Consider the following 382,249-nt stretch of genomic DNA (forward strand, 5'->3'; position numbering starts at 1 on the left):
CCGTCCTGGTGATCGACGCGAGCATGACCATCCGTCTGGTCAGTCCGGGGGCCGAGCGCATGTTCGGCCGCCCCTCCACCTCGTTCGTCGACCGGTTCCTCTTCGACGCGATGTGGATCGGGCACGCCCCCGGTCAGCGGGTGACGGGCCCGGACCCGGAGTTGCTCGCGAGGGTCCGGCGGGGCAAGAAGCAGGACATCGTGCGGCTGGTCGAGACGGCCCAGGGCCCGGTGACGGTACGGATCACCATGCAGCAGATCCGTCCGGTGGTCGACGGCGATCTCATGCTGGTCTACCAGCCGCTCACCTCCGCCGACGCGCTGGCTCGCGACGGCTTGCTCGAGACCGCCCGCGCGGCAGCGGGTCTCACGCCACGGGAGGGTCAGGTGCTGGACCTCCTGGCCCAGGGCAGCACGGTGTCCGCGATGGGCCGCGAGCTGTCCCTGTCCGTGCACACGGTGCGCGGGATCGTGCAGTCGTTGCTGACCAAGCTCGACAGCCGCAACCAGGTTCAGGCCCTGGTGGAGGCGGTCCGGCGCAACCTGGTCTCCCTCTGACCCCCGTCGATCATGCGCAAACGCAGCATCGATCAGCCGGAACGACGGGCCAGGACGACGGTCGCGCCGCGCTCGTCGTCCGTCTCGACCGTCGGGGTGAGGCCCGCCGCCCGTACCGCCCCCAGCAGGAGGGGGACCTGCCCGGTGCTGCACTCGACCGCGAAAACCCCACCGGGCCGTAGCCATTGGCGGGCCTCGGCGAGGATCCGCCGGATCACGCCCAGCCCGTCGGGGCCTCCGTCGAGGGCCGCGCGGGGTTCGTGGTCGCGGGCCTCGGGGGGCATGTCCGCGACGGCGTCGCTCGGCACGTAGGGCGCGTTGGCGGCCAGGACCGCGACCCGGCCGCGCAGCTCGACCGGTAGGGCCTCGAGCAGATCGCCCGTGTGGACGGCGGCCGCCCCCACGTTGCGGCGGGCCAGCGCCGTGGCCCGCGGGTCGACGTCGGCCAGATGGAGTTCGACGCCCGGCACCCGGGCCGCGATCACGGCGCCGACGGCCCCGCAGCCACAGCAGAGGTCGACGACCGCGTCACCCGGCCGGACCATGTCGGCCGCCAGCCGGGCGGCCCGCTCGGCGAGCAGGGCGGTGCGCTGCCGCGGCACGAAGACGTGCGGGTCGATCGCCAGACGCAGCCCGCAGAATGCGACCCACCCGAGGATCACCTCGAGGGGTTCGCCGTCGACCCGTCGCCGCACCAGGTCGGCGAGGCCGGCCGGGTCCGTGGCGGCCTCGAGGAGCAGGCCCGCCTCCTCCTCCGCGAAGGCGCAGCCGGCCGCCCGGAGCCGGGTCACCGTGTCGTCGAAGTCGAGGTCCGGCACGGGCGCCATGCTCTCATCGCGGTTCGTGCCTGCCCGTCGGCGCCGGCGCGCCTCCTCCCGAGCGGCCATTTGCTCGTGATCAGGCACGAACCGTTGTCTCAGGCGACGCCGTAGAGGTGGTCCAGGGCCAGCTGGTCCAGCGCCTCGAAGGCCATGCCGCGGGCGGCCATCGCCTCGGGGTCGTGCGCCTCGGCCCGGACGTCGGCCAGGGTCTCGCCCTCACCCACGGTCGGCACGGCGAGCTGGTCGACGCGGGCCGCCTTGAGCGCCTCCTGCACGGCCGGGTCGGCCCGGAAGGCCCGGACCTTCTGCTGCAGGATCAGGTAGTTGCGCATGCAGCCGGCGGCCGACGCCCAGACGCCGTCCATGTCCTCGGTGCGCGGCGGCTTGAAGTCGAAATGCCGCGGCCCGTCGTACTTCCCGGCCTTGCCGGAGGTGTGCTCGACGACGTCGACGGTCCAGAACGCTCCGCGCGCGTTGCCGGCGCCGAAGCGCAGGTCCTGGTCGAACCGGGGCCCGTTCTGGCCGTTCAGGTCGATGTGGAAGAGCTTGCCGTGCCACAGCGCCTGGGCGATGCCGGCCGCGTAGTTGACCCCCGCCATCTCCTCGTGCCCGACCTCGGGGTTGAGGCCGACCAGCTCGGGGTGCTCGAGTTCGTTGATGAAGGCCAGGGCGTGCCCGATGGTCGGCAGCAGGATGTCGCCGCGGGGCTCGTTGGGCTTGGGCTCGATCGCGAAACGGATGTCGTAGCCCTGGTCGAGCACGTACTGGCCGAGGATGTCGAAGGCCTCCTTGTACCGGTCGAGGGCGGCCTTGACGTCCTTGGCGGCCCCCGACTCCGCACCCTCGCGGCCGCCCCAGGCCACGAACGTCGTGGCGCCGAGTTCTGCTGCCAGGTCGAGGTTCTCGGCCGTCTTCGCGAGGGCGAAGCGGCGCACGTCGCGGTCGTTGTTGGTGAACCCGCCGTCGCGGAACACGGGGTGGGAGAACAGGTTCGTGGTGATCATCGGGATCTTCAGCCCGGTCTCGGTCAGCGCCTTGCGCAAAGGCCCCAGGTGGCGCTCCTTCTCGGCCGCGTCGGCGTCGAACGGGAACACGTCGTTGTCGTGGAAGGTCATGCCGTAGGCGCCCAGGTCGGACAGCCGGTGCACCGCCTCGGCGGGGTCCAGCGGGGGCCGGACGGCGCCGCCGAAGACGTCCACGCCCTGCCATCCGACGGTCCAGAGGCCGAAGGAGAACTTGTCGTCACGAGTCGGGACGAAGTCACTCATAGGGATTTCCGCTCCTTCGGGGTCGAGCCGCGCGTATGACGGCCGCGTTACTTGATCGTTATGAAAAACAACATATCCGCCCGGCCGGAGGCTGTTGACCGGCGAGACTAACCAGCTATGTTGCAAGACACAACATAACCGGTGATCGTCGTCACACGATCATGATTGCGAAGGGGCGATCGATGAACTCAGCCAAGAAGTGGCAGGTGTTGCCGGTTGCGGCGACGGCCGCTCTGGTTCTCGCACTGGCCGCCTGTGGTGGTAGCTCGTCGGGCTCGTCCGGTGGCGACACCGCGTCGACCGGCAAGGTCGGCGTGATCCTGCCGGACGCCACCACCTCTCCGCGCTGGGAGGCCAACGACCGTCCGAGCCTCACCAAGGCCTTCTCGGACGCCGGCATCGAGTCCGACATCCAGAACGCCGGTGGCGACAAGACCAAGTTCGCCACCCTGTGCGACAGCATGATCAACGAGGGCGTTCAGGTCCTCATGATCGTCAACCTCGACTCCGACTCCGGTGCGGCATGCCTCAAGAAGGCCGCCGCCGCCGGCATCAAGAGCATCGACTACGACCGGCTCACGCTGGGCGGCGGCGCGTCGTACTACGTGTCGTTCGACAACGTGAAGGTCGGCGGTCTGATGGGCGAGGGCCTCGAGAAGTGCCTCGCGGACGACGGCAAGACCTCGAACGCGGGCGTCGTGTACATCAACGGCGCGCCGACCGACAACAACGCCGCGCTGTTCAAGCAGGGCTACGACGACTACCTCAAGGGTCTGGGCGGCAAGGTCAAGCTGCTGTCCACGAACCAGACCGGTGAGTGGGACGCCAAGAAGGCCGGTACCGCCTTCGACGGCCTGTACTCGCAGTTCGGCAGCAAGATCCAGGGCGTCATCTCGGCCAACGACACGATGGCCGGCGGCATCATCGCCAGCCTGAAGCGCAACGGCCTCGCCGGCAAGGTCCCGGTCACCGGCCAGGACGCGAGCGTCGAGGGCCTGCAGCGCATCCTCGCGGGTACGCAGTGCATGACCGTCTACAAGAACACCAACCTCGAGGCCGACGCGGCCTCGAAGCTGGCGATCGCGCTGATCAAGGGCGACACCGCCACGGCCGACAGCCTGGCCACCGGTTCGGTCCCGGACACGGTGACCAAGCAGAACGTCAAGTCCGTGCTGGTCACGCCGCAGGCGATCTACCAGGACTCGGTGAAGACGGTCGTGTCCGACGGCTTCCAGAAGGCCGCCGACATCTGCACCACCGCAAGCCTCAAGGAGGCCTGCACCAAGTACGGCGTCAGCTGACCCCGGTCGGCTGAACCAGTACTGCATCGGGACGGGCCGGCCCGCGCACGCGGGCCGGCCCTTTCCCCGTACATCACCTGAGCCATTTCCTGAGCCATCCCCACGCCAAACCATGGAGGGGTCGTGACCACTGCTGTACCCGAATCCGCGGTACCCGCGTCGAGCCTCGCACCACTGCTGAGCCTCCGCGGCGTCCGCAAGAGCTTCGGCGCCGTCGACGTCCTGAAGGGCGTGGACCTCGACGTCCGGGCCGGCAGGGTCACCGCGCTCGTCGGCGACAACGGCGCCGGCAAGTCCACCCTGATCAAGGGCATCGCCGGCATCCACACGTTCGACTCCGGCGACTACACCTTCGACGGCCGGTCGGTCAGCGTGTCCTCGCCGAGGGACAGCAACGCGCTGGGCATCGAGGTCGTCTACCAGGACCTCGCGCTGTGCGACAACCTCGACGTCGTCCACAACATGTTCCTCGGCCGCGAGCTGAAGAAGGCCGGCCTGCTCGACGAGGACACGATGGAGAAGCGGGCCAAGGAGACCCTGGCCGGTCTCTCGGTGCGCACGCTGAAGTCCGTCCGCACGCACGTGTCGGCGCTGTCCGGCGGTCAGCGGCAGACGGTCGCGATCGCCCGCTCCGTGCTGTGGGACGCCCGCATCGTCATCCTCGACGAACCGACCGCGGCCCTCGGCGTCGCGCAGACCGAACAGGTCCTGCTGCTGGTCCGCCGGCTCGCCGACCGCGGCCTGGGCGTCGTCCTGATCAGCCACAACCTGAACGACGTGTTCCAGGTGGCCGACGACATCGCCGTCCTCTACCTGGGGCAGATGGTCGCCCAGGTCGACGCGAAGACCGTGAACAACAACCAGGTGGTCGAGCTGATCACCGCCGGACGCTCCGGTCACCTCGGGCTGCCGGGCACCAACGGCGGGATGCCGAGCCTCGAGCACGCCGACGGCACCGGTCAGGAGGCCCACTGATGAGCACCGCGACCACCGAACCCACCCAGCCCCCGTCGGGCTTCGCCGAGCCCGAGCAGCTCACGCTCGGCGACGCGGCGCGCGCCTACGGCCAGAAGGTCCGCGGCGGTGACGTCGGCTCGCTGCCGGCCATCGCCGGCCTGATCGTCCTGGTGGCGGTCTTCGCCGCGCTCAAGCAGGACACCTTCACCAACTCGTTCAACGTCGCCAACCTGATCAACCAGTCCGCCGCGGTCATCGTGATCGCGATGGGCCTGGTCTTCGTCCTGCTGCTCGGCGAGATCGACCTGTCGGCCGGGTACACCGCGGGTGTCTGCGCCGCCGTGATGGGCATCGTGATGACCAACCACGGGGTCGCGTGGCCGATCGCGCTGCTGGCCTGCCTGGCCACCGGCGCGGTGATCGGGACCGTGCTCGGCTGGCTGGTCGCCTACCTGGGCATCCCGTCGTTCGTCGTCACGCTGGCCGCGTTCCTCGGGCTCCAGGGCCTCCTCCTGCAGCTGATCGGTGAGGGCGGCACGATCGCCTACCGTGACGACACGATCCTCGCGGTCATGAACAAGAACCTGCCCGTGTGGCTGGGCTGGACGCTGTTCTTGGTGCTGGTCGTGCTCTACGCCGGCCTCACGTTCCGCCGTTCGGTGGCCCGCCGGGCCGCCGGCCTGGCCGGTGACCCACTGGCCGTGTGGGCGACCAAGACGCTGGCCCTGGTCATCGTCGTCGGTGCCGCGGTGGCCTACCTGAGCACCGAGCGCAGCAAGAACCCGCAGCTCACGTCGCTCAAGGGCGTGCCGATCGTGGTCGCCGTCCTGGTGGCCCTGCTGATCGTCACGACGTTCGCGCTGAACCGCACGTCGTGGGGCCGGCACGTCTACGCGGTCGGCGGGAACGCCGAGGCCGCCCGTCGCGCGGGCATCAATGTGGCCGCGGTCAAATTGTCCTGCTTCATGATATGTTCCACGCTCGCTGCGATCGCCGGTGTTCTCCTGGCCAGCCGGGACAACTCCGTGTCACCGACGACGGGCGGTTCGCAGACCCTCCTGTACGCGGTGGGTGCGGCCGTGATCGGCGGCACGAGCCTGTTCGGCGGCAAGGGGCGAACCCTCGACGCGATCATCGGTGGCCTGGTCATCGCCGTCATCGACAACGGCATGTCGCTGCTCAACCAGAGCGCCGGCAACGTCTACATGGTGACCGGCGCCGTCCTGCTCATCGCCGCCAGCGTCGACGCCCTCAGCCGTCGCCGCGCCGCGGCCACCGGCAGGGGGTAGGCGGGAACTCGATCCACCGAGCTCGAACCCAGCGGGCGGAGGGAGGGCGCAGCCATGGCACGAGGCGCGGGCATCGCGCAGGACGAGCTGCGCCGGGTCAACCTCGGCGCCGTGCTGTCACGGGTCCATGCCTCCGGGCCGACCAGCCGGGCGGCGCTCACCGCCGAACTCGGGCTCAACCGCAGCACGATCGGCGACCTGACGGCCCAGCTCGCCGCGCTGGGACTGGTCAGTGAGGAGCTGCCCACCCGGCGCGGCGGCACCGGTCGCCCGTCGCACCTCGTCGTGCCCCGCACGGACGTCACGGTGGTCGCCGTCCTGCTGGACGTCGACCGCATCGTCACTGCGCTCGTCGGCCTGGGTGGGGTGGTGCTGGCCCGACGGGAGCGCCTGCACCAGCGCGGTGGTCACGACGTCGAGGCCGTCGTGGCCACCGTCGCCCAGGCGGTCGCCGAGCTGCAGGCCCTGCCCGAGGCCGGGCGGTGCCTGGGGGTGGGGGTCTCCGTGCCGGGCGTCGTGCGGGCGGACGACGGGATGGTCCGCTCCGCGCCGAACCTCGGCTGGACTGACGCCCCCTTCTCGGCCCTGCTGCACACGGAGGTCGGGCTGCCGGTCCGGACCGGCAACGACGCGAACCTGGGGGTGTACGCCGAGCACCTGCGCGGGGCGGCGGTCGGGGTGGACGACGTCGCCTACGTCAGCGGCAGCGTCGGCATCGGTGGGGGTTTCCTCGTGGGCGGGCAGCCGCTGCGCGGCGCCGGCGGCTACGCCGGCGAGATCGGGCACCTGTGCGTGGATCTCGACGGGGCGCGGTGCCGGTGCGGGGCGGTCGGCTGCTGGGAGACGCGGGTGGGGGAGAACCACTTGCTGGAGGCGGCCGGCTGGCTGCCCGGTGGTGGGTTGCCCGCGGTCGACCAGGTCACCCAGGCGGCCATGGCCGGCGACGTCCGGGCCGGGGCCGCGCTGGAGGAGGCGGCCCGCTGGATCGGGGTCGGGCTGCGGGCCATCGTCAACATGGTCAACCCGGAGATGATCGTCCTGTCCGGGGTTCTCGCCAAGGTGTTCGAGCAGCGCCGGACGACGCTGGTCGGCCACCTGCGTCTCGGTGGGCCGAAGGCTCTGCAGGAGCGGCTGACCCTGGTGACCGCCGCCCTGGGCGACGACTCGTCGTTGTTCGGCGCGGCTGAGACCGCGTTCGAACCGCTGCTGGCCGACCCGACGACGATCTCCTCGCCTGCGGCCCACTCGGCCTGAACGGGCTACCGCTCGTCGCGGTAGCGCTGGTACTCGGGGTAGGCCTGACGGGCCCAGAAGATCAGCACCAGGATGCCCACGGTGATCTTCAGGGTGCTGGTCGGGCCGAGCAGCCCGATCGCGCCGTCCAGCGTGACGAAGACGGCGAGGGCGGCGACGAGGCCCTTGAGGATCAGCCAGCGGCGGAACGGCGGCAGCGGCCGGTCGGGGTCGGTCATCGGGCGCGCGGTCCTCCGGTCCGTTCGTGCAGGGCAGGGTTCAGCTTCGCACGCCCAACGATCGCCCGGGCCGGATGGTTCGCCGCTCACCCGGCGGGCTGTCCCGGCCGGCTGCCGCGTCGGGCCCGGCGGGTCGCGAGGTGGCGGAGAGCCGCCCGCGCCAGGACGACGTCGAGCACGGCGATCGCGGTGAAGACCACGACGTAGGTGAGGGTCACGGGCCACATCGGGCCCCCGTCGTCCGCGTTCGTCAGGTGCCAGGCCGTGGCCGCCGCGGGGTAGAGCACGAGGAGGCCCGGGATCAGGGCGGGCAGCGTGATCACCAGCAGCACGACCTCGGCCGGCCCGCCGTCGGCGTCCCGCGACCCGAAGGCCGCGACGGTGAGCGCGACGACGGCCACGACGTACAGGCTCGAGGCGACCCGTCCCCGTAGCTCCACCCCCGCAGTATGCCCACCGCGACGCAGACCTCGACGCCGTGAGCGCGGTGTGACAGGGCGCTCACCTGGTGGGCGCGGTGTCACACGGCCACCTACGCCCAATCGTGATGTAACGGACACCGCCGTCGCCGATACTGTGGGTGGATGGACATGTTCGCCGGCGTCCCGGTGCGGGACATCGCCGCCGCCGAGGCCTGGTACGCCCGCTTCTTCGGTGGAGGTCCGTCCTTCCGGCCCAACGAGGCCGAGGCCGTCTGGGAGATCGTCGAGCACGGGTACGTGTTCCTGCGGCAGGCGCCCGAGCACGCCGGGCACGCCGCGCACACGCTGTTCGTCCGCGACGTCGACGGCTGGGCGGCCCGGCTGGAGGGGGCCGACCTGAAACCCGAGGTCGTCGAGGAGTACGAGAACGGCGTCCGGAAGCTGGTCTTCCACGACCCGGACGGCAACGAGCTGGGCATCGGCGGCACGGTCCGCCAGCCGACCGCCACCCGGTTGCGCCCCGTCTGAGAGCGCTTCGCGCGCAGCGACGGAGTGCGGCCTGCGGGTCAGTCGAGGCAGAACTCGTTGCCCTCGGGGTCGGCCATCACGATGTGCCCCGCCCCCAGGGGCGGGTCGGGCTCGTACCGCTGCAGCCGGGTCGCGCCCCGCGCGACGAGACGTTCGGCCTCCGCCTCGAGGGTCGCCATCCGGTCGTCGCCCTGCCGGCCCGGGGCCGCGCGCACGTCGAGGTGCACCCGGTTCTTCACCTGCTTGCCCTCGGGCACCCGCTGGAAGAAGATCCGCGGGCCCGAACCGTCGGGGTCGACCACCGCGGAGGCGTCGTTGCGGCGCTCCGCCGGGACGCCGAGCGCGTCGAGAGCCTCGTCCCACGAACCGAAACCGGCCGGTGGGCCCTGCAACTGGTAGCCGAGGGCGTCGGCCCAGAACGCGGCCAGTCCCGCCGGGTCGGCGCAGTCGAACGTCACCTGTACCACTCGGGTCATGCCGAAACCCTACCCACGCAGGGCGCGTTCACCAGGCGGTGGCCAGCCAGGCGACCACCGCGGCCCAGACCAGCAGGACGACGTTCAACGCCGACCCGCTCACCCCGTCGCCCCGGCGCAGGTGGAAGGCCGTCGCGAGGAGCTGCAGGACGACGAGCCCTGCGGCCGCCGCCACGCTCAGCCAGGTCGCTACGCCGACCAGCGGCGGGAGCACCAGGCCGATGGCGCCGAGCATCTCCAGCAGGCCGATGGTCCGGACCCGGGGCAGCGGCATCTCGTCGACCCACGCCATCATCGGCCGCAGCTCCTCGGGGCTCTGGGCCAGCTTCTTGCCGCCCGAGTACAGGTAGAACAGCGTCAGCGGGCCGGCCACCAGCCAGTACGCGATCTCCATGCCGCGCATCATGCTCGACGGGCGACGCTCGCCACAAAAGCCTCGGTTACCGGTGCGGAGTCCCGGCGTGGGGCAAGATCTGCCGGATGAACGTCGACCGTCGCACGGCCCTGCTGGGTGCTCTCGGCGTGACCGGTACGGCCCTGGCCGGCTGTACGCACGACGACGCCGACATCATCCGCTCCTCGGGGGCGCCCTCGCCGACCCCGAGCGTCGACGCCCGGCCGCGCTGGCCGCTCACGGGCCGGCTGATGCGGACGGCGGACGCCGGGCAGCACGCGGCGGTCGCCGTGAAGGTGCCGGACAACGAGAACGAGCACCCGCAGGCGGGTCTCGACAAGGCCGACATCGTCTTCGTCGAGCTCGACGGCTACCGCGACTCGGCGGGGTACAGCGGCACCCGGCTGGTGCCCCTGTTCCACTCGCGGATGCCGGACGACGTCGCGCCCGTGCGGTCGATGCGGCCCGTCGACGTCCCGCTGCTCAGCCCGGTCGGGGCGCTGATCGGCAGCACCGGGGCCACGGGTTGGGTGTTGAACTACATCAAGAGTTTCGCGGAGTTCGTCGAGGGGCCGCAGATCACCTACCTGGAGACCAAGGGCACCGGGTCGTACGGCATCGATCCCGCGAGAGTCCGTACGTACCAGGGGGTCACGTACTACGACCGGGCCGTCGTCTGCCACCCGAAGGTGCTCGCGAAGCAGAGCCGCAAGTTCCGCACGGGCCCGAGCCGCGCGTACTTCCCGTTCGCCACCACGCAGACCGAGATCAGCACGGAGACCGGTCAGCCGGCCCGGGTCGTCCGGGTGCCCTGGAAGCAGGGGCACACGTACGACATGGGCTACACGTGGAGCGAGAAGGCCGGAAAGTACCTGCGCAGCATGCCGTGGGGGCCGCACACGCTGGTCGACGGCCGCCGCGTCACGACCGACAACATCATGATCGTGTGCGCCGACCAGAAGTACGCGAAGATCTACAGCGGCCGGGGTGGCCCCGAACCCATCCACGGCATCGTAGACGCCTCGGGCACCTTCTACTACGCGCACGGGGGCAAGTACGTGACCGGCACCTGGAGCAAGGGTGCCGTGAACCAGCCGTTCAGCTTCACCCTGGCCGACGGTTCGCCGCTGAAGATGGCGCCCGGCCAGACCTACGTCGAGCTGCCCCGGGCGAACGCCAAGGTCCTCTTCAAGGCCTGAGTAGAAGGTCTGAGTCAGCTCGCGTCGAGCCGCACGCGGGAGCCGGTCACCACGTACCGCCCGTCCTCGAGGTGCCCGTCGGTGTCGATCGAGACGCCGACCCAGCCGCCGTCCCTCCGGAAGGCGACCAGGCAGCTGCGCGGCTGGTGACCGCGGGGGAGGGTCTCGCAGGTCGCAGAGACCGGTGCCCCGGCCGCCTCCGTGAGCGCGGCCCGGAACCAGGCGGTGAGCGCGTCGGGCGACTCCGTCGACGTCCAGCAGCCGACCAGGCCGGACACGTCAGGGCAGTCACCGCGCAGGACGGTGGTCAGCCCGGCCGGGACGTTGACGCGCGTGGCGATGTCCAGCATGTCGAACCTGACCTGCTGCCCATGGTGCTGGTACTGCGCCAGGGCGAGCCGGGCCCCGGCGGCGAGGAGTACGAGGAGGAGCCCGGTCACCACCAGCCAGCGGGGCGGCGCGGTGAGCCGGCGCGGCTTGAGATCGCGTGTCAGGGGTTCGGTGGTCACGGCCGACATGCCCCGTACGTCGGCTGCCGCACGGCCGGTGCTGAGCCGCCCGGACCACCGGTCACCCTGTCGGGTGCCCGCCGTCCCGCCCGGCGTGCGGGTAGGGTCCGACCACCCTGACAGGAGCGCAAGGAGGCAATCCATGGTCCGGACGATGACGGTCAGCGACTCGGTGGTGGTGGCGGCGGACGCCCTGACCCTCTGGCGGGCGGTCGCCGATCCCACCCAGATGCCGCGGTGGAGCCCCGAGAACACCGGGGCCGTCCTGGAGTCGCGTCCGCAGGAGTCGCGCCCGCTGACGGTGGGGGAGACCTTCGTCGGCAGTAACCGGCGCCGCGCCTGGACGGTCGTGGTCGCGCGCTGGCGCACCCACTGCGTCGTGACGATCTCCGAGCCGGGAGAGTGCTTCGAGTTCCGGGTCGACCGGTTCGGGCTGCGCAAGCCCTCGCTCGGCGTGAACATCGCGACCTGGCGGTACACGTTCCGGGCCGTCCCCGGCGGCACGCGGGTCACGGAGACGTGGGTCGACGGGCGGCAGCGGTGGCCGAACTGGGCCGCGCGGGGGTTCGACTTCTTCGCGGTGACCGGGCGGACGTTCGCGGCCTACCAACGTCGCAACATCGCACGCACTCTCGGCAACCTGCAGGCCGACTTCGCCCAGTCGGCGACGTAGGGCGAGCGGCGTCGTCCCCCTGGTTTCCCTTGCGCAGGAGAAGGTTTCAGATTTTCTGAAACCTTTTCCTGAACTTCTCGAAATGACCCACCTCTGGCGCGATCTCACCGTGGGTGATCTTTCAAGAACGGAACGATCTTTCCTGCGCCGAATCGGTGTCGCGGGCCTGTGACGTGGGCTACTCTCCGGTACGCCTGACCCCCTCCGGAGTCGGGTATCGAACCCTGACGTGGAGGAACCATGCGACGACGCTTGGCCCTTGCCGTGGTGACGACGGCTGCTGTTCTCGGGATGGTGGCGGGTACCGCTGCCAACGCCAACGCCGCTCTGGACGTGAACTGGAACTGGGCGACCGGCTTCATCCCGAACCTGCCGAACTCGGCCACGCCGCCCCCCGGCGCGGAGAACGTGTCCGGCGGCGGCAGCTCGAGCTGCAACTGGGCGGCCAGCCCCAACCACCTGCCCCTGATCCTGGTGCACGGCACCTGGGAGCAGCAGCACGACAACTGGAACGCGATGTCGCCCTACTTCAAGAACAAGGGCTACTGCGTCTACACGCTCAACTACGGCGGCAACCCCGGTGACGTGATGTGGGGCTGGAAGTCCATTGCGGCCTCCGCGGCCCAGCTGAACGCCTACATCGACAAGGTGAAGGCCGCCACGGGTGCCCCGCAGGTCGACATCGTCGGTCACTCGCAGGGTGGTGTCATGCCGCGCTACTGCATCAAGATCATCACCGGCTGCATGGCGAAGGTGAACAAGTTCGTCGGCCTGGCGTCGTCGAACAACGGCACCACGCTGTCCGGTCTGGCCAAGCTCGGCAAGTTCCTGGGGCTGACCGACGGGATCAGCCTGGTGCAGCCCGCCGCGATCGACCAGACCATCGGCTCGGACTTCATGAACACCGTGAACTCCTGCCCGACCGGTCCGGCCGCCAACGTCTGCAACGGTGACACGGTGCAGTACACCGTTCTCGAGACCAACGGCGACCAGGTCGTGACCCCGTACACCGGTGCCTTCCTCAGCAAGCAGTCCGGCGTCCCGGCCTCGCAGGTCACCAACGTCCTGGTCAACGACGAGTGCATCCTCGAGCTGTCGGAGCACCTCGGCATGACCTACAGCCAGAACGTCGCCTCGCGCGCCGCTCGGGCGCTGGACGGCACCACCGCCAAGAAGTGCGTCGTCTCCCTGCCGTACATCGGCGGCTGACGAACAGCGGCACTGCGTAAGAGGTCCGGCCCGGACGCTTCGGCGTCCGGGCCGTTCCGGCTTTGCCGGACGGCGCCCCACGCCGCGCGAGTGGAACGTTCTGCCCCGGATCAGGTGCCTCCGGGCCCCCTTTCGGTGCGAAACGTTCCACTCGCGGGCCGGACGGGCCATAGGGGTCAAGGTGCGCGGGCCGTCGGTCGATCACTCCCCGGTGATGTCGGCTGGACCAGACGCCGGGCGGACGCCGGTGGAGCCCGCTCCGCATTTCGGCGGAATGCGGGCGTTCCTGCGCGTTTCCGACCAGCCTCACGCCGTCCCGCCCGGCCGTTCGCCCTGGAGCGACGTGCCCGGACCGGTCCTCCTGCCGACCTTCGCCGTCGTCTATGCGGTCGCGGTGTACGTGGGCCGGTTGTCCCGCCTGGAGGGCACGTCGCTGGCGCTGGTGTGGCCGGCCGCGGCGGTCGCCTTCGTCTGGCTGCTGTGGGCCACGGGTCGCGGCCGGCGTCAGCTGGCGCTGAGCAGCCTCGTCCTCTGCTCGGTCGCGGCCGCGATGAACTGGCTGACCGGCTCCGCTGCCCTGGTGGCGCTCGCGCTGGGCGCGGCGAACGTCATCCAGGCCCTGGTGGAGCTGACCGTCGTCCGGCGCCTGGGGGAGGGCGCCTGGCAGCTGCGCCGCTCGCGGGACCTCGCGGTGTGGGTGACCGCCTGCCTGGCCGGTTCGGCGGCGGGGGCCCTGATCGGTCCGGCGGTGCTGGCGGCCACGGCGAACGCCGACTTCTGGGAGGTCGCCGGGGCCTGGACGCTGCGCAACGCCAGCAACACCTTCGTCTTCGGGGCCGTCATCCTGCGGCTGGCTCGCTGGGGGGTCGGCGAGCTGGTGCCCCCGCGCGGCCAACGGCTCGAGCTGTGCGTCGGGCTGCTGGTCCTGATCGGCGCCTACGCGGTCGTCTTCGGGTTCGCCGACGGGAAACCGTTGGCCTACACGGTCCTCCCGCTGTCGATGTGGTTCGCCCTGCGGTTCTCCACGACCATCGCGGCCGCGCACGTCCTGGTCAGCGCCGTGCTCGTGATCGGGTTGACGATGATCGGCAGCGGCCCGTTCGCGACGACCGCACCGGCGCTGAGAGTGCTTCTCGCCCAGGCGTTCGTCGCCGTCGTCGGGCTCGTCGCCCTGGCCCAGGCGCTGCACCGGGACGAGCGTGACGAGCTGCTGCACTCGCTCGACGCGGCCCGGCGCCAGGCCGACGCGCAGAGCGCCGAGCTCGCGGCGGCGTCCCGGCACAAGAGCGAGTTCCTCGCCCACATGAGCCACGAGATCCGCACCCCGCTCAACGGTGTCCTCGGATTCACCTCACTGCTGGCGGGCGCGCCCCGCGATCCGGCCGCTCCCCAGTGGGCCGAGGCCGCCGACCGGGCCGGGCGGGTACTGCTGACGATCGTCAACGACGGGCTCGACCTGGCCAAGATCGAAGCCGGGGGGATCGAGCTGGAGGACGTCGAGTTCGACCTGCTCGCCGTCGTCACCGACGCCGTGGTGCCGCTGCAGAAGGCCGCCGACGATGCCGGCCTGGCCCTGGAAGTCGTCGCTGGGGAACGACTTCAGAAGGAGCGTCGGGGCGACCCGGTGCGGTTGCGCCAGGTCGTCACCAACCTGGTGGCCAACGCCGTGAAGTTCACGCACAACGGTTCCGTGACCGTGACCGTGGACGCGCCCGGTCACGAGGTCCGCATCGCCGTGACCGACACCGGCATCGGCATGAGCCCCGAACAGGTCGAGCGCCTGTTCACGCCGTTCGAGCAGACCGCCGCCGACATCAACCGCCTGTACGGCGGGACCGGGCTCGGGCTGAGCATCGCCCAGAACCTGATCCAGGCCATGGGCGGCGACATCGCGGTCACGTCGCAACCCGGTCGGGGCACCACCATGACGGTGACCGTCGAACTCCACCGGAACCGTGGTGTACCGGCCCCCAGAGCCGTGGCGCCCCAGGCGGATCCGGTCGTGCCGTCGAACGCGGGCGCCGAGGGGTTGGCGGGCCTGCACCTGCTGGTGGTCGACGACAACCCGACCAACCTGCTGCTGGCCAAGGCCATGCTGCGCAAGCTGGGCATCACCGCCGACGTGGTGGAGAACGGCGAGGCGGCCGTGGTCGCGGCCTTCGCCACCCGCTACGACGCCGTCCTGATGGACCGGCAGATGCCGGTGATGGACGGCCTCGAGGCGACCCGCCTGATCCGCGTCCGCGAGGGCGAGACCGGTGGGCGCCGCCTGCCGATCGTGGCCATGACCGCCAGTGCCTTCGAGGAGGACCGCCGCGAGTGCCTGGCCGCCGGGATGGACGGGTTCCTCAGCAAACCCTGGCGCAACGACGAACTCGTCGTGGTCCTGGCCGACCTCGTCGCAACCGCCGCCTGAGGCCGCCTCAGGCGGCCGTTCCGCGCCGGGCGCGGACGTCGTCCCGCACCGACCTGAGGTGGACGACGGGGGCCAGGTCGGCGTCGTGGTGCGGAAGGCGGACCAACGGGACGTCGCCCCCGTGCGTCTCGCCGTAGCGCGCCACCCAGAGGCCCGGCACGCAGGCGGCCAGCAGCGGCACTCCGAGGGTCGTCACGACGATGGCGATGAACATGTCTACGACGGTAGATCCGCAGGTCAGCTCGCACATCCACCCGCCGGACCATCCCTTTCGGCCCAACGTCCACCCGTAGTCGTACGTCTCCGGTACTACCGCATCGAATGTGTCCCCGTTTCGGTCGTCAGGAGCGCGGGTACGGGGCATTGTGGCAACCGAAACGGGGGCAGGATCCCAGATCACGGGCGTGCGGTCGCTCAAGTGGGTCGTTCCTGGATGATCCACCGGTTACCGTCGGGGTCGGCGAAGAACACCATCGAGCTCCACGGCTCGTCGCTGTAACCCGGCTTCTGCTCGCCGTTCTCGAAGTGGACGACGTCGCCTACGGGTGCACCGCGGGCGGCGAGGTCCGCACGCACCGCGCGGACGTCGTCCACCACCAGGGTCAGCCCGGGGTTCGGGTGCTCGCCCTCGACCAGGTGGATCGAGCAGCCGGAGCCCGGCGGCGTGAGCTGGACGACGCGCATCCCGCCCGGCGCCACGAGGTCGAGGTCCAGGGCGAAACCCACGATTCGCGCGTAGAAGTCGCGTGACCGGTCGATGTCGGCGACCGGAATCTGTACCGCCTCGAGCTGCATCTCCATGTCGAACCCCCTTCGTCCGGAACACTCTCCACCATGGAACAGCCCGACAGCAGTGGGTGGGTCGCCGTGCGGTGCATCTTCCGCACGGACGTCGACGGGGTCCGCAGCTACGAGGAGAGGGCTCGGTACGCACGCCGATCATTGTCGGTTGGGCACGGTGTGACACCGTGCTCACCAGGTGGTCATTGTGTGACACCGTGCTCACCCGGTCGTGCCGCGCGGAGCGGGCTCCCAGCCGTGCAGGAAGTCCAGGACGTCGGACGCGGGCATCTCGCACGGGCGGAACTGCTCGTCGTCCGGGGCGGGGAGGTACAGGTTGGCGCTGACCACCCCGGTGCCGCCCAACTCCTCGGCGTACAGCTTCTCGACCCGCCCGCCGGCCCGCACGGTGCGCGTCACACCCCACCGCCGCCCACGGTAGGTCACTGCGCTCCACCCGAGAGGTAGCCGGGCGAGCAGGGCGGCGACGCCGGACTCGGCCATCGTCAGGCGCGGTCGTGGAAGTCGCTCACCGCGGGGCCGTAGGTGGCGGACCAGTCGTTCAGCGTCTCGATGGGCTCCACCAGGGTGCGCCCGAGCTCGGTCAGGGCGTACTCGGCGTGACCGGCGGTGGGAGAGCGGCGTTCGACGAGGCCGTACTCCTCGAGTCGGCGCAGCGTGTGGGTCAGGACCTTGCGCGAGACGCCGCCGATGGCCGCGGCCAGTTCTCCGTGCCGGCGGGGACTCTCGTTGAGGGCGAACAGCGTGACGGCGGCCCACTTGTCGGCCAGGACCTCGACCGCCAGACGGGCCGGACAGTCCGCGAGGAAGCCGGTACCCACGAACTCAAGGTACCTCGAGGTTCCTCGGGGCTTTCTAGCGTCGGTCCCGTCGCCTGATTCCGCTGCTGAGGAGCCTGTTGTGCCACGAGCTGTCGTCTTCGACGAGATCGGTGCCCCGGACGTGCTGTACCTGATCGACGAACCGCTCCCGGAGCCCGCGGCGGGCGAGGTGCGGGTGCGGATCGAGGCGTTCGGGGTCAACCCGGTCGAGCAGATGATGCGTTCGGGTGCCTACCCGGCGCCGTTCCCGCTGCCGCGGGCCCGGATCGGTCTGGAGGGGACGGGCCGGATCGACGCGCTCGGGGCGGACGTCGTCGGGCTCGCCGTGGGCGATCCGGTGATCATCGCGGCGGTCCCGCAGATGCACGTCAACGGCGTCTACGCCGAGTACACGACCGTGCCGGCCGCGAGCGTCATCCCGCGCCCGGCCGAACTGGACGCCGTCGGTGCCGCCGCGTTCTGGACCGCCCACGCCACCGCGTACGGCGCCCTGGTCGAGTCGGCCGGCCTGCGCCCCGGGGACCGGCTGCTGATCAACTCGGGGTCGAGCGCCGTCGGGCTGGCCGCGCTGGGGATCGCCCGCCAGCTCGGCGTCACCGCGATCGCCGTCACCCGGCACAGCGCCAAGCGTGAGGCGCTCCTGGCCGCGGGGGCGGAGTCGGTCGTGGCCACCGACCGCGACGAACTCCCGGTCGGCACGGTCGATCTCGTCCTCGACACCGTTCGGGGCCCGGGTCTCGCCCGCCTGGCCGCGGCGGCCCGGATGGGTGGCACGCTGATCAGCGTGGGCTGGTCCGACCCGCGGCCGCCGACGTACCCGAGCGGCCTCGTCACGATGATGAACTACATGGGTCTGCGGCACACGACCAACCCGGACGTGCTGCGCCGCATCGCCGCCTTCCTCGGGGCCGGCCTGCGTTGCGGGACGCTGCAGCCGACCGTCGACCGGGTGTTCGCCCTCGACGAGGTGGTCGCCGCCCACGAATATCTGGAGAAGGGTCAGCATTTCGGCAAGATCGTCGTCACGGTCTGAGACTCATCGCGGTGGGCGACCGGCCCCGGAGTTCGAGGCGGAGCGCCCGCCCAGAGGCCGAACCCGTGAGGCGATCCGACGGCGATCCTCGGCCTCGATCTCACGCAACCGCGCCAGGTTCTCGGCCTTGATCTCCTCGGCGGCACGCCTGGTCCGGCTCTCCTCGGGCGGGAACCTCCACCAGTACAACGAGCCGAAACCCGACACCAACGAGGACGTCCCGAAACTGGCTGCCAGCTGCCAGCCGTAGGAGGCCGCCAAACCGAACATCACGGCCGACGTGGCCAGGAAGCCCACTGCTACATACAGCCGAATCCTCGCCCGGTGCCGCCCCATACCGGCCATCATCACCGCGAAGGGGACCACCTGTCCTGAGCAGGAGCGACGCACCCTCGGCCGACCTGAGCTCGAATGAGAGCGGGTGACCGGGGCCGTCGGGCTCGACGTGCCTCGTACCTCGGCACGTCGAGACCTCCTCCCGATCCCGGGCCCATCAGTTTCAACGGCAGAAGACCCCCTCCGAAGAGCGTGGAGGGGGTCTTCTGCCGTTGGAGCGGGTGACCGGGATCGAACCGGCATGACCAGCTTGGAAGATCGGCCGAGCGAAGACTCAGCGAGCATGCCTGAGCACGGACACTCGTTCAGCCGGTGCCCCACACAGGCCACTCGTGACCGCTGTTGACCGCTCGATCGGGCACGCAACGGGCACGCCCGCGCAGGTGCTCGCCGCAGTGGCCCGGCGGCCGGGCGCCGCGCGTTCTGCTGTCCCCGGTCCTAGGGATGCTGGGACGAGTGCTGGCAGTACATTGCCCAAAACTTACGTCGCAATGTAAGTTCTCTGCGTGCCGCCCAAGAAAAGAAAGCTGAGTCGAACTCCACCGCTTTCGGTTCGACTCGAACTCACGCAAGAGGTTGGATTCCGTTGCCCTGCCGACGACTGCGGCCTTCCATACTTGACATTCCATCACTTCGCCCCTACATGGCGAAAAAGGAATCACCATGACCCTGAAGGAATGATCGCATTGTGCCCGCTGCACGCGGGTAAAGCAGACAGCGATCACTACCCGGAGGATCTTCTGCGAAAGTGGAAGCGTGACGGCGTGGGACTCGCGCAAGAAGTGTCGGGAAAGTTCGATTTCATGCGTCGTGATTTAATGTGGCTAGTCGGGGGTTCCCTTTATCATCGAGTGCCGGTGGTTCTTCAGGTAGAAGACGAGCCGTGGATCTGGGAAACCCGAGACGAAGACGGTTATGCGCGGCTGAATTTTAAGACTCAGGTCGGCCGTGAGCGGCCCGTCCTGCAACTAGACGATAATGTCTGGCGTGTCCCGCCGGGCGCCGCGAGGATCGATTGCCTGCCCCGTGGCCGAAGACTACGCGTCGATTTTCCCGGAGGAGATACGTTCCGTGCCAATTTTCTTGAAGCGGGCGATCCAGAGGAGTTGATGCGCATAGTTCCTTGGCTTAGAGAGAACTGGTTTGTTAAGAACCGTGGATGGCTTGAATCCGTTCCGTTTCCGCTAACAGTCGTGGAAATGTGGGAGAGAACTTCGAACGGAAGAATCTCACTCACGAAGGATGCCACCAATCTGGGCGGCCTAGCCATGCAGCACAACATAGCTGCGGACGGGCCGGTTGGACTGACCGTATCCCAGATTCCCGCCGAGCAAATTGACTTGTCGGCTATTGCGCAACGGGGCATTAATCAATGGCGTGCTGCGACACGATAAACTTTCTCCGGACCTGAGTTGCTGACCGTTGACTCGCCCAAATGTGATTTCGCGGTCGTTCAGAAGAGTGCAAGTTGGCAAGCTAAGGGCGCAGCTCTGCGCCGAGGGCCAATGCTGTGCACTCTCCGTAGATTGATGCTTGCAGCTCTTACGCTCATGAATCTCCCTAGCCGGTCGCGCATGAGCAGGGCTCTCGTGGTCCATCGGGTGCGTCGCATTCGGTCCTCCGCGCGGTTGGTGGTCGTGGCGGCTGGCCGGTGGTGTTTCCCGGCCCGCCGTCGCGGCGGAGGTATCGCGCCCGGGGAGGCTCGCGGTCCAGGCCCCCGACGCTGGGAGCCGGTTGCCCGCAGGTGCGGAGCACGTCCCTTAGCCAGTTGGAGGAGCTGCTAGGGGCTGGACGGTGAGTCTGGGCGTGATACCGGAAGGGGAGCCCCGGCACCCTCGGTGATCCGGCCTCGCGCGTCACCCTTAACCAACTACCTGCGAACTCCCGCGCGGGCCGCACGAACTCGGGTCACCCAACCCAGCCACCCTCACCACCCGAACACCTCAGACCTTTCCCGCCGCCCTCACTCCCTGCTCCGCCCGGCGCGCCCGGTGGGGTCCGGGGCCGGAGGTCTCGGGGGGCCCCGCCGGGCAGCGCCCGGCGGGAGGCCGCGCGCAGCGCGGCCCTTGATGTCTAAGAGGCCAATTCAGCAGTGCGCGCCTTCACTTTATCCACCCAGCCGACTGCACACCCTGTAGCCCATCTGGACGCTTCCCTCGGTCTTGTACTTAGTGCAGGATTCCTTGTACATAACTGCGAGGAGGTTGTACAAATGGCCAAGGGAATGCACCGGCCGCACAAGCGGATCCTGTTGCCCAACGACATGTGGGTCCTGCTTTACGACGATGGGCACATCAAGCTCGGCGGCTACGACCGCAAGATGCATGTTGTGGAGGTCTTGAACCGGGACGGTGGAACGCACATCTTCGCCAAGCTCGATGACTCTGCGGAGACGATCCGGACGCCGCAGGCTAGGCAGGCTGACTTCGTCACGGTGCCACGCTCAGTGGTCGAGTCTCTCCTGCTTGGCTATAAGGCAGGCCCTGACCCCGTAGTGGAGGACGGCGAGGACTAGCGTCCCCCGAGGCCTACAACCCCGGGCAAGAGACGGTTTGTGTAGCCAGCCGAGACCAAGGCGTCAAAGGCGTGTGTCGCTGCTTTTGTGAAGTCCTGGTGAGCCGCGTAGCCGCGCTGTGCGTAGACCTCAATGCGTTGGGTGTCTCCGACCAACATGTTGATGACTCGGTTAGCGTCTCCGATGCTGGCCACATAGTCATCAAGGTCCAAAGATGTTGAGGTGCATAGGGGTTCGACCTCGGGCCAGACCCTCCGGCAGGTCGCGTATGCACGGCGCTGTTGGTAAGGGCGGCTGATGAGCGTGACCGTCTCGGGGCTGATGCCGCGCTCGTGGAGTAGATCGCGGGTCAGAGTGATGTTCTCGCTGGTGTTGGTCGCCCTCGGCTCGACGAGAATCGCGTCGTCCGGGACGCCGAGGCTGAGGGCGTGCTCGCGGTAGTGGACGGCCTCGCCCCGGGGGAACCGCTCGACCGTGGTCGGAGCGTTGGCTCCGGTGAAGACGATCAGCGGGAACATGCCCTGGTGCCACAGCTCGGCGGCTCGGGTGGCGACGCTGAGGTCGTGGCTTCCGAGTCCGATGCCGACGTCGGTAGGGCGTAGCTCGTGGTGCATCTGGTGGTAGTCCCAGAGCACTTCGACGGCCTCGCGCAGCTCCGGGGGGATTGTCGCGGCGGGCGTCCTGGTCACGGGATCAGTCTGGCCGGTCAGTCGGGGATGGTGAATTCGTAGGTCCAGGTGAACCGGCTGGCCGCGTGCACGCCGCGGGCGAACTCGACGGGCGTGCCGTCGGCGGTGAACGTCGTTCGGTGCAGGATCACCACCGGTTCACCGCTGGGCAGGTCCAGCGCCTCGAGCTCGTCGGGGGTCGGCATGCGGGAGTGGAAGGTCTCGCGGATGCGGTCGGGCTCGAGGCCGCGCAGCGTGAGCACCTGGAAGCCCCCGCCCTGCCCAGCCGGTCCCGGCTCCGAGTTCACAAGCGGAGTGCCCTCGACGTCAGCGGGCCGGTAGTAGCTGGTGAGGGTGTGGGTCGGCTGGCCCCCCGCCCGGACCAGGCGGGCGCGCTCCACGACCTCGCTGCCCTCCTCGACGCCGAGGGCCTCGGCCACCTCGCTGTCGGCGGGCACGCGCTCAACGGTCTGCGTCTGGTCGCCCGGCTTCCACTCCTGGCCCGATGCCTCGCGGTCGGCGGCGAATGCGACCAGGCCGAACTTCCACTTGCTCTTGGCGTAGCGGTCGATGCCGAGACGTCGCATCGGGGGTCGGGTTCGCACGACGGTGCCCTTCCGTCGGATCGGCGTCACGAGACCTTCGGCGGCCAGCAGCGCGACGGCCTGGCGGACGGTCTTGACGTTCACGCCGTGCTCGGCGGCTAGCTCGTCCTGCTTGGGCAGGGTGGAGCCCTCGGGGTAGGTGCCGGCTGTGATGTCGGCGCGGAGGCGCTCCGCGAGGTCGCGGTATCCGATGGTCATCGCGTGCTCCTTCCGTGCGCTCGTCCTGGCGTCGCTGCAGGTCAGTTGCTGGCTGGGGTCTGACCTTAACGCTACCGGTATAGATCATCGACGCGTCAAGCGAAGCAATAGGGCTGGTTCTATTGACATGGGTTCACTCGTCTGTCGTAATGGAGATAGCCCAATAGGGGTGGTCCTAATGACAGGAGAGAGCGATGGCTCTGCAGGGTGGGCACCGGTTCGCGGTGTCGATGGATGAGGTGTTCCCGCATGGTCTGTACGCGATGAGCGTGGATCAGGCGCAGGACTTCGACGAGAAGACCCGTGCTCGTACGCCGAGCAAGGACAAGCAGACGGGGTCGCTGGTCTGGTCGGTGACGTGCATCGACCGGGACCCGGAGGCGCGGGTCAAGGAGGTCAAGGTGAAGCTCCTGGCCCCGTACATGCCGGAGCTGCCGCCGGAGATCGTGCCGGGGAGTGGGTTGCGGCCGATCGCGTTCTCGGGGATGACGATCACCCCGTACATCGACGAGGGCCGGGGCCGTGCGCGGCTGGCCTACTCGATGCGCGCCACGGGTCTGGCCGCCGCCCAGCTCGCCCAGCCCGGTGTTCCGGGTGGTCCCGGTCAGGAGGGTGCGGGCAGGGCCCCCGCCGGTTCGGCAACCTCGGCCCCTCGGGGTCCGGGGCAGGGTCGTTCGGGCGGGCAGGCGTCCGCCGCCTGACGCAGGGAGCCCCCGGCCTGGTTGCCGCCGGGCCGGGGGCCGCACACCACGAACCCACTTCGCTCACCGCTCAAAGTTCACGAGGGAGCTTCGCCATGCCCCGAAAGACTAACCCGCAGAGCCTGGATGACCTGCTGATCCCGACGCCGGTCCCGACCGTCCGCGCGGCACGCCCCGCCCGTGCTGCCCGGCCCGCGTCGGCTGGCCCGCGGCTGCGGAAGTGCCGCACCTGCGGCGACCCGGAGCTGTCGTCCCGCCTGGTCCACGGGCAGTGCCCGGAGTGCATCGGCCTGCAGGCGCTGCCGCTGCGCGGTCAGGGTGGCCGCTTCATCACCTTCGGCACTCCTTCCGGAGGTGCGGCCTGATGCAGTACATCAACGGCACCCGCGCCGAAGACCTCACCAACGACGGCATTTTCGCCAAGCAGCGGGCCGTGGTCCCGTTCTGGGCTCTCGCCCTGTCCGCGACGGCCAAGCGCCTCGCCCGGCTCGTCGTCTGGCTGGTCCGCACCGTGTGGCGGCACCCGCTGACGACTGCCGCCTTGTTCGCGGTCGCGCTGGTCTGGGTGGAGTTCGGCCGCCGGGGCCTGCTCGGCGTCCTCGGCCTGGCCATGCTGAGCCTGTCGGGCTGGCTCTGGCGTTCCCCGGCCTCGTTCGATGCCCGGGTGGTCCGGCCGCTGCGGGGCTGGTGGCGGTGGCTGACCTTCTACCGAGTCGTCTGGTACCCGGTCATGCACGGCACCGGCCTCACCCGCACGACCCCCGACCGCACCATCTACACACCCACCGTGACCTCGGTGTCGTCGACGCGGGTGGTGGACACGATCGGGCTGCGGTTGATCCACGGCCACACCCCGGAGGACTTCCACACCCAAGCCGAGGGCCTGCGGCACGCCTTCCGCGCCCACCGGCTCACCGTCGTGCAGACGGCACCGGGCCGGGTGGAGCTGCGGGTCTTCGCCCGCGACCCGCTCACGAAGCCGATCCCCGCCACGCCGATCGAGCGCATCCCGGCCGTGCCGGACCTGCTGTCCCTTCCGGTCGGCCTGACCGAAGCCGGAGACGTCTACCGGGTGCCGCTGCTCGGGGATCACAAGCTGATCGCCGGGAAGACCGGCGCAGGCAAGGGCTCGGTGCAGTGGTCGATCCTGCGGGCCCTCGGCCCCGGCATCGCCTCCGGGCTGGTGTGCGTGACCGGGCTGGACCCGAAGGGCGGGATGGAGCTGTATCCCGGCCGGGCGCTGTTCGCCTACTACGGCGACCAGGACGGCGAACAGATGGCCCAGGTCATCGAAGCCGCCGCCGACCGGATGACCGCCCGCGCCAAGCGGCTCCGCGACGCCGGACTCCGCAAGCACGTCCCGACCGTGGACGACCCGTTCGAGGTCATCGTGATCGACGAGGTCGCATTCCTGACCGCCTACCACCCCGACCGCAAGATCCGCGACCGCGTCAAAGCCGCTCTCTCGCTGCTGCTCTCCCAAGGGAGGGCTCCCGGGTTCGCCGTCATCGCGTCCCTCCAGGACCCGCGGAAGGAGACGCTCCCGTTCCGGGACCTGTTCCCCACCCGCATCGCGCTACGCCTGGCCGAGGACTCCCACACCGACATGGTCCTCGGCGACGGCGCCCAGGATCTCGGCGCCGCCTGTCACCTGATCCCCGACACCCTCCCCGGCGTCGCCTACGTCCGCACCGAAACCGCCAACGAACCCGTCCGCGTGCGGTTCTCGTGGATCACCGACCAGGACATCACCGAAGCCGCCACCCGCTGGCCCGCCCCCGCACCGGTCTCGGCCGGGGCTCGGGTCATCGACCTCGCCGCCCGCGACCGCAGCGGTTCACCCGGGTTCCCGGGTCAGCGTTCGGGAGCGGGGCCGATCGAGTCGGAGTCACCACCCGGCGCCTAGCCGGATCGACTACTCGGGCGGCCTGTTCCGCGCCTCCTCCTGCAGGACAAGCAGCTGCAATCCCACCGAGACCAGCGTCGTGCAGACGACGAGGGCAACCCACCCGTTCGTCGCCTGGCCCTGCACAAGCAGCACCAGGACCCAGATGAGGACCAGGACCGAAACACCCTGAGCGATCCGGGCCAACCGCCGAATCTGCATCGCCATCGCTCCATCCATCCAGCACCAACCCAACCGAAGGAAGGCACTGTGCCATGAACAGCAACCTGAACATCCGGCTCAACCCGATCATGCTCGCCCTCGGCAGCCTCGCAGCCGTCGTCGGGGGGTGGGGCCTCTACACGATGATGACCGAGATCGGCCACGCGCCCGGCTTCATCGGCGTCATCAGCATCGCCATCCTCGAACTGTTCGCCGTCGGCCTCGGCATCCACGCCGTGAAGGTCGCCCAGGACGGCGACTCCCCGTTCCCGTTCAACCTCGGCATCACCCTCATCGCGCTCCTGGCGGCCGGGGTGCAGTTCACCGCCGCGATCCAGGAAGGCAAGGGCGTCCTGTTCGGCGTCGTCATGGCCATGGCCCCCATCGCGGCCATCACGCTGTGGGTGATCGAAATGCGGCGCTTCTTCCGCCTGCGGGGCCGGGCGGCCGGAACCGTCGCTCAGCCCGCCGCGACGATCGAGCCCGCCCTGTGGCTGCGGTTCTTCGGCGCGGCGTGGGAGGCCAAGAAGTTCGCCCTCATCGACCGGACCCTCGGCGCCGACGACGCGATGAAGCTCGGCATCATCCACACCCGCCCCGTGCCGAAGGAACTCCCGGTCCCGGTCCGGCGCGACCGGGGCCTCGCCGTCGAGGACGCCATGCCCCAGCTGCGCGCTCTCACGCCCACCTACGCCCCCCAGGCTGTCCAGCCCGTCCAGCAGGTCGAGGCGGGCCAGCAGGTCCAGCCCGCACCCGCCGAGACCAGTGAGGCGACCCCGGTGGGCATGGTCGGCGTGAAGGACGGTGACGGCCCGGTCTCGTGGCACACCCACGCCGAGGTCGACCAGAACCCGCAGGCCGACCCCTACGAGCCGTACGTCGACCCGGAGTACGCGGGCCAGCGAGCCGGAGCCGCCTACAACCGCGAGGTCCTGCGCGACCAGCAGGGGCGCGACCGTCAGGCGGCCAGCAACGGGCACGTGCCCGGCTACGTCCCCGGCCGCTGAACCACCGGACGGCTCGATCACCGATGGACGACACCACCGATCCGACCGGCACCCGCCTCTCTTCCCCGGGGTGGGTGCTGGTCGGCTCCACCGGCCTCTGGGCGGCCGACTGCTTACGCCCCGGCTGCCTCTGGACCGTCACCACCTCCACCCCCGAGGCCGCCGAAACCGCGGCGCAAGGCCACGACGTCACCGATCACCCCGACTGCCAGCTCGACCATCAGCCCGAGTTCATGGAGGACGAGGCCGCGTGACCGCCCTGGACGAGAACCCCCGCACCGCAACGGCTCCTACTCCCGAGAAGGTTCGTGAGACAGGTGAAGCCCTGCACCGAGCTTCGGGGCGGATGTCACGGGTCGAGCGGGCCAAGATGCCGCTGGCTCAGGATGTCGTCGAGGCGGTCGCGGTCTCCCACGGCGTGTGCATCCGGCCGGTGCCGATGCAGGTCACCGACACCGCCACCGGGCAGCTCTCCTACGTCGACGTCCCCTGCGGCGCGACGCTGGCGTCTAAGTGCCCGTCCTGCGCCGAACGAGCCCGGCGGCTGCGGGTCCATCAGTGCCGCGAAGGCTGGCACCTCCTCGACGAACCCGACCTCACCCCTGACGCCCCCAACTCAGAGCAGCAAGCGTTGATGGTCGAGCGGGCCGACATCACAGCCGCTCGCGACCACGCCCTGAGCGCAGGGGATGAGCTGGAAGCCCTCGCCCATACCGAAGCCCTCACCGACGTCGACGCCGCCCTACGCCACGCGGGGGTGCGCGGTCAGGTAGATCCGGCCAAGGTGCAGCGGGCCACCCGGTCGACGCGCCGCCGCTCGGACGTGCCGGACCTGCCCAAGCGGCCGATGGAAGCCACCACCCTCGGCCGCACCTTCACCGGCCACGACGGCGAGGTGTTCCGGCCCTCGATGTTCCTGACCGTCACCCTCCCCTCCTACGGGCGCGTGAACACCGACGGCACACCCAAGGACGCCGACACGTACGACTACGTAAGGCAGGTCCGCGACAGCTTCGGGTTCGCCGGGCTCCTCGACCGGCTGGTGCAGAACCTCCGTCGGGTCGCGGGTTTCGAGGTCCAGTACTTCGCCACCGTCGAACCCCAGAAGCGTCTCGCCCCACACGCGCACTTCGCGATCCGCGGCACCATCCCACGCGCCCTCGTCAAGCAGGTGGTCGCCGCGACCTACCGCCAAGTGTGGTGGCCGACCACCGGTTCGGTCGTGCACTCCGACGACAACCCGCCGGTCTGGGATGACGACCTGGGTTATGTCGACGCGGCCACCGGTGTCCCGCTCACGTCGTGGGCTGACGCGCTGGCCGAGCTCGACCACGCCGACGACCTGGCCGACGAGCTCAACGCCCCCGAACTCGCCGCGCAGCCCTTCCACGTCCTGCGCTTCGGCGCTCAGGTCGACCTGCAGGGACTGCTCGCCGGGACGCCCGACTCAGAGCGCCGCATCGGCTACCTCGCCAAGTACCTGACCAAGGCCATGTCCGACGCACACGCCATCGACGACACCGACCCCCACGCCGCGAGACAGCGCGCCCACCTCGCCCGCTTGGCTGCCGTGGCGAAGGTCGAGCCGTGTGGGCCGGGGTGTGCGAACTGGCTGCGCTACGGCATCCAACCCCGCGGCGCCCACGCGGGCATAACCCCCGGCGGCTGCCGTTCCAAAGCCCACAAGAGCGAATACCTCGGCTACGCCGGGCGGCGAATCCTCGTCTCGCGCAAGTGGACCGGCAAGACCCTGGCCGACCACCGGCACGACCGCCGCGCCTGGGTCCTCGCCACCCTCGGCGTCCACCCCGAGCAGGTCGACGACGGTGACAACGAGGGCGACGAGCAAAGGCCGGCCGAATCTGCTCGGCCTGCTCGGCCCCGGGACAAGACCCGTGACCGGTACTCGTGGGCGCCCGTGGAACGCAACGCACCCATCCCGCCCCTCGCGCACCGGCTGCTGACCGCGATCGCCCAACGCTCCGGATGGCGCGCCGCCTACGAAGCCGCCCGCGACGGCAAACCACCACCCCCCGAACTTCTTTCAGCAACACCCCTCGACCCCGACCACGGAAGGAGCGCCACCGATGGAACAGAACAGCCGTGACCCCTTGCTCAGCGTCGACCAGGCTGGGGAGCTGCTCGGCACCGGCCCGAGGTTCCCGCGCCGACTCATCGCGGAGCGACGCATCCGGTTCGTGCGACTGGGCCGCCACGTGCGGATCCCGGAGTCGGCGCTGATCGAGTACATCGCCACAGGCACCGTCGAGCCGACCCCGCGCCGCGACCGTCGTGACCAGCGGGCGCGGGGGAGGGCTGCCTAGTGCCGAGCAAGAGACGGTTCGGCCGCGTCCGCAAGCTCCCGTCCGGCCGTTGGCAGGCCCGCTACCTCGGCCCCGACGGCATCGACCGGCCCGCCCCGGAGACTTTCAGCAACAAGACCGACGCCACGATCTGGCTGGCCGACCAAGAGGCCGAACTGCGGGTCGGGGATTGGCGTGACCCGGCCGCGGGCGAAACGCTGCTTGGTGAATACGCCTCCACCTGGATCGAGGAACGGCCCGGCCTCCGCCCTCGGACGGTCGAGCTGTACGAGTCGCTGCTCCGACTGCACATCGCACCGAGCCTCGGCCGCCTCCCGCTCCGCGAGGTCACCGCACCTCGGGTCCGGACGTGGCGCGCCGACCTGCTCGCCGCCGACGTCGGCCCGGTCACCGTGGCCAAGGCGTACCGGCTGCTCAAAGCCGTCATGGCCACGGCCGCCGACGACGACATCATCCGGCGCAACCCGTGCCGCATCCCCGGCGCCGGGGTCGAGCCGATCGCCGAACGGCCAACCGCCACGCTGCCCGAGGTCTTCGCCCTGGCCGACGCCGTGGGGGAGCGGTACCGCGCCCTGGTCCTGGTCGCCACCTTCACCGGCCTGCGCTTCGGTGAGGCAATGGGGCTGCGGCGCAAGCACATCGACCTCGAAGCCCGAACGCTCCGGGTCGAGGTCGTCGTGACCGAGATCGGTGGGCAACAGGTCGAGGGGCCGCCCAAGTCCGGTGCGGGCGTGCGAACCGTGACGCTCCCGGCCGCCGTCGTCCCCGACCTGCGTCGTCACCTTGACGACTTCGCCCAACCTGGCCAAGAAGGGCGCGTGTTCGTCGGCCCCAAGGGCGCAACGCCTCGGCGCAGCAACTGGCACGTGCTGTGGAGCAAGGCGACGATCAAGGTCGGCGTGGAGGGCCTGCACTTCCACGACCTTCGGCACACCGGCAACACGATGGCGGCCGCGACCGGCGCCAGCCTGCGTGAGTTGATGACCCGCATGGGCCACGGCTCGACCCGGGCCGCACTGATCTACCAACACGCCTCGCAGGACCGTGACCGCGCGATTGCCGACGCTCTCGACGTCGTCCTCGACAAGCACCACCAGGCCGCCAAACAGGCCCGGACGCCGAATCGATCGGGCACGCAACGGGCACGCAATGCCCAGACGAAGCGGGGAGACGGTCGGCCGAGTGCGGGAACTAACCGCTGACCTGCGGTGGAACGGTGGAGCGGGTGACCGGGATCGAACCGGCATGACCAGCTTGGAAGGCTGGGGCTCTACCATTGAGCTACACCCGCGTGACGCCGTGACGTCGCCTCCAAGGGCTCCGCGGCAGCGCCCGGCAACCATAGCGTGCCCCGGCTATCCTGCTCGAAGGCCGCGATCGCGCACGAACACGGCCGCGGGGTGTGGCGCAGTTTGGTAGCGCGTCCGCTTTGGGAGCGGAAGGCCCCCGGTTCGAATCCGGGTACCCCGACAATAGCTGGCGCCATCGGGCGGCGGGCGAGCTGCGAGTCACGCCCGAAGCCGTGTACCGGACACCTCGCATTGGTTACCGTCAGGCAGCCATGACCTCCTCCGCAACCGCCTCCGTGAGCACCCGACCGCCGCGCCGGTCCCGCCGCGGCGACCGGCTGCTGCTGGTGGTCATGCTGGTCCTGGCCCACCCGCTGGTCACGGTGGTCGCGCTGGCCGGGGCCGTGACGGTGGTCGCCACGCACCTGTGGTTCGTGCTGCTGCCGGTCGCGGGGCTGGTCGGGCTGAAGGTCGTGGGGAACGTGTTCGTCCCCGACGACCCGCCGGGCCGCCCGGTCGAGGCGCCGGACGAACCGGAGCTGGTCGACCTGGTCCGCAAGGTCGCCGAGAGGCTCGACGTCCATGAAGCGCTGACGGTGCGCATCGCGCCCGACGCGAACGCGTCCATGATCGTCACGCGTCAGGGGCGACGGCGGGTCAAGACCGTGCTGATCGGCTGGCCGCTGATCCGTTGCTTCAGCCCCGAGCAGCTGGTGGCCACCCTCGCCCACGAGATGGCGCACGCCCCCGAGCTGGGCGACCGGCTGTGGCTGCGCCTGGCCGTGACCCGCGAGACCCTCGTCGAGAAGCAGGGGCGGCTGCTCGCCCCGCCCGCGTTCGTCGTCCGGCCGTTGCTGAGGGCGACGCAGAAACGGTTGTGGGAGGCGGAGTTCGACGCCGATGCGCGGGCCGCCCAGCTGGCCGGCAGTGAGGCGTTGCGGGAGGCGATGCGCCGCACCGAGGGGCTCGTCGACGTGTGGGACCTGCTGGTCGAGGACTGGGTCGACTACCTCGCCGACGACGACGAGTACCCGATCGACCTCTACGCCGCCTACGCGGCCGCCGCCGGTGACCCCCACGTGCTGGCCCGGGCCCGGTTGCGTTCCGGGGCACCCGATCCCGAACCGCTGGCCGACACCCACCCCGACTGGGCGCAGCGCGCCCAGGCCCTGCCCGAGCCGCTCGAGCCGGTGCGGCCGGACGACGTCCGCCGGCTGGTCGGGCCCGTTCCGGCCCGCGGGGCGGTCGAGATCCGGGCCTGGGAGGTGATCGAGCAGTGGTGCGCCGACCAGGTGGCCTCCGCCGAGAAGGACGAGGACTGGCACCCGGTGAGCCTTTTCGACCGACCGGCCACCGCCTTCACGCCGCCGGCCGACGCCTACCGGGACGGGCTGCGCGACGGTACCGGCTCCGACGACCTGCGCGACGGCCTGCGGCGTTCGCTGACGATGATCGCCGACGGCGACGCCTGGGCCCTGGCCTGCGCGGTCGACGCCGAGCTGAACACCCTGCCCGCTGAACTCGGCCGCTGGGTCGCGAGCCGGCTGCTGGCCACCGTGCTCGGCGGCGCCCTCGACGTCGTCCTGCGCGAGGCGGGCTGGCGCCCGGCCACCCACTGGCTGACCGGCGTCCTGCTTCCCCCGGCCGCCGACCGGGGGGCGACGGAAGCGGCGGAGGAGGCGGACGACGTCCCGCTGGACCTGCAGGCCCTGGTCGTCGAGGCGGTGGAGACCCGCGAGGTGAGCCGGTTGCGGGCCCTGCTGGAGCGCGCGTAGCCCCGGCCGGCTGGTGGTCAGGGGCACCCCTCCGGCCCGGCTACGATGGCGGGTGGTCCACCGCCGTCCGTCCCAGGAGACAACGAAGTGAAGAGCGCCGTCGAGACCCTCAACCCGACCCGGGTCAAGCTGACCGTCGAGGTCCCGTTCGAGGAGCTCAAGCCGAGCCTGGACGAGGCGTACAAGACCATCGGGAACCAGGTGACCATCCCCGGGTTCCGCAAGGGCAAGATCCCGCCGCGCATCATCGACCAGCGCATCGGCCGCGGAGCCGTGCTGGAGGAGGCCGTCAACAACGCCCTCCCCGGCTTCTACTCGCAGGCCGTCGAGGAGAGCTCGATCCGCCCGCTGAGCAACCCCGAGGTCGACGTCACCGAGGTGCCCGACCCCGCCGCGGGCGGCGACCTGAAGTTCACGGCCGAGGTGGACGTCCGCCCCGAGTTCGAGCTCCCCGACCTGGACGGCGTCGACGTCACGGTCGACGACGTCGAGGTGAGCGACGAACAGGTCGAGGAGCGCCTCACCTCGCTGCGCGAGCGGTTCGGCAGCCTCAAGACGGTCGACCGCCCGGCCGCCGAGGGCGACTTCCTCAGCATCGACCTGAAGGCCTCCATCGACGGCGACGAGATCGACTCCGTCCAGGGCGTCTCCTACCAGGTCGGTTCCGGCGAGATGCTGGCCGGCATGGACGACGTCCTGCCGGGCATGAGCGCGGGGGAGACCACCACCTACAACACCCCCCTGGCTGGGGGTGACCGCGCCGGTGAGGACTCGCTGGTGACCATCACCGTGCAGTCGGTCAAGGAGCGCGAGCTGCCCGAGGCGGACGACGAGTTCGCCCAGCTGGCCAGCGAGTTCGACACCCTCGACGAGCTGAAGGCCAGCCTGCGCGACCAGGCCGGCGAGGTGGCCCGCTACCAGCAGGGCCTGCAGGCCCGCGAGCGGCTGCTCGACGTCCTGCTGGAGAAGGCCGACATCCCGATCGCCGAGAAGCTGATCGAGAACGAGGTCAAGCAGCACCTGGCCAACGAGGGCAAGGAAGAGGACGACCCGCACGGCGTCGAGGTGGCCGAGGAGGCCCGCAAGGCGTTCAAGGCGCAGATGCTGCTCGACGCGATCGTCGAGAAGCACGAGGTCCAGGTCTCGCAGCAGGAGCTGATCGAGTACCTGCTGGCCAGCGCCCAGCAGTACCGGATGGACCCGAACGAGTTCATCGGCGCCGTGGACAAGGCGGGCCAGATCCCGCAGATGGTCGCCGAGGTCAGCCGCCGCAAGGCGCTCGCCGTCGTGCTCGAGGCCGCGCAGATCAAGGACGCCTCGGGCAACACGATCAACCTCGACGACCTGTTCCCGAAGGACGGCGGCGAGCCGCTGGAGATCGACGAGCACGCGGGTCACGACCACTCGGGCCACGATCACGATCACGATCACGAGGGGCACGACCACGGTGCGCCCGTGGAGCCGTCCGGGGCCAACAACCCGGCCGCGCTGCCGAATCTCAGCATCTGAGCCCTATGCGGTGATCATGCACAAACGCACCATGCCCGTGGCGACCTCCAGATCACCGCGGGCATGGTGCGTTTGTGCATGATCACCGCAGAACCAGGGTTGATGCGCCCAGAGCGAACAACGGTCGGTTAGGGAGGATCACTGGCCGTCGCCCGCGTTACTGTCGTCAGCACCGGGTGACCCGCCCGGTGCGGCCCCGAACCAGGGGTCACGCACGAACACCTTCGGGAGCGACATAGTGAGCAACCTGATCGTTCCAGGCTCGCCCGGCTTCGACGCCAGCGCCGCCGACCCCACGGTCGCGCGCACCGCGTCGCCCGGTATGGGCTACGACGACCACGTCTACAACCGCCTGCTGAAGGACCGGATCATCTTCCTCGGCTCCGAGGTCCGCGACGAGAACGCGAACGCGATCTGCGCGCAGATGCTCCTGCTGGCGGCGGAAGACCCCAACAAGGACATCTACCTCTACATCAACTCCCCGGGCGGCTCGGTCAGCGCCGGCATGGCCATCTACGACACGATGCAGTTCGTCTCGTGCGACGTGGCCACCGTGGTGATGGGCCTGGCGGCCTCGATGGGGCAGTTCCTCCTCACCGCCGGCGCCAAGGGCAAGCGCTACGCCCTGCCGCACGCCCGCGTGATGATGCACCAGCCGCTGGGCGGCATCGGCGGTACGGCCACGGACATCAAGATCCAGGCCGAGCAGATCCTCTACATCAAGAGGCAGATGGCCGAACTCATCGCCGAGCACAGCGGCCAGTCGGTCGAGCAGGTCACCGCCGACTCCGACCGTGACCGCTGGTTCGCCGCCAGCGAGGCCCAGGAGTACGGGCTGGTCGACAACGTGGTGCGCTCCGCGCGCGACGTCAGCGGCGGCGGCGGCACCGGGGCCTGAGCCCTCGCCCCTCCGGCCCCCCACCCGTCGTCCCGGCCCGCACCGGGCGCACAGAACCAGGAGAGACCCCGATGGCAGACCTGACCCCGACCGGGCGCTACGTGCTCCCGCAGTTCGAGGAGCGCACCGCCTACGGCTTCAAGCGCCTCGACCCGTACACCAAGCTCTTCGAGGACCGCATCATCTTCCTCGGCGTGCAGGTCGACGACGCCTCGGCCGACGACATCATGGCCCAGCTGCTGGTCCTGGAGTCCCAGGACCCGGAGCGGGACATCACGATGTACATCAACTCGCCGGGCGGGTCGTTCACGGCCCTGACGGCCATCTACGACACGATGCTGTACGTGAAGCCCGACATCCAGACCGTCTGCCTCGGGCAGGCGGCCTCGGCGGCGGCCGTGCTCCTGGCGGCCGGCACCAAGGGCAAGCGGCTGGCGCTGCCGAACGCGCGGGTGCTGATCCACCAGCCCGCGATGTCCGGTAGCGACTACGGGCAGGCCTCGGACATCGAGATCCAGGCGAACGAGGTCCTGCGGATGCGTACGTGGCTGGAGGACACCATCGCCTTCCACGCCGGCAAGGACGCTGAGCAGGTGCGTAAGGACATCGAGCGTGACAAGATCCTGACTGCAGAGCAGGCGCTCGAATACGGACTGGTCGACCAGGTACTCGGAAGCCGGAAGGGCACCCCTCCGGTGACTGCTCCGGCGACCTCCTGACCCGACTCCACTCGGCCTGCCGCTGACAGGGGCAGGCCCGGTGGCGTTGAATGGAGTCGGGCCGTATCAGCTCGCCCGTGGGATGAGTCCACACGGGCGAGCGGTACACCCGGCCCTGACGAGGAAGGACTGCGCGTGGCCCGCATCGGAGACGGTGGCGACCTGTTGAAGTGCTCTTTCTGCGGAAAGAGCCAGAAGCAGGTCAAGAAGCTGATCGCCGGCCCTGGCGTGTACATCTGCGACGAATGCATCGATCTCTGCAACGAGATCATCGAGGAGGAGCTGGCCGAGGCCAGCGACCTCGGCCTCGTCGAGCTGCCGAAGCCGAAGGAGATCTTCGAGTTCCTCGAGCAGTACGTGGTCGGCCAGGAGTCGGCGAAGAAGTCCCTCGCCGTCGCCGTGTACAACCACTACAAGCGCATCCAGGCGGGTGAACCGGGCCGCCGCAACGACGAGCCGGTCGAGATCGCCAAGTCGAACATCCTGCTGATCGGCCCGACCGGCTGCGGCAAGACGTACCTGGCGCAGACGCTGGCCAAGATGCTGAACGTCCCGTTCGCCATCGCCGACGCCACCGCGCTGACCGAGGCGGGCTACGTCGGCGAGGACGTCGAGAACATCCTGCTGAAGCTCATCCAGGCCGCGGACTACGACGTCAAGAAGGCCGAGACGGGCATCATCTACATCGACGAGGTCGACAAGATCGCCCGTAAGTCGGAGAACCCGTCGATCACGCGCGACGTGTCCGGCGAGGGTGTGCAGCAGGCGCTGCTGAAGATCCTCGAGGGGACGACGGCGAGCGTGCCCCCGCAGGGCGGCCGCAAGCACCCGCACCAGGAGTTCATCCAGATCGACACGACGAACGTCCTGTTCATCGTGGGCGGTGCGTTCGCGGGCCTCGACACGATCATCTCCAACCGGAACGGCAAGCACGGCATCGGTTTCGGCGCCCAGCTGCACGAGGCCCGGTCGGAGGCGGACGCCTACGGCGACGTGATGCCCGAGGACCTGCTGAAGTTCGGGCTGATCCCCGAGTTCATCGGCCGCCTGCCGGTCATCACGACGGTCTCGAACCTCGACCGCTCGGCGCTGGTCAACATCCTCACGTCGCCGAAGAACGCGCTGGTCAAGCAGTACCAGCGGATGTTCGAGATCGACGGCGTGGAGCTGGAGTTCACCGAGGACGCGCTCGACGCGATCGCCGACCAGGCGATCCTGCGCGGCACCGGCGCCCGGGGCCTGCGCGCGATCATGGAAGAGGTCCTGCTGCCGGTCATGTTCGACGTGCCCTCACGCGACGACGTGGCCCGGTGCGTGGTGACCCGGGAGGTCGTGCTGGAGAACGTCGTCCCGACGCTCGTGCCGCGCGAGGCGCCGGCCCGCAAGCCGCGTCAGCAGCGCGGCGAGAAGTCCGCCTGACCCTCAGTTCGTGATCATGCAGAAAGGTCCCCGGACCTCGGGGTGACGGTCTCCGTCGCATCCACGGGGTGGGGGCCTTTCTGCATGATCACGAACAACTAGGAACGGTGCACGGTGGCGGCCCGGGCCTGACCCATCAGCGCGATCGGGTCGGTGACGCCGGGGCCGGCGAGCATGGTCACGATCGACCCGGCGTCCGTGGCCAGGCACACGGTCACCTTGCCCGCCGAGATGGTGCCGCAGCCGACGTAACCGCCCAGCGAACCGACGTCCTGCTCCTTCAGCACCAGTGAGGTGCCCAGCGCGCTCTGCGTGCTGAACGCCTTCTGGACCAGGGCCTTCTGGCGGTCGGCGTCGGCGTCGGTCAGGGGGCGGCTCGGCTTCGAGGCGCTCACCACGACCAGCCCCTTCTCGTACGTGCCGTACACCCCGACGTTCTGGGCGGGCAGGCCGGAGACCGACAGCGTCTTCACGATGTTGGTGGCCCGGGCGCCGCTCAGCTTGGCCCGCCCGGCCAGCGAGGTCGGCAGCGAGACGCTGGTGGACTCCCACCGGCTGGTACGCCGGTGGTCCCCGACGGACGGGACGACGACGGCGGCGATCAGCACGACGACCGCGACGACCGCGGCCCCCGCGATCGCCGGGAGGAGCCATGCGGGCAGCCGGCTGTCGGGCCGTCCGTCGTGCCCGGGACGGCGGGTGCCGGCGTGCCGGGTACCCCGCCGCTTGGTCCGCGACTCGGTGCCCGTCTCCGGACGCCAGGTCGGGCGGCCGTGGGTACCCCCGTCCTGCGGGTCGTCGGTGCCGTCCGGCGTGCGGTCGTCCTCCGGGGTACGGGGGTTCACCGGCAGGGCAGCGTCACCACTGTGCGGTTCGCGGTACTTGCCGGGACGGGCGCTCTGGGATTCGGGGGCTCGAGCCATGTGCCCCGGATCGGCACCTGGCCGCCCCGGCCTGATCACCCGTCCGGCTGAATCGGTCGGATCCGTGCTCAGGCGCGGTGCACGGTCGCGGCCCGGACCTTCTGCATCAGCGCCGCGGGGTCGGTCACCGGCGTGGCCTTGACCATCATGACCAGGGCGGCGGAGTCGGTCGCCAGGCACACGGTGGCCGTCCCGGCGCCCGCCCCGGAGCCGCTGCCGGGCGCCGCGGGCTGCGCGCAGCCGAGGTAGCCGCCCAGGCGGCCGGGATCGCCCGACTGCAGGTCCAGGCGCATCTTGCTGGACCGGCTGAAGCCCTTGACCATCTCCTCGCGGGCCTTCGCCTGGTCGGAGGGCACCATCGCCTCGTCGTTCTTGACGGCGATCACGACCATCGTGTCGTCGTCGGTGCCGTACACGCCGAGCGAGCCCGACGGCAGACCCATCCCGGACAACTGGGACTCCATCGAGGGGTCGGTCTCCTGGCGCTCGAGCCCGGTGATCATCGCGGGCAGGGTGACCGTGGTCTGCGCGAATTCGGCCTTCGCCTGCCGGTTCTGGAACATCGGGACGGCGACCGCCACACCGACCCCGGCCACGACCAGCACGATCGGCGTCACGATCAGCGCGATCGCCCAGCGGGGCAGACCGCTGCGGCGGGGTTCGAGGTACGGGTGCGGGACGACCCGGCCCTGCGGGTGGTGGGCCTGACCGTAGGCGCCGGGCGGGTAGGCCGCCGGCGGGTACGGGGGCTGCGGCTGCGGGGGCTGCGGGGTCTGTGCGTAGGGCGCCTGGGCGTACGGCGCCTGGGCCTGGGCGTACGGCGCCCCGTCCGGCGCGGCGTACGCGCCGGGGGCGCCCTGCTCGGGGACGTCGGGTGCGGCCGGGATCGGGGGCAGGTGCCGGTCAGGGGCCTGCGCGGGTGGCTGGTCCTGCGTGCTGCCCGGTCGCGGCGCGATGAAGTCGTAGTCCGGCTGCCTGTTTCCGCCCATGAGGTGCTGGATCGGGGTCTTCCGGGGCCCACCTGAGCCGGGACGGCGATCGCTGCACCCGTCCGGGTGGCGCGGCCCGGCGTCCACCCGTCGTCCGACAGGCCCGTATTGATTTCGAACCGGCCCGCCCCGATCCGTAGAATCCAGGCATGTCCGAGACCCCGGCCGAGACCCGGCCACGCCCGACGACCGACCTGCCGGCCCAGTACGCGCCGGCGGCGGTAGAGGGCCCGCTCTACGAGTCCTGGGTGGAGCGGGGGTACTTCAGGGCGCACCCGGAGTCCGGCAAGCCGCCGTACTGCATCGTCATCCCCCCGCCCAACGTCACCGGCAGCCTGCACCTGGGCCACGCGTTCGAGCACACGCTGATCGACGCGGTGATCCGCCGCCGCCGGATGCAGGGCTACGACGCCCTCTGGCTGCCGGGCACCGACCACGCGGGCATCGCCACGCAGAACGTGGTCGAACGGCAGTTGCGGGAGAAGGGCCAGAGCCGGCACGACCTGGGCCGCGAGGCGTTCGTCGAGCGGGTCTGGGAGTGGAAGGCCGAGTCGGGCGGGCAGATCCTGGCCCAGATGCGCCGCCTCGGCGACGGCGTCGACTGGACCCGCGAGCGGTTCACGATGGACGAGGGCCTGTCCCGCGCCGTCCAGACGATCTTCAAGAAGCTGTACGAGGACGAGCTGATCTACCGCGCCGAGCGCATCATCAACTGGTGCCCGCGGTGCATGACGGCGCTGTCCGACATCGAGGTCGAGCACCAGGACGACGAGGGTGAGCTCGTCGAGCTCGTCTACGGCGATCCCGACGGGGACGACCGGATCGTGGTCGCGACCACGCGGGTCGAGACCATGCTGGGCGACACGGGTATCGCCGTCCACCCCGACGACGAGCGGTACCGGCACCTGGTCGGGCGCACCGTCGAGCTGCCGCTCACCGGCCGCCGCATCCCCGTCGTGGCCGACGAGCACGTCGACCCGGAGTTCGGCACGGGCGCGGTGAAGGTGACCCCCGCGCACGACCCGAACGACTTCGAGATCGGCCGCCGGCACGACCTGCCGAGCCTGAACATCATGACCGAGGACGCCAAGATCACCGGCACCGGAACCGTTTTCGACGGGATGGACCGGTTCGAGGCGCGCACCGCGGTGCGTGAGGCGCTGGCCGCGCAGGGCCGGGTCGGCGCCGAGAAGCGGCCGTACGTGCACGCCGTCGGGCACTGCTCGCGCTCGGGTGACGTGGTCGAGCCGCGGCTGTCGCTGCAGTGGTTCGTGAACGTGGCCCCGCTGGCCAAGGCCAGTGGTGACGCGGTGCGCGAGGGCCGCGTGAAGGTGCACCCGGCGGACCTGGAGTCACGCTGGTTCGCCTGGGTCGACAACATGCACGACTGGTGCATCTCGCGGCAGCTGTGGTGGGGCCACCGGATCCCTGTCTGGTACGGGCCGAACGGCGAGGTCGTGTGCGTCGGCCCCGACGAGACGGCGCCCGAGGGCTACGTGCAGGACCCCGACGTCCTCGACACCTGGTTCTCCAGCGCGCTCTTCCCGTTCTCGACGCTGGGCTGGCCGGAGCAGACCGCCGACCTGGCCAAGTACTACCCGAACAGCGCGCTGATCACCGGCTACGACATCCTGTTCTTCTGGGTCGCCCGGATGATGATGTTCGGCATCTACGCGATGGACGGCCAGGCGCCGTTCCCGGTGATCGCGCTGCACGGCATGGTCCGTGACCAGCACGGCAAGAAGATGTCGAAGTCGTTCGGCAACACCGTGAATCCCATCGACTGGATGGACGCCTACGGCTCCGACGCGCTGCGGTTCACGCTCGCGCGCGGCGCCAACCCGGGCACCGACGTCCCGATCGGCGAGGACTGGGTGCAGGCGTCGCGGAACTTCTGCACGAAGCTCTGGAACGCCACCCGGTTCGCGTTGATCAACGGCGCGACGGTGGAGGGCGAGCTTCCGGGGTCGGATGAGCTGTCGGTGACCGACCGGTGGATCCTGTCCCGGCTGGCCGAGGTGGTCGAACAGGTCGACGCCGGCTACGAGGACTTCCAGTTCGCCAAGACCACCGAGGCGCTGTACCACTTCGTCTGGGACGAGGTCTGCGACTGGTACCTCGAGCTGGCGAAACTGCCTCTCGCCGAAGGGGGCCGGACCGCCGAGGTGACCCGCCGCGTGCTCGGCGAGGTGCTCGAGGTCGTGCTGCGCCTGCTGCACCCCGTGGCCCCGTTCGTCACCGAGTCGCTGTGGACGGCGCTGACCGGGCGCGAGTCCGTGGTGGTGGCTCCGTGGCCGGCGAGCAGCGTCGACACCGACGGCCGCACGAGCCCGCACCCGCTGCCGCCCCGGGACGCGGCGGCGGAGCGGGAGATCGAGTCGCTGCAGCGCCTGATCACCGAGGTCCGGCGGTTCCGCGCCGACCAGGGCGTGAAGCCGACGCAGCGGGTGGTCGCGAGCTTCGAGGGGCTGGACGCCGACGGGCTGGCCGGGCACGAGACGACGATCCGCTCGCTGGCCCGCCTCGACGAGCCGGGTGACGGGTTCGCGCCCTCGGCCAAGCTGGCGCTCGGGTCGGTGACGGTGCAGGTCGACCTGTCCGGCGCCGTCGACCTCGTGGCCGAGCGGAAGCGGCTGGAGAAGGACCTCGCGGCGGCCATCAAGGAACGGGTGCAGAACGGGGCCAAGCTCGGCAACGAGCAGTTCCTGTCCAAGGCGCCGGCCGAGGTGGTGGCCAAGATCAAGGCCCGGCTCACCGCGGCCGAGGCCGAGGTGGCCCGGCTCGAGGCCCAGCTGGCCGGGCTGCCGGAGGCGTGAGCGACCCGGGGGAGACGGGCGGGCCGGGGCGCACGATCCGGGTCGCCGCCGCGCTGATCCTGCACGACGGGCGCATGCTGCTCGTCCGCAAGCGCGGCACGTCCCGGTTCATGCAGGCCGGTGGCAAGCTCGAACCCGGTGAGACCGCTTCCGCCGCACTGGTTCGCGAGCTGCACGAAGAACTCGGCCTCGTGGTCGAGGCGTCGGCGCTCGAACCGCTCGGCCGGTTCAGCGCCGACGCCGCCAACGAGCCCGGGCACGTCGTGGAGTCGGAGGTGTTCCGGCTCGACCTGGCCGCGGTCCTGCCGCCGGGCACCGACCCGCTCGCCGCCGTCCAGCCCGCCGCGGAGCTGGAGGAGGTGCTCTGGTTCGACCCGCTGGGTCACGACCCCGCGCGCCCGGCGCGCGGCGACCTCGCCCCGCTGACCGAGGCGTTCGTCGTCCCCACGGCCGCCCGCCTGCTGCGCCAGGAGCGCCGCGAGCGGGCCACGTCGTTCGGGCAGGCCGCGGGCGACTACGACCGGGGCCGGCCCGAGTACCCGGCCGAGGCGGTGGCCTGGCTGCTGCCCGGTGGTGCGGAGCGGGTCCTCGACGTCGGTGCGGGCACCGGGAAGCTGACCGCCGTCCTGACCCGGCTGGCTCCGGAGGTGATCGCGGTCGACCCCGACCCGGGCATGTTGGAGGTCCTGGCCCGCAACCAGCCCTTCGTCCGGATCGAGCGGGGCACGGGGGAGCGGCTGCCGGTGGCCGACGACTTCGCCGACGCGGTGACGTTCGGGCAGTCCTGGCACTGGGTCGACCCGGTGGCCGGCTGTGCGGAGGTCGCGCGGGTGCTGCGCCCCGGTGGGCGGCTCGGGCTGATCTGGAACGTCCGGGACGAGAGCCTGCCCTGGGCGGCCGATCTCGGCCGGGCGATGCGGGCCAGGAGCGCGGGGGAGCAGATCGTCGCGGACGGCGGCCCGCAGCTGGTCGAGCCGTTCGGCCCGCTCGAGTCGTGGACGTGGTCGTGGACCCGCCGGTTGAGCCTGGACGACCTGGTCGCGATGGTCGCCTCCCGCAGCTACGTGATCGCGGCGCCGCCGGCCGAGCGCGAGGCGATCCTGGCCGACGTGCGCGCGGTCGGGGCGGCGGCCGCGACCGACGGGACGGTCGACGTGCCGTACGTGACGCACGCCTACCGGGCGACCGTGTCGAGCCGGCCGCGATAAACCCTACGGCGGAGGCGTTCTCGCGGGCTCAGGCGGCGGTGCCGCGGCGCGCGCGGGCCAGCTGGGCGTAGAGCCGGGCGTGCACGCAGCGCATCTGCGTGGCCTGCTCCTCGCCCAGCGGGTACGGCGCCACCTCGGCGCTGCGGCCCCACCGAGAGTGCACCGTCTCGGCGTCCGCGTCGGTCAGCGCCAGCACAGCGGCCGCATCGGCGACCAGCATGTCCAGCTTCCGCTGGTGGTCGAGGTCGGGCACGGCCCCAAGACCGTCGAACGGAGTGAGGTCGTGCACGGTGAACACCAGCGGCAGGTCGTGCCGTTGCAGCTCCGAGACCCACTCGGCCAGCTGGAGCGCGGGCACCCGGTCGAAGCCGAAGTGCAGGTGGACGACGTCGAGCGAGTCGGCGTGCTCCTGCACCCATTCGGGGGTGAAGACCTCGGTCGACGTGCTCGTGGAACTGAGCTCCGGGGTCGGAACGAGTGGCCGCAGGTACGGGTGGTCACCCGGGATCTGGAACACCCGGAAGAGGCCGGAACGGTCCGTGCTCATGCGAAGTCTGTCCTTCGTCCGCGGTCAGGAAGAGCCAGCGCAAGCTAGCGGCGCCCGCTGCTCCCCGCATCTCGATCACCAAGAAGAAATACCCGGTCCGGCTGTTCCCCAAACAGCTCCCCGGCGTGCCCCGGGCCGGCTCTCCGGCCGGCCCTGTGCGGCGACGACATCGACCCTAGACCCCGGCCTCCTGCCGAGTCACGAGAGGAGATACCCCCGGCGAGTCGACCGATGCGTGTGGTCCACGTCACACGCGAGGCTGCGAACTGGCGTATGTGGCGGCCGACACCCGACGATGACCCCCATGCCCGGAACGCTCCCTGACAGCTACCACGGCCTCGACCTCTCCGGCCGGTGGGAACCCCGCCTGCCCGCCTCCTACCTGGAGCACTGGGCGGCCGAGATCCCCGACGCGCCGGCGCTGACGTTCATCGACTACCTGGCCGACCGCAAGGGCCCCCGCCGCACGTGGACGTGGGCGCAGTGGGACGTCTGGACCCGGGCCGTCGCCGCCCGCCTGCAGCAGCTGGCCGGGCGCACCGACCGGGTGGCGATCCTCGCGCCGCAGGGGCCGGACTTCGTGGTCGCCTTCCACGCCGCCCTGCGCGCCGGGGTCATCTCCGTGCCGCTGTTCGCGCCCGACCTGCCCGGGCACGCCGACCGGCTGGAGCACGTGCTCGACGACAGCGAGCCGACCGTCGTCGTCACCAGCGCCGACAAGCGCGACCTCGTCGACAAGGAGCTCGCGAGCCGCGGCCTGACCGGGAAGGTGGCGGTCGTCGTCCCGAGCGAGCTGGAGACCGACGCCGCCCTGGCGGCGACCTTCGTGCCGCCGTCCGACCTGAGCCTCGACGACATCGCGTACCTGCAGTACACGTCGGGTTCGACCCGGGCCCCGGCCGGGGTCGAGCTGACCCACCTGAACCTGACCGTGAACATGTTCCAGATCATCCAGGCGCACGGCCTGAGCGACGTGGTGCCGGACGTGACGGCGGTGGCGTGGCTGCCGCTGTTCCACGACATGGGCCTGCTGCTGGGCGCGGCCGCGACCGCGATCGTCGGCGTGCACTCGGTGCTGTTCGACCCGCTGGCCTTCATCCTCAAGCCGAGCCGCTGGACGACGGAACTCGCCGCCCACCCGAACGTGTTCTCGGCCGCGCCGAACTTCGCGTACGCGGTGGCCGCCAAGAAGACCAAGCCCGAACAGCTCGAGGGCCTCGACTACTCGCGCGTCGTCGGCCTGGTCAACGGTGCCGAGCCGGTGCTGGTCAAGACCATCGACACGTTCGAGGCGACCTTCGGGCCGTACGGCCTGCCGGCCACCGCCCAGCGCCCGAGCTTCGGGCTGGCCGAGGCGACCCTCTTCGTCAGCCTCGGCGACCCCACCGACCCGCGGGTCGTCGTCCAGGCGGACGTCGCGGCGTTGCAGGAGGGCCGGCTCGTGCCGGCCGAGGGCGGCACGCCCCTCGTCTCGTGCGGGCGGCCGTTCGGCAACGTGGTGGCCATCGTCGACCCCGAGACCTCGCAGGTGCTCCCCGAGGGGGCCGTCGGGGAGATCTGGGTGCACGGGCCGAGCGTCGGTCAGGGCTACTGGCGCAAGCCCGAGGAGTCGCAGGCCACGTTCGGCGGCCGGTTGAGCGCGTCGGAGGCCGAGGCGGCGGGCGTCCCGGAGGGGCCGTGGCTGCGCACCGGTGACCTGGGCGCCTACGTGGGCCCGGACCTGTTCATCACGGGCCGCCAGAAGGACCTGATCATCATCGACGGGCGCAACATCTACCCGCACGACATCGAGCACAGCGTCCAGCACGCCCACGAGGGCATCGCGCTGCACCGGCTCGCCGCGTTCTCGGTGCCCACGGACGCGGGGGACAACGGCGAGGGCATGGTCGTGGTGGCCGAGGCGTACCGGCAGTTCCCGGACGCCGGCGCGCACCTGGCCGAGATCGAGGCCGCCGCGCGGGCCCGGGTCTCGGAGGAGCACAGCGTCGGGATGCACGAGTTCGTGCTCATCGCGTCGGACACGATCCCGTGGACGTCGTCCGGCAAGATCGCCCGGCGGGCCACCCGGCAGGCCTACCTGGACGGCACCCTGAACCGCGTCACGCCCTGACCTCGCGGTCCGACCCCGACCTCGGGGCGGGTACCCGGACGGCGGGGTCGTCGCCGCTGCGGGTGAGCGCCTCCCTCGGGCTCGCCACCCCGGTCGGACGCGCCCGGTGCGGCGTCCCGTCGTCCTGCCGTTCCCGCCGGTCCTGCGGGCGCCCGAAGTACCAGCCCTGGCCCAGGGTCACGCCGAGCTCGCGGGCGCTGAGGGCCTGCTCCCGGGTCTCGATGCACTCGGCCAGCACGGTGCCGCCGTAGGAGGCGGCGATCTCCACCACCGCCGCCACGACGGCCCGGCTGGACGGGTCGGGCAACCGGCCCACGATCTCCTTGTCGAGCTTGACGACGTCGGGTCGCAGCCGCACCAGCATGTTCAGGGACGAGTAGCCGGCCCCCAGGTCGTCCAGCGCGACGCGGCAGCCCTGCTGCCGGTAGTAGTCGAACACCCGCGACAGGTGGTCGAGGTCGGTCACCCGCTCGCTCTCCGTCACCTCGAACACGACCTGTCCGAGGTCGATTCCCGCCTGTCGGGCGGCCCGCTCGGTCGTGGCCAGGCACACCTCCGGCCGGTAGATCGTGGTGGGCAGGAAGTTCACGAACAGGGTCGCGTCGCCGAGCCAGCCGGCGGCGCCCCGCAGGGCCGACGTCCGCCCGACCCGGTCCAGCACGTGCAGCCAGCCCGCGTCGGCCGCGGCCCCGAACAACTGGTCCGGCATGATCGGCCCGTTCGGTCCCGTGGCGCGCAGCAGGGCCTCGTAGCCGACCACGTCCGCCGGGCCCGGCCCGGCCGGGGGCAGCGGGGAATCACCCGTGAGCGACACGATCGGCTGGTAGACGGCGTGGAAGGCGGTCTCCTCGTCCTCGAACAGCGGGAGCAGGTCCGCGTGCTCGGCCCGGGCCGCGAGCTGAGTCAGGCTGGACGCGGTCAGGGCCTGGGCGATCAGGTCGGTCCGGTGCGGGGCCGGGATCAGGGCCCGTACCTCGTCCGCCTCCACGGAGGTGAGGGCGGCCCGCGCGGTGCGGATCACCCACGCAGGGTCGTGGCCGCGTACCTCGATCAGTCCCGGGCCCGGCTCCGACACCCCCGGGAGATCGGCCAGGGCGTCACGCACGGCCCGTTGGTTGTGCCGCACCCGGGTGGCCAGCAGGACCCGGTCGCCGCCGCTCTCGTTCTCGGCGGCCCGTTCACAGCTGCAGCCCAGGCATCCGGACATCAGCAGCTCCTCGTCGTCGTCATGCGTCGTGCTCGCGAGCGGGCGGCGCCGGTGCCTGGACGTGCCCGGTAGCGCGTCGGCACGGACCGGGTCGGGCTTGAGCGCCGGTGGCGACACCGGAAATGAATTCCTTGATCACGGGGGTTGAGGTCTAACCTGGACCTACAGGCTTCGACCCGGCCATCACCGGTGAGCCTCCGGAAGAACGCGGCGCCCCGGCGTCGTCAGTAGAACCGGACGGGTACGGCCCGTCACAGCCGAAACGAAGCGGCCGCCCCGAGTAGTCGGCAGGGCGGCAAGCGAGGTGGTACCGCGGTGCCGCGCCGGAGGAGGCGCGTCGTCGTCCTCGTACGGCAGGTGACGTGCGAGAGGAACGACCATGACGTACCCCGTGGCGGGCGGCGACAGCGACGGCACCGCTCAGGTACCCGCGAACCCGACCTTCCCCCAGCTCGAGGCGCGGGTGCTCAAGTACTGGGACGGCGACGGCACGTTCCGGGCCTCCGTCGCGGCCCGCCCGGCCGACGGGGCCGACGGCACGATCGGCGGCAACGAGTTCGTCTTCTACGACGGGCCGCCCTTCGCCAACGGCCTGCCCCACTACGGCCACCTGCTCACCGGCTACGTGAAGGACGTCGTCCCGCGGTTCCGCACGATGCAGGGCAAGCGCGTCGAGCGCCGGTTCGGCTGGGACACGCACGGCATGCCCGCCGAGAGCGAGGCCGAGAAGCAGCTCGGGCTGAAGCACAAGAACGACATCGACGCGATGGGCGTGGCCGCCTTCAACGAGGCCTGCCGCACGTCGGTGCTGCGCTACACGCACGAGTGGGAGGCCTACGTCACCCGCCAGGCCCGCTGGGTCGACTTCGAGAACGACTACAAGACGCTCGATCTCGACTACATGGAGAGCGTCATGTGGGCCTTCAAGTCCCTCTGGGACAAGGGGCTGGTCTACGAGGGCTTCCGGGTGCTCGCCTACTGCTGGAAGGACGAGACCCCGCTCTCCAACACCGAGACGCGCATGGACGACGTGTACCGGCAGCGGCAGGACCCGGCGGTGACCGTCGGGCTGACGTTGGAGACCGGTGAGACGGCGCTGATCTGGACGACGACGCCGTGGACCCTGCCGTCGAACCTGGCCATGGCCGTGCACCCCGACATCGACTACGTCGCCGTCGAGCATGAGGGCCGGACGTTCGTGCTCGCCGAGGCCCGGCTCGCGCACTACGCGCGGGAACTCGGCGAGGACGCGGCCGAGCGGGTGGTGCGCCGGTTCAAGGGCACCGAGCTGATCGGGAAGCGGTACACGCCGCCCTTCCCGTACTTCGCCGGCCACGAGAACGCGCACCAGGTGCTGTCCGCCGACTACGTGTCGACCGACGAGGGCACCGGGATCGTCCACATCGCACCCGCTTTCGGTGAGGAGGACAAGGTCGTCACCGACGCCGCCGGGATCACCCCGGTCGTGCCGGTCGACTCCGGTGGCCTGTTCACCACCGAGGTGCCGGACTACGCCGGCCAGCTGGTGTTCGACGCGAACAAGCCGATCATCGCCGACCTCAAGGCCGGGACCGGCGCGGTGACGGCCGGCACGGTGCTGCTGCGGCAGGAGACGTACGACCACCCGTACCCGCACTGCTGGCGGTGCGGCAACCCGCTGATCTACAAGGCGGTCACGTCCTGGTTCGTGAAGGTCACGGACATCAAGGACCGGATGGTCGAGCTCAACCAGGAGATCACCTGGACGCCCGAGCACGTCAAGGACGGCTCGTTCGGCAAGTGGCTGGAGAACGCCCGCGACTGGTCGATCAGCCGGAACCGGTACTGGGGCAGCCCGATCCCGGTGTGGGTGAGCGACGACCCGGCCTACCCGCGGGTCGACGTGTACGGCTCGCTGGCCGATCTCGAGCGCGACTTCGGCGTGCCCGTCACCGACCTGCACCGGCCGTTCGTGGACGAGCTGGTCCGCCCGAACCCGGACGACCCGACCGGGAAGTCGATGATGCGCCGCACCCCCGAGGTGCTGGACTGCTGGTTCGAGTCCGGGTCGATGCCGTTCGCCCAGGTGCACTACCCGTTCGAGAACCGCGAGTGGTTCGAGCACCACTACCCGGGCGACTTCATCGTCGAGTACATCGGGCAGACCCGCGGCTGGTTCTACACCCTGCACGTGCTGGCGACGGCGCTCTTCGACCGGCCGGCGTTCAGAACCTGTGTGTCGCACGGCATCCTGCTCGGTTCCGACGGGCGCAAGATGTCGAAGAGCCTGTCGAACTACCCCGACGTGCGCGAGGTCCTCGACCGCGACGGCGCCGACGCGATGCGCTGGTTCCTGATGAGCTCGCCGGTGCTGCGCGGCGGGAACCTGATCGTCACCGAGCAGGGCATCCGCGACGGTGTGCGCCAGGTGATGCTGCCGCTGTGGAACACCTGGTACTTCCTCGCCCTGTACGCCAACGCGGCGCACGGCGGGGCGGGGCACGTCGGCCGGTTCCGGACCGACTCGCCGGCCGTGCTCGACCGGTACGTGCTGGCCAAGACTCGCGACCTGGTCGAGACCGTGAGCGCGCAGCTCGACGTGTACGACATCGCCGAGGCGTGCCAGAGCGTGCGTGAGTTCCTCGACGTGCTGACCAACTGGTACGTCCGCCGCTCGCGCGACCGGTTCTGGGCCGAGGACGCGGACGCCTTCGACACCCTGCACACCGTGCTCGAGGTGTTGACCCGGGTGCTGGCGCCGCTGCTGCCGCTGACCACGGAGGAGATCTGGCGGGGCCTGACCGGCGGCCGCTCCGTGCACCTGAGCGACTGGCCGACGGTCGACGAGCTGCCCGCCGACCCCCAGCTGGTGGCCGCCATGGACGCCGCCCGCGAGGTGGCCTCGGCCACGCTCGGCCTGCGCAAGGCCCAGAACCTGCGGGTCCGCCAGCCGCTCGCGGCGCTGACCGTCGTCCACCCCGATCCCGATGCCCTGCAGGCATTCTCGGCGGTGCTGGCCGACGAGGTGAACGTCGAGGAGGTGCGCCTGGTCGCGCTCGACGACGCGGCCGCCTCGGCGGTCGGGGTCACCCAGCGGCTGTCCGTCAACGCCCGGGCCGCCGGCCCGCGGCTCGGCAAGGGCGTCCAGCAGGTGATCAAGGCGGCCAAGGCGGGGGACTGGGAGCTGCAGGACGACGGCACGCCGGTCTGCGGCGGCGTCCCCCTGGTCGAGGGCGAGTACACGCTCGAGACCGTGGTGGCCGACGAGTCCGCGCACGCGGCGGTCGCGGTGCTGCCCGGTGGCGGGTTCGTCGTCCTCGACACCGAGCTGACGCCCGAGCTGGAGGCCGAGGGCTGGGCGCGGGACCTGGTGCGCCAGATCCAGGACGAGCGCAAGGCCGCCGGGCTGCACGTGTCGGACCACATCGCCCTGGCGCTCACGGTCCCGGCCGACCGGCTCGACGCCGTGCAGGAGTTCGACGAGCTGCTGCGCCGGGAGACGCTGGCCGACCGCCTCGACGCGACCCCGGGTGACGCGCTCACCGTGACGGTCGCCCGCGCCTGACCCTCCTCGTGATCATGGAAACTTCTAGTCGGACCGTGTGCGTCACGGCCGGACGAGCGTGAAAGCCGGACTAGAAGTTTCCATGATCACGAGCTGAAGGGGGTGCGCAGGGCGGTCAACGTCTCGCGCTCGGCGTCCGAGACCGGGACCGGCGTGTGGCCCTCGACGGTGACCAGGGTGGCGTCGCACAGGGCGTGGCACATCTCGCCGCCGCCGTCGCCCAGCCCGACCCCGGCGGCGAAGAGCGCCAGGCTCACGGTGACCGACGTCGTCCCGACGCGCAGCACCCCGGCGCCGATCCGGTACGCGCGCGGGTGCAGCACCTCGTCCAGGTAGTCGATCTCGACGTTGGCCACGACCCGGTGCCGGCTCCGGTGGTCCGGGTTCCCGCCGCCCAGGTGGTGGCGCAGGAAGTGGGCCCGCGCGTCCTCGAACCAGGCGCCGATCACGACGTTGTTGACGTGCCCGAGCACGTCCATGTCGCGGAACTGCGAGCGCAGCTCGTGCACGAACGGGTAGCTGTCGATCCGGCGGCGGCGCGGCTCTGATCGGCGATTCGATGAAGACACGGGCGACACCGTAACGGGCCTCAAATACTCAGGTGGCCAGCCACTCCCGCGTGCGGCGCACGAACGGACGCATACCGAAGTGCTCGGCCTGCACGAGGCCGCGGCGCAGGTCGTCGTCGGCGTCGGGCCGCCCCAGCACCTTCTTCAGCGCTCCGCGATGGAAGGCGACCGGCCCGACGACGGTGAGCCCGGCCCACATGACGACGATCGCGTCGCCGTACGACTCCAGCCGCTCGAGCATCGTGGCGGCCCGCTCGGCGTCGCGCAGTTCCACGTACACGTCGGCCAGCAGCAGCGTGTGCACCATCTCGCGCACGCCCTTCGACGGGTGGGTGCGGAACCGCTCGGCGACGGCCAGCGCCTCGTCCCGGCGGCCGGCCTGGGCGTGGGCCTGGGCCACGACGATCAGGAAGTCCTGGTCGAGCGTCGCGACGTCGGTGATGTTGGGGATCAGGTCGGGCAGCCGCCGCTCGTGCCAGGCCGCGATGCCCTCGACCGTCTCCCGGCTCAGGCGGCCCATCGCCGCGGCGGCCGGGGACACCGTGGGGGCCTCGGCGACCGCCCGGTCGCCGAGGGCCCGCGCCTCGTCGTAGTCGCCGCGGGCCAGCGCCATGCCCACGTCCCACCACAGCTGCAGCAGCAGGTGGTCACCCGCGCCGCGTCGCTGCGCGAGTTCCGCGTACCGACGTGAGACGGCCTCGGCCTCGTCCCGGCTGCCCGTCTCGAACAGGGAGCAGCGCAGCAGGTGCAGCACCGTGCCGTCGTAGGCCGGGTCCTCGCCGACCTCGGCCTGCATGCGCCGTACCAGGTCTAGCCGGTGCCGGGCCCAGGCCGGCGACCAGTGGGCCACGTAGTCGGCGACCATCGCGCGCACCCGGGCCGCCCGGTCCGTCCCGGCCAGCCGCAGGGCACGTTCCGGCAGGTCCTCGGCGTCGTACCCCTTGGAGGCCCGCTGGACGGCGGTGGCCGACAGCAGCGCCGAGTGCAGGTGGTCGGGCAGGGCCGGGCCGCGGGCGACGGCCTCGGCCAGGAGGCCCGGATCGGTGGCGCCGATCGCGGCCATCGCGCCCCAGAAGCCCCCGATCCCGTCCGCGGCGGCGGCCAGGGCGGCCTGGGCCAGCCGGACGTCGTCGCCGAGGGATCGTGCGGCGTCCGCAGCCGCGCGCAGGTGCTCGGTGCCCTCCTCGAGATGGCCCAGCCGGCGTCGGGCCCGGCCGAGGACGAGCAGCAGGTCGGCGGCCGTCGCCGTGCCGTCGGCCGCGTGCACGAGCCCGCGTTCGGCGAACGTGACCGCCTCGGACTCGGCGGAGCGTTCGAAGGCCTCCCGGGCCGCCCGCAGGCAGGCGGTCGCGGCGCTCGTCGACGGGCCCGCGGCGGCTGCCTCGCTGCGGTGCCAGGCGATGGCGGCCGCGGAGGTCGCCGCGGTGGCCCCCGCCTCGAGGGTGGCGGCGAGCCTGAGATGCAGGTCCGCACGGCGGGCCGCGCCGAGGTCGTCCAGCAGCACCTCGCCGAGCAGGGCGTGCGCCAGCGCGAGCTGGCGGGCCGGGGAGATCCGCAGCACGCCCTCGCGCACGGCCTCCTCGACCGCGACCTCGACCCGGTCGAGGTCGAGCCCGGTCGCGGCCGCGGCCAGGCCGGGGGAGAGGTCCCGTCCGGCCACCGTGACGGTCTGCGCCACGGTGAGGGCGTCGTCACCCAGCCCGGCCAGCCGGGCCCGGATGACGTCCCGCACCGAACCGGGCAGCGCCGGGCCCGAGGGGCGGGCGAGTTCCGTGACGAAGAAGGGGTTCCCGCCGGACCGCTCGGTCAGCGCCGACGACTCCTCGGGCGTCCACTTCCGCCCGCTGAGGCGGCCGGCCAGGGCCGCGACCTCGGCGTCGCCCAGCGGGCGCAGGTCGAGCCGGACCGACCCCGGCGACCGGGCGGCGCCGGCCAGGGCCCGGGTCAGGTCGGGGCCCGTGGCGTCGGCCCGCACGGTCAGCACCAGCAGGACCGGGGAGCGGTTCAGCTCGCCCAGCACGACGTCCAGCACGTGCAGCGAGTCGGCGTCGGCCCACTGAACGTCGTCCAGCACCACGACCAGGCCGCCGTCGGGGGCGGTGCTCGCCTCTGCAGCCAGGCGACGCGCGATGTCCAGGCCGAGCGCGAACCGGCCACCGGCGTCCGCCTGGGTCGCCGGGAGGCCGCCGACCACCTGCTGCCAGGCCCAGTAGGGCGGGACGCCGGGCGTCTGCGGCCACCGCCCCCACCGCGCGGTGGCCGCCGGGTGCCGGGCCAAGAACGCTTCTACGAGAGCGGTTTTCCCGATGCCGGGTTCGCCCGAGATTACGACGACCCGGCCCCGACCGGCGCGCGCCGACGTCCAGGCCCGGTCGAGTTCGGCGAGCGGTTCGTCCCGGCCGACGAACCCGTCCGCCGGTGCGGCGGTCTTCGAATTGGACGAGGCATCGGACGGCGGGCCGGACGGCGGGCCGGACGAGGGCGGCCGGTCCACCGGTCCGGACGCGGCCAGGTCGGGGTCCTGCCGGAGCATCGCCTCCTCCAGAGCCCGCAACTGCGGCGAGGGGTCGATGCCGAGCTCGTCGGCCAGGTGGGCGCGGGTGCGGCGCAGCACCTCCAGCGCCTCGCCCTGCCGGCCCACCCGGTAGAGGGCCCGGGCGAGCAGCAGCTGCAGCTTCTCGCGCAGGGGGTGGGCGGCCGCGGGCAGCAGCAGGTCGCCCACGGTGCGCGGGTCACCGGCGCCGGACAGCCGCGCCTCCGCCAGCAACTCGACCGCCACCAGGTGCAACTCGGCGAGGCGGGCGGCGACGGGGCCGACGTCCGGCACGTCCGCGACCTCGGCCAGCGGGTCGCCCCACTGTTCCAGGGCGGGTTGCAGGAGCGCGGGGATCTGCGTCGTGCGGCCCGCGTCGTGCAGTTCCACGCAGCGGCGCACCGCGAGCGCGAACCGGCCGGCGTCGACCGACTCCTCGGGCAGGACGATGCGGTAGCCGGTGCCGCGGGTCTGCAGGATCTGCGCGTCGCCGGCGGCCACGCCGGGTTCGATGCCCCGGCGCATCCGGGCCACGTAGCCCTGCAGCGTCGTGCGGGCGCTGGCCGGGGGCTCGCCGCGCCACAGCTGGTCGGCCAGCACCCCGGCGTCCACCACGGCCCCGCCCGCGGCCACGAGCAGGGCGACGATCTCGGTCGGCCGGCGCCCACCGAGATCGACCTCCACGCCGTCCCGGCGGACCGTGGTCCGGCCGAGGACGGTGATCTCGACGTTCATCGCTGCCGAGCGTAGAGGGGGTCGGGGGGACTGGGCTTCACGCGCCGGTCCGGATCGGGTTGCGGCGCAGCCAGACTGCGGCGCCGAGCACCCCGACCAGGGCGGCGAAGGCGCCGGTCTCGGTGCCCGTCCAGCCGGTCGCGTCGCGGGTCACGGTGAGCGGTTCGACTGCGTGGTACAGCACGGCGTTGAACACGGCGTGGGCCACCACGCCGGGCCAGATCCCGTAGCGCAGCTGCATCGAGGAGAGCACGGCGCCGAACGCCGTCGTGCCCACGGTGAAGGCGGTCACGGCGAACCAGACGGGCACGCCCTCGGGGGTGCCGCCCAGCCAGACGATGAGCGGGACGTGGAAGGCCGACCAGGCCAGACCGCCGCCCAGCACGACGAGCCGTGGCCCGCCGAGGCGCGCCAGGCGGGTGGTCAGCAGACCGCGCCAGCCGACGTCCTCACCGAGGGCGAGCAACACGTACGGCGCGGCCAGCACGGTCAGGCCGCCGAGCGCGGTCAGCAGCGTCGTGCCGTCGGCGTGCGTGTCGAGGCCACCGGTCCCAGTCAGCCAGACCAGCGTCCCGGCGCCCAGGACGACGGCCACCGAGTAGGCCCAGGCGCTCGCCAGCGACCGCCACGGGGCCCGCCGGAAGCCCCACCCCTCGCCGCGGCGTCCGACGGTGAACCGGGCCGCGAGTGCTCCGAGCAGGGGGAAGAAGGCCTGCCCGTACATCGCGGCGGCGCCGAGCGGGGTGGCGTCCTCGATGTGAGTCACGTCGACGCCCTCGTTCCAGGCGACCACGGTGCTCACGCCGATGAGGCCGAAGGTGACGGCCAGGAAGACGGCGATCTCGCGACGGGCGGTGCGCTCGTACGCCGGCGCGGGCCCGTCGGTGGGGGACGGTTCGGGCGAGGTCGGGGCGCTCTGTTCGGCGGGCGCGGCGAGCGGGTGGACGGCGGTCATGACGATTCCTTCCATCGGTTGATCTCGGACGCCGATCACCCTCGCCGGGCCGACTTGCGCGTCGCTTGCGCCGGACTGGGCCGGGCCGAACCGCACGCCCAGCGCAGCACCAGCGGCGGGGCGCACGATCGTGGGCATGGACCAGGACCTCCCCGATGACCGGCCGGGAACGGCCGATGTCACCCTCACCGCCCACCAGCGGCTGCGCCTCGCGCGCGCCCCGGGCGCGACGCTCGACGTCCAGGTGCTGGGCGGTTCGCTGAGCGAGCCCGCGGTCGTGGACGGGCGGGTGCACCTGGGTGCCGGGCGCCCGTGGCGGGTGCAGGCCGGGGCGGACGGCGCCGTGCTGCGGGTCCGGGCCATCCCGCCGGGACCGGAGCGGGTGCTGGAAGCCCTCGTCCGACGTCCCGAACCGGACCTGCAGTCGCTGGTCAGCCTGGGTGCCGATCACGGGGTCGAGCTGCTCCCCGACTAGTCTCGACGCCGTGAGCAGGGTGCAGGGTCGTGGTCCGCAGCGGGACGCCAAGCAGGCCGAACAGGAAGCGGCGGCGCAGGCCCGGATGGCCGAGGTCTACCGGGAGATCATGCTGCGCGCGCCGGAGCACGACCTGGTGCCCAGCCTCGACCGGATCGCCGAGGTCTGCCGGCTGCTCGGCGACCCGCAGAAGGCCTACGAGGTGGTCCACGTCACCGGGACCAACGGCAAGACGAGCACGACCCGCATGATCGAGCGGCTGCTGCGCGAGCACGGCCTGCGCACCGGCCGGTTCACCAGCCCGCACCTCAACGACGTGCGCGAGCGGATCACGATCGACGGCGACCTGCTGCCCCGCGAGCAGTTCATCTCCACGTACGAGGAGGTCCTGCCCTACGTCGAGATCGTCGACGCGGCTTCGGCGCGGGACGGCGGGCCGCGGATGACCTTCTTCGAGCTCCTGGTCGCGATGGCCTTCGCGGCGTTCGCCGACAACCCGGTCGACGTGGCCGCGATCGAGGTCGGGATGGGCGGGTCGTGGGACGCCACCAACGTGGCCGACGGCCGGGTCGCCGTGGTCACGCCGGTCGCGATCGACCACGAACGGTTCCTCGGCCACACCGTCGGCGAGATCGCCACCGAGAAGGCGGGGATCATCAAACCGGGGGCGACGGCGGTGCTCGCCGAACAGCACCCCGACGCCCTCGACCCGTTGCTGCGCCGGGCCGCCGAGGTGGGTGCGAGCGTGTTGCGCGAGGGCTACGAGTTCGGGGTGCTGGGCCGGGAGGTGGCCCTGGGCGGCCAGCTGCTGACCCTGCGCGGTCGCGAGAACCCTTACGAGGAGATCTATCTCCCGCTGCACGGTGCCCACCAGGCCCGGAACGCGGCGGCCGCCCTGGCGGCGGTCGAGGCGTTCCTGGGGGCCGACAGGCTGTCGATCGACGTGGTCCGGGCCGCCTTCGAGGACGTCACCTCGCCCGGCCGGCTCGAGGTCGTCCGGCGTGGTCCGACGGTGCTGGTGGACGCCGCGCACAACCCGGCCGGGGCCGCCGTCCTGGCCGACGGGCTCGAGGAGGCGTTCGGCTTCTCGAAGCTCATCGGGCTGGTCGCGGTGCTGGCGGACAAGGACGCCGACGGCATCCTCGGCGCGCTCGAGCCCGTGCTCGCCGAGGTGGTGATCAGCCGCACGTCGTCGCCGCGCTCGATGGACGTCGACGAGCTGGCCGAGATCGCGATCGACGTGTTCGGCGAGGACCGGGTGCACGTGCGGGAGCGGCTGGACGACGCCCTCGACTTCGCGATCGGGCTCGCCGAGGCGGGGGGCGAGTTGGGCGGTGGGGTGCTGTGCACCGGGTCGGTCACCATGGCCGCGGACATCCGCACGCTGCTGCGCATCGCCTGAGGGTGGTCCGGCGGAGCCGCTAGGTAACGCTTTGAACTTTGCGTGGACGAAGTTCTAGGCATCCCGCCGAAAGCCGTCTATGGTCCCTGTGACGGGCGTTACATGGACGTGACGACGGGAGACGCGATGAAGCGGGTCGGCGTGAGGCCGGAGAACGGGCACCAGACTCGTCTGCTCCGCCTGCTGCGCGACCACGGCCCGCGCTCCCGGGCGGAACTCGGCGAGGCCGTGGAGCTCTCGAAGTCCAAGGTGGCGATCGAGCTCGACCGCCTCGGCGAACTCGGGTTCGTCGACGTCGTGGGCCTGGCCGCCTCCCGCGGCGGTCGCCGCTCCCAGATGGTCGCGCTGTCCTCCGGGCTGCGGTTCATCGGCATCGACATCGGCGCCACCTCCATCGACGTCGCCGTGACCGACGGCGAGCTGCGCCTGCTCGGCCACGCGGCCCGCCCGACGGACGTGCGCGAGGGGCCGACCGTCGTCCTCGACCAGGCCCTCGACCTCGTCGCCAAGGTGCGCGCCGACCTCGGCGAGCAGGCCTGCGACGGGGTGCAGGGCGTCGGCGTCGGCGTGCCCGGCCCGGTCAGTCAGCGCGAGGGAGCGCTGGTCGCCCCGCCGATCATGCCCGGCTGGAGCCACTTCCCGATCCGGGACATGCTCGGCGCCGCGCTCGGCGCCCCGGTCATGGTCGACAACGACGTGAACATCATGGCGCTCGGCGAGCTGCACGCCGGTAACGCGCGCAACGTCGACGACGTGCTGTTCGTGAAGATCGGCACCGGCATCGGGTGCGGGATCGTGCTCGGCGGCGACATCCACCGCGGGGTCACCGGTTCCGCCGGCGACATCGGGCACGTGCAGGTGGACGACGCCGGGCCGCTCTGCACGTGCGGCCGGACCGGGTGCCTGGAGGCCTTCTTCGGCGGCGCCGCCCTGGCCCGCGACGGCGAGGCCGCGGCGCGGGCCGGGCGGTCGGGGTGGCTGGCCGACGTCCTGGCCCGTGACGGCGCCGTCCGTGCGCTCGACGTGGGCGCGGCCGCGGCGGCCGGTGACGCCGTCAGCGTGCAGCTGGTCCGCGACGGCGGGCGCCGGCTCGGTCAGGTGCTGGCCGCGCTGGTCAGCTTCTTCAACCCCGGGCTCGTCGTGATCGGCGGCGGCCTGGCCGGTCTCGGACATCCGCTGCTGGCCGAGATCCGCAGCGTCGTCTACCGCCGGTCGCTGCCCCTGGCGACCGGGAACCTGCCCATCGTCCTGTCCGAACTGGGTGACTCCGCAGGAGTCGTCGGCGCCGCCCGGCTCGTCTCCGAATCCGTCTACAGCACGACCTAGCCGACCGAACGTAGCCCCCACATGCCCACGGACCCGCGGCCGCCCGGCCGGCGGGGTGATGCCGCACGCCCTGTTCCAGTCGATCCAGTCCGATCCACGAGGAGGTGACCAGGTGACCGACGCACTGCTGGCCATGCACGGCATCGTCAAGGACTTCCCGGGCGTGCGCGCCCTCGACGGGGTCGACCTCGACGTGCGCGCCGGGGAGGTGCACTGCCTGCTCGGCCAGAACGGGGCCGGGAAGTCCACCCTGATCAAGGTTCTCGCGGGGGCCCACCGGCCCGACGGCGGCACCGTGCACTGGCAGGGCGAGGAGGTCGACTTCACCTCGCCGTCGGCCGCGCTCAAGCACGGCATCGCCACCATCTACCAGGAGCTGGATCTCGTCCCGGGGCTGACGGTCTCAGACAACATCCACCTCGGCCGCTGGGAGTCCAGCGCCGGGTTCGTCCGCCGGGGCGCGCAGCACGCCGCCACCCGCGACCTGCTGCGCCGCCTCGGCCACCCGGAGATCCCGGCGCAGCGCGAGGTCGGGCGCCTGTCGGCGGCCCAGCAGCAGATCGTCAGCCTGGCGCGGGCTCTCGCGCAGGACGCGCGGCTGATCGTGATGGACGAGCCCTCCGCGGTGCTGGCCCACGACGAGGTGGACAACCTGTTCCGGGTCATCCGCGACCTGACGGCCGCCGGCGTCGCCGTCGTCTACATCTCGCACCGGCTGGAGGAGATCCGGACGATCGGCGACGTCGTGACCGTCCTGAAGGACGGCCGGACCGTCGCCACCCGCTTGCCGGCCCGCGACACGCCCACGCGGGAGGTCGTCGCCCTGATGACCGGGCGCACCGTGGAGTACCTGTTCCCGCCCCGCCCGGACGGTGAGCGGGACCTGGGGGCCGAGCTGCTCGTCGTCGAGAACCTCGCCCTGACCGGCGCTTTCGAGAACGTGTCGTTCGCCGTCCACGCCGGGGAGATCGTCGGCATCGCCGGGTTGGTCGGCGCCGGACGCACCGAGGTGCTGGAGACCGTCTACGGTGCCCGGCACCGGACGTCCGGCACCGTGACGATGGAGGGACACGCGCTGCCGCCGGGTCGGGTCCCGGCCGCGGTGCGACGCGGGCTCGGCCTGGCCCCGGAGGAGCGCAAGAGCCAGGCGTTGCTGCTCGGCGACAGCGTCGCCCGCAACGTGGGCCTCGCGTCCCTGCCCCGGCTGTCGCGGTTCGGCTGGCTGGACCGGGCCGCCGAACGGCGCGAGGCCGACGAGACGACCCGCAGCCTCGACGTCCGGCCCGCCGGGGTCGACCGGGCCGCGCGCACCCTGTCCGGCGGCAACCAGCAGAAGGTGGTTCTCGCCCGCTGGCTGCTCGGCTCCACTCGGCTCCTGCTGCTGGACGAACCGACCCGCGGCGTGGATGTGGGCGCCCGGTCCGAGATCTACGCCCTGATCCGGCGGCTGGCCGACAGCGGGATGGGCGTCCTGCTCGTCTCCAGCGAGGTGCCCGAGGTGCTCGGCCTCGCCGACCGGGTGCTGGTCATGCGTGAGGGGCGGGTCGTGCACGACGGGCCCGCGACCGGACTCGACGAGCACCGCGTGCTCGACCTGGTGATGGAAGGGAGCAACATATGACCAGCGAGGCGGCCGTACCGGCCAGCACCCCCGTGGGCCGGTGGAACGCGCTGCGCACCACCGAGATCCGCAACCTGGGCCTGGTGGTCGTGCTCATCGTGCTGTGCGTCGTCGGGGCCGCGACGAGCGAGAACTTCCTGACCACCGACAACCTGCGCAACATCCTGGTCAGCTCGTCGGTGATCGGCGTCGTCACGGTCGGGGCGACGTTCGTGATCATCGGCGGTGGCATCGACCTGTCGGTGGGTGCCCTGGTCGCGCTCGCGTCCGTGTGGGCCACGACGGGCGCCACCCAGTCGTACGGGCCCGTCGTGATGGTGCTGTGCGCCGTGCTGGTCGGGGCCGGGGCCGGGCTGGTCAACGGGTTGCTGATCGCCTACGGGCGGCTGGTCCCGTTCATCGTCACCCTGGCCATGCTGGTCAGCGCTCGCGGGCTGGCCGCGCGGATGGCCGACAACCGTACCCAGATCGTCGAGCAGAACGGCATCAAGGAGCTGGCGACCAGCGACGTGCTCGGCGTCCCCGCGCTCGTCCTGGTGCTGGCCGCCGTCGCGGTCGCCGGCTGGGTCCTGCTGAACCGCACCACGTTCGGGCGCCGCACCTTCGCCATCGGCGGCAACGCCGAGGCCGCCCGACTGGCCGGGATCGACGTGCGCCGGACGACGGCCCTGCTGTACCTGCTGTCCGGCACCACGTGCGGCATCGCGGCCGTGATGATCATGGCTCGCACCACGACCGGGTCCAGTACCCACGGGAACCTGTACGAACTCGACGCCATCGCCGCGGTGATCATCGGCGGCACGCTGCTCAGCGGCGGTCGCGGCACGCTGGTCGGTTCGATTCTCGGCGTCCTGGTCTTCACCACGATCACGAACATCTTCATCCTCAACAACCTGGCGACGGAGACCCAGAACATCGCCAAGGGGCTGATCATCGTCGGCGCGGTGTTGCTGCAGCGCCGCACCGGTCGGGAGGGCACCGGCTGAGAAGGGTCATCGCCGAAGGGCATTTCATCCGCACATCCATCCAGCACCTCAATGCAACGACGCCTGGGAGGCTCACCATGGACCGCAACGCACTCTTCCTCGACCGCCGCCGCCTGCTGTTCGGTGCGGGCGCCGTCGCCGGCGCCGGACTGCTCGCCGCCTGCACGGGGCAGGGCTCCGACGGCGAGACCACCGGCGCCAACGTCGGCGTGAACAGCGGCGACAACGACCAGAAGGGCACGGCCGTCACGATCGGCTTCTCGGCCCCGGCCGCCGACCACGGCTGGATCGGCGCCATCACCACCAACGCCAAGGCGCAGGCCGGCCAGTACGAGGACGTCACGCTCGAGGCCGTCGAGGGCAGCAACGACGTCAACCAGCAGATCAGCCAGGTCGAGACCCTGATCGCCAAGAAGGTCAACGCGCTGGTGATCCTGCCGTTCGACGGCAAGGCCCTCACCGAGGTCGGGATCAAGGCGATGGAGGCGGGCATCCCCGTCATCAACCTGGACCGGGTGTTCTCGTCGCCGCGCGGGGCCCGGGCCTGGATCGGCGGCGACAACTACGGCATGGGTGCGGCCGCCGGCCAGTACATCGCCGAGCAGATGAAGGCCAAGGGCATCTCCGACCCGAAGATCGCCGAGATCCAGGGCATCGCCAACCTGCCCCTCACCCAGGACCGCAGCCGCGGCTTCAAGGAGGCGCTGGCCTCGGCGGGCTTCAAGGTCAGCAACCAGGTCTCGGCCGAGTTCACGGTCGAGTCGGGGCAGCAGGTGACCAGCAACCTGCTCCAGGCCGCCCCCAAGCTCGACGCCGTCTGGAACCACGACGACGACCAGGGTCTCGGCGTACTGGCCGCGATCGACCAGGCCAAGCGGACCGAGTTCATCATGGTCGGCGGCGCGGGCTCGCGGAACGCGATGGAGCTGATCAAGGCCGACAGCGGCGTCCTGAAGTGCACGGTGACCTACCCGCCGAGCATGGCGTCGTCGGCGATCAAGCTGGCCCGGCTCGTGGCCCAGGGCAAGGGGATGTCCGACCTGGTCGAGAACGAGGTCCCGGCGTCCATCACGCTGGCCAGCGCGACCGTGACCAAGGAGAACGTCGACAAGTACCTGCCGCTGGGCTTCGCGTCCTGATGCCCACCGACACGACGAGCGGGGCCGGGCGCACGCTCGGCGTCGCGATGATCGGGTACGCGTTCATGGGTGCGGCCCACTCGCAGGCGTGGCGCTCGGCAGGTCGGTTCTTCGACCTGCCGAGCACCCCGCGCCTGCAGGTGCTGTGCGGGCGGGACGCCGGGGCGGCCACCGCCGCGGCGGCCCGGTACGGGTGGACCGAGGTCGAGACCGACTGGCGTCGGGTGCTCGAGCGGGACGACGTGCAGCTGGTCGACATCTGCACCCCCGGTGACACCCACGCCGAGATCGCGGTGGCCGCCCTCGAGGCCGGCAAGCACGTGCTGTGCGAGAAGCCGCTGGCCAACTCGGTTCCCGAGGCGGAACGGATGGCCGAGGCGGCCGCCGTCGCGCAGGCCCGGGGCGTGCTGTCCATGGTCGGCTTCAACTACCGCCGGGTCCCGGCGATCGCGCTGGCCCGGAAACTCGTGGCCGACGGGCGGATCGGTGAGGTCCGGCACGTGCGGGCCCAGTACCTGCAGGACTGGATCGTCGATCCGCAGTTCCCGCTGGTCTGGCGGTTGCAGCGCGAGCGGGCCGGTTCGGGGGCGCTGGGCGACATCGGGGCGCACATCGTCGACGCCACCCAGTTCATCGTCGGCGACCAGCTCGCCGGGGTGAGTGGCCTGACCGAGACGTTCGTCAAGGAACGGCCGCTGGTCTCCAGCTCCTCGGGGCTCAGCGCGTCCGCAGGTGAGGAGACCGGGCCGGTCACGGTGGACGACGCCGCGCTCTTCATCGGCCGGTTCGCAGGCGGGGCGCTCGCCTCGTTCGAGGCGACCCGGTTCGCCACGGGTCGCAAGAACGCCATCCGGATCGAGGTCAACGGCAGCCTGGGCAGCCTCGCGTTCGACTTCGAGTCGATGAACGAGCTGCAGTTCTTCGACGCCGGGGTGGCGAACGACGTGGCCGGGTTCAGCCGTGTGCTGGTCACCGAACCCGAGCATCCGTACATGTCGGCGTGGTGGCCGCCCGGTCACCTGATCGGCTACGAGCACTCGTTCACGCACGAGATCGTCGATCTGGTGCGCTGTCTCGCGGCGGGCGAACCGCCCCGACCGTCCTTCGCCGACGGCCTCCAGGTCCAGCGCGTGCTGGCCGCGGTGGAGGACTCGGCGGCGGCCGGCGCGGGCTGGACCCCCGTCGCGACGGACTGACATCGGCACGGACCGAGGAGGAACCATGACCCGACCGATCACCCTGTTCACCGGCCAGTGGGCGGACCTGCCGTTCGAGGAGGTCTGCCGGCTGGCCTCCGGCTGGGGCTACGAGGGCCTCGAGGTCGCCTGCTGGGGCGACCATCTCGACGTCGTCCGGGCCGCGCAGGACGCCGACTACGCGCGGGGCCGTCTCGACCTGCTCGAGCAGTACGGGCTCAAGGTCTGGGCGATCTCCAACCACCTGAGCGGCCAGGCCGTCTGTGACGACCCGATCGACGAGCGGCACCGCGGCATGCTGAGCGACCGGGTCTGGGGCGACGGCGACCCCGAGGGCGTGCGAAAGCGGGCTGCGGAGGAGCTGAAGTGGACGGCGCGGGCCGCCCGGGCGTTGGGGGTGGACGTCGTCGTCGGGTTCACCGGGTCGAGCATCTGGAAGACCGTGGCCATGTTCCCGCCGGTCCCGGAGTCCATGCTGGAGGCGGGCTACCAGGACTTCGCCGACCGGTGGAACCCGATCCTCGACGTCTTCGACGAGGTCGGCGTCCGGTTCGCCCACGAGGTGCACCCGAGCGAGATCGCCTACGACTACTGGACGACGGTCCGCACCCTCGAGGCGATCGGTCACCGCCCGGCGTTCGGATTGAACTGGGACCCGAGCCATTTCGTCTGGCAGGACCTCGACCCGGTCGGCTTCCTCTGGGACTTCAAGGACCGGATCTACCACGTCGACTGCAAGGACGCCAAGCGCCAGACCGGCAACGGGCGCAACGGCCGGATGGGCTCGCACCTGGCCTGGGCCGACCCGCGCCGCGGGTGGGACTTCGTGTCCACCGGCCACGGTGACGTCCCGTGGGAGGCGTGCTTCCGGATGCTCAACACGATCGGCTACGACGGCCCGATCTCCGTGGAGTGGGAGGACGCCGGGATGGACCGCCTGGTCGGGGCTCCCGAGGCGCTGGAGTTCGTCCGCCGCCTGGCCTTCGACCCGCCGTCCGCCGCCTTCGACGCCGCCTTCAGTTCCCAGTGATCCACGGCCCCCTAGTCGCTCATGCTCCCGATATGCACATCCAACAGGCCGATTTCGCGTCCTAAATGTGCATATCGGGAGCATGAGCGACTAGAGGGGGCGCACCGACGAGCTGAGCAGGGTGCCCAGCAGCAGGGCCACGGCGACCGCGGTCATGGCTGACAGGACGGTGAAGGCCTCGCCGAGGAACCCGACCAGTGGTGGGCCGGCGAGGAACGCGCAGTAGCCCAGCGAGGCGACGACACTCACGCGGGCCGGGGCCATGCCCGATTCGTCGGCGGCCGCGCTCATCCCGACCGGGAACCCCAGCGACAGGCCGAATCCCCACAGCAGCGCACCCGCGAACGCGACCTCCGTCATCCCGCCCCACACGAACAGCAGCACCCCGACGAGCGACACGGCGGCCATCGCCCGGCACACCGGCACCCGCCCGTACCGGTCGAGCAGCCCCGGCCCGAACCAGCGCCCGGCGGTCATCGCGGCGAGAAAGCCTGCGAACACGAGGGTTCCGAGCGCCGCCTCGACGCCGTACCCGTCGATCATCGCCAGCCCGACCCAGTCGTTGCCCGTGCCCTCCGCGAAGGCGAACGTCAGCACGAACAGCCCGACCAACAGGGTGCGCGGTTCCCGCCACGCGCGCAGGGTGCGCGACGAGCCGACCGGCCCGGCGTCGTCCCCCTCGTGCTCCTCGTGCCCGTCGGGCACGAAACCCCGCACGGCCCAGGGGACGACGAGCGCCACCACCGCGGCCACCACCAGCAGGTGGGTGGTCACCGAGACGTCCGTCGCGACGGCCGCCGAGCCGAGCAGCGCCCCGGCGACGGTGCCGACGCTGAACCCGGCGTGGAACCGCGGCATGATCGCGCGGCCGAGGCGCCGCTCCACCTCGGCGCCCTGCACGTTCATCGCGACGTCCCACCCGCCCTGGCAGAAGCCGAACATCGCCAGGCCCAGCACCACGGGCACGACCCCGAACCGGTAGCCGACCGCGACTACCGCCACGGCCATCCCGTCGCCCACGGCCAGGGTCGCGACCGTGCGCCGCGAGCCGAACCGGTGCACCAGCCCACCCGACAGGGGCAGCGCGATCAGCGAGCCGAACGCGATGGCCAGCAGCACGAAGCCGACCTCGGCGGGGGAGAGGCCCAGCCTGTCGCGGACCTGCGGGATGCGGGAGGCCCAGCTGGCGAACACGAACCCGGTCAGGATGAAGGCGGCGTACGTCGCCCACATCCCGGCCCGCGTGGCTGCGGCGTTGTCCGTCGTTGTCATCGAGCGCACTGTAGGCAGACCCGGCCTGCGCCGCGCGCCCGCCACCCGGCAGGATGAACGGATGCGCGCGCCTAAACGGGTTCTGGCCGCCTCGACGCTCTGCTTCGAGGCCTTCGCGGTGTTCTTCGGCGGCCTGGTCGCCAAGGACCTGTCGAGCCTCAGCCACGGGCAGGCGCTCCTGCTGTTCAGCTGGGTCGCGATCCTCTGCCTCGTCGCGTCGGGCCTGCTGCGCAACCCCTGGGGCTACGGGGTCGGCTCGGTGCTGCAGGTCGTGGTGATCGGCACCGGCTACTGGGTGCACATGATGTATTTCGTGGGCGGCCTGTTCGCACTGATCTGGGTGGCGGCGCTGGTGATCGGGAACCGGCTGGAACGTGAGGTGGCCGAGATCGACGCCCGGCTCGCCGCCGAGAGGGACGAGGCGTGACCGACTTCCAGGATGCGTCCGCCCTCGCACCCGCCGGGGACCTCCGCTGGACCGCCGACCTGCCGCCGGACTGGACGCAGGGCCGGACGGCGTTCGGCGGGCTGGTCGCGGCCCTGGCCGCCGACGTCGCGGCCCGGGTGTGCGGCCCTGACCGGCCGATCCGCTCGCTGGACGTCGCCTTCGTCGCGCCGCTGACCGGCCCGGTCGAGGTCACGGTGGAGGAGCTGGGGGCGGGGCGGTCGGCGACCCAGCTGTCCGTGTCGCTGCGCAGCGCGCAGACCGGCGAGCTCGGAACCCGGGTCCACGTCGTGGGGGCGGCGGCGCGGGACTCGGCGGTCGTCGTCCGGGCCGAGCCCACCGACCTGCCCGGCGACGGTGACCCGGCCGCGCAGGGGGTGGAACTGCCCTACCTCGACGGGGTCACGCCGGTGTTCACGCAGAACGTCCGGTACCAGTGGTGCGGGGAGGCGTTCCCGTTCACCGGGTCCGGGCCGTCGGGCACCCGCATCCGGGGGTGGTGCCGGCACCGGACGCCCGCCGCCGGGCTCGCCGCCGTCGTGTCGCTGCTCGACGCCTGGCCGCCGGCCGTGCTGCCGATGCTCACCGGCCCGGCGCCCGCCAGCACGGTGCGCTGGTCGGTGGCGGTCACCGGCGACGTCGAGGCCGTCGCGCCGGACACCTGGCTGTGGTTCGAGGCGGACGTCGTGCAGGCCGCCGACGGGTATCTCACCGAGGTGGCGGCCCTGTACCGGCCGGACGGCGGGGGCGGGTTCGAGCTGCTGGCCCGCGGCGAGCAGCTGATCGCCGTGTACGACCGCCGCTCCTAGCCCCGTGATCATGCGCAAACGCAGACTTTTCGCGGTGATCATGCGCAAACGCATCATGCGTTTGCGCATGATCACGGGCTAGATGCTCCGTTTGTGCATGATCACGACCGGTCAGGCGGCGGGGTCCGGGTCGAGGTCGGGGTCCGGTTCGACCGGGAAGGCCGGGTAGAGCACGTCGGCGTCGCCCCGCCGCGGCATCGGGATCACCTTCGCCAGCAGGCCCAGGCGGTCGCCGTCCATGCGGGCCCCGGCCACGCTGGCCAGCGCCAGGGTGAGCGTGGGGTGGTCGCCGTCGCGTTGCATGCCCCACGCTTCGACCGCCCGCCCGTCGCTCTTGACCCTCCGGGCCGTCCGGATCGGGCCGGTCGGGTGACTCCGGGGGCCGGAAGGGCCCGGTGGGACCAGTACGCTGACCGCTGCGCGTGACATCGCGGTGGAAACAGGACTGGGTGAGGGAGAACGGGCGAGATGGCAGCGGAGCGGACCCTGGTGATCGTCAAGCCGGACGGCGTCCGGCACGCCCAGGTGGGTGAGGTGCTCCGCCGGATCGAGGCCAAGGGCTACGCGATCGTGGCGCTGGAGATGCGGGTGGCCGGGGCCGACCTGCTCGCCGAGCACTACGCCGAGCACCTGGGCAAGCCGTTCTACAACAACCTGGTCGAGTTCATGGGCTCCGGCCCGGTCGTGGCCGCCGTGATCGAGGGCGAGTCCGTGATCACCGCGTTCCGCACCCTGGCCGGGGCCACCGACCCGACCAAGGCCGCCCCGGGCTCCATCCGCGGCGACCTGGGCCGGGACTGGGGCACCGCCGTCCAGCAGAACGTCGTGCACGGCTCCGACTCGCCCGAGTCCGCCGAGCGCGAGATCGGGCTCTGGTTCCCGGGCCTCTGACCGGTCGTGCCCGGAAATCGACACGTCCGCGTCTGATTCCGGGCGTAATCGCCGTCCGGTGACGCCGTCTTAGACTCGTGCTCATGTCCGAGTCCGTCTTCCCGCTGCTCGAGCCCCTCCTGGCCGAAGTCACCAAGCCCATCCAGTACGTGGGCGGTGAGCTGAACTCGCAGGTCAAGCCGTGGGACGTCGGCGGCGACAGCACGGTGCGCTGGGCCCTGATGTACCCGGACGCCTACGAGGTCGGCCTGCCCAACCAGGGCCTGATGATCCTCTACGAAGTCCTCAACGAGCGGCCCGACGCCCTCGCCGAGCGCACCTACGCCGTCTGGCCCGACATGGAACGCCTGATGCGCGAGCGCGGCGTCCCGCAGTTCACGGTCGACGGGCACCGCCCCGTGAAGGCGTTCGACGTGCTCGGGGTGAGCTTCTCGACCGAGCTCGGCTACACGAACCTGCTCACCGCGCTGGACCTCGCGGGGGTCCCGCTCGAGGCCCGCGACCGGGACGCCGACGATCCCGTCGTGATCGCCGGCGGCCACGCCGCCTTCAACCCCGAACCGATCGCCGACTTCGTCGACGCCGCGATCCTCGGCGACGGTGAGCAGGCCGTCGGCCAGGTCACCGACGTGATCAAGGGCTGGAAGGACGACGGGCGCCCCGGCGGGCGCGAAGAACTCCTGTTCCGCCTGGCCCGGCTCGGCAACGTCTACGTGCCCCGGTTCTACGACGTCGACTACCTGCCCGACGGGCGGATCAAGCGGGTCGCGCCGAACCGGCCGGGCGTGCCGTGGCGGGTCGCCAAGCACACCGTGATGGACCTCGACGAGTGGCCGTACCCGAAGCAGCCGCTGGTGCCGGTCGCCGAGAGCGTGCACGAGCGGATGAGCGTCGAGATCTTCCGCGGCTGCACCCGCGGCTGCCGGTTCTGCCAGGCGGGCATGATCACCCGTCCCGTTCGGGAGCGGTCCATCGAGGGCATCGGCAAGATGGTCGAGAAGGGCCTGGCCGCAACCGGTTTCGAAGAGGTCGGGCTGCTCTCGCTGAGCTCCGCGGACCACTCCGAGATCGCCGAGATCACCAAGCAGCTGGCCGACCGCTACGACGGCACCAACACCGGGCTGTCGCTGCCCAGCACCCGGGTCGACGCCTTCAACATCGACCTGGCGCAGGAACTCTCGCGCAACGGGCGGCGCTCGGGCCTGACCTTCGCACCCGAGGGTGGCAGCGAGCGCATCCGCAAGGTGATCAACAAGATGGTCACCGAGGACGACCTGGTCCGGACCGTGGCCACGGCCTACGGCAGCGGCTGGCGGCAGGTGAAGCTCTACTTCATGTGCGGCCTGCCCACCGAGACCGACGACGACGTGCTGCAGATCGCCGAACTGGCCAAGCGGGTGATCAAGACCGGGCGCGAGGTGTCCGGGACGCGGGACATCCGCTGCACCGTCAGCATCGGCGGGTTCGTGCCCAAGCCGCACACGCCGTTCCAGTGGGTCGGGCAGACCCCGGCCGACGTCGTCGACGAGCGCCTCGCCAAGCTGCGCGCGGCCATCCGCGACGACAAGCAGTACGGCCGCGCGATCGGATTCCGTTACCACGACGGCAAACCCGGCATCGTCGAAGGGCTGCTGTCCCGCGGCGACCGGCGGGTCGGCGCGGCCATCCGGGCGGTCTGGGAGGACGGCGGCCGGTTCGACGGCTGGAGCGAGCACTTCTCCTACGAGCGTTGGATGGACCGCGCGGCCGAGGCGCTCGCGCCGTTCGGCGTCGACGTCGACTGGTTCACCACCCGCGAACGGGACTTCACCGAGGTCCTGCCCTGGGACCACCTCGACTCCGGCCTGGACAAGGACTGGCTGTGGGAGGACTGGCAGGACGCGCTGTCCGAGGAAGAGGTCGAGGACTGCCGCTGGACGCCGTGCTTCGACTGCGGCGTGTGCCCGCAGATGGGCACGGAGATCCAGATCGGGCCCACCGGAAGGCAACTCGTGCCGTTGACGATCGGCGCCCGCCCGCCGGGCCTCTGAGCGCTACGGGCGATCTTCAGGGACGGTCGACCGCGATCACCACGCTCGGGTTCGCCCCGGCGGGGACGACGGCCACCCGGCCCACGCCGTCCGGACGGCTGCACCGCGACTCGGCCAGCCAGGGACAGGTCATGCCGATCACGTCGGCGCCCGGGGACACCAGGGTGACCGGGGCCGTGGGGCGCACCCCGGCCGCCTCCAGCGGCACGACCAGCCCGAACGTGTCGCCCGCGCCGATCGCGCCGGCCAGCGCGTAGTCGACGGTCAGCAGGTGCTCCTGCCGGTCGGTGGGCAGCCGCACCGCCCAGGTACCCGGCCCCGGGATCGCCTCGGCGCGGACGCCGCCGACGCTGACCCGGACGTCCCGGACGCTGGGCCGCGCGCCGACCGACGGGTTCGCCGCCGCACCGGCCGGCACCGGCTGCAGCGTCAGTGCCGCCGGCGGCAGACCTCCCGCCGACCCCGCGTCGGGGGAGGCGTAGGTCAGCTCGAGCTGTTCCCGGACGACGACCAGCTCTCCCCGCACGCGCAGGGTCACCGTCGTCGCCGAGACCGTGACGGGCGGGGTGGCCGCGCGCACGGCCAGGTTGGCCAGCGACGTCGGGGTGGCGCCGATGGTCCGGGCCTGCGGGGCCGCGCCACCGGTCGGGCGGAACAGCAGCACCCCCAGGCCGATCGCCACGATCAGCGCCAGGAAGGGAAGGAACTCGCGGTTCGGCGGGGTCGCCGGTGCGGGCGGCGGGCCCGTGGGGGCCGACAGATCCTCGAACTGCACGTCCCGCAGGCCGGAGTCGGGGGCGTCGGCGGCCGGTTCGGGTGCGGTGCCCCGGCGCACGGCCGGACTCTGCGCAGTCTCCCGGGCCGCCTCGGCACGTTCCCGGTCCCGGGCCTGCGCGGCGGCGGCGATCTCGTCGAGCTGGATCGGGGCGGTGAGCCGCCTGCCCACGGGCAACCTGTCGAACCAGGCCCGCAGCACCGCCGCGTCGGCCCGCAGGTCCGCCGCCTCCAGGCTCTGGCGCTGCAGATCCACGTGGTCCGGGTAGGCGGCCCGTTCAGGGGTGGGCTCGTCGTCCGTCGTCATGGCCGCGTCTCCTCCCCGTCGTGGAATGTCCGGGTGAAGGGTACTTCCGCCCGATCTGTACCGGCGAGGTGATCCTCGCCGGTGACGACTACCGTGACGACCATGGCACGCACCCCTGACGGACCGCCGCCGCCACCCCCGGTGCAGAAGTTGCGGCTGCGCCACGCCAAGCGCGGACGGCTGCGGTTCTCCAGCCACCGGGACTTCCAGCGGTCCCTGGAGCGCGCCCTGCGCCGGGCGAACGTGCCGATGGCCTACTCGGCCGGCTTCAACCCGCACCCCAAGATCAGCTTCGCCAACGCGGCCCCGACGGGCACGGCCAGCGAGGCCGAGTACCTGGAGATCTCCCTGGCCCGCCGCTGCGACCCGGAGGCGGTGCGCCTCGCGCTGGACGAGGCCCTACCACCGGGTCTGGACGTGCTGGAGTGCGTCGAGGCGGGGCCCGGCTCCCTCGCCGACCGGCTCGAGGCGAGCGTGTGGCGGATCGAACTCCCCGGCGTCCCGGTGGCCGACCCGAACCTGACCCGCGCGGTCACCACCCTGCTGGCCGCCGGCGAGGTGCAGGTCGAGCGGATGACCAAGAACGGCCGCCGCGCCTTCGACGCGCGCGGTGCGCTCCTGCAGCTGACCGAGACGCTCGAGTCGGACGAGGCATCAAGTTCCAGGCCTCCGTGTGCGATACTTCAAGCGGTCGTCCGGCACAGCACACCAGCCGTTCGACCCGACGATGTCCTAGCCGCGCTCCTCGCGGTGGCCGACTTCGCGCCTCCGTCACCACCTGTCGTGACGCGCCTGGCGCAGGGGCCGCTGGTCGAGGGAACCGGTTCGGTGGCGGATCCACTGGCTGCCGAGAAGGGCACCGTCGGCGCCTGACCTCCGCCGCCGCCCGGTCACCCCGGAACGGCGCGGTCCTGGCGTACCGACCTGGCTTCCGCGGCCCCCGACCGGGTGTCGCGACTGAAACCGCCCCGAGCGGCCCGGCGTGGTGTGACCGGAGCCCGGGGCTGAACGGGAGTACCCGTGACGTCCGATCACGAGTCCCACGAGGCCGAAGGCGCCTCAACCATCCCCTCCGCCGTGGAGCTGAACGTCCCGGGCCTGCCGCCCGCGGTCGACCCGCCCGGCGAGCCCTCCGCCGAGGAGCCGAAGAAGCCGGCCCGCCGCCGCGCCACGCGCGCCGCGAAGACCGTCCCGGCCCTCGACGACATCGCGTTGCCGCCGGCCCCCGACGAGGTGGCCGCCGCTCAGGGTGCCGAGGCGTCCGGGACCACCGAGAACTCCGGGGCCGAGAACACCGGGGCCGAGAACTCCGGGGCCGAGAACTCCGAGGCCCCCGCCAAGCGCACCCGCAGCCCGCGCAAGCGCACCACCCCCCGTCCGGCGCCCCGCGCCGAGGGTGAGGGCGACGACGCGGCCGAAGCTCCCGTCGTCCCCACGGACGAGCTGGGCGACACGCCCGGCGAGGCGGTGGCCGAGGAGCGCAAGCCCGCCCGCCGGTCGCGGCGCAAGGCCAGCGCGCCCACCACCGCGCCCGCCGCCGCGCCCGCCGCCGAGGCCGAGCCCACCGGAGCCGCCGAGCCCGAGCAGGCCGAGGACGCCGAGCCGGTCAAGGTCGTGCCCGCCGCCACCGCCCTGCTGTTCCAGGCTCCCGAGCCGACCGCCCGCCGTCCGCGCCGCGCCGCCAGCCGGCCCGCCGGTCCGCCGGTCCCGGTCGGGGTCGAGCCGGCCAACCCCGAGGACGAGGAGGAGTTCGACGCCGCGCAGGACGACGAACTCGCCGAGGAACTCGAGGAGACCGACGTCGAGACCGAGGCCGACGGCGAGGAGGCCGAGGACGCCGACGAGACCGACGAGGCCGCCGACGGTTCGCCCCGCCGCCGCCGTCGCCGCGGGGGCCGTGGCCGTCGCGGTCGGGGTCGCGGCGAGGGCGAGTCGGAGGACGGCGCCGAGGCGTCCGAGGGGTCCGAGTCCGAGGAGGGTGCCGAGGCGGCCGACGAGGCCGAGGCGTCCGAGGGGTCCGGCAGCAGCCGTCGCCGTCGTCGCCGCCGGCGCCGCGGCAACGGTGGTGGCGACGAGGGCAGCCCCGACGACCCGCCGAACACCGTCACCCGGGTGCGCGAGAGCCGCCGCGGCGGGGGCGACGACGAGGCCACCGGCATCAAGGGTTCGACCCGGCTGGAGGCGAAGAAGCAGCGCCGCCGCGAGGGCCGCGAGGCCGGCCGCCGCCGCCAGGTGATCAGCGAGGCCGAGTTCCTGGCCCGGCGCGAGAGCGTCGAGCGGGTGATGGTCGTGCGCGAGCGCGAGGGCCGCACCCAGATCGGCGTCCTCGAGGACAACGTGCTGGTCGAGCACTACGTCGCCCGGCGCACCCAGTCGTCGATGGTCGGCAACGTCTACCTCGGCCGGGTGCAGAACGTGCTCCCGAGCATGGAGGCCGCGTTCGTCGACATCGGCAAGGGCCGTAACGCCGTCCTGTACGCCGGCGAGGTCAACTGGGACCAGGCCGGACTCGACGGCCAGCCGCGGCGGATCGAGAACGCGCTGAAGGCCGGCGAGTCCGTGCTGGTGCAGGTCACGAAGGACCCGATCGGCCACAAGGGCGCCCGGCTGACCAGCCAGATCTCGATGCCCGGCCGCTACCTGGTCTACGTGCCCGAGGGCTCGATGACCGGCATCAGCCGCAAACTGCCCGAGAACGAGCGGGCCCGCCTGAAGAAGGTCCTGAAGGCCGTCGTGCCCGAGCACGCGGGCGTGATCGTCCGGACGGCCGCCGAGGGCGCCTCCGACGTCGAGCTGGAGCGCGACGTCGCCCGGCTGCAGGCGCAGTGGGACGACATCGAGAAGAAGGCCACCACGGCCAGCGCGCCGAGCCTGCTCTACGGCGAGCCGGACCTGGCGATCCGGGTGGTCCGCGACATCTTCAACGAGGACTTCAAGCAGCTGATCATCTCCGGCGACGAGGCCTGGGACACGCTGCAGGGCTACATCGGTCACGTCGCGCCGGACCTGGTCGACCGGCTGCAGCGCTGGGACGGTGAGGGCGACGTGTTCGCCGCCCACCGCATCGACGAGCAGCTGCACAAGGGCCTGGAGCGCAAGGTCTGGCTGCCGTCGGGCGGGTCGCTGGTCATCGACCGCACCGAGGCCATGACGGTCATCGACGTGAACACCGGGAAGTTCACCGGCTCCGGGGGCAACCTCGAGGAGACGGTCACCAAGAACAACCTGGAGGCCGCCGAGGAGGTCGTGCGCCAGCTGCGGCTGCGCGACATCGGCGGGATCATCGTCGTCGACTTCATCGACATGGTGCTGGAGTCGAACCGCGACCTGGTGCTGCGCCGCCTGCTGGAGTGCCTGGGCCGCGACCGGACCCGTCACCAGGTCGCCGAGGTGACCTCGCTCGGCCTGGTCCAGATGACCCGCAAGCGCGTCGGCCAGGGCCTGGTCGAGGTGTTCAGCGAGACCTGCGAGCACTGCGGCGGGCGGGGCCTGATCCTGCACGACGAACCGGTCGAGAAGAAGCAGGACGGCGGCGGCGGGGGAGGCCGTCGCGGCAAGAACAACTAGCGTTCGTGATCATGCAGAAAGTCCCCCTTCGTGGACGCGCCCCGAGAGGCGTGCTCACGTCAGGGGGACTTTCTGCATGATCACGAACTAGAGGGTGAGATCGCGGACCGTCCTCGTGAGGGGCCGGAAGCCGCACCCGCTCAGGAAGGGCGGCTCGGCGTCGTCCCCGCCATGCTCCGGCGGCAGCGTGTAGGCGAGCAGTCGACCCACCTCGCCCAGCCGTAACCACTCAGCGCCGGTGCCGAGCAGCCACCGGGCCACGCCCCGGCGCCGGAACCCCGCCTCGACCCAGAGGTTGCCGATGTCGGCCAGCCCGCCGTTGCGCGGGCGCTGTGACCCGGCGTCCAGCGTGGTGTCCAGCTCGACGAACCCGATCGTCCGGCCGACGAGGACGGCCGAGAACCGCACCCCCTGGACGCCGACCGCCCGGACCGCGCTCAGGCCCGGCAGGGGAGCGGGGCCGGGTTCCGGGAGGACGGAAACCGGGGCCAGCCAGACCGTCTCGACCCGGCCGTCCGAGGCGAACCCGGCGTCGCGCAGCGCGTCCAGGACGTGCGGCCACTGCTCGGGCACCCCGTACACGCCCGGGACCGGCAGCGTCCCGTCGGCGCCGACCACCCGCGAACCCCAGGCCCGGGCCACCCGCACGCAGGCCTCGAGGAGGCCGCGCCCGGCGTCCGGACCCCCGGGCTCGAAGACCAGCCATCGGATCGCGCCGACGCCTCGCAACCCGGCCGGGGCGGCGTCGTCCGGACTGAACCGCTGCAGGTGCGCGGCCCCGACCAGGCGCCGGTCCGCCTCGACCACCAGCGTCGCCCGGTCGACCACCCACGGGTCCTCGACCGGTTCGCGCGGCTCGCGTTCCAGCTGGGCGAGGAGGGTGGCCGTCGAGACGGAGGCGCCGGGGACGACGGCCGCCACGTGGGCGTTGACGAGGGCGGTCAACCCGTCGCGGTCGGGACGGGCGAAGGGCCGGACGGTGAAATCGGACATCATGGGCTCCCGGAGCAGGCGTGAAGACGGCCCGCTACCCGTGCGGCACGCTCGCCAGCCTACTGGTCTGCCGCCGGGGCCGGTGGGCCGGTTTGACCCTGCCCCCGGCCGATCCGTACTCTGGACGGCGGTGCGCCGCGCGCGCAGTTGGCGCGCGCCTGGGCAGCACCTCACGAGCATAAGTCGGAGAGTGATTTCACGTGTACGCGATCGTCCGCGCCGGCGGGCGCCAGGAGAAGGTCTCCGTAGGAGACGTGCTGATCGTCGACAAGGTCGCCGGTGAGCCGGGCGCCAGCATCGACCTCGTCCCGCTGCTGCTGGTCGACGGCGACACCGTGACCTCCGCGGCCGACGTGCTGGCCAAGGCCACCGTCAAGGCGGAGATCGTCGAGGCCGCCAAGGGCCCGAAGATCGTGATCCAGAAGTTCAAGAACAAGACCGGGTACAAGAAGCGCCAGGGCCACCGGCAGCAGCTGACCCGCATCCGCGTCACCAGCATCCAGAAGTAAGGGCGTAGCGAGATGGCACACAAGAAGGGCGCCAGTTCCAGCCGCAACGGCCGGGACTCCAACGCGCAGCGGCTCGGCGTGAAGCGGTTCGGCGGCCAGGTCGTGAAGTCCGGCGAGATCATCGTCCGCCAGCGGGGCACGCACTTCCACCCGGGCGAGAACGTGGGTCGCGGCAAGGACGACACCCTGTTCGCGCTCACCGCCGGTGCCGTGCAGTTCGGCACCCGGCGCGGTCGTCGCGTCATCGACATCGTCGTCCCGGCCGAGTAAGGGCCGACCCGGGCGAGAAGCAAGCATTCCGAGAGGGCGGGCCGGTTTCCGGCCCGCCCTTCTCTGTGTTCAGGAAGAGGGTAGGGCCGTGGTCACGTTCGTGGACCGGGTGACGCTGCACGTGGCAGCCGGTAGCGGCGGTAACGGTTGCGCCTCCGTGCACCGGGAGAAGTTCAAGCCGCTGGGCGGGCCCGACGGCGGCAACGGCGGGGACGGCGGCGACGTCGTCCTGGTCGTCGACCAGCAGACGACGACCCTGCTGGCCTACCACCACTCGCCGCACCGGGTCGCGAGCTCCGGCAAGGCCGGGCAGGGCAGCAACCGCAACGGCGCCCAGGGCGAGACCCTCGAGCTGCCGGTGCCGGACGGCACCGTGGTGAAGGGGCCGGACGGCGAGGTGCTGGCCGACCTGGTGGGCGCCGGAACCCGGTTCGTGGTCGCCGCCGGCGGCAAGGGCGGCCTCGGCAACGCGGCGCTGGCCTCGACCCGCCGCAAGGCGCCCGGGTTCGCGCTGCTCGGAGAGGCCGGTTGGTCCGGCGACGTCGTGCTGGAGCTGAAGACCGTCGCGGACGTCGGGCTGATCGGCTACCCGAGCGCCGGCAAGTCCAGCCTGATCGCGGCCGTCAGCGCGGCGCGCCCGAAGATCGCCGACTACCCGTTCACCACGCTGGTGCCGAACCTGGGCGTGGTGGAGGCGGGCGACGTCCGGTTCACCGTGGCCGACGTCCCGGGCCTGATCCCCGGTGCCAGCCAGGGCAAGGGCCTGGGCCTGGAGTTCCTGCGGCACGTCGAACGCTGCGCCGCGCTCGTGCACGTGCTCGACTGCGCGACCCTCGAACCCGGCCGTGACCCGCTCAGCGACCTCGACGTGATCGAGGCCGAGCTGGCCGCCTACCCGGTCGACGAGGGCACCCTGCCCCTGACCGACCGGCCGCGGCTCGTCGTCCTGCACAAGGTCGACGTGCCCGAGGCGCGCGAGTTGGCCGAACTGGTCCGGCCCGACCTGGAGGCCCGGGGCCTGCAGGTCTTCGAGGTGTCCAGCGCCAGCCACGAGGGCCTGCGCGAGCTGGCGTTCGCGATGGCGCGCATCGTCGCCGAGGCCCGGGCGGCCGCCGAGACCGTGGTCGCCCCGCGGGTCATCATCCGGCCGAAGGCCGTGGACGACGCCGGGTTCGACGTCACGGTGCAGCGCGGCGGGGACGGCCAGGAGTTTTTCAAGATCACCGGGGCCAAGCCCGAGCGCTGGGTCCGGCAGACCGACTTCACCAACGACGAGGCCGTCGGCTTCCTCGCCGACCGGCTGGCGCGGCTCGGCGTCGAGGAGGCGCTCGTGGCCGCCGGGGCGGTCGCCGGGGCCGAGGTCGTCGTCGGGGACGTCGTCTTCGACTGGGAACCCACGCTGACGGCCGCCGCGAGCGCGGCCAGCCCGCGCGGCACCGACATCCGGCTCGACGAGACCCACCGGCCCACCCGCGACGAGAAGCGCGAGGAGTACGAGTCGCGCCGGGTCGCCCGCCGCGAGGCCCGCGCCGAGCTGGACGAGGAGCGTCGCGCCGGTCACTGGACCGCCGAGGACGAGGCGTGACGCCCCTGGGCGACCGGTCCGAGCGGGGCTGGTTGCTCCAGGCCCAGCGGATCGTGGTCAAGGTCGGCTCGTCGTCGCTGACCCGGGCCGCCGGTGGGGACATCGACCACCAGCGGGTGCAGGCCGTCGTCGACGCGTTGGCCGGCAGCCGTGGGCAGGGGCGGGAGGTGGTCCTGGTGTCCTCCGGCGCGATCGCCGCGGGACTCCTGCCGCTGGCGCTGACGATCCGCCCCAAGGACCTGGCCACCCAGCAGGCGGCCGCCTCGGTCGGCCAGGGCCTTCTGATGGCGCAGTACACAACGGCTTTCGCGCAGCACGGGCTCACCGCCGGGCAGGTGCTGCTGACCGCCGACGACGTCATCCGGCGCTCGCACTACGCCAACGCGCGGCGCACCCTGACCCGGTTGCTCGACCTCGGCGTGGTGCCGGTGGTGAACGAGAACGACACGGTGGCCACCGACGAGATCCGGTTCGGCGACAACGACCGGCTGGCCGCGCTCGTCGCGCACCTCGTCCGGGCCGACGCGCTCGTGCTGCTGTCCGACGTCGATGCGCTGTACACCGGGCCGCCGTCGCAGCCGGGCGTCCGGCGGATCGAGCGGGTGTCCGGGCCCGCCGACCTGGCCGACGTGAACATCGGCAAGGTCGGCAGCGCCGTCGGCACCGGGGGCATGGTGACCAAGGTCGAGGCCGCCTCGATCGCGGCCACGGCCGGCATCCCGACCCTGCTGACCTCGACCGACCAGGTCGAGGCCGGGCTGGCCGGCGAACCGGTCGGCACCTGGTTCGCCGCCCGCGGCTCGCGCCAGGCGTCGCGCCTGCTCTGGCTCGCGCACGCGGCCCGCGCGGCCGGGAAGCTCTGGCTGGACGACGGCGCCGTGGCGGCCGTGGTGCAGCGCCGGATGTCGCTGCTGCCCGCCGGAGTGACCCGGGTGGACGGCAAGTTCACCGCCGGGGACGCCGTCGACCTGCTCGACCCGGCCGGCCGGGCCGTGGCGCGGGGGCTGGTGAACTTCGACGCGAAGGAGGTCCCGGCCCTGCTCGGGCGCTCCACCCGCGACCTGGCCCGGGAACTCGGCGAGGGGTACTCGCGCGAACTCGTGCACCGGGACGACCTCGTCCTGCTCCAGGCGCGAACGGCGGTTGGGCCGGGCGGGTGACGGCAGGGCTGGGTGTTTCACGGGAGCAGGCTGTGATTTCGGCGGTTCGCTGCTGATTATCAAGACGCGGGGGGCAACGTCTGGTCAGATGTACCCATGGTCGACGCTTCCGATGACGCGGTGCCGCAGGCACCGACGTCGTGCGTGCGTCGAAAGCACTTGGAACGCCACGGGTTGGAGACCGAGCCTCTCGGTGACGGCCCGCTGGAGGCCGGCGTCCGCCCGCTGTGGCTGGTCACCGTGACCCTCAGCGGCGGCGTCCTGGCCCTCGACCGGGTGCGTTACGGGCTGGGGCTGCTGAACGAGACCCGCGCCTTCCTGGTCTCCACCCGCTACGACGAGCACCACGCCGAGATCCGCTACTGGGACGAGGGTGACACGGTCGCCGAGACCACCCGCCAGGCGCTGGAACTGTGGGGCGATGAGGACGTCGAGGACGTCCTGCCCGGCTGGACGCTGTACGGCCTGAGCGTGGTCGACCGCGGCGCGGCCCGCAGCCAGTGGGTGGCCGGTGAGCACCCGCGTGTGGTGGCCCTCGGCGAGATCGTCCCGTTCGACGACTACGCCCAGCTCGCCTGAACTCCCGCGGGTTAGCCTGGGTGCCATGAGCACCACCGAGATCGACACGCCCACCTCGACCGGCAGCTCGACCGAGGCCGTCCTCGAGGTCTGCCGCCGCGCCCGCGAGGCCTCCCGCGCCCTCGCCCTGGCCGCCCGCAGCGACAAGGACCGGGCCCTGCACGCGATCGCCGACGGCCTCGTGGCGGCAGGCGAGGCGATCGTCGCCGCCAACGGGCGCGACCTGGAACGTGGGCGCGCCGAAGGGCTTCCGCCGAACCTGCTGGACCGGCTCGCGCTGGATGCCGACCGGGTCGCCGCCATCGCCGCGGCCGTGCGCGACGTCGCCGCCCTGCCCGACCCGGTCGGCGAGGTGGTCCGCGGGTCGACCCTGCCGAACGGGCTGCGGCTGCGCCAGGTCCGGGTGCCGATGGGCGTCATCGGGATGGTCTACGAGGCCCGGCCCAACGTCACGGTGGACGCGTCGGCCCTGGCCCTCAAGAGCGGCAACGCCGCCGTGCTGCGCGGTGGGTCCGCGGCGCTGGAGAGCAACGCCGTCCTGGTCGAGGTGATCCGCGCCGGGCTGGAGTCGGTCGGGCTGCCCGCCGACGCCGTCCAGACGATCGACGCCTGGGGGCGGGACGGCGTCCAGACCCTGATGCGGGCCCGTGGCCTCGTCGACCTGCTGATCCCGCGGGGGGGAGCGGGGCTGATCCGCACCGTGGTCGAGAACGCCACCGTGCCGGTGATCGAGACAGGCACGGGCAACTGCCACGTGTACGTCGACGCGAGCGCCGACCTGGCCCAGGCCCTGGCGGTCACCCTGAACGCCAAGACCCGCCGGACCAGCGTCTGCAACGCCGCCGAGACCCTGCTCGTCCATGCCGCGGCGGCCGCCGAGTTCCTGCCGCTGGCCCTGCCCGCACTCGCCGAGGCCGGCGTCCGGCTGCACGTCGACGACCGGGCGGCGGCGCTCGCCGCGTCCGCGGGCGTGGCCACCGAGCCCGCGACGGACGAGGACTGGGCCGCCGAGTACCTCGCGCTGGAGCTGGCCGTGGGCGTCGTCGACGACCTGGACGGCGCGATCGACCATGTCCGGCGCTGGTCCAGCGGTCACACCGAGGCGATCTGCACCACGGACCTGCGGGCCGCCGACCGGTTCACCGCCGAGGTCGACTCGGCCGTGGTCATGGTCAACGCCTCGACCGCCTTCACGGACGGCGCCCAGTTCGGGCTGGGCGCCGAGGTCGGTATCTCCACCCAGAAGCTGCACGCCCGGGGGCCGATGGGCCTGGCCGAGCTCACCTCGACCAAGTGGATCGTCTCGGGGGACGGCCAGGTGCGGCCCCGGTAGTCTGACGTGTCCGAACCGGCCGTCACGGGAGTTCACGCAGCATGGAAGCGACCGAGGTCCGCAAGCTCACCGAGCTGGAGGACCGCCACTGGTGGTACCGCGAGCGGCGCCGCCTGCTGGCCCGATCGATCGCCGACCTGACCCCGGGGAAGGCCCTGGACGTCGGGGCCGCCGGGGGCGGGAACACCCGGGTGCTGCGGGCCCACGGCTGGACGGCGGCCGCGCTGGAGTTCGGCGAGGAGGGCGCGGGCGTGTGCGCCGAGCGGGGCCTGCCCGTGCTGCGCGCCGATGCGACCCGGCTGCCCCTGGCCCCCGGGTCGCTGGACCTCGTGGTGGCGTTCGACGTGCTGGAGCACCTGGACGACGACAAGGCCGCGGCCACGGGCGTTTTCGAGGCGCTGAGGCCCGGCGGGCACTTCCTGGTCGCGGTGCCCGCGGACCCACGACTGTGGTCGGCGCACGACGACGCCGTCGGACATGTGCGTCGCTACACCCGTCAGACGCTGACCGAGCTGCTGACCGGCGCCGGGTTCGAGCTGGGCCCGATGCAGAGCTGGAACGTGCTGCTGCGCCCGGTCGTGGCCCTGCGCCGCCGCTCGTCGACCGGCTCGGACCTCGACCACCTGCCCGGTGTCGTGAACTTCGGCCTGCACACGATCGTGGCCGCCGAGCGGTACCTGCCGGTGAAGAACCTCCCCGGCGTGAGTCTGCTGGTCCGCTGCACGCGCCCCTGACCCGCCAGGCCCGACCCCCGTGGGCACGGTGTCACACAGTGCTCACCGGGTGGTTGCCGTGTCACACCGTGCCCACCGTCGACGGTGCCGTGACCAGGTCACGCCGCGCGTCGCACCGTCCACCCCGTAGGTAGGGATCGGCGCCCCACGGTCCTCAGGAAGGCCGCCGTCTCGGCCGCGAACTCGTCGGGTGTCTCGATGACCTCGACGGGCGCGAACGAGATCACGGGGATGCCCCTGACGGTCAGGGTCCGCTGGCGCCGTCGGGTTCGATGCCAGTCGGCGGGGCGCAGGTGCCAGGCGCGTGAATCGATCTCCAGCGCAGCGCACGACTCGACCCAGAAGGCGTCCGGAGTGAGGAACGCGCTGCCGTCCGGCCTCAGCAGGGTCGCGTTCCACCAGGGTGGTGTCACGCCGTGCGCCGCGAGCGCCTCCCGGGCCTTGGCCTCAGCCACCGAACGAACGCCGTCGGAGACCTCGGCCACCACGCTGCGACCTCCGGCCGTGCGTTGACGCGGCGCAGCCCTCAGCTCCTCGCCCAGTTCCACGATCCCGCAGAGGCGCTCCTGCACCACCGCCGCGATCAGGCCGCGAACGTCGTCGAGCTTCTCCGCGAACCGGCTCGAGTCGATCGTGGCCCGGGCCGGCGGCGCCAGGGGAACTCCCCGCCGGAGGACGGCGGGCGGCAGTCGCCTGCTGCGCTCGATGCGGGCGAACCCGAACAACGACCGTTGGCGTTCGACCGGCGTCAGGAGATGGATCGTCGACGGCAGTGTGAGCCGACCACCGGCCGCCCGAATCGCGTCGGGCCCGGTCACGACGGCGCCCTCGCCGGCGTAGGCGAGAGCCCCGAGGATCAGTTCCCGCCGGGTGGGTGTTCCTCGGTGGGCCAGAACGACCCCGGGGAGCAGTCGCTGCCAGGGCCCGGTCGGTGAGATGCGCCGGGTGATGCCCGACGGCGAGAGACCCAGCTCCCGTAGGGCGGCATGCGTGACCACTCGCTCCGCGTCCACGACGGCTCCGTGCAGCCGGTCGGCGTCGAATCCTCGTCTGGCCATGTCGGGATGCTGCCGCGCCCCCAGGCCTCACTCGGGTCCGGCGGCCGAAACCTGTGGAAAGGCGGCCATCGGCGAGGGTGTGGACGACAGGACGAGCGGGCCACCGGTGGGCACGGTGCCACACCGTGCTCACCAGGTGGTCGTTGTGTCACACCGTGCCCATGGGGCGCCGGTCAGCTGTCGTCGTCCGCCGAGTCGTAGGCGATGTGGTACGTCGGACGACCCTGCAGTTGGGTGTAGAGCCGCCCCACGTACTCGCCGAGCAGCCCCAGGCACAGCAGCTGCACGGCCCCGACGGCGGCCACGGCCACGAACGTCGACGTCCAGCCGGGCACGGTGTGGTCGGTCAGGAACGCGATGAACGCGAACACCAGCATCAGCGCCGTCGCCGCCGCCCCACCGAGCCCGAACCAGGTGGCCAGCCGCAGGGGCGCCACGCTGAACCCGGTCAGGCTGTCGACGGACAGCCGCAGCATCTTCGACAGCGGGTACTTCGTCGTCCCGGCCGCCCGTTCGGCCCGGACGTAGCCCACGGTCGTGCTCGGAAAGCCGAGCGCCGGGATGGCCAGCCGCAGCACGCGGTTGGCCTCCGGCAGCCGGTTGATCGCGTCGACGGTGGCCCGGCTCATCAGCCGGAAGTCACCCGCGTCGGCCGGGACGTGCCCCCCGACCAACCGGCGCATCACGCGGTAGTAGGCCCGCGCCGTCCCGCGCTTGAAGAAGGAGTCGGTGCTGCGGTCGGACCGGACCCCGTAGACCACGTCGGACGACGTCTCCTCGGCCGCCGCGAGCATCGCGGCCAGCGTCTCGGGCGGGTCCTGCAGGTCGGCGTCGATGCTGGCGACCCACCGGCCTCGGGCCCGCATCAGCCCGGCGGACAGGGCGGCCTGATGCCCCGCGTTGACCCGCAGCCGGACGACGCGCAGCTGGGCCCAGTCCCGGCGGGCCTTCTCCAGCAGCGCCGGCGTCGTGTCCCGGCTCCCGTCGTCCACCACCAGCACCTCGTAGGTGCGCCCGAGGTCGTCCAGCACCGGCCGCAGCCGCGCGACGAAGAGTTCGACGACGTCCTGTTCGTCGTACATGGGGACGACGACGCTCAGCTCGGGCGCCAAGTCCTGGGGACGCGCCGGGGTCGGGGAGGTCACCCCCCGAGGGTAGTGGGACGGGTCCGTGCGACACTTCGTGGTCGCAGGCTCATCGAGTTTTCCAAGGGAAGGACCCGAGCTGATGTTGGCTCTCACGCTGGCCGCCGCCGCCGAGCAGACCGAGCGCGAGCTGCCCGCTCCCACGTGGGCGTTCGGGGTGGGCGCCCTGGCCGTGTTCGCCCTGCTCTTCATGGTGACGTGGTTCTTCCGCGGCAACAGCAGCAAGCACTGAGGTGATCGACCCGCCGGCGGGCATCTCCCAGGAGGCGCCGCGCCGGATCGGCGTGATGGGTGGCACGTTCGACCCCATCCACCACGGGCACCTGGTCGCGGCCAGCGAGGTCGGCAGCCGGTTCCACCTCGACGAGGTGGTCTTCGTGCCGACCGGTCAGCCGTGGCAGAAGGCCGACCGCGACGTCACGCCCGCCGAGCACCGGTACCTGATGACCGTCATCGCGACGGCGTCCAACCCGCGGTTCACGGTCAGCCGGGTCGACATCGACCGGCCGGGCGTCACGTACACCGTCGACACGTTGCGCGACCTGGCCAAGCAGAACCCGGGCGCCGAGCTGTTCTTCATCACGGGGGCCGACGCGCTGGAGCAGATCCTGTCCTGGAAGGACAGCGAGGAGCTGTTCTCGCTCGCGTACTTCATCGGGGTCACGCGCCCCGGGCACGACCTCGACGGGTCGCACCTGCCGCCGGACCGGGTGCGGCTGCTGGAGGTCCCCGCCCTGGCGATCTCCTCGACCGACTGCCGGGCCCGCGTCGCCGCCGGGGACCCGGTCTGGTACCTGGTCCCCGACGGCGTCGTGCAGTACATCAACAAGCACCGCCTCTACACCTAGGCGGGGAGCAACTCCTTCTCCTCCTCGGCCCGGACGACGGGTGCGGGCTCGGCGGGAGCCGCGCCCTCGACGTCCAGGTGCGGCAGCACCCGGTCCAGCCAGCCCGGCAGCCACCAGTTGGCCCGGCCCAGGAGGGCCATCGTCGACGGCACCAGGATCATCCGCACGATCGTGGCGTCGATCAGGATGGCCGAGGCCAGCCCGACGCCGATCATCTTGATCACGACACCCGGGTCGAGCGCGAAGCCGAGGAACACGCAGACCATGATCGCGGCGGCGCTGGTGATCACCCGGCCGGTCGAGGCCAGGCCCCGGATCACCGAACCGTGTGCGTCACCGGTGGCCAGGTAGTCCTCGCGGATCCGGGACAGTAGGAACACCTCGTAGTCCATGCTCAGCCCGAACAGGATGGCGAACATCATGATCGGCACCCAGCTGGACACCGGGACGGCGTGCGGCAGGCCGAGAAGTTCTGCGCCCCAACCCCACTGGAACACCGCGACCATCAGCCCGTAGGCCGCGGCCACCGACAGCAGGTTCATCAGCGCCGCCTTCACGGCCACCACGACCGAGCGGAACACGGTGGTCAGGAACAGCAGCGACAGGGCCACGATGAACGCGACCACGAGCCAGAGCCGCGTCGACAGCTGGGCCGAGATGTCGGCCAGCACCGGCATCGTGCCCGTGACGTACGTTCCGTCGGGCAGCACGTCGGCCCGGATGCGCGTCAGCAGGGCGGTGGTGCGCACGTCGTCCGGCGAGGTGGTCGGTTCGACCACGATCAGGGCGGCCGCGCCGTCCGGGCTGGTCACCGGCCCGTAGGTCGAGGCGACCCCCGGGACGGCGCCGAGCGCCGCCGTCAGCCCCGGCAGTTGCGCGGGGCTCACCCGGGTGGTGTCGACGGCGACCACCATCGGACCGTTGGCACCGACGCCGAACTCGGCGGCGGTCAGGTCGTAGGCGCGGCGCACGGTGTTGGACGTGGGCTCGGTGCCGGCGTCCTGCGGGAAGGTGCGCATGTCGAGCACCGGAGCGGCGAGGGCGAGCAGCACGACCAGCGCGCCGAGCGCCCAGGCCAGCGGACGCCGTCCGACCATCGCGGCCCACCGGTGGGTCGCCGTCTCCTTGACCACCTCGTGTCCGGTGACGAAGTCACCGGCGAGCACGCGGGCCCGGTCGGCCTTGCGCAGGACGCGCGGCCCGGCCAGGCCGCACAGTGCGGGCACCAGGGTCACCGAGGCGATCATGATGGCCAGGACGACGAGCGCCGTCGCGTAGCCGACCGTCGAATAGGTGTTCAGCCCGGCCAGTTTCAGACCCAGCAGGGAGACCAGCACGGTGGTTCCGGCCAGGATCACCGACAGGCCGGCGGTGGCGTTGGCCCGGGCGGCCGCGGCCCGGCGGTCGAGGCCCGCCTTCAGGCCCTCGGCGAACCGGGTGACCAGCAGCAGCGCGTAGTCGATGCCGACGCCGAGCCCGACCATCGAGGCGACCGTCGAGCAGAACGTGCTCATCGACGTGACCGACGCCAGCAGGGTGACGCCTGCCGACCCGATGCCCAGGCCGAACAGGGCGACCACGAGTGGCAGCGCGGCGGCGAGCGCGGAACCGAAGGCGATGACCAGGATGATCAGCGCCGCGACGATGCCGACCAGTTCCGCGATCCCGCTCGGGGCGCCGGCGTTCTCGTGCACGAAGCCGCCGTACTCGACGGTCAGCCCGGCGTCCTGCAAGGGCTTTCCGGCCGCCTCCAGCGGCGCGGTCCCCTCGGTGCCCTGGAACTCGGTGACCGGGACGTCGTAGTGGACGCCGACCAGCGCGGTGTCGCCGTCGGCCGACAGGCGCGTGGCGTCGAGCTCCGCGACGTGCGGGATGGCGGCGAGCCGGGTGCGCAGGCCGTCGACGGCGCTCGCGGCCACCGGACCGTGCTCGCTGTGGACGACGATCCGCGCGTCGGCACCGGACTGCGCCGGGAAGTGCCGCACGAGCAGGTCGGTCCCGGCCTGCGACTCGGTGCCGGGGACGTTGTAGTCGTCGGCCGCGGTCCCGCCGAACGCGCCGGCCAGGCCGAACGCGACGACGAAGGCCACGACCCAGGCGGCGACGGTGCGCCACGGGTGGGCGGCGGTCGATCCGCCGATGCGGGCCAGCAGGGTGCTCATGATCGTTTCCCTCCGAGGAAGTCAGCGTGGTGCTCTCGCCGACGAGGTTGCTCGGGGAGCTTGGTGATCGACTTGTGGGCCGCTTGCGGGTCGACTTGGGACGTGACTTGAAGTCGCCAGGCCTTGTGATGGCGAGAACTTTGCGATACAAACTTAGAGTACTTTGAAGCGCAAAGTTGAGAGGGATGAGTGGCGATGATCGATGAGGCGACGAGTGCCGAAGCGGCGAGCGACGACCCGGGGGAGCGGCTGGCTCTGCTGGACGCCGAGCGGGCTCGGGTGACGCGGGCGCTGCAGCCCGACCCCCGGGTGATCTACGGGACGTGGGGCCTGGCCTGGCTGGTCGGCTTCCTGGTGTTCTGGTCGAGCGCGTCGGCGAGTTCTCCGGTGGACACCCCGGTGGCGCTCGCGGCGGTGGTCTACGGGGTCTGCATCCTGGGGGCGATCGTGCTGACGGTCGTGCACATCTCGCGGCGCACGGCGGGGCGGCGCGGGGTGTCGAGCACGATCGGGGCGATGTACGGGTGGGCGTGGTTCGCCGCCCTGGTCGCCGAGGCAGCGATCATCAACGCGCTCTACCAGTACGGCGTCGACCGGAACGTGGGAGCCATTCTCTGGTGCACGATCTCGGGTCTCGTGGTGGGCACGCTGTACATGGCCGGCGGGGCGATCTGGCAGGACTGGCTGCAGTTCCGGCTCGGCGTCTGGGTGCTGCTGACCAGTGCGGTCGCCGCCTTCGCGGGGTACCCGTCGGTGTACCTGGTGATGGGGTTCATGGGTGGCGGCGGCTTCCTGCTGGCGGCCCTCTACTACGCGGTGCGGCGGGCATGACGCTTCCCGATCTGGACCCGGTGATCCACCCGGCGGGGCGGCTGAAGGTCACCGCGACCCTCGCCGCCCTGCCCCGGGGTGACCGGCTGGCCTTCCCGCGACTGCAGAAGCTGCTGGACATGACGGCCGGCAACCTGTCCACCCACCTGCGCAAGCTGGAGGAGGCCGGGTACGTGGCGGTCGACAAGACCCACGAGGGCCGCACGCCCGTCACGTACCTGTCCCTCACGCCCGTCGGCCGTCGCGCCCTGGAGGACTACACCGCCGCTCTGCGCGCCCTGCTGGAGGGGTGAACCCGGCGAGTGTCCTCGAAAGTGCGCACGGTAGGGCGGAAGCGTGCACCCACGAGGGCACTCGCCCGGTCGTGAGAGGGTGGACGCCGTGAGCGCATCGGAACGGGCCCTGGAACTGGCGGAGGTCGCCGCGCGGGCGGCGTCGGACAAGCTGGCGAACGACATCGCCGCCATCGACGTCAGCGAGCACCTCGTGATCACCGACGTGTTCGTGCTCGCCTCGGCGGCGAACGACCGGCAGGTGAAGGCCGTCGTCGAGGCCGTCGAGGAGGCGCTGCTGAAGGTGGGCGCCAAGCCGATCCGGCGCGAGGGCGAGCGCGACGGCCGGTGGGTGCTGCTCGACTTCGGCGACATCGTCGTCCATGTGCAGCACGCCGAGGAGCGCGAGTTCTACTCGCTGGAGCGGCTCTGGCGGGACTGCCCGCCGGTCCAGTTGCCCGCCGACGTGGTCGGCGCCCCCTCGGAGAACTGAGCCGTGGCAGCCGATTTCGTGGTACTGCTGCGCCACGGCCGGACGGCGTCCAACCACGAGGGCCGCTGGCAGGGGCAGCTGGACGTGCCGCTGGACGAGGTGGGTGCCGGTCAGGCCGTGGCCGCGTCGAAAGCCCTGGCCGCGCTGCTGGAGGGGCTCGACGGCAAGGTCCGGCTCGTCTCCTCCGACCTGTCCCGGGCGTCGGCCACCGCCGGCGCGCTCGCCGAGACCCTCGGCGTCGACCTCGAGCTCGACCCGCGGCTGCGGGAGACGGACGCCGGGAACTGGCAGGGCCTGACCGCCGCCGAGATCACCGCGCAGTGGCCCGAGGAGTACGAGGCCTGGCGGGCCGGGCGCGACGTGCCGTTGGGTGGCGCCGAGACCCGCTCCCAGGCCGGGGCGCGGGCGGCCGCGTGCATCGCCGAGCTGGAGGAGGCGCAGGACGGCGGCACGCTCGTCTGCGTCTCCCACGGCGCGGCCCTGCGTGGGGCCGTCTGCGAGCTCGCCGGGCTGGGCTGGGAGGCCACCGCGGCCTTCGAGCCGATCGGCAACTGCCACTGGGTGGTCATGCGCAGGACCGTGCGAGGCTGGCGGATCGTTACGTACAACCAGGGCGTCTAACTGGCACTAACGCCTTCACTATTACAAGTTATGGACGACAACTTGTACTAACGAGGTCGTCAGTGCCCTTTGGAGGCGGTCCGGTCCCCTCGAGCAGGCGGTCCGGTCGGTGGCCGTGCTCGAGACAGTCGGTGCGGCCCACCTGGCTCCGCTGCGGAGCCTGCTGCTGCGGACCGAGTCGGTCGCCTCGTCGAAGATCGAGCAGATCGAGGCCGGCGTCCGTGACTACTTCCGCGCGCTCAGCGGGGTGCGCTCGAACCCCTCCGCCGTGGCGATGGCCGCGGCGACCGGTGCGCTCGACCTGCTCGTCGACGCCGTGCCGGTCGGCGGGACGCTGTCCCTCGACGACGTCTTGCGGGCGCACCGGGAGCTGATGCGCTCCGACGCTCACGAGTCCGCCCACGCCGGTCGGGTGCAGAACGTCCAGAACTGGATCGGCGGCAGCGACCACTCACCGCGGGACGCGCTCTTCGTGCCGCCCCCGCCCGAGTCTCGTCTCGGCGTTCGTCAGCGCCGCGCGCGTCGCCGCGGAGGAGTCGCGCACGACGGCCGATCGGCTGGCCGAGTTGCCGGGAGAGGGGGCGGAGTCGCTGGGCCGGGTACGAGCGGGTGGCGCGGTCGCCGTCCTGCTCGACGCCTTGCCGGCCACCCCGGTCGTCTCGGCCGAGGATGTCGAGCGATTGACCCATGGGGGGCGGCTCTACGCGATGCTGCCCAGGCTGGTCGAGGCCAGGGTCCTGGCGCCCCTGACCGACCGGAAGCGCGACCAGCTGTGGGGAGCGATCGACGTCCTCGACGAGCTGGACGACCTCAACCGCCGCATCGGCCGGCGAGCCCTCGCGGAGCCCTGACCTGGGGTCTGATCCGGCCCGGCGCGCCGGGGGAGGGCCGATTTGGAGCGGACCCGGGGGCTACCGATAGACTCTTCCAGCTTCGTCGGGCGGTTCCTCGGAACCGTCCACGACGTGGCGGGGCTGTAGCGCAGTTGGTAGCGCACCTCCATGGCATGGAGGGGGTCAGGGGTTCGAATCCCCTCAGCTCCACCAAAGAGGCAAGGTTAGAACCTCGGACACGGGAAAGAACGCCGTAGCGCAAGCTGCGGCGTTCTTGTTCGTTCTGGACCTGTTGGCCGAGCTGATCAAAAGACCAGCTCAGAGCCTCCGCCCGAATATCTGACGTGCTCTCCCCGGGCGCAGCCTTGAAGCCCTCCGAGTCGTCGGCATCTGCTTCCACCTCTCGAACCTGTGCCGTGATCAACGCTTCGCCCAGGTCAGTGCGCTGAGCCCCGCCGACCAAGATCACGCGGTTCTCATCACAGTCGATCTTGATGCTTTCGAACCAGGCCTGATTGAAGTCACGACGCACGGTCGCCTCAGCCCACTCGTAGGCCTGTCCGATCGAACTCAGAACGAGGCCCACCTAACGGATGGTGTGCTCGGTCTCCTGACCGACGTTGTGCAGCAGTCCCACGCGTTGTAGATCATCCAGCCTCGGGCGTGGCTCCAGTGCGCCATATGTCGCAGCTGGTAACTGTTGCGCATGGAAAAGGGGAACTCCGACCACGAGGCAGAGCTGCCGAGTAGGGGCGAGCTCGAGCAGGTTGCGGCCGTGCTTGACGAGGCGGCCAGGACTCGCGGGCACTACTCGTTGGCTATGCGAGTCCGTGAACTCCTGGGGCTAGGCGCTCTTCAGGATGCAGATGATGACACCCCGCTCGCCAATCGAGCATTGCTCTGCGCGATTGAGTACCACATTGAGGTGCAGGAGGTAGGTGGTCAGCGCAGGATCAGATTGGCCCCGGGGCAGGAGTTTACGGACGGGTCCACTCCGCCAGCGGTCAATGACGTTGCCGACGATGTTGTGGACGTGTGGCGTGCCCTGATCCTGCTCGTCCGAGAGTCACCCTCATCTGCGCGGCTGCATCATCTGCTCTTCGAACGAGGAGGCGCGGACAGGGCTCTCCATGCAAGGACTGCGGCCACTGCCTATATCGACTCCGCCGAACGTTGGACTCGTGATCTTGATGCGGTCGATGACTTGAGCGCAGCGATCCGTCTTAGTCGAGCAGTCGGAGACAACGACACGGTCACCAAGGCCCTGCAGCGGGTGCTGCGGATAGCTGAAGAGCAGCTCGCCCGTGACGAACCAGCAGCGGGTGTGGTTGGGCGAGCCCTCCGATTAGCTATCGGGGAGCCTGGATGTCCCGACGCCGTCGACGGCCTGATCGAAAGGGCTGTCAAGGCGTGGCCCGGAATCAACCAGCGCGACTCCGCCTATGCGCTCCTGCTGATGCGTGCTCGCACAGTCGAGGATCGGCGGAGCGTATGGGAGCTCCGCATTCAGGCATGGCTTGACGCAGCTGATAACGAGTCGCTCAAACTCTTGCGGTCAATGCGACTACAACAAGCGATGCGCCTAGCTGAGCAGTCTGGCGATGGGGAACTGCGGCGACTGGCGGCGTCGCGTCTGCAGACAGTCCGCAATGAGGACCTCGAGATGCTCTGCTTCTCGGCAAGCTCACGGCGCTATCAGGAGGAGTTTGATCGGTTGGTTGAGCTGTACAGCGCTGGGATTACGTGGAAGGAGGCACTTGGGAGCTTTGCGACCATGCCTCCTCTAAGCGGTGACGTGGAGTCAAACCGTCGCATAATCCGGGACCGGCAGGCCGCGAATTTTCTCGGAAGCCTCTTTCCGACTTTGCTGCTCGGAGCCGATGGCCTGCCCATGTATGAGGGAACCTCCGAGGAGGACCGCTTTGATGTCGAACTTGTTCGTTGGGAGTGTGAGCTCATCTCGAATTGGGGTCAGGTGACCTCGGCTGCGCTCCATCGCGTAGTCGAAATTCATGGTCTCCCCGCCGAGCAAGACTTGGCGGCCTTCCTCAACTTGCCCATCAGGGAACCAGATGGCCGAGTCGGCCCAGCACTCGCACGGTCGCTCTACCGATACTGGTCAGGTGACAGCGAAGGCGCGGCATATACGGTACTGCCACGAGTCGAAGGCATTGTCCGGGACTTGGTGCTGTCTAGCGACTCAGGCATCGGCATCTATCGACTCCAGCGCGAACAGATACCGGGCCAATATGCAGGGCTCGGCTATCTGCTCCCACTACTAGGTAGCGAGCTGGGAGTCGACGAGAGTCATATCCGCTATCTCAGTGCCGTGCTCCGCCATCCTGCCGGATTCAATCTCCGCAACCAGTTGCTCCACGGATTTTCCTATGGCGCTCCCGGACCCGACACGGCAGCCATACTCATCCACGTCGCACTGTCCCTGGTGGCCATTCTTCATCAAAACGCATTCAGAGACGGTTCCACTGAGGAACGAGAGTAGAGCCGTCCGAGCGGCAAGCGCGGACGCCGACTCTCTGATGCTGATCAGGCGTCCATGGCTCGAATCTAGTTTCCAGCAGCTCGGTATTTGTCAATGACTTCGGCAGGGATACGCCCACGCGATGACAGCTCAATGCCGTTGCCGGCTGCCCAGATCCGCACCGCCCTATTGTCGACGCCAGTCGCCACCTGAACCGGCTTTCTTGTGCGTCGACCGCTGGTCTTCCGACCCGCGGCTACCCACGGATCGAGGGCTTTCCTAAGCGCTGCGGCGTTCTTCTCGGATAAGTCGATCTCGAAGTCGCGCCCGTCGAGTCCGAAGCTGACCGTCTCTGCGGCTGCTTTGCCATCGACGTCATCAATGAGTTCAACAGTTGTGTTGGAAGCCATGAAAACCATTGTCCACCAGTGAGGCCTGCCCGCCCATCAGAGGTGCAGTCGACGAGGTCGTGTCTTACGCGCGGCGCCGCCGCCTCGTCTATGAACCTTGGGTCGAAGGCAATGGCACGCCGATCAGGTCATGGAATCCGTGACCTTGCGAAGCCCAACGTTCGAGTTCAGCTCGCCCGATTAGATGGATCTGGTGTTGAGCGGCGAACAGGCGTGCGTTGCGACTGAAGCCGCCATTGGTCACGACGACCACGATGTGGGCGCCGTGGACTTGGCGTGCCGTGCCGTTGACTTGGTAGAGCACGGGGGAGCCGACGTTCTTGCCGACCGTGGTGTGTTTGCACTGGACGGCCACGACACGTCCGAACGGATCGGTGGCTTTGACATCGAGCGCCTGGTCGTTGCTACCGCCGACGCATTCCGCGCGGAGGCCGTCTCGACGTAGTAGGTCTCGGCAAGCAGTCTCGAACTGGCTCGGGGTCAGAAGGTCAATATGTCCCAGGGTCAGTCGAACGTTGGCGAGCCTCTCCGCCCGCTCCGCGACCCGGTGTCGCCAGGCAATGAAGCTGCTGTAGCCGGCGTAGCCGGCCACCAGCAGAATGAAGAGCGCGACGTACCAATGAGCGGCTAACCACTCATACAGCGATTGGAGAGCGGCCACGATGAGCACAATGATCAGGAAGCCGCCCATGAGCGGGACGGCTACGTCTCCCTGCTTCTTGCGTCTGCGTCGAGCCATGCTTCCACCCCGTCCACCCATGGCTGACGCTCACCATCAGCCACCCCGTGTGTTGATCAACTCACGATAGGTGACAGGTCCGACAGTCTTGAAGGGTTAGGCGGCAGGCTATTCGATGCGATGAGGCCGACCGTGCGGAGCCAGTCGGCGCTCGTCAGTGTCGGATACTCGGACATGAAGGCACCCGGGCGGGCGGGAATTCTTGCCGGATCCAGCACCCGTCCCGGTGCTGGTCTTAGACTGCTGATCGTCGATCTTCAGCGGACTGGCCAGCGCTGCACTACTGCTGCGCGGACGATGAACTCGCCGCCCGAGAATGCGGCCTGGCACCATCCCAAGCCGTGGCTTCCAAGGGAATGCCCGGGCGCTGCACCAGCGCTGCACTTCCGCCGCCCGAACTGCTTGCTGCTCGCAATGGGAACAGCCGACGGTGCCAGGATGCTTGGCATGGAATGACGGCATGCCTCTGCTCATCGAGGACGGACTACCACTCGGCCTGTACAACTACGGGCACTTCACCTCGATGCTTGTCGACCAGAGTGCGGTCAAGGGACTCGGGCTTCATCTGGAGCGATTGCAGCGCGACTGCCAGCTGCTGTTCGGGGTGGAACTCGATACCAAAGAGGTTCGGCGGCTGGTTCGGCAGTTCACCGATCGCAGCTCAGGTCCACAGGTCGTACGGGTCACCGTCTACGACCCGGCACTCGAACTGGGAGCACCGGGGAAGTCGTCACGGCTGCGCGTACTGGTGACCACCAGGGCGGGCAGCGGCGCGGCGCCCAAGCCGCTGCGGGTGACGACCGACGTCTATAGCCGGGAACTGCCCGCGGTGAAGCACGTCGGACTGTTCGGGACCATTCACCATCGGCGCCAGGCGCAACTGGCTGGCTACGACGACGTGCTCTCACCGATGCGGCTGGACAGATCAGCGAAGGCGCCACCTGGAACGCTGGTTTCTGGGATGGAACCCGGGTGACGTGGCCAGCTGCGCCAGTACTGCGAGGCGTGGCGATGCATCTGGTGCGTGAAGTTCTGTCCGACATCGGCGTTGAGAGCGCCGAAGTACCTATGCATGTTTCAGTGGCACAGTCAGCAGTGCAGGCATTCGCGACGAACGCGATAGTCGGGGTTCGACCAATTGCTGCGATTGACGGCGTAGATCTTCCCGGTGACGACGCTTTCCTGGTAGCCATACAGAAGGCCTACGCCGCCTTGGTCCCGGCCCCCTGTGAGGTGAACCTGGCATGCCCCAGACCGTCCGCACCTGGACGGGCCGCGAGACGCGGGCACTGCGCGAGGCGACGCGCATGAGCCTGCGCGACTTCGCGGCCTATCTCGGCGTCGGTCAGCGGACGGTGCCGAAATGGGAGGCCGGTCGTTCCGCGATTCAGCTGCGGCCGGAGACCCAGGCCATCCTGGATGCGGCACTAAGCCGCACCACCGAGGACCAGCGAGCGCGCTTCGAGGCATCACTGAACCATGGCGCGCACGATGTTGGCCCGCGGCCCTCAGGTGGTTCGCGCTTGGAGGTGTCCACGGCCGCCAACGGCGCTCAGGTGGTGCGGGCGCATCCTGTCGACGGCAAGCAGATGGCCCTCGTCGGAGCGGGGCCGTTCCTGCCGGGTCCCGATAACGAGGTTGTCGAGCTGCCTGCCTTCTACATCGACATCACGCCGGTGACGAACCAGGAGTACGCCAAGTACATGGTCGCTACCGGGGCCGCCGCTCCTGCGCACTGGGAGGCAGGTAGCTGCCCACCAGGGCTGCTGGATCACCCGGTGGTCTTCGTGACACATACCGATGCTGAGCGGTACGCGGCATGGGCCGGCAAGCAACTGCCGAGCAGCCTGGAGCGGGAGAAGGCCCGGGGGACGGGCGGAAACGTGTATCCGTGGGGCAACCAGCCGTCGCCGGCCAAGTGCAACGTTCGTGAGTCAGGACCAGGTCGCACGACGCCTGTCGATCGCTACCACAGCGGAGTCAGCGTCTACGGGGTCTACGACCTCAGTGGCAACACCTGGGAGCGGTGCGGTACCGAAACGACACCTGGCAGGTTTGCGCTCAAAGGCAGTGCCTTCACAAGCCCGTTCACCATGGCCCAAGCGACGGCCTCGAACGATGCGTCATCCATGATGATGGACGATGACACCGGCTTTCGATGTGTCGTGTCGGAAGAAGGGGCGACGTGAGCCCGGCCCCGGGAGGCGAGTCCGACAAGATCGGCAACCGCTACGAGCAAGCCTGGACTGTGCGGCATCTCATCTACGTCCTCGTGGGGCATGGCGAGTCGATCAAGGTCGAGGACCGCGGCGAAATCGGGGATGGTTCGGAGTTCACGTTCCGCGCGGACGGTGAAGTGCATGTCCATCAAGTGAAGCGGCAACACGGTCTGGTCAATAATTGGTCAGTTCGCTCCTTGCAGAGCCTCGGAATCTGGAAGAACGCTCAGCGTCACGTCGCTCTAGGGCGGACATACCATTTTGTGTCCACCATTCCCTTTCAGCATGGCGTCGAACTGATCGACTTTGCGCGGCGGTCCGCCTCGCCGTCCGATTTTCAGCAGAATTGGTTGCCGAACAAGCCGCTCCGCGACGATCTCGTCGAGCTGAAAAGCGATGAGCTTCTGGGATCCATGGAGGAAGCCTGGACGACGCTTCGGGGCATGACGGTTCAGTGGCCCGATGAGCGCGAGCTTGATAGGGGAAACGCTGCGCTCGCCAGTCTGCTCTTTGAGGGCGTTGCCGGGCAACTGGCAATTGCTGGTCTGTCAAAGCTCGTTATAGATCATTTAGGCGTTGAACTAACTGCACCCTATATTGATGGTCTCCTTCCGAAATATGGTCTTCGTCGCACCACGTCGGCTCGCAGCACCGCGCTTGGGGACCAAGTACGAGCAGCGACGAGTCGCTGGTTAAGTGCAGTCTCGGCTGAATTGTTGCACCCCGTTATTCGACGCGATGAAGCGATGCAGTTAGAAGACCTGATAACGAGCGATCGCGGGCAGCTAACATTTCTCGTAGGCACGGCTGGCGGGGGCAAGAGCGCAGTGCTCCACCAGACCGTTGAACGTCTTACGTCGCAGGGCACACCTACATTGGTCTTCCGCCTTGATCGCCTTGATCCTTTTGCGTCAAGCGAGGAGCTGGGTGCTCAGTTGGATATCAACGCCTCACCTGTAACAGCATTGGCCAGCGCTGCCGCGGGGGCTCCCTCTGTCCTCGTCGTCGATCAGGTCGACGCTGTGAGCTTTGTGTCCGGGCGTATGCCTTCAAGTTTTGATGTCATCGCTGACCTGATCCGTGAGGCCACGGCCTTCCCGCAGATGCGGGTTGTGCTCGTCAGTAGAAAATTTGACCTGGACAATGACGAACGGATCCGAGGGCTAGCGCAGCGGCCTGAGACATCGACAGTGACCGTCGGCCAGTTGACGGACGAGCAGGTCAATGCTGCGGTTCAGGCCATGGGTCTCCGGCCGGAAGCCTTAGAAACGCAACAACGGGATCTCCTGCGGGTGCCCCTGCACTTGGTTCTTCTCTCCATTGTGGTCGCTGAACCGAATGCCCTTAGGTTCGAAACGTCCATGCATTTGTTTGATGCCTACTGGGATCGCAAGGCCCGTGATGTCGCGAGAGACCGGCCCGGGACGAAACTGATCGATGTTCTCCGCGTCATGACTGAGGCGATTAGCTCGCAGCAGCGTCTTTCGGTTCCCATGACCGTGCTGGACAAGGATGGTCTGACTGACAGCGCGACAGTCCTTGTGTCTCAGCACATTCTTGTGCGCTATGGGCGCGAGATCGCATTCTTCCATGAAGCGTTCTTCGACTATGCATTCGCGCGGCTTTGGATCGAGCGCGACGAATCACTGACCCTCTTTTTGGAGTCTGGTGAGCAGGAGCTCTTCCGGCGCGCGCAGGTTCGACAAATTATGACTCACCTGCGCAGTTCATACCCTGAGCGATTCCTTCGGGACCTGGACGAGATGTTCCGAAGCGATGCCATCCGTGTCCACATTAAGGAGGCGGCCCTCGCGGTGCTCGGCGTCATAGCTGACCCCCAGCCCGACGAGTCGGACCTCATGGTCAGTCTCAGCGGCAGCAGTGCTCAACAGGCAGGTCGCATATGGTCGCATCTACGCACTGTGGCCTGGTTCCAGCGCCTGGATGCCGACGGGCACGTCGAACAATGGTTGGCTAGTGGTGATCAGGCACTGCAAGAGCGTGCGCTGCAATTGATAGCAGCGGTCGCTCGCGGTGTTCCCGACCGGCTGGCCGGTCTTTTGGCTGCTCATCGTGATGAGCCCACCTATGCTTCTTGGCTGCGGTGGATCGTTCGGTTTGCTGAGGTTCAATCAAGCCAGGCGCTTTTTGATCTGCTTTGCGAAGGTGTTGGCAGCGGGCTCTATAGGGGCTTCGAGGATGAACTATGGTTCTCCATTTACGGTCTCGCCGAACGCCGTCCTAGGTGGATGGTCGATCTCTTTGTTGCCTATCTCCTGACGAGCAAAGCCGGCCTTACGCTCGGGCCAGATGGTCAGGTTGCCGCCCTAAATGATCGACGCCATTCCTTCAGCGAAATGGCAGCGCAGGCTGCCAAGGCTGAGCCTGCCTATTACATCGACAAGTTGCTGCCGTACCTGCTCGTCGTTATGTCGAAGACCCAAGTGGAGCATAGCGGTGAGGGCCTGCCAACTGACGCCCACTTCTCCCATCGGGATCCTGGCGACGCCAATGACTCGGATCTAGGCGACGCACTCTTTCACGGGATGGCCGTGGCTATTAAGCAGGTTGCTGGCGACGATGCCGACGAGATTGAACTGACCATCGAGCTCCTTGCACTCTCTCCGCACGACGCTGCCCAATGGCTTCTCTATCAAGGGCTGATCGCTTCTGGGGAGTCTTACGCGGAACGCGCCGCCGAGATCCTGCTAGAACAGCGATCTAGGATAATGAGCGGCTATGCGGGCAACGGTGTCTGGACGACCCGGGAACTCTTGCAGGTGATCGGTCCGCATGTGGACGCAGATACCCTCGCGCGAATCGAATCTCTCGTACGTGACCTTCAGTTCTCGTGGGAGCGACGTCGGCCGGGTTGGTATGCCTTCACGCTGCTATCTGCGCTAGATGAGTCGCGGCTATCGGATTTGGGCCGACGCCGGCTCGGTGAGTATCGACGCCTATTTGGTGTTGAGCAGCCCGGAGAGCCTACAAGAATGGAGGGAGGTTTTATCGGCTCACCGATTCCCGATGCCGCCGCTCCGTCTATGAGCGATACGAATTGGCTACAGGCGATGAACAGACATCACGCTGAGCGAGAGGATTGGACGTCCTTCACCGGCGGTGCGCGCGAGCTATCGCGAGTGCTCCAGGAACAAGTGAAACAAGATCCAGAAAGATTCGCGCGTCTTTCGCTAAGTCTTACATCGGAGACGAATCCAGCCTACGGCGACGCTATCCTCGTGGGTCTTGGTGAGGCCGAAGCGATCAACGATGATAATCTCATTTATAGCGCGATTCGCCATATTGCATCGTTCGGCCACGAAGAGAATGATCGCTGGCTGGGGTGGCCCCTGCGCCTCTACATGAAGCAAGTTCCGCTGGACTTGGTCGAGCTATTGCGTGATCGCGCGCTCACTACTACCGACCCATCAGATGATGGAATGCGTATCTGGGGTGACCGAGAGCAGGAACGAGCGAGAGATATCGTTTCGTCGGGCATCAATACTGCCAGAGGTAGTCTGGTCAACACTCTCGCGAACCTTGTGATCTTCGACGGGCTGGACGGAACGCGGGCAGATGCGGCATTGCCGGTGGTCGAAGTGCTTTCAGCAGACCCCTCAATGCCTGTGCGTGCGTGTGTGGCCCGCCTTATTCGGGCTTGCATAGAGTATCAACGCCCGGAGGCAATACGCGCATTCTGGCGCCTCATCGATGCGCCAGACATCCTCCTTGCCACCGAGCACCTTTCGTGGTTGATCCGCATCCTCGGTGACGAGAATCCAGCCTCGATGCAACCCGTCGTAGAGAGAATGCTTGCGTCGTCGGAGGCTGAGGCGCGGTCGGCCGGGGCTGGGATGGCTACCTTCGCCGCGTTGGAGTGGGCCCTTCCGCAGATGCTCGAATTAGCCCTCTCTGGTGATGACGCGACGTCGCGCGCGGAGGTGGCTCGGGTCTGCGCTCATCGGCTGGTTCATACGTCCAACGTCGAGATTGCGACCGCGACTCTCATTGGCCTCATGGATGACGAATCTGAGGCAGTCCGCAAGGCTGCCGCCGAGGTAGCGGTGGTCTTGCGCGGTCAGGCACTACAGCCCTATCGAACTGTTGTGCAGGCCCTGATGTCCTCGCGTGCTTTCAGTAACGCACTGCCACAGCTGCTGATCAGCCTGGAACGTGCGCCGGATCGGGTGTCCGGGCTAGTGCTCACTTGCGCTCAAAGTTTCGTGGCTCTGTTTGGTGCGGATGCCGCTGACGTCCGTGCAGGGTCTGCAGGCGAAGCTCGTGACGTCGCTGAACTCGTAATTCGTGCTCTTGCTCAGTCGCGGACGTCGGCCGAGCGCGCAGCGTTGCTGGATGTGCTCGATGAATTGCTGTTGGTCGGCGCCTACGGTGTGGAAGACGTGATTGGGGCAGCGGAACGTTAAGGTCCAATCGATAGATCGACTAGTACGACGGCAACCGTTGAACGAGTAGATTGGGTTGATCGCCAGCGGTCGACTTCTCTTCTCTAGGAGGCCATTTGAGGGGCCTCAGGATGTAGTCATCCAGGACTGTTCGGATGGATACAGCCATACGTCGGCGGTTATTGATAGATGTGGAGGGGGGCGTATCGAAGGAGAAGTCGCTTCTCCCCGACTTGGTCGAAGAGAACAGTCGCTACGAGACTGTCGTCATGCCCTGCCACTCCGATCACGCGCCCGTCACCGAACGTCTCATGAAAGACGTTTGCGCCAGCATCGAAGGGGACCTCTGGGTCCCATCGGCGAGTACCTCGCCTGGCGGGGGCCTCTTGCGGAGGTGGCGCCATTACGGGCGCGCCCTCGTCAGTGCGAGCCTCGTAAAGATCGCAGAGATACACAACGGCGGGCAGAACCATACCTACGGCCAGCCGGCCTGCAGCAGCATCGATAAGGGGTGCTCCACTGCGACCATGACCGCTTCCACGCGCGTTACGGAGCTCGGCCATCCCGGTCATTACGGAGAAAAGGCTGCCGAACATTCGCTTGATTGCCTGGGCCTCGTTCCTGTCCTCGCTCGTAATGGTCGATGGATGTACACCAAGATGCCGAAGCGTCTTTTCCACTAGCGCAGGGACATCCAGCTTCGTCTCGGGTCCTGTACCCGTCAGGCCAAGGATCGTTTTGCATGTTGTCTCGCCCAGATCTTTCGCCTGTCCAACGACCGCTTCCGGGTCGTCAGCGAAATCGCGTCTGATGCGGTCAACCTGCCGCCGCATTTCGGCCATGCCCAATCGCCCCCGCCTCGGCCGCCGGTTCCCCGACGAGTTGCCGTTGCGGTCGCTTTAGCCCCGCTGCGCGTGGGACGGCGTCCACGGTCGACACGTTGACGCCGAACATCACGGCCAGGCTTTTGCGAGGTAGGCCAGTCAGGTGCGCCGCCAAGAGCTCGGCCCGACGAGCAGCGTCGAGACGCTTCTGAGTCTGCCTTCGGGGGCGCGTGGACGTCACGATCGGACACGGACTACCAGGCTTGACCTCTGGAGATTCGACGTTATTGGCCAGGGATCGCAACTTCGAGATGGGCCGTTAGGACCACCAATGACGGAAGACCCGGGCACGCACTTCGCCCGGGTCTTCCGTCGCTTCTGAGGCAGAGTGATTCGAGGAGCCGCGCAGCGGAGCGAGGACGGGCGCGGTCAGGCGGTGGCCAGTACGACCCGGCCCTCGGGCCGCTCGGGTGATCCTTTGACCAGCTGCGTCACCGCGCTGTAGCCGGCGGCCTTCGCCAGCTCGGTCACGGCGTCCTCCGTCTCGTAGAGCCGGTGCCCTGCGGGCGGGAAGCGCTTCTGGGCCATCGCCGGCATGTTCTGCTTCAGCTGGTACCCCAGCGCCAGGAGACCTCCCGGGCGCAGCACGGAGCGGATCCGAGTCAGCTCCGCGACCGGCTCGGGCCAGAAGTACAGGACGTGGTTGGCCATCACGAGGTCCGCGGGCTCGCTCGCTCTGAGCTCCGGGGTGCCGCCTTCGAGCAGCGTGAGCCGCCCGGCCGCGATGGCCGACCGGTTGCGCTTGCGGGCCTGGGCCAGCATCACGGTGGACAGGTCGACGCCCCACACGTGCGCCTCCGGGAACCGGTCGAGCAGGGCCTGCAGGCCGACGCCCGGCCCCGGTCCCAGTTCCGCGACGCGCGCTGCGGGCCCGTCGTGCCGGCTCGCTGCCTCCTGCACCACCCAGCGGCTCAGATCCGCGTTGCCCTTGGCCATACCGCGGCCGACGACCGCCCCCAGCAGTCCCCGGGGATGACCGAACTGTTCTGCAAGCCCCATGGCCGCATTATCGCCACCGGACGGTCTCCGGATGCGCCGAACGCGTCAGTCGAGCGTCCCCGCGCGTACCGCGTTGCGGCCCGACTGCTTCGCCGCGTACATCAGCCCGTCGGCGGCGTCGATCATGGTCCAGACCAGTTCGGCCGGTGGAGTTCCCGTGGTGCCCGGGTGGGTCGGACGACGTCCCAGAACGCCGATGCTGACCGTCACCCCCCACGGTGACAGCTCCTGTTCCACGGCGGCCCGGATGCGTTCGGCCAGGGCTTCGACCTCGGCGCGCCGACGGACGGTCGCCACGACGACCAGTTCCTCACCTCCGGTCCGCGCGACGACGTCCTCCTCGCGCACCACGGCCCGGACCACCGATGCGACCCGGCGCAACATCTCGTCGCCCTCGGCGTGACCGTGCTGATCGTTGATCAGCTTGAAGTGATCGAGGTCGGCCATCAGCAGCACGAGCCACGTGCCCTGTTCGGTGGCGCGGGTGACGACGCCGGGGCTCTTCTCGGTGAGACCACGCCGATTGAGCAACCCCGTCAACGGGTCGTGGACGGCGAGCTGCCGGGCCTCGCGCAGCGCGGCGTTCAGTTGCTCGCGGAATTCCAGGACGGCCATCGCCGGGGCCCAGCTCATGATCGCGGCCGCCGCCGCGATGATCAGCCGCCACTCCAGCGAGCCGTCGCCGGCCAGCACGGCCACCGCGGTACCGGCCGAGGCGAAGGCCGTCATCGCGTAGGAGGCGGTCCGCCCGTGGGTCATGGACAGACTCAGCGCGATCAGCACGTTCGCCAGGGCCACGGCCACCAGCAGGAGCCGGTTCAGGGTGATGACGCCGAGGACGGAGACCAGGACGACCCCGAACAGGTGCTGGGGAACGATCCGCCAGGGATGCACCCGCCCCATGAACAGGCTGAGCAGTCCGAAGCAGACGAACGTGCCGGCGCCGGCCCACAGCAGGAAGTCGGCCCGTGGATCGATGATGCCGGGAACCAGGGCCATCACCACGAGCAGCACGGCCCCGACCACGTTGCCCGCCACGTCGATGATGACCAGGACACGCGGGGCCTCGTGGTCGGGGACCGCGGCCGAGGCCTGAGAACGCATGGAACGTGTGTCGGCAGATCGGAATGCGTGGCTAAGTGCCCGGCCGGTCCTTCGTCGCCCGGCCCAGACGGACGGCTGCGACCAGGAAGAAGATCGCGCCCGGCACCGCGTAGGCGACGGCGGTGCCCAGCTTCGGGGCCGCGGCGGAGGCGGCCGCGACGAACGACAGCCCCGCCAGTACGGAGAGGCCACCACTGATGATCATCGGCCACTGGCCGCCCATGCCGCGCCGCTTCACCCCCACTATCAGCTGCAGCAGGCCGGCGGCCACCGCCCAGGCGCCCCACACGCGCAGCACCGCCGGGACCCCGGAGGCCCCGGCGAAGGCGAGGCCGGCCGCCGCAGCGGTGCTGACGGCGATGTTCAGTCGCAGCAGCACGGGGGAGGCGGCCTTGCGGCCGGCGCGCAGGTCGAGGACGGCAGCGGCCACGTCGACCAACGGGTAGATCACCAGCAGGGTCGTCACCAGCGGGTTCAGATCGCCGGCCAGGCTCAGCGTCACGGCCGCCCAGACGATCGCGAACACGCTCCGAGCGAGGTAGAGGCGGCGCAGCGCAAGGGCGGCCGAAGCGGGCGTCGTCGCCGAGGTGGCGGCGGAACCGGGGCTGGTGGTCGTCGGCATGATGCCTCCAAAGGAAGAACGATCGTTCTGTCTCTTGAAGGTGACGCACGACCCGAGGCCTTGTCAAGACCGAACGTTCTGTCTCTACACTGGAGGCATGTCCGCGAGTCGCGTCGAGCCGCGCCCCTCCGAAGCGCGTCAGCGCCTGCTGGGGACGGCTAGCCGCCTCTTCTACCTGGAGGGCATCCACTCGGTCGGCGTCGACCGGATCATCGTCGAGGCCCAGGTGACCCGGGCGACCTTCTACCGGCACTTTCCCGGCAAGGAGGACCTGGTTCTGGCCTATCTGGGCGAGGCGGATCGAGCCATCCGGGGTCAGGTCGAGACAGCCGCCGCCACCACTTCCGGCGTCGACGCCGTCCGGGCCGTCGCCGAGTCGATCGCGGACGGCATCCGGTTCTCCGGGTTCCGGGGGTGTGCGTTCCTGAACGCCGTGGCCGAGTATCCGGACGCCGCCCACCCCGTGCACCAGCTGGTCCTGGCCCACCGGCAGTGGTTCCTCGACACCGTGCGGGACCTGCTGGCCCCCGTCCGGGGGGACCGGGCCGAGGACGCCGCCCACCAGTTCGTGATGTTGCGCGACGGCGCCATGGCGGCCGGCTGTCTCTTCGACCCGGCCGTCGTGAGCGCGACGTTCCTCCGCGGTGTCGACGGGCTCCTACAGAGCGGCGTCGCCCGCGAGCGTCGGGCTGGGCCGGGTGCTCACGGGTCCTGACCCGCGGCCCGGCCGGTTGCGTGCGCCGGCGGCCCGGCGGTTGATCCGCCGCGCGCCCAGGACGCCTTCGATGGTGTCCGCCAGCGGGCGGAGGGCACGGGCCAGGCGTTCGGCCTGCGAGAAGGCGACCGGGGTCGTCGACCATGCGCACAGGGTGCCCAGGGACAGGCCGTGAGTCTCCCGGATCGCGGCCGCGGCGTAGAAGCGCACCTCGCCCAGCTCGCCCGTGACCTGGGGATGGAGTCGCAGGCCAGGGTCCAGCCGTGCGTCCGCCGTCGCGAAGGTGCGCTGTCGGCCCGACATCGTGCACAGGATCCCGGCGCAGATGCCGTGATCGCGCGGAATGGTCGTCGCCTGCCCCCAGGGGAGCTCGATCAGGCTGCGCTGCACCTCCCGGTTGATGATGTTCAGGGCGGCGAACTGGGCCCGCGTCGCGGCTCGGGCCCGCTCCACCAGCAGGTGCAGCAGCCGGGCATCCTCGTCCGCCGGGTCCGAGATGTCGGGCCAGGGCTCGAAGGAATCGACCTGGATCTGACGCAGCCGCTCGCTCGTGGTGGACGGCCGCCCGGACGGCGGAGGGCCGGCTTCCGCGGGGATCATCTCTCGGCGGAGCCGCGCCCTGGGCGGCTCCACCGGGAGGGGTCGGAGTCGTCGCCTCGGACGCGACGCAGGGCGTCGGCCAGCCGGGACGTCAGCGCCGCGCACGCCGGCGCATCCTCCACGGCCACCGTCGCACCGTCGTTCAGAGCCACCAGCAGTCGCGCAAGGTCTGCTGCGCGACGGTTCGTCAGGTTCGACAGCTCCCGGAGGACGAGCCACGCATCGCGAGTGGTCAGAGTGAAACGGCCGGCCAGGATCCCGACCGCCAATGCGTTGACCGTCCTTGACGTGAGCGCCTTTTCGAGATTCTGGAGCCGTCGGTCGGGACCGCCGTCCTGCCCGACGAGAACCGATGCCGCCTGGTTCATGCCTGCTGCCTTCCGTAGTGACGTCGAGGGCTGATCTCCCGGGACGGGAGTGCGTTCAGCTCGCCAGAGGGCCGAAGATCGCGTCGCCGTAGTCGGTTCCCGGGACGTCACGCCACCGAGCGTCGAGCACGTGCTGAAGGCAGTCACGGACCGAGGCGAGACGCATCGCCGCCGCCTCGGCTCGCGCAAAGGTGGTCGACTGCAGCGAGAACGCGCACAGCGTGCCCAGCAGCTCGCCGCGGGAGCCGGTCAGGCTGGCTCCGACGTAGAAGCGGATGGCGGCGATCTCGCCGGAGACCCAGGGACTGTCGTGGAGGTCGGGGTCCGTACCGGCGTCCGGGGTCGCGAACACCCGGTGCAGACCGGTCATGGCACACAGGATCCGACCGCAGATGCCCTCGGTCCTACCGATGGTCAAGGGGCCGGCGGCGGGTGCGCTGGCGACGGTGACCTGCAGGTCGTCGCGCAGCACGTTGAGCGCGGCGAATTCGGTGCCGGTCGCGCGCCGCGCCTGTTCCAGCAGCATGTTGAGTTGCACGTCCTGCAGCCCCTGGTTCATGGGCTGCGGGGGCCGGATGGTCGCGAGCGCGTGAGAATCATTGCCCGCAGTGGTACTTCGAACGCCGTCCACGATGCCTCCTGATGGGCGGCCGGGTGGACGGAGACCGTTTGTCCGATCCGTCCACCCGGCCGGGTGGGCCCCCGTTTCCCGCGGTCCCAGCCCTGACCCAGGTACCTCCTGCGCAGGCTGGCTCTCCGTGGTCGTCATCCCTGACCGGACGAGGACATGCAGAGGTTTCGACCCTCAGGGGGCGCGGGTCGCTGCTGCAGCGGCCTCAAATCAGGAGGGACGTTCGTCGGCGCGCAGCGGGGCCGCAGGGTGTGCTCCGTCAGGCCGGATGCACCGGCCCGACCTAGTGCATAGGCACCAGCTGTGCGGGACGGCAAGACCCCGGGCGTTCAGTCGTGGTCGCCGACCCCGGCGTCCACCAGGCCCATCCGCAGCCCGATGGACAGGGCCTCGAGCTTGGAGTGGGCTCCGAGCTTCGCGGACAGGTTGAGGACGTGGTTGCGGATGGTATGGACGCTGACCACCAGGCGTTCGGCGATCTCGGCGTTGGTGAGCCCTTCGGCCAGCAGGTTCAGGATCTCCCGTTCCCGCGCGGTGAGCCGTTCCGAGCCCGAGGATTCCGAGCGTCGCAGCTGCGGCAGGAGTCTGGCCATCATGGTCGGGCTGACGACGGCGCCGCCGGTGGCGGCATGCCGGACGGCGGCCACGACCTCGTCGACGTTGCGCGACTTGTCCACGTAGCCGCGGGCGCCCGCTTCGATGCTGGCGACCAGCACCTGCTCGGAGGTGCTGGCGGTCAGCATGACGACACTCAGGTCGAGATACCGGTCGGTCAGTTCCTTGACCAGTTCGGTTCCCCGCCCGTCCGGGAGCCGGTCGTCCAGGAGGACCACGTCCGGGCGGACGGCCTCGATGATGCCCCGGGCCTGTCCGACGCTGGAAGCGCTCGCCGCCACGGTGATGTTCGGCTCCGCCTCCAGCACGGCGGCCAGACTTTGCGAGAACATCTGATGATCATCAACGATGACCACCCTGATGGGCGGCTCTTCCCCCGAGGAGTTCACACCACCATGCTCCAACAGGATCTTGGTCATGAGCCGTAGTGGCGACCCGGGAATCGATGTGTGTCGCATCCGCGTCCGGCGGAGGAGGTCGAGATGGCGTTGAAAGTCGTTGTCGCCGACGACGATGCGAATGTTTGTGCCGCTTTGTGCGACCTGCTGCAGGACGACGAGCGGTTGGAGGTGACGGCCACCGCGGAGAACGCCGAGGACGCGGTGCACCAGGTCGCCGACACGCACCCGGACGTGGCGGTCCTCGACGTGCGCATGCCGGGCAGCGGTATCGAGGCAGGACGGCGCATCCTCCAGGCCTCACCGGACACCACGGTGGTCCTGGTGTCCGCGCAGGTCGACTCGTCACTGGTCACGGCGGCCCTCGCGGCCGGCGTGCGGGGGGTGTTCGTCAAGGGTCGCCTGGGCTCGTACATGCCTGATCTGGTGGTCTCCTGCCACCAGGGTGCGGTGGTCCTCGACACCCCCGCCGCGGTCGACGGTCTCAGAGCTTTCGCCGGTGAACCGGGAGCCCCGGCCTGAGGTCCCGGGTGTCGCCCGGGTTCAGGGGATCGCCCGGTTCGGTCTGATCCTCCGACTCGAGCGGCAGCCACAGCTCCATCACCGTCCCGTTCGGCTCGCCCGCCCGCAGTAGGCAGCGCCCGCCGATCATGGCGGCCCGGTCGCGCATGGTGGTCAGGCCCCGGTGCCCCGGGGCGGACGTCAGGTCGCCGTCCCCGATGCCCACGCCGTCATCGATCACGCTCAGCGTGATCCCGCCGTCCGCAGGTTCGGCGGCGATCCGGACGCTCCGAGCGTGAGCGTGCTTGCGGGTGTTGATCAGGGCTTCGCGCACGATCCGCATCGCCTGCACGTGCGTGGACGCCGGCCACCGGCACCCGTCGGGCACCGTGACGGCCCAGCCGACCTCGGCGTCCTCGAAGACGTACGCCGCCATGTCGCGCAGATCGTCGCCCAGTGTTCCCGAACCGCCGCTAGAGTCCAGGTCGAACAGCAGTCGGCGCAGTCGGTCGGTCGCGGTCGAGACGGCCGCCCGCGCATCGACGGCCACCGGCAACAGGTCCTCCGCAGACGCGCGCAGTCTCCGCTCCAGCAGGCTCAGTCGCAGGTCGACCGCCGCCAGGGACTGAATGGAGTCGTCGTGCACGTCGGCTGCGATCTTGGCCCGCTCCCGGTCCTGGGTGTCGACCACCCGTCGCAGCAGCCGGTCCCGTTCCGCCGCGAGGAACTGCACCTGACGTCGCGCGACGAACCCGTCCAGGGCGGAGGACAGGTTCCGTCCCGCCGTCCGCAGGACGTCGGCCCGTCGGTTCGTGGCCGTGCTCGCGCCGGAGAGCAGGACGAGGGCCGCCACCGCCCGTCCGTCCGCGACGATCGGGACACCGACGAAGGTCGCGGCTCTCGTAGCGTCCAGCAGGGCCGTCATCGGGGAGTCGCCTTGCCCGTCCGCGGCGAGGCCCGGGCCGAACAGGTCGTCGGTCTGGATGCGCAGCCAGTCCCAGGCCGCGATGTCGATCAGCTCCGGTGAGGCCTCGTACGCCAGTCGACGAGGCAGCGTCGCGGCCTGCCGGAAGCCGGTGATCGTGGCCCCCTCTCCCGGGTCCTCGGTTCGTTCGAGGACGAAGGCGGCCACGTAATCGCCTCGGGCGACCGCCAGCCGGCACACCCGCTCGTACAGGTCTGCTTCGTCGGCGGCGCGCACGATCGCGTCGTTGAGTCCGGCCAGGAACTCGAAGGCGCGGCCGAGGTTGTCCGCCCGTTCGAGCGCCTCGATCCGGGACGTCGCATCCACGATCGACACGACGGTCCTGACCTCGGTGCGACCTCGCCACGGCGTCAGGCTCACGTCGGCCGGAAAGCTCGTGCCGTCGTGGTGCAACCCACGGACGCCCTGGCCGGCGTCCAACCGGACTCCCGTGGCGCCGTGCTCACCGGGGCCGTCCGTGGCCGGCCGGCCGGCCACATCACGCGATGCAGGACGCTGCGACGCGTGGGTGGCGAGGAAGGATCTGACCGTGTCGTGCCCGTCGGCCAGCAGGCGGTCCAGAGGGCGGCCCGTCAGCTGAGCGACGGGGCTGCCGAAGACGGCCTCGCACACATGATTGGCGTAGACGACCGTTCCGGCCGGGGAGACGACCAGGACGGCGGCCGCGGTCGCGGCCAGTAGGTCGTCGACTGCGCCGTCCAAGGTGATGACTGCGTTTTCCCAGCCGGCCTCGAAGTGCAGATCCCGGACAGCGTGCACCGTAGCTCCCGACCGGCGCGCATCTCACGCCCGGGCCGAGGCTACAACCAGTTGACGTCTAAACGTAATCGTACAACTACAGAACGTAATGATCAAGGAAAGCATGGCGGCCATCTGCACCTGCCGGATCGGGTCCCTGCCGCCACGATGGTCGGGCCGAGGTCGCCACCGGTGACCGATCGAACCGAGTGCCCGAGGAGCTGTCATGAGTGAGCTGACCGGTCCTTCGCCGGAGGTCCCGTCGGACGAGAACACCGATGAGCTGGTGGATCTCGACCGGGCGGCGAGCCTGATCGGAGTCCAGCCCGACCGGGTCGAGGCCATGGTCGAGGAGGGCCTGCTGCACCCGGTCGACCCCTCCCAGGCCGAACCGCAGTTCCGGGTCGAGGAGGTGAAGGCGGTAGCCATGCTCGGCGGCTGACCGTGGGGGTCAGCCCCTCGACCGGAGGAGCGGGACGTAGAGACCCTCACGCACCGCGCGTAGGGCGGCCAGGGTCCGCGTCGGTGCGGCGAGTTTGACGAGCACGTGCTCCATGTGGGCCGCCACGGTGCGCGGGGCGACGTTCAACGTGCGGGCGATGTCCCCGTTGGACAACCCGTCGGCCAGGAGGCCCAGCACCTCCAGCTCCCGTGGCGTCAACCCGTGCAGGTCGCCCTGTGGCGACACCAGGATCAGGCCGATCAGCGCAGGGGCACGTGCTCGGGGGCGGCGAGGACGGTGAGGCGGCGGTGCCCGTGCAGGGGGCGGCGACCGCCCACCGGCCAGAGGAACGACGAGTAGACGTGCCCGGTCCCGAGCCGTTCGCGGGCGGCCGCCAGGACCGGCGAACGCGGGACCAGCAACTCGTCGTCCGGCGGGAACCCCGGGAGCGGCCGACAACCGCCGTCCGCACACAGCGCGACCCCCGCCGTGGCCCCGCGGACCAGGTGGGCGCCCGCCGCCAGCCGGCGCATCGGGTCGGCGCCCTGGGGAGGCGCCGGCCGCGACATCCACGGTTCACGTTCGGATTCAGAGTGCACGGCCGACCCGTCGCTCGAGTGACCGCTCCACGCCTCGAAGCAGGATCTGCGCATCGCGCCTGCCCACGACGTTATCGCGCCGGGCTGCGACCGCATCCCGCGACGACGTCGGCCGGCCGTGAGCGGAGCCGGCCGGAAATGGGCAGGGCTGCCGATGCGAGGCCGACGGCGACGGGCGTTGGGTGGGACCAGCGACGAATATGAGCGGTACCAGGAGGTCTGGCATGCCGGGATCGGCGGGAACACTGAGTGGGCGACGCGTCGCCATCCTCGCGGCGGACGGGGTGGAACGCGTCGAGCTGGAACAGCCGCGCCAGGCGTTGGAGGACGCGGGCGCCAGTATGGCCCTCATCTCCCTCCAGGACGGAGAGATCGCGGCCCGCGACCACGACCTCGAGGACGCCGGCACCTTCGCCGTCGACGGCCTGGTCGCCCAGGCGTCGGTCGACGACTACGAAGCCCTGCTGCTGCCGGGTGGCACGGTCAATCCCGACAAGCTCCGGATGGAACCCGATGCCGTGCGCTTCGTCCGGGACTTCGTCCGGTCCGGCAAACCCGTCGCCTCCATCTGCCACGGCCCCTGGAACTTCGTCGAGGCCGACGTCGCCCGCGGTCGAAGGCTCACGTCGTGGCCGAGCGTGCGCACCGATCTGCGCAACGCCGGGGCGGAGGTCGTCGACGAGGAGGTCGTCACCGACGGCAACATCACCACGAGCCGGTCGCCTGACGACCTGCCGGCGTTCTGCCGACGCATCGTCGAGGAGTTCACTCATGACGCGAGCCCGGCCCGTGCCGCAGACGCTCGATGAATCCACGGTAGGAGGTGTCGGCCGGGTCCTTTCGGCCCGCCGGGTGCTGACCAGCCTGAGCGCCGGGCTCGTGGTCGGCGCCGCCGTCGCGTCTTTCTCGGAGCCGATGGTGGCGGCGCTCGCGGTCTGGGTCGTCGCCGGTGGGGTCCTCCTCGGCTGGGTATGGCGACTCTGCTGGCACCGGGACCCGGCCGGGAGCAAGGAGCTGGCGGAGGAGGACGAGCGGTCCCGCTCGACCGACGTCTGGGTGGTGCTGGCTGCGGTGGTCAGTCTCGCCGCCGTGGTCGTGGCCCTGGTCCGCTCCAGCAGTGGGCAGGACGCGACGGCCGTGATCACCGTGGTGCTCAGCGTCGTCGCGGTGGTCCTGTCCTGGGCGCTGGTGAACACGGTGTTCGCCGTCAAGTACGCCCGCCTCTACTACATGGACGAGCCCGACGCCGAGGGGTTCGACTTCAAGCAGGACGCCCCGCCGACCTACAGCGACTTCGCCTATCTCGCGTTCACGATCGGGATGTCGTACGCCGTTTCCGAGACCGAGCCGACCTCGACCCGGACCAGACGCGTCGCGCTCCTGCACGCGTTGCTGTCCTACCTGTTCGGTACGGGAGTGCTCGCCGTGGCCATCAACCTCGTGACGAACCTCGGCCAATGAAACGTCGAAAACCTTGACCCCTTGGCCGTTTCCCGGCCACCCCGCTGGGTAGGTCACGCAGTACGGCTGTTCCGAGGAGGAGATGTCGCATGGATCTGACCGCTTCGACCACCATCCGCAGGCCGCGATCCGAGGTCTACGCGTTCTGGCACCAGATCGAGAACCTGCCCACGTTCATGGCCCACCTGGACGACGTGCGCTCCACCGGGGAGGGGCGCAGTCACTGGACGGCGACCGCACCCTTCGGCAGAACGGTCGAGTGGGACGCGGACACCGACGACGACATCCCCGACCAGCAGATCGGCTGGCACTCCGTGGGCGAGGCCGAGGTGCCCAACCGGGGGGAGGTCTTCTTCGTTCCGGCGCCGGACGGCGTGAGCACCGAGGTGCACGTCGTCATGGCCTACGACATTCCCGGCGGTGGACTCGGCAAGGCCGTCGCCAAGTACTTCGGCGAGGAACCGAACCAGCAGCTGGACGACGACCTGCGCCGGCTCAAGCAGGTACTCGAGACCGGCGAGGTGGTGCGTTCGGACGGCGCCCCGTACGGCAAGAAGGCGCGGGCCGAGTTCCCGCAGCACGCCGCACAACCACTCACTCCCGAGGAGCGCAAGGAGATGGCACCGCTATGAGGGCCAACTGTTGGAGCGGCCGCAACGAGGTCGAGGTCCGCGACGTCCCGGACCCCGGAATCCTGAACCGGCGCGACGCGGTCGTGCGGATCACCTCGACCGCGATCTGCGGGTCCGACCTGCACCTGCTCGACGGTTACGTGCCGACGATGCAGGACGGCGACATCATGGGCCACGAGTTCATGGGCGAGGTCGTCGAGGTCGGGCCCGACGTCGACGCAGGCAAGCTGCGCATCGGCGACCGGGTCGTCGTCCCGTTCCCGATCGCCTGCGGCGCCTGCAACGCCTGCGCGGCCGGGCTCTTCTCGTGCTGCGAGAACACGAACCCCAACGCCGGCATCGCGGAGAAGATGTTCGGCCACCCGGTCGCCGGGATCTTCGGGTACTCCCACCTGACAGGGGGTTTCGCCGGTGGCCAGGCCCAGTACGCCCGGGTCCCGTTCGCCGACGTGAACCCGCTGAGGATCGAGTCCGACCTCACCGACGAGCAGGTACTGTTCCTGTCCGACATCCTGCCCACCGGGTACATGGGCGCCGACATGGCCGACATCCAGCCCAGCGACGTCGTAGCGGTGTGGGGGGCCGGTCCCGTGGGCCAGTTCGCCATGGACAGCGCCCGGGTCCTCGGGGCCGCCAGGTCATCGCCATCGACAAGGAGCCCTACCGGCTGGAGATGGCCGCGCAGCAGGGCTACAGGACGATCAACTTCGACGAGGAGCCTGTCCTCGACCGTCTGAAGGACCTGACCGGCGGCCGCGGCCCGGACAAGTGCATCGACGCGGTCGGTATGGAGGCCACCCACGGGAGCGCGCTCATCCACGGCTACGACCGGGTCAAGCAGGCCGTCCGGTCCGAGACCGACCGGCCGCACGCGCTGCGCGAGGCGATCCTGGCCTGCCGCAGCGGCGGCATCGTCTCGGTGATCGGCGTCTACGGCGGGTTCGTCGACAAGTTCCCGGCCGGGGCGTGGATGAACCGGTCGCTGACCCTGCGCACCGGCCAGTGCCACGTCCAGCGGTACATGCAGCCGCTCCTGGAGCGGATCGAGGCCGGCGAGATCGACCCCACCCGGGTGATCACGCACCGGCTGCCGCTGGAGGAGGCGCCACGCGGGTACGAGCTCTTCAAGGAGAAGCAGGAGAACTGCGAGAAGGTCGTCCTCAAGCCCTGAGCCCTCCGCAGGTCGGACGACGGGTGGTGCGGTTCCGCGGAACCGCACCACCCGTCGTCCCGGTCGCTGCGAGGTCCCGCTACTTGATCTCGCTGCGCAGCAGCAGCCGCAGCCCGACCGCCAGGGGCAGCAGGATCCAGACGGCGCTCGTCGCCCCCAGGTGAGCCCACTGTGCGGCCGACATCGAGCCCTCGAACAGCTGGCTCTGGGCGTAGTTGAGGTCCACCCAGGGCTGGACGTCCTGGAACCAGGAGGCCACCTCGGCGAGCAGCGAGGCGAGGGTCGGCAGGACCAGCGACAGGACGAAGTATCCGACGATCGCGCCGGCCGAGTGGCGGACGACGACGCCGAGCATGAAGCCGAGGGCCATGCCGACGATGTTGCCGAGCACGATGAGGGCCAGGTCCTCGACCGAGCTGTCCCAGGTGAGGTCCACTCCGGCGATGGCCGATCCGGCGACGTTGGCCACCACGCCGATGGCCATCGCGACCAGCATCGACCCGACGGCGATGATCAGGGTGGCGATGGCCTTCGCCCCGATCACCCGGCCGCGGTGCGGGACGAGGGTGAACGTGGTCAGGCCGCTGCGCTGACTCCACTCGCTCGTCACGGCCAGGATGGCGATCATCGGCAGGATGACGGACATCGGGAACCCGAAGGCGCTGGCGAAGGTCTCGTAGGTCAGGTTCTTGTCCGGCGCCCAGATGATCACCGCGCCGGTGGCCAGCACCGAGAAGATCACGATGCTGGCCAGCAGCCAGAACCCGGCCCGGGTGTCGAACGTCTTGCGCAGCTCCACGGCTACGGTGCGGCTGAGCGGGATCGGCCGGATGGGCTGCGCCGCAAGGCTTTCGGTGCGGGCCGCCCGCCGGGTGTGCGGGACGGCGGTGCGGACGGCGGGGTCGACGGCGGTCATGCCGCTGCTCCTTCGCGCTGGGTGTCGGCGGTGAGTTCCAGGAACATCTCTTCGAGTCCGGCGCTGTCGGCGCTGCGCAGCTCGGCCAGGGGCACGCCGGCGGCGAGCGCGACCTGACCCACGTGTTCGGGAGCGGCGTCCGTACGCAGGCTCCCGTCGTCCAGCACGGACACCTCGGCGCCGGCGGCACCGAGCGCCTGGGCGAGGACCGCCCCGCCGTGGGAGGCGCGGACCAGCGTCCCGGCCTGCTCCAGCAGGCCGGCCTTGGTGCCTTGCGCGACGATCCGGCCGTTGCCGATCACGACGAGGTCGTCGGCGATGACCTCGATCTCGTGCAGCAGGTGGGAGGAGAGCAGCACGGTGCCGCCGTCGTCCGCGAAATCGCGCAGCAGGTCACGCATCCAACGGATGCCGGCCGGGTCCAGACCGTTGGCCGGCTCGTCCAGGATCAGCACCTCGGGCGCCCCCATCAGCGCGGTCGCGATGCCGAGCCGCTGGCGCATGCCGAGGGAGTAGTTGCGGACCCGGCGGTCGGCCTCCTCGGGGGTGAGGCTGACCCGCTCGATCATCTCGTCGACCCGTCCCCGGGGCAGACCCATGGTGCGCTGGGCGATGGTGAGGATCTCGCGGCCGGTCCGCCCGGCGTGCTGCGCGGAGGCGTCGAGCAGGACGCCGACCTCCCGCCCCGGGTTGGGCAGGTCGGCGAAGGCCCGGTCCAGCACGGTGACCTCGCCGGAACTCGCGGGCGTCAGCCCGACCATCACGCGCATGGTCGTCGACTTGCCCGCCCCGTTCGGGCCCAGGAACCCGGTGACCCGGCCCGCCCGGGCGACGAAACTGACGTCGTCCACGGCGGTGAACCCGCCGTACTTCTTGGTGAGTGATTCGACCTTGATCATGGGTACGAGCCTGGCGCGCAGGGGCGCCCGGGCGCCTCAGGGAAGTGGCGAGCGGATCCCTGAAACGGCCCCCGGGCAGTCAGGGGTAACCCTGACCGCCCGGGGGTCGCGACTCAGGGGCGCCGCCCGGTGCGGCCGCTCACGTGCAGGCCAGCGTGAACGGCGCTCCCGGCCCGATCGTGTTGGTGTCGTCGAGCAGGCTCACCCCTCCGGCGGCCACCTCGTCGGTGCAGAACGGCGCGGCCGCCCCGTTGACCAGCGGCTTGTACTCCTCGACGACGACGCCCAGCGCGAGCGGGTTCGGCCATTGCGTCTTCAGCGCGATCCGGACCCGGCCGAGGTGGGCCGGAGCCGGGGTGCTGAACGTCTCCAGGTTGGCCACCGACCAGTGCGTCTCGTTCGGCACCACCACGTTGATCGCCCCGCTCAGCGTGGACGGGTGGTACGCGCCGACCGCGGTGGTCTGCGGGGTGAAGACGAACTCGTCGGCGTAGGAGTAGACCGCCGTGTAGGTCGTGCTGCCGGGCGTCTCGTCGTTGTTCACCAGGATCGACGTCGACGAGCCCGGGGCGATCGACTTCTGGTACTCCGCGTTGGGGTTCAGCGAGTTGCAGACCTTCTGCGCCGTCACGAGGATGATGCCGCAGGCGTTCGAGGTCTGCAGGTGCGGCCCGCTGGACAGCCGCTTGCACAACGAGCCCCACGTCGAGCAGCTCGCCTCGGTGATGGCCGGCATCGTCGTCGCGTAACTGCCGTGGCTGGGGGGGATCAGCCCGATCCAGTCGTCGATCTGCTTGCACCCGGTGTAGGCGGGGTCATTCGGGTTCTGGGCGTACTTCAGCAGGCACTGCCGGGAGATGATCGTGCCCAGCGACTCGGCGACGACGTCCACCTTCACCTGGTCGTTGGCCGTGTTCGCCTTGATCGCCGCGGACAGCCGGGAGGCGGCCGCGTTGATGATGTCCGTCCCGCTGCCCGCCGAGATCAGGCTGCCGTTGTCGTAGAGGTAGTTGCCGTTCGCGTCGGTCTTGTAGTCGCAGATGAAGTACCGGACCGGAATCACCGGCGTGGTCGGATACTTCGCCGAGAACGCCTTCATCAGAGCGTGATTGGCCGTTCCGGTGGACCGGTAGTCGCAGCTCGTGGACCCGATGTCCGCGCCCTGGAGGACGAAGACCGGGTCGGGGCTGGCGGTCACCGCGTCCGCGGCGCCGGCCGTGCCGAGCAGAGCGGAGGCCACCAGGGCGGTCACCGAGGCGCCCACGGTCAGGGCCCTCGCGAGTCGATGGGTCAGGGATCGTCGGGACGACGTCGGCTGGGTGTGCGTCACGGACCCGATCCTTCGGGCCCGCGCCGAGCACGCGCTTCGGGCAGCAGGTACCACGTATGGCGGGCAAATTCGACAAAACGTCCATAGACGGCGCGAGGGGCGCCGATCAGATCGGGAAACCCAACTCGGCGGCGGACGGCCCGGGGGTGGGCGCGGCCCAGTGCGTCGCGTAGACGGCCGTCGTCGACAGGGAACGCAGCTCGGCCCGGTCGAGGTAGAGGGTCCCGTTCAGGTGGTCGGTCTCGTGCTGGGCGATCCGCGCGGGCCAGCCCGTCAGCTCCAGCTCGTAGCCTCGCCCGGACCGGTCGGCCGCCGCCAGCTGGACCCGGTGCCAGCGCGCCACGACCGCCGTCAGCCCGTCCACGCTCAGGCAGCCCTCGTAGAACGAGCGCCGCTCGTCACCCACCGCGGTGACCACCGGGTTGACCAGCTCCAGGAACGGCTGTGGCGGGCGCTCGCGGGCCAGCGCGATCTCCTCGGGGACCTCTGCCGGGTCCTCGATCACGGCCAGCGCCAACGGGACGCCGACCTGCGGGGCGGCCAGCCCGACCCCGACCCCGGGCAGGTGGGCCCGCATGGCGTCGAGCAGCTCGGCCAGCAGGTCGTCGGGCAGTTGCCCGTCGTAGCGGGCGGCGGGCCGGCGCAGCACCGGCTCGCCGACCTGCGTCACGGTCCAGGGGCGCGGTGCGGCCAGCAGTTCCTGCACCTGCCGGGTGAGTTCGGCGTCCACGAACGCCCAGCCTGCCACGCTCGGGGGCGGCGGTCGGGCCGGGTCAGGTGATGGGGAAGTCGAAATACGTGTCGGGGTAGGGCTCGTCGCGCAGCGTGTAGTGCCACCACTCGCGCTCGTACCGGACGAATCCGCTCGCCTCCATCAGGGTGCACAGGGTCTCGCGATTGCCCGTCGCCTCGGCACTGATGCCCTCGGCCCCGTGGTGCGACACGACGTCCATCAGATCGTGGTCGCCGCCCATCGGGACGAATTCACCTGTGGCCGGGCGATAGAGCGTGAGGTCGACGGCGCTACCGCGGCTGTGCCCGGAACGAGTTGCCACGTAACCTTTCTCGAACATCTCGCTCCGGTCGATGCGCGGGTGGAACCGTTGCTTCCCGCGCCCGTCCTCCGGCCGGCGCGACCACCGGACGAAGCAGTCGACGGCACGCTGGGGCCGGTATCCGTCCCACAGGAACAGGCCGAGACCCAGGGTCTGCGCGCGTTCCTGGGCCTCGGCCAACGCCACGCACAGGGCCGTCGTCCCGACGACCCGGTTCACCGCGTACCCGTCGACGGCCCGGCCCGTGAAGTTGTCGTCACCCGCATAGACGGCGTCCCAGCGGATGCCGGGCACCCGTTCATCGACGTACCAGAAGTCGTGGTTCACCCGGCGGCCCCGGCCAGTGCGTGTGCCACGAGCCGGTCGAGCACCGCGCGCAGCGGCAGGCCGGCCGCGGCCATCATTCGCGGGTAGCGGCTGTACGAGGTCAGACCGGGCAGCGTGTTCACCTCGTTCAGCATGACGGTGCCGTCCTCCAGCAGGAAGAGGTCGACGCGGGCCAGCCCCCGGCAGCCCAGCGCCTGGTACAGGGTCCTCGCCGTCTGCCGTACGAGCGTTCGCGACTCGGCCGGGATGTCGGCCGGGACGACGAAGCTCGAGTTCTCCGAGCCGGTCTCGGGCGAGTTCTCCTGGTGGATCCGGAAGAACCCGTGGGTCAGGGCGACCCGGTCGACCTCGCCGGTGATCAGGTCCGGCCCCTCGCCCAGGACGGCGCACCCGACCTCCTGCCCGACGACGGCCGCCTCGACCAGCACCTTCGCGTCGTACCGCCGCGCCTCCTCCAGCGCGCCCGGCAGCTCACCCGGCGTCGACACCCTGCTCACCCCGAACGACGACCCCGACCGGGCGGGCTTGACGAACACGGGATACGGGAAACGGTCGGGGTCGGGGGTCTCGCCCGCCGACACCGTCCAGAAGGTCGGGGTGGCGACCCCGGCGTCCCGGGCGACCAGGTAGGCCAGCGACTTGTCCAGGCACAGGGCCGAACTGGCCACGTCGCACCCCACGTAGGGGACGCCGGACAGCTCCAGCAGGCCCTGCACGGCGCCGTCCTCGCCGAGCCTGCCGTGCAGCACCGGCAGCACGACGTCCAGGTGGAGCGGTGCGTAGCCGTCGGGGCCCCGGACCAGCAGCCCGTGCACGGCGCGGTCTGGGGACAGGACGGCGGGGGAGCCCGACGTCTCCCACCCGTCGTCCGGGCCGTCGCACAACCGCCACGAACCGCCCGTGGTGATGCCCACCCAGAACGGCTCGTACCGGTCCGGGTCGAGGTGCCGGGCGACCTCCCGGGCCGACTTGACGGAGACCGGGTGTTCCTCCCCGACGCCGCCGAAGACGATCCCGATTCTGGCTCTAGGCAAGGGTTCTCCCGTTCTCGAAGGCTCGGCAGGTGCGCAGGGTGTTCGTCACGATGTCGGTCAGGGCGTGTTCGGTGTAGTAGGCGGTGTGCGGGCTGATCAGCACGTTCGGCAGGGCCTGCAGCCGCATCAGCAGCTCGTGGTCCACGGTCGTGCCCCGCCGGTCGGTGTAGAAGACGCCCTCCTCACCCTCGACGACGTCGAGCGCGGCCCCACCCAGCCGGCCGGCCTCCAGGGCGACGACGAGGGCCTCGGTGTCGACCAGGCCGCCCCGCCCGGTGTTCACCACGACCGCGCCGGGTCGCAGCAGTCCGAGGCGGCGGGCGTCGAGGAGGTGGTGCGAGGCGGGCGTCAGCGGGGCGTGCAGGGTGACGACGTCGCTGCGCACCAGCAGCTCCTCGAGGGGCACGTGCTCGATCCCGGCCCGTGGCCGGCAGTCGTGGGCCAGCACGGGTCCGCCGAACCCGCGCAGCCGGTCGATCACCGCGGAGCCGATGCGTCCGGTGCCGACGACGCCGACGGTCAGGTCGCGCAGCTCTCGGCCCCGCGGCCCGAGCCGGTAGTCGTGCGCGTCGGTGCGGCGCACGACGGACGCGGCGTGCCGCAGCGCCATGAGCATCAGCATCAGCGTCCAGTCGGCCACGCTGTCGGGGGAGTAGTCGACGTTGCCGATCGAGAGGCCCAGCTCGGCGGCCGCTTGCCCGTCGATGTGGTTGACGCCGACGCTGCGCGTCGACAGGTACTCGACTCCGGCCCCGCGCAGGGCCAGGAGGGTCGCGCGGTCGATCCGGGTCCGGTGGCCGACGCTGACGCAGCGCAGGCCCGCGGCCCGCCCGGCGGTGCGGGCCGACAGCTCCTCCTCGAACAGCCTGACGCGACACCCGTAGAGCGGCGCCAACTCGCGGAACCGGGCGGCCTCGGCCGCGTCGCAGCCGAACACGGAGATCCCCGTCGACGATCCGTCCAGGAGCGCCGCGGCCACCTCGTCGAGGCGGGCTCCGCGGGACGCCTTGACCAGCACCACGTCGCCCTCGCTCACGTGCGCCCGCAACCAGTCGACGGCCGCGTCGTTGTCGGCCACCCGCATGGCCACGGGCCCGGCACCGTCGGCCACCGGTCGCGCCCCCGCGCCGACGGCGACCACCCGGTCGGCCCGGGCCGCGGCGTACGCGCCGACGGACCGGTGCCCGGCCTCGCCGGCGCCGCCCAGTTCGAGCATCTCGCCGAGCACGGCGATGCGGCGCCGGCCCTCGACCGCCGCCAGGGCGTCGAGCGCGGCCCGCGTGGAGTCGGGATTCGCGTTGTAGGAGTCGTCGAGCAGCGTGGCGCCCCCGGCGAGCTGGTGCCGTTCGAGCCGCCCCGCCGCCGGGGTCACCGCGCTCAACCGGGCCACCGCCCGGTCGAGCGGGACGCCGGCCGCCCGGCCCGCCGCCACGGCGGCGGCCGCATTGAGCGCCTGGTGCGCTCCCGTCAACGGGAGGGCCGCCGGGACCGAGCCGTCGTCGTCCACCAGCCGGAACGAGGGCCGGCCCGACCGGTCGAGCATCACGTCGAGGACCCGCACGTCCGCCGGTCCCGTACCGAACGTCACCACCGGGCCGTCGGTGAGCCCCCGCATGGCCAGCACCCGGGGGTCGTCGGCGTTCAGGACGGCGGTCCCGCCCGGCGCGAGACCCCGCACGAGTTCGCCCTTCCCGCGCGCGATGGCCTCTTGCGACCCGAACTCGCCCAGGTGCGCCACGCCCACGTTCAGCACCACGGCGACGTCGGGGGCGACCAACCCCGTGAGCGCCGCGAGGTCGCCGACGTGGCGGGCGCCCATCTCCAGCACGAGGAATCGGGTGGTCGCGTCGACCCTCAGCATCGTGAGCGGCACGCCGAGCTCGTTGTTCAGGTTGCCGAACGCGGCAACCGTCGGCCCGATCCCCGAGAAGACCGCGGCCATGAGGTCTTTCGTGCTCGTCTTGCCCTGGGACCCGGTCACCGCGACGACGGTCAGCCGGTCGCGCAGGCCCGCCACCACGTGCGTGGCCAGGGTCTGGAGGGCGGCCTGGACGTCGGGGACGACGACGGTCGGCAACGCCGTCGGGCGGGACCCGAGCGCGGCGACCGCCCCGGCCCGGCCGGCCTGGTCGGCGTGGTCGTGACCGTCGGTGCGCTGCCCGGCGAACGCGACGAACAGGCCGCCGGGTTCGGCCCGGCGCCCGTCGAGCACCGCCGGGGCGGTGACGGTCACGCCGCCGTCGCCGGTGACCGTGCCGCCGACGACCGCGGCGATCTCCTCCAGACCGAGCGGAATCACGCGGCCAGTCAAGGCGGGCCGGCGTTGCGGGCCCGTATCCGATTCTCGATACAGCGGCGACAGGTGGTGGAACCACCGCGGATCGGTGGGCGTTCGAGGCATGGGGTGAGGAATGAGACGTTCGATCGTGGTCCTCGGGGTCCTGCTGGCCGCGGGTGGGGCCGTGAGCGCCTGCGGCCAGGGCGGCGGCCCGCTGTCGGCGGAGGCCGTCGGCCGGGCGCAGGGCTGGGGGGTCGACCCGGCCCTCGTGTACGTCACGAAGGTCGAGGGCTACTCGCCGGCGGCCGGAGGAGCGGGTGTCTACGGCGACGCCGGCTACCAGGGCGTCTACACGTCCCGGACCGGAGCCGACCTGCGGCTGACGGTCGAGCGGCGGACCCTGACCGCGCAGACCTGCCCCGAGGTGCCCATCCCGGCCGCCGCACCCGGTGCGCCCGTGGAGTGCACCGCGGACGGCGAGGCGTGGCGGCGTTCCAGCGGTGACCGGCACGAGTACGCCCTGCCCGTCGGCGACCTGACGGTGATGGCCAGCGGTCCGAGCGCGACCCCCGTCGACGTCCTGCGGCAGGCCGCCACCGAGGCTCACCCGGCGTCGTCCGACGAGATCCTCGAGGTGCTGCCGCCCCCTCCCGGCGGGCCGGTCGAACGCGGCGACATCACCGGCGACAACGCCCCCGACAACCACGTCGGCCCGGGGGGATGAGCACGCCACCGGCGGAGCGTCAGCGGAAGAAGTGGGTTCTCGGTCGGGGCTGCGCCACCCCGTCCAGCCAGATGTCGACCTTCTCGTTGTAGAAGGCGACCAGGCCGGCGATCGGCAGGACCTGCGCGGCGGGGAAGTCGTAGGTCCAGGCCAGGTCGGCCTGGAGTCGGCCGCCGACCTCCACGTTCCAGTACCCGCTGGTGACTCCCTTGTAGGGGCAGGCGGTCTGCGTCGGCGACGGGGTGAGGTGCTCGGTGACGAGCGCGGTCCGGTCGAGGTAGTACCGGGTGGGCAGACCGGTCTCGTAGAGCATCACCGGCGATGACGACTCGGCCAGCAGCACGCCGTCCAGCTCGACCCGCACCGGGCGGCTGGACCGCAGACAGTCGACCCGCACGTAGGGGTTGCGGGGATGCACGAAGACCTGTTCGTCCTCCTCGTACCAGGCGTCCAGTCCGGCCCAGTCGAAACGCACGTGTCCGGCAAGACCGGGCAGCGCGTCGTCGCCGAAGACCCTGACACTGGCGGGCCGTTCGACCGTTCCCACCCGCAGGCCGTGCCGCCGGGCCGTCCCGCGGCGCAGCCGTTGCTCGTGGTGTTCGTCGACGAGGTACCGCCCGTCGACGTCTTCGAGGGGGATGTAGTACTGCGGATAGTTCGGCCACTCCCACACGTAGAGCGCCCGGGTGGTGTCGAAGACCCAGGCGCCGCCGAGCATCCCCCGGACCCGACGGGGTGCGGGTTCGATCAGGTCGACCTCGGCGGCCATCTGCGGGTAGTCGCGGTCGTCGTCCATCCCAGTACCTCCCTGGCCGATTCACATATCCCTGGACCGTCTCGCGACGGGCCGTGACCGTGACACGACGGGAGCGCGGCCCCGAGTGGCGGTCAGAGGACCGTCGCCTCGACGGTGACCTCGGAGTTCAGCGAGTTGGCGATGTAGCACTCCTCGTGGGCCTGCTCGACGAGCTTGTGCACGACGGCGGGGTCGGTGCCGGGCGCGACCCGGATGACGGGCGCGAGCGTGATGGTGGAGATCCGCGCGGGCGGGCTCCCGTCGTCGATGAAGCCCGACGCCTCGTCCTCGTAGTCGAGGACGTCGACCCCGGCGCGGGCGGCCACGGCCAGGAAGGCGAGCAGCTGGCACGAGCTGGCGGCCATCACCAGCAGCTGCTCGGGGTTCAGGAACGCCGGGTCGCCGCGGAAGGCCCGGTCGGCGCTGAGCGCGACCGTCGTGCCGGCCGGCGGCGCGACGGCCCGGTGCTCACGCCGGTAGGCGCGGTAGCCCTCGCCCGTCGAGCCCTGCCAGACCAGGTGCGTGGAGTACGTGTGTTCGGCCACGGATTCACGGTAGATGACCCATCCGGGTGAGGATCGGTCCGACGTGACGTCGGCCACTCCCGGACGCACAGCTTGGGTCCGGACCCGGCGATATCGTCCTGGACCTGCGACTTGTCCAGACACCTGCCCGCTTTCCCTGACTCAGCCACGATGGAGGAACCGACCGTGCTCATCGGAGTCCTGAAGGAGGCCCGGGCCGGGGAAACGCGCGTCGCCGCGACCCCCGAGACCGTGGGCAAGCTGCGGGGCCTGGGCTACGAGGTCGCCGTCGAGCCCGGGGCCGGCGTGGCGTCGGAGTTCTCGGACCAGGCGTTCACGGACGCCGGGGCGAGCGTCGGCGGCATCGGTGAGGCGGACGTCGTCCTCGGGGTGAACGCGCCGTCGCCCGAGCAGCTCGCGGCGATCAAGGAGGGCGCGACGCTGATCGCGATCCTCGGTCCGCGCACCGACGAGAAGATCGTCGAGACCCTCGGGAAGCTGCCGATCACGGCGCTGGCGATGGACGCCGTCCCCCGCATCTCGCGGGCGCAGTCGCTCGACGTGCTCTCGTCGATGGCCAACGTGGCCGGCTACCGGGCCGTGGTCGAGGCCGCGCACCAGTTCGGCCGGCTGTTCACCGGGCAGGTCACCGCGGCCGGCAAGGTGCCGCCGGCCAAGGTGCTCGTCGTCGGGGCCGGCGTCGCCGGTCTGGCGGCCATCGGTGCCGCGTCGCGACTCGGGGCCGTCGTGAAGGCCACCGACCCGCGGCCCGAGGTGGGCGACCAGGTGAAGTCGATGGGCGGGGAGTACCTGTCCATCGAGTCGCCCGAGGTCGAGGTCTCGGCCACCGGGTACGCCAAGGAGATGGGCGACGACTACAAGGCCCGCGAGGTCGAGCTCTACACCGAGCAGTCCGCCGACGCCGACATCATCATCACCACCGCGCTCATCCCCGGCCGCCCGGCGCCGCGGTTGATCACCGGCGAGATGGTGGCCCGGATGAAGCCGGGCTCGGTCGTCGTCGACATGGCCGCCGCCAACGGTGGCAACGTCGAGGGCACTGTCGAGGGCCAGGTCGTGCGCACCGACAACGGCGTGACGATCATCGGTTTCTCCGACCTGGCGGGGCGCCTGCCCGCCCAGGCGTCCCAGCTGTACGGCACCAACCTGGTGAACCTGCTGAAGCTCATGACCCCGGAGAAGGACGGGCAGCTCGTCCTCGACTGGGACGACGTCGTGCAGCGCTCGATCACCGTCGTGCGGGCCGGGGAGGTCACCTGGCCGCCGCCGCCCGTGCAGGTCTCGGCCGCGCCGGCCGCCACCGAGGCTCCGACCGCGGCCCCGGCGAAGGAGGAGAAGGCGCCGATGTCGCCCGGGCGCCGGCTCGGGCTCGTGCTCGGTGGTTTCGCGGTCCTGTTCGCGCTGATCTGGGCCGCGCCCGCGTCGCTGCTGCCGCACCTGACGGTGTTCGCGCTGGCGATCGTCATCGGCTACTACGTCATCGGCAACGTGCACCACGCGCTGCACACCCCGCTGATGTCGGTCACGAACGCCATCTCCGGGATCATCGTCGTGGGGGCGCTGCTGAACGCCGTGGACGACGAGACCTCAGTCCTGGTGCTGGCTTTCATCGCCACGCTGCTCGCCTCGATCAACGTCGTCGGTGGCTTCGCGGTGACTCGCCGCATGCTCGCCATGTTCTCCCGAAGCTGAGAGAGAGATCTCCGACCATGACTGTCGAGACCGCCGCGCAGGCCGCGTACATCGTCGCCGCGCTGCTGTTCATCCTCGCGCTCGCCGGCCTCTCCAAGCACGAGACGGCCCGCGTCGGCAACGCCTTCGGCATCTCCGGGATGACGGTCGCGCTCGCCGCCACCGTCGGCCTGGCGATCGACCAGAACATCAAGGCCGCGTCGCTCGGTCTGCTCGTTCTGGCCGTCGCGCTCGGTGGGGCCGTCGGCCTGTACCGGGCCAAGGTCGTCGAGATGACCGGCATGCCCGAGCTCATCGCACTGCTGCACTCGTTCGTCGGTCTGGCCGCCGTGCTGGTCGGCTGGAACGGCTACCTGCTCGTCGAGAACAAGCTCGACGGTGCCGAGGCGCAGCACCTCGACGCGCTCGGGACGCTGGGTGTGCACCACGCCGAGGTGGCGATCGGCATCTTCATCGGGGCGGTGACCTTCACCGGGTCGATCGTGGCCAACCTGAAGCTGTCGGCGCGGATCAACTCGAAGCCGCTGGTGCTGCCCGGCAAGAACGTGCTGAACCTCGGCTCGCTGGTCGCGTTCGCGGGCCTGACCGCGTGGTTCGTGGTGTCCCCGAACGTGTGGGTGCTGGCCGGCGTGACCGCGCTGGCGCTGGCCCTGGGCTGGCACCTGGTCGCCTCCATCGGGGGCGGCGACATGCCCGTCGTCGTGTCGATGCTGAACAGCTACTCCGGGTGGGCCGCGGCGGCCTCGGGCTTCCTGCTGGAGAACGACCTGCTGATCGTCACCGGCGCGCTGGTCGGCTCCTCGGGTGCCTACCTGTCGTACATCATGTGCCAGGCGATGAACCGTTCGTTCATCTCGGTCATCGCCGGCGGCTTCGGCATCGAGGCCGCCGCGAGCGACGACAAGGACTACGGCGAGCACCGTGAGGTGGACGCCGGTCAGGTCGCCGAGCTGCTGACCTCGGCCTCGTCGGTGATCATCACGCCCGGCTACGGGATGGCCGTCGCGCAGGCCCAGTACGGCGTCGCCGAGCTGACCCGCAAGCTGCGCGAGCGCGGCGTCACGGTGCGCTTCGGCATCCACCCCGTGGCCGGTCGTCTGCCCGGGCACATGAACGTGCTGCTGGCCGAGGCGAAGGTCCCCTACGACATCGTCCTCGAGATGGACGAGATCAACGAGGACTTCGCCGACACCGACGTCGTGCTCGTGATCGGCGCCAACGACACCGTCAACCCGGCCGCCACCGAGGACCCGGGCAGCCCGATCGCCGGTATGCCGGTGCTCACGGTGTGGGAGGCCAAGGACGTCATCGTCTTCAAGCGGTCGATGGCCTCGGGCTACGCGGGCGTGCAGAACCCGCTGTTCTTCCGGGAGAACTCGGCGATGCTCTTCGGCGACGCCAAGGACCGCGTCGAGGACATCCTCAAGGCCCTGGGCTGACGTCGGCGCGACGCATCTCAACGATCGTTGATGCGCAGGGTGGCAAGCTCGCAGGCATGCCGTTCGAGCCGTTCGCGCCCTTCGACCTGCACGTCCGGGACGACGCGGCGCGGCCGCTGTTCGCGCGGGTGCCGGTCGCGGTCGCGCTGACCGAGCGGCTGAACCGCTTGCCGTACGCGGAGCAGCCGGCGATCCGGACGGTGTGGTCGGAGCTCACCGGGCAGGCCGTGGACGAGACGTTCCGGCTGATCCCGCCGTTCTTCACCGAGCACGGCCTGCACATCCGGGTCGGGCGCAACGTGTTCCTCAATCAGAACTGCACGGTGATGGACATGGCCGGGGTCGAACTGGGGGACGACGTGATGGTCGGGCCGAACGTCCAACTCATCACCGTCGCGCACGGGCTGCGCCCGGCCGATCGACGTACCCGGATCACGGGCGGGCCGATCCGCGTGGGCGCGGGGGTCTGGATCGCCGCGGGGGCGACGGTTCTGCTCGGCGTGACGATCGGTGAGAACTCGGTCGTGGCGGCCGGTTCCGTCGTGACGCGGGACGTACCGGCCGGCGTGCTGGTCGCGGGCGTGCCCGCCCGGGTCGTTCGAGGAGTGGACGAGTGAGACGGCGTCTGCGCCGCCTCCGCGTCCGCAAGACCCCGCGCTGGGTCGGGCTGGCGGTACTGGTCGTCGGCATCGGCTTCGCGGCCGTGGCCGGACTGGCCCTGGCGTCGGCGACGGTCGGCGAGGTGGGCAGGGCGGCCACGGCGTCCTGCTCCGGGACCGGCCCGTGCGATCAGTGGTCGTCGGTGGCCGGCGATGCCGCTCGCTGCCTCGTGCTCATCGGCTGCGCAGCGTTCGGTGCGGCGGTCGCGACGGCCGAGTTCCGTGGCCGGTCCTGGACCCGGCGCTCGGCCGTTCTCCCGTTCGCGGTCGCCTGCGTCTGGCTGCCGCCGGCAGTCTTCGCGGTGCTCGCGCGCCTCTCCTGATCGGCGTGCCTGCCCAAAGCACAGAAAACCGCGCGGCGAGGCCCGATTCTCTGTGCTTTGGGACGGCACGCCGGGCGGGGTCAGCGGGTGGCGCCCCAGACCAGGGCGCCGAGCACGAAGCCCAGGAGCATGCAGACGATCGCGACGCCCAGCGCCGGCTTGGCCAGTCGCTCACCCTTGTTGATGCCCACCGCGGCGAGGACGATCGCCGCGGGCCCGAAGATGATCGGGATGAAGATGATGGAGATCGCGGCGCAGACGAACGAGATGATGCTCAGCGTGTTCGAGGTGTTCGCGACCGGACCCGGCTGCTGCCCGTAAGGGGTCCCGTACTGCTGCGGTTGGCCGTAACTCTGCGGTTGGCCGTACTGCTGCGGTTGGCCGTACTGCGGGGCCTCCTGCCCGGGGGCGGGGTTCGGCGGCGGCGGTTCGTACGGCTCCTGAGTCATGTCCCGGCCCTTCTGTCCATCGGCTGTGACCCTTTCGGTGTTCTGACGACCGTAACGGCGCTGCGGGACGCCGCAAGATCAGAGAAGCGCCGGTCCGGGTGTGGGCGGAGAATGGACGGCGTGAGCGCCGCCCGCCGCCGTCCCGAGTCGCCCGTCGAGCGACAGATCCGTGAGGCGCACGAGCGGGGGGACTTCGACGACCTGCCGGGCGCCGGACGTCCGATCGAGGGACTCGACCAGCCGTTCAGCGCCGAGAAGTGGGCCGTCGACCGGATCCGGGCGGAGGGCGGGGACGTCGGGGCGCTGCTGTCGCCGATGCTCGCCCTGCGCCGGGAGCGAGCCCGCTTCCTGGCCACGATCGACGACGTCCGGTCCGAGGCGGCGGTGCGGGAGCTGGTGCGGGAGTTCAACTCCCGGTTGCTGGCCGAGCTGCGCCGGCCGATGGACGGGCCGCTGATCCCCGTCGGCCTGCTCGACGAGGAGGAGGCGGCGGCGGCCTGGCGGGCGACGCGTCCCTCGCCCGAACCGGTCGCCGCGGTGGAAGTCGCTGCCCCGCGGCGGTTCCGGTGGTCGAGGGGATGGCTCACGCGTAGGGTCCGGTGATCTCGCGGAGCTTCAGGGCTGAGTGTGGCCCGGATCGGTTAACGAGTCAGGCTTTTCAGCTCCGCTAGCGACTGGCGGAGCAAGTCGGCGAGCGACGTCCCGTCCTGCCCGACCCAGCGCGCGAAGGAGACCCTGAACACCGCCACACCGGACTGCGCGGCCAGACTCGCCGCGGGCTCCGGCACGCGGCGCTCGTGCAGGGCCTCGGTGACCAGGGTGCCTAGCCGGGACATCTTGATCAGCTCGCGTTCCTGCAGGTCGGGATGCGTCGAGATGATCGCGTTGCGGGCCACTGCGTGGGCGTGCCGCTCGGCGAACATCGTCTCCGCCAGATGCACGAAGGCCGCCCCCACGACGTCGACCGGGCCGAGGTCGCCCCCGGCCGCACGGACCCCGTCGAGGACGGTCGCCTCGAAGGTGCCGGAGCCGTCGAACAGCACCTCGCGCTTGTCCGTGAAGTGCCGGAAGAAGGTGCGTTCGGTGACGCCGGCCCGCTCGGCGATCTGGGCCGTCGTCGTCCGGTCGTAGCCGTGCTCGGCGAACAACTCCATCGCGGCGCGCTGCAGCCGCCCCGCGGCGTCCGGCTCCCAGCGACTCACGGGCCCATCCTAGGCGATGGCAGTGACTGACATGGAGTGTTAGCGTCTATGTCAGTCGCTGACATCGGGCCGGCGACGACAAGTCATCGGAAGGTCGTTCCACACATGCGAGTCTTCGTCACCGGGGCATCCGGCTGGGTCGGTTCCGCCCTCCTTCCCGAACTCATCAGTGCAGGTCACGACGTGGTCGGCCTGGCCCGCAGCGACGAGGGGGCCGCCCGCGTCGAGGCCCGCGGGGCCACCGTGCTGCGTGGCGATCTGACCGACCTCGACGGGCTGGCCAAGGCGGCCGCCGAGGCCGACGGCGTCGTCCACCTGGCCTTCGTCCACGACTGGAGCGGTGCCGTCGACCCCGGCGCCGTCGACCGGGCGGCCGTCGCGGCCATGCTCGAACCGCTCGAGGGGTCGGGCAAGCCGTTCGTGGGGACGTCGGGCACGCTCGGCCTCAGCCACGGCGGGGCGGTCGCCCTGGAGACCGACGTGCCGGACCCGCAGATCGCCGCCCGGCGTCAGGGTGCGGCGGACGTCGTCGCGAGCGCCGCGCGCGGCATCCGGGCCTCCGCCGTGCGGCTGGCGCCCAGCGTGCACGGTGAGAACGACTTCGGCTTCGTCCCGTCGCTCATCGAGATCGCCCGCCAGAAGGGCGTTTCCGGTTACGTCGGGGACGGCGCCAACCGCTGGACCGGTGTGCACCGGCTCGACGCGGGCCGGCTCTTCCGGCTCGCCCTGGAGCAGGCGGAACCCGGCACCTGGTGGCACGGCGTCGAGAACGAGGGGTACGCCTTCCGCGAGATCGCCGAGGCCATCGGGCGCGGGCTCGGCGTCCCGACCGCCCCGGTCGAGGAGGCCCAGGCCGCCGAGCACTTCGGCTGGATGAGCGGCTTCGTCGGCATGGACAGCCCGGCGTCGCACGCGATCACGACCGAGAAGCTCGGCTGGGAGCCGACGCAACCGGGCCTGCTCGACGACCTCGCCGCCGGCTTCTACTTCCGCCGGTAGTCAGCGGGTCGCGGCGAACTCCTGGGCGATCGTGGCCTGCTCCTCCAGCACCGAGGCCAGGTCGTTCTGGATCTCGTGGATCTGCCGGATCGTCTCGCCGATCGACTCGATCGCGGCGGTGGCGGCGGCGCTGTCGGAGCGGATCGACGTGATCCGCCCGGTGGCGTCGTCCGTCGCCGTCGACGTCTCCCGGGACAGCTCCTTGACCTCCTGGGCCACGACCGCGAAGCCCTTGCCGGACTCGCCGGCCCGGGCCGCCTCGATCGTCGCGTTGAGCGCGAGCAGGTTGGTCTGCGCGGCGATCCCGGCGATCACCTTGGCGATGTCGCCGATGTCCTTGGACGAGGCCTGCAGGCTGGTCATCACGGCCAGGGCCGCCTCCGCGGCGGCGACCGCCTCGGAGGCCACGGCGCTGGCCCGGCCCGCGCCCTGGGCGACGTGCTGCACGGACGCCGACAGCTCGTCGGCCATCTGAGCGACACGGTCGGCCCGGCGCAGCCGTCCCATCGTCTGCCCGACCATCCGCCCGACGGAGATCAGTGCGGCGGAACGGTTCTCGCTCAGCGCGAGGGTCCGCATGGCGAAGAAGTCCATCGTGGCGACGATCTCGCCGTCCACCTCGATCGGGAACACGACCCCGGACTTCACCCCGGCGTCGCGGGCCGCCGGCGCGCGGACGCAGTCGGTCACCTCGGCGAGGTCGGCCACGAAGAGCAGGCGGCGGTCCCGCCAGGCCCGGCCCGAGAGCCCGACGCCGGGACGGAAGGTCGCCGAGCGGGTCACGTCGCGGAACTGCTGGTTCACCGAGCCCGACTCCACGTCGAAGGCCAGCACCCCGTCGGTGTTCACCTTCCACACCGAGCCGTAGTCCCAGCCGAACTCGCGCCGCACCGACTCCAGGGCGGCCGCCAGGGCCGACTGTTCGTCGGTGCTGGTCGCGAGCGCGCCGAGTACCTCGGCGACGGCCCGGCTGTCCTCGGCCATGGACTGGGCGACCTCGGTCTGGTGCAGCTGCGTGAGGGCCTGGCCGACGAGATCGGCGACGGCCTCCAGAGCGGCGCGACGCGTGTCGGGCAGGCTCATCGTCCACGTGGTGAAGAAGTCCATCGTGCCGACGACGGACCCCTCGACCAGGACGGGGAAGCACACGCCCGACTTCACGCCGGCGTCGCGAGCGGCCGGGGCGCGCACGCAGTCGGTCACCTCGGCCAGGTCCTCCACGAAGACCAGTTCCCCCCGCTGCCAGGCCCGCCCGGCGAAGCCGACGCCGCGCGCGAAGCTCGCCTCCTGGGTGACCTTCTGGAACCGGGCGTCGACGGTGCCGGACTGCTGGTCGAAGACGAGGGCCGACTGCTCGGGGTCGAGGCGCCAGAACGAGGCGTAGGCCCAGCCGAAGCCCTCCCGAACGGTGTCGAGGGCGGCGGTGATCACGCCGTCCCGCGTGCTCGCGGCGTGTAGCGCCGCGACGACCGCGCGCAGGGCCAGCGCGTCCTCGCGGGCCATCCGGGTCGCCTTGGCGAGCGGGTCCTCCGCGTCGGAGCGGAGGGTGAAGAGCGTCATGTCGACTCCGTGAGGGTTCGTCGCGACCTTCCCCCTCGGCCGGTGTGACGCCCGATCGCGCCACACGATTACTTCTCGTCACTGCGGCCCCGGAGGAGATAGCCCGAACGGGTGACGTTCGGCGGGCGGGCCGATCGCTGTCTGTAGTTGCTCGGAGCAACGAACCGGTGCGTCATGATGGTCCGGTGATCGACCGTGGCCGCCTCGCCCACCTGCTCGAGCGCGAGCGCGACCTCTACGCCCGGCGCAACCCCCGTTCGGCGCAACTGTTCGCGGACGCCGGGCATCTCTTCGGCCGGGTCCCCATGCCGTGGATGAACAAGCGGGCCGGCGCCTTCCCGATCTACCTCGACACGGCCCGCGGCGCGACCGTCACCGACGTCGACGGGAACTCCTACGCCGACTTCGCGCTCGGCGACACCGCCGCCATGGCCGGACATTCGCCGGCCCCGGTGCTGGCCGCCGTCCAGGACCGGCTGACCCACCGCGGCGGCGCCACGGCGATGATGCCGACGGAGGACGGCGAGTGGGTCGGGGCCGAGCTGACCCGCCGCTTCGGTCCGACCCGGTGGAGCTTCGCGCTGACCGCGACGGACGCCAACCGCTGGGCGATCCGGATCGTCCGCGCCGTCACGGGCCGGCCGAAGATCCTGTTCCACGCCTACTGCTACCACGGCAGCGTCGACGAGTCCCTGATCGTGACCGGCCCCCACGGCCCGGTGCCCCGCGCGGGCAACGTCGGCGCCCCGACCGACGTCACGACCACCAGCCGGGTCGCCGAGTACAACGACCTGGCCGCCCTGGAGGCCGAGCTCGCGCACGGCGACGTGGCCGCCGTCCTGATGGAGCCGGCGCTGACCAACATCGGCATCGTGCTGCCGGACGACGGCTACCTGGCCGGCGTCCGCGACCTCACCCGGCGCTACGGCGCCCTCCTGATCAACGACGAGACGCACACGTTCTCGGCCGGGCCCGGCGGCTGCACCCGGGCCTGGGACCTGGACCCCGACCTCGTCGTGCTGGGCAAGGCGATCGGCGGCGGCATCCCGGCCGCCGCGTTCGGGATGAGCGCCGAGTTCGCCGAGCGCACCCTGGCCCGCACCGACCTCGACCTGATCGACATGGGCGGCGTCGGCGGCACGATGGCGGGCAACGCCCTGTCGCTGGCCGCCACCCGCGCCACGCTCGGCGAGGTGCTCACCGAGGCGGCGTTCGAGCACATGACCGGCCTGGCCGCCGACTACGCCGACGGCGTCCAGGCCGTCATCGACGCGCACGGCCTGCCATGGTCGCTGTCCCGGCTCGGCGCCCGCGTCGAGTACCGCTTCGCACCGTCACCGCGCAACGGCACACAGTCGCATCTGGCCCAGGACGACGACCTCGACGACTACCTGCACATCTTTCTGGCCAACCGCGGAGTCATGCTCACCCCGTTCCACAACATGGCCCTGACCTGCCCGGACACCACCGCGGACGACGTCCGCCAGCACCTGGACCTGTTCGGGGCGGCAGTCGCCCAGCTGCTGGGAGACGGCTAAGATCCGCCGCCAAGACCCGGAACCCTGACCGGGGCGCAAGGAGGCGAAGATGCTGCGGATCTGGACTGTGATCGTCCTGTTGTGTGTTCCGGCGGTGATCATCCTCTTCACCGGGCGGCCGCTGGTCGTCGAGGACCCCGCGCACCGCTCGCCCATGTACTGGCGGCGTCAGGGGGCCGTGTTCCTGCTGCTGCTCGCTCTGCTCGTCGGGGTGTCGTGGCTGGTCACCCTCTGACCTCGGTAACCGTCCCCACGCACGACGGGGGTCTGCTGCACGGCGATCTCCACCTGCCCGACGACCCGCCCGCGACGGTCGTCGTCCTCGGGCACGCGATGATGGCCGACCGCCGCAGTCTGGACCGGCCCGCCGGGGCCGGCCTCCTCGCCGCGCTGTGCGCGGCCGGGCTCGGCGTGCTGCGGGTGGACCTGCGTGGCCACGGTGAGAGCCGGCTGGCGGGGCGGCGTCGCCCGGACGGCGGTGGCCGGGCCTGGGCCTACGACGACCTGGTCGCCGACGCGGGGTCGCTCGCGGCCTGGGTCGCCGAGCGGTTCCCCGCCGCGACCCGGGTCGCGGTCGGGCACAGCCTGTTCGGGCACACGGCGCTCGCCTTCCAGGCCACCCGGGACGCGGCGGCCGGCTACGACCGGCTGGTGCTGATCGCGGGCAACGTGTGGCTGCCACAACTGGAACCGCTGCGCTCGCGGCGGCTGGCCAAGGACGTCGCGGCCCGTGGGTGGCGACTGCTGATGCCCCGGCACGGCCTGCTGCCGGTGCGCCGCCTGGGCCTCGGCTCCTCCGACGTGTCGGCCGACTTCCTGCGCCAGGTGATGGGCTGGCAGGTCCGCGGCGACTGGACCGCCCGCGACGGCCGCTCGTACCTCGACGCCCTGCCCGGGGTGAAGGAACCGGTGCTCAGCATCGCCGGGGCCGCCGACCGCCTGCTGTCGACCCCGAGCAGCCAGGAACGCTTCGCCGCGCTGACCGGTGGGCCGGTGCTGTTCGAAACGGTTGGCCGGGCAACGGGTTTCCCGGTGGACGCCGGGCACATGGCGCTCGTGCTCGACCGCCGGTTCGCGTCGATGTGGGCGCGGGTCGCACGCTTCGCGACCGACGGGACCTGAGCCCCTACGAACCGCGAGCCCTACGCGCCGCGCGCCGCGCGCGGGCCGGAGCGGTCGTCGTCCAGCCCCTCGTTCCGGGCCCGCCCCGGGCTGATCACCTGCCCGATCGAGGCGCCGCCGTCGGCGTCGATCACGGCCCCGGTGATGAACGAGGCCTTGTCGGAGGCCAGGAACGTGACCACGTGGGCGATCTCCTCAGGCCGCGCCGACCGGTTCAGGGCGGTGCGGTCGAGCACCACGCGCCGGGCGCTGGGGTGCATCACCGAGGTCAACTTCGTCTCCACGTACCCGGGCGAGACGACGTTCACCCGCACGTTCCGGATGGCCAGCTCCGCCGCGATGCTCTTCGAGAACGCGGTCACCGCCGCCTTGGACGCCGCGTAGTTCGACACCACCGGGCCGCCGTGGGTGCTGATCGAGGAGATGTTCACGATCGAGCCCCGGCCGGCCATCGACATCAGCCGGGCGGCCTCGCGGCAGCACAGGAAGACCCCGGTCGCGTTCGTGGCCATGACGTTCTCGAAGTCGTCCCGCGACAGCATCGGCATGGCCTTGTCGATGCTGCGGCCCGCGTTGTTGACCAGCACGTCGAGGCGCCCGAACTCGCGCCGCACGCGGGCGAACATGTCCTTCACGGCCGCCTCGTCGGCGACGTCGGCCTGGATCGCGACGGCCCGCCCACCGGCCGCCTCGATGGTGGCCACGGTCTGCGCGGCGCCCTGCGCGTCCCCGTGGTAGTTCACGACCACCGTGGCGCCCTCGGCGGCCAGGTCGATCGCGCACGCGGCGCCGATGCCCTTGGACGCACCGGTGACCAGCGCGACCGTTCCCGGCTCAAGCAGCATCCGAATCCTTCACCGTGGGGCTGTCGGCGTACGCCTGCTGGGGCGTCATCCTCCGCCATCGGTAGGAGATGACATACCCGGTGGCCACCTTCGCGCAGGTGTTCGCGTCATCCGCCGTCGTGGCGTGGGCCCCTTCCAGGGCGGACTTCGAGGCGCCGGGCGTCGTGCCGGGGGTGGGGCTGGGGGACGACGACGCGCCGGGGGTCGGGCTCGGCGTCGCCGAGGCCTCGGGCTCGCTGAGCGACCGGTCCCTGCGGATCGCGGCGAACAGCTTCCGGGCGCTCGAGGCCATCACGACGCGGTTGGGGTTCGCCGGGTCGGCCGCCGTCTGCATGGTGACGAAGGTGATCCGCTCCGACGGCACGGCGTTCAGGACCCCGGCCAGCTTGACCAGCCGCCCGATGGAGGCCAGGTCGGTGTCGACGGTCAGGGCCTTGGTGGCCGCCTGCGCCACCTGGTAGACCGACACCGGGTTCAGCAGCACGCCGGCGCTCTTCAGCTTCCGGATCAAGGCACTGATGTACAGGTGCTGCGTCGACGTGCGGCCCAGGTCGCTGCCGTCGCCGAAACCGTGCCGGGTGCGCAGGAACTCCAGCGCCGCCCGGCCGACCAGCGTGTGCGTGCCCTTGCTGAGCTTCAGCCCCGAATCCGGGTCGTAGACCGAGTTGTCGACGCACACCTCGGCGCCGCCCACCGCGTCGGACATCGTGATCACGCCGGCGAAGTCGACCATCACGAAGTGGTCGATCGACAGACCCGTGAGCTTCTCGACGGAGGCGACCGTGCAGGCGGCGCCGTAGGCCAGGCTGGAGTTGATCTGCCCGTAGCGCACCCCGACGGAGCGCTCGGTGTCCGGGTCGGTGCAGGCCGGCAGGGACGTCATGGTGTCGCGCGGGATGCTGACGACGCCGGCGTTGCTGCGGTCCTTCGAGACGTGGACGAGCATCTCGACGTCCGCATTGATCCCGGAGTCGGAGCAGGCCCCGCCCACCGAGCAGTTGGTCCGGCCGGACCGGGTGTCCGAGCCGATCACCAGGATGTTCAGGGCGCGGCCTGCGAACGGGTCGTCGTCCGGCGCCGCGGCGGAGGCGCCCGGTTGCTTGACCGAACTGATGTCGACGCTGCGGATGTTGCCGTTCAGCTGCCGGTAGACCAGGACGCCGCCCGTCACCCCGGCCAGCACGACCACCGCGGCGACGGCGGCGACCACTCGCCACCAGCGGAGCGGGCGATGGTTCGCCCGGCGGGCGAGCGGAGGCACGTGCGGAGGGGTCCTTCCCGGGGCCACCGGTCACCCGGGTCGGCTTTTCCGGCATTTTATCTGTCGACCGCCCGGGCCGGTTCAGGTTTCGCCCAAGCGGGTGAACGCCCGCTCAGTGGCCGGCGGCGCGGTACTGCTCGATCACGGCGGCGGGGATGCGGCCGCGGGCGGGCAGGTCGACCCCGTTACTGGCCGCCCACGCGCGCACCGCCCGGGTGTCGACGCCGGTGCTCACCTGCACGTGCGGGGCCCCGCGCCGGGTCAGCCGGCGGGCCGGGGCCTGCCACGGGGCGAGGGCCGCTCGCAGCGCCTCGGCGTTGGCCGCGCTCAGGTCGATCTCGTAGTCGATGCCGTCGAGACCGAAGCTGACCGTCTCGGCCGCGGGCGTCCCGTCGGTGTCGTCGAGGAACTCGGTGATCGTCTGCGTAGCCACCAGCTGATGCTCGGGACGTCGTCGGGCACTGTCAACTCGACGGCCCCGCCTCGTCAGCGGGTGAAGGAGATCTCGTGCCGGGGCGGGGCCGGCTCGGCGGGCAGCGGCCCGGGGCGGCCCAGCAGGTAGCCCTGGCCGAGTGTCGCGCCGAGCATCCGGGCCCGGTCGAGGTCGGCCAGGGTCTCGATCCGCTCGGCCACGACGACGGCGCCGGTCGCCTGGGCGTGCGCCCCGACGGCCTCGGCGAACCGCAGCGCCTCGGGCTGCCGTTCCAGCAGGCCGAGGTCCAGCTTGATCACGTCCGGCTCCACGCCGGCCAGCAGGGGCAGGGACGAGGAGTCGCCGCCGACGTCGTCCACGGCCACTCCCCAGCCCCGGTCGCGAGCGATCTCGACGGCGCGCCGGACGACGTCGGGGGTCTCCAGCAGGGCACGTTCCGGGAACTCGACCACCAGCTGCAGCCGGCGCGCGGCCTGTTCCAGCACGGTGCCCAGGTGGGCGGGGCAGGCCGAGTCGAGGCCCGCCGGGTCGGCGTTGACGAACAGGGGGACGGACGCGGGCAGGCGCCGCCGCAGGGCGGCGCTCATCGCCACCCCCCGGCACTCCCAGTCCAGGGCGGCCTCGACCCCGTAGCGGCGGGCGTCGGCGAACAGGGCGGCCGGGTACTCCCACTCGGTGCCGTGCGGGCCGCGGGCCAGGGCCTCGTAGCCGACGACGTCGCGCCCGCCCGGGCCGTCGAGGGCGCCGTCCAGCGGGCCGCCGAGGTGCACCACCGGCTGGAAGACCGCGTGCACCGGCGGCAGCATGCCGAGCCCTCGTCGGTTCTGGCCGAGGGCCGCGAGCGTCGCCAGCTGGGTCACGGGCGGAACATCGACGGACCGGCCCGCCGGCTGTAGCCCGGCCCGGGCGCCGGCCCGGCGGGACTGTCGGACGTGGGCGTTACCGTCCCCGTCGAGGGGGTCGGGTTGGGCCGGAAGGGTGATGGGTCGTGGAGATCGAGAGCGCGGGGCGGCTGGCGCGCGGGCTGATGGCCCGGCACGGGCTGCTCGGGTGGTCGCTGGTCTTCGACAACGCGAAGACCAGGGCCGGCATCTGCCGCCAGGATCGCCGCCAGATCGGTCTCAGCCGGGTCCTCACCGCCCTGCACGACGAGGCCGAGGTGCGTGACACCGTGCTGCACGAGATCGCGCACGCGCTGGTCGGCGTCGAGCACGGGCACGACGAGGTGTGGCGGGCCCAGGCCCGGCGCATCGGGTGCACGGGCCGTCGCTGCGTCCCCGAGTCGGCGCCCACGGTGCCCGGCCGGTGGCGGGGTCTCTGCCCCGTCGGGCACGAATTCACCCGGCACAAGCGTCCCGTGCGCGTCCTGTCCTGCGGGCTCTGCTCGCGCGGCTTCGACCCGACGCGGCTGCTGCACTGGCTGTACGACGGGCGTGAGGTACCCATGCACCCGCGGTACGTGGCCGAGCTGGCCGGGCTGACGGCCGGGCTCGGCGGCCACGTCGGCCTGCCCGACGTCCGGCGCGGCGGGCGGGCCGCCCGGGGCTGAGCCGCCTCGTGCGGGGCTGCACTACCCTTCCGGAAAGCCCGGAGCAGTGATCAGGAGGAACGTCGGTGGCACCCAAGCCCGCCCGGATTCGCCAGTACGGGGACCCGATCCTGCGGACCAAGGGGGAACCCGTCACCCGCTTCGACGACTCCCTGCGGGAGCTGGTCGACCTGATGTTCGTCTCGATGTACGAGGCGAAGGGCGTGGGCCTCGCGGCCAACCAGATCGGCAACGACCTCGCGCTCTTCGTCATGGACTGCGAGGGACTGGTGGCCGTGGTGGCCAACCCCGTGCTCGTCGAGCTCTCCGAGGAGAAGATCGTCGGGATGGAGGGGTGCCTGTCCGTGGCCGGGCACCACTACCCGACGGGGCGGGCCGCCGAGGCCGTCGTCGAGGGCCTGGACCAGTTCGGGAAGCCGGTGCGCTACAGCGGTTCCGGGGAGATCGCCCGGTGCCTCCAGCACGAGACCGACCACCTCAACGGCCGGGTCTACCTGGACCGGCTGGTCGGCGAGGTGCGCAAGCAGGCCCGCCACGAGGTCGAGTCGGTCTGAACGGCCGACGGGCCCGGCTCACCCGTTGGCGACGACGAGCGGGTGGACGGCGGTCGCCCCGGCGAGCCGCAGGTGCCGGGCCGCGACGGCCAGGGTCCAGCCGGTGAGCGTGCGGTCGTCGATCAGCAGCACGCTGCGGCCCGCCACGGCGTCTGCGGCGTCCAGCCGGTAGCGGGCGACGACCCGGGCCAGGCGCTGGGCCGAGTTGCTCTCGGCGTCGCCGGACGGGGGCGGCGACTGGTCCAGCAGCTCCAGGCGTGCGGCGAAGGGGATGCCGAGGAACGTGGCCAGCCCGCTGGCCAACTGCTCCACGAGCAGCGGGTGGGAGTACGACTCCATCGCCACGACCACGTCGGGCCGCGGCTCGGGCCGCCACTCCCGCAGCACCTGGACGATCGCGTGCTTCAACGGGGTCGGCAGCTCGCCGTCGGGGGTTTCGGCGGCGAACAGCGCCCGCACCTGCTCACCCCAGCCCAGGTCCGTGGCGTTCGCGACGGCCCGGCCCTCGGCGGCCTGCTCCTCGGCCGGGATGCGCCCGGACAGGTCCACGCTCAGCGCCGCCATCCCCGACGGCCACTGCTTCCGGGGGGCCACCGGGACGCCCGGCCGCATCAGCCGGGCCCGGGCCGCCTCCGCATCGGCCTCGACGACCGACGTGCTCAGGCTCAGGCCGCCGCAGTTGTCGCAGCGCCCGCACCGGGCCGCCCCCGGGTCGTCGAGCGCGCGGCGCAGGTGCTCCATCCGGCAGCCCGGCGTGGTGACGTAGTCGAGCATCGAGCGTTGCTCGACCCGGCGGGTGGCGGTGACCCGCTCGTAGCGCTCCTCGTCGTAGACCCACGGCTGCCCGGTGGCCACCCACCCGCCACGGACACGGCGGACCGCGCCGTCGACGTCCAGCACCTTCAGCATCATCTCCAGCCGGGTGCGGTTCAGGTCGACCCGCGGTTCGAGCATCGGCGTCGAGACCGGGCCGTCGGCCTCGCCCAGAACCTCGAGCGTGCGCCGGACCAGGTGTTCGGCCGGGAAGGCCAGTGAGGCGAAGTAGTCCCAGACCTCGCGGTCCTCGCGGCCGGGCAGCAGCACCACGCTCGCCCGTTCGACGCCACGGCCCGCACGGCCGACCTGCTGGTAGTAGGCGATCGGCGACGGCGGCGCGCCCAGGTGCACGACGAACCCCAGGTCCGGCTTGTCGAAACCCATCCCGAGGGCCGACGTGGCGACCAGTGCCTTGACCCGGTTGGTCAGCAGCGCCTCCTCCGCGGCCAGCCGGTCGGGCTCGGCGGTCTGCCCGGAGTAGGCGGCCACCTCGTACCCGTGGGCGCGCAGGTGTTCGGCGACCTGCTCGGTCGCGGCCACCGTCAGGCAGTAGACGATGCCGGAACCCGGCAGGCCGCCGAGGTTCTCGGCCAGCCAGGCGAGCCGGGCGGCCGGGGTGGGCAGCGGGACGACGGCCAGGTGCAGCGACGTGCGGTCGAGGTCGCCGCGCAGCACGAGCACGTCGTCGAGCCGGCGGTCGCCCGAGACGGACAGCTGCTCGGCCACGTCCATCGTGACCCGCTCGTTGGCGGTGGCCGTGGTGGCCAGAACCGGTACACCCGAGGGGAGTTCGGCCAGCAGGGTGCGGATGCGCCGGTAGTCGGGCCGGAAGTCGTGCCCCCAGTCGGAGACGCAGTGCGCCTCGTCGACCACGACCAGCCCGGTGGCCGCGGTGAGTCGGGGGAGGGCCCGGTCGCGGAAGTCGGGGTTGTTCAGGCGCTCGGGCGAGACGAGCAGGACGTCGACCGCACCGGCCGCGATGCGGTCGTAGATCTCCTCCCACTCGCCGAGGTTCGACGAGTTCACGGTGGCCGCGTGGATGCCGGCCCGTTCGGCCGCGGCGATCTGGTTGCGCATCAGCGCCAGCAACGGCGAGACGATGACGGTCGGCCCGGCGCCGCGGGCCCGCAGCATGGCGGTGGCCACGAAGTACACCGCCGACTTGCCCCACCCGGTGCGCTGCACCACCAGGGCCCGGCGCCGGTCGCGCACCAGCGCCTCGATCGCCACCCACTGGTCGTCGCGCAACCGCGCGTCGTCCCGCCCGACCAGCCGCCGGAGGTGACCCTCCGCCTCCGCCCGGAGGCTCCCGTCGTCCAGCTGCGGTTCCTGCACCTGCGTCTCGGTCACGGGGACGAGCCTGCCACCGATCGCCGACAGCCGGGTCCCGGCCTGTGGACAACCCCGGGGGCCAGAGCTACGTGACGTGGCGCAGGTATCGCTGCGGGTCGGCCAGGAACGCGCGGTGGTGCTCGACGATCTCGAGCTCCTCCCACCTGGTCTCGTGCAGGCCGTGGCCGTCGAGCTGGAGGATCCGAGCCCCGGGCAGGGCGGCCAGCACCGGGGAGTGGGTGGCCATCAACACCTGCGCCGTCCCGGACGCGACGAGCTGGTGGAGGACGCCGATCAGCGCCAGGCACCCACCGAAGGACAGCGCCGATTCCGGCTCGTCCAGGACGTACAGGCCGGGTGAGGTGAAACGGGTCTGCAGAACCTCGAGGAACGACTCACCGTGGGACATCTCGTGGAAGGGCGAGTCCCCGCGTCGACCCGGGTTCTCTTCGAGATAGGTGAAGAAGCCGTGCATCGTCTCGGCCCGCAGGAAGAAGCCCCACTTCGAGGCCAGGGCGCCGCGCACGAGCTGGAGCTGCCGGTGCAGGCCGGACTCGCTCTCCCGCGTGCTGTGTCGGGCGCCCGTCGATCCCCCTTCTCGCGACAGCCCGTAGGCGAGGGCGATGCCCTCGATCAGCGTCGACTTCCCGGAGCCGTTCTCGCCGACGAGCACGGTCGCCGGGCTCAAGGGCAAACCGTCGCGCAGCACCTGCCCGACGGCCGCGACCGACGCCGGCCACCCGCCGTCCGGCTCGGGAGCATCGGGCGCGCGCACCACCTTCCGGATGGGCAGGGATCCGACCCCGTACGACTTCCCGGCCATGCGTCAGGCGGGCTCGACGTAGAGCCAACGGCCGTCGTCCCGGACGAAGCGGCTGAGCTCGCGCTGTACGCCGGAGCGGCCCCGGCTGCTGTAGCGCGCGGTGAACTCGACGGTGCCGGTGTTGTCGAAGACCCCGCCCTGGGTGGTCGCCAGGATCTCCAGCCCGGTCCAGGTCAGGGCCTCGTCGAGGTCGAGGACCGCGGGGCGGGTGTCGGGGTGCCAGGTGGCGAGCAGGTAGGCGGAGTCGCCGAGGGCGAAGGCGCTGTACCGCGACCGCATCAGCGCCTCGGCCGTCGGAGCCTGCGCCGCGCCGGCGTGGAACCGGCCGCAGCAGTCGGCGTGCACCTGGCCGGAGCCGCAGGGGCAGGCGGTGTTCGTCACCCGGCCCATTCAACGGGCGTGCCGACCCAAAGCACAGAATTTCCGGCCCGTCGGCGCCGATTTCTGTGCTTTGGGTCGGCACGCCGGGGTGCGCGACGATCGGGGTCAAGGTTCACCCGGTCGCCGCCGATCCAGACTGACGTGACATCTGCCGCCCTCGCTCCGACCGCCGACGATCCCGCCACCGTGGGCCTACCCCGGCTGTGCGGAGGGTTCGCCGCCGTGCACGCCCTGCTGGCCGTGCTCTCGCTGACGCTGCCCGACGTCCCGAACCGGCCCTGGCTGGTGCTGGTGGACGGCGCGGTGGCGGTCGTGCTCGCGGCGCTGGCGTTCATGTCGGCCACCCGGCGGCTGCCGCGCTGGCGGCGTGAGGCCTTCGCCACCGCCGTCCCCCTGATCGCCGTGGCGGCCGCCACCGCCCGGGTCGGCCTCATCGGTCACCCGTGGCCGGCCGCAGAACTCGTGCTGGCGGCCTCCGCCTCGGTGCTGGTCACCTCGCGCACCCTGTTCATGGCCGTGATGGCCGGCTGCGGCGCCGGCTGGCTGGTCGCGATGGCGCTGGACGGCGTGCGCGGCACCTCGGACGACGGGACGACGAGCGCGTTCGTCACCAGCTGGACCCACCTCGGGCTGCTGCTGCTCGCCTCCTGCGCGCTGGCCATCGCGGTGCGCCGGGCCCGGGCCACGTCCGCGGTCGCCCTGGTCGAGGCCCACCGGAACCTGCTCGAGCAGTCGGTGCGTGACCCGCTCACCGGGCTGGCCAACCGCAAGGGCCTGATGATGTTCGCCCGGCCCATGATCGACCTGGCCCGCCGGCAGGGTGAGGCCGTGCACTGCCTGGTCGTCGACGTCGACACCCTGCGCGACGTGAACGAGCAGCACGGCGTCGGCGAGGGCGACGAGGTGCTGCTGGCCGTGGCCGCCGCCCTGAACGGCGGGGTCCGGACGACGGATGTCGTCGCCCGCTGGGGCGGCGACGAGTTCGTGCTGCTCGGCCCGGGCACCGGCGTCTCGCCGCTGGAGATGGAACGTCGCGTGCGTGCCCACCTGGCCCAGACCGAGGACCTGCCGCGCGGGGCCTGGCAGGGCAAGGTGTCGGTCGGGTCCGCGACCCTCGTGCCGTGGGACGGCGACGACCTCGACGGCCTGCTGCACCGTGCCGAGCAGGACCTGGCGCTGCGCCGTTCGCTCAAGCGCCGGGCCGCGGCGCGGATGCAGGCCGAGGACGAGATCGCGGGCGGCCGCGGCGACGGGGGTGCGGACGAGCCGAGCGGGACGACGGCCGGCGGTTCGTCGTCCGACACCTGATCGGACGTGCCGCCGCGGCCGGCGGGTGGGCACGGTGTCACACAGCGCTCACCCGGCGACCGCGATGTCACACCGTGCCCACCCGGGGCCCGAGCGGGCCAGAGATCACGGTGAGGTGCGCGGGGGCGTCGGCGCACGTCGTCCCCCGGCCGTGGGATAACCTGAGCTCGTGCTGACCGGCCTGCTCCTTAGCGAGCCGCGCTGACGTCGGCCGCTCCCGAAGCGGCCCCGTCGACGCGGCACCCCTCCATGCGAGGGGTTTTTTCGTTTCCGGACTCGACCGAGACCAGCCCGCAGACCTCACGGACCAGGAAGAACGATGACCGAGACCCAGGTAGACACCGCCGCGCAGGACGGTGACCGCTACGACGTGCACGCCGTGCAGGAGAAGTGGCTGCCGGTGTGGGACGAGCTGGCGCCCTTCCGCAGCGGCCGCCCGGACGACCCGCGGCCGACGAAGTACATCCTGGACATGTTCCCGTACCCCTCCGGCGACCTGCACATGGGTCACGCCGAGGCGTACGCGCTGGGCGACGTCGTGGCCCGGTACTGGGTGCAGCGCGGCTTCAACGTGATGCACCCGATCGGGTGGGACGCGTTCGGCCTGCCCGCCGAGAACGCCGCCATCACCCGGGGTCTGGACCCGCGCGGGTGGACCTACGACAACATCGCGCAGCAGAGGGCGTCGATGCGCCGCTACGCCTGCTCGTTCGACTGGGACCGGGTGCTGCAGACCTGCGACCCCGAGTACTACAAGTGGAACCAGTGGCTGTTCCTGCGGCTGTTCGAGAACGGCCTGGCCTACCGCAAGCCGAGTTCGGTCAACTGGTGCCCGAAGGACCAGACCGTGCTGGCCAACGAGCAGGTCGTCGACGGGCACTGCGAGCGCTGCGGCACCGCGGTCACCAAGAAGAAGCTGACCCAGTGGTACTTCAAGATCACCGAGTACGCCGACCGGCTGCTGGACGACATGAACCAGCTGCGGGGCGCGTGGCCGGACAAGGTCCTGACCATGCAGCGCAACTGGATCGGGCGCTCGTCCGGGGCCGACGTCGTGTTCGAGATCGAGGGCCGGGTCGAGCCGGTCACGATCTACACGACCCGCCCCGACACCCTGTACGGCGCGACGTTCTTCGTGGTGGCGGCCGACTCCGACCTGGCCGCCGAGCTGGCCGCCGAGGCGTCGCCGTCCGTTCGTGACGCCTTCGGGGCCTACCTGGACCAGGTGAAGGCGACCACCGAGATCGACCGGCTGTCGTCGGAGCGACCGAAGACGGGCGTGTTCCTGGAGCGGTACGCGATCAACCCGGTCAACGGCGAGCGGCTGCCGGTCTACGCGGCCGACTACGTGCTGGCCGACTACGGCCACGGCGCGATCATGGCCGTGCCCGCCCACGACCAGCGCGACCTGGACTTCGCCAAGCAGTTCGACCTGCCGGTGCGCACCGTCGTCTCGGTGCTGGGCGACGACGGCGCGCCCCTGCCTGACCCGGCCGAGACCTTCGAGGCCACCGCGGGGGACGGCGTCCTGGTGAACTCGGGCCCGCTGGACGGCATGACGAAGGCCGAGGGCATCGCGGCGATCATCGCGCAGCTGGCCGGTGACGGCCTGGGCAAGGCGGCCACCAACTACCGGCTGCGCGACTGGCTGATCTCGCGGCAGCGGTACTGGGGCACGCCGATCCCGATCATCCACTGCGACACGTGCGGTGAGGTGGCGGTTCCCGACGACCAGCTGCCCGTCGAACTGCCCCCGGCCGAGGGTCTGGACCTGAAGCCGAAGGGGCAGTCGCCCCTGGCGGCGGCCAGCGACTGGGTGAACGTCGACTGCCCGACCTGCGGCGGCCCGGCCATGCGGGACACCGACACCATGGACACGTTCGTCGACTCGTCCTGGTACTTCCTGCGCTACATCTCCCCGGACGCCACCGACGTGCCGTTCGACAAGGCCGAGGTGCAGCGCTGGATGCCGGTCGCGCAGTACGTCGGCGGCGTCACCCACGCGATCCTGCACCTGCTGTACGCGCGGTTCTTCACCAAGGTGCTGTACGACCTGGGCATGGTGCCGGTCGTCGAGCCGTTCGCCCGGCTGCTGAACCAGGGCATGGTGCTGATGGGCGGCTCGGCGATGAGCAAGTCCAAGGGCAACCTGGTGCGGCTGAGCGAGCAGCTGGCCGAGCACGGCGTCGACGCGGTGCGCCTGACGATGGCCTTCGCCGGCCCGCCCGAGGACGACATCGACTGGGCGGACGTCTCGCCGCACGGCTCGGCGCGCTTCCTGTCCCGCGCGTGGCGCCTGTCCGGGGACGTGACCTCCTCTCCCGGAGTCGATTTCAGCACCGGGGATGTCGCCCTGCGCCGGGTCACCCACCGCACCCTGCACGAGAGTGCCCAGCTGATCGAGGGTTTCAAGTTCAACGTGGCCATCGCCAAGGTGATGGAGCTGGTCAACGTCACCCGCAAGGCGATCGACTCGGGGGTGGGCGGCGCGGACCCGGCGGTGCGCGAGGCCGTCGAGGCGGTGGCCGTCGTGCTGTCGCTGGTCGCGCCCTACACGGCCGAGGAGATGTGGGCGCGGCTGGGGCACCAGCCGGCCGTGGCGCTGGCCGGGTGGCCGGCCGTGGACGAGAGCCTGCTGGTCGAGGAGTCGGTGACCTGCGTCGTCCAAGTGGCGGGAAAGGTCCGGGACCGGCTGGAGGTCGCCCCCGGCATCTCCGAGGACGAGCTGCGCGAGAAGGCGCTGGCCAGCGACGCGGTGAAGGCTGCGCTGGGCGACAAGGGCATCCGTACGGTGATCGTGCGCGCGCCGAAGCTGGTGAACGTCGTTCCGGGCTGATTCGCGCTGGGCTAGATTTGTTCACCATGTCGCCGCAAAGACGCCACATCGCCGTGGTGACCGACTCCACCGCCTACCTGCCGGACAAGGCGGCCGACGACCTGCACATCACGGTCGTCCCGCTGCAGGTGATCTTCGACGGGCGTTCCTACGCCGAAGGTGTCGAGATCAGCAGTGAACGCGTCGCCCGCGCCCTGAAGGCCGACCTGCGGGTCACGACGTCGCGCCCGTCCGCCCAGGCGTTCGTCGACACCTACGAGCAGCTGCGCCGCGAAGGGGCCTCGGCCGTGGTGTCGGTGCACATGTCCGGTGACATGTCGGGCACGGTGGACGCCGCCCGCACGGCCGCCCGCGAGCTGGAGGCCACCGGCCTGCAGGTCGAGGTCGTCGACTCCCGAAGCCTCGGCATGGGAATGGGTTTCGGAGTGCTGGACGCCGCCCGCGCGGCCGCCGCCGGAGCTTCGCCGGAGGAGGTGGCCTCGGCTGCTCGCCGGCGCTCGCTGCACTCGTCGATCTACATGTACGTCGACACGCTGGAGTACCTGCGCCGCGGTGGCCGGATCGGCGCCGCGCAGGCCCTGCTCGGGTCGGCGCTGACCATCAAACCGCTGCTGCACCTGGTGGACGGGCGCCTCGAGGCCCTGGACCGGGTGCGGACGACGGCCCGGGCCCTCGACCGGCTCGTCGAGGTCGCCGCGCAGGACGCGCGCGAGCACCCCGCCGAGCTGGCGGTGCACCACCTGGACGCCCCCGACCGCGCCGAGGAGGTCGCCGCCCGGCTGCGGGAGGCCGTCCCCGGCGTCGGGGAGATCGCCGTCAGCGAGGTCGGCGCGGTCGTCGGGGCGCACGTCGGGCCGGGCACCGTCGGTGTGGTCGTCTCGCCTCGTCCGTGAGTGCCCCTGGTTGCCCCTGACGGTGCGGTGGCGCGTTCGTCGCGCCGTCCACATCCGGCACGACGCCGGGGTTGTCCCCAGGTTCTCGTCGGCACGCGGTCCGGTGGCCGGTCGCGGCCCTAGCGTCGCGGCATGCAGTTCGGAGATTCCAGCCTCGAAGAACCTGACCCGTGGAAGCCGGAACCGCCTGCCCGGCAGGCTCTTCCGCTGAGCCGAGGGCCCGTGGTCGGGCCCCGGTTCGGGCTCGACCGGGTCTCGGCACTGGCGTTGCCCGCCGCGCTCGCCGTCGGCGCCGTCGTGCTGGTCGTGGTGCTCCTCGCCCGGTCGTCACCTGCGACGGTGAGTGACGCCGGACCGCTGGTGTCCGGGGTCTCGTCGGCGCTGCCGGCGTCGGGGTCGCCGGGTGCTGCACCGGTCGCGGCGGTCGCTTCCCCGGCTGCCGCGACCGCGTCGTCCGCCGCGTTACGGGTGTACGTGGTCGGGCAGGTGAAGAAGCCGGGGGTGGTGTCACTGCCCGGCGGAGCCCGGGTCGAGGACGCGGTGCAGGCCGCCGGCGGGGCCACCGAGGCGGCCGACCTGGCGGCGGTCAACCTGGCCCGGCCGGTGGTCGACGGAGAGCAGCTGTACCTGACGAAGCCGGGGGAGGACCCGCCCGCCGGGGCGTGCGGTGCGCCGGCCGGAACCGCCTCGGGCGGGACGACGGGCGCGGCGGGCTCCGCCGGTTCCGTCGGCTCGGCCGGGTCGGTGGTCGACCTCAACGCGGCGACGCTCGAGCAGCTCGACGGGTTGCCGGGGGTCGGGCCGGTGCTGGCCCAACGCATCCTCGAATGGCGGCAGCAGCACGGCCGTTTCGCCTCGGTCGACGAGCTCGGCGACGTGCAGGGCATCGGCGACGCCACGCTGGAGAAGCTCCGGCCGCTGGTCCGGGTGTAGCAGCGATGGAGCCGGTCTCGCCGCCCGACCTCCGGTTGCTGCCCCTGACGGTCGCCGCGTGGGTGACGGCCTGGTGGGCGGTCACGCAGCCCGCGGGGCCGCTGTTCATCGGGCTCGGACCGGTGGCCCTGATCGCCCTCGGGCTGTCGATCGTCCGGCACCGGTGGGCCTGGGTGGCGGTGCCGGTCGTCGCCGCGGTCGGTGCGGTGCTGCTGGTGACCGGTGCGCACCAGGAGGTCCGGGCGGGCGACCCGATCACGGCCGCCGCGGCCGAGGGAGCGTCGGTGACGGTGGTCGGGCGGGTCAGTGCCGACCCGCAGCGTCTCGCCTCGACCTTCCCGGCCCGGCCCGGCGCGCAGCGCTGGTTGCTGCGGATCGTCGCCCGGCAGGTCGTGCGGCACGGCGTCCCCGCCGCGAGCCGGGCGGAGCTGGTGGTCCTGGCCGACCCGGCCTGGTCGAGGGTGAGCGTGGGCGAGATCGTCCGGTCGACCGGCCGGCTCGCCGCGACCGAGGCGGGGGAACGGCCGCAGGGCGTGCTCAAGGTCCGTGGCCCACCGGTGGTCGTGGACGCCGGCTCGTGGCCCTGGCGGGTGGCGGAGCGGTTGCGCGCCGGGCTGCGCGCGGCCTGTGCCGGACTGCCGCGCGACGCGGGCGGGCTGCTGCCCGGGCTCGTCGTGGGCGACACCTCGAACCTGCCGGACGACCTGCGCGAGGACCTGCAGACGGCCGGGCTCACACATCTCACGGCCGTCTCCGGGGCCAACGTCACCATCACGGCGGGTGCGGTGGTGGCGGTGCTGGCGCTGGCCGGGGTGGGACGTCGCGGGCGGGTGGCCGGAACCCTGTTGGCCATCGTCGGCTTCGTGGTCCTGGCCCGGCCGGAACCCAGCGTCGTGCGGGCCGCGGCGATGGGGGCGGTGACCGTGACCGGGCTGCTGCTCAGCCGCCGTGGGGTCGGTGTGCCGGCGCTGTTGAGCGCGGCCACCGCACTGCTGCTGTGGGACCCGTGGCTGGCCCGCAGCTTCGGCTTCGCGCTGTCGGTCCTGGCCACCGGTGCCCTGCTGCTGCTGGCCCCGGCCTGGCTGCGGCGCCGGGACCGCCGGCTGGCCGAGGTCGGCCGGGCCGAGAGTCGTTGGCGGACGGCGGTGTTCGCGGCCCTGTCCGTGCCGCTGGCCGCGCAGCTCGTCACGGCCCCCGTAACCGTGCTGATCAACCCGACGATCAGCCTGGTCAGCGTCCCGGCCAACGTGCTGGCCGAACCGGCGGTCGCCCCGGCGACCGTGTTCGGGGTGCTGACCGCCCTGGTGGCCCCGGTCTGGCCGTGGGGCGCGCAGGGGCCGGCCTGGTGCGGCGGCCTCGCGACGTGGTGGATCACCGTCGTCGCGCGCCGGGCCGCCGATCTGCCCGGGGCCGCGCTGCCGTGGCCCGAGGGCGTCGGGGGCCTGCTGCTCCTGGTGACCCTGACCGTCGTCGGGCTCGTCGTCGCCGCCCGGTCCCGGCGGCCGCTGCGCTCGGGGCTGACCTGGGCCACCGGGGTCGTGGTCGTCGTGGCGGTCACCCACGGCGGCCTCCCGGTGCCGGGTACCGACCGGCTGCGGCCCGGCGTCCCGGACGACTGGCTGGTCGTGCAGTGCGCGGTCGGTCAGGGCTCCGCGACGCTGCTGCGCAGCGGTGCGCACCGTGCGGTCGTCGTCGATGCCGGCCCCGACCCCGACCTGATGGACGGCTGCCTGCGCCGCGCCGGGGTGCGCGTGCTCGACCTGGTGGTGCTCACCCACTTCCACGCCGACCACGTGGGCGGGCTGGCCGGGGCGCTACGCGGTCGGGGCCGGCCGCCGGTGCTGGTCAGCCCGTTGCCGTTGCCCGCCGGGCAGGCTCGCTCGGTGCGGCGCCTGCTCGGTGACCGGGCCCCCGTGGCCGTCACGGCCCCGATGTCCGGGACGGCCGGTGAGCGGGGACGCTCGGTGACCTGGTCGGTCCGCACGCCGGACCCGACGCCCGCGGGGGCGCTCGCCGCGCAGACGTCCCGGGCCGAACCCGACGGTGCGGTCGTGAACAACGCGAGCGTCGTCGTCCAGGCCGTCGTGGGCGGCGTGCGGGTGACGGCCCTCGGGGACGTGGAACCCGAGGCGCAGCGCGAACTCCTGCGCACCGGTGTCGGGCCCGCCGAGGTCGTCGTGGTCGCCCACCACGGGTCCGCCAACCAGACCGAGGACCTCTACCGGGCGCTCGGTGCGCGCATCGCGCTGATCGGCGTCGGCGCGGGCAACGACTACGGCCACCCGTCACCCAAGGCGCTCGCGATGCTGGCTCGCGCGCGCCTGGTGGTCGGCCGCACAGACACCCAGGGCGACCTGTCCGTCACTGCCGCGGCCGGCTCGTTGCGGCTCGTCGCGAGCGCGTGACCTGTGACGCCGCCGTCATCGGCTTCCGCACGACTGAGCCCTTTTGTACGTTTGGCGCATGGGGGATGGGTTCGACGCCGACACGGCGGCGCTGCTGCAGATCGGTCAGGAGCTGGTGGACAGCGCGGCGCAGCTCGGCTCGGCGGTGCCGGTGCTGGCGGTCACACCTGATGCCGGGGCCTCCAGCAACGAGGTCGCCGGGGCCTTCCGTGCGCTGGCGGCGGCGCTCGACGGGGTGGCCGAAAAGTTGCTGTCCATGGGGAACGACACGGGCACCTCGGCCGACACGTACCAGAAGGCCGAAGACGCCAACGACGGCACGGTCAACAGTATCGAGGTCGGGCCGTGATCGACGTGCGGGTGTTCGGCTCGCCCGAGGCCTGTTGGACCGCGGCCGACGAGGTGCTGTCGGTGGCCGATGCATTGGCCACGGTTGGGGCGGACGTGCGCCAGCAGCGCAGCCGCAGCATCGCGGCCTGGGAAGGGGATGCGGGCGACCGGTTCCGCGCGAAGGTCGAGACGTGGGTCACCGACCTCGACGACCTCCAGCAGCACGTGCGCCCAGCCGCCGACGCGTTGGGCGTCTTCGGAACTCAGCTGCGCAACGTCCAACTGTCGATGGAGGCCGCCAAGGACGCCGCGCGGGCCGCCGGGCTCCAGGTCACGGATCAGGCGATCGTCGAGACGGCCGCCCTGCGCGACGGCATCACCAACGCCACCCCGGCGCAGCTGCAGGCGTTCGACGAGTTGAAGGCGCAGTGGACCCGGATCGCCGGGATGGTCGAGACGGCGCGGGCCCAGGAGCAGTCGGCGCACGACGCCCTGGGCGACGCGCTGGAGCAGGCCGCCGGCGACGGCTGGCTGGCGAAACTGTTGCAGGGACTTGGTTTCCAACCGCCCAGCTCGGGCGGGACGCCCGCTCTGTCCCTGTGGGCGCTCGGTGCTGTCGGTACCGGGGCCGGGATGGGCGCCGACTGGATGACGAAGGCGAAGTACGGCCGGTTCCAGCCGATCGGGCCGGACGGCCGAGTGATGAGCCCCAAGGGGCTGACCGCCGCCGAGCGGTTCAAGTACTCGATGGGCGACAAGAACTGGCGCGCCGAGCCGGGCAAGAGTGTCGTGCGCGGGCGGTGGAGCACCGGCGGGAAATGGGTCGGCCGGGTCGGGACCGTCGTCGCCGGTGCCGCCGCCGGTTACGACCAGTGGGTGACGGACTCGGACGATCCGTCGCTGGGCACCGATGAGCGGATCGGGCGGGCGACCACGCAGGCCGTGACCACCGGGGCCGGAGCCTGGGGCGGAGCCTACGCAGGAGGCTCGGCCGGCGCGGCGATCGGGTCGATGATCGCCCCGGGCCCCGGAACCGTCATCGGGGGCGCGGTCGGCGGCATCGTCGGCGGCTTCGCGGGTTCGGCGGCCGGCGGCTGGGTCGGCGACAAGTTGGTCGGGGTCGGTGGCGACGTCGCCGAGGCCATCACGTTCTGGGACTGAGGGCACTGTGCTGACACGAGTCGTTCACCCCGGCACGGGCCTGTCCCTACCAGTTCCCGCCGGGTGGGAGGTGCGCGTCGACCCTGGGGCCGGGGTCGCCCTGGTCGCGCTCGAACCACCGACCGGTGACTTCCGCGCCAGCCTGGTCGTCACGGCCGACGCGCTGAACCTGAACTTCCGGGACTGGCAGGCGACGACCGACCGGGCTCTGCCCGCCGCCCTTGCCGAGTACCAGCTGATCGACCTCGAACGGCGGCCCTTCGCCGGTGCGGACGGCGGGCGGCGGCTGGCCCACCACGTGGCACCCGGCGGGGCCGCGGTGACGATGGAACAGTGGTTCACCGTTCGAGGCGGGGTCGGCTACACGCTCACCGCATCAGTCGGTACGGCGAACTACGCGAACAACGTTGACGTGCTCGCGGAGATAGCCGACGGCGTGACGTTCGCGGGGGAGGGACAGTGATGACGACGCTGGACGCCGAGGCGCGGTCGCTGCAGGCCGGCACCACTGAGCTGGAGTCGCTCCTGGATGCGACCGTCGACCCGACGGTCGAGGTGTCGGCTTCGGTGCAGGAGCTGTTGGCCGACCCGCGGGTGCACGCCTTGCTCGCGCCCGTCGGCGCCGCGGTGCTGACCCTGGCCGTGAGGGTCGACCGGTCGCCCGACCAGGAGCAGGTGCACCGGTTGTGGGCCGCGCCCGACTGGACCTTGGTGCTCGGGCCTGACGACGGCGAACAGAGCACTCTCGCCGAGCTGCCGACCGACCGGGTGCCCGCGCTGTTGTCGCGCATCGTCGGTCTCGGGCCGCGCAAGGTCGAGTGGCGCGAATCCGCCCGCTTGCCGGTCGATTTCGTCGAGGCCCTGCTCGGCGACGACCAGGTCGCCCGGTCCCGGGCCCTCGCCGAACTGGGCTGCGACCGGCTGTGGCAGGTACAGGTGGCCACCGGGCCGGCCGCGCCGACGGGCGGCCAGTGGACGATGACCGTCCTGGACGGTGCACAGGGGTTGTACGAGTTGGCGACCGATGTCGAGGCCCCGGCTCTGGCCCCCACGACGTCCACGGCCGTCTTCCGTGCCTTCGCCGAACTCTTGTCCACCTCGGTCGTCCGGAAGGGGTGATCTGGACATGCCTGCAGCCGTCTACGTGTTGGCCGCTCTGGTTGCGGTCGCCGTGGCGGTACGTCTGGGGCTGCTCTCCCGACTGATGGGCGGGGCCGACCTGTCTGCGCGAGAGGCCGACTCGCCGGAACTCGAGTCTCTGGGTCTGGAGTATCCGCCTCTCGCCTACAACCCCGTCCTGACCGGGGCTCCCCGAATCGACCGCTGCTTGATTCGACTCGAGCTGCCAAGATCGCCGCAGAAGGTTGCCAGGGAGATCCTTGACCGGAGGACACGCGGTCGGCATGAGTTGATAGAGCGCGGCTGGTCGGGAGGTTCGATCGTGCCGGCACGGACGGCGGAGGCGAGGCTGGTGTCCGGCGAGATGGGCGTCGGATTGTGGCATCTCAATCGAGCCGCAATCAACGTCTACCTGCTGCCCACGCCCGACGGCTGCGTCATGTACGTGCTCGCCTCGGCGCGCGAAGGGTTGTACCGGTCCCGCGGCGCTCATGAGGCGGCGCGCGTTGTTCAAGACCTGGTTCGGCCGTCGCGCTGAGTCGACCGGGTCGCCGGCACCGCAGTCTCCTGTGCCTCCTGCCGACCTAACTGACCCGCTCATAGGCGAGGACTGTCGGGTCGGCGACGAACAGGGACAGCGATTCCGCCGCGATGGCCGAGACTCTCTCGACCTCGACGGGGTGCGGGCGCATCGCGTAATTCGGCACGCCCTTGCCGATGGCCTCCCGGTACTGCGGATCCTCGGGGGTCAACCAACCGAGCTGTCGTAACTGCTCGTGTTGTTGCGCGGACATCGGATACGAGCCGCCGATGACAGTGCTGCCGACGAACTCGCACATGAGATCCTCAGCCCAGAACTGACCGAACTGCACGAAGACCCCCGGCAGCTGTTCAGGCTTGCTACTGCGCCAGAACTGCCACCAGACCGTCCGGGGAACCGGACCGTACGCCGGAGGCTCGCTGATGACGAGAGCCTCGGGCAGGCCAAGCGTCTCCAGTTCCGAACGGATGCGGTCGCGGACCGCCTCCCACCGCTCGTCCACCGTCAGTCCCCTCTGCCCCGTCCGTCCGCTGATCACCCTAGGCCAGCCGGGCTGTCGGCGGGACGGCCTAGGCTGAGACCCGTGGCGACCCGGACGGCGAAGACGACCGCGACGAAGAAGGCCGGCAACCCGGTCATGGCGCCCGACGCGCTCGAACCGGCGCCCGTCGTCCTGGTGGTCGGGGCCGAAGGACTGCTGGCCGACCGGGCCACGGCCGCCGTCCTGGCCAAGGCCCGCGCCGCCGACCCCGAGGTCGAGATCGAGCGCCTCGAGGCCGCCGCCTACCCGGCCGGCCGGCTGGCGGTGAGTACCAGCCCGTCGCTGTTCGGCGGCCTGCGAGTGGTGGTGCTCGAGGGCGTCGAGCAGACCAACGAGGCCCTGCACGCCGACCTGCTCGCCTACCTCAACGAGCCCTCGCCCGACGCGTGCGTCGTCGTCCGGCACACCGGCATCACCCGGGCCCGCCCACTGGTCGAGGCCTGCCGCAAGGCGGGCGCCCCCGAGGCGGCCTGCACCCCGATCACGCGGGACGACGAGAAGGTCGAGTTCGCCAACAACGAGTTCCGCCGCGCGAACCGCAAGGTCACCGGCGCCGCCGTGCGCGCCATCGTCGACGCCGTCGGCAGCGACCTGCGCGAGCTGGCCGCCGCGTGCGCGCAGCTGGCCTCGGATGCCGACGAGGGCGCCCGGATCGAGGTGACCGAGGTCGAGAAGTACCTCGGCGGGCGCGTCGAGGTCACCGGGTTCAAGGTGGCCGACGCCGCCGTGGCCGGTCACGCCGAGGAGGCGCTGGTACTGCTGCGGCACGCGCTGGCCACCGGCGCCGACCCGGTCCCCCTGGTCGCCGCGGTGGCGATGAAGGTCCGGGGGTTGGCCAAGGTGTCCTCGGCCGGGCGGGGCAGCAGCGCGAGCCTGGCCAAGCAACTCGGCATGGCGCCCTGGCAGATCGACCGGGCCCGGCGCGAGCTGAACGGCTGGGACGACGACGCGCTGGCCCGGGCGGTCAGCGCCCTCGCCGATGCCGACACGATGGTCAAGGGCGGCGGGCGCGACGCGGTCTATGCGGTCGAGCGGTTGGTGCTCGACGTCGCCTCGCGTGGGAGTTCGCCCGAGCGACCACCGGTGCGCCCACGGATCGTCCGGCGCTGAGTAGCCCGGCGACCGTCGGGTGCGGTGTGACGTCACGCCCACTAGACGGCTGCAACGTCACACAGCAACCGTGCGGTGGGCGGCTCCTGGTGAGCACTGTGTGGCACCGCGCTCGCCAGGCGGTCGCGGTGTCACACCGCAGCCACGGGGGCGCGGCTCAACCGGCGTTTCCGGATACGACGAAAGGCCCGGTGCCGTGAGGACACCGGGCCTGACGTATAGCGACTGGCTCAGAGAGCGGCGGCCTGCTTGGCCAGCGCCGACTTGCGGTTCGCGGCCTGGTTCTTGTGGATGACGCCCTTGCTGGCGGCCTTGTCGAGCTTCTTCGACGCGGTCGCGAGCGCCGCCTTGGTGGCCTCGGCGTCACCGGCGGCGACCGACTCGCGCACGGCGCGGACCGCGGTCTTCAGCTCGGACTTGACGGCCTTGTTACGCAGACGCGCCTTCTCGTTGGTGAGGATGCGCTTCTTCTGGGACTTGATGTTCGCCACGGAGATCTCTCTGCTTCGATTGCTTTCGGGGTATTTCGGGCATCCGGGCTCCAGTTCAGAGCTGGGCCCAGCACAGTCAGCGGGTAACGATACCAGTCACGGGAGGTCACCCCGACCGCCGCGTTCGGTCACCCAGGAAACCTGCTGGTAACAGCGCAGATCACGGCCTCCACGTAATGACGTGGTTACCACCGGCGGTTACCGTTCGCCCCATGACGGATCTGTTCAGCGAGTATCGCTTGGGCTCGGCCTGGGACGAGATGCTGGCGGACATCGATCAGCCCCGGGAGCCCTACCGGGCGATGCACGGCACGCTGCAGCGGCTCACCGGCGAGGAGCTCGGTCAGCGGGCCGACACCCTCGCCCGGACGTACCTCGACCAGGGCGTCACGTTCGACCTGCAGGGCGAGGAGCGGCCGTTCCCGTTCGACATCGTCCCGCGGGTGATCAGCGCGCAGGAGTGGGCGGTCGTCGAGGCCGGCGTGGCCCAGCGGGTCCGCGCACTGGAGGCGTTCCTGGCCGACCTGTACGGGCCACAGGAGGCGATCGCCGCGGGGGTCATCCCGCGGCGGGTCATCACGTCGTCCCCCGACTTCATGCGGGTCGCGGCCGGGCTGGAGCCCCCCAACGGGGTGCGCATCCACGTGGCCGGCATCGACCTGATCCGCGACGAGCAGGGCGAGTTCCGGGTCCTGGAGGACAACGTGCGGATCCCGTCCGGGGTCAGCTACGTGTTGGCCAACCGGCGGGCGATCACCACGATCTTCCCCGAGGCGTTCGCGACCCAACGGATCCGCCCGGTGGCCGACTATCCCGTCAAGCTGCTCCAGGCGCTGCGCGCGGCGGCGCCGCCCGGGGTCAGCGACCCGACGGTCGTCGTCCTGACCCCCGGCATCTACAACTCCGCCTACTTCGAGCACTCGCTGCTGGCCCGCACGATGGGCGTCGAGCTGGTCGAGGGCCGCGACCTGATCTGCAGCGGCGGACGGGTACGGATGCGGACCACGGCCGGGGAGCGCCCGGTCGACGTGATCTACCGCCGGGTGGACGACGACTTCCTCGACCCGGTGCAGTTCCGGGCCGACTCGATGCTCGGCTGCCCCGGCCTGGTCAACGCCGCGCGCGCAGGCCACGTGACCATCGCGAACGCCGTGGGCAACGGGGTCGCCGACGACAAGCTCGTCTACACGTACGTCCCCGACCTGGTCCGGTTCTACCTGGGCCAGGAGCCGATCCTGAAGAACGTCCCGACGTACCGGCTGGACGAGCCCGACGACCTGGCCTATGCGCTGGACAACCTCGACCAGCTCGTCACGAAGCCCGTCGACGGGGCGGGCGGCAAGGGCCTGACCATCGGCCCGCGAGCCACCAAGGAGCAGCTGGAGAAGGTCCGCAAGACGCTGCTGGAGAAGCCTCGGGGCTGGATCGCCCAGCCGATGGTCATGCTCTCCACCGTCCCGACGCTGATCGATGGGGAGCTGCGCCCGCGGCACGTCGACCTGCGCCCGTTCGCCGTCAACGACGGCAACAAGGTGTGGGTGCTGCCCGGCGGCCTGACCCGGGTGGCGCTGCCCGAGGGGCAGCTGGTGGTGAACAGCTCGCAGGGCGGGGGCTCCAAGGACACCTGGATCCTCTCGACCACCGAGACCGTGGAGGCGCCGGTGCCGACGCCGCACCCGCCCGTGGTCGCCGTCCCGCTGCACCAGCCCGACCAGCCGCCGGAGCCCGACTTCCAGGGCCAGCAGCACCAGCAGCAGCAGGTCACCGGTGGCCAGAGCCAGAGCCAGAGCCAGAGCCAGAGCCAGAGCCAAGGTCAGGGCCAGAGCCAGGGGCAGGGGGAGTAGATGCTCAGTCGCATCGCCGAGTCGCTCTTCTGGATCGGCCGCTACCTGGAGCGCGCCGACGACACCGCGCGCATCCTCGACGTCCACCTGCAGCTGCTGCTGGAGGACCCGGGCATCGACGAGGAGGAGGCCTGCCGGGCGCTGCTGTCCGTCATGGGCCTGATCGACGCGAGCGGTGACCCGGAGGGGACGGTCCCGCTGCCCGACACCGTCGACCGGACGACGGTGCTGGAACGCCTCGCCTTCGACCGTAACAACCCGAGCTCGATCATCGGCTCGCTCGCCGCGTGCCGTGAGAACGCCCGCCGGGCACGGGAAGTCGTCTCCCTGCAGATGTGGGAGTCGATCAACATGAGCTGGATCGGGATCAACCCGGCCCGCCGTCGCGCCACGTCGCCGCACAGCTTCTTCAACTGGGTCATCGAGCGGGCGACGCTGGTCGGCGGCATCGCGGACGCGACGATGAGCCGCGACGACGCGTGGCGGTTCATGGTGCTCGGGCGCAGCATCGAGCGGGCCGACATGACCGCCCGGCTGGTGGCTACGTCGTCGATCAGCGGGACGGCGCCCGCCTGGGTCACGCTGCTGCGTTCCTGCGGTGCCTACGAGAGTTACGTCCGCACCTACCGGGGGCTGGCCAGCGACGAGCACGCGGCCGAGTTCCTGCTGCTGGACCGCCTCTTCCCGCGGTCGGTCCGGCACGCGCTGCAGCAGGCGGAGGACCGGCTCGAGGAACTGCTGCCCGGGGCCGACCGGGGCGGCGTCAGCGACCGGGCCCGTCGCAACCTGGGCCGGGCCCGCACCGGTCTGGAGTACCGCTCGGTGGAGGACATCCTGCGCGATCTGCCCGAGGAGATGGAGCGCGTCCAGCAGGCGTGCTCGGTGGCCAGCGACGCGATCGCCAACCGGTTCTTCCCGCGCACGGCCGCGATGGCCTGGCACGAGTCGGCCTGGAGTGAGGAGCTCGTATGAGTCTGGCCCGCCTGCGCGTCGTGCACCGCACCGGGTTCCGGTACGACGAGTCCGTCGCCGCCTCCTACAACGAGGCCCGGATGACCCCGGTGAACACCGGCAACCAGTCGGTGCTGGCCGCCCGGATCACGGTCGAGCCGGTGACGTGGACGTACTCCTACCGCGACTACTGGGGCACCCAGGTGACCGCGTTCGACGTCCTGGTGCCGCACGAGGAACTGGCGGTGATCAGCAGCAGCACGGTCGAACTGCAGGACCCGCCCCCCGCTCCGCGAGGGCTGGGCTGGGAGGCGCTGCGGGCGCCGTCCGTGCTCGACACGCACGCCGAGTACCTGGTGCAGACCGCGCGCAGCGAGCCGCACGAGGAGGTCGTCGACTTGGCCCGGGACGCCGCCGGGGACCTCGCGCCGGACGCCGCCGCCCGCGCGGTGTGCGACATGCTCCGTTCCAAGCTGGAGTACGTGCCGGGCTCGACGCACGTGACGGCGACGGCGGCCGACGTCTGGGAGCACCGCAAGGGCGTCTGCCAGGACTTCGCGCACCTGTCGATCGGTGCGCTGCGCGGGTTGGGCATCCCCACCCGGTACGTGTCGGGGTACCTGCACCCGAAGGCCGGCGCCGAGGTCGGCGAGACCGTCGAGGGGCAGAGCCACGCCTGGATCGAGTGGTGGGCGGGGGAGTGGGTCCCGTTCGACCCGACCAGCGTCACCCCGGTGGCGCAGGACCACGTGACCGTGGCCCGGGGCCGCGACTACAACGACGTGACCCCGCTGAAGGGCATCTACACCGGTTCGACGGATTCGGCCCTGTTCGTCTCGGTGGCGGTCACCCGGCTCATGTAGAGGGAGAGCGGTGGGCGGACGTGGTCCGCGCTCGTGGGACGATGTACCGACCGCACCCGATCTCTGAGGTATCCACACGTGTCTCCGATGGCCCGCACGGCCCCCACGCCGTCCGCCACCCCTCCGGACGTGATCCGGAACTTCTGCATCATCGCCCACATCGACCACGGCAAGTCGACGCTGGCCGACCGGATGCTGCAGCTCACCGGGGTGGTCGACGCGCGGCAGATGCGCGCCCAGTACCTCGACCGGATGGACATCGAGCGCGAACGCGGCATCACGATCAAGTCCCAGGCCGTGCGCATGCCCTGGGAGGTCGACGGCACCGCCTACGCGCTGAACATGATCGACACTCCCGGGCACGTCGACTTCACCTACGAGGTGTCGCGCAGCCTGGCCGCCTGCGAGGGGGCCGTGCTGCTGGTCGACGCCGCGCAGGGCATCGAGGCGCAGACGCTGGCCAACCTGTACCTGGCGCTGGAGAACGACCTGACGATCATCCCGGTGCTGAACAAGATCGACCTCCCGGCCGCCCAGCCGGAGAAGTACGCGGCGGAGCTGGCCGGCCTGATCGGCTGCGATCCCGAGGACTGCCTGAAGGTCTCCGGCAAGACGGGTGAGGGCGTCGAGGCGCTGCTCGACGAGATCGTGAAGCAGATGCCGGCCCCGGTCGGGAACGCCGACGCCCCGGCCCGCGCGATGATCTTCGACTCCGTCTACGACAGCTACCGCGGCGTCGTCACGTACGTCCGGGTGGTCGACGGGCAGCTCAACCCGCGCGAGCGGATCGCCATGATGTCGACCAAGGCCGTGCACGAGCTGCTCGAGATCGGCGTCAGCTCACCGGAACCCGCACCCACCAAGGGGCTCGGGGTCGGCGAGGTCGGCTACCTGATCACCGGCGTGAAGGACGTGCGCCAGTCGAAGGTCGGTGACACGGTCACCAACTCGCAGAAGCCCGCGTCCGAGGCGCTGGGCGGGTACCGCGACCCGAAGCCGATGGTCTTCTCGGGCCTGTACCCGCTGGACGGGTCGGACTACCCGAACCTGCGCGACGCGCTGGACAAGCTGAAGCTGAACGACGCCGCCCTGGCCTACGAGCCGGAGACGTCGGTGGCGCTCGGCTTCGGCTTCCGCTGCGGCTTCCTCGGCCTGCTGCACCTGGAGATCGTGCGCGAGCGGCTGGAGCGCGAGTTCGGCCTCGACCTGATCTCCACGGCACCCAACGTCATCTACGAGGTGACGATGGAGGACCGCTCGACCGTCACGGTCACCAACCCGAGCGAGTTCCCGGGCACCGGGAAGATCGCGGAGGTCAGGGAGCCCATCGTGCGGGCGACCATGCTGGCGCCGTCGGAGTTCATCGGCGCGATCATGGAACTGTGCCAGGAGCGGCGCGGCACCCTGCGCGGCATGGACTACCTCTCCGAGGACCGGGTCGAGATGCGGTACACGCTGCCGCTGGCCGAGATCGTCTACGACTTCTTCGACCAGCTGAAGTCCCGCACCCGTGGCTACGCCTCGCTGGACTACGAGGCGGACGGCGACCAGGCGGCCGACCTGGTCAAGGTCGACATCCTGCTCCAGGGGGAGCCCGTCGACGCGTTCAGCGCGATCGTGCACAAGGACAAGGCCTACGCCTACGGCGTGATGATGGCCGGGAAGCTGCAGAAGCTGATCCCGCGCCAGCAGTTCGAGGTGCCGATCCAGGCGGCCATCGGGGCGCGGATCATCGCGCGCGAGAACATCCGGGCCATCCGCAAGGACGTGCTGGCCAAGTGCTACGGCGGTGACATCACCCGTAAGCGCAAGCTGCTGGAGAAGCAGAAGGAGGGCAAGAAGCGGATGAAGATGGTCGGCCGGGTCGAGGTGCCCCAGGAGGCCTTCATCGCCGCCCTCTCCTCCGACGCGCCCACGGGCAAGAAGAAGGACTGAGAACCGGTCCCGCCTGTCCGGAGGCGGCCTCCCCGCCTACAGTGATCCCGAGGTCGACGGCGACTGGAGGGCCCCGCATGGACGGCAACACCCTGACCCGGCAGGAGAGCACGGCTCGCCCCGACGAGGTGGCCACCTACCAACGGTTGCTGGCCGCCGCGCCCGCCTCCCTCGGCGCCATGTTCGTCGACCGGGTCCGCAGCACACCCGACCTCCAGTCCTATCTGCGGCGTACGGATTCGGGCGAGTGGCTTCCCGAGACGTGGAACCAGACCGGCGTACTCGTCACCGAACTCGCCGCCGGGTTGCTGGGTCTCGGGCTGCGCCCGGAGGACCGGGTGGCCGTCGCGGCGGCCACCAGGGTCGAGTGGATCCACGCAGACCTGGCGATCCTCTGCGCCGGTGGTGCGACCACCACCGTCTACCCGACCAGCTCGGCCGAGGATGTCGAGCACGTCGTCTCCGACTCCGGCTCGCGCTTCGCGATCGTCGAGAACGACCTTCAGCTCGCCAAACTCGTCGACCTCCCGCTCGAGTACATCGTGCTGATCGACGGCGAGCCGCCGGCCGGTGCGGGCGACCGGGTGCTGTCCTGGGCTCAGCTGCGCGAGCGCGGGCGGGCCCATCTGGACAGTGACCCCCAGGCCGTCGTCCGCGCCACGGAAGCCGTGCGAGGCGACCAGCTGGCCACCCTGATCTACACGTCCGGGACGACGGGTCGCCCGAAAGGCGTTCGGCTGAGCCATAGTTCGTGGGTCTACGAGGCGGTCGCCCAGCAGTCGGTCGGCCTGGTCGAGCAGTCCGACCTGGGCTACCTGTGGCTGCCGATGGCGCACTCGTTCGGGAAGACCTTGCTGGCCGCGCAGATCGCGTCGGGTCATGCGGCCGCCGTCGACGGCGACGTCACGCACATCGTCACCAACCTGCCGGTGCTGCGCCCGACGACGATGGCCGCGGCCCCCCGCGTGTACGAGAAGGTGCACGCCGGCGTGTACGCCGCGGTGCGGGCCGAGGGCGGGGCGAAACAACGGATCTTCGAGTGGGCGGTGCGGGTCGGGCTCAAGGCCTCGGCCCTGCGCCAGGAGGGCCGGCCCGTCACCGGGCTGCTGGCCGCCCAGTTCGCGCTGGCCGACCGGCTGGTGTTCTCGACGGTGCGCGAGCGGCTCGGCGGCCGGATCCGGTTCATGATCTCCGGGTCGGCGCCGCTGTCGCGGGACATCGCCGAGTGGTTCGACGCGGTGGGGCTGCGCGTGCTGGAGGGCTACGGCCTCACCGAGACGTCGGCCGGCACGTTCGTGAACCGCCTGGGGCACAACGAGTTCGGCACCGTAGGACTGCCCATGCCCGGGACGAGCGTCCGGATCGCCGAGGACGGTGAGGTCCTGATCGCCGGCCCCGGGGTGATGCAGGGCTACCACCACCTGGAGGAGGCGACCGCGGAGGTCCTGCACGACGGCTGGTTCCACACCGGCGACATCGGCGAGATCACCGAGCGCGGCAGCCTGCGGATCACGGACCGCAAGAAGGACCTGATCAAGACCTCGGGCGGCAAGTACGTCGCTCCGCAGCAGCTGGAGACCCAGTTCAAGGTGCTGTGTCCCCTGGCCGCGCAGATCGTCGTGCACGGCGACGGCCGCAACTTCATCACCGCCCTGATCGCCCTCGACCCGGACGCCCTGCGCGCCTGGGCCACCGCCCGCGGTCAGGGCGACGCGAGCTTCGCGGACCTGGCCCGCTCACCGCAGGTGCGGGCCGTCGTCCAGGCCGCGGTCGACGCCCTGAACGACCGGCTTGGACGCTGGGAGACGATCAAGAAGTTCGAGATCCTCGACCGGGACCTGACCGTGGAGGCCGGCGACCTGACGCCGTCGCTGAAGCTGAAGCGCCGGCACGTGGAGCGCCAGTACGCCGACGTCCTGGACGGCTTCTACCGCTGACCGGTCGGCCTGCGACAATGGTGGACATGGCCTCCGTGACCGCTGTCGCCGTCGTGCACGAGATCCTGCCCAACCCCGGGGAGAAGCCCGACACGACCGCGATCGACAAGCGTGCCGTAGACGGCCCCGTGCCGGCCCACGCGCTCGGGCTGGAGGGGGACACCCAGGTCGACACGAAGTACCACGGCGGCCGGTTCCAGGCCCTCTACGCCTACGCCGACGAGGACGCCGAGCGGTGGGCCGACGAGCTGGGCCGCGACGTCACGCCCGGGCTGTTCGGCGAGAATCTGCGCACCAGCGGCGTCGACGTCAGCGGTGCCGAGGTGGGCGAGCGGTGGCAGGTCGGCGAACCGGGTGTGGGTCCCCTGCTGGAGGTCACGTCCCCCCGCACGCCGTGCGCGACCTTCGCGAACCGGATGCGGGAGCCGCACTGGGTCAAGCGGTTCACGCAGCGGAAGGCGCCAGGTGCCTACTTGGCGGTCGTCGAGCCGGGCGTGATCAGCGCCGGCGACGCCGTGCAGGTCGTCCACCGGCCGGGCCACGGCCTGCCGATCAGCGCGGTCACCAAGATCGCCGAGCCGGAGACGATGGCCCGGCTGCTGGAGTTCGCCGAGGCGACGGGCTACGAGCTGGAGCCTTACCTGCGGCGTGACGCCGAGCGCAAGGCCCGGCGCCTGGCCACCGGCTGATGCCCTCCGCCCTGCCGCTCGCCGACCCGGCCCCCGCCGACGGCACCCTGCCGCGCACCGTCGCCGACGGGGCGGCGCGGCGCGCCTTCGGGGTCTACGTGCACGTCCCCTTCTGCGCGGTGCGGTGCGGGTACTGCGACTTCAACACCTACACCGCGACGGAACTCGGCGGCGGCGGCGACCAGGCCGCCTACGCCGGGCACGCGCTCACCGAGATCGCCCTGGCCCGGAGGGTTCTGGACGCGGCCGCGGTTCCGTCGCGCCCGGCGTCCACCGTGTTCTTCGGCGGCGGGACGCCGACCCTCCTGCCGGTCGCGGACCTCGCCGCCCTGCTGGCCGGGGTCCGCGACACCTTCGGCCTCGCCGCGGGGGCGGAGGTCACCGTCGAGGCCAACCCCGACTCGGTCGACCCGCACTCGCTGGCGCAGCTGGCCGCGGCGGGCGTGACCCGGGTGTCGTTCGGCATGCAGTCCGCCGTGCCGCACGTGCTGGCCACGCTCGACCGCACGCACGACCCGCTCCGCATCCCTGCGGTGGTCGAAGCCGCCCGGGCCGCAGGGCTTTCCGTGAGCTTGGACCTGATCTACGGCACGCCGGGGGAGTCGCTGCGCGACTGGGAGACCAGCGTCCGCGCAGCCCTGGCCTGCGCGCCCGACCACGTCTCGGCCTACGCCCTCGTGGTCGAGGAGGGCACCCGCCTGGCCGTACAGGTCCGGCGCGGTGAGCTGCCCGCCCCCGACGACGACGACCTGGCCGACAAGTACGACCTGGCGGACGAGCTCTTCGCGGCGGCCGGCCTGCGCTGGTACGAGGTGTCGAACTGGGCCCGGGAACCCGCGCAGGCGTGCCGGCACAACCTCGGCTACTGGCGTGGCGACGACTGGTGGGGCGTCGGGCCGGGGGCGCACTCGCACGTCGGCGGGGTCCGGTGGTGGAACGTGCGGCACCCCAGTGCCTACGCGCAGCGGCTCACCGCGGGCCTGTCGCCCGCCGCCGGTCGCGAGACCCTGGGGGCCGCCGAGCGCGAGGAGGAGCGGGTGCTGCTCGGCGTCCGCCTCGCCGACGGGCTGCCGGTGGATGACGTCCCGCTCGACGGGCGTCCCACGCGCGTCGCGTCGCTGGTCGCCGACGGGTTGGTGGACGGTCGCGCTGCGCTGGCCGGGCGACTCGTGCTGACCCGGCCCGGACGGCTCCTGGCCGACGCGGTCGTCCGGCGCCTTCTGCCCTGAGCCGGCCCTGACGCATCGACGAGTGAATCTCGGCTGCCATGTCCAGCCGAGATTCACTCGTCGACGGTCGTTCAGGGGTTGAGGCTCGCGTCGTCCCCGTAGAAGGCGAGGGTGGCCTCGGGTTCGGGCACGGCGGCGTCCCGGCCGAAGGTCTCGGCCACCCCGTCGGGCAGGTGGTAGCTCTCGGCGGCGTTCGGGAAGTCGCCGGAGCGCACGTCGGCCGCGTACCGCCGGATCGCCTCCACCGCCTCGGTCTTCAGGTGCGCGTAGGTGCGGACGAACTTGGGGCGCAACCGGTCCTGGAAGCCCAGCAGGTCGTGCCACACGAGGACCTGCCCGTCGCAGTGCGGGCCGGCTCCGATGCCGATGGTCGGCACGGGCACCGACTCGGTGATCATGCGCGCGACCTCGTCGGGCACGGCCTCGAGCACGATGGCGAAGACCCCCGCCTCGACGAGGGCCTGGGCGTCCGCGAGCAACGCGCGGGCGGCGTCCGCCTGCTTGCCCTGCACCTTGAAACCGCCCAGCGCGTGCACCGACTGGGGCGTCAGCCCGATGTGCCCCACGACCGGGATCTCGGCGTCCACGAGGGCCCGGATCATCGGCGCCCGCTTGGCGCCGCCCTCCAGCTTCACGGCGCCGGCACCGGCGCGGATCAGCTTCGCCGCGTTCCGCACGGTCTCCTCGGTCGAGACGTGGTAGCTCATCCACGGCATGTCGCCGAGCACCATCGCGCGCGGCCGGGCCCGCGCGACGGCGGCCGTGTGATGGGCCATCTCCTCGACTGTGACCTGCAGGGTGTCCTCGTAGCCGAGGACGACCATGGCCAGCGTGTCGCCGACCAGGATGATGTCGACGCCCGCCTCGTCGGCGATCAGGCCGCCCGGGGCGTCGTACGCCGTCACCATCACCAGCGGGTCACCGCCGGCGGCCACCTTGCGGGCCCGTACCTGAGGTGCAGTCACGTTCTCGGCCACGGATGCCTCCTGAGCGTCCACGTCGTCGTGTCCCTCGCGCGGCGCACCCTGACGTGCACCGCGTGCCGAAGAAGTGTCACTCCGTGCCGGAGGTTCCGCGAGAGGTACGTGAGGTGAGTGCCGTCACGCCCTCACCGGCGGCGTGCCCAACCAAAGCACAGAAATCTGCGCCGTCTCGGCCGATTTTCTGTGCTTTGGCTGGGCATGCCGGGGTCGGGGGGCAGGGCTCAGCGGTCGGCGGAGTCGCCCGTCACGAAGTCGATCAACTCCTCGACCCGGCCGAGCAGGGCCGGTTCCAGGTCGGCGTAGCTCGTCACCGACCCGAGGATGCGCTTCCAGCCGCGCGCGACGTCGGCCTGGGTCGCGTGCGGCCAGCCCAGCTCGGCGAGCACGCCCTCCTTCCACGGCCGGCCCTTGGGTATGACCGGCCATTCCGCCAGGCCGAGCCGCGCCGGCCGCACGCCCTGCCAGACGTCGACATAGGGGTGCCCGACCACCAGCACGTGCGCGGCCGCCCCCGGCACCCGCTGGGCCACGGCCACCGCCTCGTGCCACTCCTTCGACCCGGACACCAGGTGGTCGACCAGGACGCCGATCCGCCGCCCCGGCCCGGGCCCGAACTCGCGGACGGCGGCGGCCAGGTCGTCGACCCCGTGCAACGGCTGGACGACGACCCCCTCCACCCGCAGGTCGGCGCCCCACACCTTCTCCACCAGTTCGGCGTCGTGCAGTCCCTCGACGAGGATCCGCGAGGCCCGGGCCACCCGTGCCCGGGCGCCCGCGACCGCGTACGAGCCACTCGCCGTCCGCACCGGCCCGGCGGCGCCCGCGGCGACGGGCGGGACCAGCCGCACGGGGACGCCGTCCACCCAGAAACCCGGGCCCAGCTCGAAGGTCCGGGTCTTGCCGCGCCGGTCCTCCAGGACCACGACGTGCAGCCCGCCGCTCTTCTCCACCCGGACGACGGCCCCGACCCAGCCGGTCTCCACGTCCTCGACCACGAGTCCGGTCTCCGCGGCCACCTCGGGCAGCTCGCGCTTCTTCGGCCGGCCTGCGGCCAGGACGTCGGTGCCGTAACGGTCGTAGCCGCCGGGAGGACGATTCATCACGTTGCGGACGCTAATCGGAGCGGACTCGTGGGCCGAGCCGCAACGCCGGGGGGCGGGTAGACTGGCACTCTTGTCACGCGAGTGCCAACGACCCCGAGGGAGGTGACGCCCGATGAGCGAGGACCGCAAGCTCGCCGTGCTGCGCGCCATCGTCGAGGACTACGTGCAGACCCGGGAACCCGTCGGCTCGCGGGCGCTGGTCGAGCGGCACGCGCTCGGGGTCTCCCCGGCGACGATCCGCAACGACATGGCGGCCCTGGAGGACGAGGGCTACATCACGCAGCCGCACACGAGTGCCGGGCGGATCCCGACCGACAAGGGGTACCGCCTCTTCGTCGACCGGCTCAGCACCGTGAAGCCGTTGAGCCCGGCCGAGAAGCGGGCCATCCAGGGGCTGCTCGACGGGGCGGTCGACCTGGACGACGTGCTGGAGCGCACCGGGCGGCTGCTGGCCCAGATCACCCGGCAGGTCGCGGTCGTGCAGTACCCGTCGCTGACCCGCTCGACCGTGCAGCACGTCGAGCTGGTGCCGCTGGGCGCCGAGCGGGTGCTGTTCGTGCTGATCACCAACTCGGGGCGGGTCGAGCAGCGGGTCGTCGCCCTGCCGCCGGGCGTCTCACTGGTCGAGGAGCCGCTGGCCGGCACCGACGTCCTGGCCGTCCTGCGCACCCGGCTGAACGCGGCCACCGCCGGAGCCTCGTTGCGCGACGTCCCGCAGCTGGTGCTCGGGCTCGGCGACCGGTTCCAGCCCGCCGAGCGGCCCGTCGTCCAGGCGGTGCTCGAGGCGCTCGACGACTCCCTCGACATCGACCGCGAGGAGCGGATCGTGCTGGCCGGCACGGCCAACCTGGCCCGCTCCGGGGATTTCGTCTCCACCATCGGCCCGGTGCTGGAGGCGATCGAGGAGCACGTCGTCCTGCTGAAGCTGTTGTCCGAGATGGCCGACGGCGCGGGTGGGGTGGGCGTGCTGATCGGGAGTGAGACGGCCCACGAGGGCCTGCAGGAAGCGGCGGTGGTCGCCAGCGGTTACGCATCCGGGGGAGAGGTCGTGGCCCGGCTCGGCGTGCTCGGCCCGACCCGCATGGACTATCCGACGAACATGGCCGCGGTCCGCGCGGTCGCGCGGTACGTGACGCGGATCCTCACGTCGTGAGGCGCGTTCAGAGAGCAGACAGGTGAGCGACTACTACGAGGTGCTCGGGGTCTCGCGCGATGCGAGTTCCGAGGAGATCAAGAAGGCCTACCGCAAGCTGGCCCGCAAGCTGCACCCCGACGTCAACCCCGACGACCCGGGCGCGGAGGAGCGGTTCAAGGAGGTCGGCCGGGCCTACGAGGTGCTGTCCAGCCCCGAACGGCGGGCCCAGTACGACGCGGGCGGCGACGGCGGTCTGAACGGCGGCTTCGGCGGCAGCGGGGCCGGGTTCGGCTTCAGTGACATCTTCGAGACGTTCTTCGGCGGCGCCGGCGCCGCGGGGGGCGGGCGGGGCCCGATGCCGCGGCAACGGCGTGGGCAGGACGCGATGATCCGGGTCCAGATCGACCTCTCCGAGGCGGTCTTCGGCGGCGCCAAGGAACTGAACTTCGACTCCGCCGTGGTCTGCTCGGTGTGCGGCGGCAGCTGCTGCCAGCCCGGCACCTCGCCCAAGGTGTGCGACGTGTGCGGCGGCCGGGGTCAGGTCCAGCGGATCGCCCGGTCGTTCCTCGGCCAGGTCATGACCACGCAGGCGTGCGTCGCCTGCCAGGGCTACGGCACCGTGATCCCCAGCCCGTGCCTGGAGTGCTCGGGCGACGGGCGTGTGCGCAGCACCCGGTCGCTGAACATCAAGATCCCGGCGGGCGTCGACACGGGCACCCGCATCCAGCTGTCCGGGGAGAGCGAGGTCGGCCCCGGCGGCGGGCCCGCCGGCGACCTGTACGTCGAGATCCAGCTGAAGCCGCACGAGGTGTTCGAGCGGCGCGGCGACGATCTGCACTGCACGGTCGAGCTGCCCATGACCGCGGCCGCGCTCGGCACCACCATCGTGCTCGAAACCCTCGACGGGCCGCAGGAACTCGACGTCAAGGCCGGGTCGCAGGGGGGCGAGACGAGCACCATGCGCTCGCTCGGCGTGACCCACCTGCGCGGCACCGGGCGCGGTGACCTGTTCGTGCACCTGTCAGTGCAGACCCCGACCAAGCTGGACGACGAGCAGAAGGCCCTGCTGCGCCAGCTCGCCGCCCTGCGCGGCGAGGAACGTCCGGAGGGCCGTCTGACCCCGGCCCAGCAGGGTGTCTTCTCCAAGCTGCGCGACCGGTTCGCGGGGCGTTGAGTCTCGCCCGTTTCCTCGTCGAGCCGGGCGCGTTGGCCGGGCTCGGCCCGCGCTCGCCGTTCGTGCTGGACGGCGACGAGGGCCGGCACGCCGCCGCGGTCCGGCGGGTCCGGGCGGGCGAGACCGTGGACCTGGCCGACGGCGCCGGGACGGTCGCCCGGTGCACGGTGGTGGCCGCGGCCCGGGCCTCGCTCGACCTGCTGGTGGACGACGTGAGCTCGGTCCCGCGGGCGGCCGTGCGGTTCGGGCTGGTGCAGGCCCTGGCCAAGGGCGGCCGCGACGAGCAGGCGGTGGAGACCGCGACCGAGGTCGGGGTGGACGCGGTCGTGCCGTGGCAGGCCGGGCGCAGCGTGTCCCGTTGGGAGGGCGAGAAGCTCGCCAAGGGCCGGGCCCGCTGGCAGGCCACCGCCCGCGAGGCGGCCAAGCAGTCGCGCCGCGCGTGGGTGCCGCTCGTCGAGGAGCCGCTGACGACGTCCGGGCTGTGCGCGCGGCTGGCGGTCGCCGACGTCGCCCTCGTACTGCACGAGGAGGCCACGGAAAGCCTGGTCTCCGTGGACCTTCCGGTGTCCGGAGAGGTTCTGGTGCTCGTCGGCCCCGAGGGCGGCATCGGGGCCGACGAGCTCGATCAGCTGCGTGCGGCGGGCGCGCGACCGGTCCGGCTGGGCGCGGAGGTGCTGCGGACGTCGTCCGCCGGGCCGGTCGCGCTGGCCTGGCTCTCGGCGGCGACCGGCCGCTGGGCCTGACCGATGCGCCGCCGTGGGCCCGGTGTCACACAGTGCTCACCAGGCGGGCGCGCTGTCACACCGTGACCGCCGTGCGGGGGCTGGTCGTCCCGACCTGAACGCTGCGGCCCAGCTCCAGGCACGCGACGACCAGGACGACGTTCACGGCCACGGCCAGCCATGCGACGTTGGCGATGTGGGCCACGGGCCAGGCGATCCCGGCGACCACCAGAAGGGCTCGCGCCCACGGCGGGGCCACGCGCCGCAGGGCCCACGCGGCGAGCAGGAACGTCGCCGGGAAGGCCAGGCCCCACGGCTTGATCAGGTTCGCGGCGCCGGTGGCGTCGACCAGGTCGGTGTCGCCCAGCGAGACGTGGATGGTGTTGAACCCGTACGCCACGTTGCCGGCCGCGCCGACGGTGCCCACGGCCAGGAGAAGGGCGGCGGCCCGGTCGTCGTCGGACCAGGTGACGAACCGCAGCAGCACGAGCGCGTAGGCGGTGGCGGCGACGACGTGCACGGCACCGGCGGTGGCGTCGTCCCAGCCGCGCAGGGCGTACAGGACGTCGGTGAGCAGGTAGGCGAGCGGCGCGATCACGAGGAACGCGTTCAGCAGGCGATCGATCGGGGAACCCGGGTCTGTGGTCATGCCGTCGACGATGACGGCGGGGGCCGGGTCGGGGCATCGGGGCGGCCCCGCGAGAACCCGCAGGGTTAACCCTGATCCGCCGGGCGCCGGGGGCTGTCACCATCGGTCCGTGCCCACCCGCCTGCTACCGGTCGCGACCGGTCTCGCCGTCGCGGCGCTCGTCGTGGGCGGGTTCGCGCTGGGCCTGCACGTCGGCAACCTGCACAACGGGCTGATCGCCGCGTCGTTCACGGCGGTCGGGCTGTACGTCGTCCAGCAACGGCCCGGCAACCGGCAGGGCTGGTTGTTCGTCGCGACCGGCGCCGCGCACGCCGAGATGTTCGCCGCCCGGCAGTACGCGCTGCACGGTCAGCCCTCCGGGGGGCCGCTGCCGGGTGCGTCCTGGGTGGGCTGGTTGGGCGCGTGGCCGCTGCCGCTGCTCATCGCGCTGATCGGGGTCACCGTGATGAGCTTCCCGACCGGCCGGCTGCCCTCACCCCGCTGGCGGCCGGCCGTGGCCCTGATGGTCGTCGTGGCCGGTGCGCTCTCGCTGGCGGTCGCGCTCTGGCCGGTCGAGTACACGACGGCCTCGGCCGTCGTGCCGCACCCGCTGCACCTGCCCGGTGCCCGGGCGGCCGCCCACCTCTACCCGGCCGGGCGCAACCTCGGCTACCTCCTGCTGCAGCTGGTCCCGGTCGCGGCGCTGCTCGTGCGGTTGCGCCGGGCCCGGGACGACGAGGCCCGCCAGCTGCGCTGGTTCGTCTACGCCGTGGCCGTGAGCGCCGCCGTGATGGTGGCCGGGCTCGTGCTGGTGGACAGCCCGCTGCCCGGAGTCCTGAGCGTCCCCCTGGTGGCGGTCGCCGCCGGCGCCGCGATCCTGAAGTACCGGCTCTACGACATCGACCCGGTGATCAACAAGACGTTGGTGTTCGGGGCCATGGCGGCCGTCGTGACCCTCGGCTACGCGGCGGTCGTGACCGGCATCGGCAGCCTCGTCGACGGCTCCGGCACCGCACTGTCCCTGCTCGCGACGGCGCTCGTGGCGGTCGCGTTCGAACCGATGCGCCGACGCGTGCAACGGGTGGCCGACCGCATCGTCTACGGCCACCGAGCCACCCCGTACGAGGCGCTCGCCCGGCTCTCGGCGCAGCTGTCCTCGCAGATCAGCAGTCCGACCGGCGGGTTGCTCGACGGCATGTGCGCCGCGGTCGCCGACGGCACCGGGGCTCGTCGGGTGGTGTTGTGGACGGGCACGAGCGACGAGCTGCGGGCCGAGTCGGCCTGGCCGTCGGGCGGCGAGTTGCCCCACGGCCCGATGACTCTCGCGGCCGTCGAGAAGTCCCAGGACAGCTCGACGACGGTCCCGGTGCTGCACGACGGGCGGTTCCGCGGTGCGCTGGCGGTGACCAAGGCGTCGGGTGAGGCGCTGAGCGCGGTCGAGCGCCGGCTGCTCGCCGACCTGGCTGCGCAGGCCGGGCTGATCCTCGAGCTGCGGGCCGGTGCCCAGCGCCTGGTCGCGGCCGGGGACGCCGCGCGCCGCCGGCTCGAGCGCGACCTGCACGACGGCGCCCAGCAGCGGCTCGTGATGGTGGCGATGGAGCTGGGCATCCTGGTCGACCAGGCCGCCGAGACCGGGGACGCGGAACTGGCCGCCCGGGCCGAGGGCGCCCGGGCGCACCTGCTGCAGGCCACCGCCGAACTGCGCCGCCTGGCCCAGGGCCTGCACCCGGCGGTCCTCACCCAGGACGGGCTCGAGGCGGCGATCGGCAACCTGGCCGACCGCTCGGGTGTGCCCGTGCGGCTGGACCTCTCGGTGGGCCGGCGGCTGGCCCCGGAGATCGAGGCGTGCGCCTACTTCATGATCAGCGAGGCGCTGACCAACGCCGTGAAGCACGCCGGCGCCGGGCACGTCTCGGTGCGGGCGGCGCTGTCGGGCGACGGGCTGCTGGTCGACGTGTCGGACGACGGGCGCGGCGGGGCGAGCGTGCGCCCGGGCAGCGGGCTGGAGGGGCTGGCCGACCGGCTGGCCACTCTCGGCGCCCGGCTGGCCGTGGACAGCGGGCCGTCGGGGACGCGGTTGGCGACGGTGATCCCGTGCGGGTGATGCTGGCCGACGACGGCGTGCTGTTCCGGGAGGGGCTGGCCCGGATCCTGCCCGACATCGGGTTCGAGGTCACCGGGCAGGCGGGGGACGGCGCTGCGCTGGTGGAGTTGGCGCGGGCCGACCCGCCCGACGTGTGCGTGATCGACCTGCGGATGCCGCCCGGGTTCGCCGCGGAGGGTCTGGAGGCGGCGGCGGCCATCCGGTCCGTCGCACCGCACGTCGGGCTGATGCTGCTGTCCCAGTACGTCGAGGCCCACCATGCGCTGCGGCTGATGGAGGAGTTCGACGGCGGGGTCGGCTACCTGTTGAAGGACCGGGTCTCCGAGCTGAACTCGTTCGCGGCCGACCTGCGGGCGGTGGCCGCCGGGCGCACCGTGATCGACCCGGAGCTGGTCGAGCGGCTGTTCGCGCGGCGTCGGGAGCGTGACCCGCTGGAGTCGCTGACCGAGCGGGAACGGGCCGTGCTGGCGCTGATGGCTCAGGGGCTGACCAACGCCGCCGTGGCCGGTGAGCTGCACCTGGCCGTGAAGACGGTCGAGGCCCACGTCCGGTCGATCTTCACCAAGTTCGACCTGGCCCCCGACGACCGCGAGCACCGCCGCGTCCTCGCCGTGCTCACCTTCCTGCGCGCCTGACCCGCCCGCCGGCCGACGCGGTGCCCAGCCAGCTGTGCGGGTTGCCCTCCCAGCACCAGCCCAGCTTGGGTGCGCCCTGCGAGATCCACAGCGCGGGAACCCGTTTGGCGCCGCGAGAGTCCGTGCGCCGCGACCCGGCCAGCATGAAGCAGTGGTTCTTGACCAGGAGCTCCGGGTGGGTGGCGACCAGCGCGATGCCCTCGTGGATCGTCAGGGGCGTGCGGCCACGGCCCCGGATGGTCTCGACCGCCTCTCCGGGCGGGACGCCGAGGAACTCGTCGCCGCGCTCGACGTCGAGCAGCCGGTAGGGGCCGTCGGGCACGTCGAGCTCGGGCAGCGGGCGGTAGGGGGCGAGACCCTCCTCGCCGTGATTGGGGTCGAGAATGCCCGGCCTGGTGCTGTTCTCGAGGTGCAACAGCGGCACCAGGGCCGCGGGGTCGACGGTCGGGTCCACGAGCACGTCCAGAGAATTCACGCCCCGGTCAACGCGCGCGGCACGGGGCGGAGTTCCTCGACGCCCACTTTGCGCAGGATCACGCCCGATCGGCTGCATGACACAATCGGGGGGTGGACGCCGAGGTGTCGGCGCGGGAGGCCGAGGTTCTCGCTGCGCTGGGGGAGCGACTGACCAACGCCGAGATCGCCGCGAAGCTCTTCATCTCCGTGCGCACGGTCGAGAGTCACGTCTCCGCGCTGCTGCGCAAGTTCGGCGTCGCCGACCGGCGGGCCCTGGCCGCCGTCGCCGTCGGGCTGGAGACCCGCGGGCCGGACGGCCCCACGGGCCTGTCGGCCCGGCTGCCGGTCCCGCTGACCCCGTTCGTCGGCCGCGGCGCCGAGCGCACCGAGCTCACCGGCTCCCTCATGGAACACCGGCTCGTCACCGCCGTCGGGCCGGGGGGCATCGGCAAGACCCGGCTGGCGCTCGCGGTGGCCGGGGACGTCTGCGACCTGGTCGAGGACGGCGTGGTCTACGTCGATCTGGTGCCCGTCACCGACCCGGACATGATCCCCGCGGCGATCCGGGATGCAGCCGGTGTCGGCGAGCAGCAGGCCCGCTCGGCGGAGGAGACCGTCACCGACTGGCTGCGCGACCGGCAGGTCCTGCTCGTCCTGGACAACTGCGAGCACCTGCTGGACGGCGTGGCCGCGCTGGTCGAGCGGCTGCTGGGCGCCTGCCCGGCGCTGCGCGTCCTGGCCACCAGCCGGGCCCGGCTGATGGTCCCGTTCGAGACCGTGTTCCTCGTTCCCGGGCTCTCCACGACGGTCGGGGACGACGGGCGCTCGGAGGCGCTCGCCCTCTTCCTCGGGCGGGCCTCGGCCGCCGGGGCCCCGCTCGAGCAGGGCGAGCTCGTCCGGCTCGCCGAGATCTGCCGGCGGCTGGACGGGATGGCGCTGGCCATCGAACTGGCCGCCGCCCGGCTACCGTCGCTCGGGGTGGACGGGCTCGAGGTGGGCCTGTCCGACCAGGTCGGCATCCTGACCGGGGGCCGGCGCGCGGACGAGCGGCACCGTTCCCTGGAGGCCGCCCTCGACTGGAGCCACGACCTGCTCACCGAGCCGGAACGGGCCGTCCTGCGCCGGGTCTCGGTGTTCGCGTCACCGTTCACCGCGGCCGCTGCCGAGGAACTCATCGGCGGTTGGGGTCCGGTCGGGCGCGGCCGGGTGGCAGGCATCTTGGCCGACCTCGCCGAGCAGAGCCTGCTGATCCCCACCGCTGCCCGCGGCGGGATCCGCTACCGGGCGTTGGAAACCATCCGGCAGTACGGAGCGATGCGCCTGGCCGAGGCCGACGAGTCGTCGGAACTGGCCGGGCGGCATCTCGACTGGTGCCTGCGCCGGCTGGGCGTCCTGGCCGGCGGCGCCACCGACGACCCCGACTGGCGGGCCCGCGTCGACGAGGTCTGCGACGAGTGCCGGGCCGCCGTCACGACGGCGGTCGAACGCGGCGCTACCGGCGCCGGGTACGAATTGGCGGGCCTGCTCGCGGAGGTCAGTTACACGCGGGGCCGGCCGGGGGAGGCGCAACGCCGGTACGAGCAGGCCGCCGCGCTCGCCCCCGACGACACCTCCGCCGCACACGCACTCAGCCTCGCCGCCGGGGCCGCCGAGGCCCGCCACTTCGGCAACGAGGCGTTGCGGCTGCGCCGCATCGCCGCCGACCGGGCCCTGGCGGCCGGCGACCGACCCCGGGCCGCGACCGAACTGGCCCGGGCGGGCGAGCTGATCAATCGGGGTCCGGGACTGATGGCCACGGCACCGCCGCCCGGTCTGGCCGAGGCGTTGGTCGCCGAGGCCCGCCCGCTGGCGGTGGGCGACCCACGGGCCGAGTCGCGCCTGGCCACCGCCGAATCGCTGCTCAGCGAGGTGCAGCCCGACGACTTCCGGCGCCTGGTCGAGAAGGGGCTGGCGATGGCGCGCCAGCTGGGCGACCCGCTGGCCGAGAGTGCCGCGCTCGACCAGGTGACCGCCATCCAGCTCGGCGATGGCCGGCTGGACGACGCGCTGGGCAGCGCGCTGCACCGCACCGAGATCGTCGCCTCGTTGATCACCCGTGTCGACGCCGCCCTGGAGGTGTTCGACGCCCACGGCATGGCGGCCGACTGCGCCGTCGCGGTCGGCGACCTCCGCCTGGCCCACACGCTCGGCAACCGCATCCGGGCGCTGCCGTTCAACCGCGAGGAGGCGCACCTCGGGGTCAACCGCCTGATGCTCGTGGCCATGTTCGCCGGTGACTGGGACGAGACCCTGGCGCTGGGGGACCTGTTCCGCGAGTCCTGGGTGCGTGTCGGCCGGCCCCGCGCCGGGAACCTGAGCCGCGGGGCGTCGGCTGCGCTGACCGTGGCCGGGTTGCGCGGCGACGCGGCGGCGGTCGAGCGGTGGCGGGAGGTCGTCGAGGCGATCGCCGTGCCCGAGACCGTCGAGGACCGCTGCGGCCGGCCGACGTACTACTTCTTCGAGTCCCTGGTCGAGCTGCACCTCGGCCGGGCCGCCGCCGCTTTCGAACGACTGGAGATGCGGCCGCAGGACTTCCCGCCCGGCTGGTTCACGGGCCTCTGGATGCCCTGGTACGCGACCTCGTGGGTGGAGGCGGCCGTGCTGGTGGGAGCCGCCGAGGCCACCGGGCGCCTCGACGCGGCCCGGACGGCGGTGCGCGGCAACCCCGTCGCGGGGCTGCTCGTCGACCGGGCCCAGGCCCTGCACGACGGTGACGCGGCCGCGGTGCAACGGCTCCCGGAGATCGCGCTGCGTCTGGAGGAGGCGGGGTTCCGGTACCAGGCGGCGCGCACCCGGGTGATGGCGGGTGGCGAGCACCGCGAGCGGGGCGAGGCGGAGCTCGAGGGGCTCGGCGCCGTCCCGATGCCCTGGCCCGTGCACCACTGACCCGTGCTCCGTGGTCACCACGGAGCACACAGATGGGTAGTGGTCACGGATGTGACCGAGGGGGCCGCGAGCGCAGGCTCGAGTCGTTCGAAACCGACCTCTCGATCCCCTCGGAGCCCGTCATGTTGCACCACCACAGCACCCACCAGGCGCTCGCCGCCGAGCGCACCCGGGACCTGCGGCACCGCGCCGACCAGGCGCGGCTCGTCCGTGAGGCGCGCCCCGGCCGGCCCCGTCGCGCGTCGCGTCGTCCCGTCACCGGGCGTCGGCTCGTGGCCGCGCTCGTCCGCTTCGCCACCTCCCTGAGCCCGGTGGGCCGGCCGGCCTGAGTCGGCCGCCCCCGGGGCCGGGGTCAGCGGGTGTCGCCGCGAGTGGTCACGGCCCGCTGCAGCAGCACGAACACGAAGAGGATGGCGCCCACGAACATCCGGGTCCACCACGAGCTGAGCGTCCCGTCGAAGGCGATCAGCGTCTGGATCAGGCCCAGGACCAGCACGCCGAGCACCGTGCCGAACACGTAGCCGACCCCGCCGGTCAGCAGCGTCCCGCCGATCACCACCGCCGCGATGGCGTCGAGCTCCATGCCGACGGCGTTCAGCGAGTACCCCGACAGCGTGTAGAAGGCCATCAGCACGCCGCCCAGGGCCGAGCAGAGGCCGCTGATCGCGTACACCGCGATCTTGGTGCGCCCCACGGCCAGGCCCATCAGCAGGGCCGACTGCTGGTTGCCGCCGATCGCGTAGACCGTGCGCCCGAACCGGGTCTGGTGCAACACGTAGGCCGCGACGGCCACGGTGGCCAGCGCGATCACCACGCTCCAGGTGACGGACAGGTCGCCCCCCAGCGGGATGCGTTTCGTGGCCAGGGCGGTGAACAGCTTGTCGTCGATCGGGATCGACTCGAGGCTGATCACGTAGCAGAGCCCGCGGGCCAGGAACATCCCGGCCAGGGTGGCGATGAAGGGCTGCACGTCGAAGACGTGGATCATCGTGCCCATCGCCGCCCCGAGCACCGTGCCGACCAGCAGCACGGTCGCGATCACGAGAAGCGGGTTCCAGTGCTGCTTCTCGAGCAGGCTGGCCGACAGCACGGTGGTCAGCGCGACGACCGACCCGACGGACAGGTCGATGCCGCCGGTCAGGATGACGAACGTCATCCCGACGCCGACCACGAGCAGGAAGCCGTTGTTGATGAACACGTCGAGCAGGACCTGCGGGTGCGAGAAGTTCTCGTACCGCAGGGCTCCCGCCGACCACATGGCCACGAGCAGGGCCAGGGTGGCCAGCACCGGGACGTGCCGCGGGTGCGGCCGGTAGGCCAGTGCCGACCGGACGACGCCGGGCGCCTCGGGCGCGGTCGTCGCCGTGCTCATGCGGTCACCTTCTCCCGCGTGGTCGGCCGCTCGGCGCGGGGCGGCGTCGACGGTTCGCGTCGTCGCCGGCGCAGCCGGCTCCGGAAGGCCGGCGACTGCAGCAGGCAGATGGCCGTCACCACGAGCGCCTTGACCAGCAGCGTGACCTCCTGCGGCACCCCGATGGTGAGGATGGTCGTGGTCAGCGTCTGGATCATCAGGGCGCCGATCACCGTCCCGGCCAGCGAGAACCGGCCGCCGGTCAGCGACGTGCCGCCGATCACGACCGCCAGGATGGCGTCGAGCTCGATCCACAGCCCCGCGTTGTTGCCGTCGGCGCTGTGCACGTTGGAGCTGATCATCAGGCCCGCGGCGGCGGCCGTGAGGGCGCAGAAGGTGTAGGCCAACCAGACGATGCGCCGAGAGCGGACCCCCGACAGCCGGCTTGCCGCGGCGTTGCCGCCGACCGCCTCGATCAGCAGCCCCAGGGCCGAGCGCCGCACCAGCACCGCCGAGACCGCGAAGACGGCCAGTGCGACGAGGATGGCGACGGGCAGCCCGAGCCAGTACCCGGCCCCCAGCTGCGCGTAGGGCGACGAGTTCACGGTGATGATCTGCCCGTCCGTGATCAGTTGCGCGATGCCGCGCCCGGCCACCATCAGGATCAGGGTCGCGATGATCGGCTGGATGCCCAGCACCGCCACCAGGAAGCCGTTCCACAGCCCGAGCGCCACGCCGAGGGCGAGCGCGGCCAACAGGGCGAACAGGACTCCGCCGAGCGCGTTCTGGTCGCCGAGCTTCGAGATCTGCAGGCAGGCCAGCGCACCCGCGATGGCCACGACCGACCCGACGGACAGATCGATGCCGCCCGTGGCGATCACCAGGGTCATGCCGATGCCGACCAGCATCAGCGGGGCGCCCAGCCGGAGGATGTCGATCAGGCTGCCGTACAGGTGACCCTGGCGGACCTCGACCGAGAAGAAGCCGGGGGTGAAGAACAGGTTCGAGGCCAGCAGCAGGAGCAGGACGACGACCGGCCAGAAGAGCCGGTGCCGGGTCACGGCCTGGAGGGCGTTCATGCGGGGGCCCCGCTCGCGATCAGCTCCATCACGGTCTCCTGGGTCAGGTCGGTGTTGTCGAGCTGGGCCACGAGGGTGCGGTCGCGCAGCACGGCCACCGTGTCCGCCAGCCGCAGGACCTCCTCGAGTTCGGCGGAGATGAACAGCACGGCCATCCCGTCGCGGGACAGGCCGGCGACGAGCTGCTGGATCTCGGCCTTGGCGCCGACGTCGATGCCCCGGGTCGGCTCGTCGAGGATGAGGATGGTCGGCTCGGTGGCCAGCCAGCGCGCCAGCAGCACCTTCTGCTGGTTGCCGCCGCTGAGGTGGCCCGCGGGCATCTCGGGGTCGGCGGGCCGGATGTCCAGGGCCTCGATGTACTTGCGCGCCACGGCGTCCTGGCGGCGGCGGGGGATGGGCCGCATCCAGCCACGCGCGGCCTGCATGGCCAGGACGACATTCTCCCGCACGCTGAGCTCGGCGAGGATGCCGTCGACCTTGCGGTCCTCGGGGCAGAAGGCCATGCCGTGCCGGATCGCCGCCACCGGGGAGCGCATCAGCCCCGGCGTCCCGTTCACCTCGAGGTCACCGGAGTCGGCCCGATCGGCCCCGAACAGGAGGCGCACGGTCTCCGTGCGTCCCGAGCCGAGCAGCCCGGCCAGGCCGAGCACCTCGCCGGAGTGCAGGGTGAGGTCGAGCGGTTCGACGGAGCCGGTGCGACCGAGGCCGTGCGCCCGCGTGACCACCGGCCGGGACCGCAACTCCTCGGGGTCGCGCACCGGCTGCTCCTCCAGCTCCTCGAGGACCTCGAGCTCCTTGCCGATCATCAGCGTGACCAGCTGGACCTGGCTGAGCTCAGCGGTGCGGTACTCGCCGACCAGCTTCCCGTTGCGCAGCACCGTCATCCGGTCGGCGATCTCGTAGACCTGGTCGAGGAAGTGGGAGACGAACAGGACCGCCACCCCCTCGTCGCGCAGCTGCCGGACGACGCGGAACAGCTGCTGCACCTCCTCGGCGTCGAGGCTGGAGGTGGGTTCGTCGAGGACCAGCACCCGGGCCGAGACGTCGATGGCCCGGGCGATCGCCACGAGCTGCTGGACCGCGATCGAGTGGCTGCTCAGGGCCGAGCCGGGGTCGAGGTCGAGGTCGAGGCGGGCGAGCAGATCGCGGGTGCGGCGCCGCATCTCGCCCCACTGGATGCGGCCGAACCGGCGGGGTTCGCGGCCGATGAAGAGGTTCTCCGCCACCGACAGGTTGGGGCAGAGATTGACCTCCTGGTAGACGGTGCTGATGCCCGCGGCCTGCGCCTCCTGCGGGCTGGTGACCTCGAGGTCGGCGCCGTCGAGGCGGACCGTGCCGCCGTCGCGGCGGTGGACGCCGGTGAGCACCTTGATCAGGGTCGACTTCCCGGCGCCGTTCTCGCCCATCAGGGCGTGCACCTCGCCGGGGAGGAGGCGGAAGTCGACCCCGTCGAGGGCCGTTACGCCGGGGAAGGTCTTGCGCACCCCGCGCATGGTGAGGACGGCCTGGGCGTCGCCGTCGTCGTCCCTGTCGTCGTCCATGCTGCTCCTCGCGCTCGTCGTCGAGCCGTCGGCGGTGGCCGCACCCGCCGAGCGGATGCGGCCACCTTCGAGTGTGACCTCAGTACTGCCGGCTGGGGAGGGCCTCCTTGGCCTGAGCCTGGTCGAAGGTCGTCTCCTTGGTCTCGACGCGCTTCGGGATGCTCTGCCCGTCGACCACCTGCTTGGCCAGGTCCATCAGTTGCGGCCCGAGCAGGGGGTTGCACTCGACGATGTAGTTGATCTCGCCGTCGGCCAGGGCCTGCATGCCGTCGTGGACCGCGTCCACCGTGATGATCTTGATGTCCTTGCCGGGCGTCAGGCCGGCCGCCTTGATCGCCTCGATGGCCCCCAGACCCTCGTCGTCGTTGTGCGCGTACAGCACGTCGATGTCCTTGTGGGCCTTCAGGAACGCCTCCATCACCTGCTTGCCGCCGGCGCGGGTGAAGTCACCGGTCTGGGACGCGATGATCTTGATGTTCGGGCTCGCCTTGGTGGCGTTGCGGAAGCCCTCGGCCCGGTCGAGCGCCGGGGCGGAACCCGTCGTCCCGCTGATCTCCACGACGTTGGTGGGCTTGGAGCCCGCGTCCTTCACCAGCCACTCGCCGGCCTTCTCGCCCTCCTTGATGAAGTCGGAGCCGAGGAAGGTGGCGTAGAGCGAGGTGTCCTTGGAGTCGACCGCCCGGTCGGTGAGGATCACCGGGATCTTGGCGGCCTTGGCCTCCTGCAGCACCGGGTCCCAGCCCGACTCCACGACGGGGGAGAAGGCGATGACGTCGACCCGCTGCTGGATGTAGGACCGGATCGCCTGGATCTGGTTGGCCTGCTTCTGCTGCGCGTCCGAGAACTTCAGCGTGATACCGGCGCTGGTGGCCGACTCCTGGATGGACTTGGTGTTGGCCGTGCGCCAGCCGCTCTCGGCACCGACCTGGGCGAAGCCCATCGTGATCTTGTCGCCGCCGGAACCTCCGGAACCGGTCGAACCGCCGCTGCCGCCGCCGCAGGCCGACAGCAGGCCGGTGACCGCGACCACGCCCGCGAGCGCGGTGAGCATCCGTTTGCGCAATTTCCCCATCTCCCTTGATCGAGACTTCAACGCCCGTCGGACGTCCCTGTGACCGCAGTCACTTGCAGGGAGTGTGAACGGTAACAAGGCGGACGGTCAACGACCTGAGGTAACAGATCCGTAACGTATGGGCGAGTGATTGAGGATCGAACCTTTGTCCCACTAGTGCCGTTCTGCCTGCGGCAATAGATCTCTTGACACGACCCCGGTCGGTAGCCCACTCTCGCCTCACCGTGCTGTGAACGTTCACACGCCACTGTCAAGGGAGACGGGATGACGACCGAACCTGTGCACCGCGCCGCCGCCGGGGCGCTCGTCGTCGGGATCGATTACGGCACCCTCTCCGGTCGCGCCTCGGTCGTGCGGGTGGCCGACGGTGTCGAGCTCGGCAGCGCGGTGCACCCCTACGGGCACGGTGTGCTGGAGCGGGCGCTGCCCTCCGGCGTCCCGCTCGGCCCGGACTGGGCGCTGCAGGTGCCGCAGGACTACGTCGACGTGCTGCGGCACGCCGTCCCCGCCGCGCTGGCCGCCGCCGGGGCCGACCCCGCCGACGTCATCGGCGTCGCCACCGACTTCACGGCCTGCACCGTCCTGCCCACCACCGCCGAGGGCACCCCGCTGTGCGAGCTGCCCGATCTCACGGACCGCCCGCACGCCTACGTGAAGCTGTGGAAGCACCACGCCGCCCAGCCGCACGCCGACCGGATCAACGCGCTGGCCCACGAGCGCGCGGAGCCGTGGATCGCGCGCTACGGCGGCAAGCTCAGCTCCGAGTGGGAACTGGCCAAGGGCCTGCAGCTGTTCGAGGAGGACCGCGAGGTCTACGACGCGACGGCGCACTGGGTCGAGGCCGCCGACTGGATCGTCTGGCAGCTGAGCGGCGTCTACGTGAGCAACGCCTGCACGGCCGGCTACAAGGCCGTCCGCCAGGACGGCGCCTACCCCTCAGCCGAGTTCCTGGAGGCGTTGAGCCCCGGCTTCGGCGGGTTCTTCACCGACAAGGTGGAGCAAACCATCGGTCGGCTGGGGGAGCGGGCCGGTGGGCTGAGCGCCGAGGCCGCGGCCTGGACCGGCCTGCACGAAGGCATCGCCGTCGCCGTGGGCAACGTCGACGCGCACGTCACAGCCCCTGCGGCCCAGGCGGTCTCGCCGGGTCAGATGGTGGCCATCATGGGCACGTCGACGTGTCACGTGATGAGTTCGGACCACCTCGCCGAGGTGCCGGGCATGTGCGGTGTGGTGGACGGCGGCATCGTCGACGGCCTCTGGGGGTACGAGGCCGGGCAGAGCGGGGTGGGCGACATCTTCGCCTGGTTCGTGGAGTCCGGTCTGCCCCCGGCGTACCGGGAGGCCGCCGCGGCGCGCGGGCTCGACCCGCACGAGTACCTGACCGAATTGGCCGCCGCGCAACCCGTCGGCGCGCACGGTCTCGTCGCCCTCGACTGGCACAGCGGCAACCGGTCGGTCCTCGTCGACCACGACCTCAGCGGTCTCGTCCTCGGCACCACCCTGGCCACCCGGCCCGAGGAGGTGTACCGCGCCCTGCTGGAGGCCACCGCGTTCGGCACCCGGATGATCGTCGAGACCTTCGGCGCCGCTGGGGTTCCCGTCGACGAGCTGATCGTCGCGGGGGGCCTGCTGAAGAACCGGATGCTGATGCAGATCTACGCCGACGTCACCGGCCTGCCGCTGAGCGTGCTCGACTCCGAGCAGGGGCCGGCGCTCGGCTCGGCCATCCACGCCGCCGTCGCGGCCGGCGCCTACCCCGACGTGCGGGCCGCCGCCGCGGCGATGGGTCGCGTCGTGCGGCACGCCTACCTGCCCGACCCCGGGGCGGTCGAGGTCTACGACGTCCTGTACCGCGAATACGCCCGGCTGCACGACTACTTCGGGCGGGGCGAGGCGGCCGGGGGCAACGACGTCATGCGCCGCCTGACCGACCTGCGCCGCCGGGTGCGCAGCGCGAGCGCGGCGCCCGTCCTGGAGGGGAGCGCCCCGTGACCATCACCGCCGAGATCCGGGAGACCGTCGCCGGGCTGCGGGCCGAGGTGGCCCGGCTGCACGCGGAACTACCCCGCTACGGGCTCGTGGTCTGGACGGCGGGCAACGTCTCGGCCCGCGTGCCCGGCCGCGAACTGGCCGTCATCAAACCGTCCGGGGTCGGCTACGACGAGCTGGACGCCGCCGCGATGGTCGTGGTCGATCTGGACGGGCGGCTCGTCGACGGGGAGCGCGCACCCTCGTCCGACACGGCCGCGCACGTCCACGTCTACCGGCAGCGGCCCGACATCGGCGGCGTCGTGCACACGCACTCGCCGTACGCGACCGCCTGGTCCGCCCGCCGCGAACCCATCCCGTGCGTGCTCACGATGATCGCCGACGAGTTCGGCGGCGACATCCCGGTCGGGCCCTTCGCGCTGATCGGCGACGACTCCATCGGCCGCGGGATCGTCGAGACGCTGGCCGGCAGCCGCTCACCCGCCGTCCTCATGGCCCACCACGGGCCGTTCACGGTCGGGCCCGACGCCCGCGCCGCCGTCAAGGCCGCGGTGATGCTCGAAGAGGTGGCCCGCACGGTGCACCTGGCCCGGCAGCTCGGGCCCGTCGACCGGTTGTCCGGCGCCGACGTCGACCGTCTCTTCGACCGCTACCAGAACGTCTACGGCCAGTGACCACCCGCCCTACTCAGCACCGTCGCGAGCAGAGGAACGCCATGAACCGCACCGAGCCGCTCACCGTCTGGTTCCTCACCGGCAGCCAGGGGCTGTACGGGGACGACGTCCTCGACCAGGTCGCGGAGCACGCCCGATCGATCGCGGCCACGTTGGGCGCCTCGACGCACCTGCCCGTCGCCGTGGTGGCCCGGCCGGTGCTCACGGACAGCAGCTCGATCCGCCGGATCATGCTGGAGGCCAACGCCGACGACTCGTGCGTCGGCCTGATCGCCTGGATGCACACGTTCTCGCCCGCGAAGATGTGGATCTCGGGGCTCGACGTCCTGGACAAGCCGCTGCTGCACCTGCACACGCAGGCCAACGAGGCGCTGCCCTGGCAGTCCATCGACATGGACTTCATGAACCTCAACCAGGCGGCCCACGGCGACCGCGAGTTCGGGTACGTGCAGGCCCGGCTCGGGGTCGCGCGGACCACCGTGGTGGGTCACGTGGCCCAGCCGCGCACGGCCGAACGCGTCGGGGTGTGGGCCCGGGCGGCCCTCGGCCGGCACGCCCTGCGCCACCTGCGGGTCGCCCGGTTCGGCGACAACATGCGCGACGTCGCCGTCACCGAGGGGGACAAGGTCGAGGCCGAGCGCCGGTTCGGCGTCTCCGTGAACGGCTACGGCGTCAACGCGCTGGCCGACGCCGTGCACGCCACCGACGACGCGGCGGTGACGGAACTGGTCAAGGAGTACCAGGACGTCTACGACGTGGCCGATGAGCTGCGGACCGGCGGAGAACGGCACGAGTCGCTGCGCTACGGCGCACGGATCGAGCTGGGCCTGCGGACGTTCCTCACCGAGGGTGGCTTCGGGGCGTTCACGACGAACTTCGAGGACCTGGGCGCGCTGCGCCAGCTGCCCGGTCTCGGCGTGCAGCGGCTGATGGCCGACGGCTACGGCTTCGGCGGCGAGGGGGACTGGAAGACCGCGGTCCTCCTGCACACGCTGAAGGCGATGGCCGAGGGGCTGCCCGGCGGCACCTCGTTCATGGAGGACTACACCTACCACCTGGTCCCGGGCGAGGAGCTGGTCCTCGGGGCGCACATGCTGGAGGTCTGCCCGTCCATCGCGGCGGGGCGCCCCCGGGTGGAGATCCACCCGTTGGGCATCGGGGCCCGTGAGGACCCGGTCCGGCTGGTCTTCGACGCGGACCCGGGCCCGGCCGTCGTCCTCGGGCTGGCCGACCTGGGCGAGCGGTTCCGGTTCGTGGCCAACGAGATCGAGGTCGTCACCCCGCCCGAGCCGTTGCCGGCGCTGCCGGTCGCGCGGGCCGTCTGGCGCCCGGCGCCCGACCTCGCCACGTCGGCCGAGGCCTGGCTCACCGCCGGGGGCCCGCACCACACGGTGCTGTCCCGGGCCCTGACCGCGCAGCACCTGGACGACCTCGCCGAGATGCTGCGCACCGAACTGGCCCTGATCGACGCCGGCACCGACGTCCGGCGGTTCACCCGAGAACTGCGCTGGAACCAGGCGTACCACCGCCTGGCCCAGGGCCTCTGAGCGCACCACCCGAACCATCCCGATCCATCCCTGCACCACACACCGGCGGCCGAGGAGCCGTCGCCCACCAGGAGGACAGAATGCGACGAAGCATCCGACTCACCGGCCTGGCCCTCGGCCTGGCCGTGAGTCTCACCATGGCCGCCTGCGGCTCCAGCGAGAAGACGGCCGGGCAGACGGACACCGGCGGCTCGGTCAAGGGGTCCCTGATCGGGGTCACCATGCCCACGAAGTCGTCCGAGCGGTGGATCGCCGACGGCAACAACGTCAAGGCGGGTCTCGAGAAGCTCGGGTACAAGGTCGATCTCGAGTACGCGGAGAACGACATCCCGACCCAGGTGAACCAGCTGGAGAACCAGATCACCCGCGGGGCCAAGGTTCTGGTCGTCGCCGCGATCGACGGCACGGCCCTGACCAACCAGCTGCAGGAGGCCGCCGACAAGGGCATCAAGGTCATCTCCTACGACCGGCTCATTCGCAACAGCCCGAACGTCGACTACTACGCCAGCTTCGACAACTACAAGGTCGGCGTCGAGCAGGCCACGTCGCTGCTGGTCGGTCTGGGCGTCAAGAACGAGGACGGCAGCGAGGGGTCGAAGAAGGGGCCCTTCAACATCGAGGTCTTCGCGGGCTCGCCCGACGACAACAACGCCACCTTCTTCTTCAACGGGGCGATGGACACGCTCAAGCCGTACCTCGACAACGGCACGCTGAAGATCAAGAGCGGTGAGAAGGCCTTCAAGACGGTCGCCATCCTGCGGTGGGACCCGGGAACAGCCCAGAAGCGGATGGAGGACCTGCTCACCAAGAGCTACCGCGACGCGACGGTGCAGGGGGTGCTCTCGCCGTACGACGGTCTGAGCATCGGCATCCTGTCGGCGCTGAAGAGCAACGGCTACGGGACCTCCGGGCGCCCCTACCCGGTCGTGACCGGGCAGGACGCCGAGCAGGCCTCGGTGAAGTCGATCATCGCGGGTGAGCAGTACTCCACGATCTTCAAGGACACCCGCAAGCTGGCCGACGTCGCGGTCTCGATGAGCGACGCCGTGCTCAACGGCAAGACCCCCGAGGTCAACAACACCAAGGACTACGACAACGGCGAGAAGGTCGTGCCCTCATACCTTCTCGACCCGGTGATCGTGAACAAGTCCAACTACAAGGAGGTCCTGGTCGACTCCGGGTACTACACGGAGGACGACCTGTCCTGACCGTCCCCTGAACCGGAGGTGGCGGGCGCTTGCGCCCCCTTGCGCCCGTCACCTCCACCCCACCCCCAGCCCCAACCGGCGTTCGTGTCCCGGGTGAGAGAGCCCGAGTGAGAGAGGAGGCCGACCGTGCCCGAACCCATCCTGCGGATGCGCGGCATCGGCAAGTCCTTCCCCGGCGTGCAGGCCCTCCAGGACGTCAACCTGACGGTCCGGGAGGGGGAGATCCACGCCATCTGCGGGGAGAACGGCGCCGGGAAGTCGACGCTGATGAAGGTCCTGTCCGGCGTCCACCCCTACGGCGACTACGAGGGCGACATCGTCTTCGACGGCGAGGGCTGCCGGTTCGCGGACATCCGCGACAGCGAGCGGCGGGGCATCGTGATCATCCACCAGGAGCTCGCGCTGTGCCCCGAGCTGTCCATCGCCGAGAACATCTTCCTCGGCAACGAGACGTCGCGCTTCGGGCTGATCGACTGGGACGCCACGAACGACCGGGCGGCCCGCCTGCTGGCCCGGGTGGGGCTCGACGAGAACCCCACCACGAAGATCGTCGACCTCGGCGTCGGCAAGCAGCAGCTGGTGGAGATCGCCAAGGCGCTGGCCAAGCGGGTCCGCCTGCTGATCCTGGACGAGCCGACGGCGGCGCTGAACGACGACGACTCCGCGCACCTCCTGGACCTCCTGCGCGGCCTGCGCGACCAGGGCATCACGTGCGTGATCATCTCGCACAAGCTGAACGAGATCGCGGCCGTCGCCGACACGACCACGGTGATCCGGGACGGGCGCACGATCCGCACCCTGGACATGCGGGAGTCGGTCACCGAGGAGCAGATCATCTCGCTGATGGTCGGGCGCGACCTCGAGCACCGGTACCCGCCCCGTGAGCCGCGCATCGGGGACGAGGTGCTGCGGATCGAGAACTGGACCGTGCACAGCCCCACCCAGCACGGGCGCGTCCTCGTGGACGGCGCCACGCTCAGCCTGCGGGCCGGCGAGATCGTCGGCCTCGCGGGGCTGATGGGCGCGGGCCGCACGGAACTGGCGATGAGCGTCTTCGGCCGCAGCTACGGGGTCGACATCAGCGGACAGCTGTACCTGCGTGGGCGCCCGATCCAGGCCCGCTCCGTGCAGGAGGCCATCCGACACGGCATCGCCTACGTCACCGAGGACCGGAAACGCTACGGGCTCAACCTGATCGACGACATCAAGCGGAACGTCTCCGCCGCCGGCCTCGGCAAGCTCGCCCGTCGCGGCTGGGTGGACGACCACCGGGAGCTGGAGACCGCCGAGGGGTTCCGGCGCAGCCTGAACATCAAGGCGCCCAACGTCTCCGCCATCACCGGCAAGCTCAGCGGCGGCAACCAGCAGAAGGTCGTCCTCTCCAAGTGGATCTTCACCGATCCCGAGGTGCTGATCCTCGACGAGCCGACCCGCGGGATCGACGTCGGCGCCAAGTTCGAGATCTACACCATCATCAATTCGCTTGCCGCCCAGGGCAAAGCGGTCCTGGTGATCTCCTCCGAACTGCCCGAGCTGCTCGGCATCTGCGACCGCATCTACACCCTGGCCGACGGCCGGATCACGGCCGAGGTCCCCCGCGAGGCGGCCACCCAGGAACTGCTCATGCACCACATGACCCGAGAACAGGAGTGACCGATGGCCACCACCGAATCGGCTGCCGGCCCGTCGCCGGCGACACCGGCGGCGCCCAGCCCGACGACCGGTCGCGGCCCCGCGTTCGTCCCCGGCAACCTGCGCCAGAGCGGCATCTACATCGCCTTCGCGCTCATCGTCCTGCTCTTCACGGTGCTCACCGACGGCGGGCTGCTCGAAGCGCAGAACCTGTCCAACATCATCGTCCAGAACAGCTACATCCTGATCCTGGCGATCGGGATGATCCTGATCATCATCGCCGGGCACATCGACCTGTCGGCCGGTTCGGTGGTCGCGGCCACCGGCGCGTTCTCGGCCGTGCTGATGGTGGAGCACGACGTCCCGTGGGGGGTGGCCATCCCGGCGACCCTGCTGATGGGGGCGGCCATCGGGGCCTGGCAGGGCTACTGGGTGGCCTACTTCGGCATCCCCGCGTTCATCGTCACCCTGGCCGGGATGCTGATCTTCCGGGCGGTCACGCTGACCATCCTCGGCAACCAGGGCATCGGCCCGTTCCCCGACGACGTCCGCTCCCTGGCCAACGGGTTCCTGCCCGGCTACCTGGGCAACGTCGGGCTCGGCGCGCTCGGCGGCGCGGACCTGTTCACCCTGATCGTCGGCGTCCTGCTCGTGCTGTGCGTGTTCTGGGTGCAGTGGCGGGCTCGGGCCGCGCGGCGCGGCTACGGCCAGCCGGTCGACCCGCTGCCGCTGTTCGTCGCCAAGGTGGCGGCGCCCGCGGTCGTGATGATGTTCGTCGTCGTGCAGCTGGCCCGGTTCAAGAACCTGCCCTGGGTGCTCATCCTGCTCGGGGTGCTGGCCGTCGGGTACAGCCTGCTCACCAGCCGGGCCGTGTTCGGCCGTCACATCTACGCCATCGGCGGCAACCTCAACGCGGCCACGCTGTCGGGGGTGAAGGTCAAGTCCGTCACGTTCTGGATCTTCGTCAACATGGGCGTCCTGGCCGCCGTCGCCGGCATCATCTTCGCCGGCCGGCTCAACCAGGCCGGGCCCACGGCCGGGACGAACTTCGAGCTGGACGCGATCGCCGCCGCCTTCATCGGGGGCGCCGCGGTGCAGGGCGGGGTGGGCCGGGTGGTCGGGGCCATCACCGGTGGCCTGATCATGGGCGTGATCAACAACGGGATGTCCCTGCTCGGGTCGCCGAGTGAGCGGGTCATGCTGGTCAAGGGCCTGGTGCTGCTGGCGGCCGTGGCCTTCGACGTGTGGACCAAGCGGCGGGCGGGGGCCAGTGCCCGCTAATGCCGGGCCACGCCCACCCCGAGAGCTAGAGTCCGCCCCATGACCAGCTCGCCGACCGCCGCGGCCGGCGACGAACCCGCGGCCCGCGCGCGGCGCCGTCCGGGCATGCACGACGTGGCCCGGCTGGCCGGGGTCTCGCACCAGACGGTCTCGCGCGTGCTCAACGACAGCGCCAGCGTCAGTTCCCGGACCCGGGCGCTGGTGCTGGCGGCCATCGACGAGCTCGGCTACCGGCCGAACACCGCCGCGCGCACCCTGGTCACGGGCCGCTCGAAGACGCTGGGCCTGGTCACCGTGGGCGGCGCGCTGTACGGACCGATGTCGATGCTCTACGGGATCGAGGCGGCGGCCCGCGAGCGCGGGTACATCCTCACCGTCGCCAACGTCGGCGGCGGCGAGGGCGACGCCGTCGAGCGGGCCCTGCTGCGGCTGGAACGGCAGGGCGTCGAGGGCATCGTCGTCGTCGCCCCCCTGACCTCCGTCGGCGAGTCGCTGGGGTCGGTCGCCCCGCACCTGCCGCTGGTGGCGGTCGAGAGCTCGCTGGACGCGACCTTCCCGGTGATCGCCGTCGACCAGGCCGCGGGTGCGCACGCGGCGACCCGGCACCTGCTCGACCTGGGGCACCCCACCGTCTGGCACGTGGCCGGGCCCGAGCACTGGTACGAGGCGCAGGACCGGATCACCGGCTGGACGGCGGCCCTGCAGGCGGCCGGGGCCGACGTCCCGCCCCTGCTGCGCGGCGACTGGAGCCCCCGGTCCGGGTACGAGGTCGGCCAGATCGTCAGCCGGATGTCCGACGTGACCGCCCTGTTCGTCGGCAACGACCCGATGGCGCTCGGCGTGCTGCGGGCGCTGCGCGAGCACGGTCGCGACGTGCCGGGCGACATCAGCGTGGTCGGCTTCGACGACATCCCCGAGGCGGAGTACTTCAGCCCGCCGCTGACCACCGTGCGCCAACCGTTCGAGGAGGTCGGGCGCCGCAGCCTCAGCGCCCTGCTCGAGGAACTCGACGCCGGCCGGATGCGGCCCGGGCGGATCGTCATCCCGCCCGAGCTCGTCGTCCGGGGCAGTACCGCGCCCTACGCTGCTGTCCGTGACTGATCCGGACTGCATCTTCTGCAAGATCGTCGCCGGGGAGATCCCCAGCGACCGCGTCTACACCGGCGACCGGGTGATCGCGTTCCGCGACATCAACCCGGTCGCGCCCGTGCACATCCTGGTCGTCCCGGTCGACCACCACCCCGACGTGGTGGCGCTCGCCGAGGCCGACGACACCCTGCTGCACGAGCTGGTCACCGTGGCCGGGGAGATCGCGAAGGCCGAGGCGGGCGGGCAGTTCCGGCTGGTCTTCAACACGGGTGCGGACGCCGGTCAGAGCGTCTTCCACGTGCACGGACACGTGATCGCGGGCCGGATGGACCACCTGCCCGGGTGAAAAATGGACCTGCCGCGGGATGACCTGGGTCGTTACCATGGTTGTCGCCCACAGAACTGGGCGTAGCCGAGACCCGGAAGGCGGTCGACCCCGACCCTCATGACGGAACCGAAGAACTCCACCCGCCAGCCCGCCACGCCGGAATTGTCCGGCCCGGGGTCCGCGGAGGCAGTGCACCGGATCGTCGTGCCGGCCGAGGTCAACATGGTCGCCCTGCTGGGCGCCCGGGACGAGGTGCTCCGCGCGGTCGAGCGGTCGTTCTCCCGCGCCGACATCCACGTGCGCGGCAACGAGATCACCGTGACCGGCCCGTTCGGCGAGGTGGCCCTCGTCGAGCGGCTGATCGACGAGCTGCTGGCCGTGGTCGGGGCCGGGCAGGTGCTGACCGCCGACGCCGTCGAGCGGTCCATCGGCATGCTGCGGCAGCAGACCAAGGAGCGCCCGGCCGAGGTGCTCACGCTGAACATCCTGTCCAGCCGCGGCCGCACGATCCGCCCGAAGACGTTGAACCAGAAGCGCTACGTCGACGCGATCGATGAGCACACGGTGGTCTTCGGCATCGGCCCGGCCGGTACCGGCAAGACGTACCTGGCCATGGCCAAGGCCGTGCAGGCGCTGCAGGCCAAGCAGGTCAACCGCATCATCCTGACCCGACCCGCGGTGGAGGCCGGCGAGCGGCTCGGCTTCCTGCCCGGGTCGCTGACCGAGAAGATCGACCCGTACCTGCGCCCGCTGTACGACGCGCTGCACGACATGATCGACCCCGAGTCGATCCCGCGGCTGATGGCCGCCGGCACCATCGAGGTCGCCCCCCTCGCGTACATGAGGGGCCGCACCCTGAACGACGCGTTCATCATCCTCGACGAGGCTCAGAACACGACGCCCGAGCAGATGAAGATGTTCCTGACCCGGCTCGGGTTCGGCTCGAAGGTCGTGGTGACCGGTGACGTCACGCAGGTCGACCTGCCCGGCGGCACCCAGTCGGGCCTGCGCGTCGTGCAGAACATCCTGGAGGGCATCGAGGACATCCACTTCTCGCGCCTGACCAGCCAGGACGTCGTCCGGCACCGGTTGGTCGGCGAGATCGTCGACGCCTACGGCCGGTGGGACGAGGAGCAGCAGCTCACCACCCAGCAGATGAGCCGTCCCGGCCCGCGCCAGCCGCAGGACCGGCAGGCGCCCCAGCGCGGCGGGTTCACCCGTCGCGACAGGGCCCGTTAGGGCAGCCCGAGTTCGTCCAGCACCACCCGGGCCTGCATCGCGCTGGCCTCCTTGTTCTTGATCTCCAGCATCACGTCGACGTCGCGCCCACGCAGCCGCCGCACGAATGAGCGGAAGTCCTCCACGTCGAGGGTCTGCGTGTGCGCGCCCACCCGCTTGGCGTCGTCCTGCGTCGAGTAGTCGACCATCGGCGTCCCGTCGGCCGCCGACCAGGTGCCGCGGGCGGCGTCCAGCGCCTTCAGCTGGGTCTCGCCGGCGTTCTTGACCGTGTGATGCAAGGTGTCGAAAAGAACTGGGATGCCAGTCTTCTCGTGTAGTCGCAGGCAGTCGGCCACGCTCGCGGTGCGCTCGTCGTTCTCGATCACGAGGCGGTCGCGCACGATCTGCGGCAGCTGCGCGTACCGCCGGGCGAACACGTCGAAGGCGCCCTCGGGGTCGCCGTGCAGGCCGCCGAGGTGGATCTGGAACTTGTGCGTGCGGTCCAGCCCGAGCGCCTCCAGCAGCTCCGCGTGATAGGTCAGCTCCGCGACGCTGGCGGCGTACGTCGTCTCGGTCGGCGAGTTCAGCACCACGAACTGGCCGAGGTGCAACGAGATGCGCAGGTCGTGGGCGCGCACGTACTCGCCCAGCGCGCCGAGCTCGGCGGCGAACCGCGCCCGCCAGTCGTAGTCGCGGGCCACCGGGTGGCTGGCGAACGGGATCAGGTTCGAGGTGATCCGGAAGAACGTCAGCCGGTGTTCGACGTTCCAGGCCAGCACGCGGCCCAGGCAGGCCAGATTGGCCTCGATCGTGGCGGTCATCCGCTCGTCGCTGAACGACGCGAGCCGGAAGGTGCCCGAACAGCGGCAGGAGAGCGCCTGGTTGATCGCCGGGTAGCCGATGCGCATGGCCCGATCCTGCGGGCGGTCGGCGGACGACGCCCGCCCAGCTGCTCCTGACCAAGATCACCGACAGCGCCCGGTTTCTGCGAGTAGAACTCGGCGAAACCCGGCATTTCCGGTGATCATGCCGCGGCGAGCGCAGGCCGCCGGATGCGCGACAATGCTCGGCGTGAGCATCGAGGTCAACAACGAGAGCGGGGTCGAGGTCGACGAGGCCGAGATCTCCGCCCTGGCCACGCACGTGATCGCCGCCATGCGCGTGCACCCGCAGGCGGAGCTGTCGGTCATGCTGGTCGACGAGGGCGCCATGGAGCAGCTGCACATCCAGTGGATGGACGAGCCCGGCCCGACCGACGTGCTCAGTTTCCCCATGGACGAGCTGCGCCCCGGCAAGGACGGCGACGAACCGCAGCCCGGCCTGCTCGGCGACATCGTGCTCTGCCCGGCCGTCGCCAAGCAGCAGGCCCGCAAGGCCGGGCACTCCACCGAGGAGGAGCTGCTCCTGCTGACGACGCACGGCATCCTGCACCTGCTCGGGTTCGATCACGCCGAGCCGGAGGAGGAGAGGGAGATGTTCGCGCTGCAGCGCAAGCTGCTCCTGACGTTCCTGGCCGAGCAGGGCCGTCCGGCGATCAAGGCGCCGGAACCGACCACCGGGTCGCACGCCCCGCGCGCGGGCACGGATCCGGGTTCCGGGTCGTGACCCAACTGATCCTGCTGGCGGTCGCGCTGACCGTCCTCGCCGGGCTGGCCGCCGCGTCGGAGGCGGCGCTGTCCCGGATCGGGCGCACGCACGCCGCGGAACTCGCCGCGGCCCGCCGTCCCGGCGCCGCCGCCCTGGCCCGGGTCGCCGAGGACCCGGCCCCCGTGCTGTCGGTGGCCACGCTCCTGCGGGTCTCGTCCGAGTCGGGCGCCGCGGTCAGCGTCGTGATGATCATGATCCAGATCTTCGGCACCGGCTGGCGGGCCGGGCTGGTCGCGACCGCGGTGATGGCGGCCGTGTCGTTCGTCGCCGTCGGTGTGGGCCCGCGCACGCTGGGGCAGCAGTACGCCGAGGGCATCGCGCTGCGCGCCGCCCCCGGACTGAGCGCCCTGACCAGCGTGCTCGGGCCGCTCGCGCAGCTGCTGGTCGGGGTCGGCAACATGCTCACCCCGGGCCGCGGCCGCCGGTACGGCCCGTTCGCCTCGGAGGCCGAACTGCGCCACATCGTGGACCGGGCCGGCGAGAACGAGCTGCTGGAGGCCGACGAGCGCAAGATGATCCACTCGGTCATCGACCTCGGCGACACCCTGACCCGCGAGGTCATGGTGCCGCGCACCGACGTCGTCAGCGTCGACCACGAGACTCCGCTGCACAGCGCGATGTCCCTGTTCCTGCGGTCCGGGTTCTCCCGGGTGCCCGTGGCTGGTGAGGGCAACGACGACATCGTGGGCATCCTCTATCTGAAGGACGTCGCGCGCCGGCTGCACGAGCACCCCGAAGCGGGGGAGACGCCAGTCGAAACCATCATGCGCAGGCCGGTCTTCGTGCCGGACAGCAAACCCGCAGACGCCCTGCTGCGCGAGATGCAGCACGCCGGGCACGCCGCCGTCGTCGTCGACGAGTACGGCGGCACCGCCGGTCTGGTCACCATCGAGGACATCCTCGAGGAGATCGTCGGTGAGATCGCCGACGAGTACGACACCGACACCCCCGAGCACGAGCAGCTGGACGACGGGACCTGGCGGGTCAGCTCGCGGCTGCACATCGCCGACCTCGGGGAGGTCGTCGGGGTCGAGCTGGACGACGAGGAGGTCGACACCGTGGGCGGGCTGCTCTCGAAAGCCATCGGGCGCGTGCCGATCACGGGGTCGAAGGCCGAGGTGGCCGGGCTGGAGCTGACCGCCGAACGGTTCGAGGGGCGCCGGCACCACCTGGCCACCGTGCTGGTCCGGCGGCTGCCCGAGGCGGAGCTCGAGGAACGCGAGGCGCGTGAGCGTGACCAGCGCGAGCACGAGAGGAGCCGGCGGTGAAGCTGTTCAACCGGGGCCCCAAGGCCGTCTACACCGAGCCCGGTGAGTTCCGCGTGGTCCTGCAGTTGCCGGGCGCGCAGCCGCTGCTCGTGGTCCGGGAGCTGCGCCGAGTCTCGACGCTGGACCTGGAGGCGGCCGTGGCGGTGGTCAAGGATGCCCCGGCGATCGTCGTCGAAGGGCTGAGCGAGGCCAGCGCCGGCGCGGTCGTGGAGAGGCTGGTGCGCGCGGGCGGGCGAGCCGTGACGCATCCGATGGAGAACCTGTGACTGACGAATTCCGTTCCGGCTTCGCGTGTTTCGTGGGGCGGCCCAACGCCGGCAAGTCGACCCTCACCAACGCTCTGGTGGGGGAGAAGGTCGCGATCACCTCGTCGCGGCCGCAGACCACGCGGCACACCATCCGCGGCATCGTGCACCGGCCGGACGCGCAGCTGGTGCTCGTCGACACGCCCGGCCTGCACCGCCCGCGCACCCTGCTCGGCGAGCGGCTGAACGACCTGGTGCGCGAGACGCTGCTCGAGGTCGACGTGATCGGTTTCTGCCTGCCCGCCGACGAGAAGCTCGGCCCCGGCGACAAGTTCATCGCCCGCGAGCTGGCCGACGTGCGGCGCACACCCGTCGTGGCGATCGTGACCAAGACGGACAAGGTGCCCCGCGCCCGGGTGGCCGAGCACCTGATGGACGTGCAGGACGCGTGTCCGTTCGCGGCCGACATCGTGCCCGTCTCGGCGCAGGACGGGTTCCAGGTCGACGTGCTCACCGACGTCCTGGTCGGGCACCTGCCGCCCGGGCCGGCGCTGTACCCGGAGGGCGAGCTCACCGACGAGCCCGAGTCGGTGATGATCGCGGAGCTGGTGCGTGAGGCCGCCCTCGAGGGTGTGCGCGACGAACTGCCGCACTCGCTCGCCGTGGTCGTGGACGAGATCGTCCCGCGCGAGGACCGGCCGGACGACGACCCGCTGCTCGACGTCCGGGTGCAGCTGTTCGTCGAACGGGACAGCCAGAAGGCGATCATCATCGGCCGGGGCGGCTCGCGGCTGCGCGAGGTGGGCACGAACGCCCGGCAGGAGATCCAGCGGTTGCTCGGCACCCGCGTGCACCTGGACCTGCGGGTGAAGGTCGCCAAGGACTGGCAGCGGGACCCGAAGCAGATGCAGCGGCTGGGGTTCTGAGTGGCCGCTGCCTCCGACCGGCCGGCCCGTCGGCTGCTGGCCGACCTGACCCCGCTGCGGGTCAACCCCGCGTACCGGCGGATGTGGTTCGGGCTGTCGCTGTCGGGGATCGGCGCGCAGTTGACCACCGTCGCCGTCGGGCTGCAGGTGTACGACCTGACCCGGTCGACGTTCAAGGTCGGCCTCGTGGGGCTGTTCGCGCTGGTGCCCCTGATCGCGGCCGGGTTGTACGGCGGCTCGGTGATCGACGCGCTCGACCGGCGCCGGGTCATCATCACGACGGCGTCCGGGATCCTGCTCTGCGCGGTCGCTTTCACGGTGCAGGCGGTGGCCCACGTCGACCACGTGTGGTTGTTGTACGGGCTGGTGTCGGTACAGAACGTCTTCTACCCGGTCAACTCCTCGGCCCGGGCCACCATCACGCCGCGGCTGATCGGGCGTGAGCTGCTGCCGGCGGCCAACGCGCTGAACAGCGTGTCGATGGGCGTGAGCTTCACGCTCGGCCCGCTGCTGGCCGGCCTGCTGGTGGCCTGGGTGGGGTTCGGAGGCGCCTACGCCGTCGAGGCCGTGCTGCTGGTGTTCGCGCTGACCACGCTCGTGGCCCTGCCGTCGCTGCCGCCCGAGGGCGAGGTCAGCCGGTCCGGGATCCGTTCCGTGCTGGAGGGTTTCGCGTATCTCGGCACCCGGCCCAACGTGCGGATGACGTTCCTCGTGGACATCGCCGCGATGGCGCTGGCCATGCCGCGCGTGCTGTTCCCGGCCTTGGCCGCGACCAGGCTCGGGGGTGGGGCGACGACCGTGGGCATCCTGTCGGCCGGGGTGGCGGTCGGGACGACCCTCGCCGGGCTCTTCTCCGGCCCGCTCGGGCACGTGCGGCGCCAGGGGGTGGCGGTCCTGATGTCCGTGCTGGCGTGGGGGGCGTTGATCGCGTTGTTCGGGGTGGTCGTCGCGGCCTCGCCGGGCCCGGACGCCGACGGTGGCATGCGCTGGTGGATCTGGCCCGCGGCCTTCGTTCTCGCTTGCGCCGGGGCCGCCGACGCGGTCTCCGGGGTGTTCCGGAACACGATCCTGCAGACCGCGACCCCCGACGCGATGCGCGGCCGGTTGCAGGGCGTCTTCTTCGTGGTGGTGGCCGGTGGCCCGCGGCTGGGCGACCTGCTGCTCGGCGCCGTGGCCGACGTCAGCGCCGAGACGGTGGCCGCGATCGCCGGCGGCCTGGCCTGCGTCGTCGTGGTGCTCCTGCTGGCGAGGTTCCAACCGGGCTTCGCCCGCTACGACGCCGCCGACCCCACCCCGTGACCCCATCCCCCCTTCTCGTGATCATGGAAAGTTCTACTGGAGGCGCAGAGTAGAACTTTCCATGATCACGAGGAGAGGTGGGGGAGGCAGTGGCGGGCGATCTGGAGCTCCTCGTCCGTCGGGACGACGAGCACCGTCACCGGTGAACCGTCCCGCGAGATCACGCGCGGCCCCGAACCCGACGTGTTGCGGGCCGGGTCGAGTGCGATGCCCAGGTGCTCCAGCCCCTCGACCGCGGAAGCGCGTACCTCCGCACTGTTCTCGCCGACGCCCGCAGTGAAGACCAGGACGTCGAGGCCACCGAGCAGGGCCAGGTAGCCGCCGATGTACTGCTGCACCCGGTGCGCGTAGACGTCGAGCGCGAGCCCCGCGGCTGCATCACCGTCTGCGGCCGCGGTCTGCACGTCCCGCATGTCGGCGTGCCCGGTCAACCCGAGGAGCCCGCTGCGCTTGTTCAGCAGGGTGTCGACCTCGTCCAGAGACATCCCCTGGCGCAACAGGTGCAGCACCGCGCCGGGGTCGAGATCACCGCCCCGGGTGCCCATCACGAGCCCCTCCATCGGCGTCAGCCCCATCGACGTGGCCACCGACCGGCCGTCCCGCACCGCGCACGCCGACGCCCCGTTCCCGAGGTGCAGCACGATCAGCCGCGCGGCGGGCGACCCCAGGAACGCGGCGGCCACCTCGGACACGTACTCGTGCGACGTCCCGTGGAACCCGTACCGCCGCACCCCGAACCGCTCGGCCACGGAGGCGTCGATCGCGTAGGTCGACGCCTCGTCGGGGATCGTCGCGTGGAAGGCGGTGTCGAACACGGCGACCTGCGGCACGTCCGGGAAGGCCGTACGCGCCGCGCGGATGCCGACGGCGGCCGGCGGGTTGTGCAGCGGAGCGAGCTCGGCGAGCTCATCGATCCCGGCCAGCACGTCGTCGTCCACCAGGGTCGGGGCCCGAAACCGCTCGCCACCGTGCACGATCCGGTGCCCGACGGCCTCGGGGGCCAGGTCGGGCACCTCGCGCAGCACCTGGTCCAGGGCCGCCGCGTGGTCGGGCACCTCGTCCGAGCCGATCCGCTCCACCAGCCCTGACGCGAGCACCTGCTCCGAAGGCATCGCGATCAGCCGGTACTTCAGCGACGACGACCCGCTGTTGAGGACGAGAACCTCAGGCATCGGCCTGCACCGCCGTGATCGCGACCGTGTTCACGATGTCCCGGACCGTCGTCCCGCGGGACAGGTCGTTCACCGGCCGGCGCAACCCCTGCAGCACCGGGCCGATGGCCAACGCGCCCGCCGAGCGTTGCACCGCCTTGTACGTGTTGTTGCCCGTGTTCAGGTCGGGGAACACGAACACCGTGGCCCGCCCGGCCACCGGCGAACCGGGCAGCTTGCTCTCGCCGACCTCGGGGTCGGCGGCCGCGTCGTACTGCATCGGCCCCTCGACGATGAGGTCGGGCCGTCTCGACTTCACGAGAGCGGTTGCCTCCCGGACCTTGTCGACGTCCGCTCCGCTGCCGGAGTCGCCCGTCGAGTAGGAGAGCATCGCCACCCGCGGGTCGATGCCGAACTGGGCGGCCGTGGCCGCCGAGGAGATCGCGATGGTGGCCAGCTGCTCGGCGTCCGGGTCGGGCACCACCGCGCAGTCGCCGTACACGAGCACCCGGTCGGCCAGGGCCATCAGGAACACGCTCGACACGACCGACACCCCGTCGGCGCGGCCGACGATCTCGAACGCCGGCCGGATCGTGTGCGCGGTGGTGTGCGCGGCCCCCGACACCATCCCGTCGACCATGCCGAGATGCACCATCATCGTGCCGAAGTACGAGACGTCGGGTACCACGTCGTAGGCCGCCTCGGGCGTGACGCCGCGGTGGGCGCGCAGTTTCGCGTACTCGTCGGCGAACCGGGCGCGCAGGTCCTCGTCGTACGGCGAGACCACCGCGGCCGCCGAGATGTCCACCCCCAGGCGCGAGGCCCGGGCCCGCACCCGGTCCTCGTCCCCGAGGATGGTCAGCCGCGCGATCCGCCGGGACAGCACCGTGGCCGCCGCCCGCAGCACCCGGTCGTCCTCGCCCTCGGGCAGCACGACGTGTTTGTCCGCGGCCCGGGCCCGCTCGGTCAGCAGGTGCTCGAACATCAGGGGCGTGACGACGTCCGTCGCGCTCAGGTCGAGCCGGTCGAGCAGCTGCTCCGCGTCGACGGCGGCCTCGAACAGGGCCAGCGCCGTGTCGAACTTGCGGGGCGACTCGGCGGCCAGCCGCCCGCGTGACGCGATCACCCGGGCGGTCGTCTCGAAGGTGTCCAGCGGGCTGCGCACGATCGGCAGCCGGACCTTCAGGCCGGCGATGAGTTGCCGCACGGGCTCGGCCAGGTCGAGACCGCCGTTCAGGATGATCCCGGTCAGCGACGGGTACGTGCCCGACGCGCTGGCCAGCATCACCGCCAGGACGACGTCGGGCCGGTCGCCGGGAACCACCACGACGGCGCCCTCCGTCAGCCGCGGCAGCACGTGCTCCACCGACATGGCGGCCACCACCACGCCCAGCGCCTCCCGGCCCAGCAGCGATTCGTCGCCGAACGCGAGCTCGCCGTCGACCGCCCCGACCAGGGTGGAGAACCCGGGGGCGACCAGGTACGGGTCCTCCGGGACGGCCCACACAGGCAGCCGGACGCCGGTCGCGGCCTCGGCGGTCGAGCCCACCTCGGCCACGGTGTCGGGGATCGACGCGGGGTCGGCCCGGTTGACGACGACCGCCAGCACCTGGGCGTGCGCGGCCACCAGCTCGCGGCCGGCCGCCTCCGCCACCGCGGCCACGTCGTGCGGGACCCGCGGTTCGGCCTGGCCGAGGTAGCCGCGGCCCGCGGGGTCGCGCCCGCTGAGCACCAGCACGACCGGCGTCCCGAGGTTGGCGGCGACCCGGGCGTTGAACGACAGCTCGGTCGGGGTGCTCACGTCGGTGTAGTCGGAGCCGACCACGACCACCGCGTCGCAGGCGGCCTCCACGGCCTTGTACCGCTCGACGATCCGGGCCAGCGCGGCGTCCGCATCGTCGTGCACGTCGTCGTAGCTGACGCCCACGGCGTCGTCGTAGGCCTGCTCGGCGGTGGCGTGCTCGAGCAGCAGCTGCAGCACGTAGTCGGGTTCGGAGCTGCTGCGGGTGATCGGCCGGAACACGCCGACGTGCCGGACCTGGCGGCTGAGCAGGGTCAGCAGCCCGAGCGCGACGATCGACTTGCCGGAGTGCCCCTCGACGGAGGCGACGTACACGCTGCGGGCCACACCCCAAAACTACGGGGCCGAGCCGAACCGCAGGCGACGCCCGCCGCTCAGGCGGGCCCGGCGTCGTCCCTGCGGCTCTTCGGCTCCTCCGGTGCCCCGGACGCCAGCCGTTCCGGGCGAACCGCCAGGTAGGAGTACTGCCGCGGGGGTTCGGCCCGGGCGGCGGGCGGGCGGCCGAGGTAGCCGTAGCGGCGCAGGAGGTACACGGCGCCGAGGGCCAGCGCGGCGCCGGTCACGCCGCCGAGGGTGTTCAGGATCACGTCGTCCACATCCGTACTGCGGCTCCAGATGGGCAGCTGGAGGATCTCGACGGTCATCGAGGCGCCGCCGCTGAGCAGGACGGCGACCAGGAACGCGGCGCCGGACATCAGCTCGCGCAGACTGAGGTAGAGGAAGAACCCGAGCGGGACGAACAGGGCCACGTTCCCGCCGGCGTAGATGACGAAGGACTCCAGCGAGTCCCACTTGTAGAGCCGGATCGTGGCCAGCGGCTCGGTCTGCAGGTACCCGGGGCTGCGGGCGTTCGAGCGGGGGGTCAGCGTGGCCACGGCGATCGCCAGCCCGGAACCGAGCGCGAGCACCGTGGGCGCCGGGTCGAGGCCGTACGGGAAGGCGCGGCTGAGCCGGACCTGCCAGGCGAGCGCGCAGGCGGCCACCACGATGCAGACCTCGATGAGGACCTGACCGCCGAAGCTCTGCACGAACTGGTACACACCGATCATTGTCGGCCTCGGGGCTGAGAACGTCCTGAGCCGCCGGAGTCCCGGTGCTGTACTCTGCTTACGTGCGTCTGGCGCAGCTCCTCCTTCGTCGCCGCGACGAGGCCCGGTAGGTCGGCCTTCTCGTCGCGGTGGTTCCTGCGCGCCGGCCCAGATCTTTCGCCCCCTGAGTGTGGGCGAGCCCGTGCAGACGAAGTGAGGCAAGTCCAGTGAAGAACGTACAAACCCCCTCCGGGATGCCGATCCACAAGTACCGGCCCTACCACGAGCAGTTCGCGGTCGAGCTGCCCGACCGGACGTGGCCGGCCAAGCACATCGAGCAGGCCCCGCGCTGGTGCGCCGTGGACCTCCGCGACGGCAACCAGGCCCTGATCGACCCGATGAGCCCCGAGCGCAAGCGGCGCATGTTCGAGCTGCTGGTGCGCATGGGCTACAAGGAGATCGAGGTCGGCTTCCCCTCGGCCAGCCAGACGGACTTCGACTTCGTCCGGGAGCTGATCGAGGAGGACCTGATCCCCGACGACGTGGTGATCCAGGTGCTCACCCAGGCCCGGGACGCGCTGATCGAGCGCACCTTCGAGTCGATCGCCGGCGCCAAGCAGGCCGTCGTCCACCTCTACAACTCGACCTCCACGCTGCAGCGCGAGGTCGTCTTCAACACCGACCAGGACGGCATCGTCGACATCGCCCTGAACGGCGCCCGGCTGGTGAAGAAGCTGGCCGACGAGATCGTCGGCACCGAGGTCTTCTTCGAGTACTCGCCCGAGTCGTACACCGGCACCGAGCTGGAGTTCGCCGCCCGGATCTGCAACGAGGTCATCGAGGTCTTCGAGCCGACGCCGGACCGCAAGGTGATCATCAACCTGCCGGCCACGGTCGAGATGGCCACGCCGAACGTCTACGCCGACTCCATCGAGTGGATGAACCGGCACCTGGCGCACCGCGAGAACGTCATCCTGTCGTTGCACCCGCACAACGACCGGGGGACGGCGGTCGCCGCGGCCGAGCTGGGGTACCTGGCCGGTGCCGACCGGATCGAGGGCTGCCTGTTCGGCAACGGCGAGCGCACCGGCAACGTCTGCCTCGTCACGCTCGGCATGAACCTGTTCAGCCAGGGCATCGACCCGCAGATCGACTTCTCCGACATCGACGAGGTGCGGCGCACGGTCGAGTACTGCAACCAGCTGAAGGTGCCCGAGCGCCACCCCTACGGCGGCGACCTGGTCTACACCGCGTTCTCCGGCTCCCACCAGGACGCGATCAAGAAGGGCTTCGAGGCCCAGGAGCGCAAGGCCGCGGCCGCCGGGAAGACCGTCGAGGACATCCTCTGGGCGGTGCCCTACCTGCCGATCGACCCGCACGACGTCGGGCGCAGCTACGAGGCCGTGGTGCGCGTGAACAGCCAGTCCGGCAAGGGCGGCGTCGCGTACCTGATGAAGACCGAGTACCAGCTCGACCTGCCGCGCCGGCTGCAGATCGAGTTCAGCCAGGTCGTCCAGCGGCACACGGACGACGAGGGCGGCGAGGTGCCGCCGGCCGCGCTGTGGCAGATCTTCTCCGACGAGTACCTGCCCACTCCCGAGCATGCGTGGGGCCGGTTCGCGCTGCGCGGCATCCGGCACACGTCCGACCCGGACGCCGGGGTGGACGTGCTCGACGTCGAGATCGTGGACGGCGGGACGCCGGTCAGCGTGCAGGGCCGCGGCAACGGGCCGATCGCCGCGTTCGTCGACGCGCTCGCCAACCTGCCCGAGAATCCTGTCGAGGTGCGGGTTCTCGACTACTCCGAGCACGCGATGAGCGCCGGCGGCGACGCCCGCGCGGCGGCGTACGTGGAGTGCGCCGTGGGCGACCGGGTGCTGTGGGGCGTCGGGGTCGACCCGAACATCGTGCGGGCCTCGCTCAAGGCCGTCGTGTCGGCGGCCAACCGCGCGGCCGGCCGCCCGTAACCCCGTCAAGATCACCGTCGGCGCCGGGTTCCGTCGAGTTCCGCTCCACGGGATCCGGCCGCCGCGCTGATCTTCCTGGAGCGGCCGTGCCCACCCCTGCCCGGCCGTACCCCGCCCTGCGATCCAGTGGCGAAGCCTTGTCCGGAGCCGCCCGCCCTACCCGGGCGCGGCGGCTTCGGTGCGCTCGGGTGGGCGCGGTGTCACACCGCACCCGCGCGGGCTACGCGGGTGTCGGCGCCCGCGTTGTCGGCGGCACGGGTCAGAATGGACGGGTGAGTCTGTACCGGGACGAGGCGATCGTCCTGCGCACCCAGAAGCTCGGCGAGGCCGACCGCATCGTCACCCTGCTCACCCGCGAGCGGGGTCGGGTGCGTGCGGTGGCCAAGGGCGTGCGCAAGACGATGTCCCGCTTCGGCGCCCGGCTGGAGCCGTTCATGCTGGTCGACGTCCAGTTGTACGAGGGCCGCTCGCTCGACACGGTCACCCAGGCCGAGACCATCGGCGGGTACGGCCTCGCCATCGCCGCCGACTACGCCCGCTACACCGCCGCGACCGCGATGCTCGAGACCGCGGAACGGCTGACCGAGACCGAGCGGGAGCCAGCCGTCCAGCAGTTCGTCCTGCTGGCGGGCGGCCTGCGCACGCTCGCGGCGGGCACCCACGAACCCGGGCTCGTGCTCGACGCCTACCTGCTGCGCTCGCTGGCCGTGGCCGGCTGGGCGCCGAGCTTCGTCGACTGCGCCCGCTGCGGCGAGCCGGGCCCGCACCGCGCGTTCGCGCTGGGGGCGGGCGGCGTCGTCTGCCCGTCGTGCCGCCCGCCCGGGTCGGCCGCGCCCCACCCCGAGACGCTGCAGCTGCTGGCCGCCCTGCTGTCCGGGGACTGGGGGCTGGCCGACGCCAGCGAGCTGCGCCGTCGCCGCGAGGCCAGCGGGCTGGTCGCCGCCTACCTGCAGTGGCACCTGGAGCGCCGGGTCCGCTCGTTGCGCTGGGTCGAGCGGGACAGCATCGACCTCACCGACCAGAGGCACGGGCAGCGGGACGACGCCCGCCCGGCCCCGGCGGACCTCGCCACCGGGGGTGTCGGCTGATGGCGCTGGGCGGACGACGGTCGCGCCGGCCTGCGCCGGCCCCTCGCCTCGAGCCGGTGGCGCCCCCGCCGCACCCCTCGGGCGAGCGGCCCCCGGTGCTGCCGCCCGAGCTGGTGCCGCAGCACGTCGCGATCGTGATGGACGGCAACGGCCGCTGGGCCAACGAGCGGGGGCTGCCCCGCACCCGGGGCCACGAGATGGGCGAGGCGTCGCTGCTCGACGTGGTCGCCGGCGGTATCGAGGCCGGGGTGAAACACATTTCGGCGTACGCCTTCTCGACGGAGAACTGGCGCCGCTCGCCCGAGGAGGTCCGGTTCCTGATGGGCTTCAACCGGGACGTGATCCGGCGCCGGCGCGACGAGATGCACGCATGGGGTGTGCGGGTGCGCTGGGCCGGGCGCCGTCCCCGGCTGTGGCGTTCGGTGATCAGGGAGCTGGAGGAGGCGGAGGAGCTCACCCGGCACAACGACGTGATGACGCTGACGATGTGCGTCAACTACGGCGGCCGGGCCGAGATCGCCGATGCGATGCGCTCGATCGGCCGTGAGGTGGCGGCCGGCCGGCTCGACCCGGACCGCATCGACGAGCGCACGATCCAGCGCCACCTCGACGAGCCCGACCTGCCCGACGTGGATATGTTCCTGCGCACGTCAGGCGAACAGCGCACGTCGAACTTCATGCTCTGGCAGTCTGCGTATGCAGAAATGGTCTTCCTCGACGTCCTGTGGCCCGACGTCGACCGGCGGACGCTGTGGCGGGCGATCGAGGAGTACGCCAAGCGTGACCGACGGTACGGCGGGGCGCTCGACGCCGCGTCGGCGACGGAGCCGAGGGCCGGGGAGGGCCCCACGCAGGGTTGACGTCAGGCTGGGAGGCCGCTGTGACGAACGAGCATCGGCGGCACCGGGCCGACACCGAGGCGATCGGGGTCGGGCACCTGCCCGACCACCTGTCGGGGGCCTTGTCGAGCGCCCGGGGGCAGTACGGCGACAACGATGCCCAGGCCGAGCTCCAGGTCCCGCAGCAGCTGAAGTACGTGCTGTCGGGGATCGTCGCGGCGATCGCGTTCGTCGCGGTCGTGGCCATGGCGCTCATGTGGCCCAGTCACGAGGCCGTGCAGCAGACCGTCCCCACCGACGCCTACCAGGGCGTCACCTTCCACTCGGCCACGGTGACCGCGGTCGAGACGAAGCCCTGCTCGGCGCTCAGCGAGGACGACCCCGACGCCACCGGGGGCGGCGACGCCCAGGCGAACTGCGTCACCGCCACGGTCGACCTGAAGGACGAGGCCGGTAAGCCCGTCACGATCAACGTCCCGACCCAGGAGAGCAAGGCCGGTCTGGGGGTCGGCGACTCGATCCGGCTCAGCCTGTACCCGGCCGCCGACGGCGAGCCCGCGGTCTACGCGTGGACCGGGTACGACCGCTCCCGCACCCTGCTGATCCTCGGCCTGATCTTCGTCGCGGTCGTGGTGGCCGTGGCCCGGCTGCGCGGCCTGGCGGTGCTGGCCGGTCTGGCCATCACGTTCGCCCTGCTCATCTACTTCGTGCTGCCCGCGTTGCGGCTCGACGGCAACGGGTTCGTGGTGGGGCTGGTCGCGGGCACGGTGATGGTCACGGCCCTGCTGTACCTCGCGCACGGGTTCTCCACCCGGACGACGGTCGCCTGGCTGGGCACGTTCAGCGGGCTGGTGCTGACCGCGATGCTGGCCTGGATCGTCACGTCGTGGGCGCACATGAACGGGTTGACCACCGAGGACGACTACGTGCTCGGCCGGCTGACCACCGGGGGCGGGCTGACCGGCATCATCCTGTGCGGGATGGTCGTGGCGGCCGTGGGCGTGCTCAACGACGTGACCATCGCCCAGGTGGCGGCGGTCTGGGAGCTGCACGCCGTGGCTCCCGGGCTGAGCGCCAGCGGCCTGTTCGGCCGGGCGCTGCGGATCGGCCGCGACAACATGGCCTCGACGTTCTACACGTTGATCTTCGCCTACCTCGGGGCGGCCCTGCCCACTCTGCTGCTGATCGACCTCTACCGGCAGCCGTTCTCGGAGGTGCTGGCCAACGGCGAGGTGGCCGAGCAGATCGCCCGGGTCATCGTCGGTGGCATCGGCCTGGTGCTGACGATCCCGCTGACCACGGCGATCGCCGCAGTCGTGGCGGCCACGGCGACGCCGGTGCACGCGGCCGGGGTCAGCGCCGAGACCATGCTCATCCGCCGCGTCCCCTAGTTCGTGATCATGGAAACTTCTACTCTGCCGGATGTCGGGCCCGGAAGGCCCGCGGTCAGCGCAGAGTAGAAGTTTCCATGATCACGAAGAAGTAGGGGTGGCGCAGTCGGCGCAGGTGCCGAGGACCTCGACGACGTGGTCGACCTCGACGAAGCCGTTGTCGGCCGCGATGCCCCGGGCCCACCGCTCGACGGCGGCGCTGTCGACCTCCACGGTCTTGCGGCAGTGCCGGCAGACCAGGTGATGGTGGTGGCCGGTGCTGCACCGGCGGTACATCAGCTCCGCCTCACCGGTGCGCAGGACGTCGACCTCGCCGTCCTCGGCGAGCTGCTGGAGCGTCCGGTAGACGGTCGCGAGCCCCACGGAGTCGCCGCCCTGACGCAGCATCGCGTGCAACTGCTGGGCGCTGACGAAAGCGTCCGTGCCGTCGAGGGCGTGCGACACCGCTGCCCGCTGCCAGGTCTCGCGCCGCTTGGTGGGCCTGGTGTCGGCCTTCGCCTCCATGCCGGTCACTCCCGTCCCTCAGTGCTCGTCGTAGTGCGCGCCGTGGGCCGCGTGCAGGTGCCCGTCGTGCACGTAGTCGATGTGGTCGCCGTGTGCCACGGGCTCGTGCCCGCAGTCGGCGCCGTGCTCGTGCCGGTGCGCCCGGGCCGAGTGGTTGTGCCGCGAGTGCACGACCCGCAGGGACGAGGCGCCGACCGCGGCCACGACGAACACGGCCACGGCGAGCAGGACGATCGTGCCGCCCGACGGCGTCCCCAGGTAGTACGAGGCGGTCGTCCCGCCGAGGCTGACCGCGACCCCGACGCCGACCGCGACCAGCAGGCTGGCGCGGAAACTGCGCGCCACCTGCTGCGCCACCGCGTTCGGGATGATCATCAGCGCGCTGATCAGCAGCAGCCCGACCACCCGCATGCTGACCACGACGGTCGTCGCCGTGAGCACGGCGAGCAGCACGTTCAGGCCGAGGACGTTCAACCCGGCGGCGCGCGCGAACTCCTCGTCGTTGCTGACCGCGAAGAGCCGCGGCGCGAGCCCGACGGCCACCGCCAGCACCAGCGCCGACAGCACCGCGAAGACCACCAGGTCGGAGCCGGACGTGGTCGTGATCGACCCGAACAGGTAACTGTTCAGGTTGGCGGCCCGCCCGTCGGGGGACAGGCCGATCAGCACCACGCCGCCGGCGATGCCGCCGTAGAACAGCACGGCCAGCAGGACGTCGGCCGTGGCCCGCCCGCGCGTGCGCAACACCTCGATGCCCACCGCCCCGATCACCGAGCAGACGAGCGCGGTCAGCACCGGCGCCGTCCCGGTGAGCAGTCCGATCGCGACCCCGGTCAGGGCCACGTGACCCATCCCGTCACCGATCAAGGCCAGCCGACGCTGGACCAGGTAGATGCCGACCACGGGGGCGGCGATGCCGACCAGCAGCGCGGCCAGCAGGGCCCGCTGCATGAAGGCGTACTGCAGGATCTCCATCAACCCACCGCCCCGGGGACGTCGCGCGTGACCTGTTGCCCCGTGGTCATCCCGTGGGCCGGCCGGTCGGCGACGACGCGGCCGCCCGACATCGTCACCACGCGCGTGAGAACGCCGGCCAGAGGTGCGGTCTCGTGGGTCACGACGATCATCGTCAGACCCTGGGCGACCAGCTTCTCGAGGGTGCGCCCGAGCGCGACCTGGCTCTCGGCGTCCACACCCGCGGTCGGCTCGTCCATGATCAGGACCTCGGGCTCGGCGGCCAGCGCCCGGGCGATGAGCCCGCGACGCTGCTGCCCCCCGGACAGGTGCCCGATGGTCGCGTGCGCCCGGTCGGCCAGCCCGACGGCGTCGATCGCGCGGGCCACCGCCTCCCGGTCGGCCGACGTGCCGCGCACGTACCAGGGCCGGCGGGCCAGCCGGCCCGAGGCGACGACCTCCTCCACCGTCGACGGGATGCCGCCGCCGACCGTGAGTTGCTGGGGGACGTACCCGATGCGGTGCCGCTCGCCGCGCCCGGCGCGGCGGTGCGCCTCCTGCTCGACCCCGAACAGCCGGACCGAGCCCGCCTGCACGCGGGCCAGACCGAGGAGGCCGCGCACCAGAGTCGACTTGCCCGACCCGTTCGCCCCGACCAGCGCGATCACCTCGCCGGCCCGCACGGTCAGGTCGACGTCGCGCACGATCGTCACCTCGTCGTACCCGACGGCCAGGCCGTGGATCTCGATCGGGGGAGGGTTGGTCTCGCTCACGAGCAGGACTGCCCCTTCTGCAGTGCGGTCAAATTCGACGCCATGATCGACAGGTAGTCCGTGCCGCGGGACTGCGGCGTGACGGCCTCGATCGGGTCGAGGACGTCGGTCGCGGCCCCGGTCTCGGCGGCGACGGTGCGCGCGATGGCCGGGCTGACCAGCGTCTCGTAGTAGATCGTACGGACGTCGTGCTCCCGCACGAACGTGGTGACCCGCGCCAGCGTGGCGGCGTCGGGTTCCTGCTCGGGGGACAGGCCGGTGATGCCCACCTGGGTCAGCCCGTAGCGCTGGGCGAGGTAGCCGAACGCCTCGTGGCTGGTGACGACGTCCCGGTTCGCGCAGTGGGCCAGGCCCTTCCGGAACGAGGCGTCGAGGGCGGCGAGGTCGCCGGTCAGGCTCTTGAGGTTGGTCTCGTAGACGGCGGCGTGCGCGGGGGCGGCCTCGGCCAGGCGCTGCTCGATGTCGGTGGCCACAGCGGACAGGCGGGTCGGGTCGAGCCAGAAGTGCGGGTCGAGGCCGGAGGCCTGCTCACCCTCGGGGTCGGCCCGGTCCAGCCGGGCGGCGGCGGCGACGTCGAGCCGGTGGTCACCCGCGTTCTGGGTGGCCGCCTCGTCGACGGAGGGCTGGAACCCGCCGAGGTAGACCACCAGGTCGGCGTCGGCCACCTGGGCGACGGCCTTCGGGGTGAGTTCCAGGTCGTGCGGTTCGGCGCCGGGGGCGGTCAGGCTGCCCACCGTGGCCGTGTCGCCGGCGATCCGCTGCGTGACGTACTGGAGCGGGTAGAAGCTCGTGACCAGGTCGAGCTTCCCGTCCTGCGCCGCCGTCCCCCCGCTCCCGCACCCGGCCACCAGCAGGCAGCCCCCCACGACACTCGCTACTCGACCCTTAGAGAACATGACATTCATTCTCATTAAGAACGGGGTCGAAGGTCAAATCGGCGCGCCACGGCGCGCTGGTACTAGTACTGATGTCTCATGGCGGGTGCTACCGCGGTTCGGGGAGAACTGAGGCAACGGTTCTCACCTGGAGGAAGACATGAAGAAGGCCCTGATCATCGCCGGGGCGGCGCTCGCCGCCCTGATCCCCGCGGGTGCCGGCCTCGCCGCCAACCCGTCGCTGTCGGCGGCCGTGCCCGTCGACCCGGCCCGGCAGCCGGCCAGCGCCGCGACCGGTGCGCCGGTCACGATCATCAGCCCGCGGCCCTCGGCGTCGGTCACGCACGACGCCGGTGACGGCCACGGCCGCCGCCACGGCGGCCACGGTGCCGACGACGGCCCCACGCACGAGGCCACGCACGAGGCCACCTCCACGCACGACGCGACCCACGACGCCGACGACGACCACGGCGGCGACCGTCCGCGCAGCAGCAGCGACGACAGCGGCCGCGACGACAGCGGTAGCGACGACAGCGGCCGCGACGACGGGGGTCACCACCGCGGGCGCGGCGGGGACGACGGCTCCGGGCACGACGGCTCCGGGCACGACGGCGGCGACGACCACGGCGGCCACGGGAGCGACGACTGAACATGACCGACACGGCTGAGGCGCCCGGCGCCCGGTGGCTGACCGTCAGCGACGGCACTGCCGCCGGCCCGGGCGCCGACCCGCCGCTGCGCTGGGGCCGGCTGGTGGGCGGGGTGGCGCTCGTCGCCGTCCTCGTCTTCGCGGCCGTGGCCGTGGCCGGCGTGGTCACCGCCCGGCGCGCCGCCGAGCGCGAGGCCGTCAACGACGCGGCCACCATCACCGACGTCCTGGCCGGCGCCGTGTTGCAGCCCGCCCTCACCGACGACCTGCTCTCCGCCGACCCGGTCACCGCGGCGGCCGCCCGCACGGCGCTGGGGACCGTCGTCCGGCAGCGCCTGCTGTCGAGAACCCTGATCCGGGTGAAGCTCTGGAGCGCCGACGGCCGCATCGTCTACTCCGACGAGCCGGCGCTCGCCGGCGCCGTCTTCCCCCTGGACGACGAGGAGCGCGACGCGCTCGCCCACCCCACCACGCGGGCCGAGGTCAGCGACCTGGGGCGGCCCGAGAACCGTTTCGAGAGAACCCGGTTCGGGTCGGATGCGAAACTGCTGGAGGTGTACCGGCCGGTCTGGACCCCGGGCGGTACCGAGCTGCTCTTCGAGACGTACTCCCGCTACGACGCCGTGACGGCCCGGACCACCCAGCTGTGGCGGGGTTTCGGCGGCATCACGCTCACCAGCCTGCTGCTCCTGCTGGTGGCCCAGGCCCCGCTCACGTGGGCGCTGATCGCCCGGGTCCGCTCGGCGCAGGCCGGGCGCGAGGCCTGGCTGCAGCGGGCCGTCACCGCGCAGGAGGAGGAACGCCGCCGGATCGCGGCCACGCTGCACGACGGCACCGTGCAGGAGCTCGCCGCGACCGGCTTCCTGGTCGCCGGATCGGCCGAACAGGCCCGGGCGGGCGGGGACGACGGGCTGGCGCACCGGCTCGACCTGGCCGCCGGGGCCGTGCGCAGCAGCATCGGTGGCCTGCGCTCGTTGCTGGTCGACATCTACCCGCCGTCGCTGCGCTCGGCGGGGCTGGTCGCCGCCCTGCGCGACCTCGCCGCCGCCGTGGCCGGGCGGGACGTGCAGGCCCGGCTCGACCTGCCCGAGGCGGACGCCCCGGGCCTGACGGGCCTGGCTCCCGACGTCGAGGCCCTCGCCTTCCGGGTCGCGCAGGAGGCGCTGCGCAACGCGGCCCGGCACGCGGGCGCCGGTACCGTGGACGTGCGGTTGGCGGTGCCGGACGACGGTCCGCTGGTCCTCGAGATCGCCGACGACGGCGTCGGTTTCGACGCCGCGGCCACTCTGGCCGAACCGCCCGCGGGACATTTCGGCCTGCGCCTGATGGCCGACCTGGCGGGGGCGGCGGGCGCCACCTTGAAGGTCGCGTCCGCGCCCGGGGCGGGCACTCGCTGGCGCTTGGAGGTGCCCCGATGAACGACCGGGTGGTCCGGGTGCTGCTGGTCGACGACCACGACCTCGTCCGCGCCGGCCTGGCCGCCCTGCTCGACGCCGCCCCCGACGTCACGGTGGTGGGCGAGGCGGCCGACGGCGAGCAGGCGGTGGACCTGGTGCGCTCGACCGCGCCCGACGTCGTCCTGATGGACCTGTCCATGCCGGTGATGGACGGCGTGGCCGCCACCCGGGCCCTGCTCGCCGAGCGCCCGCAGACCCAGGTGCTGGTCCTGACGTCGTTCTCGGACCGCGACCGGGTGCGGGAGGCACTGGGCGCCGGGGCGATCGGGTACCTGCTGAAGGACAGCACCCCGGCCGAGGTGCTGGCCGGCGTTCGGGCCGCCGCCAACCAGGGGTCGCCGCTCGATCCGCGGGTGGCCCGCGAGCTGCTGACCACGACGATCGCCCCCGCCGACCGGCCCGACCCGGCCGCCGGGTTCAGCCCGCGCGAACTGGAGGTGCTGCGGCTCGTCGCGAAGGGTCTGGCCAACAAGCAGATCGGGCGCACGCTCGGGATCAGCGAACGCACCGTCAAGGTCCACCTGGGCAACGTGTTCCGCCGGATCGACGTCCAGGACCGCACCTCGGCCGCCCTGTGGGCCCGCGACCACCTGCCCCCTGAGTAACCGCGGGTAGGGTCGCGGGGTGCTGGTGGTGACGCGGTACCGGGTGCCGGCCGACGAGTGGGTGAGCTTCCACGAGCAGGCGCGCGGCGCCGTCCGAGTACTCACCGAGAGGCCCGGCTGCCGGGCGGCCACCGTCGGTCGCAACGTCGACGAACCCGAGCTGTGGACCCTGACCACCGAGTGGGCGACCGTCGGCGACTACCGCCGCGCCCTGTCGAACGCGCAGGTCAAGCAGTACGCCGTCCCCCTGATGTACCGGGCGGTCGACGAACCCACCGCCTACGAGGCACTGACCACCTGGAACCCGGCCGACGGCGTCCAGGAGCACGTGTCCGACTTAGGGCTGTGAGCCCCGTAGGCTGGGCGGGTTCGCCGAAGATCGCCTCAGTTGGAGAGTCAATCCCGTGGCCGGTAAGTCCGCGTCCGAGTCCCGTCTCGATGCCGTCGTCAGCCTGTGCAAGCGCCGGGGGTTCGTCTTCCCCTGCGGTGAGATCTACGGCGGCACCCGCTCGGCCTGGGACTACGGCCCCCTCGGCGTGGAGCTGAAGGAGAACATCAAGAAGCAGTGGTGGCGCTACATGGTCACCGCCCGCGAGGACGTCGTCGGTCTCGACTCCGCGGTGATCCTGCCGCGCCAGGTCTGGGAGGCCTCCGGCCACGTCGAGGTCTTCACCGACCCGCTGATCGAGTGCCAGTCCTGCCACAAGCGGTTCCGCGCCGACCACCTCGAGGAGGAGTACGCGGAGCGCAAGGGCAAGGACCTCGAGTCCGTCACCCTCGCCGAGATCCCGTGCCCGAACTGCGGCACCCGCGGCGCCTACACCGAGCCGAAGCTGTTCTCCGGCCTGCTGAAGACCTACCTCGGCCCGGTCGAGGACGAGTCCGGCCTGCACTACCTGCGGCCCGAGACGGCCCAGGGCATCTTCATCAACTTCAAGAACGTCGAGGGTTCGGCCCGCAAGAAGCCGCCGTTCGGCATCGGCCAGATCGGCAAGAGCTTCCGCAACGAGATCACGCCGGGCAACTTCATCTTCCGGACCCGTGAGTTCGAGCAGATGGAGATGGAGTTCTTCGTCAAGCCGGGCGAGGACGAGACCTGGCACCAGTACTGGATCGACCACCGCACCGACTGGTACACGGGCCTGGGCATCGACCGCGAGAACCTGCGGCACTTCGAGCACCCGAAGGAGAAGCTCTCCCACTACTCGAAGCGCACCGTCGACATCGAGTACCGGTTCGGCTTCAGCGGTTCGGAGTGGGGCGAGCTGGAGGGCATCGCCAACCGCACCGACTTCGACCTGAAGACCCACTCGGAGCACTCGGGCACCGACCTGTCGTACTTCGACCAGGCCTCGGGTGAGCGCTGGACGCCGTACGTCATCGAGCCCGCGGCGGGTCTCACCCGCAGCCTGATGGCGTTCATGATCGAGGCGTACCACGAGGACGAGGCCCCGAACACCAAGGGCGGCGTCGACAAGCGCGTCGTGCTGAAGCTCGACCCGCGGCTGGCCCCGGTCAAGGCCGCCGTCCTGCCGCTGAGCCGCAACGAGGACCTGTCGCCCAAGGCGAAGGCGCTGGCCGCCGAGCTGCGGCAGTACTGGAACGTCGACTTCGACGACGCCCAGGCGATCGGCCGCCGCTACCGCCGCCAGGACGAGATCGGAACTCCCTTCTGCATCACCGTGGACTTCGACTCGCTCGAGGACCAGGCTGTGACGATCCGGTCCCGGGACACCATGGCCCAGGAGCGGGTCAGCCTGGACCAGGTGACGAGCTGGCTGTCGGCGCGGCTGCCCGGCTGCTGAGTCGCCGGGGCGGGTGAGAACGCCCGGCCCGGGCCGGGACCGAAGGACTACGGGGCGCCGTCGCCCGGAGGCGGGCGAGCGGGACGGGAGTCGGCATGGACGCCACACTCGGTCAGGGCCGCAGCGTCGGCCCCCTGGACGCGAGGCCGGACGTCGGCCCGGCCCGCCTCGAGTCCGTGGACGGCGTCCGCACCCTGTGGGCCGACCAGACATCACTGCGGCCCGGCCCGCCCCGCGCCGGGCTGGTGCTGCGGATGGGCACCGTCGACGAACCGCTCGTGCTGCGCGGGGTCGGACACCTGCTGGAGCGCCTGGCGGTGGGGGCCGGTCCGGACGCGCGGCCGAGCCCGGTCGGGACGACCACGACGACGTTCGAGTTCCAGGGGCGCCCCGACGAGCTGGTCCGGGCGTTCGACGCGCTGACCCGGCGCCTGCGGGACCCGGCGGTGCCCGGCTTCCGGGAGCACCGGGAGGCCCTGCGCACCCAGGCCGCCACCCGCACCGGCAGCGTCGGGGAGAGCATGCTGGCCCGCCGCTACGGGGCCCGGTCCTTCGGGGCCGGCCCGCAGGGTGAGCTGGGCCTGCCCGCGCTGAGCCTCGGGTCGCTGACCTCGTGGGCCGCCTGGTTCGCGGCCCGGGGCAACGCCGTGCTCTGGATGACGTGCCCGCCGCCCATCGGGCTGCGACTGCACCTGCCGGAGGGCCCGGCCCGCGCGTTGCCGGCGGCGACCAACACGTTCCTGCAGCACACCCCCGCCTGGGTCACGGGCCCCGACGAGGCCGTGGCGGTCTCCGCCGTCGTCCCCCGCGGGCCGGGCGTCGAGGCGCTCGTCCACGTGCTGCGCAACCGGCTCGACCACGAGCTGCGGGCCCGCTGGGGGGCCGTCGTCCCGCCGTCGGTGACCGTCGAACCGCTGACCGCCGAGCACTCGTTCCTGCTGCTGCTCGGCGTGCTGCCCGACGGGCTGAGCGCCGCCCGGCGCGCCGAGGCGGTCGAGTTCGTGCTGGACCTGCTGCCGGCGCTCGGCGGTCGGCCGGGCTCGTCGGCGCCGGTCTCCTCGACGGAGCTGGCCGCCTTCGCCGCCGAGGTGCGGTGGAAGGCGGGCCGCCCGGAGGGCGCGGTGGACCTGCTCGGGGCGGCCGCCGCCCGGCTGCTGGTCGGCCTGGACCCCGGCCCGGCGCTGGCTCCGGAGTCGACGCTCGACGCGGTCGAGGTGGCGACGGTCGCCGAGCTGGCCCGGCAGGCCGCCGCGACCGCGTTGGCCATGGTGCCGGCGGGGCTGGAACCGGACGCCGGGTCCCAGGCCTGGGCCCCGGCCGCGTCGGTGGCCTTCGCGCCGATGGCGGCCGACGCGCCGGGGGAGTCCTTCCCGCACCTGGAGAAGCCCGAGATCGAGCTGCGGCTGACCGCCGAAGGGCTGGTGCTCGGCCCGGACGACCCGCTCACGTTCCCGGTGGCGGGCACGGACGTCGTGCAGAGCTGGGACGACGGGCGCCGGGTGATCGTGCTGGCCGACGCCAACCGGGTGGCCGTGGAGCCGAACGTGTGGGCGCGGGGGGCCGAGCTGGTGGCCGGTATCGACCGGCTGTGGCCGGCCGACCTCGTCGTCCGGATGGGGGCCCGGCGGGCGGGGGAGGCTCCGGCGCAGCCCGCCGTCCCGGTCGCGGTGGCGGCTGCCTCGACCCCTCCGGTCTCGCCGAAGGTGTCGCGGCGGTCGGCGGCCCTGCTCGAGGGGGCGCCCGACGAGTCCGACTACGAGTACGACCGTGAGGCGTACGAGAGGGAGCCGCAGGACGCGCGGATGAGCCCGTGGGCCGCGTTCTGGTGGGCCGCGCTCGGTTCGTGCGTCGTGCTGAGTCTGCTGCTGATGGCGAAACCCCTGTCGATCGAGGGGGTCTCGCTGGCCCCGATCCTGCGCGGGCTGGCCGTGTTCTGCGCGCTCGGCGTGTACGCGAACTGGAAGGCCGGCCAGCAGAACCGCCGCTAGCGCCAGGGGAGCGGGAGCGCGTCGAGCTCGTCGCCCACCGCGGCGCCCACGGACGGGACGACGGCCAGCACGTCGGCGTGCACCAGGCCGCGCAGCATGCCCGAACCGGTCCAGGCCGTAGGGACGGCGCCCCGCACCGCGGGTGGGAGGGTGCACGGCAGCAGCAGGTCGGCCCCCGCCCGGCCGGCGACCGCCTCGCCCGCGCGCACGCGCCCGGGTTCGGCGAGGCCGGACCCGAGCATCGCGGCCAGCGCCGGGGCGGCCAGCAGCAAGGCGGCGGTGACGGCGGCCAGGGGGTTGCCGGGCAGGCCGACCACGAGTGGGCCGCCGGGGGGCCGGGCGAGCAGCGCCGGGCCGCCGGGCCGGGTGGCCAGCCGCGGCACGACGGGCTCGGCCGCCAGGGCGGTCAGCGCCGGCCGGACGAGGTCGACCCCGGACAGCCCCGTGCCGCCGGTGGTCAGCACGAGGTCGGCGTCAGTCCCGGTCAGGGCCACCCGGGTCGCGCCGGCGTCGTCGGGAACCGTTGCCGCCGAGACGATCTCGCCGCCCAGCTGGGTCACGAGCGTGGCCAGCAGGACCCCCAGCGAGTCGCGGACCTGACCCGGCCCGGGCGTCCCGCTGGTGATCACTTCGTCGCCCGTGTGCAGCAGCGCGACCCGTGGCCGGCGGGCCACCGGCAGGGTGTCGTGCAGCCCGGTCACGGCCACGGCGAGGGCGACCGGCGTGAGCGTCGTGCCCGCGCCCAGCAGCACGTCGCCCGCCTGCGCCTCGCGGGCCACCGGCCTCACGTGCGTGCCCGGCCCGGGCTCGGTGTCGGGGGCGTCGGGGGAGCGGTGCAGGACTCCGTCGCGGACCGCGCCGTACTCGTGGCGGAGCACGCCGAGCGTGCCCCCGGGGATCAGGCCACCGGTGGCCACCCCGGTCGCGGAGCCGGGGGTGAGCGGGCCACCGTCCACCAGGATCCAGGGCTCCGCCCCGGCGACGGCCCAGCCGTCCATGGCGGACGACGGGTAGTGCGGGACGTCGATCCCGGCCCTGAGGTCGGCGGCCAGCGTCCGCCCGGCGGCCTCGGCCACCGGCACCCACTCGAGCACCGGCCCCGGGGCAGCCGCGTACGCCAGCCGGCGGGCGTCGTCCCACCGCACCCGCTCGTCCATGCCCGACACCGTACGGCCCGACACCGTACGGCCCGTGCCGGGTCCCGGCCGCGGTGCGACACTGGGCCCATGGGTCGGGTCACGGCGCGACGAAGGGTCACCCGCATCACGATCGGCGCGGCCGGCGAGGGTGCGGGCGTCTCGCGGCGCGAGGATGTGCTGGCCGTCGAGGAACCGTTGGAGCTGCGGGTCGCGGGTGAGCCGTTCAGCGTCACGATGCGCACGCCGGGCCACGACTTCGAGCTGGCCGCCGGGTTCCTGGTCGGCGAGGGCGTCGTGGCGCACTCCGGGCAGTTGGGGGCGTTGCGGTACTGCGCGGGCGTCGACGAGCACGGTGAGAACACGTACAACGTGCTGGACGTCGTCCTGGGCCCCGGCGTGGCCCCGCCGGGCGACGCGCTGCGCCGCAACGTCTACACGAGCAGCTCGTGCGGCCTGTGCGGGAAGGCGAGCATCGAGGCCGTGCGCACCCGCTCGCACCACGCGGTGCGCGGCGACGACCTGCGGGTGACGGCCGACTGGCTGGTCACGCTGCCCGCGACGCTGCGGGCCGGTCAGCGTGGGTTCGACCAGACCGGCGGCCTGCATGCGGCCGCGCTGTTCGACGCGGCCACGGGTGAGCTGCTCGTGCTGCGCGAGGACGTGGGGCGGCACAACGCGGTCGACAAGGTCGTGGGCTGGGCGCTGACCGCCGACCGGCTGCCGCTGTCCGGCACCGTGCTGATGCTCAGCGGACGGGCCGGGTTCGAGCTGGTGCAGAAGGCGTCGATGGCCGGGATCGCCTGCGTGGCGGCCGTTTCCGCGCCCTCCTCGCTGGCCGTCGAGCTGGCCGCCGAGGTGGGCATGACGTTGGTGGGTTTCGTGCGCGACCCGTCGCTGGTGGTGTACGCCGGGGCCGAGCGGGTGCTGACCGGTGCGCAGGTGCGGGCATGAGCCGGAAGGTGCCCGGCGACGTCCCGCGGGGCGTTCCCTGGCCCGAACTCGAGGTGCACGAGCCGAAGCAGGTGGCGGTCGGCGTCCCGGCCATCCTGCATGCGATGGAACCCGCGCTGCGGGAGCTGGGTCCGGTGCGGACCGCGCGGTTGATGACGGCCATCAACCAGAAGGACGGCTTCGACTGCATGAGCTGCGCGTGGCCCGACCCGGGGCACCGCAACACGTTGGAGTTCTGCGAGAACGGCGCCAAGGCGGTCACCTGGGAGGCGACCCCGCGGACGGTGCCGAGCGGCTTCTGGGCCGAGAACTCGCTGACCTCCCTGGCCGGGCGCACCGAGTACTGGCTCGGGCAGCAGGGCCGGCTCGTCGAGCCGGTGTACAAGCCGGTGGGGGAGGACCACTACCGGCCGGTGAGCTGGGCGGAGGCGTTCGAGGTCGTCGGTGCCGCGCTGCGCGGGCTGGCCGACCCCGACCGGGCCGCGTTCTACACCAGCGGTCGGACGGCGAACGAGACCGCCTTCCTGTACGGGCTCTTCGTGCGGTCGTACGGCACCAACAACCTGCCCGACTGCTCGAACATGTGCCACGAGTCGACCGGCACCGCGCTCGGCCAGACGCTGGGCATCGGCAAGTCGACCATCACCTACGACGACTTCGCCCGGGCCGACCTCGTGATCGTGATGGGGCAGAACCCGGGCACGAACCACCCGCGCATGCTCACCGCCCTGGAGGAGTGCAAGCGGGCCGGTGGCTCGGTGGTGGCGGTGAACCCGCTGCCCGAGGCCGGGCTGATCCGGTACAAGAACCCGCAGCGACCGCGCGGGGTCGTCGGCCGCGGGACGCCCATCGCCGACGCCTTCCTGCAGATCCGTTCCGGCGGCGACATGGCCCTGCTGCAGGCCGTCTCCAAACGCGTACTGGCCGCTGAGGACGCCGCTCCCGGAACGGTTCTCGACCACGAGTTCATCGAGGCGCACGTCAGCGGGTTCGCCGGGACCGCCGAGCACCTGCGGGCGGTCGACGACGAGGAGGTGCTGCGCGCCACCGGGCTCACGCTCGAAGAGATCGACGACCTGGCGGCGCGGTACGTGGCCGCCGACCGGGTGATCATCACGTGGGCGATGGGGCTGACCCAGCAGCGCAAGGCGGTCGACACCATCCGCGAGATCGTGAATCTCCTGCTCCTGCGCGGGAACATCGGGAGACCGGGGGCCGGCGCCTCCCCGATCCGCGGGCACAGCAACGTGCAGGGCGACCGGACGATGGGCATCTGGGAGCGGATGCCCGACGCGTTCCTCGACCGGCTCGGGGCCGAGTTCGGCTTCGACCCGCCGCGTCGGCCGGGCTTCGACGCGGTGGCCACCGTGCAGGCCATGCAGCGCGGCGAGATCGAGGTGTTCTTCGCCCTCGGCGGGAACTTCGTCGGCGCCATCTCCGACACCCTGGCCGCTGAGGCGGCCATGCGGGGGACCCGCCTGTCGGTGCAGGTCTCCACCAAGCTGAACCGCAGTCACGTCGTCACCGGTGAGGCGGCGCTGATCCTGCCCACGCTGGGCCGCACCGAGATCGACCTGCAGGCGTCCGGCCCGCAGTTCGTCTCGGTCGAGGACAGCGTGTGCGCGGTGCACGCCTCGCACGGCGCCGTCCCGCCCGTGGCGCCCGGCCTGCTCAGCGAGGTGGCGATCGTGAGTCGCCTGGCCCGCGCCGTGCTCGGCGCGGACCACCCCGTCGACTGGGCGGGCTTCGAGGCCGACTACGACCGCATCCGTACCCACATCGCCCACGTGGTGCCCGGGTTCGAGAACTTCCACGAGGACGTCCGGCGCGCGGGCGGGTTCGTGCTGCCGAACGGGCCGCGCGACTCGCGCACGTTCGCCACCGTCACCGGGCGGGCGATGATGACCGTCAACGAGCTCGAGCACCTGGAGTGCCCGCCGGGCCGGCTGATCCTGCAGACGCTGCGCTCGCACGACCAGTTCAACACCACCATCTACGGGCTGAACGACCGCTACCGCGGCGTGAGGCGCGGCCGCGACGTGGTGTTCGTGAACCCGCACGACCTGCGGGCGCTCGGCCTGGAGCCCGGCCAGCGGGTCGACGTCGTGAGCGAGTGGCCGGGGGAGCCCGACCGGGTGCTGCCCGACCAGCGGCTGGTCGAGTACCCGACGGCCCGCGGGTGCGCGGCGGCCTACTACCCGGAGGCCAACGTGCTGGTCCCGCTGGCCAGCGCGGCGCTGGAGAGCAACACCCCGGTCTCCAAGGCGATCGTGGTCCGGTTGGTGCCGCGCTAGCTACCTGCTCAGCTTGGGTGCCCGGCGGACGGCCCTGCGGACCGGCAGCAGCGAGAACGCGCCGAACACGAGCACCGAGCCCTGCACCTTCCGGCGCGACGCGACGGACAGGTCGCGCCGCCGGATCAGCCGGCTCACGCCCGCCACCTCCAACGGGTGCAGCAGCAGGGTGGCGGTGACCGCGTCGGCGCCGATCTGCACGAGCGGGGGGATCTTCTTGGGCCGGGCCGCCGCCAGCCCGATGCAGGACAGCCCGAAGGCCAGGACGCCGGCCGTCAGGGGCAGCGGCGGCAGCACCTCCCGGGTGCTGAGCGTCACGGGGGCGGAAAGGGGCGATTCAGGCGCCTTCGTCTTCGGCATGGGCGGCAGCATGTCAGCCGATCGCGGGGAATGACAGATGTCATGGGCCGGACGTGACGCTCGGCCGAGGCACACCGGTTCGTCCGGGAGGACCGTGGTGGTCATGACAACGACCAGCACGCAACGACCCTGGCCCCGGACCGGCCCGGCTGCGGCCCTGCGGCTCGAAGGCGTCGTGAAGTCCTTCGGGGACGTCGTGGCCGTCAACGGGCTCGACCTGACCGTCCAGCCGGGCGAGATCGTGGCCTTCCTCGGCCCGAACGGCGCCGGCAAGACCAGCACCCTCGACATGGTGCTCGGCCTCAGCCGCCCGACCGGCGGCACCCTGCAGGTGTTCGGCAGCGACCCGCTCGACGCCGTCATGCACGGCCGGGTCGCCGCCGTCATGCAGACCGGGGGCCTGCTGAAGGACCTGACCGTCCGCGAGACCGTCCGGCTGACCGCGGCGCTGCACCGCCACCCCGCGGCCGTGGACGCCGTGCTGGAGCGGGCGGGGATCACGGAGATCGGCGACCGGCGGGTCGACAAGTGCTCCGGAGGGGAGCAGCAGCGCCTGCGGTTCGCGCTGGCGCTGCTGCCCGAGCCCGACCTGCTGATCCTCGACGAGCCCACGACGGGCATGGACGTCGAGGCCCGCCGCTCGTTCTGGACCTCGATCCGGCAGGACGCCGCGCGCGGCCGGACGATCGTCTTCGCGACCCACTACCTGGACGAGGCCGACGCCTACGCCGACCGGATCGTGATGGTCCGCAAGGGCCGGGTGGTCGCCGACGGCAGCTCCAACGAGATCCGGGCGAAGGCCTCGGGCCGCACGGTCCGGGCCACTCTGCCCGGCGCGGACGCCGGTTCGGTCGTGGCGGCCCTGGCCGCGATCCCCGGGGTGACGAACGTCGAGTTCCGGGGGGACGTCGTCCAGCTGCGCACGTCCGACTCGGACACCGCGCTGCGCTACCTGCTCACGCAGACCGCCGCGCACGACGTCGACGTCACCTCCCACACCCTCGAGGACGCGTTCGTCGCCCTCACCGTCGACCCGCAGGAAGGCCCGCAGTCATGACCACCACCACGGCCGGAACAGCCCGGACGGCGACCGCCCGGCCCCGCGGCCCGGTCCTGTTCAGCCCCACGTACCTCGCACTCGACATCCGCCGGGCGCTGCGCAACCGGCGCACCCTGATCTTCCTGCTGATCATGCCGGTCGGGTTCTTCTTCCTGTTCGGCGGCCAGTACCGCACCGGCGACCCCGACGCCTACGCCTACGTGATGGCCAGCATGGCCGTGTACGGCGCGATGATCGCCACCACGTCGACGGGCGCCCAGGTCTCGGTCGAGCGGTCGCTGGGCTGGACCCGGCAGCTGCGGCTCACCCCGCTGCGCCCGGCCGGGTACGTGCTGACCAAGATCCTGTCGGCGCTGGTGCTGGGCATCGTGCCGATCGTCCTGGTCCTGGCGGCCGGGGCGGTGACCGGGGCCAACCCGTCGCTCACCGACTTCCTCGAGATCGGCGCGCTGGCCTGGGTCTGCTCGCTGGTCTTCGCGGCCTTCGGCCTGTTCGTCGGCTACCTGGTGCCGGCCGAGAACGCGATGCAGTTCATCGGCCCGCTGCTGGCCCTGATGAGCTTCTTCGGCGGCCTGTTCTTCCCGCTCGACAAGGGCTCGACGCTGGCCGACATCGCGCCCTACATGCCGACCTACGCGGTCGGGCTGATCACCCGCAGCCCGATCACCGACTCCGGCCTGACCCTCGCGCACCTGGGTGACCTGGCCCTGTGGGTGGCGATCTTCGGGATCGGTACGGCGATCCTGTTCCGCCGCGACACGGCCCGGGTCTGAGTTGGGTCTGAACCCGGCGTCCACGCCGTCGACTACCGTCGGCGGCGTGGACGCACGCTCGGACAGGGTGATCAACCCGGTCGTGCCCGCGCCGCCCGGACTCTCGGCCGAGGAGCACGCCACCTGGGGGCCGCGCGGCAACCGCGGCTGGATCTTCGCGGCCGTCTGGCTGCTGTTCCTCAGCGACACCCTGAGCTCCGCCTGGGACCTCGAGCCGGTCGGACGGCGGGTCGCCGGTCTGGCCCTGGTCGTGGCGTTCGCCGCCTTCTACCTGAGGGTCTTCTGGGTGGCCCGCTCGTTCCGCTGGCGTGGCGGTCGCGACTTCAGCCCCGCCGTCCGGGCGGTGGCGATCGGCGCCGGCATCGCGTTCACGGTCGCCGCCTGCCTGGTCATCGGTCAGTCGGGCACGGCGTTCGTCGTCTACCTCGCCGTGGTCGGGGTGCTGTGCCTGCCGACCCTGCCGGCCGCCCTGTTCGCCCTGGCCCTCATCGTGGTGATCGTCGTGGCCACCCGGGCCGTGCCCGGGTGGGAGCCGGACAACACCCTGCCCTTCTCGGTGTTCCTGGCCGCCCTCGCGGTCTGGGGCATCTCGCAGATGATCGCCCGCAACCGTCAGCTGGCCGAGGCCAACGAGGAGATCACCGAGCTCGCGGTGGCCCAGGAGCGCAGCCGGTTCTCCCGCGACCTGCACGACCTGCTCGGACACTCGCTGACCGTCGTCGCGGTGAAGGCGGAACTGGCCGGACGGCTGGTGCACACCGACCCCGACCGCGCCGCGCAGGAGATCGCCGAGGTCGAGCAGCTGGCCCGCACCGCCCTGGCCGACGTGCGGGCCGCCGTCCGCGGCGTGCGCGAGATCAGCCTGGCCGTCGAACTCGCCTCCGCCCGCACGGCTCTCGAGGCGGCCGACATCGACGCCCGGCTGCCGACGGCGCTCGACGACATCCCGCCCGAGCGCGGCGAGCTGTTCGGCTGGGTGGTGCGCGAGGGCGTCACCAACGTGGTGCGGCACAGCGGCGCCCGGCACTGCACGATCTCGGTGGACGCGCGCGAGGTGCAGATCGTGGACGACGGGCGCGGGCCTCGCGAGGGTGCCTCCGGAGGTCAGGGGCTGGCCGGACTGCGGGAGCGGGCGGCCGCCGCGGGCGCCGCCCTGAGCGTGGCCCGCGCCGAGGCGGGCGGCTTCGTGCTGCGGGTGGGCTGGTGAGCGGGCCGGTGAGCGACGCATGACCATCCGCCTCCTGCTCGCCGACGACCAGGCCATGGTGCGAGGCGCGCTGGCCGCTCTGCTCGGGCTCGAACCGGACATCGAGGTGGTGGCCGAGGTCGGGCGCGGTGACGAGGTGGTGGCCGCGGCCGTGGCGCACTCGGTCGACGTCGCCGTGCTCGACATCGAGATGCCGGGGCTGGACGGGATCGCCGCGGCGGCGCAGCTGCGCACGGCGGTGCCGGCGGTGCGGGTGCTGATCGTCACCACGTTCGGCCGCCCGGGCTACCTGAAGCGGGCGATGGACGCCGGGGCGGCCGGGTTCGTGGTCAAGGACACCCCGGCCCGGCAGCTCGCCGAGGCCGTGCGCCGCGTGCACGCCGGGCTGCGGGTGGTCGACCCCACCCTGGCCGCCGACACCCTGGTGACGGGCGACAGCCCGCTGACCAGCCGGGAGACCGAGGTGCTGGCCGCGGCCCGCGACGGCGGCACGGTGGCCGACCTGGCCGGACAGCTCAGCCTGTCGTCGGGCACGGTGCGTAACCATCTGAGTTCGGCGATCGGCAAGACCGGGGCGCGGACGCGGGCCGAGGCCATCCGGATCGCGGAGGAGAACGGCTGGCTGCTGGGTACCTGAAACCTGTGCGGCCGGTGTGACCTGCGTGCCAGGATGCGGACCGTGTCAGGGATCTCCGCGCAACGACGCGTCCGCATCTGTGTGGCCCTCGGGACGGCCCTGGCCGCCGTCGTCGCCCTCGCCGCCCCGGCGAACGCCGCCGGAAGCCCCCCGGCCACCCCGGTTCTGGTGGCCCCGGCGGACGGCGCCACGACGGTCAGCAGCGGCTCGACCCTGCAGGTCCGGGCCGGTGACCCCGAGGGCGACCCCCTGACGGTCCGGTTCTACGGGCGGCCGAAGCAGGGCACCGGCAGCACCAACCCCGCCTCGCCCTTCTCGTTCCTCGTGCTGCCCGACACGCAGTGGTACTCGGCCAAGCCGTCCCTGAGTGCGATCTACACCCAGCAGACGCAGTGGGTGGCCGCGAACCGGGCGAGCCTGAACACCGCCTTCGTCGCCCACCTCGGCGACCTGGCCGGCGACCCGACGCCCGACCAGCAGTGGCAGGTCGCCTCGAACGCGCAGAAGGTCCTGGACGACGCGGGCGTGCCGAACTCGGTGCTGCCCGGCAACCACGACATGGTGCTCTCCACCGGGGACGCGCCCCTGTTCAGGCAGTACTTCCCGCCCAGCCGGTACGCGAACGCCTCGTGGAACACGGCCACGACGCGCTACGGCGGCTACCTGGGGCAGAACCAGTTCGGCACCGACCCGGTCAACCGTCAGAACATGGACAACTACGCGCTCTTCAGCGCGGGCGGGATGGACTTCCTGCTCCTGAACCTCGAGTTCAACGCGCCCGACTACGTCGTCGACTGGGCCAAGAAGGTGCTGGCCGCCTACCCCGACCGCCGGGCCATCGTGACCACCCACAGCTACCTCGACTACCTGGGCAACATCAGCACCCAGATGGACCGCCAGGACGGCGTCGGCAACAGCCCGCAGCAGCTGTGGCAGAAGCTGATCTCGCCCAGCTGCTCGATCTTCATGGTGGCCTCCGGGCACTTCTCGATCGCCGAGGGCGACAAGGCCGAGTTCAACCGGACCGACACGAACTCCTGTGGCCAGCCGGTGCTCTCGGTGCTGACGGACTACCAGGACCGCGCCAACGGCGGCAACGGCTGGCTGCGCTACTACACGTTCAAGCCGAGCACCAACGCGATCCAGGCGACGACGTACTCGCCGTACCTGAACCAGTACGAGACCGACGCCAACTCCTCGTTCACGATGCCGTACGACATGAGCGTGCGGACGCCCGTCGCGTTCACCCAGATCGGTTCCGCCACGGTCGCTTCCGGCGGCGTGGCGAGCGTGCCGGTGCCGGCCGTCGCCGACGGGACCGACTACGAGTGGTACGCCACCGCGGACGACGGGACGACCGTCACCACCGGCCCCACGTGGTCGTACCGGACGGCGCCCGCCGCCCCGACCGTGCTCGCCCGCGACGCCTTCGGCCGCACCGTGACCAACGGCTGGGGCACCGCCGACGTCGGCAACGTCTACACGCTCGTCGGCGCCACGAGCCAGTACGCGGTCGCGAACGGCCAGGGCGTGCAGACGGTCAAGGCCGGCATCCAGACCAGCGCCCAGCTGAAGGGCGTCTCCTCCACGTCGACGGACGTCACCGAGACGTTCGGCTACGACGCTCTCCCGAACGGGAACTCCTACGTGTGGGTCAGCGGGCGTCAGCTCGCGGGGGGCGAGTACGGCGCCAAGCTGATCGTCTCCTCGACCGGGGCCGTGCGGGTCACGGCGGCCCGCGGCGACACCGAGCTGGCCAGCGCCAGCCCGGCCGGTCTGAGCCTCGCCGGCGGCGCCCGGGTGGCCGTGCGCACCCAGGTCGAGGGCACGTCGCCGACCACCATCCGGGTCCGGGCCTGGAAGGCCGGCACCACCGAACCCACCACCTGGCAGGCCACCGCGACCGACTCGACCGCCGCCCTGCAGGCGCCCGGCTGGGTGCGGTCCGGTGTCTACCTCAGCTCCTCGGTCACCAACGGCCCGCTGGTCGTCCGCTTCGACGACCTGCAGGCCGCGCCGATCGGCACCGCCACGCCGCCGGTCAACCAGGTCCCGACGGCGTCGTTCACATCGACGACCTCGGGCCTGACGGCGAACGTGAACGGGTCGGCCTCCAGCGACCCGGACGGCACGATCGCCTCGTACGGCTGGGCGTTCGGTGACGGGACGACGGGTGCGGGTCCGACGGCGTCGCACGCCTACGCGGCGGCCGGCACCTACCAGGTGACACTCACGGTCGCCGACAACACCGGCGCGACGGCCTCGGTGACCAGGCCGGTCACCGTCACGGCCCCGGCGGTGAACCAGGCTCCGACGGCGTCGTTCACGTCGACGACGGCCGACCTGACGGCGAACCTGAACGGGTCGGCCTCCAGCGACCCCGACGGCACGATCGCCTCGTACGGCTGGGCCTTCGGCGACGGCACGGCGGGCACGGGCCCGACGGCCTCGCACGCCTACGCGGCGGCCGGCACCTACCAGGTGACGCTGACCGTGACCGACAACGCCGGGGCGACCGGGTCGGTGACCAAGCCGGTCACCGTCACCGCGCCGGCCCCGACCACCACGCTCGCCCAGGACTCCTTCACCCGGACGACGACGGGCGGCTGGGGCAGCGCCGAGACCGGCGGCGCCTGGTCGACGTCCGGGGCGGCGAGCACGGTCTCGGTGAACAACGGCACCGGGGTGCACAGCATCGGGCCGGGCGTGCGGACCACCACCACCCTGGCCGGGGTCTCGTCGACGCAGACCGACCTGACCACGACGCTCAGCCTCGACACGATGCCCAACGGCCCCGTCTACGCCTCGGTGATCGGCCGGGTGGTCGGCTCCGCCGAGTACGCGGCCCGGGTCCGGGTGCTCGTCGGGGGCGCCGTCGAGCTGCACGTCGAACGGTCCGGCACGGCCGTCACCGGCGGCACCCTGACCGGGGTCACGCTCGGGGTCGGGCAGAAGCTGAACGTCCGGGTGCAGGTCAGCGGCACCAGCCCGACCACCGTGCGGGTCCGGGCCTGGAAGGCCGGGACGACGGAGCCCACCACCTGGTTCGCCACCCTCACCGACTCGACGGCCGGGCTGCAGGCCGCCGGGGGCGTGCGGATCAGCACCTACCTGAGCTCGTCGACCACCGGTGGCGCGGTCAACGTCCGGTACGACGACCTGAAAGCGGTCAAGCTGCCCTGAGGCGTTCTCCCGCAGCAGGTCTCAGCCGGCGCGGCCTTCCGCGACCAGCTCGCGGACGTGCTGCAGCGTGTCGTCCATGCCGTCGTTGATGCGGTCGTCGTCGTGCTGGGTGTGCAGCGTGACCTCGACCTGGGCGCCGTCGCCGTGGGGCGTGACCTGCAGCTCGCCGTGGTAGTCGTGCGGGCCCTCGGACCCCCACGACAGGGCCTTGCGCTCGGCGTCGACGGAGAAGGTGGCGTCGGCCTCGACCTTCTCGGGCGGCCCCTCCTCGCCGGGCTGCGGCTGCGCGACGACGTGCACCTCGTCCCCGGTGGCCGGGTGGGCCTCGGTGACGCCCGTGAAGTACTTCGGCAGGTTCTCCACCTTCGACAGGAACTGGAACAGCTCGGCCGGGTCGGCGTCGATCGTGGTGGTGCGGCGGTACTCGGGCATGTCGGCCTCCGGGGCGGGCAGCGGAATTCCCTTACCCGGCCGACCCTGCCCGCTACCCGCCGTCCTGCACGTCGATCAGGTCACCGCGAGGATCTCGGGGAGGCCGAACCGGGCGAACAGCTCCGGGCCGAAGGTCGTGATCTCGACGATCTTGTCGCCCTCCGTGCGGAGCAGGTCGACCTTGAACGCCCGGAACTGCGTGTCCCCGGGGCGGCGCAGGTAGTTCGCGGCGGCCGGCATCCGGTTGGCCGAGGTGGGTACGAGACGCCAGTCCCCGTCGGACTTCTCGACCATCATCCGGCGCAGCAGCGGGTCGATCGCGGCCAGCCCGTCGTAGACCATCGGGTACGGCGGCATGGTGACCCGGATGTTTTCGGCGGAGATCGACACGGCCAGCTCGTAGTCGCCGCGCTCGCTCGCCTCGATGAACCGGGCCAGCAGCTCGCGCTCCTCCTCGCCCGCCGGCGGGGTGGCCCAGTCGGCCCGGCGGGCGGGCAGTTTCGCCTGCATGGTGGCCCGGGCCCGCTGCAGCGCGCTGTTCGCGGCCGCCACGCTGGTGCCCAGCGCGTCGGCGGTCTCGGCGGCCGACCAGCCGAGCAGGTCACGGACCAGGAACGTCGCCCGCTGCTTCGCGGGCAGCGCCTGGACGGCGGCCAGGAAGGCCAGCTCGATCGTCTCCCGGCGCACCGCCACCTCGTCCGGCTGCTCGGGCGGCGCGGCCAGCTCGTCGAGCAGCCGGTCCGGATACGGCTGCAGCTGGGGGATCTCGGCCATCGAGTGCGGGTCCTCGACCTGGGTCGCCTGCCGGGACCGCCGGCGCAACTGGTCCAGGCACACGTTCGTGGCGATCCGGTACAACCAGGCGCGCGCGGCCCCGACGGTGAGCCGGTCCTCGCTGCGCCAGGCCCGCAGGAACGTCTCCTGGACGGCGTCCTCCGCCTCGTCGAACGAGGCCAGCATCCGGTAGCAGTGCACGTGCAGCTCGCGCCGGTGCCGCGCCACCATCGCCTCGAAATCCGGCGTGGGGTCGGGGTTCGCGCTCACGGCCGGGCGCTCGCTCACGCCGGGGCGCCCGCCCCGCGGCGGACCTCCTGCACCAGCCAGACGCTGCCGTCCGGGTCAGTGAACGTCGCGAAGGTGCCGTACGAGACCCGGTCGGGGTGCACGCCGTCCTGCCGGCCCTCGGCGCCGAAGTGGAACGGCTCGCTGATCTCGAGCCCGCGCTGCGCGAGTTCCTCGCGCGCGGCCACGATGTCCGAGACGCACAGGTGCAGGCCGCGCAACTGGCCGGCGGTGCCCGAGTCGTCCCCGGCCTTCATCAGGGAGATCGAGCACGCCGACCCGGGCGGGGTGAGCTGGACGACGCGGAAGTCGGGACCGTTGCTGAAGTCGACGTCGACGTGGAACCCGCACTTCTCCTCGTAGAACGCCTTCGAGGCGTCGATGTCGGTGACGGGCACGACGATCAGTTCGAGCGTGAAGTCCATGGCGGCATCCTCCCGGGGCCGTGTGCGGTTGACGGTAGTCAGACGCGCGGGCGGGAGGAAACTCATCGCTACCCGAAGAAGTGACACTATGTGACCGTGCGAGTACGGGGAACGGCGCTGGTCGGTCTGGCGGTCGTGGCCACCGCGGCCGCCGCATTCCTCCCCGCGACCGGGACCGACGGCTCGAGCGCCGCACCGCGGCCCGCGCAGGCCCCGCAGCCCGCCCAGGCCGTTCCGGCCCCGGTGCGGACCACGGTGTTCGACGGCTACGGCGCCTGGGTCGACCGCTACGACTATGCGACCGGACGCCAGATCGTGACCCCGGCGACCATCGACGTGATGGCGCGGGCCGGCGTCCAGGTGCTGTTCCTGCAGGGCGCGACGCCCGCGGGCGGCACGCTGCTGGCGCCGAAGCGGCAGCGGGCCCTCATCGCGCGGGCGAAGCGGCACGGGATGCGCGTGGTCGCCTGGTACCTGCCGACCACGAAACCGATCAGCGCCGACCTCCGCCGGCTGCGGGCCATGAACCGGCTCAAGGGGGTCGACGCGATCGGCCTCGACGCCGAGTCGCGGGCCGTCGGCAGGGTCTCCACCCGCACGGCCCGGCTGCTCAGCCTGATCAAGCAGACGAACGCGCTGACCGACAAGCCGATCGGCCTGATCACCCCCAGCCCGACCGCGATGGCCCGGTGGTCGACGACGTTCTGGCCGGGCTACCCATTTGCGGCGGCCGCACCCTACGTCGACGCCTACCTGCCCATGACCTACTGGGCCTGGCACCGCAAGCAGACGACCGCGCGCGGCCAGATCACCGGGGACGTGAACCGGTTGCGGGCCATCCCCGAGGTGGCCGGCAAACCCATCCACGTGATCGGGATGACCACCTGGAAGTCCGACGCCCGCACGTTCGCCGCGCTCTCCCGAGAGCTGGAGCTGGCCGGCGGATCCCTCTACGACTGGCTCACCACGCCCCAGGCGTTACGAAAACCGTTGCGTGGTCTACGCCGTTGAGGCAGACGTATTAGCGTGACCGTTCGTGCCCACTGTGAGCGCCGTACGGTCCGGACGGGCCGCCGCGGCCGTGACCGCCGCCGGAGCGCTCGTCTACGGATGGCAGGTGGGGCGGCCCGGCGTCTGGATGGACGAGGCCGCCACGATCGACGTCTGCCGGCGGACCCCGGCCCAGGTCTTCGCGCTGGCCCGGCACGAGGACCTCGTGCACCTGGCCTACTACCTCGTGGCCAAGCTGGCCTGGGCGGTGCATCCCTCGATCGTCTCCGTCCGGTCGGTCGGCGTCGCGGCCATGGCGGCCACCGCCGGGCTGCTCGTGCTGATCGGCGCCCGCCTGCGGTCCCTGCCGGTCGGCGTGGTGGCGGGTCTGCTGCTGGTCGTCAACCCGCTGGCCTCCCGGTTCGCGCAGGAGGCGCGCTCGGCCGCGCTCGTCACGGTGCTGGCCACGCTGCTCACCTGGCAGCTGCTCGGCCTGCTCGAGCGGACCGACGGTGGACGGCGCTGGGCCGGCTACTCGGCGACGCTCGTCCTGCTCGGGCTGGCGAACGTGCTCGGCCTGCTCATGGTCCTCCCGCACGCCCTCGCGGCCGGGGCGGCGGGCCGCCTGCGCGCGTGGACGGCGGCCGCAGCGGCCGGTCTGGTGGTGCTCGCGCCGTTCGTGCTCGCCGCACACGGGCAACGCGGACAGGTCTACTGGATCCCCGCGCCGCACCTGTACGACCTGCACGCCTTCGCGCGCGACTTCCTCGGCGGGCAGGCGGCGATCGTGCTCGTCGGGCTGCTGGTGGTGGTCGCGGCGCTCGTACGGTCCCGGGTCGGGTGGACGGCGCCCGTGCGTCGGGCGCTGCGGCTCGGCCTCGGCTGGGCCCTGCTGCCGCCCGCCGTCCTGTGGACCGTGTCGTTCGTGACGCCGCTCTACCAGGACCGGTACGTCCTGTACGTGCTGCCGGGGATCGCGCTGGCCCTCGCCGCTCTGGTCGTCCGGTTGGCGACCGCGCTGGCGGAGCTGCCCTGGGCCCGATGGCTGGTGCCCGCGGTGGCGCTGGCCCTGGTGGCGGTGGTCGGTGCACCGGCGCAGGCGCAGGCCCGGCGGATGGCGGACGGTCACACCGAGAACCTCGCGGCGGTCGCCGACTACCTGGCTCGCAGCGCCCGCCCGGGCGACGAGATGGTCGCGGTCCCGATGGAGGTCCGCATGCTGCGCCAGGCCTACCCCCAGCTGGCCGGGCTCGCCGACCCGACCGTGGCGGTCGAGCCGCTGGCCGGGGCGACGCTCGAGGGAAAGGACGTGCCGCCCGGGCAGGTCCCCGCCGCGCTGGCCCCGCACCCGCGGATCTGGCTGGTGCGCGAGTCGTACCAGGCGGACGACCTGCTGACCGGGAGCGAACGGGCGGCCCTGGCCGCGCTGGCCGCCTCCTACCGGCCCGGGTCGCGGCGGGTGTTCGCGGACATCGAGGTCACGCTGATGGTCCGGCGGGGCGGATAGCGGAAGGCTTCCTTCCTGATGCCGACCTAGCGTCGGGGCCATGACCTCCGAGCTCCGTGACTTCACGATCGATGTCCCGCAGGCCGACCTCGACGACCTGCACGCCCGCCTCGACGCCACCCGCTGGCCCGACGAGCTGCCCGGCGCCGGCTGGGAGTACGGGGTCGCCGCGGGGCACCTGCGCGACCTGGCCGAGTACTGGCGGCACGATTTCGACTGGCGCGCCGCCGAGCAGCGACTCAACGCCCTGCCCCAGTACCTGACCGAGATCGACGGCCAGACGGTGCATCTGGTGCACGTCCGGTCGAGTCGACCGGACGCGACGCCGCTGCTGGTCACCCACGGCTGGCCGAGCACGGTCGCCGACTTCCTCGACCTCGTGCGCCCCCTGACCGCGCCCGACGACGTCACCGCGCCGGCCTTCCACCTCGTCCTGCCCAGCCTGCCCGGCTTCGGATTCTCCGGGCCCACCCGCGAAAAGGGTTGGGACGTGCCGAGAGTCGCTCGGGCCTGGGTCGAGCTCATGCGGCGTCTCGGCTACGAGCGGTACCTCGTGCAGGGTGGCGACTGGGGCGGTCTGGTCGCCCCGGAGGTGGCCCGGGCGGCGCCGCGGAACGTGATCGGGGTGCACGTGAACGCGCTGGTCACCGCGCTGGACTGGACGTCCCCGGACCCGTTCGAGGGGCTGGACGACGACTCCCGGGCCCGGGCGACGGCCACCGCCCGGCGGTGGCAGGCCCGCTCCGGGTACGCCACCGTCCAGAGCACGCGCCCGCAGACGATCGCCTACGCACTGACGGACTCACCCGTGGGCCTGCTGGCCTGGAACCTCGAGTGGTTCGTCGACTACGACGCCACGGCGAGCGAGCAGGCACCGATCGACCGCGACGCCATCCTCGCCGACGTCACCACCTACTGGCTGACCCGCACCTCCGGCTCGTCGGCGCGGCTGTACAAGGAGTCACCGGCGGCGTTCGGCACCCGCCCGGTCTCCGGGGTGCCCACCGCCGTGGCGGTCTTCCCCGGGGACGGCCCGGTGCGTGCCGTCGCCGAACGCTCGAACCGGATCGTCCGGTGGAGCGAGTTCGACCACGGCGGCCACTTCGCCTCGCTGCAGGCCCCGGACCTGCTGGTAGACGACGTCCGCGCGTTCGCGGCGTCGCTCACCTGACCAAGATCACCGCGCTAGCCGCGTTTCCGCGACTCTTGCTCGCTGAAATGCGGCTGAGGCGGCGATCTTGGTCGGTGTGCGAGGCCGGCGATCGCGAGGCGGAGGCGGCCGTGACCGCCTGAGTAGGGCAGGCTGGGCCCTCGTGTACTACGTGGGCGTCGACCTGGCCTGGGGTGAGAAGCGCCCGACGGGCGTCGCCGTGCTCGACGAGCACGGCACGCTGGTGCACGTCAGTGCCGCCCAGACGGACGAGGACATCCTCGATGCGCTCAAGCCGTACGTGGACGGCGACTGCCTGGTCGCGTTCGATGCGCCCCTGATCGTCCGCAACGAGACCGGTAACCGCCCGGCCGAGACCGAGCTCAACCGCGACTTCCAGCCGTTCGACGCGGGCGCCCACCCGACCAACACGGGCAAGCCCGAACTGGCGGGTGTGCCGCGCGGGGCCCGCCTGGCCAAGGCGCTGAAGCTCGACATGAACCCCACGTCCCGGCGCCGGCGCCGGGCCATCGAGGTCTACCCGCACCCGGCCACCGTGGCGCTGTTCCGGCTCGGGCGGACGTTGAAGTACAAGAACAAGCCGGGCCGCTCGCTGGACGGGCTGCGTTCGGAGCTGCTGATCCTGATGGGGCTCGTCGAGGGCCTGGCCGCGTCGGACCCGGCCCTGATCACCGCCGGGCTACCGGAGTGGGCTGCGCTGGTCGAGGCCGTGCGGACGGCGCCCGGCAAGGCGGCGCTGCGGGTGGTCGAGGACCAGGTCGACGCCGTCGTGTGCGCATACGTCGCGCTGTTCTCGGTGCGGCACCCGTCGCGGACCACGGTCTACGGGTCGTACGAGGACGGCTACATCGTCACGCCCACGCTGCCGGACGGGCACCGGCCGGAGCCGCGCAGCGCGCGGGCCGAGGGGCAGGTCCGCGACGGCGACCCCGACCAGGTGCGGGCCGCCGTCCGCGAGTACGCCGCCCGGCAGGAGGAGCTGGCCGAGGCCGGCGCGGCCTTCGTCGCCCTGGTCACGGCCCTGCTCGACGAGGCCGGGATCAACTACCTGACCGTCACGGGCCGGGTGAAGAGCGTGACGTCGTTCGCCGGGAAGGCCGCCCGCCGGGGCCCCGACGGCGAGTTCCTCTACCCCGACCCGCTGCACGACATCACCGACCAGCTCGGCGTGCGGGTGATCACCTACGCGCTGTCGGACGTCGATGCCGTGGCCGGGTTGCTCGACGCGCAGGTCGTGGTGCTCGACGACCGCGACATGGGCCGGGCCACCGCGTCGGAGGGCCGGTTCGGGTACGCCTCGCGGCACCTGCTGATCGCGCTGGACGCCGCCCGCGAGGGACAGCCGGCCTACGAGCTGCTGCGCGGGCGGGTCGCGTCGGTACAGATCCGGACCGTCCTGCAGCACGCCTGGGCCGAGTTCGAGCACGACATCCGCTACAAGGGGTCCGTGCCGCCCGAGCACGCGCCCGAGTTCGACCGCCGGTTCACGCTCGCGGCCGGGCTGCTGGAACTGGCCGACCGCGAGTTCTCGGAGATCCGCGACCGGCTACGGGTCGACGTCGGCCCGGCGGAGCCCGAGGACGACGACCCGCGCCTCGACCCGCGCGAGCTGGCGGCGTTCCTGGCCGGGCAGTACCCCGACGCCGCCTGGTCGCGCACCGACCACTACGCCTGGATCTCGGGGCTGCTGCTGGAGCTGGGCATCACGTCCCTGTCCGAGCTCAGCGAGGTGCTTCAACCGGTCAACGCCTTGGATCTCATCGCGCGGATGGACTACCGGTACCCGCCCGGTTCCGTGCGTCGGCTGGACGACGCGCTGCTCGCCGCGTTCGGTGAGCGCTACGTCGCCCTGCACGGGAACGCGCATCGCGTCGGGCTGCTCGAGGCGCGGCTGGCCAGGTTGAGCGGGTAGGTCCACGCCGAGTTTTGCTCAGATTTCGACACTTTCCTGTCGGATTTCGAGCAAAACTCGATGCGGCAGAATGGGCGACGTGAGCATGCCGCCGCCCGACCCGCGCCCTTTGGCCGTCGGCCCGTTCACCGTGCGGACGCCCGTCGTCCTGGCCCCCATGGCCGGGGTCACCAACCAGGCGTTCCGGCGGCTGTGCCGGGAGGCGATGGCCGAGGCCGGCGGCGAGGGGCTGTTCGTCTCGGAGATGGTCACGTCGCGGGCCTTGCTGGAACGTAACGCCGAGAGCCTGCGGCTGATCCAGCACGACGCCGACGAGCACCCCCGCAGCGTGCAGGTGTACGGGGTCGACCCGGCCGTCGTGGGGGCCGCCGTGCGGATGCTCGTCGAGGAGGGCCGCGCCGACCACATCGACCTGAACTTCGGCTGCCCGGTTCCCAAGGTGACCCGCAAGGGCGGGGGAGCGGCGCTGCCCTGGAAGTGGCAGCTCTTCGAGGCGATCGTGCAGGCGGCCGTGCGCCAGGCGGCGCCGCACGGGGTGCCGGTCACGGTGAAGATGCGCAAGGGCATCGACCCCGACCACCTCTCGTACCTGGACGCCGGGAAGATCGCCGAGGCGTCGGGGGCGGCGACCGTCGCGCTGCACGGCCGGACGGCCGCCGACTACTACTCGGGGCAGGCCGACTGGGACGCGATCGCCACGCTGAAGCAGACCGTCACGAGCATTCCGGTGCTCGGCAACGGGGACATCTGGTCGGGCGACGACGCGGTCCGGATGATGCGCGAGACCGGCTGCGACGGGGTCGTGGTCGGCCGCGGCTGCCTCGGCCGGCCGTGGCTGTTCGCGGACCTCGCGCACGCGATGGCCGGGCGGCCCGACCGGGTGCGCCCGCGGCTGCGGGACGTCGTCGCCACCATGCGCCGGCACCTCGACCTGCTCGAGGCCCACTTCGCCGCCGTCGACGATGCGAAATATGGTCCGGCCAACGCCGAGGACCGCGCCTGCCGGGAGATCCGCAAGCACATCGCCTGGTACTTCAAGGGCTACCCGGTCGGGCACGAGGTCCGGGTCGGGCTGGCCCAGGTCACCTCGAAGGCCGAGTTCGACGACCTGGCCGGGAAACTCGACCTCGACACCCCGTACCCGGGTGAGGCCGCGGAGGGGCCGCGCGGGCGGGCCGGCTCGCCGCGCGGGGTCAACCTCCCGGAGGGCTGGCTGGCGGACCGCTTCCTGGACGACGACGCACTGGCCACGCTCGCGGCCGCCGAGCTGTCGGTGAGCGGCGGCTGACATGCCGGAGCCGGGGGGTTTCTTCCGTGGCACCGAGCCGGGGTACCACGCCGACGACCGCGAGCGCTGGTACGCCGAACCGCCGAAGGACCCGCGCCGCGGTGAGTTCGCCCGCGACCGGGCCCGCGTCGTCCATTCCTCGGGCCTGCGCCGGCTTTCGGCCAAGACGCAGGTCGTCGGCCCGGAGACGGACTTCGTCCGGAACCGGCTGACCCACAGCCTCGAGGTGGCCCAGGTCGGCCGCGAACTGGGGGCCGCGCTGGGCTGCGACCCCGACGTCGTCGACACCGCCTGCCTCTCCCACGATCTCGGGCACCCGCCCTTCGGTCACAACGGTGAGGACGTGCTGAACGAGATCGCTGACGGCATAGGCGGTTTCGAGGGCAATGCGCAGACCCTGCGGATGCTCACCCGGCTCGAACCGAAGGTCGTGGACGGCGAGGGCCGGCCCCGTGGCCTGAACCTGACCCGCGCCAGTCTCGACGCCGCCACCAAGTATCCCTGGCGTCGCGGCCTGCACCCACGTGACCCGTCGTCGGGCAAGTTCGGCGTCTACGACGACGATCTCGCCGTGTTCAGCTGGCTGCGCGAGGGAGCGGGGGTCGGCGTCCGGTGCGTCGAGGCCCAGGTGATGGACCTGGCCGACGACATCGCCTACTCGGTGCACGACGTCGAGGACGCGATCGTCGGCGGCCGGGTCGACCCGGTCCTTCTCGGTGACCGCACCGAGAAGGAACGGGTGGTCGCGCAGACCCGCGACTGGTACCTCCCGGCCGTCGAGCACGCCGAGATCGAGGAGGCGTTGCGCCGGCTCACGGCCCTGCCGGCCTGGGTGCACGACTTCGACGGCAGCTACCGGGCCCTGGCCGCGCTGAAGGACATGACCAGCCAGCTGATCGGCCGGTTCGTCCGGTCCGCGCAGGAGGCGACGCGTCGCCGGTACGGGCCGGGTGTGCTCACCCGGTACGCGGCCGACGTCGTGGTCCCGCGCGAGACCCGCTGCGAGATAGCGGTTCTGAAGGGGATCGCGGCGCTCTACGTGATGGCCCTCGACGAGCGGAAACCGATCTACGCGCACCAGCAGGAGGTTCTGGCCGAACTGGTCTCGGCGCTGCTGGCGGGGGCGCCGGCCGGGCTCGACCCGTGGTTCGCGGCCGCCTGGCTGGAGGCCGACGCGCGCGGTGACGCGGCCGGGCGGCTGCGCACCGTCGTCGACCAGGTCGCCTCGCTGACCGACGCGCGCGCCCTCACCCTGCACGCCGCTCTGCGCTGAGGCCTGACCTGAGGTAGGCCTACGTCATGAGCGATGTCACCTACGTCGTGGTCGGGGCCGGGCTGGCCGCGGCCCGGGCGGTCGAGGCCCTGCGCGCGGACGGGGTCGACGGGCGCGTCGTGATGATCGGCGAGGAGACGTACCTGCCCTACGAGCGCCCCGAACTGTCGAAGGGGTACCTCGCGGGGGACAAGGAACGCGCCGACCTGACGGTGCACGACGAGGCCTGGTACGCCGCCCACGACGTCGAGCTGCTGGCCGGCTGCCGGGCGACGGCGCTGGAGGTGGGCAGCCGCGTCGTCCAGCTCGAACGCCTCGACGGCAGCCGACCCACCGAGCGGCTCGGCTACGACCGCCTCCTGCTGGCCACCGGCTCCGCCCCGAACCGGCTGCGGGTCCCGGGCGCCGGGCTCGACGGCGTCCACTACCTCCGCGAGGTCGACCACTCCGACGCGCTGAAGGCGGCGATCGGCGCGGGCGGGCCGCTCGTCGTGATCGGCGGTGGCTGGATCGGCCTGGAGGCGGCCGCCGTGGCCCGCTCCCAGGGCGTCGACGTCACGGTCGTCGAGGCGGCCGCCGCCCCTCTGGCCCGCGTCGTCGGCGACGAGATCGGTGCCCGGTTCGCCGCCCTGCACCGCGACCACGGCGTCGACGTCCGGACGAACGTGCAGGTGGGACGCCTGGTCGGGGACGGCCGGGTGGAGGGCGTCGAGCTCCAGGGCGGCACCGTCGTCCCGGCGGCCGCCGTCCTGGTCGGCGTCGGCGCCGCCCCACGCACCGAACTGGCCGAACAGGCGGGCCTCACGCTCGCCGGAGGCGGGGTGGCGGTCGACACGCACCTGGTCAGCAGCGATCCCCGCGTCTGGGCGGCCGGCGACGTCGCCTACGCCCAGAACACGTGGCTGGGCGGGCCGGTCCGGGTCGAGCACTGGGCCAACGCCAACGACCAGGGCGCCTTCGCCGGGCACAGCCTCGGGGGTTCCGACCGGCAGTGGGACGTCGCGCCGTTCTTCTTCTCCGACCAGTACGACACGGGCCTGGAGTACCACGGGTGGGCCGACCCGCTGAAGCAGCCGGTCGTCGTCCGGGAGTTGGGCGACGGCGCCTGGACGGCGTTCTGGCTGGACTCCGCCGACGGTGCCCGGGTCGGCCGGGTCACGGCGGGGATGCACGTCAACGGCTGGGACGACGCCGACGCGGTCAAGCAACTGGTCGTCGACCGGGCGGTCGTGGACCCGGCCCGACTCGGTGATCCACAGGTCGCCTGGGCCGACCTGCCGCAGTAGCGCGGGAGCAACTTAGACTCACGGCGTGAGAATTCGCCGGGAGGACGTGGACGCCGTCCGCGAGCGCTCCCGGATCGACGAGGTCGTCGGCGAGTACGTCGCGCTGCGCCCCGGCGGCGTCGGCTCGATGAAGGGCCTGTGCCCGTTCCATGACGAGAAGACGCCCAGCTTCCACGTACGCCCCGCGGTCGGCCTGTTCCACTGCTTCGGCTGCGACGCGGGCGGCGACGTCATCGCCTTCCTGCAGCAGATCAACCACCTCACCTTCACCGAGGCCGTCGAGCGGCTGGCCGACAAGGCCGGCATCACCCTGCGCTACGAGGACGACGGGAGCGGCAAGGGCGGTCCGCGCCGGGAGGGCGTCGGTCAGCGTCAGCGCCTGCTCGAGGCGCACCGCGTCGTGCAGCAGTTCTACGCGGAGCAGCTCGCGACGCCCGACGCGCTGCAGGCCCGCCAGTTCCTCACCGAGCGCGGCTTCGACCGGGACGCCGCCGCGCACTTCGGCTGCGGGTTCGCCCCCAAGGGCGGCGAGGTCGCGCTGCGGCACCTGCGCGGGCGTGGATTCACCGAGGACGAGCTGCTCGCCTCCGGGATCGCCGGGCAGGGGCGGCGCGGGTTGTACGACCGGTTCCGCGGTCGGCTGGTCTGGCCGATCCGCGACGTCACCGGCGACACCGTCGGGTTCGGCGCGCGGCGGATCTTCGAGGACGACTCGATCGAGGCCAAGTACCTGAACACCCCCGAGACCACCATCTACAAGAAGTCGCAGGTGCTCTACGGCGTCGACCTGGCCAAGCGCGAGATCGGCAAAGCGCGCGAGGTCGTCGTCGTCGAGGGGTACACCGACGTGATGGCCTGCCACCTGGCCGGCGTGCCGACCGCCGTCGCCACCTGCGGCACGGCGTTCGGGGCCGACCACATCCGGATCGTGCGCCGGCTCCTGGGGGACGACGACCGCCTGGGTGGTCGGGTCGTCTTCACCTTCGACGGCGACGCGGCCGGGCAGAAGGCGGCGCTGCGCGCCTTCGAGGAGGACCAGCGGTTCGTCGCGCAGACCTACATCGCGGTGGCCCGCGACAACATGGACCCGTGCGACCTGCGGCAGAAGCGCGGCGACGAGGCGGTGCGCGAGTTGATCGCCTCGCGCACACCGCTTTTCGAGTTCGCCATCAAGTCGACCCTGGCCCGGGTCAACCTGGAGACCGCCGAGGGGCGCGTGCAGGGGCTGCGGGCGGTCGCTCCGATGGTCGCCGCGATCCGCGACCCGTCGCTGCGTCCCGAGTACGGCCGGATGGTCGCCGGCTGGCTCGGGATGGAGATCGAGGCCGTGCAGCGCGCCGTGAAGTCGGCGGCCCGCTCGGCCGGCGCCCCCGACCAGCGGGGGGCGCGACCCGGCGCCCACGCCGAGCCGGACCAGCGGCCGCAGCGCCCCGTCGTCCACCGGCCCGACCCGCGTGACCCGGTCGCCCGGATCGAGCGGGAGGCGCTCGAATGCCTGCTCCAGGTGCCGCGCTTCGTGCCCGCGCCGGATGCCGACGCGCTCAACGGCGAGTCGTTCCGGGTGCCCGTCTACCGGGCGGTGCACGACGCCATCCGGGCCGCCGGAGGCATGTCGGTGGCGGCCGGGCTCGAGGGGCCCGCCTGGGTCGAGGCCGTCCTGTCGTACGCGACGCCCGACGTGGCCCCCGTCGTCACCGAGCTGGCCGTCGCTCCGCTGCCCGCCGACACGGACGAGACGCTCGCGCACTACGCGGCGGGCGTCGTGCTGCGGATGGTCGACATGGAGCTGGTCAAGCAGATCGGCGACCTGCGCAGCCTCGTCCAGCGGCTCGCGCCCACCGACGACGGGTACCAGCAGGCGTTCGCCGACCTGCTGGCCATCGAGGGGCGCCGGCGCTCGATCAAGGAGCGGATGAACCCCTCCTGATCATTCGGTCGGGATGCGCAGCGCGCCGTACGCGCGGGTCGGCTTCAGGCGGGCGATCACCCGCTTGTCCCGGACCATCGCGGCCCGGTAGTCGTCCCAGTCGGGGTGCTCGCCCACGGCCTCGCGGTAGTACCGGACCAGCTCCTCGACCGTCGCGTCGTCGGGTGCCTCGGCGACCGGGGTCAGCTCGACGTCGGCCTCCAGCACCACGTACTGCCACTGGTCGTCGGAACTCACGTGCAGCGCGGCCCACGGGTTGCGCTGCAGGTTGAAGTACTTGGCGCGGTCGGCGGTGATCGAGACCCGGATGACGCCGTCGTCGCCGCGCTTGTACATGATCGTCGACAGCTGTGGCAGCCCGTTCCTGCGCAGCGTGGTGAGCACACCGCGCGGGTGCCGGTCCGTGAAGTCGAGAGCCGAGTCGAGGTCCATGTCTCTAGCCAACCCCCGCAGGCCCGGGTGATTCCCGTCTGTAGGGTCGTGTCGTGCCCAGGTTCTGGCGGTCGAGGCCGACGCTGCCCGCCGACCTGGCGGAGGAGTTGAAGATCGGGCGCGGGGACCGGGTGCTGGCCTGGAGCCGGCTGGCCGGCGGAGGTGGGGTGGCCGGTCTGCTCGACGGCATCCGGGTCGTCACCCCGCGCGGGCAGCACCTGGCCCGGACCTGGGTGGACGTCGACCACGCCAGTTGGGACCAGAACTCGTCGATGCTGCTGGTCTGGTGGGTCGGGTCGCGCCAGCCGACGCCGCTGGAACTGTCCGAGCAGGTCGGTGACCTGCCCGAGCTGGTCCGCGAGCGCGTGCAGTCGTCGGTGCTGCTCACCCTGAACGTGCCGGTCCCGGGGCGGTCGTCGGCGCGGGTCGCGCTGCGCCGGGACGGCGAGGGCAAGCTGTCGACGCAGGTGCTGCTGCCGCCGGGCGTGCGGGAGGACGAGCCGGACGTGAAAGCCGCGCTGCAGCAGGCGATCGACCAGTTGTGGGCGGAGGCGTCCGACAACGGCGCCGCCTACGACCCGGCCGCGCGCCCGCCGTCCATCTGAGGGCGACCCACTCGTCGACGAGTGAATCTCGCGTGGACATGGCACGCGAAATCGCCTCGTCGACGCATGGCGGCCCCGGGCTAGGTCTCTTCGGGGTCGGCGCCGCGCGCGGCGCGCCCGCCGTCGACCGGGATCACCGTGCCGGTCAGGTAGAGCGCCGGCGGGCTCAGCAGGAAGTGGACGACGTCCGCCACCTCCTCGGGGCGGCCCACCCGCCCGAGCGGGTGCAGCTGGGCCATCTGCGCATCGAGTTCCTGGGCGTTGCCGGCGGCCCGGTACCGCTCGTAGCGAGGTGTCGAGATCGAGCCCAGGGCGACGGCATTGGCGCGGATCCCGTGCCGGCCGTAGTCGACCGCCGTGGCCCGGGTGAGTCCTTCGAGCGCTGCTTTCGCCGTCGCGTAGGACAGCGCGCCCCGGACCGCCCGCTGCGCCTGGTGGGAGGACACGTTGACGATCGCCCCGGGCGTGCCGGCGTCCAAGAAGTGCCGCACCGCGGTCGCCGACCCGACCACGGCGGGCGCCAGATTGGCCTGGATCAGGCGGAGGACGTCGTCCGGCCGCTCGTGCAGCATGGCGTCGTCGAAGACGGCCGCGTTGTTCACCCACCCGACGAGAGGTCCGTGCTGTTCGGCCAGCCGGGCCGCGCGCTCGGCGACCTGCGGGTCGGCGGCGTCACCGACCACCGTGGTCCCGGCGCCGTGCTCGGATTCACGCAGGTCGATCGTGACGACGGTGCCGACCCGGCGCAGCCGTTCGACGATCGCCGCGCCCACGCCCTGCCCACCGCCCGTGACCACGAAAGAGCTTTCCACCGGCACGTTTCTACGCCGTCGACAGATCGTCCGCGATTCGGCCGGTCGGGCAACGGAATTACCGCTACGCGCCGCTGCTGGATCTCGTGCCAAGGGGGTAGCTCGCCCTGTCGCCACTGAACCAACGGCACCTGTACATCGAGGCACGCGACGGGATGTGGACGTAGTCAGCCGCTATGCGGAGTCGGCGGAGGGTCTCGTTCCATCCCGCGTCATCCATGGCCGAAGGCTAGATCGAGGCGTTGGGCAGGGTGTGAGGCGAAGCTCCCCCAGTTGGACTTGAACCAACAACCCTGCGATTAACAGTCGCATGCTCTGCCAATTGAGCTATGGGGGATCGGCCCTGCGGGGTAACCGCGTGGTGCCTGGGCGCGGTCGAGAGTACCAAAGGATGAGGGCCCGTCGCGCACGCCCGGCCGCCGGAAGCGAAGGCCCAGGTCAGGCGCGAAACGCACAGGACTTTGCCAGGTTCGTCCGATGTCTGGCACAGACCTGTGGGCCAGGTTGAGGATGAGGTCGGGTGCCGATGCCGGGCCTCTGGAGGGAGAGGGATCATGACGCGGAACCGCCTGATTGCCGTAGTCGCCGCCGTGGGGTTGGCCGCACTCGGAGTGGGGGCGGCCGTGGCCATCCCGGCGATGGCCGACGACTCGAAGCCCGCACCGTCCGCCGCGCCGAACGCGCAGCAGTTCCAGCAGGAGCGCCAGAAGCGCGTCCGCGAGCAGTTGCAGTCGCTGGTCGACGACAAGACGATCACCGCCGAGCAGGCCGACAAGGTCGCCGCGAAGCTCGCCCAGCAGGGCGGTCCGGGGCGGGGCCCGGGGATGGGCCCGGGGATGGGCTTCGGGCCGGGCCGGGACCTGATGGGTTACGGCAAGCCCGTGCTCGACGCGGCCGCCAAGTCCCTCGGCATGAGCACCGACGACCTGGTCTCCGCGCTGCGCGGCGGCAGCACGCTGAAGCAGCTCGCGGACCAGCAGGGCAAGGACCTGCCGGCCGTCGAGACCGCCATCACGTCTGCCGTGCGCACGCAGGTGGCGCAGGCGGTCAAGGACGGCAAGCTCACGCAGGACCAGGCCGACCGGATCACCGAGAACCTCGACCAGCGGGTGAAGGACTTCGCCGAGAACGGCCGTGGCGGCTTCGGCCTGCACGGCGGAATGGGCGGCGGAATGAGCGGCCGGATGGGCGGCCCCGGGATGATGGGCCGGCCGGGCGAGGGCGGCCCGACGCCCACCAGCACCACCTGATCTCGGGCTGACCTCGGGTGTGACAACCTCACGCCATGGCTGAACCTCTGGACGTCGGCGTGATCGGGCTCGGCACGATGGGTGCGCCCATGGCGCGGCACCTCGTCGAGGCCGGGCACCGGGTCACCGTGTGGAACCGGACCCGGGCCAAGGAGGAGCCGCTCGCGGCGCTGGGAGCCGCGCGGGCGTCGTCCCCCGCCGAGGCGGCGGGTGGGGCGGACGTCGTCCTGACCTGCGTCAGCGACGAACCCGACCTCCGGGAGGTCGTGTTGGGGCCGGACGGCGTGGCGCAGCGGCTGGCGTCCGGCGCGGTGCTGGTCGACTCGTCGACCGTGTCGCCGACGCTCGCGCGCGAGCTGGCTTCGGTGCTGGACGACGGGGGCCGGCTGTTCGTCGACGCGCCCGTGAGCGGGGGGTCGGAGGGTGCGCAGAAGGGCACGCTGACGGTGTTCGCCGGCGGGTCGGACGCGGCGGTGGCGAAGGCGCGTCCGGTGCTGGAGGCGTTCAGCGGGCGGATCACGCACCTCGGGCCGGCCGGGGCGGGGCAGGCGGCGAAGGCCGTGAACCAGCTGGTGATCGCCGGGGCGTACGCGGCGCTCGGCGAGGGGCTCGTGTACGGGCAGGCGGCCGGGCTGCCGATGGACGCGTTGGTCGAGGCCCTGCTCGGCGGGGCGGCCAACTCGTGGATCGTGGCCAACCGCAGCGCCAACGTGATCTCCGGGTCGTACCCGCTGGGGTTCCGGACGTCGCTGCACCTCAAGGACGTGCGGATCGGGCTGCGCGAGGCGTCGGCGCTGGGTCTGGAGCTGCCCGTGGCCGACCTGGTCGCCTCATTGGAGCAGCGGCTGGTCGACGCCGGGTACGCCGACGAGGACGTCTCGAACCTGGCTCGGATCGTGCGCGGCGAGGCCTGAGCTCCGGGTGGAATAGCTCCATGGGGTGGGTGGTTACAGGCTATCGAGAATCGTTCTCAGGCCTGTAGGAGGTTGGTCATGGCTCGCACCGAGCTCCGCCCGATCGTCAAGCTCCGCTCCACCGCCGGCACCGGGTTCACGTACGTGACCCGCAAGAACCGGCGGAACGACCCCGACCGCCTGGTGCTGCGCAAGTACGACCCGCGCGCGCGCCAGCACGTGGAGTTCCGCGAGGAGCGTTGAGCCTGACCGGCTGATGCAGGGGCGGGCGGTGCCAACGGGTGCCGCCCGCTCCTGGCTTTTGTCCGGACGGCGTCTGCTCAGACCGCGGTGCGGTGGTTGACGACGCTCGCGATGTCGAACGCCTGCGGCTCGGTGCCGCGCTGGAACAGGTGGGCCGCTTCGAGATAGCCCTCGGGGCCGGGGTGCGACGCGATCGCCGCCTCGACGGTCGCGGTGATGTGTCCCAGCGCCGTGTACTCGTCGGGCCCCAGGTCGCGTAGCGCCCGGTCGAGGTCCCGTCCGACGGCGTTGCCCCAGGTCAGGAACCGGTGCGTGTTCGTGCGGCTGATCACCTCGAACCCGACGCGCAGGCCGCGGCGCCGGCGGTGGTGGTCGACGACGTTCGTCAGCGGGATCGACAACGTCCCCTGCAGGCGGTTCACCGAGTGCGCGACGAACGCGACCCGCAGGTTCGTCACGTACAACCGCCCGCCCACCCCCTCGATCGACGGGCGTGGCAGCCAACCCGGCATCCGGGCGGCCACGGGCAGTTGCAACCCGTAGGACGCACGGTCGACGAGCGCCGTGGCCAGGTACCGGCCGCGGACCTCCTCGCCCGTGAACGCCTTGAGCCCCACCTGTCCACCGTCCTTGGCCGACACTCCGCCCCGACGTACGACGTCGTGGCCCCCGCTCAAGGTTGCCTCAAGATCCGGCCGCGCGGGAGGGCGTCGGAGTGAGCTTGGCTAGGCTGTCCGGCGCGGGGCAGTAGCTCAACAGGTCAGAGCAGCGAACTCATAATTCGTCGGTCGCGGGTTCGAACCCCGCCTGCCCCACTGTGGACCTGCTGGTGATCATGCCGCTCAGGCAGACTCGTCCGGATGTGGTCACGGGTGGCGCGGCGGGTCGCCCTGTGGGTGGCCATGCTGGGGGTCGTGGCCGCGGTCGTCTGGGTGGCGTTGCCGCACTACCGACCCGGGCTCGCCGCGGGGGAGCGGTACGGCATCGATGTCTCCGCGCACCAGGGCCGGGTCGCCTGGCGGGCGGTCGCTGCGGACGACATCGACTTCGCTTACCCCAAGGCGAGTGAGGGTGGTGACTTCGTCGACGAGCGGTTCGCCGAGAACTGGCGCGACGCGCACGCGGCGGGGCTCGATCGCGGGGCGTACCACTTCTTCACCTTGTGCCGGCCCGGTGCCGATCAGGCCGCCAACTTCCTGCGTACGGTCCCGCCCGACCCGACGGCGCTCGCCCCCGCGGTCGACCTGGAGCTGAAGGGCAACTGCTCACGGCGCCCCACCCGCCCGCAGTTCGCCGCCGAGCTCGACGCGTTCGTCACGCGGGTCGAGAAGGCCTGGGGCCGAACGATGATCGTCTACACCAACGACGACTTCGACGACCTCTACCCCGTCCGCGACCAGGGTCGCCCGCTGTGGGAGGCGACGTATTACCGCCGGCCCGAGGAACGGACCTGGACGATCTGGCAGGTCACGGCCCTGGCGTCGATCGACGGGGTCAACGGCGGTGCGGACCTCGACATCCAGCGCCAGGTCCGCTGACCGTCGACGTCCCGGATGGGAAATCCGGCGCCCCGGGCTTAGCCTGCGAAGAGCGGGACCATCCGCGCATCGGCAGGAGAGCCGGCGCCGTCCCCATGCAGCACGAGACGGTCGCCGCGCGGCCGGGGCGGGAGCGCCGACCATGTCGGAACCGAGCGCAGGAACACCCGGGGGTCACGGAGCATCCGGAACACCGGTCAAGAACCAGTACCGGACGACGCCCGCCTATCAGCTGGACGACCGGCGGTTGGTGCTGCGTGGCGGGACCCTGGACGGGCAGGAGTGGACGGGCGTCGTCGACGTCGGTAAGCGGGTTTTCTGCGGCTCGGGCGAATGGTCCACGGACGGCGTGTATCTCGTCACCGCGCAGCTCGAGCGGGCCGCGGACGGTCAGGAGGCGAACGTCGCGGTACCGGCCTTCGCACCCGAATGAGGTTTCCGGGTGAGTCACCGTTCCCAGGGGGCCTCGTCGCCCATCTTGGCGTAGTACTTCGCCAGATGGCTCTTCACCCGGTCGATGTCGCCCTTCGGCAGGTCCACCCCGCCGCGTGAGCCCTGCAAGACGTTCCCGGCCGCCATCATGCCGCGCGGGACCGCGACGAGCTTCCCGTCGACGACGTCGGCGATCAGCAACTTGTAGGCCGTGAAGTTCTGCTTCTCGTCGCCGTCGTACCAGACGTGCGCTTCACGGTACTTCTCGTTCGGTTCGTCCTCGGCGCCGGCCCACGTCCGGACGCGCTTCTCGGCGGCGGCGCCGTCCCACTCGCGGTCGCGGTCGGCCAGCGGGAGATCCTTGAACGCTGAAACGGTCATGACGACTCCTTCGGGGGATAGGGGGAGGACTTCAGGAATCGGGCGACGTGCACGGCGTTGGCGGCCAGCGTGGCGGTCGTGCTCGCCACGGCTTCGGGGGTCTCGTCGAGGTCCTTGTAGTCGACGCCCTCCATGGCCCGGCCCACCCAGTAGGTGACCCCGCCGGCCGGGATGGTGAACCCGACGTCGTTGAGCGCCTGGAAGACGTCGGCGCTGACACTGTGCGCGCCGTCCTCGTTGCCCACCACGGCGGCGACCGCGACCTTGCCGTACGTCGGGGGCAGCCCGGTCGCCTCATCCGTCTCGGACAGTTCCGCGTCGAGCCGTTCCAGCGCCCGCTTGCTGACGCTGCTCAGCTGCCCCATCCAGATCGGCGTGGCCAGCACGAGGATGTCGGCGGCGAGGAGCTGCCGACGAAGAGCAGGCCAGGCGTCGCCGTCGCCCATGTCGACCTCGACGCCCGGTTTGATGTCGTGGTCCACCAACCGCACCACCGACCCCTCGACGCCGTGACTGCGCAGGTCGCCCAGCACCTGCCGGCCGAGCAGTTCGCTGCTGGACTCGCTGGGTGTGGGGCGGAGGGTCCCGACCAGGACCAGGGCGGTGAGGGCGTCGGTCATGGCCTCATCCTGAACCGGCTTCCCGCCGAAGCATCTGGAGACGGCCGCTGCGCAACCGGGCCGTCGGTCGGGCGGTGTCGTGTCGGAATGCGCACCCTCTCGGCTAGGTCGACGGTGAAGGCATGCCAACTGTCGCCGAGACCATCGTCAGTTCGCTCGTGCGGCTGGGGGTGAAGACCGTCTGGGGCGTCGTGGGAGACGCGCTGAACCCGATCACCGACGCGATCCGCACCACCGAGGGCATCGACTGGATCGGCGTGCGGCACGAGGAGGCCGGTGCGTTCGCGGCCGGCGCCCAGGCGCAGCTGTCCGGGACGCTCGGGGTCTGCATGGGCACCGTCGGGCCGGGGTCCGTCCACCTGTTGAACGGGCTGTACGACGCGAAGAAGTCGCACGCGCCGGTGCTGGCGATCTGCGGCCAGGTGCCCAGCGCCGAAATGCATTCCGAGTACTTCCAGGAGGTCGACAACGACCTGCTGTTCGCCGACGTGGCCACGTTCCGGGCCACGGTGACCAGTGGTGCACAGATGCCGCGGCTGCTGGAACAGGCCGTCAACGCGGCGTTCTCACGGCCCGGGGTCGCCGTGCTGACCGTGCCCGGCGACCTGGGGGAGCAGGAGGTGAGCGCCGCGCACGAGCCGCGCTTCGTCGTCCGGCAGCCGGTCCTGCACCCCGACCCGCGGTCCCTCGACGAGGCGGCCCGGTTGATCGACGAGGCGTCTCGCGTGACGATCCTGGCCGGCATCGGGGCGGCCGGGGCGCGCGCGGAGCTGCTCGACCTGGCGGGCCGCCTGAAGGCGCCCATGGTGCTCACCCTGAAGGCGAAAGCCGTTCTGGAGGAGGACAACCCGTTCGAGATCGGGCAGAGCGGGCTGATCGGCAATCCGGCGACGAAGACCGCGTTCGACGGGGCTGACCTGCTGCTCATGGTCGGCACCGACTTCCCGTACCCGGAGTGGCTTCCGCAGGGCACGCCCACGGTGCAGCTGGACCGCCGGGCGGCCCACATCGGACGCCGGACGCCGGTCGACGTCGGCCTGGTCGCCGATGCGGGGGTCGGGTTGCGCGCCCTGCTCCGCCAGGTGGTGGCCAAGGACGACGGGAGCCACCTGGACAAGGCCCGCTCCGAGTACCAGACCTGGCGGGACCGGCAGCTCGGCCTGGTCGGGGACGGCGCCGACCAGCAGCCCAGCCTGACCAGCCGGGTGATCGCGAAGGTCCGGGGTGTGGGCGAGAACCCGCGCGACCTGATCCGGCCCGAACGGCTCGCGGCGCTCGTGGACGCGGCGGCCGCCGACGACGCGGTGTTCACGGCCGACACCGGGATGGCCACGGTGTGGCTGTCGCGGTTCGTGCGGATGCGTGGGAGTCGTCGGCTGGTGGGCTCTTTCAACCTCGGGTCGATGGCCAACGCGATGCCCCAGGCGCTCGGCGCCGCCGCGCTCGACCGAGGTCGACAGGTCGTCGCGTTCTGCGGCGACGGTGGTCTGACGATGCTGCTCGGCGACCTGATCACGGCCGTCGAGCAGCAGCTGCCGGTCAAGCTCGTCGTGTTCGACAACGGCCGGCTCGGCATGGTCAAACTCGAGCAGGAGCAGGTCGGCCAGCCCGAGTTCGGCACCACCCTCCACAACCCCGACCTCGCCGGCGTGGCCCGGGCGATCGGCCTGCAGGCCTGGCGGGTCGAGGACGACGACGCCCTGGCCGATGCCGTCGCCCAGGCCCTCGCGACGCCGGGGCCGGTGCTGCTCGACGTCGTCACCAATCCCGACGAGGTAGCCCTCCCGCCCCACGCAACCCCCGATCAGGCCTGGGGTTTCGCCATCGCCAAGATCAAGGAGACGCTGTGAACATCGGGTACACCCTCATGTGCGAGCAGACCGGCCCCCGGGAGCTCGTGCGTTACGCGGCGCGGGCCGAGCAGGCGGGCTTCACCCTCTCGGTGATCAGCGACCACTTCAACCCGTGGCTCGACGAGCAGGGACATTCGCCGAACGCCTGGACGGTGCTGGGCGCGGCCGCCCAGGCGACGGAGTCGATGGAGCTGATGACGTACGTGACCTGCCCGATCGGCCGCTACCACCCGGCGGTCGTGGCGCAGCAGGCCGCGACGCTCGGGCTGCTGTCCGAGGGGCGGTTCACGCTCGGGCTCGGCGCCGGCGAGAACCTGAACGAGCACGTCACCGGGCGCGGCTGGCCGCCGGTCAACGAGCGGCACGAACTCTTCGGCGAGGCGCTCGACATCATCGATGCGCTCTTCGACGGCGACTACGTCAACTACGTCGGGCACCACTACCGGGTCGACTCGGCCAAGCTGTGGGACGTCCCGGACCGCCGCGTGCCGATCGCCGTCGCGGTCAGCGGCGAGCAGTCGGTCGACCGGCTGGCGGGCAAGGCCGACGCCATGATCGCCGTCGAGCCGCTCGGCGACCTGGTGCCGCAGTTCCACCGGCAGGCGCGGGGCGGCTCCAAGGCGCGGGTGATCGGGCAGTTGCCGATCTCCTGGGACTCCGACGCCGAGGCAGCGATTCAGCGCGCTCACGAACAGTTCCGGTGGTTCGCGGGCGGCTGGAAGGTGAACGCCGAACTGCCCGGTCCGGCGGGCTTCGCAGCCGCCAGCCAGTTCGTGCGCCCGGACGACGTCGCGGAGCAGATCCCGTGCGGGGACGACGTCGGCGCGGTCGTCGAGGCGCTGAAGCCGTTCGCCGAGGCCGGGTTCACCGACGTGGCGCTGGTCCAGATCGGCGGCGACCGGCAGGACTCGTTCCTCGACGTGGCCGAGAAGGAACTGCTGCCCGAGCTGCGTTCCCGGCTCGGCTGAGACCTCAGCGGGTCGCGGCCTCCACGAGCCCCTTGATGGCGTCGGGCCCGGCCGGTTCGCCGGCCGGGTCGCCGTAGGTCCCGTACCCGCCGCCGTAGGCCGGGGTGTCGGGCTGGGTACGCCAGCTCTCGGAGAGCGGGCCGACATCCACGGTGTCGTATCCGATCCGGTCGAGGAAGGCGCTGACGACCGCCTTCGCCTCGTCGGGCCCGGCGATCGCCAGGGCCGAGCGGTCGGGGCTGCCCGCCGGGCGGGGCAGCGAGCGCAGGTGCTGGAACCAGATGTTGTTGAAGCCCTTCACCACGTGCGCGTCGGCGAAGTGTCGCTGCACCAGCTCGCTGCTGGTCGCCGAACCGTCCTCCAGCTCGGCGAAGACCCCGTCGCGCTGCGGGTAGTAGTTGCCGGTGTCCACGACGACCTTCCCGGCCAGCGGCTCGGGCGCGATCTGCGCAGAGGCCTTGAACGGGACGGACAGGACGACGATCTCCCCGGCCTCCGCCGCCTCCGCCGAGGTTCCGGCGCGCGCCTGCGGACCGAGCTGTGCGACGAGGTCCGTGAGGGTCTCGGGCCCGCGCGAGTTGCTCACCACCACGTCGTACCCCGCCGCCACGGCCAGAGCCGCCACGGTGCCGCCGATTTTCCCGCTGCCGATGAAGCCGATCGTCGTCATGCGGGGAGCCAACTCCGGTTCCGGGTGTGGCATTCCGGCTGCGAGGCGTCAGTCGGCCGCCAGCGTGCGGACCAGTACCGCCGCGGCGGCGACGCCCAGCACCGACCAGCCGGCCGCGCTCGTCGTCCAGTCGCCGTAGGCCCCACCGAAGGCGTACGGGAAGACGGGCAGCTGCCGTTCGAAGGGGCGCACCAGCGCCCACGCGGTCGCGAGCGGGACGACGGTCAGCGCCCACCGCTGGCCGGGGGTCGCCTCACCGCGGGCTCGGCACCAGGTCACCCAGGCCACGCTCGCCAGCGCCGCCGCCAAGCCCTGCAGCAGGACCGTCCACGGATGCCCGTACAGCGCGTCGCGCGCTAACCAGGTTCCCGCCGACCAGGCGCTGAGCAGCACGAGAACGCCGGTGGCCCGCGCGAGAGTGCGCCAGGCCAGGCCGCGCGGTGCGGGGTCGACGACGGCCGCGGCCGGTTCGTCGAGACACCAGCCGACGGCCCCGGCGAGCAGGCCGACCGCGACGCCCTGCAGCGGCCACAGCCTCCAGTGGTCGTAGCGCACCGCGAGCAGCAACGCGACCACGAGCACGGCGGCGGCGGCCACGAGGGGCCACGGCACGGCCCGCCCGGCGTGCCGGAGCACGAGAACGTCAGGCCGTCGGGGCGACGACGGGGTTGAAGGCGGCGTCGGGCAACCCGAGCGTCATGGTCAGGACCAACGCCACGATCGCCACCACGACGGTGCCGGCGATCGCGGCCCGCAGCCGGGAACGGTCCGCCTCGGGGTCGTGCCACACGGCCACCAGCACCCCTAGCACGCACAGCGCCAGCAGGTACGCGATCCACGCCTGGGGCGAGCCCGGTAGCGCGATCCAGTGCCCCTCGCCGGTGTTCCAGCCCAGCGGGCCGTACCAGTTCGTCCACGGCCACGCCGCCTGCCACCGCCAGGTGGCCCGGAAGTTGCCCTGCAGGAGGATCGTCACCAGAACCAGCAGGACCACCGAGAGGGCCGTGATGCCGCGCTGCGGAAGCCATCTCGCGATCACCAGCCCGAGGACCGGGCCGCCCACCGCGGGCACGACGCCCTGGGCGAACATGGCCGCGTAGACGAAACCGGTATCGATCGGGCCGAACGGCACCGTGTAGTCGGCCGGGGGATCGGTGTGGAAGTTGACCAGCGCCGCGACGAACCACGCCAGGGCCACGGCCAGCGGGACGACGACCGCCGCCGCCAGCGCGAGAGTGCGGGTGCGTTCGGGGACGGCTACCGAGCCGGCCGCCTCCGCGGCCCGGTCGGAACGTCGGGTCAGCCCGGCCGTCACGATCAGGCCGAAGACCCCGAGCAGAGCCGCCACGGCGACCATGTCCAGGGCGGACGACGGTCCGTTGCCGCCGGGGTAGGAGGCGCCCCGGTCGACGAAGCCGGACACCGTGAGCGCCACGACGAGCGCGGTTCCGGCCCAGAACAGCTTCGAACGCAGGTAGTTGCGGATCTCCTGGCGGGCCAGGACGCCGAGGACCGGCGGGGCGGTCGAGGTGGCGGTGCTCATCGCAGGACTCCTTCTTCGGTCACGCTTCTCAGTAACAGGTAGGCGTCTTCCACGGTGGGGTCGACGGGGGAGGACTCGGGGCCGGGGCGGCCCCCGACGGAGCGGATCAGCCCGGTCCCGGTCTTCCAGGTCTGCACGGCGCCCGGGCTGGCGGACGGTCCCTGGTGCACCCGGCCGGCGGCGGTGTCCAGGAGTGCGGCGACGGTGCCGTCGAACCGCACGCGCCCGGCGTCCAGCACGACGACCCGGTCGCAGAGGGCGGCCACGTCCTCGGTCTGGTGCGTCGAGATCAGCACCGTGCCGGGCAACCCGGAGAGGATGCCGCGCAGCGCGGCCCGTTGCTCGGGGTCGAGCCCGGTGGTCGGCTCGTCCAGGATCAGCAGGTCGGGCTCCCCGAGCAGGGCCTGCGCGATGGCCAGCCGGCGGCGCTGCCCGCCCGAGAGGGCCTTGACCTTCACGGTGGCCCGCTCGGCCAGGTCGACCAGCCCGAGCACCCGCCGGACCTCCGCGTGCCGGGCCGCGGTCTCGCGCCACTCCTTGAGGACGGCGATGTAGTCGAGGAAGCCGAAGGCGGTCATCCCGCGCGGGAACACGACCTCCTGTGGCAGGTAGCCGATCCGGCGCCGGGCCTCGGTGCGTTCGGCGTGCGAGCCGGTGACGTCGTACCCGCTGACCGTGATGCGCCCCGAGCTGGGCGCGAGCGCGCTCGACAGTAGGCGCAACATGGTGGTCTTCCCGGCACCGTTCGGCCCGAGCAGCCCGACCACCCCGGCCTCCAGCGTCAGCGTGGTGGGAGCCAACGCGACGGTGCGCCCGTACTGCTTCGAGACGTCGTGCAGGGTGGCGGTCATCGGGCGACTCCCCGGGAGTGCTGGACGGTGCTGGTGCGGACGAGTACGGCGCCGAGAACGCCCAGTACACAGGCGAAGCCGAGCTGACCGGCGCCGGTGGTGACGTCGTCGATCGTGCGCGTCCCGGCGGCCACCGCGGTCGCGGCGATCCAGCCGAGGGCCACCAGCCCGCTGGCCAGCCAGGGCCGTAGCCAGGTCAGCAGGATCAGCGCCGTCACGGTGAGCGCCAGCCCCGGCAGCAGCCAGGTGGCGAAGTAGCCGTGGAGGACCGGGACGGCGAGGGTCACCGCGACGGTCAGCGGGACGGCCGCCACCAGGGCGGCCGTGGTGCGCAGCAGGGCCAGGCGCAGCTTCGAGAAGGGCGACACCTCGGTGACCTCGCGGAACGGGTCGGTCGCGTCGTACGCGGCCACCACCGCCAGTACCGGCACGAGCGGGGCCAGCGCCAGGAACAACGTCCGGGGGCCGCCGGGCACGTCGATCCGCGCCAGACCGGTCACGATCGCGCACACCACCGCGGCGCCGACCGCGACCGACCAGGACAGCAGCAGGTCGCGGGACGTGGCCAGCACCACCAGGTCAGGTTCGGGGGCCCCGAGCCGGCGCAACCCCCGCAGCACGAGAGGCAGGCGCGGCCGGGTGATCTCCGCGTGCACCGCCGTCCACAACGGCTCGACCGTCGCGACCAGCTCGCGGGCGCCCGAACGGCAGTCCGGGCACGAGGTCGCGTGGGTCTCGACCGCCGCCTCCGCGGCCGGGTCCAACCGCCCGGCCGCGTAGGCCCGCCACGTCGGTCCGTCGACATGCCAGCTCATGCGATCCCCTCCATCAGCTGCCTGCGCATCTGCGCCTTCGCGAGCCGCACCCGGCTCTTCACCGTCCCCTGCGGCACGCCCAGCAGTCGGGCGGCCTCCTTCGTCGACAGCCCGTCGAGCACGGTCGCCTGGAGGGCCTGGCGCAGCTCGGGGGACAGCCGGTCGAGGGCCGAGCCCACGTCGCCGTGCTCGACGGCCAACAGCAGCTCGTCCTCCGCGCTGCGCAAGGCCGGCGACAGGGCCGCCACCACCTGCTGGGCGACCGGAGCCGGCGCCTGCCGGACCCGCAGCCGCGACACCAGCTGCCGGACGGCGATGCCCCAGAGCCAGGCCCCGACGTCCCCGTCCCCGCGATAGCTGCGCGCCGTGCGCCAGACGGCGACGAACGTGTCCTGCAACGCGGAGGCGGCCAGCTCCTCGTCGGGCGTGCGGCGGCGCAGGCGGAGCAGGAGCCAGGCGGAGTGCCGCTCGAGCAGCTCCCGCAGGGCGCGCTCGTCCCCGGCCGCGACCTGCCTCAGCAGGTCGACGTCACTCGGCTGGTTCCGCTCCACGACCTGACTGTCGCGGACCGGACGCCGATCGGATCACCGTTCGGCCGAGAATCTCGACCCGGCACCGGCACAAGATCATCAACATTTCGTCATTCCGCCGGGTGAGAGCCGGCAGATCGACGCCATTCCGGTGATCTTGGTGAAGGGACGGCCCGGGTCGCCGAACGCGGAGATCTCACTACCGTGACCGAGCAGGAGGTCACCATGAGCGAGCAACCCCTGGAGCGTTCTCAGCAGGCGATCGACGAGGCCAAGGCCGCGGCGGAGGCCTTGCCCAATCTGCCGGACGACGACCCGGACGTGCGACAGGAACCGATGACGTCACCGGGGTCGACGCCCGAACCCGACAAGGACGAGGACCTCGACGGCGAGTAGGCCTCCCCGATCTGCTCCACGTGCGGGTCAGTGGGAGGCCGCGACCGGCACCTGCGCGGGCTCGCCCCCGAGGGCCGGCAGCGACATGATGACCGAGCTCTCGGTGAACCCGAGCGCCCGGTAGAAGGCCCGGGCCGGTTCGTTCGTGAGCAGCACGTCGAGGGAGAGCGCCTGCCCCGGGAAGGCCTGGCGCAGCAGGTCGATGGCCCGCCGTCCGAGTCCCTCGCGGCGGTGCGCCCGGGACACGAACAGCTGGCGCCCGTAGACCCCGGTGTCGTCGAGCCGCCAGCTCGCGAAGGCGAGCGGTTCGCCGTCCCGCTCGAAGACTGCCAGCGACACCGGCCCGCCCACGACCCCCACACCCGTCAGCCAGCCGCGCAGTCGTTCCCGGACCCACGGTTCCTCGTCGGCGCCACCGGCGTAACCCTGGTCCTCACGCAGGTGCAGGTTCAGGGTCGTGAGCAGGTCGAGGTCGCCGGGCGTCGCCGGGCGGAGGGTGACAGGCCCGGTCACCGGACGGTTTCCCCACCCAGCAGCCAGCTGCTGGTGGCCGACAGGACGCCGGCGACCGCCGTCGTCACGTCCTCGATCGGTGTCCGGTCCTCGCGCAGGACCCAGTCGATGACGACCTCGTCGATCCCGCCGACGATCATGGTGGCCACGGCCTGCTCCTGCCGGTCGCTCAGCGAGCGCTCCACGCCGAGCGCGGCTCGTGCCTCGTGGAACTGGGCGACGAGCAGGTCCCGGTAGGCGTGGATGACGTCGCGCCGGTGCGCCTCCATCTCGGGGGAGACCCCCACCGCCTCGAGGCAGTGCACCCGCGCCCGCGCGGGGTCGGCCATCATCTGGGCGCAGAACGTGCTCACCCCGGCCTCGATCCGCCCGAGGACATCGGTGGCCTCGACGGCCAGCACCGCCTCCAGGATCGCCGCCTGGGTGTCCTGGTTGATCTTGTCGTAGACCGCCCGGAGCAGGTCTTCCTTGGTCTCGAAGAGCTCGTAGAAGTGCACCGGGGCGACCCCTGCCGCCCGGCAGACCTCGGCGATCGGCGTCGCGGCGTACCCGGCGGTGCCGAACAGCTCCGTGGCCGCCTCGACCAGCCGGGCGCGCCGGTCGTTGCGGCGCTGCTCGGCGTCGAGTCCGCCGTACCGGCGGGTGGCTGGGGGGCTCACGACCACCGTTGTACCTCACGACACGCTCGGCCCAGTCCTAATCTTGACGCCGCAATTCATGAAACCCTAGATTCAGGTTTCTCCGAGGCCGAGCACACTGGAGTGATCGATGGCCGGTAAGACTTCCGCTTCGCGCGTCGTCTTGATCACCGGTGCCGCCTCGGGCACAGGCCGGACGACGGCCCAGGAGTTGGCGTGTCAGGGCGCCCACCTTGTGCTACTCGACCGGGACGAGCGCGTGCGTGAGCTCGCGCACGCGCTCTCCGGTCGGCACGAGAAGGAGCATCAGCAGTGACCCGGAAGGTTGCCGTCATCGGCGCGGGGGCCTCGGGCCTGTCGGTGGCCAAGGTCCTGCACGAGCGGGGCCTCGACTTCGACGTCTTCGAGCTGTCCGACCGGGTCGGCGGCATGTGGGTGTTCCGCAACCCGAACGGCCGCTCCGGCGCCTACCGGTCGCTGCGCATCAACACTTCACGCGCGCGGATGGAGTTCAGCGACTTCCCGCTGGCCGACGACCTGCCCGACTTCATCGGTCACGAGCAGGTGGCCGACTACTTCGAGAAGTACGTGACGCACTTCGGCTTTCGCAGCCGCATCCGGTTCCGCACCGCGGTCGAGCACGTGCAACCCCTGGACGATCGTGAGGGGGGCGGCTTCCGGGTGCGGCTGTCCACCGGCGAGACGTCGGTCTACTCCGACGTCGTGGTGGCCAACGGTCACCACTGGGACGTCCGGATGCCCGAGCCGGCCTTCCCGGGGGCGGACACCACCTCGGTCCAGCAGCTGCACGCGCACGACTACGAGGACGAGTCGCAGCTGGCCGGCAAGCGGGTCGTGGTGCTCGGGATGGGCAACAGTGCGATGGACATCGCCGTCGACGCCAGCTACCACGCCGCCGCGACCTACCTGTCGGCCCGCAGCGGCGTGCACGTCATCCCGAAGTACCTCTTCGGCAAGCCGTACGACAGCATCGGCGGCTCCGAGTGGCTGCCCTCGGCGCTGCGCTGGCCGTTCGCGCGTCTCCTGATGCGCACCTACACGGGCCCCATGACCCGGTACGGCCTGCCGAAGCCGGACCACAAGTTCGCGCAGGCGCACCCGAGCATGTCCAGCCGCATCCTCGACCGGCTGGCGCACGGCGACATCACGCCGAAGCCGACCATTCAGCGGCTCGACGAAGATGCCGTGGTCTTCGCCGACGGGTCGCGCGTCGAGGCCGACCTGGTGATCTACTGCACCGGCTACCGGATCAGCTTCCCGTTCTTCGACCCCGACTTCCTCGACGTGCGCGAGGACAACCGGATCCGCCTGTACCGCAGGCTCTTCCATCCCGACGTCCCCGGCCTGTACTTCGTCGGGCTGGTCCAACCGCTGGGCGCCGTCATGCCCATCACGGAACGCCAGGCGCAGCTGGTCGCCGACCACCTGCAGGGCCGGTACGGGCTGCCGTCGAAGCGGGCGATGAACGCCGAGATCGACCGGCACGCACGCCGGCAGGCCCGCCGGTACGTGGCCAGCAAACGACACACGATCCAGGTCGACTTCGACGACTACATGCGCCAGCTGCGTCTCGAACGGCTGCGCGGACGCCGCCGTCGAAAGGCCGGCGCGCCGTAGGCTGGCGGGTATGGCCGGTCCCGCGCGCAACCGGGTGGCTCCGACGGGGCAGATCGTCGCCGTCGACGCCCGCGGCGCGTGGATGGGCAACCGTGGCCGCCTCCACGAGGGCGAAGGGACGCGGGGCGTCGTCCGTACCCACCAGGTGAAGGCCTGGATCACCTGCCGGCTGGAGTTCCGGGGCCGGCGGGTCGCGCAGTGGCATCCGAACCACTACACGCCGCTGTTCCTCCTCGACGAGGCCGTGGCCCTGGCTGCCGGGCACCGTCCGTGCGCCGAGTGCCGCCGCGCCGACTTCGTCGCCTTCGCACTCGGCAACGAGCTCGACGACCCGCGGGCGGCCGACCTGGACGCCCGGCTGCACGCCGAACGCCTTCCGGTCGGGGCGGCCCGAGGGACGACGCCCCTCGCCTGGCGAGACGTGCCTCCCGGTGCGTTCGTGGTCACCGACGCCGGCCCGGCGCTGGCCTGCGCCGACCACCTCGCCCTCTGGGACGGAGACCGGTACGCCTACGGCGCGAAGCGGTCCCGCCCGGCCCGCGGCGACGCCCGGCTGCTCACCCCGGCCTGTACCGTCGCCGCCCTGCGAGCCGGCTACCCCGTGCCGGTGGAGGCATGATCCGGGCCGTGCGGCGCGAGGACGCCGCCGCCGTGGCCGAGGTCTACCGGCCCTACGTCGAGCAGACCGCCATCTCCTTCGAGTCGGGCGCACCGGCCGCGGCCGAGATGGCCCGGCGCATCGAGGCCACCGTGACCCACTACCCCTGGCTCGTGGCCGAGGACGGCGGCACGGTCGTCGGGTACGCCTACGCCGGCCCGCACCGGGCCCGCCCGGCCTACCGGTGGAGCGTCGACGTCTCCGTCTACCTCGCCCCGCAGGCTCACCGCCGGGGTATCGGGACCCGGCTCTACCAGGCGCTTTTCGACCATTTGCGGGCCCAGGGGTACTGCAACGCCTTCGCCGGGGTGGCCCTGCCCAACCCGGCCAGCGTCGGCCTGCACGAGTCGCTCGGCTTCGCCCCCGTCGGGGTCTACCGCAACGTCGGGTACAAGAGTGGACGCTGGCACGACGTCGGCTGGTGGCAGCTCGAACTCCTCCCGCCCGACCCCGACCCGCCCGAACCCCGGCCGACCCCGTGAACGTGCTCGTGGTCGACGCCTGCCGGCGCGACGGCGCCGGTGGCAGCCCCACGGTCGTGTCGCTGGGCGCCGCCGCGCCGGACGACGAACTCGCCCGCCTCCCGGGACGGTACGGGACGTCGCACCTCGCCGTGCTCGACCCGCCGGCCGCCGCGGGGGGTCCGCTCCCGGTCCGGTTCTTCACCTCCGCCGGCCCGCTCGCCAACTGCGGCCACGGCACCGTGGCCGCGCTCGCCGTCCTGGCCGGGCGGACGGGGTCCTTCGAGGGGACGCTCTCCATCGCCGGTCGCGAGGTCGCCGCCCGTGCCCGGCAGTCCGGTGACGGGGTCGAGGCCTGGTTCGACCAGGGAGCGGTCGCCCTGCGGCCGGTGCGGGACGACGAGTGGGCGGCCTTCGTGGGTGCGCTCGGCGTGGGGGCCGAGAACCTGCATCCGATCGAGAGGGTCGTGGTCGCCTCGCCCGGCCGGGAGCGCCTGCTGGTGCCGGTCGTCGACCGTGAGGTACTCGCCACGTTGCGTCCCGACCACGTCGCGCTCGCCCGGGCGAGTCGTCGGTTCGCGCAGTTGGGGTCTTTCGTGTACGTCCCGCCGGACAGTGAGAACCGTTGTGCTGCCCGTATGTTCGCCCCGGCGATCGGGGTGACCGAGGATGTGGCCAACGCCAACAGCAGCGGGTGCCTCGCCGTCCACCGCCTGGCCACCGGCCGACCGGGCGAGCTGGTCGTCGAGCAGGGTGACGCGCTCGGGTGCCCGTCGTCGGTGCTTGTCCGGGCTGCACGTGACGCCGGCGGGCACATCGTCACCCAGGTCGGGGGCGTGGCCCGCGTCCGTTCCTGACCGTGGCCCGGGTCCGCGCTGTGGATCGGGCCAGGACCTCGCGATCCGCCCGATCGCCCAGCGCGCGTTCAGCTTTCGGGCAGGATCGCCCGGCACCGTCGAGTCCACGCGAAGCCCACCACGAGGAGCAGAACGATGGACACCCAGACCTACGAAGCCCCGCCGACGAACCCCACCGAGCCGGCGCCCGCGCAGACGTCGGCGCCCACGCCGAAGGGTGGCGTCCGGGCCAGGATCGCCGCCGGCGTGCTCGCGCTCGCCCTGGTCGGGGGTGGCACCTGGGCCGTCGTCCATTTCGCCGGCGACGGCAGCACGTCAGTCGCCGGCTCGCAGACCGCGAGTGGCCCGGGCGGGAACGGCCAGATGCCCGGCGGGGCCGCCCCGGCCAGCGGCACGATCACGGCGATCGATTCGAGTTCGATCACCGTCAAGTCGTCGTCCGGGACGAGTACCACCTACACGCTGGCCGACGACGTCGCGGTCGAGAACGACGGCACCACGGCGTCGGTCTCGGATCTCGCGGTCGGCGACACCGTGGTGGTCCTGACCGGTGCGGGCCCGAACGCGGGATCGAGTTCCGGCAGCACGACCACCGACAGCACGACCACCGACAGCACGACCACCGACAGCACGACCGCGACCCGCATCCTGGCCGGCACGTCCGCGACGGCCGGGCCGGGCCAGGGCGGTCAGGCGCCGACGGGTCAGGCGCCGTCGGCGGCGACCACTCAGAACGGCCAGTCGTCGTCGACGACCTGAGGCGGGTCGAGGACGGAGGCGGCCAACGTCCGGGCCTGCTGGACGTAGGCCGCCTCCGCCGCAGTCAGACCCTCGTCGTCGGCGGCGTCGTCGAGGACGCGGGCCGCCCGATGGAGCGCGTTTCGTTGCTCGACGGTGAGTTCGGGCCGACCGTCGGCGATCCAGCGCCCGGCTACGGACCGCACTGTGCGGTCGGCCTTCTCGATCCCCGGCGAGAGCCCGGGTGGGACGGGTGTGCGCGCGTGGTACCGGAAGGCGCGCATCGTGGGGCTCGCCCGCGACGGGTAGACGCCCGGCTCCCCCCGCGGCGGCTTCGGGCGGCGTCGCTCGTAGGCGGCGGCGAGCCGGTCCCGGAGCACCTGCCAGACCATTGAGGCTCCACAGCCGATGCCTGCGACGATCCCGCCCGTCGCGAGTACCTCGAACTCGCTGTTCAGCGGGTCGACGGTGGCTTCGGGACGGGCGGTCGGGTCCTTACGGGCGATCGTGTACGTCTCGCCGACCGTGACGGAGAGCGGGCACTCGGAGATCACGAACTCCCTCGGGAAACCCGCGCGGGGTTCGGTCACCCGGTAGGTGTCGAGGGCCTCCGTCTCCTCACTCTTGTCGCAGGTGATCTCGTCGGGGCCCGGTGTGCTCGCGACGACGACCGCGTTCTCACGGGGCACGCCGCGGAAACCCCAGTAGTCGAACTGGGCCCAGCCGAGAACCATGACCCCGAGGAACAAGCCGAAGCCGACGGCGATGCTCACCCGGGGGGCGGCGTCCAGCACGCCGGTGGCCAGGTCGAGGGCCCGGGCGACGAAACCCCGAACACCTCGGGGCGGTTCGCGTCTGCCGCCCGGCCTGGTCACGCGTCGAACCGTAGCCGGGCAGGCTGAGCCGGTGCTCGCGACCCCGGCCGCCGCCTGGTCGCCACCGCGGTGCGCGACCTCGTCGTGGGAAGGCCCCGACCTGCAGCTACGTGATCTGCCCGTCGATCACGGTCTGGTCGGAATCCGCCCGTGCTTCCCGTCGATCGCCGTGGGCGGCGTGGCGGTCGCCGGCGGCCCCGTCCCGGTCGTCGCGAGCGGCTCGGCGATCGGCATGGGCGGCGCGCCGATCTCGCGCTCCGGCCCGGCGGGCGTCACGCCCGACGTGTATGGCCTCCTGCGCCGTCTCGAGAAGATCGTCGAGATCAGCTCTGACCGCTGCCCAGGTCAGGGGCGCGAGCTCGGCTGACAAGCGGTCGCTGAGCCGCTGGACGACGAGCTGCATCTGCTGGAGTGACGCGTCGTCCACGGCGTCGGACGAACGGTCACGCCGGGCGGCGAGGCTGTCCCGTTGACCCGCGGAGTCGTCACGGTCCTCGGCGACCTGATCCCGGTCGGTGGCGGCACCGTCCCGCACGAGGGCGGCCTCGTCCCGGCCTCGCCCTCGCGCGTTCCTCTGCTCGGCGCTCTCCCGGCCTCGAACAGACATGCTCCCTATGCTCCACCCTCCGTCAATCGACCGGTCCCTATCCGCCTCCGTACTCGATCAAGGGTTGACCGGCTCCACAGGTACTCCATAGCGTTACTGGTGGGTCACGGCGCGGAGCCGGGGCACGACTCGGGGAGGCACGCCATGACTCGTTCCCGGTTGATGCGAGCGGTGATCGCGCTCGTCGCCGTCGTCGGCATGGCGGTCCTGGCCGCCACCCTCGTCCCGGACGCCACCGCGGTCGCCTCCGCCAAACAGGCTCCGGTGCTGGTGCTGCGGGTGCACGCGCCGACGGCCAAGGCGTTCAAGGCCCTGCGAAAGAACTACGACCTGCTCGAGAAGCGTTCCGGCGATGACTATTTCGTGCTCGGTGACGCGGCCGTGCAGAAGTCCTTGAAGGCCAAGGGGTATCGCGTCAGTGTGGCCGACACGCTCGCCCCGCTGAGCCCGGCGCCCACGTCGACGCTGCGTGCGGCGGCGACCTACGCCACCTTCTACGGCGGGTACCACACGGCGGCGGCCCAGCAGCAGCACCTGCGGGACGTCGCCGCGACGTACCCGACGCTGGCCACCGTGGTCGACTACGGCGACTCGTGGCTGAAGACGAAGAACCGGGGCGGCAACGACCTGCTGGCGATCTGCATCACGAAGAAGAACGCCGGCGACTGTGCGCTGAACCCGAACGTGCCCAAGCCGCGCTCGGTCCTCTACGCCGCCATCCACGCGCGCGAACTGGCCACGGCGGAGATCGCCTGGAACTGGATCGACTACCTGACCCAGGGCTACGGCACGAACGCCGCGGTCACGAGTCTGCTCGACACGACCGAGCTCTGGGTGATCCCCGTGGCCAACCCCGACGGCCGCCAGATCGTCGAGTCCGGTGGCAACTCGCCGTACTACCAGCGCAAGAACGCCGATGATGCGCGCGGCAACTGCCGCCGCCCACCGACGTCCTCCAACCAGTACGGCGTCGACATGAACCGCAACGCCACGTTCCACTGGGGCGGCGTCGGGTCGACGAACACCGCCTGCGCCCAGGAGTACCGCGGCACGTCGGCCGCCTCCGAGCCCGAGACCGCGGCGCAGCAGGCGCTGTTCAACAACCTGTTCAAGGACCAGCGCGGCCCGAACATCACCGACGCGGCGCCGGCCACGGCGACCGGCACGTTCATCAGCTACCACTCCTACGCCAGTCTGACGCTCTACCCGTGGGGTGACACCACCAACGCCGCCCCCAACAAGACGAAACTGAAGGCGTTGGCCGACCGCATGGTCGCAGCCAGCGGCAGTGGCTACACGACGGGACAGGGCCCGTCGATCCTGTACGGCACGAGCGGGACGACCGACGACGACATGTACGGCCGGCTCGGGGTCGCCTCGTTCACGACCGAGCTGGGCGCCGCCAACACCTCGTGCGACGGGTTCATGCCGCCGTACTCGTGCGTGGGGTCGCGGTTCTGGCCGCAGGAGCAGAAGGCGCTGATGGTGCTCGCCCAGGCCGCCGCGGGGCCGTACCGGTAGGGCTCAGCGCCGGGACGACGGTGCCGCGCGCAGGTGGGCCCGCTCGCCCTGGGTGCCGAACAGGCTGAGGAACTCGGCGGGTTCGCCGTCAGCGCCGCCGAACCAGTGCGGCGTGCGGGTGTCGAACTCGGCCGCCTCGCCCGGGGTGAGCACGATGTCGTGCTCGCCCAGCACGACCCGGAGCCGTCCGTTCAGCACGTAGATCCACTCGTAGCCCTCGTGGATCTTCAGGTCGGGGTGGCGACGCCCGTCGCCGGCCGGGATGACGATCTTGTAGGCCTGGATGCCACCCGCCCGCCGGGTCAGCGGCAGCATCGTCATCCCGTTGGCCTGCAACGGTTTCAGGTGCACCCGCGGATCGCCGGTGGCGGGGGCGTCGACCAGTTCGTCGAGCGTCACCCCGTAGGCGCGGGCCAGCGGCAGCAGCAGCTCCAGGGTGGGTCTGCGGGAACCGGATTCGAGCCGCGACAGAGTGCTGACCGAGATGCCGGTCTGCTCGGCCAGGTCGGTCAGCGTGATGTCCCGGGCCCGGCGCAGCTCCCGCAGGCGCGCACCCACCCCGCTGAGCGTCGTCTCGTCGTCCATGCTGGGAGTTTGCCAAATCGGCAAGCGTGTTTGCCAGGCCCGAACGGGTCGGCGCAAGCTCGAACCATGAGCGATGAACTGCAGGACGGGTACGAGGTCGTCGTCGTCGGCGGCGGCGCCGCCGGTCTCAACGGGGCGCTGATGCTGGCCCGGTCGCGCCGGTCGGTGCTGGTGCTCGACGGCGGGCAACCTCGCAACGCGCCCGCGCAGGCGGTGCACGGACTGTTCGCCCGCGACGGCGTGCCACCCGCGGAGCTGCTGGCCACCGGCCGCGACGAGGTCCGCCGCTACGGCGGTCAGGTGGTCGAGGCCCAGGTCGAGGACGTCCGGCCGGACGACGGGAGCCCGGTGCCTGCGTTCGTCGTCCGGTTGGTCGGGGGTGAGGAGGTCGGCGCGCGGCGCGTCCTGGTCGCGACTGGTGCCGTCGACCGGTTCCCCGAGATCCCCGGGCTGGCGCAGCGGTGGGGGCGCGACGTCGTCCACTGCCCCTACTGCCACGGCTGGGAGGTGCGCGACCGAGTGATCGGCGTCCTGGCCACCGGCCCCGCGGCGATGCACCAGGTGCTGCTGTTCCGCCAGCTGTCCGAGCACGTCGTGCTGCTGGCCAACGGTCTGGACCTGCCGTCGGACGAGGCGGCCGAGCACTGCGCGGCGCTCGGTGTGCGAGTGGTGCACGCGCCGGTCGCGCAGGTGCTGGTGGACGACGACGCCCTGGTCGGCGTCCGGCTGGCCGACGGGTCGCGGGTCGAGCTGGGCGCGGTCGCCGTGGCGAGCCGGGTCGAGGCCCGCGCCGACTTCCTGGCCGGCGTCGGGGTGAAGGTCGTCGAGCACGAGAGCGGGCTGTTCAGCCACGTGCCGAGCACCGACGCCTTCGGCCGGACCGCGGTGCCCGGGCTGTGGGTGGCCGGCAACGTGACCGAGCCCATGGCCCAGGTCGGGGCGTCGGCCGCGGCCGGGGCGATGGCCGGGGCCCAGATCAACATGGAGCTGGTGATGGAAGGCGTGCAGCGGCTACGGATGGCACCCTGAACCCCGAAGCATCCGCGACAGGGAGGCACAGCATGCGGCGCACCGTCTTCGACTCCGACCACGAGTCGTACCGCCGGACCATCCGCGACTTCATCGAGGCGGAGGTCGTGCCCCACTACGAGGAGTGGCTGGCCGCCGGGCAGGCCCCGCGGGACTTCTACTACAAGCTCGCGGAGCTGGGCACGTTCGGGATCGAGGTGCCGGAGGAGTATGGCGGGGCGGGCATCGCCTCGTTCAAGTACTCGGCGATCCAGACCGAGGAGACGGCGCGCGCCGGGGTCTCGTTCGGCGGGTCCGGGGTGCACGTCGGGCTGTGCCTGCCGTACCTGCTGAAGCTGGCCGACGACGAGCAGAAGAAGCGCTGGCTGCCGGGGTTCGTGTCGGGCGAGACGATGTTCGCGATCGCCATGACCGAACCGGGCACGGGCTCGGACCTCGCGGGAATGCGCACCACGGCGAAGCTCTCGGACGACGGCCGCCACTACGTGCTGAACGGCGCCAAGACGTTCATCACCGGGGGTGTGCACGCCGACCGGGTGATCGTGTGCGCGCGCACGTCGCCGCAGAAGGAGGACGACCGACGGTTCGGCATCTCGCTGCTGGTCGTCGACACGACGCTGCCGGGCTACTCGGTGGGCCGCAAGCTGGACAAGCTGGGGCTGAAGACGTCGGACACGGCGGAACTGTCGTTCGTCGACGTCAAGGTGCCGGCGGAGGACCTGCTCGGCGAGGAGAACAAGGGCTTCTCCTACCTCGGCCAGAACCTGCCGCAGGAGCGGCTGGCCATCGCTTACGGCGCCTACGCGCAGGCCGCGGCGGCCGTGCGGTTCGCGAAGGCCTACGTGCAGGACCGGAAGGTGTTCGGGCAGGCGGTCGCCTCGTTCCAGAACACCAAGTTCGAGCTGGCCGCCTGTCAGGCCGAGGTCGACGCCGCGCAGGCCGTGGCCGACCGGGCGCTGGAGGCGCTGGACGCCGGGGAGCTCACCCCCGCGGAGGCCGCCTCGGCCAAGCTGTTCTGCACGGGCGTCGCGCACCGGGTGATCGACCGGTGCCTGCAGCTGCACGGCGGGTACGGGTTCATCAACGAGTACCCGATCGCGCGGCTCTACGCCGACGAGCGGGTCAACCGCATCTACGGCGGCACCGACGAGGTGATGAAGATGATCATCGCCAAGGACATGGGGCTCTAAACCAGGAAGACGGCGTGGTCGCCGAGGCTGTCCACCCACTCGGCGGCCTCGGCGCCCATGACGAAGGCGGCGGTCGCGTAGACGTCGGCCCACAGCAGGCTCGGCCCGATCACGGTGGCCGACAGCAGGCCGGACGCCGCCGGGCGGCCCGTGCGCGGATCGTCGAGGTGGGTGCCGCGGGCGGCCGTACCGGACGTCGCGACCGCCCCCGTGCGCAGCGGCACCGTCACCAGCGTGCGGGTGCGGTCGCGCGGGTCCTCGATCGCGATCCGCCAGGGCGGGGTGTCGGTCCGCGTGCACCGCACAGCGACGTCGCCGCCCGCGTTGACCAGCACGTCGTGCCCGTCGAGCCGGGTGGTGAGGACGTCGAAGGCGCGTTGTACCGCCCAGCCCTTCACCAGCCCCGTCGGGTCGAAGGCCCGGTGCCCGGCCGCGTCGGGCAACCAGGCCGAGAACGCTCCGTCCGTACGGGTTTCCGCCTCCGCACAGAGTGCGGCGACCTCGCGCACCCGGGGGCCGGCGTCGTCCAGGCGCAAGGCCCCGCGCCGGATCCTGCTGACGGCGCTGTCGGGGCGGTAGGTGCTGAAGACGGCGTCGTCGTCGCGCAACGACGCGAACAGCCCGGCCACGGCCCGGGCCACGGCGGGCGTGCGGGCCTGCGGCCCGCGCACGTGCACGCTGACCGGTAGCCCCATCACCTGTTCGACGAAGGCCTGCCGCGGCTGGGCGGCCAGGCCGGGGACCGCGGTCGCCGTCGTCACAGCCCCGCCTTGTCGATGGCCGACTGCAACGACTGGATGTAGCCGTTGCTGGTCACGGTCGCGCCGGAGACGGCGTCGATCTGCGCGCTCTGGGCCGCGACCGTCTCGCTGTTCAGCTGCGGGATGGCGTAGGCGTTGATCTCCTGGTCGCGCGAGTTGTCGTTCGGGTAGACCACGGCCTGCGACTTCGTGATCTTCCCGTCCTTCACGGTGATCCTCACCTGCACCGGCCCCCACCGGGTGTCGGCCGAGTCGCCGGTGAACGAGCGGGTCGTGGACGTCGAGGTCGTCGAGCCGGAGGACGAGCTGCTCGAGCCGGTCGAGTGAGACGGGGTCGAGCCGGAGTCGGTCGAGCCGGCACCCGAGTCGTCGGAGCCGGTCGAGTCGTCGGAGCCGGTCGAGTCGTCGGAGCCTTCGGAGTCGGAGGCCGCCGAACCTATGGACGTGGAGTCCGGTGACGCCGACGCGTCGGGGTCGGCCCCGGTCCCGGTGTCCGTCGGGGTGTCCGCGCCCGAGTCCGTGGTGAGCGCCGCGGACGCGTGCGGGTCCAGGCTCGTCCGGTAGCTGAGCAGGAGGACGAGCGCGCTCAGCGTGCTCATCGCGGCGAAGACGATGCGCCTCACCAGGTGAACCTCTCTTCGTGGATGTGCCGCTCGGGGACCCCCGCGGCGCGGGCGGCGCGGTGGGCGGCGGCCATCCAGCCGTCCGCCCCGCAGATGTAGACGTCGTTGCGCGCGATGTCGGGGACCAGCTGCTGCAGCGCCCGCGCGTCGTCCAGATGGCCGGCCGACGCGGGAAGCCAGGAGTCGCGGCCGGGGACCCGGGGACCGGTGGCGAAGAAGACCCGCGCCCCGAGATGCTCGGCCAGCTGTTCCAGTTCGGCCCGGAACACGAGGTCGGCCTCGTCGCGGGCCCGGTAGACGAAGGTGACGTCACCAGGGCGCTGCGGCATCTCCTCGAGCATGGCCCGCAGCGGGGTGACGCCGATGCCGCCGGCCAGCAGCGTCACCTTCCGCGCGGTCCGGGTGCCGCCGTGCAGCCGGCCGTAGGGGCCCTCGATCATGACCCGGGTCCCGGGCCGCAACCGGGTGAGGCTGCGGCTGCCCTCGCCGAGGTCCTTGACCGTGATCCGCACGTGTCCGTCCCGCGGCGGGGCGGACAGCGAGAAGGGGTGACCGCGGGTCCACCCGGTGCGGCCGAGGAATCGCCAGGTGAAGAACTGCCCGGCCGCGACGGGTAGCCGCTCGAGGCGCCGACCGCGCATCCAGATCGAGACGACGTCGGGGCTCTCCTGCACGACCGCCACCACGCGGAGGCGGTGGCGCAGCGTCCGGTACAGCGGCAGCCCCACGCGCCAGACGAGCACCGAGGCCACGGCGGCCGCCCACAGCGTCCACCAGTAGACGGTGGCCCAGGGGTGGAGGAGGAACTCCTCACCGGTCCAGAGCTGATGCGGCAGAGCGAGTCCCGCGCCCAGGTAGGCATAGAGATGCAACAGGTGCCACGACTCGTAGCGGCGCCGCGCCCGTGCCCGGCGCAGGCTGGTGACCGCGATCATGAGCAGGAGGGCCGTCCCGGCCAGGGCCAGCAGCATGGCCGGGTAGTCGAGGACCAGGTCGACGAACTCGATCACCACGTTGGCCGAGTCGATCCCCGTGTAGCCGACCGTGATGAGCACGACGTGCACGACGAGCAGGTTCAGCGACGTGAAGCCGATCAGCCGGTGCCGCCGGGCCAGGACGTCCTGCCCGTAGGCGCGTTCGACCATCGGGATGCGGGCCATGAGCAGCACCTGCACGAGCAGCAGGTAGGCCGAGACCAGGCCGGTCAGGCGGCCGAGGCTGGCCAGGGCCGCCGTCGAGTCCCTGCTCAGTTCCTGGACCTGGGCGTCGGCCAGCCACAGGCTCACGACGACCACCAGGCCGGCCCAGGTGGCTGCTCCGACGGCGTCGCGCCACCACGAGGGGCTGCGCCGGGCCGGTCCGGAGCGCCGCGCGGCGGCCACGGTCCGGCGCGAGGGCAGGGGGACGCGGGCGCCGGCCGCAGCCGATTCGGGGGTGGTCGTGCTCAAGGGGCGGACTCCGTAACGGGGCTTTCGCCGGGTGCGAACGCCACGATCGGCACAGCATTCACGACGGATCTGAAAGCTGCCTGAGTGGATGATCAAGAGCGCCTCAAAGAGACAGATAGTTGAAGTATCAAATTCTTGCTACAGTGTCCGCATGCGCTCGATCTTCGACCCCGAGGTGCCCGGTGGTGCCTACGACGCGTTCTTGCCCGACGCCCTGGTGCGGGCTGCGGCCCAGCGCGACTGGGTGCCGTCCGACGGGCCCCTGCCCGCGCTCTACCTGAGCCACGGCGCCCCGCCGCTGTTCGACGACGGCCCGTGGCTGCGGCAGCTGTCCGACTGGGCGCTGGGCCTGCCCAAGCCGAAGAACATCGTGATCGTCTCCGCGCACTGGGAGACCGCCCCGCTGGCCATCTCCGCGCCGGCCGCGAACACGCCGCTGGTCTACGACTTCGGCGGCTTCGACCGCCGCTACTTCGAGATGCAGTACGCCACCCCCGACGCCACCGCGCTGGCGCACCGGCTGGCCCGGGCCATGCCCGACGACGAGCCGCTGCACCTGCACCCCAGCCGCGGCCTCGACCACGGCGCCTGGGTGCCGCTGATGGCGATGTACCCGCTGGCCGACATCCCGGTGCTGCAGCTCAGCCTGCCCACCCACGACCCGGACAAGCTGCTGGCCATCGGTTCGCGGCTGCGCGACCTGCGGGCCGAGGGCACGCTGGTGGTCGGCTCGGGGTTCATGACCCACGGCCTGCCGTTCGTCACGCGGGACATGCTGTTCGGCAAGGTGCCCGCCTGGTCGAGCGACTTCGACGACTGGGCGGCCGACGCCCTGGCCCGCGGCGACCTCGACGAGCTGGCCGCCTACCGGCACAAGGCCCCGGGGATGCCGTACGCGCACCCGACGGTCGACCACTACATCCCGCTGTTCGTCACCCTGGGCGCGGCCGAGAAGCCCGACGCCCCGGTCACGACGACGATCGACGGCTACATGATGGGCTTCTCGAAGCGCTCGTTCCAGACCGCCTGACGCGCTCAGGCCAGTTCGAGGGCGCCGTCGGCCGCGAGCCGGACCGCGACGGGGGAGTCGATCTCGCCGACGAAGGCGCCGTCGACCAGGTCCCGGAACCCGATCAGCGCCGGACCGTCGGCGGTCGTCACCAGGTGGGCCGCGTACAGGGTCGGGTCGGCCAGCGGCCGGGCAGCGGTCAGGTCGAACGGGCCCAGCGGGCCGCCGGCCGGGGCGCTCCACATCCCGGTGGCCGGGGTCGCGGCCCGGCGCTCGTCGTCCAGTTCGGGCGGCAGACAACAGAAGACGAGCACCCAGCGTCCGTCGACCCGCACCGTGTGGGCGACCTCGAGCTGACCGAACCCGGCCGGGGCGGTGAGCGGCGGCTGCACCTCCCAGTCGAGGAGGTCGGCCGAGCGGGCGTGACCGATCGTCCCGCGCTCCAGCGTCCGGCCCGTGCGCAGGCGCGCGGTGATGAGCATGTGCCAGCCGTCGCCGCCGGGGTCGCGGAACACCCACGGGTCACGCCAGGCCTCCTCGCGCCACGCGCCGAGCTCGCGGGTCTCGTACCAGCGGGGGTCGGCCTCCAGCAGGGCGGCGCCGCCGGCCTGCCGCGGATCGCGGTGCCAGGTGAGCAGGTCGTCCGACAGGGCCCGCCCGATGCGCTGCACCCGCCCCCCTTCGGCCCGGGACACCGCGCTGTAGAACAGGTTCCAGGTGCCGTCGTCGCCCCGGACCACGGATCCCGTCCAGGTGGCCAGGTCGTCGAAGGCCGGGCCGGAGGACGGGTGCAGGGCGTCGGGCAGGACCCGCCAGGTCTCGAGGTCGGGGCTGACCGCATGCCCGATGCGGGCGTTCCAGTGCCGGTCGTCCGGCGCGAGCGACCGCGGCGCCCGGAGGAAGAACAGGTGGTGCTCACCCCCGTCGCCGGTGTCGAGCGGCCAGCTGTCCCACACCCAGGCGTCGTCCAGTCGCAGCACCGCCTCAGTGTGCCTGGGACCTCGCCAGCATCTCGAGGACTTCGGCGGTCGTGCCGGTCTCGCCGAGCCGTGGGAAGAGCCGCTCGACCGAGTGCCGGTGCGACTCGGCGCTGCGGTCGGCCATGGCGTCCGTGGCCAACGTGACGTGGTACCCGTGCTCGTGCGCCTGCCGGGCCGTCGACTCCACGCCGATGCTGGTCGCGATGCCACCCAGCACGATCTGCGTCACGCCGCGCCGGCGCAGGTGGACGTCGAGGTCGGTGCCGTAGAAGGCGCCCCAGTTCCGCTTGGTCACCACGATGTCGCCGGGCCGCGGGCCGACCGCCTCGTCGAGCACGTCCCAGCCCTCCGGGCGCGGCCCGGCCGCCGGTGCCTCGGTGCGGCCGACCGGCGCGTCGCCACCGTCGGGTGCGAAGGACACCCGCACCAGGACGACGGGCAGCCCGTGGGCGCGGAAGGCGTCGGCCAGTTCGGCGGACCGGGCGACGACGTCGGCGGCGTTGAAGGGTTCGGTAGCCGAAGCCGTGATGCCCTTCTGCAGGTCGATGAGGACCAGGGCGGTCTTCGGGTCGAGGGCGCTAAGGGTCACGGAGCGGTCCTTTCCGGGGACGGTTCGGCGGCGGGTCGGCCGATCCTGCGCAGCGACGGGTCGGACAGGCACACGAACAGGACGAGGGCCGAGGCGCCGGCCATGAACAGGGCCAGTCGGTGCAGGCCGGCGGTGTCGATGCCGTGGTCGAAGAACACGGCGGTCGCGGCCGAGGAGACGATCGCGCCGAGATACATGAACGTGCGCAGCAACCCGGCCGAGGCGCCGAGCCGGGCCCGGTCGGCCTGGTGGTACAGCGCGTTCTGGTTGGCCAGGCTGGTCAGGCCCTGGGGGAGCGCGAAGATCACGCCGACACCGAGGACCAAGCCCACGGGGGTCGAGGCGCCGAGGGTGAGCAGGGCCAGGCACCCGGCCAGTTGCGCCGCGCCGCCGACCAGCAGCTTCCACCACACCTCGGGGCGCCGCCCGGTGAGTGTCGTGACGACGATCGCGACGCCGAACACCGGCAGCAGCGCGAGCCCGGCCACCGAGGCGCTCAGCCCCCGGCCGGCCTCCAGCCACTGGGTGTACCCGTACAGGAAGGCATACGAAACCGTGTAGCTGAGCAGGGTTCTCACATAGGTGGCGACCAGCGGTGCGTTGTGCAGCAGGCCGAGGGCCGGGCCGGCCCCGCCCGCCCGAGCCGCGCGGTCGCCGTCCCGCTGCTCCCGCGGCAGGTACAGCGAGCCGAGCACCAGGCAGGTCAGCGAGAGCGGCACATTGACGGCGAACAGGGTGCGCCAGCCGCCGACATCGATCAGCAGCCCGCCCAGCGTGGGCCCGACGACGGCCACCGTCTGGGTGGAGACGGACAGGACGGTGAGCACACCCGCCGGGCTCTCGTCGCCCGTGCGGTCACCCTCGCGACGGATCATCGTCATGGCCGCCGGGAAGCCCGCGCAGGTGCCGAAACCCAGCACCACGCGGGCGATCACGAGCGTCGGCAGGTTGGGGGCGAAGGCGCCGAGCACGCCCGCCACCCCGGTCAACGCCGTGCCGAGCAAGTACAGGCGGCGCGGCCCGAACGAGTCGACCAGGCGGCCGACCACCGGTTGCCCGACGGCCGTGGCCAGGTACAACCCGGAGACCAGCCAGGCGGTCTGGGCCGGGGGCGCCCCGAACGCGAGCCCGATCGGCACCAGGGCCACGGCGATCATCGAGGAGTTCACCGGGTTGAGCAGCGCGCCGAGGATCAGCGGCGCGAGCAGCCGGCGGTCGAACCGGCCCTCGGGCGCCGCCGTCCGCGGCAACAGCACGTCGAGCGCCGTCACGGGGTGACCAGGCGTTCCAGCAGGGCGATCGCCTCTCGCACGGTGGCCCGCTCCGTCTCGTCGAGACGTTCCTGCATGGCGTGGGCCAGCCACTCGCGACGCGCCTCGACGTCGCCCTCGGCCCGGGCCCGACCCGCGTCGGTGAGGGTGACGAGCCGGCTGCGCCCGTCGTCCGGGCTCTGCTCACGGCGCACGAGACCTTTCTGCTCCAGCGCGGCCACCACGGTGGCCATCGACTGCGGGCGTACGCCCTCGGCGGCGGCCAGCGCGCTCGCCCCGGCCGGGCCCTCCTTGTGCAGCCGGGTCAGGGCGGCGGTCTGGGACGGTGTGAGGTCGCTGTCGCGGGCCACCTCGCGCATCCGGCGGCGTAACCGGCTGAACAGCGAGCGCAGCTCCAGCCCGGCCCGGACCGCCGATTCGGTCGGTGCCCCGGTAGGCGTGGCGGTGTCCATGCCCGGGACCGTAAAGTGCACAGTCAAAACTGTCCAGTTGAAACTGAACACTCTTGCCTCGGGCGCAAACCGGCATCAAGGTGAGCCTCCGGGCGCGCGAACCGCCGCCCGGTCGGCGACGTGGGGGTGGGCGGCTGTGTGGTCCGGACGACGGGTGTTCGCCGTCCTGGTGCCCGTCGCCCTGGGGGCGTCGCTGCTGTCCGGAGCCGGCACCTACGTCGTGCGCAGCACCGTCCCGGAAGCGGGCGGCCAGAGGTCGTCGGGCACCCAGCCCGTCGTGGCCAGCCACGCCGAGGCCGTCGCCGTCACGCCGAAACGGTTGCTGCCCAAGGTCCCGCTGAGCACCGAGGGCTCCTACAAGTTCATCCACCGGATCTCCAAGACCAAGCCCGTCACCTGGGACCCGTGCCGCACCGTGAAGATCTACGTGAACCCGGCGAACGGTCCGTCCGACGCGGTCTCGCTGGTCAAGTACGGGGCGGCCAGGCTCCGGGCGACCACGGGCATCGACTTCCGCTACGCGGGGCAGACCAAGAAGTCCCAGAAGCGGGCCATGAAGGGCGCCCGGGACGGGGTCTGGGTGGGCTTCCACACCGAGTCCTCCGACCGCACGCTCGCCGGGGCCACGGTCGGCTACGCGGGGGACGACGTCGACGGCGCCACCAAGGCGGACGCGAAGTACTACAAGGGCGCCGTCGTGCTGGAGAGCGAGACCTTCAAGACCCTGCGGGCCTACCGGCAGACGTCGATCGCCCGGGCCATCGTGATGCACGAGTTCGGTCACATCGCCGGGCTCGACCACGTGAACGACCCGCACCAGCTGATGTACCCCGAGACGACCCGCGACCAGCTCACCTACGGGGGCGGCGACCTGCGGGGTCTGGCCCTTCTCGGCCGGGGGACCTGCCGCACCTCCGTGTAGGCCGTCCGGGCGAACGCCCCGCAGGAAACGAGTCCGCGGGCCGAAGGGATTTCCGGGCTCGACCCACTCACGACATCGGGAGTGGTGTGAGGAACGGCGTGACGCACGGCAGGCGGGCACTCGCGGGTGCCGTGCTCGGCGGTGCCCTGCTCGGCGGTGCGTTCGGTGGAGCGGTGGCCCTCGCGGCCCCGGCGTCCGCCGTCACGCTCGACGCCAAGATCACCCTCCCATCCGTGAAGGTGCCGGCGAAGGTGCGCGTGCCGAGCCCCGACGTGAGCACGCCGTCCACCCCGGCCGTGCCGACGATCAAGCCGACGGTGACGCCGACGGTTCCGGACACCCGCCCGGACGTCCCGTCCGTCGACCGTCCGCCGGTCCCCGTCCGCACCGAGCCGGGCGCGGAGGTGGACGTGGACGTGGACGTGGACCCGACCACCGGGGACGGCGTCACCATCGATGGTCCCGACCCAGGTCGACCCGCGGCGCCGGACGCCGAGGGCGTCACGGTCTCGACCCGCCCGACGGCCGGATCGGCCCCTGTCGCCGCCTCCGCCGGGGCGGTCCGCGACCACCGCCACGGTCAGCGGGTCGTGGCGCTGGAGTCGGGCGTGACCGGCGACGACGAAGGCGTCACCGGTGCGGCGAGCACCGGCGGGGAGGCCGGCACGATCTCCGACCAGTTGGTCTCCGCGGCCCGGGGGATCGGGCCGACCAATGGCGGTGTGCTGGTGGCGATCGGCCTCGCCTGGGCGGCCTGGACGTTCATGCAGCGCCGCCGGCGCCTGGCCCGCGAACGCCGCCGTGCCGAGGAGAACACGGGCTTCCTGGCCGGCGTCGACTCCGACCTGACGGGTGCGTCGGGCCTGGTCGAGCGGGAGCCGGCCGCCGTACGCTGATCCGTATGACCCCGCAGGAGCTGGCCGCGCTCGCGCACCTGCGCCGGGCCCGCGACCTGATGGACCGCGAGTACGCGAAACCCTTGGACGTCCCCGCGATGGCCCGGGCCGCGTACATGTCGCCCGCGCACTTCTCCCGGCAGTTCCGCGCCGCCTACGGCGAGACCCCGTACGGCTACCTCATGACCCGGCGGATCGAGCGGGCCAAGGTCCTGCTGCGCCGGGGCGACCTGAGCGTGACGGACGTCTGCCTGGCGGTCGGCAGCACGTCGCTCGGCTCGTTCAGTGCCAAGTTCACCGAGCTGGTGGGGGAGAGCCCGAGCGCCTACAAGGCTCGCGACCACAGCGAGTCGGCGGTCGTCCTGCCGTGCATGTCGCTGCTGCGGGAGCGGCCGGTCCGGCGGACCCCCTCGGAGCTGGCCCGCGAGTCGAGCCGCGAGTCGAGCCGCGAGTCGAGCCGCGAGTCGAGCCGCGAGTCGAGCCGCGAGTCGAGCAGGAACGAAGAAGCCCTGGCTGACGTCGTCCCCTAGCGTTGCGGGCATGGACATCCAGCTCTCGCACTGCTTCGTCACCGTCCACGACCCCGACCTGGCGATCGCGTTCTACCGCGACGTGCTGGGCCTGGAGGTCACCGCCGACGCGTCGAACGGCGGCCACCGCTGGGTGACCGTGCAGTCGCCGACCCAGGCGGGAGTCCAGATCGTGCTCACCGAACCGCACGGCGGCCGCTCGCAGGCCGACGGCGATGCGCTGATGGAACTGCTGACGAAGGGCTCACTGAACGCGGTGGCCTTCGCCACCGATGACCTCGACGGGCTGTTCGAGAAGGTCCAGGCCGCGGGGACCGAGGTGCTGCAGGAGCCGATGGAGCAGTTCTGGGGTCAGCGGGACTGCGCGTTCCGGGACCCGAGCGGCAACATGATCCGGATCAACGAGAAGCGCTGACCTCTGGTGCGGCGGGCGGCGCCGGCTCGGCGCCCGGGCGCCGGTCGAGGAACCGGCGCTCGACGAACCGGTACGACAGCGCCGCGCACGCCAGGGTCAGCGCGAAGGTCAGCGCGATCTGCGCGGCCCAGCGCAGCCCGGTGTACTCGCCGACCAGCATCATGAGCGGCAGGTGGAACAGGTAGAACCCGTAGGAGATCCGGCCGAGGCCGACCAACGGGCGCAGGGACAGCAGCCGGGTGATCGGTCCGGGGCCCGCGGCGAGGGCGACCACCAGGGCGCCGGTCAGCAGGGCGACCGCCATGATCTGCGCGGGCATCCAGGTGCTCATCCCGGCGGGGCCGATGGTCAGGCCCAGCAGGCCCAGCCCGGCGAGGGCCACGACCGGCACCCCGAGCGGGAACCACCGGGAAATGCCCACCGGAAAAGGCTTCTCGCGACCGGCCAGCCAGGCGGCCACGGCGCAGCCGAGCAGCAACTCCCCGGCCCGCGTCCAGGGCAGGACGTACGTGGCGGGTGGCCCGCCGGCCCGCGGCTGGGTGGTGAGGACCAGCAGCAACCACGAGACCGTCGTCCCGGCCAGCGCCCACCGCAGGACGGAACCTCCCCGGCGCAGCACGAGAATCAGCACCAGCGGCCAGATCAGGTAGAACTGCTCCTCCACCGCCAGGCTCCAGGTGTGCAGGAACGCGCCGTGGGTGTCGCCGGTGAACCCGGCCACCAGGTCCTGCACGTAGAGACCCGTGTACAGCGCCGTGCGCACGTACCCGGCCGCGGTGCCGCCGTCGCCGAAGAACGGTGCGAAGAACGCGCAGCCCACGAGCAGGACCAGCAGGGCGGGGTAGAGCCGGCGCGCCCGCCGTACGTAGAACCGGCCCAGGGCCAGGCGTCCCGCGGCCGCCCATTCGCGCAGCAGGATCGTCGTGATCAGGTACCCGGACAGCACGAAGAAGACGCCGACCCCGATCCAGCCGCCCGCCAGCGGCCCCCAGCCGGTGTGGGACCCGAACACCGCGAGCACGGCCAGCGCGCGCAGGCCGTCCAGTTCGGGTCTGTACCCCACCCGGTCCCATGAGCGGGACGTCCCGCGCGGGTCGATCTTTCGCAACATTGCGCCCGACGCTAGGCGGCCGCCCCTGAGAGGTCGCTGATCCAGCCTGAGAGGTTGCTGAAAGAGCAGGTGGCCGGGCGCTAAAGGCCGGTGGCCCGGCCGCCGACGACAGGGGAGTGGACGTCCCACAGCGTGCTCGTGCCGCGGTCCGCCCGGGCGAACTCGCGGCCGTCCACACCTGGCTGCACCTGGCCGACGCGCTCGACCTCGTCGAGCTGACTCTCGCGCTGGCCGACCTCCTCAACACGCTGGACCCGGAGTGGGAGCCGGCCCCCGACCTGCGTCCCCGCGCCCTCCTGTTGGCCGGGCGCCCCGGTGCGGCGGCGGAGGCCCTGCCGAGCGGCGGGTTCCCGGACGCCGGACCGCTGAGCTACGAGGCCTGCCTGCAGGCCGCGGTGTTCGCCGCGCTCGGGGACGACGAGGCCTACCGGCTGCTGCAGGCGGCGGTCCGCGAGACCACCGACGCCGGACCTGCGCCGGTGCACCTGATGTACCTGGCCGCGACGGCTGCCACGTCGCGCGGCGACCACGCGGTCGCCGACCCGCTGTGGGTCCAGATCGCCGAGCTGGAGCCCTTCGTCACCGACTATGCGGCCGCCCGGTTCGTGGCCGCTCGCGTCGCCGCCCGGACCGGTCCGGGCCGCGACCGGGCCACCCTGCTGCGGGCTCTCGCCCGCCGGCTGGACCACCTGGTGCCGGCGAACTCCGACCCGGAACCGGTGCTCAGCGTCGTCCGGCTGCTGCGGGAGCGCGGGGACGACGCCGGGGCGGCCCTGTTCCTCCTGGCCGCCTACCGCCGGGTGCCGGTGCCGTCGACGCCGTTGCGCGACCTGATCGCCGAACTCGGCCCACCGATGCCGGGCCGGCACCGCTGGCGGAGCGGCTGGCCGCGGATGGACGGTCCGGATCGGGCTGCGCGCCAGTGGATCTCGGCCCGCGACGTACCTCGCGCGCGGGCCCGCAGCTGGTCGTTGCCGCTGCTCGGCGCCGGCGTCGGGCTGTACCTCGGGCTCCTCGGCATGACGGGTTACCTGCAGCACTTCGACGGGGTGCCGGTCTGGCGCCAGGCGCTGACCTGGGTGCTCGGCCTGGCCGTCGCGCCCGCGCTGGGCTGGCTGTCGGTCCGCCGGCTGGTGCGGGTGTGGCCGGGCCTGCTGACCCGCCGGCTGGCGCCCGGGCCGGTGACCTCGGCGCCGGAGCCGCCCGCGCTGGCCGACCTGGCGGGGTGTCAGTGCCTCAGCGTGCGCGCCCTGCGCGGGCTGGGCGGCGACCGCTACGCCGCCGAGCACCTCGTCGCGGCCGACAGCGGGTTACCGGTCGGGCGGCTCGCCCACCCGGTGCGCGTGCTGGCCTGTCCGAACACGGGCATCCTCTGGCTCGCTGTCGATTCCGTCACCGGGGCGACCATGCACCTGCTGCGCGGCGTGACTCCCTAGCCGAGGACGTCACGGAGCAGTAGGGCACCGACGGCCACCGACAGGACGACGGCGCCCAGCACGATCGCGTCGGGCGCCAGCCCGCGCCGGGGCAACCGGTTGGCGCGGATCGCCGCATCGGCCGCCCGGTAGCGCCACCACCCCGTGAGGTGGCACGCCAGCCCGACCGCGATCAGGCCGAGAGAGATCGACTCCTGGGCGTCGAGCTGGTTTCCGAACTGGAACGTCGCCACCCCGGCGGCCTGCAGCGCGAGCCCCGTACGCAGCCAGGCCAGCAGGGTCCGCTCGTTGGCCAGCAGGAAGCGGGCGTCCGGGTCCCGACGGTCGGCGGGGTCGTCGTCCACGAACGCTGGTCTACCGGACGGCGAGGCCGTCCGCCCTCCGTGACGCGCGGAAACCGTGGCTTGCCGAGCTGGTCGCCGTTCCGTGGCCTTACCTGCCGCGCTATGCCCTGCTTGCGGGGGTGGTCAACCGACCAGGAGGCCATATTCACCCCCACAAGCGGGGCATAGCAGCGTGGTGAGAAATGTTCGGAAGCCCGTGTCCGGATCGCGGGTGGTCGTTCGACGGGTGGACGAGGCAGGGTGAGGCGCCCGGCCCGAACCCCGAGGAGGGACCCACGATGCAGTTCCTGACGATGATCCACGCCCGCGAGGACCAGACCCCGCCCACCCCCGAGATGTACGAGGCGATGGGGGAGCTGATCGAGAAGTTCGCCGCCGAGGGCGTCTTCCTGTCCGGCGGCGGCCTGCTGCCCAGCAGCGAGGGCGCGACGATCGCGGTGCGCGGTGGCGAGGTGATCGTCTCCGACGGCCCGTACGCCGAGGCCACCGAGGTGGTCGGCGGCTGGGCCGTCATCGAGGCCGACTCCCTGCAGCACGTGGTCGACCTCAGCCGGCAGACCCTCGACCTGCACCTCAAGTACATGCCGGGCTGGGAGGGCTACTCGGAGATCCGTCAGATCGCCGGGTAAGGCTCGACAATGGGTCCGTGGACTACGCGGACCTCGATGCGCACGCCGCTGTCACGGCGGTGTGGAAGGCGGAGTCTCCTCGGCTGGTCGGGTCGTTGCTGCGCACCACGCGCGACCTCGACCTGGCCGAGGACCTCGCCCACGACGCCCTGGTCGCGGCCCTCGAACAGTGGCCGGCCCACGGCGTCCCCGCGAACCCCGGTGCGTGGCTGACCCAGGTCGCCCGGCGCCGCGCGATCGACCACTTCCGGCGGGCTCAGGTCCGGGTCCGCGTGGAGGACCGGCTCGGTCGCGACCTGGCCGAGGAGGAGACCGCCGTGCCCGACTTCGCGGCCGCGCTCGACCACGTCGAGGACGACGTCCTGCGGCTCATGCTCGTCTCGTGCCACCCCGCGCTCACGCCCGAGTCGCAGGTGGCGCTCACCCTGCGGCTGCTCGGCGGGCTCAGCTCGAAGGAGATCGCGCGGGCCTTCATGGTCCCCGAGCCGACCGTGGTCCGCCGGATCACCCGGGCGAAACGTGCTCTGGGCGAACAGCTCGACCCCTACGAGGTGCCCGACGGTCAGGAGCGGGCCCGGCGACTGCCCGCCGTCCTGCACGTGATCTACCTGATCTTCACGGAGGGGTACGCGGCCACGGCCGGCGACCACTGGATGCGCTCGGCGCTGTGCGACGAGGCGCTCCGGCTCGGCCGCCTTGTCGTCGACATGTTCCCCGCCGACGCCGAGGCGCACGGCCTGCTCGCGTTGATGGAGCTGCAGGCCTCGCGGGCCGACGCCCGGGTGGACGACGACGGCGACCCGGTGCTGCTCGCCGACCAGGACCGCACGGCCTGGGACCAGGCGGCGATCCGGCGGGGGTTGGAGTCGCTCGGGCGGGCCCTGACCCTGCCCGGCCCCGGCGCGTACTCGGTGCAGGCGGCGATCGCGGCCACCCACGCGCGGTCGGCCTCGATGGAGGCGACGGACTGGCCGCGGATCGCCGGGCTCTACGACACGCTGGCGGGGATGACCCCGAACCCGGCCGTGCGGCTGAACCGGGCCGTCGCGCACGGGATGGCCGACGGGCCCGCGGTCGGGCTGGCCCTGGTCGACGAGCTGGTCGACGAGCCCGCGTTGCGGGAGAACCACCTGCTGCCGAGCGTCCGGGGCGACCTGCTGGCGAAGCTCGAACGCGGGGCCGAGGCCAGGCTGGAGTTCGAGCGAGCCGCCGCGCTGGCCCGCAACGAGCGGGAGAGGGCGCTGTTGTTGCGCCGTGCCGCCGAACTGGCCTGAAAGAATTCTCAGCGGCACCGTGTCGAGAACGGCCCCGCCCGTTCGTCCAGGTGGTGAGGTCGGCGATCGTCGCCGGCCCGGACCACGGAGGTTGACCATGGAGCAGTACGTGCTCGGGATGTACCAGCCCGACGGTGAGACCCCACCCGCGCGGTTCCTCGAGGAGGTCATGCGGCAGCTGGGCGAGCTGAACCAGGAGATGGTCGAGGCCGGGGCGTGGGTGTCGAGCCTCGCGCTGCACCCGGTCAGCGCGGCCACGGTGGTGAGCTCGGCCGACCGGGCACCGGGCGGTGACGTGGTGGTGACCGACGGCCCGTACGCCGAGTCCAAGGAACACCTCGGCGGGTTCTGGCTGATCCAGGCGCCCGACCTCGACGCGGCCCTCGGGTGGGCCGAGCGCATCGTGAAGATCACCACGCTGCCGATCGAGGTCCGGCCCGTGCGGCTGACCATCACGGTCTGAGGCCCGTTCCCTCGTGCGGTCGGGCGACGTCGAAAAGGTCTTCCGCGCGGAGTACGGCCGGGCCGTCTCCGTGCTCAGGAGCTACCTCGGCGACCTCGACCTCGCCGAGGAGGCCGTGCAGGAGGCGTTCGCCGCGGCGCTGGAGCGGTGGCCCACGACCGGGCCGCCGCCCAGCCCGGCGGGCTGGATCATCACCACCGCCCGCCGCCGGGCGATCGACCGGTTGCGCCGCGAGGCGGCCCGCGGCGACAAGGAGGCGCGGGCGCAGGTCGAGGTGCTCGACGTGCCGCAGTCGCCGGAGTCGGCGGGGGAGGAGGGCCCGGTGGACGACGACCGCCTGCGGCTGGTCTTCACCTGCTGCCACCCCGCGCTGAGCCCGGCCTCGCAGACGGCCCTCACCCTGCGGTTGCTCGGCGGGCTGACGACGGCCGAGATCGCCCGCGCCTACCTGGTACCGGAAGCGACCATGGCGCAACGGATCTCGCGGGCCAAGGGGAAGATCCGGGATGCGCACATCCCCTACCGGGTGCCCCGGGAGGCCGACCTGCCCGGCCGGCTGCGGGGCGTGCTGGCCACGGTCTACCTGATCTTCAACGCCGGCTACTCGGCCGCGTCCGGCGAATCGCTGGTGCGGGCCGACCTGTGCGCGGAGGCGATCCGGCTGGGGCGGGCGCTCGCCGAGCTGATGCCGGACGAGGCCGAGGTGCTGGGGTTGCTCGCGTTGATGCTGCTGGTCGACGCACGGCGGGCGGCGCGGGTCGGGGACGACGGCGTGCCGGTCACGCTGCCCGAGCAGGACCGCTCGCGCTGGGACCCGGCGCGCATCGCCGAGGGCCTGGCGCTGACGGCCCGCTGCCTGCGCCGCCGCCCCCTGGGGCAGTACGCGGTACAGGCGGCGATCAACGCCGTGCACGATGTGGCCGCCTCGGCGGCCGACACCGACTGGCCCCGGATCGTGTCGCTGTACGACGTGCTGCTGAGGCTGGCGCCGACTCCCGTGACCGCGTTGAACCGGGCCGTCGCGGTGGCCGAGGTCGACGGACCCGCGGCCGGACTCGCCCTGGTCGACGGGCTGGAACTGCCTGCCTACCAACCGTTCCACGTCGTGCGGGCCGACCTGCTGGCGCGCCTGCGCCGACCCCACGAGGCGCGGGCCGCCTACGAGGCGGCGCTGGCCCTGACCGACAACGAACCCGAACGGGCGTTCCTCACCCGGCGGCTGACCGCCCTCGCCCGGCCCTGAGCCATGAGCCGAGCTGCCGGGACCCGGCGGCGATGGCAGGGTGGGGCCGGACCTGTCCCCACCCCCAGCGGAGGCCACGCCGTGCAGGCACAGAACCTCGGGCTCGTGCTGCCCGCCGCCGACGTCCCCGGTGCGGCGGAGTTCTACACCGCGCACCTGGGGTTCACCGCTCACGTCGTGCTGAGCTGGTACGCGAGCCTGGGCCACCCGGACGTACCGGGCGCGTTCGTGGACCTGGTCCGCACCGGGCACCCGGCCGCCGGAGCCGCGCAGGCGCCGGCCGGCGGCGCGCGGGGTGTGATGCTCGCCCTGCTGGTGGCCGACGTGGACGCCGAGTACCGCCGGTTGCGCGCGGCCGGTCTCGAGCTGCTGACCGAGGTCACCGACGAACCGTGGGGGCAGCGGCGGTTCCAGCTGCAGGGCCCCGACGCCGTGGTCGTGGAACTCGTGCAGCGCACGGCCCCCGACGCCGAATGGCTGGCCGCCAACCCCTGACCGGGCTCGCTCAGTTGACCGCCGCGGGCGTCCCCCGGGTGACGGACAGCAGTTCGGCGTACGTCAGCGGGAACACCGTGTGCGGGTGGCCCGCGGCGGCCCACAGGGTCTCGTACTGGGCGAGCGACTCGTCCACCACCGTCTCGACGGGCGCCGGGTGACCGGTGGGCGCGACCCCGCCGATGGCCTGCCCGGTCGCGGCCCGCACCGCGTCGGGCGTCGCCCGCTCGATCCGGCCACGGCCCAGACGCTGTGCCAGGAGCGCGGTGTCGACCTTGTGCCGGCCGCTCGTCATCACCAGCAGCGGGGCGCCGTCGCACAGGAACACCAGGCTGTTGGCGATGGCCCCGACCTCACAACCGAGGGCCTGCGCGGCGGCCGCCGCGGTACGGGCCGAGTCGGGCAGCACCCGCACCTCGCCGAGCACCCCGGCGGCCCGCAACGCCTCGACGACGGGTCGGCTCCGTTCGGGCAGTTCGGACGGTTCGGTCACGACAGCACCCCTTCCGGGTCGTACCGGTGCCGGACCTCGCTCAGCCGCATGAAGGTCTCCAGCGGCCAGTTGGCCGCGTACTGCTCGGGCGGCAGCGGCTGCCCGTTGAAGTTCACGTTCTGCACGGGGCTCGTCCACGCCCGCAGCTCGTCGACGATCTGCTGCGCCTCGGCCGGCAACGCGTCGCCGACCTCCGCCGGGTCGATCCCCACGACGGTCACGACGTAGTCGGCGCCGCGCCCGCCCACGGCCGACCCCTCGGGGACGTCGCGCCGGCTCGCGGGGGAGCCGACGTGGCGCAGCTCGATACCGCGCAGAGGGCTGTCGCCGCCCGGCCGGTGGTCGAGCAGCACCGACGCCACCTCCCCGTCGGCCCGTTCCAGCAGGAGGCCCCGGACCCAGCCCGGACCGGGCGCCGGCGGGTCGCTGTGCACCTTCGCGATCTGGGCCACGGGCAGGACGCCGAGCTCGTCGGCGAACACCTCGGCCGCCTCCCGCAGCGGGGCGGCCAGTTCCGCCCCGCGATCGAGGTCGGGATGCACGAACCGGATGCTCAGGAACACGCGGTCCCGCAGGGGCGGCGGCAGCTGCTCAAGGTCGGGGAACCGGACGACGACGGCGCTGGAGGTCGCCTCGGGGTCGCAGCTCGCCGTCCAGTCCAGCCACGCGCGCAGCGCCGGTTCGACCGCGTCGGCGCCGAAGAGCAGCGAGCCGCCGTACACCTCGCGCAGCTCGACCAGCCGGAGCCGGACCTGCGTGACGATGCCGAGGCCGGCCTTCCCGCCGCGCAGCGCCCAGAACAGTTCGTCGTGCCGCTGCGCGTCGACGTCCAGCACCTCGCCGGTGCCGGTCACGACCTGTGCGCCGACGAGGTAGTCGGAACTGAACCCGTGACTGCGGGCCAGGGGGCCGAGCCCGCCACCCAGCAGGTAGCCGGTCACGCCCACGGTGGGGGAGGAGCCCGGCACGGCGAACAGGCCCTCGGCGGCGGCCGCCTCGACCAGTTGCGCCCAGCGCACGCCCGGCCCGACCGTCGCCGTGCGGGCCTGCGCGTCGATCTCGACGCCGGTCAGGCGCCGTGTGGAGACGAGGAGGCCCTCGGTCACCGGCACGTCCCGGTGGCCCGTGGCCATGACGTGCAGCGCCAGGTCGTGCCCACCGGCGAACCGGACGGCGGCCGCCACGTCCGCCGCCGACCGCGCCGCCACGACCAGGTCGGGGGTATGGGTCAGGGATGTGTTGAAGCCGGCGGTCTCGGCGTCGTACCCGTCGTCGCCGGCCACCAGCACCGGACAGTCGACGGCCGCGCTCAGTTCCCTCTGCAGCTCGGAGGCCATACGCAAGCCTTTCACTTCGGCGGGAGGGTCTCCACGAACGCCACCCCGCGCGCGACCCACTCGGCCAGCGCGGCGTCGTCCTCGACCGCCTCGGGCGGCACGACCACCCAGCCCCGGGGCGTGCGGTTGGCGTTCATCTCGAACGGTCGGGTGTCGGCCCGGGCGATCAGTTCGTCGAAGTCGGCCGGGTCGATGCGCACCAGGAGCCCGTGCTTGACCAGGCCGCAGGCCATGTTCCCGTGCAGCATCATCCCGACGCCGCCGAACATTCGCTTCTCCACCACGTCCCGGGTGCCCAGCTGCGCCCGGATGCGGCCCGCCAGCTCCTCGTCGTACGCCATCTCAGTCCTCTCGCTCGAACTCGGCCCGGACCCCCAGCAGGCGGACCGGACCATGGTCGGTGAACCGGCTCAACGCGACCTGCACCCGCTCGTGCAGCACCGCCGGGTCGCGGGTCGGCGGCCGCACGACGATGCTGCGGGTCGGGGTGAAGAAGTTCCGGTAGCGCACCTTCACGCCCAACCGGCCCACCGGGCGCTCGTCGTCCGCGATGTCGGCCAGCACCGCCTCCAGCAACAGCACGACCTCGGCCCGCACCCGCTCCCAGTCGGCGATGTCCTCCTGGAACGTCACCTCCCGGCTGCGCGAACGGGCCACCCACGGGTCACCGACCACGGGCGAGGTGTCGGACCCCAGCGCGATGCGCCGCAGCCACGGCCCGATCTGCGGGCCGAACTCACCGGCCAGCACGTCGTCGTCCGCCGCCGCCAGCTGTCGCACGGTCGAATACCCAAGCGGCGCGAGGCGTTTCGCCGACCGGTCGCCGATGCCGTGCAGGCGGCTGACCGGTTCGTCGCCGAACAGGGGCATCCAGTCGGCGGCGGTGATGGTGTAGACGCCGCGCGGCTTGCCGAGGTCGGTGGCCATCTTGGCCATCAGCTTGTTCGGGCCGATGCCGACGCTCACGTCGAGCTGGGTGGCTTCCCGCACGCGCGCCTGCAGCTCGCGGGCGAAGCCGACCGGGTCGTCGGTCTCGACGCCGAGGAACGCCTCGTCCCAGCCGATCACCTCGACCACCGCGCCCTCTCCCGCCGGACCGACAAGCGTCTTCAGCGTGGCCATCACCTGCGCGGACACGGCCTCGTAGTGCGGCTTGTCGACCGGCAGGAACACGCAGTCGGGGCAGCGCCGGACGGCGACCTTCAACGGCAGGCCGGACCGGACGCCGAGCGCCCGGGCCTCGTAGGAGGCGGTGCTGACCACGGCCCGCTTGGTCGGGTCCCCGTCACCGCCCACCACCACCGGGCGGCCGCGCAGCTCGGGCCGGCGCAGCAGTTCGACCGCGGCCAGGAACTGGTCGAGGTCGGCGTGCAGCACCCAACGGGCCATGCGCGCGACCATACTGACCGGCACCGACACCCTGCGGTGATCATGCACAAACGCAGGTTCCGCCCGACCGTCGGAGCCCTTCTCCGTGCTCGAACCTGCGTTTGTGCATGATCACCGCAAGAAAAGAACAAGCGAGTTGTCGATCCGGCGCACCCGACCGCGTCGGGATGGTGTGGGCCCGACCGGCGGGCCCGTCCGAAGGGAAGAATCCGATGGCCCAGTACCTGATCCTGATCTACGAATCCGAGGCCGCCTACGCCACGGCCACGCCGGACGTGTACGGCGAGATCATGGCCGACCACGAGAAGTTCCAGGCCGGCCTCGAGGCGCTCGGCGTGAAGATGCTCGGCGGCGAGGCCCTGCAGGCGACGGCCACGGCCACCTCCATCCGGGAGGGCGGCGTGACCGACGGGCCCTTCGTGGAGACCAAGGAGGCGCTCGGCGGGTACTACCTGATCGAGGCGCCCGACCTGGACGCCGCGCTCGCCGCCGCCAAGACCTGCCCGGCGCGCTTCGGCGGGGTCGAGGTCCGTCCGATCATGACCTTCGAATGAGCCGATGAGCTCGCCGGCGCAGGCGGCCCCCGCCGAGGTGGCCGCCGCCGTCGCCGACGCGCACCGTCGCGAGTGGGGCCGGGTCCTCGCCGCGACGGTGCGCGTCACGCGCGACCTCGACCTGGCCGAGGAGTGCGTGCAGGACGCGTTCGCGGCTGCGCTCACCGCCTGGCGGGACGGCGTCCCCGACCGGCCCGGGGCCTGGCTCACCACGAGCGCGCGGCGCCGTGCGCTCGACCTGCTGCGCCGGGCCGACGTGGCCCGACGGGCCCTGCCCAAACTCGTCGACGATCCGTACTCGCCCGGCCCGGAAGAACTCTCGGCCGACCTCGCGGACGACGGGAGCGGCGACTACCCGGACGAGCGGCTACGGCTGGTGGTCACGTGCTGCCACCCGGCGCTGGCCCGCGAGGCGCAGGTCGCTCTCACGCTGCGGCTGGTCTGCGGCCTGTCCACCGCCGAGGTGGCGCGCGCCTTCCTGGTCCCTGAACCGACCATGGCCGCGCGGATCACCCGGGCCAAGAAGAAGATCGCGCTGGCCCGGATCCCGTACCGGGTGCCGCCCGCCGACGAACTGCCGCAGCGCGTCGAGGCGGTGCTGGGCGTCGTCCACCTGGTCTTCACGACCGGCCACGCCGCTCCCGCAGGGGAGGAGCTCGTGCGCCGGGATCTCGTCGAGCGGTCCTACGACCTGGCCCGCATGCTGCGCCGGTTGTTGCCCGGGAACGCCGACGTGGCCGGGCTTCTCGCCCTCGTCCTGCTCACCGACGCGCGGCGCGCGACCCGGGTGGCGGACGACGGTCGCCTCCTGCTGCTGGAGGAGCAGGACCGCTCGCGCTGGGACGCCTCCGCCATCGCCGAGGGCGTGGCGCTCGTCCGGGAGGCGCTGACGTCCCGGTCGGGCGGGCCGCCCAGCCGGTACGCGCTACAGGCCGCGATCGCCGCCGTGCACGCCGAGGCGCCGTCGTGGGACGACACCGACTGGCGCGAGATCCTCGCCCTGTACGGGGTTCTCGCGCAGGTGTGGCCGTCGCCCGTGGTGGCGCTGAACCGGGCCGTGGCGGTGGCCATGGTGCACGGTCCGGCCGCCGGCCTGGCCGCGGTCGAGGCGTTGGACGACGAGCCGCAGCTGGCCGGGTACCCGTACCTGCCGGCGACGCGCGCCGACCTGCTGCGCCGGCTGGGCCGGGTGGGGGAGGCGGCGGCGGCCTACCGGGTGGCGCTGGAGCTCACGGCGGGCGGTCCGGAGCGGGCCTTCCTCGCCCGACGCCTCGCAGAGTGTGACGGAGGGTAGAGTCCGCTCACGAAGCGTTAGCGTGAACTTGAGTGGGAGGGCGTTCATGCGGTTCGGTCGGCTCTGCGCGGGCGCAGTCGCGCTGTGCCTGGCGCTGGCCGCCTGCGGGGGCGCCCAGGGCGGCTCGGCCGGCCCGGCCGGCGATGGCGAGGCCGCGCCCGTGCAGCTCAGCCCCGCCCAACTCGTGTCGGCCGCCACCGACAAGGCTCAGGGCCTGTCGACGGCCAGGTTCACGATGAAGGTCGCCACGCAGCTGGACACCCTGAACATCCTGATCGACGCCGCGGGCCGGGTGGACACGTCGACCCTCTCGCTCGTCATGACGTCGAAGGTCCGGTTCGGGGGCGACACCCTCTACATGCACAAACGCGTGGTCGACGGGATCTTCTTCGTGGAGGGGCTGCCCGACATACCGGGCTGGGTCCGCGTCGACCCCGACGACCTCGCCGGCGGCCTGCACATCGGCCTGGACCTGGGTCAGGCCAGCGACCCCACCGGCATGTTCGCCCTGATCAGCGCGCTGAGCGAGGACGTGCACGAGGCAGGGGGCGCGACCGTCCGCGGCGAGCACGTCACCCGCTACACCGGCACCCTGAACGTGGCCAAGGCGATCGGTGCGGCACCGTCCGACTCCGACCCGCTGCGGAAGCTGGAGCAGCAGGCCCGATCGATGGGTTTCACCACGGCCCCCTTCACCGTCTACGTCGACGACCGGGGCCTGCCGGCGCGGGTCCAGCTCACGATGACGTCGTCCGGGACGGCCGACTCCCTGGTCTCGAAGGTCACGACCACCCAGGACTACTACGACTGGGGCGTCCCGGTGACGGTGAGGGTGCCCGCCGGAGCGAAGCCGATGGATCAGCCGCTGGACCTGCTCAAGTGAGCAGGCCCCGGACGTAGTTGGCCTGGCCCGCGTGCTGCAGGTCGTCGGACAGCACGCTCACCAGCCGCACGCCCAGCGTGACCGGCGGGTCCCAGTTGTCGTCCACCACGGTGTCCAGCCCCTCGTCCGTCAGGGTCTTCAGGAACTCCTGCGTCGCGGCGTGCACCGCGTCGAAGTAGCCCGTCAGCAGTTCGGGGCCGACCCGCACGGCCAGCACGTCGTCCGCGCTCTGCCCGTATCCGGTGGCCTCGTCGTCGAACGGCAGCCCGAAGGTCCTGGCCCAGCTCGTCGTCCAGACCTGCTCGGTGCCCGCGACCTCGGCGACGTGGTCGTCCTGGACCCGGGTCAGGTGCCAGACCAGCCAGCCGATGGTGTTGCCGCCGGGCGCCGGTGGGGTGGAGAGCGTCTCGACGGTCAGGCCCTTCACGGCCCCGTGCACCAGGCCGGGCAGGCGCCCGAACGACTCGACCAACAACTCACGTGTGTCCATGCCTGAGAGGTCTACTCCACCGGGACCCGCCCGCAAGCGGGATAGCCTGGGTGGCGTGACGGAGATTTCGGGTATCGACCCGGCGGCGGTCCCCAGCGGCACCGGCTGCGCCGACTGCGACGCGCTCGGCGGCTGGTGGTTCCACCTGCGCCGGTGCGCGCAGTGCGGGCACATCGGCTGCTGCGACTCCTCGCCCGCCCAGCACGCCAGCGCCCACGCCCGGGAGACCGGCCACCGGATCGTGCGCAGCTTCGAGCCGGGCGAGGACTGGTTCTGGGACTACGTCACCGAGGACTACTACGACGGGCCCGCGCTGGCCGACCCGCAGGCGCGCCCGGCCGGCCAGTCGGTGCCGGGCCCGAAGGAGCGCGTACCGGCCGACTGGAAGCAGCACCTGCACATGTAGCGGTGCGGGGTGGACGCGCAGGTCCTGGATACGGCGGGTGCGGCGCGGTAGGAACGAACGGTGATCGACCGTGACGGCCTGGCCGAGTTCCTGCGACAGCGCCGCCAGGCCCTGCAACCCGAGGACGTCGGCCTGCCCCGTGGCCCGCGCCGCCGCACGGACGGCCTGCGCCGCGAGGAGGTCGCCGCCCTGTGCCACATGTCGGTCGACTACTACGCCCGGCTGGAGCGGGGCACCGGGCCGCAGCCGTCGGAGCACATGATCGCCTCGATCGCCCAGGGCCTGCACCTCACCCTCGGCGAGCGCGACCACGTGTTCCGGTTGGCCGGGCACAACCCGCCGGTGCGTGGCTGGACCGGCGAGCACGTGGGCCCCGGGATGCTGCGCATCCTCGACCGCCTCGACGACACGCCCGCCGAGATCGTGACCGAGCTCGGTGAGACGCTGCGCCAGAGCCCCCTGGGGGCCGCCCTGCTCGGTGACGCCTCGACCCGCTCGGGGCCGCAGCGCAGCATGGGGTACCGGTGGTTCACCGATCCGGCCGCGCGGGCGCCGTACCCCGCGGACGAACAGGAGGTGCTCGGGCGGGTCTACGCCGCGGGGCTGCGGGAACTCGTGACGCTCCGCGGGGCCGACTCGCCCGCGGCGCGCCTGGCCGACCTGCTGCTCGCGCGCAGCGTGGAGTTCGCGGCGCTGTGGGCCCGGCACGAGGTCGGGGTGAAACCGCCCGAGCTGAAGCGGTTCGACCATCCGAGCGTCGGCCGGCTGGAGCTGAACTGCCAGACCCTGCTGGACCCGGACCATTCGCACCGGCTCCTGGTCTACACGGCGGTGCCGGGCAGCGAGAGCCACGAGAAGCTGCGGCTGCTGTCGGTGATCGGCACCCAGACCCTCAGCTGAGCGGACCCGGAGGGGTGGACCGGCAGGGCACGGATACGCAGGCCCTTCATCCGGAACCCGGCCCGTCCCAGGCTGGACCTCGGACCAGGCCCCTGGACGGAGGGGCCGTCGAGCTGAGGAGAACCCGTGCCACGCACCGACGATGATGCCCTGTCCGACTTGAGCGGGAAGCTCGCCGTGGTCACCGGGGCCAGCGACGGGATCGGCCTGCAGATCGCGACCCGGCTCGCCGCGGCGGGCGCCGAGCTGGTGCTGCCCGTGCGCAACCCCGCCAAGGGCGCGGCGGCCGTCGAGACGATCCGGGCCCGCACGCCCCGGGCCCGGGTCGTCACCGCGCCCCTCGACCTGTCGTCGCTGTCCTCGGTGGCTGCCCTCGTCGACGACCTGATCGCCCAGGGCCGGCCGATCGACATCCTGATCAACAACGCCGGCGTCATGACCCCACCGCATCGGCAGGTCACCGCCGACGGGTTCGAGCTGCAGTTCGGCACCAACCACCTGGGACACTTCGCGCTCACCCTCGGGCTGCTCTCCCTGCTGCGCGCCGGCCGGGCTCGGGTGACCCATCAGACGAGCATCGCCGCCCGCCGGGCCTCGATCCACTGGGACGACCTCGACGCCGAGCGCGACTACGGCAACGGGACGTGGGCCTACGCCCAGTCCAAGCTCGCCTGCGCCCTCTTCGCCCGCGAACTCGACGTGCGCAGCCGGGCCGCCGGCTGGGGCCTCAGCAGCAACCTCGCCCATCCCGGCGTCTCGCCGACCAACCTGCTCGCCGCCCAGCCCGTTCTGGGCCGCTCGCGCGACACGAACGGCCGGCGCCTGGTCCGGCTGCTGTCGCGGCTCGGCGTCGTCGGGACCGTCCCGACCGCCGCCGGTCCGGCGGTGCTGGCCGCCGCCGGACCCGACTCGCGGGGTGACCAGTTCTTCGGGCCGAAGCGCACGGTCGGCGGGCCGCCGGTCCAGCTGGAGTTCTGGGAACCGATGCGCGACCTGGACGACGCGCACCGGCTCTGGGAGGAGTCGGCGCGCCTCGTGGGCCCGAGGTTCGCCGTCCCCGCCTGACCGGGCTGCTCGCCGGCCCGCTACCTGACGTGCCGGTGGTCACCGTCCACGCCAGGATGCCGCCATGATCGAGGCCACGGCGGACGTGCGGGCCCAGCTGCGCGCGGATCTGCGTCACCGGCTGCGCCCCATGACCGGGCGCGACCCCGACGAGCGGGGCCGCGCCACGACGCCCGTGGAGCTGCTCTACGACCTCACCTACGTCATCGCCTTCGCCGTCGCGGCCGAGCAGCTGGCCCACGGGATCGGCGAGGGACACCCCGGCGCGGCCGTCGGGGCCTACCTGTTCGCCGTCTTCTCGGTCACGTGGGCGTGGCTGAACTTCACCTGGTTCGCGTCGGCCTACGGCAACGACGACGCGCTGTTCCGGGTGGCGACCCTGGTCCAGATGATCGGGGTGGTGGTGCTGGCCTTCGGCCTGGCGCCGAGCTTCGCGGCCGCCGCCGAGGGGGCGCCCCGAACCATCCGCTGATGGTGGCCGGCTACGTGGTGATGCGGGTGCCGCTGATCGGTCTCTGGTTACGGGCCGCCCGGGAGGACCCCGAGCGCCGCCGGGCCGACATCGGCTACGCCCTGGTGATCGGTCTGGCCCAGGTGGGCTGGGCCGGCCGGTGGTCAGGGCGCGTCGCGGTGCTCCAGCGGATCGGGGATCGGTTCGGCCACGACCTCCTGGCCGAACAGGTTCCGCGAGTGACGGCGGGGCAGCGTGTGGCCCTTGAAGTACTCGGGCGCGAACCGCGAGTAGATCACCATCAGGACCACGCCGAAGGCCAGCGTCCCGATCCCCAGCACGAACACGCTGCCGATCCCCGCGATCGACGTCTCCCCGTAGTTCGGGTCGGCGTACTGGAAGCAGGCGATGACGAACGCGGCCAGCAGCAGCAACCCGCCCAGCAGGGGCGCGACGCCTCGGAGCAGGAGCGTCCGCCCGCTCGTGAACAGGTCGTGCCGGTAGAACCAGGCGCACGCGAAACCGGTGAGCCCGTAGTAGAAGGCGATCGCCAGGCCGAGGGCCGAGATCGAGTCGGCCAGGACGTTCTCGCTGATCAGCGTCAGCCCGACGTAGAACAGGATCGACACGCCACCCATCCACAGCGTGGAGTCGACCGGCGTCTGATGCTTGGCGTGGATGCGGGCGAAGTTCGTCGGCAGCGCCTTGAACGAGCCCATCGACAGGGACGTGCGCGCGGTCGGCAGGATCGTCGTCTGGGTGGACGCCGACGCCGAGGTGAGCACGGAGATCACCAGCAGGGCCTCCATCACGGTCCCGAACGCGCCGCTGCCGAACACGTTCGCGCCCAGCGCCTGGAAGACGTCGTCGGAGTTCTCCGGGTTGCCGAGCCCGATCCCCGACGTGCCAACTCCGGCGAAGGCCACGGTGGCGGTGCTGACGATCGCGTACGTGGCCAGCAGCAGGAGGGTCGACAGGACGGCGGCCCGCCCCGGCGTCGTCCCCGGGTCGTCGCTCTCCTCGTTCACCGCCACGGCCGTGTCCCAGCCCCAGTAGATGAAGACCGCGATCAGCGTGGCCGTGACCATCCCGTTCAGGGTCAGGCCGCCGGGCCACAGCCAGCCGAGGCTCGGGTGCAGTGAACCCTCCGGCGCGTCGCCCGCGTAGACCTTGCCGAGAGCGATCACCGAGAAGATCACCAGGACGACGACTTCGGTGGCCAGCAGGCCGTACTGCAGGCGGGCCGAGACCTCGATCCCGCGGTAGCAGATGTAGGTCATGACGACGATCCAGACGATGCCCGCGACCGTCGTCCACAGGGAGCTGTCGGCCAGGCCGGCCGCGGAGTCCCAGCCGAACACGCCCATCAGCTTGAAACCGTAGGAGCCGGCGATCTGGGCGAGGTTGGCCATCACGATCACGTCGGCGGCGATGATGCCCCAGCCGCCCATCCAGCCGACCCACGGCCCGAAGGCGCGGGCGCTCCACGTGAACGTGGTGCCGCAGTCGGGTTCGGCCTTGTTCAGCTCCTGGTAGGCCAGCGCGATCAGGAACATCGGGACGAACGCCAGCAGCATGATCGCCGGCGCCTTGACCCCGACGATGCCGTCGCCGTCCGTCGTGGCCACGACGAAGCCGAGGCTCGCGGCCAGGCTGTACGCCGGGGCGGTCGAGGCGACCCCGACCACGACGCTGGAGAGCAGCCCGAGGGCGCCGCCCTTGAGGCCCTTGCCCGCCGCCTCGTCCCTGGACGGGCTCTCGCTGATCGCACTCATGATCGGAAGGTACGCCCGGGCAACAGAGTCTGGGAAGGGTCAGCGGCGAGGCTGCACGAGCCCGCTCTCGTAGGCCAGGACGACGGCCTGGGCCCGGTCCCGCAGGTCGAGCTTCGTGAAGATCCGGCTGACGTGGGTCTTCACGGTCTGCTCGCCCAGCACCAGCTCCGCGGCGATCTCGGCGTTGGACAGCCCGCCGGCGATCAGCTGGAGCACCTCGGTCTCCCGCGGGGTGAGCGAGTTCAACCTCGGGGCAGGGGCTTTGGTGGACGACGGGCGCCGGGCGAACTCCTCGATCAGCCGCTTGGTCACGGTCGGGGCGAGGAGGCCGTCGCCGGCGGCGACGATCTGCACGGCCCGGATCAGCTCGTCGCCGCGCGCGTCCTTCAGCAGGAAGCCGCTGGCCCCGGCCCGCAGCGCCTCGTACACGTAGTCGTCGAGGTCGAAAGTGGTCAGCATCAACACCTTCGGCGGCCGGCCCAACGGTGAGGCCATGATCCGGCGGGTCGCCTCGATGCCGTCCAGGGTGGGCATCCGGACGTCCATCAGGACGACGTCGGGCTCCAGTCGCAGCACCTCACGCACCGCCTGGGCGCCGTCGGCCGCCGACCCGATCACCTCGAGGTCCGGCTGCGCGTTCAGCAGCGCGGAGAAACCCTCCCGGACCATCGCCTGGTCGTCGACGACCATCACCCGCGTCGGGCTCACGCCACTCACGCGGGTCCCGCCGTGGCCAGCGGGAGGGTCGCGTGCACGGCGAACCCGCCGTCCCCGGTCGGCCCCGCGCTCATGCTCCCGCCCTCCGCCTGCACCCGTTCCCGCATCCCCGGCAGACCGTGCCCGCCGCCCGCCGCGTCGGGCGCGACCGGCTGGTCGGTGGCCTCGTTGACCACCAGCAGGTCGAGGGTGTCGGGCGCGCGGGACACGGTCAACCGGACCCCCGCGCCGGGCGCGTGCCGGGCCGCGTTGGCCAGGGCCTCCTGCACGATCCGGTAGGCCGCCAGCGACGTCCCGGGGCGCAGCCCCTCCAACCCGCCCCGCACCTCGGCGTCGATCCGCATCCCGGCCCGGCGGGCGCCGTCCACCAGGTCGTCCAGCACCTCCAGCCCCGGCTGCGGGGCGTGCTCGGCCGCCTGTCCCTCCTGGCGCAGAACGTTCAGGAGAGAACGGGTCTCGGCCAGCGCCGAGCGTGCTGAGGTGCTGATGCTCTCCAGTTCGGCCCGCACGTCGGCGGGCAGCTCGCCCAACCGGTAGGGGGCGGTCTCGGCCTGCACCACGACCAGCGACATGTGGTGGGCGACGATGTCGTGCAGGTCGCGGGCGATCCGGGTGCGCTCCTCGAGGATGATCCGCCGGTCCATCTCCGCCTTGGCCGCCTCCTCCTGGCGGGCCAGGCGGCGCTGGGTGCGGACCAGTCGCCCCGACAGCAGGCCCAACAGCGCGACCGCGGTGACCGCGACGATCCAGCCCGCCCGGTCGCCCTCCGGCGTCCCCCAGTAGTAGAGCAGCGACGTGACGAACCAGGCGCCCACCCCGCGCCACACCTCTTCACGCGCACAGACGGCGAAAAGCAGCACGAAGAGCGCCAATCCGTGCACGACGGGCCACTGCCACTCCAGCCCGGGCAGCGTCGGCACGGTGACGCCCAGCACGTAGGCCGAGGTGACCGAGATGGCCCAGCCGGTGGCCGGGAACCGGCTGACCGCCAGCAGCACCGGCAGACCCGCGATCGCCCCGAAGAAGGGCGCGACGCCCAGGCCGATGTCGTACGTGTACTCCGCGGTGCCGAACCCGACGAAGAAGAAGATGATCGCCAGCAGCCAGACCAGCCCGACCAGCAGCCGGCGGCGGGTGGTCAGGGTGCGGGCGTCGTCCGCGCTCAGCCACTGGTACGTCGCCCGGCCGCCCCGGACGCTCCAGCGGCCGGTGGCCGCCAGACCCCGCCCGAGACCTCGCCCGGTTCCGCGCAGTACTGCTCCGATGACACGCACGTCCCCGACCCTAAACAGCCCCGGCCGGGCTCGGCGTCACCCTGGGGAGGGATGTTCCCGCCCGGCGTAACCCCGCCGGGGGAGCGGCAAAACCCCACGTCAGAGCGACGATCGCGAGGCCGTCCGGTTCCTACTTTCCGGCGTCATGAGCTCGAACCGACGCCTCTGCGTCCTCCTGGCCACCCTGACCGGCCTCGCCGCCGCCCTCCTGGTCGCCCAGCTCGCCGGCGGCTGGGGGTGGGCGCGCAGCACCGGGACGCAGCAGCCGGACGCCGCCCGCGCGGTTGCGGCGCTGGCCGGCGGTTCCACCCCGGTCCGGTTCCCCGCCGACTTCGCGTCGGTACTGGGGTACGCGCCGGCCGTCGAGCCGGTGAACGGTTCGCCGGCGCCGGTGCGCGCGGACGGCGGGTGCTCGTCGCCGTGGGGCGCGACCTCCTACGACTTCGGGGCGCCCTGCCGGCAGCACGACCTCGGTTACGACCTGCTGCGCTACGCCGGTCTGAAGGGCCAGCCGCTGGGGGCGTGGGCGCGGCGGGCCGTCGACGGGCACTTCCACGACGAGCTGGCCGAGCGGTGCGGCGGTGGGCTGCGCTGCTCGGCGGTCGCCGCGTTCTACGTCGACGCCGTGCGGTTCAACTCGTGGCGGCAGGGCTGGGGCGTGCCGGTCGTCGAACCGCTGGATGAGCTGCTGGCGCCGGTGTTCGCCGGCGTCTTCGCCGGGGTCGTCGCGGGTGTGCTGGTCGGGGCGTCGCGGGTGCGGCGCCGCGGCCTGTCGTTCGTGCGGACGGCGGTCGCCTCGCCCCGGCTGCTGGGCCGGGCCGGGTCGCTGCTCGTCGCCGCGTCCGTGCTGGCGCTGTGCCTCCAGCCGGCGTCGGTGCCGCGGCCGCTGTGGGCCCAGGCGCTGATCGCCGGGGCCGCGGCCGGGCAGGCGTACCTGCTGGGCGGCCCGTTCGGTGGTCTGTTCGCCCGGGTCCCGGGCCGGCGGTGGCGGGTCGCGGCGCTTGCGCTGATCCCGGTCGTACTGGGGTGGGGTGCGGTCGCGGCGGTGGCGTCGCAGCTGCGGCTGCTCGGCGAGGTCGGGCGGAGCGTGCCCGTGCCGGGCACCGAGCTGCTGGCGGTGCCGCTGGCGGCGGCCGTGGCGGCGCTGCTGGTGCTGGCCGTCCACGGGGTGCTGCGCGTCGTAACCCGTGGGACCCGCGCCCTGGTGAGCGGGTTGGCGCGTCCGGTCGGCCGGCGACTGGCGGCGGTGCTGCTGGTGCCCGGCCTGGTGATCGGGGTCGGCACCGCGGAAGCCGCCGCGGCCGCGCCCTTCGCCCCCGTCGCCTCCGGCGTGCCCAGCCGAAGCACAGAAATGACGCCGCAGACGGCCGAATCTCTGTGCTTCGGGTCGGCATGCCGGGCCGAGTTGGGGGCCAAGGGGCGCCAGTTCCTGTCCGGGACGACGCCCGCCGGGCCGGGCGCCTCGGCGCCCGTCCGGGTGTACGTGGGCCGCGATCAGGCGTCGTCGGCGCGGGCCCGGGCCGCGCTGGCCGTCGCCGAGTTGGAGCGCGCCGGTGGGTTCGACAAGTCGGTGCTGCTGCTCGCCGTCCCGACCGGGTCCGGGTGGGTGAACCCGGAGGCGGTCGCCGAGCTGGAACTGCTGCGGCACGGGGACGTGGCCAGCGTGGCCGTGCAGTACGCGGCGTCGCCGAGCTGGTTGGCGTACGTGCGCGGCGGCGAGGGCGTGCAGGCGACGGTGCGGGCCCTGGTCTCCGCGGTGCACGAACAGGTGGCGGCCCGGCCCGCGTCGAAGCGTCCGACGGTGCTGCTGTACGGCGAGAGTCTCGGCGCCTGGGGTGGTCTGAACGCCTACCCCGATCGGGACCGGCTGTTCCGCCAGGTCGACGGCGCGCTGTGGGTCGGCGTGCCCTCGGGCGCCGGTGCGCATCTGTCCGGGGCCGACGAGTACCCGGAGCGGGTCGTCGTCCACCCCGACGACCCGGTGCCCGCCTGGACACCCGCGCTGATGGTGCACCCCGTACCCGAATGGCACCACCAGTGGCTGCCTTTCGTCTCCTTCTGGCGAGCGACCGCCGACGTCGTCTCGGCCCTGAACACGCCGGCCGGCCATGGCCACCGGTACGGCGCCGAGCTGGCCGACGACTGGCGGGCCCTCACCGTCGCGGCGTGAGCGGCGTGCCTGAGACCGGGATGCGCGGGTAGGGGACAGGCGCGAAGATCGAACGATCCGGACGAGGAGGCGGCCGTGGACGTGAGTGACCTGGCGGCCAGTCACGGGCAGGGCTGGCTGCAGGTGGGCGAGCTGCTGCTGGCCTTCGGGCTGTCCGCGGCCGTCGGGCTGGAACGGCACCTGCGGGGCAAGAGCGCCGGGCTACGGACCCAGACCATCGTCGGGGTCTCGTCGGCGCTGTTCATGCTGGTCAGCAAGTACGGGTTCGGGGACGTCCTGGCGGAGGGGTACGTGGTGCTCGACCCCTCGCGGGTAGCCGCGCAGATCGTCTCGGGCATCGGCTTTCTCGGCGCCGGGTTGATCCTCATCCGGGGGGACAGCATCCAGGGGCTGACGACGGCGGCGTCGGTGTGGGAGACCGCGGCGATCGGTACGGCGGCGGGCGCGGGACTGCCGCTGCTGGCCCTGATCGTGACGGTGCTGCACTTCGTCTCGGTGTTCGGGTTCACCTGGCTGGTGCACCGGTTCCCCCGCCGGGGGGCGCCCGACGTGCGGCTGCGGATCGGGTACCGGGACGGTCAGGGGTCGCTGCGGCAACTTCTGGGTCTCAGTACCGACGGCGGGTGGAGCGTCACCCAGCTGCGGACCAGCGAGCACCGCGTCGACGGCGAACCGCGCGTCACGGCGATCCTCGACCTCACCCACCCGGTCGCCGGTGCGCCCGACCCCGCAGCGGACGACCTCGTCGCGCGGCTCGCCGCCGTCGCCGGGGTGACCGACATCCGCCGTGAGGACCGCGACGACCTGGAGTAGCACCCGGAGTAGTTCAGCCGCCGACGCGCAGGTAGTGCGCCCAGTAGCCCCGGGCGTCGCCGTACGGCTCGGCCAGGCGGGCCAGCTCGGCCGCGTCGACCGCGTGCCCGTACACCCGGCTCGCGGCCCTCAGCATCTCGGCGTCGTCGGAGCCCCGCTCCATCCGGCCCAACCCACGGATCAGCACGAACGTGGCCGACCAGGGCCCGATCCCGGGCAGGGAGAGGAGGAACTGCTCGACCTCCTCGTACGGGGCGTGGCGCAGGAACGACTCGTCGACCTCGGCCAGCTGCTGCAGTGTGCGGTGGAGGTACGAGGCCTTGCGGGTGTTGCGGACGTGCTCGGCCAGCTGCTCCTCGCTGAGCCGGTTCAGCTCGTTGAGCGACGGGAACGGCTGCAACTCGTACCCGAAGGCCTGCACCGGCGGGTTGAGCGCGGCCATCAGCCGGGCCTTCGCGTCGCGGGCCACCGCCATCGGGGTGCGCTGGGCCAGGATCGCCCACACGACGTGCTCGACCGGGGTCGGGAACTTCACCTGGTGGTAGCCGCGCAGCTCGGCCTCGACCGCGGCGAAGGCCGGGTCCTGACCGGCGCCGGCCAGCAGGGGGGAGAGGTCGTCGTCCAGCGACAGGAAGAAGCTCAACCGGTCGGTGACCGCCTCGCGCAGCACCGCGTCGACCGGGTCGGGTGACGCGACGTCGACCACGAGCCCGCCCGGGCCGGCGCCGATGCGCGTCGCGACCGTGTGCCCGTACAACCGCCAGGCCTTGACCAGCGCCCCGTCGGCCACCACCTGCTCGCCGCGGGTGGCCGGGAACCCGGCGACGAACTCCAGCGCGTGCCGGAACTCGAACGGTTGCCGCGCCGCGATTCTCAGTCTCGCCTCGTGCACGGCCCGAACCCTGTCCCTCGTCGTGACGGTCGCTGTACTCATGACGGGGACGCTAGGCCCGACCACCGACAGTCTCGCGGGATCGGCTGTTCGGAGGGGTTGACGAGGCGGTCGCCGCTCGTCAAACATCGAACACATGTTCGAAGATGATGCGGACGAGGTCGAGTGGGTGCTCGCGACGTACAGGCGACTCGAGGAGGCGGCCGCGGCCGACTTCGAGGGCATGTCGCAGCAGGACATGATGAGGCTGTGGGTCGACGCCGAGGCGGTGCGCAGCTACGCCGAACGCCGTCGGGTCGAAGCGGTGCGCGAGCTCGAAAGGCGCCGCGCGTCCTGAGAACTCAACCGACGTTGGGCTTCTCGGGGGCTCCGCTCTCGTCGTGCTGATCAGAGTCGCCGTCCAGCTCGCGGGTGAAGAACGAGATGCGCCCGTCGGCCTCCAGCACGGCCAGCTCGATCTGGGCCAGCCGGCGGATGCCCTGCTCGCGCGCCGAGGCGAACAGGTCCGAGACCGACATCTGCTCGCCGGAGAGGGCTTTCAGGTCGGGTTGCCCGTCGCGGAGGATGGCGATGGCCGTCCCGTGGGTGAAGGGTCGCGTGCGCGGCCAGTGGCTCTGCACCAGCGAGACGCCGGCGGTCAGCACCGCGAACGTCGAGATGGCCAGCACCGCACCGGTGATCGAGTAGTCCTGCTGCGTCACGCCCTGCTGGACGAGGTCGCCCATCGCGACGTACAGCACGAGCTGGAAGGTGCTCAGCTCGCCGAGCGTGGCCCGGCCCAGGGCGCGGGTCACGAGCCACAGGAACAGGTAGATGACCGCGGCGCGGAAGACGATCTCCATCAGGGCACCAGCCAGGTCCGGTAGTCGACGTGGGTGACCTCGCGACCGTCGACGATCAGCGTCGTCCGCCCGGTCCGGCCCCGCTGACTGGCCGGCTGGATGTAGGCGTCGTAGGCGACGGTGAAGCTCGTCGCCCCCTCCGGCGGCGCGAACGTCTGGTAGAGCACGCCACCGGCCGCGGTCTCGGAGTCGGGTTCCGGTGAGAATCCCTGCGTTTCGAACATCTCGAAGTACGTGGACGACGTCGCGAGCGTGAGCTCACCGTCGAACCCGTCCGCCCGGGTCACCGTGACCTTCCACGGCGAGTCGAGCCCGGCTCGTGAGACGCGCGCGTAGTCGAGGGCGATCGAGTACCCTCCGCCCGACGCCCGCGCCGTGCTGGTGTGCACGCCGAGCAGCCCCGTCGCCCCGGCCAGCACGACGACCAGCAGCACGACGAGCGCGGCCCGCCGCCCCATCAGGCCGCGCCGGATCTCGGAGGCGTCCTTGACCTCGGCGACCGTCGAATCGCCGACCCGATCCTCACTCACGCCGCCGACCGTAGACCCGGCTCCCGTCGTCCGCCCGCGCAGTCGATCACGGCCTCGCGAGCACTCCGCCGTTAGGGTTGCGAACCCGAGGCGGACTTCAGCGAGGGAGCGACGATGCCTGACTTCGTGGCGGCGATCGACCAGGGCACCACCAGCACCCGGTGCATGCTGTTCGACCACGACGGGCGCGAGCGGGGCAAGCATCAGCTCGAGCACGAGCAGATCATGCCGAGACCGGGGTGGGTCGAGCACAACCCGATCGAGATCTGGGAGCGCACGAGCGCCGTCATCCAGACCGTGATGGGCCAGAAACGTCTCGAGGCAACGGATCTGGCGGCTCTCGGCATCACCAACCAGCGCGAGACGACGGTCGTCTGGAACCCGCGCACCGGCCGCCCGTACTACAACGCCATCGTCTGGCAGGACACCCGCACCGACCGGATCGCCTCCGCGCTCGAACGGGAGGGGAAGGGCGACATCATCCGGCAGAAGGCCGGCCTGCCGCCCGCAACCTACTTCTCCGGCGGAAAGATCCAGTGGATCCTGGAGAACGTCGAGGGCGTCCGCGAGGCGGCGCAGCGCGGGGAGGCGGTCTTCGGGACGACGGACAGCTGGCTGCTGTGGAACCTCACCGGCGGGACGCGTGGGGGAGTGCACGTCACGGACGTGACGAACGCCAGCCGCACGATGCTGATGAACCTCGAAACCCTCGACTGGGACGACGAACTGCTGTCGTTCTTCGGCATCCCGCGCGAGATGCTGCCGGCCATCAGGCCGTCGTCGGCGCCCGACCCGTACGGCGTCACCCCCGACAGCGGGCCGTTCGCCGGTGAGGTGCAGCTGACCGGGGATCTCGGGGACCAGCAGGCGGCGATGGTCGGGCAGGTGTGCCTGAAGCCCGGCGAGGCCAAGAACACCTACGGCACGGGCAACTTCCTGCTGTTGAACACCGGTACCGAACCGGTCCGCTCGCAGAACGGCCTGCTGACCACCGTCTGCTACCAGTTCGGCGACGCCGCCCCCGTGTACGCGCTCGAGGGCTCGATCGCCGTCACCGGGAGCGCGGTGCAGTGGCTGCGCGACCAGCTCGGCATCATCTCGGGTGCCGCGCAGAGCGAGAGCCTGGCCCGCCAGGTCGACGACAACGGCGGTGTCTACTTCGTCCCGGCCTTCTCCGGTCTGTTCGCCCCCTACTGGCGTTCCGACGCGCGCGGCGCGATCGTCGGGCTGTCCCGGTACAACACGAACGCCCATATCGCGCGGGCCACGCTGGAGGCGATCTGCTACCAGAGCCGTGACGTGGCCGACGCGATGGAGAAGGACTCCGGCGTCCACATCGAGGTGTTGAAGGTCGACGGCGGGGTGACGGCCAACGAGCTGTGCATGCAGATCCAGGCCGACGTCCTCGGCGTCGACGTCAGCCGGCCCGTGGTGGCCGAGACGACGGCCCTCGGCGCGGCCTACGCGGCCGGACTGGCCACGGGTTTCTGGAGCGACCCCGACGACCTGCGGCAGAACTGGCAGGAGGACCGCCGCTGGAGCCCGACGACCACCGACGAGCAGCGAGCGGATGGTTACGCAGGGTGGCGCAAAGCGGTCGAACGGACCCTCGGCTGGGTCGACGTCGACTGACCTGGTTAGCTTCCGTTGGCCCGGCCGACGGGTCGCGTCTGACGCCGGTTCAGCTAGTTCATCTGGCGTTTGCCTGGCGTTCATCGCCGATCGGAGGCGCGGGGGTCGGCGGGGCGTGACCCTTGCTCTGGCACGGTGCTGCCGGTCTGTCGGCCGCACGAACGGAAAGGCTTGGACGCGCTCATGATCTTGCTGGCGGTGGTCGTCGCAACGGCTCTGGCGTTCGACTTCACCAACGGTTTCCATGACACGGCCAACTCCATGGCCGCCTCGATCGCGACCGGGGCGCTGCGGCCCCGGCTCGCCGTCCTGGTCTCGGCGGTGCTGAACTTCGTCGGTGCCCTCCTGTCGCTCTCCGTGGCGGCGACGATCGCCAAGGGCATCGTCGAACCGGGCGCGATCACCCTCACCACGGTGTTCGCGGGCCTGATCGGCGGCATCTCGTGGAACCTGTTCACCTGGTACTTCGGCATCCCGTCCAGCTCCAGCCACGCCCTGATCGGCGGTGTGGTCGGGGCCACCCTGGTGGCCGCCGGCTCCGACGCCGTGCTCGGCCACGGCCTCGTGGCCAAGGTGCTGATCCCGGCCCTCCTGGCCCCGCTCACCGCCGCCCTGGTCGCCGGGCTGGGCACCTTCGGGGTCTACCTGGTCACCCGGCGGATCGCCCCCGACTTCCGGGACAAGGGTTTCCGGTTCGGTCAGATCGGGTCGGCCTCGCTGATCTCGCTGGCCCACGGGACGAACGACGCGCAGAAGACGATGGGCATCATCACGCTCGCGCTGATCGCCAACGGGACGATCAACAAGGACGCGGACGTGCCGATGTGGGTCATCCTGTCCTGCGCGCTGGCCATCAGCCTCGGCACCTACCTGGGCGGCTGGCGCATCATCCGTACGCTCGGCAAGGGTCTGGTCCAGATCGAGCCGCCGCAGGGCTTCTCGGCCGACTCCTCGTCGGCGGCGGTCATCCTGGCCTCGTCGCACTTCGGCTTCCCGCTGTCCACCACCCACGTGGCCACCGGCTCCGTGATCGGTTCGGGCATCGGCCGGCGGGAGGCGAAGGTCCGGTGGAGCATCGCCGGGCGGCTCGGCCTCGCCTGGCTGACCACGCTGCCCGCGGCCGGCCTGGTCGGCGCCCTGGCCTGGAAGCTGGCCGACCTGCTCGGCGGCGACCTCGGCGTCACGGTGGTCTTCGTGCTCGCGGCGAGCCTCGCGCTGTGGCTCTACCTGCTGTCCCGCCGGGACCGGGTCGACGCCTCGAACGTCACGGACGACTGGATTCCCGCCAACGTCCCCGAGACCACGGCGCCGGTCGCCGTCCCGGCTCCCTGAGGAGGCGCCCGATGAGCGACTACATCGACTTCGACGCCCTCGGGCAGGTCCTGCTCGCGAGCCTGATCGCCGGGGTGGGCCTGGTGGTCGTCTTCGCGCTGGGCATGGTCGGGCTGGCCGGCTGGACGACGTCCCGCGCCGAAGGCGTCCAGGTCACCACCTCCGGGGCCCGCCGGGGCGCGAGCCTGGCGGTCGCCGTCCTGTGCTTCGCGGTCGTGGTGGGTGGCGTGCTGGCCGGGGTCGGCACGATCCTGGCCAAGTCCTGAACACTTCGCGCCGCATTTGCCTCCCGTTTGCTGACTGACGGCCGCCTGGCCGCCGTGCAGGCTCAACCTTTCGACGGAACCGGCCCACCGCCGGAGCGGTCGAGAGGAACACCATGGATGCCAACACGATCCTGCTCGCGGTGGTCGTGGCCACCGCGCTCGCCTTCGACTTCACGAACGGGTTCCACGACACGGCCAACGCGATGGCCACGTCGATCGCCACGGGCGCGCTGCCGCCCCGGGTCGCCGTCGCCCTCTCCGCGGTGCTGAACTTCGTCGGTGCCCTGCTCTCGCTGTCCGTCGCCGCGACGATCGCCAAGGGCATCGTCGACGCGGGCGCCATCACCCTGACGGTCGTGTTCGCCGGGCTGGTCGGCGGCATCACCTGGAACCTGCTCACCTGGTACTTCGGCATCCCGTCGAGCTCGTCGCACGCCCTCATCGGTGGAGTCGTCGGCGCCACCTGGATCGCCGCCGGCACCGGGGCGATCGAGGGCCAGGGGATCGTCTCGAAGGTGCTGATCCCCGCGGTGCTGGCCCCGGTGGCCGCCGCCCTGGTCGCCACCCTCGGCACGTTCAGCGCCTACTCGATCACCGCCCGCGTGAACCAGGGCGTGCGCAACCGCGGTTTCCGGATCGGTCAGATCGGGTCGGCCTCGCTGGTCTCGCTGGCCCACGGGACGAACGACGCACAGAAGACGATGGGCATCATCACGCTCGCGCTGATCGCCAACGGCACCATCGGCCAGGATGCGGACGTCCCCCTGTGGGTGATCCTGTCCTGTGCGCTGGCCATCAGCCTCGGCACCTACCTGGGCGGCTGGCGGGTCATCCGCACGCTGGGCAAGGGCCTGGTGGAGATCGAGACGCCGCAGGGCTTCTCGGCCGAGACCTCCTCCGCCGCGGTCATCCTGGCCTCGTCGCACTTCGGCTTCCCGCTGTCCACCACGCACGTGTGCACCGGCTCGGTGATCGGCTCGGGGGTCGGCAAGCGGCTGGCCGAGGTGCGCTGGAGCGTGGCCGGGCGACTGGCGCTGGCCTGGGCGCTGACGTTGCCCGCGGCCGCCCTCGTCGGGGCGCTGGCGTTCAAGAGCGCGGACGTCATCGGCGGCACTGCCGGAGCCATCGTCGTCTTCGGGATCGGTGCCGCGCTGGCCGGTGCCCTCTTCGCGGCCTCGCGCCGCACGCCGGTGCACGCCGGCAACGTCAACGACGACTGGGCGGGTGGGGTGGCCCCGGCCTCCGCACCGGTTGCGGTCTGAAGGCCCTGCGGATCGACTGGAGGATGAGGATGAGCGACTACATCGACTTCGACGCCCTCGGCCAGGCCCTGCTGTTCAGCCTGGTCGCCGGCGTGGGCCTCGTGGTCTTCTTCGCGCTGGGGATGGTCGGCTGGTCCCTCTACGAGGGCCGGGTGGACGATGTCGGCCCCGGGGAGACGGTGACCGTCGCCTCGAAGCCGGCCGGCCTCGCGCTCTCGGTGGTCAGCTTCGCCGTCGTGCTGTCGGGTGTGGCGATCGGCATCTTCGCGATCTTCGACAAGGGGTGACGTGGACTACCTGTCGGATCTGAGCCGCTACACCGTCCACGACGTCGAGGACGACGACCCCGTCCTGCTCGACGCCGAGGGCAACGCCGTGGACACCTGGCGGGAGGGCTACCCGTACGACGAGCGGATGCCCCGGGACGAGTACGAGCGGCTCAAGCGGCTCCTGCAGATCGAGCTGCTGAAGCTGCAGAACTGGGTGAAGGCCAGCGGCGAGAAGGTCGTCGTCCTGTTCGAGGGCCGCGACGCGGCGGGCAAGGGCGGCACGATCAAGCGATTCACCGAACACCTCAACCCGCGCGGGTCCCGGGTCGTCGCGCTGGAGAAGCCGACCGACCGCGAGGCCGGCCAGTGGTACCTGCAGCGCTACGTGCAGCACCTGCCCACCCGCGGGGAGATCGTGCTGTTCGACCGCTCCTGGTACAACCGCGCCGGGGTCGAACGGGTGATGGGCTTCTGCTCACCCGCCGAGTACCTCGAATTCATGCGCGAGGCACCGGAGTTCGAGCGGATGCTGGTGCGCTCCGGCATCCACCTCGTGAAGCTGTGGTTCTCGGTCTCGCAGTCCGAGCAGCGCACCCGGTTCACGATCCGGCAGGTCGACCCGGTGCGGCAGTGGAAGCTGTCCCCGACCGACCTCGCCTCGCTGGACAAGTGGCAGGCCTACACCGAGGCCAAGGAGGCGATGTTCTTCTACACCGACACCGCCGACGCGCCGTGGACCGTGGTGAAGAGCAACGACAAGAAGCGGGCCCGGGTCGAGGCGATGCGGCACGTGCTGAACCGGTTCCCCTACCCGAACAAGGACGTGGAGCTGGTCGGCACGCCCGACCCGCTGATCATCGGCCCGGCGTCCGACGTGTACGAGCAGGGGGAGCACAGCGGGAAGATGTTCCCCCGCCTCTAACTCTCGTGATCATGGAAACTTCTCGTGTGGGCTCGCCTCGGAGTCAGGAGAAGATTCCTTGATCACGGGTGAAAAGTAGGGTGGAGGCATGGCGGGACGACGGGTGCGGCCGGTGCGGGCCGACGTCACCGCCGGGGTGGCCGAGCTGGTGCCCGACCCCGACTCGTCGACGGCCTGGTTGCTCGCCGTCGACGGGACGCCGCAGTCGCACGTCGACCTGGCCGACCCGTTGCGGCTGGAGTTCGAGTACGTCCGCTGGATCGCCCGCCTGATCGACGCGATGGCCCCCGCGGGGGAGAGGCTGTCGGTGCTGCACCTCGGCGGCGGCGCCTGGACCCTGCCGCGCTACGTCGCCGCCACCCGCCCCGGTTCCGACCAGCGGGTGGTGGAGCTCGACGCGGGGCTGGTCGAGTTCGTCCGGGAGCACCTGCCGTTGCCGCCGCGCTCGGGGGTCCGGGTGCGCGTCGCAGACGCGCGTGAGGTGCTGACGACGGTGCGCGCCGCCTCGTTCGACCTCGTGGTGCTCGACTGCTTCACCGGGGCGCAGGTGCCGGCCCACCTCACGTCGCGGGAGTGCTTCGAGCTGGCCGCCGCCGCGCTGCGGCCGGGCGGGTTCCTGGCCGTGAACGTGGCCGACGGGTCGCAGCTGCGCTTCACGCGGGCCGAGGCGGCGACCGTCGCCGGGGTGTTCCCGGAGGCGGCGCTGATCTCCACACCTCTGGTGATGCGCGGGCGCCGGTTCGGCAACGTGGTGCTGATCGGCTCCCCGGGCGGGTCCGTGCCGCCGGACCTGGCCCGGTCGTTGCTCATCGATCCGGTCCCGGCCCGGTTGCGCGACCGCGCCCAGCTGACCGCCTTCGTCGCCGGCGCCGCCCCGATCACCGACGCCACGGCCGCCGCGTCGCCGGCCCCGCCGCCCGGCTGGCTGTCCGACCTCGCCCGCTGAGGCGCTTTCCGCCAGGATGGCTCGCATGGCTGGTGACGGGGTGCGGCTCGCAGTGCTGATCGACGCGGACAACACGTCACCGAAGTTCGCGGAGGCGTTGCTGGCGGAGATCGCCAAGTACGGCACCGCGCACGCGCGGCGCGCCTACGGTGACTGGACGGGGAACCAGCTGAACGGCTGGAAGGAGCAACTGCTGAAGCAGTCGATCCAGCCGATCCAGCAGTTCGCCTACACGGTCGGGAAGAACGCCACCGACTCGGCGATGGTCATCGACGCGATGGACCTGCTCTACTCCGACCGTTTCGACGGGTTCTGCATCGTCTCCAGCGACAGTGACTTCACGCGGCTCGCCGCGCGGATCCGGGAGTCGGGACTGATCGTCTACGGCTTCGGCGCCCGCAAGACGCCCGAACCGTTCGTCGCCGCGTGCGACAAGTTCATCTACATCGAGAACCTGGCCTACGAGGACCCGGACGTCCCGGCCAAGCCCGGGGCCGCTCCGCGAGCACGCCGCACCGCGGCCCAGCTCAAGGGGGACACCCGCCTGGTGAACCTCCTGCGTACCGCCGTGGAGGCCGCCTCGGACGACGACGGCTGGGCGGCTCTGGGTGGGGTGGGCAGCATCATGACCAAGCAGCGGCCCGACTTCGACTCGCGCACCTACGGCTTCGCCAAGTTGAGCGACCTGTTCGAGGCGACGACCCTGTTCGAGGTCCGGCGGCGCAAGAACTCGGACGGTCAGCAGGCCGGAGTGTTCGTGAAGGACCGTCGGACTCCGGAGCCCAACTCGTAGCCCGTCAGAACGGCGGCGGGCCGAGCGGTGCGGACGGCGTGAGCCGGGCGGGTCGGTCGGGTGCCTGGGTGCCGGCCGGGGTGGTCCAGACCAGGGTTTCGGCCGTGGTGTGCACGCGCCATGCCGTCTCGTGTTTGACCCGGTGGTGGTGACCACACAGCGAGACGCCGTTGCAGGCGCACGTCGCGCCGCCCGCCGCGTAGGGCTGGCGGTGGTCGAAGTCGCACGCGGACGCCTGGGTGCGGCAGCCGGGGAAGCGACAGTACCGGTCCCGCTGGTGGACATGATCTTTCAACACCGTCGATGCGACGTAGCGCGCAGTGCGCGTCGCTCGGCCCAACCCGAGCAGGGTGCCGTGGTCTCCGTCGACGATCGCGCACTGAAAGGTGCCGGTCTCGACCGCATCCGCGGCCAGTCTCCTGGCCAGCAGCGCGGTCGCCGGCCCGTACCCGTCGAGGTGCGCCGGCTGGTCACTCTCCCCGGCCAGCACGTCGAACGGGACGGTCACGGTCACCCGCGTCTTCGGCTGCACCCCAGCCCGTTCGCCGGTGAGCAGGTCGACCAAGACGTCCGCGCGTCGTTGGTCGGCCGTGCGTGAGTCTTTGACCTGGCTCGCGGTCTGCTCGATCACGGCCCGGACCTTCAGTCCGTCCTCCGCCGGTAGCAGCGCCCACAGTTCGACCATGTCGTCCTCGACCGGCGTGAACACCACCCGCCGTTCGGACCGCGCCTCCCGGGCGCGTTCTTCGGCGACCTCCGGTTCCGCTGCGAGGACCCAGCCCTTCACCAGTTCCCGCAGACCCGGCACCGTCAGCCCGGCCGCGACCTCGATCGCCGCGGCCTCCAACCGGCGCCGAACAGCCTCCTCACCCACATTCGTGAGCCCGTCGGCGATGACCTCCGCCTTCCGCGCATCGATCCGCCCCTGGGCGAGAGCAGCGAGGGTGGCGGGGAACCGGTCACTCAACCCGAACGACAGGTCCTGCAGCTTCGTCGCCGCATACCGGGACAGGCCCGTCTCGACCGCGATCTCATCCGCCACCGCCCGCAGTTCCATTTCGGGCACCCGATCCGTCACCGGCGCCCGCCGCCGGGACAACTCCGCGACCAACTCCAACTCCTGCGCCGCCAACGCCGCCTTCGCCCGCTGCACGGCTCGCAACCCCGCCAGCAGCACCCGATCATCCGCGTCAGCCACCACGCGCCGGTCGTCCAACCCGTGCAACCGAACCGACAGAACCTCACCGTGCGCGGAGTCCAACTCCCACACCCGCTCGTCGACCCAGCCCTCGTGCAGGAGTTCACGCTCGATCTCCCGCCACCGCACCAACGCCTCCGCAGACAGGCCCGTCTCCGGATCGAAGGGGGCCTCCAGGCAGTGCGACATGTGTTCGATTCTAGACCGAAACCGCCTGTCCCACAAGGCAAAACATCGCCCCTGCATCCGAGCAGGCTGCCCCAGTGAACGACCTTAGACGCGACCACCGACAGTCTTGGCCAAGGGCTGGACCGGGGCGTCCGTTTGGAGGCACGATGTGGAGGGCGAGGCCGGTGACGGGCTCTTCATCCGGCATCACCGGCCCCGCCAGCTCGAAGGGCCTCGCACACGCACCATCGCGAGAACTGTCGCCCACAGTGCCCGGCCCCGAAGTGCCGATCAACACCTCATTTTGAGGTCTCACGGATGCGTGCGATCGGCACCACGATGGGGACCGCAGCGCCAATGCCTGGCGCCGCTGTGACTTCGGAGGTTGTGGGTGACCAGCACGGGGAGCACGATGGTGCGCCGCCAGCTCGGCCGGCGGTTGCGCGAGCTGCGTGAGGCGGCCGGGAAGACCGCCGTCGACGTCGCGCAGGCCGGCATCGCGTCCAAGGCCAAGCTCTCGCGCGTCGAAAACGGTTGGGCTGTGGTCAAGATGGCCGACGTCCGCACGCTGTGCTGGCTCTACGGGGCCGACCTGGCGACGACGGAGGCCCTGTGCCGACTGGCCCAGGGCACGGCCGAGCCCGGTTTCTGGGAGGAGCACGCGGTGGCCGGCGGGGAGCGCCTCTACCCGCGGCTCGAGGCCGCGGCGAGCCGGATGTACTGCTACGAGACGGAACTCGTGCCGCCGCTGCTGCAGACGACCGAGTACCTACGGGCCGTGGCCACGGCGCGCCCGGGCACCCCGTCGGGATATGTGGAGTCGGTGCTGGGTGACCTGGCCCGGCGGCTGCGGCGTGGGTTCGAGCGGGTCAAGCCGCTCGAGCTGTGCGCGGTGCTGGACGCCGCGGTGGTCACCCGGGTGGTCGGCGGCAGCGAGTCGATGGCCGCCCAGCTGCGCAAGCTGGGGCAGGCGTCCCGGCTGCCGCACATCGACCTCCGGGTGCTGCCGTGGAGTGCCGGGGCGCACGCCGCCATGACCGGCTCGTTCCGGTTGCTCGACTTCGAGTCCGAGGACGACCCGTCGGTGGCCTGCCTCGAGACGATGGTCGGCACCCGCTACGTCGAGCAGCCGGCCCAGCTGCACCAGTACCGCCAGGTGTTCGCCGTCCTGCGGCACCAGGCCGTGCCGCTGGTGCAGTACCTGGCGGGCGGTCCGGCCAGCCCGGCGATCGACCTCCGGAACGGGGTGAGCGCGACCCGCTGAGGGTGGTCACGCGAGGTGGGCCGCCAGCGCCTCCAGGGCGGGGCGCTGCCCCTTGACCACCAGGTCGGCGGCCTCGGCCAACGGCAGCCAGGCGATGCGATCGAGTTCCGGGAACTCCTGCTCCCGGCCCGAACGAGGCGGCCACGGCATGGTGAACGTGCCCGGCGCGAAACCGGTCAGGTCCAGGTCGCTCTCGAGCGCGAACACGGTGACCCGCTTACCGCTGCCCTGCCGGAACTCGCCGAGCTCGACGACGTCCCCCTCCGGCGCCGGAAGCCCGGTCTCCTCGGTGAACTCGCGCCGGGCCGCGGCCAGCGGCGGCTCGGGGGCGACGTACTCGCCCTTCGGGATCGACCACCCCCCGGCGTCCTTCCTCGCCCAGAACGGGCCGCCCATGTGCCCGATCAGCACCTCGCGGACACCCTCGACGTCCCGGTGCAACAACAACGCCGCGCTGGTGGTCACACCAGGCACTCTAGGCACGCAGGTGCTCAGCAGATGACAATGCCCGCCGGGGACGGTGAACTTGGGGCTGCACCCGTCGACGACTGGCAAGGAGGCCTGCGCGTGGTGGAGACCTTTCCGGACGCCTCGGAGGAGGAACCGGAGGAGATCGAGGTGGCGCAGCCGTCCATCTCGACGCGCAGCCATGTCTACCTCTCCGCCGCGGGCAGCGCGGTCGAACGGGAGCTGATCCGCAGCTGGGTCCGGGACGAGGCCTCGGCGGACGAGTCGCCCGGTGGGCCTGCGCCGGACATCGTCGAGATCGGCACCCCCGGCGAACCGACCCCCCTGGGCCCGCTGGCCCGTCGGCTGGACGGTGGGGACGACCCGCTGCTGGTACCCGTCCGCGTGGTCTGGCTGCCGCCGGACCGGGGCGGTGAGCGCACCGTCCGCTGGCGGGACGCGCTGACCTTCCGCGACCCGCGCCGCCCCCGCTCCCGGGAGCAGGCCCGGATCGCCGCCCGGCACGCCGACCGGTTCCAGGTGGTCCCCGGGGAACCGGCGACGCTGAGCGACCTGCGGGCCCGCCACCACGCGAGCGGCACCGGCGCCGAGCTGCCCGCGTTCGTCGTCCGCCAGGCCCTGCTGACCCTGGAGCGCGCGGAGCGCGCGGTGATCGGCGACCGGTACAAGGTGCCGCGGCTGGTGGTCGAGGAGATCACCTCCGGCCCCCGGTTCCTGCGCGAGACCGCCTCGCTGGCGAGGGTGCTCGGCCGCCCGACCGAGTCGGTGCGGGACCAGGTGCGCGCCAGCCTGGACGAGCTGGTCGCCGTGCAGAGCCGGTTCGCGATGGACCTGTTCGCCACGACGATGCGCCCGTTCCACGCCAAGGCCTGGAACGTCGTGGCCGACACGCACGACCTCGACGCACTGCGCGACCTGAACCGGCGGCACGCGCTGGTCTTCCTCCCCAGCCACCGCTCCTACGCCGACCCGTTCGTGCTGGCCGAGGCCCTGCGCGCCTACGACTTCCCGCGCAACCACGTGATCGGCGGCGCGAACCTGGCCTTCTGGCCGATGGGTGCGCTGGCCCGCCGGGCGGGAGTCGTGTTCATCCGCAGGAGTTTTCGCGACGACGAGCCGTACAAGCTGGCCGTGCGCGAGTACTTCGGCTACCTGGTCGCCAAGCGGTTCAACCTCGAGTGGTACTTCGAGGGCGGCCGCTCGCGCACCGGCAAGCTGCGCCCGCCGAAGTACGGGCTGCTGCGGTACCTGGCCGAGGCGTTGCTGGCCGACCCGGGCGTCGAGCTGCACCTCGTGCCGGTCTCGATCACCTACCAGCACCTGGCCGAGGTGAGCGCCATGGCGGCCGAGCAGCGGGGCGCCACCAAGCAGCGCGAGGGGCTGGGGTGGCTCGCGAAATACGCCCGGACGCAGAGCAAACCGGCCGGTGACGCCGTCGTCCGGTTCGGCGCCCCGGTCAGCATGCGGGCCCGCCTGCCGCAACCGCCGCAGCCGGACGGCGACCGCCCCGTGTTCGTGGGCGGGCTCGACGAGGAGACCGAGTCGGCGCTGAAGATGGCGCTGCACAAGCTGGCCTTCGACGTCGCGGTGGGCATCAACGACGCCACCCCGGTGCTGCCGCACTCGGCGGTCGCGCTGACCCTGCTCGGGGTGGGCGACCGGGCCCTGACCGTCGAGGCGCTGCAGCGGCTCCTCGACCCGCTGCTGCGCTACGTCGAGGCGCGGACGATCCCGCAGACCGGGCTGCCCATGCTGCACCGCCGCGACGACCTGCTCACCGTGCTCGGCGAGCTGGAACGCAACGGGGTGGTGACCAGCTACGACGGGGGTGCCGAACCCGTCTACCGGATCAACCCGGGCGAGTACCTGGTGGCCGCGTTCTACCGGAACAACGCGATCCACTGGTTCGTCAACCGGGCGATCGTCGAGCTGGTGATGCTCTCGGTGGCCCGTGGGCACGGTGCCGACGGCGCGTCGACCACCGGGGACGGCTCGCCGCTGGACGAGGCCTGGCACGAGGCGCTGGAGCTGCGCGACCTGCTGAAGTACGAGTTCTTCTTCCCCGAGAAGGAGGCGTTCCGCGATCAGCTGGCCGCCGAGCTGGACCTGATCGACCCGAAGTGGCGGGAGCGGACGGCGACGCAGGCCGAGGTGCGTCAGCTGCTGTCGGGTTCGGGGTTCGTGATGGCCCACCGGGTGCTGCGCTCGTTCGTCGAGGCGCAGCTGGTGGTGGCCGACCGGCTCGCCGCCCGCGACCCGCGCGTCGAGGTGGAACCCAAGGCGTTTTTCACCGAGTGCGAGGGGATGGGCCGGCAGCTGCTGATGCAGGGCCGGTTGCGTTCCGAGGAGAGCCTGTCCCGCGAGCTGTTCGCCAGCGCGCTGCAGCTGGCCGAGGGGCGCGGGCTGCTCCGAACGGGTGAGCCCGACCTCGCCGAGCGGCGGGTGGCCTTCCACTCGGAGATCGTCGACGTCGTGCGCCGGATCGAACTCGCCGAGGAGATCGATGCGCGGATCGCGAGCGGCCGCCTCGAGCAGGCCGTGCCGTGGCGCGGGACGGATCGCGAGGGAGAGGTCGAGGGCCAGTGACCGACCCGGCGCTCGCCGCCGCCCTGGAGCGGATCCGCTCGGCCCCGGACGGCCCCCAGGTCGGCGCGTTCTTCGACTACGACGGCACGGTCATCGACGGCTACTCCGCGGCCACCTTCTACCGGCACCGGTTGCGCCGCATGCAGGTCGGGCTGCGTGAGGTGGCGCAGCTGATCATGCTCGGGCTGCGGGGCCTGGAGGACGAGGAGGACTTCGGCAGGCTGCTCACCCTCGGTTTCGCCGGCTGGGCGGGACATTCCGAGCAGGAGCTGCTCGACCTCGGTGAGCACCTGTTCGCCGGGTCGATCGCCAGCACCGTCTACCCCGAGGCGTGGCAGCTGGTGAACGCCCACCGGCAGAAGGGGCACACCGTCGTCCTGGCCTCGTCGGCGACCCGGTTCCAGGTCGGGCCCGCGGCGCGGGCCCTGGGCATCGACGACGTGCTGTGCACGGAGGTCGAGGTGAACGACGCCGGCCAGCTCACCGGGCGGACGATGGGAAACCCGCTGTGGCGCAGTGGGAAGGCCGCCGCGGTCAAGACCTTCGCGAAGGTGCACGGCATCGACCGGCGTTCCAGCTTCGCGTACTCCAACGGCGACGAGGACGTCCCGTTCCTGCTGTCGGTCGCCCGGGCCACGGCGGTCAACCCGCAGCCCGACCTGGCCGCCGAGGCGGACGAGCGCGGCTGGCCCGTGCTGGCCTTCACGTCGCGCGGCCGGCCCTCGCTGGTGGAGGCGGTGCGCAGCGCGGCCGCGATCGGCGGCACCATCGGCGGTTTCGCCACCGGGATCGCCCTCGGGATGCTGAACGGCAGCCGGCGCGAGGGCGTCGACCACGGCGCGGTGCTCGGCGCCGAGGTCGGCCTGGCCCTGGCCGGGGTGCAGGTGAACGTGCAGGGCGAGGCGAACCTCTACGAACGGCGGCCGGCCGTCTACCTGTTCAACCACCAGAGCCAACTCGACATGGTGCTGCTCTGCCGGCTGATGCAACGCTCCTTCACCGGGGTGGCCAAGAAGGAACTGCGCAACGACCCGATGTTCGGGGTGTTCCTCCGCTACGCGGACATGGCCTTCGTCGACCGGGGCGACCCCGCGCAGGCCCGTGCGGCGCTCGAGCCGGCCGTCGCGAAGCTGCGGGACGGGGTGTCGCTGGTGGTCGCGCCCGAGGGGACCCGCTCGGCGACGCCCGCGATCGGGGCGTTCAAGAAGGGCGCCTTCCACGTCGCGATGCAGGCGCAGGTGCCGGTCGTGCCGATCGTGATCCGCAACTCCGGGCAACTGATGGCGCCGAAGTCACTGGTGATCAGCTCGGGCGTGGTGGACGTCGCCGTGCTATCGCCGGTCCCGACCACGCGCTGGACCCCGCAGAACCTCGACCGGCAGGTCGCGCGCGTGCGGGAGATGTACGTGAAGACGATGCGGAACTGGCCCCGCTGACCCCTGATCGTTCGGCGACCCTCCGTCGTGCTGGAGAGCGCGACCTCGGAACGTAACCGGAGGGTGGGACTCTGTTCAGAGTCGGTGGAAACCCGCTGTGCCCGGAAGTACCCGCCGGGTGCCGTCGGCGCCGAAATCGATCGTCACGTAGTCGGCGGTCACGGCGATGACCCGGCCGAGGCCGAAGCGGTCGAGGGTTACCCGGTCCCCCTCGGCGAAGCCCTCCGTGGTCGCGGGGACCACCTCGGGACGATGAAACGGGCTGGTCGCCAGGGGAGGGCGGTTGCGCGGTGCGGAGGGGGCCATGCCTCCACTGTCCCTCACGACGGAGCAAAGGCATAGCCGTTCCAGACCATCGGCTTCGGTGGCCGGTTCGACAGCAGCAGAGAGAAGACACGATTGTGCGGATCAGACTGGGTTACCGGATCGGTTACGAGTTCGAGCAGCCGACGGCGATGATCGCCACCCTCAACGTGCACCACAGCCGGGTGTCCGACCTGGAACGGCCGGACGTCATGCGCACCAGTCCGACGGTCGATTACACCTCGTATCGTGATGGTTACGGCAATTGGTGCAATCGGCTGGTGGCCCCGGCGGGCGCGTTCGCCGTCACCACCGATACGGTCGTGCGCGACCCCGGCACCCTCGACGAGGTTCCCGAGACGGACTACTCACTCAAGGTCGAGTACCTCCCGCAGGAAGCGCTGGTCTACCTGCTGGCCAGCCGGTTCTGCGAGAGTGACCTGCTCTCCGAGGCGGCGTGGGACCTCTTCGGCCAGTTGCCGCGAGACTGGTCGATGGTGCAGGCGATCAGCCGGTTCGTGCACGAGCACATCACCTTCGACCACGCGGCCGCCCGGCCCACCATGTCGGCCGCCGAGGTGTTCGAGACCCGACGCGGGGTCTGCCGCGACTTCGCCCACCTCGGGGTGGCCCTCTGTCGGGCGATGAACATCCCCGCCCGCTACTGCACCGGCTATCTGGGTGACATCGGGGTGCCGGACAACCCGCCGATGGACTTCTCCGGATGGTTCGAGGTGTACCTGTCGGGCGGCTGGCACACGGTCGACCCGCGCAACTTCGTACCCCGGACCGGCCGGGTGCTGATCGCCCGCGGTCGGGATGCCGCCGACGTGGCGATCACGACCACGTTCGGCCCGAACGTCATGACCCACTTCGAGGTCTGGACCGACGAACTGCCTGACCCTTCTGCGTCGAGCGGAGGCTGACGAACCGCAGCCCGGTCATCCAGAGGTTCACCGCCAGCAGGACGGCGACCTCCAGCGCCCGGTGCGTCCCGGACGACAGCAGGTCCAGCACTGCGAGCGCACTCGCCGTACCGGCCAGGGTCAGCGCGAACAGCGTGACGCCGATCGTCCGGTGCCTGCGCACCGCGCGCCTCGACCGGGCCCCGAAGGTCAGGCGGGTGTGCGCGACTGCGTTGCCGACCGCCGTGACCAGCAGGGCCAGCAGGTTCGCCACCTGCGGGCCCGTCCCGGTCCGGAGCACCGCGTACAGCCCGACGTAGGCCAGTGTGCTGAGCAGGCCGACGGCGGCGAACCGGATCAACTGCCCGGTCAGCCCCGACGGCACCCCCGCCGGGTCGGGAGTCGAGCCCGCCCGCCCGCCGGGCTCGGCGTCGTCCAACGAAAGCTCCGGTCGCAGAGCGTGTCCCACGTCGGCCAGCGGTAGCCGGCCCGTCGCCAGGGCCCGCCCGACCCGCCACACGCCGCGCAGGTCGTCGGTCGCGGTGGAGAGGATGTCCACGCGGCTGTCGGGATCGTCGACCCAGTCCACCGGTACCTCGTGGATGCGCAGCCCGGCCCGCTCGGCCAGCACCAGCAGTTCGGTGTCGAAGAACCAGCCGGTGTCCTCGACCAACGGCAGCAACCGGCGGGCGACGTCACCGCGGATCGCCTTGAAACCGCACTGGGCGTCGGAGAATCCGGCGGCCAGCGTGCCGCGCAGGATCAGGTTGTAGCAGCGGGAGATGACCTCCCGCTTCGGCCCGCGGACGACCCGCGCGCCGCGCGCCAGCCGGGTGCCGATCGCGAGCTCCGAGTGCCCGGACAGCAGCGGCGCGACCAGCGGGGCGAGCGCCGCGAGGTCGGTGGAGAGGTCGACGTCCATGTAGGCCAGGACGGCGGCGTCGGAGGTCGACCAGACGTGATGCAGCGCGCGGCCGCGGCCCTTCGCGTCGAGGTGGACGGCGTGCACCTCGCCGAACCGGGCGGCCAGCTGCTGGGCGACCAGCCAGGTGCCGTCGGTGCTGGCGTTGTCGGCGATCGTGATCCGGAACCGGTACGGGAACGTGCGGGTGAGGTGGCCGAGCAGCCGTTCGACGCAGCCGGTGAGCGCGACCTCCTCGTTGTGGACCGGGACGACGACGTCGAGCACCGGGGCGGGCCTCTCGCCGGAGGGGTCGGGGTGAGGAGCGGTCAGTACGGACGGGGGTTCGAGGGTCTTGCCGATGGTCACGGTCATGCCCGTCACGGTGGAGGCTCTCGCTGAGGCGGCGGTCGGGCGCGACTGGACGTCGTCTGTGAGCCGCGGGGCCGGGGAGCGGTTCACCCGATCGGGTGACGGGCAGATCGGGGCGCGTCGTTCTATCGAACAAATGTTCGATTGGAGGTACCGTCGAAGCATGTCCAGCGCACCCCGGATCCTCCGCGTCGTACCCCACGGGCCGGTCACCCGGCCCGAGCACTCGCTGCCCGTGTTCGCCGTCGTGCGCTGGGCCGACGGCGAGAACGAGGAGGTCCCGGCGATCGCCGTCGCCTGGACCCGGGAGGCCGTGCAGATCGAGTGGGAGGCCCCCGGCCAGGGACTGCGGTTCGACTGGGTGCCGGCCCGGGACATCCGGCGCGCGGGCACCAAGCGACCGGCGGTCGACGACTCCCCGCCGCGGTCCGTGGCGGGGAAGAAGAACCGCTGGTGAACCTGCTGAGGAGGGTCAGGTCGTCGGGTTCGTGATGGTGACCTTCTCGTTCCAGCGGGACAGGGTGATCCGGTAGGTGCTCTGTTCGTCCCTGCTGAAGAAGTAGGCGTTCAGGTCGACCCGGCGTAGCCGGGACGTCTTCTCGTCGATCTGCAGGTCGATCCCCACCGGCTGGTAGACGTCGGCGATCGGCAGGAGCCGGTGGGCCAGCAACCCGGTGACCTGACCCTCCAGCGTGTGCACCCGGACGCCGTCCACCTCGCTGACGCCCTGGTCCTGCACCGATTTCAGGCCCGAGATCAGGGAGCCGATGCCGTTCTTGGCCCGGACCAGGACGGCGGGGTCGAACAACCCGAAGCTGACCGGGTCGACCACCTGGTACCGGGTGGCCCCCTCCGGCTTCATGTAGACGGTGCCGCGGTAGGAGACCAGCTTCAGCGACGTCCTGCGGTTGTTGATCAGCAGGTCGGTCGTCCCCGCGAAGGCGCCCGACGTCGACGAGGTGAAGGTCGCGACCCCGTCGCCGGTCAGCAGCCGGGTGGTGCCGGCACTCGCGGGCACGTGCGTGCTGGCGACCCGTAGGCGCACGGACGTCGCGGTGGACAGGCCCTGGAGCGTCCGGTCCAGCACGGCTCGGGTGCTCGGGGCCACGACCAGGGTCGGTGCGGGCGCCGGCTCGGCACCCTCGCCGGAACAGGCGGTCAGCCCGCTCACGCACAGGGCCAGGACCGAGACGAGCAGCCCGACCGTCGTGGTCCGCCGTCCCGGCCGGGTGATCTCCACGGTGGAAGAGGTTCTCATCAGGTGGCAGGCGTGGTGACGGCGGCCTTCTCGTTCCACCGCGACAGCGTGATCCGGTACGTGCTGCGGTCCTCCCGGGTGAAGAAGTACCCGGTCAGGTCGATCTCGCGCAGCTGCGCCGTCTCCTCGTCGATCCGGAGGCTGATCCCGACCGGACGGTAGACGTCGGCGATCGGCAGGATCCGCCGGGCCAGCAGCCCGCTCACCTCCCCCTGCAGCGTGTGCACCCGGACGCCGTCCACGCCGTCCACCCCCTGGTCCTGCACCGACCTCAAGTTGCTGACGAGCGAGCTGATACCGGTCTTGGCCTTGATCAGGACGGCGGGGTCGAACAGTCCGAAGCTGACCGGGTCGACCACCTGGTACTTCGTCGCCCCCGCCGGCCGGACGTAGACGACGTCGCGGTAGGAGATCAGCTTCAGCGTCGTCCTCCGGTCGTTGATCAGCAGGTCCAACGTGCCCCGGAAGGCTGCCGAGGGCGGCGTCGGTCGGGTCATCACGCCCTGGCCCGTCAGCAGCTTGGTGCTGCCCGCTCCGGCGGGCACGTCCGTGCTGGAGGCGTGGAACCGCACGGTCTTCGCGGAGTCGATGCTCTGGACCGTGCGGCTCAGCAGCGCGCCGTAGGCCGGGGTCGCGGTCTGCGCGCCGGAGAGTTCCTGGGCGTCCCCGGTGCAGGCGGCCAGCCCGGACCCGCCCAGGGCGAGGCCCAGCGCGACGCATCCCGCTGTCGCAGCTCGTCGTACCGACATCCGAGCATCCACCTCGTGCATTTCGACCCCTGGCCCCGAGCGGGGTCACACCTTGGGCGGCTTGATGACGACCTTCTCGTCGTAGTCGAACAACCGCACGACGTACGAACTGGACGGGGCCGACTCGAAGAAGTGCCCCGTCATCACGGCCCGCCGCAGCTCGTAGGTCTTCGGGTCGATCGACAGGGTGATCTGGACGCGGGAGTTCACGTCGGCGATCGGGATCAGCCGGGCCGCGAGGTACCCCGTGATGTACCCCTTCACGTCGTGCACGACCGTCCCGTCGTCCAGCGTGGAGGTGCCGCCGTCCTGGACGGACTTCAGCTCGGTCAGCATCCGCGGGATGCCTTTCTCCCGCTCGATCCAGGTGGCCGGGTCGATCATCCCGAACGCCCCAGGGTCGCTCACCTGCCAGGCGGCGTTCTCTCCCGTACGCACGTACAGCCGCCCGCGGAACGAGATCACCGACACCGGCACCTCGGAACCGCTGATCAGGACCTTCAGGTCACCGTCGAAGGCCGCCGTGGACGGGGTGGGGCGGCTCATCACGCCCTTGCCGCTGATCATCCGGCTCTTCCCGGCGTCCTTCGGCACGCCCGTGCCCTTGACCGTGAAGGCCGCCGTCCTGGACCCGTCCAGGAAGTCCAGGCACCGGGTCAGCAGGTTCGCCACCTCCGGCGGCGGGGCCGGTTCGGCGGCCACCGTGTTCGACCGGTCGCCGGTCGAACAGGCGCCCAGGCCCCCGACGGTCAGCACGACGGCGAGCGCAGTGGTCAGGATGCTGCGCGTGGTGCGAGAGACGTGCATGAAGGGAACTTTGGCAGAAAAGTCCCGTTCAGGTCACGGTGGGGAAGGGGGCCCCGCCGTGGTACACCCACACCTGCCAGAGCAGGATGCCCGGCATCGCCCAGCGCAGGCCGCGTTCCAGGCCGCCGCCCGAGTCGAGCCGGATGCCCACGTAGCCCCACCACGGCCCGAACGGGATCCCCGGCGGACGCTCACCGAACAGGAAGTCGCCCAGCAGGTGGGACGACCAGCCGAGCAGCAGCGCCCACAACGCCCACGCGGCCTCGGGCGGTACGAACCAGGCCGTGGCGACCGCGCCCAGTGCGGGCAGCACCCACCAGTGGGTCAGCCCACGATGCCCGCCCGGCACCCACCACAGCCAGGACTGGTCGGCGTCGGGGCTGGTCCACCCGGCGGAGCTGGCGGTGGCGATGACGGCGGCCGTCACGGTCTGCCAGGCCGGCTGCCCGAGGGCGGTCGAGACCGCGAGGCTGGTCGAGGCGGCGAAGAGCCGGTGGGTGCTGCCGTCCATAGTTGTACTGGCTATCACGGGCGATCATCGCCTCCGGTGGAGGCGCGCAGGCGGGAGAAGCGATGGGCGAGCGGGACGACGTCCCCTGGGCGATGCAGCTGGCGTTCGCCGACGAACGGGACCGGGACGGCGCGGGCCGGCCGACGCACTACGCGGTCTGCGAGGCCGTCGCGTCGGCGGTGGTCACACTGTTGTCGGACCCGCGCGCGGTGGACGGCGAGTGGTCGGCGGCCGTGAAGCACTGGAGCGACCTCGCCATCCGCAAGGTCGTGCGCCGGGGCCGGGGCGTGAAGTTCGCGGCGGTCCGGGCCCTGCCGGGGGTCGAGGTCTCGCATCGCGGCGCGCTGGTGCGGGCGTTCGTGCCCGGCCCCGTCTCCGAGGTGGCGCCCGAGATCGCCAAACTGCAGGTGGGCGGCACCGACCAGCCCGACCGGGGCACGCCGTCGGAGCCCGTGCCCGGTGGTCTGACGATCGCGCTCACCCCGGCCGTGACGATGACGACCGGCAAGGCGGCCGCCCAGAGCGGGCACGCGGCGCAGCTCGCCTGGTGGCAGATGCCCGCGGACGTCCGGGCTCGGTGGGAGGCGTCGGGCTGGGCGGTGCGCGTGATCTCACCGGCTCCCGACGCATGGGACCGCCTGGTGAAGGCGGCGCCCGTCGCGGTGCGCGACGCCGGGTTCACCGAGGTGCCACCCGGCACGAAGACCGCCATCGCCTGGTGGCCGGGTAGCGGGCTGGCGGACGACGGCACGCGGCTCGAGCGCGACGGCGGGCGCCCGGGGTGGCTGGGCCGCCTGTTCGGCCGCTGATCTGCGGGGCTGACTGAATGCTTCGGTCGCCATCACTGCACGTTCGGCGCAGCCAGCTCCGCGGATCGGGGTGGGCCAGTGGCCCTAGAAGTCGCGGAACGCCGACGTGATGCGTCGGCCCAGCCGCCGGGTGCGGTCGGACAGCTCGGTCGCCGAACGCTGCACCTGGGCGGCCAGCTGCGACGTCACCGGCGCCTCGCCCGGACGCAGCGGGCGGACCGGCGACAACGGTCGATCCTCGGAGTCGACCGGCACGATGCCGGACACCAGCGCGTGCACGACCTCCGGGATGTCGCTCGAGGCGAGTCGTAGGGTCGCGAGGCAGCGGCCGTCCTGCCAGATGCTCAGGACGGTACGGTCCGAGTCGGGGTGCGCGCTGACCCGCAGGGTGCGGCCCGCGGCGTCCCGCCCGGCGAACACTTCACCGATCGAGGGCAGTGGGGTGACCTGAGCCATGCTTGAGTCTGACCGTTACCGGCCCGTGATGTCCACGGTTCGGGCCCGGGAAATGATCGCCGGGCACTGGGCGGCCCTGCGCGGGGACGCCGATCTGACCGATCGGGTCGCCTTCGCGCGCAATGCGGCGGGCGAGGAATGGTTCCGGCTGCTCCCGGCGGTGTACGACGTGCCGGCGTTCGCGGCGGCGACGATCGGGACGGCGTTGCTCGCCGTCGCGGAACTCGGCGCCGCGCGCTCGGGGCGGGACGTCGAGACGGTCACGGTCGACGTGGCCGAGGCGGTGGCGGCGTTCCGTAGCGAAGCCCTGCAACGCCCGGTCGGGTGGTCGCTGCCGCCGATCTGGGACCCGGTGGCCGGCGTCTACGCGACCGCCGACGGCTGGATCCGCCTGCACACCAACTACTCCTACCACCGCGCGGCCGCGCTCGGGGTGCTAGGCATCGCGGACGACGGCCGTGTCGACCGCGCGCTCGTCGCCGACGCGGTACGCGCTTTCGCGGGCGACGACCTCGAGCGGGCCGTCGTCGAGGCGGGCGGGTGTGCCGCGGTCGCCCGGACCCGCACGGACTGGAAGGCCCACGGGCACGGGTGTTTCGCCGTCCTGGAACGTCCGGTGGACCTGGGGCCGGCGGACGGCGCCGGCGACCCCGGTGTGCGGCTCGCCGAGCCGCCGTCCCCCGGGCAGCCGTTGTCCGGCGTCCGGGTGCTCGATCTGACGCGCGTGATCGCGGGCCCGGTCGCCACCCGCACGCTCGGCGCGTGGGGCGCCGACGTGCTGCGCATCGACCCGCCCGGGTTCGTCGAGGTGCCGGCCGCCGTACCGGACACGTTGGTCGGGAAGCGTTCGGCCGCACTGGATCTGCGCAGCCGGCGCGCCGTGTTCCTCGAGTTGGTGGCCGGCGCCGACGTCCTCGTGCACGGTTTGCGGCCCGGGGCATTGGCCGGTCTGGGGTTCGGGGCCGACGCGTTGCGGGCGGTCAACCCGGGTCTCGTCGAGGTCGCGGTCGACGCCTACGGCTGGGCCGGACCGTGGGCCGGGCGGCGCGGTTTCGACAGCCTCGTCCAGTTCAGTTCCGGTATCGCCCTCGAGACCGGCACGAGTGACGGGCCCGGTGCGCTGCCTGCGCAGGCGCTCGACCACGGCACCGGGTATCTCCTGGCCGCCGCCGCGTGCCGGGGGCTGACCGAGCTGCTCGCCGGGCGCGGGCCGGGGATCGCTCGCGGGTCGCTGGTGGGTTCCGCGAACGTGCTCATGCAGCAACGGATTTCGCCGGACGAGCTCGATCGGGAACCCGTCGCCGTCGAACCCGTGCTGGAGTCGCGGCCCACGGCGTGGGGTGAGCTGCTCGCCGTCCCGCCGCCCGGCCGGATCGGCGCCGCGCGGGGTGCGTGGCCCGTCGACGCGGGGCCGGTCGGGCGCCACGAGCCGACGTGGTGATCGTTTCGACCAGCGCCGGACATTGCATCGTCACCGGCTACCGGTAGGTTTCCGCCCATGAAGATCGTCACTGCGGTCATCAAGCCGCACAGTCTCGACGGCGTGAAGCAGGCCCTTCAGGACGCCGGTATCGGCGGTCTGACCGTGAGCGAGGCTCAGGGGTACGGTCGGCAGGGCGGCCACACCGAGGTGTACCGCGGCGCCGAGTACCAGGTCGCGTTCGTGCCGAAGCTGCGCGTCGAGGTCCTCGTCGACGACGTCGACTCCGAGCGTGTCGTCACCGTGATCCAGGAGTCGGCGAACTCCGGGAAGATCGGCGACGGGAAGATCTGGGTGACCCCGATCGACGACGTGGTCCGAGTCCGCACGGGCGAGACGGGCGTCGACGCGCTCTAGCGTCGAACGCGCTAGTGGCCCCGGGCCACCCAGGCGTCGTAGTCGCCGGCCTCCGCGCCGATGGTGGTCGGGTCGCCGTGCCCGGTGAGAACCGTGGTGCCGGGCGGCAGGTCGAGCAGCCGCGTCCGGATCGACTCGAGGATGGTCGGGAAGCTGCTGTACGAGCGGCCCGTCGCGCCCGGGCCGCCGTGGAACAGCGTGTCGCCCGAGAACAGTGCGCCCAGCGCCGGCGCGTACAGGCACACCGCGCCGGGGGAGTGACCCGGCGTGTGCAGCACCCGTAGCTGCGTCTCCGCCACGTCGAACCGGTGGTCGTCGTGCAGCGGCTCGGGGGCGCTGTGGGGGTGCACGACGTCCCACAGCATCCGGTCGTCCGGGTGCAGGTAGACCGGTGCCGGGCCCGAGGCGGCGTTGTCGGCCACCGTCATCGCCGCGTTGATGTGGTCGTTGTGGCCGTGCGTGCAGATCACCGCGAGCAGGTCCCGGTCGCCGACGGCGGCCAGGATCGCCCCGGCGTCGTGCGCGGCGTCGACCACCATCACCGATCGGTCGTCACCGATCAGCCAGACGTTGTTCTCGACGTCGAAGTCCTGCCCGTCGAGCGAGAACACCCCGCTGGTGACGAGCCTCTCGATGTGCGCGCTCACAGCACCACCACCGAGCGCAGCACGCCGCCCGCGTGCATGGTGGCGAACGCGGCCTCGACGTCGCTCAGCCCGATCGTCTCCGAGACGAACCCGTCGAGGTCGAACCGGCCCTGCCGGTAGAGGTCGACGAGCATCGGGAAGTCGCGGCTCGGCAGGCAGTCGCCGTACCAGCTCGACTTCAACGCCCCACCGCGGCCGAAGATCTCGATCATCGGTAGTTCGACCTTGAGCTCAGGCGTGGGTACCCCGACGAGCACCACGGTGCCGGCCAGGTCGCGCGCGTAGAAGGCCTGCTCGTACGTCTCGGGCCGGCCGACGGCCTCGACCACGACGTCCGCGCCGAACCCGCCGGTCAGCTCCTTGATCGCCTCGACCGGGTCGGTCGCGCGCGAGTCCACCGTGTGGGTGGCGCCGAACTTCTTGGCCCACTCCAGCTTCCGGGCATCGACGTCCACCCCGATGATCGTCGTGGCCCCGGCGAGGGCGGCGCCCGCGATGGCCGCGTTGCCGACCCCGCCGCAGCCGATCACCGCGATCGAGTCGCCCCGCCCGACGCCGCCGGTGTTCACCGCGGCACCGAACCCGGCCATCACGCCGCAACCCAGCAGCCCGACGGCCTTCGGGTCCGCCAGCGGGTCGACCTTCGTGCACTGGCCGGCCGCGACGAGCGTCTTCTCCACGAATGCGCCGATGCCCAGCGCGGGCGACAGTTCCGTGCCGTCGTCCAGCGTCATCTTCTGCGTCGCGTTGAACGTGTCGAAGCAGTACCAGGGCTTGCCCTTCAGACAGGCCCGGCAGCGGCCGCAGACCGCGCGCCAGTTCAGGATGACGAAGTCGCCCGGCTCCAGCCCCACCACGTCGGGCCCGACCGACTCGACGACGCCCGCCGCCTCGTGGCCGAGCAGGAACGGGAACTCGTCGTTGATGCCACCCTCGCGGTAGTGCAGGTCGGTGTGGCAGACCCCGCAGGCCTGGATCGCGACCACGGCCTCGCCGGGACCGACGTCCGGGATCGTGATGCGCTCCAGCGAGACCGGCTCGCCCTTGCCCCGCGCGACGACACCCTGCACCTGCTGCGGCATACCCGACCTCCTCGTCGACGGACTTCCGGACACGACCCTAGACGCCGCGGCCCCGCAACGGGCGCCGGGATCTGCGTCCGTTCCGGCCGCCACGAGACCGGCCGCGCCGGCCCGTGGCGACCGGAACGGACGCGGATGCAGGGGTCGGATCTTCGTCGGGCCGCGACCTCAGGTGAACGGCCGAGACCAGCGTGCGTTTCGTCGTCCCTGCGTGGTTCGTGGCGCGCGCGGAACGGGCGTTGCACACAATTCACAGGGCTCACGAGAGGCGACGGCTGGTCAGCATGGCCGAAGCTGCGGCAGACTGTGCTGCGACACGCGCACCGCCTGCTTGGTAACCGGGCTGTCCTGATGTTGGTTCTGAGGTCGTTGGGGAAGACGCACCTCAAACCTGGTCGGGAGGTCCAGATGTCTGCCATCACGCGAGGCGTGCTGTTCGTGCACTCCGCGCCGAGCGCGTTGTGCCCACACGTGGAGTGGGCCGCGGGCGGCGTCCTTGGCTTGCGCCTTTCCCTGGACTGGATCGAGCAGCCCGCCGCACCGGGGCTGTTCCGGACCGAACTGTCCTGGCAGGCGCCGCAAGGCATGGGCGCGCGCCTGACGTCCGCCCTGCGCGGGTGGGCGCACCTGCGCTTCGAGGTCACGGAGGAGCCCAGCGCGGGCGTCGACGGCGGCCGGTGGAGCCACACGCCGGAGCTCGGCATCTTCCACGCGGTCACCGACGTGCACGGCAACGTCATGGTCCCGGAGGACCGCATCCGCGCGGCGTTGGAGACCGGCGCCGGTGACCCCGTCGTGCTGTCCCGGGAACTCGACATCGCCCTGGGCCGCGCCTGGGACGAGGAGCTCGAGCCCTTCAGGTACGCGGGGGACGGCGCACCGGTCAGGTGGCTGCACAGAGTGGGTTGAAACCCCACGACAAGTCAGAGCGGGATGTTCGTGTGCCTTCCCCGCCCCGCGGGCACTGAACCCAAAGCAGCGGCCAACGCCGACCGCGTCTGACCAGGCTCGACCACCTCGTCGACCACGCCGATCTCCAGCGCCTTGGCCAACCCGCCCGACAACACCGCGTGGTCGGCGGCCAGCTCCTCCTCGACCTGTGCGCGGTCCTCGACCGGGACGTCGGCCAGCGTGCGCCGGTGCAGGATGCGCACCGCCGCGACGTGTCCCATCACGGCCACCTCCGCGGTCGGCCAGGCGAACACCTTCGTCGCCCCGAGCGAGTGCGAGTTCATCGCGATGTAGGCGCCGCCGTAGGCCTTGCGCGTCACGAGCGTGACCCGCGGGACCCGGGCCTCGGCGAAGGCGTGCAGCAGCTTCGCGCCGCGGCGCACCACGCCGTCCCACTCCTGCCCGGCGCCCGGCAGGTAGCCCGGCACGTCGACCAGCACGATCAGCGGCACGCCGAAGGCGTCGCACATCCGCACGAACCGCGCCGCCTTCTCGGCGGACGCCGAGTCGAGGCAGCCGCCCAGCCGCAGCGGGTTGTTGGCGATCACCCCGACCGCGCGCCCGCCGAACCGGCCGAGCGCGGTCACCACGTTGGGCGCCCACTTCGGGTGCAGCTCCAGCACGGGTGCGCCTGACTCGGGAGGGTCGAGCACGCCGGCCACGAGCGGGTGCACGTCGTAGGCGCGCTTCGGTGATTCCGGCAGCAGGGCACCGAGTTCCACGTCGGCCACCGGGCCGAGCGTCCCGGCCGTACCGAGCAGCGACACCAGTTCGCGGCCGCGGGCGTAGACCTCGTCGGTCGTGTCGGTGACCACGTGCACGACGCCCGAGCGCCGGCCGTGCGGTTCCGGCCCGCCCAGCCGCAGCATGTCGACGTCCTCCCCGGTGACGGAGCGGACGACGTCCGGCCCGGTCACGAAGATGCGCCCCTCGGGCCCGAGCACGACCACGTCGGTGAGCGCGGGCCCGTAGGCGCCGCCGCCCGCGGCGGGACCGATCACCAGCGAGATCTGCGGGATCACCCCGGAGGCCCGGGTCATCACGGCGAAGATGTCGCCGAAGGCGTTCAGCGACAGGACGCCCTCGGCCAGCCGAGCCCCGCCGGAGAACCAGATCCCGACCACGGGGACGCCGTCGGCCAGGGCCCGTTCGTAGGCGGCCAGGACGACGCGCCCACCGGCCTCGCCCAGCGCGCCGCCCTGCACTCCGGCGTCCGAGCAGAACGCCACGCACGGCTCGCCGTCGACCAGCCCGGTCGCGGCCTGCATGCCCGAGTCGTCGCGTGGGGTCAGGGTTTCCACGGTGCCCGCGTCGAACAGGGCGGTGAACCGCAGCAGCGGGTCGCGTTCGGCCCGCAGCCGCGCCTTCTTCTCGGCGGGCGACTCCGTGGTGACGGTCATGACGCCGCCACGAACGCCAGGGCGACGTTGTGCCCGCCGAACCCGAAGGCGTTGTTGACCGCGGCACCGGGCCGCAGCTCGCGCGGCTGGTCGCCGACGACGTCGATCTTCACCCGGGGGTCCAACTTCAGCAGGTTGATGGTCGGTGGGGCCACGCGGTCGCGGACGGCGAGCACCGTGAACACGGCCTCCAGCGCCCCGGCCGCACCGAGCAGGTGCCCGGTCATCGACTTGGTCGCCGAGACGGCCACACCGTCCAGGGCCGGGCCGAGCCCGGCCCGCAGCGCGGCCACCTCGGCCACGTCGCCGACCGGGGTCGAGGTCGCGTGCGCGTTCACGTGGACGACGTCCGCCGGGCTCAAGTGCGCGTCCTCCAGGGCCGCCCGGATCGCCCGGGACGCCCCGGCGCCCTGCGGTTCCGGCGCGGCGATGTGGTGGGCGTCGGAGGTGATCCCGGCCCCGGCCAGCACGGCGTGCACCCGGGCGCCGCGGGCGGCGGCGTGCTCGGCGGACTCCAGCACCATCACGGCGGCGCCCTCGCCGATCACGAACCCGTCCCGGTCGACGTCGTAGGGGCGCGACGCGGCGGCCGGGTCGTCGTTGCGGGTCGAGAGCGCGTGCATGGAGGCGAAGCCCGCGATCGGCAGCGGGTGGATCGCCGCCTCCGTCCCGCCCGCGATGACCACGTCGGCCCGGCCGCTGCGGATGAGGTCCACGGCCTGGGCGATGGACTCCGCCCCCGACGCGCATGCCGACACCGCGGTGTGCACGCCGGCCCGCGCGCCGAACTCGAGACTGATGGCCGCGGCCGGGCCGTTCGGCATCAGCATCGGCACGGTCAGCGGCAGGATCCGCTTCGGACCCTTCTCCTTCAACGTGTCGTAGGAGTCGAGCAGGGTCCACACCCCGCCGATGCCCGACGCGACGCACACGGCCAACCGCTCCGGGACGACCGGAACGCCGTCGCCGGGCTGCTCGCCCGGGCGCCGGGCGGGCGTGGCGAGACCGGCGTCGGCCCACGCCTCGCGCGCGGCGACCAGGGCGTACTGGCCGCTCGGGTCGAGCCGCTTGGTCTCCGGTCGGGACAGCTTGGCCTCCGGGGGCTCGGCCAGCCGGGCCGCGAACGTGACCGGCAGGTCGTAGCGCTCCAGCCACTCCGGCGGGAGTGGCGCGGCGCCGGACTTGCCGGCCAGCACGGCGTCCCAGGTGGTGGGCACGTCACCGCCCAGGGGCGTGGTCGCCCCCAGGCCGGTGACGACGATCTGTCGGTCCGTCATGCTCGTCCCGCCTCAGGCCTGGACGGTCGCGCCGGACCGGGCGGCGACGATGAAGGTGATGGCGTCGCCGACCGTCTTCAGCTCGGTCAGCGCCTCGTCGGGGATCTCGACCCCGAACTTCTCCTGCGCCTCGACGACGATCGTCATCATCGACAGCGAGTCGACGTCGAGGTCCTCGACGAAGGTCTTCTCGGGCGTGATGTCGGCGACGGGGATGCCGGTCTCGTCGTTCACGATCGCCGCGAAGTCGGCGAGGATCTGGCTCTGGTCGGACATGGTGGAACTCCTTCGTGTGAGTGGACTTTCGGTCTGGCGACGTTGCCAGGGCTCTAGGGGAGCCGCACGACCTGTGCGGCGTAGGAGAGGCCGGCGCCGAAGCCGATCAGCAGCGCGGTGCCGCCCGAGGCCTCCGGGTGCTCGGCCAGGAGCGCGTCGATCGCCAGCGGCACCGACGCACCCGACGTGTTGCCGGTCGTCGTGATGTCGCGGGCCACGAGCACCGAGGCCGGCAGCTGGATCTGCTTCGCCATCGCGTCGATGATCCGGCCGTTCGCCTGGTGTGGGACGAACGCGGTGAGGTCGTCGATGCCCACCCCGGCGGCCTCGGCCGCCTTGCGGGCGATCGGCGCCATCTCCCAGACCGCCCAGCGGAACACCGCCGGGCCGGCCATGAAGACCCACGGGTGCCCGGCGGGTGCGGCCGCGACCCAGGGGTCGGTCTGGCGGATGAGGTCCCACTGCCCACCGTCCGAACCCCACACCGTGGGGCCGATGCCGGGCTCGTCGGCGCCCCCCACGACCACGGCGCCGGCGCCGTCTCCGAAGATGAACGCCGAGCCGCGATCGGTGGGGTCGATGATCTGGCTCATCACCTCGGCGCCGACCACGAGCACGGTGCGCGCCGAACCGGCCCGGATCATGTCGTTGGCTAGGCCGACGCCGTGGCAGAACCCCGCGCACGCCGCGGACAGGTCGATCGCCATCGGACCGTCGGTGCCGAGCCGGTGTGCGAGAAGGGTTGCCGCCGAAGGGGTCTGAAACATGTGCGTGATGGTCGCGACGATCACCGCATCGACGTCGCCGGGCGCCACGCCGGCCCGCTCCAGCGCGACCCGGGCCGCGGCCTCGGCCAGGTCGACGACCGTCTCGCCCGCCGCCGCGCGGTGCCGGCTGACGATGCCCGACCGTTCCCGGATCCACTCGTCGGAGGAGTCGATCAGCTCGCAGACTTCGTCGTTGGTGACCACGCGCTGCGGGCGGTAGGCGCCCACCCCGAGGATCCGGGCCCCCGCGGGGCCCGCGGACGTCGTCCGGATGCTCACTGCTGGGCCGCCGCGAACTGGCCGTCGGCCGGGACGGCGGGCATCAGCCGCACCAGCGGCTGCCCCGGAGCAACGGGGTCACCCTCCTCGACCAGCCACTCCACGACCGTGCCGTCGTGCATGGCGTGCACGTCCTTGTCCGCATGCCGGCCGCGCACGGTCGCCACGTGCGCGCCCGCGGTCACGGGGTCACCCTCGGTCAGGTCGACCCGGTGCACCATGCCCTTGCTCGGCGCCACCACGATGCGCCAGCTCGGCGAGCCGACCAGCGGGCCGGGGGAGCCGTGGCGGGCGATCATCGTCTGCGCGGCGTCGAGGTCGTCCGGCGTCTTCAGGGCCAGGATCTCGACGCCCGGCAGGGCGCGCTTGGCCAGGTTGGAAAGCGTTCCCGCGGGCGGGATCTCGATCAGCCCGGTGACCCCGAGGTCCTTGAACGTCTCCAGGCACAGGTCCCACCGGACGGGCCGGCGGGTCTGGTCCACGATCCGGCGCAGCACCTCGCGCCCGTCGTGCACGACGTGCCCGTCGGCGTTCGAGACGAGCCGGACGCGCGGGTCGTGCGTCGTGATCGCCGGGGTGTAGGTGGCCAGCAGGTCGGCCGCGGGGGCCATGTAGTCGGTGTGGAAGGCGCCGGCCACCTGCAGCGGGACCACGCGCGTGCGGGCGGGTGGGGCGGCGGCGAGCGTCGCGAGGGCGGCGAGCGGGCCGGCGGCGACGACCTGCCCGGCCGCGTTCACGTTGGCGGCGCTCAGCCCGTGCCCGGCGATGGCCGCGCGCACCTCGTCGGGGTCGCCGCCGATCACGGCGCTCATCCCGGTCGGCACGTCCGCCGACTCGACCGCGCGGGCCATGGCGAAGCCGCGCTCCCGGACCAGGACCATGGCCTGTTCGGCGGTGATGACGCCGGCCGCGGCCGCTGCGGTGATCTCACCGACGCTGTGCCCGGCGCCCGCGCCGATCACGCCGTAGGCGTCGGAGGGGTGCGGGAACAGGGACAGCAGGCTGACCATGCCACCGGCCACGATCAGCGGCTGGGCGACGGCGGTGTTGCGCAGGGTCTCGGCGTCCGAGACGGTGCCGTGCCGGGTCAGGTCGAGGCCGGCGACGGCCGACAGCCAGTCGAGGCGGGCGGCGACGCCGGGCACCTCCAGCCAGGGGGCGAGGAAGCCGGGGGTCTGGGAGCCCTGTCCGGGGGCGACGATGACGAGCACGACATCGACTCTCGGGCCTGGAGGGGGCTGATCGGCAGGCGCCGCCGGCACGAGCTTTTCGTCCGACCTTTGGAGAGAACCTCTAAACCGGCGAGTTCAGCTGTCCGGGCTTGTCCGGACAGGGGCCTGTCTACCTGCGACGATGGCCACACGCAGGACGAAGGCGCTCCGGGCTTCCGTAGGGTCCCAACCAGTGACGTCGGACACTTTGCGCAGCCGGTACCGCACCGTGTTCGTGTGCACGAACAGGGCCCGGGCCGTCCCCTCGAGGGATCCGCCGAGTTCCAGGTAGGCCGCCAGCGTCTCCAGCAGCGGACTGTTGTCCGCCACCAAGGGCTCGTACGCGCGCGTCCGCAGCGTCTCGAGGGCGGCCCCGTCGCCGTTCAGCGCGCGTTCCGGGAGCAGGTCGTCCGCGGCGACCGGACGGGGCGCCCCCGCCCAGCCGGGGGCCGCGGCCAGGCCCGCGAGCGCCGTCCGGGCACTGCCCGCCGCGTGGACCAGCCCCGCGACCGTCGGGCCGGTGACCACGGGCCCGTCGCCGAGGTGCGGCAGCAGGTGCTTCACGAGGGACGACGGGTCGCTGGCGTGGCCCAGGACCAGCACCAGCCGCTCACCCTGCACGCCGATCAGCACGTCACCGCCGCCGGCCCGGGCGGCGCGGCGCAGCGTCGCCACCGTCTCCTCGATCGGGCGCTGCCCGGGCGCCGGACCGGCGAGCACGGTGACCAGGTTGGCCTCGCCCCAGTTGAGAGCGGCCGCCCACGAACGCAGTTCGTCACCGTCGCTCGCGCCGCGCAGCACGCCGTCCAGGATCAGCGCCTCCAGCCGCGCGTCCCAGTTGCCGCGGCTCTCGGCGGCGCGGGCGTACACCGTGGCGGCGGCGAACGCGACGTCGCGCGAGTAGCGCAGGACCGCCTCGCGCAGCGCCTGTTCCGAGTCGGGGGTGGCGATCTGCGGGACGTGACCCTCCACCGTGTCCACCACGGTGCGCACCATGTCCAGCGTGTGCTGCAACGAGATCGAACGGGTCAGTTCCCGCGGGGCGGTGCCGAACACGTCGGCCCGCAGCGCCGCCGGGTCCTCACCGCCGGAGTACCAGGAGATGAAGGAGTTGATGCCCGCCTGGGCGACCAGCCCGATCCAGGACCGGTCGCTGGCCGACAGTTCCCGGTACCAGGGCAGGCCCTCCTCCATCCGGCGCGCGGCCTCCCGGCCCAGGTCCGCCGACTCGCGACGCAGACCGGCCAGGGTCGCGTCGTCGGGCCCTCTCACCTGCACGTCCTCATCTTCCCCCAATTCATCCCTCCAATCGCTGCGCCGGTCGGATTGGGGGTCTATGAGCAGGGGGAACGGGTGATCTTGGAGCGTCATCCATTCGCCGCACCCCAGGGGAGGCGTTAGGTTGAATCAGGATCGGGTCAGGATCGACGTCAGGTTCAGGTGGATCTCCACGGCAGGCCGAGAGGGGCGAGATGACGGCGCTGGAACGGCTCAGGAAGCGGCTGTTCCCCCAGGCTCCCCAGGTCAACGAGCCGGGTGGCCCGGCGGACCGGGCCGAGGAGGAGACGCTGCGGGCCCGCCTCGCCGAGGACCCCAACGAGGTCGCCTCGTTCAACCGGCTGGCCCAGATCGTGGCCAGCCGCGCCGCCGAGGGCCACGAGGGCGGCGACCTGCAGACCGAGGCCGACGACGCCGTCTGGGCGCTCGCCGAGGAGATCGCACAGTCCAGCCGGGCGTGGTACCCGCTGATCGAGCTGGCCCGCCTGTCCATCGACGACGACCGCGACGTCGCCCTGCGCCGGCTGTCGACCGCCGCCGAGCGGGACGCGTCGGGCGTCGCGCTCGCGCAGGGTCTGGCCATGCTGCGCGACGCCGGGCACGCCGTCGACGCCCTGAACCTCGGCGTCGGGCACTGGCGCCCGCGTGAGCACGTCGTCGACGCCGGGCGCCAGCTCGTGCAGGCCGCCGTCGAGGCCGGTCGCACCGGTGAGGCCCGCCGGCACCTCGACGCCCTGACCGAGCACCCCGACCAGGAGACGGTCGCGGCGATGCGCGAGGAGCTCGAGGCGCGGATCGCGCTGGCGGACGAGGCGGTGCAGGCCGGTCAGCCCGCGCACTTCTCGCCGAACACCGGTGTCATCGACGTGAGCACCACGTCCCGGTTGCGTCAGCTCCTGCGCCGGGGTTCCGAAGCCTCCGAATAATCCGTTCGTGATCATGCAGAAAGTCCCCCCAGGGGACTTTCTGCATGATCACGATCTGAGCTAGGCGTCGCCGCCCGAGTTGCCGGACGTTCCCGCCGTGACGTCGTGCAGGCGGTACTTCTCGATCGCCTGGACGACGGCCTCGCGCGGCACGGCGCCGCGGTTGGCCAGCAGCTGGAGCGTGCGCACGACCATCGACGGCCCGTCGATGCCGAACCAGCGCCGGGCGGCGGGGCGGGTGTCGGACAGCCCGAACCCGTCGGCGCCCAGCGACACGAACTCCTGCGGCACCCACTGCCGGATCTGGTCGGGTACGGCGCGCATGTAGTCGCTGACCGCCACGACCGGGCCCTCGGCGCCGCCGAGCGCGCTCGTCACGTACGGCACGCGCGGCTCCTCCTGCGGGTGCCGGAAGGCGTGGTCGTCGCAGGCCAGCGCGTCGCGGCGCAGCTCGGACCAGCTCGTGACGCTCCAGACCGAGGCGGCCACGCCCCAGTCCTGGGCGAGCAGTTCCTGTGCCTCCAGCGCCCACGGCACGCCGACCCCGCTGGCCAGCAGCTGGGCCTGCGGCCCGGAGACGCCTTCCGGCGGCCCCGCCAGGCGGTAGATGCCCCGCAGCACGCCCTCGACGTCCAGGCCGTCCGGTTCGGCCGGCTGCTGCATCGGCTCGTTGTAGACGGTCAGGTAGTAGAAGACGTCCTCCGGCGTCGGCCCGTACATCCGGCGCAGGCCGTCCTTGACGATGTGCCCGATCTCGTAGGCGTAGGCCGGGTCGTAGGCGACGACGGCGGGGTTGGTGCTGGCCAGCAGGGGCGAGTGGCCGTCGGCGTGCTGCAGGCCCTCGCCGGTCAGCGTCGTCCGGCCTGCGGTGGCACCGATCAGGAAGCCGCGGGCCATCTGGTCGGCGGCCGCCCACAGGCTGTCGGCGGTGCGCTGGAAACCGAACATCGAGTAGAAGATGTAGATCGGCACCATCGGTTCGCCGTGCGTCGCGTACGACGTGCCCGCCGCGGTGAACGCGGCGACCGAACCGGCCTCGTTGATGCCGACGTGTTGGATCTGCCCGTCGACGGCCTCGGTGTAGGTGAGCATCAGGTCGCGGTCGACGGACGTGTAGTTCTGACCGTGCGGGTTGTAGATCTTGGCCGTCGGGAAGAACGAGTCCATCCCGAACGTGCGCGCCTCGTCGGGGATGATCGGCACGATCCGCTGCCCGAATTCCTTGTCCCGCATCAGGTCTCGCAGTAGCCGGACGAACGCCATCGTGGTCGCCACGCTCTGCTTGCCCGAGCCGCGGGCGATCCCGGTGTACGCGGCGTCGTCGGGCAGCTTCAGCTCGCCCGCGCTCGCGCGCCGCTGCGGGACGGCGCCCCCGAGCCGGCGCCGCCGGTCGCGGATGTACTTGAGGGTCTCGTTCTGCTCACCCGGGTGGTAGTACGGCGGCAGGTACGGGTCGTGCTCCAGCTGCGCGTCGGTGATCGGGATGCGCAGACCGTCGCGGAAGAGCTTCAGGTCCTCCAGCGTCAGCTTCTTCATCTGGTGGGTGGCGTTGCGGCCCGCGAAGTGGCTGCCGAGGCCGTACCCCTTGATGGTCTGGGCGAGGATGACGGTCGGCTGGCCGTGGTGCTCCATCGCGGCCCGGAACGCCGCGTACACCTTGCGGTAGTCGTGGCCGCCGCGCTTGAGCCGCCAGATGTCGTCGTCCGACATCTTCTCCACCAGCTTGGCGGTGCGGTAGTCCCGCCCGAAGAAGTGCTCGCGGATGTAGGCGCCGTCCTCCGCGCGGAAGGTCTGGTAGTCGCCGTCCGGGGTGGTGTTCATGATGTTGACCAGCGCGTTGTCGCGGTCGAGGGCCAGCAGCGGGTCCCACTCGCGGCCCCACACCACCTTGATCACGTTCCAGCCGGCGCCCCGGAAGTGCGCCTCCAGCTCCTGGATGATCTTCCCGTTGCCGCGCACCGGCCCGTCGAGCCGCTGCAGGTTGCAGTTCACGACGAAGGTGAGGTTGTCGAGTTCCTCCATCGCCGCGACCTGCAACAGGCCGCGGCTCTCGGGCTCGTCCATCTCGCCGTCGCCGAGGAACGCCCAGGTGTGCTGGTCGGTGGTGTCACGGATGCCGCGGTTCTTCAGGTACTTGTCGAACTGAGCCTGGTAGATCGCGTTCATCGGGCCGAGGCCCATCGACACGGTGGGGAACTCCCAGAAGTCCGGCATCAGCCGCGGGTGCGGGTACGACGACAGGCCGCCGCCCGGGTGCGAGCGCTCCTGACGGAACCCGTCGAGGCGGTCGGCGTCGAGCCGGCCCTCGAGGTAGGCGCGCGCGTAGATCCCGGGGGAGGCGTGCCCCTGGATGAAGACGTGGTCGCCGCCGCTCGGGTCGTCCTTGCCGCGGAAGAAGTGGTTGAAGCCGACCTCGTAGAGCGTCGCGCTCGACGCGTACGACGAGATGTGCCCGCCGACACCGATACCCGGCCGCTGCGCGCGGTGCACCATGATCGCCGCGTTCCAGCGGGTCCAGCGGCGGAACGTCCGCTCGGCGTCCTCGTCGCCGGGGAACCACGGTTCGGCTTCCGGCGGAATGGTGTTCACGTAGTCGGTGGCCGTGAGGCTCGGGACGCCGACGCCCCGTTCCCGCGCCCGCTGCAGCAGCGACATCATCAGGTACCGCGCCCGGTTGCGGCCCTGCTCGTCGATGGCCTGGTCCAGCGACGTGATCCATTCCGCGGTCTCGTCCGGATCGGTGTCCGGCAGTCGGCCCGGCAGCCCGTTCAGGATCGGCCCCGCTGATTCCCGCTCGCCCACGGCTTTTCTCCTCTGGCTTCATGCTCGACACAGGGCCCGGGTGGATCGCACCCGACGCCCTCCGCCGACATCCTCTCGCGCACCGGAGGCCGCCGTCATATCTACCGACGGGTAGTGATCTTGGAGCCCGCCGGACGGGTGTCCGGGCCCGTTGTCGACTAGCGTCTTGCCTGGCCACGACGCGGAACAGGGCCACCGGCCGTCAAGGGGCGGGCCGAACGGTCCGACATCGTGGCCGGAGGGCCTGTTCGCCGAGGCGACCAGGCGGAATGATTGACAAGGGGCACCGGTGATCGGGCAGGATCACCGGGCTACTACCCGGGAACAGAACCAGAGGAGGTCGGACAGGGTGGGCGCCACGGCTGAGCCTGCTGAGCAGGCCATGGCCGCCCGGCTCGGGGTGAAACCCGGTCAGGTGGTGCAGGAGTTCGGCTACGACGACGACGTGGACGACGACCTGCGCCTGGCAGTCGAGACCCTGACCGGTTCCGAACTGGCCGACGAGGACGACCAGGACGTGGTCGACGCCGTCATCTACTGGTGGCGCGAGGGCGACGGCGACCTGGTCGACGCGCTCGTCGACGCGCTGACCAACCTCGTCGACGGTGGCGTGATCTGGCTGTTGACCCCGAAGTCGGGTCGGGAGGCACACGTGCGTCCCAGCGAGATCGAGGAGGCCGCACCGACGGCCGGCCTGCACGCCACGAGCTCGATCAGCGTGTGCGCCGACTGGACCGGCACCCGGCTGGCGGCCCCCCGCAGCGGTCGCCGGTAGGCTCGCGGGCGTAGACCCGCCACCGGAAGGACCCCCATGTCGCTCGAGATCGGTCAGCCCGCGCCCGACTTCAGCCTGCGCGACGAGCACGGCCAGACCATCACGCTCTCCGAGGTGCGCCGTGAGAAGCCCGTGGCGGTCGTCTTCTACCCGTTCGCCTTCTCCGGCATCTGCACCGGCGAGCTGTGCGAGCTGCGGGACAACATCGAGGCTTTCGAGTCGGCCGGGGTGCAGGTGCTGGCCGTCTCCACCGACGCGGTGCCGACCCTGCGGGCGTGGGCCGACCAGCAGAAGTACCCCTTCCCGCTGCTGTCCGACTTCTGGCCGCACGGGGCCACGTCCCAGGCGTACGGCGTGTTCAACGACGCCGTCGGCTGCGCGATCCGCGGCAGTTTCCTCATCGACACCGAGGGCGTCCTGCGCTGGGCCGTGGTGAACGAGATCGGTGAGGCGCGGCCGCTCGCCGAGTACAAGGAGGCGCTCGCGGCGCTGTAGCCGCACCGTCGGGGCCTGTAGCTCAGCTGGTAGAGCACCGCGTTTACACCGCGGGTGTCGTCGGTTCGAACCCGGCCGGGCCCACAATCCGCTTTCAAGATCACCGTCAGCGCCCACTATTTGCGAGTTCCACTCGGCATTTCCGGGCAGAACTGGTGATCTTGGTCGTCTCGCTGGGCTCTTGGAGTGAAGATTTCTCTCCCGGTGAACGGTGCGTGCCCGTTACGCTTCCTAGCGTGACGGAATCTAGAGCTGCCTCCCTCGCCGAAGTCGTCGCCGTCCTGGAGCGGATGTACGACCCCTCCTGGGCCCGCGACTGGGACGCCGTAGGGCTCGTGACGGGCGACCCCGCCCAGCCGGTCCGCAAGGTCCTGCTCGCCGTGGACCCCTCGCCGTCCGTGGTGGAGGAGGCCCTGGCCTGGAAGGCCGACCTGCTGCTGACGCACCACCCGTTGCTGCTCAAGGGCGTGCACTCGGTGGCCGCGAGCACCTCCAAGGGCCGGCGCCTGCACGCGCTGATCAAGGGGGACTGCGCGCTCTACACCGCGCACACCAACGCCGACGTCGCCGCGCCCGGCGTGTCCGACGCGCTGGCCCGCGTCCTCGGCCTGACCGACCTCGTGCCGTTGTCGGCCGACCCCGCCGACCCGGTCGACAAGCTCGTCACCTTCGTGCCCGAGAGCCACGTCGAGAAGGTCATCGACGCGCTGTCCGGGGCGGGCGCCGGGGAACTGGGGGAGTACGAACGCTGCGCCTGGACGACGGTCGGCACCGGCACGTTCATCCCGGGCGCGCAGGCCACCCCCGTCGTCGGTTCCCCCGGCGAGCGCGAGGCCGTGGAGGAGCGTCGCATCGAGATGATCGTGCCGCGCCTGCGCCGGCACGAGGCGCTCGCCGCGCTGCGCACCGCGCACCCCTACGAAGAACCGGCCGTCGACCTGTACGAGCTGGCCGCCTGGTCCGGCCCGCGCGGCATCGGTCGCGTCGGCACGCTGCCCGGCCCGACCAGCCTGCGCGAGTTCGCCATGCTGGTCGCCGAGGCGCTGCCCGGCACCGCGCAGGGCGTCCGCATCGCCGGCGAGCCGACCGCCGAGGTGCACCGCGTCGCCGTGTGCGGTGGGTCGGGCGACTCGCTGTTCGACGCCGTCCGCGCGGCCGGCGCCGACGTCTACGTGACCGCCGACCTGCGCCACCACCCGGCGTCCGAGGTGCGCGACGCGGTTGCCGAGACGGCCCCGCCGTTCCTGGTCGACGTCCCGCACTGGGCCAGCGAGTGGCCCTGGCTGGCGGGCGTCTCGAACCGGCTCGAGGGCGCGATGGACGACGCGGGCACGCCGATCGAGGTGCTCGTGTCCAGCAAGTGCACCGACCCGTGGACGTTCCGGGTGCCCAGTCCCGGCGGAATGGTGCGCTGAGCACCACTACGGCACCACTAGGGTGAGTCTGTGGTTACCGCTGCCCCGCAGGACCAATGGCGACTGCTCGACGTCCAGGACCTCGACACCCGGCTCGCGCAGCTCGCGCACCGGCGTCGCACCCTGCCGGAGCACGAGAAGCTGCGTGAGCTCGAGACCCAGGAACGCGCGAAGACGGACGACGCCGTGCGCGCCCGCACCGAGCTCGGCGACCTGCGCCGCGAGGTGAGCAAGGCCGAGGCCGACGTCGAGCAGGTCCGCGCCCGGCTGACCCGCGACCAGCAGCGGCTCGACTCGGGCACGGGGTCGGCGAAGGACCTGACGAACCTGCAGCACGAGGTCGAGAGCCTCACCAACCGGATCGGCGTCCTGGAGGACGTCGAGCTCGAGGTGATGGAACGCCAGGAGACCGCCGAGGTCACGCTCGCGGCCGTCGAGGGCGAGCTCGACGAGGTGCAGCAGCAGCTGGTGACCGTGCGGGCCGCGCTGGAGGAACAGGTCGCGGCGATCGACGCGGACGTCGAGAAGGCCACCCGCGAGCGCTCGGACGCCGCGGCCGGCGTCCCGAAGCCCTTGCTCGACCTGTACGAGAAGGTGCGGGAGCGCACCGGCGGGGTGGGTGCGGCCAAGCTGTTCCAGCGCCGGTGCGAGGGCTGCCGGCTCGAGCTGAACAACCAGGAGCTGGGCGAACTGCGGGCCGCCCCCGAGGACCTCGTGTACCGGCACGAGGAGTGCGGTCGCATCCTCGTCCGGACCGGCGACTCGGGTCTCTGAGCCGGACGCCGGGAGGCCGGGTGAGCGCGCAGCCGGACCTGGGCCCGCCGACCACCCTCGTGCTCGTCCGGCACGGGCACACCGAGCTGACCGGCCGGGACTTCAGCGGGGGTCCCGAGGCAGACCCCGACCTCGACGGTGACGGCCGCCAGCAGGCCGAACTGGTCGCCGGCCGGCTCGAGGAGGACTACACCGGGCCCTACGCCGAACCCGTGACCGCGCTGATCGTGTCCCCCTACGCGCGGACCCGGCAGACCTCCGAACCGATCGCCGAGTACCTGGAACTAGAGGCGGTCGTCGACGCCGACTGGCGCGAGGTCGAGTCGCTGGAGCCCGAGGGCCTCGCCGCCCTGACGGCGCGGATGACCGGGGCCGTGGCCGCGGTGCTGCGGGCGCATCCCGGCGAGACCGTGGCCGTGGTCACGCACGCCGGTCCGATCCGGGCGGTGCTCACGGCGGCCCTGGCGGCCGGGGACGAGGCCCTGTGGCGGCTGCGGGTCGACCCGGCCTCCCTGAGCGTCGTCCGGTACTGGGCCGACGGGGGCATCGAGGTGGCCGCCGTGAACGACACGGCCCACCTGAGGTAGAACTACTGAGCAGCCCCTTCTCGAGGAGATCAGTTGAGTTACGCCGGAGACCTTTCCCCGCAGCAGGCCTTCGACCTGCTCAAGGAGCGGCCGGACGCCGTCCTCGTGGACGTGCGCACCCAGGCCGAGTGGGCCCAGATCGGCACCCCCGACCTCAGCGAGCTGGGGCGTGAGGCCGTCTTCCTGGAGTGGAACACCGCCTACGGGCCCAACGCCGACTTCGTGCCGAGCCTGCAGGCCGAGGTGACCGACGACGTCCCGGTGATCTTCCTGTGCCGCTCCGGAGTGCGCTCCGTGGCCGCCGCGAACGCCGCCACCGCGGCGGGCTTCAAGGAGGCCTACAACGTGCTCGAGGGGTTCGAGGGCAACCCCGGCCCCACCGGGGCCCGTGACGTCGAGGGCTGGAAGGCCCGCGGCCTGCCCTGGACGCGGTCGTGAGCTTCGGCGAACTCCCGGGCGCCGGGCGCCGCGGGGCCGTGACCAGCGGTGGGCCCTCGACGATCGGGGTGCGGGGCGGGCTGATCCGTTCCGACCTCGACGAGACCGCCGAGGGGCTCTTCCTCACCCAGGGGTACGTGTACGACTCCGCCGGGCAGGCCGAGGCCGCGTTCAAGGGCGACGTCGAACATTTCGTCTACTCCCGCTACGGCAACCCGACCGTGGCGATGTTCGAGGAGCGGCTGCGGCTGCTCGAGGGCGCGGAGGCCTGCTTCGCGACGGCGACCGGCATGGCGGCGGTCTTCAACGCGCTCGCTGCGCTGCTGAAGGCCGGCGACCGGGTCGTGGCCTCGCGGGCGCTGTTCGGCTCGTGCTTCGTCATCCTCGACGAGATCCTGCCGCGCTGGGGCGTGGAGTCGGTCTTCGTCGACGGCGCCGATCTGGCCCAGTGGCAGGAGGCGCTCAGCGTCCCGACCCAGGCCGTGTTCTTCGAGTCGCCCAGCAACCCGATGCAGGAGCTGATCGACGTGACCGCCGTCTGCGAGCTGGCCCACGCGGCGGGCGCGAAGGTGGTGGTGGACAACGTGTTCGCCACGCCGTTGCTGCAGAAGCCGCTCGAGCAGGGCGCCGACATCGTCGTGTACTCGGCCACCAAGCACATCGACGGTCAGGGCCGCGTGCTCGGTGGCGCGATCCTCGGGCCGCAGGACTTCATCGCCGACGGCGTGCAGAACCTGATGCGGCACACCGGGCCCTCGATGAGCCCGTTCAACGCCTGGGTGCTGCTGAAGGGACTGGAGACCCTGCGGCTGCGGGTCGACGCCCAGTGCGCGAGCGCTGCGCGCATCGCACAGTGGCTCCAGGACGACGCCCGCGTGGGTTCCGTGCGCTATCCGCACCTCCCGTCGCATCCCCAGTACGACCTCGCCAAGCGGCAGATGTCGGCGGGCGGCACCGTGGTGACGTTCGAGCTGTCCGGCAAGGAGGCCGCGTTCGCGCTGCTGGACCGGCTGCAGGTCGTCGACATCTCGAACAACCTGGGCGACGCCAAGTCGTTGGTGACCCACCCGGCCACCACCACGCACCGGCGCCTGACGCCCGAGGCCCGCGCGGCCGCGGGCATCACCGACGGGGTGGTGCGGCTGTCGGTCGGGCTGGAGGACGTCGAGGACCTGCTCGCCGACCTCGACCAGGCGTTGGGCTGAGCGCCCTCGACAACTAGTCGCGCAGGACGACGTCGAGCCGGTTCGCGTCGAGCTCCACCGGCCAGCGGGTGGCCAGCAGATCGGCGAGATCGGTTGCCCGGCGTGGGGTCTCGCCCGACTCCAGCAGGAACCGAGCCACCTCACCGCGGGTGTGCTTGGCCAGATGGCTGACGACGCTGCGCTTCCCGTTCTCCTCGCGCAGCACCCGGATCGCCACGCCGCGCGCCCCGAAGGTGGCCAGTGGCGCGGCGGCCGCATAGGTCCCCGAGCGGCAGTCGACGACCACGCCCCGCCGGCTCGCGTCGTCCAGCACCTGCGGCAGCCGCTCGCGCCAGAGGCGCGCCAGCGCGCCGAGGCCCGGGAGGTCGCCGTCCATCGAGAGCCGGTACGGCGGGATCCGGTCGTTCGGGCGCACCGCCCCCCACAGCGCGGAGGCGATCAGCACCCGGCGGGTGCCGAGCCGGCGGGCCGGCGGGCTGAGCGTGGCCCAGCCGAGCGCGTCGTAGAGGACACCCGTGTAGACCGCGTGCGCGGGGGAGGTCGGTAGCTGCTCGAGGCGGGTGTTGCGGGCGACCTCGCCGGCCAACGAGGCGCCGACCCCGAGCAGGTCGACCGCGTCGGGGCGCGCGCTGGTCTCGACCAGGGCGGCGAGGACCTTGCGGCGGAGCGGGGCGAGGTCGGGGAACGAGAGGCCGTCCACGTCCACCGGCCTGCCGCGGCGGGCCGGCGCCGCCTTCGACTCCGAGGGCGGCAGCAGGATGAGCACGGCGCGATACTAGGACGCCGGTCCACCGGACGGACCGGCGGACGGGTCCTGGAAAGTCCGTCCTCGACCGTGACGACGGGCCTCTTCGACAGCTGAGCCGGGGGACGGATCGCGGGCCGGACGGCGTACCCGCGCGTAGGCTCCCGCCATGCGGCGTCGCTTGCTGGCCAACCCGGCCCTGAGTTCACCGGCGAGCGACGCGCAGCCGGAGGTCACCGGTCTCGTCACCCGGTTCGACGCCGTGCGGGCCGAGTTGAAGGTGCCCGAGGCGTTCGGGGACGGGGTGCTCGCCGAGGCCCGGGCCGCCGTCCCGTCGAGTGAGGGGCGCGTCGACCTGACCGACCTGCCGTTCGTGACCCTCGACCCGGCCGGCTCGACGGACCTCGACCAGGCGATGGTCCTGTCCCGCCGCGGCGACGGCTTCCACGTCGACTACGCCATCGCCGACGTCCCGGCCTGGCTCGCACCGTCCGGCGCGGTGGCTGCCGAGGCGATGCGGCGCGGCCAGACGGTCTACGCGCCGGACCGGCGTACGGGCCTGCACCCGCCGGTGCTGTCGGAGGACCGCGCGTCGTTGCTGCCCGACGGTGACCGGCCCGCGCTGGTCTGGCGCTTCGACCTCGCCGGCGACGGATCCGTGACGACGTTCGACGTCGTGCGGGCCACCGTGCGCTCCCGGGCGCAGCTCGACTACGCCTCGGTGCAGGCGGCCCTCGACGGTTCCGGGCCGGCCGAACTGGCCGAACTGGGTGGGCTGCTGCGTGAGATCGGTTCCGCCCGACAGGCTCTGGAGGTGGCCCGGGGTGGCGCCAGCCTGCCGTTGCCCGAGCAGGAGGTGTTGACGGACGACGCCGCGCCGCTGGGCTTCGTGCTGCGCCTGCGCCCGCCGCGCCCGGTCGAGGACTGGAACGCCCAGCTGTCGCTGATGACGGGGATCGCCGCCGCGGAACTCATGCTGAAGGGGCGGGTCGGGGTACTGCGCACCCTGCCGCCCGCCGACCGGGGCGCACTGGGCGCGGTGCGCCGGCTGGCGAAGCGGGTCGGGGTCGAGTGGCCGGACGACGAACCGTACGGCGCGATGTTGCGTCGCCTGGACGTCGGGGTGCCGCAGCACCTGGCCCTGCTGCACGCGGCCGGGTCGCTGTTCCGCGGGTCGGCCTACGTGCCCTTCGACGGGGTGGTGCCGACGGCGCCGATGCACGCAGCGGTGGCCGCACCGTACGCGCACGTCACCGCGCCCCTGCGCCGGCTGGTCGACCGGTTCGGGCTGGAGGCCGCCTACTGCGTGGCCCGTGGTCTCGACGTGCCCGACTGGGTGCGCGCCGGTCTGCCCCTGCTGCCGGAGGCGATGTCGACGTCCGAGCGGCTGGCCGGCGAGGTCGACCGGCGCTGCGTGGACGTCGTCGAGGCCGCCCTGCTCGAAGGCCGCGTGGGGGAGTCGTTCCCGGCCGTCGTCGTGGAGGCCGACAAGGACGGTGACGGCGGGCGGGTGCAGCTCGTCGAACCGCCCGTCGTGGCGCGGTGCACCGGCCCGCTCGTGGCCGGGACGGTGGTGGCGGCGCGGCTGACCGAGGCCGATCCCGACACCGCCACCACCCGGTTCGCCGTCTGAGCAGCGCGGTATGCCCCGCGTGTGGGGGTGTTCCGGGCCCGCGGACGGCCGGATTCACCCCCACTGGCGGGGCATAGCGCGAGTCAGAGGGGGCGGACCCGGGTCCGGCTGGGCGGGGTCACCGTCTTCTTCGCCTTCAGGTACTGCGTCAGCGCCTGCTGGTCGGTGACACCCGTGACCGCCTTGGTGCCCTCGGCGAACCCGGCCATCCCGTCGACGCCGGCCGCGAGGAAGGCGTTGATCGTGACCCGGTACTTCCCCGTGGACGTGATGGCCTTCCCGTCGAGCGTGGTGTCGGCCATCCGGATCCGCTTCCCGCACGGCTTCGAGGTGTCGTACCGGTAGGTGAAGTTGGCGCTCGGGTTGAGCGGGACCATCCGGTCGTTGGTGGTCGAGGCGTCGTTGCAGAACTGCCCCTCCAGGGCGGCGTCCAGCTGCTTGCCGGTGAAGGTCTTGGTGATCAGCTTCACCGCCTGGGGTTGGGCCAGGTAGACGTCCTCGGTGGTGACCTTCCCCTTCGGCAGGTCGCCGCGCAGTACGCCGCGTTGCACGATCGCCAGCTGGGCCTTGGCCTTCGTCTTCCGCGTGGCGGCCAGCTGTGCGTCGGCGACCAGGCCACCGAGTCGGGTCTCGCCGGACCGGCTCGGGGCCCGGTCGGCCGCCTTGGTGAGGGTTCCGACGCTCTTCGAGGCCTTCGTCGCGATCAGCTTCTCGTACGTCTTCACGACCTTGGCGACCGCCGCGTCGGGCTTCCGGTCGTGGTCGACGACGACGTTCTTCGCCGACGACTTCACGACCTGGTGCGCACCCGTGTCGATGGTCAGGTCGATCTTGGTGACCAGCCGGCCGTAGGTGGCGGCCTCGGTCAGCAGGGTGCCGTCGACCCGGCAGTTGTAGGCCTTGTGGGTGTGCCCGCTGACCACTGCGTCCACCTGGGAGGCGACGGCTTTCGTGATGTCCACGACTGGGCCGCGGACGTCGTCGCAGGCGTTGATGCCGCTCGTCTTCGAGGTCGAGCCGTCGTTCTGGGCGGCGCCCTCGTGGGCGATCACCACGACCGCGTCGGCACCCTGAGCCCGCAGGCGCGGCGCGTACTTCCGGATCGTCTCGACCGGGTCGAGGAAGGCGATGTCCACGACCCCGCTCGGGATCAGCAGTTTCGGGGTGTCGATCGTGGTCACCCCGATGAAGCCGATCTTGGCGCCGCCCACCGACCTCACCACGGTCGGCGGCAGCATCGGCTTGCCGGTACGGCGCACGACCACGTTGGCGGCCAGCAGGTCGAACGTCACGCCCTTGTACGTGTGCGCGGCGCACGAGTGCGACGGCCCGCAGCCACCGTTCACCATCCGGCGCAGTTCCTTGCTGCCCTCGTCGAACTCGTGATTGCCGACCGCCCCCACGTCGACCATCTTGTTCATCGCCTCGACCGTCGGCTCGTCGTGGAAGTACCCGGAGATCATCGGGCTCGCGCCCACCATGTCGCCGGCCGAGACGACCAGTGAGTTCTTGTTCTCCCGCTTCAGCTGCTTGAGCTTCGCGGCCAGGTAGGCCGCGCCACCGGCGGGCACGTAACCCGGACCGTGACTGGTCGCCGTCCGGGCGCTGATGCTCAGGCCCTTGCTCTCGAGGTGGCCGTGAAAGTCGTTGATGGCCAGGAGTTGCGCCTTCACCGTCTTCCCGGCGGCGGCCGGCTCGACGGCGGTGTTGTTGCTCTGGGCGGCGGCCTGCGGTCCGGAGAGGGTGCTGGGCACGAGCCACCCCACGAGTCCGACGCCGAGGGCGGCGCCCGCCGCGAGCATGCTGGAACGAACTGTCTGCCTGCGCATCTGAGGTCTCCTCCGTACGAGGTGGGCCTGTCACGCCGACGGTGACAACGTCAGATGTCCGGTCGAGAAGGTGAAGCCGTGCGCCAACTGTCCGCTTCGCGAGCGTCGGGTGACCGGGCGACGACGGGCTGGGCGTTCCCAGGTGGCGCGCAGGGCGCGCCCGGGTGACCCGGCGGTGAACCGGCCCGCGCCGACCGCCCGGCCCCCGTCGTCCCCCGGCTACGGCTAGGATCGTCGGCGCGAGCGAGTCGGACGGGCGGCCGCGTCAGGTGGTGACACCTGCCGAGGAAAGTCCGGACTCCGCAGGGCAGGGTGGTGGGTAACGCCCACCCGGGGTGACCCGCGGGACAGTGCCACAGAGAACAGACCGCCGGTCGGGTCGTGAGGCCCGGCCGGTAAGGGTGAAACGGTGGTGTAAGAGACCACCAGCGTGCCGGGTGACCGGTGCGGCTCGGTAAACCCCACCCGGAGCAAGGCCAGACAGGGTGCGTTCGAGGGCGGCCCGCCCGAGCACCCGGGTAGGCCGCAGGAGGACGGCGGCGACGCCGTCCCGAGATGGATGGTCGCCCCCGGCCGGTGCGAACCGGCCGGGACAGGATCCGGCTTACAGTCCGGCTCGCTCGCCTCTGGCCCGCCGCCGGGTTCAATGTGCACTCTCCGCGTTCGGTTCTAACCTTCAGTAGTCAGTCCGATCCCATGGGGAGCGATTTCATGCACATCGCGGTGAGGTACGACGGGCGGGACTTCCCGCTCGAGGAGGGGGCTGACGTCGGTCAGCTCCAGGCCCGGATCAAGGAGACGGTCGAGACCGGCGGCGGCATGGTCTACCTGGACGTCGAGGGCGGGGCGGCCTCGATCCTGGTGACTCCCGAGACCCCGGTGGCGATCTACAGCACCAAGTAGGTCGCGTCGCCCCGTCCGGCGGTTGTCCTGTGACTTAGAGTGCCCACAATTGTACTGACGGTTAGCACTCTGCTGGAGGACTCTGATCATGGCCCCCGACGGCACCACCGATGGCGACGTCCTGTTCGTGGACGACGCGAGCCGCGAGCTCGCCACCCTCGTCCCCGAACTGGTGGGCCGGTTCGAGGGACGCGACCTGTACATCGCCGGGTCCGGGGCCCAGGGGCTGGAGCAGCTCCAGCAGCACCGGTTCGACGCCGTCGTCAGCAACCTTCGGCTCGACGACATGACCGGTCCCCAGTTCCTCTCCGTGGTGCAGCAGCGCGACCCCGGCATCGCCCGGTTGATCGTTTGTGGGGAGGCCTCGCACGGCGAGCTGGCCTCCGCCGCCCAGGTCTGCCACCAGATGCTGGCCAAGCCGCTCGACGCGCAGGCCGCCGCGGTGGCCATCGAGCGCGTCATGGCCGTGCGCCGCAAGCTGGACGACCCGCACCTGCGCCAGCTGATGGGTGCGGTGGACCGGCTGCCGAGCGTGCCGGACGTCTACCAGCGCATTGTGGACGTCGCCTCCCGCCCCGACTTCTCGATGCGCGACATCGCCGCCGTCATCGCCGGCGACGTCGCCTCGTCCGTCGAGCTGCTGAAGCTGGTCAACAGCGCGATGTTCGCCGTGCCCCGGGCCGTCGTCACGGTCGACGAGGCGGTCAGCATGCTCGGGGTGAAGTCGGTGTCCGCGCTCGTGCTGGCGGGGTCACTGTTCCGGGCCGGGGCCCTGCCCGCCGGCCTGGACGCCGCGCAGCTGCAGCGGGCCGCCGTCGAGGCCTCGGCCGTGGCCCGTGCGGTCGCGGTGGCCGACGGGTGGCCCGCGCATGACGCCGACCAGGTCTCCCTGGCCGCGATGCTGCGCGACGTCGGCATCCTCGCCCTCGCCCAGGGCCGGCCCGAGGCGGTGGCCGACCTCGACCAGACGCTCACCGACCCGGTCGAGCGGGCCCGTCAGGAGCACCGCGCCTTCGGCTGCACCGTGCCCGCGGCGAGCGCCTACCTCCTGGGCATGTGGGACTTCCCGCAGACCGTCGTCCACGCCGTCGGCGCCCAGCCGCTCGGCGCCGACGACGACGGGTCGACGCCGACCGAGCAGATCCTCGACTACGCCTACCACCGCGTACTCGCCGGGCCGGACGTGCGCCCGCCGACGCCGATGCTGGACCCGTACCGGGGGCTGCGCTGGTCGACCGCGGCGGCCGGTGTCCTGGCCGAACCCGCCCCCGTCGAATAGCTCGTCACCCGGACCGTCAACCGGTGCCTCGCCTACCGTCTGAGGCATGGATCGCGCGTACCGGCAGCTGGCGCTGATCGCCACCGTCCAGGTGTGCGTGATGGCCACCTGGTTCAGCGCCTCCGCCGTGGTGGGGGACCTGAAGAGCCTGTGGGACGTCGGGAGCGCGGGGGCCGCGCTCCTCACCGCCTCGGTGCAGCTCGGGTTCGTGACCGGCGCGGTGACGTCGGCCGTGCTCAACCTGGCGGACGTCGTCCCCACCCACCGGCTCGTGGCCGCCTGCGGTCTGGCCGCGGCCGCCACCACCGTGCTCGTGGCGACGGTCGCGTCCACCCTGGCCGTCGGCGTCCTGCTGCGGTTCCTGACGGGGGTGGCCCTGGCCGGGGTCTACCCGCCGGGGATGAAGCTGATGGCGACCTGGTTCCGGCGGGGGCGTGGGTTCGCGATCGCCGTGCTGGTGGCCGCGCTGACCGTCGGCAGCGCCCTGCCGCACCTGGTCAACGGGCTGGGCTCGTTGCCGTGGCGTGGGGTGCTGCTCACGGCGAGCGGGCTGGCCGTGGCCGGGTCGCTCGTGGCGGCCGCGGCGGTGCGGCCGGGCCCGTACGGGGCCGCCTCACCACCGTTCAACCCTCGCTACCTGCTCGAGCCGTTCCGCGAGAGGGCGCCCCGGCTGGCCAATCTCGGGTACTTCGGGCACATGTGGGAGCTGTACGCGGTGTGGACGTGGTTGCCCGCCTTCCTGGCCGCCGCCGTCCTGCGGGCCGGCGCCGACCTGCCCGGCGGCCTCGACCCGGAACTGGCCGCCTTCGCCTGCATCGGCGGCGCCGGCCTCGTCGGGTGCCTCATCGGTGGGCTGCTCGGCGACCGGGTGGGGCGAGCCCGGGTGGCGGCCGGGGCGATGTGGGTCAGCGGGGCCTGCTGCCTGGTCGCGGCCGGTTCGTTCGGCCGGGCCCCGGCCCTGCTGCTGGTGGTGTGCCTGGTCTGGGGGGCCGCGGTGATCGCCGACTCGGCGATGTTCTCGGCATCGCTGGCGGACAGCGTCGACCCGCGCTACCTGGGCACGGCGTTGACCACCCAGACCGCCATCGGATTCACGCTGACCGTGGTCAGCATCCAGGGGCTGCCCCAGGTGGTCGACGTGGCCGGTTGGCGGGTCGCCGTCGCGTTGCTCGCCGTCGGTCCGCTCGCCGGGGCCTTCGCGATGCGCGCCCTGGCGGCCGGTCAGTCGGCGGACGAGGGCAGCACCGCGCCGTAGCGGTTGCCGGCCCGGTCGCCGCCGGAGAAGTGCACGAGCACGTCGGGCGGGCGCAGCCCGAGCGGCGACGACTGGACCAGGCCGGCGTTCTTCCGGTCCCCGACGTCCTCGCCGGGCACGCCGATCGTCAGCAGGTCCGTGTAGTCCTCGTCGAAGCCGAGCAGGTTGCCGGCCGTGGCCAGCACCGAACCGACGCCGTCCCCCGCCTCCGCCCGACCCTGCAGCCCCTTGCCCTGCCGCAACAACCGGGGGGCGACCCCGGTGTCCCCGTCGGCGAGGTCGCTGACCGGCACGAGCAGTACGGACCCGACGTCCTTGGTCGACCCGAGGTCCTCGCCGGGTACCCCGATCGCGGCGTCCGCGGTGCCCGATCCGGGGCCGTCCAGGGAACCCCCGACGGCCACGGCCGACCCGAATCGATCGCCGGCCTCGGACGCGCCCGGGATGCCCGGTGAGCTCTGGGTGATCGCCCGCCGGGGCACGGGGTTCCCGTCGTCCCCGATGGTGAACACCTGCGCCAGCCCGGCGTCCCGCACGGTCCCGACGTCCTCGCCGGGACCGCCGACCACCACACTGCGGCCTGCGCTGCCGAGGGCGGCGCCGAACCGGTCGCCGCTCTCGGGCCGGCCGGGAACGCCCCCCGAGCCCTGCGTCCACCTCGCGGCGGGTCCCGGAGTTCCGTCGGCCGCCACCGGCATCGACCACACCGCCCCGGCGTCGACGGCGGGACCGGCATCGGTCGCGACGTCCGTGCGTGGCACCCCCACCAGCACCCCTCCGCTCGCGTGGGCGATGGGGGCCAGCACCGCGCCGAACCGGTCGCCGGCCGTGGCCACCCCGGGCACCCCGTCGGCCCCGGGGTGGCGAGCCTCCAGCACCGTCGCGGTCACCCGGCCGGCGCCGCCGGCGGTGATCCGGTAGCGCCACACCTGTCCCGCGTCGGCGCGGCCGTCGACGGTGGTGCCGGGCGCGCCGACGTACAGGTAGTGGTCCCGGGCGGCGTCCGCCGCGGTCCTCCGGTCGACCAGGGCCAGGGCGCTACCGAAGCCGTCGGACCCGCTCGTCGCCGGGCGGGGCAACCGGACGGCCGAGGCGGCGTCGAGCCCGTGGGGACCGCCGAACACGAGGTAGACCTGGCCCGGCCCGGCGGCACCGGCGGTCCCGAGGTCCGACACCTCGTCCGGGGCGCCGATCACGGCGTCGACACACCCGTCGCCGTCCAGGTCGGTGACGGCGATCGCGCTGCCGAAGCCACCCGCGGCGGCGGCCTTGGCGCCCAGCGAGGCGGGGGTGAGCAGGTGAGCGCCGCTGGCGGTGCCGTGCACGTCCACGGCTCCCGTCGCGGCGGCCTTCGTCACCCCGTGAGCCGGTACCCCGACCAGGGTGTCGGTCCGACCGTCCCCGTCGACGTCGGCCAGGTTCTTCGCGCCCTTACCGCAGTCGGGTACCGCCGCTGCGGCACGGCTCGCGGCGCCCGCCGGGCCCCCCGCCCCGGCGATCAGGGCGATCACCAACCCCGCGACCGCCGTCCCGCGCACCGTGGTTCCCCGCATGTCGTCCCCTCCCGTCGCCTCAGTCGGACGACGAGGCGAGCACCTGACCGTACCGGCGGGTGTTGATGAAGCCGCCGGAGAACTGCAGGTTCGTCAGCGACGCCCCGTTGACGCGGATGCTCGGGTTCGTCGACTCGACCATCCCGGCGTCGGTCACCGCGCCGATGTCCTCCAACGGGACGCCGACCAGCAGGCGGTCGCTGTAGTCCTCGTCGAGGTCCGTACGCCCGCGCGAGATCGTCAGGACACCGCCGACCGCGTCGCCCGCCTCCGTAGCGCCGTTGAGCCCCGAGCCCTGCCGCAGCGCCTTGGCCGGGCAGACGTTCACCAGCGAGTACAGGGTGACCGTGCCGGCGTCCGCCTTCGAGCCGACGTCCTCGCCGGGCGCACCGACCGCGACGTCGACCGACTCCTGGCAGAAGATCGCCGAGCCCATGGCCACGGCGGCGCCGAACCGGTCGCCGGCCTCGACGGCGCCGGGCACGCCGGGGCTGTCCTGCGTGAACGCCGTCTTGAAGGGGGAGAGCGTGCCCGCGGTGGTCTGCCGGAACAGTTGCACCATCCCGGAGTCCTTCTTCGAGCCGTCGTTCTCGTCGGGCACGCCGACCGCCAGGTAGGCGCCGCGGATGCTCAGGGCGGCCCCGAAGTGGTCACCGGCCTCCGCCGTGCCCGGCACTTTCGCGGTGTTCTGCGAGTACGTCGCGGAGGTGCCCCAGGCGCCGTCCGCGGCCAGCCCCAGCCACCAGATCGCGCCCGCGTCCTTCGCCGACCCGACGTCCTCCAGCGACGCCCCGGCGAACACGCCCGCCCGGTAGAAGTCCGCCGTCAGCTCCTCGCCGAACCGGTCGTTCGCCTCGGCCGCCCCGGGCACACCGGGGGAGTCCTGCGTGGCCACGCTCGGGCTGCCGACCGTCACCCGGCTCGCGGTGCCGCTCGGGGTGATCGTGTAGTGGACGACGCCGCCCGCGCTCGCGTGCCCGCCCACCGTGCGGCCGGGGGCGCCGACGTACAGGTCGTGCACGTCGTCCGTGCCCGCGCGCTTCGTCAGGGCCAGCGCCGAGCCGAAGTCGTCGAACGAGGTGCCCGTCGACTTGGTGTACGGGAGAGTGATGGCGGAGCCGATGACGAGACCGTCCGGGCTGCCGAACACGATGTGCACCGCGCCGGGGTAGCCGCTGCCGGTGTCGCCCTCGCGTAGCGCCCCGACGACCAGGTCGCCGCACCCGTCGCCGTCGAGGTCGCCGACCGCGACCGCGCTGCCGAAGTACGTGCCCTCGCCGCCGAAGCCGCCGAGCTGCCCGGCGGTGATCACCTGCGACGGCCGCCCGGTGTACCGGACGTCGATCACCCCCGCCTGATCGTTCTGACTGGGCATCCCGACGACCACGTCGGTGGTGCCGTCCCCGTCGAGGTCGCCGCGCGTCTGCACCTCGGAGTCGCAGCCGGCCGCCGTGGCGGGACCGGCCACGGCGATCAGCCCCCCGACAGTGAGAACCGTTGCCAGCAGGGCACTTCCGGTGCGCTTCATGCTCTTCACCTTTGTATCTGTCGGACTGTCACGCGGAATCGGAGGGCTCAGTCGAAGGCTCGGCCGACGACCATGCCGTAGTCCTGGGAACCGACGAAGCCGGTCGAGAGGGTGAGGGTGGTCAGCGCCTGGCCGTTCACGGTGATGGCCGGCCCGTCGGACTGGACCAGCCCGGCGTCCGGCTGGGCACCGACGTCCTCGAACGGGACGCCGATGAGCAGGCGGTCGCTGTAGTCCTCCTCGAGGTCGGTTCGGCCGTAGGTCACGCCGAGCACGCCGCCCACGCCGTCGCCGGCCTCGGTCGCGCCGTTGAGACCCGACCCCTGGCGTAGCGAGCGGGCCGTACAGCCGGACTTCAGGTCGTACGGGACGACGGTGATGGTGCCGGCGTCCTTCCGCGACCCGACGTCCTCCCCGGGCGCGCCGATCGCCATGTCGGTGAACTCCTGGCACTCCAGGGCGTAGGTGGCCTGGACCGCGGCGCCGAACCGGTCGCCGGCCTCGACCGCGCCGGGGATGCCCGGGCTGTCTTGCGAGATCGACCGCCGGACGGTCCATTTCCGGGTGGTGAAGTCCTGGGTGAACAGCTGGACCGCGCCGCTGTCCTTCGTCGCTCCGTCGTTCTCGTCGGGAATGCCGACGACCAGCAGCGAGCCGCGGATGCTGACGGCCGAGCCGAAGTGATCGCCGGTCTCCGCCTTGCCGGGGACGCCCGCGGAGTCCTGACTGAACGTGGCCGCGGCGCCCGGCGTCCCGTCGTCCTTCGTTCCGAGATACCAGACCGCACCCGCGTTGGTGGCCTCGCCGACGTCCTCCATAGGTGCCGAGGCGACCACGCCTCCGCCGTACTCGGCGCCCGCGAGTTCCTCGCCGAACCGGTCGCCCTTCTCGGCCGCACCCGGGACGCCGGGGGAATCCTGGCTGCGCATCTCGTTCGGGGTCACGGTGACCCGGTCGGCCCCGCCCGCGGTGATCGTGTAGTGGTACACGCCGCCCGCGCCCCGCAGGCCGCCCACCTCGAGGCCCGGTGCGCCGACGTAGAGGTCGTGCACGTCGGGGTCGACCGTCGTCCCGCTGCGCCGTTGGACGACGGCCAGCGAGCTGCCGAACTCGTCGTTGTACTGGGTGTTGAACTTCGGGTGGGTGATGGTCACCGCGTCGTCGAGCAGCAGGCCGGTCGGGCTGCCGAAGAGGATGTGCACGAGCCCGGGGCTCTGTGTGGCCTCGTCGAGCGGGCCCTGGTTGTCGGCGCCGATCACGAGGTCGGCGCACCCGTCGCCGTCCAGGTCGCCCACGGCCAGTGCGCCACCGAACCGGCTGCCTTCCGAGGCGGCGGAGTGCATCAGGTCGGGCTTAAGGAGCAGCGAGGCCCGGCCCGTGTACCGGACGTCGACCCCGCCGACCGACTCGTTCAGTCGGGGCAGGCCCACCACGACGTCGGTGCGGCCGTCGCCGTCGAGGTCACCGCGGGAGCTGGTCTCGGGGTCGCAGGTCGCGGCGGACGCCGAGCCGGTCAGGCCGATCAGGGCCCCGGCGGTCAACAGCCCTACGGCCAGACCGGCCAGCCCACGCCGCGTCGGCTTCGTCCTGTCAACCGTGCCGGTCCGCATCCGCACAGACTGCCATGCATGTGAATTCCATGTGACGTGAGTGGGCTGTTTGAGTGGTGTTCACAGGTCGCTGCTCTGCGCGGCCAGGACGGCCGCGCCGACGATCCCGGCGTCGTTGAGCAGCTGCGCCGGGACGATCGGTGTGTCGAGGTCGAGCAACGGCAGGAACTTCTCGCTCTTCTTGCTCACCCCGCCGCCGACCACGATCAGGTCGGGCGTGAACAGCGCCTCGACGGTCGAGAAGTACTTCTGCAGCCGGTGGGCCCACTTCTCCCAGCTCAGGTCGTCGCGCTCGCGGGCGCTGTCGGCCGCCTTCTTCTCGGCGTCGTGCCCGTCGATCTCCAGGTGCCCCAGCTCGGTGTTCGGCACCAGCCTGCCGTCGAGCAGCAGGGCCGAGCCGATGCCGGTACCCAGGGTGCACATGATCACGACCCCCTTCACCCCCTTGGCCGCGCCGAACTCGACCTCCGCGACCCCGGCCGCGTCGGCGTCGTTCACCACGTGCACGGGGCGCCCGAGCGTCTCGGTGAACAGGGCGTCGGCGTCCGTGCCGATCCAGCTCTTGTCCACGTTGGCCGCCGAGAGCGTGACCCCGTGCCGGACGATCGCCGGGAACGTGACCCCGATCGGGAGCGAGCCCGAAGTCTCGCCGAACGACTCGACGACCTGGCGGACGACGCCGGCCACCGACTCGGGCACGGACGGCTGGGGCGTCGGGATGCGCAGCCGCTCCGCGGCGAACTGGCCCGCCTCCAGGTCGACGGGGGCGCCCTTGATGCCTGAGCCGCCGATGTCGATGCCGAACCCGGTGCGTGTCATGCCGTCCTCCAGGGGTGTTCAGGGGAGCGTGAGGATCTCCGCGCCGTCGTCGGTGACCAGCAGGGTGTGCTCGAACTGGGCGCTGCGCCGGCGGTCCTTCGTGACGACGGTCCACCCGTCGGCCCACATGTCCCACTCGGCCGTGCCGAGGGTCAGCATCGGCTCGATGGTGAAGGTCATGCCCGGCTCGATCACCGTCGCGTACCCGGGCGCCGCGTCGTAGTGCGGCACCACCAGCCCGGAGTGGAACGCCGTGCCGATCCCGTGCCCGGTGAAGTCCCGCACCACCCCGTAGCCGAACCGCTTGGCGTAGGCCTCGATCACCCGCCCGATCACGTTGATCTCGCGCCCGGGCTTCACGGCCTTGATGCCGCGCATCATCGCCTCGTGGGTGCGTTCGACCAGCAGCCGCGACTCCTCGTCGACGTCGCCGCACAGGTACGTGGCGTCGGTGTCGCCGTGCACGCCCGGGCCGTGCTCCAGCCCGTCGACGGCCACGAAGGCGGTGATGTCGACGTTCACGATGTCGCCGTCGGTCAGCACCGTCGAGTCGGGGATGCCGTGACAGATGCACTCGTTCACGCTGGTGCACAACGACTTCGGGAACCGGCGGTAACCCAGCGTCGACGGGTAGGCGTGGTGGTCGAGCAGGAACTCGTGGCCGATCCGGTCGAGCTCGTCGGTGGTGACCCCCGGCTCGATGTGTTTCGCGACCTCCGCCATCGCCTGCGCCGCGAGGCGCCCGGCGATGCGCATGCCCTCGATCACCTCCGGAGGCTTCACCTCCGGGCCCGTGTACGGGGCCGGCGCCGGCCGGTCGACGTACTCGGGTCGCACGATGTCCGCCGGGACGGCGCGCCGCGGGCTGATCTCGCCGGGCACCAGCGTGCCGAGCGGGGCGGTGGTCGTGGGGCCGGCGGTGCTCATGCGCCCGATTCTAGAAGGGTTGCGCGAACCCGCCCGGGGGCTATCGTCGCGATCATGAGCGAGACGCCGCAGTTCTTCTTCAACACCAGGACGGGGCAGGTCGAGGAGCTGACGAAGAAGGGTCAGTCCAAGGACCTGCTCGGGCCCTACCCGTCCCGCGAGGCGGCCGCCCGTGCGCTGGAGACCGCGCACGAGCGGACCGAGAAGTGGGACGAGGAGGACCGCCGCTGGAACGAGGGCCAGAAGTAACCCGAGATCATCGCGAGAGCCGGGAGACACCGAGTTCTGCTCGGTCGGTTCCGGCGCCGTCGGTGATCTTCATCGGAGCGAGCAGCCCGGTCGCCGTCGTGGGAAAGATCAGCACCGACGCCAGCCCGGCGCAGACCAGCGCGGTCGCCGTCACCTCCGACATCCGGTCGGTGGCCGTGCCGATCTCGGCGGCCGTGACCAGGAAGGGCAGGCTCGTGGCCTGCAGCAGCCCGGCCGCCGCGACGGGCCGGGTCGCCATCCGGCGCCGGTACAGCAGCGCCGGCACTCCCCGCACCACGAGCAGCGCCGCCAGGTACACGGGCACCTGGGCCAGGGCCGACGGCTCGTCGAGCAGCGCCGACACGTCGAGCCGCGCGCCGCTGGCGACGAAGAACACAGGGATCAGGAACCCGTAGCCCAGCGCCTCGAGCTTGACCCGGAAGTGCGGGTGGGAGGCCGCGTCCCGGTCGACGGCCGAGATCACGGCCCCGGCCAGGAACGCGCCGAGGATGCTCTCCAGCCCGACGTGCTGGGCCAGCAGCACGAACCCCATCATCAGCAGGACGGCGCCCCGCACCCGGATCTCGGCCGTCCCGTCCTGCAACCGCTCCAGCACGTCGCCCAGGCGCATCGACCGGCGGGCGGTGAGCGCCGCCGCGGCGATCGCCGCGACCGCGACCACGAACACCGCGAACAGGGCGACGCGCTCACCCGTGCCGCCGCCGTCGGCCGAGAACAGCAGCGAGAGCAGCACGATCGCGGCGAAGTCGGCCACCGTGGCGGCGGCGACCACGGCCTGCCCGACGTCCCCGGTGAGCGCGCCGGCGTCCTTCAGCACCGCCACGACCAGCCCCAGCGACGTGGCCGACAGGGCGATCGCCAGGAGCAGGGCCGAGTCGACCCAGCCCGCCGCACGGGCGCCGAATCCCACGGCCACCCCCAGGGTGAGCGTGAGCGCGTAGCCGGCGACGGCCGGGCCGAGCCAGCGCCCGCGCAGCGCCACCAGGTCGATCTCCAGACCGGCCAGCAGGAGCAGGAAGGCCAGGCCGAGGACGGCGACCACCTGCACGGCCAGATCGACCTTCAACCAGCCGAGCCCGCCGGGGCCGAGCACCACGCCCGCGACGATCTCGAGCACCACCGCTGGCAGCCGCAGCCGGGGCGCGAAACCCAGCAGCAGCGGCGCCAGCAGCGCGACGACGGTGACGATCAGCAGGTTGGTGAACCCGACCGGCGGCACGGCGGGCCTACCGGTACTCGGGGTTGTGGAAGTCGAACCGGGCTCCGGCGTCCCACGCGGCGCGCTGGTTGCCGTACGCGGGGATGCCGCCCGCGGCCTTCAGCATCCGGGCCAGGTGCAGCAGGTTCCAGGTCATGAACGTCGTGTTCCGGTTCGTGAAGTCGTTCTCCGGACCGCCCGAGCCCGGGTCGAGGTAGGAGGGGCCGGGACCGGCCTCGCCGATCCACCCCGCGTCGGCCTGCGGCGGGATCACGTAGCCGAGGTGCTGCAGGCTGTAGAGGATGTTCATCGCGCAGTGCTTGACGCCGTCCTCGTTGCCGGTGATCAGGCACCCGCCCACCCGGCCGTAGTAGGCGTACTGCCCGGCGTCGTTGAGCAGGTGCGAGTTGCCGTACAGCCGCTCGATCACCCGCTTCGTCACGGAACTGTTGTCGCCTAACCAGATCGGGCCGGCGATCACCAGGATGTCGGCGGCCGCCACGCGCTCGAACAGCGCCGGCCACTCGTCGGACGCGGCACCGTGCTCGGTCATGTCGGGCCAGACGCCGGTCGCGATGTCGTGGTCGACGGCGCGGAACTCGTCGACCGTCACGCCGTGTTTGCGCATGATGTTCGCGCTCACGTCGACCAGCCCCTGCGTGTGGCTGGGCTCGGGGGAGTACTTGAGGGTGCAGTTGATGAACAGCGCGGTCAGGTCGCTGAAGTCGAGATCGATGTCGGTCATGGGATTCTCCTTGTCGGGCAGCGTCTTCAGAGCAGTTCGGGGTCCTGGACGACGTGCAGCAGCGCAGGGCCGTCGACGGCGAACAGCTCCGCCATGGCGGCGTCCAGCTCCTCGCGGCGGACCACCCGCAGCCCGGTGGCGCCGCACAGCTGCGCGAAGTCCGACCAGTCGGGGTTGACCAGCGAGGTGTGCCAGACCGGGTAGTCGGCGGCGAGTTGCTCCTTGGCGATCTTGCCCAGCGAGCGGTTGTCGAGCAGCACGTGCTTCACCGGGATGTGGTGCTTGACCGCCGTGGTCAGCTCCATCGCGTACTGGCCGAAGCCGCCGTCCCCCGTCACGGCGACCACGGGCCGACCCGGCGCACCGGCCCAGGCGCCCAGGGCGCCCGGGAAGCCGAACCCGATGGAGCCGAGGTACCCGGACATCAGGACGGGCTGCCCGGCGGACTCCAGGTACCGGCCGAGGGAGTAGGCGTGGTTGCCGACGTCGACGCTCACCACGGCGTCGGACGGCAGGTGCCGGGACAGCGCGTCGAACACGGCCGCCGCCGAGACGCCCCGGCCGCGGTCGTCGGCCACCCGGCGGGCCTTCTCGGCCCGCCACAGCGCCCACCGCGCCGCGACGTCGCCCGTCTGGTCCTCGGCCTTCACGTCACCGGAGACGGCGGCCAGCAAGTCGCCGAGGGTCGCGGCGGCGTCGCCGAGGACGCCGACGGTGACCGGGTGGAAGCGCCCGATCGCCGCGGGGGAGTCGTCGACCTGCACGATCGGCTTGTAATCGGCGATGCCGGTGTGGTTGGAGAACGACGCCCCGACCGCGATCACCAGGTCCGACTCGTTCATCAGCCAGCTGGCGACCGGCGTGCCGCTGCGTCCGAGCACGCCCGCACCCAGGGGGTGGGTGTCGGGCACCAGGCCCTTGGCCTTGAACGTGGTGAGCACCGGCGCGCCCAGTCGTTCGGCCAAGGCGCGCAGCTCGGCGGTGGCCCCGCGGGCCCCGTGGCCGGCCACCAGCACGGGTCGGCGGGCCGAGCGCACCAGTTCGGCGGCCCGCTCCAGCGCGGCCACGGGCGGTCGCAGGCGCAGGTCGCCGCTGCGCCCGTCGGGGGCGGCCGCCGGGGCCTCGCTCGGCAGGACCTGCACCTCGTCCGGCAGCACCAGGTGCGCGACGCCGCGGGCGTCCACGGCGTGCTTGACCGCCAGGGCCGCCAGCTCGGCATGGTCGGAACCGGCGTGCACCGTGGCGGTCCAGGCGGCCACCTCGCGGAACGCCGCCGACAGGTCCAGGTCCTGGAAGGCCCCGCGCCCCAGCACCTTCGACGGCACCTGGCCGGAGATCGCGATCACCGGGGCGCCGTCCAGGCGGGCGTCGTACAACCCCGTGAGCAGGTTCGTCGACCCCGGCCCGGCAATGGCGAAGCAGACCGCGGGTCGCCCGGTGAGCTTGCCGAACGCGCTCGCCGCGAACGCCGCCGCCCCCTCGTGCCGGATGCCGACGAACGTCAGCTCGCCGCGCTCTTCCGCGCGGCGCAGCGCGTCGGCGAAGCCGAGGTTCGAGTGGCCGACCATGCCGAACACGTGGGTCACGCCGTGTGCGACGAGGGTCTCGACCAACACGTCCGCCACGGTGCGCACCGGCTCCGGGCGAGGCGGCAGCTGCACGTACACGCCGTCCTCGCGCTCCTGCACGTCGTAGGCCTGCGGGGCGTCGCTGAACCCCTCGGGTGGCCGGCCCGTCAGCGGGTCGTAGTCGTACCCGTGCCAGGGGCAGCGCAGCCAGCCGTTCTCGATCGATCCCTCGCCGAGCGGGCCACCCTGGTGCGGGCAGTGGTTGGCCAGTGCCCCGAGTGCGCCGCCGCACCGGGTCAGCGCCACGGAGCGACCGTCCACCTCGACCGCCCGGACCCGCCCGTCGTCCGGCACGTCCTCCGCCCGGACCCGGTGCCATTCCGCCGTTGCCATGCCCCGCCTCCTCGAATGATCACGTGCGGATCAGTCACGGGCGACGGCGAACCGTTACAGCCTCAGGCGGACTCGCTGCGGTACAGGTCCTCCAGGACGGCCCGCAGCCGCGACCGGCCGCGGTGCAGCAGGACGCGCTGGTTCTCGGCGGAGATGTCGAGCAGTTCGCAGACCTCGGCCGACGTCAGGTCGTGCACGTCGCGCAACCGGACCACGGTCTGCTGGCGTTCGGGCAGGGCGGCCAGTGCGGACTCCAGGACCGACATCGCCTCCCGGGACAGGGCGGAGCCCTCGGGCGTCTCGGCCCACGGCACCGGCTTGCCGCTCGGCGTCCAGTGGTCCGGGTAGGGGTCGTCGGCACCGCGGAACCGGGCTGCGTCCACCCAGGAACCGGCCTCGCGCGGGTCGTCGCCGTCCGACAGCGACGACCACGGCACGGTCCGCCGGTCGCGGGTGCCGCGGGTGCGGGCCCGGTTCACGAGGATCGTGAACACCCAGGTGCGCAGGCTGGACCGGCCCTCGAACCCGTCGAGCCCACCGATGACCGCCAGCCAGGTGTCCTGGACCGTGTCCTCGGCGGCCGACCACGTCGCGACGTGGGTACGCGCGATCCGCAGCATCGCCGGCGACCACCGGTCGACCAGGGCTGCGAAGGCCGTCTCCTCCCCGCGACGCAACGCGGCCACGAGCTGCGCGTCGTCCACGCATGCAGTATGTCTGATCTTGGTCGGGCGTCACGTACCCGCGGCGAGCTCCCGGCCCTCGAGGAAGAAGGCGAGGATCCCGTCGACGCCCGCCAGCTGCGTCAGGGGGCGGGAGGCCCCGAAGGGTTCGTTCCAGAAATCGCCCGTGCGCGGGGTCCACGGCCCGACGTAGGCGTAGGGCAGGTCGTGCCCGGCGTCCCCCGGGGACACGCCGTAGTTCACCTCGTCGACCGAGAGGCCCACGTCGAAGTGCTCGGGCCAGAGGACCGGCGTCTCGTCCGGGGCCAGCGCGCGTAGGGCGGCGGCCCCGTCGGACAGCGCGCCGAGGACGACGGACAGCGCCGCCGGGTCGGCGCCCAGGTCGTCGTCCGGGCCGAGTTCGGCGTGCTCCAGGTAGAGGTTCACCGGGATGCCCGGCCGCACGCCGAGCACCGCAGCCAGTGAGCGGACCGGGCGGCCCAGCGGGACCTCCCGTCCACCGGGTTCGGCGTGGACGCCGCCGGCCCGCACCTCGAGCCGTTCGAGGCCGCCGCCCGGCGAGGCGGTCGTCGCGAACCCCCCATCGGTCACGGCCAGCGCGATCTCGCCCGTCGTCCGGTGCTGTGGGCCGGCCAGGAGCTGCTCAGCCAGTGCGTGCAGCACCTGTCGGGCCCGGACCACCTGCGTCGCCTGTGTCTGTTCCACGCCTCTAGCGTCCCGCCTCGCGCCCCGGGCGTTACGCTCGAGCGTATGAACCCGGGCCCGCACGCGAGCGAGGAGCCGCAGGAAGTCACCTGCCGGCGCCTCGTCGGGCTCGTCACCGACTACCTCGAGGGCGCCCTCGACCCCGAGGTGCGCGCCCGGTTCGAGGAGCACCTGGCGGAGTGCCCGCACTGCGTGGAGTACGTCGCCGAGATCCGCCGCACGTCCGAGGCCCTGGGGCAGGTGCCCGTCCAGGCGCTCAGTCCCGCGACCCGCGAGGGGCTGCTCACCGCGTTCCGCGACTTCCGGGCCGGCTGAGCCGCCCGCTGAGGCTCAGACGCCGCCGCGGCGACCGGCGCGTTCGGCGAAGGCGTCCAACGCGGTCAGTACCTCCGGGGCCCGCCAGGCCCGGCCGCGCCGCCGGTCGGTGAACTCCGTCAACACCCCCGCGGCAACCAGTGCATCGAGGTGCCGGTAGACGTTGCTGAGTTTGATGCCCAGTTCGGTGCTCAGGGTCGAGGCGGAGACGACGGGTTGCCTCAACAGGAGGTCAGCAACTCGCCAGATGCCCGAATTGGCCCGGGCGGTAACCGCTTCCGACCAGCGTTCGCGGGCCTCGCGTAGATCGTCGACGAGGTGTCCGCCGTTGGCCAAGGCGCGGAAGGTCGCCTCGGTGACCCGGCTGACGATGGGCGCGACGTCACCGTCCCGGTAGGCGTCGAGGGCCGCGAAGTACGTAGCGGTGTCCACGAGCAGGCCGGCGGAGATGGGCACCGTCACGGCACGCGTCAGTCCCTTGCCCCGCAGCATCGAGTGGATGAGCGCTCGCCCGGTGCGCCCGTTCCCGTCAGGGAACGGATGGATGGTCTCGAACTGCGCGTGGGTGATGGCGGCCTGGGGGAGCAGCGGCAGATCCTGTCGGTCGGCGAAGGTCACCAGATCCTCGATCGCTGCCGGTACCCGGTCGTGGTGCGGCGGTACGAACATGGCGTGGTGCGGGCCGGTCGAACTGCCCCCGATCCAGACCTGCTCGGTCCGCCACTTCCCGGCCATGTCCGGGTGCGTGTCTTCCAGCAGGGCGCGGTGCATGGCCAGCACGGCATCACCGTCGAGGCGTTCCGCGAGCGTGATCGCGGCCGACATGGCCTTGGAATTGCCCACGATCTCCGTTGCGTTCCGTCGTCCGCTCAATCCGATCTCGGCCTCGGCGATCGCTCGAGCCGAGGCGGTCAGATTCTCGATCTGCGAACTGGCCGCGGACTCCGAGCGCAGCAGGACGCTGGAGAAGGGGGCGATCTCGCCGCCCAGCTCGGCATCGAAGCGGGCGATCGCGGTGGCTGCATCCTCCGCCTCGGCCAGCAGTTCGGCGGGCAGGTTGAGGGGGAGTGCTGCGATGTCAGGCGGGACCGCCGCCTGGTACGGGCCGCGATGGCGTCGTGCGTCGGTGCGGGACGATCCGGGGCTGTGCTCGGACGGGGTCCAGGGCCAGGACTCGTACCCGATCGCCGGCCAGGCTCCGGGTGCGGACGTCGTTGCTGAGAACACGGACCTACCTTATTCTCACTTAGCCGCTAAATGAGAATAAGGCTTCGGCGTGTTGTCGCTATCGCTTGAGCTTCGGCAGCACCTCGCGGCCGAAGACCTCGATCCACTCCTTCTGGTTACGACCCACGTTGTGCAGGTAGATCCGGTCGAACCCGAGGTCGACGAACTTCTGGATGTAGGCCCGGTGCACGTCGGGATCGGAGTCGATGATCATCCGGCCCTCGTAGTCCTCCGGGCGCACGAGCGCGGCCATCGCGGCGAAGTCGTGCGGTGAGCGGATGTCGGCCTTGCCGAACTTCATGCCGCCGTTGGGCCACTCGGTCAGCGCGTTCTGCAGGGCCTCCTCATCGGTGGCCGCCCAGGACATGTGCAGCTGCAGCACCTTCGGCATCGTGTCCGGGTCCTTGCCGGCCTCGCGGGCGCCCTCGGCGAACCGCGCGAACAGTCCGTCGATCTTCTCCAGCGGCGCCCCGACGGTGATGATCCCGTCGGCGAACTTCCCCGTCTTCTTCGCGTTGATCGGGCCGGCGGTGGCGACCAGGATCGGGGGCGCCTGCTCGGGCATCGTCCACAACCGGGTCGACTCCATCTTGAAGTACTTCCCGTCGTGCTTGACGTCCTTACCCTCGAGGCTGGCCGTGAACAGCTTGTTGATCACCTCGATGGCCTCCCACATGCGCAGGCTGCGCTCACCGGCCTCCGGCCAGTACTGGGGCACGATGTGCTCGTTCAGCGCCTCGCCGGTGCCCAGCCCCAGCCACGATCGGCCGGGGTACATGGCCTCCTGGGTGGCGGCGGCCTGGGCCACGATCGCCGGGTGGAACCGGAAGCTCGGGCAGGTCACGCCCGGGCCCATGTCGCCCGCGGTGCGCTCGCCGACCGCCGCCAGCACCGACCACACGAACGAGGCGTTGCCCTGCTGCGGCACCCACGGCTGGAAGTGGTCGGCCGCCATGCAGCCGGAGAACCCGTGCTGCTCGGCCAGGGCCGTGTAGCCGACGACCTCCTGCGGGTCGAACTGCTCCAGCATCGCCGCGTAACCGATCGTCAGGTCGCTCATGGGCTGAAACTACCTCGCAGGCCGGGGCGCCGCAGGGGTGGCCCGCGGCCCCTGACAGGTTCTAGCGTTCCGGTGTCCGGTTCTCTCCAGGAGGCGCCCGATGACGACGCGCACCGCGGCCGACCTGCTGCTGGCCGCCATGGACCTGTTTGGGGCCACCCTCGGGCAGGTCGAGACCGACGCCGACTGGTGGCGCCCCACGCCCTGCGCCGACTGGGACGTCCGGGAGCTGGTCAACCACGTGGTGGTCGAGAACCTCTGGGTGCCGCCACTTTTCGAGGGGCGGGCGATCGAGGAGGTCGGGGACGCGCTGGACGGCGACCAGCTGGGGGACGACGCCCGCGCGGCCTGGTCGGCCGCCTCGGCCGCCGCCCGGGTCGCGATCGGCGCCCCAGGGGCGATGGAGCGCACCGTGCAGCTGTCCTTCGGGCGGACCCCGGCGCACGAGTACGCGATGCAGCTGTTCGCCGACCACCTCGTGCACGCCTGGGACCTCGGGGCGGCGCTCGGCCACCCGCCGGAGCTGCCTGCCGATCTTGTGGCGGCCTGCGCGGCGTGGTTCGAGGACGAGGAGCGGGGGTACCGCGAGGCTGGGGTGATCGGCCCGCGACCGCAGCTGCCCGACGCCGTCGAAGGAGTCGAGGGGGCCGACGGCACCACCACCCTGCTGGCCATGTTCGGGAGGACCGCCTCATGGATGCCCTGACCGTGATCGACCGCTTCAACGCGGCGTTCGGGAAGCACGACGTCGACGCCGTGATGGCCCTGATGACCGCCGACTGCGTCTTCGAGAACACCGCCCCGCCCGACGGTCGCCGCTACACCGGGCAGGCCGAGGTGCGCGGCGCGTGGGAGGAGCTGTTCGCCGGGTCCCCGGGCGCCGTGTTCGACGCCGAGGAGGTCGTCGCGCTCGGCGAGCGGGTCGTCGTCCGGTGGGTCTACCGGTGGGGCGACGACGATTCAGCCGACCAGAACGCCCACGTGCGCGGCATCGACCTGTTCCGGGTCGAGGGCGACCTGGTCGCGGAGAAGCTCTCGTACGTCAAGGGATAGCTACTCCTCGAACGAGTGCTCCGGGGCGGGGAAGGTGCCGGCGCGGACGTCGTCGGCGTACTCGCTCGCGGCCCGCGTGAGTTCCGAGCGCAGGTCGGCGTAGCGCTTCACGAACCGGGGCGCCTTGCCGCCGCGCAGCCCGGCCATGTCCTGCCAGACGAGCACCTGCGCGTCGGTGTCGGGGCCGGCGCCGATGCCCACGGTGGGGATGTCCAGCGCCTTCGTGACCTGGGCGGCCACCGGGGCCGGGACCATCTCCAGCACGACGGCGAACGCCCCCGCGCCCTGCACGGTCAGCGCCTCCTCGACCAGCTTCTCGGCGGCGTCCCCCCGGCCCTGCACCCGGTACCCGCCCAGGGCGTGCTCGCTCTGCGGGGTGAACCCGAGGTGGGCCATCACCGGGACGCCGGCCCCGGTGATCAGCTCGATCGCGGGGGCCAACTGCCGGCCGCCCTCCAGCTTCACCGCGTGGGCCAGACCCTCCTTCAGCATCCGCACGGCCGAGGCCAGCGCCTGCTCGGGGGAGCCCTGGTAGCTGCCGAACGGCAGGTCGGCCACGACCAGCGCGCGCTGCGCGGCGGTCGAGACGGCGCGCACCAGCGGCAGCATCTCGTCCATCGTGACCGGCAGCGTGGTGCCGTAGCCGTACACGTTGTTGGCGGCCGAGTCCCCGACCAGCAGCACCGGGATGCCGGCGGCGTCGAAGATCTCCGCCGAGTACTGGTCGTAGGCGGTGAGCATGGCCCACTTCTCGCCGCGCTGCTTCAGCCCGTGCAGGTAGGGGATTCGTACCTTTTTGGGGGACGCCGGAGCGCTCGCCGGCTCGCGTCCCGGCCCGTGTCCGTACGGGGCAGTCACCTCGTCCATGAGCCCATCCTTCTCACGCCTCGTGTTCGCGCCACCGGGAGGTGATCGGCAGCCGGCGGTCCCGGCCGAAGGCCACGGGCGAGATCTTCGGGCCCGGCGGGTACTGCCGGCGCTTCCACTCGGCCCGGTCGACCAGGGTGACCACGCTGTCCACCACGGCCGGGTCGAACCCGGCGGCGATCAGCTCCGAACGCCCCTGGGCACCCTCGACGTAGGCCTCCAGCAGGGCGTCGAGCAGGTCGTACTCGGGCAGCGAGTCCTGGTCGACCTGCCCCGGCCGCAGCTCCGCGGACGGCGGCTTGGTGATGGCGTTCTCGGGTATCGGCGGGGTCTCGCCGCGCCGGACGGCCTCCTCGTTGCGCCACCGGGCCAGCGCCCAGACCAGGGTCTTCGGCACGTCCTTGAGCGGCCCGAACCCACCCGCGGCGTCGCCGTAGATCGTCGAGTAGCCGGTGGCCAGCTCCGACTTGTTGCCCGCCGTCAGGGCCAGGTGCCCCTCCTGGTTGGCCAGCCCCATCCAGACCATGCCCCGCACCCGGGCCTGCAGGTTCTCCTCGGCCACCCCGGTCAGCGCCACCTCACCGAGGAACGCGGAGACGATCGGCGCGATGGCGATGGTGCGCAAGTGCAGCCCGATGCGGTGGGCGAGGTCGGCGGCGTCCGACTTCGAGTGGTCGGAGGAGTACTCGCTGGGCAGCGAGACGCCGTAGACGTTCTCGGCCCCGATCGCGTCGGCGGCGATCGCGGCGACCAGCGAGGAGTCGATGCCGCCCGACAGGCCGAGCACGACCGAGCGGAAACCGTTCTTGCGCACGTAGTCCCGCAACGCCAGCGTGATCGCCGCGTAGACCTCCGCCAGGTCGTCCAGCGGGGGCGCGATCTCGCCGGGCCGGGCCTCGTACGGCGCCACCGGCTCGTCGTGCAGGACGACGTGCCGCACCACCGGCACGCTCGGCTCCTCCTGCGGGCGGGCGGCCGTGGGCGTGGTGGTCGCCTTGACGCCGTCGGTCGCCGCCGCCAGTTCCAGGTCGGTGACCAGCAGGTGCTCGACCATCTGCGGCGCCCGGGCCAGGACCTCGCCCGCCGTCGAGACCACCAGCGAGTCGCCGTCGAAGACCAGGTCGTCCTGCCCGCCGACCAGGTTCACGAACGCGACCGGACAGTCGGCCTGGGCGGCGCGCCGCGTGACCAGTTCCAGGCGGACGTCGTCCTTCAGCCGCTCGTACGGCGAGGCGTTGATCACCAGCAGCAGCCCGGCGTCCGAGTCCCGGGCGGCGGCCACCGGGCCGCCCTCCTGCCAGAGGTCCTCACAGATGGCCAGGGCGACGTCCACCCCGTGCACCCGGACGACGCTCAGCTCGCGACCGGGCACGAAGAACCGGTACTCGTCGAAGACCCCGTAGTTCGGCAGGTGGTGCTTGACCACCTTCTGGGCCACCTGGCCGCGGTGCACGACGGCGGCGGCGTTCTGCGGGCGGCCCTTGGGCACGCCGATCGGGCTGCCGGTCTGGTCGGCGGCGCGGTCCAGGTAGCCCAGGACCACGACCACCTCGCCGTAGCCGTCGGCCTCCAGGTCCTTGGCGAGGCGGGCCAGCGCCTCCCGGGAGGCCTCCACGAACGAGGCCCGCAGCGTGAGGTCCTCCACCGGGTACCCGGTGAGGGCCATCTCGGGGAAGGCGACCAGGTGGGCGCCCTGCGCCGCGGCCCGCGCCGTCCACGAGCGGATCAGCGCGGCGTTGGCCGCGACGTCCCCCACGGTGGTGTCCACCTGGGCCAGGGCGACGCGCAACTGAGGCATGCGAACAGAGTAAGAGGGGTACGTGACGCATACATCGCGACCATGGTCGTGCCGATGCCACCGGATGCGTCATCCTGGGCACGGAACCACGGGCGGCCGCACGGCCTACGAGAGGAAACGATGGACAGGCAGCAGGAGTTCGTCCTCCGGTCGATCGAGGAGCGGGACATCCGGTTCGTCCGGCTTTGGTTCACGGACATCCTGGGCAGCCTGAAATCCGTCGCCGTGGCCCCCGCCGAGCTGGAGGGCGCCTTCGCCGAGGGCATCGGGTTCGACGGGTCGGCCATCGAGGGCCTGGCCCGGGTGCACGAGGCGGACATGCTGCTCAAGCCCGACCCCTCGACCTTCCAGGTGCTCCCGTGGCGCGGTGAGCACCTCGGCACCGCCCGGATGTTCTGCGACGTCCTCACCCCCGACGGTGAGCCGGCCCTGATGGACCCGCGGCACGTCCTGAAGCGCGCGCTGAACAAGGCGGCCGAGCACGGGTTGACCTTCTACGCCCACCCCGAGATCGAGTTCTACCTGGTCAAGGACCCGATCCTGCCCGGGATCGAGCCGACCCCGGTCGACCAGGCCGGGTACTTCGACCACGTCCCGCGCGGCACCACGCACGACTTCCGCCGCGCCGCGATCGGCGTGCTGGAGAGCATGGGCATCAGCGTCGAGTTCAGCCACCACGAGGCCGGCCCCGGCCAGAACGAGATCGACCTGCGCTACGCCGACGCGCTCAGCACGGCCGACAACATCATGACCTTCCGCACGGTGATCAAGGAGGTGGCGCTCGAGCAGGGCCTCTACGCCACCTTCATGCCGAAGCCGATGAGCGCCCACCCCGGCTCCGGCATGCACACCCACTTCAGCCTGTTCGAGGGCGACCGCAACGTCTTCCACGAGGCGGGCGCCGAGTACCAGCTGTCCAAGACCGGCCGGCAGTTCATCGCCGGGCTGCTGAAGTACGCCGGTGAGGCCACCGCCATCACCAACCAGTGGGTGAACTCGTACAAGCGGCTGTGGGGCGGCGCCGAGGCCCCGGCCTACGTCTGCTGGGGCCACAACAACCGGTCCGCGCTGATCCGGGTGCCGATGTACAAGCCCGGCAAGGGTCAGTCGACCCGTATCGAGTACCGGGCGATCGACTCGGCGGCCAACCCGTACCTGACCTTCGCCGTCCTGCTCAGCGCCGGCCTGAAGGGCATCGAGGACGGCCTCGACCTGCCCGACGGCGCCGACGACAACGTCTGGAGCCTGACCGACGCCGAGCGCCGGGCGATGGGCATCACCCGGCTGCCGGAGAGCCTGGCCCAGGCCACGGCGGCGATGGAGGAGTCGGAGCTGGTCGCCGAGACCCTCGGCGAGGGCGTCTTCGACTACTTCCTGCGCAACAAGCGCCAGGAGTGGCACGACTACCGCCAGCAGGTCACGCCGTTCGAGCTGGACCGGTACCTGACCCAGCTGTGACCAGGCCGCTGCTCGTCGTCGAGCACGAGGCGGACGCGAGCCTCGACCTGATGGACCCGCCGCTGCGGGCGGCGAGTCCGGTCGTGGTCGTGCGCCCGTACCTCGGTGAGGCGCTGCCGGGCGTCGCCGACCTGACGGCCTTCGCAGGGCTGGTCGTCCTCGGCGGTGAAATGGCCGCCTGGGAGGACGAGCGTGCCCCGTGGCTACCGGCCACCCGCGCCCTGCTCGCCCAGGCCGTGCGGACGCAGCTGCCGACCCTCGGCATCTGCCTGGGCGCACAACTGCTCGCGCACGCCACGGGCGGGCGGGCGATGCGCGGGGACGACGGGCTCGAGGTGGGGGCCGTGCCGTTGCGGGTGCTGCCGGGGGCCGACGGCGACCCCGTCGTACCGGCCGCGGACTTCACCAGCCTCACGTACCACCGGGACGTCGTCGGCCGGCTCCCCGCGGACGCCGAGCTGCTGGTCACCGGCGACCGCTACCCCGTGCAGGCCTTCCGGGTCGGTGCCCGCGCCTGGGGGGTCCAGTACCACCCGGAGGTCTCGGTGCGGGCCTTCGAGCACTGGATGGACACCAGCGCGACCCTCGCCGACGAGGTGGGCGCCCGCGGCGGGGACGTCGCGCAGCTGCGGGCCGAGGTCGGGGCGGCGGACGGCGTCCAGGCCGAGCTGGCCACCGCGCACGCCATGGGCGTCGCCCAGGTGGCCGGCCGGCCCCAGGAGTCCGTGTGACCCCGGGGACGTCGGGTGCGGCCGGTGGCACGCCGCGGCAGGTCACGCTCGGCGGGCGGCTGGCGCGGTTCGGCTTCGCCGACCCGGGCCGGGCGGAGACCCTGCTGGCCGACCGGGCGTTCGCGGGACTGATCCCCACGGTGGACGACGTGCTGGCCGGGAACGGACCGCGCGGCGCCCAGGGCCTGCTGGCCGCGGTCGCCGACGCCGCCGACCCCGATCTGGCCCTGCTGGGACTCCTCCGCCTGCTCGAATCCCTTACGGCGGCAGCGGGTTCCGAGTCGTCCATGAACGCCCTGCGGGGTGAGCTGCTGGGTGAGGACACGCCTGTCCGGCGGCGACTACTCGCCGTCCTCGGGACGTCGGCCGCGCTGGCCGACCACCTGGCCCGCCATCCGCGACACTGGGAGGTGCTGGCCGAACCCGACCCCGAGCTGCCCCCCGAGATCGTCGACGAGGCCCGCGCGGACCGTTTGCGGGCCGAACTGCTGGTCGCCGTCGGTGCGGACCCCGCCGACGCCGAACCGGTGGCGCGACCCACCCCGCGCGAGCCGACGCCGTCCGGCGCGGCCCCCGGGTGGACGCGCGGAGATGCGTTGCGGGTCGCCTACTACCGGCGTCTGCTCGCGCTGGCCGGGCGCGACCTGTCGCACCCGGAGCCGGTCTCGATCGTGCCCGACGTGGCCGCCGAGCTGGCCGACCTGGCCGCCGCCGCGCTCGAGGCCGCCCTGGCGTTGGCCCGTGCCGATCTCGCGCCCGGCGCCGCACCCTGCCGGCTCGCCGTGATCGGGATGGGCAAGTGCGGGGGCCGCGAGCTGAACTACGTCAGCGACGTCGACGTCATCTACGTGGCGGAACCCGGTGTGCTGGAGGACGGTTCGCCGGCCGACGAGCAGGCCGCACTGCGCACGGGCGCCCAGCTCGCGTCCCGGCTGGCCCAGATCTGCGGTGCCGTGACCGCGCAGGGCACGCTGTGGCCGGTGGACGCCGGGCTGCGCCCCGAGGGCAAGCAGGGCCCGCTCGTGCGGACCGTGGCCAGCCACCTCGCCTACTACGGGCGGTGGGCGCAGACCTGGGAGTTCCAGGCGCTGCTGAAGGCCCGGATCGTGGCGGGCGACCGGGAGCTCGGCCGGCGGTACCTGGCCGGGGTCACCGAACTCGTGTGGGTGGCCTCGGAGCGGGAGAACTTCGTCCCCGACGTGCAGGCGATGCGCCGCCGGGTCGAGCAGCACGCGGGGGTCAACGGCTCCGGGGCGGGCGCCGACCGGCAGCTCAAGCTCGGGCCCGGCGGGCTGCGCGACGTCGAGTTCTCCGTCCAGCTGCTGCAACTCGTGCACGGGCGGGCCGACCCGCGGGTGCGCACGGCCAACACGTGGATCGGCCTGGAGGCGCTCAGCACCTACGGGTACGTCGGCCGCGGCGACGCCAACGAGATGGACCAGGCGTACCGGTTCCTGCGCGCGCTGGAGCACCGGATCCAGCTGTACAAGCTGCACCGCTCGCACGTGGTGCCCTCCGGCATCGGCGACCTGCGCCGGCTGGGCCGCTCGTTCGGGTACCGGGCCAACCCGGCCGACGAGCTGACGAAGGCCTGGCGGGCGCGCGCCCGTGAGGTCCGGCGGTTGCACGAGAAGCTCTTCTACCGGCCGCTTCTCGCCGCGGCCGCCGCGCTGACCACCGACGAGGCCCGGCTGACGCCCGAGGCCGCACGGACCCGGCTGTCGGCGCTCGGCTACCGCGACCCGGCCGGCGCGATGCGCCACATCGCGGCCCTGACCACGGGGGTGAGCCGGCGGGCGCAGATGCAGCGGCAGCTGCTGCCGGTGATGCTCGGCTGGTTCGCCGACGGCGCCGACCCGGACGCCGGGCTGCTCGCCTTCCGCACACTGTCCGAGGCGCTCGGCGCGACCCACTGGTACCTCAAGATGTTGCGGGACAGCGGGGCCGCGGCGGAACGGCTCGCGCACGTGTTGTCGGCCAGCCAGCTGGTCACGGACCTGCTGGAGAAGGGGCCGGAGGCGGTCGCCCTGCTCGAGGCGGACGACGGGCTGACCCCGATCGGGCTCGACGCGATGATCACGTCGGTGCGGCGCGGGGCCGCCCGCTGGGCGGGCGACCCGTTCTCGGCCGGGATGGCGGCCCGGTCGGTGCGTCGCCGGGAACTGGTCCGCACGGCCATCGCGGACGTCGTCGGGCTGGCCGACGTCGAGGCCGTCGGGGCCGCGCTGTCGGACGCCTGGGTGGCCGCGATCGACGGGGCGCTCGTGGCCGCCTGCGACGTCGTCCGCGAGAAGACGAGAGCCGAGCTGCCGACGCTGATCTCGGTGGTCGCGTTGGGCCGGCTCGGCGGCCACGAGGTGAACTACGGCAGCGACGCAGACCTGATCTTCGTCAACCAGCCGTTACCCGGCGCGGGGGAGCAGGAGGCGCGCGACGCCGCGCTGCAGATCGTCGCCGAGCTGCGCCGGCTGCTGTCCACCACCGGACCCGAGCCGCCGCTGCCGGTCGACGTCGACCTGCGCCCCGAGGGCCGGCAGGGGGTGCTGGTCCGCACGCTCGACTCGTACCGGCAGTACTACGCGCGCTGGTCCTCCCCGTGGGAGGCGCAGGCGCTGACCCGGGCCCGTCCGGTGGCCGGCGACGCCGCGCTCGGCCGGGAGTACGTCGCGCTGATCGACCCGCTGCGCTGGCCGCTCGGCGGGCTGGACGACGGCGTCGTGCGGGAGATCCGCCGGATCAAGGCCCGGGTGGAGGCCGAACGGCTGCCCCGCGGCGCCGACCCGCACCGGCACCTGAAACTGGGCCGCGGCGGGCTCTCCGACGTCGAGTGGACCGTGCAGCTGCTGCAGCTGCAGCACGCCCACGCCGTCCCGGAACTGCAGGTGACCGGCACGCTGGCGGCGCTGCGGGCCGCCACCTCCGCCGGCCTGGTCGCCGCCGACGACGCCCGGGTCCTGGAGACCGCCTGGACGTTCGCCTCCCGGCTGCGCAACGCGATCATGCTGTGGCGCGGGCGGCCGTCCGACCTGCCACCGACGGATGTCCGGGGCCTGGACGGCGTGGCGCGGCTGGCGGGCTACCCGCCGCATTCGGCGGCGCGGATGGACGACGACTACCAGCGGGCCACCCGGCGCTGCCGGGCCGTCGTGGAGCGGGTGTTCTACAGCTGAGGACAGATGAGTGTCTGAATGAACGCTGACCTGTGGGAGCGCGTCCTGCCGCTGCTGGCCTTCCTGGCCACGGTCGTGGTGTTCGCCGAGCTGGTGGCCGAGGCGGAGGTCTTCGACGTCGTCGCGGCCCGGTTGGCGCGCGCGGCCCGCGGGCGCGTGCTGCGGCTGTTCGGGCTGTGCGTGCTGCTGGCCACGGCCACGACGGTGGCCCTGAACCTCGACACGACCGCCGTCCTGCTGACCCCCGTGCTGCTCGCCCTCGCGGCCCGGATCTCCCTACCCCCTCTGCCGTTCGCGATGACCACGGTCTGGCTGGCCAACACCGCGAGCCTGCTGCTGCCGGTCTCGAACCTGACGAACCTCCTGGCCATCGGTCGGCTCGACCTGTCGCCGCTGGCGTTCGCCGCGCGGATGGCGGCGCCCGCGTTCGCCGCGGTGGCCGTGACCGCCGTCCTGCTGTGGGTCCTGTTCTGGCGGCCGGTGCACGCGCGCACGCCGCGCTACGACGTGCCCGAGCCGCACGCGCCGTCCGACCCCGTGCTGACCGGGATCGCCGGTGCGACCGTCCTGGGGTTCCTGGTCGCCGTGCTGGCCGACGCGCCGCTGTGGGCCGCATCGGCGGTCTCGGCGCTGGTCGTGGCGGTGGCGTTCGCGGTGCGGCGACGCTCGGCGCTGGGTCCGTTCGGCGGGCTCGGCCTGGTGCCGTGGCCGGTGCTGGCGCTGGTGGCCGCGATGTTCGCCGTGGTCGGGTTCGCGACCGATCACGGGCTGTCCGGCGTCGTCGAGGCCCTGGTGGGGGACGACGGGTCGCCGTGGCGGGCCGCGGCGACCGGTCTGGGGTCGGCGAACCTGATCAACAACCTGCCCGCCTACCTGGCGGGGGAGTCGGCCCTGGGGCCCGGCTCGACGTCGGCCCTGCTCGCGCTGCTCATCGGGGTGAACGTCGGGCCGCTGATCACGCCCTGGGCCTCGCTGGCCACGCTGATCTGGTTCGGCCGCTGCCGCTCGGCCGGCGTCAGCGTGCCGAGGGGACGGTTCCTGCTGGCCGGTGCCCTCTTGGCGGTGACCGCGACGGCCGCCGCGACCGGTGCGCTCGTGCTCACGACGTGACGATCTTTAGCCCGCGCGAAGCATCGAGAGGAAACTGTCGGTGACCCGTGGTTGGGTCTAGCCCATGCGTACCTGGCACGGGAATCCCTGGGCGATCCTGCTGACCCTCTCGCTCGGGTTCTTCATGACCCTGCTCGACCTGACCATCGTCAACATCGCCATCCCGAGCATGATCGAGGGCCTCGACGCCTCGCTCGACGAGGTGCTGTGGGTGATCAACTCGTACGTGCTGGTGCTCGCCGTCCTGCTCATCACCGCGGGCCGGCTGGGCGACCTGCGCGGTCAGCGCACACTGTTCGCGGCCGGCGTCGCGCTGTTCACGCTGGCCAGCCTGGCCTGCGGGCTGGCGCCGAACGCCGCCCTGCTCATCGCCTTCCGCGCCCTCCAGGGGCTGGGGGCCGCCCTGCTGATGCCGCAGACCATGGCCATCATCGTGGCCACGTTCCCGGCCGAGCGGCGCGGCACCGCGATGGGCGTGTGGGGGTCCGTGGCCGGGCTGGCCACCGTGGCCGGCCCGACGCTGGGCGGCCTGCTGGTGACCGTGGCCGACTGGCGGTGGATCTTCTTCATCAACGTGCCCATCGGGGCCCTGGTCCTGTTCCTGACCTTCACGCTGATCCCCGACACCCGGCTGGAGCGCCGGCACAAGCTCGACCTGACCGGGGTCGCGCTGTCCACGGCGTCGCTGTTCTGCCTGACCTTCGCGCTGATCGAGGGTGAGCGGTTCTCCTGGGACGGGCGCATCTGGGGTCTCGTGGCGGGGTTCGCCGTCCTGCTCGTGGCGTTCCTGGTCCAGCAGGGCCGGCGGCAGCAGACCGAGCCGCTGGTCCCGTTCGCGCTGTTCCGCGACCGGAACTTCGCCTCGCTCAGCGCCGTCGGGGCCCTGGTCTCGGTCGGCATCATGGGCTTCTTCCTGCCGCTGACCATCTACCTGCAGTCGGTGCTGGGCTTCTCGGCCCTCGAGGCCGGGCTGGTGCTGGCACCCATGTCCCTGGTGTCGGTGGTCGTGGCCCCGTTCGCGGGGCAGTTGTCCGACCGGCTCAGCGGCAAGTACATCCTGATGGCCGGCCTGAGCGTCTTCGCCGTGGGCGGGGCCTGGCTGGTCGCGGCGGCCGGCGTCGACACCCACTGGCCGGTCTTCATGGCGCCCGCCGTCGTGATGGGCATCGGGATGGGCGGCATCTTCGCCCCGATGGCCACGGAGGCCATGCGCGGCGTCCCGCCGCAGCTGGCCGGGGCCGCCGCCGGGCTGAACAACACGATCCGTCAGGTCGGCTCAGTGATCGGCAGCGCCGCCGTCGGCGCCCTGTTGCAGGCCCAGCTGGTCTCCCACCTGCACGAGCAGGCGGTGGCGCGTGCGGCGGCGCTGCCACCGGCCGTCCGGGGCCGCTTCGTCCAGGGCTTCGCCGACGCGGCGTCGTCCGGGCTCGAGGTCGGGGGTGGTCAGGCCGGCGCCTCGAGCCAGGGGCTGCCGGCCGGGGTGGCGCAGCAGGTCCAGGCGGTGGCCGGGGAGGTCTTCCGGCACGGGTTCGTCGAGGCCCAGCGACCGACGATGGTGCTGCCGATCGCGGCGCTGTTCGTGGGGGCGGCGGTCTGCCTGGTGGTCCGTCGCCACGTGGGGGCCAAGGCACCCGGGGCCGGCCCGCAGGCTGACCCCGCGGCCGACGCCGTGCGAGCAGGGTCACAGGCTGCTTAACACAGACGTCACTACCAAGAAATCACCGCAGCGCAACTCGGGGTGAGCATCGTCGAGCACCTTTGCCAACGATGCTCACCGACCGAGGAGTCCGTTCATGCCGTATCAGGCTGAATACATCTGGATCGACGGCACCAAGCCGGATCCGATCATGCGTAGCAAGACCCGCATCGTGGCCGACGGCAAGGAGCCCGACATCTGGGGCTTCGACGGTTCGAGCACCAACCAGGCTCCGGGGGCCAACTCGGACTGCGTGCTGCGCCCGGTGTACACCGTGCCGGACCCGATCCGTAAGGGCGACAACATCCTCGTCCTGTGCGAGGTCGAGCTGACCGACTTCACCCCCCACCCGACGAACACCCGCTCCGGGTGCGTCGCCGCTGCGGAGAAGTACGCCGACCAGAGCCCGATGTTCGGCATCGAGCAGGAGTACACGTTCATGCAGAACGGCCGCCCCCTGGGCTGGCCCGAGAACGGTTACCCGGCCCCGCAGGGCCCGTACTACTGCGGCGTCGGCGGCGAGAAGATGGTCGGCCGCGAGATCATCGAGAAGCACACCCAGGCGTGCCTCGACGCGGGGCTGTCCATCGAGGGCACCAACGCCGAGGTCATGATGGGCCAGTGGGAGTTCCAGATCGGCGTCCTCCCGGCCCCGATGATCGGCGACCAGATGTGGATGGCCCGCTGGCTGCTGCACCGCATCGCCGAGGACTACGACGTCGTCGTCTCCTTCGCGGCCAAGCCGATGAAGGGCGACTGGAACGGCGCCGGTGCGCACACCAACTTCTCCACCAGCGCGACGATGGAGAGCTACGACGCCATCGTCACCGCCTGCGAGGCGCTGGGCCGCAACGCCCCGGCGCACGTGCGGGCCTACGGCTCGGGCATCGAGGACCGCCTGACCGGCGCCCACGAGACCGCGAGCTTCAAGAAGTTCAGCTGGGGCGCCTCGGACCGCGGCGCGTCGATCCGCATCCCGTGGGCCGTGGAGAAGGCCAAGAAGGGCTGGCTGGAGGACCGTCGTCCGAACGCCAACGTCGACCCGTACGTCGTGTCGATGATGATGATCAACACGTGCTGCTCCGCGCTCGCCGGCGAGGAGTCGCCCACCAGCTCCTGGGACGACTGAGAACTGAACGCCCCGGGGTGTGACGTCCGGGGGCAAAGAAGAAGGGCCCGCAGCCGATTCCGGCGGCTGCGGGCCCTTCTGCCGTTTTGTCGTGCTGTTCCGTGTGCTCCAGAAGGGACGGGTTGACGAGGTCTTGCTCGGACGGCGCGGCTCAGAAGGTCGCGGCGACCAGCGGGTCGGGCTCATCGATGACGTCGTGGATGACGTTGAGGACGATGTCGGCCAGGACCGGGTCCATGCTCGAGTTGCCGAAGTCGTCGGTCATCACGAACGGGCCGGCCATGCCCTTGGCGCGCCACGCCCGCTCGATCGCGGAGTGCGTGCCGCCCACGGCCTTGGCGTTGCCGACCACGGCCACCAGGTCCTCGTACTGGGCCGCACCCGGGGCCGCCTGGGCCACGAGCCGGATGTACTCGGTGCGCTTGGTGCCGTAGCCGCGCAGGAGTGCGATGACCTTCTGCCGGATCACGTCCGGGTCGAGGTTCGTCGCGGGGGTCTCGGTGAGCCGGTCGAAGATCGCCCGAGCCTGGGCGACGTCGACCGGGTTGTCGGGGTCGAAGGAGATCGTGATCGTGCTCATGAGTCGATGATGCACTCCATCTACGTAGATGGCAAGTGCTATCTAAGTAGATATCTACTTTGGCGATGACTCACTCTGGAAACATAAACGTAGTCCGAGCGTAACGCGGTGAGTCCACGAACCGATCGTCAGGCGCAGCCCACGAACTGCTTCAACGCCGGCCACCGTTCACCTACCCCGGGCACCTCCGGGGACACCAGGTAGGCGGCCGGGGCCTGCCGGCGCTCCGGGCCGGTGTCCGGGCCGGTGTCCGGGCCGGTGGGGGACAGCCAGAGCTCGCGGCCCTGATACCGGTATCCGCTGTCCCGGGCCGTGGCCGGGACCGGCACGGCAGCCGCGTAGGTCGACGACGTGTGCCCGGTGAACTGGCCCCGCACGTCGCGCACGTAATAGCCGAGCTCTCGACCGGGTCGTTGCCCGTCGCCGGGGTGGTCCGGGTCGTACAGGGTCAGGAAGGTGGCCTGCTGCCAGTCGCAGTGCTCGGCCCCCGGGAAGGAGTGAACGACGGTCAGCGGCACCCGGCGTCCGGCGGCGTCCGTCCAGACCTGCAGGTGCAGCGCGTCGGTGACCGCCGCGGGGAACTCCGACGGGTCGCACTGCGCCCACGCCTCCACCGCCCACCCGGACTTCCCGCGGTAGTCCAGCAACCCGTCGGCCACGACCACCGCGACCCTCGTGCGCCCCTCGACGTCGTAGGAGCGCAACTCGCGCCGAACCCCGGCGTCCAGCCCCGTGCGCTCCACCCGGTAGCCGGACGACGGCACGGGCCACCCCTGCACCGGCCAGTTCTGGAGCGCCGCCCAGTGCCCGAACGCCGCGTCCGCCGATCCGGACACCCGGTCCAGCCCGCCGTCCGGCAGTGACGTCGCGTCGCGGGAGAAGTCCCCGGCCCCACCGGCATACGGTCGCCCGTCGCACTCCAGCGCCCGTCCGGCGGCTCCGCTGCGCTTCGCCACCGTGGCCGGGTCCGCCGGCGACGTCGGCACGTACAGCGGTCCCGCGTAGGGCGCGGCAGCAGAGGTGACCACCGTCGAAGGGGACGGGCCGCCCCCTGGCGCGGACGCCGTCCCGCCGCACCCGCCCAGCCCGAGCGCCAGCCCCACCGCCACCCACCCCGTGATCCTCATGGGATTGGGACGCTGCGCAGTGGGCCAGGGTTCCCCGTTCGGCAAAACCCAGCGTCCTAGGTGTAACCGGCCATCAGGTTGGTGACACGACGCGGCTGATCGGGGGCTGGCCTCCGAGGGCGTGGTGACCTCGCTGAGTGTTGTACGTCT

Annotated in this window: 377 protein-coding genes, 6 tRNA genes, 1 other RNA gene and 3 pseudogenes (1 of these 387 only partly in view); 229 read left to right on the top strand and 158 right to left on the bottom strand. The window is 71.9% G+C overall.

Translation table 11 applies throughout. The features are described 5' to 3' along the window. Positions 1 to 557, top strand: the 3' portion of a protein-coding gene (locus ACIB24_RS07735; RefSeq protein WP_398277655.1) for a helix-turn-helix transcriptional regulator. 541 nt of this gene lie to the left of the window's left edge; only the last 557 of its 1,098 coding nucleotides appear in the window; the start codon falls outside the window, past its left edge; the stop codon is at positions 555 to 557. A 32-nt stretch (positions 558 to 589) separates the two neighbouring features. Here the strand turns inward: ACIB24_RS07735 and ACIB24_RS07740 are convergent, their stop codons facing one another. Together ACIB24_RS07740 and xylA are read right to left on the bottom strand one after the other, a co-directional pair. Then, positions 590 to 1,384, bottom strand: coding sequence for a putative protein N(5)-glutamine methyltransferase (locus tag ACIB24_RS07740; protein WP_398277658.1), 795 nt, complete (start codon positions 1,382 to 1,384; stop codon positions 590 to 592). Positions 1,385 to 1,473: 89 nt separating this feature from the next. Further along, entirely contained in the window at positions 1,474 to 2,646 is a 1,173-nt protein-coding gene (gene xylA / locus ACIB24_RS07745) for a xylose isomerase (protein WP_398277661.1), read from the bottom strand. 182 nt (positions 2,647 to 2,828) lie between these two features. Between xylA and ACIB24_RS07750 the strand changes: the two genes are divergently transcribed. The 4 genes from ACIB24_RS07750 (at position 2,829) to ACIB24_RS07765 (ending at position 7,447) form a co-directional block, all read left to right on the top strand. Further along, positions 2,829 to 3,947 (top strand): sugar ABC transporter substrate-binding protein, encoded by a 1,119-nt coding sequence (locus ACIB24_RS07750; protein ID WP_398277663.1) that lies wholly within the window; start codon positions 2,829 to 2,831, stop codon positions 3,945 to 3,947. 123 nt (positions 3,948 to 4,070) lie between these two features. Beyond that, positions 4,071 to 4,922 (top strand): ATP-binding cassette domain-containing protein, encoded by an 852-nt coding sequence (locus ACIB24_RS07755; RefSeq protein WP_398277666.1) that lies wholly within the window; start codon positions 4,071 to 4,073, stop codon positions 4,920 to 4,922. Next, the gene (locus ACIB24_RS07760; RefSeq protein WP_398277669.1) at positions 4,922 to 6,193 is read left to right on the top strand and encodes a sugar ABC transporter permease; all 1,272 of its coding nucleotides are present in this window, start codon (positions 4,922 to 4,924) and stop codon (positions 6,191 to 6,193) included. The genes ACIB24_RS07755 and ACIB24_RS07760 overlap by 1 nt, the downstream gene beginning before the upstream one ends. Positions 6,194 to 6,247: 54 nt before the next feature. After that, positions 6,248 to 7,447, top strand: a complete 1,200-nt coding sequence (locus tag ACIB24_RS07765; RefSeq protein WP_398277672.1) for an ROK family protein — start codon at positions 6,248 to 6,250, stop codon at positions 7,445 to 7,447. Positions 7,448 to 7,452: 5 nt separating this feature from the next. Here the strand turns inward: ACIB24_RS07765 and ACIB24_RS07770 are convergent, their stop codons facing one another. After that, entirely contained in the window at positions 7,453 to 7,665 is a 213-nt protein-coding gene (locus tag ACIB24_RS07770; RefSeq protein WP_398277675.1) for a hypothetical protein, read from the bottom strand. Positions 7,666 to 7,751: 86 nt separating this feature from the next. After that, complete coding sequence (locus tag ACIB24_RS07775; protein WP_398277678.1) at positions 7,752 to 8,105, bottom strand: hypothetical protein; 354 nt, start codon at positions 8,103 to 8,105, stop codon at positions 7,752 to 7,754. Positions 8,106 to 8,249: 144 nt separating this feature from the next. Here ACIB24_RS07775 and ACIB24_RS07780 point away from each other — a divergent pair, with 144 nt between their 5' ends. Beyond that, entirely contained in the window at positions 8,250 to 8,615 is a 366-nt protein-coding gene (locus ACIB24_RS07780; RefSeq protein WP_398277680.1) for a VOC family protein, read from the top strand. A gap of 38 nt (positions 8,616 to 8,653) precedes the next feature. Here ACIB24_RS07780 and ACIB24_RS07785 read toward each other — a convergent pair whose 3' ends face one another. Both ACIB24_RS07785 and ACIB24_RS07790 read right to left on the bottom strand, forming a co-directional pair. Next, on the bottom strand, positions 8,654 to 9,091 hold the full coding sequence (locus tag ACIB24_RS07785) for a VOC family protein (protein WP_398277683.1): 438 nt from the start codon (positions 9,089 to 9,091) through the stop codon (positions 8,654 to 8,656). 28 nt (positions 9,092 to 9,119) lie between these two features. Continuing rightward, a complete protein-coding gene (locus ACIB24_RS07790; protein ID WP_398277686.1) occupies positions 9,120 to 9,485 on the bottom strand; it encodes a DoxX family protein in 366 nt (121 codons plus the stop codon). 86 nt (positions 9,486 to 9,571) lie between these two features. Between ACIB24_RS07790 and ACIB24_RS07795 the strand changes: the two genes are divergently transcribed. Next, positions 9,572 to 10,684, top strand: coding sequence for a DUF3048 domain-containing protein (locus ACIB24_RS07795; protein WP_398277689.1), 1,113 nt, complete (start codon positions 9,572 to 9,574; stop codon positions 10,682 to 10,684). A gap of 14 nt (positions 10,685 to 10,698) precedes the next feature. Here the strand turns inward: ACIB24_RS07795 and ACIB24_RS07800 are convergent, their stop codons facing one another. Continuing rightward, positions 10,699 to 11,193, bottom strand: a complete 495-nt coding sequence (locus tag ACIB24_RS07800) for a hypothetical protein (RefSeq protein WP_398277692.1) — start codon at positions 11,191 to 11,193, stop codon at positions 10,699 to 10,701. Between the two features lie 154 nt (positions 11,194 to 11,347). Here ACIB24_RS07800 and ACIB24_RS07805 point away from each other — a divergent pair, with 154 nt between their 5' ends. The 3 genes from ACIB24_RS07805 (at position 11,348) to ACIB24_RS07815 (ending at position 15,491) form a co-directional block, all read left to right on the top strand. Further along, a complete protein-coding gene (locus tag ACIB24_RS07805; RefSeq protein WP_398277695.1) occupies positions 11,348 to 11,866 on the top strand; it encodes an SRPBCC family protein in 519 nt (172 codons plus the stop codon). Between the two features lie 240 nt (positions 11,867 to 12,106). Next, positions 12,107 to 13,075, top strand: coding sequence for an esterase/lipase family protein (locus ACIB24_RS07810; RefSeq protein ID WP_398277698.1), 969 nt, complete (start codon positions 12,107 to 12,109; stop codon positions 13,073 to 13,075). Between the two features lie 343 nt (positions 13,076 to 13,418). Beyond that, positions 13,419 to 15,491 carry an ATP-binding protein gene (locus tag ACIB24_RS07815; RefSeq protein WP_398277701.1) on the top strand — a complete coding sequence of 691 codons (2,073 nt, stop codon included), beginning with the start codon at positions 13,419 to 13,421 and terminating at the stop codon, positions 15,489 to 15,491. 7 nt (positions 15,492 to 15,498) lie between these two features. Here the strand turns inward: ACIB24_RS07815 and ACIB24_RS07820 are convergent, their stop codons facing one another. The 4 genes from ACIB24_RS07820 to ACIB24_RS07835 all read right to left on the bottom strand — a co-directional run bounded on the left by ACIB24_RS07820 (position 15,499) and on the right by ACIB24_RS07835 (position 17,113). Next, positions 15,499 to 15,705 carry a hypothetical protein gene (locus tag ACIB24_RS07820; RefSeq protein ID WP_398277704.1) on the bottom strand — a complete coding sequence of 69 codons (207 nt, stop codon included), beginning with the start codon at positions 15,703 to 15,705 and terminating at the stop codon, positions 15,499 to 15,501. A 200-nt stretch (positions 15,706 to 15,905) separates the two neighbouring features. Further along, entirely contained in the window at positions 15,906 to 16,292 is a 387-nt protein-coding gene (locus ACIB24_RS07825; RefSeq protein WP_398277707.1) for a VOC family protein, read from the bottom strand. A 201-nt stretch (positions 16,293 to 16,493) separates the two neighbouring features. Continuing rightward, positions 16,494 to 16,775, bottom strand: coding sequence for a peptide methionine sulfoxide reductase (locus ACIB24_RS07830; protein WP_398277710.1), 282 nt, complete (start codon positions 16,773 to 16,775; stop codon positions 16,494 to 16,496). Between the two features lie 2 nt (positions 16,776 to 16,777). Further along, positions 16,778 to 17,113, bottom strand: a complete 336-nt coding sequence (locus tag ACIB24_RS07835; protein WP_398277713.1) for a winged helix-turn-helix transcriptional regulator — start codon at positions 17,111 to 17,113, stop codon at positions 16,778 to 16,780. A 79-nt stretch (positions 17,114 to 17,192) separates the two neighbouring features. Here ACIB24_RS07835 and ACIB24_RS07840 point away from each other — a divergent pair, with 79 nt between their 5' ends. Next, positions 17,193 to 18,146: a zinc-dependent alcohol dehydrogenase family protein gene (locus tag ACIB24_RS07840; protein ID WP_398277716.1), complete on the top strand. Its 954-nt coding sequence runs from the start codon at positions 17,193 to 17,195 to the stop codon at positions 18,144 to 18,146. Positions 18,147 to 18,149: 3 nt separating this feature from the next. Here the strand turns inward: ACIB24_RS07840 and ACIB24_RS07845 are convergent, their stop codons facing one another. Beyond that, a complete protein-coding gene (locus tag ACIB24_RS07845; protein ID WP_398277718.1) occupies positions 18,150 to 18,482 on the bottom strand; it encodes a hypothetical protein in 333 nt (110 codons plus the stop codon). 677 nt (positions 18,483 to 19,159) lie between these two features. Here ACIB24_RS07845 and ACIB24_RS07850 point away from each other — a divergent pair. Together ACIB24_RS07850 and ACIB24_RS07855 are read left to right on the top strand one after the other, a co-directional pair. Beyond that, on the top strand, positions 19,160 to 19,876 hold the full coding sequence (locus ACIB24_RS07850) for a hypothetical protein (RefSeq protein ID WP_398277721.1): 717 nt from the start codon (positions 19,160 to 19,162) through the stop codon (positions 19,874 to 19,876). An 818-nt stretch (positions 19,877 to 20,694) separates the two neighbouring features. Beyond that, positions 20,695 to 20,997 (top strand): hypothetical protein, encoded by a 303-nt coding sequence (locus ACIB24_RS07855; RefSeq protein WP_398277723.1) that lies wholly within the window; start codon positions 20,695 to 20,697, stop codon positions 20,995 to 20,997. Here ACIB24_RS07855 and ACIB24_RS07860 read toward each other — a convergent pair. Further along, positions 20,994 to 21,686 (bottom strand): YdcF family protein, encoded by a 693-nt coding sequence (locus tag ACIB24_RS07860; protein ID WP_398277726.1) that lies wholly within the window; start codon positions 21,684 to 21,686, stop codon positions 20,994 to 20,996. The genes ACIB24_RS07855 and ACIB24_RS07860 overlap by 4 nt on opposite strands. 17 nt (positions 21,687 to 21,703) lie before the next feature. Further along, the gene (locus ACIB24_RS07865) at positions 21,704 to 22,468 is read right to left on the bottom strand and encodes a GntR family transcriptional regulator (RefSeq protein WP_398277729.1); all 765 of its coding nucleotides are present in this window, start codon (positions 22,466 to 22,468) and stop codon (positions 21,704 to 21,706) included. Between the two features lie 194 nt (positions 22,469 to 22,662). On the opposite strand from ACIB24_RS07865, the gene ACIB24_RS07870 reads away from it, so the two are divergent. From ACIB24_RS07870 to ACIB24_RS07880, 3 genes are all read left to right on the top strand, one after another. Beyond that, complete coding sequence (locus ACIB24_RS07870; protein ID WP_398277731.1) at positions 22,663 to 23,169, top strand: plasmid replication, integration and excision activator; 507 nt, start codon at positions 22,663 to 22,665, stop codon at positions 23,167 to 23,169. A gap of 95 nt (positions 23,170 to 23,264) precedes the next feature. Then, positions 23,265 to 23,534, top strand: a complete 270-nt coding sequence (locus tag ACIB24_RS07875) for a hypothetical protein (RefSeq protein WP_398277733.1) — start codon at positions 23,265 to 23,267, stop codon at positions 23,532 to 23,534. Then, positions 23,534 to 25,075, top strand: a complete 1,542-nt coding sequence (locus ACIB24_RS07880; RefSeq protein ID WP_398277736.1) for a cell division protein FtsK — start codon at positions 23,534 to 23,536, stop codon at positions 25,073 to 25,075. Before ACIB24_RS07875 ends, ACIB24_RS07880 begins: the two co-directional genes overlap by 1 nt. Positions 25,076 to 25,084: 9 nt before the next feature. On the opposite strand, the gene ACIB24_RS07885 is transcribed toward ACIB24_RS07880, so the two are convergent. Next, the gene (locus ACIB24_RS07885) at positions 25,085 to 25,282 is read right to left on the bottom strand and encodes a hypothetical protein (protein ID WP_398277739.1); all 198 of its coding nucleotides are present in this window, start codon (positions 25,280 to 25,282) and stop codon (positions 25,085 to 25,087) included. A gap of 47 nt (positions 25,283 to 25,329) precedes the next feature. Here ACIB24_RS07885 and ACIB24_RS07890 point away from each other — a divergent pair, with 47 nt between their 5' ends. The 5 genes from ACIB24_RS07890 (at position 25,330) to ACIB24_RS07910 (ending at position 29,809) form a co-directional block, all read left to right on the top strand. Continuing rightward, complete coding sequence (locus ACIB24_RS07890; RefSeq protein ID WP_398277742.1) at positions 25,330 to 26,283, top strand: hypothetical protein; 954 nt, start codon at positions 25,330 to 25,332, stop codon at positions 26,281 to 26,283. A gap of 23 nt (positions 26,284 to 26,306) precedes the next feature. Further along, positions 26,307 to 26,537 (top strand): hypothetical protein, encoded by a 231-nt coding sequence (locus tag ACIB24_RS07895; protein ID WP_398277745.1) that lies wholly within the window; start codon positions 26,307 to 26,309, stop codon positions 26,535 to 26,537. 92 nt (positions 26,538 to 26,629) lie between these two features. After that, entirely contained in the window at positions 26,630 to 28,390 is a 1,761-nt protein-coding gene (locus tag ACIB24_RS07900) for a replication initiator (protein WP_398277748.1), read from the top strand. Continuing rightward, a complete protein-coding gene (locus tag ACIB24_RS07905) occupies positions 28,371 to 28,607 on the top strand; it encodes a helix-turn-helix domain-containing protein (RefSeq protein ID WP_398277751.1) in 237 nt (78 codons plus the stop codon). Before ACIB24_RS07900 ends, ACIB24_RS07905 begins: the two co-directional genes overlap by 20 nt. Then, positions 28,607 to 29,809, top strand: coding sequence for a tyrosine-type recombinase/integrase (locus tag ACIB24_RS07910; RefSeq protein ID WP_398277754.1), 1,203 nt, complete (start codon positions 28,607 to 28,609; stop codon positions 29,807 to 29,809). The genes ACIB24_RS07905 and ACIB24_RS07910 overlap by 1 nt, the downstream gene beginning before the upstream one ends. A 15-nt stretch (positions 29,810 to 29,824) precedes the next feature. On the opposite strand, the gene ACIB24_RS07915 is transcribed toward ACIB24_RS07910, so the two are convergent. Further along, positions 29,825 to 29,898 (bottom strand) — tRNA-Gly (locus tag ACIB24_RS07915). 105 nt (positions 29,899 to 30,003) lie between these two features. On the opposite strand from ACIB24_RS07915, the gene ACIB24_RS07920 reads away from it, so the two are divergent. The 6 genes from ACIB24_RS07920 to clpX all read left to right on the top strand — a co-directional run bounded on the left by ACIB24_RS07920 (position 30,004) and on the right by clpX (position 36,216). After that, positions 30,004 to 30,077, top strand: a tRNA-Pro gene (locus ACIB24_RS07920). A gap of 91 nt (positions 30,078 to 30,168) precedes the next feature. After that, entirely contained in the window at positions 30,169 to 31,671 is a 1,503-nt protein-coding gene (locus ACIB24_RS07925; protein ID WP_398277757.1) for a M48 family metallopeptidase, read from the top strand. 87 nt (positions 31,672 to 31,758) lie between these two features. Further along, positions 31,759 to 33,180, top strand: coding sequence for a trigger factor (tig, locus tag ACIB24_RS07930; protein ID WP_398277760.1), 1,422 nt, complete (start codon positions 31,759 to 31,761; stop codon positions 33,178 to 33,180). 238 nt (positions 33,181 to 33,418) lie between these two features. Then, a complete protein-coding gene (locus tag ACIB24_RS07935; protein ID WP_398277763.1) occupies positions 33,419 to 34,078 on the top strand; it encodes an ATP-dependent Clp protease proteolytic subunit in 660 nt (219 codons plus the stop codon). 71 nt (positions 34,079 to 34,149) lie between these two features. After that, complete coding sequence (locus ACIB24_RS07940) at positions 34,150 to 34,797, top strand: ATP-dependent Clp protease proteolytic subunit (RefSeq protein ID WP_398277766.1); 648 nt, start codon at positions 34,150 to 34,152, stop codon at positions 34,795 to 34,797. 135 nt (positions 34,798 to 34,932) lie between these two features. Further along, the gene (clpX, locus tag ACIB24_RS07945) at positions 34,933 to 36,216 is read left to right on the top strand and encodes an ATP-dependent Clp protease ATP-binding subunit ClpX (protein ID WP_398277769.1); all 1,284 of its coding nucleotides are present in this window, start codon (positions 34,933 to 34,935) and stop codon (positions 36,214 to 36,216) included. A 98-nt stretch (positions 36,217 to 36,314) separates the two neighbouring features. Here the strand turns inward: clpX and ACIB24_RS07950 are convergent, their stop codons facing one another. Both ACIB24_RS07950 and ACIB24_RS07955 read right to left on the bottom strand, forming a co-directional pair. Then, entirely contained in the window at positions 36,315 to 37,139 is an 825-nt protein-coding gene (locus ACIB24_RS07950; protein WP_398277772.1) for a hypothetical protein, read from the bottom strand. 68 nt (positions 37,140 to 37,207) lie between these two features. Next, on the bottom strand, positions 37,208 to 38,128 hold the full coding sequence (locus ACIB24_RS07955) for a hypothetical protein (protein ID WP_398277775.1): 921 nt from the start codon (positions 38,126 to 38,128) through the stop codon (positions 37,208 to 37,210). Between the two features lie 149 nt (positions 38,129 to 38,277). On the opposite strand from ACIB24_RS07955, the gene ACIB24_RS07960 reads away from it, so the two are divergent. Continuing rightward, a complete protein-coding gene (locus tag ACIB24_RS07960; RefSeq protein ID WP_398277777.1) occupies positions 38,278 to 40,944 on the top strand; it encodes a valine--tRNA ligase in 2,667 nt (888 codons plus the stop codon). Then, positions 40,941 to 42,152 (top strand): methyltransferase domain-containing protein, encoded by a 1,212-nt coding sequence (locus ACIB24_RS07965; protein WP_398277780.1) that lies wholly within the window; start codon positions 40,941 to 40,943, stop codon positions 42,150 to 42,152. The genes ACIB24_RS07960 and ACIB24_RS07965 overlap by 4 nt, the downstream gene beginning before the upstream one ends. A 28-nt stretch (positions 42,153 to 42,180) precedes the next feature. Here ACIB24_RS07965 and ACIB24_RS07970 read toward each other — a convergent pair whose 3' ends face one another. Then, a complete protein-coding gene (locus ACIB24_RS07970; protein WP_398277783.1) occupies positions 42,181 to 42,699 on the bottom strand; it encodes a glycosyltransferase in 519 nt (172 codons plus the stop codon). Positions 42,700 to 43,003: 304 nt separating this feature from the next. On the opposite strand from ACIB24_RS07970, the gene ACIB24_RS07975 reads away from it, so the two are divergent. Further along, the gene (locus ACIB24_RS07975) at positions 43,004 to 44,809 is read left to right on the top strand and encodes a fatty acyl-AMP ligase (protein WP_398277786.1); all 1,806 of its coding nucleotides are present in this window, start codon (positions 43,004 to 43,006) and stop codon (positions 44,807 to 44,809) included. Here the strand turns inward: ACIB24_RS07975 and ACIB24_RS07980 are convergent. Continuing rightward, positions 44,799 to 46,133 (bottom strand): EAL domain-containing protein, encoded by a 1,335-nt coding sequence (locus ACIB24_RS07980; protein ID WP_398277789.1) that lies wholly within the window; start codon positions 46,131 to 46,133, stop codon positions 44,799 to 44,801. The genes ACIB24_RS07975 and ACIB24_RS07980 overlap by 11 nt on opposite strands. Positions 46,134 to 46,395: 262 nt before the next feature. Between ACIB24_RS07980 and ileS the strand changes: the two genes are divergently transcribed. Continuing rightward, the gene (gene ileS, locus ACIB24_RS07985; protein WP_398277792.1) at positions 46,396 to 49,560 is read left to right on the top strand and encodes an isoleucine--tRNA ligase; all 3,165 of its coding nucleotides are present in this window, start codon (positions 46,396 to 46,398) and stop codon (positions 49,558 to 49,560) included. Positions 49,561 to 49,646: 86 nt separating this feature from the next. On the opposite strand, the gene ACIB24_RS07990 is transcribed toward ileS, so the two are convergent. The 3 genes from ACIB24_RS07990 to ACIB24_RS08000 are packed head-to-tail and all read right to left on the bottom strand — an operon-like array spanning position 49,647 to position 54,352. Next, the gene (locus ACIB24_RS07990) at positions 49,647 to 50,129 is read right to left on the bottom strand and encodes an acyl-CoA thioesterase (RefSeq protein ID WP_398277795.1); all 483 of its coding nucleotides are present in this window, start codon (positions 50,127 to 50,129) and stop codon (positions 49,647 to 49,649) included. 28 nt (positions 50,130 to 50,157) lie between these two features. After that, positions 50,158 to 53,397, bottom strand: a complete 3,240-nt coding sequence (locus ACIB24_RS07995; protein WP_398277798.1) for a BTAD domain-containing putative transcriptional regulator — start codon at positions 53,395 to 53,397, stop codon at positions 50,158 to 50,160. Between the two features lie 37 nt (positions 53,398 to 53,434). Then, positions 53,435 to 54,352, bottom strand: coding sequence for a CPBP family intramembrane glutamic endopeptidase (locus ACIB24_RS08000; protein ID WP_398277801.1), 918 nt, complete (start codon positions 54,350 to 54,352; stop codon positions 53,435 to 53,437). A 136-nt stretch (positions 54,353 to 54,488) separates the two neighbouring features. Here ACIB24_RS08000 and ACIB24_RS08005 point away from each other — a divergent pair, with 136 nt between their 5' ends. The 8 genes from ACIB24_RS08005 (at position 54,489) to ACIB24_RS08040 (ending at position 63,527) form a co-directional block, all read left to right on the top strand. Continuing rightward, positions 54,489 to 54,827: a hypothetical protein gene (locus ACIB24_RS08005; protein ID WP_398277804.1), complete on the top strand. Its 339-nt coding sequence runs from the start codon at positions 54,489 to 54,491 to the stop codon at positions 54,825 to 54,827. Between the two features lie 10 nt (positions 54,828 to 54,837). Next, positions 54,838 to 56,229, top strand: coding sequence for a bifunctional folylpolyglutamate synthase/dihydrofolate synthase (locus tag ACIB24_RS08010; protein ID WP_398277807.1), 1,392 nt, complete (start codon positions 54,838 to 54,840; stop codon positions 56,227 to 56,229). Positions 56,230 to 56,355: 126 nt separating this feature from the next. Beyond that, positions 56,356 to 57,555, top strand: coding sequence for an ROK family transcriptional regulator (locus ACIB24_RS08015; RefSeq protein ID WP_398278778.1), 1,200 nt, complete (start codon positions 56,356 to 56,358; stop codon positions 57,553 to 57,555). Between the two features lie 133 nt (positions 57,556 to 57,688). Beyond that, complete coding sequence (locus ACIB24_RS08020; protein WP_398278781.1) at positions 57,689 to 59,176, top strand: sugar ABC transporter ATP-binding protein; 1,488 nt, start codon at positions 57,689 to 57,691, stop codon at positions 59,174 to 59,176. Next, positions 59,173 to 60,162, top strand: a complete 990-nt coding sequence (locus tag ACIB24_RS08025) for an ABC transporter permease (RefSeq protein WP_398277810.1) — start codon at positions 59,173 to 59,175, stop codon at positions 60,160 to 60,162. The genes ACIB24_RS08020 and ACIB24_RS08025 overlap by 4 nt, the downstream gene beginning before the upstream one ends. Before the next feature lie 77 nt (positions 60,163 to 60,239). Further along, positions 60,240 to 61,301: a substrate-binding domain-containing protein gene (locus tag ACIB24_RS08030; protein ID WP_398277813.1), complete on the top strand. Its 1,062-nt coding sequence runs from the start codon at positions 60,240 to 60,242 to the stop codon at positions 61,299 to 61,301. After that, the gene (locus ACIB24_RS08035; RefSeq protein ID WP_398277816.1) at positions 61,301 to 62,497 is read left to right on the top strand and encodes a Gfo/Idh/MocA family protein; all 1,197 of its coding nucleotides are present in this window, start codon (positions 61,301 to 61,303) and stop codon (positions 62,495 to 62,497) included. The genes ACIB24_RS08030 and ACIB24_RS08035 overlap by 1 nt, the downstream gene beginning before the upstream one ends. A gap of 25 nt (positions 62,498 to 62,522) precedes the next feature. Beyond that, the gene (locus ACIB24_RS08040; protein WP_398277819.1) at positions 62,523 to 63,527 is read left to right on the top strand and encodes a sugar phosphate isomerase/epimerase family protein; all 1,005 of its coding nucleotides are present in this window, start codon (positions 62,523 to 62,525) and stop codon (positions 63,525 to 63,527) included. 90 nt (positions 63,528 to 63,617) lie between these two features. Here the strand turns inward: ACIB24_RS08040 and ACIB24_RS08045 are convergent, their stop codons facing one another. Continuing rightward, positions 63,618 to 64,799: an MFS transporter gene (locus tag ACIB24_RS08045; RefSeq protein WP_398277822.1), complete on the bottom strand. Its 1,182-nt coding sequence runs from the start codon at positions 64,797 to 64,799 to the stop codon at positions 63,618 to 63,620. A 61-nt stretch (positions 64,800 to 64,860) separates the two neighbouring features. Here ACIB24_RS08045 and ACIB24_RS08050 point away from each other — a divergent pair, with 61 nt between their 5' ends. Both ACIB24_RS08050 and ACIB24_RS08055 read left to right on the top strand, forming a co-directional pair. Then, the gene (locus tag ACIB24_RS08050) at positions 64,861 to 65,226 is read left to right on the top strand and encodes a DUF4233 domain-containing protein (protein WP_398277825.1); all 366 of its coding nucleotides are present in this window, start codon (positions 64,861 to 64,863) and stop codon (positions 65,224 to 65,226) included. Next, positions 65,223 to 66,053, top strand: coding sequence for an acyl-CoA thioesterase (locus tag ACIB24_RS08055; protein ID WP_398277828.1), 831 nt, complete (start codon positions 65,223 to 65,225; stop codon positions 66,051 to 66,053). The genes ACIB24_RS08050 and ACIB24_RS08055 overlap by 4 nt, the downstream gene beginning before the upstream one ends. A 111-nt stretch (positions 66,054 to 66,164) precedes the next feature. Here the strand turns inward: ACIB24_RS08055 and ACIB24_RS08060 are convergent, their stop codons facing one another. Then, complete coding sequence (locus ACIB24_RS08060; protein ID WP_398277830.1) at positions 66,165 to 66,356, bottom strand: hypothetical protein; 192 nt, start codon at positions 66,354 to 66,356, stop codon at positions 66,165 to 66,167. A gap of 165 nt (positions 66,357 to 66,521) precedes the next feature. On the opposite strand from ACIB24_RS08060, the gene ndk reads away from it, so the two are divergent. Together ndk and ACIB24_RS08070 are read left to right on the top strand one after the other, a co-directional pair. Beyond that, entirely contained in the window at positions 66,522 to 66,944 is a 423-nt protein-coding gene (gene ndk, locus ACIB24_RS08065) for a nucleoside-diphosphate kinase (RefSeq protein WP_398277833.1), read from the top strand. A gap of 83 nt (positions 66,945 to 67,027) precedes the next feature. Continuing rightward, the gene (locus ACIB24_RS08070; RefSeq protein ID WP_398277836.1) at positions 67,028 to 68,974 is read left to right on the top strand and encodes a TIGR03960 family B12-binding radical SAM protein; all 1,947 of its coding nucleotides are present in this window, start codon (positions 67,028 to 67,030) and stop codon (positions 68,972 to 68,974) included. Between the two features lie 16 nt (positions 68,975 to 68,990). Here the strand turns inward: ACIB24_RS08070 and ACIB24_RS08075 are convergent, their stop codons facing one another. Next, on the bottom strand, positions 68,991 to 70,055 hold the full coding sequence (locus tag ACIB24_RS08075; protein ID WP_398277839.1) for a hypothetical protein: 1,065 nt from the start codon (positions 70,053 to 70,055) through the stop codon (positions 68,991 to 68,993). 102 nt (positions 70,056 to 70,157) lie between these two features. On the opposite strand from ACIB24_RS08075, the gene ACIB24_RS08080 reads away from it, so the two are divergent. Together ACIB24_RS08080 and ACIB24_RS08085 are read left to right on the top strand one after the other, a co-directional pair. Then, the gene (locus ACIB24_RS08080; RefSeq protein WP_398277842.1) at positions 70,158 to 70,928 is read left to right on the top strand and encodes a TIGR03936 family radical SAM-associated protein; all 771 of its coding nucleotides are present in this window, start codon (positions 70,158 to 70,160) and stop codon (positions 70,926 to 70,928) included. Positions 70,929 to 71,075: 147 nt separating this feature from the next. After that, on the top strand, positions 71,076 to 73,622 hold the full coding sequence (locus tag ACIB24_RS08085; protein WP_398277845.1) for an Rne/Rng family ribonuclease: 2,547 nt from the start codon (positions 71,076 to 71,078) through the stop codon (positions 73,620 to 73,622). An 87-nt stretch (positions 73,623 to 73,709) separates the two neighbouring features. Here the strand turns inward: ACIB24_RS08085 and ACIB24_RS08090 are convergent, their stop codons facing one another. After that, complete coding sequence (locus tag ACIB24_RS08090; protein ID WP_398277847.1) at positions 73,710 to 74,615, bottom strand: N-acetyltransferase; 906 nt, start codon at positions 74,613 to 74,615, stop codon at positions 73,710 to 73,712. 200 nt (positions 74,616 to 74,815) lie between these two features. Here ACIB24_RS08090 and rplU point away from each other — a divergent pair, with 200 nt between their 5' ends. From rplU to ACIB24_RS08125, 7 genes are all read left to right on the top strand, one after another. Further along, the gene (gene rplU, locus ACIB24_RS08095) at positions 74,816 to 75,124 is read left to right on the top strand and encodes a 50S ribosomal protein L21 (RefSeq protein ID WP_398277850.1); all 309 of its coding nucleotides are present in this window, start codon (positions 74,816 to 74,818) and stop codon (positions 75,122 to 75,124) included. 12 nt (positions 75,125 to 75,136) lie between these two features. Further along, a complete protein-coding gene (rpmA, locus tag ACIB24_RS08100) occupies positions 75,137 to 75,394 on the top strand; it encodes a 50S ribosomal protein L27 (protein WP_398277853.1) in 258 nt (85 codons plus the stop codon). Positions 75,395 to 75,482: 88 nt separating this feature from the next. After that, complete coding sequence (gene obgE, locus ACIB24_RS08105) at positions 75,483 to 76,979, top strand: GTPase ObgE (RefSeq protein ID WP_398277856.1); 1,497 nt, start codon at positions 75,483 to 75,485, stop codon at positions 76,977 to 76,979. Beyond that, positions 76,976 to 78,139 carry a glutamate 5-kinase gene (proB, locus tag ACIB24_RS08110; protein ID WP_398277859.1) on the top strand — a complete coding sequence of 388 codons (1,164 nt, stop codon included), beginning with the start codon at positions 76,976 to 76,978 and terminating at the stop codon, positions 78,137 to 78,139. The genes obgE and proB overlap by 4 nt, the downstream gene beginning before the upstream one ends. Before the next feature lie 144 nt (positions 78,140 to 78,283). Beyond that, positions 78,284 to 78,718 (top strand): hypothetical protein, encoded by a 435-nt coding sequence (locus ACIB24_RS08115; protein WP_398277862.1) that lies wholly within the window; start codon positions 78,284 to 78,286, stop codon positions 78,716 to 78,718. Positions 78,719 to 78,743: 25 nt separating this feature from the next. After that, entirely contained in the window at positions 78,744 to 80,051 is a 1,308-nt protein-coding gene (locus tag ACIB24_RS08120; RefSeq protein WP_398277865.1) for a glutamate-5-semialdehyde dehydrogenase, read from the top strand. A 41-nt stretch (positions 80,052 to 80,092) separates the two neighbouring features. Continuing rightward, the gene (locus ACIB24_RS08125) at positions 80,093 to 80,785 is read left to right on the top strand and encodes a class I SAM-dependent methyltransferase (RefSeq protein ID WP_398277868.1); all 693 of its coding nucleotides are present in this window, start codon (positions 80,093 to 80,095) and stop codon (positions 80,783 to 80,785) included. A 98-nt stretch (positions 80,786 to 80,883) separates the two neighbouring features. Here the strand turns inward: ACIB24_RS08125 and ACIB24_RS08130 are convergent, their stop codons facing one another. Both ACIB24_RS08130 and ACIB24_RS08135 read right to left on the bottom strand, forming a co-directional pair. Further along, a complete protein-coding gene (locus ACIB24_RS08130; RefSeq protein ID WP_398277871.1) occupies positions 80,884 to 81,843 on the bottom strand; it encodes a hypothetical protein in 960 nt (319 codons plus the stop codon). A 173-nt stretch (positions 81,844 to 82,016) separates the two neighbouring features. Continuing rightward, complete coding sequence (locus tag ACIB24_RS08135; protein WP_398277874.1) at positions 82,017 to 82,988, bottom strand: glycosyltransferase family 2 protein; 972 nt, start codon at positions 82,986 to 82,988, stop codon at positions 82,017 to 82,019. 82 nt (positions 82,989 to 83,070) lie between these two features. Here ACIB24_RS08135 and ACIB24_RS08140 point away from each other — a divergent pair, with 82 nt between their 5' ends. Both ACIB24_RS08140 and nadD read left to right on the top strand, forming a co-directional pair. Continuing rightward, the gene (locus ACIB24_RS08140; RefSeq protein WP_398277877.1) at positions 83,071 to 83,220 is read left to right on the top strand and encodes a hypothetical protein; all 150 of its coding nucleotides are present in this window, start codon (positions 83,071 to 83,073) and stop codon (positions 83,218 to 83,220) included. A 1-nt stretch (position 83,221) separates the two neighbouring features. Next, entirely contained in the window at positions 83,222 to 83,836 is a 615-nt protein-coding gene (gene nadD, locus ACIB24_RS08145; protein WP_398277880.1) for a nicotinate-nucleotide adenylyltransferase, read from the top strand. On the opposite strand, the gene ACIB24_RS08150 is transcribed toward nadD, so the two are convergent. Beyond that, positions 83,833 to 85,998, bottom strand: coding sequence for an MMPL family transporter (locus tag ACIB24_RS08150; RefSeq protein WP_398277883.1), 2,166 nt, complete (start codon positions 85,996 to 85,998; stop codon positions 83,833 to 83,835). The genes nadD and ACIB24_RS08150 overlap by 4 nt on opposite strands. 195 nt (positions 85,999 to 86,193) lie before the next feature. Between ACIB24_RS08150 and ACIB24_RS08155 the strand changes: the two genes are divergently transcribed. The 7 genes from ACIB24_RS08155 (at position 86,194) to ACIB24_RS08185 (ending at position 91,548) form a co-directional block, all read left to right on the top strand. Further along, positions 86,194 to 86,829, top strand: coding sequence for a hypothetical protein (locus ACIB24_RS08155; protein ID WP_398277886.1), 636 nt, complete (start codon positions 86,194 to 86,196; stop codon positions 86,827 to 86,829). Further along, positions 86,826 to 87,122 carry a transcriptional regulator gene (locus ACIB24_RS08160; protein WP_398277889.1) on the top strand — a complete coding sequence of 99 codons (297 nt, stop codon included), beginning with the start codon at positions 86,826 to 86,828 and terminating at the stop codon, positions 87,120 to 87,122. Before ACIB24_RS08155 ends, ACIB24_RS08160 begins: the two co-directional genes overlap by 4 nt. 88 nt (positions 87,123 to 87,210) lie before the next feature. Continuing rightward, a complete protein-coding gene (gene rsfS, locus ACIB24_RS08165) occupies positions 87,211 to 87,594 on the top strand; it encodes a ribosome silencing factor (protein WP_398277892.1) in 384 nt (127 codons plus the stop codon). A 3-nt stretch (positions 87,595 to 87,597) separates the two neighbouring features. After that, a complete protein-coding gene (locus ACIB24_RS08170; protein WP_398277895.1) occupies positions 87,598 to 88,215 on the top strand; it encodes a histidine phosphatase family protein in 618 nt (205 codons plus the stop codon). Between the two features lie 566 nt (positions 88,216 to 88,781). After that, positions 88,782 to 89,066, top strand: a complete 285-nt coding sequence (locus ACIB24_RS08175) for a hypothetical protein (RefSeq protein ID WP_398277898.1) — start codon at positions 88,782 to 88,784, stop codon at positions 89,064 to 89,066. A gap of 119 nt (positions 89,067 to 89,185) precedes the next feature. Further along, positions 89,186 to 89,261 (top strand) — tRNA-Ala (locus ACIB24_RS08180). Positions 89,262 to 89,754: 493 nt separating this feature from the next. After that, positions 89,755 to 91,548, top strand: coding sequence for a DUF4209 domain-containing protein (locus ACIB24_RS08185; protein ID WP_398277901.1), 1,794 nt, complete (start codon positions 89,755 to 89,757; stop codon positions 91,546 to 91,548). A 65-nt stretch (positions 91,549 to 91,613) separates the two neighbouring features. Here ACIB24_RS08185 and ACIB24_RS08190 read toward each other — a convergent pair whose 3' ends face one another. After that, a complete protein-coding gene (locus ACIB24_RS08190) occupies positions 91,614 to 91,937 on the bottom strand; it encodes an Lsr2 family protein (protein ID WP_398277904.1) in 324 nt (107 codons plus the stop codon). Positions 91,938 to 92,025: 88 nt separating this feature from the next. Beyond that, entirely contained in the window at positions 92,026 to 92,676 is a 651-nt protein-coding gene (locus ACIB24_RS08195) for a restriction endonuclease (protein ID WP_398277907.1), read from the bottom strand. Positions 92,677 to 93,199: 523 nt separating this feature from the next. Here ACIB24_RS08195 and ACIB24_RS08200 point away from each other — a divergent pair. The 3 genes and pseudogenes from ACIB24_RS08200 (at position 93,200) to ACIB24_RS08210 (ending at position 99,319) form a co-directional block, all read left to right on the top strand. Then, positions 93,200 to 93,987, top strand: a pseudogene (locus tag ACIB24_RS08200) (aminotransferase class IV). Beyond that, complete coding sequence (locus ACIB24_RS08205; protein ID WP_398277910.1) at positions 93,921 to 94,865, top strand: SUMF1/EgtB/PvdO family nonheme iron enzyme; 945 nt, start codon at positions 93,921 to 93,923, stop codon at positions 94,863 to 94,865. Before ACIB24_RS08200 ends, ACIB24_RS08205 begins: the two are co-directional and overlap by 67 nt. Next, positions 94,862 to 99,319, top strand: coding sequence for a hypothetical protein (locus ACIB24_RS08210; protein ID WP_398277913.1), 4,458 nt, complete (start codon positions 94,862 to 94,864; stop codon positions 99,317 to 99,319). Before ACIB24_RS08205 ends, ACIB24_RS08210 begins: the two co-directional genes overlap by 4 nt. Before the next feature lie 158 nt (positions 99,320 to 99,477). Here the strand turns inward: ACIB24_RS08210 and ACIB24_RS08215 are convergent, their stop codons facing one another. The 4 genes from ACIB24_RS08215 to ACIB24_RS08230 all read right to left on the bottom strand — a co-directional run bounded on the left by ACIB24_RS08215 (position 99,478) and on the right by ACIB24_RS08230 (position 102,907). Then, a complete protein-coding gene (locus ACIB24_RS08215) occupies positions 99,478 to 100,140 on the bottom strand; it encodes an abortive infection family protein (protein ID WP_398277916.1) in 663 nt (220 codons plus the stop codon). 411 nt (positions 100,141 to 100,551) lie between these two features. Further along, on the bottom strand, positions 100,552 to 101,181 hold the full coding sequence (locus ACIB24_RS08220) for a class I SAM-dependent methyltransferase (RefSeq protein WP_398277919.1): 630 nt from the start codon (positions 101,179 to 101,181) through the stop codon (positions 100,552 to 100,554). 45 nt (positions 101,182 to 101,226) lie between these two features. Beyond that, the gene (locus ACIB24_RS08225; protein WP_398277922.1) at positions 101,227 to 102,285 is read right to left on the bottom strand and encodes a diguanylate cyclase; all 1,059 of its coding nucleotides are present in this window, start codon (positions 102,283 to 102,285) and stop codon (positions 101,227 to 101,229) included. 31 nt (positions 102,286 to 102,316) lie between these two features. Next, positions 102,317 to 102,907 carry a hypothetical protein gene (locus tag ACIB24_RS08230; protein ID WP_398277925.1) on the bottom strand — a complete coding sequence of 197 codons (591 nt, stop codon included), beginning with the start codon at positions 102,905 to 102,907 and terminating at the stop codon, positions 102,317 to 102,319. A 97-nt stretch (positions 102,908 to 103,004) separates the two neighbouring features. Between ACIB24_RS08230 and ACIB24_RS08235 the strand changes: the two genes are divergently transcribed. Further along, entirely contained in the window at positions 103,005 to 103,622 is a 618-nt protein-coding gene (locus tag ACIB24_RS08235; protein WP_398277927.1) for a TetR/AcrR family transcriptional regulator, read from the top strand. On the opposite strand, the gene ACIB24_RS08240 is transcribed toward ACIB24_RS08235, so the two are convergent. From ACIB24_RS08240 to ACIB24_RS08255, 4 genes are all read right to left on the bottom strand, one after another. Then, complete coding sequence (locus ACIB24_RS08240; protein WP_398277930.1) at positions 103,566 to 104,222, bottom strand: hypothetical protein; 657 nt, start codon at positions 104,220 to 104,222, stop codon at positions 103,566 to 103,568. The genes ACIB24_RS08235 and ACIB24_RS08240 overlap by 57 nt on opposite strands. Continuing rightward, complete coding sequence (locus tag ACIB24_RS08245; RefSeq protein ID WP_398277933.1) at positions 104,219 to 104,590, bottom strand: ANTAR domain-containing protein; 372 nt, start codon at positions 104,588 to 104,590, stop codon at positions 104,219 to 104,221. Before ACIB24_RS08245 ends, ACIB24_RS08240 begins: the two co-directional genes overlap by 4 nt. A gap of 55 nt (positions 104,591 to 104,645) precedes the next feature. After that, positions 104,646 to 105,221 carry a GAF domain-containing protein gene (locus ACIB24_RS08250; RefSeq protein ID WP_398277936.1) on the bottom strand — a complete coding sequence of 192 codons (576 nt, stop codon included), beginning with the start codon at positions 105,219 to 105,221 and terminating at the stop codon, positions 104,646 to 104,648. A gap of 329 nt (positions 105,222 to 105,550) precedes the next feature. Continuing rightward, positions 105,551 to 106,294, bottom strand: coding sequence for a response regulator (locus ACIB24_RS08255; protein WP_398277939.1), 744 nt, complete (start codon positions 106,292 to 106,294; stop codon positions 105,551 to 105,553). Positions 106,295 to 106,318: 24 nt separating this feature from the next. On the opposite strand from ACIB24_RS08255, the gene ACIB24_RS08260 reads away from it, so the two are divergent. Next, complete coding sequence (locus ACIB24_RS08260; protein ID WP_398277942.1) at positions 106,319 to 106,756, top strand: response regulator transcription factor; 438 nt, start codon at positions 106,319 to 106,321, stop codon at positions 106,754 to 106,756. On the opposite strand, the gene ACIB24_RS08265 is transcribed toward ACIB24_RS08260, so the two are convergent. Further along, the gene (locus ACIB24_RS08265; RefSeq protein WP_398277945.1) at positions 106,719 to 108,422 is read right to left on the bottom strand and encodes a sensor histidine kinase; all 1,704 of its coding nucleotides are present in this window, start codon (positions 108,420 to 108,422) and stop codon (positions 106,719 to 106,721) included. The genes ACIB24_RS08260 and ACIB24_RS08265 overlap by 38 nt on opposite strands. A gap of 262 nt (positions 108,423 to 108,684) precedes the next feature. Between ACIB24_RS08265 and ACIB24_RS08270 the strand changes: the two genes are divergently transcribed. After that, positions 108,685 to 108,900 carry a hypothetical protein gene (locus ACIB24_RS08270; protein ID WP_398277948.1) on the top strand — a complete coding sequence of 72 codons (216 nt, stop codon included), beginning with the start codon at positions 108,685 to 108,687 and terminating at the stop codon, positions 108,898 to 108,900. 9 nt (positions 108,901 to 108,909) lie between these two features. On the opposite strand, the gene ACIB24_RS08275 is transcribed toward ACIB24_RS08270, so the two are convergent. Together ACIB24_RS08275 and ACIB24_RS08280 are read right to left on the bottom strand one after the other, a co-directional pair. Next, a complete protein-coding gene (locus tag ACIB24_RS08275; RefSeq protein ID WP_398277951.1) occupies positions 108,910 to 109,146 on the bottom strand; it encodes a response regulator transcription factor in 237 nt (78 codons plus the stop codon). A 14-nt stretch (positions 109,147 to 109,160) separates the two neighbouring features. Beyond that, on the bottom strand, positions 109,161 to 109,469 hold the full coding sequence (locus ACIB24_RS08280; protein WP_398277954.1) for a hypothetical protein: 309 nt from the start codon (positions 109,467 to 109,469) through the stop codon (positions 109,161 to 109,163). A gap of 254 nt (positions 109,470 to 109,723) precedes the next feature. On the opposite strand from ACIB24_RS08280, the gene ACIB24_RS08285 reads away from it, so the two are divergent. The 4 genes and pseudogenes from ACIB24_RS08285 (at position 109,724) to ACIB24_RS08300 (ending at position 112,763) form a co-directional block, all read left to right on the top strand. Continuing rightward, positions 109,724 to 110,308, top strand: a complete 585-nt coding sequence (locus ACIB24_RS08285) for a type 1 glutamine amidotransferase domain-containing protein (protein ID WP_398277957.1) — start codon at positions 109,724 to 109,726, stop codon at positions 110,306 to 110,308. Further along, complete coding sequence (locus ACIB24_RS08290; protein WP_398277960.1) at positions 110,271 to 110,960, top strand: DUF1345 domain-containing protein; 690 nt, start codon at positions 110,271 to 110,273, stop codon at positions 110,958 to 110,960. Before ACIB24_RS08285 ends, ACIB24_RS08290 begins: the two co-directional genes overlap by 38 nt. 89 nt (positions 110,961 to 111,049) lie before the next feature. After that, on the top strand, positions 111,050 to 111,592 hold the full coding sequence (locus ACIB24_RS08295) for an SRPBCC family protein (protein ID WP_398277963.1): 543 nt from the start codon (positions 111,050 to 111,052) through the stop codon (positions 111,590 to 111,592). Next, positions 111,589 to 112,763 (top strand): annotated as a pseudogene (locus ACIB24_RS08300) (zinc-dependent alcohol dehydrogenase). Before ACIB24_RS08295 ends, ACIB24_RS08300 begins: the two are co-directional and overlap by 4 nt. Positions 112,764 to 112,842: 79 nt before the next feature. On the opposite strand, the gene ACIB24_RS08305 reads toward ACIB24_RS08300, so the two are convergent. The 8 genes and pseudogenes from ACIB24_RS08305 to ACIB24_RS08340 form a co-directional block, all read right to left on the bottom strand. Further along, on the bottom strand, positions 112,843 to 113,679 hold the full coding sequence (locus ACIB24_RS08305) for an ABC transporter permease subunit (protein WP_398277966.1): 837 nt from the start codon (positions 113,677 to 113,679) through the stop codon (positions 112,843 to 112,845). After that, positions 113,676 to 114,578: an ABC transporter ATP-binding protein gene (locus tag ACIB24_RS08310; RefSeq protein ID WP_398277969.1), complete on the bottom strand. Its 903-nt coding sequence runs from the start codon at positions 114,576 to 114,578 to the stop codon at positions 113,676 to 113,678. Before ACIB24_RS08310 ends, ACIB24_RS08305 begins: the two co-directional genes overlap by 4 nt. Positions 114,579 to 114,717: 139 nt before the next feature. Beyond that, positions 114,718 to 115,908 carry a hypothetical protein gene (locus tag ACIB24_RS08315; protein WP_398277972.1) on the bottom strand — a complete coding sequence of 397 codons (1,191 nt, stop codon included), beginning with the start codon at positions 115,906 to 115,908 and terminating at the stop codon, positions 114,718 to 114,720. Positions 115,909 to 116,014: 106 nt separating this feature from the next. After that, on the bottom strand, positions 116,015 to 116,638 hold the full coding sequence (locus ACIB24_RS08320) for a peptide deformylase (protein WP_398277975.1): 624 nt from the start codon (positions 116,636 to 116,638) through the stop codon (positions 116,015 to 116,017). Positions 116,639 to 116,681: 43 nt separating this feature from the next. Further along, a complete protein-coding gene (gene vanX, locus ACIB24_RS08325) occupies positions 116,682 to 117,290 on the bottom strand; it encodes a D-Ala-D-Ala dipeptidase VanX (protein ID WP_398277978.1) in 609 nt (202 codons plus the stop codon). Further along, positions 117,287 to 118,324, bottom strand: coding sequence for a D-alanine--(R)-lactate ligase (gene vanA / locus ACIB24_RS08330; RefSeq protein WP_398277981.1), 1,038 nt, complete (start codon positions 118,322 to 118,324; stop codon positions 117,287 to 117,289). Before vanA ends, vanX begins: the two co-directional genes overlap by 4 nt. After that, positions 118,317 to 119,288: an NAD(P)-dependent oxidoreductase gene (locus ACIB24_RS08335; RefSeq protein ID WP_398278784.1), complete on the bottom strand. Its 972-nt coding sequence runs from the start codon at positions 119,286 to 119,288 to the stop codon at positions 118,317 to 118,319. The genes vanA and ACIB24_RS08335 overlap by 8 nt, the downstream gene beginning before the upstream one ends. Continuing rightward, a pseudogene (locus ACIB24_RS08340) lies at positions 119,289 to 120,623 on the bottom strand (UDP-N-acetylmuramoyl-tripeptide--D-alanyl-D-alanine ligase); the annotation flags it as partial. A 112-nt stretch (positions 120,624 to 120,735) separates the two neighbouring features. Here ACIB24_RS08340 and ACIB24_RS08345 point away from each other — a divergent pair. Beyond that, positions 120,736 to 121,326 carry a hypothetical protein gene (locus tag ACIB24_RS08345; RefSeq protein ID WP_398277984.1) on the top strand — a complete coding sequence of 197 codons (591 nt, stop codon included), beginning with the start codon at positions 120,736 to 120,738 and terminating at the stop codon, positions 121,324 to 121,326. Between the two features lie 19 nt (positions 121,327 to 121,345). Here ACIB24_RS08345 and ACIB24_RS08350 read toward each other — a convergent pair whose 3' ends face one another. Both ACIB24_RS08350 and ACIB24_RS08355 read right to left on the bottom strand, forming a co-directional pair. Beyond that, entirely contained in the window at positions 121,346 to 122,122 is a 777-nt protein-coding gene (locus tag ACIB24_RS08350; RefSeq protein WP_398277987.1) for a DUF427 domain-containing protein, read from the bottom strand. A 92-nt stretch (positions 122,123 to 122,214) separates the two neighbouring features. After that, the gene (locus tag ACIB24_RS08355; RefSeq protein WP_398277990.1) at positions 122,215 to 122,667 is read right to left on the bottom strand and encodes an OsmC family protein; all 453 of its coding nucleotides are present in this window, start codon (positions 122,665 to 122,667) and stop codon (positions 122,215 to 122,217) included. 165 nt (positions 122,668 to 122,832) lie between these two features. Here ACIB24_RS08355 and ACIB24_RS08360 point away from each other — a divergent pair, with 165 nt between their 5' ends. The 4 genes from ACIB24_RS08360 to ACIB24_RS08375 are packed head-to-tail and all read left to right on the top strand — an operon-like array spanning position 122,833 to position 126,780. Further along, entirely contained in the window at positions 122,833 to 124,359 is a 1,527-nt protein-coding gene (locus ACIB24_RS08360; protein ID WP_398278786.1) for a Re/Si-specific NAD(P)(+) transhydrogenase subunit alpha, read from the top strand. Between the two features lie 17 nt (positions 124,360 to 124,376). Beyond that, the gene (pntB, locus tag ACIB24_RS08365; protein WP_398277993.1) at positions 124,377 to 125,798 is read left to right on the top strand and encodes a Re/Si-specific NAD(P)(+) transhydrogenase subunit beta; all 1,422 of its coding nucleotides are present in this window, start codon (positions 124,377 to 124,379) and stop codon (positions 125,796 to 125,798) included. 56 nt (positions 125,799 to 125,854) lie between these two features. After that, on the top strand, positions 125,855 to 126,415 hold the full coding sequence (locus tag ACIB24_RS08370; protein ID WP_398277996.1) for a sugar O-acetyltransferase: 561 nt from the start codon (positions 125,855 to 125,857) through the stop codon (positions 126,413 to 126,415). Next, a complete protein-coding gene (locus tag ACIB24_RS08375; protein WP_398277999.1) occupies positions 126,412 to 126,780 on the top strand; it encodes a hypothetical protein in 369 nt (122 codons plus the stop codon). The genes ACIB24_RS08370 and ACIB24_RS08375 overlap by 4 nt, the downstream gene beginning before the upstream one ends. Before the next feature lie 80 nt (positions 126,781 to 126,860). Here the strand turns inward: ACIB24_RS08375 and ACIB24_RS08380 are convergent, their stop codons facing one another. After that, positions 126,861 to 127,229, bottom strand: coding sequence for a hypothetical protein (locus tag ACIB24_RS08380; protein ID WP_398278002.1), 369 nt, complete (start codon positions 127,227 to 127,229; stop codon positions 126,861 to 126,863). Positions 127,230 to 127,349: 120 nt separating this feature from the next. Between ACIB24_RS08380 and ACIB24_RS08385 the strand changes: the two genes are divergently transcribed. Then, positions 127,350 to 127,832: a DUF1992 domain-containing protein gene (locus ACIB24_RS08385; protein ID WP_398278005.1), complete on the top strand. Its 483-nt coding sequence runs from the start codon at positions 127,350 to 127,352 to the stop codon at positions 127,830 to 127,832. Positions 127,833 to 127,870: 38 nt separating this feature from the next. Here the strand turns inward: ACIB24_RS08385 and ACIB24_RS08390 are convergent, their stop codons facing one another. After that, positions 127,871 to 128,431, bottom strand: a complete 561-nt coding sequence (locus ACIB24_RS08390; protein WP_398278008.1) for a TetR/AcrR family transcriptional regulator — start codon at positions 128,429 to 128,431, stop codon at positions 127,871 to 127,873. 105 nt (positions 128,432 to 128,536) lie between these two features. Here ACIB24_RS08390 and ACIB24_RS08395 point away from each other — a divergent pair, with 105 nt between their 5' ends. After that, on the top strand, positions 128,537 to 129,430 hold the full coding sequence (locus tag ACIB24_RS08395; RefSeq protein ID WP_398278011.1) for an SDR family oxidoreductase: 894 nt from the start codon (positions 128,537 to 128,539) through the stop codon (positions 129,428 to 129,430). Here the strand turns inward: ACIB24_RS08395 and ACIB24_RS08400 are convergent, their stop codons facing one another. Beyond that, positions 129,431 to 130,990: a GAF domain-containing protein gene (locus ACIB24_RS08400; RefSeq protein WP_398278013.1), complete on the bottom strand. Its 1,560-nt coding sequence runs from the start codon at positions 130,988 to 130,990 to the stop codon at positions 129,431 to 129,433. It abuts the gene before it with no gap. A 188-nt stretch (positions 130,991 to 131,178) separates the two neighbouring features. Between ACIB24_RS08400 and ACIB24_RS08405 the strand changes: the two genes are divergently transcribed. Genes ACIB24_RS08405 through ACIB24_RS08415 form a run of 3 tightly spaced genes read left to right on the top strand, consistent with a single transcriptional unit; the run spans position 131,179 to position 133,650 of the window. Beyond that, positions 131,179 to 132,528, top strand: coding sequence for a transaminase (locus tag ACIB24_RS08405; protein ID WP_398278789.1), 1,350 nt, complete (start codon positions 131,179 to 131,181; stop codon positions 132,526 to 132,528). Positions 132,529 to 132,577: 49 nt separating this feature from the next. Beyond that, positions 132,578 to 132,763, top strand: coding sequence for a hypothetical protein (locus tag ACIB24_RS08410; RefSeq protein ID WP_398278016.1), 186 nt, complete (start codon positions 132,578 to 132,580; stop codon positions 132,761 to 132,763). Continuing rightward, positions 132,745 to 133,650, top strand: coding sequence for a serine aminopeptidase domain-containing protein (locus ACIB24_RS08415; RefSeq protein WP_398278019.1), 906 nt, complete (start codon positions 132,745 to 132,747; stop codon positions 133,648 to 133,650). Before ACIB24_RS08410 ends, ACIB24_RS08415 begins: the two co-directional genes overlap by 19 nt. A gap of 20 nt (positions 133,651 to 133,670) precedes the next feature. Here the strand turns inward: ACIB24_RS08415 and ACIB24_RS08420 are convergent, their stop codons facing one another. The 4 genes from ACIB24_RS08420 to ACIB24_RS08435 form a co-directional block, all read right to left on the bottom strand. Further along, a complete protein-coding gene (locus tag ACIB24_RS08420) occupies positions 133,671 to 134,495 on the bottom strand; it encodes an SDR family NAD(P)-dependent oxidoreductase (protein ID WP_398278022.1) in 825 nt (274 codons plus the stop codon). Further along, positions 134,485 to 135,756 (bottom strand): LCP family protein, encoded by a 1,272-nt coding sequence (locus ACIB24_RS08425; RefSeq protein WP_398278025.1) that lies wholly within the window; start codon positions 135,754 to 135,756, stop codon positions 134,485 to 134,487. Before ACIB24_RS08425 ends, ACIB24_RS08420 begins: the two co-directional genes overlap by 11 nt. A 112-nt stretch (positions 135,757 to 135,868) precedes the next feature. Further along, positions 135,869 to 136,189 carry an Lsr2 family protein gene (locus ACIB24_RS08430; RefSeq protein ID WP_398278028.1) on the bottom strand — a complete coding sequence of 107 codons (321 nt, stop codon included), beginning with the start codon at positions 136,187 to 136,189 and terminating at the stop codon, positions 135,869 to 135,871. Between the two features lie 53 nt (positions 136,190 to 136,242). Then, positions 136,243 to 137,049 carry an EAL domain-containing protein gene (locus tag ACIB24_RS08435; RefSeq protein ID WP_398278031.1) on the bottom strand — a complete coding sequence of 269 codons (807 nt, stop codon included), beginning with the start codon at positions 137,047 to 137,049 and terminating at the stop codon, positions 136,243 to 136,245. A 128-nt stretch (positions 137,050 to 137,177) separates the two neighbouring features. On the opposite strand from ACIB24_RS08435, the gene ACIB24_RS08440 reads away from it, so the two are divergent. Continuing rightward, a complete protein-coding gene (locus tag ACIB24_RS08440) occupies positions 137,178 to 137,738 on the top strand; it encodes a SprT-like domain-containing protein (protein WP_398278034.1) in 561 nt (186 codons plus the stop codon). Between the two features lie 65 nt (positions 137,739 to 137,803). Next, a complete protein-coding gene (def, locus tag ACIB24_RS08445; protein ID WP_398278038.1) occupies positions 137,804 to 138,292 on the top strand; it encodes a peptide deformylase in 489 nt (162 codons plus the stop codon). Positions 138,293 to 138,310: 18 nt separating this feature from the next. On the opposite strand, the gene ACIB24_RS08450 is transcribed toward def, so the two are convergent. The 3 genes from ACIB24_RS08450 to ACIB24_RS08460 all read right to left on the bottom strand — a co-directional run bounded on the left by ACIB24_RS08450 (position 138,311) and on the right by ACIB24_RS08460 (position 141,653). Further along, a complete protein-coding gene (locus tag ACIB24_RS08450; protein ID WP_398278041.1) occupies positions 138,311 to 140,458 on the bottom strand; it encodes a RecQ family ATP-dependent DNA helicase in 2,148 nt (715 codons plus the stop codon). 67 nt (positions 140,459 to 140,525) lie between these two features. Then, entirely contained in the window at positions 140,526 to 141,263 is a 738-nt protein-coding gene (locus ACIB24_RS08455) for an AAA family ATPase (RefSeq protein ID WP_398278044.1), read from the bottom strand. Positions 141,264 to 141,266: 3 nt separating this feature from the next. Then, positions 141,267 to 141,653 carry a YchJ family protein gene (locus ACIB24_RS08460; RefSeq protein ID WP_398278047.1) on the bottom strand — a complete coding sequence of 129 codons (387 nt, stop codon included), beginning with the start codon at positions 141,651 to 141,653 and terminating at the stop codon, positions 141,267 to 141,269. Positions 141,654 to 141,785: 132 nt separating this feature from the next. On the opposite strand from ACIB24_RS08460, the gene ACIB24_RS08465 reads away from it, so the two are divergent. The 10 genes from ACIB24_RS08465 (at position 141,786) to ACIB24_RS08510 (ending at position 153,167) form a co-directional block, all read left to right on the top strand. After that, entirely contained in the window at positions 141,786 to 142,952 is a 1,167-nt protein-coding gene (locus ACIB24_RS08465; protein ID WP_398278050.1) for a GGDEF domain-containing protein, read from the top strand. A 319-nt stretch (positions 142,953 to 143,271) separates the two neighbouring features. Beyond that, positions 143,272 to 145,788 carry a leucine--tRNA ligase gene (gene leuS / locus ACIB24_RS08470; RefSeq protein WP_398278053.1) on the top strand — a complete coding sequence of 839 codons (2,517 nt, stop codon included), beginning with the start codon at positions 143,272 to 143,274 and terminating at the stop codon, positions 145,786 to 145,788. A 26-nt stretch (positions 145,789 to 145,814) separates the two neighbouring features. Further along, positions 145,815 to 146,681, top strand: a complete 867-nt coding sequence (locus ACIB24_RS08475; RefSeq protein ID WP_398278056.1) for a DegV family protein — start codon at positions 145,815 to 145,817, stop codon at positions 146,679 to 146,681. 132 nt (positions 146,682 to 146,813) lie between these two features. Beyond that, positions 146,814 to 147,614 carry a helix-hairpin-helix domain-containing protein gene (locus ACIB24_RS08480; protein WP_398278059.1) on the top strand — a complete coding sequence of 267 codons (801 nt, stop codon included), beginning with the start codon at positions 146,814 to 146,816 and terminating at the stop codon, positions 147,612 to 147,614. Positions 147,615 to 147,619: 5 nt separating this feature from the next. Beyond that, positions 147,620 to 150,019: a ComEC/Rec2 family competence protein gene (locus ACIB24_RS08485; protein ID WP_398278062.1), complete on the top strand. Its 2,400-nt coding sequence runs from the start codon at positions 147,620 to 147,622 to the stop codon at positions 150,017 to 150,019. Between the two features lie 58 nt (positions 150,020 to 150,077). Then, positions 150,078 to 150,368 carry a hypothetical protein gene (locus tag ACIB24_RS08490; protein ID WP_398278064.1) on the top strand — a complete coding sequence of 97 codons (291 nt, stop codon included), beginning with the start codon at positions 150,078 to 150,080 and terminating at the stop codon, positions 150,366 to 150,368. Beyond that, a complete protein-coding gene (locus ACIB24_RS08495; protein WP_398278067.1) occupies positions 150,365 to 151,510 on the top strand; it encodes a WXG100 family type VII secretion target in 1,146 nt (381 codons plus the stop codon). Before ACIB24_RS08490 ends, ACIB24_RS08495 begins: the two co-directional genes overlap by 4 nt. A gap of 70 nt (positions 151,511 to 151,580) precedes the next feature. Then, positions 151,581 to 151,973, top strand: a complete 393-nt coding sequence (locus ACIB24_RS08500; protein WP_398278070.1) for a hypothetical protein — start codon at positions 151,581 to 151,583, stop codon at positions 151,971 to 151,973. Next, the gene (locus tag ACIB24_RS08505; protein ID WP_398278073.1) at positions 151,973 to 152,629 is read left to right on the top strand and encodes a hypothetical protein; all 657 of its coding nucleotides are present in this window, start codon (positions 151,973 to 151,975) and stop codon (positions 152,627 to 152,629) included. Before ACIB24_RS08500 ends, ACIB24_RS08505 begins: the two co-directional genes overlap by 1 nt. 7 nt (positions 152,630 to 152,636) lie before the next feature. Next, complete coding sequence (locus ACIB24_RS08510) at positions 152,637 to 153,167, top strand: hypothetical protein (RefSeq protein WP_398278076.1); 531 nt, start codon at positions 152,637 to 152,639, stop codon at positions 153,165 to 153,167. 46 nt (positions 153,168 to 153,213) lie between these two features. Here the strand turns inward: ACIB24_RS08510 and ACIB24_RS08515 are convergent, their stop codons facing one another. Continuing rightward, positions 153,214 to 153,672, bottom strand: a complete 459-nt coding sequence (locus ACIB24_RS08515; protein ID WP_398278079.1) for a TY-Chap domain-containing protein — start codon at positions 153,670 to 153,672, stop codon at positions 153,214 to 153,216. A gap of 81 nt (positions 153,673 to 153,753) precedes the next feature. On the opposite strand from ACIB24_RS08515, the gene holA reads away from it, so the two are divergent. Further along, positions 153,754 to 154,821 carry a DNA polymerase III subunit delta gene (holA, locus tag ACIB24_RS08520; RefSeq protein WP_398278082.1) on the top strand — a complete coding sequence of 356 codons (1,068 nt, stop codon included), beginning with the start codon at positions 153,754 to 153,756 and terminating at the stop codon, positions 154,819 to 154,821. A 230-nt stretch (positions 154,822 to 155,051) separates the two neighbouring features. Here holA and rpsT read toward each other — a convergent pair whose 3' ends face one another. Beyond that, positions 155,052 to 155,312, bottom strand: coding sequence for a 30S ribosomal protein S20 (gene rpsT / locus ACIB24_RS08525; RefSeq protein WP_398278085.1), 261 nt, complete (start codon positions 155,310 to 155,312; stop codon positions 155,052 to 155,054). A 212-nt stretch (positions 155,313 to 155,524) separates the two neighbouring features. On the opposite strand from rpsT, the gene ACIB24_RS08530 reads away from it, so the two are divergent. From ACIB24_RS08530 to hemW, 7 genes are all read left to right on the top strand, one after another. Further along, positions 155,525 to 157,156: a circularly permuted type 2 ATP-grasp protein gene (locus ACIB24_RS08530; RefSeq protein ID WP_398278088.1), complete on the top strand. Its 1,632-nt coding sequence runs from the start codon at positions 155,525 to 155,527 to the stop codon at positions 157,154 to 157,156. Continuing rightward, a complete protein-coding gene (locus tag ACIB24_RS08535) occupies positions 157,157 to 158,128 on the top strand; it encodes an alpha-E domain-containing protein (protein ID WP_398278091.1) in 972 nt (323 codons plus the stop codon). Further along, positions 158,125 to 158,970, top strand: a complete 846-nt coding sequence (locus tag ACIB24_RS08540; protein ID WP_398278094.1) for a transglutaminase family protein — start codon at positions 158,125 to 158,127, stop codon at positions 158,968 to 158,970. The genes ACIB24_RS08535 and ACIB24_RS08540 overlap by 4 nt, the downstream gene beginning before the upstream one ends. An 87-nt stretch (positions 158,971 to 159,057) precedes the next feature. Continuing rightward, positions 159,058 to 160,905 carry a translation elongation factor 4 gene (lepA, locus tag ACIB24_RS08545; protein WP_398278097.1) on the top strand — a complete coding sequence of 616 codons (1,848 nt, stop codon included), beginning with the start codon at positions 159,058 to 159,060 and terminating at the stop codon, positions 160,903 to 160,905. A 77-nt stretch (positions 160,906 to 160,982) separates the two neighbouring features. Further along, positions 160,983 to 162,842 (top strand): AMP-dependent synthetase/ligase, encoded by a 1,860-nt coding sequence (locus tag ACIB24_RS08550; protein ID WP_398278100.1) that lies wholly within the window; start codon positions 160,983 to 160,985, stop codon positions 162,840 to 162,842. A gap of 26 nt (positions 162,843 to 162,868) precedes the next feature. Beyond that, complete coding sequence (locus ACIB24_RS08555) at positions 162,869 to 163,531, top strand: MOSC domain-containing protein (RefSeq protein ID WP_398278103.1); 663 nt, start codon at positions 162,869 to 162,871, stop codon at positions 163,529 to 163,531. Then, positions 163,531 to 164,760, top strand: coding sequence for a radical SAM family heme chaperone HemW (hemW, locus tag ACIB24_RS08560; protein WP_398278106.1), 1,230 nt, complete (start codon positions 163,531 to 163,533; stop codon positions 164,758 to 164,760). The genes ACIB24_RS08555 and hemW overlap by 1 nt, the downstream gene beginning before the upstream one ends. Before the next feature lie 71 nt (positions 164,761 to 164,831). Here hemW and panB (ACIB24_RS08565) read toward each other — a convergent pair whose 3' ends face one another. Beyond that, positions 164,832 to 165,758: a 3-methyl-2-oxobutanoate hydroxymethyltransferase gene (gene panB / locus ACIB24_RS08565; RefSeq protein WP_398278109.1), complete on the bottom strand. Its 927-nt coding sequence runs from the start codon at positions 165,756 to 165,758 to the stop codon at positions 164,832 to 164,834. A 206-nt stretch (positions 165,759 to 165,964) separates the two neighbouring features. After that, positions 165,965 to 166,843, bottom strand: a complete 879-nt coding sequence (locus ACIB24_RS08570) for a DUF3097 family protein (protein WP_398278792.1) — start codon at positions 166,841 to 166,843, stop codon at positions 165,965 to 165,967. Positions 166,844 to 166,958: 115 nt separating this feature from the next. Between ACIB24_RS08570 and hrcA the strand changes: the two genes are divergently transcribed. The 3 genes from hrcA to ACIB24_RS08585 are packed head-to-tail and all read left to right on the top strand — an operon-like array spanning position 166,959 to position 169,898. Then, positions 166,959 to 167,999, top strand: coding sequence for a heat-inducible transcriptional repressor HrcA (hrcA, locus tag ACIB24_RS08575; RefSeq protein WP_398278112.1), 1,041 nt, complete (start codon positions 166,959 to 166,961; stop codon positions 167,997 to 167,999). A 22-nt stretch (positions 168,000 to 168,021) separates the two neighbouring features. After that, entirely contained in the window at positions 168,022 to 169,155 is a 1,134-nt protein-coding gene (dnaJ, locus tag ACIB24_RS08580) for a molecular chaperone DnaJ (protein WP_398278115.1), read from the top strand. Then, positions 169,152 to 169,898 (top strand): 16S rRNA (uracil(1498)-N(3))-methyltransferase, encoded by a 747-nt coding sequence (locus ACIB24_RS08585; RefSeq protein ID WP_398278118.1) that lies wholly within the window; start codon positions 169,152 to 169,154, stop codon positions 169,896 to 169,898. The genes dnaJ and ACIB24_RS08585 overlap by 4 nt, the downstream gene beginning before the upstream one ends. Before the next feature lie 55 nt (positions 169,899 to 169,953). Here ACIB24_RS08585 and ACIB24_RS08590 read toward each other — a convergent pair whose 3' ends face one another. Beyond that, a complete protein-coding gene (locus ACIB24_RS08590; RefSeq protein WP_398278121.1) occupies positions 169,954 to 170,526 on the bottom strand; it encodes a hypothetical protein in 573 nt (190 codons plus the stop codon). A 109-nt stretch (positions 170,527 to 170,635) separates the two neighbouring features. Here ACIB24_RS08590 and ACIB24_RS08595 point away from each other — a divergent pair, with 109 nt between their 5' ends. Then, on the top strand, positions 170,636 to 172,609 hold the full coding sequence (locus tag ACIB24_RS08595; protein WP_398278123.1) for a sensor histidine kinase: 1,974 nt from the start codon (positions 170,636 to 170,638) through the stop codon (positions 172,607 to 172,609). Further along, positions 172,609 to 173,244 carry a LuxR C-terminal-related transcriptional regulator gene (locus tag ACIB24_RS08600; protein WP_398278795.1) on the top strand — a complete coding sequence of 212 codons (636 nt, stop codon included), beginning with the start codon at positions 172,609 to 172,611 and terminating at the stop codon, positions 173,242 to 173,244. Before ACIB24_RS08595 ends, ACIB24_RS08600 begins: the two co-directional genes overlap by 1 nt. Here the strand turns inward: ACIB24_RS08600 and ACIB24_RS08605 are convergent. Then, positions 173,225 to 173,719 (bottom strand): DUF5701 family protein, encoded by a 495-nt coding sequence (locus ACIB24_RS08605; protein ID WP_398278126.1) that lies wholly within the window; start codon positions 173,717 to 173,719, stop codon positions 173,225 to 173,227. The genes ACIB24_RS08600 and ACIB24_RS08605 overlap by 20 nt on opposite strands. 92 nt (positions 173,720 to 173,811) lie before the next feature. On the opposite strand from ACIB24_RS08605, the gene ACIB24_RS08610 reads away from it, so the two are divergent. Together ACIB24_RS08610 and ACIB24_RS08615 are read left to right on the top strand one after the other, a co-directional pair. Then, entirely contained in the window at positions 173,812 to 176,625 is a 2,814-nt protein-coding gene (locus tag ACIB24_RS08610) for an ATP-binding protein (RefSeq protein WP_398278129.1), read from the top strand. Positions 176,626 to 176,747: 122 nt separating this feature from the next. Beyond that, positions 176,748 to 176,954 carry a hypothetical protein gene (locus ACIB24_RS08615; RefSeq protein WP_398278132.1) on the top strand — a complete coding sequence of 69 codons (207 nt, stop codon included), beginning with the start codon at positions 176,748 to 176,750 and terminating at the stop codon, positions 176,952 to 176,954. A 23-nt stretch (positions 176,955 to 176,977) separates the two neighbouring features. Here the strand turns inward: ACIB24_RS08615 and yjfF are convergent, their stop codons facing one another. The 4 genes from yjfF to ACIB24_RS08635 form a co-directional block, all read right to left on the bottom strand. Continuing rightward, on the bottom strand, positions 176,978 to 177,997 hold the full coding sequence (gene yjfF, locus ACIB24_RS08620) for a galactofuranose ABC transporter, permease protein YjfF (protein WP_398278135.1): 1,020 nt from the start codon (positions 177,995 to 177,997) through the stop codon (positions 176,978 to 176,980). After that, a complete protein-coding gene (locus tag ACIB24_RS08625; RefSeq protein WP_398278138.1) occupies positions 177,994 to 179,055 on the bottom strand; it encodes an ABC transporter permease in 1,062 nt (353 codons plus the stop codon). The genes yjfF and ACIB24_RS08625 overlap by 4 nt, the downstream gene beginning before the upstream one ends. Next, the gene (locus ACIB24_RS08630; protein ID WP_398278141.1) at positions 179,052 to 180,596 is read right to left on the bottom strand and encodes a sugar ABC transporter ATP-binding protein; all 1,545 of its coding nucleotides are present in this window, start codon (positions 180,594 to 180,596) and stop codon (positions 179,052 to 179,054) included. Before ACIB24_RS08630 ends, ACIB24_RS08625 begins: the two co-directional genes overlap by 4 nt. A 79-nt stretch (positions 180,597 to 180,675) precedes the next feature. Further along, positions 180,676 to 181,668, bottom strand: coding sequence for an ABC transporter substrate-binding protein (locus tag ACIB24_RS08635; protein ID WP_398278144.1), 993 nt, complete (start codon positions 181,666 to 181,668; stop codon positions 180,676 to 180,678). 264 nt (positions 181,669 to 181,932) lie between these two features. Here ACIB24_RS08635 and araB point away from each other — a divergent pair, with 264 nt between their 5' ends. The 9 genes from araB to ACIB24_RS08680 all read left to right on the top strand — a co-directional run bounded on the left by araB (position 181,933) and on the right by ACIB24_RS08680 (position 192,655). After that, positions 181,933 to 183,660, top strand: coding sequence for a ribulokinase (gene araB / locus ACIB24_RS08640; protein WP_398278147.1), 1,728 nt, complete (start codon positions 181,933 to 181,935; stop codon positions 183,658 to 183,660). Further along, positions 183,657 to 184,331 carry an L-ribulose-5-phosphate 4-epimerase gene (locus ACIB24_RS08645; protein ID WP_398278150.1) on the top strand — a complete coding sequence of 225 codons (675 nt, stop codon included), beginning with the start codon at positions 183,657 to 183,659 and terminating at the stop codon, positions 184,329 to 184,331. The genes araB and ACIB24_RS08645 overlap by 4 nt, the downstream gene beginning before the upstream one ends. 41 nt (positions 184,332 to 184,372) lie before the next feature. After that, on the top strand, positions 184,373 to 185,878 hold the full coding sequence (gene araA / locus ACIB24_RS08650) for an L-arabinose isomerase (protein WP_398278153.1): 1,506 nt from the start codon (positions 184,373 to 184,375) through the stop codon (positions 185,876 to 185,878). A gap of 80 nt (positions 185,879 to 185,958) precedes the next feature. After that, positions 185,959 to 187,086, top strand: coding sequence for a multiple monosaccharide ABC transporter substrate-binding protein (chvE, locus tag ACIB24_RS08655; RefSeq protein WP_398278156.1), 1,128 nt, complete (start codon positions 185,959 to 185,961; stop codon positions 187,084 to 187,086). A 147-nt stretch (positions 187,087 to 187,233) separates the two neighbouring features. Continuing rightward, positions 187,234 to 188,739, top strand: a complete 1,506-nt coding sequence (mmsA, locus tag ACIB24_RS08660; protein WP_398278798.1) for a multiple monosaccharide ABC transporter ATP-binding protein — start codon at positions 187,234 to 187,236, stop codon at positions 188,737 to 188,739. Between the two features lie 3 nt (positions 188,740 to 188,742). Then, on the top strand, positions 188,743 to 189,999 hold the full coding sequence (gene mmsB, locus ACIB24_RS08665; RefSeq protein ID WP_398278159.1) for a multiple monosaccharide ABC transporter permease: 1,257 nt from the start codon (positions 188,743 to 188,745) through the stop codon (positions 189,997 to 189,999). A gap of 39 nt (positions 190,000 to 190,038) precedes the next feature. Further along, entirely contained in the window at positions 190,039 to 191,100 is a 1,062-nt protein-coding gene (locus tag ACIB24_RS08670; RefSeq protein ID WP_398278162.1) for a LacI family DNA-binding transcriptional regulator, read from the top strand. Next, positions 191,093 to 191,434 carry a histidine triad nucleotide-binding protein gene (locus ACIB24_RS08675; protein WP_398278165.1) on the top strand — a complete coding sequence of 114 codons (342 nt, stop codon included), beginning with the start codon at positions 191,093 to 191,095 and terminating at the stop codon, positions 191,432 to 191,434. The genes ACIB24_RS08670 and ACIB24_RS08675 overlap by 8 nt, the downstream gene beginning before the upstream one ends. A gap of 99 nt (positions 191,435 to 191,533) precedes the next feature. Continuing rightward, on the top strand, positions 191,534 to 192,655 hold the full coding sequence (locus ACIB24_RS08680) for a PhoH family protein (RefSeq protein WP_398278168.1): 1,122 nt from the start codon (positions 191,534 to 191,536) through the stop codon (positions 192,653 to 192,655). Here the strand turns inward: ACIB24_RS08680 and uvsE are convergent. Next, a complete protein-coding gene (gene uvsE, locus ACIB24_RS08685; RefSeq protein WP_398278171.1) occupies positions 192,652 to 193,542 on the bottom strand; it encodes a UV DNA damage repair endonuclease UvsE in 891 nt (296 codons plus the stop codon). The genes ACIB24_RS08680 and uvsE overlap by 4 nt on opposite strands. A 163-nt stretch (positions 193,543 to 193,705) precedes the next feature. On the opposite strand from uvsE, the gene ybeY reads away from it, so the two are divergent. The 5 genes from ybeY to ACIB24_RS08710 are packed head-to-tail and all read left to right on the top strand — an operon-like array spanning position 193,706 to position 198,019. Then, complete coding sequence (gene ybeY, locus ACIB24_RS08690; protein WP_398278173.1) at positions 193,706 to 194,239, top strand: rRNA maturation RNase YbeY; 534 nt, start codon at positions 193,706 to 193,708, stop codon at positions 194,237 to 194,239. Further along, positions 194,236 to 195,549: a hemolysin family protein gene (locus ACIB24_RS08695; RefSeq protein ID WP_398278176.1), complete on the top strand. Its 1,314-nt coding sequence runs from the start codon at positions 194,236 to 194,238 to the stop codon at positions 195,547 to 195,549. Before ybeY ends, ACIB24_RS08695 begins: the two co-directional genes overlap by 4 nt. Continuing rightward, entirely contained in the window at positions 195,546 to 195,815 is a 270-nt protein-coding gene (locus ACIB24_RS08700) for a ribosomal protein L7/L12 (RefSeq protein WP_398278178.1), read from the top strand. The genes ACIB24_RS08695 and ACIB24_RS08700 overlap by 4 nt, the downstream gene beginning before the upstream one ends. Further along, positions 195,812 to 196,720: a GTPase Era gene (gene era / locus ACIB24_RS08705; protein ID WP_398278181.1), complete on the top strand. Its 909-nt coding sequence runs from the start codon at positions 195,812 to 195,814 to the stop codon at positions 196,718 to 196,720. The genes ACIB24_RS08700 and era overlap by 4 nt, the downstream gene beginning before the upstream one ends. After that, the gene (locus ACIB24_RS08710; RefSeq protein WP_398278184.1) at positions 196,721 to 198,019 is read left to right on the top strand and encodes an MFS transporter; all 1,299 of its coding nucleotides are present in this window, start codon (positions 196,721 to 196,723) and stop codon (positions 198,017 to 198,019) included. It begins immediately after the preceding gene. 65 nt (positions 198,020 to 198,084) lie between these two features. On the opposite strand, the gene ACIB24_RS08715 is transcribed toward ACIB24_RS08710, so the two are convergent. The 3 genes from ACIB24_RS08715 to ACIB24_RS08725 are packed head-to-tail and all read right to left on the bottom strand — an operon-like array spanning position 198,085 to position 202,011. Continuing rightward, a complete protein-coding gene (locus tag ACIB24_RS08715) occupies positions 198,085 to 199,191 on the bottom strand; it encodes an acetate/propionate family kinase (RefSeq protein WP_398278187.1) in 1,107 nt (368 codons plus the stop codon). After that, the gene (pta, locus tag ACIB24_RS08720) at positions 199,184 to 201,298 is read right to left on the bottom strand and encodes a phosphate acetyltransferase (protein ID WP_398278190.1); all 2,115 of its coding nucleotides are present in this window, start codon (positions 201,296 to 201,298) and stop codon (positions 199,184 to 199,186) included. The genes ACIB24_RS08715 and pta overlap by 8 nt, the downstream gene beginning before the upstream one ends. Positions 201,299 to 201,345: 47 nt before the next feature. Continuing rightward, complete coding sequence (locus ACIB24_RS08725; RefSeq protein WP_398278193.1) at positions 201,346 to 202,011, bottom strand: VanZ family protein; 666 nt, start codon at positions 202,009 to 202,011, stop codon at positions 201,346 to 201,348. A 242-nt stretch (positions 202,012 to 202,253) separates the two neighbouring features. On the opposite strand from ACIB24_RS08725, the gene leuA reads away from it, so the two are divergent. From leuA to ACIB24_RS08745, 4 genes are all read left to right on the top strand, one after another. Further along, a complete protein-coding gene (gene leuA, locus ACIB24_RS08730; RefSeq protein WP_398278195.1) occupies positions 202,254 to 203,966 on the top strand; it encodes a 2-isopropylmalate synthase in 1,713 nt (570 codons plus the stop codon). Positions 203,967 to 204,238: 272 nt separating this feature from the next. Continuing rightward, positions 204,239 to 205,054: a DNA repair protein RecO gene (gene recO, locus ACIB24_RS08735; protein ID WP_398278198.1), complete on the top strand. Its 816-nt coding sequence runs from the start codon at positions 204,239 to 204,241 to the stop codon at positions 205,052 to 205,054. Further along, the gene (locus tag ACIB24_RS08740; RefSeq protein ID WP_398278201.1) at positions 205,054 to 205,914 is read left to right on the top strand and encodes an isoprenyl transferase; all 861 of its coding nucleotides are present in this window, start codon (positions 205,054 to 205,056) and stop codon (positions 205,912 to 205,914) included. Before recO ends, ACIB24_RS08740 begins: the two co-directional genes overlap by 1 nt. 20 nt (positions 205,915 to 205,934) lie before the next feature. Then, positions 205,935 to 207,284 (top strand): YibE/F family protein, encoded by a 1,350-nt coding sequence (locus ACIB24_RS08745; protein ID WP_398278204.1) that lies wholly within the window; start codon positions 205,935 to 205,937, stop codon positions 207,282 to 207,284. An 81-nt stretch (positions 207,285 to 207,365) separates the two neighbouring features. Here the strand turns inward: ACIB24_RS08745 and ACIB24_RS08750 are convergent, their stop codons facing one another. From ACIB24_RS08750 to ACIB24_RS08765, 4 genes are read right to left on the bottom strand one after another with little or no spacing between them, the layout of a single operon-like run. Continuing rightward, a complete protein-coding gene (locus ACIB24_RS08750; protein ID WP_398278206.1) occupies positions 207,366 to 207,788 on the bottom strand; it encodes a Fur family transcriptional regulator in 423 nt (140 codons plus the stop codon). An 18-nt stretch (positions 207,789 to 207,806) separates the two neighbouring features. Further along, positions 207,807 to 208,763 (bottom strand): metal ABC transporter permease, encoded by a 957-nt coding sequence (locus tag ACIB24_RS08755; protein WP_398278209.1) that lies wholly within the window; start codon positions 208,761 to 208,763, stop codon positions 207,807 to 207,809. After that, a complete protein-coding gene (locus ACIB24_RS08760) occupies positions 208,763 to 209,515 on the bottom strand; it encodes a metal ABC transporter ATP-binding protein (protein ID WP_398278211.1) in 753 nt (250 codons plus the stop codon). The genes ACIB24_RS08755 and ACIB24_RS08760 overlap by 1 nt, the downstream gene beginning before the upstream one ends. Then, positions 209,512 to 210,411 carry a metal ABC transporter substrate-binding protein gene (locus tag ACIB24_RS08765; protein ID WP_398278214.1) on the bottom strand — a complete coding sequence of 300 codons (900 nt, stop codon included), beginning with the start codon at positions 210,409 to 210,411 and terminating at the stop codon, positions 209,512 to 209,514. The genes ACIB24_RS08760 and ACIB24_RS08765 overlap by 4 nt, the downstream gene beginning before the upstream one ends. 139 nt (positions 210,412 to 210,550) lie before the next feature. Between ACIB24_RS08765 and ACIB24_RS08770 the strand changes: the two genes are divergently transcribed. From ACIB24_RS08770 to ACIB24_RS08795, 6 genes are all read left to right on the top strand, one after another. Beyond that, positions 210,551 to 211,039 carry a hypothetical protein gene (locus tag ACIB24_RS08770; RefSeq protein WP_398278217.1) on the top strand — a complete coding sequence of 163 codons (489 nt, stop codon included), beginning with the start codon at positions 210,551 to 210,553 and terminating at the stop codon, positions 211,037 to 211,039. 2 nt (positions 211,040 to 211,041) lie between these two features. Then, on the top strand, positions 211,042 to 212,457 hold the full coding sequence (locus ACIB24_RS08775; protein ID WP_398278220.1) for a sensor histidine kinase: 1,416 nt from the start codon (positions 211,042 to 211,044) through the stop codon (positions 212,455 to 212,457). Then, entirely contained in the window at positions 212,454 to 213,101 is a 648-nt protein-coding gene (locus ACIB24_RS08780; protein WP_398278223.1) for a response regulator, read from the top strand. The genes ACIB24_RS08775 and ACIB24_RS08780 overlap by 4 nt, the downstream gene beginning before the upstream one ends. Before the next feature lie 19 nt (positions 213,102 to 213,120). Then, positions 213,121 to 213,450, top strand: coding sequence for an antibiotic biosynthesis monooxygenase family protein (locus ACIB24_RS08785; protein WP_398278226.1), 330 nt, complete (start codon positions 213,121 to 213,123; stop codon positions 213,448 to 213,450). A 55-nt stretch (positions 213,451 to 213,505) separates the two neighbouring features. Further along, positions 213,506 to 214,906, top strand: a complete 1,401-nt coding sequence (locus tag ACIB24_RS08790; protein WP_398278229.1) for a glycine--tRNA ligase — start codon at positions 213,506 to 213,508, stop codon at positions 214,904 to 214,906. Between the two features lie 95 nt (positions 214,907 to 215,001). After that, positions 215,002 to 216,894, top strand: a complete 1,893-nt coding sequence (locus ACIB24_RS08795) for a hypothetical protein (protein ID WP_398278232.1) — start codon at positions 215,002 to 215,004, stop codon at positions 216,892 to 216,894. On the opposite strand, the gene ACIB24_RS08800 is transcribed toward ACIB24_RS08795, so the two are convergent. Beyond that, positions 216,891 to 218,051 (bottom strand): molybdopterin molybdotransferase MoeA, encoded by a 1,161-nt coding sequence (locus ACIB24_RS08800; RefSeq protein ID WP_398278235.1) that lies wholly within the window; start codon positions 218,049 to 218,051, stop codon positions 216,891 to 216,893. The two genes, ACIB24_RS08795 and ACIB24_RS08800, sit on opposite strands and share 4 nt — an antisense overlap. Before the next feature lie 69 nt (positions 218,052 to 218,120). Here ACIB24_RS08800 and fdhD point away from each other — a divergent pair, with 69 nt between their 5' ends. Then, complete coding sequence (fdhD, locus tag ACIB24_RS08805; protein WP_398278238.1) at positions 218,121 to 218,984, top strand: formate dehydrogenase accessory sulfurtransferase FdhD; 864 nt, start codon at positions 218,121 to 218,123, stop codon at positions 218,982 to 218,984. Further along, entirely contained in the window at positions 218,981 to 221,278 is a 2,298-nt protein-coding gene (locus tag ACIB24_RS08810; protein WP_398278241.1) for an FdhF/YdeP family oxidoreductase, read from the top strand. The genes fdhD and ACIB24_RS08810 overlap by 4 nt, the downstream gene beginning before the upstream one ends. Here the strand turns inward: ACIB24_RS08810 and ACIB24_RS08815 are convergent, their stop codons facing one another. Beyond that, positions 221,279 to 221,638: a hypothetical protein gene (locus tag ACIB24_RS08815; RefSeq protein ID WP_398278244.1), complete on the bottom strand. Its 360-nt coding sequence runs from the start codon at positions 221,636 to 221,638 to the stop codon at positions 221,279 to 221,281. Between the two features lie 103 nt (positions 221,639 to 221,741). On the opposite strand from ACIB24_RS08815, the gene ACIB24_RS08820 reads away from it, so the two are divergent. Genes ACIB24_RS08820 through ACIB24_RS08840 form a run of 5 tightly spaced genes read left to right on the top strand, consistent with a single transcriptional unit; the run spans position 221,742 to position 228,498 of the window. Then, positions 221,742 to 222,695: an ABC transporter ATP-binding protein gene (locus ACIB24_RS08820; protein ID WP_398278247.1), complete on the top strand. Its 954-nt coding sequence runs from the start codon at positions 221,742 to 221,744 to the stop codon at positions 222,693 to 222,695. Then, positions 222,692 to 223,471, top strand: a complete 780-nt coding sequence (locus ACIB24_RS08825; RefSeq protein WP_398278250.1) for an ABC transporter permease — start codon at positions 222,692 to 222,694, stop codon at positions 223,469 to 223,471. Before ACIB24_RS08820 ends, ACIB24_RS08825 begins: the two co-directional genes overlap by 4 nt. Positions 223,472 to 223,517: 46 nt before the next feature. After that, complete coding sequence (locus ACIB24_RS08830) at positions 223,518 to 224,678, top strand: sensor histidine kinase (protein WP_398278253.1); 1,161 nt, start codon at positions 223,518 to 223,520, stop codon at positions 224,676 to 224,678. 19 nt (positions 224,679 to 224,697) lie between these two features. Continuing rightward, complete coding sequence (locus tag ACIB24_RS08835; RefSeq protein WP_398278256.1) at positions 224,698 to 225,315, top strand: response regulator; 618 nt, start codon at positions 224,698 to 224,700, stop codon at positions 225,313 to 225,315. Between the two features lie 42 nt (positions 225,316 to 225,357). Beyond that, the gene (locus tag ACIB24_RS08840; RefSeq protein WP_398278259.1) at positions 225,358 to 228,498 is read left to right on the top strand and encodes a PKD domain-containing protein; all 3,141 of its coding nucleotides are present in this window, start codon (positions 225,358 to 225,360) and stop codon (positions 228,496 to 228,498) included. A 21-nt stretch (positions 228,499 to 228,519) separates the two neighbouring features. Here the strand turns inward: ACIB24_RS08840 and ACIB24_RS08845 are convergent, their stop codons facing one another. The 3 genes from ACIB24_RS08845 to ACIB24_RS08855 all read right to left on the bottom strand — a co-directional run bounded on the left by ACIB24_RS08845 (position 228,520) and on the right by ACIB24_RS08855 (position 230,417). Then, positions 228,520 to 228,930 carry an SRPBCC family protein gene (locus ACIB24_RS08845; RefSeq protein WP_398278262.1) on the bottom strand — a complete coding sequence of 137 codons (411 nt, stop codon included), beginning with the start codon at positions 228,928 to 228,930 and terminating at the stop codon, positions 228,520 to 228,522. A 75-nt stretch (positions 228,931 to 229,005) separates the two neighbouring features. After that, positions 229,006 to 229,992 carry an RNA polymerase subunit sigma-70 gene (locus ACIB24_RS08850; protein ID WP_398278265.1) on the bottom strand — a complete coding sequence of 329 codons (987 nt, stop codon included), beginning with the start codon at positions 229,990 to 229,992 and terminating at the stop codon, positions 229,006 to 229,008. Further along, complete coding sequence (locus ACIB24_RS08855; protein ID WP_398278268.1) at positions 229,989 to 230,417, bottom strand: VOC family protein; 429 nt, start codon at positions 230,415 to 230,417, stop codon at positions 229,989 to 229,991. The genes ACIB24_RS08850 and ACIB24_RS08855 overlap by 4 nt, the downstream gene beginning before the upstream one ends. A gap of 96 nt (positions 230,418 to 230,513) precedes the next feature. Here ACIB24_RS08855 and ACIB24_RS08860 point away from each other — a divergent pair, with 96 nt between their 5' ends. The 8 genes from ACIB24_RS08860 to dnaG all read left to right on the top strand — a co-directional run bounded on the left by ACIB24_RS08860 (position 230,514) and on the right by dnaG (position 241,771). Continuing rightward, positions 230,514 to 231,428, top strand: a complete 915-nt coding sequence (locus ACIB24_RS08860; protein WP_398278271.1) for a hypothetical protein — start codon at positions 230,514 to 230,516, stop codon at positions 231,426 to 231,428. 25 nt (positions 231,429 to 231,453) lie between these two features. Continuing rightward, complete coding sequence (locus ACIB24_RS08865; RefSeq protein WP_398278273.1) at positions 231,454 to 232,914, top strand: hypothetical protein; 1,461 nt, start codon at positions 231,454 to 231,456, stop codon at positions 232,912 to 232,914. Positions 232,915 to 232,954: 40 nt separating this feature from the next. Beyond that, positions 232,955 to 234,085, top strand: a complete 1,131-nt coding sequence (locus ACIB24_RS08870; RefSeq protein ID WP_398278276.1) for an epoxide hydrolase family protein — start codon at positions 232,955 to 232,957, stop codon at positions 234,083 to 234,085. Positions 234,086 to 234,227: 142 nt separating this feature from the next. Next, positions 234,228 to 235,997, top strand: coding sequence for a DUF429 domain-containing protein (locus ACIB24_RS08875; protein WP_398278279.1), 1,770 nt, complete (start codon positions 234,228 to 234,230; stop codon positions 235,995 to 235,997). A gap of 85 nt (positions 235,998 to 236,082) precedes the next feature. After that, positions 236,083 to 237,285, top strand: coding sequence for a tRNA dihydrouridine synthase DusB (gene dusB, locus ACIB24_RS08880; RefSeq protein WP_398278801.1), 1,203 nt, complete (start codon positions 236,083 to 236,085; stop codon positions 237,283 to 237,285). A 1-nt stretch (position 237,286) separates the two neighbouring features. Then, positions 237,287 to 238,558, top strand: coding sequence for a deoxyguanosinetriphosphate triphosphohydrolase (locus tag ACIB24_RS08885; RefSeq protein WP_398278282.1), 1,272 nt, complete (start codon positions 237,287 to 237,289; stop codon positions 238,556 to 238,558). Between the two features lie 26 nt (positions 238,559 to 238,584). Beyond that, complete coding sequence (locus ACIB24_RS08890; RefSeq protein WP_398278285.1) at positions 238,585 to 239,844, top strand: NAD(P)/FAD-dependent oxidoreductase; 1,260 nt, start codon at positions 238,585 to 238,587, stop codon at positions 239,842 to 239,844. A gap of 25 nt (positions 239,845 to 239,869) precedes the next feature. After that, on the top strand, positions 239,870 to 241,771 hold the full coding sequence (gene dnaG / locus ACIB24_RS08895) for a DNA primase (RefSeq protein WP_398278287.1): 1,902 nt from the start codon (positions 239,870 to 239,872) through the stop codon (positions 241,769 to 241,771). Here dnaG and ACIB24_RS08900 read toward each other — a convergent pair whose 3' ends face one another. Further along, complete coding sequence (locus ACIB24_RS08900) at positions 241,772 to 242,203, bottom strand: PPOX class F420-dependent oxidoreductase (protein ID WP_398278290.1); 432 nt, start codon at positions 242,201 to 242,203, stop codon at positions 241,772 to 241,774. A gap of 53 nt (positions 242,204 to 242,256) precedes the next feature. Between ACIB24_RS08900 and ACIB24_RS08905 the strand changes: the two genes are divergently transcribed. Then, positions 242,257 to 242,808 (top strand): hypothetical protein, encoded by a 552-nt coding sequence (locus tag ACIB24_RS08905; protein ID WP_398278293.1) that lies wholly within the window; start codon positions 242,257 to 242,259, stop codon positions 242,806 to 242,808. Positions 242,809 to 242,888: 80 nt separating this feature from the next. Here ACIB24_RS08905 and ACIB24_RS08910 read toward each other — a convergent pair whose 3' ends face one another. After that, positions 242,889 to 243,620: an SDR family NAD(P)-dependent oxidoreductase gene (locus ACIB24_RS08910; protein WP_398278296.1), complete on the bottom strand. Its 732-nt coding sequence runs from the start codon at positions 243,618 to 243,620 to the stop codon at positions 242,889 to 242,891. Positions 243,621 to 243,884: 264 nt separating this feature from the next. After that, positions 243,885 to 243,957, bottom strand: a tRNA-Asn gene (locus ACIB24_RS08915). 217 nt (positions 243,958 to 244,174) lie between these two features. Here ACIB24_RS08915 and ACIB24_RS08920 point away from each other — a divergent pair. The 3 genes from ACIB24_RS08920 (at position 244,175) to rpmG (ending at position 246,027) form a co-directional block, all read left to right on the top strand. Then, the gene (locus ACIB24_RS08920) at positions 244,175 to 244,870 is read left to right on the top strand and encodes a DUF2680 domain-containing protein (RefSeq protein WP_398278299.1); all 696 of its coding nucleotides are present in this window, start codon (positions 244,175 to 244,177) and stop codon (positions 244,868 to 244,870) included. Positions 244,871 to 244,905: 35 nt separating this feature from the next. Then, a complete protein-coding gene (locus ACIB24_RS08925) occupies positions 244,906 to 245,784 on the top strand; it encodes an NAD(P)-dependent oxidoreductase (RefSeq protein ID WP_398278302.1) in 879 nt (292 codons plus the stop codon). Positions 245,785 to 245,862: 78 nt separating this feature from the next. Then, on the top strand, positions 245,863 to 246,027 hold the full coding sequence (gene rpmG / locus ACIB24_RS08930) for a 50S ribosomal protein L33 (protein WP_398278305.1): 165 nt from the start codon (positions 245,863 to 245,865) through the stop codon (positions 246,025 to 246,027). Positions 246,028 to 246,104: 77 nt separating this feature from the next. Here rpmG and ACIB24_RS08935 read toward each other — a convergent pair whose 3' ends face one another. Continuing rightward, positions 246,105 to 246,644, bottom strand: a complete 540-nt coding sequence (locus ACIB24_RS08935; protein ID WP_398278308.1) for a hypothetical protein — start codon at positions 246,642 to 246,644, stop codon at positions 246,105 to 246,107. A 124-nt stretch (positions 246,645 to 246,768) separates the two neighbouring features. Between ACIB24_RS08935 and ACIB24_RS08940 the strand changes: the two genes are divergently transcribed. From ACIB24_RS08940 to ACIB24_RS08950, 3 genes are all read left to right on the top strand, one after another. Next, positions 246,769 to 246,842, top strand: a tRNA-Ile gene (locus ACIB24_RS08940). 45 nt (positions 246,843 to 246,887) lie between these two features. Beyond that, positions 246,888 to 247,565, top strand: coding sequence for a GH25 family lysozyme (locus ACIB24_RS08945; RefSeq protein ID WP_398278311.1), 678 nt, complete (start codon positions 246,888 to 246,890; stop codon positions 247,563 to 247,565). Between the two features lie 142 nt (positions 247,566 to 247,707). Continuing rightward, positions 247,708 to 247,998, top strand: coding sequence for a hypothetical protein (locus tag ACIB24_RS08950; protein WP_398278314.1), 291 nt, complete (start codon positions 247,708 to 247,710; stop codon positions 247,996 to 247,998). Between the two features lie 14 nt (positions 247,999 to 248,012). On the opposite strand, the gene ACIB24_RS08955 is transcribed toward ACIB24_RS08950, so the two are convergent. Then, entirely contained in the window at positions 248,013 to 248,378 is a 366-nt protein-coding gene (locus tag ACIB24_RS08955) for a hypothetical protein (protein WP_398278317.1), read from the bottom strand. Continuing rightward, on the bottom strand, positions 248,375 to 248,998 hold the full coding sequence (locus ACIB24_RS08960) for a flavodoxin family protein (RefSeq protein ID WP_398278320.1): 624 nt from the start codon (positions 248,996 to 248,998) through the stop codon (positions 248,375 to 248,377). Before ACIB24_RS08960 ends, ACIB24_RS08955 begins: the two co-directional genes overlap by 4 nt. Positions 248,999 to 249,120: 122 nt before the next feature. Here ACIB24_RS08960 and ACIB24_RS08965 point away from each other — a divergent pair, with 122 nt between their 5' ends. Further along, a complete protein-coding gene (locus ACIB24_RS08965) occupies positions 249,121 to 250,848 on the top strand; it encodes a thiamine pyrophosphate-dependent enzyme (RefSeq protein WP_398278323.1) in 1,728 nt (575 codons plus the stop codon). Next, a complete protein-coding gene (locus tag ACIB24_RS08970; RefSeq protein ID WP_398278326.1) occupies positions 250,845 to 251,819 on the top strand; it encodes a TIGR03557 family F420-dependent LLM class oxidoreductase in 975 nt (324 codons plus the stop codon). The genes ACIB24_RS08965 and ACIB24_RS08970 overlap by 4 nt, the downstream gene beginning before the upstream one ends. 4 nt (positions 251,820 to 251,823) lie before the next feature. Here ACIB24_RS08970 and ACIB24_RS08975 read toward each other — a convergent pair whose 3' ends face one another. From ACIB24_RS08975 to ACIB24_RS09000, 6 genes are read right to left on the bottom strand one after another with little or no spacing between them, the layout of a single operon-like run. Then, complete coding sequence (locus tag ACIB24_RS08975; RefSeq protein ID WP_398278329.1) at positions 251,824 to 252,489, bottom strand: NADPH-dependent F420 reductase; 666 nt, start codon at positions 252,487 to 252,489, stop codon at positions 251,824 to 251,826. Between the two features lie 48 nt (positions 252,490 to 252,537). Beyond that, complete coding sequence (locus tag ACIB24_RS08980; protein WP_398278332.1) at positions 252,538 to 253,125, bottom strand: hypothetical protein; 588 nt, start codon at positions 253,123 to 253,125, stop codon at positions 252,538 to 252,540. Between the two features lie 7 nt (positions 253,126 to 253,132). Continuing rightward, positions 253,133 to 254,032: a hypothetical protein gene (locus ACIB24_RS08985; protein ID WP_398278335.1), complete on the bottom strand. Its 900-nt coding sequence runs from the start codon at positions 254,030 to 254,032 to the stop codon at positions 253,133 to 253,135. After that, positions 254,029 to 254,883 (bottom strand): ABC transporter ATP-binding protein, encoded by an 855-nt coding sequence (locus tag ACIB24_RS08990; RefSeq protein ID WP_398278338.1) that lies wholly within the window; start codon positions 254,881 to 254,883, stop codon positions 254,029 to 254,031. The genes ACIB24_RS08985 and ACIB24_RS08990 overlap by 4 nt, the downstream gene beginning before the upstream one ends. Further along, positions 254,880 to 255,698 (bottom strand): zf-HC2 domain-containing protein, encoded by an 819-nt coding sequence (locus ACIB24_RS08995; protein ID WP_398278341.1) that lies wholly within the window; start codon positions 255,696 to 255,698, stop codon positions 254,880 to 254,882. Before ACIB24_RS08995 ends, ACIB24_RS08990 begins: the two co-directional genes overlap by 4 nt. After that, on the bottom strand, positions 255,695 to 256,249 hold the full coding sequence (locus ACIB24_RS09000; RefSeq protein WP_398278344.1) for an RNA polymerase sigma factor: 555 nt from the start codon (positions 256,247 to 256,249) through the stop codon (positions 255,695 to 255,697). The genes ACIB24_RS08995 and ACIB24_RS09000 overlap by 4 nt, the downstream gene beginning before the upstream one ends. A gap of 204 nt (positions 256,250 to 256,453) precedes the next feature. On the opposite strand from ACIB24_RS09000, the gene ACIB24_RS09005 reads away from it, so the two are divergent. Further along, positions 256,454 to 256,624 (top strand): hypothetical protein, encoded by a 171-nt coding sequence (locus ACIB24_RS09005; protein WP_398278347.1) that lies wholly within the window; start codon positions 256,454 to 256,456, stop codon positions 256,622 to 256,624. Positions 256,625 to 256,651: 27 nt separating this feature from the next. Here ACIB24_RS09005 and ACIB24_RS09010 read toward each other — a convergent pair whose 3' ends face one another. Then, positions 256,652 to 257,137, bottom strand: coding sequence for a GNAT family N-acetyltransferase (locus ACIB24_RS09010; protein ID WP_398278350.1), 486 nt, complete (start codon positions 257,135 to 257,137; stop codon positions 256,652 to 256,654). After that, the gene (locus ACIB24_RS09015; RefSeq protein WP_398278353.1) at positions 257,134 to 257,796 is read right to left on the bottom strand and encodes a TetR/AcrR family transcriptional regulator; all 663 of its coding nucleotides are present in this window, start codon (positions 257,794 to 257,796) and stop codon (positions 257,134 to 257,136) included. The genes ACIB24_RS09010 and ACIB24_RS09015 overlap by 4 nt, the downstream gene beginning before the upstream one ends. Positions 257,797 to 257,905: 109 nt before the next feature. Between ACIB24_RS09015 and ACIB24_RS09020 the strand changes: the two genes are divergently transcribed. The 6 genes from ACIB24_RS09020 (at position 257,906) to ACIB24_RS09045 (ending at position 262,148) form a co-directional block, all read left to right on the top strand. Then, entirely contained in the window at positions 257,906 to 258,091 is a 186-nt protein-coding gene (locus tag ACIB24_RS09020) for an SDR family NAD(P)-dependent oxidoreductase (RefSeq protein ID WP_398278356.1), read from the top strand. Beyond that, positions 258,088 to 259,413, top strand: coding sequence for a flavin-containing monooxygenase (locus ACIB24_RS09025; protein WP_398278359.1), 1,326 nt, complete (start codon positions 258,088 to 258,090; stop codon positions 259,411 to 259,413). Before ACIB24_RS09020 ends, ACIB24_RS09025 begins: the two co-directional genes overlap by 4 nt. 10 nt (positions 259,414 to 259,423) lie before the next feature. Next, complete coding sequence (locus ACIB24_RS09030) at positions 259,424 to 260,032, top strand: hypothetical protein (RefSeq protein ID WP_398278362.1); 609 nt, start codon at positions 259,424 to 259,426, stop codon at positions 260,030 to 260,032. Then, entirely contained in the window at positions 260,029 to 260,553 is a 525-nt protein-coding gene (locus tag ACIB24_RS09035) for an arsinothricin resistance N-acetyltransferase ArsN1 family B (RefSeq protein WP_398278365.1), read from the top strand. Before ACIB24_RS09030 ends, ACIB24_RS09035 begins: the two co-directional genes overlap by 4 nt. Before the next feature lie 2 nt (positions 260,554 to 260,555). Continuing rightward, positions 260,556 to 261,389, top strand: coding sequence for a PhzF family phenazine biosynthesis protein (locus tag ACIB24_RS09040; protein WP_398278368.1), 834 nt, complete (start codon positions 260,556 to 260,558; stop codon positions 261,387 to 261,389). Positions 261,390 to 261,524: 135 nt separating this feature from the next. After that, positions 261,525 to 262,148, top strand: coding sequence for a hypothetical protein (locus ACIB24_RS09045; protein ID WP_398278371.1), 624 nt, complete (start codon positions 261,525 to 261,527; stop codon positions 262,146 to 262,148). On the opposite strand, the gene ACIB24_RS09050 is transcribed toward ACIB24_RS09045, so the two are convergent. After that, positions 262,118 to 263,002, bottom strand: coding sequence for a hypothetical protein (locus tag ACIB24_RS09050; protein WP_398278374.1), 885 nt, complete (start codon positions 263,000 to 263,002; stop codon positions 262,118 to 262,120). The genes ACIB24_RS09045 and ACIB24_RS09050 overlap by 31 nt on opposite strands. A gap of 31 nt (positions 263,003 to 263,033) precedes the next feature. On the opposite strand from ACIB24_RS09050, the gene ACIB24_RS09055 reads away from it, so the two are divergent. Both ACIB24_RS09055 and ACIB24_RS09060 read left to right on the top strand, forming a co-directional pair. Next, on the top strand, positions 263,034 to 263,369 hold the full coding sequence (locus ACIB24_RS09055) for a hypothetical protein (RefSeq protein WP_398278376.1): 336 nt from the start codon (positions 263,034 to 263,036) through the stop codon (positions 263,367 to 263,369). Between the two features lie 384 nt (positions 263,370 to 263,753). Beyond that, positions 263,754 to 265,130, top strand: a complete 1,377-nt coding sequence (locus tag ACIB24_RS09060) for a M14 family zinc carboxypeptidase (RefSeq protein ID WP_398278379.1) — start codon at positions 263,754 to 263,756, stop codon at positions 265,128 to 265,130. 3 nt (positions 265,131 to 265,133) lie between these two features. Here the strand turns inward: ACIB24_RS09060 and ACIB24_RS09065 are convergent, their stop codons facing one another. Then, positions 265,134 to 265,715 carry a helix-turn-helix domain-containing protein gene (locus tag ACIB24_RS09065; RefSeq protein WP_398278382.1) on the bottom strand — a complete coding sequence of 194 codons (582 nt, stop codon included), beginning with the start codon at positions 265,713 to 265,715 and terminating at the stop codon, positions 265,134 to 265,136. 66 nt (positions 265,716 to 265,781) lie between these two features. Here ACIB24_RS09065 and ACIB24_RS09070 point away from each other — a divergent pair, with 66 nt between their 5' ends. Continuing rightward, positions 265,782 to 266,744, top strand: coding sequence for an NAD(P)/FAD-dependent oxidoreductase (locus ACIB24_RS09070; protein ID WP_398278385.1), 963 nt, complete (start codon positions 265,782 to 265,784; stop codon positions 266,742 to 266,744). A gap of 32 nt (positions 266,745 to 266,776) precedes the next feature. Further along, complete coding sequence (locus tag ACIB24_RS09075) at positions 266,777 to 267,934, top strand: acyl-CoA dehydrogenase family protein (RefSeq protein ID WP_398278388.1); 1,158 nt, start codon at positions 266,777 to 266,779, stop codon at positions 267,932 to 267,934. On the opposite strand, the gene ACIB24_RS09080 is transcribed toward ACIB24_RS09075, so the two are convergent. From ACIB24_RS09080 to ACIB24_RS09090, 3 genes are read right to left on the bottom strand one after another with little or no spacing between them, the layout of a single operon-like run. Continuing rightward, positions 267,931 to 268,695, bottom strand: coding sequence for an FAD:protein FMN transferase (locus ACIB24_RS09080; protein WP_398278391.1), 765 nt, complete (start codon positions 268,693 to 268,695; stop codon positions 267,931 to 267,933). The genes ACIB24_RS09075 and ACIB24_RS09080 overlap by 4 nt on opposite strands. Beyond that, entirely contained in the window at positions 268,692 to 269,318 is a 627-nt protein-coding gene (locus ACIB24_RS09085) for an FMN-binding protein (protein ID WP_398278394.1), read from the bottom strand. The genes ACIB24_RS09080 and ACIB24_RS09085 overlap by 4 nt, the downstream gene beginning before the upstream one ends. Then, entirely contained in the window at positions 269,315 to 270,766 is a 1,452-nt protein-coding gene (locus ACIB24_RS09090) for a ferredoxin reductase family protein (protein ID WP_398278397.1), read from the bottom strand. The genes ACIB24_RS09085 and ACIB24_RS09090 overlap by 4 nt, the downstream gene beginning before the upstream one ends. 151 nt (positions 270,767 to 270,917) lie before the next feature. Here ACIB24_RS09090 and ACIB24_RS09095 point away from each other — a divergent pair, with 151 nt between their 5' ends. Further along, on the top strand, positions 270,918 to 271,796 hold the full coding sequence (locus ACIB24_RS09095; protein ID WP_398278400.1) for a dioxygenase: 879 nt from the start codon (positions 270,918 to 270,920) through the stop codon (positions 271,794 to 271,796). A 5-nt stretch (positions 271,797 to 271,801) separates the two neighbouring features. Here ACIB24_RS09095 and ACIB24_RS09100 read toward each other — a convergent pair whose 3' ends face one another. The 4 genes from ACIB24_RS09100 to ACIB24_RS09115 are packed head-to-tail and all read right to left on the bottom strand — an operon-like array spanning position 271,802 to position 275,067. After that, a complete protein-coding gene (locus ACIB24_RS09100; protein WP_398278403.1) occupies positions 271,802 to 272,755 on the bottom strand; it encodes a glycosyl hydrolase family 32 in 954 nt (317 codons plus the stop codon). A gap of 4 nt (positions 272,756 to 272,759) precedes the next feature. Beyond that, positions 272,760 to 273,344 carry a hydrolase gene (locus ACIB24_RS09105; protein WP_398278406.1) on the bottom strand — a complete coding sequence of 195 codons (585 nt, stop codon included), beginning with the start codon at positions 273,342 to 273,344 and terminating at the stop codon, positions 272,760 to 272,762. After that, the gene (locus ACIB24_RS09110) at positions 273,341 to 274,615 is read right to left on the bottom strand and encodes an MFS transporter (protein ID WP_398278409.1); all 1,275 of its coding nucleotides are present in this window, start codon (positions 274,613 to 274,615) and stop codon (positions 273,341 to 273,343) included. The genes ACIB24_RS09105 and ACIB24_RS09110 overlap by 4 nt, the downstream gene beginning before the upstream one ends. Beyond that, a complete protein-coding gene (locus tag ACIB24_RS09115) occupies positions 274,612 to 275,067 on the bottom strand; it encodes a MarR family transcriptional regulator (protein WP_398278412.1) in 456 nt (151 codons plus the stop codon). Before ACIB24_RS09115 ends, ACIB24_RS09110 begins: the two co-directional genes overlap by 4 nt. A 136-nt stretch (positions 275,068 to 275,203) precedes the next feature. On the opposite strand from ACIB24_RS09115, the gene ACIB24_RS09120 reads away from it, so the two are divergent. The 4 genes from ACIB24_RS09120 to ACIB24_RS09135 all read left to right on the top strand — a co-directional run bounded on the left by ACIB24_RS09120 (position 275,204) and on the right by ACIB24_RS09135 (position 277,830). After that, complete coding sequence (locus tag ACIB24_RS09120) at positions 275,204 to 275,989, top strand: matrixin family metalloprotease (RefSeq protein WP_398278415.1); 786 nt, start codon at positions 275,204 to 275,206, stop codon at positions 275,987 to 275,989. Between the two features lie 98 nt (positions 275,990 to 276,087). Continuing rightward, positions 276,088 to 276,885, top strand: coding sequence for a hypothetical protein (locus ACIB24_RS09125; protein WP_398278417.1), 798 nt, complete (start codon positions 276,088 to 276,090; stop codon positions 276,883 to 276,885). A 5-nt stretch (positions 276,886 to 276,890) separates the two neighbouring features. Beyond that, positions 276,891 to 277,415 carry a helix-turn-helix transcriptional regulator gene (locus ACIB24_RS09130; RefSeq protein WP_398278420.1) on the top strand — a complete coding sequence of 175 codons (525 nt, stop codon included), beginning with the start codon at positions 276,891 to 276,893 and terminating at the stop codon, positions 277,413 to 277,415. A gap of 10 nt (positions 277,416 to 277,425) precedes the next feature. Then, positions 277,426 to 277,830: a VOC family protein gene (locus ACIB24_RS09135; protein WP_398278423.1), complete on the top strand. Its 405-nt coding sequence runs from the start codon at positions 277,426 to 277,428 to the stop codon at positions 277,828 to 277,830. Here ACIB24_RS09135 and ACIB24_RS09140 read toward each other — a convergent pair. Next, on the bottom strand, positions 277,814 to 278,941 hold the full coding sequence (locus ACIB24_RS09140) for an acyltransferase family protein (protein WP_398278426.1): 1,128 nt from the start codon (positions 278,939 to 278,941) through the stop codon (positions 277,814 to 277,816). The genes ACIB24_RS09135 and ACIB24_RS09140 overlap by 17 nt on opposite strands. Before the next feature lie 116 nt (positions 278,942 to 279,057). Here ACIB24_RS09140 and ACIB24_RS09145 point away from each other — a divergent pair, with 116 nt between their 5' ends. Continuing rightward, complete coding sequence (locus tag ACIB24_RS09145; RefSeq protein ID WP_398278429.1) at positions 279,058 to 280,377, top strand: hypothetical protein; 1,320 nt, start codon at positions 279,058 to 279,060, stop codon at positions 280,375 to 280,377. Here ACIB24_RS09145 and ACIB24_RS09150 read toward each other — a convergent pair. Continuing rightward, a complete protein-coding gene (locus ACIB24_RS09150; RefSeq protein ID WP_398278432.1) occupies positions 280,374 to 280,721 on the bottom strand; it encodes a YidH family protein in 348 nt (115 codons plus the stop codon). The two genes, ACIB24_RS09145 and ACIB24_RS09150, sit on opposite strands and share 4 nt — an antisense overlap. Before the next feature lie 278 nt (positions 280,722 to 280,999). Between ACIB24_RS09150 and ACIB24_RS09155 the strand changes: the two genes are divergently transcribed. The 5 genes from ACIB24_RS09155 to ACIB24_RS09175 all read left to right on the top strand — a co-directional run bounded on the left by ACIB24_RS09155 (position 281,000) and on the right by ACIB24_RS09175 (position 284,825). After that, positions 281,000 to 281,350: a YciI family protein gene (locus ACIB24_RS09155; RefSeq protein ID WP_398278435.1), complete on the top strand. Its 351-nt coding sequence runs from the start codon at positions 281,000 to 281,002 to the stop codon at positions 281,348 to 281,350. 17 nt (positions 281,351 to 281,367) lie between these two features. Next, entirely contained in the window at positions 281,368 to 282,624 is a 1,257-nt protein-coding gene (locus ACIB24_RS09160) for an RNA polymerase sigma factor (RefSeq protein WP_398278438.1), read from the top strand. A gap of 97 nt (positions 282,625 to 282,721) precedes the next feature. Further along, entirely contained in the window at positions 282,722 to 283,087 is a 366-nt protein-coding gene (locus ACIB24_RS09165) for a YciI family protein (protein ID WP_398278440.1), read from the top strand. A gap of 13 nt (positions 283,088 to 283,100) precedes the next feature. After that, the gene (locus ACIB24_RS09170; RefSeq protein WP_398278443.1) at positions 283,101 to 284,330 is read left to right on the top strand and encodes an RNA polymerase sigma factor; all 1,230 of its coding nucleotides are present in this window, start codon (positions 283,101 to 283,103) and stop codon (positions 284,328 to 284,330) included. Positions 284,331 to 284,411: 81 nt separating this feature from the next. After that, on the top strand, positions 284,412 to 284,825 hold the full coding sequence (locus ACIB24_RS09175; protein WP_398278446.1) for a VOC family protein: 414 nt from the start codon (positions 284,412 to 284,414) through the stop codon (positions 284,823 to 284,825). Positions 284,826 to 284,835: 10 nt separating this feature from the next. Here ACIB24_RS09175 and ACIB24_RS09180 read toward each other — a convergent pair whose 3' ends face one another. From ACIB24_RS09180 to ACIB24_RS09195, 4 genes are read right to left on the bottom strand one after another with little or no spacing between them, the layout of a single operon-like run. After that, complete coding sequence (locus tag ACIB24_RS09180) at positions 284,836 to 285,318, bottom strand: YbaK/EbsC family protein (RefSeq protein ID WP_398278449.1); 483 nt, start codon at positions 285,316 to 285,318, stop codon at positions 284,836 to 284,838. After that, positions 285,315 to 286,655, bottom strand: a complete 1,341-nt coding sequence (locus ACIB24_RS09185) for an FAD-binding oxidoreductase (protein ID WP_398278804.1) — start codon at positions 286,653 to 286,655, stop codon at positions 285,315 to 285,317. The genes ACIB24_RS09180 and ACIB24_RS09185 overlap by 4 nt, the downstream gene beginning before the upstream one ends. Before the next feature lie 11 nt (positions 286,656 to 286,666). Next, positions 286,667 to 286,996, bottom strand: a complete 330-nt coding sequence (locus tag ACIB24_RS09190) for a TfoX/Sxy family protein (RefSeq protein ID WP_398278452.1) — start codon at positions 286,994 to 286,996, stop codon at positions 286,667 to 286,669. Between the two features lies 1 nt (position 286,997). Then, entirely contained in the window at positions 286,998 to 288,044 is a 1,047-nt protein-coding gene (locus ACIB24_RS09195) for a DNA polymerase IV (RefSeq protein ID WP_398278455.1), read from the bottom strand. Between the two features lie 212 nt (positions 288,045 to 288,256). Here ACIB24_RS09195 and ACIB24_RS09200 point away from each other — a divergent pair, with 212 nt between their 5' ends. Genes ACIB24_RS09200 through ACIB24_RS09210 form a run of 3 tightly spaced genes read left to right on the top strand, consistent with a single transcriptional unit; the run spans position 288,257 to position 290,775 of the window. Further along, positions 288,257 to 288,598: a YciI family protein gene (locus ACIB24_RS09200; protein ID WP_398278458.1), complete on the top strand. Its 342-nt coding sequence runs from the start codon at positions 288,257 to 288,259 to the stop codon at positions 288,596 to 288,598. 4 nt (positions 288,599 to 288,602) lie between these two features. Then, positions 288,603 to 289,892 carry an RNA polymerase sigma factor gene (locus tag ACIB24_RS09205; RefSeq protein WP_398278461.1) on the top strand — a complete coding sequence of 430 codons (1,290 nt, stop codon included), beginning with the start codon at positions 288,603 to 288,605 and terminating at the stop codon, positions 289,890 to 289,892. Positions 289,893 to 289,938: 46 nt separating this feature from the next. Further along, complete coding sequence (locus ACIB24_RS09210) at positions 289,939 to 290,775, top strand: LppX_LprAFG lipoprotein (RefSeq protein WP_398278464.1); 837 nt, start codon at positions 289,939 to 289,941, stop codon at positions 290,773 to 290,775. Here ACIB24_RS09210 and ACIB24_RS09215 read toward each other — a convergent pair. Then, positions 290,768 to 291,265 (bottom strand): mycothiol transferase, encoded by a 498-nt coding sequence (locus ACIB24_RS09215; protein WP_398278467.1) that lies wholly within the window; start codon positions 291,263 to 291,265, stop codon positions 290,768 to 290,770. The two genes, ACIB24_RS09210 and ACIB24_RS09215, sit on opposite strands and share 8 nt — an antisense overlap. A gap of 55 nt (positions 291,266 to 291,320) precedes the next feature. Between ACIB24_RS09215 and ACIB24_RS09220 the strand changes: the two genes are divergently transcribed. From ACIB24_RS09220 to ACIB24_RS09235, 4 genes are all read left to right on the top strand, one after another. Continuing rightward, positions 291,321 to 291,671, top strand: coding sequence for a UBP-type zinc finger domain-containing protein (locus ACIB24_RS09220; RefSeq protein WP_398278470.1), 351 nt, complete (start codon positions 291,321 to 291,323; stop codon positions 291,669 to 291,671). 60 nt (positions 291,672 to 291,731) lie between these two features. Beyond that, entirely contained in the window at positions 291,732 to 292,571 is an 840-nt protein-coding gene (locus tag ACIB24_RS09225) for a helix-turn-helix transcriptional regulator (protein WP_398278473.1), read from the top strand. A gap of 126 nt (positions 292,572 to 292,697) precedes the next feature. Beyond that, positions 292,698 to 293,636: an SDR family oxidoreductase gene (locus tag ACIB24_RS09230; protein ID WP_398278476.1), complete on the top strand. Its 939-nt coding sequence runs from the start codon at positions 292,698 to 292,700 to the stop codon at positions 293,634 to 293,636. Positions 293,637 to 293,700: 64 nt separating this feature from the next. Beyond that, a complete protein-coding gene (locus ACIB24_RS09235; RefSeq protein WP_398278479.1) occupies positions 293,701 to 294,108 on the top strand; it encodes a low temperature requirement protein A in 408 nt (135 codons plus the stop codon). Between the two features lie 143 nt (positions 294,109 to 294,251). On the opposite strand, the gene ACIB24_RS09240 is transcribed toward ACIB24_RS09235, so the two are convergent. From ACIB24_RS09240 to ACIB24_RS09250, 3 genes are read right to left on the bottom strand one after another with little or no spacing between them, the layout of a single operon-like run. Then, positions 294,252 to 295,862 carry an APC family permease gene (locus ACIB24_RS09240; RefSeq protein WP_398278482.1) on the bottom strand — a complete coding sequence of 537 codons (1,611 nt, stop codon included), beginning with the start codon at positions 295,860 to 295,862 and terminating at the stop codon, positions 294,252 to 294,254. A 39-nt stretch (positions 295,863 to 295,901) separates the two neighbouring features. Next, positions 295,902 to 296,552: a response regulator gene (locus ACIB24_RS09245; RefSeq protein ID WP_398278807.1), complete on the bottom strand. Its 651-nt coding sequence runs from the start codon at positions 296,550 to 296,552 to the stop codon at positions 295,902 to 295,904. Positions 296,553 to 296,575: 23 nt separating this feature from the next. Then, positions 296,576 to 297,853, bottom strand: coding sequence for a sensor histidine kinase (locus ACIB24_RS09250; protein ID WP_398278485.1), 1,278 nt, complete (start codon positions 297,851 to 297,853; stop codon positions 296,576 to 296,578). A 145-nt stretch (positions 297,854 to 297,998) separates the two neighbouring features. On the opposite strand from ACIB24_RS09250, the gene ACIB24_RS09255 reads away from it, so the two are divergent. Next, the gene (locus ACIB24_RS09255) at positions 297,999 to 300,023 is read left to right on the top strand and encodes an alpha/beta-hydrolase family protein (protein WP_398278488.1); all 2,025 of its coding nucleotides are present in this window, start codon (positions 297,999 to 298,001) and stop codon (positions 300,021 to 300,023) included. Between the two features lie 75 nt (positions 300,024 to 300,098). Next, positions 300,099 to 300,836 carry an MgtC/SapB family protein gene (locus ACIB24_RS09260; RefSeq protein WP_398278491.1) on the top strand — a complete coding sequence of 246 codons (738 nt, stop codon included), beginning with the start codon at positions 300,099 to 300,101 and terminating at the stop codon, positions 300,834 to 300,836. Between the two features lie 13 nt (positions 300,837 to 300,849). Here ACIB24_RS09260 and ACIB24_RS09265 read toward each other — a convergent pair whose 3' ends face one another. Further along, positions 300,850 to 301,770, bottom strand: coding sequence for a DNA-3-methyladenine glycosylase family protein (locus tag ACIB24_RS09265; protein WP_398278494.1), 921 nt, complete (start codon positions 301,768 to 301,770; stop codon positions 300,850 to 300,852). A gap of 94 nt (positions 301,771 to 301,864) precedes the next feature. Here ACIB24_RS09265 and ACIB24_RS09270 point away from each other — a divergent pair, with 94 nt between their 5' ends. Then, complete coding sequence (locus ACIB24_RS09270; protein WP_398278497.1) at positions 301,865 to 302,065, top strand: hypothetical protein; 201 nt, start codon at positions 301,865 to 301,867, stop codon at positions 302,063 to 302,065. Positions 302,066 to 302,069: 4 nt separating this feature from the next. On the opposite strand, the gene ACIB24_RS09275 is transcribed toward ACIB24_RS09270, so the two are convergent. Continuing rightward, on the bottom strand, positions 302,070 to 302,570 hold the full coding sequence (locus tag ACIB24_RS09275) for a DUF421 domain-containing protein (protein ID WP_398278500.1): 501 nt from the start codon (positions 302,568 to 302,570) through the stop codon (positions 302,070 to 302,072). Further along, on the bottom strand, positions 302,570 to 303,100 hold the full coding sequence (locus ACIB24_RS09280) for a hypothetical protein (RefSeq protein ID WP_398278503.1): 531 nt from the start codon (positions 303,098 to 303,100) through the stop codon (positions 302,570 to 302,572). The genes ACIB24_RS09275 and ACIB24_RS09280 overlap by 1 nt, the downstream gene beginning before the upstream one ends. Positions 303,101 to 303,214: 114 nt before the next feature. Between ACIB24_RS09280 and glpK the strand changes: the two genes are divergently transcribed. The 8 genes from glpK to ACIB24_RS09320 all read left to right on the top strand — a co-directional run bounded on the left by glpK (position 303,215) and on the right by ACIB24_RS09320 (position 310,522). Beyond that, on the top strand, positions 303,215 to 304,732 hold the full coding sequence (gene glpK / locus ACIB24_RS09285) for a glycerol kinase GlpK (protein WP_398278506.1): 1,518 nt from the start codon (positions 303,215 to 303,217) through the stop codon (positions 304,730 to 304,732). Positions 304,733 to 304,915: 183 nt separating this feature from the next. After that, positions 304,916 to 306,064 carry an anion permease gene (locus ACIB24_RS09290; RefSeq protein WP_398278509.1) on the top strand — a complete coding sequence of 383 codons (1,149 nt, stop codon included), beginning with the start codon at positions 304,916 to 304,918 and terminating at the stop codon, positions 306,062 to 306,064. Positions 306,065 to 306,075: 11 nt separating this feature from the next. Beyond that, a complete protein-coding gene (locus ACIB24_RS09295) occupies positions 306,076 to 306,330 on the top strand; it encodes a hypothetical protein (protein ID WP_398278512.1) in 255 nt (84 codons plus the stop codon). A 113-nt stretch (positions 306,331 to 306,443) separates the two neighbouring features. Then, on the top strand, positions 306,444 to 307,592 hold the full coding sequence (locus ACIB24_RS09300; RefSeq protein WP_398278515.1) for an anion permease: 1,149 nt from the start codon (positions 306,444 to 306,446) through the stop codon (positions 307,590 to 307,592). Positions 307,593 to 307,621: 29 nt separating this feature from the next. Beyond that, positions 307,622 to 307,879 carry a hypothetical protein gene (locus tag ACIB24_RS09305; protein ID WP_398278518.1) on the top strand — a complete coding sequence of 86 codons (258 nt, stop codon included), beginning with the start codon at positions 307,622 to 307,624 and terminating at the stop codon, positions 307,877 to 307,879. Between the two features lies 1 nt (position 307,880). Continuing rightward, the gene (ppk2, locus tag ACIB24_RS09310; RefSeq protein WP_398278520.1) at positions 307,881 to 308,783 is read left to right on the top strand and encodes a polyphosphate kinase 2; all 903 of its coding nucleotides are present in this window, start codon (positions 307,881 to 307,883) and stop codon (positions 308,781 to 308,783) included. 88 nt (positions 308,784 to 308,871) lie between these two features. Continuing rightward, on the top strand, positions 308,872 to 309,729 hold the full coding sequence (locus ACIB24_RS09315) for a spermidine synthase (RefSeq protein WP_398278523.1): 858 nt from the start codon (positions 308,872 to 308,874) through the stop codon (positions 309,727 to 309,729). A 25-nt stretch (positions 309,730 to 309,754) separates the two neighbouring features. Further along, the gene (locus tag ACIB24_RS09320; RefSeq protein WP_398278526.1) at positions 309,755 to 310,522 is read left to right on the top strand and encodes an NYN domain-containing protein; all 768 of its coding nucleotides are present in this window, start codon (positions 309,755 to 309,757) and stop codon (positions 310,520 to 310,522) included. Positions 310,523 to 310,526: 4 nt separating this feature from the next. On the opposite strand, the gene ACIB24_RS09325 is transcribed toward ACIB24_RS09320, so the two are convergent. After that, positions 310,527 to 311,909 carry an HNH endonuclease signature motif containing protein gene (locus ACIB24_RS09325; protein WP_398278529.1) on the bottom strand — a complete coding sequence of 461 codons (1,383 nt, stop codon included), beginning with the start codon at positions 311,907 to 311,909 and terminating at the stop codon, positions 310,527 to 310,529. Between the two features lie 370 nt (positions 311,910 to 312,279). On the opposite strand from ACIB24_RS09325, the gene ACIB24_RS09330 reads away from it, so the two are divergent. Further along, positions 312,280 to 313,152: a helix-turn-helix domain-containing protein gene (locus ACIB24_RS09330; RefSeq protein ID WP_398278532.1), complete on the top strand. Its 873-nt coding sequence runs from the start codon at positions 312,280 to 312,282 to the stop codon at positions 313,150 to 313,152. Positions 313,153 to 313,158: 6 nt separating this feature from the next. On the opposite strand, the gene ACIB24_RS09335 is transcribed toward ACIB24_RS09330, so the two are convergent. Continuing rightward, on the bottom strand, positions 313,159 to 313,617 hold the full coding sequence (locus ACIB24_RS09335) for an NUDIX domain-containing protein (RefSeq protein WP_398278535.1): 459 nt from the start codon (positions 313,615 to 313,617) through the stop codon (positions 313,159 to 313,161). Between the two features lie 102 nt (positions 313,618 to 313,719). Here ACIB24_RS09335 and ACIB24_RS09340 point away from each other — a divergent pair, with 102 nt between their 5' ends. Both ACIB24_RS09340 and ACIB24_RS09345 read left to right on the top strand, forming a co-directional pair. Beyond that, on the top strand, positions 313,720 to 316,206 hold the full coding sequence (locus tag ACIB24_RS09340) for a glycerol-3-phosphate 1-O-acyltransferase (protein ID WP_398278538.1): 2,487 nt from the start codon (positions 313,720 to 313,722) through the stop codon (positions 316,204 to 316,206). Then, entirely contained in the window at positions 316,203 to 317,642 is a 1,440-nt protein-coding gene (locus ACIB24_RS09345) for an HAD-IB family hydrolase (RefSeq protein WP_398278541.1), read from the top strand. Before ACIB24_RS09340 ends, ACIB24_RS09345 begins: the two co-directional genes overlap by 4 nt. A 75-nt stretch (positions 317,643 to 317,717) precedes the next feature. On the opposite strand, the gene ACIB24_RS09350 is transcribed toward ACIB24_RS09345, so the two are convergent. After that, entirely contained in the window at positions 317,718 to 317,885 is a 168-nt protein-coding gene (locus ACIB24_RS09350) for a hypothetical protein (RefSeq protein WP_398278544.1), read from the bottom strand. A 158-nt stretch (positions 317,886 to 318,043) separates the two neighbouring features. On the opposite strand from ACIB24_RS09350, the gene ACIB24_RS09355 reads away from it, so the two are divergent. Beyond that, positions 318,044 to 318,871, top strand: a complete 828-nt coding sequence (locus ACIB24_RS09355) for a transglutaminase family protein (protein ID WP_398278547.1) — start codon at positions 318,044 to 318,046, stop codon at positions 318,869 to 318,871. On the opposite strand, the gene ACIB24_RS09360 is transcribed toward ACIB24_RS09355, so the two are convergent. Then, entirely contained in the window at positions 318,807 to 320,126 is a 1,320-nt protein-coding gene (locus ACIB24_RS09360; protein WP_398278550.1) for a glycosyltransferase, read from the bottom strand. The two genes, ACIB24_RS09355 and ACIB24_RS09360, sit on opposite strands and share 65 nt — an antisense overlap. A gap of 160 nt (positions 320,127 to 320,286) precedes the next feature. Here ACIB24_RS09360 and ACIB24_RS09365 point away from each other — a divergent pair, with 160 nt between their 5' ends. Then, on the top strand, positions 320,287 to 320,580 hold the full coding sequence (locus ACIB24_RS09365; protein WP_398278553.1) for a hypothetical protein: 294 nt from the start codon (positions 320,287 to 320,289) through the stop codon (positions 320,578 to 320,580). Positions 320,581 to 320,595: 15 nt separating this feature from the next. On the opposite strand, the gene ACIB24_RS09370 is transcribed toward ACIB24_RS09365, so the two are convergent. The 4 genes from ACIB24_RS09370 to ACIB24_RS09385 are packed head-to-tail and all read right to left on the bottom strand — an operon-like array spanning position 320,596 to position 323,448. Next, positions 320,596 to 321,363: an LppX_LprAFG lipoprotein gene (locus ACIB24_RS09370; RefSeq protein ID WP_398278556.1), complete on the bottom strand. Its 768-nt coding sequence runs from the start codon at positions 321,361 to 321,363 to the stop codon at positions 320,596 to 320,598. 17 nt (positions 321,364 to 321,380) lie between these two features. Next, on the bottom strand, positions 321,381 to 322,130 hold the full coding sequence (locus ACIB24_RS09375) for an LppX_LprAFG lipoprotein (RefSeq protein WP_398278559.1): 750 nt from the start codon (positions 322,128 to 322,130) through the stop codon (positions 321,381 to 321,383). 45 nt (positions 322,131 to 322,175) lie between these two features. Further along, the gene (locus ACIB24_RS09380) at positions 322,176 to 322,937 is read right to left on the bottom strand and encodes an LppX_LprAFG lipoprotein (RefSeq protein WP_398278562.1); all 762 of its coding nucleotides are present in this window, start codon (positions 322,935 to 322,937) and stop codon (positions 322,176 to 322,178) included. A gap of 28 nt (positions 322,938 to 322,965) precedes the next feature. Then, positions 322,966 to 323,448, bottom strand: a complete 483-nt coding sequence (locus tag ACIB24_RS09385; protein WP_398278565.1) for a metal-dependent hydrolase — start codon at positions 323,446 to 323,448, stop codon at positions 322,966 to 322,968. 62 nt (positions 323,449 to 323,510) lie between these two features. Here ACIB24_RS09385 and ACIB24_RS09390 point away from each other — a divergent pair, with 62 nt between their 5' ends. After that, positions 323,511 to 324,257 (top strand): hypothetical protein, encoded by a 747-nt coding sequence (locus tag ACIB24_RS09390; protein WP_398278568.1) that lies wholly within the window; start codon positions 323,511 to 323,513, stop codon positions 324,255 to 324,257. 84 nt (positions 324,258 to 324,341) lie between these two features. On the opposite strand, the gene ACIB24_RS09395 is transcribed toward ACIB24_RS09390, so the two are convergent. Continuing rightward, a complete protein-coding gene (locus ACIB24_RS09395) occupies positions 324,342 to 324,713 on the bottom strand; it encodes a hypothetical protein (RefSeq protein ID WP_398278571.1) in 372 nt (123 codons plus the stop codon). Between ACIB24_RS09395 and ACIB24_RS09400 the strand changes: the two genes are divergently transcribed. Together ACIB24_RS09400 and ACIB24_RS09405 are read left to right on the top strand one after the other, a co-directional pair. Further along, a complete protein-coding gene (locus ACIB24_RS09400; RefSeq protein WP_398278574.1) occupies positions 324,712 to 326,154 on the top strand; it encodes a CoA transferase in 1,443 nt (480 codons plus the stop codon). The genes ACIB24_RS09395 and ACIB24_RS09400 overlap by 2 nt on opposite strands. A 57-nt stretch (positions 326,155 to 326,211) precedes the next feature. After that, positions 326,212 to 326,550 (top strand): P-II family nitrogen regulator, encoded by a 339-nt coding sequence (locus ACIB24_RS09405; RefSeq protein ID WP_398278576.1) that lies wholly within the window; start codon positions 326,212 to 326,214, stop codon positions 326,548 to 326,550. Between the two features lie 11 nt (positions 326,551 to 326,561). On the opposite strand, the gene ACIB24_RS09410 is transcribed toward ACIB24_RS09405, so the two are convergent. Both ACIB24_RS09410 and ACIB24_RS09415 read right to left on the bottom strand, forming a co-directional pair. Next, on the bottom strand, positions 326,562 to 327,197 hold the full coding sequence (locus ACIB24_RS09410; protein WP_398278579.1) for an MBL fold metallo-hydrolase: 636 nt from the start codon (positions 327,195 to 327,197) through the stop codon (positions 326,562 to 326,564). Then, positions 327,194 to 328,279 (bottom strand): S-(hydroxymethyl)mycothiol dehydrogenase, encoded by a 1,086-nt coding sequence (locus ACIB24_RS09415; protein ID WP_398278582.1) that lies wholly within the window; start codon positions 328,277 to 328,279, stop codon positions 327,194 to 327,196. Before ACIB24_RS09415 ends, ACIB24_RS09410 begins: the two co-directional genes overlap by 4 nt. A 408-nt stretch (positions 328,280 to 328,687) precedes the next feature. On the opposite strand from ACIB24_RS09415, the gene ACIB24_RS09420 reads away from it, so the two are divergent. Next, the gene (locus ACIB24_RS09420; protein WP_398278585.1) at positions 328,688 to 329,188 is read left to right on the top strand and encodes a DUF3145 domain-containing protein; all 501 of its coding nucleotides are present in this window, start codon (positions 328,688 to 328,690) and stop codon (positions 329,186 to 329,188) included. A gap of 14 nt (positions 329,189 to 329,202) precedes the next feature. On the opposite strand, the gene ACIB24_RS09425 is transcribed toward ACIB24_RS09420, so the two are convergent. From ACIB24_RS09425 to ACIB24_RS09450, 6 genes are all read right to left on the bottom strand, one after another. Then, positions 329,203 to 330,630, bottom strand: coding sequence for an acyl-CoA carboxylase subunit beta (locus ACIB24_RS09425; RefSeq protein WP_398278588.1), 1,428 nt, complete (start codon positions 330,628 to 330,630; stop codon positions 329,203 to 329,205). Beyond that, the gene (locus tag ACIB24_RS09430) at positions 330,627 to 331,907 is read right to left on the bottom strand and encodes a beta-ketoacyl-[acyl-carrier-protein] synthase family protein (RefSeq protein WP_398278591.1); all 1,281 of its coding nucleotides are present in this window, start codon (positions 331,905 to 331,907) and stop codon (positions 330,627 to 330,629) included. The genes ACIB24_RS09425 and ACIB24_RS09430 overlap by 4 nt, the downstream gene beginning before the upstream one ends. A 12-nt stretch (positions 331,908 to 331,919) precedes the next feature. Next, positions 331,920 to 332,183: an acyl carrier protein gene (locus tag ACIB24_RS09435; RefSeq protein ID WP_398278594.1), complete on the bottom strand. Its 264-nt coding sequence runs from the start codon at positions 332,181 to 332,183 to the stop codon at positions 331,920 to 331,922. 53 nt (positions 332,184 to 332,236) lie between these two features. Next, the gene (locus tag ACIB24_RS09440) at positions 332,237 to 333,229 is read right to left on the bottom strand and encodes a beta-ketoacyl-ACP synthase III (RefSeq protein WP_398278597.1); all 993 of its coding nucleotides are present in this window, start codon (positions 333,227 to 333,229) and stop codon (positions 332,237 to 332,239) included. After that, positions 333,226 to 334,440: an ACP S-malonyltransferase gene (locus ACIB24_RS09445; protein ID WP_398278600.1), complete on the bottom strand. Its 1,215-nt coding sequence runs from the start codon at positions 334,438 to 334,440 to the stop codon at positions 333,226 to 333,228. The genes ACIB24_RS09440 and ACIB24_RS09445 overlap by 4 nt, the downstream gene beginning before the upstream one ends. Positions 334,441 to 334,536: 96 nt before the next feature. Next, complete coding sequence (locus tag ACIB24_RS09450) at positions 334,537 to 335,718, bottom strand: PucR family transcriptional regulator (protein WP_398278603.1); 1,182 nt, start codon at positions 335,716 to 335,718, stop codon at positions 334,537 to 334,539. Positions 335,719 to 335,912: 194 nt separating this feature from the next. On the opposite strand from ACIB24_RS09450, the gene ACIB24_RS09455 reads away from it, so the two are divergent. Next, positions 335,913 to 336,644 (top strand): hypothetical protein, encoded by a 732-nt coding sequence (locus tag ACIB24_RS09455; RefSeq protein WP_398278606.1) that lies wholly within the window; start codon positions 335,913 to 335,915, stop codon positions 336,642 to 336,644. Positions 336,645 to 336,704: 60 nt separating this feature from the next. Here the strand turns inward: ACIB24_RS09455 and aceE are convergent, their stop codons facing one another. Further along, complete coding sequence (gene aceE, locus ACIB24_RS09460) at positions 336,705 to 339,446, bottom strand: pyruvate dehydrogenase (acetyl-transferring), homodimeric type (protein WP_398278609.1); 2,742 nt, start codon at positions 339,444 to 339,446, stop codon at positions 336,705 to 336,707. 349 nt (positions 339,447 to 339,795) lie between these two features. On the opposite strand from aceE, the gene ACIB24_RS09465 reads away from it, so the two are divergent. From ACIB24_RS09465 to ACIB24_RS09500, 8 genes are all read left to right on the top strand, one after another. Further along, complete coding sequence (locus ACIB24_RS09465) at positions 339,796 to 340,221, top strand: DUF3052 domain-containing protein (protein ID WP_398278612.1); 426 nt, start codon at positions 339,796 to 339,798, stop codon at positions 340,219 to 340,221. 36 nt (positions 340,222 to 340,257) lie between these two features. After that, positions 340,258 to 340,716, top strand: coding sequence for a peroxiredoxin (locus ACIB24_RS09470; protein ID WP_398278615.1), 459 nt, complete (start codon positions 340,258 to 340,260; stop codon positions 340,714 to 340,716). Between the two features lie 11 nt (positions 340,717 to 340,727). Then, a tRNA-Val gene (locus tag ACIB24_RS09475) sits at positions 340,728 to 340,800 on the top strand. A gap of 152 nt (positions 340,801 to 340,952) precedes the next feature. After that, a complete protein-coding gene (locus tag ACIB24_RS09480; protein WP_398278618.1) occupies positions 340,953 to 342,131 on the top strand; it encodes a Nif3-like dinuclear metal center hexameric protein in 1,179 nt (392 codons plus the stop codon). 30 nt (positions 342,132 to 342,161) lie between these two features. Continuing rightward, a complete protein-coding gene (locus ACIB24_RS09485) occupies positions 342,162 to 342,905 on the top strand; it encodes a zinc ribbon domain-containing protein (RefSeq protein WP_398278621.1) in 744 nt (247 codons plus the stop codon). Positions 342,906 to 342,925: 20 nt separating this feature from the next. Continuing rightward, positions 342,926 to 343,492, top strand: a complete 567-nt coding sequence (locus tag ACIB24_RS09490) for a histidine phosphatase family protein (RefSeq protein WP_398278623.1) — start codon at positions 342,926 to 342,928, stop codon at positions 343,490 to 343,492. A 33-nt stretch (positions 343,493 to 343,525) separates the two neighbouring features. Continuing rightward, the gene (locus ACIB24_RS09495) at positions 343,526 to 343,930 is read left to right on the top strand and encodes a rhodanese-like domain-containing protein (RefSeq protein ID WP_398278626.1); all 405 of its coding nucleotides are present in this window, start codon (positions 343,526 to 343,528) and stop codon (positions 343,928 to 343,930) included. Continuing rightward, positions 343,927 to 345,135, top strand: coding sequence for an O-succinylhomoserine sulfhydrylase (locus ACIB24_RS09500; protein ID WP_398278629.1), 1,209 nt, complete (start codon positions 343,927 to 343,929; stop codon positions 345,133 to 345,135). The genes ACIB24_RS09495 and ACIB24_RS09500 overlap by 4 nt, the downstream gene beginning before the upstream one ends. 13 nt (positions 345,136 to 345,148) lie before the next feature. Here ACIB24_RS09500 and ACIB24_RS09505 read toward each other — a convergent pair whose 3' ends face one another. Next, positions 345,149 to 345,901, bottom strand: a complete 753-nt coding sequence (locus ACIB24_RS09505; RefSeq protein WP_398278632.1) for a YaaA family protein — start codon at positions 345,899 to 345,901, stop codon at positions 345,149 to 345,151. 148 nt (positions 345,902 to 346,049) lie between these two features. On the opposite strand from ACIB24_RS09505, the gene ACIB24_RS09510 reads away from it, so the two are divergent. Continuing rightward, the gene (locus tag ACIB24_RS09510; protein WP_398278635.1) at positions 346,050 to 347,513 is read left to right on the top strand and encodes an RNB domain-containing ribonuclease; all 1,464 of its coding nucleotides are present in this window, start codon (positions 346,050 to 346,052) and stop codon (positions 347,511 to 347,513) included. Between the two features lie 83 nt (positions 347,514 to 347,596). On the opposite strand, the gene ACIB24_RS09515 is transcribed toward ACIB24_RS09510, so the two are convergent. After that, positions 347,597 to 349,342, bottom strand: a complete 1,746-nt coding sequence (locus ACIB24_RS09515; RefSeq protein ID WP_398278638.1) for a bifunctional metallophosphatase/5'-nucleotidase — start codon at positions 349,340 to 349,342, stop codon at positions 347,597 to 347,599. A 244-nt stretch (positions 349,343 to 349,586) separates the two neighbouring features. Between ACIB24_RS09515 and rnpB the strand changes: the two genes are divergently transcribed. From rnpB to ACIB24_RS09535, 4 genes are all read left to right on the top strand, one after another. Further along, positions 349,587 to 349,965, top strand: an RNA gene (rnpB, locus tag ACIB24_RS09520) — RNase P RNA component class A. 88 nt (positions 349,966 to 350,053) lie between these two features. Then, on the top strand, positions 350,054 to 350,245 hold the full coding sequence (locus tag ACIB24_RS09525; protein ID WP_398278641.1) for a hypothetical protein: 192 nt from the start codon (positions 350,054 to 350,056) through the stop codon (positions 350,243 to 350,245). Positions 350,246 to 350,333: 88 nt separating this feature from the next. Next, on the top strand, positions 350,334 to 351,524 hold the full coding sequence (locus tag ACIB24_RS09530; RefSeq protein WP_398278644.1) for an HDOD domain-containing protein: 1,191 nt from the start codon (positions 350,334 to 350,336) through the stop codon (positions 351,522 to 351,524). A gap of 46 nt (positions 351,525 to 351,570) precedes the next feature. Continuing rightward, the gene (locus ACIB24_RS09535) at positions 351,571 to 352,779 is read left to right on the top strand and encodes an MFS transporter (RefSeq protein WP_398278647.1); all 1,209 of its coding nucleotides are present in this window, start codon (positions 351,571 to 351,573) and stop codon (positions 352,777 to 352,779) included. Here ACIB24_RS09535 and ACIB24_RS09540 read toward each other — a convergent pair. From ACIB24_RS09540 to map, 5 genes are read right to left on the bottom strand one after another with little or no spacing between them, the layout of a single operon-like run. Further along, positions 352,746 to 354,332: a hypothetical protein gene (locus tag ACIB24_RS09540; RefSeq protein WP_398278650.1), complete on the bottom strand. Its 1,587-nt coding sequence runs from the start codon at positions 354,330 to 354,332 to the stop codon at positions 352,746 to 352,748. The genes ACIB24_RS09535 and ACIB24_RS09540 overlap by 34 nt on opposite strands. 19 nt (positions 354,333 to 354,351) lie before the next feature. Next, the gene (locus ACIB24_RS09545) at positions 354,352 to 355,860 is read right to left on the bottom strand and encodes an FG-GAP-like repeat-containing protein (RefSeq protein ID WP_398278653.1); all 1,509 of its coding nucleotides are present in this window, start codon (positions 355,858 to 355,860) and stop codon (positions 354,352 to 354,354) included. Positions 355,861 to 355,907: 47 nt separating this feature from the next. Continuing rightward, complete coding sequence (locus tag ACIB24_RS09550) at positions 355,908 to 357,470, bottom strand: FG-GAP-like repeat-containing protein (RefSeq protein WP_398278656.1); 1,563 nt, start codon at positions 357,468 to 357,470, stop codon at positions 355,908 to 355,910. A 60-nt stretch (positions 357,471 to 357,530) separates the two neighbouring features. Next, entirely contained in the window at positions 357,531 to 358,289 is a 759-nt protein-coding gene (gene ppgK, locus ACIB24_RS09555; protein WP_398278659.1) for a polyphosphate--glucose phosphotransferase, read from the bottom strand. A gap of 18 nt (positions 358,290 to 358,307) precedes the next feature. Beyond that, positions 358,308 to 359,216: a type I methionyl aminopeptidase gene (gene map / locus ACIB24_RS09560; protein WP_398278662.1), complete on the bottom strand. Its 909-nt coding sequence runs from the start codon at positions 359,214 to 359,216 to the stop codon at positions 358,308 to 358,310. Positions 359,217 to 359,270: 54 nt separating this feature from the next. Between map and ACIB24_RS09565 the strand changes: the two genes are divergently transcribed. Then, positions 359,271 to 359,465 carry a methionine aminopeptidase gene (locus ACIB24_RS09565; protein WP_398278665.1) on the top strand — a complete coding sequence of 65 codons (195 nt, stop codon included), beginning with the start codon at positions 359,271 to 359,273 and terminating at the stop codon, positions 359,463 to 359,465. Between the two features lie 7 nt (positions 359,466 to 359,472). On the opposite strand, the gene ACIB24_RS09570 is transcribed toward ACIB24_RS09565, so the two are convergent. The 5 genes from ACIB24_RS09570 to ACIB24_RS09590 form a co-directional block, all read right to left on the bottom strand. After that, complete coding sequence (locus ACIB24_RS09570; protein ID WP_398278668.1) at positions 359,473 to 360,705, bottom strand: cation:proton antiporter; 1,233 nt, start codon at positions 360,703 to 360,705, stop codon at positions 359,473 to 359,475. 7 nt (positions 360,706 to 360,712) lie between these two features. Beyond that, positions 360,713 to 361,429 carry a flavodoxin family protein gene (locus tag ACIB24_RS09575; protein WP_398278671.1) on the bottom strand — a complete coding sequence of 239 codons (717 nt, stop codon included), beginning with the start codon at positions 361,427 to 361,429 and terminating at the stop codon, positions 360,713 to 360,715. A gap of 26 nt (positions 361,430 to 361,455) precedes the next feature. Next, the gene (locus ACIB24_RS09580) at positions 361,456 to 363,390 is read right to left on the bottom strand and encodes a thiamine pyrophosphate-binding protein (RefSeq protein ID WP_398278674.1); all 1,935 of its coding nucleotides are present in this window, start codon (positions 363,388 to 363,390) and stop codon (positions 361,456 to 361,458) included. 62 nt (positions 363,391 to 363,452) lie between these two features. Beyond that, entirely contained in the window at positions 363,453 to 364,094 is a 642-nt protein-coding gene (locus ACIB24_RS09585) for an RNA polymerase sigma factor (RefSeq protein WP_398278677.1), read from the bottom strand. Positions 364,095 to 364,124: 30 nt separating this feature from the next. Continuing rightward, positions 364,125 to 364,778 carry a hypothetical protein gene (locus ACIB24_RS09590; RefSeq protein ID WP_398278680.1) on the bottom strand — a complete coding sequence of 218 codons (654 nt, stop codon included), beginning with the start codon at positions 364,776 to 364,778 and terminating at the stop codon, positions 364,125 to 364,127. 45 nt (positions 364,779 to 364,823) lie between these two features. On the opposite strand from ACIB24_RS09590, the gene ACIB24_RS09595 reads away from it, so the two are divergent. Next, positions 364,824 to 365,093 carry an anti-sigma factor family protein gene (locus tag ACIB24_RS09595; RefSeq protein WP_398278682.1) on the top strand — a complete coding sequence of 90 codons (270 nt, stop codon included), beginning with the start codon at positions 364,824 to 364,826 and terminating at the stop codon, positions 365,091 to 365,093. 15 nt (positions 365,094 to 365,108) lie between these two features. Here the strand turns inward: ACIB24_RS09595 and ACIB24_RS09600 are convergent, their stop codons facing one another. Continuing rightward, entirely contained in the window at positions 365,109 to 366,320 is a 1,212-nt protein-coding gene (locus tag ACIB24_RS09600; protein ID WP_398278685.1) for a Fic family protein, read from the bottom strand. Between the two features lie 58 nt (positions 366,321 to 366,378). Beyond that, entirely contained in the window at positions 366,379 to 367,380 is a 1,002-nt protein-coding gene (locus ACIB24_RS09605) for a TIGR03557 family F420-dependent LLM class oxidoreductase (protein WP_398278688.1), read from the bottom strand. A 100-nt stretch (positions 367,381 to 367,480) separates the two neighbouring features. On the opposite strand from ACIB24_RS09605, the gene ACIB24_RS09610 reads away from it, so the two are divergent. Continuing rightward, positions 367,481 to 368,086 carry a TIGR03086 family metal-binding protein gene (locus tag ACIB24_RS09610; RefSeq protein WP_398278691.1) on the top strand — a complete coding sequence of 202 codons (606 nt, stop codon included), beginning with the start codon at positions 367,481 to 367,483 and terminating at the stop codon, positions 368,084 to 368,086. Next, positions 368,074 to 368,433, top strand: coding sequence for a nuclear transport factor 2 family protein (locus ACIB24_RS09615; protein ID WP_398278694.1), 360 nt, complete (start codon positions 368,074 to 368,076; stop codon positions 368,431 to 368,433). Before ACIB24_RS09610 ends, ACIB24_RS09615 begins: the two co-directional genes overlap by 13 nt. Here ACIB24_RS09615 and panB (ACIB24_RS09620) read toward each other — a convergent pair whose 3' ends face one another. Continuing rightward, on the bottom strand, positions 368,434 to 369,300 hold the full coding sequence (panB, locus tag ACIB24_RS09620; protein WP_398278697.1) for a 3-methyl-2-oxobutanoate hydroxymethyltransferase: 867 nt from the start codon (positions 369,298 to 369,300) through the stop codon (positions 368,434 to 368,436). It abuts the gene before it with no gap. Positions 369,301 to 369,313: 13 nt separating this feature from the next. Continuing rightward, the gene (locus tag ACIB24_RS09625; RefSeq protein WP_398278699.1) at positions 369,314 to 371,098 is read right to left on the bottom strand and encodes an NAD+ synthase; all 1,785 of its coding nucleotides are present in this window, start codon (positions 371,096 to 371,098) and stop codon (positions 369,314 to 369,316) included. Between the two features lie 120 nt (positions 371,099 to 371,218). Between ACIB24_RS09625 and ACIB24_RS09630 the strand changes: the two genes are divergently transcribed. The 6 genes from ACIB24_RS09630 to glnII all read left to right on the top strand — a co-directional run bounded on the left by ACIB24_RS09630 (position 371,219) and on the right by glnII (position 380,392). Then, positions 371,219 to 372,556, top strand: a complete 1,338-nt coding sequence (locus ACIB24_RS09630; RefSeq protein ID WP_398278702.1) for a glutamine synthetase family protein — start codon at positions 371,219 to 371,221, stop codon at positions 372,554 to 372,556. After that, positions 372,553 to 373,287: a type 1 glutamine amidotransferase gene (locus tag ACIB24_RS09635; RefSeq protein WP_398278705.1), complete on the top strand. Its 735-nt coding sequence runs from the start codon at positions 372,553 to 372,555 to the stop codon at positions 373,285 to 373,287. Before ACIB24_RS09630 ends, ACIB24_RS09635 begins: the two co-directional genes overlap by 4 nt. Next, positions 373,284 to 376,457 carry a bifunctional [glutamine synthetase] adenylyltransferase/[glutamine synthetase]-adenylyl-L-tyrosine phosphorylase gene (locus ACIB24_RS09640; protein WP_398278708.1) on the top strand — a complete coding sequence of 1,058 codons (3,174 nt, stop codon included), beginning with the start codon at positions 373,284 to 373,286 and terminating at the stop codon, positions 376,455 to 376,457. The genes ACIB24_RS09635 and ACIB24_RS09640 overlap by 4 nt, the downstream gene beginning before the upstream one ends. Before the next feature lie 18 nt (positions 376,458 to 376,475). Continuing rightward, positions 376,476 to 377,567, top strand: a complete 1,092-nt coding sequence (locus ACIB24_RS09645; protein ID WP_398278711.1) for an SLC13 family permease — start codon at positions 376,476 to 376,478, stop codon at positions 377,565 to 377,567. Between the two features lie 64 nt (positions 377,568 to 377,631). Then, entirely contained in the window at positions 377,632 to 379,263 is a 1,632-nt protein-coding gene (locus ACIB24_RS09650) for a DHA2 family efflux MFS transporter permease subunit (protein WP_398278714.1), read from the top strand. Positions 379,264 to 379,360: 97 nt separating this feature from the next. Further along, positions 379,361 to 380,392, top strand: coding sequence for a glutamine synthetase GlnII (gene glnII / locus ACIB24_RS09655; RefSeq protein WP_398278717.1), 1,032 nt, complete (start codon positions 379,361 to 379,363; stop codon positions 380,390 to 380,392). A 151-nt stretch (positions 380,393 to 380,543) separates the two neighbouring features. On the opposite strand, the gene ACIB24_RS09660 is transcribed toward glnII, so the two are convergent. After that, a complete protein-coding gene (locus ACIB24_RS09660; RefSeq protein ID WP_398278720.1) occupies positions 380,544 to 380,972 on the bottom strand; it encodes a hypothetical protein in 429 nt (142 codons plus the stop codon). Positions 380,973 to 381,100: 128 nt separating this feature from the next. Continuing rightward, positions 381,101 to 382,099 (bottom strand): hypothetical protein, encoded by a 999-nt coding sequence (locus tag ACIB24_RS09665; protein WP_398278723.1) that lies wholly within the window; start codon positions 382,097 to 382,099, stop codon positions 381,101 to 381,103. Between the last annotated feature and the right edge of the window lie 150 nt (positions 382,100 to 382,249).

It is taken from the genome of Spongisporangium articulatum (assembly GCF_044465595.1).
Classification (GTDB): Bacteria; Actinomycetota; Actinomycetes; order Actinomycetales; family Kineosporiaceae; genus Spongisporangium; species Spongisporangium articulatum.

Coding starts and splice junctions, on each gene's coding strand:
- ACIB24_RS07740 (WP_398277658.1), bottom strand. CDS start 1,384: ATGGCGCCCGTGCCGGACCTCGACTTCGACGACACGGTGACCCGGCTC.
- xylA (WP_398277661.1), bottom strand. CDS start 2,646: ATGAGTGACTTCGTCCCGACTCGTGACGACAAGTTCTCCTTCGGCCTC.
- ACIB24_RS07750 (WP_398277663.1), top strand. CDS start 2,829: ATGAACTCAGCCAAGAAGTGGCAGGTGTTGCCGGTTGCGGCGACGGCC.
- ACIB24_RS07760 (WP_398277669.1), top strand. CDS start 4,922: ATGAGCACCGCGACCACCGAACCCACCCAGCCCCCGTCGGGCTTCGCC.
- ACIB24_RS07765 (WP_398277672.1), top strand. CDS start 6,248: ATGGCACGAGGCGCGGGCATCGCGCAGGACGAGCTGCGCCGGGTCAAC.
- ACIB24_RS07770 (WP_398277675.1), bottom strand. CDS start 7,665: ATGACCGACCCCGACCGGCCGCTGCCGCCGTTCCGCCGCTGGCTGATC.
- ACIB24_RS07780 (WP_398277680.1), top strand. CDS start 8,250: ATGGACATGTTCGCCGGCGTCCCGGTGCGGGACATCGCCGCCGCCGAG.
- ACIB24_RS07785 (WP_398277683.1), bottom strand. CDS start 9,091: ATGACCCGAGTGGTACAGGTGACGTTCGACTGCGCCGACCCGGCGGGA.
- ACIB24_RS07790 (WP_398277686.1), bottom strand. CDS start 9,485: ATGGAGATCGCGTACTGGCTGGTGGCCGGCCCGCTGACGCTGTTCTAC.
- ACIB24_RS07795 (WP_398277689.1), top strand. CDS start 9,572: ATGAACGTCGACCGTCGCACGGCCCTGCTGGGTGCTCTCGGCGTGACC.
- ACIB24_RS07805 (WP_398277695.1), top strand. CDS start 11,348: ATGACGGTCAGCGACTCGGTGGTGGTGGCGGCGGACGCCCTGACCCTC.
- ACIB24_RS07810 (WP_398277698.1), top strand. CDS start 12,107: ATGCGACGACGCTTGGCCCTTGCCGTGGTGACGACGGCTGCTGTTCTC.
- ACIB24_RS07820 (WP_398277704.1), bottom strand. CDS start 15,705: ATGTTCATCGCCATCGTCGTGACGACCCTCGGAGTGCCGCTGCTGGCC.
- ACIB24_RS07825 (WP_398277707.1), bottom strand. CDS start 16,292: ATGGAGATGCAGCTCGAGGCGGTACAGATTCCGGTCGCCGACATCGAC.
- ACIB24_RS07830 (WP_398277710.1), bottom strand. CDS start 16,775: ATGGCCGAGTCCGGCGTCGCCGCCCTGCTCGCCCGGCTACCTCTCGGG.
- ACIB24_RS07845 (WP_398277718.1), bottom strand. CDS start 18,482: ATGGGGCGGCACCGGGCGAGGATTCGGCTGTATGTAGCAGTGGGCTTC.
- ACIB24_RS07850 (WP_398277721.1), top strand. CDS start 19,160: ATGATCGCATTGTGCCCGCTGCACGCGGGTAAAGCAGACAGCGATCAC.
- ACIB24_RS07855 (WP_398277723.1), top strand. CDS start 20,695: ATGGCCAAGGGAATGCACCGGCCGCACAAGCGGATCCTGTTGCCCAAC.
- ACIB24_RS07865 (WP_398277729.1), bottom strand. CDS start 22,468: ATGACCATCGGATACCGCGACCTCGCGGAGCGCCTCCGCGCCGACATC.
- ACIB24_RS07870 (WP_398277731.1), top strand. CDS start 22,663: ATGGCTCTGCAGGGTGGGCACCGGTTCGCGGTGTCGATGGATGAGGTG.
- ACIB24_RS07875 (WP_398277733.1), top strand. CDS start 23,265: ATGCCCCGAAAGACTAACCCGCAGAGCCTGGATGACCTGCTGATCCCG.
- ACIB24_RS07880 (WP_398277736.1), top strand. CDS start 23,534: ATGCAGTACATCAACGGCACCCGCGCCGAAGACCTCACCAACGACGGC.
- ACIB24_RS07885 (WP_398277739.1), bottom strand. CDS start 25,282: ATGGCGATGCAGATTCGGCGGTTGGCCCGGATCGCTCAGGGTGTTTCG.
- ACIB24_RS07890 (WP_398277742.1), top strand. CDS start 25,330: ATGAACAGCAACCTGAACATCCGGCTCAACCCGATCATGCTCGCCCTC.
- ACIB24_RS07895 (WP_398277745.1), top strand. CDS start 26,307: ATGGACGACACCACCGATCCGACCGGCACCCGCCTCTCTTCCCCGGGG.
- ACIB24_RS07900 (WP_398277748.1), top strand. CDS start 26,630: ATGTCACGGGTCGAGCGGGCCAAGATGCCGCTGGCTCAGGATGTCGTC.
- ACIB24_RS07905 (WP_398277751.1), top strand. CDS start 28,371: ATGGAACAGAACAGCCGTGACCCCTTGCTCAGCGTCGACCAGGCTGGG.
- ACIB24_RS07925 (WP_398277757.1), top strand. CDS start 30,169: ATGACCTCCTCCGCAACCGCCTCCGTGAGCACCCGACCGCCGCGCCGG.
- ACIB24_RS07940 (WP_398277766.1), top strand. CDS start 34,150: ATGGCAGACCTGACCCCGACCGGGCGCTACGTGCTCCCGCAGTTCGAG.
- ACIB24_RS07950 (WP_398277772.1), bottom strand. CDS start 37,139: ATGGCTCGAGCCCCCGAATCCCAGAGCGCCCGTCCCGGCAAGTACCGC.
- ACIB24_RS07955 (WP_398277775.1), bottom strand. CDS start 38,128: ATGGGCGGAAACAGGCAGCCGGACTACGACTTCATCGCGCCGCGACCG.
- ACIB24_RS07960 (WP_398277777.1), top strand. CDS start 38,278: ATGTCCGAGACCCCGGCCGAGACCCGGCCACGCCCGACGACCGACCTG.
- ACIB24_RS07970 (WP_398277783.1), bottom strand. CDS start 42,699: ATGAGCACGGACCGTTCCGGCCTCTTCCGGGTGTTCCAGATCCCGGGT.
- ACIB24_RS07975 (WP_398277786.1), top strand. CDS start 43,004: ATGCCCGGAACGCTCCCTGACAGCTACCACGGCCTCGACCTCTCCGGC.
- ileS (WP_398277792.1), top strand. CDS start 46,396: ATGACGTACCCCGTGGCGGGCGGCGACAGCGACGGCACCGCTCAGGTA.
- ACIB24_RS07995 (WP_398277798.1), bottom strand. CDS start 53,397: ATGAACGTCGAGATCACCGTCCTCGGCCGGACCACGGTCCGCCGGGAC.
- ACIB24_RS08000 (WP_398277801.1), bottom strand. CDS start 54,352: ATGACCGCCGTCCACCCGCTCGCCGCGCCCGCCGAACAGAGCGCCCCG.
- ACIB24_RS08005 (WP_398277804.1), top strand. CDS start 54,489: ATGGACCAGGACCTCCCCGATGACCGGCCGGGAACGGCCGATGTCACC.
- ACIB24_RS08015 (WP_398278778.1), top strand. CDS start 56,356: ATGAAGCGGGTCGGCGTGAGGCCGGAGAACGGGCACCAGACTCGTCTG.
- ACIB24_RS08020 (WP_398278781.1), top strand. CDS start 57,689: ATGCACGGCATCGTCAAGGACTTCCCGGGCGTGCGCGCCCTCGACGGG.
- ACIB24_RS08025 (WP_398277810.1), top strand. CDS start 59,173: ATGACCAGCGAGGCGGCCGTACCGGCCAGCACCCCCGTGGGCCGGTGG.
- ACIB24_RS08030 (WP_398277813.1), top strand. CDS start 60,240: ATGGACCGCAACGCACTCTTCCTCGACCGCCGCCGCCTGCTGTTCGGT.
- ACIB24_RS08035 (WP_398277816.1), top strand. CDS start 61,301: ATGCCCACCGACACGACGAGCGGGGCCGGGCGCACGCTCGGCGTCGCG.
- ACIB24_RS08040 (WP_398277819.1), top strand. CDS start 62,523: ATGACCCGACCGATCACCCTGTTCACCGGCCAGTGGGCGGACCTGCCG.
- ACIB24_RS08045 (WP_398277822.1), bottom strand. CDS start 64,799: ATGACAACGACGGACAACGCCGCAGCCACGCGGGCCGGGATGTGGGCG.
- ACIB24_RS08050 (WP_398277825.1), top strand. CDS start 64,861: ATGCGCGCGCCTAAACGGGTTCTGGCCGCCTCGACGCTCTGCTTCGAG.
- ACIB24_RS08060 (WP_398277830.1), bottom strand. CDS start 66,356: ATGCAACGCGACGGCGACCACCCCACGCTCACCCTGGCGCTGGCCAGC.
- ndk (WP_398277833.1), top strand. CDS start 66,522: ATGGCAGCGGAGCGGACCCTGGTGATCGTCAAGCCGGACGGCGTCCGG.
- ACIB24_RS08070 (WP_398277836.1), top strand. CDS start 67,028: ATGTCCGAGTCCGTCTTCCCGCTGCTCGAGCCCCTCCTGGCCGAAGTC.
- ACIB24_RS08075 (WP_398277839.1), bottom strand. CDS start 70,055: ATGACGACGGACGACGAGCCCACCCCTGAACGGGCCGCCTACCCGGAC.
- ACIB24_RS08080 (WP_398277842.1), top strand. CDS start 70,158: ATGGCACGCACCCCTGACGGACCGCCGCCGCCACCCCCGGTGCAGAAG.
- ACIB24_RS08090 (WP_398277847.1), bottom strand. CDS start 74,615: ATGTCCGATTTCACCGTCCGGCCCTTCGCCCGTCCCGACCGCGACGGG.
- rpmA (WP_398277853.1), top strand. CDS start 75,137: ATGGCACACAAGAAGGGCGCCAGTTCCAGCCGCAACGGCCGGGACTCC.
- ACIB24_RS08120 (WP_398277865.1), top strand. CDS start 78,744: ATGAGCACCACCGAGATCGACACGCCCACCTCGACCGGCAGCTCGACC.
- ACIB24_RS08125 (WP_398277868.1), top strand. CDS start 80,093: ATGGAAGCGACCGAGGTCCGCAAGCTCACCGAGCTGGAGGACCGCCAC.
- ACIB24_RS08130 (WP_398277871.1), bottom strand. CDS start 81,843: ATGGCCAGACGAGGATTCGACGCCGACCGGCTGCACGGAGCCGTCGTG.
- ACIB24_RS08140 (WP_398277877.1), top strand. CDS start 83,071: ATGTTGGCTCTCACGCTGGCCGCCGCCGCCGAGCAGACCGAGCGCGAG.
- ACIB24_RS08150 (WP_398277883.1), bottom strand. CDS start 85,998: ATGAGCACCCTGCTGGCCCGCATCGGCGGATCGACCGCCGCCCACCCG.
- ACIB24_RS08155 (WP_398277886.1), top strand. CDS start 86,194: ATGATCGATGAGGCGACGAGTGCCGAAGCGGCGAGCGACGACCCGGGG.
- ACIB24_RS08160 (WP_398277889.1), top strand. CDS start 86,826: ATGACGCTTCCCGATCTGGACCCGGTGATCCACCCGGCGGGGCGGCTG.
- ACIB24_RS08185 (WP_398277901.1), top strand. CDS start 89,755: ATGGAAAAGGGGAACTCCGACCACGAGGCAGAGCTGCCGAGTAGGGGC.
- ACIB24_RS08190 (WP_398277904.1), bottom strand. CDS start 91,937: ATGGCTTCCAACACAACTGTTGAACTCATTGATGACGTCGATGGCAAA.
- ACIB24_RS08195 (WP_398277907.1), bottom strand. CDS start 92,676: ATGGCTCGACGCAGACGCAAGAAGCAGGGAGACGTAGCCGTCCCGCTC.
- ACIB24_RS08205 (WP_398277910.1), top strand. CDS start 93,921: ATGCCCCAGACCGTCCGCACCTGGACGGGCCGCGAGACGCGGGCACTG.
- ACIB24_RS08215 (WP_398277916.1), bottom strand. CDS start 100,140: ATGGCCGAAATGCGGCGGCAGGTTGACCGCATCAGACGCGATTTCGCT.
- ACIB24_RS08220 (WP_398277919.1), bottom strand. CDS start 101,181: ATGGGGCTTGCAGAACAGTTCGGTCATCCCCGGGGACTGCTGGGGGCG.
- ACIB24_RS08225 (WP_398277922.1), bottom strand. CDS start 102,285: ATGCGTTCTCAGGCCTCGGCCGCGGTCCCCGACCACGAGGCCCCGCGT.
- ACIB24_RS08230 (WP_398277925.1), bottom strand. CDS start 102,907: ATGCCGACGACCACCAGCCCCGGTTCCGCCGCCACCTCGGCGACGACG.
- ACIB24_RS08235 (WP_398277927.1), top strand. CDS start 103,005: ATGTCCGCGAGTCGCGTCGAGCCGCGCCCCTCCGAAGCGCGTCAGCGC.
- ACIB24_RS08240 (WP_398277930.1), bottom strand. CDS start 104,222: ATGATCCCCGCGGAAGCCGGCCCTCCGCCGTCCGGGCGGCCGTCCACC.
- ACIB24_RS08245 (WP_398277933.1), bottom strand. CDS start 104,590: ATGAACCAGGCGGCATCGGTTCTCGTCGGGCAGGACGGCGGTCCCGAC.
- ACIB24_RS08255 (WP_398277939.1), bottom strand. CDS start 106,294: ATGCGACACACATCGATTCCCGGGTCGCCACTACGGCTCATGACCAAG.
- ACIB24_RS08260 (WP_398277942.1), top strand. CDS start 106,319: ATGGCGTTGAAAGTCGTTGTCGCCGACGACGATGCGAATGTTTGTGCC.
- ACIB24_RS08270 (WP_398277948.1), top strand. CDS start 108,685: ATGAGTGAGCTGACCGGTCCTTCGCCGGAGGTCCCGTCGGACGAGAAC.
- ACIB24_RS08280 (WP_398277954.1), bottom strand. CDS start 109,469: ATGTCGCGGCCGGCGCCTCCCCAGGGCGCCGACCCGATGCGCCGGCTG.
- ACIB24_RS08285 (WP_398277957.1), top strand. CDS start 109,724: ATGCCGGGATCGGCGGGAACACTGAGTGGGCGACGCGTCGCCATCCTC.
- ACIB24_RS08290 (WP_398277960.1), top strand. CDS start 110,271: ATGACGCGAGCCCGGCCCGTGCCGCAGACGCTCGATGAATCCACGGTA.
- ACIB24_RS08295 (WP_398277963.1), top strand. CDS start 111,050: ATGGATCTGACCGCTTCGACCACCATCCGCAGGCCGCGATCCGAGGTC.
- ACIB24_RS08305 (WP_398277966.1), bottom strand. CDS start 113,679: ATGACCGCCGTCGACCCCGCCGTCCGCACCGCCGTCCCGCACACCCGG.
- ACIB24_RS08310 (WP_398277969.1), bottom strand. CDS start 114,578: ATGATCAAGGTCGAATCACTCACCAAGAAGTACGGCGGGTTCACCGCC.
- ACIB24_RS08345 (WP_398277984.1), top strand. CDS start 120,736: ATGAGACGTTCGATCGTGGTCCTCGGGGTCCTGCTGGCCGCGGGTGGG.
- ACIB24_RS08350 (WP_398277987.1), bottom strand. CDS start 122,122: ATGGACGACGACCGCGACTACCCGCAGATGGCCGCCGAGGTCGACCTG.
- pntB (WP_398277993.1), top strand. CDS start 124,377: ATGACTGTCGAGACCGCCGCGCAGGCCGCGTACATCGTCGCCGCGCTG.
- ACIB24_RS08370 (WP_398277996.1), top strand. CDS start 125,855: ATGCCGTTCGAGCCGTTCGCGCCCTTCGACCTGCACGTCCGGGACGAC.
- ACIB24_RS08380 (WP_398278002.1), bottom strand. CDS start 127,229: ATGACTCAGGAGCCGTACGAACCGCCGCCGCCGAACCCCGCCCCCGGG.
- ACIB24_RS08395 (WP_398278011.1), top strand. CDS start 128,537: ATGCGAGTCTTCGTCACCGGGGCATCCGGCTGGGTCGGTTCCGCCCTC.
- ACIB24_RS08400 (WP_398278013.1), bottom strand. CDS start 130,990: ATGACGCTCTTCACCCTCCGCTCCGACGCGGAGGACCCGCTCGCCAAG.
- ACIB24_RS08410 (WP_398278016.1), top strand. CDS start 132,578: ATGCTGCGGATCTGGACTGTGATCGTCCTGTTGTGTGTTCCGGCGGTG.
- ACIB24_RS08420 (WP_398278022.1), bottom strand. CDS start 134,495: ATGCTGCTTGAGCCGGGAACGGTCGCGCTGGTCACCGGTGCGTCCAAG.
- ACIB24_RS08455 (WP_398278044.1), bottom strand. CDS start 141,263: ATGGCCGGGAAGTCGTACGGGGTCGGATCCCTGCCCATCCGGAAGGTG.
- ACIB24_RS08460 (WP_398278047.1), bottom strand. CDS start 141,653: ATGGGCCGGGTGACGAACACCGCCTGCCCCTGCGGCTCCGGCCAGGTG.
- leuS (WP_398278053.1), top strand. CDS start 143,272: ATGACCGAGACCCAGGTAGACACCGCCGCGCAGGACGGTGACCGCTAC.
- ACIB24_RS08475 (WP_398278056.1), top strand. CDS start 145,815: ATGTCGCCGCAAAGACGCCACATCGCCGTGGTGACCGACTCCACCGCC.
- ACIB24_RS08480 (WP_398278059.1), top strand. CDS start 146,814: ATGCAGTTCGGAGATTCCAGCCTCGAAGAACCTGACCCGTGGAAGCCG.
- ACIB24_RS08485 (WP_398278062.1), top strand. CDS start 147,620: ATGGAGCCGGTCTCGCCGCCCGACCTCCGGTTGCTGCCCCTGACGGTC.
- ACIB24_RS08490 (WP_398278064.1), top strand. CDS start 150,078: ATGGGGGATGGGTTCGACGCCGACACGGCGGCGCTGCTGCAGATCGGT.
- ACIB24_RS08505 (WP_398278073.1), top strand. CDS start 151,973: ATGACGACGCTGGACGCCGAGGCGCGGTCGCTGCAGGCCGGCACCACT.
- ACIB24_RS08510 (WP_398278076.1), top strand. CDS start 152,637: ATGCCTGCAGCCGTCTACGTGTTGGCCGCTCTGGTTGCGGTCGCCGTG.
- ACIB24_RS08530 (WP_398278088.1), top strand. CDS start 155,525: ATGACGGATCTGTTCAGCGAGTATCGCTTGGGCTCGGCCTGGGACGAG.
- ACIB24_RS08535 (WP_398278091.1), top strand. CDS start 157,157: ATGCTCAGTCGCATCGCCGAGTCGCTCTTCTGGATCGGCCGCTACCTG.
- ACIB24_RS08540 (WP_398278094.1), top strand. CDS start 158,125: ATGAGTCTGGCCCGCCTGCGCGTCGTGCACCGCACCGGGTTCCGGTAC.
- lepA (WP_398278097.1), top strand. CDS start 159,058: ATGGCCCGCACGGCCCCCACGCCGTCCGCCACCCCTCCGGACGTGATC.
- ACIB24_RS08550 (WP_398278100.1), top strand. CDS start 160,983: ATGGACGGCAACACCCTGACCCGGCAGGAGAGCACGGCTCGCCCCGAC.
- ACIB24_RS08555 (WP_398278103.1), top strand. CDS start 162,869: ATGGCCTCCGTGACCGCTGTCGCCGTCGTGCACGAGATCCTGCCCAAC.
- hemW (WP_398278106.1), top strand. CDS start 163,531: ATGCCCTCCGCCCTGCCGCTCGCCGACCCGGCCCCCGCCGACGGCACC.
- ACIB24_RS08570 (WP_398278792.1), bottom strand. CDS start 166,843: ATGAATCGTCCTCCCGGCGGCTACGACCGTTACGGCACCGACGTCCTG.
- hrcA (WP_398278112.1), top strand. CDS start 166,959: ATGAGCGAGGACCGCAAGCTCGCCGTGCTGCGCGCCATCGTCGAGGAC.
- ACIB24_RS08590 (WP_398278121.1), bottom strand. CDS start 170,526: ATGACCACAGACCCGGGTTCCCCGATCGATCGCCTGCTGAACGCGTTC.
- ACIB24_RS08600 (WP_398278795.1), top strand. CDS start 172,609: ATGCTGGCCGACGACGGCGTGCTGTTCCGGGAGGGGCTGGCCCGGATC.
- ACIB24_RS08615 (WP_398278132.1), top strand. CDS start 176,748: ATGTTGCACCACCACAGCACCCACCAGGCGCTCGCCGCCGAGCGCACC.
- yjfF (WP_398278135.1), bottom strand. CDS start 177,997: ATGAGCACGGCGACGACCGCGCCCGAGGCGCCCGGCGTCGTCCGGTCG.
- ACIB24_RS08625 (WP_398278138.1), bottom strand. CDS start 179,055: ATGAACGCCCTCCAGGCCGTGACCCGGCACCGGCTCTTCTGGCCGGTC.
- ACIB24_RS08630 (WP_398278141.1), bottom strand. CDS start 180,596: ATGGACGACGACAGGGACGACGACGGCGACGCCCAGGCCGTCCTCACC.
- ACIB24_RS08635 (WP_398278144.1), bottom strand. CDS start 181,668: ATGGGGAAATTGCGCAAACGGATGCTCACCGCGCTCGCGGGCGTGGTC.
- araB (WP_398278147.1), top strand. CDS start 181,933: ATGACGACCGAACCTGTGCACCGCGCCGCCGCCGGGGCGCTCGTCGTC.
- araA (WP_398278153.1), top strand. CDS start 184,373: ATGAACCGCACCGAGCCGCTCACCGTCTGGTTCCTCACCGGCAGCCAG.
- chvE (WP_398278156.1), top strand. CDS start 185,959: ATGCGACGAAGCATCCGACTCACCGGCCTGGCCCTCGGCCTGGCCGTG.
- mmsA (WP_398278798.1), top strand. CDS start 187,234: ATGCGCGGCATCGGCAAGTCCTTCCCCGGCGTGCAGGCCCTCCAGGAC.
- mmsB (WP_398278159.1), top strand. CDS start 188,743: ATGGCCACCACCGAATCGGCTGCCGGCCCGTCGCCGGCGACACCGGCG.
- ACIB24_RS08670 (WP_398278162.1), top strand. CDS start 190,039: ATGACCAGCTCGCCGACCGCCGCGGCCGGCGACGAACCCGCGGCCCGC.
- ACIB24_RS08680 (WP_398278168.1), top strand. CDS start 191,534: ATGACGGAACCGAAGAACTCCACCCGCCAGCCCGCCACGCCGGAATTG.
- uvsE (WP_398278171.1), bottom strand. CDS start 193,542: ATGCGCATCGGCTACCCGGCGATCAACCAGGCGCTCTCCTGCCGCTGT.
- ACIB24_RS08715 (WP_398278187.1), bottom strand. CDS start 199,191: ATGCCTGAGGTTCTCGTCCTCAACAGCGGGTCGTCGTCGCTGAAGTAC.
- leuA (WP_398278195.1), top strand. CDS start 202,254: ATGCCGATCCACAAGTACCGGCCCTACCACGAGCAGTTCGCGGTCGAG.
- ACIB24_RS08740 (WP_398278201.1), top strand. CDS start 205,054: ATGGCGCTGGGCGGACGACGGTCGCGCCGGCCTGCGCCGGCCCCTCGC.
- ACIB24_RS08750 (WP_398278206.1), bottom strand. CDS start 207,788: ATGGAGGCGAAGGCCGACACCAGGCCCACCAAGCGGCGCGAGACCTGG.
- ACIB24_RS08755 (WP_398278209.1), bottom strand. CDS start 208,763: ATGGAGATCCTGCAGTACGCCTTCATGCAGCGGGCCCTGCTGGCCGCG.
- ACIB24_RS08765 (WP_398278214.1), bottom strand. CDS start 210,411: ATGTTCTCTAAGGGTCGAGTAGCGAGTGTCGTGGGGGGCTGCCTGCTG.
- ACIB24_RS08770 (WP_398278217.1), top strand. CDS start 210,551: ATGAAGAAGGCCCTGATCATCGCCGGGGCGGCGCTCGCCGCCCTGATC.
- ACIB24_RS08775 (WP_398278220.1), top strand. CDS start 211,042: ATGACCGACACGGCTGAGGCGCCCGGCGCCCGGTGGCTGACCGTCAGC.
- ACIB24_RS08780 (WP_398278223.1), top strand. CDS start 212,454: ATGAACGACCGGGTGGTCCGGGTGCTGCTGGTCGACGACCACGACCTC.
- ACIB24_RS08795 (WP_398278232.1), top strand. CDS start 215,002: ATGGACGCCACACTCGGTCAGGGCCGCAGCGTCGGCCCCCTGGACGCG.
- ACIB24_RS08800 (WP_398278235.1), bottom strand. CDS start 218,051: ATGGACGAGCGGGTGCGGTGGGACGACGCCCGCCGGCTGGCGTACGCG.
- fdhD (WP_398278238.1), top strand. CDS start 218,121: ATGGGTCGGGTCACGGCGCGACGAAGGGTCACCCGCATCACGATCGGC.
- ACIB24_RS08810 (WP_398278241.1), top strand. CDS start 218,981: ATGAGCCGGAAGGTGCCCGGCGACGTCCCGCGGGGCGTTCCCTGGCCC.
- ACIB24_RS08815 (WP_398278244.1), bottom strand. CDS start 221,638: ATGCCGAAGACGAAGGCGCCTGAATCGCCCCTTTCCGCCCCCGTGACG.
- ACIB24_RS08820 (WP_398278247.1), top strand. CDS start 221,742: ATGACAACGACCAGCACGCAACGACCCTGGCCCCGGACCGGCCCGGCT.
- ACIB24_RS08825 (WP_398278250.1), top strand. CDS start 222,692: ATGACCACCACCACGGCCGGAACAGCCCGGACGGCGACCGCCCGGCCC.
- ACIB24_RS08835 (WP_398278256.1), top strand. CDS start 224,698: ATGACCATCCGCCTCCTGCTCGCCGACGACCAGGCCATGGTGCGAGGC.
- ACIB24_RS08845 (WP_398278262.1), bottom strand. CDS start 228,930: ATGCCCGAGTACCGCCGCACCACCACGATCGACGCCGACCCGGCCGAG.
- ACIB24_RS08855 (WP_398278268.1), bottom strand. CDS start 230,417: ATGGACTTCACGCTCGAACTGATCGTCGTGCCCGTCACCGACATCGAC.
- ACIB24_RS08870 (WP_398278276.1), top strand. CDS start 232,955: ATGACCTCCGAGCTCCGTGACTTCACGATCGATGTCCCGCAGGCCGAC.
- dusB (WP_398278801.1), top strand. CDS start 236,083: ATGCCGCCGCCCGACCCGCGCCCTTTGGCCGTCGGCCCGTTCACCGTG.
- ACIB24_RS08885 (WP_398278282.1), top strand. CDS start 237,287: ATGCCGGAGCCGGGGGGTTTCTTCCGTGGCACCGAGCCGGGGTACCAC.
- ACIB24_RS08890 (WP_398278285.1), top strand. CDS start 238,585: ATGAGCGATGTCACCTACGTCGTGGTCGGGGCCGGGCTGGCCGCGGCC.
- ACIB24_RS08900 (WP_398278290.1), bottom strand. CDS start 242,203: ATGGACCTCGACTCGGCTCTCGACTTCACGGACCGGCACCCGCGCGGT.
- ACIB24_RS08920 (WP_398278299.1), top strand. CDS start 244,175: ATGACGCGGAACCGCCTGATTGCCGTAGTCGCCGCCGTGGGGTTGGCC.
- ACIB24_RS08925 (WP_398278302.1), top strand. CDS start 244,906: ATGGCTGAACCTCTGGACGTCGGCGTGATCGGGCTCGGCACGATGGGT.
- rpmG (WP_398278305.1), top strand. CDS start 245,863: ATGGCTCGCACCGAGCTCCGCCCGATCGTCAAGCTCCGCTCCACCGCC.
- ACIB24_RS08945 (WP_398278311.1), top strand. CDS start 246,888: ATGTGGTCACGGGTGGCGCGGCGGGTCGCCCTGTGGGTGGCCATGCTG.
- ACIB24_RS08950 (WP_398278314.1), top strand. CDS start 247,708: ATGTCGGAACCGAGCGCAGGAACACCCGGGGGTCACGGAGCATCCGGA.
- ACIB24_RS08955 (WP_398278317.1), bottom strand. CDS start 248,378: ATGACCGTTTCAGCGTTCAAGGATCTCCCGCTGGCCGACCGCGACCGC.
- ACIB24_RS08960 (WP_398278320.1), bottom strand. CDS start 248,998: ATGACCGACGCCCTCACCGCCCTGGTCCTGGTCGGGACCCTCCGCCCC.
- ACIB24_RS08965 (WP_398278323.1), top strand. CDS start 249,121: ATGCCAACTGTCGCCGAGACCATCGTCAGTTCGCTCGTGCGGCTGGGG.
- ACIB24_RS08975 (WP_398278329.1), bottom strand. CDS start 252,489: ATGACGACGATCGGCTTCATCGGCAGCGGGAAAATCGGCGGCACCGTG.
- ACIB24_RS08985 (WP_398278335.1), bottom strand. CDS start 254,032: ATGAGCACCGCCACCTCGACCGCCCCGCCGGTCCTCGGCGTCCTGGCC.
- ACIB24_RS08990 (WP_398278338.1), bottom strand. CDS start 254,883: ATGACCGCCACCCTGCACGACGTCTCGAAGCAGTACGGGCGCACCGTC.
- ACIB24_RS08995 (WP_398278341.1), bottom strand. CDS start 255,698: ATGAGCTGGCATGTCGACGGACCGACGTGGCGGGCCTACGCGGCCGGG.
- ACIB24_RS09005 (WP_398278347.1), top strand. CDS start 256,454: ATGAGCGAGCAACCCCTGGAGCGTTCTCAGCAGGCGATCGACGAGGCC.
- ACIB24_RS09020 (WP_398278356.1), top strand. CDS start 257,906: ATGGCCGGTAAGACTTCCGCTTCGCGCGTCGTCTTGATCACCGGTGCC.
- ACIB24_RS09030 (WP_398278362.1), top strand. CDS start 259,424: ATGGCCGGTCCCGCGCGCAACCGGGTGGCTCCGACGGGGCAGATCGTC.
- ACIB24_RS09035 (WP_398278365.1), top strand. CDS start 260,029: ATGATCCGGGCCGTGCGGCGCGAGGACGCCGCCGCCGTGGCCGAGGTC.
- ACIB24_RS09045 (WP_398278371.1), top strand. CDS start 261,525: ATGGACACCCAGACCTACGAAGCCCCGCCGACGAACCCCACCGAGCCG.
- ACIB24_RS09060 (WP_398278379.1), top strand. CDS start 263,754: ATGACTCGTTCCCGGTTGATGCGAGCGGTGATCGCGCTCGTCGCCGTC.
- ACIB24_RS09065 (WP_398278382.1), bottom strand. CDS start 265,715: ATGGACGACGAGACGACGCTCAGCGGGGTGGGTGCGCGCCTGCGGGAG.
- ACIB24_RS09070 (WP_398278385.1), top strand. CDS start 265,782: ATGAGCGATGAACTGCAGGACGGGTACGAGGTCGTCGTCGTCGGCGGC.
- ACIB24_RS09075 (WP_398278388.1), top strand. CDS start 266,777: ATGCGGCGCACCGTCTTCGACTCCGACCACGAGTCGTACCGCCGGACC.
- ACIB24_RS09095 (WP_398278400.1), top strand. CDS start 270,918: ATGCGCTCGATCTTCGACCCCGAGGTGCCCGGTGGTGCCTACGACGCG.
- ACIB24_RS09115 (WP_398278412.1), bottom strand. CDS start 275,067: ATGGACACCGCCACGCCTACCGGGGCACCGACCGAATCGGCGGTCCGG.
- ACIB24_RS09130 (WP_398278420.1), top strand. CDS start 276,891: ATGACCCCGCAGGAGCTGGCCGCGCTCGCGCACCTGCGCCGGGCCCGC.
- ACIB24_RS09135 (WP_398278423.1), top strand. CDS start 277,426: ATGGACATCCAGCTCTCGCACTGCTTCGTCACCGTCCACGACCCCGAC.
- ACIB24_RS09140 (WP_398278426.1), bottom strand. CDS start 278,941: ATGTTGCGAAAGATCGACCCGCGCGGGACGTCCCGCTCATGGGACCGG.
- ACIB24_RS09155 (WP_398278435.1), top strand. CDS start 281,000: ATGCAGTTCCTGACGATGATCCACGCCCGCGAGGACCAGACCCCGCCC.
- ACIB24_RS09165 (WP_398278440.1), top strand. CDS start 282,722: ATGGAGCAGTACGTGCTCGGGATGTACCAGCCCGACGGTGAGACCCCA.
- ACIB24_RS09185 (WP_398278804.1), bottom strand. CDS start 286,655: ATGGCCTCCGAGCTGCAGAGGGAACTGAGCGCGGCCGTCGACTGTCCG.
- ACIB24_RS09190 (WP_398278452.1), bottom strand. CDS start 286,996: ATGGCGTACGACGAGGAGCTGGCGGGCCGCATCCGGGCGCAGCTGGGC.
- ACIB24_RS09195 (WP_398278455.1), bottom strand. CDS start 288,044: ATGGCCCGTTGGGTGCTGCACGCCGACCTCGACCAGTTCCTGGCCGCG.
- ACIB24_RS09200 (WP_398278458.1), top strand. CDS start 288,257: ATGGCCCAGTACCTGATCCTGATCTACGAATCCGAGGCCGCCTACGCC.
- ACIB24_RS09205 (WP_398278461.1), top strand. CDS start 288,603: ATGAGCTCGCCGGCGCAGGCGGCCCCCGCCGAGGTGGCCGCCGCCGTC.
- ACIB24_RS09210 (WP_398278464.1), top strand. CDS start 289,939: ATGCGGTTCGGTCGGCTCTGCGCGGGCGCAGTCGCGCTGTGCCTGGCG.
- ACIB24_RS09215 (WP_398278467.1), bottom strand. CDS start 291,265: ATGGACACACGTGAGTTGTTGGTCGAGTCGTTCGGGCGCCTGCCCGGC.
- ACIB24_RS09235 (WP_398278479.1), top strand. CDS start 293,701: ATGATCGAGGCCACGGCGGACGTGCGGGCCCAGCTGCGCGCGGATCTG.
- ACIB24_RS09240 (WP_398278482.1), bottom strand. CDS start 295,862: ATGAGTGCGATCAGCGAGAGCCCGTCCAGGGACGAGGCGGCGGGCAAG.
- ACIB24_RS09245 (WP_398278807.1), bottom strand. CDS start 296,552: ATGGTCGTCGACGACCAGGCGATGGTCCGGGAGGGTTTCTCCGCGCTG.
- ACIB24_RS09255 (WP_398278488.1), top strand. CDS start 297,999: ATGAGCTCGAACCGACGCCTCTGCGTCCTCCTGGCCACCCTGACCGGC.
- ACIB24_RS09265 (WP_398278494.1), bottom strand. CDS start 301,770: ATGAGTACAGCGACCGTCACGACGAGGGACAGGGTTCGGGCCGTGCAC.
- ACIB24_RS09270 (WP_398278497.1), top strand. CDS start 301,865: ATGTTCGAAGATGATGCGGACGAGGTCGAGTGGGTGCTCGCGACGTAC.
- ACIB24_RS09275 (WP_398278500.1), bottom strand. CDS start 302,570: ATGGAGATCGTCTTCCGCGCCGCGGTCATCTACCTGTTCCTGTGGCTC.
- glpK (WP_398278506.1), top strand. CDS start 303,215: ATGCCTGACTTCGTGGCGGCGATCGACCAGGGCACCACCAGCACCCGG.
- ACIB24_RS09290 (WP_398278509.1), top strand. CDS start 304,916: ATGATCTTGCTGGCGGTGGTCGTCGCAACGGCTCTGGCGTTCGACTTC.
- ACIB24_RS09295 (WP_398278512.1), top strand. CDS start 306,076: ATGAGCGACTACATCGACTTCGACGCCCTCGGGCAGGTCCTGCTCGCG.
- ACIB24_RS09300 (WP_398278515.1), top strand. CDS start 306,444: ATGGATGCCAACACGATCCTGCTCGCGGTGGTCGTGGCCACCGCGCTC.
- ACIB24_RS09305 (WP_398278518.1), top strand. CDS start 307,622: ATGAGCGACTACATCGACTTCGACGCCCTCGGCCAGGCCCTGCTGTTC.
- ACIB24_RS09315 (WP_398278523.1), top strand. CDS start 308,872: ATGGCGGGACGACGGGTGCGGCCGGTGCGGGCCGACGTCACCGCCGGG.
- ACIB24_RS09320 (WP_398278526.1), top strand. CDS start 309,755: ATGGCTGGTGACGGGGTGCGGCTCGCAGTGCTGATCGACGCGGACAAC.
- ACIB24_RS09325 (WP_398278529.1), bottom strand. CDS start 311,909: ATGTCGCACTGCCTGGAGGCCCCCTTCGATCCGGAGACGGGCCTGTCT.
- ACIB24_RS09360 (WP_398278550.1), bottom strand. CDS start 320,126: ATGACCGTGACCATCGGCAAGACCCTCGAACCCCCGTCCGTACTGACC.
- ACIB24_RS09365 (WP_398278553.1), top strand. CDS start 320,287: ATGTCCAGCGCACCCCGGATCCTCCGCGTCGTACCCCACGGGCCGGTC.
- ACIB24_RS09375 (WP_398278559.1), bottom strand. CDS start 322,130: ATGTCGGTACGACGAGCTGCGACAGCGGGATGCGTCGCGCTGGGCCTC.
- ACIB24_RS09380 (WP_398278562.1), bottom strand. CDS start 322,937: ATGCACGTCTCTCGCACCACGCGCAGCATCCTGACCACTGCGCTCGCC.
- ACIB24_RS09385 (WP_398278565.1), bottom strand. CDS start 323,448: ATGGACGGCAGCACCCACCGGCTCTTCGCCGCCTCGACCAGCCTCGCG.
- ACIB24_RS09390 (WP_398278568.1), top strand. CDS start 323,511: ATGGGCGAGCGGGACGACGTCCCCTGGGCGATGCAGCTGGCGTTCGCC.
- ACIB24_RS09400 (WP_398278574.1), top strand. CDS start 324,712: ATGCTTGAGTCTGACCGTTACCGGCCCGTGATGTCCACGGTTCGGGCC.
- ACIB24_RS09395 (WP_398278571.1), bottom strand. CDS start 324,713: ATGGCTCAGGTCACCCCACTGCCCTCGATCGGTGAAGTGTTCGCCGGG.
- ACIB24_RS09405 (WP_398278576.1), top strand. CDS start 326,212: ATGAAGATCGTCACTGCGGTCATCAAGCCGCACAGTCTCGACGGCGTG.
- ACIB24_RS09415 (WP_398278582.1), bottom strand. CDS start 328,279: ATGCCGCAGCAGGTGCAGGGTGTCGTCGCGCGGGGCAAGGGCGAGCCG.
- ACIB24_RS09420 (WP_398278585.1), top strand. CDS start 328,688: ATGTCTGCCATCACGCGAGGCGTGCTGTTCGTGCACTCCGCGCCGAGC.
- ACIB24_RS09425 (WP_398278588.1), bottom strand. CDS start 330,630: ATGACCGTCACCACGGAGTCGCCCGCCGAGAAGAAGGCGCGGCTGCGG.
- ACIB24_RS09430 (WP_398278591.1), bottom strand. CDS start 331,907: ATGACGGACCGACAGATCGTCGTCACCGGCCTGGGGGCGACCACGCCC.
- ACIB24_RS09435 (WP_398278594.1), bottom strand. CDS start 332,183: ATGTCCGACCAGAGCCAGATCCTCGCCGACTTCGCGGCGATCGTGAAC.
- ACIB24_RS09455 (WP_398278606.1), top strand. CDS start 335,913: ATGACGGCGCTGGAACGGCTCAGGAAGCGGCTGTTCCCCCAGGCTCCC.
- ACIB24_RS09470 (WP_398278615.1), top strand. CDS start 340,258: ATGTCGCTCGAGATCGGTCAGCCCGCGCCCGACTTCAGCCTGCGCGAC.
- ACIB24_RS09510 (WP_398278635.1), top strand. CDS start 346,050: ATGCGGCGTCGCTTGCTGGCCAACCCGGCCCTGAGTTCACCGGCGAGC.
- ACIB24_RS09515 (WP_398278638.1), bottom strand. CDS start 349,342: ATGCGCAGGCAGACAGTTCGTTCCAGCATGCTCGCGGCGGGCGCCGCC.
- ACIB24_RS09525 (WP_398278641.1), top strand. CDS start 350,054: ATGCACATCGCGGTGAGGTACGACGGGCGGGACTTCCCGCTCGAGGAG.
- ACIB24_RS09530 (WP_398278644.1), top strand. CDS start 350,334: ATGGCCCCCGACGGCACCACCGATGGCGACGTCCTGTTCGTGGACGAC.
- ACIB24_RS09535 (WP_398278647.1), top strand. CDS start 351,571: ATGGATCGCGCGTACCGGCAGCTGGCGCTGATCGCCACCGTCCAGGTG.
- ACIB24_RS09540 (WP_398278650.1), bottom strand. CDS start 354,332: ATGCGGGGAACCACGGTGCGCGGGACGGCGGTCGCGGGGTTGGTGATC.
- ACIB24_RS09545 (WP_398278653.1), bottom strand. CDS start 355,860: ATGAAGCGCACCGGAAGTGCCCTGCTGGCAACGGTTCTCACTGTCGGG.
- ACIB24_RS09550 (WP_398278656.1), bottom strand. CDS start 357,470: ATGCGGACCGGCACGGTTGACAGGACGAAGCCGACGCGGCGTGGGCTG.
- ppgK (WP_398278659.1), bottom strand. CDS start 358,289: ATGACACGCACCGGGTTCGGCATCGACATCGGCGGCTCAGGCATCAAG.
- map (WP_398278662.1), bottom strand. CDS start 359,216: ATGAGCACCGCCGGCCCCACGACCACCGCCCCGCTCGGCACGCTGGTG.
- ACIB24_RS09565 (WP_398278665.1), top strand. CDS start 359,271: ATGAGCGAGACGCCGCAGTTCTTCTTCAACACCAGGACGGGGCAGGTC.
- ACIB24_RS09575 (WP_398278671.1), bottom strand. CDS start 361,429: ATGACCGACATCGATCTCGACTTCAGCGACCTGACCGCGCTGTTCATC.
- ACIB24_RS09580 (WP_398278674.1), bottom strand. CDS start 363,390: ATGGCAACGGCGGAATGGCACCGGGTCCGGGCGGAGGACGTGCCGGAC.
- ACIB24_RS09595 (WP_398278682.1), top strand. CDS start 364,824: ATGAACCCGGGCCCGCACGCGAGCGAGGAGCCGCAGGAAGTCACCTGC.
- ACIB24_RS09605 (WP_398278688.1), bottom strand. CDS start 367,380: ATGAGCGACCTGACGATCGGTTACGCGGCGATGCTGGAGCAGTTCGAC.
- ACIB24_RS09610 (WP_398278691.1), top strand. CDS start 367,481: ATGACGACGCGCACCGCGGCCGACCTGCTGCTGGCCGCCATGGACCTG.
- ACIB24_RS09615 (WP_398278694.1), top strand. CDS start 368,074: ATGGATGCCCTGACCGTGATCGACCGCTTCAACGCGGCGTTCGGGAAG.
- panB (WP_398278697.1), bottom strand. CDS start 369,300: ATGGACGAGGTGACTGCCCCGTACGGACACGGGCCGGGACGCGAGCCG.
- ACIB24_RS09625 (WP_398278699.1), bottom strand. CDS start 371,098: ATGCCTCAGTTGCGCGTCGCCCTGGCCCAGGTGGACACCACCGTGGGG.
- ACIB24_RS09630 (WP_398278702.1), top strand. CDS start 371,219: ATGGACAGGCAGCAGGAGTTCGTCCTCCGGTCGATCGAGGAGCGGGAC.
- ACIB24_RS09645 (WP_398278711.1), top strand. CDS start 376,476: ATGAACGCTGACCTGTGGGAGCGCGTCCTGCCGCTGCTGGCCTTCCTG.
- ACIB24_RS09650 (WP_398278714.1), top strand. CDS start 377,632: ATGCGTACCTGGCACGGGAATCCCTGGGCGATCCTGCTGACCCTCTCG.
- glnII (WP_398278717.1), top strand. CDS start 379,361: ATGCCGTATCAGGCTGAATACATCTGGATCGACGGCACCAAGCCGGAT.
- ACIB24_RS09660 (WP_398278720.1), bottom strand. CDS start 380,972: ATGAGCACGATCACGATCTCCTTCGACCCCGACAACCCGGTCGACGTC.
- ACIB24_RS09665 (WP_398278723.1), bottom strand. CDS start 382,099: ATGAGGATCACGGGGTGGGTGGCGGTGGGGCTGGCGCTCGGGCTGGGC.